The sequence below is a fragment of the Bradyrhizobium sp. 186 genome (assembly GCF_023101685.1).
Taxonomy (GTDB): Bacteria; Pseudomonadota; Alphaproteobacteria; order Rhizobiales; family Xanthobacteraceae; genus Bradyrhizobium.
In genome coordinates this window covers 7,212,487-7,670,358 of record NZ_CP082164.1, presented here as the reverse complement: position 1 = coordinate 7,670,358, position 457,872 = coordinate 7,212,487, and the positions used below count along the sequence as shown (strand labels likewise).

Below are 457,872 nucleotides of genomic sequence, written 5' to 3'. Positions count from 1 at the left end.
ATTGGCTCGATGGCGAAATCCCGCCGATCGCGGTCCGCGGCCGCCAAAAGCAGGATGCCTGACCCCTCTCGTTTTCGTGAATCCGCGTGTGAGACCGCTCACGGAATGATGGCGACCAATCCAGGATCATTCGGGACAGTGGATCGCGTCGATTTTCGATTCAGAAGGAGGGTTTTACAATGGCTCCACGTCTGGCTCTTCTCTCGCTCATCCTTGCCTTCGGCGTCTCGGTTGCGTTCGCGACGGTGACGACGGTCCGGCAGGTGCATCAGGAAAATGCGTCGGCTGCGGTGCACGCGGCGCATAGCTAACGCTGCGGTCGCTCTCGCCGGAACCTTCGGCGCTTCGGCGCGTAAGCGCCTTGATGCAATCAACATGAGCGAGAGCACATCATGGCCCATTCCGACCACGGCATCGTCAGGGACAAGCGGGCCGAGCTGCAGCCGCGCGACAAGCAGCGTGCGCAGACCGTGCACAAGTCAGATCCCAAGGGCTCGCCCTCTCGTGAGGCGACGCGCGATCCCAAGCTGAACGACAACAGCAAGACGCCGGGCTCCGGCATGACGCCGGATGATTCCGGCGACGCGCCGAGCGGCTAGTTCTTACGAGGAACGAATCCGCGGACGAAGAGTCGAAAGATTGCTTCCGGCTGTCATGCCCCCGGTGCGCCGGAAGCATCTCCAAGACGGCCTCGGCACTCCCGTGCCGGGGCCGTTTGCTTGGGACAAATTCGGATCAGTCTTCAGCCTCGCCTTCAGGCTTTATCGGCGCGTGCCCGTCGGAGCCACGGCCAAACACCCCGAAATCGCTCGACTTGAGGCCGGCCAATGCGTCGCTGCCCGCAGCGGCGAGACCGAGCTGGAGAAGCTCCCGGACCGCGGCCGCGCGCGTCGGCATGCGGTGCTTGAACCGGAAATCGTCCACTGCGGCCAGTTCTTCCGGCGAGAGCATGACCTGAAGCCGCTCGATGCGAGGATCCTTCATCATCAATCACCCATTTTGAGCGAATTGAGTGGCCTACTCAACGAACCAATCCAACTGGAGTTCCACAGTTTGCGCAAAAGGTGCCAAATTAGTAAAAAAATGAAGTAAAATCAGTATCTTAGGTTATTGTAAGCATATCAAAGGAGGTGCATTTTCGAGTTCATGTGGAGAGATGTCATGACGGAAAAAAGAGAAGTCAGGTTACCTCGCAAGCTTTCCGAAGAACCCAAGGCACCCAAGCCGGTGCGTCCGAGCCATCAGAAGGTCATCGACCAACTGGATCGCTGGGCCAACAGCCCCGGCCTCCAACCCCCAAAGCGCCAATCGTCGGGGACGCGAAATGCGTAAGCGATCTGAGCCACACACATTCATGGAGCGCATCGAGGCAGAGAAGCGTCGCCTTGAGCGCGAACTGGCGAACCTGCCCCTCGGCAAGCAGCGTGAGGTCGTTGCTGCGCGGCTCGAACAGCTTCGCGCCGCGGCCGAGATGCACGAATTCCTGTCGTTACCGGAAGAGGCGGGGGTTCTTCGCTGATGGTGGCCAGTGCCCGGATCGTCGCGCGTGATGGGACACGATGCGGAGCTTCCGTCGGAGCCACCACGCCGACACCGCGACGACAACCCATGCCGTCAGGGCGGCAGCGAAAGCGCCAGCGACACTTGCCGCGACGGTGAGATGGAAGACGGTGGCGAATGCCACAAGACCGATACTTCCCCAGGCCGCGCCGGCCGCGTCGAGTGCGGCGGCCTCTCGCCCGCGTCGTCGACCGCTGAGGCCGGCCTTCTCCTTGGTGCGGCGCTGATGGCTTTCGACCAGCGTGGCGCTGGCGCAGAAGATTGCGGGGAGCGCGAGGAACAGCCCTCCGACAGACACACCGAAGCGCGCACCCAGGATCCCCGCGAGCACGGTCGCCAGGCCGCCCAGCATGAAGCGCACGCCATACTCGTACCAGTGAGTCTGCTTCAGCGCGGAGAGTGACAGCTCGATCGGCATCAGGCCGCGCCTCCAAAGCCAGCAAGGAGTCCGAAGGCGACGGCAAGCCACACGGCCAAAGCGAGGATGGTGGCCGGCAACGCGGTCAGACGGTATCTGATCAACAGATGACAAACGACGACGCTGTAGCAGCCGAGGGCGATGGCGCCATAGATCATGGTCCAGCTTTCGGCTGCGGCATAATGAGGTCCGTGCTGGACGACGGCGATGCCAAGCGTTGCCAGCGCGACCGAAGGGGCTGCGCCCAGGAGGCCTGCAAAGCTCTTGGGCCTGAGCATGTCGCCGAGGATCGCGAATGCGGAGACGATCACGCCGCCGGCGATGAAGCGCACGACATATTCAGTCATGGCCGTATCCGCCAATTGTCTTGCTTGCGGCGTGATTTTGCCAGCGTCAATGGCCGCAAGAGCCTCTCGACGGCTGCGCCGAGCGCGAAGCCTGCGGCCACGTCGCTCGCCCAATGCGCGAGTAGCGTAATTCGCGTTAGCGAAAGCGCGACAGCAACCGAGCGTACCAGGCGACGCGGCGTTGGCGGCAACAGGCCCGCCGCCGAGGCAAGTGCGCCCATATGAACGGCGTGACCGGAGGGGAAGGCGTCGCGCGCTTGTCCGGAGACAGGCACGCCATTTCGATGTCCCCGCACCGTCAATCGGTCCGGCCTGGTTTGATCGAACACGGATTTCAGGGCATGTGGCAGCAAGGCAGTCGCCAGCGAAACAATTAGAGCGTGGTTGGCGATGGCGCGCTGCCGCGGCTGCACAAGGTGGGCATAGAGCCACCCGGCCGCAGCCAGCGCCAGCAGCACGTGCTCGTCGGCGGCCCAGGTCAGGGTCTGCGCGGTGTGCTCGATACCTGAGTTGGTGCGGGCAGCGATCTCGTTCGCGATCGCCGTGTCGATCCGGGTGGGTTTGACTGCTACGAGGGCCATCGGTCTGCGGGTGAGATGTCGTTCATGATGCTTTGTAAAGCTTCAGTGACAGTGAACGTTCCTCGCGGCGCGCTGCCCCTCTCCTCCAGCCTTACCCCGACTACGGCTGCCCCGATCCACCGGCGGCGCCGTACACCTGGCCCGTCGCATAGCTCGCGTCGGACGCAGCAAGTTGGACGTAGATCGATGCGAGTTCTACGGGCTGGCCGGGACGGCCGAGCGGGGTCATACCGCCGAACTTCTCGAGCTTCTCCATCGTCGCCCCGCCAGACACCTGGAGCGGAGTCCAGATCGGTCCCGGCGCGACGCCGTTGACGCGGATACCCTTCGAGGCGAGTTGCTTCGCCAGCGACTTCACATAATTCATCGTTGCGGCCTTGGTCTGCGCATAATCGTAGAGATCCGGCGAGGGATCGTAAGCCTGTTCGGAGGTCGTGCCGATGATGCAGGAGCCCGGCTTCAGATGCGGCAGCGCCGCCCTGATGGTCCAGAACGGTGCATAGATGTTCGTCTTCATGGTCGCGTCGAAATCTTCGGACGATACGTCGAGAATGGAGGCCCGCGCTTGCTGTCGCGCCGCGTTGTTGACGAGGATGTCGAGGCCGCCGAGGCCCTGCACGGCCTGCTCGACCAGCTTCTTGCAGAACGCCTCGTCGCGGAGATCGCCTGGGATCGCGAGACCCGTGCGGCCCTCCTTCTTGATCAGCGCGATCACCTCTTGTGCGTCAGGCTCTTCGGCCGGCAGGTAATTGATGGCGACGTCGGCGCCTTCGCGCGCGTATGCAATGGCGGCCGCACGCCCCATGCCGGAATCGCCGCCGGTGATCAGCGCCTTGCGGCCGGCCAGACGGCCGGAGCCCTTGTAGCTGGTTTCGCCGTGGTCCGGCCGTGGCCCCATCCTGCCGGCAAGGCCCGGCCAGGGCTGCGACTGCTTCTTGAACGGGGGCTTCGGATAGCGGCTAATCGGATCGACCAGGCTCTGCTCTGCCATGGATGCGTTTCCTTTCGCTGTTGAAGAGGCCAGCGAAGCCACGGCAAGCGTTGCGCTCGCCGCGTGGCGACGTGCCGGCGGGATATCGAAGTTTTGGTTTGATGCGCCATGATGGTTTCCGCGACTTTGCGTTTCAAAACGCGGAGCAAGGTCATCGTTGCCTAGACGACAAAGGACGCCGGCAGGGCCGGCGTCCTCAGAAGATACTTACTTGGATTGCCCGACACTCGGCGCCTTGCCGAGTTCCTTGGCCATGCCGAGGTGGTGCTTCAGCGCCGGCAGCGTCTTGCCGGCCCAGTTCTTCAGCTCGGCATTGTCGCCGCCCTTGGCATAGCGCTCGAACAACGAGACTGCATCTTCATGAGCGCTGACCTGGTAGGAGTTGTAGTCCGAGCTGAAGTCCTTGCCGGTCGCGCTCTTGAGCTTCTCGAGTTTGCTCTGGTGCGAACTGTCGAGCGTCGTCGGCACGGTCGCTTGAATCTTGCCGTTGCCGACCAGGCCTTTCAGTTCGCTGCTGGTCTTGGTGTGATCGGTCACCATCTGCTGCGCAAGGATTTTTCCTGCGCGTTGCCCTTCTGCTCGGCGAGCTTGCTCGATTCGATCTCGAACATGTCGCTGATGGCGACTTCCTTAACGAAATCGGCGGTGGCCGGCGCGACGCCGAGCGCCGAATTGACGCCGGTCTTCTCGCCGAGCGATTGGGCGAGCGCGGGGCCTGCGAGAAGCACGCAAGCAAAGGCGATGATGGTTCGTTTCATGATCCGGACCCTCCGAGGTGACGGTGCAGCCGACAATGCCGCGCGGCGTTTGCGCGACCAACCCGCAGCAGGGGCCGATGTTCCAAACCGCTAGTCCGTGGGATTCCTGCCGGTGCGTGGATTGATGGGATCGGTCGGCTTGCGCCGGAGCCTCTCCGGCAGGAACGGCTCAGCAGGCGAGGCCGAGGCCTCCGCGCGCACGTCGGCATAGCGTTGCGCCCGCTCATGCTGAGTCCGGTTGTCGTTGAACTGCCGCTTGACGTCGACGCCGTCGACGGGATCGTTGACGCCGTGCTGGATATCGCGGAAATCGCTCATGACTCACCTCATTCGTTTCCTGGCAGGATAGACTCGAGCACCTGCCGCGCCGCGCCCTTGATCACGCTGCTTTCGTTTGGATCGCCCTTCATCAGCGCCAACGAAAAGTTCTTCGCCTGTTGCAACGTGATATGCGGCGGCAGCGGCGGCACTTCGGGGTCGGTCTTTACCTCCAGCACCACGGGCATCTCGCTCGCCAGCGCCTGCTCCCAGGCCGAGCCCAGCAGTTGCGGGCTATCGACATAGATGCCGCGCAGGCCGATCAACTCGGCAAAGCGCGAATAGGACACGTTTGGAATGCGCTGCGAGGCCTCGAACTTGGGATCGCCGTTGATGATGCGTTGCTCCCAGGTCACTTGGTTGAGATCCTCATTGTTGAAGACGCAGACGATGAAGCGCCGGTCCCGCCAGTCGCGCCAATATCTTGCGACGGTGATCAGCTCGGCCATGTTGTTCATCTGCATGGCGCCGTCGCCGACCAGCGCGATCACCGGCCGGTCCGGACGGGCGTATTTGGCGGCGAGCGCATAAGGGACTGCCGCGCCCATCGAGGCGAGGCCGCCGGAGAGCGAGGCCGTCATGCCGCGGCGCATCTTCAAGTCGCGCGCGAACCAGTTGGCGCAGGAGCCGGAATCGCTGGTGATGATGGCGCGGTCGGGTAGGCGCGGGGACAATTCCCAAGCCACGAGCTGCGGATTGACGGGGGAGGCCGACTGATGTGCGCGGCTGTCGAGCGTCTTCCACCACGTCGCGACGCTGTCCTCGATGTCCTTGCGCCATGATCCGTCGGTCTTGGGCGCAAGCCGCGGCAGCAGCGCCCGGAGCGTCTCGGCCGCATCGCCGACGAGACCCACCTCCATGGGAAAGCGGATCGACATCATGCCGGCGTCGATGTCGATCTGGACGCCGCGCGCGCTGCCTTCCTTGGGCAGGAACTCGGAGTATGGAAACCCGGAGCCGACCATCAGCAGCGTATCGCACTCCATCATCATTTTGTAGCTGGGCTCGGTGCCGAGCAAGCCGATCGAGCCGGTCACCCAAGGCAGATCGTCGGGCAGCGCGGCCTTGCCGAGTAGCGCCTTGGCGCAGCCGGCGGACAGCCGGTCGGCAACGGCGATCACCTCCTCGGGGGCATGAAGCGCGCCGGCGCCGATGAGCATCGCGACCTTCTTGCCGGCGTTGAGCACCTCGGCGGCGCGATCGAGGTCGGCCTCCCGCGGCACGATTGTTGGTGCGCTGTAACCGATACCGGAACGCAACGTGCCGTGCGCGCGCGGCGGATCCTCGTAAGGCTCCTCCTGGAGGTCGTTGGGCAGAATGATTACGGTTGGGGTCCGCCGGGCCAGCGCGATCCGCACCGATCGATCAATCAAATGCCGTACTTGCGCAGGCGAGGAGGCTTGTACGACGTAGGTACCTGCCACGTCCTTGAACATCGAGACGAGGTCGAGTTCCTGCTGATAGTGCCCGCCCAGCGCGCTCCGCGCCTGCTGGCCGACGATCGCGAGCACCGGCTGATGATCCAGCAGCGCGTCGTAGAGGCCGGTGATGAGATGGGAGGCACCGGGGCCGGAAGTTGCGATGCAGACGCCGAGTTCTCCCGAGAACTTCGCATAGGCGGTGGCCATGAACGCCGCCATCTCCTCGTGCCGGGCCTGGACGAACCCGATTTTGCCATCGGCACGGTTCAGTGCGCCGAACACGCCGTTGATGCCGTCTCCGGGATAGCCGAACAGGTGGCGCACGCCCCATTGATGCAGGCGCTGAACGATGAAGTCGGAGACGGTCTGCGGCATCGCGGGCGGCTCCCGGTTTCCTGGGGACTTAAAACTCAGAGAACCACTCGTTTGCGGCGATGTTCCTGACGGTGCTGCGGAACACGCGCCGGAACGATCGCTTGCCTATCCGGTTGGTTTGCACACAGGCTGAGCGGAGAATTGAGATGTTGAATCAAGGCGAGCTGGACCAAAACGAGATGGGCCGGTTGATCGGCAGCGACAAGGTCGAGGGAACATCGGTCTATGGCGCCGATCGCAACAGGATCGGTTCGATCGAGCGCGTGATGATCGATAAGGTCAGCGGCAAGGTATCCTATGCGGTGCTCGGCTTCGGCGGGTTTCTGGGTCTCGGCAACGACCACTATCCCTTGCCCTGGCAGTCGCTGAAATACGACACCGAGCTCGGCGGCTACGTCACGGGGATCACGACCAAGGAGCTGAGCGGCGCGCCGAAATATGCCGAGCAGAACGAGTGGAACTGGGGTGACGACGCCACAGTACGCGGCATCAACGCCTACTACGGCGTTCCGTTTGTATAGGCGTTCGCGCTCGCCGAAGGAGGTCCCATGAGCAAGGAACGGCCAACCGATGATCCCCGCGATCGGAACGACTGGGGATCGCATTCCCAGACCGACAAGCCTTGGAAGGCCAAGCCGGAGAAGGAACAGAGGTCGGGCGAGGTGAAGAAGCCCGATCTCGAGAAGTGGCACGAGACGAAGACGCATTGATGGTTCGTGCCGACAGCCGGGCCTGTTGAGAAGAGCGCGGCATGCTGGTGCGCGCCGTTTTTTGAGCAGGACAATCACGAATGCCAGTCGTGCTTGCAAAGACCGGAACTATGCTCCGGCGCTGCGGTTAAGGCCACCGGTCCGCGAGCGTGGCCCAGCCCGTTTGCCGCCAGGTTGATCCTGACTGAGGTGTTCACCGTGGATGCTCGAACCCGGGAGCGCGGGGCGTCCGCGGAGCAGCCGCTGCCGCAGAGGACGAACGAAGCTCCAAAAAGCGCGCCCGACAAAGCCCGCGAGATTGTCGACCAACCGCGAGAGCCGAGGAATGCGCCATCGCTGCGCGACCGGCTTCGCGAGCACTGGCTGCTTGCTGCAGTCGGTGCCATTGTTCTACTGGCCGCATGCGTCGGTGGTCTCATCTATTGGCTTCTCTATTGGCTTCAGGTTCGCCACTACGAGTCGACTGACGACGCCTTCGTTGCCGCGCGCAGCTTTTCCGTGGCCTCGAAAGTCGGCGGCTACGTCATCGATATCCCGGTCACGGACAACCAGCATGTCAATGCGGGCGATCTGCTCGCGAAGATCGACGAGCGCGACTATCGGATCGCCGTCGATCAGGCCACCGCGCAGGTCGCGGTCTCCAAGGCCAACATCGCAAACGTCGAGGCGCAGATCGATTCGCAGCAGGAGCAGATCAAGCAGGCCCAGGCACAGCTCGAACAGGCGCAGGCGCAGCTTCAGTTCTCGCAGGAGGAGTTTGCGCGCGCCCAGGACCTCGTGGAGAAGGGTGCCGGCACCGTGCAGCGTCAGCAGCAGACCCGGTCCGATCTCCAGGCGCAGCAGGCCAACACTGAGCGCGCCAAGACAGCGGTGACGGCGGCCCAAGTCGGCATCAAGACGCTGCAAGCCCAGCTCGAAAGTGCCAAGGCGCAGCTCGAGCAGTCGCAGGCGCAGCTCGATCAGGCGAAGTTGAATTTGCAATACACCAGCGTGGTCGCGGCGCAGTCCGGCCGCGTCTTCAAGCTGAGCGGCGCCAAGGGGACCTTCGTCACGGCGGGGCAGAGCTTGATGATGTTCGTGCCCGATGAGGTCTGGATCGTCGCCAACTACAAGGAAACCCAGCTCAACGAGATGCGGCCGGGCCAACCGGTCGAGATCCGCATCGATGCCTATCCCGGACACAAGCTGACCGGGCATGTCGATTCCGTGCAGCCGGGCTCCGGCACTGCCTTTAGCCTGCTGCGTCGGCTTCCTGCTTGTCGCGATCGGGCTCGGCTCGCTCGAATTCGTTCTCGATGAGGGCCAGCGCAACGACTGGTTCGGATCCAGCATGATCGTGACCTTTGCGGTGCTCGCGGCCGCGTCACTGCTTGCACTGATTCCGTGGGAGCTGACCCGCGACGATCCGATCGTCGACATCCGGCTGCTCGGCCGGCGGCAGTTCGGCGCCTGCTTCCTGGTCATGCTCGGCACCGGCGCGGTTTTGATCTCGACCACTCAGCTCCTGCCGCAATTGCTTCAGACCGAGCTGAACTACACGGCCATGCTGGCGGGCCTCGCTCTGTCTCCCGGCGGCATTGCGACACTGGTGCTGATGCCGGTGGTTGGCTGCCTCATCGGCACGGTGCAGCCGAAATATCTCATCATGTTCGGCGCTACGGTCGTCGCGTTCTCGATGTGGCATCTCACGGGGCTAAATGGCGACATCACCTACGGCTATGCGGCGCTGTCGCGCATCTTCCTTGCGATTGGCCTCCCCTTCCTGTTCCTGCCGGTGACGACGGCGTCCTATGACGGCTTGCCGCCGGACAAGACCAACCAGGCCTTTGCGCTGATCAATATCGCCCGCAACATCGGCGGCTCGATGGGCGTGGCGCTGGCGCAGACGATTTTGGCGCGCAGCGCCAGCAATTCCATCAGAGCCGGCTGATCGAGCATGCCGCGCCGTCCGACCTCGGCTACCAGCAGACCATCGACACCATGACGCGATTTTTCCAGGCCCAGGGCTCGAACGCGAGCGATGCAGCATCGCAGGCGGTCGCCTGGGTCGGCCGCACCTTGCAGCAGCAGGTCGACTTCCTCGCCTATATCGACGTGTTCTGGACGCTCGCAATTGTCGCCGTGCTGATGATTCCCACCGCCGCGGTGCTGCGCAAGATCGACCTGGGCGCGCCGGCGCGGGGGCATTGAGGCCGCCAACGTCGTCCTGGCTTCCGCCAGGAGATGGAGATCCGCCCGTTCGGAGAGAAGTGGTGACCGCGGCGCAAAAGTCCGGCTAGACTGGTCCCAACACCAAGCAAACTCCGGGAGGTAACTTTAGTGAAGACCGCGATCACCGAACTGTTCGGCATCGATTACCCCATCATCCAGGGCGGCATGCATTTCGTCGGCTTTGCCGAGCTCGCCGCCGCCGTCTCCAATGCCGGCGGACTCGGCATCATCACCGGCCTCACTCAGAAGACGCCGGAGCTGCTTGCGAAAGAGATCGCGCGCTGCCGCGATATGACCGACAAGCCATTCGGCGTGAACCTCACGTTTCTGCCGACTTTCGCGGCGCCGCCTTATCCGGAATACATCGCCTCGATCGTCGAGGGTGGCGTCAAATCCGTGGAGACCGCGGGCCGCAGCCCGGAAGCCTATCTGCCGGCGCTGAAGGCGGCCGGCATCAAGGTGATCCACAAATGCACCTCGGTGCGCCACTCGCTGAAGGCCGAGCGGATCGGCTGCGACGCCGTCAGCGTCGACGGTTTTGAGTGCAGCGGTCATCCCGGCGAGGACGATATTCCCAATATGATCCTGTTGCCGCGCGCGGCGGAGGAACTGAAGATCCCGTTCGTCGCCTCCGGCGGCATGGCCGACGGGCGCAGTCTCGTCGCGGCGCTGTCGCTTGGCGCGGCCGGCATGAACATGGGCACGCGCTTCATTGCGACGAAGGAAGCGCCGGTGCATCAGAACGTGAAGAACGCGCTGGTCGCGGCAACCGAGCTCGACACCCGCCTGATCATGCGGAGCTTGCGCAACACCGAGCGCGTGCTGAAGAACGCCAATGTCGATCAACTGCTCGAGATCGAGCGCGACAAGGGCGCCAAGCTCACGATCGACGACATCCACGACCAGGTCGCGGGCATCTATCCAAAGGTCATGTTGGAAGGGCAGATGGATGCCGGCGCCTGGAGCTGCGGCATGGTCGCCGGCCTGATCCACGACATCCCCTCCTGCAAGGAACTCGTCGATCGCATCATGAGCGAGGCGGAACAGATCATCCGCAGCCGCCTGATGGGGTTCCTGGACGGGACGGGTGCGGCGCGAAAGGTCGCCTGACACCGCCAAACTTCTTAACCACGGCGGCAATTGACGGCTGGAAATGCGCGCGACGCCTCCTAAATAAGGGCAAATTACCTCTTTAATAAACAATTTCAGGAGGCGTCCGTGGTCCTGAAGAGCGTTCCTTTTGTTGTTGCCGTTGCCCTCGTGCTCGCATGGGGCGGCTTCGCGCGTGCTGACGACTACAAGCCCAACGAATATTTTGGTCTTGATCTGTCCAAGGCGGTGCTGTCACCGAAGCGGCTCGGGCCCGAGACGCGATTTGCGCCGATCGCGTTCGAAGCCCGCGGCGGCAACGACGCGCAGGCGCGTATCGAACCGATGGACGTGCCGAAGAAGGTTGCCGCCGAACGCGTGCATGTGTCGGAGCCCAAGGTCGCGCATGCCAAGAGTACGCAGCCGCGCGGCGCGGCCCGCGCGAAGCTCGCCCATCGCCGCGGCAATCCGCTGGACGCGCAGGCGATGGACACCCGCATCCAGACCTGGCCGTGCCGCACAGGCGGCATCTGTAGCTGGAAGCGGTAGCCCGACCTGAGCGCGTCATCCCCGCGTCGTAAAACCGTAGGCGCGGAGTCAAGAAACCGTAAGGGTAGGAGTCAAGGAGCGCAGGCACCTTTCGTCGCGATTCGACGAAAGTTTCCTGAATGGCTACGCTCCGCGCTTCGCGCGCATGGACCCGGCGGCAGTTCCTGGTCCGCTCCATGTCCTCTCTCGCCATCGCCGGACTAGGCACGCTCGCAAAGCCCTCTATCAGCCGCGCCGCAGACCGCCCGCGGATCGCTGGTGGTATCCAGTCCGGCGATGTCTCGGACGGCTCCGCCGTGATCTGGGTGCGCGCCGACCGGCCGGCGCGGATGCAGGTGGAATGCTCGACCGTCGAAAGCTTCAAGACCATCATTGCATCAGCGTCGGGTGATGCGACGCCAAATGCCGACTTCACCTCGAAGCTGTTGCTGAACGATCTGCCGTCCGGGCAGGACATCTTCTATCGCGTGCGTTTCGACGACATCGCGACCGGCATCGCCGGTGAGAGTCGCGTCGGCCATTTCCGCACTGCGCCGGCCACGGCGGAATCGATCTCCTTTGTCTGGTCCGGCGACACCGCGGGGCAGGGCTGGGGCATCGACATTTCGCGCGGCGGCTATCGCAGTTATCGCACCATGCTCGACAACCGCCCGGACTTCTTCATCCACTCCGGCGATCACATCTACGCCGACTGCACCATCCCGTCCGAGCAGAAGCTGCCGAACGGCGAGACCTGGCGCAACGTCGTGACCGAGGAAAAATCGGAGGTCGCGCACACGTTGGCGCAGTTCCGCGGCAACTACAAATACAACCATCTCGACGAGAATTTTCGCGCCTTCCACGCCGAGGTGCCGATGTTCGCGCAATGGGACGATCACGAGGTCACCAACGACTGGTCGCCGACGGGCAGCTATGACGAGGCCGGCTTTGATGCCGACGGCACCCCGCGGCTGGTCGCGCGCGCCCGCCGCGCCTTCTTCGACTTCATGCCGATCCGCGACTTCGGTGCGCGACAGGGCCGGGTCTATCGCAAGATCGCATACGGCCCGCTGCTCGACGTCTTCATGATCGACATGCGCAGTTTTCGCGATGACAGCTGGAACAAGGGCGACGACCATGGCGGCTGGCTTCTGGGCGCCGAGCAGCTCGCTTGGTTGAAACGGGAGCTCACCGCCTCGCGCGCGACCTGGAAGGTGATCGCGGCCGACCTGCCGATCGGCCTGATCAGTCTCGACGCCGTCGCGCTCGGCGACGGCCCGCCTGACAGACGCGAGCACGAGATCGCCGATCTCCTTGCCACCATCAAACGCGCCGGGATTCGCAACATCGTCTGGCTCACCGCCGACATGCATTATACCGCCGCGCACTATTACGATCCGAACAAGGCGCAATTCCGGGACTTCGAGCCGTTCTGGGAGTTCGTCTCCGGCCCGCTGCATGCCGGCACCTGGGGGCCGGGCGAGCTCGACAACACCTTTGGTCCGGTCGCGATGTACCAGAACGGGTGCAGCGAGGCGCAGGGCGAAAACCTCGCGCCGTGTTTCGGATTGCAGTACTTCGGCAAGGTCGACATCGACGGCGCGAGCCATGTCATGACCGTGACCCTGAAGGACGTCGACAACCGCGACCTCTGGTCCGTCGACATCGTGCCGCAGCTGCAGGTCCGGCCGTCCGTGGTGGCGCAGCATTCGTAAGGGACGGGTAACTCTTCCCGCGTCGTCATGCCCGGGCTTGTCCCGGGCATCCACGTTCTTCGTGCCGTGCGGCAAGGCGTGGATGGCCGGGACAAGCCCGGCCATGACGTTGGGGAGGCGTCGCGGATCCCGACGCTAACCCGATCTTGATTGGCCACTGCGCGGCTCCCGCGCTATAGTGCCTCTTCCCGCCACCTCTTTTCCATCACCGAAGAGTCTGCCCACGCGGCCTCGCCGCGCGCATCCGGCGGGGCTGAAATACGTCAGGAGCATGTTCATGGACAATCTGAAGACACAGGGCATCAGCATGCCCAAGCTCGGCCTCGGCACCTTCCGCATGCAGGGAGATGCCTGCCGCGCCGCGGTCGAGAGCGCGCTGTCGATCGGCTATCGCCACATCGACACGGCTGAGATGTACGCCAATGAGGAGCCGATCGGAGCCGCGCTTGCCGCCGCCCGCGTGCCGCGTGGCGAGTTGCATGTCACGACAAAAGTCTGGCATGAGAATTTGGCGCCGGACGCGATCCGCCGTGCCTTCGATGCGAGTCTGGACAAGCTCAGACTCGACCATGTCGACCTCTATCTCGTGCACTGGCCGTCGAAGGCCGCGAACTGGGGCCCGGTGTTCGAGACCCTGATGAAGCTGAAGGAGGAGGGCCGCACACGGGCGATTGGCGTCGCCAACTTCACCACCGCGCTGCTCAAGACCGTGGTCGAGGACATCAGGGCGCCGATTGCCTGCAACCAGATCGAGTATCACGCGATGCTCGATCAATCGAAGGTGTTGGCCTATCTCGCCGCCAAGTCGATTCCGCTGGTCGCCTATTGCCCGCTCGCGCAAGGGCGCATTGCCGAGGATCCGGTGCTGGGCGAGATCGGCGTCAAGCATAATGCGACTGCGGCGCAGGTGGCGCTGAAATGGCTGCTCGACCAGGATGGTGTCGCCGCGATCCCGAAGGCGTCGCGGCGCGAGAGCCAGCAGGCCAATCTGGATGCGCTGAAGATCACGCTCGATGATGCCGACCGCAACAAGATCGCCGCGCTGTCGAAGGACAGGCGCTGCGTCAATCCGGGCTTCGCGCCGGCGTGGGACTAACCAAAAAAAGTTTGCGAGCGCAGAGAAATGGCCCCGTGAGGGGCCATTTCCATGGTGCGTTGTGCATTAGTCCGAACTTCCCCTCGGGATTTTTGTTAGAGCGTTGAGAGGATTTGAGAAGTTTGGATCGGGCTGATTTTGTAGGCATGTAAATGATGATTTTTGGCTTGCGAATGGCAGGTTTCCGTGATTCGATTCCGGCATGTTCGTCGCCCGCATTCCCAACCGCAACTCACCGCCCGCGATCCTGTTGCGCGAGAGCTATCGCGAGGGCGACAAGATCAAGTCGCGCACGCTGGCCAACCTGTCGCATTGGCCGGATGAGAAGATCGATGCGCTGCGCCGCGTCCTGAAAGGCGAGGAGCTGGTCTCGCCGGCCGAGCAACTGCGGATCGAGCGCTCGCTGCCGCACGGCCACGTGGCCGCGGTGCTCGGCATGGCGCGCCAGCTCGGACTGCATCGCCTTGTCCCGGACAAGCCCAGACGGTTGGCCAGGCTGGCTTTGGCCTTGATCGTGGCACGGGTGATCGAACCGGCCGCCAAGCTGGCCACGGCGCGCCAGCTCAGCGAGGCGACGGCGGCGCATTCGCTGGGCGAACTGCTCGATCTCAGCGCCGTCGACGAGGACGAGCTTTACGAAGCGCTCGACCTGCTCGGCACGGCCCAACCGGGGATCGAGGCGACGCTCGCCAAGCGCCATCTGCATGACGGCTCGCTGGTGCTCTACGATCTCACCTCCAGCTATCTGGAGGGGCGACATTGCGAATTGGCGCGGCATGGTTACAGCCGCGACGGTCGTTCCGACAAGCTGCAGATCGTGTTCGGCTTGCTGTGCGCCGCCGACGGCTGCCCGGTGGCGGTGGAGGTGTTCGAAGGTAACACCGCCGACCCGAGCACGCTGGCCGCGCAAGTCGACAAACTGAAGGCCCGCTTCAAGCTGTCGCGTGTGGTACTGGTCGGCGATCGCGGCATGATCACCAGCGCCCGTATCGAAGCCGATCTGATGCCGGCCGGGCTCGATTGGATCACCGCTCTGCGGGCGCCGGCGATCCGCAAGCTCGCCGAGGACGGCGGCCCGCTGCAATTGTCGCTGTTCGACGATCGCGATATGGCCGAGATCACGTCCCCCGACTTCCCCGGCGAGCGCCTGATCGTGTGCCGCAACCCGGATCTGGCCGACGAGCGTCGGCGCAAGCGCGGCGAGTTGCTGGCGGCGACCGAGAAGGATCTCGCCCGCGTCAAGGCCGCCGTGCAGCGTCAGCGCAACCCCTTGCGCGGCGAGGATGAGATCGGTCTGAAGGTCGGCGCCGTGCTGGGCAAGCGTAAGATGGCCAAGCACTTCCACCTCGCCATCACCGACACTTCGTTCGACTTCAGTCGGATCGAGGATGCCATCGCCAACGAAGCGTCGCTCGACGGCTTCTATGTGCTACGGACCAACGTGCCGGCCGAGAACCTCGACACCGCCGCCACGGTGCGTGCCTACAAGAGCCTGGCCCAGGTCGAACGCGCCTTCCGCACCATCAAGACCGTCGAACTGGAGGTGCGCCCGATCCACCATCGCCTCGCTGGCCGCGTGCGCGCCCACGTCTTCCTCTGCATGCTCGCTTATTACATCGTCTGGCACATGCGCCGCGCGCTGGCCCCGATCCTGTTCGACGATCACGACCGCGAGGCCGCCGACGCCGCGCGCGTCTCGCCCGTCGCCAAGGCCAGAGTCTCGGCCGCGGCCAGAACCAAGGCTAATCGCAAGCACACCCACGATGGCCGGCCCGTGCACAGCTTTCGAACGCTGTTGCAGGATCTCGCCACGCTCACACGCAACATCGTTCGCATCGGTCAGGACGCCCCGGCCGCTATGCTCACAAGTCCAACCCCACTACAACAAGACGTCTTCAATCGGCTCGGCATTCCTATCGCCCCATAATGTAGGCAGACGCGCCGTCACGCCCGCTGGAATTACACGCCAGCTCAAATGCTTACGTCGCTACTCAAGGGGAAGTTCGGATTAGTCCCAGTGGTGACGGTGGCCGCGCTTGATCACGACCACGTTCCGGAGGAACTGCGAGAGAATTCTGAATGGATGTTCAGGTGATTAATTGCAGCGTTGTTGCGAAGGCGTCGGTGCGCCGTTTGCGACGTATTTGCCGTCTCGGATTTGTACTCACCGCGCTCGCTGCGATTGTAGATTGCGCGCAGGCTGTCGTCCTTCTGCAACAGCAATCCGAATTCGCGCGTCTGATGCAACGACGGGAAGTACACCATCACATTGAGCAGGCCTTCGGTGTTGTCCGTGGCGGAGACGACCTCGTTCTCGTCCTTGGCCTCGCCGAAATTGCGCCGGTACATCACGCGGCCGTCCTTCCTGATCTCGTAAGCCAGCAGCGCGCCCTTGTCGCGGTCGGGCGGCAGCGAGCAATCGACGGCCCATGAGCCGAGCAGGCCCCATCGTTCGACTGTCGCGGCGAGGGTCTCAGCAGGAGACACGGAGGTGAACGCAACCCATAGCAGCGCGGCCGTGATCCAGCGGCTCAAACAACGCGTCATGTTTTGGCAAGCCCCACCCTCGAAGAATTCCAAACTCTAGCATCCCAATCCCGGTCGTCCACCAACGCGCGCCAATTTGATCCGCGTCAATGAGGCCGGCCGTTTCCCCGGTAGGATGGGGCTTCCGGAAGGCGAACGTGTGGATAGACCGATGCTGAATCAAGTGATGGACTTCGCGGGCGAGGTGCTGCCGGGGAGCTGCGCCGTGCCGCCTTACTCCGAGACCGTGTTCCTGGCCGAGCTCGGCGAGCGGCTGCGGTCCTCGCGCATGCGCTGCGACCTGTCGCGCCGGGAGCTTGCCCGCCGCTCCGGGATTTCGGAGCGCTATATCGCGCAGATCGAGGCCGGCAAGGGTAACGTCTCGATCGTCCTGCTGCTGCGGCTGGCCTCCGCGATCCACGGCAGCCAGCCGCAAGTGGCCTGATATCAGGCCCGCGCCTTCTCGACATTGGCGCTACGCGCTGGCACGCCGAACTCCCTGCGGCAGACCTCGGCCAACACAGCGACACCCTCGCGGATCTGCTGATGCGTGGGACTGGCGAAGCACAGCCTGAGCCGCGCGCTTGAATGGCCCTTGTTGGTCGACCATTCCGGCCCCGGATTGATCGAGACGCCGGCGGCGAGTGCGGCCTGATACAGTTTTAACGTATCGACCTGGTCGGGCAGCTTTACCCAGAGGAAGATGCCGCCCTTCGGTTCTTCGAACTCGGCCGCGGTCCCGAACTGTTCGTTCAGCGTCTCCATCAGCGTATCGAGCTTGGTGCGCAGCGCCTTCGTCAGCGCCGGCACGTGGGTTGCGAAATGCGCCTTGCAATATTCGGCGAGCACCATCTGCTCCAGCGCACCGGAGCCGGCGTCCGTCTTCAGGGACAGCATCCGCGACATCACATCCCACGGCGCGACGATGAAGCCGACGCGCAGCGCCGGCGCGATAGATTTGGAGAACGAGCCGATATGGATCACCCCGCCGTTCGGGCTCATCGCGTGGATCGCGGGCGGACGTTGCCCCGACCATACGAGGTCGGCATAGCAATCGTCCTCGAAGATCGGCACGCCATATTCAGCTGACAGCCGCAGCAATTCGGCGCGCCGGCTCTCCGGCATGATGCTGCCGGTCGGGTTCTGCACCGTCGGAATGGTGTAGATGTATTTTGGCTGGATGCCGCGGCTCTTCAGGTTAGCCAGCGTCGCGGCCAGCACGTCCATGCGCATGCCGTCCTCGTCGAGGGGAATGCCGACCACGTTGACTCCGAGCCGCGTCAGGCGGTTCAGCGAGCCCTGATAGCTTTCCTGCTCGAAAATCACGGTATCGCCGCGCGCCAGCAGCGTATTGTTGACGAGGTCGAGTGCCTGCAACGAGCCGGAGACGATCAGGAGATCGTCGACCGTGCAGTTGATGCCGGCGTCGCGCTTGAGTTTGGTGACGAGAAATTCGCGCAGCGGCAGGTAGCCCTGCGGACCATGCGCCAGCCCGTAAGTCGCGAGTGTCCGACCCTCCCGCCGCAGCACGGTATTGGCAGCCTTGACCAGGTCGTCGAGCGGAACCTGCTCGGAGTCGTTATTGCCACCGACGAAGCTGTATTTGGCAAGGCCAGTCCAGCGCGCAGTCGGGGCCGGCAGCCCTGCGGGAAACACGGGCGCGAAATCGAAGCTGGACGTCATAGGGCGTTCCTTGTGTCTCTTCTTGTTGAGCGGCCGGTGTTGCGCCGGCCTGCCTGATTTTCTTGCCGACCGTGCGGGTCGGGCGGTCTTACTTCTTACCGGCCGTCCGGGTCGGACGTCCCTGGCTGATGAAAGCGTAATGCGCGTTGGCGACGCCGCCAACCATCAAGGCCTCGACCGCCGGTTCGGCGATCTCGCCCGTGGCGGCCCAGTCGACGATGAAATTTGCCCCGGTCCCGCCGCGCACGTCGTCGGTCGGAATGAAGATCGAGACGGTGGCGAGTGGTTTTAGCGCAACCGGCGCCTTCAGATAGCTCTCGACCTGCTTGCCCGCGGTGTCGAAATAGGCGATGCGTTTGACGACCAGTGGCCGGGTCTCGGAGGCGTTGTGAACGCTCAGCGTCACCGAGAAGTCGACGCGCAGCTTCCCTTGGCTCATCGCGACGCTCGAATAGGCGGGCACATAGAACCCCCCGGAGACGCCGAGTTCCTCCTTCGGCAGCGCAGTGAGTGAATCGGCAAAGCTTTGTTCGATATTGACCTTGGATTGAGCGACTGCGGATTGAGCGACTGCGGGCAAAGTAAAGGCGACCGGGCATAACAGCATTGCAGCGGCAAGCCCCATTCGCATGTGACGAATTGCTCGCTTGCCGCGCCGCAACCTGTCTCTAGGGTGCGGCAAAACGGACCAATTTGGTATGCACGAGCTCATTCGCGACATCACTCTCTGTATTCTGTTTGCCTGGATGCTGGGCCTGCTCGCCCATTTCTCCCGGCAGCCGCTGATTTTGGCCTACCTTATCGCCGGCCTCTGCATAGGTCCATTCGGCGCCGGCTGGGTCAAGTCGCAGGAATCGATCAGCGTTATCTCCGAGCTTGGCCTGATCTTCATGCTGTTCATGATCGGTCTGGAGATCGACCTGAAGAAGATCGTGCGGGCGGGAAAGGTGATCCTGTTCGCGGCCGGCGGCCAGCTCCTGGGCGGCTGTCTGCTCGGCATCCTGTTCTTCGCCGGCATAGGCCTGTCGCTCGGTGGCGGGCATTTCGATGCGCTCTATCTCTGCGTCGCCTGCGCGCTCTCAAGCACCGTCATCATCGTCAAGGTGCTCTACGAGAAGCGCGAGCTCGACACGCTGCCCGGCCGCGTTACGCTTGGCGTCCTTGTGCTCCAGGATATCTTCGCCATCCTGTTTCTGGCGGTGCAGCCGAGCCTTGCCAATCTGCAAGTCAGCGTCATCCTGCTTTCAATCGGCCGTGTCGCGGTGCTGGTCGCGGCCGCGCTGCTGGTCAGCCGCTACGTCCTGCCGCGCCTGTTCCACCAGATCGCCCGCCGCCCCGAGCTGATCCTGCTCGGCGCGCTCGCGTGGTGCTTCCTGGTCGCCGAGACCGCCGAGCAGCTCTCGCTGTCGCGCGAGATGGGCGCTCTGATCGCCGGCGTTTCGCTTTCGACCTTCCCTTATGCCCTCGACGTCACGGCCAAGGTCACCACGCTCCGCGACTTCTTCATCACGCTGTTTTTCGTGGCACTCGGCATGACCATTCCGGTGCCGGGCCTCTCCGTCATCAGCCTCGCTTTGATGATCGCGGCCTTCACGGTGGTGAGTCGTCTTCTCACCACCTTCACCCCGCTCTATCTGTTGAAGCAGGGCCTGCGCGCCAGCCTGTTGCCGGCGATCAACCTGGCGCAGATCTCCGAGTTCTCGCTGGTGGTGATCCAGACCGGCGTCGCCGACCACCATATCGCACCGGAGACGGCGAATGCGGCCTCCTTCGCCTTCGTGGTGCTGGCCGTGCTCTCGACCTTCGTGATGACCCGCAGCGACGAGATCACCCGCTGGGCGATCGGTCCCCTGAAGAGGATCGGCCTGCGCGATCTCGACGACGGCCATGCCGAGGAGGGGCATGAGGGCGGCCATGGCGAGGCCCGGCGCATCGTCATCCTCGGCTTTTTCCGTGCGGCGAGCGCGCTGCTCGCCGAACTCGAGCGGCAGAACCCACTGCTGCTGGAGCAGATCACGGTGGTCGATTTCAACCCCAATGTGTACCAGACCCTGCTTTCACGCGGCCTGCACGTCATCTACGGCGACATCAGCAACGTCGATACGCTCCTCCATGCCGGAATCGGCAAGTCCGAGATGATCATCCTCAGCGTGCCGGATGCGCTGTTGAAAGGCGCCAGCAACGAGAAGCTGGTCCGCCATGTCCGCACCCTCAATCCGAACGCGCTGATCGTGACAACCGCCGATCTTCTTTCCGATGTCGGCGAGCTCTATGAGGCCGGAGCCAGCTACGTCACCGTGACCCGGCTCAGCGACGCCCATGAGCTGTTCACGGTGATCGAAGCCGCCCAGGCCGGCCTCCTGGAGGACAAGCGCACGGAGCTCGATCAGCGGCTGAGCGAGCGGCGCGAAGTGCTACCTTAGGGGCTTCGGCTGCCTTCCATCCGCGCCATCCGCGCCTATATCGCTGGTATCTTCGGTGCAAGCCCGAATGCCTGCCCGGAGGCTGCCTCCGGGCATATGTGATTGCGTCCAGGACACTAGCGCGGCGCCCCAAGTCCGGCTAAGCCTCCGGCCATAACCGATAGAGATTGCGAAATGCCCGATACCGTTCAGGAAGTCTTGCAGGCGTTCGCCAGGGGCGAGCTCGTGGTCGTGACAGACGACGAGGACCGCGAGGGCGAGGGCGATCTGATCGTCGCAGCCTCGCTCTGCACCGCCGAGAAGATGGCATTCATCATCCGCCATACCTCCGGCATCGTCTGCGCGCCGATCACCACCGAGGACGCGCGCCGCCTGCGGCTCGACCCGATGGTGGCCCATAACGACTCCGCCCATACCACCGCGTTCACGGTCTCGATCGACTACAAGCCCGACGGCGGCACCGGCATCTCGGCCGAGGAGCGCGCCTCGTGCTGCCGTGCGCTGTCCAATCCCAACGCCGGCGCCAACGACTTCGCCCGGCCCGGCCACATCTTCCCGCTGATCGCCAAGGACGGCGGCGTACTGCTGCGCTCCGGCCACACCGAGGCCGCGGTCGATCTCTGCAAGCTTTCAGGGCTCCCGCCGGTCGGCGTCATCAGCGAATTGATGAACGACGACGGCAGCGTGATGAAGGGCGAGCAGGTTGCGCGCTTCGCCGCCCAGCACAAGCTCAAGCACGTCACGATTGCCGACATGATCGCCTATCGCCAGGCGCGCGAGAAGCTGATCGAGCGGGTCTCGACCTTCGTCACCGAAAGCCCGATCGGGCCCTTGCAGGGTTATGCCTACCGCTCGCCGTTCGATTCGATCGCCCACGTCGCCTTCGTCTACAACGGCGTCGGCGACGGCAAGAATGTGCTGACGCGCTTCCACAAGCCGAACATCGTCAAGGACACCTTCACCGGCCACAAGCGCATAGCGGCCGTGCTCGAGCACTTCAAGAAGTCCGGCCGTGGCGTGCTGGTTTACTTGCGTGACGGCGCGGCCGGTGTGCCCGTGGCGCCGCTGCCTGACGAGTCCTCGACGGAGGCCGACCGCAACCGCCAGTGGCGCGAGGTCGGCGTCGGCGCGCAGATCCTGCGCGATCTCGGCGTCACCTCGATTCGCCATCTCACCTCCTCGGTGCACGACTACAAGGGATTGTCGGGCTTCGGCATCGAGATTGTCGCCAACGAACAGCTCGAAATCTGATGGGTACTGTCGTTCCGGTTTCGCGCTGACGCGCCCCCGGAATGACCGAAACCAGGATGCAATTGCACTTGTTGCCGCGGCGCTCTAATTTGTCGGGCAAAGTTTAGCGGAACCAGACGCGAAAGGACGTTTCATGAGCGTGCGCCCCCAGGCCAAGGACAAGCCGGCTGCGGCTTCTTTCCAGTGGGATGATCCGTTCCTGCTCGACGAGCAGCTCACCGAAGACGAGCGCATGGTACGCGACACCGCGCGCGCCTACGCTCAGGACAAGCTGCTGCCGCGCGTCGCCAAGGCCTATCTCGAAGAGAAGACCGACCGCGAGATCTTCAACGAGATGGGTGAGCTCGGCCTGATCGGCATTACGCTGCCCGAGGAATATGGCTGCGCCAACGCGGGCTATGTCGCCTACGGGCTCGTCGCGCGCGAGATCGAGCGGGTCGATTCCGGTTATCGCTCGATGAACTCGGTGCAGTCCTCGCTGGTGATGTACCCGATCTACGCCTATGGCGACGAGAACCAGCGCAAGAAGTACCTGCCGAAGCTCGCCAGCGGCGAGTGGGTCGGCTGTTTCGGCCTGACCGAGCCCGACGCCGGCTCCGATCCGGCCGGCATGAAGACCCGCGCCGAGAAGGTCTCGGACGGCTATCGCCTGACCGGCACCAAGATGTGGATCTCGAACGCGCCGATCGCCGACGTGTTCGTGGTCTGGGCCAAGTCGGCCGAGCACGACAACCAGATCCGCGGCTTCGTGCTGGAGAAGGGCATGAAGGGCCTCTCCGCGCCGAAGATCGGCGGCAAGCTGTCGCTTCGCGCGTCGATCACCGGCGAGGTCGTGATGGATGGCGTCGTGGTGCCCGAAAGCGCGCTGCTGCCCAACGTCTCCGGCCTCAAGGGCCCGTTCGGCTGTCTCAACCGCGCCCGCTACGGCATCTCCTGGGGCGCGCTTGGCGCTGCCGAGGACTGCATGCACCGCGCCCGCCAATACACCCTCGACCGCAAGCAGTTCGGCAAGCCGCTGGCCGCGACCCAACTCGTGCAGAAGAAGCTTGCGGACATGGAGACCGAGATCGCGCTAGGCCTTCAGGCCTCTCTGCGTGTCGGTCGCCTGATGGACGAGGGCAAGTTCGCCCCGGAGATGATCTCGATCGTCAAGCGCAACAATTGCGGCAAGGCCCTCGACATCGCCCGTGTCGCGCGCGACATGCACGGCGGCAACGGCATCTCGATCGAGTATCACGTGATGCGCCACGTCCATAACCTCGAGACCGTCAACACCTACGAGGGCACTCACGACGTCCACGCCCTGATCCTGGGGCGCGCTATCACCGGCATCCAGGCGTTTTTCTAGAGGCCACGGCTTTCTAGAGGCCACGGCGTTCGGTGGTGGCTGATTTGCTCCGCTGTCATCGTCCGCGAATGCGGACGATCCAGTATCCCAGAGACCTCGCCTTCGCCTCGGGCGCCGCGGCGTACTGGATACCCCGCCTTCGCGGGGTATGACGAAGAGTGTGGCGGTATGTACAGGAAGTGCCATGTCCGATAACGACGACGTCCCGTTCAACCGCAACTTTCCACTCAAACCGGGCGTCGTCGAGGAAGTCCGCCCCGGCGTACGGCGCGTGCTCTGTAGCAATCCGAGCCCGTTCACCTTCACCGGCACGGTCAGCTACATCGTTGGGCAGGGCAAGGTCGCCCTCATCGATCCCGGTCCGGACGATGCGGCGCATGCGGCCGCGCTGCTCGATGCTGTCAGCGGCGAGACCGTGACCCACATCCTGGTCACCCACACCCACCGCGACCACTCGCCCAACACGGCGCGGATCAAGCAGGCGACCGGCGCCACTGTTTACGCCGAGGGCCCGCATCGCGCCTCGCGCCCGCGCTTTGAGAGCGAGAAGCACAATCCGGAGTCCGGCGCCGACCGCGACTTTGCGCCCGATGTCAGGATCGCCCATGGCGACGTCATTGAAGGCGCGGGTTGGCGGCTGGAAGCCGTCGCGACGCCCGGCCACACCGCCAACCACCTTGCGTTCGCATGGCCCGAGCGAAAGTTCAACTTCGTCGGCGATCACGTGATGGGCTGGTCGACCTCGATCGTGGCGCCGCCCGACGGCTCGATGATCGACTACATGGAGTCGCTCGACCGGTTGGCGGCGCGCGAGGAGGATCTCTATTTCTCCGGCCATGGCCCCGAGATCCCGGACGGCCCGCGCTTCGTGCGCTTCCTGATCCGTCACCGCAAGGCGCGCGAGGCCTCCATCCTGCACCGCCTCGCCAAGGGCGAAGCCGACATTCCGACCATGGTGCGCGCGATCTATATCGGCATCGATCCGAGGCTGACGACCGCCGCCGGCTATTCCGTGCTGGCGCATCTGGAAGACCTCGTCGCCCGCGGCGTGGTGTCGACGGATGGCGATCCCGTGATTGGCGGGACGTACCGGATGGTTTGAGGCGAATGGCGAATGGGGAGTAGCGAATAGGGAAGGAAGCGGCGTCTCATTCGCTATTCGCCATTCGCTACTTTTTTACTGTCTTCGGCGGCGCCACCGGCGTCTTCTTCACCGGCTTCAGCGCGTCGGCATCGGCGGCGGTGTTGAGGTCGTCAATGAACTTGGTGACGCGCGCGGCGTTGCTGCCGAGATCGCTCTCGAAATAGCGCGAGGCGGAGCGGATATCGACGCGGGAATCCTCGTCGTCGGGCACGACCCGGATCGAGATGTCCTCGCGGAAACCCATGATCGGCGAGCGCGCCACCGCTTCGATGCGGCCGATGCGGCGCGGCGGCTGCGGCGCGCGCTCGTCGATGACGAGCCATTTGCGCTTGTTGACGAGCTGGAGCGCGATCGCGTAGGCGCGGTCGACGGAGATCTCGAGCTCGATCGGCTCGATGTCGGGATAGAACTGACGTTGCTGCTCGGCCGAATAGAGGCCGGCATAGACGGCCGGATTGGCGCCGTCGCCGGTGCGCAAGCGCGCCAGCGCGTCGAAGCGCGGCGGGTCGATCGGATCGGTGGTGATGTCGTGGATCGCCGGCAGCTTGCGGTATTGCAGGCCGAGATAGGCGGGATAGGCGAGAATCGCACCGTCGATCAGGAAGGCGAGCAGAATGCGCGCCATGCCGCGCGAGCCGTTCTGCCAGATCGCGGCAAAGCCGGCGAGCCCGAACAGGATCGAGAGCGCGGCGATCGCAAGGCCGCCGAGGAAGGTCGCGAGCGCCGGCTTCATCTCCAGGAAGCCGAAGCGGACGATGATGATCGACACCACCACCGCAACCACCGCGAACACGGCCAGATTGCGCGCCCAGCTTGCGAGGCTGGACACGGGCTCCGACTGATAGGGAGCGGAAAACCTGCGGGCCATCGGGTGAGCTCTGCCGGGGTTTTGGTGCGGTGCCGGCCGATCTGGCGCGACGATGAAGGCGTTGAGACCACGGCCCGGGGGCAAATTCAAGGGTTCCGCCACCCGTCTCGCCGTCATGGCCGGGCTTGACCTGGCTTGACCCGGCCATCCACGCCTATCTTTCTTGAGGTCAGAACGAGGATGCCCGGGACATCTAGCGCGAAGACGCGCTTCGCGCTTCTGCCCGGGCATGACGTCCGTGGTGGCCCTACGCCGCCGCGTTCGGGAAGCGATAGTCTTTGAACTGGTCGCGCAACGCCGTCTTCAGGATCTTGCCGGTCGCCGTATGCGGGATGCCCTCGACGAAAGCGACGTCGTCGGGCATCCACCATTTGGCGATCTTGCCGTCCATGAACTTGAGGATGTCCTCGCGCGTGGCTTGCTGGCCCTGCTTGAGCTGCACGATCAGCAGCGGCCGCTCGTCCCATTTGGGGTGGAAGACGCCGATCACAGCGGCCTCGGCCACAGCGGGGTGGGCGACCGCGAGGTTCTCCAGGTCGATCGAGGATATCCACTCGCCGCCGGACTTGATCACGTCCTTGGAACGGTCGGTGATCCGCATATAGCCGGCCTCGTCGATGGTCGAGACGTCGCCGGTGTCGAAGAAGCCGTCCTCGTCGAGGATGTCAGCGTCGATACGGTAATAGGCCTTGGCGACGGCGGGACCGGCGACCTTGAGGCGGCCGAAGGTCTTGCCGTCCCAAGGCAGTTCCTTGCCGGCATCGTCGGTGATTTTCATCTCGACGGCGAACGGCGCGTAGCCCTGCATCTGGAGCACGTCGAGCCGCGCCTCGCCGGTCGCATCGCTGAACGGCGGCTTCAGCGCCGCGACGCTGCCGATCGGGCTCATCTCGGTCATGCCCCAGGCGTGGCGGACGTTCGAGCCCATGTCGAGGAAGGCCTTGATCATCGAGCGCGGCATCGCCGAGCCGCCGCAGATCACCATCTTCAGATCCGGCAACTTCAGATTGTTGGCGGTCATGTGCTGGAGCAGCATCAGCCACACCGTCGGCACGCCCGCGGTGTGCGTCACCTTCTCGGTCGAGAGCAGCTCGTAGACCGAGGCGCCGTCGAGCTTGGCGCCGGGCATCACCAGCTTGGTGCCCTGCGAGGGTGCGGAGAAGGCGATTCCCCAGCTATTGGCGTGGAACAGCGGCACCACCGGCAGCATCGTCTCGGAGGCGCTGGTGCCGAGCGCATCGACATTGTTGGCCATCAGCGCGTGCAACACGTTGGAGCGGTGCGAATACAGCACGCCCTTGGGGTCGCCCGTGGTGCCGGACGTGTAGCACATCGCGGCCGCCGTGTTCTCGTCAAAATCCTTCCATTTGAATTGGCCGTCGGCCTCCGCGATCCAGTCCTCGTAGGCGACCACGTTCTTCAGCGTGGTCTGTGGCATATGCGCCTTGTCGGTGAGCACGACATAGCGCTCCACGCTCGGAAGCTTGTCGGCGAGCTTCTCCAGCACCGGCACGAAGGTGATGTCGGTCATCACGATGCGGTCCTGCGCATGGTTGATGATCCAGGCGATCTGCTCGGGGAAAAGGCGGGGATTGACGGTATGGCAGATGGCGCCGATGCCCATGATGCCGTACCAGACCTCGAGATGGCGCCAGGTGTTCCAGGCGATCGTCGCGACGCGGTCGCCAAGCTTGATGCCGTCGCGCTCCAGCATCTGCGAGACCTTGAGCGCACGCTTGTGGATTTCGGCATAGTTGGTGCGATGGATCGGTCCCTCGATCGACCGCGTGACGACCTCCTGCTTGCCATGAATCCTGGCGGCGTGTTCGATGATCCGGTGGCAGAGCAGGGGCCAGTCTTGCATCAAACCAAGCATTCCGTCGTTCCTCCGAATAGGGCTGGACTTGTTATAGTTCTCAGCGCTGGGCCAAAGAATTGTCATGAGTTTTAGCCTGCCGGACTTTCGCCGCAAATGGTCTTGTCGCGGCTATATGTCCGCCGGCGCGGCACTGGTTACCGCCGCGCTTGGGTTATCGCTCGTGCTGCCCGAGCCCGCGGCTGCGCGAAAATATGCTGCGCCGCTCGATATCTTTGGCATTGGTGCACCACGGCCGCGTGGGCCGGTTCATTCAGCCAAAATCCCCTTGCCGAAGCCGCGCCCGGAGGAGGCGCCCAAAGCATCGGACAAGCCTGCATCGGACGCTCCGGCCGCGGAGGGCAAGCCTTCCCCCGAAAAGCCAGGCTCCGACAAGCCTGCCGAGGCGCCGCCGCCCGAGAAACAGGCCTCGGCCTGCCGCCTCGCGTTGACCGAGGAGATCGCGATCGCGCCATCGATCCCGGATATCCGCGGGCCCGGCGGCTGCGGCGGCGAGGATCTGGTGCGGCTGGAAGCCATCGTGCTGCCGGACAGGCGCAAGGTGGCGGTCAAGCCGGCGGCGATCCTCCGCTGCGCCATGGCGTCCGCGATCGCCGATTGGGTGCGGACGGACATGGTGCCGCTGGCCACAAGCCTCGGCTCGAGCATCGCCGATCTCGACAATTTCGACTCCTTCGAGTGCCGCGGCCGTAACCGTATCGTGGGCGCGATGCTGTCCGAGCACGGCAAGGCCAACGCGCTCGACGTCCGCGCGATCAAGCTCGCCAATGGCCAGTCGATCGGCCTGACCGACCGCACCATGTCGCGCGACGTGCGCGAGCGCGTGCTGCATTCGGTCTGCTCCCGCTTCACCACCGTGCTTGGCCCCGGCTCGGACTGGTACCACGAGGACCACATCCATCTCGATCTGGCGCCGCGCCGCAACGATTACCGGATCTGCCAGTGGAACATCTGGGATCCGCTGCCGCAGGTCGCCCCGCTGCTGCCGGCGGAACGGCCCGAAGAGGCTCCGCCGCGCGAGGTCGCGGCCAAGCCGGAGACGAAGGAGGGGGCTGACGACGAGGGGGCGGCGAAGCCTGCCGCACCTGCCGACAAGCCGGCGGCGGATGCCGGCCAGAGCCAGTCGGCGCGTAAGCCGGCAACAAAAAAGCGCCGGTGAAACCGGCGCTTTTGAAAAGCCTCAGGCAAGGCTTGTTGAGTAAGTACTGGCCCGTTTAGTAAGAACCGGAACTGCCGCCCTGAAGCGCGAGACGCGAGTTATAGGGCGAATCGCCGTGCTTCGGCTCGAGCACCACGACGATGGTGCCGACCTTGACGCGGTTGTAGAGGTCGATCGCATCTTCATTGGTCATACGAATGCAGCCCGAGGAGATCGAGGCGCCGATATATTCCGGCTGGTTGGTGCCGTGAATGCGGAACAGCGTGTCCTTGCCGCCCGAGTAGAGGTACATCGCGCGCGAGCCCATCGGATTGTCCGGGCCGGGAGCGACAAAGGTCGGCACGCCCAGACGCGAAATCTCGCCCGGGGTCGGGTGCCAAGCGGGCCACTCGGTCATGCTGCCAACCTTGGCGATGCCGGACCAGGCCATTGCCTCTTCGCCGACGGTGATGCCGTAGCGGATCGCCTTGCCGCCATCCATCACCCAGTAGAGGTAGTGGTTGTCGGAATCGACCACGATCGAGCCGGGCGACTCCTTGCGATGGTAGTCGACGATTGCGCGGCGGAACGGCTCCGCGACCGGGGTGTTTTCGTACCGGACCTTGGCGAGCAGTTCCTTGTCCTTCGGCTTGAAGGCCTTGGTGTCGGTCGCTTCAAAATGCGTGGCCTGCATGCAGCCCGACAGCATCAGGCCGGCAGCCAAAATAACCAACTTAACTTTCAGCGACGACATGGTTTGGTTCCAATCAAAACAATACCGCGCGGGAACCTTGAGCTTACCGCCCAAGTTCCTCGACTCCGTTAATCCCATTATCGTTGAAATCTGCCACAATTCCAGCGCTTAACGGCTTTTCCCGCGCTGCGAGACCCAAGCTGTGGCTTTTTTGCCGCAAGTTTTGCGGTCTTGGGGCGGTTTTCGGGCAAAGCGTGGCCGGATGTGCCTCCTTGCCGCGATTGAGCCGCGGGGCAGCCACAAATGCAAACGCTCCGTTAATGTGGTTGTCATCATGAACTTGTCAGAATCGCGCTAAGGGGCCGCTGGTCGGCCGCAGGTCTCGCTGGAGTTGTCATGTTTTCGGTATTTGTTCCCTCCGAGGCCTCCCTGAAGAAGGCTGTTGTCGACGATCTCACCGTGTTGCCGGACAGCGCCGTCTGGATCGATCTGTTCACTCCGACCGCGGCCGAGGACAAAGCGGTGGAGCGGTTGGCGGGCATCGCGATCCCGACCCGGGAAGACATGCAGGAGATCGAGATCTCCAGCCGCCTCTACATCGAGAATGGCGCGCGCTACATGACTGCGACGCTGATGTGCCACTCTGATACGGACATGCCCCGGACCACGGCGGTGACCTTCATCCTGGGCGACCACCGCCTGGTGACGGTGCGTTACGACCTGCCGAAGCCCTTTGCGCTGGTCGAGGCCAAGCTGGCCCGCTCCTGTACGCCAGGGCTCACGGGCGAGATGGTGCTGATGGAACTGCTCGACGCGGTGATCGACCGCTGCGCCGACATTCTGGAGCGATGTGGCGCCGAGATCGACCAGGTCTCGCATGACATCTTCGAGCCCGAGAGCGAACGCCACGGTCACGCCAAGCAATACTCCCAGATCCTGATCTCGATCGGCCGCAAGGGCGATTTGACCTCCAAGGTTCGCGAGAGCCTGGTCTCGATCGGCCGCGTCGTCGCCTTCCTCTCGGCGGTGGTGGAAGGCGTGAAATGGTCGAAGGACATGCGCGAGCAGCTCAAGACCATGCAGCGCGACGTCGTCTCGCTGACCGACCACGCCTCCTACCTCTCCAGCAAGATCACCTTCGTGCTCGACGCCATGCTCGGCGTTGTTAATCTCGAGCAGAACAACATCATCAAGCTGTTTTCGGTCATGGCCGTTGTCCTGATGCCGCCGACGCTGATCGCCTCGATCTACGGCATGAACTTCAAGGCGATGCCGGAACTCGAATGGGCGCACGGTTATCCGCTGGCGCTGGTGCTGATGCTGATCGCAGCCATCGTTCCGTACTGGATCTTCAAGTGGAAGAAGTGGCTCTAATAGCTACCGAGACCTTACGGCGGTCGTAGAGAGACGGCGGATGGTGTCGCAGAATAGATCGGGATTGAGGCCGCGCGGTGATGCGTGCGCTCCGCCCCAATTCCTCCGGTAAAATTTGAGCGGTGGGCTGAACGTTTACGCGAAACTTGTCTGCGATAAACAGCGTGTAGCCGCGAGGAACAGCCATGGTTGAAAAACACATAACGTCGCCCCGCAACGTCATCGATCTGGCGAACTATCGTCAGATCCTGGCGAGCGGCAAGGCGTCGTCGATGTCGGCACGCATGTGCCGGCACTGTGGTGCTCCGCTGCTCGACGGTGAGAACGACGACGATTGCTCGACTGCATCCAACGCCGCTCCGCGGCTGCGCGAACAGTCGCGTCGGTTTCGCGCCGATTGAGAACGGAAGGGTCAAGGCGATCCAGGTCTTGCGGCGGCTTTGTCTGGATCGCCTTGCTCTCGTGCCCTTAGTGCTTCCCTGATATTCAGACGCAGTGTCTGATTTGGGTGGTGGCGCGCGTTCCAGCCCCTCTTATCTCTATTGGCGTTCACGGCGGAGCCGATTAGGCTGTCGCCCTGCGACGTCGGAGACGCCGATGGGTGTTGGAATCAAGGAACCCACCAGGGCCGGGCGTATGTCCGGTGAGCGCTTCCGTGCGTTCCAGGAAGGTCGCCCGGACCATGAACGCTGGGAGCTCGTTGCAGGTGTCCCGATGATGATGACCCCGCCGACGATCGCGCACAACCGTATCGCAGGAAATCTCGAGCGTCTGCTCAATGATGCACTCGCGGATCACGACCAGAGTCGGATCGCAATGCAGCGTCCGGGCATCGAACTCGGATCGGGCGAATTTCGGCCGGAGCCGGATGTCGCGGTCATCGATGCCGACTATGAGCCGGACCAGAGGTTCGTCGAGCGAGCTTACCTGCTGGCGGAAATCGTCTCTGCCACCGACGGGGCACGGGTGCCGGACACGGAGACGAGGTGGATCGATGTAAAGCGAACCATCTATCTCGCTCATGCGGCCTGCGAAGCGGTGCTCATCATAGAGCAGGACCGCATGGAAGTTCGTCTCGACACCAGGACGCCGAGTGGTTGGAGTTCGCAAACGCTCGGCGCGGCCGATGATCTGAAGCTGCCCGCATTCGGGCTGCAATGCGCGGTTGCCGATCTCTATGAGGGGACGCCGTTGCAGCCTCGCCGCACCCGAAGGCGCCCCGCCTGAGGCGCTGTCAGACTCTCTGCTCGCAATGGCGCTTACACGTGCTGGCCGCCATTGATATGGATCTCGGCGCCGTTCACGTAGGACGATGTTTCCGTGCACAGCACGTAGATGATCTTGGCGACCTCGTCGGGCGTGCCGAGCCGGTGCATCGGGATCTGCTGCTCCACGATCTTCTCGGTGCCCGGCGACAGGATCGAGGTGTCGATCTCGCCCGGCGCGATCGCGTTGACGCGCACGCCGACGCGGCCGAAGTCCGAGGCCATCTCGCGCGTCAGGGATGCGAGTGCGGCCTTGGAGGTGGCGTAGGCGGCGCCCGCGAAGGGATGCACCCGCGAGCCCGCGATCGACGTGACGTTTACCACCGAGCCCTTGGCCGTCTTCAACTCCTCGATCAGTCCGCGCGCGATCATGATCGGCGCGAAGAAGTTGACGTGGAACACATGCGTCCAGGTGTCGAGATCGGTGTCGACCGAGCCGAGCCGGCTACCGCCCGGTCCCTTCGGCGAGATCGCGGCGTTGTTGACCAGCGCATGCAGCATGCCGCCTTCGAGGCGGTTGCGGATGTCGGAGATCGCGCGTGCGGTGTCCGTGGGATTGCCGAGATCGACCTGGATGTGATCCTCGGGGCCCGCGTCCCACGGGCAGTCCTCGGGGAACGGGTGCCGCGAGCAGGTGATGACGCGCCAGCCCGCCGAGGAGAATCGGATCACGGTGGCGTGGCCGATGCCGCGGCTGGCTCCGGTCAGGAGCAGCGTGCGGCGCGGCGCATTGGAGGGCTGCGGCATGAAGGTCTTTCAGGTCAGGGGTACATTCGCGTCTTGGACCACGGCTGGCCGGCCGCGTCACGGCGAAATTCGATGCGGTCGTGCAGGCGGAATGGGCGGTCGTGCCAGAACTCGATGCGCGACGGCGTGATACGCCAGCCGCTCCAGCCCGGCGGCCGCGGCACCTCGCCGATGACGTGCTTGGCCGCGACCTTGGCGATCGCCTGCTCGAAGGCGAAGCGGCTTTCCAGCGGCTGCGACTGCTTGCTCGCCCAGGCGCCGATCTGCGCCTGCTTGGGGCGGGTGGCGAAATAGGCGTCGGCCTCGGCGTCGGTCACCGGCGTCACGTTGCCGCGGATGCGGACCTGACGGCGCAGCGACTTCCAGTGAAAAAGTAACGCCGCCTTAGGATTTGCGGCGAGTTCGCGGCCCTTCTGGCTCGCGATGTGGCTGTAGAAGACGAAACCCTCGGTATCGAAGCCTTTCATCAGCACCATGCGCACGTCCGGCAGCCCGTCCGCGTCGACGGTTGCGAGCGCCATGGCGTTCGGATCGTTCGGCTCGCTCTTGATCGCCTCGTTCAGCCAGGCCTCGAACAGCGCAAAAGGTTCGTCGGCGGCGGTGAAATCACCGGATGTTAAGGGTGTCTGGTGTTTCATCGAGGTCGTGTCGCTCATGTCTGGAGTCCGAGTTGCGTCCCGCGGCCCAAAACGCGTTGTTGTCCGCTACCGCCCTATATAGGGCATGGGGGCGCGTTGGCCTATCGGCGATCGGGCCGTCCGGCTTTGTCATGACGCTGATTCTGATCGGGCTCGGCGCCGGCGGCTGCAGCTTTTCCCGCAGTGACAGCAGTGCCTACGCCAAGGCCGACGACAGCGACCTCACCGGCTCGATCGCGCGGCCGGCAAAGGAGGCAGCACCGACCGAGACCGATCTCGCCTTCGCCCGTAATGCGGCTTCCGACGTCCTGAGCAAGGGCGACAAGGATTCCAGCCAGCACTGGGAGAATCCGGAGACCGGGGCGCGCGGCTCGGTGACGCCGATTGCGCAGTCATATGCCGCGGAGGACGGCCGCAAGTGCCGGGATTTCTTGGCGAGCTTCGTCAACCGCAATACCGAAAGCTGGCTTCAGGGCGCCGGCTGCCAAAGCAGCCGTGGCCGTTGGGAGATTCATACGCTAAAGCCGTGGCGGAGTTAGGAATCGGCTCCGCGGGCTAGTTGCAAAAATGCCACTCGTCCCCCACATGAAACGCAGGTGGGGCGGGGAGCCCTTTGAACACATCGATTTCCCAAGAGGAGACGTGACGGATGCGCGACCCCTATGAGGTCTTGGGGGTGCCGCGGAGCGCCAACGCTGCCGCGATCAAGAGCGCCTATCGCAAGCTTGCCAAGAAGCATCATCCAGACAGCAACAAGAACGACCCGAAGGCCGCCGAGCGCTTCGCTGAGCTCAATTCGGCCAACGAGATCCTCGGCGACGAGGACAAGCGCAAGCAGTTCGACCGCGGCGAGATCGACGCCGACGGCAAGCCGCGCTTCCAGGGCTTTCCGGGCGGTGGCGCGCGCGGGCGGGCGGGTCCCGGCGGGTTCGAGAGCTACACGTTCCGCGGCGGTGGCGCAGGCCCTGGCCAGGGCGGTGGTGCGTTCGAGGACATCCTCAACAGCATGTTCGGCGGCGGGCAGCGTGCGCGGCCCGGGGCCGGCGGCGCCGGGCAGTTCGAATTCGACACCGGCGGGATTGGAGTCGATCTCGACCTGAACGTCGCCATGACCGTCTCGCTGGAAGAGTCGGTGCAGGGCGGGGAGAAGCGCGTCCGGCTGCCGACAGGCAAGGAGCTCAACGTCAAGATTCCGGTCGGCGTCGTCAGCGGCCAGCAGATCCGGCTGAAGGGACAGGGCGAGACCGCGCACGGCCATCCGCCCGGCGATCTCCTGATCACCATCACCGTCGCACCGCACGCCTTCTTCAAGGTCGAGGGCGCCGATTTGCGGATCGACCTGCCGGTCACGCTCTACGAAGCGGTGCTCGGCGGCAAGGTTCGCGTGCCCACGCTCGGCAATGCCGTGGAGCTCTCGGTTCCCAAGAATACCTCCAGCGGCCGGACCTTCCGTCTCAAGGGCAAGGGCCTGCCGAAAGCTGGCGGAACCGGGGATCTCTTCGTCACCATCAGGATTATGCTACCGGACGGGAACGACGCCGAGCTTGAGGCATTGATGGAGAAGTGGCGGGACCAACACCCCTACAATCCACGTAGCGGGCTTGGTTAGGGCGAGATCGCAAGCTGAAGGGGTTCTCCTAAAGGCTGAGAGCATTCTGCCAACGGATGATGCTCATCATATGCCCGAGGCGTGGTAGCGCTCGACGCTCACGTGCTCGACGTGTCGGCTGTCCGGCGGGGCAGCCGATAAAAAGGTGCGGCCTCGAGAGGGGGACCAGCGCGGTACCAAAAACCCCAATCGAGGCCGCCCGCGTCGATCGGCGGATCGAACGCTGCTCAGTTTCGCGTGAGCATGCGGTGCGATAATGAGACGCGCCGATGTCTTGATTCCAAATTTTCAATGTCGGAATCGAGGCACCGCGCTCTGGCGGTTGTCTAGGTGCCGTTTTTCTCGGCTTGGTCGTAAATGGCCTGCGCCACCTTGGTCAGCCGGTCGCGGTCATTGCCGCCGCTGACGACGTAGCCGACGCCGCGGTCGGCCCAGAACAGCGCGCCGTCCTTGTCCGTCCTGGCGTAGCGCATCTGCGTCGCGCCGCTTTCGGTCTTGGCGGTGTAGATCGTGTACCGCTCGCCCGAGGCGCCCTCATACATCAGGAACGACGCCGGCCCGCTCGGCCCCGGCAGCAGCCGGCCGCCGACGAGTTTCAACCCGCTCGCCTCCAGATTCGGTGCGAACACGGTCCAGCCGCAGCGCCTGGTCAGCCAGGCCTGAAGATGGTCGCGCTCGTTACCGCCGACCTCGACGGGGTGGCGGACCTCGACGACATAGAGCCGGTGGGCGTCGAGTGCATCGGTCGTGAAACTCTGGAAGGTCGAGGGCGCGTTGGCGGCGCCGTGCGCCACCCACCCGGCCGTGCCGCCGGCAATGAAGGCAACCAGCACGGCCGCGGCGGCGCCATAGAGCCATTGCCGGGGACGGCGTTCCAGCCGCTCCAGCTCCAGCCGCGCCGGCACCGGCTCCTGCGCGACGGCGTCGTAGCGGGCGTGCAGCATCTCGGCCATGGCGCGCCAGGATTGCACCCGCTCCGCGTCCTCGGGGTGGGCGGCGAGCCAGGCCTCGACGTCGACGCAGCGCTCGGCCGGCAGCTCGCCGTCGACATAGGCGTGCAGCTCGTCCTCGGTCACTGAAATCCTGTGGTCGTTCATATCGGTCGTCTCTGGCTCTGCGGCCCAAAATATCGTTCGCGGCTTACCTGCGTTTTGTCCCTCTGCGCGCAGAGGACGCGACATGCGCGATGCATTAACCCTGCCATCATTTCACCCGCCTGAGCGACGGGCGCTCACCCTCCAGCGACGCTTTAACGTGGGCGCGCGCCCGCGCCAGGCGCGACATCACGGTTCCGATCGGCACGCCCTGGATGTCGGCGACCTCGCGGTAGCTCATGCCCTCCAGCATCACCAGCAGCAGCACCGAGCGCTGCTCCTCGACGAGGGTGGCCAGCGCTCTCTCGATGTCGCGCCCTTCGGCTTCGGTCCCGCTGGCATCCGGGTTGTTATCCGTCAGTTGCATGAATTGCGGTCGCCTTGCCAGCGAGCGCCGTCGGTTCTTGTTGAGGTTGGTCAGGATCGTGTAGAGCCAGCTCCTGATGTCGCCTCCGAGAAACAATCGCTCCGAACGCAACGCACGCACCAAGGTGTCCTGCACCAGATCGTCGGCCGCATCCGCGTCGCGCGTCAGCGCGCGGGCGTAGCGGCGTAACGCCGGGATCATGGCTTCCACGCTCTGACGAAATGCAATCATTGCCGTCTTGACGTCCTGACATTCGGCGCGAGCGCCTCAACGATCATAACACCCGAACGGAACGGCTATTCCGGCGCTCGGAACAGCGTTAACGCCGCGTATTAGGACTGTACCGCGCAGGAGGGCTGGTGTACCTCCAGACCTCAACCCCGCTCGATGGGACATCAAGAAAATGGCGCAGAATTCAGGTCTGATGCAGGGCAAGCGGGGGGTGATCCTCGGCGTTGCCAACAACCGCTCGATCGCCTGGGGCATCGCCAAGGCATGCCACGCCGCCGGCGCCGAGCTCGCGTTCACCTACCAGGGCGATGCGCTGAAGAAGCGCGTCGAGCCGCTCGCCGCTGAGATCGGCGGGCTCGTACTCGGCCATTGCGACGTCACCGACGCCGCGACCATCGACGCCGCGTTCGCGGTGCTGCAGGAGAAGTGGGGCAAGATCGACTTCCTGGTGCACGCGATCGCCTATGGCGAGCAGCTCGACGGGCGCTACGTCGACACCACGCAGGAGAATTTCACCAAGTCGATGCTGATCTCCTGCTACTCGCTGACCGCGGTCACGCAGCGCGCCGAGAAGCTGATGACCGACGGCGGTTCGATCATCACGCTCAGCTATTACGGCGCCGAGAAGTGGATGCCGCATTACAACGTGATGGGCGTGGCAAAAGCTGCGCTGGAAGCCAGCGTGCGTTATCTCGCGGCCGACCTCGGCGAGAAGAATATCCGCGTCAACGCGATCTCGGCAGGGCCCATCAAGACGCTCGCCGCCTCCGGCATCGGCGATTTCCGCTATATCCTGAAGTGGAACGAGCACAACGCGCCGATGCGGCGCAACGTGTCGACCGAGGATGTCGGTGGCAGCGCGCTGTATTTCCTCTCCGACCTGTCGCGCGGCGTCACCGGCGAGGTGCATCACGTCGATTCCGGCTACCACGTGCTCGGCATGAAGCGGCCTGACGCCCCGGACATCTCGTTCGGCAAGGACTAATCTTCACCAGCAATGCCCGCGCCCACGATCTACTTCCTTCGCCACGGCGAGACCGAGTGGAATGCGCTCGGGCGGCTCCAGGGCACCAGGGACATTCCGCTGAACGCACGCGGCCGCGGCCAGGCCGTCCACGCCGCGGGTATCCTGGCCGATCTCTTCAAACGCGATGGACAGGACAGGGCGGCGCTGCCTTACGTGTCGAGCCCGCTCGGCCGCGCGCGCATGACCATAGAGCTCGCGCGGGCCAAGCTCGAATTGCCGCCTGCCGACTATTCGCTCGACGATCGCCTGCGCGAGATCGGCTACGGCGTCTGGGAGGGACTGACGCTGGCCGAGAGCGAGGCATCCGATCCCGAGGTCTATGCAAGGCGCCTTGCCGACAAATGGACGGTGGGCCCAAGCGGCGGCGAGACCTATGCCGACGTGCAGGCCCGCATGCTCGACTGGCACGAGTCGCTGCTGGTCGACACGGTCGCGGTCGCCCATGGCGGCACCTGCCGGGCCCTGATGGTCGCCCTCGGCATCGAAACCCCGGCCAGCGCCGCCGAGCTCTATATCGAGCAGGGCGCCGTCTACGTGTTCCGCGACGGCCGGCTGGAGAAGCATAGTTAACCGCGGAGCTGCTTCCTCCGCCGTCATGCCCGGGCTTGTCCAGGCTTGTCCCGGGCATCCACGCACTTTCTCGCGGGGCTAAGATCGTAGATGGCCGGGACAAGCCCGGCCACGACGTGGCGGCATTTGACCCTCATATCAGGGCGCGTTACGACAAGTCAGAACTGACTTACGAGCGAGCCGCGATGTCCTTCAACACCTTCGGCCACATGTTCCGCGTCACCACCTTTGGCGAGAGCCACGGGGTGGCGATCGGCTGCGTGGTCGACGGCTGTCCTCCCCTGATCCCGCTCACCGAGGCCGACATCCAGCGTGACCTCGATCGGCGCCGGCCCGGCCAGTCGCGCTTCACCACACAGCGTCAGGAGCCGGACCAGGTCAAGATCCTCTCCGGCGTGATGGCGCATCCGGAAACCGGCGTGCAGGTGACGACGGGCACGCCGATCGGGCTTCTGATCGAGAACACCGACCAGCGCTCGAAGGACTATTCCGAGATCAAGGACAAGTTTCGCCCCGGCCACGCCGATTTCACCTACGAGGCCAAATACGGCCTGCGCGATTATCGCGGCGGCGGCCGTTCCTCGGCGCGCGAGACCGCGATGCGGGTCGCCGCCGGTGCCATCGCGCGAAAGGTGCTGCCCGACGTCAAGGTGCGCGGCGCGCTGGTGCAGATGGGCGCGCATAAGATCGACCGCGACAAGTGGGACTGGGACGAGATCGCCAACAATCCGTTCTTCTGTCCCGACAAGGACAAGGCGGCATTCTTCGAGACCTATCTCGACGGCATCCGCAAGAGCGGCTCCTCGATCGGCGCAGTGCTCGAGATCGTCGCCGAAGGCGTGCCGGCAGGATTGGGCGCGCCGATCTACGCCAAGCTCGATGCCGAACTCGCCTCCGCGATGATGAGCATCAACGCGGTGAAGGGCGTCGAGATCGGCGCCGGCTTTGGCGCCGCCGAATTGACCGGCGAAGAGAACGCCGACGAGATGCGCACCGGCAATGACGCCACGCGCTTTCTGTCCAACCATGCCGGTGGCGTTCTGGGTGGCATCTCCACGGGACAGCCGGTGGTGGTGCGCTTCGCGGTGAAGCCGACCTCGTCGATCCTGCAACCGCGCTTGACGGTCGATCGCAACGGCGCCGACACCGAGATCATGACCAAGGGCCGCCACGACCCCTGCGTCGGCATCCGCGCCGTCCCTGTCGGCGAAGCCATGATGGCATGCGTGCTGGCGGATCATTTCCTGCGCGACCGCGGTCAAGTCGGGCGCTGACAAAGGTCGTTTCGGAAACGTTCGCGCCGCGGCTTATTTGCGGCGCGCCTCCGCAGCATCGATCCGCGCTTGGTTCACCAGCGCCTGCGCCGCCCACGCGGCGGCGGCGAGCGCCTCGTCGACGCTGGCGCCACCGATGTCGCGGATCGCCAGTGCGGCCTCGCTGCCCATCACCATCGACAGCGCGTGCGCGAGGCGCTTGCGCGCCGAGGGCGCGAGCTCCCCTTTCAGCGACTCGACGATCGGCTCGATGTATTTCATTCGCCGGCCGGGCCGCGGCGGCCGCCCGCTCGGATCGTTGTCGAGCCATACGGCCATGAACGAGCGCTCCATCACGTGCAGGCCGACTTCGTCATCAAGTAACAGTTTCATCATTTCGCGCGCGGCACGCGAGATGCCGTCCGCCGCGTCGTCGCCAGAGTGCCAGAAGTGCTCCAACGGCAGCAATCCACGTTCGGTCGCTGTCTCGCTGATCAGAGCCTCGACCGACGAGAAGTAGCGATAGGCCGTGGCGCGTGACACCAGCGCACGCTCGGCCACTTCGGCAAACGTGGGGTTGCGCCCCTCGTCGCGAAACGCCATCGCGGCGTCGATCAGGGCTTGGCGCGTGCGGCGCTTCTGGTTTGCGCGGCCATCAGTCTCGACCGCATCGGCGCGGCGGCTTGACTTCTTGTCGGACATATGAGACATGCGTCTTATTAAGAGAAAAGTGTCTCCTTATAGACCATTATCCAGCCAAAGGAAACCCATGAACGCCGAATTGCAGCAGACCTTCGATCGCATGATCGATCGCCACTTCCGTTTCGAGGCCGAAGACAACGTCGATGGCGTTTTGAGCACGATAGTGGATGACGTCGAGCACGACGTCGTCGGCAATCCAACCGGCCCGGTGCGCGGCAAAACCGCCGCTCGCGGCTTCTACGACGCCTTATTCGCCGACCTATCCCGTCTTCGCGGATTGGCGGGTTTTGAAGATACCCGGTCGTTGTAAATCAAAGGCTTATGTCAAAAGGTCTTCACTACGGCGGTTGGCTTGGGTGACGGCGGCTGTGGTGATCCTGGGCGGCGGCTGCGGTGGCAGGCGGAGTTTCAGCCGGTCGATCAGGAGCTGCAGTTCGGGTTCTGGGTGGGTATAGCGAGTGAGCAGGATCTCGCGCCCGTCGGTGGTCGGCAGATGGACGTCGATCATCTGGACGGCGGCGAACTTTTCGAGCGCGCTGCGCGCGGTCAGCCCGGGCGCCAGCGCATGAAGGCGACGGGTCAGCGTGATCTGCATGCAGTAGGCCAGGAAGGCGATGAAGATGTGGGCTTCGATCCGCTTCTCGTCCTGATGGAAGACCGGACGGATCGCCAGGTCGCCTTTGAGATTGCGGAAGGCCTCTTCGACGGCGACGAGCTGGGTGTAGTATTGCCATAGTTGGGCGGGATCGTTGTCGCTGAGATTGGTGCGCAGCAGGTAGCGGCCTTCGCGCCGCCGTGTCGTTCGCAGCTTCTTGCGATTGAGCGCGAAGGTGAAGCTCGGGCGCTCCTTGTCGATCTCGATATCAACCAGACGCCAGGCGGCCGGCGCCTTCGAACGCGCGCCGCCGAGTTTCATCAGCAGCTCTTCGCGCGTGACCTCCATCGCGTCGATTTGCCGGAGCCGCCTCCACAGCCACTTCAACTGCCGCCGCCGCATCGCGCGTTCCTTGGTGACCCGATCGGCGCTTTGCGCGAAGACATAAAGCTCGCCGTCCTCGGCCAACAGCTTCACCTTCACGCCCTCCCGCGCCTCCTGCCATGGCTTTTGCAGCAGGTGCTTCTCCAGCCGGTTCAGGCGTCCCTTCGGCGTTCCCACCAGATACTGCACCGGCGGATCGCTGTTGCGCATCTCGGCCAGCACCGCCTCGGTCGGCACGCCGCGATCCATCACCCAGACCCGCCGCGCCTTGCCATATTGCAGTTCGATCTTGCCCAGGAACATCCGCAGCGTCTTGCTGTCGGCGGTGTTGCCGGGCAGCACCTCGTAAGCCAGCGGCAAGCCGTCCGGCGTCACCACCAGCGCGATCACGACTTGCGGGCAGTCCGGCCGCTTGTCGCGGCTGTAGCCGTGGCGGCGCTTGCTGCCTTGCGGCAAGTCCGAGGCGTTGACCTCGAAGTAGGTGCTGGTCAGATCGTACAGCAGCACGTCGAAGTCGGCGTTGAACAGATCGCGCCAACGCCCGACCAGATGCGAGAACAGCGCCTCCTTATGCTCGAGCAACAGGTCATGGCAGGCATAGAGCTTGTGCTCTTCAGCCAGGCCGAAGTCAGTCCCCAAGAGATCGGCCATCGCGCTGTTGCCGAACCATTGCCGATGTAGCCGCCATTCGCTGCCCGGCGCGATCAGCCGATAGGTCGCGAGCACTTGCAGGATTTGATCCCACCTCGTCTTCTTGCGGCTCGGGGGCAACCGATCGGCCCAGAACCGATCAAGCTGAAGTTCCTGCCACAACTGCCCGGCCAGCCAGCACGCGCCCCATTGGCGTGGGCGACGAAGCTGCATCTCGGACAGGCGAAGCTGAACGACAGACGCATCGCCTGCGACCGCATCGCATCGATCCTCCGGGAATAGCGCCAGTGTCCGCGGGCGGCCGGCATCCTCGTCGAACACCTCGATCGCCTTGCGCCAGGCCGCCGCCTGCGAAGAGTTGATCTCGCCGAGATACAGCACATGCCGCTGTACCACGCGTCCGTCGTCGAGCCGCTTGCTCTCGACGACGTTCCAGTAATGGTGCGCCTTGCCGTTCTTCTTTCGCTCGGTGCGTCGCAGGAACATGACGCGCAGAATCTATCCGCATCATCCCGCCCTTGGGAATCGGGTAGGTCTTCACTACAGCCATTTTCGGCCGAATCCGACGACCTCGCTCCTTGCAAATCAATCACTTAGCCGAGCAAAAAATCTCAAAATCCGCGATTTCGAGCGCGAATCCGCGAAGTCGGGCTATCGGGCGAGAAGGTGACCACGCTGCGGCGCTACTACGGGCCGGACTTCGTAGTCGATGAGAGTCTGTGGGAAGGCACCGCACCCGGTGCGCCGTTCGGTATTCGCGGCCACGGGCGCAAACTGAGTTTCCGCCTGCTGCACGTATTCGACATGGCGCCCGACGGGCAGATCAAGCGCGAGAATGTATGGCTCGATTTCGCGTCGATCCTGCAGCAGCTCAACGCGCCACAAGCCGCTTGAGACCGGCACAGGTCGTCGAGGACCAACCGCATGAACGACAACCCGCGGCGTCCCGGTTGAAATGGCCGGGGCGCCGACGATGACGGCCGAGAGATCCATGTCACTGTTTCCTCACGGGGCATCATTAGTCCTCCGTGCAGCTTGACGGCTCCACAACTTCGTCCGCAAATGCGGGCATGGAAAGCTCCGAGCTTCAACGGATCATCAACTGGCTGATCGACGGCGCCAGGTCGTCAGGAGGGCCGGCCAAGATGATCGCGGATGTCTGCGAACATCTGGTCGAAGCCGGCCTGCCGCTGTGGCGGTTCGGAATCTTCATCCGCACGCTGCACCCCGAGATCTTCGGCCGCAACTTCATCTGGCGCGAGGGCCAGGAGGTCGAGATCGGTACGGTCGATTTCGAGATCCTGGACACGCCGGAATTTGCCAAGAGCCCGCTCCGGATCGTGTTCGAGGAGGGGCTGGAGGTCAGGGGACGCATGGACGATCCCGACAGCAAACGCTTTCCGTTCCTCGACGACATGCGTGCCGAATGCGTGACCGACTACGTCGCGACGCCGATGCGGTTTCTCGACGGCTCGGTTCACGCCTGTAGCTGGACCACGCGGCGTCCCGGCGGCTTCAGCGACAACCACATCGCGGCGATCCACTCCATCATGACGCCGCTCGCGCGCGTCAGCGAGATCATCAGCCTGCGCCGCACCGCCGCGATGCTGCTCGACACCTATGTCGGCAACCGCGCCGGCGCGCGCATCCTCGGCGGCCAGATCCGCCGCGGCCATAACGACACCATGCAGGCTGCGATCTGGCTCTCGGATTTGCGCGGCTTCACCGCGCTGTCGGACCGGCTGCCGGCCGAGACGGTGGTCGAGATCCTCAACCACTACTTCGACTGCCAGGTGACCGCGATCCGCGGCCATGGCGGCGAGGTATTGAAATTCATGGGCGACGGCCTGCTCGCGGTTTTTCCGATCGACGAATATGTCGGCGACGCCGCGCATGTCTGTTCGCGCGTGCTGGAAGCGGCGCGCGAATCCCGCGCCAGCGTCGGGGCGCTCGCTTATCCCGTCGGCGACGTCATCGAGCGCTTCCGCTTCGGCGTCGCGCTGCATGTCGGCAACATCCTCTACGGCAATATCGGCGGTGGCAACCGGCTCGACTTCACCTGCATCGGCCCCGCGGTCAATCTCGCGGCAAGGTTGGAGAAGATCGCGGGCCGGACAGGGCGGACCGTCGTGGCGTCCGAAGGTTTTGCCAGTGTCTGCAACGACGGCTGGCGCGAGCTCGGCGAATTTCCGATCGCGGGATTCTCCAAGGCGCAGCGCGTGTACGGGCTCGCCGAAGAGACGTCGGTGGTGATGGCCTGAAGCGTGATCAATCAGGCTGATTCATCGTCGCGTCCCGACCCATGCCCTATTCCTCCGGCTCCGTCGTGAACAGCAGCGGATAGCCCTTGGTGCGGGCGGCATCCGTTGCGCGTGTGGCCTTGGTCTCGGCGACGTCCTTGGTAAAGACCGCGACGACGCAGGCGCCGAGCTTGTGCGCGGTGATCATGACCTTGTAGGCCTGATCCTCGGTCATGCGGAATTCGGCCTTCAGGATCATGGTGACGAACTCGCGCGGCGTGAAGTCGTCGTTGATCAGGATGACCTTGTGCAGCTTCGGACGCTCGACCTTGGTCTTCGTCCTGGTTTTCGGCTTGGTAACGGTGTCGTTCATTCCGCCTCCCGGAAACGGCGGGCTCGGTTCAGCCGCGGTGCTCAGCGTGCGGTCCTCTCACCATATTGCAGAACCTGGACCTTCTCCAAGGTGATCAGCCCGCTCGACATCATGCCATCCAGGATGGGCAGGAATGCGTTGATGTTGTGCTCGCTGTCGACGATCTCGATCAGCAGCGGCAGATCCTCCGACAGCCGCAGGATCTTCGAGGTGTGCAGCCGACTCGACTTGCCAAAACCCATCGGGCCGCGCAGCACCGTGGCGCCGGCGAGGTGCAGCTCGCGCGCCCTGATCACGATCGCTTCATAAAGCGGCTTACCGTCGAAATGGTCGCTCTCGCCGATGAAGATCCGGAGCGAGACTGCCTGACTGGGAATTTGCATGATCAGCTCCTTTTCAAGCGGTTGTAGCGGCTCGCCATCATATGCCCGAGCGATACCGACACCAGCCAGCAGACGACGGATGCCGCGACATAGGCGAGCGCCGTCGATTTCATGCCGCCATGGAACAGGCGGAAGGTCTCCAGGCTGAAGGCCGAGAAGGTGGTGTAGCCGCCGCAGAACCCGGTCATGACGAACTGCCGGTGCTCCGGCCGCGCCAGCATACGCCCGTCGGGGCCGGTCAGCGTCGCGTAGAAGCCGATGATCAGCGATCCCGTGGCATTGATGAAGAGTGTCGCAAACGGAAAGCCGGGACCTGTGTCGAGTGCGAGCCCGACCAGATAGCGCGTCAGCCCGCCGACGATGCTGCCGGCGGAAACCCAGGCATAGAGCATCGCGCTGCGCCAACGGTCGGTCGAGGAGGAGACGGTCATGTGTGACTAGCCTCCGAGAGTGTCTGCGAGGAGGAAACCGCAACTGACGGCGAAGAGGCACAGCCCGACCGAGAACGCAACATTCCCGAGCGCGGCGAGCGGCTCGCCGTTGCGCGCGAGCGTCAGCGTTTGCAGGCTGAACGACGAGACGGTGGTGTAGCAGCCGAGGAACCCAGTGACCGCGAACAGCCATGGGTTGGGCGAGGCGAAGACCGAGCCGGGATGGGTGGCCAGCGCCCCGAAGATGCCGATCAGGAAGGCGCCGGTGACGTTGATGGTCATGGTGCCCCAGGGGAAGGTTTCGCCCAGCCGTCGCGCGATCGCGCCGGAGACGAAATAGCGCGTGCAGCCGCCGAACACGCTGCCGATCACGATCGCGATCACTCCGCTCAGCACGACGAATAGTCTCCCCTCATCATTCGCGCTCCGTTGCCAGTCCATCGCCGATCACGAACAACCCCGCAAGCGCGACCAGTGCGAAGCCGAGCCCGGCGAGGAACGTGCCGACCGGGCCGTAGGCGTCCCACAGCGCGCCGGCGATCACGCTCGCGGCCAGCAGTGCGAGCCCCGTGAACAGGTTGAAATAGCCGAATGCGGTGCCGCGCAGGTTTGGTGGCGCGGTGTCGGCGACGAGGGCCGAGAGCAGGCCCTGCGTCAGCCCCATATGCAGGCCCCAGAGCATGACGCCGAGCGCCAGGCCCGCAAGGCTCGGCAGCAGGGCGAGCGCAAGATCGGCCCCGGCGAGGAAGACGAGGCCGATCGCGAGCAGGCCGGTCCGGTTGATGCGGTCCGACAATACGCCGGCCGGATAGGCCGACAGCGCGTAAGTGATGTTCATCAGCACCAGCACCGCAGGCACCCACATCGGATTGAGCCCGATGTTCTGCGCCCGCAGGATCAGAAAGGCCTCGCTGAAGCGCGCCAGCGTGAAGACGACGCCGACCGCCACGACACGCCAGTACATCGCCCCGAGCTGCCGCATCGCTGCCGTGTTGAGCGGATTCTTCGCAGGCTCCTGCCCCGCGTCCGGCTCCGGCTCGCTCACCGCAAACGTGATCAGTCCGAAGGACAGGAACGCCGGCAGCACCGCAACCCAGAACACGGCGGTAAAATTGTCCGCGGTCCACCACATCAGGCCGATCGCCGCGAGCGGCCCGATGAAGGCGCCGATGGTGTCGAGCGATTGCCGCAGGCCGAAGCTTGCGCCACGCAGGCCTACTGGCGCGATGTCGGCGATCAGCGCATCGCGCGGCGCGCCGCGGATGCCTTTACCGACGCGGTCGACGAAGCGGGCGGCGACCAGCCACCCGACGCTGGGAGCGAGCGGGAACAGCGGCTTGGTAAGGGCGGCGAGACCGTAGCCGAGCGCGGCGAGCAGCTTGCGCCGGCCGAGCCAGTCCGACAGCGCGCCGGAAAAGATCTTCGTGATCGAGGCGGTCGCTTCCGCGATGCCCTCGATGAAGCCGACGGTGAGCGTGGAGGCGCCGAGCACGGTGACGAGATAGACCGGCAGCAGCGCGTGGATCATCTCCGAGGAGATGTCCATCAGCATCGAGACGAAGCCGAGCACCCAGATTCCTCTGGGAAGCCCGGCACGCGCAGCATTCGGTCTGATCGTCGTCACGTTCCGGCCTTCGTCATCAGGCAACAAAAAACCCGCCATTGGCGGGTTCGTCCATGCTCCCGCCAAAGGCAGAGGCTGAAAAGATTGCCTCACCTCGAGCAGGAATCATCAGCCCACTACGATCATCGACCGCCGAGCGGTTGCCGGGGGACTCCATCCCCATCTGTGCGGCCAGCCTAGCATGGAAACCGCGCGGGACAATAGGGTGGGAGGATGCTGTCCCAGGATGCTGTTCAGGACTCGTCATTCCGGTTCGGCTCATTTGAGCCGTCCCCGGAATGACGCGCGTAGAGATCGATGCGCAGCGGCGCGAGCGTGGCGACATGGCGGCAGCTTTGCGCAACGACGAAATTCCTAACTCGAATGTGAAGCGCAAGCGATCTTCGTACTTTGCGGCAAGGCGATTGCATGTCACCATCGCGTCATACGACGGGAGACTGCGATGCGATTGCTGTTCTCGATCGGGGCTGTGCTGGTGGCCGGCGTGCTTGCCGGAGGGGATGTCGCGGGCATCGCTGCACCAGGATCTAAATTTGAACCGCCGAAGTTTGAGCCGCCTAAAAATCAGCCGCAGCGGCAGGCCGCCGACAAGGACGCGCAGACGGTCGACGTCGAGCTGGTCCTCGCGGTCGACGTCTCCTACTCCATGGACATGGACGAGCTCGCGATCCAGCGCGAAGGCTATGCGCAGGCGATCCAGTCGAAGGAATTCTTGCAGGCGTTGAAGCTGGGGCCGAACGGCAGGATCGCGGTGACCTATTTCGAGTGGGCCGCCTCGACCGACCAGAAGATCATCATCCCCTGGCGGCTGATCGACGGACCGGAGACCGCGGATGCTGTCGCGGCCGAAATCATGAAGACGCCAATCCGCCGCGCCTCGCGCACCTCGATTTCCGGCGCGATCAGCTTTGCGATGCCGCTGCTCGACGAGGATCCCTATCACGGGATTCGCCGCGTGATCGACATCTCCGGCGACGGCCCCAACAACAATGGCGGTCCGGTCACGGTGGCCCGCGACGCCGCGGTCGAGAAAGGCATCGTCATCAACGGCCTGCCGATCATGGTCAAGGAGCCGTCCTATTCGACCATGGATATCGACAATCTCGATTACTACTACGAGGACTGCGTCATCGGCGGCCCCGGCTCCTTCGTGATCACGATCAAGGACCGCGACAAGTTCAAGGAAGCGATCCGCACGAAACTCTTGATGGAGGTTGCGGGCCGCACGCCGGAGCGCCCGGTGGTGCCGGTGGCGGACAAGGAGCCGCGCGTCAGCTGCATGATCGGCGAGAAGATCTGGTCGGACCGCTGGGGACGCTGAGATGCTACCCCGATGAGGCCATTTGCCTCATTTCGACCGCCGGTTGAATTTAACCGTTCGTTAATCGGTGGGTGGCCCTAATCCGGTTGTTTCCAGTTGTTTCCGTCAATGTCCTGACATTGCTGACCGGCGCGCGCACAAACGCGGGTTTGTCAAACTGGTCCGCCGAGCAATCCAATGGCCATCGTCACGCAGAGCACCAGCCAGATTTCTCCAGCCAACGAGCGCGTCTATCACCAGAGCGCTCTGCTCGGTGAATGGAAGGGCAATTGGGCGGGCAACAACCAGGCCGTCGGCTTCAAGGTGGTGAACATCCGCGGTGCCCGGGCGCAGGTCGAGTACACCCATAACGGGCACACCGAGCGCGGTTTTGGCCAGGTCAGTGGCGCGCTTATCACCTTCGGCACGGTCACGGTCGGCACCAAGGACGGCAAGAACTTGGTGCTCTTGTCCTCAGCGGGCGCTGGCAAGCAGACCGCGTCCCTCGAGAAGCAGGCGCCGCCGGCCTCTGACAGCCGCCTGATCGGAAGCTGGGGCGGCTATTCGAGCGACAATGGCAAGAGCGCGAGCTTTCGCATTCTGTCCGTCAACGGCAACGAAGCCCAGGTCAGCGTCACCACCGATGGCATCACCCGCCAGGGCACCGGCATCGTCTACAAGAACGTCATCATGTTCGGACAGGCGCAGATCGCCACGGACGATGGCCAGAACGGCAAGATCATCTACCAGGTCGGCACCAAATCCTTCATGGTGCCCGTGACGAAGTATCCGCCGTCCGATACATCGTCCTCGGTGGACAAGACGGCCTGAACTCGAGCGGCGCTATTTGGCGGCAAGCGGTGGCAGCGGCGGCACGCTGTCGTTCGGCGCCTCCGCCTGCATCGTGATCAGCGTCATCGAGACCAGGTCGTAATAGCCGATCAGACCGATGATATCCATGATGCCGTGCTCGCCGAACTTTTGCTGCGCCGCCCGGTAGACCTCGTCAGACACCTTCTTGTCGTGATAGAGCGCCATCGCGAGGTCGTAGAGGGCGGCTTCGTTGTCCTTCATCGCCTGTGGCCGCACGCCGTTCGCGATGTCCTTGGCGACCTGCGGATCGAGCCCGGCCTTCATGGCGAGCGGATAATGCGCAAACCATTCATAGTGTGCCGTCCACAGCCGCGCGGTGATGAGGATGGCGAATTCGCTGAGCCGCGCCGGGAGCGACGAGAGTTCCAGCGCAGATAGTCCGACATCGCCGAGAGTTTTGGCGCCAGCTCCGGATTGCGGATGTAGGCGCGGTAGGGCGGGTTGGTGATTTTGGCATTGCGCGGAGGCGTCGCGATCGCGTCGGCCCATTCTTTCTGCGGCGGGGAGAGGTCGTCAGGTTTCAAAGGCGCGAAGCGGATTGGCTCGCTGGCACGGCCGGCTCCCGAGGTCGTCACCGTGAGCAGTACAACCAGCGCCAGGCCCAGATATTTCATCGTCATCCTCCCATCCCGGCGGACTCGCGTCGCCTTGATCAACGCCAGCTTACGTTGCGGCGCGAACGAGGCAAGGAGATCGGCGCCGGGCGAGGCTGCGGCATCGGCATGGCCGTGCAGCAAGTGTGCGCAGGTCATCGCCGACCGCGATGGGAATCAGGTTACATTCGTCGACACGACACCGCCGCCAGATTGTGAGCGACCGGTCAAATGCAGGATCGCAATATGCGAAACGCCAGACGGGCTCGAGAGTCCGATCTTCTCGCGCTGCTCGATCTGTTTCGCGTCTCGGAGGTCAGTGCGGCCGCCGAGCCGCTGGAGCGAGCGGCGGATATCTGGCGACAGATACTGTCCCGCGGCGATCTCGCCGTCTTGGTCTCGGAAGAGGCGGACAGAATCGTCGCTACCTGTATGCTCATCACCGCGCCGAACCTGTTGCGTGCCGGCCGGGGCCACGGTTTCCTCGAAAATGTCGTGACCCATCCCGAATATCAGGGGCGCGGCCATGGACGGGCTGTGGTCGCGGCGGCGCTGGCTGAAGCCTGGCGCAAGGACTGCCACCACGTCCTGATGCAAAGCGGCCGCAAGGATCCGCGCGTGCATCGCTTCTATGAGGGATGCGGATTCGTGCCGGGGCTCAGGACGGGCTACGTCGCCCGCGCGCCCGGCTGAGGGCGGCGCCACTCACTGGCATTCCTGCTGTCCGGAGGGTATAATCCAAGGACTTTTTGACGGTAGCCGGAATGTTCAGACTCGCAGGTTCATGTGGTTTTGCAACTCTGTTCGCGGTGCTTTGCCTGGGCGGAGCGCCGGTTCATGCGCAAGTTTCGCCCCTGAGGTATTGGATACCGGGCGGGCCTTTCGCCCTCAGTGGCAGTGCCGGCCAGAGCTCCGAAACTTACGGTAACTTTCCAAGCTTCACTGCCGACGGCCGCCAAAATTTTCAGAGCGGTTTCTTTGTCGGAAGCGAACGCGGCAACGCGGGTTCGAACGGCATCAGCCAAGGCGGAGCGTCGGGCAATTTCAGTGCGCTCTCGTATGAGAGCACGCAGCTCGGTTACAACTACAAGACTGCGGGCGGCCTGCCGGTCACGTTCTTCGCCGGCTTCGACACGCTGAAATACGTCAACGGTATTGGCAGTTCGCTTGCGCCGCTCACTTCCGGCACCTCGCCGGGCTATGGCGCGTTTGCGGGGGTCGAATTCAAGCCGACCTCCAACCTCAGCCTGTCGTTCGGGGTCGGTTACACCCAACAGCAGTCGGGGCGCATGGACAGCGATATCAACTCGTCCATGTTGCCGGGCGAGTCGCCGGTTTTTGGCGGTCTTCGCCGCTAAGGCATGACCCGGGAAAGTGTGTAGCGGTTTCCCCTCGCGACAAACGCGGAACGCGTTTGCGCGGAGGTCATGCTCAAACAATAAAACTACCGCGTAAACCGCGCGACCAGCTCGACATGCGGCGTGTACTGGAACTGGTCAACTGGCACCACGGTCTCGATCCAAGCCGCGCGTCGCGGGCGAATGTCCCGGCATTGCAGGACACCGCGACGCTTCGACAGTGCGGCGGAGATCGCCGCTCGCTGTTCATGCGCTTCCAGATGCAATCGCTGCACACGGACGGTCGCACCGGCGCGCCGATCGATTGGCGTTGCGCGGCGCCATCACAACCGGCCGCCCGCGGTAGCCTCGCGCGCAATCCAGTCGGCGAACTGCTTGACGCGCCTGTCGCCGCACAGCGATGCAGGCCATCGGATGACGTGAGTCTTGCTCGATGGCATGTCCCATTCCGGGGACAGGACCCGGCAGAGGCGGCGGTCGCCGATGGCGTCGGTTACGAGCAGTGATCGTGCGAGTACGACACCGCCGCCCTGGAGCGCGGCGGCAAGCGCCGTGCCGATCGTGTCGAATCTCAGTCCACCGGGAACCGCAGTTGCGATACCCAACCGCTCGAACCACACGGACCAGGACCACTCCGCTCCGTCGTTTCGCCCGGCCGGCCCCTTGTGAATGATGGGAAGAGCTGTAAGTCCGGCCGCGTTGCGCAGCGGCCGGCCGCCCGGAAGCAGGGATCGGGTCGCCACGGGAAAGACACTCTCGTTGAACAGCAGCCGCTGCGTCGAGCTTGCCCGCGCCTGCAAGCGCGGGAGCCAGAGAATTTGCACATCGACGTCTGCGGCGCGCGCCTGCGCGTCGCTTGCGACCGCGACAAGTTCCAGCGCCAGGCCGGAATGCGCGGACGCGAAGCGCGGAAGCCGCCGTACCAGCCAATAATCCGCGAGCGCGGATCCGACGCCTACCTTGAGCATCGTCGGGCGTGCCGAGGCGCGCGAACGAGCGCGCAATCCGGCCATGTCGTCGAGAAGCTTGCTCAGGCCGTCAGCCAATGTGCCACCCGCCTCGGTTGGGGACAGTCCGGCTCCGCTCCGACGGAGCAGCTCCGCGCCGATGAATACCTCGAGCTTCTTCAGCCGGTGACTGACGGCGCTCTGCGTCAGACCGAGCTCCTTGGCCGCGAGCGTCATGCTTCGATGCCGAAGGGCGGCATCGAAAGCGACCAGACCATCGAAGGGCGGCAGCGCACGCATCATGCCAGTATGAACGAGATTCATGATGACGTGAATAGGTGACATCGTCTTGATCGGGCCGCCGGCGTGAAATCGCGAAACAGGGATCGATCCGAAATCTCCATGACGAATGCATCCATGACCGCAGAGGGTAGCGCCGTGAGCGCTCCACCGTCGCTATTGCCCGTGCTGGCTCTGGGCCTTGCGGCCTTCCTCACCAATTTCGACATCACGGCGGTGGTCATGGCCTTGCCTGCCATCGCCCAGGAGATTGACCTCGGCATCTCCGGTTACGCTTGGACGATGGACGCCTACAGCCTCGCCTTCACCGGTTCGTTGCTGGTCGCAGGTGCGCTGGCGGATCGTTATGGCCGGCGCCGGTCGATGCTGGGCGGAAACGTCGTGTTCGCAATCGCATCGTTGGGCTGTGGCGTCGCGTCGAATGGCCCAAGCCTATGGGCCGCGCGCGCGGTGCAGGGCATCGGAGCAGCGTTCCTCGTGACTGCCGCCATCGCATTGATCGCAAGTGCGTACTCCGGTCCCGCAGCGCGTACGCGGGCATTCGCGTGGCTGGGCGTGATGTCGGGAAATCGCGATGGCCTTGGGCCCGACCATCGGCGGGCTGGTCTCTGCGTGGGTCGGCTGGCGTTGGATCTTCCTGATCAACCTGCCGGCCTGTGCCATGGTCGCCTGGGGTGTTCCCCGGTTGGTCGGCGAAGAACGGGCGGTTTCGCCGCGAAAGCTGGATTTTGCAGGCATGGTCCTTCTGACGGCGGCGCTCTGTGCCGTGATCGAGGCGCTACTCCTGGCGCGATCGTCAACGACCACACTTGCAGGCGGATTGGCGGCCGGCCTCCTGCTGATGGCGCTGTTTGTCGCGCAGCAAAGGCGGCGCGAACAGGCGATCTTCGACCCGGTCGTGTTCGCGCAGCCTGCCGTGGTCGGCGTCGGCGTGCTGCTTTTCGCGGTGTCGATCGGGTTTTGGGCGATCCTGGTTTACTTGCCGCTGTTTCTGACAGGGGTCTTTGGCTGGTCGTCCCGGACAATCGGCGTGGCGCTGCTGTGCGCGACATTGCCCATGCTGGTCGTGCCACCTCTGGGCGGGCGCCTCGTCAATCGCGTGGGATGGCGATGGTGCTTCGCGATGGCCCTTGTCCTCGTCGCGATGGGCAATGCGAGCCTCATGGTCGCCGCCGCCGGCTCCGCTCATCAATTCGCTCAAATCGTGTTCGGCATGGTCGCAATCGGCGTCGGCGCCGCGCTCGCCCATCCGCAGCTTTCCGGAGCGGTCGTTGCCCTGGTGCCGGCGGAGATGGCGAGCATGGCATCGGCCGTCACGATCGTGGCGAGACAGGCCGGATTTGCCCTCGGCATCGCCGTGCTCGGGGTGCTGCTCGACCCCGCAAATCCGACGGGCGGCTTCAGCTGGTTGTTTGCGGCGGCGACCGTTGCCTCGCTCGGAGGCGTAGCAGGAGGGCTCTTGCTCCTGCCTCGGCAGGCCACGGGCCAGTCGATTGGTCGGTGATCGGCGGGTCTCTGCCCTACACAAGCGCAGGCCCGGCAATTTCTGGGGCGAGCGAAGTTAACCCACTACCGCGTAAATCGCGCGACCAGTTCGACATGCGGCGTGTGCCGGAACTGGTCGACCGGCACCACGGTCTCGATCCTGTAGCCGCCGTCGATCAGCAGCCGTGCATCGCGGGCGAATGTCGCGGCATTGCAGGATACCGCGACGACGACCGGTACCTTGCTCGCGGCGAGTTTTAGCGCCTGCGCCTGCGCGCCCTGGCGCGGAGGGTCGAACACGACGGCGTCGAAGTCGCGCAGCTCCTGCGGCACCAGCGGGCGGCGGAACAGGTCGCGCGGCTCGGCCTTGATCGGCTTCAAGCCGGGTGTGTGCGCCGCTTTTGCCAGCGCAGCGATCGCGCCTGCATCGTTGTCACAGGCGGTGATGCGGGCCTTCTCCGCAAGCCGAAGCGCGAACGGGCCGACGCCGCAGAAGAGGTCGAGAACCTCCTTGGCCTTGCCGACACGCTCGACGACGAGCGCGGCCAGCGTCTGTTCGCCAGCGGCGGTTGCTTGCAGGAACGAGCCGGGCGGCAGCGTCACTTCGGCGCGGCCCATCTGCAGGGTCGGTGGCAAACGTTGCAGCACCAGTTCGCCGTGTCGCGTCAGCCGCGCCAGCCGATGCTGCTCGGCGACCCGGGAGAGCGCCGTGATGATCGCCGTCGGCAGCGGGCCGGAGCCGCGCACATCGACATCGAGGCCGTTGGCGGTGGCGGTGACCTGGATGTCGAGCGGTTTTGTCACCGGCATCTTCGAGGTCAGCGGCTCGGCCAGTGCCCAGGCGGCATCGAGCGCACCGTCGAGCGCGGGATCGAGGATGGGACAGCGATGGATTGGGATAACGTCGTGCGAGTTCGCCGCCGCAAAACCCACCTTGAGGATGTCATGCGTGCCGAACCGGCCGTGCAGCGTGACACGCCTGCGCCCCCTCCCATGGGCATCGACCAGCGGCGCGACCTCGCAATCGATGCCGGCCTGCGCCAGTGTCTCAACCACGATGCTGCGCTTCCAGGCATGGTACGGCTCGGCTGCCCAATGCTGGATGGCACAGCCGCCGCAGACGCCGAAATGCGGACAGAACGGTACGATGCGCGCGGGGCTTGCGACATCGACTGCGAGCAGCTTGCGGCGATCGGGATGGTGGCCCACGACATGATCGACCTCGACGGTCTCGCCGCCGAGCGTATAGGGCACATAGATCGCATCGCCCGCAGCGAGCGAGACGCCGTCGCCGCGATGGCCGACGTGATCGATCTTGAGGCGCTCAACCACGGCGCGCGCCCAGGAAGAATTCGATGTTGCCGTCCCCGCCCGTGATCGGCGAGGGAAACACCTCGATGTCGGTGCAGCCGAGCGAGGCCGCGAACGCCGCGACGTCGTCGCAGATCTCCTGGTGCACGGCAGCGTCCCGGATGATCCCCTTCTTGTTGTGCTTCCGCTCGGCCTCGAACTGCGGCTTGATCAGCGCGAGCAGGCTCATGGGCGCTGCGGCAAGCGACAGCGCCACAGGCAGCACTGTCTTCAGCGAGATGAAGCTGACGTCGATGACCACGACATCGGGCCGCGCCGGCAGCCGCTTACCTTCATAGGTGCGGATGTCGGTCTCCTCCATCGAGACGATTTTCGAATGCCCACGCAACGAGGGATGTAATTGGTCGCGGCCGACATCGACCGCGAACACGAGGCTCGCGCCGTTAGCGAGCAGCACTTCGGTGAAGCCTCCGGTGGAGGCGCCGACGTCGAGGCAGACATGGTCCTCGATCTCGATCGGATAGCGCTCCAGCGCGCCGGCGAGCTTGACGCCGCCGCGCGAGACATAGGGATGCGCGGGCTCGGCCTGGATCACGGCGTCCTCGGCGATGGTCTCCGATGGCTTTGCGACCGGCTTGGCATCCGCGGTGACGAGCCCGGCCTCGATCGCCGCGCGCGCCCGCGCCCGGCTTTCGAACAGGCCGCGTTCGACCAGCAGAACATCCGCGCGCTTGCGGGAAGGGGACATCACGCTCTCCGGAGACGATTGAAGCGTCTATGTAGTGATAAGTCGCGCGGCCGCGATCCGGACGCAAGTCTCGAACGCGGCAAGATCATGCCAGACGTCGATGGGCATCTCTGCCGGGCTCACCAGCGGGCAGCCATGCAGTTCCAGCGCATGGATCATCATGAGATTGTCGGCGAGGCCAAAGTCCTCGACTGTCAGCCCCTGCGCATCGACCAGCCGTCCGTCTTCACGCACGACATCGACGAGGCGCCCGACGCGGTCGGCATAGACGGCGCCATCGTTGGAATAGGCCAGGCAAAGCTTGCGGCGACCGGCCATGTAGCCGAGCTCATAGACGGTACCGGGATCGGCCCCGGCGCCGCGGAACGGGGTGAGATTGGCGATGATGGCATCGGCCCGATCCATCATCGCCTCGTTGCCGGTAAAGATCTGCCGCGAGGCGTCGGGGGCGGTGAGATCGATGGCGTTGTCGAGGGGATAGAGGCCGGCGAGCCCGTGAACCGCACGATCGCGACCTTCTGTCGGCCAATTTCGACTGCGTCCGGCAGGAACACGTCTGGGCCTGCCAGATAGACTTTCATGGGGTGACTGCTCTGAAGAAATCAGACGAGCTATAAGCCGCGACGAAAACTGCGCTCCCTCCCCCGCTTGCGGGGGAGGGTTGGGGAGAGGGTGTTTCCGCAAGCGAGAACCCCCAAGAGGAGAAAGCCCTCACCCGCGCCTTCGGCGCGACCTCTCCCGCAAGCGGGAGAGGTGAAGGAAGCAAGCTCAGGCGAGCATGACCGTCTCGGTCTTCACATCCTTGCCGAGCGCCTCGAACACCTTTGCGACGATGCCCTTGGCGTCGAGACCGGCGCGGCCGTACATCGCGGCCGGCGTGTCGTGGTCCTGGAACACGTCGGGCAGCACCATGGAGCGGAAGCGCACCATGCCGCTGTCGAGCGCACCCTGGTCGGTCAGGAACTGGGCGACATGCGAGCCGAAGCCGCCGACCGCGCCTTCCTCGACCGTGATCAGGATCTCGTGGTCGCGGGCGAGCTTGAGCACCAGCTCGGTATCCAGCGGCTTCATGAAGCGCGCATCGGCGATCGTGGTGGACAGGCCGTGGGCGGCGAGCTCGTCGGCCGCCTTCTCGCATTCGGCCAGACGCGTGCCGAAGGAGAGCAGGGCGATCTTGCTGCCCTGGCGGATCACGCGGCCTTTGCCGACTTCGAGGGGAACGCCGACCTCGGGCATCTCGATGCCCCGGCCTTCGCCGCGCGGATAGCGCAGCGCGCTGGGGCGGTCGTTGATCGCGACCTGGGTTGCAACCATGTGCACCATGTCGGCTTCGTCGGCCGCCGCCATGATCACCATGTTCGGCAGGCAGCCGAGATAGGCATTGTCGAACGAGCCGGCATGCGTCGCGCCGTCGGCGCCGACAAGGCCGGCCCGGTCGATGGCGAAGCGGACGGGCAAATTCTGGATCGCGACGTCATGCACGATCTGGTCGTAGCCACGCTGGAGGAAGGTCGAGTAGATCGCGCAGAACGGCTTGTAGCCTTCGCTCGCAAGACCCGCGGCAAACGTCACCGCGTGCTGCTCGGCAATGCCGACGTCGAAGGTGCGGTCCGGAAACGCCTTGTTGAAGATGTCGACGCCGGTGCCGGACGGCATCGCCGCGGTGATGGCGACGATCTTGTCGTCCTTCTCGGCTTCCTTCACGAGGCTCTGGCCGAACACGTTCTGATAGGCCGGCGCGTTCGGCTTGGCCTTGGCCTGGGTGCCGGTCGCGACGTCGAACTTGACGACAGCGTGGTACTTGTCGGCGGAGGCTTCCGCCGGACCGTAGCCCTTGCCCTTCTGCGTCACGACGTGGACCAGGATCGGGCCGGTCTCCATGTCGCGGACGTTCTTCAGCACGGGCAGCAGATGGTCGAGGTTATGGCCGTCGATCGGGCCGACGTAATAGAAGCCGAGCTCCTCGAACAGAGTGCCGCCATCCATCATGAAGCCGCGGGAATATTCTTCGACGCGGTTGGCGCGGTTGGCGAGGATCTTGGGCAGCCGCTTGTTGATCTGCTTGGCGGCCTCGCGCAGCGTGCGATAGGTCTTGCCGGAATAGAGCCGCGACAGATAGGCGCTCATGGCGCCGACCGGAGGCGCGATCGACATGTCGTTGTCGTTGAGGATGACGATCAGGCGGGAGTTCATCGCGCCGGCATTGTTCATGGCCTCATAGGCCATGCCGGCCGACATCGCGCCGTCACCGATCACGGCGATAACGTTGTTCTTGCCGCCCGAGAGGTCGCGCGCCACCGCCATGCCGAGGCCGGCGGAGATCGAGGTCGAGGAATGCGCGGCGCCGAACGGATCGTAGTCGCTCTCGCTGCGCTTGGTGAAGCCGGACAGGCCGCCGCCGGTGCGCAGCGTGCGGATGCGGTCGCGCCGGCCGGTGAGGATCTTGTGCGGATAGGCCTGGTGGCCGACGTCCCAGATCAGCCGGTCGCGCGGCGTGTCGAAGACGTAATGGATCGCGGTGGTGAGCTCAACCACGCCGAGGCCCGCGCCGAAGTGACCGCCGGTCACCGAGACGGCATCGATGGTCTCCTGGCGCAGCTCGTCGGCGACCTGCCGAACCTGCTCGATCTTGAGCTTGCGCAGGTCGTCCGGCGTCTGGATGGTGTCGAGAAGCGGCGTTTTACTGTATGCGTTCACGGCGATTTCCAATTTGTCAGCGCCGGAAGGTCATTCCGGTGCGCGATGGGTTTGCACAATATCGGCGCAGCGCGAGTCCTCAACCGTCGGAGCCACCTGCATGGGGCCGAGCCCCTTCTTCAAGCTTAGGTGAGCTTAGGTGCGCTCCGGTTCAGTCTCTGTGATCCCTGTCACTTAGATCGGCTTCGTCCGTCCCAACCAATTTCATCAGCAGTTTGAAGCGCTTGTCGTTGGTAATCGGTGCCCACGCAAGGCTTACAAAAAGCCACACTCCGCGCAGCTTTACACCAAACCTTGGGCCAAAGCCAACCCGCGGGGCCGATTACGGCTATGCAGGTGCAACCCACGGGCCAGTTTGGTTAATCGTGGCGCCGCAGGAGGGGTTCCGATCTTGCCCGGTTCCTCGGCAGGTTTTTGGGCGAGAGCGAGGCCATTTTGGGTGGATTCACGGAGCTGCAATGCTCTCCGGCGCGAATCGCGATCGCGTCAATCGCGCGCGGTCACGTAGCTCGCGAGCCGAACCTCACATGATCATGAAAAATTGCAAGCGGCCACCGCAGGAAATGGGCGGCTCCGACGCGCGGCCCTTACTGCACGTCGAGCGGTGCGGTGCCGGTGGCCTGGCCACTGGCATCGGTGGTGATCTTGTCGACGCGCGCCTCGGCTTGGCGCAGGAGTTCCTCGCAGCGGCGCTTCAGGGCTTCGCCGCGCTCGTAGATCGTCACGGATTCCTCGAGCGGCACCTTGCCGTCCTCGAGCCGTTTCACGATCGTCTCCAGCTCCTCAATGGCGCGTTCGAAGGTGAGCCTGGAGACGTCGATTTGGGTGTTTTCGGCCATATCCGTTTCCGATTGCCCGATTCGCTTCACATGCAGTGAAAGCAGAGTTTTGCGGGCGTAATGTGGCGGGTGACTTCAAGCGCCCATCAGGGCGCCGACATGCGCCGTAACAGATTCTTTCAATCCTTGCAGATCATAGCCGCCCTCGAGCACCGAAACAATTCGGCCTTCCGCGGTCTTGTCGGCGAGGTCCATCAGCTTGCGCGTGACCCAGGTGTAGTCCTCCGCGCGCAAATTCAGCGAAGCCAAGGGATCGCGGTAATGCGCATCGAAGCCCGCGGAGATGATGAGCAGCTCGGGGCTGAACTTTGCGAGTTGCGGCAGGATCAAATTCTCGAACGCGATGCGGAATTCCGGGCCGCCATCTTCGGAGGCGAGCGGCGCATTGACGATGGTATCGTGCTCGCCGCGCTCGCCCCGCGCGCCGGTGCCCGGAAACAGCGGCATCTGGTGCGTCGAGCAGTACATCACGGTCGGATCCGACCAGAAGATGTCCTGCGTGCCGTTGCCGTGATGCACGTCGAAATCGACGATGGCCGCACGCTTGATGCCGTATTTGCGCTGCGCGTGGCGCGCCGCGATCGCGACATTGTCGAAGAAGCAGAAGCCCATCGGCTTGCCGATCTCGGCGTGATGTCCGGGCGGGCGCACCGCGACGAAGGCGTTGCGGTGCTCGCCCGCCATCACCGCTTCGGTCGCGGCGACCGCGCCGCCGACGCCGCGCATCACCGCTTCCCAGGTGCCCGGCGACATCGAGGTGTCACCGTCGACGTAAACCTGGCCGCTGGTCGGCGCGATGTGGCGCAGCTCGGTGACATAATGCTCGTTGTGGCACAACGTGACGAGATCGAGATCGCCCTCCGGCGCCTGGTCGCGCACCAGGAACTGGAAACGCTCATGCGACAGCGCTTCCTCCACCGCGCGCAGGCGGTCCGGCCGCTCGGGATGTCCCGGCGGCGTGACGTGGTCGAGGCAGGCCTTGTGGGAGAGGAGAAGCGTGCTCATCAGGTCGGGCTCACTGGGAACGGGCTCTTGACGTCGCTTGGCGCATCCGGCGCCAAAACGCAATGCAAAACCCAATCTATGCGTTTGGCGCAAAATGGCAAAGGGTGGTCCCGTTCCGGCCCGTTTGCGTCAGATCAATTGACGCGAAGGATGCGGGTCGGCGGCAACGGACCGATGGGCCCGTATGCTTTGAAGAAGGCAAACAGCGCGTCCGCGTCGTAACCGCCATATTGTGGCGAGGTGCCCTGCTTGGCGACCGTAAAGCCGTCGCCGCCGACGGCGAGGTAATCGTTGAGAGTGATGCGATAACCGCTCGCCGGCTCGATCGGCTTGCCGTTGAGCGTCATCTTCTCAATCATGACGCGCTCGCCGAGCGGTTTCGACGCGTCCCAGGTATAGCTGAACCCGTTCGAGACCTGGAGGATCCGCGGCCGCTTCGGATCGAGCCATTGCTGCTCCAGCATGTCCCTGAGCTGGCTACCGGTGAGCGTCATGGCGACGAGGCGGTTGCGGAACGGCTGGCTTGCAAAGAGTTCGCCAAAGGACACCTTGCCGTTCTCCTTCGGGACGATATCGGTGCGGATGCCGCCGGGATTGGTGAGCGCGATGACTGCGCTGCCGTCCTTGGCGTCCTTCGTCGCGGCGAGCTGCGCGTCCGCGATGACGTCGCCGAGCGCGCTTTCGCCGGCCTCGTTCGGAATGCGCGACAGCGTCTGCGTCACCGATCCGGCCGGACGATTAGCGATCGGAGCGGCAAGCTTGTCATAAGCCTCGATCAACGCGGTCTGCTCGGGGTCCCTGGCGAGCGAGGCATTGGCGACGATGACGTTCTCGGCCTTGGCGCTGATGATGTCGCGCGTTGCCGGATCGAGCTTGAGATCGATCGCGGTGACCAGCGTGCCGTATTTGTCGCCGCTCGTCACCAGCCGGCCGTCGATGTCGCAGACATAGGCGCGGTGGGTGTGGCCGCTGACGACGACGTCGACGGCGTGGTCGAACTTCTTCACGATGTCGACGATCGGCCCCGAGATGCCGGGACATTCATTGTAGTCGCCGGCGGGCTCGCCGCCTTCGTGGATCAGCACGACGATCGCTTCCACGCCGCGCGCCTTCAGTTGTGGCACGAGCGCATTCACCGTCTCGGCCTCGTCGCGGAATTCGAGGCCGGCAATGCCGGCGGGCGAGACGATGCCGCCCGTGCCCTTCAAGGTCAGCCCGATGAAGGCGACGGGGATGCCGTCGAACTCCCGGATCTCGTAGGGCGGCAGCACGCTCTTGCCGGTCGCGGTCTCGATGGTGGAGGCCGCGAGATAGTGGAATTTCGCGCCCGTGAAGGGATGCGGGCCCTGGCACCCGTCGACCGGATGGCAGCCGCCGTTTTGCATCCTGAGCAGCTCCGCCTTGCCCTCGTCGAATTCGTGATTGCCGACCGAGGTGATCGCAAGCCCCATCATCGAGAGCGATTCGATCGAGGGCTCGTCGTGAAACATCGCCGACAGGAACGGGCTCGCCCCGATCAGGTCACCGGCAGCGACGAAAACCGTGTTGCTGTGCCCCTCGCGTAACTGCTTCACCAGCGTCGCCATGTATTCGGCTCCGCCGGCCGCCACCATCACCTTCTTGGCTTTGTCCTCGGGATCGCCGATGCGAATGCCGCCCGGTGGCGGCCGGAGATTGCCGTGGAAATCGTTGATCGCGAGGATCCGCAGCTCGACCGGTGCGGCGGTTTGGGCCGACGCGGGCAGGGTGGCGGCGAGCGCGAGGGCGAAGGTCGTCAGGCGGAGAATATGTCGCATGGAACGAGACTAGTCGTTCCACGCGAAGATTTCACGAAGGTTTCTTCCTTCTCCCCTTGTGGGAGAAAGCGGCGAAGCGCCGGATGAGGGGTTGTATCCGCGGATAACAATGCGAGAGTGAGTTCGCGGAGCGAACCCCTCACCCGTCTCGCCGCTACGCGGCGAGCCACCCTCTCCCACAAGGGGAGAGGGGAAGAGAGCGTGCCCGCTCTCACCGCCTCTTCCTGTTCGCGAACGCATTGAATGCGGCGATGGCCTCGTCCGACTTCAGGCGCTCGCCGAACAGGTGGCTTTCCTGGTCGATGCGGCGGGTGAGCTCTTCCGGCGCGGCGCGCAGCAATTTGCGCGAGGTTGCAACCGCCTCGGCCGGCAGCCGGCAGATCTCGCGCGCCACCTTGCGGGCCTCGACTTCGGTATGTCCCGGCGAGACCACCGCGTTGACGAATCCTGCGGCGTGCGCCTCCGCGGCGGTGAAGGTCCGCCCCATCACCAGCATCGCAAAGGCGCGCTGGTACCCCATGGTGTTCGGCATCAGCAGGCTGGAAGCCCCGACCGGCACGAGCCCGAGATGGATGTAGGGCGCGGAAAAGGTCGCGGCGTTGGAAGCGAGCACATAGTCGCAGTGGAACAGCATCACGGTGCCCATGCCGATCGATGCGCCATCCACGGCCGCGATGATCGGCTTGACGTTGAGGGCGAGCGAATAGAGAAACCTCGCGCCATCCGACAGCGTCTCAGGGCGCGACGTGTCGGCCTTCATGAAATCGTCGATGTCGTCGCCGGCGGTGAACACGCCGGAGCCGCCGGTGATGATCATGCAGCGGATGTCGGGATTGTTCTGCACGGTGTCGATCGCGTGGCTCATCTCCCGATACATGTCCTGCGTGATCGCGTTCTTCTTGCTCGGCCGGCGCAGGGTGATCACGCGCGTTGCGCGCTCTTCGGTGACGACGATGTTGCCATTCGGCATGGTGCCCCCCTGCGGTCGCCGCGGCGCTTGCCATTGGCGAGTCTCGCTGGCTTCAGCCTACATCATCCCGCAGGCGTGCCAATCCGGTCGCTCAAGCTTTTCGCCGGCGATCCCCGTACCGCATTGCAATGGATTGTGCGAACACATCACTTCACGTGGTGTTGCGCATTGCAACAATCGGCTACAATGTTTCAATTGAAAAACCGGTAGTTGTGCGCCACGATGGCCCGTCTCGTACCATTGGCCGCTTGATCGATGACTGCTGCAACGGGCGTTGACGAATCCTCGCTGCACTATCGCGGCTGGCGCGTGGTGCTGGCCTGTTTCCTGATGGCCTTCTTCATGTTCGGCTTCGGCCTCTACGGTCAGGGCGTCTATCTGGCGGAGCTCCAGCGCGCGCATGGCTGGCCGGGCACGCTGGTCTCCGCCGCCAGCACCTTCTCGTTTTTGCTGACCTCCGTCCTCGTCATCTTCACCGACGATCTGCTGGCCCGCATCGGGCTGCGATCGCTGATCCTGTGCGGCTTGTCGGCGCTCGGCGCATCGACGGCGCTGCTGGCGCTGATGCAGACGCCCTGGCAGCTTTATCTCGCCTACGCGCTGATGTCGGTCGGCTGGACCGGCATGGGCACCGTGGTGATCGCGACCGTGCTGAACTCCTGGTTCGAACGGCGCCGCGGGCTCGCGCTCAGCCTCGCATTCAACGGCGCGACCTGCGGCGGCATCGTCCTCGTACCGCTGCTGCTGACGCTGACCGGCAGCATCGGCTTTCGTTCCGCCATGCTGGCGGCCACCATGGCGATGGTGGTGCTGGTGTTGCCGGTGGTCGTGGTCTTCATCGGCTGGCCGGCCGAGACGTCGTTGGCATCGGGCGGACGTCCGTCCGGCGGCGGCGCGGCCAACCCGGCGCATTCCCGCAAGGCGCTGCTCGCCAATGCAGCGTTCTGGACCATGGTGCTGCCGATCGCGATCGCGCTGTTGGCCCAGATGGGCTTCATCATCCACCAGGTGACGTTCCTCGAGCCGCTCATCGGCCGCTCCGCCGCGGGCCTTGCAGTTACCATCATGGCCGCGATGGCCGTGGTCGGGAGGCTCTCGCTCGGCCTGTTCGTCGACCGGCTCGATCCGCGGCTCGCCTGCGCGGCGTCGATGACGAGCCAGGCGGCGGCGCTGTTCGTTCTCGTGCAGAGCACGAGCCCGACGGTGCTGCTGGTGTGCTGCGCCGTCTACGGCTTCTCGATCGGCAACATGATCACGTTCCCGCCCTTGATCATCCAGCGCGAGATCGGCGCTAGCGCCTTCGCCGCCGCGATGGGATTGGGGACATCGATCAGCGGCATCGTCAGCGCGTTCGGTCCCGGCATCGTCGGCCTCGTGCGCAGCCTGACCGGCGACTACACGGTGGCATTCGCGTTCTGCGTGGTGCTCGATCTCGTTGCGGCAGGAATCGTGCTGTGGCGGCCCGGGCAAGCTGCGCGAGCTGCGATCTGAATCGGTTGCGTCGATCGCAATGATGCGTGCAGCCTACCCCAACAACACCGCATCCGCCGCCGCGACCGACGCCGCGCTCTCCGTCACGGTGCGCTCCAGCGCTCCCGCCTGCACCGTGATGTTTTCGGCGAAGAAGCGCGCGAGCGAGACGTAGCGTGACGCGTCCGTATTTCCGTCGGCCTTCGCCGCGAGCGCCTCCGATGCCAGCATGCAGCCGCCGAGCGTCGCACCGAATTGCTGCAAATAGGGCGTCGCCCCTGCAAGCGCCTCGTTCGGCGCGGATGAAACCCGCTCCAAAAGCCACTTGCTGGTGCGGGTTAGCGCCTCCAGCGCCTCGCGCAGCTTTGCGGGCGTGGTGCCGAAGGCGGGATCGTTGGAGGCTTCGACCTGTGTGATGATGGCCGAGAGCTCCGACAGCAGCGCCCATACCGATGCGCCGCCATTGGCCGCGAGTTTTCGCGTCACGAGGTCGATCGCCTGGATGCCGTTGGTGCCCTCGTAGATCGCGGTGATGCGCGCATCGCGATAATGCTGGGCTGCGCCGGTTTCCTCGATAAAACCCATGCCGCCATGCACCTGCACGCCGAGATAGGCGACTTCATTGCCGACGTCGGTGGAATAGGCCTTTGCCATCGGCGTCAGCAGCGCCGCGCGCGCGGCGGCGTCGGCCCGCACCTTGGGATCCCTGGCGCGCGTGGAGACGTCGAGCGCAACCGCTGTGGCATAGCAGATGGTGCGCGCCGCCGCGGTCTGCGCCCGCATTCGCATCAGCATGCGCTTGACGTCGGGGTGCACGAAGATCGCATCGGAACCATCGCCCATCTTGCCGACGGCGCGCCCCTGCCTGCGTTCCTGCGCATAGCCGAGGGCCAGCTGATAGGCGCGATCGGCGACGCCGACGCCTTCGAGGCCGACGCCGAGGCGGGCCTGGTTCATCATCGTGAACATGCAGCGCATGCCCTGGTTCTCTTCGCCGACCAGGAAGCCGATCGCGCCGCCATGATCGCCCATGGTCATGGTGCAGGTGGGCGAAGCATGCATGCCGAGCTTGTGCTCGACGCCGCTCGCGAAGATGTCGTTGCGTGCGCCGAGCGAGCCGTCCGCGTTGACCATGAACTTGGGCACGAGGAACAGCGAAATTCCCTTGGTGCCGGCGGGCGCGTCGGGCAGGCGCGCCAGCACGAAATGCACGATATTGTCGGTCATGTCGTGCTCGCCATAGGTGATGAAGATCTTCGTCCCCTTGATGCGATAGGTGCCGTCGGCCTGCCGCTCGGCGCGGGTGCGCAGCGCGCCGACGTCGGAGCCGGCCTGCGGCTCGGTGAGCTGCATGGTGCCGGTCCATTCGCCCGAGACGAGCTTTTCGAGATAGATTTTCTTCAGCTCGTCGCTGCCATGCGCATCCAGCGCCTCCATCGCGGACGCCGTCAGCAGCGGGCAGAGGCCGAAGGCGACGTTGGAGGCGCTCCAGATCTCGGTGCAGGCCGCGTTGATTGCGATCGGCAGGCCCTGGCCACCGAAATCTTCGGGGCCGGACACCGCATTCCAGCCGCCCTCGGTCCAGCGCTTGTAGGCATCGGGCCAGCCCGGCGCAGTCGTGACCTTGCCATCGTCGAGCTTGATGCCGTGCTCGTCGCCGACCTGGTTGAGCGGCGCCAGCACGTCGGTCGCGAACTTGCCGGCTTCCTCCAGCACGGCCGCCGCAATGTCGGCATCGAAATCGCCGTAGTGACCGGCCTCCACGGCGGCCTTCAGGCCCGCGCCATGGTTGAGCGACAACAGCATGTCAGAGATCGGCGCGCGATAGGTCATGGCTCACTCCCGTGGACAAGGTTGGCGCCGTATTCCCACGAAACGCAGGAGGTCTCAACTGCCGACCCGGCCGGGACAGGTCCTGCCGGGGACGGGCCATGATCCGGCCCATGTAAAGTGTCGCACGGTGAGCCCCTGAGCTGTGGTATTTGCCTCTCCAGGCGGTTGAAATGCCGCGCCTCTCCCTATAGACCGGCAGCGACTGGAGGGAATCTGCGGTAGCCTGTTCTTCCGCCGTTCCTTCCTGTTGGGGCGTAGCCAAGTGGTAAGGCAGCGGATTTTGATTCCGCCATTCGGAGGTTCGATCCCTCCCGCCCCAGCCAGCCATTCCAGTATTCGCCCGACCTCCCCAAGAAGCGCGGGAATAGGCCGGAAATCCGGGCTTTCGCGTATCCGATTCCGTCTCCAGGGTGCCAGTTCGCCGATCCTGACGTGGAAATCGCCGATAATCTCCGGCCTTGTCCGCGAATATTCCCGTTTTGCGGAGACTATCGGTGGAGACTGGCTTGATCGCGACTGCCGCCCGACCGTACCAGCAGTTCGAATCTTCCTCGCTCCGCCAGCCCAACAAAACCATCTCGTACTTCAAGCTGGCGACAGGCCAGAAATGCGGCCATTTTCCTGCTTTTTTGCCGACGTAGAACTCCGATCATCGCTCCAATTAGGTGTTGAATAGATCTGGAGAACCGAATTTTCTCCAAATCTTTAGGACGCGCAAATTTGGTCTAGTGGCTTTGCACAGTGATTATGACTCTTTGGAAGTGGCGGGATAGGCGCGGCCCATTTTGGCGCGGGCCTTGTCGGTTGTGAACATCCATCTGATGCGTGAGCGGGCGGCGTTTCGCTTGCGTTCCCAGGCGGCGACTTCGCGGCGCAGTCGCTTGGGATCGTCGATCCTGCGATCCAGGCACTGGCCGCGCATGACGCCGATCTCGATCTCAACCATGTTGAGCCAGCTTGCGTGCTTGGGGGTGTAGTGGAACTCGAGCCGTCGCAAAATCCGTCTAGCTTCGGCGGGCGGGAACGCCTGATAGAGGGCGCCGGCAGAGTGGGTCGATAAATTATCCTGGACGAGCCGGATGATCTCGGCATCGGGATAATGGATGTCGACGAGATCACGCATGCAGTGGGCATAATCTTCTGCCGCGCGCCGCTCGGTGACTTTGACCTTGCGCCAGGGACGATGACCATCGCACCTGCCAGCAGCTCAAGCGTCCAGCGGGCACGGCCCTTTGGCGGGTTGGCGCAGGCCGTCGCCACCAGCAAGGCTTCTTCCTTGACCGTGAGTTTGCGTTCCGCCCCGGGGCGCGGCTCGTCGCTCAGCGCCCGTTCCAGATTGCCTTCCACGAAGCGGCGCTTGGTTCGGTACACGGTCGAGCCGCCCACGCCGACGCTCCTCGCGATCTCCTCGTCGCCGGCACCGGCATCGGCGGCCAGCAAGATCTGCGCTCGCTTGAGCTTGCGGGATGCCTGCTTGCCGCCGCGCAGCAGCGCCCTGAGCTCGGTGCGCTCGATTTGGCTGAGGTCGACCCGATAGCGTACATTCATGGCGTGCCTCCGTGTTCGAGGCACGCAAGAACAACTGAATCGGATGGCCGGCGTGAGTCCTTCGGCAAAACCCTTCACGCCCAAGCAGGGGCAGTATCTGGCCTTTATCCACCTCTACACGCGGCTGCACCGCAGAGCCCCGGCCGAAACCGACATGCAGGAATATTTCCGCGTCAGCCCGCCTTCGGTGCACCAGATGGTGCTGACGCTGGAACGAGCCGGCTTCATCAGACGGCAGCCAAGGACGCCTCGCAGCATCGAGGTTCTCGTTGATCCGAAACACCTGCCGGAGCTCATCTGACCGCCAGACGCAACCCGTCAAGATCACTGTGCAGAGCAACTAGTACGGGATTTTCCGGATCATCAAGGGCTCATCAGGGCGGCGGTTTGGATCTCTCTCGCTCAAGCGATGGGACCTGAGGACCTTTCGGCTCGCTGCGGTATGGCGTTTCCTGGACGCCGGTCGCCTGCCTCCGCGACTTCTCCGCGAAACTTCTGTTTGCGGCGACGAATGATGGAAGCCGCCCAAGATTAGCCATTGCCGCCGAGGGGACGATGGTCGCACTGATAAGCTTCCTAACAAAAGCTTATTTGTTTTCAGGCCTGAGTAGGGGCCTTGCCGAAAGCGCACCGACAGGCTCCCCCAAGATCGAAGACCAGTTCGAACCGGGCCCTTGGCGATGGGGTGGCTCTCTCGAACCTTGGTTTCCCCATTTTGGCGGAATCCAAGAGGCCTTGAAGCTTCGCAGCATAAGGCGTGTTCCCCATGCCCGGCGGCTGCACAATGCTGAACGTCGCTGCGGGTGTAGGCCTCATCCTAATGATTGCGGGTTTGGCCGTCCGCACTAAGTGTTCGACGCTTGATCTGAGATCGCTCTGATGAATGGCGCCGCTGCTCAAAGAGCAAGCGCGATGGTTACGTCGCCGATATCCCGGCGATCATGGGCGGCGTCATGCTCTATTGAGGCGAGCAAGCCTTGCTTCGTCTCGAATATGCTTTGGCCGGATAAGGGGCAGGTCTTAGCTTTCCGTCCCAACTGAATTCTGGGGGTCTCATTCGTTCCTTCGACTGACATTCTTAGTATCGTGCAAAGTTGACCCAGTGAAGGGGGCCGGCCAGGGCAGCCAGGAAGCCGTGGGCACGCAGTCCAGTCAGTGCTATGCGCTTAGTGTGTGCGATTCTCGACAGGTCAATGCTGGCGTAACCGAAGTGTTATTCTGGCTGGCCGCTCGTGCGAGTGCTTAGGCGGCGATTAATGTGATCGCTCAAGTTGGAATTGGTAAGGCCCAGCCTCCAGCTACCATTCCCATGCATGCGCAGTTACTCAAGTAGTAGTTGTTGCTCTCGCCAAGACAAGGGTAGCAGCTTCGGGACCTGCTTCACGAGAGGTGTGGTATGGCCGTGCAAGGCGGCGGTCATCACCTCAGGAGCGAGAAAGGCAAACCTGAGGCTTTGGCGAACGACTTTCGGATTATAACCGGCAGAAGTGGCGAGTTGCTCGATAGTGATCTGTCGATCGCGGGTAAGGGCGTTTAGCCAAGCATGAGCCCTGACAATTGCTTTCAGGAGCTTCGGATCGGAATTGATTTCTGGTGGTGCGTGCCGGATCTCTACCTTGTATTCGGGCTTGGCGGTCCAAGGGATCTCAATCGGAGCTCTATCAATCCAAATACCGCCGAGCGTCATGTGGAGTTTGTCCCACGATACCGTCAAACGGTCGATACGCGCGAAGAGCTCTTCATTCGCGATCTCGTGGGCGGCCAGTTTGAGTCGGAGCTCTGCCTCCACGAGACGCTCGATCTCTGGAGCAGAGACACGAGCTACTGAGCCGGCTTTGTGCTGCCGGCCGCGCAATGCGGTGCTGGCATAGAAGCGATATCGGACGCCATTCTTACTCGAGAATGTCGGCCCCATCCGATTGCCCTGGTCGTCAAACAACTTGCCCATGAGCACGGCGCCGCTCTCCGAGAACTTGGTGCCGCGACTGACGCTGTTCTCCTTGAGAAGCTGCTGTACTTTGTCAAAGGTCTCCCGATCTAGAATTGCGGCATTCTCTCCCTTGAACCATTTGCCCCCGTGATGGATCTCTCCCAGATAGATACGATTTTTCAGGAAGTAGGCGAGGGGACCATAAGTGAAGGGGATGCCGCCCTGATATTTCGTGAACTTGGTGGTGCGGCGTTTTGTGACGATGCCCCTGCGGTCGAGCTCCGCAACCAGCTTGCCGAAAGAGCGGAGCTGGAGGTACAGCAAGAAAATGGTCCTCACCGTCTGTGCCTCGCTTTTGTTGATGACAAGCTTCTTGTCCCTGGCATCGTAGCCCAACGGAACGGTGCCCCCGGTCCACATTCCCCTCTTGCGTGAGGCCGCAATTTTGTCCCTGACCCGCTCTGAGGCAAGCTCCCGCTCAAATTGAGCGAACGATAAGAGGATATTGAGGGTCAGCCGTCCCATCGACGTCGTGGTGTTAAACTGCTGGGTCACCGCGACGAAAGAGACGGACCGCGCATCGAAGGTTTCGACCAGCTTTGCGAAGTCGGCCAGCGAACGCGTCAGGCGATCGATTTTGTAGACCACGACGACGTCGACCTTGCCGAGCTGGATCTCGCCAAGGAGCCGCTTCAGCGCCGGCCGCTCAAGGTTGCCGCCCGAATAGGCCGGGTCGTCATAATGTGCCGGGACAAGCTTCCAGCCCTGCGAGGCCTGACTTTTGATGTAAGCCTCGCAGGCTTCGCGCTGGGCATGGAGAGAATTGAACTCCTGGTCCAGGCCATGCTCGGTCGATTTGCGGGTATAGATGGCGCAGCGCAGCGTTCGGGGTGAGTCAGCCGGCATTGGCGTCGCTTTTGCTGTCGGACTTGACCGATCTCAGGCCAAAGAACCGTGGTCCGTTCCACTTCGTGCCCGTGATCAGTGTGGCGATCTCGGATAGGCTGGCGAAAGTCTTGCCGCCATAAGCAAATCCGGTTTCCATCACGATGACCCGGTAGGTTCGCCGGTTCCAAGTCCGCACAAGCTCGGACCCCGGCTTGATCCGGCGGGGTAATTCCAAACGGGCGCCTGGTTTGGCAGCCGCCGCCTTCACTAACTGGTCGAGGAGTCGTCGAGCTTCGGCGGGGAGGCCGCCGTAAGCCCTTTCCTGGATACGGTGAGCGATACTTCGCCGGAGCAGATCAGGCCCGAACGCCTTTGGCGGTTCGGCCTTGAAGAGATCGCGGTAGCGCTTGCGAAGTTCGACGATGGGGGTGGCCGGCAGGCGTTCCAACTCAGCTTCGACGTCGCGGTTCGGTTCGGTGCCAGCCGGCCAGGGTTGTTTCACGCGGCGGCTCCGGCTTTGGCGATACGGTAGTATCGCTGATCACCGATCTTCTGGGAGATAAGCGCCAGCTTGAGCTTTTTCTTCACGACCCCGGCAAAGAAGCCCCGCACCGAGTGAGGTTGCCAACGCGTCGCCTTGACGACCGCGTCGATCGTCGTGCCCTTGGGCTGCCTGAGCAGAACAAGGACCTTTTCCTGCTTGGAGATTGATTTGCGGGCAGCAGGCGCGGTTGATTTCGCTGCTGCAGATTTGGCCTTGGCCATTCTGTCCTCCTGTCGTCAACGACAGCATCATGTGCTGCCACTGAGACAAGCCCCGCAAAGCGCGAGGCGAGAACCGGAACAGGCCCGATCAGTCCTTCGAAATCCTGTTCATCAGGCAGACGGCATCGTGGAGCCGATTGGCGTCGTACAGCAGTTGCTCGATTTCCATCGAAACTTCGACCGCCTCGGTAACGCTGCCGGCGGCGACGCAAGCTGCGGCTGCCCGCGCGATGCGCGAAGCCTCGGTCAGGTTTGTGTTGATCTGCGCGATGCAGACCCCGATGGCTTCATGCAGGGATGCGGTGTTGGCCATGGGCCCCTCCTTGTGGGCGACAGTACCGCTCCAGACGACAAGGAAGTCGACCAGATTGCGAGCAATCATGTGGCTCATTTGCGGCCCAGTCCGGCACAAGATGCTCGGCCAAGGCATCGCAACGATCGGGTCGAAAGTGCGCAGCCTTACACAAGATTAGGCGCGTGCCCGGCGCCTCGGCGGCTTGGTCGGCTCCTCGGCCAAGAACTCCCTAAACAGCCTGACCGGATCAGCATCCATCGCTCGGACGATAGCAACGAATTCCACGAGATCGATGCGGCGCTCGCCGCCCTCGTATTTGGCGACAAACGACTGCGGCTTGCCGAGTTTCTTCGCCAATCCGTGCTGGCGAATGCCAGCTTTTTGTCGCACCGCGACAAGAAGGGCAATCAGGCGGGTATATTCCGCGGATTTGAGGGATTTTTCCATGGCCGCCGGATGGAGGAATCGGCGGCAAGCAATCTGATCCCGGAAACGGATTATCCCAAAATCGGATTATATTAACTCTGACTTGCGACAATCATCTCCCGGCGCAGCCATTCCGTGGACTTCCCGCGCAAAGGAAGCGAACTCACCGGGCGGAGGTATCGCTGATGACCATGCATCTGACCGAGAGTCTCGACGAAGCAAAGACGGCCTGGCACTCGCAGGACTCAAGCCTGCGGGAGCAGGCACTCGGCCACCTTTTCCTCGGAGAGCTGCTCGCCGCAATGTGGCGCAGTGACCGGCGCGACATAGAGGTCTTGAAAGGGGAGGTCGATCGAGGTGGCTACGATCTCGTTCTGGAATCCAACGGGCTAGTTCGCCACGTGCAGTTGAAATCCAGCTTCATCGGCTCCAAGGTGCGGCATGTTAGCGTGGGCACCAAATTGATGGCGAAGCCGGGCGGCTGTGTGATCTGGCTCGAGTTCGACGCCGACAGCTTGAAACTCGAGCGGTACCTTTGGCTCGGCGGCGACCCGGGGCAGGCGCTGCCTGATATTGGATCCCGGGTCGCTCGGCATTCTAAGTCGAACAGTGCGGGACAAAAGACCGAACGTCCGATGCACCGCCAGGTCGCGAAGTCGAAGTTTCAAGCGGTTGCGAGTATCAATCAACTCAAGGATCGCTTGTTCGGTGGCTAGACGGGCGATGGACGACTTCGATGCCCTCGAAGGCGATCATCTCTTCCATGGACATCTTCTCGGGCATGAATATCGGCTTCCCAACCAGTTCCGGGTTGGTCCAGTCCAAAAACTCTCCAGTGGCTTCCATAAGCCTGAAGATGTTGCCCATAGCTATCTGATCTTGGTTGAGCGCGGCCTTCATATTCTGGAGGATAACAGCTTGCGCCATCGGCATCGTCTTTGTCACGCCGTTGATGCTGACTTTGACCAGCCGGCTCGCAAGACGCTTGAAGACCATGACCAGATTCTCTTCGGATCTTTTGCGCCCCCGCGGATTGCCTGACTGTCCCTTCCTAAACTGTGTTGTCTTGGGGGGCTTTCCGTAACCGACGTTATAAGTCGGGCTTTGGGTCGATCGCATTTGCTTCCTCATGTCTTCCCTGCTTTCTTAGCCATACTGCGTACGTCCTGGGCGAAGGCGAACTCTTTGGATCAGTTGGCAAGCGGATAACCCCACCCCCCGTCTGCGGGGGTGCTTCCTTTAGAAGCAACGCAGAGCGCTGCATCAGATCGATAAACCGGCTGAATGCCTTTTGCTTGCCACTCATCGCGTCGTTCAGAATCCGAATAACGAGCGCCTCGCGAGTCTGAATCGTGCTGCCATTCTTCCCGCGCTGGGTTGTGTCGAGTAGTTCCTGTATGCTCACGCCTTCAGGCCGCTTGGGACGTCCCTTGGGGTTACCTGATCGCCCTTTGGGGAACTGATGCACCTTGGGCGGCTTCTTGTAACCAACGTCATAATCTTCCGGGTCCGGTATGCTCATTTGACAGCGCCTAAAATGGGGGGAGAAGTTTGGGACGACGGACCTTGACTAATGTCCCAGAGTGCCAACTTCACCCATTTAAAGTCGGGCTCGATTTTTAGAGTGCCGCGATGAGGACTCCGATGCGGGTAGCTACCGATGGTTAGGCCATCCTGGCCTCAATCACAGCCTCGAAGGTCTCGCCAAGAGGAGCGAGGCGCGCGACCTTTCCGGTGTAAGTCTGCCAGCGGCGGATTGCGACATCGACATATCCCGGATCGATTTCGATGGCGCGTGCGCGACGACCCGTCTTCTCCGCGGCGATCAGAATCGTCCCGCTACCGCAAAAGGGGTCCAGAACGAGATTGCCGCGCTTTGAACAGTCTCGGATGGCGTCAGCGACAAGGGCGACAGGCTTGACCGTCGGATACATAGCGAGCTCATCAAGCCGACCGGGCCTCATAGAATTGACGCCGTCATAATCCCAGACATTGGTGCGATGCCTCCCATGCTGACCGAGTTCAAAAGTATTGGTGTGAGGTTCGCTGCCATTCTTCCAGATGAACACCAGTTCGTGCTTTGATCGATAGAACGTACCCATGCCTGCGTTAGTCTTGTTCCAAACACAGAGGTTCTTGAGTTCTGAATAATGGACGTCGCCAGCCGTGAGCATCTCGCGCATGTGCCGCCAGTCCATGCAAATCTGGTGAATCGATCCATCCACAGAGTAGCGGCAGAGCAATTCATAGACGCTTGCGAGGAACCTGACGAACTGATCCTCTGTCATTTCGCCCGAGGCCATCGCGAACTCGCGATGCCGAACACTGCCTAGGCCCGAGACATGACCATCGATCCGGACATTGTAGGGAGGATCGGTGAACACGAACTCGGCCTGTTCGTCTCCCATAAGGAGTTCATACGCTTCCGGACTCGTTGAATCTCCGCAAACTAGATAGTGCTTACCCAGCTGCCAGAGATCACCCGGCCGACTAACTGGAGGCCTCTCTGAGACTTCGGGGATATGGTTTTCGGGCTGATCGCTTTCCTCGCCAAACCCTTCAATGATCAAATCGGTCTCTGCCGCTTCAAATCCGGTCAGAGCGACGTCAAAGCCGACGTCAACGAGATGCTGCAGCTCAATGGCGAGGACCTCATTGTCCCATCCGGACTTTTCCGCCAGGCGATTGTCAGCAAGCACATAGGCCCGCTTGTCGGAATCGCTGAGATGCGACAACCGCACGCAGGGTACAGTCTTCAGCTTGAGCAGCTTGGCAGCCTCGACCCGTCCATGACCCGCGATGATCTGATTGTCGTCGTCGATCAGGATCGGGTTGTTGAAGCCAAAGCGCTCGATACTCCGCGCGATCTCCTTGATCTGCTTGGGCGAATGCGTTCGGGCGTTGTTCGAGTACGGCCTAAGAGCGAGTGTGGGGCGATGTTCGAAGTTCATAAAGAGTCTCCTTGAAAGCGCGGCTTTGCCGCGTTTCAGGGAGCCACATCGAGCTGCGGAAATAACTCATTAGAACTCTCCCTTCTTATTATGTGCAGGAAACTGCTGATCGATCTCTGCGTCGAAGTCCTCCGAATCGACCGTCTCCGCAGAAGCGTGCAATCCTCCTGTGCGCCAGGCGGAACGCTTGTTCTGCAGAGCCCGCCAGTCGATATTGCCGAAGTCCTTTTTCATTTCGCGCACCAGCTGCTCGTATGCGCGCTCGCTCGGAGGTCGTCCATCTGGAGAAGGCCCACCAGCCTCGAATTCCAAACGGAGAAGTTGATACCGGGGCTCGAGCTTCTTCATCGCAAACTCCTCCCGCGCACGGACCGAAGGCTCGCGCGCCGGTCGCCCGAGACTTTTGAATGGGTCGATGAGACGCTCGATTTGCTGCTGCAGGATTGAAGGCAGGGGAACGCCCAGCGCCCGCTCAAGTGCGGCACGGACGTCGTAACCGCTCAGGTGCCCTTGGACACGCAGCGCGGTGTTCAGAATTTCGAGCGGCTCTCGCTGTAGCTGCTGCTGTTCAATGGGGATTTTCATGGGCTGTTTCCCTGTGAAAAATTCACAGGGAAACAATATCTTACGGGCCATTTGGGTCAACGAGCGCGCAAATTGCGGTAAACGCTCATGGTGCGAGATATGGGATTCCGCCCGCCATCCCCCTAGCGGCGACCTCGCAAAAACGAATGTAGAGCCTTCCTATCGGGTCGACGATTTTAACCATCGATTCAAGTCAATTTGGTTGAGGGCACCGCGCGCGTAATGATCGATATGGAATGCCCGCTGTTGGGGGTACAGCGGACTCGGCCCGGGAGATCCGACATGTCCGCTTTTGACCCGACCCCTTGCGGACATTTGAGGCCGCCGCAGTTGGCGGCCTCTTTCATGACAGCCTTGCCCCACGCGGCGCGCCGCCTTCCTCGCCTGCCAAATGATCTTCGATGTTATCGGCGATCTCCTCGCAGACCGACGCCAACGCAAGCAGTTCGGCTTTAACGAGAGGATCGTCGGCCCGCTCGACAAGTTTCCGACACGTGGCCGCTTGATCCCATAGATAGATAAGCCAATCATGTATGCCGAACACGGTACCGTTAAGCTTGGAGTGGTGACAAGGTGGAGCTTTCACTAGAACTTCCCGCTTTAGGCCGTCTTGGCGAACATCGTGAGCACACCGTCGGCGATGTTGATGGCAACAACGTGCGACGAGCTCAAGCCCTTCGCTTTAAGCGCAGATACTGCCGCCGGTGCCGCGTCAATGGACTTCCGAAGTGATTGCAAATCTTCTTCGCTTGTCTGCGCGACGATTTCATCGACCTTTGAGCGGACCGCAGGTTGCAATTGCTTGATGTCGACTACCTGTATGCTTCGAATGACCGTGTCGGACTGAGCAGGCGGTTCCTGCGCTCTGGGTTGCGGGGACGCTCCTTGAGCCTGCACGAAAGCGGTCATCCCAAGCGAGAGTGCTGCAATAATGACGGATGCAGTAACGATGCGCATGGTCATTCCTTTCCTCAGTTTGGGAACCAAACGCACTATCCACGAACTTTGGTTAGCGTTGGATTCTCTCGTGGCCATTCGGTGAAACCAATGCGGCAGTAACAGTTCCCCGGCCCACAATGATGTGCGTGCGGGCGGAAAAGTTTGGGGCGAGCGACTTCCGCTGCGGCCTAAGTAGAAGAACGTAACAACCACTCATGTCGGCTATTGAGGGCGGAAGCTGGCGAACATCGCGCCAGGCTGCGTCGACCGCTTCTGGCCCTAAGCCAAAGAGCGCTTGAGCCGCCGTGATGTCCGCTGTCGCTGGTAAATCGGACGCCGAGCTGCACTTGCCTCGACCGCCCGCATTTGACCCAAAGGCTGGAAATCAACAGGATTGAATGCTCCACCAAGAGGGCGGCAATGCCGGGGCAGCCGGGACATCGTCAGAGTGCGATTGTTTCCTCGACTACATGTTTCAGCGGCGTCCCCTCAGCGGACAGTGTCATTCGCAGTTTGAGCTTGCCACCTTTCACCGCCCCGCTACGCACCAGGTTCTCAATTTCACGCTGCGATGTAACTCCGACATGCTTCAGAAATTTACGGATAGCCATATTGAAGCGGTCTTCATCGAACTCGGCGGTCATGGCTGTTCTCCCTGGTCGGGCAGGCGAAGTCTAACACGAGGCGAGCAAAGACCAAACATCGAGGCCCAACTCGCGTCGCCGCCGACTTCCTCCTCAACCTGATTGCCTACAACGTCGGCCCGGAGCTGAAGACTACACCTGAGGCTGCAAGGTCGGCCGTTTGAGGTGGACCGGACACGGCTGGCGCTGTCCCCGACCGCCGCTTGTGACCCATTAGCGGGCCTTGCCTTAGGCCGCCTCGGATGTCCGCCCCGCTCGCATCTCGCGCCGTCTGCGTTTGGAACTGAAACATTTTCTAGCCTGAATGATTTGCTCCCGGGGCTTCGCAAGATGCGAGGCATTCATGAACCCTCTTTCGGCGAGCGACGTGTTCCTTACGGTCGCGGTTATGAGCACGACGTTCCTGATTGAGATCGGGTTTTTCATCCTGATCGGAATGTTCTGAAATAGCGCGCTATGGGTGGTGCGCAGCGGGTGCGAGGGTCTAGTTCTCCTCGAACTTGATGGTTGAGACCGGCCATCTTCCGTCATGACCTTTGATTGAAATCCGAAGCCCGTGCAATTCATCCAGCCAAACGTTCTCGACCGTGCCTGCCTTTCCGTCGGTAAGGACGACGGTTTTGCCGATCAATTCGGATTGCGCCTTACCGTACTCATTCAAGATCGTCGATGCACGAAGCTTCACCGGCGGCATCGTTCATCCATGTTCCGCCGAGCCGACTGCGGCTCAACCGCGCGACTTGTTCCAGTGCTCGGCCGCTTCGAATTCGCGGAGCCGATCGATTTGCGCTCTCAGGCCCGCCGGTAGTTCCGGCTCTGGTTTCAGCGACGCACGTAGTCTCTCGCCGATCTCTCGAACGATGGCCCGACTGTGTATGTGGTCAATGTCAATTCGGTTGCGCATGACGGAGCCTTCGGTTCCGCCAGCACGCCGTGCACTCTCCCCGCAACCGATCGGGGCACTGCTGGCGATTTTGAATAGAACCGGAGACCGTCGCTTTTGGCTATCTGCGCGAGCGCTTGTATTGAGAACAGCGGGTCGTTCGCCACGACCTTTGGCTATCCGCGACATGCGCCGTGTTACTACCGGCGAGCGACGGCCTCAGTTTTTCTAAAGCCTGGCGGACGCTTTCGTTCCTTGATTTTCTGATCGCGACCGCGATGTTCCATTCCGAAGGAGGAACCTGCCCCAGCGGCTAGTCGCTGGCGCCATGGAAGCAACTTCCGCTGCGGCCGAAAACATTGGGCCGCAGCGTTCGGGAACCATTTCTGAGAGTGCCCGGTTAGTTCATGGGGCGATCCGGTTAGTTCATGGGGCGATCCGGTTAGTTCATGGGGCCATCCGGTTAGTTCATGGGGCGATAAAGGGGACCATCGTCATGAGGACCAAATATCTCGCTGCGATTGCGATAGCTGTTCTTGCTTGTAGTGGGCTGGTCGTGAATTCCGTCGGCTCGCTTCATCGCGAAAAGCAGTCCACGCCGGCCGCCATACAAGTGACGGACCGATTAGCTGGGTCCGTGGATCCGTATTTGATACGCTCTGGTGGCTAAAACGGCCGGTGTAACTCAGAAATGCATTGGCGACGCTGCCTTAAGTCATGGGGCATCGCGCCCGTTCGGCAAGCAAGGCTGTAACGCCTTTGCCTCACATCCCATCGCGCTCGCATCCATACGTCGCATTCCTCGTCTGTCGGATTGAACGCTGCCTCTGCCTACGCCGCAACTTCGTGTCCGTTACTTCCGATATTGGCACGAACCGGACCAACCGGACCGTCTGACGATGTCCGTCGATCGGGGTAGACCGGAAGTCACGTTTTAAGGCCGCGAGGACCATTTCTACCCAGTACGCAAGTCGGCATTTACGCAAACCTTGAAAATTGCCCCACGGCCGCCAGCGTCGCAACGTCCAAGTGTCAACGGGAAATAACTTTCGTGCTAGGTTTCTAGTCACGCTACGCGAACAGTGTGGCCCGCCGGCTCGAACCTACGTCGAAACTCAGTGCGAGCATTTCATGACCAATCAGGGTCGACGCATTGCTGGTTGCCACTTGGTGCTGCGAGGTAACCGCTGGATGCCCATAAGCGCGAATAAAGCGCTTGGAGCCAAAGATCGTTGTTCACCGGGCGGTAAGGTGATTTCCGCATACCTCTCTGCAGTTGTTGAAGGGGACACAATTGTTGGCTGGACAAAAAACTCGGCGTTCTCGGTTCAAGAGGTGCTGCCCGATGGCGAACTAGCCCCGCTCGATTTAACTCCCGCGAAACTGGCGTTGCAAGCTGATAGCGCCGACATGAAAGCGAGCAAGGCGGGAATAGTTGGCATCAGTTCGCTGATCGCGGGGCGTCGCATTCAGGAACAAAATACTGGAAACCTTCCTTCGACGTTGCGTGAATCTGCATTCGAACGCGCTACGGTACAGATACTGGACAAAATTCAGGGCCATTCCGTTGTCGGCGTGCGTCTGTACGATTGCTGAAACACGAAATTTCAGCTTTTCATCGTGTCAGGTAAGGAGCTCTCGGTTATCACTCCCGTGCTGGCACCCAGAGGAGAAAATTTCTGCGTGGTTGCCTGTCAATATTGCCGACCGGTCACCTCCAGATGGGACGTGGGACGTTACCCGCTGATACAGGGACGGGCAGAGCATGTCCGCTCTGCCCGGGTATTTCAGACATCAACTTGTTCCGCTATTGCGAGGGCATCGTCTACTTCGATGCCGAGATATCTGACCGTGCTTTCGATCTTTGTATGCCCCAGTAGTCACGATTCATAATGCACCTCGGCTAACTCATTGAAAGTCAAAGACCTGCTGCGTGGCATTTTGTGTTAGCGGAGGCTTCCGACGCTTTCCCTTGGCGAAACCTGCCAAGTCCTCGGCCCTGATCACCCAAGGCGCGCCCACGCAAGCTTGTCGGCCTTTGATGTCGCCGCGGCGGAGCATACGCAACGCCGTCATGTTGCAGACGCCGATGAGTTTTGCTGCCGTTTCGAGCGTAATCTCGCCGCGCTCCGCCCACTCGCCGTCGCGGAAGACGGCGATGTCGTGGTGATTGCGGAAGCCGCACACGCGCTCTTGCGTCCAGGCATTGCCGTGCCCGGTCTCCACGCCAGCGCGATTGAGCAGGCGCGCGATCTGCCGATCGGGCATCAGCCGCGCCAGCTCACGCACGAGTGCGATCGTGTCGTCGGGGATGCGTGGATTGTGCCGGCCGGCCGCATTCAGTCGCTGTTTGACTTGCAGTTGGGTATGATCGCCGCCTTGCCAGTGCAGGACCGCATGGATGATTGCGCCGTCCCTGCGCACGACGATCTCCGTGAGTGCCGCGCGAAGGATACGCTTGCGCGTTGCGGCGGTTGCAGCGGGATGCAACCAGGCGCGCTCCAGATCAGCACCGAGCGCCACCAATTGCTGGCGCTCCGGCTCACCGAACGGCGGCGGACGGCGCGCAATCAGGGCGGCGATCTCTCCTTCAAGCTTTGCGACAGCCTGCAATGCCTCGTTCCAGCGGCGCTCCAGCTCGCCGGCGACCAGCCGGTTTGCCGGGTCGACGGCGTCGTACTGTCGGCGCGCGTGCGCGGCTTCGTAGCGCGCCTGCTGCAGCGACAGCTCCAGCTGGCGCTCGGCCGCGGTCGTCGTGCTCGATTGCGCCTTGATCGCTTTGAGTGCTGCCTCGGCGCCGAGCGGCTTCAGCACGCGCAGGACCTCGTTACTGATCGCTGCGTCGATGCTCAAGCCGCTGATCGAAATGCAGCGCGCGGCACCGTGGTTCGTACGCGCACCGTAGCAATTGTAGCGGCCGATCTTGCCGCTGTAGTGCACATGGAGCTTGCGGCCGCAGTGGCCGCATCGCAGCAGTCCGGGCAGCAGCAACTCGCCTTTACGAGCTGCTCCGCGAGCGAGTGCGCTGCTCATGCCGGTCGCATTGTTGGCGATCACCTCGAGGTTGTGCTCGAACTCGTCCCAGGTGATGTAGGCCGCGTGGTGATCCTTGATCAAGACATCCCATTCCGCCATGGGCTTTTGCACACCACGCCGGACATGCTTGCGTCCACCTTTGACACTCACACGGCTCGTCGTGCGCCCGAACGCGTAGGCACCTGCATAGATCGGATTGGTCAGGATGTTGTGCACGATGTTGTAGGCCGGCAGTCGCCACACGACGCCGTGCGCCTCTCCTTGGCGCGACTTGACCGGCAGCTCGATGCCCTCCTCTCTCAGCCAGATGTGCACCTGTCTAGCACTTTGCAGCTCGGCGAACTTGGTGAAGACCAGCTGCAGGGCGTCCTGCACGCGTTTGTCCGGATTCTTCTCTATGCGATCGCGACCGATCTTCACATAGCCGGCGGCGACACCGAGGACCAGCGCGCCGCGGCGCGCCTTCTGCTTCAGCGCTTCCTGCGAGCGGTGGCGGAACATCGAGAGTTCAAGCTCGCTCATCGTGCCCTTCATGCCAAGCAGCAGCCGATCGTTGGGATGGCGAGGATCGTAGATTCCGTCCTCGTCGACGATGAGCGTGCCGACCAATCCACAGAACTCGATCAGCGTATGCCAGTCGCGGCCATTACGGGCAAGACGCGACGCCTCGATCGCGAGCACAGCGCCGACACGGCCGTCGCAGATCGTTGCAAGCAGCCGCTCGAAGCCGGGACGCGCGATGCCGCCGCCGGACCGGCCGAGGTCGTCGTCGATGACTTCGACGTTGCTCCAGCCAAGCTGCTTGGCGCGATCGACGAGGCCGTATTGGCGCCGTCGGCTCTCATGATTATGCGCGAGCTGGTCTGCTGTCGATTGCCGGATGTAGACGCAGGCGTTGCGGGCGAGATGCTCAGTCGTGATTTTGGTCATCGCCGCTCCCCCCGCTTGCCGCCTTTGCCAGCGCCGCCGCGATCTCGCGCAGCAGCACCTCGATGACCATCGCGAGCTCGCTCTTTTGAGCTGCACGCAGTTCGACGCACGGTCGCTCGGCCTCGAACAGGCTTGGCTGGAAATTCTCGGATCGCTGCGTCATTCTCTAGTCGCTCCGTTTTTGATTCGGACGCCAGAAAGCCTAGAAGCGCATCGACCTCGTTGCGTAGGGAGCGAAGAACATTCAGGGGAAAATGCGGCTCAACGCTGATCTCGAATCGGGACGCAGCCTCGTCAGTCATCCACGCCGGAAGGCAGGCAAAGGTGCCGTCAAGTTGGTGAACAACGAGAAACGCGGCGCCACCTCGCTCAAGCCGCCGCCTAACACCTACCGTCTCCCCGAAGCGAGGATGAAATCGGTAAGTGATGCGTGCTTCAGCCTGTTGTTCGCGGGCAGTATGTCGCCCTTCCGAGCAGCGCCTGGATGACGCGAATATCGGTGCCACGTTCAAGGAGATGGGTGGCAAAGGAGTGTCGAAGCGCATGGAGCGTTACGCCCTTGCGGATTCCGGCCGCATCGGCCGCCTCATGGAACAGGCGGTTGAGTTGGCGGGTTGTCACCGGCTTACCGGGCTTGCGGCCGGGAAACAGCCAGCGTTCCGCCACGGGCGTTGTGGAATCGTAACTCGGCGGGCGCGTCTTCCACCATTGGCGCAGCAGGTCGAGCGTGTCGGGCGACAGCATGACATTGCGGTCCTTGCGGCTCTTGGACTGCTCGACCCGAATGATCCTCTGCGCGCTATCGATGTGCTTGACCTTCAGCCTGACCACCTCGCCGGCGCGCAGGCCGCAGCCATAGCCGAGACTGAGCAGCACGCGCACCTTGAGGCTACTCGCGACCGCGAGCAGGCGCCGGGTCTCGTCCTGGCTCATCACCAGCGGAATCTTCTGCGGCTCACGGAGGTGATAAATCTCGGCCGCAAGATCCAGTCGCCGCAACGTCACGCGAAACAAGAACCGCAACCCGGTCATGATGCGGTTGCGATTGCAGATGCTCGCGCCCGTCTCGGAAAGATGCAGTTGAAACCGGCGGATATCCTCCGCCGTGGCCGTGTCCGGGGACTGCTTGAGAAACCTAGCAAACCGCTTGCAGCTGTGAATATGACCCCTCTGCGTCCCCGCGCAGAGCTTGCGTGCATTCATGTCCTCGATCATGCGCTGGCGCAACGGGCTGACCGTAACCGTACTCATGGGCAACTCCTGTCTTGGATGAGGTTGACGACACCCTCGATCTTCAAGACAGGCCGACCGGCCGGCTACCGATGATCTCTCATAGGTTACCGCACCCTCGGCTAAGCCCCCCGCTTCAGCGGGCTATCGCGCAGCGATTTCGTGCCATGGCCCATCGCTTCCGTTGACGCGGTGCAGCTACATGCCGGTTCATAGGGGCAGACCGGAAGTTTGCAGCCGAGCGCGAAACCAACGCGATTAACCCTTAGCGGACCTTGATCAGCCTGTCCGTGCGCTGCCGCAGCTCAGGAAGGCGGTCGGGATTGCTTAGCGCGCATCTCGGTCGCCCACTCCGTCAGGCACCGTTCGGTATAGCGCAGGCCTTTGTTGGTCTGCTCCAAGCGGTCTCGTCCAGCATCGCTTTCGGGGCCAAGCGCAACGGCTTCAACGATGTATTGCCCCGCCGTCAGCACGCCCTGACTTATTTCGTCAAGTGCAAGTATGCACTCACGCTGCCGAGCTTGAGCTTCTTCGGTTGCGGGCTTCGCCTTTTTTGCGATGGCCAGTTGAGCCGCTGTTCGAAGAGTTAGGCGGCCGGAGAGGCTGCTCAACTGTCGCACGTGCTCTGGCGCGGTGTGGAGGTCGAAGCTGTTGAATATCTCCAAGATCTGGGCATTCCAGGAGACGAGCTCAGCAAGCGCCTTCGTCACGGCGCGGGCACCGGTTTCGGTGAGCGTGTAGGCGCTTGTCACGCTCGGTATGGACAGAGCATCGGTTGTGATCTGCTGCGTCCAACCCGCGTACTCCATCTGCGACCACAATGCCTCGTTGGCACTGCCTACCCCGGTTACCATCGTGCTCCCGGGACGCGCTGCAGCGCCCTCATTGACGGACAGATCGCCGAGCGAAAGCGTCGCAAGCCAGAGACGAAGCTGACGTGCGTCGAAGGGCGCCGAGTTGGAACTGTCGCTCAAGTGTGTCTTGTTTGTTGCATGAGAGGGCGAGCACGATTTTAGCGAAGCAAGCTTGAAGCGATGGTAAAGGCCAAACGTAGATTTGTGCATTTCTCTGCTGACGTCGCCTTCTGGCACAAATGCGAAGAGCTGACCGGCTCTGCAATTGTCTGCTGATGGACGTAGACCGGAAGTGGCTGACGCACGGTCAGAATGACGCGTTTGACCCCCAAACCGGACGTCGCGCATGGCGGCGTGCAGAACGAAGTCGGACCGTTTCGGATCAATCCTTAAATGCCTTTCGAAGCCCCTCGATCAGTCGTTGCGGCTCCGCCCCTTTGGAAGAAAGGTTCGTCAACCGCTCGATCATGTTGCTGTTGGCCGATGGGCCGGGCGTCCCCTGCTCAAACATCGCTGGAGTTCGCCTCAGCTCGCGCTGGTTGACACCTCTGTGGCAAGGGAGGTCGCGCTGCGATTTACAAGGTTCCTGCAGCTCGTAAGGAATCATCTGAGGCTCAGTGCTGCGGCTTCTGCTTCCGGGACGACGTCATGGTCGTAAAGCCGCCGTCGAAAAGCGGCGTGAGCGGCGATCTGAGCGTCTCTGACGCCGAGATCAGAACTGGAGGAGTCGTATCTGAGGCCGTTTTCTCGCGCGCCACGCTGAATTGAATTAACCCGCTCACGGCGGAGACCTTCATAAGCCAGCAGAGCCGGCGCGACTGTCTTCCGGTTCGCGCGCGCCAAGATCGTCGCAAGAGCCATTCCGTCCTCAATTGACTGGTTCGCTCCCTGTCCGAGGTGAGGCAACATCGGATGTGCCGCATCGCCCAGCAGTGTCAGACGTCCCCGGCTCCAGGTCGGCAGTGGCTCGCGGTCATAAAGAGCCCATCGGAACGTCGCTTGAACCTGACTCAGCAATGACCCGATCCGCGGGTCCCAGCCAGCGAACTCGCGGCGAAGCACATCGGGATCACCGGGCGCTGACCAGGATTCCTTCATCTCTTCGTCAGCCGGCACGAAACCGACGTAGTTGATCAGTTGCGCGGCACGCAAGGGAAAGGTCAGAAAGTGCTTGCCCTTGCCGAGCCACATTAACCAGGAGCCAGTTGGCCAATCCGGAACACGATCGTGCGAGATAACGCCCCGGTAAGCTACGGACCCTGAGAAGACTGGATGAGAGGGAGGAGTTACCTTCCGCCGAAGCTCCGAGTGGATGCCATCGGCGGCGATGACAAGATCGCCCTCGGCGAAGGCACCGTTCGAGAACGATACCCGAGCCACGTCACCGCTCTGCTCACAGCCGGTGCAGCGGTGGTCAGTGTGCACCACGTCTCGCGGTAGGGCGGTGCCTAAGATTTCGACAAGGTCGGCGCGGTGCATTCCGAATGTCGCGTTCCAACCCACGGAGTCCGTTACCTGCACCGGCGCGATGGGTACTCCGTTGTGACGAAAGTATTGAGAGCCGGATCCGACCCTGGCTCCCAACTTTTCTACTGCCTGTCCTAGGCCTACCCTTTGAAGTTGACGCACGCTGTTCGGCGTCAGGAAAACTCCCGCACCGACCTCGCCTAGACTCGGGGCTTGCTCATATACTGAGACCTGAAACCCATGGGCAATCAGCGCGTTCGCAGCGAACAAGCCACCGATCCCGCCACCAATGACCACAACCCTCAGCCCCTTATCGGTCATGGAAGACTCCTCAACGCAACTGGGCTCATCGGACCGAATGCCGTGTTGTATCCTTACACAGAGTGAAGCAGTATCGCCATCGCAATGCGCAAGCGCGCCGGAGATATCAAGGGAGTTCGCATGTGCGAGGCGTTCAGGCGAATCCGAACCTTTAGCCGAACTGCGATCGGGCTCGCACTTTGCCTCGCAGCAATCGATTCATTTGAGAGCCCGGTGTGGGCCGATGGCTACCCCGACCGAACCGTAAGAATTATTGTGCCATTCCCGGCCGGAGGAACAGCCGACCTGCTGCCAAGGGTGGTTGCTGACTGGCTGTCACGCAAATGGGGCCAGCCAGTCATCATCGAGAACCGCACCGGGGCCGCCGGCAACATCGGCGCAGAACAGGCCTATCGTTCAGCCGCCGACGGCTACACATTGCTCTCATCACCGCCACCGCCGCTCGTGATCAACCAAAATCTTTATCCCAACTTGGCATTTGACCCCCTAAAGTTCGAACCAATTATTGTGATGGCCCAGGTGCCGAACGCACTGATGCGTCAATCCAAACAATGTAAAGTCATCGAACTTGAGCGAGTTGATTGAACACCTGAAGAGAAATCCCGACAAGATCACCGCCGCTACGCAAGGGAACGGAACTACCTCGCATCTTACGTCCGAGCTCTTCCAGCTAATGGCAAATGTAAAGCTACGCCACATTCCCTATCGCGGCTCGGCTCCGGCGCTGCAGGGGCTGATTGCTGGGGATGTCGATCTGATGTTCGATAATCTTGGTGTCTCGCTGCCGCTAGTTGCTTCCGGCAAGATCAAGTTGCTGGCGGTTGCCTCGGCCCAACGGCTTCCAGCCCTCCCTGACGTACCAACCATAGCTGAAATGCTGCCCGGCTTTGAAGCGGTCGCCTGGTATGCCATCGTGGCGCCTCCGAAGACCCCTCAGGACATTGTCGACAAATCAATGCCGATGTGAACGAAGCTCTGCACCAGCCCGAGTTGCAAGATCACCTCAAGAAGCTATCTGCCGAGATTTTCGGCGGCTCGATCGCGAAGACGTCCAAATACATGCACGACGAGGTCGATCGATGGCGCGCCGTGATCAAAGCGGCAAATGTTAAGATCCAGTGACGAGAGCTACCACCCGTGCAGATCACTGTTCGGAAAGTGAATTGCTCTGGGAGCAAACCAGCCCCCTGGTCAATGTGCACGAGAGCAAGATCGCCGCCGGAACGAGACCCATGTCCGCTATTGGCAGATTTTGTTCTCTAATTCCGGGTCTGGGTGTCAAGCTCTCCAACGATCATCCTTGCCGGGCCCACTGTTCTCTCCGCGGTAGGGGTGAACCCTCCGCATGATGGCGTAAGGTGACGCTGGCGGTTCAATGTTGCAATCGCGGTCGGCCTTTCGGACGCTCGCACAAAATCGGTCGAACTCACCATCGCCATCGTCCCGGCAGGGACGTCGTTTCCCGCCTGTTTGGCAGGGTCTCGGTATTCTCCTCGCTAGGCAGCAATCTCCTGCTTCGACCAGTTGAACTCGGTTCCATCGATCCACATGCGATGCAGAATGACCGCAAGCTTGCGTGCGACCGCTACCTTGGCCTTGCGGAGCCCGTTGCGCTTGGCGAGCCTAACCCCCCAAGCCTTCACGGCGGACCACCTCGGGACGCGCGTCAGCAGAACCCCGGCTGCTTCAAACAGGTAACTTCGTAGCATGGCGTCGCCGCACTTCGAGATGCGACCTGTCCAATCGACCTCTCCGGACGCATGGCGTCTACTGGTTAGCCCGACGTAGGCACCTACGCTTCTCGACCGCGCAAATCGTGCCGGATCGTCAATCGTTGCCTTGAAGGCGAGCGCGGTGATCGGACCGATCCCAGGCACGGTCATGAACCGGCGGACCTGCGCATCATGGCGAGCCAGTTTCATAACCTTGCGGTCAAGCTCGCTGACCTGCTGCCCGACGGGATTGCGCGCTTCGAGGAGCGGTCTGATCGCAGCTATCAGCTCAGGACGGCCCTCGATCAACTCCTCGGCTCGCACGGCAAAGACATTGAACTTGGCACGGCCGATGACGAGACCGAGGTTCTTCAGAAGGCCGCGAACATGGTTCTCGAGATCGCGCTAGATCGGGCACAACTGGCCAATATGGCCAAGCAGGCCAAGGCTGTTCTCCAGACCGAGACGCTCGAGACCGTTGCCGATCGCGGCTACTTCAGCAGCCTGGAGATCCTCGCGTGTCACGAGGCCGGCATCACGGTAACTCTGCCCAAGCCGCAGACGTCGGGTGCCAAGTCAGATGGCCGCTTCGGCAAGCAGGACTTTGTCTATTTGCCAGAGGAGGACGCCTATCGCTGTCCAGCCGGGGAGCAACTGCCATATCGCTTTACGAGCGAGGAGGACGGCAAGCGGCTACGGCGCTACTGGACCACAGCTTGTCAAGATTGTTCGCTCAAATCGCAGTGCACGACAGGGCCAGAGCGGCGGATTCCGCGATGGGAGCATGAGCATCTGCTCGAAGCTGTGCAGCAGCGCCTTGATGCAAACCCACAAGCCATGCGCCAGCGTCGCGAGACGGTCGAGCATCCGTTCGGCACGATGAAGGCCCGCATGGGAGCGACACACTTCCTCACCAAAACGCTTCCAAAAGTAGCCGCCGAGATGGCTCTTTCGGTCCTCGCCTATAACCTGACACGAGTGATGAACATCGTCGGGACCAAGCCGCTAATAGCTGCAATCATGGCCTGAGACCGAACCGGTCTTGGCTTCTCACCGACTCCCTGGAAAAGGTGTTTTTACACGCCCAAGACCCAGAAGCGACATCGGCTCGCCTATTCAATCGCCGCGCCGGTCACGTCAGCATTTACCCCATCTTACACAATTCCCCCTAGTGTTTTCCGCAATCGCGGTATCTCCGCCCTTGCGGTATTGTCGAATGTTGAAGGTCTACAATTGCATTGCCACGGCCCACGATTTGAAGCTTGTCGGTCTCGCGGCCCTTATTTGCGTCATGGCGTCATTTGCCGCGATTAATCTGCTTCACCACGCGCGCAAATCGAGCAGCCACATGCGAGGCGTGTGGCTGGCCGTATCCGCCATATCCACCGGCTTCGGCATCTGGGCAACGCACTTCGTCGCGATGCTTGCGTTCACGCCGGGAGTCCCGAGCGGCTATAATATTATATTAACCATCCTGTCGCTGGTCGCGGCCATCCTGCTGACTGCCGCAGGGCTTGCGGTATCGCTCACTCCGAACTGGCGCCACGGGCCAGGGGTGGGTGGCGCCATCGTTGCCGGCGGCATCGCGGCGATGCACTACACCGGGATGGCTGCATTTGAAATCGCGGGCATCATCCTGTGGGATCCCGTTCTTGTCGTCGCATCGATCGTACTCGGCGCGGTCATTGGTGCAGTTGCGCTTCCCGTTGGTCTCCATGGCAAGGAAGAAAAATGGAAGATCGGCGGTGCCGTGCTGTTGACGCTCGCGATCTGCAGCCATCACTTCACAGCGATGGGCGCAGTGTCGATCATGCCCGATCCCACCATCGAGGTTTCGCAATCCGCGCTGCGAGCCGGATGGCTTGCGGTGGGGGTGGCGATCGCGAGCTTCGCCATTATTGGGTTGGCGCTGGCGGGAGTCGTGCTCGATATCCGCGATCATCGCCGTTCGGAACTTGAAGTCGACCGGATGCGCGATCTCGCGGATGCCTCGGTTGAGGGGCTTCTGGTTTGCGACGGAGAGGTGATCGTCTCCGTCAACTCAAGTTTTGCCCTTCTGACCGGTTTCTCGACAGCCAATCTCGTCGGCGCAAGACTCAAGCGCTGCTTTCCGGATCAGGTTGCACGCACCAAACTGCTGTCCCGATCGAACCAAACGGTTGAGACGGATTTGCGCCATCTCGACGGCTCGATGACTCCTGTTGAGTTGATCCTGCGGCCGATCGTTTTTGCCGGGCGGCCGCACCACGTCGTCGCCGTTCGCGACCTGAAGGCGCGCAAAGACGCCGAGCAGCACATCTATTTTCTGGCGCATCACGATGCACTTACTTCGCTTCCCAATCGCAGCCATTTCAATGCGCGGATCGACCAGGAGATCGCAGCATTGCCCCCCGGCAACAGCCTCGCTGTGCTCTGTCTTGATCTCGACAGGTTCAAGGAAGTCAATGACCTCTTCGGGCACACAGCCGGCGACAAGGTGTTGCAGACAGTTGCTTCACGCGTCACCGCGGTACTTGGAGAACGGCAGATGATGGCGCGTCTGGGCGGCGACGAGTTTGCTGTTCTGATACCGGACGTTGCAAATCCCGACGCGGCAAGCCGGCTTGCCGAAACCATTCTGGAAGCGCTGAGCACGTCAGGCGATACGCCGGAGACCCACGTCTCGACCAGCATTGGCATCGCGCTCTGTCCTGACGACGCGACAGATCGTCAGTCACTTCTCACCCACGCCGATACGGCCCTCTACCGCGCCAAGAGCGAAGGCCGCAACACCTATCGTTTCTTCGAGGCAAGGATGGGCGCTGAGGTCCGCGAACGTCGAATTCTTGAGCATGATTTGCGCCTTGCGATTGCACGCGACGAGTTGCGACTGGTGTATCAGCCCCAGCAGCATATCCAGAGTAGGAAAACTATCGGCTTCGAGGCACTGCTACGCTGGAAGCATCCGACACGCGGCGAGATTTCACCGACCGCTTTCATCCCGATTGCCGAAGAGACCGGAGCTATCCTGGAGATCGGAGACTGGGTGTTAAAGACAGCCTGCCGCGAAGCCGCAACGTGGACGCAACCGTTGATGATCGCCGTCAACGTCTCGGCGGCGCAACTCTACAACGCCAGCTTCGTCCGGGAGCTGCACCAGATCCTGCTCGAAACCGGCCTGCCGCCACACCGTCTTGAGATTGAGATTACCGAGACGGCGCTGGTCCGCGACTTCACTCGGGCACTCACCATGCTGCGGCAGATCAAGACGCTCGGTGTCCGCATCGCCATGGACGATTTTGGGACCGGCTATTCCTCCCTGTCCAATTTGCGCGCGTTTCCGTTCGACAAGATCAAGGTCGATGGTTCTTTCGTCAAGTCGGTAAATTCCAACAGTCAGGCCGCTACCATCGTCCGTGCAGTGCTGGGTCTTGGACGTGGCCTTGGTTTGCCCGTGCTCGCGGAAGGCGTTGAGACCGACGCTGAACTGCAATTCCTGCAGGACGAACTGTGTGACGAGATGCAGGGCTATTTGCTCGGACGTCCGGCCGCAATCGGTAGCTTCCGCAACTTCACGCATGCGGATGTTGTATTGAACGCGATCGACGATCTTCCTCCTCTGCGGCCAGCTCAGAGCGCTTGAAACGGAAGCAGGGTGCAGTGGATGGGCAGATTTGGCCTCAACTCTAACCGGTACAGATGGTGATTGAGGTGGGATTTAGCGAGGGAAACGCAAATTGACTCCAACGTCCGCGGTCAAACGTTTGTGGTGTCGAAGACGTTCCCAGAATTTTCGTTACGGGTCATTTGCGTCGATTTTGGCATGTCCGCAGCATGTCCAGTTAGTGGGTAATCTCGGAAACGCCTTTTGGCCGGTTTTGGCGTCGATGTCGTCGCTCCGGACGTGATTCAAGCGCCATGCCGCTCGATCGCCACAATTTTGCCGACGCCGTGCTGCGGGTAGACGACGTATTCGTCCACCTTGAAACCCTGGCTCTCTAGGATGGCTCGTTGGGGTCGTCCGCCTCTTCATCGTCGAGATTTTCGAGTTCTTCGTCGGTGTAGACCCGCGGCTTCCGCGACACCAGGTCACCTAAGTCGGCCATGACATTTTCGAAAATCACATTGTAATTTCGACGACACAAGAGCTCTCCGCTTTGCCCCGAGTGTGGCCCAAAAACTTCACCACCCGGAAAAATTCTGACTGACGAGCAATATGTCTTCCCGGCTAGAGACGATCATGGGTAGCTGGCGTGCCAGCAAGCATCAAGCTCTGGGCATATCAGCAAGCCATTTGGGGAATAGCTTGTAATTTCGTTCTACTCTATTTTGGTGAGTTGGAAATTTTATTTTGCTCAGTTGGAATTTTTCCCTGGAGACTGCAAGCGAGAGGCTTTGAAATTGATCCAGCTCGAGGGCGACCTCGGAGCAACTGATACACTTCGCTTCTTTGAAGAGAAGCTTGGTGCCGGGATTTGGCGTCTAGATGTTTTAACCGGGCAAATGCAATGGTCCCGCGGCTTCCATGAATTACAGGGACTGAATCCCGGCACGGTTGCTCCGTCAATTGAGGAATTCAATCAAAGAGTTCATCCTGACGATCGCCCTTTGAAGCGTGACGTCGGCGACATGCTGCTCGATGGCCTGCCGCTCGAGCGTGAATTTCGCATCATCAGGCCAAATGGCCGGCTGCGCTGGGTCCACGACCAGGCCGAGATATTGTTCAACGAGGCCGGCGAGCCCGCCAAGCTATTAGGCGTTGCGCTCGACATTACCAAGAACTACGAATCGTTGCAGCCACTCAGGGCTGGCATCGAACGCCACGACGCGCTGATTAGGGCGGTAGAAGGTCTGGTGTGGACCGCCAGCTCCGACGGCCGCATCACCTCGCTGCCGAATTGGAAAGCTGCAGGGCAAGACGGTCCGCGGCTGGTTCATGGGCATGGCTGGGTGGACCTGTTGCATGAAGAAGAGCGCGATGCCGCGCTGAAAAGCTGGTCGGTCGCGGTCGAGACCGGACGGCCTTACAAGGTTGAGCATCGCTTGCTGCAACCCGACGGTGCTTACCGGTGGTTCAGGTGCAGTGCTGCGCCGATCCTGACCCTGGACGGCAGCATTCAAGAGTGGATGGGCACGTCCATCGATGTACACGACCAGAAACAGTTGGAATTCTCTGCCCCGCCGTCCAGACTCACCGGCGCTCAAATGCGCGCAGCCAGGGGAATTTTGAACTGGTCCGTCAGGCGGCTTGCCGAGCAGGCGGGCGTGTCGTCGGGCGTGGTGCGGCGGCTTGAAGAATATGACGGCGCTTTGCCGGTGTCCGACGAATCGCTGGAAGTATTCCGCAAAGTACTTTCGGATTCAGGGGTCGAACTGCTGTTTCCGCAAATCGGCAAGCCCGGCGTCCGGCCGCGATAATTGCAGCAGGTCTGCGCGAGCATATTCGCCTGCCTTCGTCGGCATGCAATTGCGGCCACAATTATTTCCATTCGTCGATGACGAGAGTGAACCCATTCCCTTGCGCGAAATTGCGCCGACCGTGTTTGGACGTGAGGTTTGTTCGGAACCGGTGTTCCGATTCTCGGGATCGTGCCGATATTTCACTTCGCTGCCACATAATTGAGAGTCGCTTCTCTTTCCGTATCGCCAGGCGTCGTGCAAAATTTGTAGTTGTGCGGCGCTCACCAACCGCTCGATTGCAATTTTTGTATTTGCTATCGCGATTGAGAGGCATTTTTTGCAGCGTGCCTGCAAGAATTGGTAAAATTTTGCTTAACGTCGTTCTAATTATCTTCGTTAATGATGCGTCCTGCACGCTGACGCGTCCGAGAACGGACGTGCAGAGGGCGACGGAATGTTCCCCGCGAATAAGGAACGCATGATTTCGAGCCTCAACATCGTCGGATTTAAGCATAAATTTGGAGATCCCTTATGCCATTCATTTCAGGACTACGTATCCGCGGCCGGCTCATCGCTGGCTTTGCTGCCGTGTGCGCGATCATCGCGATGGCGGTCGGATACACGGTATTTGCCGTCGGCGGAGTCTCCACGACCGTTGATCGCATGGTGAACCTGCGCACGCCGGTGGCGCTGGCGAGCACCGAGATGGTCGGCAATCTCTATTCGACGCTGGCGACGTTGCGCGGCTACTTGTTGACCGGCAACCCACAGGGCAAGCTTGATCGTGCGGCGATGTGGAAGGAATTGGACACCACCGTGGCCGCCTTCGACGACAGGGCCGTGCACTTCACCAACACTGAGAACAAGCGCAAATGGTCCGAGACCAAGGCAATACTCGCGGAGTTCCGCGCTGCGCAGGACGAGGCCGAGGCGACCGCCTTCACCGCCGACGCGCTGCCGGCAACCAAGGTCCTGCTGACCGAAGCTGGTCCTCGCGCCGAGCAAATATTTTCGGAGATCACCAACATGATCAACGAAGAGGCCTCCCTGGAGGCGACATCCGAGCGCAAGAAATTGCTCAAGGCGATGGCTGATACGCGTGGCAATTTCGCCGCCGCTACGGCTCAGCTTCGCATGTATCTGTTGTCGGGTGAGAAAAGCGACAAGGAGAAATTTTTCCGGCCCTGGGAATTCTTCGAAAAGGGCTTTGCCGCCGTGAGTGCCCAAAAAGGCCTTTTGACCGCCGGTCAGCAGGCATCGTTCGACAAAATCAGCAAGGCGCGAGGGGAGTTTGTGCCGCTTTACGAAAAGATCTTCGGTATCCGGGAGTCCGCGCATTGGAACGTACCCGTCGCAATTCTCGTCACGGAGGCGGCACCCCGCGCGCTCAAGATTCTCGATTTGCTTGATGGACCCAAGGGCGCCGACGGTACCCGTTCCGGGGGTATCAAGACCAACCAGAAGAAGATGCTCGCCGAAGAGGCGCTCGCGGTGCAGACGAGCATGTCGTTCCTGACGACGGTGCTGTGGGTGCTGCTTGCGGCGGGGCTCGGCGCTGGCGGGATCATTGCACTTTTCACCGCACGCTCGATCGCTACGCCGATCCAGGTCATTACAGCAACGATGGGCAAGCTCGCAACCGGCGACACTTCGGTGATCGTGGCGGGAGTTGAACGCACCGACGAGATCGGCCAAATGGCCGGCGCAGTGCAGGTCTTCAAGGACAATATGATCGAGGCCGACCGGCTGCGCTCCGAGCAGGCGGAAACGGAGAAGCGAGCTGTCGAGCAGCGCAAGGCCGACATGCACAAGCTCGCCGATCAGTTCGAGAACGCAGTCGGCGAAATCATCGAGACGGTGTCGTCGTCGTCGACCGAACTGGAAGCTGCGGCCAATACGCTGACCAGGACCGCGGAGCATACCCAGGAGCTTTCGACCATCGTCGCCGCCGCTTCGGAGGAAGCATCGGCGAATGTTCAGTCAGTGGCGTCCGCCAGCGAAGAGATGGCCTCCTCAGTCAACGAGATCAGCCGTCAGGTGCAGGAAGCCGCCAGGATTGCCGGCGACGCCGTGGAACAGGCGCAAAAGACCAACGATCGCGTCCATGCGTTGTCCGAGGCGGCAACCCGGATCGGCGATGTCGTCGAACTGATCAATACCATTGCCGGACAGACCAATTTGCTGGCCCTGAACGCAACCATCGAAGCGGCGCGGGCCGGAGAAGCGGGACGTGGCTTTGCGGTGGTCGCATCCGAGGTCAAGGCGCTCGCCGAGCAAACCGCGAAAGCGACCAACGAGATCAGTCACCAGGTTGCGGACATCCAGACGGCGACGCAGGACTCGGTGGCCGCGATCAAGGAGATCAGTGGAACCATCGGCCGGATTTCGGAAATCTCATCGACCATTGCATCCGCGGTCGAAGAGCAGGGAGCGGCGACCCAGGAGATCTCCCGCAACGTTCAGCAGGCGGCGCAGGGCACCACGCAGGTTGCCTCGAATATCACCGACGTGCAACGCGGCGCCAGCGAAACCGGGACGGCCTCATCGCAGGTGCTTGGGTCGGCGCAATCGCTTTCCCTCGAAAGCAACCGCCTCAAGCTGGAGGTCGGAAATTTCCTGACTACGGTGCGGGCGGCCTGATGGCGGCGACGGCTGGCCTCCAACCCGGGGGCCAGACGCCTGGCACATTTGCTGAATAGAAATAAAAGGGAAGACGATGGGGACCGTAGTTCAACTGTTGGAAAGACCGACCAAGCCCACCCATCCATCTGCCGACGCCATTCAAATCGATGTTGTTCAAATGCCTCCGCGAGCAACGGCGGATCAAATTGTCGCGGCCGCAAGCAGGTGCGAAACATTGAGTCACAGCATCGATGTACTGCAGAGAAGTCTCAAGACGCTTTATGGCATTGTTGGTTTGATCGACGATCCGGAAACACGTGAAAAAATCCAGCATCAAATGAAATCAATAGACGCGTCACTGTTGTTCGAATCGGCAAGGCTATCGCGCATAAAGCGCGCGATACAGAAGAAAGTGGATATTTGAAAGATTTACTTAACAATACGTCTTGCACACAGACGTATCAGAGACGGGCGCTTCCATAAGGCAACCACCAAGCGAATCTCCGAGTGAGATTTTTTCAATTTTGTATCGGGCGGTCATTCCCAATCTCATCATCATGATCGAGCATGCCCGCAGCATGATCAAGCTGTTTCAATTGAAAGAACATGCGCCGGAGGACGGATGCGGAAATATTGTCGTTATCGACGATGCCGCCCCGCAGCAGGCGCTGAGAAACGCATTGTTCAATGATTGTGATTTACGGCTGCGCGAGGCGCTTGCAATTGCTGCTGGAGGCGATGAAATACGAAAATATTGGTCGCGGACAACAGCTGTTCACGGAAGCCTCCTTAACTCTCCGTCGCAACATAGGAAATATCTAAGTGTCTGTCCGGGAACATCTTGAATCATCGGAATCATTTGTGATTCAAGGGTGGCGGTCCGATTCGAAGGGGCGCCCATGTGGACGAAGGAGAACCGCGGTCGTTACGACCGAAGCCGGCTACGCTATCCAAGCGATTTGACTGATGAGGAATGGGCGTTGGTGGAGCCGCTGATTGCGCCAGCCAAGCGAGGCGGCAACAAGCGCACGGTCGATGTGCGCGAGGTGATCAATGGCCTGATGTATGTGCTGAGCACCGGTTGCCAATGGCGAGCGATCCCGAAGGACCTGCCGCCACGCAGCACGGTGCACGACTATTTTGACTTGTGGGCTTGGAACGGCACGCTCGATCGCATCCATCACGCGCTCTATGTACAATGTCGAGAATTGGCTAACCGAGAACCCAGCCCGAGCGCCGCCATCATCGACAGTCAAAGCGTCAAGAGCGCGGAAAAAGGGGGGCGTGGATCGACCCGCATGGCTACGATGCGGGCAAGAAGATCAAGGGCAAGAAGCGCCACATCCTAGTCGATACTCAAGGCTTGCTGCTCCACGCCCTCGTGCATTCGGCGGACATCCAGGATCGTGACGGTGGGGTGCTGGTGATGGCCACGCTGTTTGGCCTGCATCCATTCCTGCTGAAGCTCTATGCTGACGGCGGCTATCAGGGGCCGATCTTTCAGTCCGCCGTTCGCAAAATCCTCCGGCAAATCGACGTCGAGATCGTCAAGCGCTCCGATACAGCAAAGAGTTTTGCGATCTTGCCCAAGCGATGGATCGTCGAACGCACCATCGCCTGGCTCAACCGCTGCCGCCGTTTGGCCAAGGATTGGGAGTGCCTCAACCGAAAGGCATTGGCGTTCTTGCGCCTCGCCTCAATCCGCCTCATGCTGCGAAAGCTCTGCCAAAAAACAGCATGATCCCGGACAGACTCTAACATTACAGTTGCTTTGTTTGCGGGTTTCTGAATCCATGGGCAACCATGATTCGAATGTCGTGGACGCGGGCCGCGTCGGTTGAGGAGACGCTTGCGTTGTGGGCGGCGTCGCTTCGAGAGATCAAGCAACGGATACGTCCGTTGTTCACGCAAGAGCGTGTGGCGACGAATGCAGGCTTGTTCCTGGAAGGTCTGCTCGGAGATGAGCAGCGCAAGACCGGCTGGATGCGCGCGGAGGCGGCTGGCGATCCTGGCCCATGGCGTCAGCAGGCAATTCTGGGTCGTGGAGATTGGGACGCTGATGCCCTGCGCGATATCGTCCGCGACTATGTCATCGAGCATTTGGCGGATGACGATGCGGTGCTGGTGATCGACGAGACCGGCTTTCTCAAGCAGGGTAAGGCCTCATGCGGAGTGGCACGGCAATACACTGGTTCGGCAGGGAAGATTACGAACTGCCAGATCGGCGTCTTCGCTACCTACGTTTCGCGTCATGGTCATGCGTTCATCGATCGCGCGTTGTATCTTCCGAAGGAATGGACTGACGATCCAGATCGTCTGGAAGCCGCATACGTGCCTGCCGATGTCGGCTTTGCGACCAAACCAAAGCTTGCGACGAGAATGATCGCACGTGCGATAGCCGCGTCTGTACCATTCAAGTGGGTTGCCGGTGACACGGTCTACGGTGTTGGCGATATCGAACAGCAGCTACGGCGGGCAGGCAAAGGCTATGTGCTCGGGGTCAGCAGCTCTCATGTCTTCCGATCCTGGGGCAAGCGACAGCCGGTCGCCGGCAAGGCCGAAGACATCGCCCGGACGCGGCGCCCGTCCGACTGGAAGCGCTTGTCGGCGGGAGCCGGAACCAAAGGACCGAGGCTGCATGACTGGTGTTATCTCGAACTGGCCGATCTCGAGGTCGAGCAGTTCAACAGCGCAAATGATGGTTTATGGACGCGCGGTCTGCTGATCCGTCGCCATATCGCCGATGGCGATCTCGCCTTCTTCACCACCTGGTGCCCAGCGGGAACATCAATTGAAACGCTGGTCGCGGTCGAAGGCCATCGATGGGCGATCGAGGACAGCTTTGAAACCGCGAAAAACGAGTTCGGGCTCGATCATAACGAGAGCAGGTCCTGGCATGGCTGGCATCGCCACGTGTCCCTGGTGATGCTCGCCTTCGCCATGATGGCGGCGATCCGCCATCGCGCCAATCCGCCACCGCCAAAAAAACCAAACGCCGCCCCCCGGCAAAAGCCAAAGCACACCCACGCCGCCGCTGATCCGTTGGTCAATCCAGGAAATCCGCCGCATCGCCATCAGGCTTGCTCGAAAGCGGATCCAACCCGCGCATGTCATCGCATGGTCATTCTGGCGCAGAGCTCATCAGGCTGCCGCTCAACGCGCTCACGTCAAATCAAAAAGACAACTGTAATGCTAAGGCCGGCCCTGACATGAGCTCACGCTTGATAGCGCCGAAGACGCTGCGCTTCCGGTCGGAGATGAAGACCTGGCGCGGATGCGGGGCATCGTGGCCCCGATATCCCTTATCGACATAGGCGCGCTCGATCTCACGGCCGGTGAGCTTCTGGGTATCTTCGATGATGGTGCGCAGGGTGTGTCCATCATAGGGATTGCCCGGCAGCGCCCTGGCGTGCAGCACGAACCGGCCGCCGGGAGCGCGGGCGTTGGTGGTGACGATCGAGACCTTGACGCCGAACTCGTACGGCGCCGAGGCCTTGCCCTTGCCGATGCACTCGGTCTCCGGGGCATGGAAAGAATAGAGCTTGTAGCCGCGCTGGCGCTGCTGCTGCGAGCGGATCTGGCTGGCGCGCGCCAGAGCGATCTCGAAGGCCGCCTCAAGCTCGGTGTTGCCCTCGATCTTGCGGCGGATGTCGCGGACGATCCAGCCAAGCCGGGCGCGCAGCAGGCGCAATTGCTTGCGATGGTGGTTGAACTGTTTGGCGTGGGCATAGCGTCCGGCCATCATCGCGGCACGCTTGGCGACGCCCAGATAGGATTGCCGCAGCCGAACCCCGTGCCTCGTGGCCAGCCAGTTCAGGCCCCGGATCGCCGCATGCAGCAGCTTGGCGTCGGTCAGGAAGTTGATGGCTTTGGGCTGCACCGTGTTATCGACCGTGACCCGGGCCAGGTCCTGCTGCGCAATGCGCCGCTGCCGTGCGCCACCCGAAGGCTCTCGGCCAGCAGCAGTTCCAGCTTGTCGCAGAACCGCTTGCGCCAATGGCTCAAGTCGGAGCGCTCGTGCGGGAACGTGTGCTGGAAGAACTCTAATGCCTCTCGTTGCCGCGTCGGCAAAGTCGACGGTCGGCGTATACCCGGAATGGGGACGCGCCGGCCTTCTGATGTCCTATTCAAGTGACCTCGCGGACGGCTTTCGCCATGCGGGCAGCTATGTCGCGAAAATACTTCGCGGTATCAAGCCCGGCGATCTCCCGATCGAGCAGGCGAGCAAGTTTACCTTCGTGATCAACCTCAAGATCGCCAAAGCGCTCGGCATTGCCGTGCCCCCGACATTGCTGTCGTTCGCCGACGAGGTGATCGAATGAGTGCGTTCACTTCCGAAATTGGCACTTTTGAGACATGCCGACCGGGCATGACGATGTCCGCTTCCGGAGGAAGATCGGAAGTAGTCTGTCGACGGCCAAAGTGACGCGATTGACCCAACCCGGACATACCGAATGACGCAACAGCTTCAGCCTATGCTCCTCTTGGCTAGCCTGGGATGACGATCGTTGGACGACGCAGTCCGCCGATCGGCCAGCGCAGCGCGTACCCGTGTCTGCCATCGGCTCCAAGCAAACCAACCCGAGAAAGCTCGAACGTCGGCGGGCGTCCCGTCCAGCCGGACCGGCTGCCTATGCAAGGCTTCGGAGAAGCTTACGCGCCCCAGCCAAACTCTATAAAACGCCACGATGTCCGTCGAGACGATCACATCGATATCGAAGCCGGGGTTCTTGAGACAGACCGAAACGTCCGCGCGCTCGATCAAGAGCCAATAGCGCTGCCTCGGCCCGCCACCGAAGTCGAACTGGATCACCACGCGGCGTTTCCCTATGGCCTCGATGCGCACGCGGCGCCGCATCCACCACAGCAGGACGACGGGATCGAGTTCGTTCGGCCGCGGATCACCGAAAGCCCAGCGCGCTCCCCATCCGCCGAGTTGGTCGATAATCGATTGCAGGTCGCGCCCGGCGGAGGTATTCAGTCTGCTTGCCCCGTGAGGCACCGCGCCGTTCCAGCACGCCGGCTTGCTGCAACCGCCGCAGCCGTCCCGCAAGCAGCGTGCGGGACATGTGAGGAAGACCGCGCTCAAGTTCGTTGAAGTGATTAACGTCGGCAAGCAGCTCGCGGACGATGAGCACGGTCCAACGGTCGGCAAGGATTTCCGCCGCTCGCGCCACGGGACAATATTGGCCGTAACGGTGCATGATTGAGCGTATCACGCCGCGCGGGGGTGCGGAAGTAGTCCGGTCTTCGCACTAGTTTAGGGCTCGGCGAGCGGTTTACGCTGCAGCTTCGATTGCCATTGGCTTCGACTAGCGGCAACAGGAGATTTATCATGCCAAACGATAAACCCATCAGACGCGATTTTCTTCTGGCTCTCGCAACGGCACCGTTCGTGGCATTGCTTGGACAGGCGGGCGAGGCGCGCGCGCAAGTAGGCGTAAGCCCAGTCAAAGTCGATACCAACGGCTTGGTCGCCAAAATCAAGTTCGAGGCGCCGCTTGAAGGGTTCCTTAAGGAGATCAATGGAAAGTACAAGCTCAGAGTCACCGAGTTGACGCTTGCCCCCGGCGGACATGTGGGCGAGCACAATCACGAGGGCCCCGGCATCCGCCAAGTCACCTCCGGCTACATGACTTACGTCTTGCCGGATAAGACTGTAGTTTACGGCCCGGGCGATTTCTTCTTTGAATCTGGCGATATAAACCACACCGTTTTTAACAAGACGGATGCACCCATGGTGCACGTGCTCTTCGAAATACTGCCGGTTAACCTGAACGGTCCTTCGCTGATTCCGGTCAGGCATCATTAAAAGGTCGTTCGCCTGTGACGTGGGTGAGCTTGGCCCAGCGAGCGGGACTGTCCATTGGACTGTTTATGGCACAACCTCACGACACAGTGTCTGCATTCACTGGCAGGGTAAACTGAAACGTGGCACCGTGGGGTAGGTTTGCCACGGACCACAGCCGGCCCTCGTGGGCTTCCATGATCGATCGGCAGATCGAGAGTCCCATACCCATGCCGCTGGATTTGGTTGTGAAGAAGGCGGTAAACAGCCGGTCCGCATTCTCTGCGGAGATCCCGGGGCCGCAATCCGTCACACTTACGAGCACTTTTTGTTTCTCGTCCTGGCGGGATCGGATCACCAATTCGCGCGGTCGATCCGTGACCGTTTGCATCGCTTCAATGCCATTCATCACCAGGTTGAGAATCACCTGCTGCAGTTGCACCCGATCACCCAGGATAGAGGGTAAAGCGGGTGCTAACCCCGTTCGCAATGATACCTGGTGGCCGACTAGCTGACGCTGCACCAGCGCGATGACCTCTCTGATGACGTCATTGATGTCGAGTGGCCCCTTCTCAATGTTAGTCTTTTTCGCGAGCGCCCGGATGCGCTTGATCACCTCACTCGCCCGATTGCCGTCGTCGATTATCCACTCCACCGAGCGGCGCGCTCCGTCTAGGTCGGGAGTTCCGCGGTCGAGCCAGCGCAGACAGGCCTCGGCGTTGGCGACCAAGGCTGCGAGCGGTTGGTTTATTTCGTGGGCGATCGAGGCTGTCATCTCCCCCAGTGTCGTCACGCGCGTTACATGTGCGAGCTCCATCTGGGCATCGAAGAGGCGCTGTTCGCTAGCGCGCAGCTTCTCTTCCGCCCGCTTGAGCTCGGTGATATCGCGGCACACGTTCCCGACGTTCACAGGCTGACCGGTCTCCGGATCGTCGATCCGAAAGGCCGAATAGAGGATCGGGATTGGATCTCCGGTCTTGAAATGGCGGAAGCTCATCTCTCCCGACCAGGAGCCCTTTTCCAGCACGGTCGGCCAAAGGACCTCATTCACAAACTGACGGTCCCCGGGGAAAATGTAGTGAATTCCGCGCCTCCTACTGGCTTCTTCCCAGCTGTCGAATCCGACCATTCTCAGCCCAGCTTTGTTCAGGTAGATCGGCGTCCCACCGCTGAGGTCGGTAATCGCCATAAGATCGGCGGCCTGCTCAACCAATGACGCCAAGCGTCGACGCTCGAGCTCAGCGCGTTTGCGTTCTGTCACATCTACAGCAGTACCAACAAACTCGATGAACTCGCCGTTCTCATCGAGAACCGGATGGCTTGAGGAATTGATGTGCCTAACTGTTTCGTCTGGCAGAAGAACCCTAAACTCATCGAAGATATCTACTCTTTCGCGAAGCGACTCCTCAAATCTCTTGGCTACCCAATCGCGATCCTCGGGGTGGATTCGCTGCCAAAAATTGTTGCGAGCCGGTAAACTCTCCCCCGGATCCAATCCGAAAATTCGGAACATTTCTTCGGAGCAGTAGAGCACCTTTTGGGTGCGGGGATCCCAAGCCCAACTGCCGGTGTGCGTCAGCTTCTCCGCTTCGGCCAGATACGCCTCGCTTCGCTCTAGCTTCTCCTCTGCCAATTTCTTTTGGATCGCGACACCAGTGAGGTGCGTGATCTGGTCAATGATCTCTTGATCCCGCTGGGTCGGTCGGCGCGGCTCGCGATAATACATTGCGAACGTCGCAATCACTTTGCCTTGCGACGAGAAAACCGGTGTGGACCAACAGGCGCGCAGAGAATGGGGCAAAGCCAAGTCACGATAGTCCGCCCACAACGGGTCGGTCGCGATGTCCTCTACAATTACCGGTTCGCCGCGGTATGCGGCTGTCCCGCAGGAGCCGGCTGATCGTCCAATCACAGCGCCATTGATCGCATCGGTGTAGGCCTTTGGAAGGCTAGGGGCGCCTCCATGTCGCAGACGGTCGCCATCCAACAACAAGATCGACGCGAGGACACCCTTGGCTGGTTCCTCCACCAGTCGGCACAGGCTATCAAGAATTTCGATGAGAGAATCCCCTTTAGCGACCATCTCGAGGATCCGTTTCTCCGCGGCGAGCAGGGCTTCTGCGCGCTTGCGGTCGTCGATATCAATCGCGGTTCCATACCACTTCGCGATGTTTCCCGTTTCATCGTGCAGCGGCACGTTGCGGAAGAACCACCAGCGAAATTCCCCGTCCGCCCGCCGCACCCGCATTTCACCTTCGGTCGATCGTCCGTTCTTCAGTGCTGCGCGTCGCTCGGCGACGACCCTCGACCTGTCATCGGGATGAACCGCGGCTTCCCAGTTCCAACCCAACGCATCCTGCGGCGACAAACCCGTGAACTCGAGCCAACGGTCATTGACGAAATCCACGGCGCCGTCGGGAAGCGTGCTCCAGACAAACGCCGGAACCGCGTTGACGACGTCGCGAAGCTCTTTTTCGCTCCTGCGGGCAACCTCTTCGGCGCGCTTGCGTTTGGTGATGTCGTTGTTGATGACCAGGATCGCAACCGGCGCGCTGCGCTCGTCACGTTGCAAAGACCACCGGCTGGCCACGACAACCTGGCTGCCGTCCTTCTTGGTCTGTACGAGCTCGCCTTCCCAGCGGCCTGCACCGATAACTTCTTCCTCGATCTGCTCGAGGGGGACCTGGAAGATGGTCTTGAGCAACTCCTGAATGACTCTGCCAACCGCTTTCTCCGCCGGCCATCCGTATAAATCCTCTGCGCCGCGGTTCCAGTACTTCACGGTTCCATTCATGTCGCGGACGAAGATGGCGTCATGCGTGAGGTTCAGCAGGTTCGCCTGCTCGCGCAGGGCAGCTTCGGCTTGCTGCTCGGCACGCAGCCGCACGGCGCGAATACTTTCAGCGTTCTGAAGGGCAACCGAACGCAGTAACTTATCCTCGTTATCCCGTGTCATGATGATCACCTCCGATCAAATTCTCGGCCAGTGCTGTACCCAATACTCGGGCGCGAATCTTTGCGAAGGCGGTATCGCGGCTCGTCGAGGTGTCGTCGCTGAAAGGCGCGAAACCGCAGTCGTCAGTAGTACCGAGTTGCTCGATCGGTATGTACTCTAACGCCTCCAGTACACGGTCGCGCACCTCTTCCGCGGACTCAATGCCTGCACGGTTGGGCGAAATGACGCCGACAAAGATCCGCTGCCTCGGTTTCAGGTATTTCCGGATGATCTTTAGCACTCGTCGACGGTCCTGCTCACAGGCAAGCGCAACATAGAAATTGTCTGCCTTTAGCTCAAAGAACCTGGGCAGCAAATCTGCGTAATCGACGTCCGCGCTGTGCGTCGCATGGAAATCGCCCCCGGGACACGTATGAACCCCGATGCGCCTGCGCTCTTCTGGTGAGAAACGCGACAGCGCGAGATTGTTGAGGTCAATGAAACTGTCAAGGAGCTGCCCGGAGGGGTCGATCTTCGTGGCGAGACGCGCTTCGGTAAAGTCTATCTGAACTTTATGCGCTCCTTTTTGTAGGCAACGTCGTATCTCGGTTTCATGCTCGCGCAGCAGATCTTCGATGAATTGTTCTCGCGGATAGTCCGGAATGCCTTCGGCTGGGTACATCAGGCTCAAGGCTGACGGCGATATCACGGCCTGCTTGACGGGCACGTGCGCATAGCGCATGGCCACATCCAGATACGAATCTGCGTAGCGCAAATAACGAAACGGGCCGCGCGTTAGCCGCAACATACGCCGCGTGTGACCGTCCGAGAATGGGATTTTGAACCCGTCCGCGGACGTGTTCGGAAGCCCATGTACGCAGTATGTCAAGAAATTGTGATACTTCCTCTGTTCGCCGTCCGTGACGACTAGAGATCCCGTGGCTTCAAACCGTTCGATGGTGTCTCGAACTGCCTCTTCGTAACGAGCGGCAAGGGCGGGGTCCTCGCTGTCGACTTGGGCGAGTTTCTGGATGAGATCAGGAGGCCTCGGAATGCTGCCAATGGGCTCCGTGGGTATGGCGATCGGGGCAGGCTTAGCGTAGGTCATGCATGCACCTCCCGCTTCGCTGGAGGAGAGTAAAACCGAAAGTTGCGCCGACGGTTGTTGCCTGGTGACCCTCTCCCGATATAGCCGCCCAGCTCATTGGGTGGTTGGATTATATATGCGGAGCCTCGCGTGGTCCTCCCGTTTTTGCGCCGTTTTTGCGAGCTGCCACACTTTGTGCAAGCCGGTATCGCTTCCGACCGCAAGATTGATAAGCCTCGGCTCCATGCATGGGGGCGGCAACCGTCGGATCGTCTTGCTGCTGCTACTCGTGATCGGCCCGCGTCTCGCCTACTTAGTGTGATCCTGCCGGCGACTGGGATCAAGTGTGCATCGCGATTTGATCGCCAGACTGGTGGGCCCAGCACATGCTGCCGACGGCCGCATGTCGGCGTAGTTGAGGAACTTGTTCCCTGATACTGGTATAAATTTCCCTGATCTCCTAAATATTTTTCGTTGCTAATCCTCGTAGGGAATTACGCGAGAAGTCGCTGCGGCACAGCAGATTCTTGCTCCCCAGCCGGCCTCTGACGCGTCGAAATCGCAAAATTCCCTGTAAAATTCTCTGTTAGCAGGGAAATCGCACGGAGACTGACGCGATCAGCACTGCGTCGCCAGCCAGAGGCGTCGTGATCCTCCTTCGGCATCCCGTCCCTGCTGCCTATCGAAACGCCGAGCGACGATCGGGTCATCGCATGCGCGCTGCCGCGATCAGCGCGGGTGCACAGCCGGTCGATCCAACAGGAACGGAACGGCGGCCGGCGGAATTCTATCGCAGCCCCGCAGCGCGGGACTGCGCAAGCATCCGACGGTGGAGGATCATGAGGGACAGCAAGTCGGAGGTCGGCGGCATCAGGAATGCCGTTCACCTCTGCATCGACATGCAGAATATCTTCGCTCGCGGCGGTCTCTGGGAGACGCCCTGGATGGAGAGGGTCCTGCCGACGATCGCCTCGATCGTCTCGCGCCATCAGGCCAGAACAATCTTCACGCGCTTCATCACGCCGCAGGATCCGGAAGATCGTCCCGGCCAGTGGCAGAGCTATTTTCGCCGCTGGAAGCAGGCAACGCGCAGCTACCTGCCGCCGTCCGGTCTCGAACTCGTGCCGGCGCTGGCCCGGTTCAATCCGCCGGCCCTCGTCGTCGACAAGCCGGCCTATTCGGCGTTCAGCAGCTCCAGCCTGGCAAGCCTGCTGATCGAGAAGGGGATCGGCACGGTGGTGATCACCGGTGCCGAGACGGACGTCTGCGTGCTGTCGACGGTCCTGAGCGCGGTCGATCTCGGCTTTCGGGTCGTGATCGTGGAGGACGCGCTATGCAGTTCGTCCGACGTCGGCCACGACGCGCTCATGACGATGTACCGCACCCGCTTCCACGGCCAGGTCGACCTGGTGACCGCCGAGGAGCTGGCGGCGTTGTGGCGAGAATAGACACGCGGGACCACCGGCTGCGATCGGCCAGCCGCCCCGAGGAACGGGCGCGCGCGGCGTTTCGCGCATATGCGCACCGAAGACGTGCAGGATCTGATGGCCCATCCGCGGACACTTCCGGGCTGCACGATTGGCACGGCAACGTGACTGACCGATTCACATGGCCTAATGCGGAAAGCCTCCCGAACCGTCAAAGTCACCTTGGCAAGGGGCTACGACGGCGATGGACCGCGTCGAACGGGTTTTCATTGCCACGGCGATGACGGGCTTTCTGGTCATGCTTGGGGCAATCATATGGATGACGCTGAGCTAACGGGCAGGGTGGCTTCGGCCTGGCGCCTCGGCCTGCCTTACCTGGCCATCACCTTGTGTCTCGTCGTCGCGGCGTGGCTGACCTGGAGCAGGCTGCTATAGGTGCTATAGGACGGCTGATTGCACGTGCGTCAAGCTGGCCGATCGCCCATCAATTCGATCAATCCGCGGACCATCGCCGTCAGGTCGATCGGTTTTTCCCAGAGCATCACGTCCCGGAATTCCGGGGCAATGCTGACCTTGTCGTAGCCGGTCGTGAACACGAACGGCACATGGCGTGTCCTGAGCGCGTGCGCAATGGGGAAAATCATTTCGCTGCGAATGTTCACGTCGAGTACCGCGCCATCGAGAACGCCGCCTCCGTTCAGGACGGGAAGCGCATCGTCGAGCTCACCGACCGGTCCCGCAACTTCGGCGCCGTGCAGCCGCAGCGCACGGCTGATGTCGTCGGCGAGAAAATACTCGTCCTCGACGACGAGGATACGGCGTCCCGACAATGGAGCCCCGCTACGCGACGAGTTTGCCGACACCGCCATTTTTCCTCCGGCATCCCGCGAATGGTAGGAACATACGCGCCAACGACGCCTTGGTGCAAACGAAGCATCGCGTGATGGGTTCCATGAGCAACCGCGATATCATTGTCATCGGCGGTTCGGCAGGCGCTACCGCGCCGCTGAAGCAGATCCTGGGGGGACTGCCGCCGGATGTGCCGGCAGCCATCTTCATCGTTCTGCACATTCCGGCGCAGGGGATCGGCATTCTTTCGACGGTCGCGGCTGCCGCCGGCAAGCTACCGGTGCATCAGGCCATGGACGGCATGACGTTCGAGCGCGGCCACGTGTATCTGGCAGCCCCCGATCACCATCTGCTGCTGTCGGCAGATCGCCTCCGGCTCGGGCGCGGTCCGCGGGAAAACATGGTGCGGCCAGCGATCGACGCGCTGTTCCGCTCCGCCGCACTGCATCACGGCCCCCGCGTGATCGGAGTCGTGCTCAGCGGATCGCTGTCGGACGGTGCCGCCGGTCTCCAAGCGATCAAGCGCTGCGGCGGGATGGCGCTGGTCCAGGATCCCGCGGATGCCATCTCGGCGGAAATGCCGCAGCGCGCGCTGGAGGCAACCGTTGCCGATCTCTGCATTCCCGCTGCGCGGCTCGGCGACGTTCTTTCCGGATTGACCCAGGAAGCGCCGGGCGCGGTGCTTCCTGTTGCTCCCGACATCCGCCTCGAGGTTGAAATCGCGGCCGGCGAAAGGATCGGCTCCATAAGCCTGGCCGGGATCGCGGATCCCTCGGCGCTGACATGTCCGCGCTGTGGCGGGGTCCTTTCGGGGGTGAAAGAGGCTCATCCCATGCGGTTTCGCTGTCAGGTCGGCCACGCCTACACCGCTGATGCCCTCGCCAAGGAGCAGGAGGGACAGGTCGACGAGGCCTTGCGCGTCGCGCTCCGGATCATCGAGGAGCGCGCCGAGCTAGTCCACCGCATGGCGGAGAATGGCCGGCGCACCGGCAGGCCCGCAGTGGCCGAAATGTACGCGCTGCGTGCCGTCGAATATCGCGAATATGCCGACATGATCCGGCGCGTCGTGCTACAGTCGCTCGATCCCGTGCTGCGTCAGCGTCAGCGAGAGGGAGAGCCGTCGTGATGGGCATGTCCCCGACCGAACGTACCGCGCAGCTTCGCCAGGAGCGGCGCCACCTGAGCAAGGCTGATACCGACATCGAGGAAGGCTTGCTGCGGATCCGATACCAGGAGATCCGGGTGCAGGAGCTCCAATCCGGGGGATATGACTCGCGGCAGGCGGAAAGACTGGTGGAACTGCTCAAGCAGACCCTGGTGGAGTGGGAGCGGCATCGCACACTGATCCTCCAGCGGTTGAATCACCTCGAGAACGTGGCTTAGCCGGCCCCGTTCCGGTCGGATCGACGTACGATCGTGTGAATTCGGCGCGGCCCGCCGCGATCGTCGCTCTGCGGTGCGCTTTCCCCCCGGGCCCCGGGGTCTGCCGAGCCCGCGGAAACCGTTCTCTCCTTTTGTATCTTGGGATAACGTCGATTTCTGCCAACTGCAGAAAGCTGGCTGTTGATCGCCGGATAGCGAGAGTAGCGTCAATCATGAGCGAAGTCGGCAAGGTGCCGGAGGACAGGGAGCGTCAGGCCATGGCCCCGTTGATCATCGGCGTGGGCGCATCGGCGGGGACGCTCGACAGTATCGACCACTTCTTCGCCAAGCTGACGCTTAGCGAAGACCAGGCGGTCGTCCTCGTGCTTCAAAATCGCGAGGCGCTCGCTGACGAGCGGCTGCGCGGGCTCATCGGCCGCGCCAAGGAGGCGAGGCTTTCCGAAATCAGCGATGGAGCGCCGGTCGAAGGTCGGACGATCTATATCAGTCCGGCTGCAATGATCACCACCATTCAGGGCGGCCGCTTCGCGGTGCGGAAGGCGGAGCAGAGGCCGGGCGAGCGGGCCACCATCGACAGCTTCCTGGTATCGCTCGCGGAAGAGCGCGCCGAGCAAGCCGTCGGCGTGCTCTTGAACGGGACCGGCGAAGACGGCACGCTCGGTGCCGCCACGCTGAAGGACCATGGCGGCCTGGCGATTGCGGAGCGGACTCCCAGCGATGAATCCGATCATCTGGCCGACAGCAGCAGGCCCACGGCCATTGCAGACTATGTGCTGCCCCCCGAGGACATTCCCGAACGCATCCAGGTCTATACGCGTCATCTGCGGCGCCTGGACGAGAAGCAGGGTTTCGATGAGGTTTTGACGGCGGCAGAGACCTCGCTGTCGCGCATCGCAGACATCCTGCGCAACAAGACCGGCAATGACTTCCATGGCTACAAGCAGAACACCTTCCTGCGCCGCGTGCAGCGGCGCATGCAGGTGGTGCAGATCGAGGAGATCGTCTTCTATGTCGACTTCCTGAGAAACGACAGGGACGAGGCTCAGAATCTCTTCAATGACCTGCTTATCGGTGTCACCGAATTCTTCCGCGACAAACGCGAGTTCGAAGTGCTCGAGACCCAGATCGTCCCGGCGATTTTCGAGGGCAAGAGTGCTGGGCAGCAGGTGCGCGTCTGGGTCCTGGGCTGCGCGACCGGCGAGGAGGCCTATTCCATCGGCATTCTCCTGCGCGAGCACATGGCCATGCTCGACTCCGTTCCCCAGGTCCAGATCTTCGCGACCGACATCGACGGCCGGGCACTCGCAACCGCCCGCGTCGGGCGCTATCGCACCAGCATCGAGCAGGACATGTCGCCCGAGCGGCTGGCGCGCTGGTTCGTGCGCGAGGGCGATACCTATTGCGTGGTGAAGGAATTGCGGGAGATGTGCATCTTCTCCCAGCACAATTTGATCAAGGATGCTCCTTTCTCCAAGCTCGACCTGGTCTCCTGCCGCAACCTGCTGATCTATCTCAACGCGGAGCTTCAGAACCGCGTGATTCCGCTGTTCCACTTCGCGCTGCTGCCCGAGCGCTTCCTGTTCCTCGGCAATTCCGAGAACGTGACCAGGCACCCGAAATTGTTCGCACCCGTCGACCGCCGCGCCCGCATCTTCAAGAAGCTCGCGACCGGTACACGACTGCCCCCCGAATTTCCGATCTCGACGGCGGCCCGGCGGGTGCCGGTCGAATCGCCGCCGATTCGCTCGTTCGGTCCCGACGTCGGGCTGGAGCGCCGCGCCCAGCGGATCGCCGAGCGCTATGCGCCGGCCTACGTCATCACGGACGACAATTTCCAGATCCTGCATTTTTCCGGGCGCACAGGTCGCTACATCGAGCCGACCGCCGGCGCGGCGTCGCTCGATCTGCTTCAGTTCGTGCATCGCGATCTCAGGCTGGAACTGCGCACCGCGCTCGGCCGCGCGTCGGAAACCAACGAATCTGTCCATGTCGAGCAGGTCCAGCTTGGCGTCGCCGGCCATCACGTCCCCGTCGACATCACGGTTGAGCCGATCCAGGACGGCGCCGGCGGCCATCGCAATTTCGTCGTGCTGTTCAAGGATGGCCCGGCGCGCTCCGTCGGCGTCGCCGAGAGCAATTCCGGCGCCCTGGTCCGTACCGAGCATGTCGAGCGTCTCGAGAGCGAGTTGCGAGCGAGCCGCGAACGGCTTCAGGCGACTATCGAGGAGCTCGAAAGCACCAACGAAGAGCTGAAATCCTCCAACGAGGAGTACCAGTCGCTCAACGAAGAAATGCAATCCGCCAACGAGGAGCTGGAAACCTCGCGCGAGGAATTGCAGTCGGTCAACGAGGAGCTCACGACCGTCAATGGCGAATTGGCGCACCGGGTCCAGGAGCTGACCCGCGCCACCAGCGACCTCAAGAACTTCCTTGAAAGCACGCAGATCGCGACCGTCATCCTGGACAACAATCTCAGGGTGATGACGTTCACGCCCGCGATCACGCAGATCCTGCATCTGGTCGAGACCGACGTCGGTCGTCCGATAGCGCACATCAAGGCGCGCATCCCGATCGAGGACCTCTATGACGACGTGCCCCGCGTGCTGCGCACGCTCGCCAGCGCGGAGCGCGAGCTGACCGCGCCGGATAGCGGCACGCGGTATATCGTCCGTATCCTGCCGTACCGAAGCATCGACAATTTCATCGCGGGCGTCGTCATCACCTTCGTCGACGTCACCGCGATCACCCGCGCGGAGGAGCGGCAGCGCCTGCTGCTCGCCGAGCTTCAGCACCGCGTGCGCAACACGCTCGGGGTCGTGCGGTCGATCGCGCGCCGCTCTGCGGAGACGAGCACGACGGTCGAGGAGTATGCAGCCCATCTCGACGGCCGGCTCAATGCCTTCGCGCGGACGCAGGCGCTGGCCACGCGCGATCCGGAAGGCGGCCTCGATCTGGAATATCTCGTGATCGAGGAGCTCTTGGCCTATAATGCCCGCGAAGGCGAGCAGGTGCGCGTGTCTGGGGCCGCGGCGCGTTTCCAGCCCAAGGCGGCCGAGACCTTTGCGCTCGCGATCCATGAGCTTGCGACCAACGCGCTGAAATACGGGGCGCTCAGCCAGCCCGCGGGCCGGCTCGAAATTTCCTGGCGTTTCGACGAAGCCGCTGAGCCGCCGCGATTGCTGTTCGAGTGGCGCGAGCGGGGCGGTCCTCCGGTGACGCCACGGCCGCGCAAGGGGTTTGGCACGGAGCTTCTGGAGCGCACGGTGGCATTCGAGCTGAAGGGGCAGACGACCATGTCGTTCAATCCGTCCGGATTCACCTGCGTGATCGCAATTCCGCTGACCAAGCGCACGTTTCACACGCCTTCGCCGGAGGGCTGATGCGCTCGCAAAGCACCGAGGGGGGTCTTGCGCAAGCGGTCATTCGCCGTTTCAACACCTTGAGGCCGTTATCCCAGGAAGCCGTTGCCGCGTTCGAGCAGGCCATTCTCGAAGGCTTGTTCCGGGCGGGCCCGGGCGAGGACCTGATCGCCGAGGGCGACCCCCTCGGCGGCGTGCGGGTCGTGCTTTCAGGCTGGTTGTTCCGGCACAAGACGCTCGAAGATGGCAGGCGGCAGATCGTCAATTTCATTCTGCCTGGAGAGACCTGCGACGCGCATGCCTATCTGCTGTCCACCATCGACCATTCGATCTCGACGGTGACGGCCGTCACCTACGCCGAGATCAAGCGGGCGCGTTTCGAAAAACTGCTGGCGGGCGACCGCACATTGTCTGAAGCGTTCATGTGCGAGACCCTCCTGAACAACGCGATCCAACGCGAATGGGCGATCAATCTTGGACGGCGCGTCGCTTTGGAGCGCGTAGCGCATTTGTTCTGCGAGATCTACGAGCGGCTCCGCCCCGTCGGCCTTGTCGATGGAAATTCCTGTGCTCTCCCGGTGACCCAGATGGACCTCGCCGACGCGACCGGCCTCTCCGTGGTTCACCTTAATCGCACGATCCAGGAGTTGCGCGGATCCGGCCTGATCATGCTGCGGGAGCGGATCCTGACCATTCCGGATCTCGACACGCTCAAGAACGCCGCGCTGTATTCGCCCGGCTATCTGGAACTCTATCGGCGCGCTTGACCCGGGATCGCCGCCTCCGTCGACGGGTTCGCCTTGCGGGGCCCCGTCTTGCCGATCGGCGAGCCCGGCCGTTTCCATGCTGCTTTGGCCATGATGATCCTCCGTTGAATCCGTCATGAACACAGGAATCAGCAATTCGGTTCCGGCAGAATCGCTTCCCTTTCGGCAGTACGGCGCGAGCGGCTCCGATGCCTGCGAAATCTTGCGGCCTTAACCTATTGAAATGCCGGAACTCGCCCCACCGCCCGAAGCTACAAACCATGCCGGGGCTGGGCCGCCCCCCAACCGGCATGCATTAGGCCGAACTTCCCCTCGGGATTTTTGTTAGAGCGTTGAGAGGATTTGAGAAGTTTGGATCGGGCTGATTTTGTAGGCATGTAAATGATGATTTTTGGCTTGCGAATGGCAGGTTTCCGTGATTCGATTCCGGCATGTTCGTCGCCCGCATTCCCAACCGCAACTCACCGCCCGCGATCCTGTTGCGCGAGAGCTATCGCGAGGGCGACAAGATCAAGTCGCGCACGCTGGCCAACCTGTCGCATTGACCGGATGAGAAGATCGATGCGCTGCGCCGCGTCCTGAAAGGCGAGGAGCTGGTCTCGCCGGCCGAGCAACTGCGGATCGAGCGCTCGCTGCCGCACGGCCACGTGGCCGCGGTGCTCGGCATGGCGCGCCAGCTCGGACTGCATCGCCTTGTCCCGGACAAGCCCAGACGGTTGGCCAGGCTGGCTTTGGCCTTGATCGTGGCACGGGTGATCGAACCGGCCGCCAAGCTGGCCACGGCGCGCCAGCTCAGCGAGGCGACGGCGGCGCATTCGCTGGGCGAACTGCTCGATCTCAGCGCCGTCGACGAGGACGAGCTTTACGAAGCGCTCGACCTGCTCGGCACGGCCCAACCGGGGATCGAGGCGACGCTCGCCAAGCGCCATCTGCATGACGGCTCGCTGGTGCTCTACGATCTCACCTCCAGCTATCTGGAGGGGCGACATTGCGAATTGGCGCGGCATGGTTACAGCCGCGACGGTCGTTCCGACAAGCTGCAGATCGTGTTCGGCTTGCTGTGCGCCGCCGACGGCTGCCCGGTGGCGGTGGAGGTGTTCGAAGGTAACACCGCCGACCCGAGCACGCTGGCCGCGCAAGTCGACAAACTGAAGGCCCGCTTCAAGCTGTCGCGTGTGGTACTGGTCGGCGATCGCGGCATGATCACCAGCGCCCGTATCGAAGCCGATCTGATGCCGGCCGGGCTCGATTGGATCACCGCTCTGCGGGCGCCGGCGATCCGCAAGCTCGCCGAGGACGGCGGCCCGCTGCAATTGTCGCTGTTCGACGATCGCGATATGGCCGAGATCACGTCCCCCGACTTCCCCGGCGAGCGCCTGATCGTGTGCCGCAACCCGGATCTGGCCGACGAGCGTCGGCGCAAGCGCGGCGAGTTGCTGGCGGCGACCGAGAAGGATCTCGCCCGCGTCAAGGCCGCCGTGCAGCGTCAGCGCAACCCCTTGCGCGGCGAGGATGAGATCGGTCTGAAGGTCGGCGCCGTGCTGGGCAAGCGTAAGATGGCCAAGCACTTCCACCTCGCCATCACCGACACTTCGTTCGACTTCAGTCGGATCGAGGATGCCATCGCCAACGAAGCGTCGCTCGACGGCTTCTATGTGCTACGGACCAACGTGCCGGCCGAGAACCTCGACACCGCCGCCACGGTGCGTGCCTACAAGAGCCTGGCCCAGGTCGAACGCGCCTTCCGCACCATCAAGACCGTCGAACTGGAGGTGCGCCCGATCCACCATCGCCTCGCTGGCCGCGTGCGCGCCCACGTCTTCCTCTGCATGCTCGCTTATTACATCGTCTGGCACATGCGCCGCGCGCTGGCCCCGATCCTGTTCGACGATCACGACCGCGAGGCCGCCGACGCCGCGCGCGTCTCGCCCGTCGCCAAGGCCAGAGTCTCGGCCGCGGCCAGAACCAAGGCTAATCGCAAGCACACCCACGATGGCCGGCCCGTGCACAGCTTTCGAACGCTGTTGCAGGATCTCGCCACGCTCACACGCAACATCGTTCGCATCGGTCAGGACGCCCCGGCCGCTATGCTCACAAGTCCAACCCCACTACAACAAGACGTCTTCAATCGGCTCGGCATTCCTATCGCCCCATAATGTAGGCAGACGCGCCGTCACGCCCGCTGGAATTACACGCCAGCTCAAATGCTTACGTCGCTACTCAAGGGGAAGTTCGGATTAGGCCCCGGCGCCACGCCTCCCCGCCGGGGCCAATTTCCTCTTTTCAAAGTCCGTGAAAGTGCCATGACCGCGAAACGCAATCGTACGAAACATACGCACTCGCTGCAGGAGCGCCTGCAACTGGCGGCTGACCAGGCGCGCGAGCTCGCGGGCCGGATGCCTCCGGGCAGGGATCGCGAAATGTTGTTGCGGCGCGCCAACCAGAACGAAGTGACCTCGAACTTGACGGATTGGCTGAGTGCTCCCGGCTTCCAGAAACGTGGAAGATGAGCATGCAGAATTTCAAGCACTACCGCGCCTTCCAGATCGACCCGGACGGCCATGTTTTCGGCTGCATCAATCTCGTCTGTAGCGACGATGAGCAAGCCAAGCGCGAGGCTGCGGCGCTCGCGCTGGTCAATCGCATCGAGCTGTGGCGACTGGACAAGCAGCTCGCGCAGTTCGATTTGCCTCCTGAGGTCGTCCGTCAATAGGATGCCCCCGACGACGCGCGGGAACCGCGCGTGCCGGTCGGGTTGGTCGGAAGACCGATCTCTTCGAGGACCCAGCATGCCGGAACCGGACGTTCGCAAGGGGATGCCACCCGTCAAGCTGTCGCGTGAGGCGTTCGAAAGCCGCTACAAGAGCCAGTTCGTCGATCCCGCCTTTGCTCCGCTCCAGCGCGAGCTCGATGCGATGACCGGCGCCGCTTGGGACGCCTACAGCCATTCGCGCAAGGCGCCGTTGACCCGGCAAGCCGGACCGGGCTTCGCCGATCCCAGCTATGAGATTGCTCTCGACTGGCTCGATGCGCGCGCCGCGATCCTTCAAGCGCAGCGGCGGCACGACGACGCCAGCGAGGCGCCGCGCATCCTCGTCATCAACGGCTCGGCGCGCAGCGAGCACACCTGTCCCGGCGAGATGTCCAAGACCTGGCGCATAGTGAAGCTGGCCGAGCCCGTCTTCGTCGAGATGGGATTTGCCGTCGATATTCTCGATCTCTCCCGCCTCACCTCGGAGTTCGGCAAGAATATCCATCCCTGCAAATCCTGCGTCTCCACCGCCATGCCGCTCTGCCACTGGCCGTGCAGTTGTTATCCCAACTACGCGCTGGGGCAAACCAGCGACTGGATGAACGAGATCTATCCGCTCTGGGTCGCGGCTCACGGCATCCTGATCGCGGCGCCCGTAAACTGGTATCACGTGCCCGCCGGGCTCAAGGCGATGATGGACCGCCTGGTCTGTGCGGACGGCGGCAATCCAGATCCGACGTCGACGCATGGCAAGAAAGCCGCTGAAGCGAAGGCGATGGAGCTGAAGGGCTGGCCCTATCCGCGTCATCTCGCCGGCCGCCATTTCGGCCTCGTCGTTCACGGTGACAGTGTCGGCGCCGAGGGTGTGCGCAGGGGTCTCTCCGACTGGCTGACCGACATGCACCTGATCTCGGCGGGGCGCTTCGGTGAGCTCGACGGCTACGTCGGCTACATGGAGCAGTATGCCACCTCGCATCGGGATCTGGATGAAGACCGCGAATTTGAGCAGGAGGTTCTGAACGTGGCGCGGGCCCTCGGCAACGCAGTCCGGCTCGCGCGCAGCGGACGGCTGCACCACCCCGGTGCAGGCTTGGAGGATCCGAACCCGAAATGATGGAGGGGACCGGCGTCAGGAACGAACTGCGCGGCCCTGCTTTGGTTGAGCGGAGCGGGAAGGGCACGCGAATTGGAGAGAATAATGGCCCAATCGGAAGACATGACCCGTTGCATCGGGCTTTGCATGAGCTGCTACCAGAGCTGTCTCGGCACGGCGATGAACCACTGCCTCGAGACCGGTGGCAAGCATGTCGAGCCGAAGCACTTTCGGCTGATGATGGCGTGCGCCGAAATGTGCCGGACCTCGGCGCATTTCATGCTGATCAACACGCCGCATCACAGGCATACCTGCGGCGAGTGTGCCGAGATTTGCACCGAATGCGCCGAGGATTGCGAGCGGATCGGCGGCATGGACGAATGCGTCGCGATGTGCAGGTCGTGCGCCGAATCCTGCCGCGCCATGGCGGCTTGAAGGGAAAACGGCAGCCTGAAAGGTAAGTTCATGCTGGAAGAGAAACTCAAGGAAGCCATCATCGGCGAACTCAAGCGGCAGGCGGCCAACCGGCCGCAATCGCTCAAGGTCGAAGGCTCTGACGAACTGATCGTCAACGGCAAGATCGACCTTGCCGATCTGGTCATGGTGATCGCCGGCTCGGTCGCCGGCGGGCCCTAGCCCGGTCGCGACAGCAGTTTTTTCAGCGCCCGCGCATCGGCCGGCGCCGCGCTCTTCTGGTCGTTGTCGAAGTAGACATAGACATCGCAGCCCTGCCGCTTCCATGATCTGATGCGGCGCGCCCACTCCGCCAATGCCGGCCGCGAATAGTGGCCGTGATAGCGGCCGCCGGGGCCATGGCCGCGGACATAGACGAAGTCCGCCGTACGTTTCCACGGCGCCGGAGCATCATGATGGTCCGACAGGCAGAGCGAGATGTTCTGATCAGCCAGCATCCGCAAAATGCGCGGCTGATACCAGCTCGGATGACGGAATTCGAAACTGTAGCGGCGCTTTTTCGACAGCAGCTTGAAGAAGGCGGCGAGGCGGTCGGCATCCATCTCGAATTGCGGCGGCAGTTGAAACAGGATCGGGCCCGCCTTGCCGCGCAGCAGCGAAATGCGATCCTCCAGAAGCTCGATACTGTTGATAGAGCGGTCGGACAGGCGCTTCCAATGGGTAATGAATTTGGACGCCTTCCAGGCGAAGACGAAGTCGCCGCCGGTCTGCTCCCGCCACGCTTTGACGGCCTCCTGCGTCGGCGTGCGATAGAACACGCCGTTCAGCTCGGTGGTATCGAATTGACCGGCGTAATAGCGAAGCTGCTGCTTCAGCGGTAAGCCCTCGGGAAAGAACGGGCCTCGCCAGGATGCATAGTGCCAGCCGGAGGTGCCGATCAGAACGCGCGCCATTTTTCACGTGTCATCCCGTTGCCGTCATCGGACGCGGCACTCGATAGGCCACGCTTTCCGGAGGGGAACGTCCGGGCGGCGGATACGTTGCTTGTCGGCAGGGTCCAAGCAGGACTGGTACCGATGTACGCGCTGTTCGAAGGCAACAAGCAGATCGGCGATCCATTTCCCACCGAGAAAGAGGTGTGGGAAGCCGCGCTGATCGAGGGTCTGGTGACCGACGTTCCCGTTGCGGACGAGGAGGGCGGCCGGCTCCTCCCGGCCGGATATCACGTCGAGCGTGTCGACGAAGTTTGCGAGCCGCGGCCGGACTGGAAGCTGCCTCGCGAGATATCGTGAGCGAGGCTGCGCAACCTTGCCGCTACCTATCCGTCGTAATGGTCCGGCCCCATCGCCCAGGACGATTGATCGTGGCCGAACGCGTAATTGCGGTTGGTGACCGCCGGATTGCGATTGACCATCGGCCGCATGAACATCGGGTGGGTTGCGCTGCGCACCTCGTGCTCGACCGTGAAGAGCGGCTTGCCGTTGTCGAGATCGACGATGTCGCAAAACCGGTACTGGTATTGATTGTCCTCGCGCGAGATCAGGTTGCGCGCCGCGAGCCTGCGGTAAGGACCGGAGAAGTCGGTGATGTACATCTGCACGTGGTGCCCGTCATAGTCGGGCTGGGGCCGATCGGTCTCGCGGAACAAGAGGTGCTGGTCGCGGCCTGTCTTCACCGCTGCAACCGTGCCGTCGCCGTTCCAGAGCTCGGCGGGCATGCCCATGATCTCCGGATAGAAGCCGCAAATCGCCTTCGCGGTCCCGGCCGGCACCTCGAATTCGACATAGGGAATGCCGAGCGCGATGCGCCCGAAGCGCGCCGCGTCCGGCTCATGGCAGCGCACGCGATTGCCCCACGGACAGGTCGCCTCGACATAGCCATTGTGCTCGGCGAATGCGAACGCCGTGTCCTCGAGCTTCCTGGCGACCGACGCCAGCCGTTGCAGCAGCGCCTCACGGCCCTCGATGACCAGCCCGACATGACCGCGCAGCACCTGCGGTCTGCCGCTCGGCAAGTGAAACTGGCTTCGTCCGGCATTGATCCACATGTTGGTGTCTGACACCATCAGATAGGGATCGCGGGTGAGCCCAAGTCCCGTGACGTAGAATAAGCTCGCCAGTCGCTGATCCGGGACCTGGATGTTGACGTGCTCGAAATGAATCGCGTTTCCGAGATCTTCAGTGGACCGATCAAATTGCTGAGGCATAGATGCGGCTCTGGCTAGGGATGAGGGACAGATCATATTAGAGCGTTTTCGAGCGAAGTGGATACCGGTTCGCGTGAAGAAAACGCGTCAAAACAAAAGTCTAGAACAGGTCATCGACTAATCGAAGCATTGGGCGATCACTTCTTCTCGCAGAGGCTGGCGGTTGCCGCCTTGCCGTGGCAACCATTCCCTGTCATCTGACAAAAGACACATAAGGAAAGAGATCCATGGGGGGAGTGTTGGAGGGCGTGCGCGTCCTCGATTTCGGGCGCTACATCGCGGGGCCTTATTGCGCGACATTGCTGGCCGAATTCGGCGCCGAGGTCATTCGCGTGGAAAAGCGCGACGGCAGCGAGGATCGCTTCGTGGCGCCGGTCGGCGAAGGCGGTGAAGGCGCACTGTTTCTCCAGATCAACCGCAACAAGAAGTGCATCACGCTCGATCCGATGAAGCCGGAGGGCCAGGAGGTGATGCGCCGGCTGGTTAAGACCGCCGACGTGGTCGTCGCCAATCTGCCGCCGCAGACCCTGCGCGCGATGAAGCTCGATTACGACTCGTTGAAGGCGATCAAGCCCGACATCATCCTGACGACGGCAACCGCATTCGGCGGGCCGGGGCCCTGGTCCGACCGCGTCGGCTTCGACGGCGTCGGCCAGGTCATGTCGGGTTCGGTGTACATGACCGGCGCCGGCGATCCGCCTTACCGGGCAGCGGTGAACTGGGTTGATTTCGGAACTGCGCTACACTGCGCGTTCGGGACACTCGCCGCGCTGATCGAGCGCGGCAAATCCGGGCGCGGGCAGATCGTCGAGGGCGCATTGCTTGCAACCGCGTTGTCCTTCACCAACGCCACGCTGATCGAGCAGGCGGTGATATCAGTCAATCGCGTTCCGACCGGCAATCTCGGCCAGACCGCCGCACCAGCCGACATCTATCGCACCAAAGACGGCTGGGTGCTGTGCCAGGTCACGGGGCATCCGCTGTTCATTCGCTGGGCCAGATTGATGGGTGAGGAGGAGCAGTGGCTGAACGATCCGCGCTTTGCGGACGATCTCAAGCGCGGCGACAACGGCCCCGTGATCAGCGAGCGGATGGCGCGCTGGTGCGCCGAGCGCACCACGCTGGAGGCTGTCGACACGCTGGGACGTGCGATGATTCCGGCCGGACCGGTCTTAAGCCCGCAGCAGGCGCTCGATCATCCCCACATTCGCGCCACAGGCTTCATGCAGGATGTCGATTATCCGGGCTTGCCGAAGCCCGCACCGGTCGCACGCGCCGCCGTCCGGCTGTCGGAAACGCCGGGTGAAATCGCGACGCGTCCGCCGCTGCTCGGCGAGCATACGGATATTATCCTGGCCGAGCTCGGCTATGACCCGGCCGCGATTGCGGCGCTTCGGCAAGGCGACATCATTTAGCACAGATGCACCACGACCCCGGCGGGCGGGCTTTGTTCCGGCATTCCACTTGTCCCCGCGCAATTTCGTGAATTTGCCGGCAACCTTCACGTCGCGCGAGACTTGATGGGAGGCGTGCGTTCGCACGGCAAATCCCATATGCATGACGATGGACCGCCGAATCGAAATGAGGTCGGTCCGCGTGCGACTGTTTACGACCAGAACCGGATTTAACGTGCGGCATTCCAAGAAAGCGCAACTCGTCAAGAATTCGCGAATCAGCTCGCGAACCAAGAGCTCGCCAAAGAAGGGCTCGCCAAAGAAGAGTTCACCGAAGAAGAGCAAAGGGTCGCAACGCGCGGCGATCTCGTCTTCGTCGCCCCTTGGTATGATGGCTCTTCATCTGCTTGCACAATGGAAGCAGTCTGGCCAAAGCGGCCTGGTTTTCCTCGCCGAGAGTGAGAACAGAGCGGAGCGGCTCGGCAGCGTCATTCATGCGCTCGACCCGTCCTGCGAAGTCCTGGTGTTTCCGCGATTGAACACCTTGCCGTTCGACCAATTGGAACCATCTCGCGAAATCGCAGGGCGTCGAGCCTCGGTCCTGAGGCGTCTCGCGAAATCCAGGAGGCCGATCTTCCTCGTCTCGACGGCGGAAGCCGTGATGGAGCGCCTGCCAGCGCCGGCGAGCCTGTCGCGCCTGAATATAAGTTTGAAGGTAGGAGGCACGTTCTCCGAGCAGGACCTTCGCGGGCGTCTCGAAGCCCTCGGATACGATCTGGACGACGAGCCGGATTATCCGGGCGGCGGCCTGTTTCATGGGCAGACATTCGAGCTATTTCCCGCGGGCGCGCTAGGTCCGTTCCGGATAGAGCATTCAGGTCGCGCGATACGCCGCATCGTGGCCTTCGACCCGAAACAGCATGACATCATTTTTGAGACGAGGGAGCTTCTCGTCGATCCCATGTCGGAGCGGCTCGCCTTTGCCGGCAAGCGCGGCAAGCGCGCGACGCTTTTCGAATATTGCGGACGAGCCAAGTGGGTCGCGGATGCAGGCGTTTCGTTGCACGCCGACGGCTGGCTGAGCACGATCGAGGAGGCGGCGGGGCGTGCGGACAGGGAGCGCGAATATCTGGGACGGCGCGAATGGAAGCAGGCGACCAAGAGCATGAAGCTGTTGCCGCTCGCTACTCCCTTCCAACCCACGCCGGAGTTTTCGAAGCTTACATCCTCCAGAAAAGCGCTTCGTGCCTTCGTCGAGGAGACGCGGCGAGCCGGTTCGCGTCTGATCTTCGTCGCAGCGCAGGAGGAGGATCTGCGTGCGATGGAGCGGATGAGCGGCGTCAGGGCGGAGCGTCTCGCGGATTGGAACGAGGTGACGAGCGGACGTGATCGCGAAGCGGCTCTGCTGGCCGATTTCGACGCGGGCTTCGTCGTCGCCGGAAAAAAGGCTCTTGTCGTCGTGACGGCTGCCGACGTGCTCGGCAGCAGGGCTCATCATCCGCAGCCGATGGCCAGGAGCTGGATCGCGGCCTTCGATCATGCCGATGTGCCGGAACAGGGCACTGTCGTCGTTCATCTCCAGCGTGGCCTCGCCGTGCTCGATGGCTTGCAGACCGTGAACACGGGCGGCGGCGCGTTGCGGGAGATGGTCAGGCTTGGGTTCGCGGGAGACAATGCGGCGCTCGTCCCGCCGCCCGATTTGGCCTTGATGTGGCCCTATGCGGCAGAGCGCGGCAAAGTGGCTCTCGACAAGGCGGATGGGAGCACGTGGTGGGCCCGCCGTACCGAGGCCGAGCGGGAAATCCAGATCGCCGGCAAGGTGCTCGCCAAGCACATCAGCCAGCGACGTCGGCGGCGGGCTGCGAAACTGGTTCCGCCCGGATCGGTCTACGAGAAATTCGTGGCGCGCTTCCCGTATTTCACGACGAGCGGCCAGGCGACAGCCATCCGGGATGTCTTGGATGATCTTGCGTCCGGTCACCCGATGGACCGGGTGATATGCGGCGACGTGGGATTCGGGAAGACCGAGGTGGCGCTGCGGGCGGCGGCGGCCGTGGTGCTATCGGGAAAGCAGGTGGCGATCGCGGTGCCGACGACCGTCCTGGCACGGCAGCACGTCGCCACGTTCCGCAAGCGCTTCGCCCCGTTCGACATCGAGGTGGGCAGCCTGTCGCGGGCCGCGTCAGGCGCGGAGATGCGGGAGACCAAGGAGGGCTTGCGAAGCGGCCGGACGAAAATCGTGGTCGGAACGCAAGCGCTCGCTTCAAAGGACGTCAAGTTTGCCGATCTCGGCCTCGTCATCATCGACGAGGAGCAGCATTTTGGTGCAGCGGAGAAAGCGAAGCTCTCCGGTTTAGCCAAGAGTGTCCATACGCTTTGGATGAGCGCCACGCCGATCCCGCGGACTCTCGCCGCAGGTCTTGCCGGCTTCAGGGATCTGAGCATCATCGCCTCGCCTCCGGTTCATCGGCTTCCGGTCGCAACGAAAATTGCTCCGTTGTCGGATGCCGCCATCGCCTCGGCATTGCTGCGGGAGCAGAGGCGCCACGGGCAGAGTTTCCTGATCTGTCCACGCATCCAGGATCTTGATCCTATGCTGGCACGCGTGCAGGCGGTGGCGCCTGATCTTCGCATCGTCTGTCTCCATGGCAAATTGCCTGCCGACGAGATTGACGACCGGATGATGAGCTTCGTCGAAGGCGGGGCCGACGTTCTGCTTGCGACCAACATCGTGGAGAGCGGCCTCGATATCCCGCGTGCGAATACCATCGTGGTCTGCTGGCCTGAAAAATTCGGTCTCGCTCAACTTCACCAGCTGCGCGGGCGGGTGGGCCGTAGCGGGATACGCGCCTTCGCATATTTGCTGACCGAGTCGGACTCCGGGCAGTCCGAGAAGCGGCTCGCCGTGCTCGAGGAGTTCAGCCGGCCCGGCGCGGGTTTTGCCATCAGCGAGCGCGATCTGGATCTAAGAGGTGCGGGGGATCTGTTTTCGGAGCAGCAATCCGGCCACGTCCAGGTCTTCGGGCCCGTGCTCTACAGTCACCTCTTGAAAATGGCTTCCGAGAAGGTCGATGACGGAAGGGCCGAGGTTTGGGTGCCCGACCTGAATCTGCCGGTCGCGGACATGCTTCCGGAAACCTATGTGCAGTCGGAGGCCGTGCGGCTCGAACTCTATGCCCGTGCCGCAAGGTGCCGCAGCGAGGACGATCTCGACGATCTGGAGGAGGAAACCTCCCGCCGTTTCGGACGACTGCCGCCGATGACCCGGGACTTCTTCGCCGCGGCGAGGCTGAGACTCGATTGCAAGCGGAGAGGCATCATCCGTCTTGACGTCGGGCCCGAGGCGGTGGCTGCGACATTCCTGCCGGGTCGATTGCGGAAATCCAGGGGACGATCGCTGCAACGCGATGGCGATCGTGTCGTCTACCACAGTCAACTGCGGGATGCCCCGTTCGACAGGGTCGACGAATTCTTCGATCTTCTGGACGATTCGTGATGGCGGCGGCCGGATAGGCGGATCGCATCCGCTAGTTCGACGCCAGCGCCGTCTTGGCGATTTCGGCCATCCAGCGCGACGCAACCGGCAGGATCGCATCGTTGAAATCGTAGCGCGGGCCGTGCAGCTCGGCGCCGTCGCGCAATTCCCCGTTGCCGATCCAGACGAAGGCGCCGGGCCGGTGCTGGAGATAGAACGCAAAATCCTCGCCGGCCATGCTGGGCGCGAGATCGCGCCGCACCCGGGCCTGCACTTTCTCCGCAGCCATCCGGGCGAGGCCCGCCTCGGCCGGCGTATTGATCACGACGCCGACGCCCATGACGATCTCGGGCGTGACCTTGACGCCAAAACTCGTCGCGATGCCGGCGCAGATCGCTTCGATCCGCGCCAGGATAATATCTTTCACCGCGTCGCGATGATACCGCAGCGTGCCGCCGATCATGACGCGCCCCGCGATCTGGTTGCGCGCCGTGCCGCCTTCGATCGTGCACAGCGAGAGCACGGCGGTGTCGAGCGGATCGACGCTGCGCGAAACGATCGATTGCAGCGCCACGATCAAATGGCCTGCGGCCATCACCGGGTCGCGCGTCAGGTGCGGCATGCCGGCATGTCCGGCATGGCCGTCGATGGTGATGCTGACGCGCCCGCCGGAGGCCATGACGACGCCGTCATGGATCGCGATCGTACCGGCTTCGAGCCCGGGCCAATTGTGAAAGCCGAACACCCGATCTATCGGGAAGCGTTCGAACAGCCCCGCCGCCACCATCGCGCGCGAGCCGCCAAAGCCTTCCTCGGCGGGCTGGAAGATGAAGTCGACCGTCCCGCTCCAGTCCGTATCCGCCACCAGCAGTGCCGCCGCGCCGAGCAGCGAAGCCGTATGCCCGTCATGTCCGCAGGCATGCATCACGCCGGGGGTGTTCGAGGCATAAGGCAGCCCGGTATCCTCGGTGATCGGCAGTGCATCCATGTCGGCGCGCAGGCCGACGCGGCCTTGCGCAGACCCGCGCGTCAGCGTCGCGACGACGCCGTGCCCGCCGATGCCGGCCTCGAAGGGAATGCCGAGTTCGGTGAGCTTTTCCTGCACGAAGGCGGCGGTGGCCTTTTCCTGGAGGGAGAGTTCGGGATGCGCATGCAAATGCCGGCGCCACGCGGTCAGTTTCTGGTGCAGCTCGGGTGTCAAGGCGGGCATCTTTCGCATGGTGTCGACGGCCGCCACCATAGCCGATTATCCGCCCGCCGCATCAAGCGCCTTGGAATGCCTCGCGTGCAGCAAAGTGGTTTGTTGATGCTTTGGGGCCAAATGTCCCCACATCGCCATGGCCGGGCTTGACCCGGCCATCCACGTCTTGCCTCGCAGCACGAAGAATGTGGATGCCCGGGACAAGCCCGGGCATGACGGATTGCCCTACGGCGAAAGCTTCGCCAGCCCCTTCCAGTCAAAGCCGATGCCATGGCCCGGCCGCGCCGGCGCGAGCGCCAGGCCGTCTTCGAGCACCAGCGGGTGCTCGATATAGGTGTCGAGCCCAAAACCATGGGCTTCGAGATAGGAGCGGTTCGGGCACGCCGCGAGCAGATGCACGGTGATGTCGTGCGCGCCGTGGCTGGTGACGGGCAGGTTGAACGCCTCCGCCAGCCGCGCGATCTTCATGAACGCACTCACGCCGCCGCAATTGGTGACGTCGGGCTCGGGATAGGACACCGCGCCGGCGACGATGTAATTCTTGGACTCCCACAGCGAGCGCAAATTCTCGCCGGCCGCGATCGGCACGCCGCCGGCTTGCATGATGCGGGTGTGGCCGGCGACGTCGTCCGGGATGATCGGCTCCTCGAGCCAGGTGAGGTCGTAGGGAACAAACGCGCGGGCGGCGCGGATCGCTTCCTCGACCGTCCACTTCATGTTGGCGTCCGCCATCAGCGGAAAGCCGTCGCCGAGATGCTTGCGCATGGCGGCGACGCGCGCGACGTCGGATTTGAGATCGGGCCGGCCGGCCTTCATCTTGATGGCGCGAAAGCCCTTTGCAAGATTGCCGTCGGTCTGCTTCAGCAGTGCCTCAATCGAAAGATCGAGGTCGATGCCGCCGGCATAACACGGCACGCGCGCGTCGTACCCGCCGAGCAGCCGGAACAGCGGCAGCTCGGCGCGCCGCGCCTTCAAATCCCACAGCGCGATATCGAGCGCCGACAGCGCCAGCACCGCTGGGCCGCCGCGGCCGCCATAATGCAGGCCCCACCAGACGTGATGCCAGATCGCTTCGGTGTCGTCGGCCTCGCGTCCCTCGACGAGCGGCGGGATCTCACGCTTGAGGATATCGGCGACAGCACCGCCATTGCGTCCCACCGTGTAGGTGTAGCCCACACCGTCCGCGCCATCGGCATCGCGAATGCGGCAAGTGATCAGCTCGAATGCGGCGATCTCGCCATGCGTGCTGTCGGAGAGCGTGACGGGGAGGGGGATCCGGTAGAATCCGGTCTCGATCGCTGCGATGCGTGCCATTGGGCGTTCATCCCTGCTTTTTCTTGCAGGCTAGGCCGATGAGCGCCCTCGGGCAAGCGTGCGTAGCGCAACGCAGCTCACCGCATCGTTGCAAGCTGGAGCGCCAGCGCACAGCCCCGGTCGTATTCGTCGAGATTGATCCATTCGTCGATGGTGTGCGCCTCGTTCTGGCCTGCGCCGAACGTCACGGTCGGAACGCCGTGGCGGACCATCCAGTTCGCGTCAAGGCCGCCATTGGCGGCGCGGACGTTCGGTGTTCCGCCGACCGCGGACACGGCCTCGATCGCGCGTTTGACCACCGGCAAATTGTCCTTCATGCGGAACGGATGATAGTCGGTCTCGGCCTTGAACTTGACGCGGCCGGACTTGCCTTGGGCGTTCGTGACCTTCTTGGCCGCCTTCTCGAACGCGGCCTTGTAGGCCTTGGTGATCTCCTTGAAGAACTTTCCGTCGTGGCTGCGGCTTTCGCCGCGCACATGCACGTAGTCGGTGACGACGTTGGTGGCATCGCCTGCGGGGCGGCCATCGCCGCCGGTGACGGGACCGACATTGCTGGTGCCCTGCCGCTTGCCCTTGGCCACCTTGCCGAACCAGCCGCCGGCCTTCACCTCCGCAAGCGCAAGCGCGAGGATCATCGTCGAAGAGATGCCGCGCTCCGGCGCGACGCCGGCATGCGAGGCGCGGCCGAAGATCTCGACGTTCCAGCGATCCGCGCCGACGGCGCCGATGATGACATTGGAGGCGGAGCCGCCGTCATAGTTGAAGGCCATCACCGGCGAGCCGAGCTCATCCAGCTTGACGTGGCGCGCGCCATAGAGCCCGCTCTCCTCGCGCACGCAGAACAAGAGCGTGATCGGCGGATGATCGAGCTTCTGCTTGGCAAGCTCGGCGGCAAGCGTCACCAGCACGCCACAGCCGCAGCGGTTGTCGCCGCCGAGCGCGGTTTTCGCCTGGTTGACGATCTTGCGCCCCGAAAGCTTCGGCTGTGCGCCGGCGCAGAGCGGCACCGTGTCCATGTGGGTCATGAACATGATCCGCGGCTGGTTGTGCAGCGTGCCGCGGCCGGGCAGGTCTACGATGAGGTTGCCGGTCTCGGTCGGCACGGGAATGCGGATGTTGGCGTCGTCGAGCCGGATCGCGCCCGCCGGCACGCCGCTCTCCTGCAGCGCGGCCGTGAGCTCACGCCCGATCGCCGCCTCCTGTCCGGTGACGCCCTCGATGGCGAGAAAGCGCATGAGGCGGTCGGTGGCGGCTTTGGTGTCGACAGGCATGAGTCATTCCTTGGATGCACGGTACGTGTCAACATCTCCTGCTGTGCGTTGTTTCGCAAGGCCGACTCAACGCATGAACGGCGGCGTTGCGTTGCTGTCCGCGCATGGTCGCGGAGCCGACGCAATCGCCGCTCGCGGCGTCTGTCTAAGGGCGGATGCTGAAGGCGGTGTTGATGGACGAAGGCGGCGAGTGGGTCCTGGGCAAGCATCTCCTGCAGGGGCTCGAGTCTCTTAACGCGAGCGGATCAAACGATCGTCCTGCCGCATCAGACCGGATAGCGACCTCAAACCGCTCTGTGATCTCCGTCACCGACCCAATTCGCGAGTTGATGCATGGTGTCTCCACGCTGCAATTGGGCAGCCGGAAAAGGGACATCACCATGTCGCTCTATCGCACCACTCTTCTCGCCTCCGTCCTCGTCGTTGGGCTCGGCTCCGTCGTCGGCACGAGGCCGGCTGCGGCGATCGACTTGAGCTTCCTCAATCACATGAACCCCGAGTATACAAAGTGCATCCGCAATGTGCACTCGCAGCTGCTGCCGCAGTATCGCAATGATCCCAAGATAAACGACGCGGCGGTCAATGCGTGCAACAACGCGCATCCGATGTTCGGGAAGGGCTAATCCTGCGCCATGCCGGCGCTCAGCATCGACCCCGAGAGCTCGCCAGTTGCAGCGGGCTCTCGCGGGTGATCTCGGTCAACTTGATGGCTTTGATTGGCACCTTCACCACGATCCTTTCTTACATATCGGGCCCTGACAATCCGACCGTCAGGATGCAGTGGTCCTGCTGGCCCTGACCCCGCTTGCGATTTATGGCGCGCTCGTGCTTTCGATCGGCGCGACGGCATGGCGGACGACAGGATCGCCGCTGGGTTGATCTGCATTGGCCCTCCGCCGCCGCAATGCTGGAGGCCGGGCTGATGGATGAGGAGGACGACTGGATTCCCGGCAAAGACCTCGTGCAGGGTTTCGAAGCCTATCGCGATCGGATCAAGAGCCAGCCGCGCGGGATGGGTGGCGCGTAGGGCAGATCACGCGTCGCTCATCCGCGTGCAAGCTTCGCCGGCCACATCTGCCGGGCCGCGCCGGACACCCGGATGCTCGCGCCGGGTTCGGGGCTGATCTCGGCGCGCAGCCGCGAGGGCATACCCATGTCCTCGCCCTGCACAATATCGATCATGCCGCCATGAGGCCAACCAAGGTCCCGCAGATACCCGGCGAAGGCTGCGGCCGCAGCCCCCGTCGCGGCGTCCTCGTAGACGCCGCCGGCTGCGAACGGATTACGAGCATTGAACAGCGTGGCGGTTTCCGCATGGACGAGGCTGATCGTGACGAGGCCGACCGCCGTCATCAACCGCCGCCCTTGCTCAAGGTCATAGTGCATAGCGGCCAGCTTCTGCCGGCTCGCCAAGGCGAGGACGAGATGCTGCGCGCCGGCCTCGGCAATCGCGGGAGGCAGGCGCGGGTCGAGATCGGCAATGACAGTCCGAGCGCGGCCGCGACCAGCGCCTCAGGTGCCTGCGCGCTGCGCGTGCGCGGTGATTGCAGCGCCGCCATCAGCCCGGACTCCTTCCGCCAGCCCGTGACCGTGATCCTGGTGTCGTTGAGCTGGAGCGTGAAGGTGCCGTCGCCATGGGCAAGGGCAAGCGCGGCGCCGAGCGCGATCGTTGCGTGGCCGCAGAACGGCACCTCGATCTCGGGCGCGAAGTAGCGCACCCGCCAGCCATCCGCATTCGGCGCGGCGAAAACCGTCTCCGAATACCCGACCTCCGCCGCGATCGCCAGCATCCGGTCGGCCGGAGGCAACGCGTCGCAGAGCACGACCCCGGCAGGGTTGCCGCCGCTTGCGCCTTGCGAAAATGCGGCGATCCGCTGTACGTGCATTCGTCCCTCCGGAGTGAAGATCAGGAACTCCGAGCTTATCGGTTTTGGACTGTCCGCGTATACGCCAGAAAGATCAGCACCCCGACGACAAGCGCCGCTGCCATGAACAGCAGCACCGCCGGCAGCCCCGCGAGCGCTGCCACCGCGCCGGTGATCGACTGCATCAGGGCCGCGCCGAGGAAGAAAGCCAGATTGACCGCGGCGAGCGCCTTGCCCGCGGTTTGCGCGTCGACCAGTTGCCGGGACATGGCGAACAGCAGCGGCTGCGCGGAGGCCGCAAGCCCAATCAGCACGAACAGCACCAGATCGTAGTGCGGCGGCATCACGGAAACGCCGAACAGCGCCGAGACCGCGTAGTGCGGCGCGCCGAGCGCCATCAGCCCGACCAGAAGCGCCGCGACGAGGTGCGTGCCGGCCACCAGCTCGCGGCGGCGACTGAGCCTGCGGTCGATCATGCCGATGCAGAGCGGACCGATGATCATCGCGAGCGTGAACGCGCCGAGCTGGTTGCCGGCCTCGACCCGTGACAATCCCTTGACCTGCATCAGCCACGGCCCGCCCCACAATCCGCGCAGCACCAGCGAAGTCGCAAGCGACACCAGCGCCAGTGCGATCAGGCCGCGCAGCGGGCGCGACAGGCCGAGCCGCAGCACCGCGATCATCTGCGACAGTGGCGAAGACTCGTCCTTGTGCTCGGCCGGCTGGTTCGGCACCAGCGCGAACACCGCGAGTGCCACCAGAACGCCGCCGAGCCCAGAGATCCAGAACCCGGCGCGCCAGCCGTAATGATCGACCACGAAGGCGAGCGGGCTCGACGACAGCAGCATACCGACATTGCCGATCGAGAGGATCGCGCCCGACCACAGCCCGAAGCGCGCCGTTGACAATTGCTTGGCGGCGAGCGTCATCGGACACATCAGCATGCCCGAGGTCGCGATACCCAGCAGCAGCTGCCCGAATGCAAAACTCTCGGGCCCCGTCGCAAAGCCCGAAGCGATTGCGCCAATGACGGTCCCGCCGAGCAGGCTGAGCGATACCGGGCGCACGCCAAAACGATCCATCGCCGCGCCGACCGGGATCTGCGCCGCGGCAAAGGCGAAATGATAGACCGAGGTGAGGCTCGCCAGCGCCTGCGGCTCGATATGAAAGTCCGTCGCCATCAGATCGAGGCTGACCGCCGGAATCGTGCGCAGCAATGTCGACAGCATGTGCCCGCAGGCCAGCGCGACCAGCGCAAAGATCAGCGCGCGGGTGGCATCGCCCGCGTCGTTCGTGGCAGCGGTCCCCATCAGCGTCCCGTCCCGAGAAGGTTTTGGGTGGCGTTACACGATCGGGGAGGCCGTGCCAATGGCGGAGGAGGCCGCGACAGGGCACGCAGGCCGGCCTTGCAGATTTGAGGCGATGGCGGCAAATTTATGCAGCGCAAATTTATGCAGCGATGGTGCGGGCTGTCTGCCCCATGGGGCCGGCGCGCAAGGCAAGTGACATCATGTATCTCGGCATCGATCTCGGCACGTCTGCCGTCAAAATCGTTCTCGTCGATGACGCGCAGCGGGTGGTGGCGAGCCGCAGCCGGTCGCTGACAGTCAAGGCGCCACGTCCCGGCCATTGCGAACAGGACCCGGCGCAGTGGATAGAGGCCACGTTCGCGGCGCTGGACGCGCTGAAGGCTGATCACGCGCGCGAATTGGCCGACGTCGAGGGCATCGGCCTGTCGGGCCAGATGCACGGCGCAACGCTGCTCGATGCCGGTCTCACGCCGTTGCGGCCCTGCATTCTCTGGAATGACGGACGGTCCGCTGCGGAATGCGCCGAGCTGGAGCAGCGCTGGCCCGCATTGCGGGCGACGACAGGCAACAAGGCCATGCCTGGATTCACGGCGCCAAAGTTGTTGTGGGTCGCCAGGCACGAACCGGAGATCTTCGCCGCCACCAGGCTCGTGCTGCAACCCAAGGCCTATCTGCGCCTGGTGCTGACCGGTGAGGCGATCGAGGATGTCTCGGACGCCTCGGGATCGCTGTGGCTCGATGTGGCGCGCCGCGATTGGTCGGATGAGGGGCTCGCCGCGACCGGCCTGTCGCGCCGGCAGATGCCCCGTTTGGTCGAGGGCTGCGCACCGGCGGCACGGCTGCGGAGCGAGATGGCGCAGCGCTGGGGCATGATCAGGCGACCGATGATCGCCGGCGGCGCCGGCGACAATCCGGCGGGAGCTATCGGCATCGGCGCCATCGGCCCGGGCGCAGCCTTCATTTCGCTCGGAACCTCCGGCGCACTGCTGGTGCCGACCGAGACAATCGCGGCCAATCCGGAGCGGGTCGTGCACACGTTCTGTCACGCCGTCCCCGGCAGATGGATCCAGGCCGGCGCGATCCTCTCGGCCGCATCCTGCCTTGCCTGGATCGCGCGACTGTTGGGGGCGTCCGAGGCTGACCTGCTGGCGCCGCTCGGGTTGCGCCCGAAGGCTCCGTCGCCTGTCAGCTTCCTGCCCTATCTCTCCGGCGAGCGCACCCCGCACGATGATCCGGACGTGCGCGGCATGCTCGATGGGCTCAGTCACGCCACCGATCGTGACGCGATCGTGCAAGGCGGGCTCGAAGGCGTTGCCTTCGCGCTTGCGGACTGCCGGGACGTGCTTGCCGATACCGGACTGGTGATCGCGGAGGCGGATGTCATCGGCGGTGGCTCGCGGTCGCGGTTCTGGCTTTCGGTGCTGGCCAATGTCCTGAACATCCCCGTGCATCGATTTGCCGATGGCGAAACCGGCGCTGCGTTTGGCGCAGCGCGTCTCGGGCGCCTCGCGGTCACCGGGGAGGCGATCGACGCCGTCTGCACCGCGCCGCAGCGCGTCGAGACGTTCCAGCCTGAGCCCGCACTTGCGCAAGCCTATGCCGAGCGGCTTCCGGAATGGCGGCGCCTGTATCGGCCGCGGCGCTGACATCCCTCGCGACACGGTCGCGACCGAGGCGAGGGATGGTGCGCGACGATGTGGCGAAGAAAAGGCATCACGTCCGAACATCGGTTCCGTCTGGAAAAGATAAATCCGCTCCCGACCGTTCGTGAGCTCGCGGGAGCTATTGCCCTGCGCCGCAGCCTTTTGTTTAATGCGCCCACGCGCGCCAGGGACCAAACGAGACGCGGGTGAGATGCGATGCCGCCGTCGGCACGTCGGGGAGGTGTGATGAGCGAGCCCATCCTCGAGATGCGCCGGGTCTCCAAGTCTTTCTTCAGCATCAAGGCGTTGCGCGACGTCGACCTCACCGTCTATCCGGGTGAGATCCACGCCTTGATGGGCGAGAACGGCGCCGGCAAATCCACCCTGATGAAGATCCTGTCGGGCGCCTACCGGCCAGATCCGGGCAGCGAAATCCGCATCGACGGCCAGCCGGTGCAGATCAACGGCCCGCTCGGCGGCCGCGCGGCCGGCATCGCGATCATCTATCAGGAACTTTCGCTCGCCCCCAATCTGAGCGTCGCCGAGAATATCTATCTCGGCCGCGAGGTCTCCCGCGGCGGCTTGCTGGCGCGCGAGGCGATGCAGGCCGGCGTCGGTCCGATCCTGGCGCGGCTCGGCGCCGATTTCACGCCGCAGACGCTGGTGGCCAATCTGTCGATGGGCCAGCGTCAACTGGTCGAGATCGCCCGCGCGCTGCACGCCCGCTCCAGGATCCTGATCATGGACGAACCGACCACGGCGCTGTCGGCCGGCGAGAGCGAAAGGCTGTTCGCCCTGATCCGCCAGCTGCGCGCCGAAGGTCTTGCCATCATCTACATCTCGCATCGCATGGACGAGGTCTATGCGCTCGGCGACCGCGTCACGGTGCTGCGCGACGGCACGCTGGTCGGTTCGCTCGACAAGCCCGAGATCCGCGCCGACGCCATCGTGCGGATGATGGTGGGGCGCGACGTCTCGTCCTTTTACAAGAAGGACCACGATCCGCAGGCGAGGCCGGGCGCGCCCGTGCTTGCGGCCGTCGACATCGCCGACGGACGGCGCGTCAAGGGGTGTTCGTTGACGGTGCATGCGGGCGAGGTCGTCGGCCTCGCCGGCCTGGTCGGCGCCGGCCGCACCGAGCTTGCGCATCTCATCATCGGCGCCGCGCCCATGATCTCGGGCCATGTCGAGATCGAGGGCCGCGCGGTCAGCATCCGCACGCCCGGCGAGGCGCTGGACGCCGGCATTGCCTACCTGACCGAGGACAGGAAGGCGCTCGGCCTGTTCCTCGACATGTCCTGCCTCGACAACATCAATCTCGCCGTGCTGGGCCGGGATGCGAAGTTCGGCGGCATCCTCAACCGCGACAAGGCCCGCGACCGCGCCAAACGAGCCTTCACGGCGCTCGGCATCCGCGCCGCGAATGTCGGTGTCCCCGCCGGCGGGCTCTCCGGCGGCAACCAGCAGAAGGTGCTGCTGTCGCGGCTGCTCGCGATCGGCCCAAAGATCCTGATCCTCGACGAGCCGACGCGCGGCGTCGACGTCGGCGCCAAGTCCGAGATCTATTCGATCATCGACAACCTTGCGAAGTCGGGCACCGCGGTTCTCGTCATCTCGTCCGACCTGCCCGAGATCATCGGCATCTGCGACCGCGTCATCGTGATGCGCGCAGGGCACATCGCCGGCCAGATGCGGCGGGGTGCGACCTCGCCGCTCAGCCAGGAGGAGATCATGGCGCTTGCCACCGGAACGGAGCAGCTCGATGCCTGACAATGGCGCTTTGGCCAAGACCGCCCCCACCGCGCCCGGCCTTGCCGCAGCGCAAGAGACGAAGCGGCAGCGCACGCGGATGATCATTCGCGCGGTCGGCATGCTGCCGGTGCTGCTGCTGCTGTGCATCGGCTTTCATGTCCTGTCGGACGGCCGCTTCTTCACCGGCCAGAACATCGGCATCGTGGTGCAGCAGTCCGCGGTCAATACCGTGCTGGCCGCGGGCATGACCTTCGTCATCCTCACCGGCGGCATCGACCTCTCGGTCGGCTCCATCCTCGCGGCGTCGGCGATGGCCGGCTTGATCATCTCCAAATTCCCCGATCTCGGGCTGCTGTGGTTGCCGGCCGCGGTGCTCACCGGCGCCGTCTTCGGCATCCTCAATGGCGCCTTGATCGCCCTGTTGCGGCTACCGCCTTTCATCGTCACGCTGGGCTCGTTGACCGCCGTGCGCGGCGCCGCGCGCCTGCTCGGCGCCGACACCACGGTGTTCAATCCGTCTATACCCTATGCCTTCATCGGCAACGGCGCCCTCACGCTTATTCCCGGCGTCGTGTCGATTCCCTGGCTCTGGGTGATCGCGTTGCTGGTCATCCTGGTGTCGTGGCTGGTGCTCAAGCGCACCGTGCTCGGGGTGCACATCTATGCGGTCGGCGGCAACGAGAGCGCGGCGCGGCTCGCCGGCATCAAGGTCTGGGCCGTGCTGATCTTCGTCTATGGCGTGTCCGGCCTGCTCGCCGGCCTCGGCGGCGCGATGCAGGCGGCTCGTCTCTACGCGGCCAATGGCCTCCAGCTCGGCCAGTCCTACGAGCTCGACGCCATCACCGCCGTGATCCTGGGCGGCACCTCCTTTGTCGGTGGCATCGGCTCGATCTGGGGGACGCTGGTCGGCGCGCTGATCATTGCGGTGTTGTCGAACGGCCTGATCCTGATCGGCGTGTCCGATGTCTGGCAATATGTGATCAAGGGCCTGGTGATCATCGGCGCGGTGGCGCTGGACCGCTATCGACTGCAGGGCTCGGCCCGGACTTGAGCACGAGAGAAATGCGGCGGGCGCCGCGCCGTCATGTTGATTCTGTCACGGCAACTGGTCGTCGTGACGGAGATTCAAACAGACCAGGGAGGAAGCCAATGTTGAAGACGATCTCGTTTGCCGGCGCCGCTATGGCGCTTGTCCTGAGCTCCGCGCCGATTTCGGCCAAGGAGCTCAAGTCGATCGGCGTTTCGCTGGGCTCGCTCGGCAATCCGTTCTTCGTCGCGTTGTCGAAGGGCGCCGAGTTCGAGGCCAAAAAGACCAACCCCAACGTGAAGATCACCGCTGTCGGCTTCGAATACGATCTCGGCAAGCAGGTCACCCAGATCGACAATTTCATCGCTGCGGGCGTCGACCTGATCCTGCTCAATCCCGGCGATCCCAAGGCGGTCGGACCGGCGATCAAGAAGGCGCAGGCGGCCGGCATCGTCGTCGTTGCCGTCGACACCGCCGCCGAAGGCGCCGACGCCACGGTGACCACCAACAACGTCCAGGCCGGCGAGATCTCCTGCCAGTACATCGTCGACAAGCTGGGGGGCAAAGGCGATGTGATCATCGAGAACGGCCCGCAGGTCTCCGCAGTGATCGACCGCGTCGTCGGGTGCAAGAACGTGCTCGGCAAGAACCCCGGCATCAAGGTCCTGTCCAACGACCAGGACGGCAAGGGCTCGCGCGAAGGCGGCCTGACGGTGGCGCAGGGCTATCTGACCCGCTTTGCCAAGATCGACGCCGTCTTTGCCATCAACGATCCGCAGGCGATCGGCACTGACCTCGCGGCGCGCCAGCAGCAGCGCACGGGCATCATCATCACCGCGGTCGACGGCGCGCCCGACATCGAAGCAGCCCTCAAGGACCCGCAGTCGCCGCAGATCCAGGCCTCCGCCTCGCAGGACCCGTTCTTCATGGCCCGCCGCGCCGTGCAGGTCGGCGTCGGCATCCTCAACGGCCAGAAGCCTGCGGCCACCGTCGAGCTGCTGCCGTCGAAACTCGTGACGCGCGACAACATCGGCGAGTACAAGGGCTGGACCTCGGACCGCTCGCAGTAGGTGGCAAGACACGGCCGGCGCCGTACGCGGCGCCGACCGGCTTGCGTGGTGCGAGCTGTTGGCACGGCATTGAGCGGTTGACCGGGGCTGGGTTGGCCCGCTCGCTCGTCAGGCTCATGATCTTGAGGTCATAGGTTCAAATCCCGTCTCCGCAACCAAAAGCCCTTGAAAACATGATGTTTTCAAGGGCTTTTTGCTGTCGACCGTCAATCCTGGAAAATTGTTCGGTGACGTTATCGATGTTTACGCTCGACGCGATAGCGAAATGTGGTCTTGCCGATTCCGCCCGGCCGACGACGGTGACGAAACGTTGGTTCGTTAACTTGTCAGATATTTCATCAATAGTTTGAAGAGCGGCTCTGTTTCGGAAGATGCTTCGAGTCAACGTTATGAAGATTACTCGGGTAACGCCCAGTTGATGAATTCATGACGGGAGTTGCCATTCGCGTCCTCCGATCGGGGGACGCAGGGCGCCCAAGGCGAGGTCACTGTTGTTGCCGGGGAAGAGATCGGCAACCCAGTCGCAGCCCATTTGGAATCTGCGACCGAACACAGCAGGTGAACCATGAAAGAATTCAAATGCCTCGTTAGATCGACCGGCTCCATCGCAACGCTTGCGGCTGGGATCCTTCTGCTTGCGGGCGCGCCAGGCAATGCCGGGCATCATGGCGGCAACAATTCTGGTCAAGGTAGAGGCGATAACGCCAGGCTCACCACTGCCAATCCCGGTCGGAACGACATTCGTCCCATCCTCGCGGAGCGTCATGGCGGCGACAAGCCCAACTCTGATCATGCGAAGTTCGATCGCTCCAACAAGCATGGCAACGAGCAGGACCACAAGCATGAAAAGTGGAGCCGTGACGGAGAGCGGCTTGGTGACGGCAGGCACAAGATGCCTTCTGGCGGCAAGCCGGTCGAGGCGGCCAGCGGAAAGCCACCGCAGACCGTTGCAAGCAATCCCGTCGCTTCCGGTTCCGGAAGCCCGACCGGCGTCACTTCGGCCGTAAACACGATCCACCCCATCGTCAGTCCGCCGGCCGGCAACGTGACCGTGTCCAACGGCGTGACCAAGTATGAAATCCCCAATGGTGCGGGAGGGGTTTCGGCGTATTCCAGCGGTCCAGGCAAGATCACGGTGACCAACGGTAAGGATTCGGTGACCTTGAACGGGAGCTCGGTGACCGTGTCCAACGCGCTCGGTGTCGGAGCCGCGCAGAACAACGTTCAAGTTGGCGCCAAAAACGGGGAAGGCAAGACGGTCGTCAGCGTTGCGCCGACGCCGGAGGCGCCGACCACTCGAGGCACTGTCACCGGTTTTGATTCACCAGGTATTAAGATTGGGATGACTGCCGACAAGGCCGCGTTAGGAGTTGGAGTCCTCACCTTTGTCCCTCCCGTTGCTGCTGGGTACGGCCTCGCCAAAGGTGGCATTAAGGGCGCCGCTCACGAAGTGGAAGAGTCGGCGAAGGATATCTATGACCTCTTTACTGCTTGGTGACCTCTGCAATCGATCGCGCGGGCGGCGGGTTCATACCCGTCGCCCACGTGTTGGCGGGACGCTCCCGCCCTCGAAGCCTTTCGCATTCGCCCTTCGCCCCACGAAGCCTGGCCGCGGAAACCGGACTTCGATCATGACCATAACTGTTCGACCGCGAATTGCTCGCGTCCTCCAGGCATCCCCCATCATCTATGAGAATAGCCATGAATGCTTGTTGGAAACTGCCGCTATTCGTCTTCGCACTGAGCGTCGGATCGTTTAACGCGGCTACTGCGTCCCATCCCTCGGTCGAGGTCTCCGCAGCAATTGCAACGCCCGGCCTGGCAGTTGCTGCTGTCCTTCATGCCGAAGGAGCCCAGGTCTACGAGTGCAGGGCCGCGTCCGACGGCAATCTCGCTTGGCGGGCCCGTGAGCCGACTGCCACGCTTATTTTCGACGGCAGCACGGTTGGGCGCCACTACGCGGGCCCGCGTTGGGAGTACGTCGATGGCAGCGTGATACAGGCAAAATCGGCCAGCAGCGCGCCTGGCGCGACCGAGGACGATATCCCATGGCTCCAGCTCGATGTTGTGGATCAACGCGGCAAGGGCAAATTTTCCGGTGTGACCCACGTGCAGCGTGTCAACACTCGAGGCGGCTTAGCACGCGGACCATGCGACGAAGCGGGTGCCTTCCGCAGCGTGCCCTATTCGGCAGACTATATATTCTTGCGAAATGACTGAAGGCGGCGAGCCTTCGGTGAAATCGTGCGCTCACGTAACGATGAACGGGAAACACCGGCGTCGAAAATGACGAGGATGTGGCGCCCGTGACGCCAAATACCGACAAATGCAGGCAACATTTTAAAGGGAGTCGTCCATGGCCTTGAAGGCACCGAGAGAAACGAAACCTGCCCAGGCTTCGGCGAGCCCCTTAAGCTGGTTACCGCCAAACTCGCCGTTCACATTGCCAAGTGAGTATCGGCTGCTCGACGCATCCCTTCTTGTGCGGAAATCCGGATCGTTCCTCGATAAAGACCCGGAAAAGTAAAGCCGCTCTCTCGATGATGCGTCCTCATCGAATCTACTACGCGAGTCTGCATGAGTTAGGCGACGTTAGCAGTCTTGTCGAATTCCACTTTACACCGTCGGAAAGTCGAATGCTCCGCAGGATGCTCGCAAGGAAGAGGAGCGCGGGATTAGGTCATGCAAGTGCGCGTGGCCCGTAACTCATCCCTTACGCAGATACATACGATATTGTACCTGCCAAATCGGTACCGTCGATTAGTTGGAAGCGGCTTTCACTACCGGCTTTGCGAGCCGCGATGTAAGAGTCGTACGCGGGGTCGGCAACGAAGGACTCTGCAAGTTTTGTCGATGGAAACGCCAAGGGCAGGTTCGCCGGACCGAGGCGATCTCGACCCTGGAAAGTGCAGTTGTGCAGGACGGTCGAACCATCCCCATTCTGGGGCATCCTTGGCTGGATAGTGCCTGCGACCGCAACAAATGGCCAGGCGACCGAAATTGCTCAGGTCAGTTCCGCCCACGCCCGATTCATTTCCTGAACTAGTCGTACATGCCGAGGACTGCTAGTTGGCAGTTCGCGAGCACGGGGCTACCTGGAGTCATGCACTGCCTTGTTGCCGAGCGGCGCCGGGCCGCATCTTCGTTTTTCGCGAGGCCGCCGTTGCAATTATTCAATCTGGGGCCACCACGGGTTGCCGTGCCGTGCTGCCATTCATATCGCAAGTTTTGTGTATTCATTTTGACGGGAGAGCGTTCTTGACAAGTGTGATTCGAGAAATCCAGAAAATTCGAGCGGCCGGTCGCGTCTCCAAGCCCGCGTTGCGGATGAGCGACACGTCCGAAGCTGAAAAAAACAGCAGTCTTGTTGGCGAAATCTACGATGCTGCGCTCGATCCTGCAATGTGGACCGGCGTGCTCGCGAAGATTGCCGACTTTGCCGGAGCTCGAGCTGGCGCGCTTGCCGTGATTGATTCAACGAGCGCAGTTGTCGAGGCCCGCCATCAGTACGGGGTCGATCCCAGCGAGATGCAGGCTTATTCGAAGACTTATGCGCAATTGGATCCGCTGGCAGGCGTGCCGCTCTTTGGTGTGGGAGAGATCGTGAGCCTTCCGGATCTCGTACCCTATGAGGAATATCGCCAGGGGCGCTTTTATCAGGAATGGGCGCGGCCGCAGGGGTGGACCGACGTTGCAAGCGCGGTGCTCGAGAAGTCGCTGACGAGTTGCGCGTTTCTCGGAATCGTCCGGGACAAGTTGGGCGGTATGGTCGACGGCGAAATGCGTCGGCGTATCGCCGGTATCGTGCCTCATGTCCGCCGCGCGATCCTCATCGGCAAGGCGATCGATTTCAGGCGCGCCGAAACAGCTGCGCTCGCCGAAACCCTCGATGGCCTTAGCGCCGGCATGTTTCTCGTGGATGGCCGCGGGCAGATCGCCCACGCCAATGTGGCTGGACGTGCAATTCTCGGGGCCGGTGATTTCCTGCGTTCGATCAGAGGTCAGCTTGTGGCAGGTGATGCGCAGGTCAACCAGACCTTGCGGGAAGTATTTGCATTTGCTGCGCAGGGTAATGCGGCGCTCGGCATCAAGGGCATTGCATTGCCGTTGACGGCGCATGATGGCGAGCGTTACGTCGCGCACGTGCTGCCGTTGACCTCGGGTGCGCGCCGTGACGCCGGAATTAACCACACCGCGATCGCGGCGGTATTCGTCCGCAAGGCGGCGTTGGAAACTCCATCACGTCCGGAAGTTATAGGCAGAGCTTTCAAATTGACCCCAATGGAGTTGCGCGTGCTGATTGCCGTCGTTGAGGTTGGCGGGGTCCCCGAGGTGGCGACCGCCCTCGGCGTCGCGGAAACCACCATCAAGACGCATGTCGGGCGGCTGTTTGAAAAGACCGGCGCCGGCCGTCAGGCCGATCTGGTCAAACTGGTCGCCGGTTTTTCGACGCCGCTGGCGGTCTGATCCGGATACCGCGCAGACCCAAAAAGATCGCCATGTCGCTTTCTCGGCCCGCGTCCTCCGATCGCAGGACGCGGGCCTTTCAGCACCGCCCTAGGGTCCGGCCGAATCTTGTTCTGAATGAGTTCAGGATTTTTTTAGCAGGCAGCACGTCGCGCCCGCCAAATCAGCGAGAGGATAGTTGATGAAGACACCTAAAAGTTTTGCCATGTCGATCCGGCTTCTTCCGGTGCTCATGGTCGGTATCGCCCTGGCCGTGGCGACGGGTGATGCGTCTGCAGGAAATGGTGCCCGACCCGGCACCGGCAACACCGGAGCCAAGATCCAGTCGGGAGGTGGCGGCACCGCTCTCCTCGTTGAAAAACCCGCTCCCGGCGGTCCGATCGGCAAGCCTCTTCCTCCCGTTCCCATTCCCGGAAAAGGTGACGGTCGTGTGGGCCATGACGGCAGCTCAAGTCACAAACATGGCGACCGGTATCGCTACGAGCGCCGGCACAGGCATAGCCGCTATGAAAGCCCGCCCATTATCGGAAAGCATCCGGGGCGGACGTCGCAACAATCAGATCTATTTCGACGCGGTGTAGTCGGGCCGCAGCCGGGCGGCTAGCCGGGCGAGTGGTTCGGCCAATTCCACGGGCAGGACAGCATGTGGAGCACCGGCCGCAAGCCCGCAACAAATCGAACAAGTTGAAACGGAAACGCAGCGCGAAAATTTCGCGCTGCGTTTCTGCTTGTGCTTATCGTCGAAAACGGCGGCGACTGCCGGCTACGGCTTGAAGCGGCGCCGACAGTCGCGAGCTGACGTCAGTTAATCACGCGGAGGGAAGGGGTGATGGAACCGCGGCGGCTTGGGGACAACTGCACCGCTGCTGCCGCCCATGGCAACGCCGCCATCTGCGCCGACGCCTTTGCCGACACCGGCATTGATGCCAAAAGCTTTGCCGGCGCTGGTGCTAATCGGGCGGGTGCCGGTGTTGACCCGGGCGAGCGCACCTTCCGTCGCTGCCATCAGAATGAATCCCGCCGCAAGCGTGGCAAGGATACGGGGTGTTGTTACGTGGTTCTTCAGCATAGTCGTTTCCTGTTTGCTCGATCACTTGCGGCGTTTCGACGAATGCCGTTGATCGATCGTTGAATGCAACTCCGGGAAAATCCCGCGAGTTTCACCGCGATCCTGATGGAAAACGGTCAGTGCCAAATCCTCCGATCGAGGGATGGACGGCCGCATAATTTGATCGAAAACATGAATGTAGGCGAAGCGGGCCTAGCGACGACGATCCATCGGTTCGCGCGAGTATCCCCCGATCGCAGGACGCGGCGCGATCGGCAAACGGCCATGATGCGGGCAGCGCTGATGGGGTGGGTAATTCTAACAATTCCACAGTCAGGACAGACTGTGAACCAACCGGAGACTCAGAATGCGCAAGTTTTCACACCAAGCCACACTCGCCATCGCGCTCACGCTGATCAGCTTCGGGGCCTTCACCCAGTTGGCCTTTGCCGAGCCCGAAAACTGCTCGGCAAGATTCAACCATTGCATTCGCGACGGCGAAAAATTGGCTTCGTTCGGGGCCTGCAACATAGCAGAGAAAGCGTGCGAAAACAGGAATAGAAAGAGGGGATATGAAGGCGAAGACGTGAGAGGCCGCGGGGCAGGAGGCAAGGAGACTAACAAGGGAGGAACGGGTGGAGGCAAGGGCAACGGCAAGGGTGTCATCGACGACGACCCGAACCGGGGCTGGAACGGCCAGTACACCACGGTCGTCGTTACAGATGGGGCGGGCACCAGCACCTATACAGTCAAGCAGGGCGTTCCGACCGAAAACGGACAGATGATTTTGGCGCCGAACGGGGCCCGTTATCACGTCTGGGATCCTGAATTAGCCCGACAACTTAAGGCCGCGGGCGTCAATGCCGCATACGCCAATCCGGCAACTGCGAAAAACGAGTACGCTCTGAGGCGCGACAAGGTCGTCCGCGACAGAGCGGTCGCAGCGGGCCAACCGGTGCCCCAACCGACCGGCCATCGCAACAGCGACGCGTTGGGTAACGCCGCTCCCGTCGTCAACGATCATCGCCAAGGTACCGCTACTGCCCCAACGCCCGGCGGTCCGCCGCCCGCAGCTCCCATTGGAACGGTCAGCACGAATGCTCCACCCAGCAACGGGGCAGAGCCGGCTATCCGCGATCATCGAAAGGCATCGGGTGGCGGAGGTGGCGTGACCATGACCCAGACACAAAAAACGGCGGGTGGGTCGGGTTCAGCACGGTCCACGAATGGCGGCAACGACCGCAAGCCGCACTAAATCGAAACAAGCGTGAACCGAAGCAGGATCGCAGCGCGAATTTTCGCGCTGCGATTTTTTGCTTATCTCGGAGGGCAGGTCCACCGATCGGAGGACGCGTGCTCACTCGTCCCATGCAATTCTTGATCGGGGATTAATGGAAGCCGGACGGAGAGCTACGACAACCATGACAAAGACCAGAAGATTTTCGATCGCATGCGCGGTCGCCACCGTTGCCAGCGCAACATTTGTCGCCATCGTACACCCAGTGTCCGCGATGGCGGCACCTCTCCTCCCGATTGCGTCGGAGTCGAGCATTGTGCTGGCCTCGAACGTCGTCCGGCGCCCCGTCTATGACAGCGCGGGCCATCCCGTTAACCGCCTTCCTGGGCGGTCCACGGGGCTCGGCAAACCGCGCAAAATGCAGTGCTTAAACTACAACGGCAGGAACAGGTGCAGGCCCGTCTGACAGCGCGCGTGGATCTTTGGAAGGGGCGCGTATCGCAGTGGTCGCGCCCCTTCTTGATGTTAGCGGCTTGGGCGAGCACCTCGATGCACGCTGGTATCCATAGAACTGACGCACCGATGCTCGGCGGGAACGGGGGACGCTCGCCTTATTTCAACTCCCGCAACAGCTTCCGCGCCTCATCAAGCATCAGCCGGACCTGTCTTCGCTCGGCGCTCGCATCCCTCGTGAACAGCCCATGCTTGCACGCATTCCGGTTTCCCCGAGGTGCGCCGGATCTCGGCGTGCCGCCGTGCATGCGGCATCGCGCCTTGTCGTGCGCGGCCGGCGAACGACACGTGCCGCCGCTGCGGGTCCGGGCGCCGCAGCGCGGGCTTGCCAGCATCGGGACGGTGTTGCGGGCGTGGCCGCCGGTCATGCGGTGGCGCCTTGCCTTGCGTCGCCCCGCTTCGGCTCCGACACGAGCACGCTCGCATGCTGGGTGACATTCCCCACGATCGCCTTCCCACCATCCTGCACCGACAGGTTCTGCACGGTGATGCCGCGTTCGCCATTGTTGCGGTAGCGGCTGAGCGCCTCGACCTGGGCCGGAAAAATGCGCATGAGCCGGCCGAGTGCGCGCGTGGCGCTCTCCTGCTGCTGGATGTCGATAGTGCAGGCGAGGCGACAGGCGCATCGCATCGCGGCGACGTGAACGCACACCATCTGGGCCGCCAGCATGGCCTCGATGGAATCCCGCGGGCCGATGCTCTTCATCATCGAGATCATGAAGGCGAGATTGGCTTCATCCGGTTTTTGGCCGATCACGCTGGCCTTCACCAATTGCTTGAGCAGGCGATCCAACGTCGCGGTCGACGGCACCCAGCGCATCGGCCAGCAGTCGTTCGCCGGCGCGCGGGTCCGGATGGTCGATCGAAATTCGCCTCCGGGAGAGTTTGACCCGCGGGCTTGAGGCGAACCCGGCGTGATTGTTTGTGGCGATCGATGCCGTCGTGTTGCGTTTCGGGGATGTCGTCATGTCCTGTGTCCTTCGTTGGCGCAGACGCGCGGGCGCGTTCCGTGCGGATCAAGCCGCTCGCTGTGGCGCGCTGTACGATTTTGAGATGTCGGGTTTTTCGCGCAGTGCTGTCGAAGCGCCCGGGGCCGGGTGGGGCAGGCGCTGACGGCTCTCGCGATGATGCCATCCTGCCGGTGTTTTGCCCGACGTGTCAAAGGCCTTTGCGGGACGCGCAAATCCTTCCCCCGTGCAAGTCTGCCCTGCAAGTCCTTGCCCCGCGCAAGTCCTTGTTCTGGCTAGCGTCGGCTACTGTGCATGGGGTTGTTTTAGCATTTTTTGTTTGGCGGCGGCCTTCGCTTGCCGTGCGGCGGAATTGTCGAGCATGTCGCGTGCGTGGAAACACGATTGCGAAAATCAGTACGGCCGCTCATCATGATCGCCGAACGCGTCGCACCAACAACATGCACAGGCGGCGTCGACGTCTGGGGAGAGAACGAATGCAACGAAGGCTTCGCCTGCTGGCGGTCATCGGCGGACTGTGCGTTTCGACGCTGGCGGCGCAGGCCGATGCGCAAAAATATCCGACGCGCCCGGTCAAGATCATGGTTGGCTTCAGCGCGGGCGGTCCGGTCGACGTGGTCGCGCGCATCATCGCCGACCGGCTCGGCAACAAGCTCGGGCAGCCCTTCGTAGTCGAGAACCGCGCCGGCGCCAACGGCATGATCGCGGCCGAGGGCGTGGCGCATGCGGAAGCGGACGGCTACACGATGCTGGCCTGCAACTCATCCACGATCACCCTCAACAAGACGCTGTTCAAGGACATTCGTTACAACCCGCAAGCGGACTTCGCCCCGCTGACCACTGTCGTCTCGGCGCCGCTCGTTCTCGTGGTCAATCCGGAGATTCCCAAGACCGCCGACATCAGGACCGTGGCCGATCTCGTCGCCGCCGCGAAGGCCAAGCCGGGCGAACTCGCTTACGGCTCTGGCGGCAACGGCAACCTCGCCCATCTCGCGATGGAGCTGCTCGGCCAGCGCGCCGGCATCAAGATGATCCACGTGCCCTATCGCGGCGGTGCGGCGTCCGAGGTCGGCATCCTCGCGCAGGAGGTTTTGGCGGTGTTCGATCCGCTCTCCGCCGTGCCGCTGGTCAGGGATGGAAAGCTGCGCGCGCTCGCGGTGTCGTCAGTCGAGCGGCTGTCGTCGTTGCCCGACGTGCCGACCGTTGCGGAAGCCGGCTATCCCGGCTTCGATCTCTCATTCTGGGTCGGCTTCTTCATGCCCAAGGCGACACCCGTGCCGATCCTCGAGATGCTGCATCGGGAGATCATCGCGGCCGCCAATGATCCGGTGTTGCGGGAACGGTTGGAGACGCAAGGCGTGGTCTCCGTGCTCAGCCCGGCCGAGTACGCTGCGAAGATCACGAAGGAGACGAAGGAGCTTGCCGAGGTGGTGGCGGCGGCGAACATCAAATCCGATTGAGGCGTCCGGCCTGATCAATCAGTGCTCGCGCGACGCGACGCGGATGGCGCGGGCCTTCGCACTCTTTCCGGCCGCGCGTGCCGCGATCATGCTGCGCGCCTTGCCATGGGCCGAGACATTCTTCCGGAGCATGGATGCGAACTGCTTGCGCGCACGGTTCGCCGTGAATCGCGCCGCCAGTTGCTCGGCTTTGCGAATGATGGTGGTGACCGTAGGTGCCAGGTTCACGGGAACCCAGGCGACATCCTTGGTCTTGGAAAGGCTGCCGATGCCTTCGCATGGGGCTTCGCGCGGCAGGTCGATCCGGATCGCAAGGGCCTCGGAGCGCTCGATCCAGTCCTCCGCTTTCGTGCCGGTGATGATCCGGACATAGTCGCGCGTCTCGCGCGGCAGCCCACTTTCCTTGGCAAGCCATTTCTGGATGCGACCCGGGCCTGCGTTGTAAGCGGCTGCGGCGAGGCCGAGATTGCCGAAATCGTCGCGGAGCTTACGCAAGAACTTTGCCGATGCGGGCAAGGCCTTCATGGGATCGAAGGGGTCATCGAGCCCGACCTCCGCGGCCGTTCCCGGCATGAACTGCGCGACACCTTGTGCGCCGGCGCCGCTGACCTCGTTGGAGCGAAAGCGGCTCTCCTGCCAGAGCAGGCGCGCAAAGAACGGCACCGGAATGCCGCTGGCCTCAGCCGCTTCCGTGAGCGCGTGGCAGAACCGTTCGGTCGGTGAAACCGGCGCCGGCGCGACGGATTCGACCGGGCGCGGCGGCTCGACCGTCTCCTCATAAGCCGCGCGTGCATTGGTGAGCTCGATGGCTTGCACGCTCGCGAGGAACAGTTCGACGACCGGAACGAGTGGGGAGGCTCGATTGTTCTGAAGAACGGAGTTGTTGAAAGTTGATGCTTGCCGGGACGCCGACGGATCGAGGTCGCACATCAGAACCATAAACGCGGCGCAAGCCGCGACGACAAATCGCATTGCTGGGGCAACCTCGAACTGTGGGTGAACGGCCGGCGATGCGCCGACGATAAGGACGTCTTAACCCTGCGATTGCGGCAAAGCTGCGATCTCGTCGGTTCCGCCGGTGTTACTACGGTGTTCCCGAAGAGAAACTCTCCGGGCGTTTGCGGATCATTTGCGATTGGGATGCGCAAGATGATGCGGTGGATGATCGGCGCGATGATTTTGCTGTGGCTTGCCATCCCGGCGCTCGCAGGCAACCTTGATGCAACAGCGGTGATGCCGACAAAGCCGGGGAGACGATCGCCGTTGCGAATGTTTCGGCACGGCGAGAGTTGCCGCGCATTGCCCGGCTTGAGATCGATAAGAAGAGCGGGACGTTGAAGGCGTTTGATGGGTCCGATCGCCAGGTCGCGTTCTATCCGGCGTCAATCGGCAGCCCGGATCGTCCGACGCCGAGCGGGACGGTCAAGGTCGCCTCGACCAACGACAAACCGACCTATCACTACAATCCCGACTACAAGTTCGACAGCGTCAAATCCAGGAAACCGTTCGACGTCAAGCCGGGGCCGAACAATCCGGTGGGAGCGTACTGGATCGGCCTGTCGGCTCAGAGCTACGGCATCCACGGAACGGCGGAGCCCGACAGGATCACCAAGTCGGCGTCCCATGGCTGCATCAGGTTGACGAATTGGGACGTCCGCACGTTAGGCGAAAACGTCAAGCGCGGCACGCCGGTTGTCTTCCTCGATGCGCCGACGGAGTCCTCGTCGAAGCGGCAGGGAAAGCCTGCCGCAAAGCGCGCCTCGAACTAATCTTTTGGAAAGTCCTTTGCGCATCGCGATCTCGGCGGCGTCGCCGGGCGACAGAACGGTCTGCTCGAACGCCGGCTGCGGCCTCGTCATGATGTCGTAGAGCGAGATGCCCTTGATCGGCTTTCCCATCAGCTCACGGACGCAATCCGCGAGCGTGCCGTTATAGACCATATAGGGCGGACCTCTGTCCTTCTGCCTCTCGCCTTTCAGCGACGGCCACTTCTTCAGTTCGGCCGGCGCGTCATAGGCGATCGGCGAGCTTTCTCGAAACATGCGGTTAGCCCCAGGCGGCTTGGACTGCCGGGAATTCTAGGGCCGCCGGGTAAACACACGTTAAAGAATTGGTTCAAATCAGCCTGCAATGAAGGCGAGCAGGGTGCCGTTGGCCTTGGCTGGTGGCACGCAGATGGCCGCTCCGCTACGCGCGCCGGCCGAACCCAGCGCCTTCTCGGTCGTTGCGAGATCGCCGCTCACCAGCACCAGCGCCGCGCCGCCGCGCTCGGAGAGGCCCGCCAGCGGCACGCCGGGATAGCGTTTGCCGAGCTGGTCCAGTGTCAGATAAACGAAATCGGCACGGTCGCCGCCAGAGGGCACGGTGACCGCGCCGTCGGCTTCGAGCTTCGGCTCGCGGTCGATCAAGTGTGCAAGATGTGCCGCCTCCTTCGCCGGCTCGGGCGTTGCGATCAGCGTTTGCTTGATCCGCTTCGCCGCATTGGCGTGCTTCATCAGTTCGGGAATCCAGACCGTCTCACGCGTCTTGTGCTGGCAGGCGAAGATGCGTACGCCGCCCGGCGCTTCCGAGGTCGGCCACATGAAGGTGCGGAATTTTGCCGCCGACACCGTGCCGTTTGGCAGCGTCACCGGCCGCTCGAAATCGGTCGGTCCGATCGGCACCAGGCCGCGCGCGCGGATCTCCTCCGCACCGGCGGCGGAATCGACCGCGGTGAAGGCGATGCGTTCGATGCCCTCACCCCGCTCGTCGAGGAAGGCGCGCGCCGGCGCATTGTGTTCGGTCGGCGCGAGCACACCGAGCAGCTCCATATAGTCCGGGTCGAACATGATGGTGTAGTTGCCGGAGCCCATATGCGCGCTGTGGGTGCCGCGCGGCGATATGGTGAAGCCGAGCTGCTTGTAATTCTCGGCAGCCTTGTTGAGGTCCTTCACCATGACTACGGCGTGGTCGATACCGATGACGTTCTTGAGGGCCACTGTGATTTCCCCGGCATGTCTTCAAGCTGAGCTGACGATCGCAAAAACGACCGTACCATGTCCTGTCTACGATGGATGGACGCTCAAGTCATTTTGAAATCGCCGGCAAAAGCGGAATTTCATTTCGCGAAACGCTGCGTCGACGCGCAACGGTCGATGGCGTCAGCGATCCTGCTCGCTGATATAGGCGGCGAGGATGGCGCGCTCCTCGCTCGTCATTTCCGTGATGTTGCCCGGCGGCATCGCGTTGGACCATGCGGCCACGCGGCCGATCAGGCGGATATTGCGGTGGATGTTCTCGGGACCGTCAAGCAGGATGCCTTTCGGCGCGGTCACGATGCCGGCCCAGACCGGCTCGGCCGCGTGGCACATGCTACAGCGGGACATCACGATCTCCTCGACATTGGCGAGCGTGGGCTGTGCCGACAGCGCGCCCGTCTTCACCTCGCGCGGGCCGGCCGCGGAGAGGAAGAAGATCGCGATCGCGCCCGCCGCCGCGACACCCCACACCCACCATGGCGATTTGCGGCCGGCATGCCGCTCGTTGAAGAAGTGACGGATCACCGGCCCCAGCGCCAGCACGATCGCGACGATGATCCAGTTGAAGCGGGTGGCATAGAGCAGGGGATAGTGGTTGCTAATCATCAGCACGACCACAGGGAGCGTCAGATAGTTGTTGTGGACCGAGCGCTCCTTGCTGGTCTTGCCGAGTTTCGAATCGGGCGCCCGGCCCGCGATCAGGGCGGCCACGATCTTCTTCTGGTTCGGGATAATCACCGCGAAGACATTGGCGACCATGATGGTGCCGATGATCGCCCCGATCTGGTTGAAGGCGCCGCGTCCGCTGAGGACATGCGTGAAGGCGAAGGTGAGTGCGACCAGGAACAGATAGCCGCCGATGGCAAAGCCGAGCTCGCGCTGGGCCAGCCCGGTGCGGCAGGCGGCCTCATAGAGCAGCCATGCCAGCGCGAGGCTCGAGAGGCTGAACAGCCCGGCCTGGAACGGCGTGAGGTCGAGGATCGATTTGTCGACCAGGAACAGGTCGGCATCGAGATAGTACACCACCACCATCAGCGCGAAGCCGGAGAGCCAGGTGGTGTAGGCCTCCCATTTGAACCAGGTCAGCTCCTCCGGCATCTGGCTTGGCGCCACCAGATATTTCATGATCCGGTAGAAGCCGCCGCCATGGACCTGCCAGGCTTCTCCCTGCACGCCGTCCGGCAGGTCAGCCCCGGGTTTCAGGCTGAGATCGAGATGGATGAAGTAAAAGGAACTGCCGATCCAGCCGATCGCCGCCACGACATGCAGCCAGCGCAGCAGCAGGCTGGCCCATTCCGATACGATCGATCCCCACATGATCACCCCATCAATCGCGACATCGATGCCGCGGCTTTGATGACCGCGACTGGCGGTCGCCCTTCCAATGTGTCGCACCGATCCGCGTTATTTTCCAGTACGATGCCCGCGCGCTCTTGCACATCGTGCGGGCATGAGCTGACGTGGGATTTGGCAGATAAGACCGGGAGGAGGACGCCGTGAAGATGCATGTGTCGCACATGACGCTCGCTGCATGGATGCTATCGGTCTGCGCCGGCGCGCAGGCCGAGTCCGTGCTGCAAGGCAAGGATGCGTTCGGCAGTTGGCAGGCCGACAAGCCCGGTGTCGTCAGGCTGATCCGGCCCGAGGATCTGCCGAAGCCCGGCGCCTCGCCGTCGGTCGCCAATCCGACGCGCTTGACGGCAAGGTCCGGCGCGATGCCGATGGTGCCGCCGGGATTCAAGGTCGAGTTGTTGGCCGAAGGCCTGTCTGACCCGCGTGTTCTTCGTATCGCGCCGAACGGCGATATCTTTGTCGCGGAAACGCGGGCCGGGCGCATCCGCGTGCTGCGCGCGGGCGAAGGCGGCGCGAAGGTCGCAACCAACGAAGTCTATGCGACCGGACTGAGCCGACCCTTCGGCATCGCGTTCTTTCCGAGCGGTGACAATCCGCAATGGCTCTATGTCGCCAACACCGGCAGCGTCGTTCGCTTTCCTTATCGTGTCGGCGACCTCAAGGCGTCCGCCAAGGCGGAGACGGTGGTTGCGAGCCTGCCGTCTGGATCGGGCCACTCCACCCGCGACATCGTGTTCACGCCGGATGGCAGGCGCATGCTGGTCTCGGTCGGCTCGGCCGGCAATGTCGGCGACGGCATGGGCAATCCGCCCGGCGGGCTCGAGGCGTGGTCGAAGGCGCAGCCGCTCGGCGCATCCTGGGGCTATGAGGCCGAGCGCGCCGCCGTGCTTGCCTTCACGCCCGATGGCAAGGACCGCAAGCTCTACGCCACCGGCATCCGCAACTGCGTCGGCCTTGCGATCCAGCCGCAAACCGGCGTGCCCTGGTGCTCGACCAACGAGCGCGATGGCCTCGGCGATAATCTCGTGCCTGATTACGTGACCAGCGTGCAGGAAGGCGCCTTCTACGGCTGGCCGTGGTTCTATATCGGCGGCAACGAAGACCCGCGCCATGCCGGTGCGCGGCCGGACCTCAAGGACAAGGTGACGGTGCCGGACGTGCTGGTGCAGCCGCATTCCGCTTCGCTCGGCATGACGTTCTACCAGGGCACGCAGTTTCCGTCCGAGTATCAGGGCGACGCCTTCGCCGCCGAGCACGGCTCCTGGAACCGTTCGAAGCGCACCGGCTACAAGGTGATCCGCATCAGGATGAAGGACGGCAAGCCGACGGGCGAGTATGAGGATTTTGTCACGGGGTTCGTCGTGAACGACACGGAGGTGTGGGGAAGACCGGTCGGGATCGCCGTTGCCAAGGACGGCGCGTTGCTGATCTCGGAAGACGGCAGCGGCACGATATGGCGGGTGACGCATTAGACTCGCGCCGCGGTGAAGGTGCACCCTCGCCCCTTGTGGGAGAGGGTGGCTTCGCGGAACGCGAAGCCGGGTGAGGGGTCTCTATCCGCGAATGACCTGTGAGTTCGTGGATGCGACCCCTCATCCGGCGCTTCGCGCCACCTTCTCCCACAAGGGGAGAAGGAAGGGGCAGTACTTGCATCGCTATCCTCTTCTCACACTCGCCCCTCCATCCACCGGCAGCGTCACACCCGTAATGAAATTCGCTTCATCCGACGCCAGAAACAGCGCGGCATTCGCCACGTCCCATCCCGTGCCCATCTTCTTGCGCAGCGGCACCTTGCTGTCGCGTTCGGCTTCGACCTCGGCGCGGGTCTTGTGCCATTCGCGGGCGCGGGTGTCGACGGCCATCGGCGTGTTCATCAGGCCCGGCAAGATGACGTTGGCGCGGATGCCGTACTCGGCGTTCTGGTAGGCGAGCTGTTCGGTGAAGGCGATCATCGCCGATTTCGTTGCCTTGTAGGCGACGTAAGGATAGGTCGTGATCGCTGCCATCGAGGAGATGTTGATGATCGCGCCGCTCGTCTGCGCGCGCATGATCGGGATCACCTCCTTGGCGGCGAGAATGCAGCTCTTCAAATTGATGGCGACGACGCGGTCGAACGCCTCTTCGGTCAATTGAAGCAGCTCGGCGTCGCCGCCGGACAGGCTGACGCCGACATTGTTGTGCAGCACGTCGATCCGGCCCCAGCGCGCCTGCGCGTCGGCCACCATCGCCTTGATATCGGCCGAACTGGTGACGTCGGCCTTGAAGGCCGCGGCGGTGCCTTGCTTCGCGGCGATCAAGGCGACGGTTTCCTGCGCCGATTCCAGGTGATGATCGACGCAGAGCACCTTGGCGCCTTCGCGCGCGAAGGTTAGCGCGGTGGCGCGGCCATTGCCCATGCCTTCGCCGGGGCTCTGGCCGGCGCCCACGACGATCGCAATCTTGTCCTTCAAGCGCATGTCAGTTCACTCCCGAAATCGGGTACTGCTGCAGTACCTCTTTGTAAGTCGGCTCGTTGTCGATCTTCATGGTGGCGAGCACGCGCACCACGGCGCAGTAGAAGGCGATGGTCAGCACGAGGTCGACCATGTGCTCGTCGGAGAGATGCTGCTTGATCTCGGCAAAGGCGCATCCGACATCGCGAGTTCGCGTACCATCTCGCGCGCGCCTTCCGACTTCTCTATCCAGCCGACCTGGAGGATCGCAAGCTCCCGCAAGCGCGGATCGGGCTTGCTCTTGAAGCGGATGTAGCCGCCGCCGCTGACCAGAGCCACCTTGCCGGCGAGACCGGCATCGTCCTCGGGGCCCTGCATGTCGTTTCATCCCATCTATTTTCGTGCAGATTAGCAATCGCCCCGACAGGAGAGAAGGGCGTGGCTCATGCGTTCATGTCATTGACATCACATGGAATTGCATGTTGCGCCTGGCTCATTGCGCGTGGCTGGTCCTTGCGGCTCAGGAACCGTTTTCATGCGACTGCGTTTGCTGCCGGGGCGTGTTTCGCGTTAGGCTCTCCCTCGGGGCTTCCCAATCGACAGTGGCTTGCCGATGAATCTGCTCGATCCACAGGGGCCGGTCGCTGCGGCCAACAGCACCATCCTGGTCGATTCCGTCTTCATCATGCTTGCGATCGTGGTGCCGACCATCATCGCGATCCTGGCGTTTGCGTTCTGGTTTCGCGCGTCCAATCCGAAGGCGCGCTATCAGCCGGACTTCGTCTATTCCGGCCGGATCGAAATGGTGGTGTGGGCGATCCCCGCGCTCACCGTCATCCTGCTCGGCGGCGTCGCCTGGATCGGCTCGCACCAGCTCGATCCAGCGGCACCCGTGCCGGGGACCGGCAGCCCGGTCCGCATCCAGGCCGTCTCGCTCGACTGGAAATGGCTCTTCATCTATCCGGACCAGCGTATCGCCACCGTCAACACATTGACCGTGCCGACCGGCGTCGAGCTGAATTTCCAGCTGACGTCGTCGAGCGTGATGAACGTGTTCTTCATCCCGCAGCTCGGCAGCATGATCTACACCATGAACGGCATGGTGACGAAGCTGAACCTGCGCGCCGACAATGAGGGCAAGCTTCAGGGCCTGTCGGCGCATTTCTCCGGCGATGGTTTTCCCGACATGATGTTCGACGTCAACGTGGTCTCGCCGCTCGCGTTTCCGGATTGGGTGGCGACCACGGCGAAGTCCGATGCCGTTCTCAATGAGGAGAGCTACACGAAGCTGATGCAGCAGGGCATCGAGACAGGCAGGCCGACGTATCGGCTCGACGATCCCCGGCTGTTCGACCTGATTTCGACCCAGCACATTCCGCCAGGGCCCGGACCCGAGCTGATCTCCGATGCCGGCCGGCCGCACAGTGGAGGCCATGATGCTCGGTAAGCTCGATTGGTCGGCCATCCCGTTCGACCAGCCGATCCCACTGCTTGCGGGTGCTGTGGTACTGGTCGCGATCCTCGCGGTGCTGATCTGGGTCGTGGTGAAGGGGCATCTGCCTTATCTCTGGCATGAATGGATCACCAGCGTCGATCACAAGCGCATCGGCGTCATGTATATCCTGCTGGCTTCGGTGATGCTGCTGCGCGGCGGCAGCGACGCCATCATGATGCGGATCCAGCAAGCGGTCGCCTACCAGTCGCAGGGCTATCTTCCGCCGGAGCACTACAACCAGATCTTTTCGGCCCACGGCACCATCATGATCTTCTTCGTGGCGATGCCGTTCGTGATCGGGCTGATGAACCTGATCGTGCCGCTTCAGTTGGGCGTGCGCGATGTCGCTTTTCCGACGCTCAATTCGGTGGGTTTCTGGCTGGCCGCGACCGGCGCGCTGCTGGTCAATCTCTCGCTCGTGATCGGCGAGTTCGCCCGCACCGGCTGGCTCGCCTTTCCGCCGCTGTCGGAACTGTCCTACTCGCCCGGCGTCGGTGTCGACTATTACGCCTGGTCGCTCCAGATCTCGGGCGTCGGCACGCTGGTCGCCGGCATCAACCTCGTCACCACCGTGCTGAAGCTGCGCACCAGGGGCATGAACTATCTGCGCATGCCGATGTTCTGCTGGACGACACTGGCCTCAAACCTTCTGATCGTCGCGGCCTTCCCGATCCTCACCGCCACGCTCGCGATGCTCCTGCTCGACCGCTATCTCGGCTTCCACTTCTTCACCAATGAAGCCGGTGGCAATGTCATGATGTTCATGAACCTGATCTGGGCCTGGGGGCATCCGGAGGTCTACATCCTCGTGCTGCCGGCCTTCGGCATCTTCTCCGAGGTGGTCTCGACCTTCTCCGGCAAGGCGCTGTTCGGCTATCGCTCGATGGTGCTCGCGACCATGGCGATCTGCGTCATCTCCTTCATGGTCTGGCTGCACCATTTCTTCACGATGGGCGCGGGCCCCGACGTCAACGCCATCTTCGGCATCGCCAGCATGATCATCGCGATACCGACCGGGGTAAAGATCTACAACTGGCTGTTCACGATGTATGGCGGACGCATCAGATTTGAGACGCCGATGCTGTGGGCGGTCGGCTTCATGGTCACCTTCATCATCGGCGGATTGACCGGCGTGCTGGTCGCCGTGCCGCCGGCCGACTTCATGCTCCACAACAGCATGTTTCTGGTGGCGCACTTTCATAATGTCATCATCGGCGGCGTTCTGTTCGGCGCGTTCGCCGGCTTCGAATACTGGTTTCCGAAGGCGTTCGGGTTTCGCCTCGACGAGCGCTGGGGCAAGGCCGCGTTCTGGTTCACCTTCCTCGGTTTCTATGTCACCTTCGTTCCGCTCTATATCGCCGGCATGCTCGGCATGACGCGGCGCATGCAACACTATGATGTCGCGGCGTGGCGGCCCTGGATGATCGTGGCGGCGATTGGCATGGTCGTGCTGACGGTCGGCGTGATCTGCCAGGTCATGCAGATCGTGGTCAGCATCCGCAATCGCGAGGCGTTACGCGACCGCACCGGCGATCCCTGGGATGGCCGTTCGCTGGAATGGGCGACGTCGTCGCCGCCACCGGTGTTCAATTTCGCCTTCTCTCCCGATGTGCGCGGCGAGGACGCCTATTGGGACATGAAGATCCATGCCCAGCAGCAATCGCTCGAGCATGAAGGACCGGAATACCAGGACATCGAGATGCCCCGGAATTCGCCGACCGGTTTCGTCTGCGCGTTCTTCGCCACCATCATGGGCTTTGCGCTGATCTGGCACATGTGGTGGATGGTGATCCTGGGCGGCATCGGCGCGTTCGCGACCTTCGTCGTGTTCGCCTGGCGCGACCATGACGAATACGTCATTCCGGCCGAGGAGGTCGCGCGCATTGACCGCGTCAATCTCGAGGAACGGCGCAGCCTCGTCAGCATGGCAGGGGCGATCTGATGTCGATGACCGCGACCGTCGGCCGCGCCCATGCCGATCCCCATCACATCGGAATCGTCATTGAGCATCCCGGCCCCGCGTCGAAGCGCATTGTGACCGCCTACGGCTTCTGGGTCTTCCTGCTCTCCGACATCGTGATGTTCTCCTGCTTCTTCGCGGCCTATGCGGTGCTGGTCGGCCAGACTGCGGGCGGCCCGAAGGGCTCCGAGATTTTCGAACAGCGAAATGTTGCGATCGAGACGGTCTGCCTGCTGCTGTCGAGCTTCACCTGCGGCATGGCAAGCATCGCGGCCGATGTGCGCAACCGGTTCTGGTTCTACTTTGGCATGGCCGTGACCTGCGTGCTGGGGCTCGTGTTCCTCGCCATGGAGTTTCGCGAGTTCGCCGATCTGGTCTCCCGCGGCTATGGTCCGTCGCGTAGCGCGTTCCTGACAGCGTTCTTCTCGCTGGTCGGATGTCACGGCCTGCACGTCTCGGCCGGCGTGCTCTGGCTCCTGACCATGATGGCGCAGGTGTTCGCAAAAGGCTTTCGCGCCGACATCCTGCGCCGCATGATGTGCTTTGCGCTGTTCTGGCACGCGCTCGACATCATTTGGGTCGCAGTGTTTTCCGTCGTTTACCTGCTTGGGAGTGGCGTATGAGCGATCAGATCCACGCGCGGACCGAACACGACCTCGCACCAGGCGAGGAAGAGGAACACAGTGTCGGTGCGCGGATCCTCGGCTACACGGTCGGCCTCGGTCTCGCGCTGCTGCTTACGGCAACGTCGTTCTTCATCGCCGGCACCAATCTGGTCTGGCAGCCCTCCATCCCGGTCGCGCTGATCGTGCTCGCGATCGCGCAGATGGGCGTGCATCTGGTGTTCTTCCTGCACATCACGACGGGACCTGACAACACCAACAACGTGCTGGCGCTCGCCTTCGGGTTGCTGGTCGTCTTCCTGGTGGTCGGTGGAACCGTCTGGATCATGGCGCATCTCAATCAGAACATGCCGCCGATGGACCAGATCATGCAGATGCGCAGATAGAGTGGGCGCTTGGTCCGTTGAAGCTTCCACGTCGTCATGGCCGGGCTTGTCCCGGCCATCCACGCCTTACCCACGGCGCGAAGAACGTGGATGCCCGGGACAAGCCCACGGCTGTCCGGTTCAGGCAAAACGGTTGCAACGAGACGCACCGACTCGTAATGAGCGCAAAATTCATTGATATGACTCACGATTTTTGCGCTCTCGTTTTAGCCGAGCGACCCGCAGCGGAGTATGCTGAGGTCCGCAATGAAGAAAATTTGCGGTGTTCTCGCGAACAACAAGTATTCGCAGCTATGCCCCGACGCCATTAATTGACTCTAGCGACTCGCTTTTTGACGCCGAAGCCTGAACCGGACAGCCGTGGGACAAGCCCGGGCATGACGACCTTCCGTAGATGATGCTCCAGGAGGGCGCACAAAAAGAAGAGCCGCTTGTTGTGACAAGCGGCCCAAGTCTAGGGAGGAAACGCCCGAGCAAGGACAATCGGGCCGAAGCCGGATTGCTGCCAAGGAGGCGCTAGCCCAAGGCGCTAACGCACGTTCTCAAAATGCAGCAACTGCGGATAGAGTTCAATTCCGGATCAATACTGTCTCGAATTGGCGCAGCTGAGCGCTTGGCGCGCCTTCCTCATTTCGGCCGGCGGCAATTATAGGCCTTGCGGAAGCCGGCGGCCTGTGCGTCGTCCTCCGAGCAGAACCAGCGGTCCGGCTTCGTGGTTGCGGGGTAGCTCGGGCAGCCCCGCAAATGATAGATGCCGATATTGCCGGTGACCCGCGCCCGCACCGCGAGCTTGCCCTTGATGCTGCAACTCGGCGGCATCGTCAGCTCTTCCGGAAATAGCGCCGCACGAATCTCCTTGTCGCGGTCGGCGCGGCAGGCGGCGCCCAGGAGCGCACCGTCCTTCTTGCCGGTGCGGAATTCTTGCGGTGCAACAAAGCAGCCCTTCCAGATGCCGGCTGACGCGGTCTTGGCTTCGCCCGCGGCCGGCTTGACGTTCGCTTTGACTGGCTCGCGCGCGATGGCAAAGCCGAGTTTGACCAGTTGCTCGTTCAACGAGACCTTGTCGCCCTCGGCTGTGCAGATCGCCCGGTGTCGCTTGCCAAAGCTCTTCTCCGGCCCGACATCGTCGCAGCGCACCGGGCGTCCGCCGATCAGCTTCGTCAGCCGATCGCGCGCGTCCAGGCCGCAGGTCCAGGGATCGGCGTGATCGTCGATGCAGACCTGGTCGAGCTCCGGCGCATCCACCCCGTCGAGCCGGTAGGTGACGTCCCCAAGCTGGATGGAATTGGCGTCCCGGACGGTCGCTGTCGCGGTCAGTGCGAAGCCGGGCCCTGAGGAGGCCAGGAATCCGGGCAGAGCGAGAAAGAAAACAAGCGCGAAAGCGCGGGCAGCGGCAAAGGAATTTGTGAAGGACATACGGTCTCGCTATCGATTGCTCTTTCCACTCGTTCCTAGCATCCGGATGTGGCGATACCAATGGTCTGCGCTCTGTGAAGTGCGACATTCCAGGGCCGCGGCTTTACTCGCCGGTCGCTCTGATCCTATCGTCTGCGTCAGCCTGCGCGCCGTGATGGCCGAATCGCCCAGGAAGCGGCGAGGGCGGGAGGAAAATGTCGCGATGAACGATCCTGTGGACGTCCTGATCATCGGCGCCGGCGCTTCGGGCGCCGCGGTCGCGTGGTCGCTGGCCGAGACCAAGATGCACATTCTCTGCCTGGAGCAGGGCGGCTGGATGAATCCGGCGGAATACCCGAGCACGGGCCGGGACTGGGAAGCCAAGTTTTACGGCGAGTGGTCGTCGAGCCCGAACATCCGCGGCCGCCCAGAGGACTACCCGATCAACGACGACAATTCGCCGATCAAGGTCGTCAATTACAATGCGGTCGGCGGCTCGACGGTGATGTACACCGCGCACTGGCCCCGGCTGCATCCCTCCGATTTCAAGGTCAAGACGCTCGACGGCGTCGCCGACGATTGGCCGATCGACTACGACGCGCTGACCCCGTTCTTCGAAGAGAACGACCGCATGATGGGCACCTCCGGCCTGTCGGGCGATCCGCTGTCGCCGCTGACGCATCCACCGATGCCGCCGCAGCCGCTCGGATTATCCGGGCCGCTGATCGGCAAGGCCATGAACAAGCTCGGCTGGCACTGGTGGCCGTCGGACACGACGGTCGCGACGATGGACTATGAGGGCCGGGCGCGCTGCATCAATCTCGGTCATTGCACGCCGGCTTGCGCGCAAGGTGCAAAATCCTCGACCGACATCACCTATTGGCCGCATGCGATCCGTGCCGGCGTCGAGCTGCGTACCCATTGCCGGGTGCGCGAGATCACGACCGACGAGAACGGCATGGCCTCGGGCGTGGTCTATTACGACAAGGACGGCGTCGAGCAGTTTCAGCCCGCGCATGTCGTCATCATCGCCTGCAACGGCGTCGGCACGCCGCGCCTGCTGCTGAACTCCGCGTCCGGCCGCTTTCAGAACGGCCTTGCCAATTCGTCGGGTCTCGTCGGCAAGAACCTGATGTTTCATCCCTACGCGCAGATCTACGGCTACGTGAAGGAGCCGACTGATTCCAACCGCGCGCCGCCGACCTGCCTGTGGAGCAAGGAGTTCTACGACACCGACCTGTCGCGCGGCTTCGTGCGGGGCTACGGCGTTCAGTTCGTGCGCGGCGCCGGGCCGGTGTTCGAAGCCATCGTCAGCGAGCAGAGGGGGATTCTGCCGTGGGGTGCGGATCATCACCGCGTGTTCCGCAAGCTCAACGGCCACCGGCTCGGATTTTCCGCGATCTGCGAGGACCTTCCCGAGCAGCACAATTGCGTCACGCTCGATCCGGTCCTGAAGGACAGCCACGGCATTCCGGCGCCGAGGATCGACTACACCATCAGCGAGAACAGCCGGAAGATGATGGAGCATGCGCTGGCGCGCGGCCGGGAGGTTCTCGAAACTGCGGGTGCGACCGACATCTGCATCAATTCGCCAATCCCGTGGGGCGGCTGGCATCTGCTCGGCACTGCGCGGATGGGCACCGACCCTGAAAGCTCCGTGGTCAACGAATGGGGCCGCTCGCACGACGTGAAGAATCTCTTCATCGTCGACGGCAGCGTCTTCGTCACCTCGGGCGGGGTCAACCCGACCTCGACCATCCAGGCCATCGCGCTCTACGTCGCCGACCAGATGAAGCAGCGCCTCGCCAATTTGTTCGATTGAGGCAGCCATGTCCGCAGACAATCAACTGACACGCAACCAGCGCGACGATCTCCGCACCATCGCTGCGATGATCGTTCCCGCCAGCGACGAGTACAAGGTGCCCGGCGCCGACGACCCGGCAATCCAGGCCGACATCCTCGCGACGCTCGGCCGCGACACCAAGCCGGTGACGGCGGCGCTGGATCACTTGGCGCGGCTTGCCGGACAGCCGCTTGGCGAACTCGATACCGCCAAGCGCGATGCGGTGGCGCAGGAGTTTCGCACCTCCGGCGGGGCGCCCGCCGTAACGCTCGTTCGCGTCGTGCTGCAATGCTACTACCGCGACGACCGTGTGCTGCGCTCCCTCGGGCTCGAGCTTCGCGCCCCGTTCCCCAAGGGCTATGTGCTCGAAGACGGCGATTGGTCCCTGCTCGATCCCGTCAGGGCAAGGCCTACGAGCCTGAGAAAGGCGCCCTAGCACCCCAGCCTTAGCAGCCCAGCTTTGCATCCCAAGCGGGCTACTTGCGCGAGAGGGAACAGGTCACCATCTGTGTGAGCCTCAAGGACTCCTGCCATGTTGGATTTTACCTCAGAAATCGCCGATGACGGATCGTCATCGCGAGCGACAGCGGCTGTCCCGGACAACGACCGGGCTTTGCTGGACGCTTATTCCAATGCCGTAATCGACGTGACCGACCGCGTCGGCGCTGCCGTCGTGCGCGTCGAGACCGGGCCGAAGGTGCCGAACGGCCGCGAGCGCGGTGGGCTCGGCTCGGGCATCGTGATCTCGCCGGACGGCCTCGTTCTCACCAACAGCCATGTGGTCGGCTCCTCCAAGGAGATCCGGCTGCGCGACGTCGAGGGCCATGTCGGCGACGCCCGGGTGCTCGGCGTCGACCCGGATACGGACCTGGCGCTGCTGCGCGCCAATGGCGTCCGCGACTTGCCCTATGCCGCGCTAGGCAATTCCAAGAACCTGCGGCGCGGCCAGCTCGTGATCGCGATCGGCAATCCGCTCGGCTTTGAATCGACCGTGACGGCCGGCGTGGTCTCGGCGCTCGGGCGCTCGATCCGCTCGGTCAGCGGACGCACGATCGAGGACGTCATCCAGACCGATGCCGCGCTCAATCCCGGCAATTCCGGCGGGCCGCTGGTGTCGTCGAATGCCGAGGTGATCGGCATCAACACCGCCATCATCAGCGGCGCGCAAGGCATCTGTTTTGCGGTCGCCAGCAACACCGCGCAATTCGTGCTGTCGGAGATCATCCGCCACGGCTATGTCCGCCGCGCCTATATCGGCGTCGCCGGGCAGACCGCGCCGATCCCGCGGCGGCACGCGGTGCTGGCCGGCGTCGAGAACAAGATGGGCGCGCTGCTCGCCCAGATCGAGCCGGACGGGCCGGCGGCGAAGGCGGGGCTGCTGCCGGGCGACGTGGTCATCAAGCTCGATGGCGTCGAGATCAACGGCGTCGACGATCTGATCCGCGTGCTCGACCGCGACCGGATCGGCCGGCGGCTGGGCATGGACGTGCTGCGGCTCGGCCGCCTGCGGGCGATCGACATCGACCCGATCGAGCGCAAGCCGGCGCGCTAGCGCACCGGCGGCGGGGCGGGGTATGACGGGTCATGCTTCGTCCCGGGAATCCTGCCGCATGATGCCGGCGCATGAGACTTACGACGTCATCGTCATCGGCGCCGGTGCCGGCGGCATGACGGCGGCGGCCGTCGCCGCCGCCGAAGGCCTGCGCGTGCTGGTGATCGAGAAGACCGCCTTCGTCGGCGGCACTACCGCGTGGTCGGACGGCATGATCTGGATCCCCGCCAATCCGAAGATGAGGGAGGCGGGGCTTTCGGATAGCGTCGCCGATGCCGTCCAGTATCTGTTGAGCACGGTGCCCGAGGCCGCCAATGCCGGCTTGCGCGCGGCCTTCCTGGCGCGCGGCCCGGAGGCGATCGCCTATCTCGAAGCCAACACCGAGGTTCGCCTTCAGGCCGTGAAGGCCTATCCGGACTACTATCCGGAACGATTGGGCGCAACCTCCGGCGGGCGCGTGCTCGAGCCCGTCGCTTTCGACGGCACGCGGCTGGGTAAAAGTTTTGCCCGGCTGCGGCCGCCGCTGCCGGAGTTCACGCTATTCGGCGGGATGATGGTCAACCGTCTCGACATCCCGCATCTGCGCCGGGTCGGAAAATCGCTGCGCTCGACCATGCGCGCGGCACGGCTCGTCTCTGAATATGCGTGGCAACGGCTTCGCAGCCCGCGCGGCACGACGCTGCATCTCGGCAACGCGCTCGCCGCACGGCTTTACGCCTCGCTGCTGGCGCGGCAGGTCGACATCCTCTTCAGCGCCGACGTCGAGGACTTGTCGATGCAGGGGGATCGCGTCGGTGGCGTGGTGATCCGCCACGGCTCCCGCGATCGCCTGGTCGCGGCGCGCCGCGGTGTAGTGCTGGCAACCGGCGGCTTTTCGCACGATGCAAGCTTGCGCAAGCGCTTCTTCCCGGCTGCGGCCGGGTTTGTCTCGGCGACCAGCACGTCCGGCACAGGCGACGGGCTTCGCCTCGCGACCGCGACCGGCGCCGCGCTGGATACGGAGGCCACCAGCCCGGCCTACTGGGGGCCGGCCTCGCTGTTCCGCCGGAGCGACGGCAGCCGTGGCGTCTTCCCGCACACAGTGACGGATCGCGCCAAGCCGGGCGTGATCGCCGTCAATGCCGCCGGCCGGCGCTTCGTCAACGAGGCGCTGTCCCACCATGAATTCGTGCTCGCCATGCTGCGCGACGGCAATGGCGAGCCGGATCGTCCCTTCTATCTGATCTGCGACCGGCAATTCCTCTGGAGCTACGGCCTCGGCCGCATCAAGCCGTTGACGCGCAACGTCCGGCGCTATGTGGCGAGCGGAGAGCTGATCGAGGCTCCGGACATCGAGCAGCTTGCCGCGAGGATCGGCCTCAAGCCGTCCGCGCTCGCCGCGACGGTTGCGAACTACAACGGCGACGCAAGGGACGGCCGCGATCCGGAATTCGGCCGCGGCAGCACCATCTACCAGCGCCATCTTGGCGATGCCACTCACAAACCAAATCCTTGCGTCGCGCCGATTGTCCGCGCGCCATTCTTCGCGATGCGCATCCATCCGGCCGATCTCGGCACGGCGATCGGCATGAAGGTCGACGCACAGGCGCGCGTGCTGCGCGAGGACGGCACGCCGATCGCGGGCCTCTATGCCTGCGGCAACGACATGGCCTCGATCATGAACGGCAATTGTCCGGCCCCCGGCATCACGCTCGGGCCGGCGCTGATGTTCGGGTACATCGCAGGGCGGCATCTGGCGGAGGGGGCGGCTGTCGAGCGGGTTGCTGCGACAGCTTCAGTCTAGCGATCCCTCCGCTGTCATGCTCCGCGAAAGCGGGGCATCCAGTATTCCAGAGGCCGCGCGATTTATAACAATCGCTGCGGCGTACTGGCTCGCCCGGTCAAGCCGGGCGATGACAGTGAGAGTGTGGCGGGCTCGTCCCACAATCTCGTCATTGCGAGCGCAGCGAAGCAATCTAGAATCTTTCCGCGGTGACAGTCTGGATTGCTTCGTCGCAAGGGCTCCTCGCAATGACGGGCGGAGGGAGTTCGCTCTCCTAACCGCTACTCCGCGGCAGCCGCAAAGCGGCTGTTTTCCAGCTCCGCCTCGAGCCGCGCCTTCTCGGCGGCTGCCTGCTTGATGTTAGTTTCCTTGACGTGCCCGAAGCCGCGGATCGTCTCGGGCACGCGCGCGAGCCTCACCAGCAGGGGAATCTGCGCTGCCTTCAGCCCGGCGATCCGCAGATCCATTGTCGCAAGATAATCCTCGACCAGCCTCCGCTCGGTCCTGCGCTCCTCGGTGCGGCCGAACAGGTCAAGCGCAGTGCCGCGCAAGAATTTCAGCTTCGCCAGCATGCGGAAGGCATGGATCATCCAGCCGCCGAATTCCTTCTTCTGAAGATGGCCCGTCACCTTGTCACGTTGCGCGAAGATCGGCGGTGCCAGGTATAACTTCAGTGAAAAATCGCCGTCGAACTTTTCCGATACCTTCTTGGCGAAGCTGCCGTCAGTGTAGAGCCGCGCGACCTCGTACTCGTCCTTGTAGGACATCAGCTTGAACAGGTTCTTTGCCACCGCTTCCGTGAGTTCCGTCGAGGTAGGCGAGGCCGCGTTCTCCGCCTTCCGCACCTTGGCAACGGCCGCGAGGTAGCGGTCCGCATAGGCCTTGTCCTGATAGCCGGTCAAAAACTCCGCGCGGATCGCGATGATGTCGTCGAGCGACTTGGTCGGTGCGGAAGCCCGGCTCTTGAACTGGAGCACGCTGCGCACCCGCGACATGTCGTGGGCGGCGACGCGCCCCCAGGTGAAGGCGAGCTTGTTCATCTCGATCGCGGCACCGTTGATCTCGATGGCGCGCAGGAGTGCTTCCAGCGACAGCGGGATCGCGCCCTTCTGGAAGGCAAAGCCGAGCATGAAGGGATTGGTCGCGATCGAGTCGCCCATCAGCGCCGCGGCCATGCCGGTGGCGTCAATGATGTCGAGATTGTTGTCGCCGATCGCGTCGCGCAACACCGTCTGCATCGTGCCCATCTCGAAATCGAGGTCAGGGTTTTGTACGAAGCTCGCGGTCGGCTGCAGGTCGGCGTTGATGTAGGCTTTCGTCACGCCGCGCTCGGCGCGGCTGAGCGCGGAGGGACCTGCCGAGACGATCATGTCGCAGCCGAGGATGACGTCAGCGCCGCCCGTGGTGATGCGGACCGCGGAAATATCCTCCGGCTTGGGCGCGATACGCACGTGGCTCATCACCGCGCCGTTTTTCTGCGACAGGCCGGTGAAATCCAGCGCCGAGCAGCCGCGGCCGTCGACATGGGCGGCCATGCCGAGCAGTGCGCCGATGGTGATGACGCCGGTGCCGCCGATGCCGGTGACGAGAATGTTGTAGGGGGCTTCCAGCTCGCGTGCAGGCGGCAGCGGCAGGTCGGCGAACAATTGTCCGGAATCGACCGCCGAGGTCTTGATCCGCTTCAGCGTGCCGCCATGCACCGTGACAAAGCTCGGGCAAAAGCCCTCGACGCAGGAAAAGTCCTTGTTGCAGTTCGACTGGTCGATCTGGCGCTTGCGCCCGAACTCGGTTTCCAGCGGTTGTACCGAAACGCAATTCGAGGCCTGCGAGCAGTCGCCGCAGCCTTCGCAGACGAGCTCGTTGATGAAGGCGCGCTTGGCTGGATCGGGATAGAGCCTGCGTTTGCGGCGGCGCCGTTTCTCGGCCGCGCAGGTCTGGTCGTAGATGATGACCGTGAGGCCGTTGATGTCGCGCAGCTCGCGCTGCACGGCATCGAGCTCGCGGCGGTGATGGATGGTCGCGCCCTGCGGGAAGTAGTTGCCGTCAGGATATTTGCCCGGATCATCCGAGACGATCGCCAGCCGCTTGACGCCTTCCGCCCAGACCTGGTGCGCGATCTGCGCGACATTGAAGCCGCCCTCGGCCGGCTGGCCGCCGGTCATGGCGACGGCATCGTTGTAGAGGATCTTGTAGGTGATGTTGATGCCGGCCGCGGAAGCAGCGCGGAGCGCGAGCAGGCCGGAATGCGTATAGGTGCCGTCGCCGAGGTTCTGGAAAATGTGCTGCTCGGTGGTGAACGGCGATTGCCCGATCCAGTTCACGCCCTCGGCGCCCATGTGCGACAGCAAATCGGTACGACGCGTCGGCATGCTCAACGCCATGCCATGGCAGCCGATGCCAGCCATGGCGCGGCTCCCGTCCGGCACCTTCGTCGAACTGTTATGCGGACAGCCCGAGCAGAAGAACGGCGTGCGCGCGAGCTTGATCGGCGTGCTGGTGGTGACGGGGTTGTCGAACGCTTCGAGCCGTGCGAGGCGCTGCTCCAGCACCGGGCTGTGATGGCCGAGCTTGCGCAGCCGTGCCACCAGCGCGGCCGCAACGATCGTCGGGGTCAACTCGCCCTCGCTCGGCAGCAGCGGTGCGCCGCGCTCGTCACGCTTGCCGGTGACCGTCGGGCGCCTTGAGGCATCGATATTGTAGAGGATGCGCATGAGCTGGTCTTCGATGAAGCCGCGCTTCTCCTCGACCACCAGCACGTCCTGAAGGCCCTCGGCGAAGCGGCGTGCGCCGCTCTCTTCCAGCGGCCAGGTCAGCGCGACCTTGTAAATGCGAAGGCCGAGATCCTGCGCGTCCTTGTCGCTGATGCCGAGATCGGCAAGCGCCTGGCGCAAATCGAGATAGGCCTTGCCGGTCGCGACAATGCCCAGCCGCGCGGGTTTTGAATCGAGCACGATGCGGTCGAGCTGGTTGGCGCGGGCAAAGGCCTGCACCGCAGCCATCTTCGGGCCGAACAGGCGCCTCTCCGCCTCCAGCGGCGGATCGGGCCAGCGGATGTTGAGGCCGCCGGGCGGCATCTCGAAATCATCGGGCAGCTTGATCTGGATGCGCTCGGGATCGCTGTAGATCGAGGCCGAGCTTTCCACGGTCTCGCTGATCGCCTTGAAGCCGACCCAGCAGCCGGAGAAGCGCGACAGGGCGAAGCCATAGAGACCGAGGTCGAGATAGTCCTGGAGCGTCGCTGGATTGATCACCGGGATCAGTGCTGCCGCGAACACCTGCTCGCTCTGATGCGCCAGCGTCGAGGACTGACAGCCGTGGTCGTCGCCGGCAAGCGCGAGCACACCGCCGTTCAGCGAGGTGCCGGCAGCGTTGGCGTGCTTCAGCGCATCGACCGAGCGGTCGACGCCGGGGCCCTTGCCGTACCAGATGCCGAACACGCCATCGACCTTGGCGCCGGGAAACAGGCCGACCTGCTGGCTGCCCCAGACGGCGGTCGCCGCCAAATCCTCGTTCAGGCCGGGCACGAAGGCGATGTCGTGCTGCGCGAGGTGCGACTTCGCGCGCCACAGCGCGTGGTCGTACATGCCGAGCGGGGAACCGCGATAGCCCGAGATGAAGCCGCCAGTATTAAGCCTCTGAAGCCGGTCCCGTTCGCGCTGCAACATGGGCAATCGAACCAGGGCCTGCGTGCCGGACAGGAAGATCCGCTTCGATTCGAGCCGGTATTTATCCTCCAGCTCGACCTGCATCAGCGTCATTTCGAGAGTCCTTGTGGCTAGGTCCGGCGAGGGGGTGTGCGGTCGCGGAGCAGCTGGTCGCAGTCAAGAGCATGGGCCGGCGAAGTCAATATCGCTGGCCGCATCCGTGGCGCTCCCGCTCGTCATGGCTTGTGGCAGCCGCCGTACCGAAGCCCCGGGTGAAGACGCGCGTTCGACAAGGCGAGTACGGTCTTCGCGACGATGTTGCTCAACATGGCAGCGCTGAAGCAGTCATACGCGCCCGCATGAGGAAGAGCATCGGCATGTGTATGGGTGGAACGATAGGCGCCATACTCTCCGTTCGTCATTCCGGGGCGACGCGACTTGTCCGCCGAACCTCGGAGAGCGAAGGCGGAAGCGGCGAGCCCGGAATCCATTTCACCTCCTGTATTGCGGCCTGATGGATTCCGGGCTCGCGACTACGTCGCGTCCCGGAATGACGGCTAGTGAGCGCGTCGCGTCCCGCCTAAGCCTTAAGCAAATGCACGCCGCAAAGCCGTCGCACAGCGAATGAGCAAACGCGCGCTCGCCGGATAACATTTTGACAGCGCAGCAGATTTCTAAGAACTGCGCGCTCCACCTCAATTGTACACAATGGCATGGCGCTTGCAGAACTCCTGGCAAAGAGAGTTCTCGCGGGGCCTGCGTCATGTTGAGCTCAACCAAGCCGACACAGGGTGTCATCAGCGCCGAGCCTGAGCCGATCAAGCTCGACTGGGCCAGCACCGCGCTTCTCATCATCGACATGCAGCGCGATTTCATGGAGCCGGGCGGCTTCGGCGAGACGCTCGGCAACGACGTCAGCCAGCTCGCGCGAGCGGTGAAGCCGATCGGCGCCTTACTGAAGGCGGCGCGCGACACCGGCATGCTGGTCATCCACACGCGCGAAGGCCACTTGCCCGATCTTTCCGACGCCCCGCCGGCGAAAGTCGAGCGCGGCGCGCCAAGCCTTCGCATCGGCGACCCCGGCCCGATGGGGCGCATTCTCATTCGCGGCGAAGCCGGACACGACATCATTCCAGAACTCTATCCACTCGACAGCGAGGTCGTGATCGACAAGCCCGGCAAGGGCGCGTTCTACGCCACCGAGCTCACCGACGTGCTGGAGAAATACGGCATCGAGAATCTGCTGGTGTGCGGCGTCACGACAGAGGTCTGCGTCAACACCACCGTGCGCGAGGCCAATGACCGCGGCTATCGCTGCGTCGTCATCTCGGACGGCTGTGCGTCCTACTTCCCGGAATTTCACGAGATGGGCCTGAAGATGATCAAGGCCCAGGGCGGCATCTTCGGCTGGGTCGCGAGCTCAGCCGCGGTACTGGAGGCGATGAAGATTTCCACATTAGCTTAGGGGCATCACCATGAGCACAAGTATGACGGGGACGGCCGGCAAATCTGATCTGAGCAAGTCCGAGTTCAAGCCGGCACTATGGACACCGGGCGACTGGAACGCGTTTTTCGGCTTCGGCACCAACATCCTCGTCAACATGCTGGTGCTCACGGGCCTGTTGCGCTTCGTGCTGAAGATGCCGGACAGTCTCGTGTTCGGCCGCATCCTGCCGGCGCTCGGGCTGATGATGTGCCTGTCGACCTTCTACTACGCATACCTCGCCTATCGTCTGGCGCAGAAGACCGGCCGCAACGACGTCTGCGCGCTGCCTTCGGGCGTCAGCGTGCCGCACATGTTCATCGTCACCTTCGTGATCATGCTGCCGATCACGATCAAGACCGGCGATCCGCTCAAGGGCTGGTCGGCCGGCCTGGTCTGGGTGTTCTTCCAGAGCTTCATCCTGATGATCGGCGGCTTCATCGCGCCTTTCATTCGAAAAATCACGCCGCGCGCGGCACTGCTCGGCACGCTCGCCGGCGTTTCCGTCACCTTCATCTCGATGCGGCCGGCGCTCGAAATGTACATGACGCCGCAGATCGGTCTGGTCTGCTTCGCCGTCATCCTGGTGAGCTGGTTCGGTGGCGTGAAATATTGGCGCGGCATTCCTGCCGGTCTCGTTGCGATCGCGGTCGGCATGATCATCGCCTGGGGCTCGAACCTGTTCGGCCTCGGTCTCGGTGGACTGAGCGTCAAGGGCGTCGGCGATGCCTTCGCCAATTTCGGCTTCTCGGTGCCGATCCCGGCAGTGGGCTACGTCTTCTCCGGCTTCGAATTCCTCGGAATCATCCTGGTCACCGCGATTCCGTTCGGCATCTACGACCTCGTCGAGGCCATGGACAATGTCGAGAGCGCGGAAGCCGCCGGCGACGAATATCCGACCACGCGGGTGCTCACGGCCGATGGCATCGTCAGCCTGATCGGCTGCCTGATGGGCAATCCCTTCATCAACGCCGTCTATATCGGCCATCCCGGCTGGAAGGCGATGGGCGGCCGCATCGGCTACTCGGCCGCGACCGGCATCATGGTGGTGGTGCTGGCGTGGTTCGGCATCATCTCGGTGCTGCTGGCGCTCGTGCCGGTCGTCGCGATCTCGCCGATCCTGCTCTATATCGGCATGCTGATCGGCGCGCAGGCGTTCCAGACCACGCCGGTCAAGCACGCCCCTGCCATCGTGCTGGCGCTGACGCCGCATCTCGCGGCCTGGGCCAAGCTCCAGATCGACACCATGCTGGGCTCGACCATGATGGCAGCGACCTCTGTCGGTGGGCTTGCCGCCGACAAGGCCGACGCGGTCAAGGCCGCCGCGATCGCAGCACTTCCGCAGCAGGGCGTTTTCTATCACGGGCTCGAAGTGATGGGCGGCGGCTCCATCCTCGGCGGCCTGATCCTTGGTGCGATCGGCGTCTTCATCATCGAGCGCGATTTCGAGAAGGCCTCGGCCTTTGCGCTGGTCGGGGCCGTGCTGACTTACTTCGGCTTCACGCACGGTGAGGCCGTGGGTATCGGCGGAGGGTTCGGCGTCACGCCACCCGTCGCTTTCGCCTACGCCGTGATGGCCGCCGGATTGTACGTTCTCAGCCGGCGCACCAGCGAACGCTACATGCCGCATGCGGAGATGCACGCCGCACCGGCGGAATAGCTACCCTCCCTTGACGGCACCAGCGGTTAGCCCGGCGACGATCTGTCGCTGGGCTAATACTGTCAGCAGCAGCACCGGGAGCGTGACGATCAGCGCTGCGGCCGCCAGCGGCCCCCAGCTCAACTGGTCGAACGAGATCATGTTGTAGACGGCAACGGGCAAGGTGCGTGTCTCGCGTCCCGCCAGAACGATGCCGAAGACGAAATTGTTCCAGGAGAAGATCACGGCGAGAATGAAGGCGACCGCAATTCCGGGCCGAGCGATCGGCAGCGCGACGTGGCGGAACACCTGCCAGCGCGTGGCACCGTCGATCAGCGCGGCTTCTTCCAGTTCCATTGGAGTCGTCTCGAAATAGCCGATCATGATCCAGATCACGATCGGCACCGTCACCACCAGATGGATGATGATCTGCGGCACCAGCGTGCCGAGCAGACCAAGCCACTGGAACATGAGAAACAACGGGATCAGATACGACAATCCCGGCGTGATACGGGCGATCAGGATCACGATTGCGGATTTGTGCGCGGCCATCCGCGCAATCCCATAGCCGGCGGGAACGCCGACGACGAGCGCAAGCAAGGTCGCGCTGCCGGTCACGATCAGGCTGTTGATGAAATAAGTCAGGAAGCGGTTGGAGGCGAGCACGTCGGTATAGTTCTTCCAGGCGAAATGCTCGGGGATGAACACCGGCGGGTAGGCGGCATTATCGACTTCGAATTTGAGCGACAGCGAAGCCATCCAGAGGAAGAACAGGATCGCCGGAGACACGATGACGAATACCGCGAGCCACAGGCCGATCTTGCCGATGATCTGCCTTGGGTTGATTTGACTTGGGTTCATGCGTCGCTCGTGATTTCGGTCCACAGCATGCGCTGGCGCATGTAAAGCATCACGGCTGCGAGTGCGACGATGAGGAGGAAGAACACTACCGCGATCGCCGAGCCGTAGCCGAGATCGTAATAGGTGAAGGCGACGCTGTAGAGATAGATGTTGATCGTCTCCGACGCCGAGCCCGGTCCGCCTTGCGTGATCGCGAAGATGATGTCGAAGCTCTTCACCGCGTCGATCATGCGGATCATGCCGGCGATGAACAGGAACGGCATGATCAGCGGCAGGGTGATGAAACGGAATACCTGCCAGAAACTGGCGCCGTCGATCTGGGCGCTCTCATACGGCTCGGTCGGTATTGCGGCGAGACCGCCAAGCACGATCAGCATGACGAGCGGCGTCCACTGCCAGGTCTCGACCAGCACCAGCGAGGGAATGACGGTTGCGGGATGAAATACCCAGAGCTGCGGTGGGATCCCGACCAGCGACAGCAGGTAATTGAGAATGCCGAGCTGCGGATGGAACATCATGGTCCAGACCAGCGCGATCGCTACTGGCGTCGCCATCATCGGCATGATGAAGACGCCGCGCAGGAAGCCGCGGCCGGCGAATTTCTGGTGAAACACCACGGCTGAGAGCGTGCCGAGCGCCAGCGGCAGCAGCACCGAGAGCGCGGTGTAGACCATCGTGTGGCCCACCGCCTCAAGGAATCGGGGATCGCTCGTCAGCCGCAGATAGTTGGAAAGTCCGACGAAGGTGGTCGGCGAGCCGACCTTCCACTCGTTCAGGCTCATCCAGATCGTGAACGCCCACGGGAAGATGATGATGGCGAGCACGACGACCAGCGCCGGCACCACGAACGGCCAGTAGGACCGCGGCCGCAACTCCTTCTCCGGCGCGGCATCTGACGGTGCCGCGGCCGGTTCAACTTGTGTGATTGCACTCACGCCTTTTCGCTGCGCTCCAGGATCGGCCGGAACTGCTCGTGGGCCTTTTTCAGCTCTGCGGCAGGGTCGGCGCCTGCAAGGGTCGAGGTGATCGCGGCGCCGACAAGATCGCGGAATTCGGCGACAGGGATGATCACCGGCAGGCCCAGCTTGCTGATCTTGGCGGAATCGATCACCGATTGCAGCCATTCCTTAGGCATCTTCACGCCCTTCTGGACCTCGGCATCGTTCAGAATCGAGTTGCGGAACGGCACGCCGCCGCCGGCTTGCAACAGCCGGGCGCCTTGCTGCTTCGAGACAACCCACTGGCAGAGCAGATAGGCGGCTTCCTTGTTCTTGCTGGCTGCGGCAATGCCGATGCCGTCGCCATAGGTCGCGGAGTACTGCCCCTTCGGTCCGGCAGGCACGACGGTGTAGCCGACCTTGCCGACCACGCGCGAGGCGGCTGGATCTTCCAGCGGTGGCGCCCAGCCGACGCCGTCGATCCACATCGCCGATCTCCCTTGCGTGAACGAGGCCATCGACTCCATCCAGTTGAAGCCGGCGACGCCGGGCGGAGCGACCTTCGTCAACAGCGTCTGGTAGAGCTTTGTCGCCGCGATCGCCTCCGGGCCGTCGGTCAGGATGTTGCCTTTGGCGTCGAGGAATTCGCCGCCGCAATTGAGGAAGAAATTCGTCCACAACGTCATGTTGGCGTTGCGCAGGCCGCGTCCGACGAAGCCGTAGGTCCCTTCCTTGGGATCAGTGAGCTTCTCGGCGGCCGCGACCATCTCGTCGAGGGTCTTGGGCACCGCGACGCCCTTCTTCTGGAACAGCTCTTTGTTGTAGTAGAGGATGAAATAGTCGACCGACCACGGCAGCGACAGCATCTGGCCCTTGTCGTTTCTGGCGTATTGCAGGCCGGCGGCCGAGAAATCGCTCTCCACGAGGTCGGGCGCGGTCAGCGCCGGATCCTTCATGAAGGGCGTCATGTCGGCAAGCCAGCCGCCTTTCTCGAATTGCCGTTTCTGCACGTGATAGCTGAGGTGGACGACGTCGAAGCTCGGCCGGCCCGAGGTGAGCTCGATCACGACCTTCTGGCGCTGCTGCTGCTCGGGAATCTGCTCGGATTCGACCTGGATGCCGGTGAGGTCGGTGAACTCCTTGATGTATTTTTGCAGGTTGTCGCCACGGGGACCCTTGGCGAGGATCACCTCCAGCTTGGTCCCGGAGTACTTCTTCCAGTTGACTTCGGCGCGCGCTGGTAATCCGGTCAGGCTGAGCGCGCCAGCCGCGGCGGTGCCCGTTAAAAGTGTACGGCGCGAGATTCCATGGTCGGCCACGTTAGTCCCTCCCTGTGACTCATTGTGTTTGGGAGGGATACTAGCGGCCGTGCCACGCCTGCCTAGTCCTAATCTACCGATCAGGGCCGTACCGCTGGCGTCTCCATCGGCAGACCGCGCGCCCGCGACATCAGATAGAGCTCGAGCGCGACCAGCTCGGGCGCGCCATAATCATAGGCCTGGGCGCGGACGCCGGTCATGCAACTGCGCAGCCGCCGCTCCAGCGATCCCAGCGTCTGCCATTCCAGCCGGTAGAGCGGGTAGCCGGTCGGCTGCGCTTGCGTGATCGGCGCGCCCGCGAGGCGCTTGTCAAAGTTGTCGTCGTGGCAATTGGTACATGCAAGGTTGAGCTGGCCCTCGCGCTGCATGAAGAGGTTGCGGCCCTGTTCGACGAAGGGTTTTAGTTGCGGATCGTCGCCCGCTGTGATCGCGACGCCGCGCGACTGGTGAGCGACGAAAGCGGACAGCGCCAGCAGGTCGCGGCTCTCGTAGGATAGCGGCGTCGCCTGCTGGTGATCGGCGCGACAGAGATTGATGCGCTGGTCGAGCGTCACGGGGCGGCTGAGCACCTTGTCGAAAGCAGGATAGCGCGCCGCGACGCCCTTCATGCTGCTGCGCGCATCGCCATGGCAGTCCGCACAGGCCTTGTCGGCGTTGCCGGTCTTCTTCGTCCAGAGCGCCTCGCCGTCGAGCACGAACAGCATGCCCGGATTGGACGTGTCATCATCCTGCATGGCGCGCGTCTCGGGGCCCATGAACGAATAGCCCGAGCGGCGCGCATCGGACGGAATTTCGCCGGCGAGCAGGGCAGGGGCCGCGCCGACCAGCGCCGCCACCGCTATCGCGCGCCAAAAACTCATTCGACCGTGATCGATGCCGACGCCGAGGACGAGAATCCGTTGTCGCCGATCCATTCGAACTCGAACTTGCCGCTCTCCTTCGCGACCGTGAAGAACGAGAGATAAGGGTTGGCGGCGATTGCCGGAAACAGGTCGGCGCGAAAAATCTCGGTGCCGTTGTAGCGGCAGGTGAAGCTCGTGATGATGTCGCGCGGCACGAGCTCGCCGGCCGCGGTGCGGCGAAAGCCGGTTTCCATGATGTGCGAGGTCAGCGTGCGGATCTCGATGATGTCGCCGCGTTTGGCCTTCGTGGGAACGTTGATGAGCGCGGCCATCAGTTCACCTCTTCGGTGCAGGCCGCCAGCGTCACGACGACATCGGCGGCGACCTGCCAGAACGTGTCGTCGGACAGGCGGGCGATCGCAACCACCTTCTGGGTGTCGGCAAGCCGGATCCGGGTCGAGATTTGGGCGCGGCCGGCCCAGGGACCGAGATGGAAATTGCCGATGTTCGGCTGCGGGTTCTTTTCGTTGAAGACATGGATGCTTTTGACGTAGTCGTTCGCCGTCATCGGGCTCGCGACACTGACGGTCATCGGCACCGTGTTGCCGTTCTCGACCAGCGGCAGGATGTCGAGCTTGACCTTGCCCGTTCGTATCGGAGCTTCGCCGACGACGTTGCGGATCGCCGTGTTGAGCATCACGGGCGTCGCGTTAAGCGGCCGCAGCGTGACGATCAGAATCGTCCCGGCGGCGGTGATGCCTCCGGCGAGGCTCAAAAATTGTCGTCGCGTGGTTGGCATGAACAGTACTAGTCTCGAAGCGTTGCAAGAAAGGCGACGATATCCTCGATCTCTGTGGCCGATAATATCGGCTTGCCGGCAAAATTGCGTCCGACGCGCACGAGCCCATCGTCGCGATAATAGGACGGCATGATGGTCTCCGGGTTGAAGCGCGACGCTTCGACCAGTCGAAGCCGCAACTGGCCCACCGACCAACGGTTCCCGGCGCCTGTAAGGTCAGGCGCGAGATCGCCCTGGAACCGTGTTTCCGGGAAGGGACCGGAATGGCAGAGAATGCAGGTCGTCGCGCGGGTCAGAACCAGCGCGCGTCCGCGCGCTGCATCGCCGGGCGTGGCGGTGAGTGACTGCGGAATTCCGTCGCCGACGATATTGTAAGGCGCGAGCTCTTCCGCTGTCGCGCCGGCGACGCATCCGAGACTGGCGGCGATCAACGCGGCGATATGGACGATCGATCTAGCCAAAGGTGTCCGCCGTGATGGTTTGAAACCAGCGCTCGGCCTCGGCCGCCTCGCGGGCGCGCAGCTCGCGTGGCGCATCGACCGGGCTGGTGGCGCCACCCTCGACCTCCGCGAAGATGTCGCCCTTGGGCTGATAGTTGCCGGCGAGCGAGAAGCCGTAAGCGGGCGCGGCGGTGTTGTAGCAGACGCCGGTCAGACGCGGTGTTTCCGGTGCACGGCCTGCGAGCAGGCTGACGATGGCGGCGGCGCACGCTTTGCCCTGCGCGCTCGCTGCGGATGCCGATTTGGGAATGCCGCCGCCAAGGCAGGCGTCGCCGATGACGTGGATGTTCGGGGCGAGCTTTGATTCGAACGTTACGGGATTGATCGGGCACCAGCCGGTCGCGTCCGTTGCGCCGGCGATTTCGGCAATGCGCCCCGCACGCTGCGGCGGGATGACGTTGGCGACATCAGGGGTGTAGTTGCCGAACTCGGTGATGATGGTCCTGGTTGATGGATCGACCGAGGTCACGCGTCCGCCCTGCGACAGCGCCACCCGCTCGATCATGTCGCCGTAAAGCTCCTTCCACGCCTTCTCGAACAGCCGCTGCTGGGAGAAATTGTCCTTGGCATCGAGGACCAGGACTTTCGAGCGCGGCTTCTTCGCCTTCAGGTAATGCGCGATCAGGCTGGCGCGCTCGTAAGGAGCCGGCGGACAGCGCGAAGGATTGGCCGGGATCGCGATCGCGACGAGGCCGCCATCCGCCATCGTCTCCAGCTGCCTGCGCAGCAGCATCGTCTGCGCCCCGGCCTTCCAGGCGTGCGGCATCTTTTCCGACGCGGCTTCGTCGTAACCGGGCAGAGCTTCGAAATGGAAGTCGATGCCGGGGGAGAGCACAAGACGGTCGTAGCCAAGGGTGGTGCCGTCATCGACCGTCACGTTTCGTGTCTGCGCATCGATCTTGGTCGCCGCCTGGTTGACGACGGTGACGCCCTCGGAGGCGAGCTTGTCATAGCCGAACTGTTGCGCCTCGATGTCGCGAAGGCCGGCGATTACCTCGTTGCTGAACGGGCACGAGGTAAAGACCGTGTTGGGCTCGATCAAGACGACCTGCAAGCTTGCCTGCGCACGCTTCAGCGCGCGGGCGCAGGCCGCACCGCCAAAGCCGCCGCCGACCACGTTGATACGGCCCGCAGATTGCGCGCGCGAGATCGAAGGCCGCGCCAACGTTGCGGCCGCCGCAGTGATGCCGAGCACGGCACTCCGCCGTGTCACCGGGCGCGTGGTCATCAGGATCATCCGGACAAAAGGCTGCGGCGGCCCTCTTGGGCCGCCGCAGCCGTTTTTTCAAGCGAAGGTGATGTTCTGGTCGCGCAGCGGCACCGATCGGATGCGCTTGCCCGTCGCCGCGAAATAGGCGTTGAGCACCGCCGGTGCCGCGACGCCGATAGTCGGCTCGCCAACACCGCCCCAGAATCCGCCGCTCGGCACCATCACCGCTTCCACCTTCGGCATCTCGTTGATGCGCATCGAATTGTAAGTGTCGAAGTTGGTTTGCTCGATGCGGCCGTCCTTGACGGTGCAGCCGCCGTAGAACAGCGCGCTCAGGCCATAGACAAAGGAGCCGGCGATCTGCCGCTCCACCTGCGCCGGATTGACGACGTAGCCGGGATCGGTGGAGGCGACGATGCGATGCACCTTGATCTTGCTGCCGTCGGTCACCGAGATTTCGGCGGCGCCGGCAACATAGCTGCCATAGCCCATGACCTGCGCGATGCCGCGATAGACGCCCTGCGGCGCCGGCTGGCTCCAGCCGATCTTCTCGGCCACGGCATTGAGCACCGCCAGATGCTTGGGGTGACTGCCCATCAACTGGCGGCGGAATTCGAGCGGGTCCTGCCCTGCGGCCTGGGCCAGCTCGTCCATGAAGCACTCCATGTAGATCGCGTTGTGATTGACGTTGACGCCGCGCCAGAAGCCGGGCGGAACGTGCGGGTTGCGCATCGAATGCTCGATCAAAAGGTTCGGCACCGAGTAGCCGAACGCGGCTTCGCCGGATTGGGCGACGCCCTGGAATGCGGCCGGATCCATGCCGTTCTGCAGCGCTTCGGGGCGAAGCGAGAACAGGATCGACTGCCCGGACAGGCGGTAGTGCAGCCCGACGAGATTGTTGTTGGCATCGAACGCGCCGGTCATCTTGCACTGGGTGATCGGGTGATACCGGCCGTGCGCCATGTCCTCTTCGCGTGACCACAACAGCTTGATCGGCGTGCCGGGCATCTGCTTGGCGATCGCGACCGCCTGGCGGACATAGTCCGTCATGCCGCGCCGGCCGAAGCCGCCGCCGGGCATCACCTTGTGCACGTCGCACTTCTCCGCCGGCAGGCCAGAGGCCTCCAGCACCGCCGCGAAGGCAGCCTCGCCATTCTGCGTACCGCACCAGACCTCGCATTTGTCCGCCGTGTAGAGCGCGGTGGCGTTCATCGGCTCCATCGTGGCGTGGTTCTGGTACGGATAGTTGTAGACGGCCTCGATCTTCTTTGCGGCGCCGGCAATTGCCGCCTTCGCGTCGCCGTTTCGGTTGCCGACATAGGCCGGTTGCTCGTTGTCGAGGCCCTCAGTCAGCCACTTTGCAATCGACTCGCTTGAGACTTTGGCGTTGTCGCCCTCGTCCCAGACGATCGGCAGCGCTTCCAGCGCGGTCTTGGCGTGCCACCAGGTGTCGGCAACGACCGCGACCGCGGTATCGCCGACTTTGACGACCTTCTTGACGCCTTTCATGCCGGCGATCTTGGCTTCGTCAAAGCTCTTCACCTTGCCACCGAAGACCGGGCAGTCCTTGATCGCGGCGTTGAGCATGCCGGGCAGCTTGACGTCGATGCCGTACACGGTTGTGCCGGTGACCTTGTCCGGTGTGTCCAGCCGCTTCACGCCCTTGCCGACCAGCTTCCAGTCCTTCGGGTCCTTCAGCTTGACGTCCGCCGGTGGCGTCAGCTTGGCCGCGGCTTCGGAGACCTTGCCGTAGGTCGTGGTCTTGCCCGACGGGGTATGGGTGATGACGCTGTTGGCGGCCGTGCATTCGGACGCCGGCACCTTCCATTCATTGGCCGCGGCCTCGATCAGCATTATGCGCGCGGTGGCACCGCCCTTGCGGACATAGTCGTGCGAGGAGCGGATGCCGCGGCTGCCGCCGGTCGAGAAATCGCCCCAAACGCGCTTGCGGGCGACGCTCTGGCCGGGTGTCGGATATTCGGTCGTGACCTTGGTCCAGTCGCATTCGAGCTCCTCGGCGACGAGCTGGGCGAGGCCGGTCAGCGAGCCCTGGCCCATCTCCGAGCGGGCGATGCGGATCACGACAGTGTCGTCGGGCCGGACCACGACCCAGGCAGTGATCTCAGGCGAACCGTCGGCTGCGCGCACCACGGCGGGGCCGCCGAAGGGGATATCGAGGCCGATTGCGAGACCGGCGCCTAGCGCGGCGGTGCCGATGACGAAGGCACGGCGATTCATTCGGGGCGAAACATGCTTGTTCATGTGGCGGCTCCTTACGCGCTTGCGATCGTGTGGATCGCCTCGCGCACCTGCTGGAAGGTGCCGCAGCGGCAGATATTGGTGATGGCCTCGTCGATATCGGCGTCGGTCGGCTTCGGGTTCTCGTTCAGGAGCGCCGCCACCGCCATGATCATGCCGCTCTGGCAATAGCCGCATTGCGGAACGTCCTGGGCGATCCAGGCCTCCTGCACCTTGTGCAGCGAGTCGCGGGATGCGAGCCCCTCGATCGTGGTGATCTTCTTGCCTTCGGCCTCGGCGACAGAGATCCCGCAGGAGCGGGTGGCGACACCGTCCATGTGAACGGTGCAGGCGCCGCATTGTGCGATGCCGCAGCCATATTTGGTGCCGGTCAGGCCGGCATTCTCGCGAATCGCCCACAGCAGCGGGGTATCCGGCTCGACCTCGAGCGTGAGGGTTTTTCCGTTGATTGTTAGATTTGCCATCGCAAGTCCCCTGATTGGCCCAATCCACCGATTGGACTCAGGGGCGCAATGTGTCCGGCAAATTGGAACTGTTCAAATCAACAGTCCGCGGGGTGGCTCTCAAAGATTCCCCTCCCTGGACGCCCGCGACACAGCTTGGGGCGACATCTATCGGCTTCCGCGCGCAGACAGCCCTGGAACATTGAGCGACAGTTTGTCCCTTTTGCTGGGGTGCAAGACGAGAACGCTCTGCTACACTGGACCAAGCCAAAAGGGGTTCCATGAACGTACCGCAGCCTTGCAACGTCCTGATGCTCTATCCGCTCTTCACCGCGGAGTCCTTCTGGAGTTTTGGCGAATCCTGCAAACTGATGGGCGTGAAGCGCCCTGCTGCCCCCCTCGGCCTGATCACCGTTGCCGCGATGCTGCCCGAGAGCTGGACGGTGCGCCTGATCGACTGCAATACGGCGCCGCTTGGGGACGAGGATCTCGCCTGGGCCGACGTCGTCTTCACCGGCGGAATGCTGCCGCAACAGGCCGACACGTTGCGTCTGATCGAATTGTGCCGCGCTGCGGGCAAGCCGGTGGTTGTCGGCGGCCCCGATCCCACGTCGAGCCCGCACATTTACGAAACGGCCGACTTCCGGGTGCTCGGCGAGGCCGAAAGCGTCATCGATGAATTCATCGCGGCCTGGGACGGCGGCGCCCGCTCCGGCGTCTTCACCGCGCCGAAATTCCAGGCCGACGTCACCAAAACGCCGGTGCCGCGTTTCGACCTTCTGAAATTCGAGGACTATCTCTATCTCGGTGTGCAGTATTCGCGCGGCTGCCCGTTCACCTGCGAGTTCTGCGACATCATCGAGCTCTACGGACGGGTGCCACGGACCAAGACCAACGCGCAAATGCTGGTCGAGCTCGATAGGCTCTACCAGATGGGTTACCGCGGTCATCTCGACTTCGTCGATGACAACTTTATCGGCAACAAGAAGTCGCTCAGGCTGTTCCTGCCCCAGCTCGCGGAGTGGCAGCGCACCCACGGCTTTCCCTTCGAATTCTCGACCGAGGCCTCGGTCAATCTGGCCGACGATCCCGAGCTGTTGGAGATGATGGGGGCGGCCAATTTCTTCGGCATTTTCGTCGGCATCGAAAGTCCGGATCCGGCGACGCTGGTCGCGATGCGGAAGAAGCAGAACACGCGGCGCAACATCGCCGAAAGCATCCACAAGATCTACGCCGCCGGCATGCTCGTGACCGCGGGCTTCATCGTCGGCTTCGACAATGAGAAGGTCTCGATGGCGGAGGCCATGATCGACTTCATCGAGGAAGCCGCGATTCCCGTAAGCATGGTCGGCCTGCTCTATGCCTTGCCGAACACGCAGCTCACGCGCCGCCTGGAGCGCGAAGGCCGACTGCATCCGGGCCACGATCTGGCGCCGACCATCGGCGCCGATCAGTGCACGAGCGGGATCAACTTCGATCCGGTCCGCCCGTTGCGCGACATCCTGACGGACTACAAAAAGGTGCTGGAGCACGTCTACAGCCCGGGGGCCTATGCGAGGCGCGTCGACCGCCTGATGACCCTGCTCGACCGTTCAAGGCAGCGCCCCGAGCTGGCCGAGGGCGACATCCGCGCCAGGGTCGGCGCGATGGAGACAGTGCACCGCGTCGTCACCGCCATTCCCGAGGCGCGCGGACCGCTCTGGCAGACCTTCATGAATTGCGCCAAGCGCGACACGTCATCGGCGCGGATCGCCGTGCAGATGATCGCTGCCTACGCGCATCTCGGGCCGTTCTCGCGCAAGGTCATCGAAGCCATCGATACGCGGCTGGCTGCGCTGGACGACGAGACGGTCATTCCGGCGGTGACTGCTGACGCGACGGCGGCTCGACACCTGGCTTGACCTGACGGGCCTACTTCACCGCCAGCCGCAGGAAGCTCATGACACTGCCGAGCGCGGCAAAGCCCGCGCCGAGCGCCAGCGCGAGTGTTGCACCGCTGTGGCCCGCAAGAGCAAAGCAGAGCGCCGCGAGTGCTGCGCCGGTTGTCTGTCCCGTCAGACGCGCGGTCGCAACGATGCCCGAGGCGCTGCCGCTGCGGTGCGGCGGCGCGCTTGACATCACCGCCTTCATGTTCGGCGCCTGGAAGAAGCCGAAGCCCATGCCGCAGATCGCCATCCGCCAGATGATGTCGGGAATGCTGGGGTTGCTCGGAAGCAAGGCCAACAGCGCCATGCCGAGGCCGAGCAGCACGAGCCCGATGCCGCCCAAAAGGCCGACCGCATGGCGGTCGGACAGGCGGCCGGCGATCGGCGCCATGATGCCGACCACCAGCGGCCACGGCGTCATGAAGAAGCCGGTCTCGACCTGAGAGCGTCCGAGCACGTCCTCGAAATAGAAGGGCAGCGATACGAAGGCGAGGCCTTGCACGGCGAAGGAGCACACCGCGGTCGCCGCGGACAGCGCGAACATCGGCCGGCTGAACAGGTCGATCGGCAGCATCGGCGCGGGATGGTCGGCGTGACGGCGCATCAGGACGAAGCCGAGCACGAGGGCCGTGACCAGTTCGATGGCCACGACAGTCGGCGACAGATTATGCGCCGCGCTGCCGATGCCTGTGATGAACAGGCCGAGGCAGGCGGAGGCGAGGAGGGCGCCGAGAAAGTCAAAACCGTGATCCGCCCGCGGCGTCTTCGGCAGCATGACAAAGCCGATGCCGATCGCGACCAGGCCGAACGGGATGTTGACGGCAAACAGCCACGGCCACGGTCCGAATGCGAGGATGGCGGAAGCGATCGACGGCCCGAAGGTGAAGGCGGTCGCGACCACGAGCGCGTTGTGGCCGAAGCCGCGCCCCTGCATCCGGCCGGGATAGACGAAGCGCACCAGCGCGGTGTTGACGCTCATGATGCCGCTTGCGCCGAGGCCCTGCAGCGTCCGCGCGACGAGCAGGCTCTCCAGCGACCACGCGACCGCGCAGAGCAGCGAGGCGACGGTGAACAGGATGAGCCCGCCGAGATAGATGCGCTGGTGGCCGACGATCTCGCCGAGCGCGCCAAGCGGCAGCAGCGTCGCGACCAGTGCGATCTGGTAGACATTGACCACCCAGACCGACTGCTCCGGGCTGACATGCAGATCGGCGGCAATCGCAGGCAGCGCGATGTTGGCGATCGCGGTGTCGAGCGAGGCCATCGCCAGCGCGGTGAAGATCGCGGCGATCGCCCAACGGCGGCGCTCGGCGGGCAGGCCATCGGCAACGGCGTGATCGGGCTCGCGCGCAGCGGCAGGTAACGTGATTGTCATTGCCTGCGCTTTTCTCCGGCGGCGTGTGTACAGGGCCTACAGGCATGTACTACGACCAGGCGGTTTGCCACAGGCGCAAGCTTGCATGCTGTGTATGCGCGAGGATCGGATGGAAGCAGGAGGCGAGCCGCTTCTTCGCCTTCGCCCGGTCACGACGACCAAAACAAAAAATCGAAAAACAACCCCATGCACAGTAGAACACCCCTTGATCGACAAGGAGTTTTCGAGACGCGCCGCGAGGGCATTCCCTGCCGCGATCACGTTGACGCGTCGGGCAAAACACCAGCAAGATGCGATCGTGGCACCGGTCGGCAAAAGACCAGGGGGTGTGCTCTCCTGAATGCGCGATGTCCGCTTTTTGTGGTGAAGCAGTTATATGCGGGCAGCTCCGGTATTTCGCCTTCTGACCCATTTCGGACATTCCGGTCGAGAGTTTACCCGGTGAGTGCCGATCAGGGCTGCCTTTGATGCGCCTTCATCCCGGTTTGAGGTTCGCTCGCAAAGCGCCTGTGGAGAGAATAAGCTCCTCAATCAAAAAAGCGAAGCGAACGAAACCTCGCAGCCTCAAAGTTTTTCGGCTAGTGGCTCATCACAGTGATTTTGACTCTTTGGCGGTGGCTGGATAGGCGCGGCCGAGTTTGGCGCGGGCCTTGTCGGTTGTGAACATCCATTTGATGCGGGCTCGGGTTTTATTCCGCCGCTTTTGCCATGCTGCGATCTCGTTTCGGAGCCTTTTGGGGTCGTCGATGCGGCGGCCGAGGCACTGGCGCTGGAGCACGCTGATCTCGCACTCGACCATATTGAGCCAACTGGCGTGTTTCGGGGTGAAGTGGAATTCGAGGCGGCGCAGGATGCGACGGGCCTCAGCAGGCGCAAATGCTTGATACAACGCGCCGGCGGTATGGATCGACAGATTGTCCTGCACGAGGCGGATGCAGTCGGCGTCGGGATAATGGACGTCGACGAGTTCGCGCATGCAGTAGGCGTAGTCCACGGCGGCGCGGTGCTCGGTGACCTTGACGTTGCGCCAGCCACGATGCGGGTCGAAGGTAACGAAGAGATTGACGGTGCCGTTGCGGCGGTACTCGTAATCGTAACGCTCGCGCTGTCCCGGCTCGGCTGGAATCGGCTGACGGACCTCGCCGATGAGCTGGACGGGGGTCTCGTCGAAGCAGACCAGCGGCCGGACGGGATCCGGCGCCTCGGCGTAGAGGTCGAGCACGTCCTCCATGCGGGCGACGTATTCGCCGTCGACATAGGGGATGCACCACATGTCCCTGCGCCATGGCTTGAGGTCGTTCTCGGCCAGCCGGCGACGCACGGTCTCGCCCGACAGGCTGTCATGATCGGTGAGCTTGACCATCGTGTCCGCCAGCAGCGTCAGCGTCCAACGTTTGCGGCCGGCGGGCGGCTTGGCGCACGCCGTCGCCACCAGCAGGGCCTCCTCCTTGCCGGTCAATTTGCGCTCTGCGCCCGGACGCGGTTCCTCGCTCAAGGCCCGCTCCAGATTGCCTTCCACGAAGCGGCGCTTGGTCCGGCCGATGCTGGACAGGCTGACCCGGACAGACCGGGCAATCTCCGCGTCGCAACTGCCGGCATCGGCCGCCAGCAAAATCTGCGCCCGCTTGAGCTTGCGGGCAGCATGCTTCCCGCCGCCCAGCATCGCCGTCAGTTCGTCCCGCTCGATTTGGCTCAATTCGACCCGATAACGTACATTCATGCTTCGCCTCCTTGTCGGAGGCCGGGACGAATCCAGCGATGAGTCAAAAATCAGGCACGCACTTCACGGAGAAGCAGGGACACTACCTGGCCTTTATCTACACCTACGCGCACATGTTCGGACGCCCACCCGCCGAAACCGACATGCAGCGCCATTTCCGCGTCAGCCCGCCTTCGGTCCACCAGATGATCGTCACCCTCGAACGAAACGGTTTCATTCGCCGTCAACCTGGCGTCCCCAGAAGCATCGAAATCCTCGTGCCGCCGGAAAGCTTGCCGATCCTCGAATGGCTCGGTATCAAAACGTCAAAATCACTGTGATGAACCACTAGTCCGAACTTCCCCTCGGGATTTTTGTTAGAGCGTTGAGAGGATTTGAGAAGTTTGGATCGGGCTGATTTTGTAGGCATGTAAATGATGATTTTTGGCTTGCGAATGGCAGGTTTCCGTGATTCGATTCCGGCATGTTCGTCGCCCGCATTCCCAACCGCAACTCACCGCCCGCGATCCTGTTGCGCGAGAGCTATCGCGAGGGCGACAAGATCAAGTCGCGCACGCTGGCCAACCTGTCGCATTGGCCGGATGAGAAGATCGATGCGCTGCGCCGCGTCCTGAAAGGCGAGGAGCTGGTCTCGCCGGCCGAGCAACTGCGGATCGAGCGCTCGCTGCCGCACGGCCACGTGGCCGCGGTGCTCGGCATGGCGCGCCAGCTCGGACTGCATCGCCTTGTCCCGGACAAGCCCAGACGGTTGGCCAGGCTGGCTTTGGCCTTGATCGTGGCACGGGTGATCGAACCGGCCGCCAAGCTGGCCACGGCGCGCCAGCTCAGCGAGGCGACGGCGGCGCATTCGCTGGGCGAACTGCTCGATCTCAGCGCCGTCGACGAGGACGAGCTTTACGAAGCGCTCGACCTGCTCGGCACGGCCCAACCGGGGATCGAGGCGACGCTCGCCAAGCGCCATCTGCATGACGGCTCGCTGGTGCTCTACGATCTCACCTCCAGCTATCTGGAGGGGCGACATTGCGAATTGGCGCGGCATGGTTACAGCCGCGACGGTCGTTCCGACAAGCTGCAGATCGTGTTCGGCTTGCTGTGCGCCGCCGACGGCTGCCCGGTGGCGGTGGAGGTGTTCGAAGGTAACACCGCCGACCCGAGCACGCTGGCCGCGCAAGTCGACAAACTGAAGGCCCGCTTCAAGCTGTCGCGTGTGGTACTGGTCGGCGATCGCGGCATGATCACCAGCGCCCGTATCGAAGCCGATCTGATGCCGGCCGGGCTCGATTGGATCACCGCTCTGCGGGCGCCGGCGATCCGCAAGCTCGCCGAGGACGGCGGCCCGCTGCAATTGTCGCTGTTCGACGATCGCGATATGGCCGAGATCACGTCCCCCGACTTCCCCGGCGAGCGCCTGATCGTGTGCCGCAACCCGGATCTGGCCGACGAGCGTCGGCGCAAGCGCGGCGAGTTGCTGGCGGCGACCGAGAAGGATCTCGCCCGCGTCAAGGCCGCCGTGCAGCGTCAGCGCAACCCCTTGCGCGGCGAGGATGAGATCGGTCTGAAGGTCGGCGCCGTGCTGGGCAAGCGTAAGATGGCCAAGCACTTCCACCTCGCCATCACCGACACTTCGTTCGACTTCAGTCGGATCGAGGATGCCATCGCCAACGAAGCGTCGCTCGACGGCTTCTATGTGCTACGGACCAACGTGCCGGCCGAGAACCTCGACACCGCCGCCACGGTGCGTGCCTACAAGAGCCTGGCCCAGGTCGAACGCGCCTTCCGCACCATCAAGACCGTCGAACTGGAGGTGCGCCCGATCCACCATCGCCTCGCTGGCCGCGTGCGCGCCCACGTCTTCCTCTGCATGCTCGCTTATTACATCGTCTGGCACATGCGCCGCGCGCTGGCCCCGATCCTGTTCGACGATCACGACCGCGAGGCCGCCGACGCCGCGCGCGTCTCGCCCGTCGCCAAGGCCAGAGTCTCGGCCGCGGCCAGAACCAAGGCTAATCGCAAGCACACCCACGATGGCCGGCCCGTGCACAGCTTTCGAACGCTGTTGCAGGATCTCGCCACGCTCACACGCAACATCGTTCGCATCGGTCAGGACGCCCCGGCCGCTATGCTCACAAGTCCAACCCCACTACAACAAGACGTCTTCAATCGGCTCGGCATTCCTATCGCCCCATAATGTAGGCAGACGCGCCGTCACGCCCGCTGGAATTACACGCCAGCTCAAATGCTTACGTCGCTACTCAAGGGGAAGTTCGGACTAGTCGGCAGAGATCTGTAACCAAATCCGCCAGACTAGCGAACTAACGAGATAGCAGGCATGACGACACTCGAAGTCGAGCTCAAGGCCCTCATGATTGCGAGCCTGAACGGCGATGCGGCATCGCACCGCTCGCTGCTCGATCGGTTGAGCCGTCGCCTGCGTGCCTATTACAAAGCCAAGTTCTTCACACTCGGCAGAGGGACGGTGGAGGCCGAAGATTTGGTCCAGGAAGTCATATTGGCGATCCACCTCAAGCGGCATACCTATGATCCGCGGGAGCCACTCACGCCTTGGGTGTACGCCATCGCACGTTACAAATTGATCGATTTTCTGCGTCGGAATCGCGCATCGCTCGCCGAGGTGCCTATCGGCGGAGCGGATGAGATCATGGCACATGACGACAACGCCGATGCCGAAAGCTCGTATGATATCCGGCGGCTCATGCAGCGGCTGCCCGAAGGCATGCAATGCGCGATTGAAGCGGTGAAACTCGACGGGCTGAGTGTCGCCGAAGCTGCGAGACGATGCGGCCAATCCGAGTCCGGAGTGAAAACAAGTATTCACCGCGGGCTCAAGGCACTGGCCGCGTTTATTGCCGGGGAAACGCGAACATGAAGACCAATGATCTCGTTGCGCTCCTGAGTGCGAATCTTGAACCCGTCGATCGCAAAGCGGTCGTTCGCACACTTTACGTGGCAATTGCTGCAGGATCGATCGTGGCCCTCGGCATCGCCGTCATCGGCTTGGGCGTCCGCGCCGACCTTGTGACAGCCCGCGCACTGATGTTTCTCGCAATAAAGCTCGGTTTCGCAATTGGGATAGTCGGCCTCGCGCTGCTCTACCTAACGAGGCTGGCACGGCCGGGCGGGGAGCGGAAAGTCTCCTACCCCTTGCTTGTCGCTGTGCCTTTTCTCGTCGTTGGGGTTCTAGCCGCTGTCAGCCTTGGATCCGTACCGCAGTCGCATTGGGAGAGCATGATCGTCGGCGATGAATGGTTGGAATGCCTTCTCTCTATTCCGATCATTGCAATCGTTCCCTTTGCCATTTCAATTTGGGCCGTACGCAGGGCGGCGCCAACGAACCTCGCACGTGCGGGTGCCTGCGCTGGCCTTGTCGCGGGAGGCGTGAGCGCGCTGGCCTATGCCCTACATTGCACAGATGATTCGCTCCCGTTTATCGCAGTCTGGTACGGCGGAACGATTGTGCTTTGCACCCTCGCGGGCGCAGCATTGGGGCCGCGGCTATTGCACTGGTGAATGACGCAATGTCACGTCGGCGTGAGCCTGTAACCGGCTGAGACTTCGCTCCGAACTCATGGTTAGAGACGCACATTGTGGCGCGTCCATAATCATGGAGCCGGAACATGTCGACCAAACACCTTCTCACGATCTCCCTCTTGCTGCCGCTCGTGGCGATCTCTGCGGCGGCACAGGCGGGCTCGACCATTACCGACAAAAGCTATTGGCCGAACGACGCCAGGCAGAGCGCGCCGATCAGGGCTGTCTCGCAAACCGATCCGTATTCCGCGTTTGCCTACGATCGAACAGCACCACGTGTGGCGCCTGCGACCGCCGGCCGCGGATCGGAGTTTCGCTACCAAGGAGGTCCGAAGGGTCGTTGATACCCACGGCCGCTATATCCGTACGAAGGTCGCCGGCCGAAGTTTGGCGCGATCTGAAGCAAAGGGGTTGCGGTTGATCTTCTACTTCCCGCACCCCATTTCCTTTCATCGCAGCAAGAGGCGTTCCAATGACCTTAAGTCAGGACAACGACACACCTATGGGCGGGACCTCACTGATCACCACTTGGGGCAGTTATCTCGCTCGCTATCGGATGGCGCTGTATCTTGTCTTTACAACGGCGGTTTCCCTGAGTGTCGCCTGGAACTGGAATTGGCTGACAGGCGCCGAGATATTTCGCATCATGGCGTCTCTCCCGTGTACCTTCCTGATGCTCATGTGCATGAAACGAGTGAGCTGCAGGCAGCCTCAAGAGGCGGTTGCTCCGCGAGATGACGGGGTGAGCCGATGATGGACAATATGATGCCTGGAATGATGTGGGGCATGGGATTCATCTGGTTGCTTGTCGTGATCGTCTTGATTCTCGCGGCAGCGGCGTTGATAAAATACCTCCGCACTGGCAGTAGGGTTGATCGGCAATGAACAAGCTCGTTGTCATTTGGCTTTCGACGATCGCTGTGTCATCGCCGTCGTTTGCTCAGCACGGCGACGCATCACGAGGCCAGCGGGATTTTCGCATGTGCGCGCCGTGCCATTCGCTCGAAGCTGACCGAAACATGACGGGGCCGAGCCTTGCTGGTCTCTGGGGGCGCAGGGCCGGATCGCTACCGAGCTTCGAGCGCTATTCCGATGCGCTCAAATCATCTGGCATCATCTGGGACGATCGTTCGCTCGACGGCTGGCTGAGCGATCCCGACGGCATGGTGCCGGCCAATGAGATGCCGTTCAACGGCATCAAGAAACCGCAGGACCGGGCCGACCTTCTTGCTTTCCTGAAAGAAGCAACCAAACCGGGAGCCGCGTCGGAGTTATACACCCAAGGGCAAATGGGAGGCATGGGCGGAATGATGGGCGGTGGTCGCGATCAGAACCTGAAGAGCCTGGAGCCAGCGCAACAGGTCAAGACCATCACCTACTGTCATGATACCTATCGCGTGACGACAGCGGACGGAAAGACGCGCGCGTTCTGGGAACGTAATCTTCGCTTCAGGACCGATTCCAGTAAGGACGGTCCCGAGAGAGAAGCGCCTGCACTCGTGCCGGCCGGAATGATGGGCGACCGGGCCGGCGTCATTTTCTCAGGGCCAGAGGAAATCACCAAGATCATCGAACAGCGATGCTGAGCGACGGCACTTCCCTTCTGACCCATTTCGGACTTCGCGGCCAACGCAGCAAGTGGGTCGGTGCCATTTCTCGCTGGCCACTCCACCGCAAAGTGCTAGGCTGCAGGCGTCTGATGACGTGTCCTTAAACACATGCGACGATGCCAATTCATTGCCAGCCTTGTCACAGCCAAGGCGTTTAGGTTTGAGCCGCGCCGGGACGACATTCGCTGTCGCGGCGACGTTGACACGTCGGGCAAAACACCGGCACGATGCTATCGTGGCACCAATCCGGGAAAAGCCCAGGGTGCGTGCTCATGAATGCGCGATGCCCGCTTCTGGCCGTGGGATCACGAGCAACAGGAGGCAGCACCCGGTTCGCCGGAGCGCACTGCCTGAATTGGCGGGCACGGCGCCGAGCCGTAGGAGCAGAACACACAGCAATCGCCCGCCTTGGGCTTTAGCTTTACGCCACAGCCTGAGCACACATAGAAAAACTGACAGGCGTCGGTCGGCATTGTCTCCGCTTTCGCAACGGCGCAGTGCGGACAGGTGATGTTCGATTGAAGAAGCATCGGATCAGCTCTTGGGCGCAGACGGATAGCCTGCCTTGATGGTCGCCGATGTCAGTTGGTTCACATCGGCTTTGGCGTCGTCATAGGTGACTGTTGCCGACTTGTCCTTGAAGGACACTGCAACCTTGGCGACACCGGGGACGGCTTCCAGGCTGCCCTTGACGATGGAGGGGCAGGCTGCGCAATCCATGTTTTTTACGGCCAGCGTGAGGGTTTTCTCTGCTGCCATCACCGATGACGAAGCGATGATGCCGACGGCAAGAGCCGCGACGGACAGAAGCTGCTTGTTCATGAGGAATTCTCCGGTCACGAGTTGAGAAAGAACGGCGCGATGAAGTCGAGGCCGAGTGCGGCGACGACGAGGATCGTTGCGAGGATGAGGCTTGTATTGACAATGCGGCTCGACAGCGGGCGCGCGCACGCCTCACCGTCGGTGCAGGCTCGCATTGAGGAACGGTAAACCAGCCAATAGCCGTAACCGAGGAACCCAAGCGTCGCGGTGATGAAGTACGGCTGGAAGGCCGCAAGCTGCGTGAAGTTCCCAATCCATGCCCCACTGACCCCGAGGATGAACAGGACGAGGGGCAAGATGCAACAAGACGAGGCCGCAAGCGCCCCAAGCAGGCCACCCGCCGCCATCAGACCTTGTCGCTGCCGGCTGTCGTCAATGTGATCAAGTTGATTGATTGCCATGGGCTAAACCATGCATCCTGTAGCGACTACAGGATCAAGGACTATTTCATTCATGCGCACCATCACGTCTTCGGGAGCGGAAAATATCTCAATCGGTGAGCTATCCAAGCATAGCGGCGTGAACATCGAGACCATCCGCTACTACGAGCGCATCAAAATGCTGCCGCCGCCACCGCGCACGGCAAGCGGGCGGCGGGTCTATGGGCCAGCCGAAAAACGGACACTGGCTTTCATCCGGCGTTCCCGTGACCTCGGGTTCACGCTTGAGGAAATTCGAGCCTTGCTGGCCTTGGGAGGGCCGGAACGTGCCTCGTGCGCCGATGTGCATAAGATAGCGAGCGCCCATCTGGCGAGCGTTCGTAGCAAGCTCGCCGACCTCGTTAAGCTCGAAACTATCTTGGCGGAAACGGTCGCTCAATGCTCGGAGGGCGCGACCCCCGACTGCCCGGTGCTCGATATTCTGGATGCCGGTCGGCAAGGCTAGACCACATCTCCAATGCATGTCTGTTGTTGTCCCGAAGCCGACTCGTAGAGCGACCTGGCGACAACATCACCTCGAAGCCAGAGAGGCGCTGTACCCGTTACGATCAGCAGCAAAACTGCGAGCCCAATCTTTGCCCAGGATGTCGAGCGTGGATCTCGAATTGCAAAATGAAAGGCTCCCCATACCCCGATGAGGGCAAGCAGTCCCCAAAGGACAGTAACCGCGATCATGGATCGATATCCCTTGGCGCTACCTAGCGAGCACGGTCTCATAGGCAGCTCAACTTGCTTGTACGGCCTTCCTGATAATTAGAACGTGTGACGTCCCAACAATGACGGAGAAGAGCACCAGGCCGATCTCGGCGCCATGTACTTTAGAAGGAGCATACGTTGACAGCACCCAGATCAGAGATCGAACTGCGAGCGCGAACGCAACCATGCCCCAAAGCCCAACGGCCTTCGATGCATACCATGTCGGCCTGCCATCCAATCCCCATTGCATAGCGATCTGATCGCTGCTGATGCGCGGGCCAAAGTAGAGGTTGCAGGCGGCTAAGAGGCCAACTATGGGCCAAAAGATAAGGTCAGCACTCAACATGAGCGTACTTTCCAGCGGGGCTCCTCAGCCGTTTTGTCTAGCTCAAGCTCCCTATGGATGTCTCAACGAACTCTATCAACGTTGAGTATTTTGGGGCGACTTCAGCTTCTGTGCCCAAGGCGGACATTCGGCCTGTCCACGCGGCAATAGGAGAGCCCGAAGTTCAACACCGATTTCTGTGGCTGAAGTCAGATATTGACTTTCTCTGTCAGGCGTTCGACTGCTCATCCTCTTGCCAAACGTTATTTGCCTTCGCACGTCGACATTGGAGCCGGAGCGTTGCCAACGACCGACGCCGACGTGCAGGCTGCCGCGCGGCCGGCGCCTCGTCAAGGACGCCATCCGCGGCCTGCAATCGGTCTCTTACGAAGAAACGAGCCTTACGCCTTCAGGTCCGTAATCCTCATGATCGCGACCACATTTCCGTCATTGTACGACTGCTCTTTTGTGTCCTTGTCGCAGGTCCAGACATAGTTCTTCTTCGCCGTAAAGGTTTTTCCCTCCTGATCGACCCGAAGCTCCCCTTCGGTGATATGGCAAACCATCGCATTCATCATCGGGGGTCCCATCGTCTTCGATCCCGGCTGCATGATGATATCGCGCATTGAAACGGTCTTGAACCCGGGGATGATCGATGGTGTCCCGCCATCATATTCACGTATCACGACACCTGGCCAGGGCGTCGTATCCTTGTAGCCCGCCGTCTGAGCGGCGGTGGGCTTCACCATGGCCGCCGATGCCGCTGCCAACCCGATTCCCAATGCTGCCCTTCGATCGATCTTGTTCATCGCTTTTCTCCTGAAGCTACAGCAACGAGCCGCCGCAGAAGCGGCGCTCGCATTTCATGGAATGTGAATGGTAGTTCGGACCGAAAAAAAGCGTCGGTCTCTTAAGAGAGCGTGCCTGCCGATGGCGTACTGCTCGTTTGCCCGGACGGCGATTTCGGCTGTCCCGTTTCAAGGGCAACCAGATTATACGCGACCTGGCGCACCTGAGAAACAGAATCAATGCACAATGCAATTTGCAACTGAAGGCTGAAGGCCCGGCGGGTTCACTTCGGAGAGCAAGTCATCATGGCTGACCGGCCCCGCGGCCATGAAGCATGTTGAAATGCCAGCCGCGCTGACCGGCTTCCGCGCCTGAGGAAATGCGAAGAGTTCGAAGACGCGCCGCCAAGTCACCTAATATCGATGTCAGCCGCATGACCACATTTCACCGACAAAATAGCTACCCGGTGATAGACTGTGGGAGCCTGACATCTCGCTCATCCGCAGGGAAAAGCACGGAGGAGTTCGTCATGAAACGCCTGATGTTCATTCCGCTTTTGATCCTGTGGATGCAAGCCGCCGTGGCTGCGTCTCCCACTATTGTCGATGGCGACTATGTCGCCGCGGCCATTGCGCGAAATGCGGTTGTTTGGGACGTGCGACCTGCGACTGCCTACGCCAAAGGACACATTGCAGGCGCCATCAGCATTGGCGATGCGGCGAAAGTCCTGCGCGACGAAAATACCGAGAATTTCATCGCGACGGACCGCATCGAGAAGATCCTCGGCGCGGCGGGTCTGGATCTGCATCGCGAAATCATCGTCTACGGCAGCCGCGGCACGTGGAATCCCTATTTCGGTCTTTATACGTTACAGTATTTCGGCGGCAGCAATGTCCGCGTCTATCATGACGGCATCGAGGATTGGGCCGCCGCGGGCCGGGCGATCAGTCTTGATACCGCGCAGCTTCCGCCCGTTGCGCTCAAGCTGGAAGTCAATCCGGCTGTAGCGGTCACGACCAAAGAAGTGGTGGCGCGGTTGAACGATCCGAATGTGCAGATCCTTGATGCGCGCACTCCGCAGGAATTCATCGGCGAAGATATCCGCGCAATACGCGGTGGGCACATTCCGGGCGCAATCAACATCCCGTACGAACTGAACTGGATAGATCCCGAGACCCCTGCCAAGCTCGCGCGCAAACAGACCACCAATAGCGGCGGCATGTCGCTCAAGGCGGCGGCGGATCTGAAACAATTGTATTCAGGGCTCGAGCCTAGCAGGGAAACCATTGTGTACTGCCAGAGTGGCGCCCGTGCGTCGGAGACGGCGGGCGTACTACAGCAGCTGGGCTTCACAAACGTGAAGGTCTACGACTCGTCATGGCTGGGTTACGGCAATACTCTTGATGCTCCCGCAAACAACGTGACGTTTTTCAATGTGGGGTTATTCAACTCGCGTTTGTCGGCATTGCAGGACAGGGTCAGCCAGCTTGAAAAGGAACTCGCCGAAGCGAGAGCGCAGAAATGATATGCCGAGCACGCAAAAGAGGACGCATCAGCGTCCTCTTTTCTGTGTTGTCAAAAGCTCGATGGGCCAAGGCTTTCGTGTGGGCCAAGGCTTTCGTGTGGGCCAAGGCTTTCGTGTGGGCCAAGGCTTTCGTGTGGGCCAAGGCTTTCGTGTGGGCCAAGGCTTTCGTGTGGGCCAAGGCTTTCGTGTGGGCCAAGGCTTTCGTGTGGGCCAAGGCTTTCATGTGGGCCAAGGCTTTCATGATACGAGCAGCCCCGCCACAGCATCGACCGCCTCACACTGACCCGGGACTGGTCGACCAGTTCTTTAATGATTCAACTGGCAACTGAGATTGAGAATTTTCAGATGCGCTGCCTGGCCTTACAGGCCGCGCGCCTCCCAGTACATGGGCGTCCCGTAATACCGGTGGGTGCGCGTTTCCCAGTCTCTATCCTGCCACGAGTCATCACTGAACTCAGGCGCATCCTTCAGCTGTTGCTCGGTGATACTCGTTCGAAAACCACCAAGCGACGTATCGAATGTCAGAGCGCCCCACGGGACGGGATAATGGCTGTGGCCCAACCCTACAAATCCGCCAAAGCTCATGACGGCATAAGCCACGCGACCTGACACCTTGTCGATGATGAGGTGGTCAACCTCACCGATGTTCTTTCCATCTGCCCCATAAACCTCGGTTCCCTGAATGTCTTCGCTTGAGATGCATTGATGATTCGGATGGGCTGTCGCGCGGGCCATGGCTTCCTCCCTCACAAGTGGGTTTTGGCGACTTAACTCTGACCGCTACAGAGTCGTTCCTGGCGCTCCGGACAACATTTCACAACGAAAGCGCCGCCACAGCGCTAATCACCATCTATCGTCGCCGACATTGGCTCTAACAACCTCCAGTCCCGATGACCTTGCAGAAGACCTGAGACTCCCCGTGACGCAGCCCTGACCTCGAAACCGTAGTCCAAAAGGTGTTGAACGACGCGCCGGTCCAAAAAGCCGGTACCGCCGGAGGCAGTCACTTTTCGGCTGGTCATCCTGCTTCAACCTGACCGCAAACTCGACGCGATGGCTCCCCACCGCCTCGGTCTATACCCGCCGTGAAGGTTTCTACGTGCTTCACAAACGATCGCGAAGATTGGTGTCACACCTTCTTTTTGAACGCAGCGGTCGCAGCAATAATAGATGCCATCCGGCGGCAATTGTTGAGCAGGGTTGATTGCTGCAACGATTGAGGTGCGCTCCCTCTCCCGCCTGCGGGGGAGGGCTGGGGGTGTCTCCGCAATCGAGAACTCCTGTGTGGAGAGAACCCTCGCCCGGCGCTTTGCCATAGCCGAAGCTTTGCCTCGGCGTCCTTACGAGGACGGCCGCCGAAGGCGACCTATGCCTCTCTCGCAAGCGGGAGAGGTCGAACGAGCCCGCGGCCAATCGATTCAACCTAAAAAGCCATTCCGCTTCAGAACTGATACCGCCGCAACCCGCCATCCACCGGAATCACCGTGCCCGTGATGTACCGCGCCACCGGCGAGGCCAAAAACACCGCGAGCGCCGCGAGGTCCTCCGGCTCACCCCAATAGCCGACCGGAATCTCTTCCTCCGCGAACCGCTCGCGATACTCCGGCGCATAGTTGCGGCGGATCTGCTCGCTCATGATGCGGCCGGGCGGAATGCAGTTGATGGTGATGCCGTGCTCGCCGATCTCGCGCGACAGGCCCTTGGCCCAGGCGTGCACGGCGGCCTTGGCCGCGAACGCGGCGTTGAGCCCTTCCGGCTCGGACTTGCCGGTGATGTTGATGATGCGGCCCCATTTGCGCGCGACCATCTGCGGCAGCAGCGCATGCGCGATACGGCGGTAGCTGGTGAAGTTCAGCGCGATCGCTTCGTCCCATTTGCTGTCGGGCGCATCGACCGGCAGCGGTCGGCTGCCGCCGGCATTGTTGACGAGGATGTCGGCATGACCGAGCTCCTTCAACGCAAAGGCCGCGATCTTCTCGGCTGCGTCCTTTGCCATTACGTCCTGTTCGAACGGGATGATCGCGCCGCTGCCGACCTCCTGCACCAGCTGGGCGAGCAGGTCGGTCCGCCGCGCCACCGCCACGATGCGCACGCCTTCGGCTGCAAGTCCCTTGGCGATGGCGCGGCCGATGCCGATGCTCGCTCCGGTGACAACAGCGGTTTTCGATTTGAGCCCGAGATCCATGGTCAACGCTCTCTTGGTTGCTTCTTGCTTGTTGCGATTCGTTTCCAGCCCTGTCCCGCAGGGCATGAATTGCCTGAGCGGGACGAGCAGTGGTAACCAAGAGGGACAGTGAAGGAAACACGAAAAAGAAAAGGCGTGAGCAATGGTCTGGGATCCGCAGCAATATCTGAAGTTCTCCGGCCACCGGCTGCGGCCCGCGGTCGACCTGTTGATGCGGATTCCCGATTTGGCCCCGCGCGAGATCGCCGATCTCGGTGCCGGTGCCGGCAACGTCACCAAGCTGATCAAGCAGCGCTGGCCGGGCGCGACCGTGACCGGCGTCGAAGGCTCGGCCGAAATGGTCGCCGCGGGTCGGAAAGCCGCGCCGGACGTGGAGTGGTCACATCAGGATCTCGGACACTGGCATCCTGCCAAGCAATACGACTTGATCTATTCCAATGCCGCACTGCACTGGCTGCCCAATCATGCGGCACTCTTCCCCTCGGTGATGGAGAAGGTGACGCCGGGCGGCATGCTCGCGGTGCAGATGCCGCGCAACTTTACCGCGCCCTCGCATGTGCTGATCGGGGAGACCGCCCTCAACGGGCCGTGGCGCGCCAAGGTCGAATATCTCGTCACCCCGCCTCCGGTCGAAGGGCCGGCCTTCTATCACGATCTTCTTGCGCCCTTGTCCGAGAACATCGACATCTGGGAGACCGAATATCTCCAGGTGCTCGAAGGCGAGAACCCCGTGAAGGAGTGGACCAAGGGCACCTGGCTGACACGTTATCTCGACGTGTTGCAGGGCGACGAGAAAGCGGGCTTCGAGGCCGCCTATGGCGAGCGGGTGGCGAAAGCCTATCCGAAGAATGCGATGGGACAGACGCTGTTTCCGTTCCGGCGCCTGTTCATGGTCGCCCAGCGCAAGGGCTGATTGCGCTTCGCAATGCGACATAAGCGCTCGCTCCCCTGGATTGGAGCGGGTGCCGGGTTGCGTATGCAACGGCCGTCAAGTTAGCTTGGCTGCGGCAAATTGGGCTTAGGTCTAGTTGTTCGGGTGGTGGATTGCTGCCACTACTGAAACCGGAAAACAAAAAAGAACCCGGTTTTAGAGGTTGTTGGGAGGTTACTTCATGCGCAAGCTGCTTCTTGCGGTCGCCGCTGCCGCTATTCTTGTGGTCCCTGCTGTCGCCGAGGCCCAGAGCCCGATCGTCATCAAGTTCAGTCACGTCGTCGCCAACGATACTCCGAAGGGCAAGGGCGCGCTCAAGTTCAAGGAGCTCGCCGAGAAATACACCGACGGCAAGGTCAAGATCGAGGTCTACCCGAACTCCACGCTCTACAAGGACAAGGAGGAGATCGAAGCCCTTCAGCTCGGCTCCGTGCACATCCTCGCGCCCTCGACCGCGAAATTCGCTCCGCTCGGCATTAAGGAGTTCGAGGCGCTCGATTTGCCCTGGTTGTTCAAGGACGGCGACACCTACGCCAACGCGATGAAGGGCACGATCGGCAAGTGGCTGTTCCAAAAGCTCGAAGCCAAGGGCATCACAGGGCTCGCTTACTGGGACAACGGCTTCCACATGGTCTCGGCCAACCGTCCGCTGGTGAAGCCGACTGATTTCCAGGGACTGAAGTTCCGCATCTCCGGATCGAAGGTCGCCGACCAGTATTTCCGTCTGGTCGGCACGATCCCGCAGATCATGGCATTCTCGGAAGTCTACCAGGCGCTCCAGACCGGCGTGGTCGACGGCTGCGAGAACACGGCGTCGAACTACCTCACGCAGAAATTCTTCGAGGTGCAGAAGGACATCACCGTGTCCTATCACGCGCATCTGCAATATGCCGTGATCGTCAACTCGAAATTCTGGTCCGGCCTGCCGCCTGATATCCGTACCCAGCTCGAGAAGGCGATGACCGACGCGACCGACTACACCAACTCGATCGCCCGCCAGGAGAACGAGGACGCGCTCGCCGAGATCAAGAAGTTGGGCAAGACCACGCTGCATTATCTCACCGACGCCGATCGCAAGGCGTGGCAGGAGGCGATGCAGCCGACGTATAAATGGGCAAAGGGCCGGGTCGGGCAGGAGGTGCTCGATCTCCTCGCCAAGGAACTCGACGTCAAGATGAACTGACGGCCGCGCCCTTATAACAACAACATGAACGGTCGGGGGTCATGCTCCCGGCCGTTTCGCTCTTGAACGACGAGCCGATCCTGGGGGGACCAAGTTGCTGCGTGTGCTGAATCGTGTGCTCGATCATCTCGAGGAATGGCTGATCGCGACGCTCATTGCGGCCGCGACATCGCTCATCTTCGTTGCCGTGCTGCATCGCTACGGGGCGGGGCTGTCGATCGATATTGCCAAATGGGCCGAAGCCCGCAGTTTGACCTTCCTCGCCGTGCCCGCGCGAGCGGCATTCGTCTGGCTTGCCGCGCTGGACCTGTCCTGGGCGCAAGAGCTCTGCATCTACATGTTCATCTGGATGGCGAAGTTCGGCGCGGCCTACGGCGTGCGCACCGGCATCCATGTCGGCGTCGACGTGCTGGTCAATGTCCTGCCCGGTGGATCGCGCCGCCGCGTCATCACGTTCGGCCTGATGTGCGGCGCCCTTTTCACTGCCATCGTGTGCTATTTCGGAGCCGCGTTCGTCGGCCAGATGTGGCAGACCGGCCAGCAATCGAACGATCTCGAAGCGCCGATGTGGTTGGTGTATCTCACCATCCCGCTCGGCTCCGGGCTGATGTGCTTCCGCTTCCTGCAAGTCGCCTGGTCGTTCTATCACACCGGCGAGCTGCCGCATCACGACATGGCCGGAGTCGAGGGCGTCGAGGCAGACCCGGTTCACCCGGCGCCGGTCACGCGCAGTCAGGTCGCCCGCGACGAACGCAGTCCGCTCGGCTGGGTTCTGATGTTGTTGCCGGTCCTGATCGTCGCCCTGTGCTTCGCCCATTCGGCTCACGTCATCACGCTGCCGCATGGCCTGCGCGTCGCCGTGGTTTTCGCCCTTCTGCTGTCGTTGATGCTCACGGGCATGCCGATCTCGATCGCGCTTGGTCTGACCGTGCTCAGCTTCATGTTCACGCTGACCGACGTGCGAACCGAATCGGTGGCGCTGAAGCTGTTCACGGGCATCGAGAGCTTCGAGATCATGGCGATTCCGTTCTTCATCCTCGCCGGTAACTTCCTGACCCATGGCGGTGTGGCGCGCCGGATGATCGCCTTCGCAACCGCGCTGGTCGGCCATTGGTACGGCGGTCTCGCGCTCTCGGGCGTGGTCGCCTGCGCGCTGTTTGCCGCGATTTCCGGCTCGTCGCCGGCGACCGTAGTGGCGATTGGCTCGGTGATCCTGCCCGCGATGATCGCCCAGGGATTCCCGAAGCGGTTCGGCGCAGGCGTGATTACGACCTCCGGCTCGCTCGGGATTCTCATCCCACCCTCGATTCCGATGGTGCTTTTTGCCGTCTCCACCAACAGCTCCGTCGGCAAGCTGTTCATCGCCGGGATCGTGCCGGGGCTTGTGCTGGCCACGCTGCTCGGCGCGACGACCTTCTATCGCGCCTGGCGCAACGATTATCCGCGGATGCCGAAGGCGACCTTCATGCAGCGCTTCGACGCGTTCCGCAAGTCGATCTGGGGAATCCTGCTGATCGTGATCGTGATCGGCGGCATCTACAGCGGTCTGTTCACGCCGACCGAAGCTGCCGCCGTCAGTGCGGTCTACGCCTTCGTCGTCGCGGTGTTCATCTACAAGGACCTCAAGCTGAGGGACGTGCCGCGGGTGCTGCTGTCATCGGCGAATCTTTCGGCGATGTTGCTCTACATCATCACCAACGCCGTCCTGTTCTCGTTCCTGATGACCTACGAGAACATTCCGCATGCACTTGCGCAGTGGATGATCGATCAGGGCCTCGGCTGGATAGGCTTCCTCCTCGTCGTCAATCTCCTGCTGCTGCTGGCGGGCAACGTGATGGAGCCGTCCTCGATCATCTTGATCATGGCGCCGATCCTGTTTCCGGTCGCGATCAAGCTCGGCATCGATCCGATCCATTTCGGCATCCTGATGACGGTCAACATGGAGGTCGGGTTGTGCCATCCGCCTGTCGGGCTCAACCTCTATGTCGCCTCCGGCATCGCCAAGATGGGTATCACCGAGCTCACGGTCGCGGTGTGGCCATGGCTTTTGACGATGCTTGGGTTCCTTGTGGTCGTGACCTACTGGCCGGGTCTGTCGCTGTGGCTGCCCAATCTGCTGGGAATGTAGCTGCGCGAGGGGCGATGGACGAACTGGAGAGCGCGCGCTGAGACCTCGCGCTCCGATGGCGCTGTGCGGATGGCAATCCGCAGCCGGATGCGGTTAGATCATCGTCAGCCAATCAGCCGGGAGGACGAGCAATGACCGAGACCAGCAGCCGCGGGACGGCGGAGACGCCGAAGGAAGCGTCGCCGTCCGTCATCGCGCAGCATGACGCAATGCTGAACGCGCTGCCGTTTTCCGACACGCGCGACTTCGACGACGCCGCGCGCGGCTTCCTCGGCACCATCGAGAACGCGAAGATCACAGGTCCGCAAGGGCGGACGGTCTGGAGCCTCGAACCCTACGGCTTCCTGTCCACTGTTGAGGCGCCGCCGACGGTCAATCCGAGCCTGTGGCGCCAGTCGCGCCTCAACATGCATCACGGCCTGTTCGAGGTCGTGCCCGGCGTCTACCAGGTGCGCGGGCTCGACATCGCCAACATGACGCTGATCGAGGGCGACAGCGGCGTCATCGTCGTCGACACCCTGACCTCGATCGAAGGCGCGCGCGCCGCACTCGATCTCTACTACAGGCATCGCGGCACGCGGCCGGTCGCGGCCGTGATCTTTACCCATACGCACACCGACCATTGGGGCGGCGCGCGCGGCGTGCTGGAGGAGGATGCGCTCGCCGCCGGCCGCGTGCCGATCATCGCGCCGAACCTGTTCATGGAGCATGCCGTCTCCGAGAACATCATCGCGGGTCCCGCGATGCTGCGTCGGGCGCAATATCAGTTCGGCCCGTTCCTCGCCAAGGGAGTGCGCGGTCAGGTCGATTGCGGCCTCGGCAAGTCGATGGCGGTAGGCTCGGTCGCACTGCTGCGTCCGACTGATTTGATCATGGCGACCGGCGACAAGCGCGTGATCGACGGCGTCGCGTTCGAATTCCAGATGGCGCCGAACAGCGAAGCGCCGGCGGAGATGCACTTCTTCATCCCGCGCTACAAGCTGTTGAACCTCGCCGAGAACTGCACCCACAATTTCCACAATCTGCTGCCGTTCCGCGGCGCCGACGTGCGCGATGCGCTGGCCTGGTCAAAGTACCTCAATGAGGCACTGCAGCTGTGGGACGGCAAGGCAGAGGTGATGTGCGGACAGCATCACTGGCCGGTGTGGGGGCGCGAGCGCATCGGCACGATGATCCGGCAGCAGCGCGACCTCTACAAATTCGCGCATGACCAGACCATCCGCCTGATGAACCACGGTCTTAACGCGGCCGAGATCGCCGAGACCATTCAATTGCCGAAGAGTCTCGAAGGAGCCTGGCACGGCCGCGGCTATTACGGTCACATCCGGCACAATGTGAAGGCGATCTACCAGAAATATCTCGGCTGGTACGACGCCAATCCGGTCAATCTCGATCCGCTGCCGCCTGCGGAGTCCGGCAAGAAGTATGTCGAGTACATGGGCGGTGCGGATGCAATCCTCGCACGCGCGCGCAAGGATTTTGACAAGAGCGAGTTCCGCTTCGTGGCGCAGGCGCTCGGCCATCTCGTGTTCGCCGAGCCGGACAACGCGGCGGCGCGCACGCTGTTTGCGGACACGCTGGAGCAGCTCGGTTACGCCGCCGAAAGCGCGACCTGGCGCAACGCCTATCTGTTCGGTGCGCAGGAGTTGCGACAGGGCATGCCGAAAGCGCCGCCCCGTCCGCCGATGCCCCGCGAGACGCTGGCGGCGCTGCGTACGGAGCAGCTGTGGGACGTGCTCGGCATCCGCCTCAACGGGCCCAAGGCCGAGGGCAGGCATATCGTGCTGAACTGGAGTTTTTCGGACACCGGCGAGACCTTTGTGCTCAACCTGGAAAACTGCGCGCTCACCTATACCGAGGGCGTGCGGGCGGAAAGTGCGGATGCCAGCTTCACGCTCGCCCGCTCAACGCTTGATGAGGTGATCGCGAAACTGACAAGCTTCCCGGAAGCCGTGGCCGCCGGCAAGGTCAAGCTTGCCGGCAACCCGATGCGGCTTGCCGAACTGATGGGCCTGATGGACGAATTCCCGCGCATGTTCGAGATTGTCGAGCCGAAGCGGGCGGTGGTGACGTAGCGTCACAGTCGCAACAGACTCAGTGTCGTCCCCGCGAAAGCGGGGACCCATAACCCCAGGGAGAAGTTGTAGCGCGAAAGTGGCAACCACGAATCTTCGCCAAACAACGCCCTGTGGTTATGGGTCCCGGATCGGCGCTCGCTCCGCTCGCTTGTCCGGGACGACAGCTGAGATTTTAGTCGGCTACTCCGCGCTGCTCACCAGCTTGATCCGCGGCGCCTCTGCCTCGGTCAGGTTGCGGTAGGCCGCGAGATAGTCCAGCGCCATTCGTCGCGCCGTGAATCGCGTTTCGAACTGTTTGCGGATCGCGGCGCGGTTCAACTGCGGGAGGCGTTTGACGACACCGGCCGCGCTGATGACGTCCTCGACCACGAAACCGGTCAGGCCCTCGTCGATGATCTCCGGCACCGAGCCGCGGTTGAACGCGACGACCGGCGTTCCGCAGGCCATGGCTTCGATCATCACCAGGCCGAATGGCTCCGGCCAGTCGATCGGCAGCAGCAGCCCGAGCGCGCCGCTCAAAAATTCCGACTTCTCGTGATCGCTGATCTCGCCGATGTATTCGACCAGCGGATTATTCTCGATCATGGGGCGGATCAGCTCGTCATAATAATCCTGATCGGCGCGATCGACTTTGGCGGCGATCTTCAGCGGGATACCGCAATGGGTGGCGATCTTGATGGCGCGGTCGACGCCCTTTTCCGGCGCTATGCGTCCAAGCACGGCGAGATATTCCTGCTTCGCCGGCTTCGGCGTCAACAGGTTTTCCGGCAGGCCGTGGTGAATGGTCCTTACCCAGTTGGCCTGCGGCACCGGCCGGCGCTGCGCGTTCGAGATCGAGATGACCGGGACCTTCGAAAACGTATTGAACACCGGCTGGTGCTCGGGAAGATCGAGCCGGCCATGCAGCGTGGTCACGAACGGCGTCGGCTGCCGGTAGAACAGCGACCACGGATAGTAGTCGAGATGGAAGTGGAGGAAGTCGAACTCCTCGTCGTCACATTTCTGCCGCACACGCTCCAGCATCACCATGTGCAGTGCATTGGGATCGCGCACGGAACCATCGAGCCGGAGCGCCCGGGGCCAGAGTGCATCCAGCTTCGCCGACGTCTGCGAATCGCCGCTGGCGAACAGCGTCACGTCGTGTCCCAAGGCAACCAACTCCTCCGTCAACCAATGCACCACCCGCTCGGTGCCGCCATAAAGCTTGGGTGGAACAGCCTCCGTCAACGGAGCTACCTGCGCGATGCGCATCTCACCATCTCCTCTGCAGCCATGATCTTGAAACCCCCAGCATTACGGCACCGGCAAATGCCAGCCAAGGGAACGTTCCCGCAGTTGCGAAGTTCCTTCCCCGAACGTTACATATTCGACACGTCCGCACGTGGTCTCGATGCTGCCATCACCTCATCTCAGATCGTCCGCATCCGCATGTCGTGATGGCTTCGCCCGGGAACCGAGGCGAAGCGGTCGATGTTCAATCGACCAGTAACAAAATTGGCATCAATACGACGGGGTCGCAATCAAATGGATCATGTTTCTGGATACGCGCGCAGGCCATTTGCCTTTGTCTTGCGCTATCTGCGGCGTCGTATCGTGTCGCATCTGGTGATCCTGACTGCCGTCGTCGCAGCGGTTGCCTGCTCCGTAGGCACGCAGTACGGCGTCAAGTCGCTGGTCGACAGTTTGTCAGCCGGACCCTCGCATGGTGGCAGCGTATGGCTGGCATTCATTTTCCTCATGTCGCTGATCACCGCCGACAATTTCTTGTGGCGGATCGCGAGCTGGACCGCGAGTTTCACCTTTGTCCGCGTCACCGGCGATTTGCGCCGTGACATTTTTCGTCATCTGACCGGGCACGCGCCCAGCTATTTCTCGGACCGGATGCCGGGCATGTTGACGAGCCGCATCACCGCCACGTCGAACGCGGTGTTTACAGTCGAAAACATGTTCGTGTGGAATGTGTTGCCGCCGTGCATCGCCACAGTTGCCGCAATCGCGCTGATTGGAACCGTCAGTCCCTATATGGCGCTCGGCTTGATGGTAATCGCCGGCGGCATGGTGCTGGCAATGTTCCGTCTCGCCGCTGCCGGCAAGCCGCTGCACGACGACTTCGCTGACAAGGCGGCCGTCGTCGACGGCGAGATGATCGACGTCATCAGCAACATGCCGCTGGTCCGCGCCTTCTGCGGCATCAGCCACGAGCACGAGCGGTTCGACGCCACCGTCAATCGGGAACTCACCGCGCGCGGCCGCAGCCTGCGCTATCTCGAAAAGCTGCGGCTCACTCACGCCGGCGTGACCGTCGTGCTCACCATTGCGCTGATGGCCTGGGCGATCACTCTCTGGCAGCAGGGCGAGGCGACCACTGGCGACGTGGTGCTGGTCTGCACCCTCGGCCTCTCCATCCTCAATGCGACGCGCGATCTCGCCGTGGCACTGGTCGACGTCACGCAGCACGTCGCGCGGCTGACCGAGGCGATTGCCACACTGCTGGTGCCGCACGAATTGCGCGATCACCCCGAGGCGGAGCCGCTGGTCAAGAGCGGCGCCGCGATTGCGTTCAACAATGTCACCTTCGGCTATCCCGGTGGCGCAAAGATCTTCGAGCGCTTCAGCCTGCGACTCCAGCCCGGTCAGCGGGTCGGCCTGGTCGGCCAGTCCGGCGGCGGCAAGTCGACACTGTTCACGCTGCTTCAGCGGTTCTATGATGCCGACGAGGGCAGCGTGACCGTCGACGGCCAGGATATTTCCATGGTGACACAGCAAAGCCTGCGCGAGTCGATCTCCGTCGTGCCGCAGGACATCTCGCTGTTCCATCGCTCCATCCGCGAGAACATCCGTTACGGCCGTCCCAATGCGACCGACGACGAAGTTCTGCGCGCGGCGATCGCGGCGCGTTGCGATTTCGTCGAGAACCTGCCGGAAGGCCTCGACACCATGGTCGGCGACCGCGGCGTGAAAATGTCCGGCGGCCAGCGCCAGCGCATCGCGATCGCGCGCGCCTTCCTGAAGGACGCGCCGATCCTGCTGCTCGACGAGGCGACCGCGGCGCTCGACAGCGAATCCGAGGAGGCGATCCGCGAAGCGTTGTCGCGCCTGATGCGCGGCCGCACCGTGATTGCAATTGCGCATCGACTCGCGACGCTGCGCAATTTCGACCGCGTGGTGGTGCTGAAGGCCGGCAAGATCATCGAGGACGGCGCGCCCGACCGCCTGATGCAGAGCCACGGTCCCTACCGCGAGCTCGTGACGCAGGAGATGAGCCGGCTTGCGAAGTTCGCCGCGTAAGCCCAACAGTCGCATTGGCGTTGGTTGGTTGCGTTTCGAAACAAGGCGCAGGGGAAGAGCTCATGTCAGCCGAAGTCGTAACCCAGTTCATATCCGTCGCGCGGACCGTGGAACAGGTGGCCGAGCAGCCCTTCTACATTCCGATGACCGGACCCTCGGCCCGGCCGCGGCGTTCGCTCAAGCACGACGACACCTTCATCGTGCTCGACAGCCATGGCGATATTGGTGCCTCGGCTGGCGGGCCGGACGGCCTGTTCCATTGCGATACGCGCTATCTTGCCCGGCTCGAACTGGTGCTCGACGATCTGCAGCCGCTGCTGCTCGGCTCGAATTTGCGCGACGACAATTCGGCGCTGACCGTCGATCTCACCAATCCGGACATCTACCGGCAGGGCAGCCTCGTTCTGCAAAAAGACCTGCTGCACATTGTGCGCACGATCTTCCTGTGGCGCGGCACGGCCTATCAGCGCATCGGCGTGCAGAACCATGGCGACCGGCGCGCCAGCTTCGCGTTAACGCTGCTGTTCGACAACGACTTCGCCGATTTGTTCGAGGTCCGCGGCGAGCGGCGGCCGCGCCGCGGGCTCGGAACGAGCCGGCTGCTCGGACCGACCGACGTGCTGTTCGACTATCGCGGCCTCGACGACGTCGAGCGCAGGACCGGCCTGCATTTCGACCCGCGTCCGACGCGGCTCTCGGTCAATGCCGCGATCTGGGAGCTCGATTTGGAGCCGCATCAGACGAAATCGCTGTTCGTGGCCGTGTCCTGCAACCGGCCGCTGGCGCAAAAGCCGGCGCGGTTTTTCCAAGGCCTGCTTGCCCATCGGCGCGAGATGCGCCATTCGACCATGGGCGCGGCCAGCATCGAAACCTCCAACAACATTTTCAACGAGGTGCTGTGCCAGGCCATGGCCGACCTCAACATGCTGATGACGGAGACGCCGCAGGGGCGTTATCCCTATGCCGGCATTCCCTGGTACTCGACGACATTCGGCCGCGACGGACTGATCACCGCGCTCCAGATGCTGTGGGTCGACCCCCGTGTCGCCAAGGGCGTGCTGCGGCGGCTCGCACATTTCCAGGCGAAGGCGGTCGATCCGCTCGCGGACGCCGCGCCAGGAAAGATCCTGCACGAGATGCGCGGCGGCGAAATGGCGGCGCTGCGGGAGGTGCCGTTCGCGCAATATTACGGCAGCGTGGATTCAACTGCATTGTTCGTGATGCTGGCCGGGCGCTATTTCGAACGTACCGGCGACGAGAAGACGTTGGTCGAATTGTGGCCTGCGATCGAGGCGGGGCTCGCCTGGATCGACGGACCCGGCGATCCCGATCAGGACGGCTTTGTCGAGTACCAGCGGGCCACCGAAAAGGGCCTCGCCAACCAGGGCTGGAAGGACTCTTACGACGCGATCTTCCATGCCGACGGCCAGCTTGCGGAAGGCAATATCGCGCTGGCCGAAGTCCAGGGCTACGTCTACGCGGCAAAGCAGCTCGCCGCGCGTTGCGCCTTGCGGCTCGGCAAGCCGGACCGTGTGAGGAAGCTCGAGGCCGAAGCGCAGGCGCTGGCCGAGCGCTTCGAGAAGGCGTTCTGGTGCGAGGAGCTTGGCACCTACGCGCTCGCGCTCGACGGCAGGAAGCGGCCTTGCAAGGTCCGCACATCGAATGCCGGGCAAGTCCTGTTTAGCGGCATGATCCGGGAAGATCGCGCCCGCTTGGTCGCCGCCGACCTGATGGGGCCGCACTTCTTCTCGGGCTGGGGTATCCGCACCGTCGCGCGAGGCGAGGTCCGCTACAACCCGATGTCCTATCATGACGGTTCTGTCTGGCCGCACGACAACGCATTGATTGCGCTGGGGCTCGCACGCTATGGGCTCAAGCATTCGGTCGCGCACGTGTTCAAGGGCCTGTTCGACGCCGCGACCTATATGGACCTGCGGCGGTTGCCGGAACTGTTCTGCGGCTTCCGGCGGGAGAAGCGTCGCGGCCCGACGCTCTATCCGGTGGCTTGCGCGCCGCAGGCCTGGGCCAGCGCGACGCCATTCACGCTGCTGGAGGCGGCGCTGGGCATCGAGTTCGACGTGGCGCGTGGCGAGATCCGGCTGCGCAATCCGCGTCTGCCGGCGTTCTTGAACGAGGTGTTCGTGCACGATCTGCGACTGGGCGAGTCCAGCGTCGATCTGCGCGTCAGCCGTCACGGCGACGACGTGGCGCTGGAGGTGCTGCGCACGCGCGGCCAGATCCAGGTGTCGATTGTGCTGGCGCGCTAGCAGGGCGCGCCGCAAGGAGGATGTATGCGCGCCGTTGGATCGTTGGTTTTCAGCGTTGCGATCGTCGCGGGCTTGGCGGTCGCGGTGTCACGCGCCGCGGAGGAGCAGCCTGCGGCCCAGAGCGAGCCGAATGCGCCACCGGCAGCACAGCCGCCGGCCTCGACCGTGCCGGTCACGCCGAAGGACGCCGCGCCGCCGCCGTCGGTCACCATCATCGGCGCGAGCGACGCCCATGGAGTGCTCGGCCGCGACGTGCGCAGCGCAGCCGACGAGGACATGGGCCGCATCGTCGACATCATCGTCGATCGCAGCGGTCATGTGCGCGCCGCTGCCATCGATTTCGGCGGCTTCCTCGGCGTCGGCAGCCGCAAGATCGTGGTCGACTGGAATGCGCTGCGCTTCGGCAAGATCGTCAACAAGAAGGACAGCATCACGCTCGAACTGACTAAGGCGCAGGTCGCGGCCGCGCCGGAATACAAGGAAGATGCACCGATCGTCGTGCTCGGCGCGTCCGGCAGCCTGCAGCCGCTGCAAGCGATTCAGTGAGGCGCGGGGAGGGATGGCCGCCTGTGTTGTCGTCGAGGAAGCCGAACCATGCAGTCGACGATCGCGGTGAACCGGATCTCTTGGCCACCGCGCCGGCAGCCGCGGGCATTCCGGCACCGTCGCGCCAGAGCCTGCGCGGTCTCGACTGGTTCATCTTCTTCCTTGCCGACGTGCAGACCGGATTTGGCCCCTTCATCGCGGTCTATCTGACGACGCAGAAATGGACCCAGGTCGAGATCGGCCTCGTGCTGTCGATCGGCGGCATCGTCGCCCTGATCGGGCAGATGCCGGGCGGTGCGATTATCGACGCCGCGAAATCCGAGCGGCTCGTCGCAGCCCTTGCGATCGCGACCATCGGCTGCTGCGCGCTCGCCTATGCCGCCATGCCGATCTTCCCTGTGGTGGTAGCTGCGGCCACGCTGCACGCGGCGGCGAGCTGCGTGCTCGGGCCGGCGATCGCGGCGATCAGCCTTGGTCTGGTTGGCCCGCTCGCGATCGGCGAGCGGCTCGGCCGCAATGCGCGCTTTGCGTCCCTCGGCAACGGCGTTGCGGCAGCGGTGATGGGTACCGCCGGCTACCTGCTGTCGAGCCGGTCGGTGTTCCTGGTCACCTTCCTGCTCGCGATCCCGACCCTGATTGCGCTCTCGCGCATCCGCGAGCATGAGGTCGACATTGCGCGCTGCCACGGCGAAATGCCGCGCGAGGCCGAGGATCGTGGCGACACCAATCTTTGGCATCTGGTGCGGCAGCGTCCGCTCATTGTCTTCGCCCTCAGCGTGCTGCTGTTGCAGCTCGCGAACGCCGCGATGATGCCGCTGATGGCGAGCGCGGTGACGGCGCGATCGAGCCAGTGGGCGACGGTCCTTGTCGCCGGCTGCATCATCGTGCCGCAGGCGATCGTGGCGCTGCTGTCGCCCTCGGTCGGGCGCAAGGCGCAGCTCTGGGGCCGTCGGCCACTGCTGTTGATCGGATTCGGCGCGCTGATGGTTCGCGGCCTGCTGTTCGCAACTGTGCGCGATCCCTATCTGCTGGTGCTGGTGCAGGTGTTCGACGGCTTCACCGCGGCGGTGTTCGCGGTGATGATCCCGCTGATCGTGGCCGATGTCGCGTTCGGCAGCGGCCATTTCAATCTGGCGCAGGGCATTGTCGGCACCGCGACCGGCATCGGCGCGTCGCTCAGCACCGCGCTCGGCGGCTACGTCAGCGACAAGTTCGGCAGTGCCACCGCCTTCATCGGGCTCTCCGGCGTTGCCGCGACAGGATTTCTACTGATCCTCCTGGTGATGCCGGAAACCCGGCGCAGGGCATGATCGCGGCAAATAAAAAGGCCGGCCGAAAAGAATTCGGCCGGCCAAGTGGGTCGGGAGGAAAAGATCAGGCGTCGAGATTGTGCAGGCGCGCCCGGTTGCGCAGTACGATCTGACGGGCGCCGGAGAAGCCCAAAATGCCCTGGGCTTGAAGCTGCGACAGCGCGCGCGACACGGTCTCGAGCGTGAGACCGAGATAGTCGCCGATGTCGCGCCGGCACATCGGCAGTGCCATCATGCCGGCGACGGCCAGGCGGCGGTCCATTTCGAGCAGGAAGGTCGCAACGCGCTCCATCGCGGTTTTGCGTCCCAGCAGCAACATGTGATCCTCGGCGTGGCGCAGCTCGGACGCCGTCATGGCCCAGAGCTTGCGGGCGACCAGCACGTCGGTGCCGGCGGCCTTCTCGAGGCTCGCACGCTTCACCAGGCGCACGGTGGTGTCGATGATGGCTTCGGCCGCAAGGCGGTGAGCAGGGCCGGATTCGAGGCCGAACACATCGCCGCGAAGATGGAAGGCGCCGATCTGGCGGCGGCCGTCGGAGAGCAGCTTGTAGCTGCGCACGGCGCCGGAGACGACTTGGTAGACGTACTCCGCCGGCTCGTCCTCGCCGTAGATCTCCTCTTCCTTGCGGTACGAGAACTCGGTGGCGACGAGGCCGATATGGCCGGCGATCGCGCCGAACTGGTCGGAGACGGGATGGGCAGGGGCAATCTTGCCACCGATCTGGGTGTTGATCGCCTGGGTGGTGAGTGTCTGGGTCAGCATCTGCGCCATCTCCGTTGTGATGGAGCATTGCTACGCAGGATCATGCAATCCGGAAATTGAGAGCGATATCTTAAGGGAGATTACCTACGTAAAACCCCTTAGGGTCAGTCGCTGGGCCGGTCCTGGATGGCATGGCGGATGCGCTTGACCAGGGTTTCATCGAGAAGCGGCTTCAAAATCACGTCTTTGACGCCTGCCGCTGCCGCCCGGGTCGGTGCGATTGAGAAAGCCGGGCAGGGCGTGCGGGCCGTGGTCGCCGGCGTCACGCCGGCCGACAAGATCGCGCGGATCGAGGGGTTGAAGCGGCGCGGCGCCAAGGTGCTGATGGTTGGCGACGGCATGAACGACGCGCCCTCGCTTGCGGCGGCTCACGTCTCGATGTCGCCGATCTCGGCCGCGCATCTCAGCCAGGCGACCGCCGATCTCGTCTTCCTCGGCCGGCCGCTGGCGCCGGTCGTCGCGGCCATCGATTCTGCGCGCAAGGCGCTGCACCTGATGCGGCAAAACCTCTGGCTTGCGATCGCTTATAATGTCCTGGCGGTGCCGATCGCGATCAGCGGCGTCGTGACGCCCCTGATCGCAGCAGCGGCGATGAGTGGCTCGTCGATCCTGGTCATGCTGAATTCGCTGCGGGCGCGTAGCGCGTCGCGGGAGATTGCGTGATGGAAATCCTGGTCATCCTGGTGCCGCTGGCGCTCATGCTCGGTCTTGCAGGTCTCGTCGCCTTCCTCTGGTCGCTCCGAAGCGGCCAGTATGACGATCTCGACGGCGCCGCCTGGCGTGCGATCGCCGATGACGATCCGCCGCAGGAGGCGCAAGGAGATGCGGCGCGGGCCAAGCGCTAAGCCGAACTTCCCCTCGGGATTTTTGTTAGAGCGTTGAGAGGATTTGAGAAGTTTGGATCGGGCTGATTTTGTAGGCATGTAAATGATGATTTTTGGCTTGCGAATGGCAGGTTTCCGTGATTCGATTCCGGCATGTTCGTCGCCCGCATTCCCAACCGCAACTCACCGCCCGCGATCCTGTTGCGCGAGAGCTATCGCGAGGGCGACAAGATCAAGTCGCGCACGCTGGCCAACCTGTCGCATTGGCCGGATGAGAAGATCGATGCGCTGCGCCGCGTCCTGAAAGGCGAGGAGCTGGTCTCGCCGGCCGAGCAACTGCGGATCGAGCGCTCGCTGCCGCACGGCCACGTGGCCGCGGTGCTCGGCATGGCGCGCCAGCTCGGACTGCATCGCCTTGTCCCGGACAAGCCCAGACGGTTGGCCAGGCTGGCTTTGGCCTTGATCGTGGCACGGGTGATCGAACCGGCCGCCAAGCTGGCCACGGCGCGCCAGCTCAGCGAGGCGACGGCGGCGCATTCGCTGGGCGAACTGCTCGATCTCAGCGCCGTCGACGAGGACGAGCTTTACGAAGCGCTCGACCTGCTCGGCACGGCCCAACCGGGGATCGAGGCGACGCTCGCCAAGCGCCATCTGCATGACGGCTCGCTGGTGCTCTACGATCTCACCTCCAGCTATCTGGAGGGGCGACATTGCGAATTGGCGCGGCATGGTTACAGCCGCGACGGTCGTTCCGACAAGCTGCAGATCGTGTTCGGCTTGCTGTGCGCCGCCGACGGCTGCCCGGTGGCGGTGGAGGTGTTCGAAGGTAACACCGCCGACCCGAGCACGCTGGCCGCGCAAGTCGACAAACTGAAGGCCCGCTTCAAGCTGTCGCGTGTGGTACTGGTCGGCGATCGCGGCATGATCACCAGCGCCCGTATCGAAGCCGATCTGATGCCGGCCGGGCTCGATTGGATCACCGCTCTGCGGGCGCCGGCGATCCGCAAGCTCGCCGAGGACGGCGGCCCGCTGCAATTGTCGCTGTTCGACGATCGCGATATGGCCGAGATCACGTCCCCCGACTTCCCCGGCGAGCGCCTGATCGTGTGCCGCAACCCGGATCTGGCCGACGAGCGTCGGCGCAAGCGCGGCGAGTTGCTGGCGGCGACCGAGAAGGATCTCGCCCGCGTCAAGGCCGCCGTGCAGCGTCAGCGCAACCCCTTGCGCGGCGAGGATGAGATCGGTCTGAAGGTCGGCGCCGTGCTGGGCAAGCGTAAGATGGCCAAGCACTTCCACCTCGCCATCACCGACACTTCGTTCGACTTCAGTCGGATCGAGGATGCCATCGCCAACGAAGCGTCGCTCGACGGCTTCTATGTGCTACGGACCAACGTGCCGGCCGAGAACCTCGACACCGCCGCCACGGTGCGTGCCTACAAGAGCCTGGCCCAGGTCGAACGCGCCTTCCGCACCATCAAGACCGTCGAACTGGAGGTGCGCCCGATCCACCATCGCCTCGCTGGCCGCGTGCGCGCCCACGTCTTCCTCTGCATGCTCGCTTATTACATCGTCTGGCACATGCGCCGCGCGCTGGCCCCGATCCTGTTCGACGATCACGACCGCGAGGCCGCCGACGCCGCGCGCGTCTCGCCCGTCGCCAAGGCCAGAGTCTCGGCCGCGGCCAGAACCAAGGCTAATCGCAAGCACACCCACGATGGCCGGCCCGTGCACAGCTTTCGAACGCTGTTGCAGGATCTCGCCACGCTCACACGCAACATCGTTCGCATCGGTCAGGACGCCCCGGCCGCTATGCTCACAAGTCCAACCCCACTACAACAAGACGTCTTCAATCGGCTCGGCATTCCTATCGCCCCATAATGTAGGCAGACGCGCCGTCACGCCCGCTGGAATTACACGCCAGCTCAAATGCTTACGTCGCTACTCAAGGGGAAGTTCGGGCTAAGGCAGGCGCCTGAGGCCGATCGTGAGCAGCGCCGCGACCGCGAGCGCCGCGCCGACGCCAGTCACGCAGGCGGTCCATCCGAGCGAATCGAAGAGCCGGCCGAGCACGGCCGTGCCGACGAGTCCTCCGCAAAAGTAACAGGCGAGATAGCTACCGCTGGCGACGCCCCTGTTCTCTCCCGCCGCCTGACCGACAAAGCCGGTCACCGCAGCCTGAGCGAAGAAAGTGCCGACGCCGACCAGCACCATTCCGATCAGAACCTCCGCAAGATGCCTGCTCAGCATCAAGGGTAGGCCGATCGCGGCAACGCCGAGCGCCGCCCAGATCGTCGGCCGTGTTCCGATGCGCGTCGCCATCTTGCCGGCAAACAGCGTCGTGACGACCGATGGCAGGAAGACGAAATAGACGAGGCCCAGGTCCATCATACCGAGCGACAGCGGCGGCCGTACCAGCACGAAATTGACGAATGTGAACGTGCCGATGAAGGCGAACAGAATGCAAAAGCCGATGCCGAAGGCCGAGCGCAGCCGCGGATTGCGCCAATGGGCGATGATGGCGGCGAGTGGAGATTCGGTCAGCGTCACGACATGCATCGGCCGGACGCGCTGAATGGTGACATAGACCAGGAGAGCGCCGGCAAGATTGAGCGCGGCGAACAGGTAGAAGTTCCAGGATAATCCAAAAGTGTCGGCGACCGCCGCCGAGATCATCCGGCCGATCAGATTGCTCGCGACATTGCCGGTGATGTAGGCGGCGAACGCGCCGCCGGCGTCCATCGCGCTGCACTGCTCGCCGAGATAGGCGAGCGTCAGCGCGAAGGCGGACGCCATGAAGAGGCCCTGGCCGACGCGCAGGATCGCGAACACCGCGAGATTGGGCGCAGCGGCCAGCAGGCTGGTCGGGATCGCGAGCAGCGTCAGGCTCAAAAGGATGCCCAGCCGTCGATCAATGCGCGGACTGAAGAAGCCGACGACGAGACCGGCGACCGCCATCCCGAATGTGGAGGCATTGACTGCGAAACCCATCGCCGCCGGCGTCACGCCGTAGTGCCGTGTCAGCGAGGGCAGGATCGCCTGCGTGGCGAACAGATCGACCACGGTCAGGAATGCGGTCAGCCCGATCACGAATGAGCGGAGCACGACGCTCGGCGAATGCGCGGGCATTTCCATTGCGGCCGGCTCCACGCGGGCGGACAGATCAGTCATGGCACGATGTCTCCAGTGCAGGACGGTGTCATTCCGGGATGGTCCCAAGGACCAGACCCGGAATCTCGAGATTCCGGGTTCGCTTCGCGCCCCGGAATGACGGAGCGATGATCGCGATTGCGCCCGTTACATGTTGTGGTCGTGCGGATCCTTGCGGACGTCGCCGACATAGAGAATGACCGTCTCCTTGCCGAGGTTTTTCCACCAGTGCGAGGTGCCGAAAACCTCCGGCCTCAGGTCGCCGGCCTTGTGCAGAATCGGATCGATGCAGTTGGAGGCGTATTCGACGATCTCGCCTTGCTGCACGAAGATCAGGGCGGGGCGGTCGTCGTGGCTGTGCCAGGGCACGATGCCGCCGGGTTCGATGGTCAGCTTGCGGAAGCGTAGCTCGCGGCCCTCGATATGGGCCGGTTGCTTGCCGAGGTCGATCGCGCCGAGCGTGACGTCGGTGACGCCGACCGGCTTGGTGTCGACCATCTGATGCGCATTCGGCTTGATCTTGTCGGCCGGGCATTCGCCGGCGAGCGCAGACTGGGCCGAGAACACGAGCGCGCCGGCAAGCACGAGGCCGGGGCAGACCATGCGTGACACGATGGGACGTTTGAACACGGGGAAGTCTCCTCTGTTGGCCGCGACCTCGCTGGCCGCCGGCTATGGCACCAGCTTCGTCGATGCCGCGCTCGGGCTGAAATGCCCTTTCGCTCTCGATGCGATAGCCCGGCGCTATCGCGCCGCGATAGGCGCCAGCTATCGAACCGATTGGGGATCGGCATTTCCGCCTGTGCGGGATCCGGCGTTCGATGGCAGGGCGCCCGATTGGCGGGCGTTCACGTCAATCAGAAGGAGCATCCCATGACGAAACTGTCCAAGACCCTGATCGCCGCCGGCCGCCCCTTGCGCGCGGCCTCAACACGAACCTAGAATTCGACCTGCAACGCCGGAGCGGAAGATGACGTCCCTTTCACCAGCCGATGCCGAACGGCTCAAGTTCGCCTTCCAACGCTGCCGCGACATGGAGGGCACGCTGAACGAGCAGCTCCGCGCCTATGCCGAGGCCGGACGCGAGATCTTTCCGGCCTATGGCCAGGCGGTCGACCGGCTGGTGGCAAGGCTCAACGAGAACGGCGGCGGCGAGAGCGCGCCACGTCCGGGCGCGGCGATGCCGCCCTTCATGCTGCCCGATGAGAACGGCCGGCTGGTTTCACTGCCAGCGCTGCTTGAACGGGGCCCCGTCGCGGTGATGTTCTTTCGCGGCCATTGGTGTCCCTATTGCCGGCTCAACATGCGCGCGGTGATCCAGGCCGAAGCGCGGATCGAAGCGATGGGGGCTCAGGTCGTCGCGATCATGCCGGAGACGCAGGAGTTCACCGAAACATTCAAGGCCGATTCGGGCGCCCCGTTCCCGGTGCTGACCGATCTCGATAACGGCTATGCGCTCTCACTCAACCTGGCGATCTGGCTTGGCGCCGAGATCCAGGGCCTGCTGTCCTACCAGGACATGGCGAAGTTTCACGGCAATGACGGCTGGATGCTGCCGATCCCGGCGGTGTTCGTCGTCGGCCGCGACGGCATCGTGAAGGCACGCTTCGTCGATCCCGATTTCCGCAAGCGCATGGAGATCGACGACCTGCTCGATGCGCTGGCCAGCGCGAGCCGGGAGCACTGACGTCGAGCAAAGTCAGCGCGCGGCTCGCTGCCCGTCCATGGCATCTCGCGCCGCATCCCGTTTCATCCTGAAATCTCCCGCCAGTCGGCACCGCGCAGCATGCGCATCACGGCCGAAGCGACCGCCGTGCGTTGGCGGCCGGCGACGCCGTAGAGATTGACGGTGCGGCGGGCGTCCAGTCCCGCCACCGTCGCGCGCTCGAGGCTCGCCGGTACGGGCGAGGTATGCGGCACCATGGCGACGCCGATATCGGCCTCGACCAGCTCGATCAGATCGCGCTCCGAGGAAATTTCGTGGCTCTGGTCGACATCAATGCCGTGCTCGCGCAGGCTCGCCGAGATGCGTTTGGAATGCTCGCAATAATTCCGGCTCAGCAATTGTTCCGACCGAAGATCGTCGAACTCGATATTGGCGCGCCCGGCCAGCCGGTGGCCTTTGCCGACGACGAGCTCGAAATCTTCGGTGAAGAGCGGCCAGACATCGAGCCGTTCCCAGGCCTCGTCGATCTCGGCGGCGATGCCGAGCTCGGCTTCACCCTTCTTGAGGTATTCGCCAACCTCGCGGCTCGAGCCGCGCAGGAAGCGGAATTCGAGCCGGTTGAATTGTCGCTTGATCTCGTTGAGATGGGGAATCAGCAGTGCGAGATCGATCGAATGCGTCAGCGCCACGCGTAACGCGCCGATCTCGCCGCTCTTGAACGAGGAGGCGAGCGAGCGCGCACCGGTCGCGGCGTCGTAGCACTGCTTCAGGAGCGGGTGCATGCGCTGGCCGAGCTCGGTGAGTTGCGCGGCCGGGCGCTCGCGGCGAAACAGGTCGCCGCCGAGCTCGGCTTCGAGCTGCTTGATCGCGCGCGTCAAGGAGGGCTGCGTCACGTTGCACTCCTCGGCGGCGCGGGTGAAATTGAGCAACTGCGCCACCGCGAGGAAATAGCGGACCTGGTGCATCTCCATGGATCGGCTCCCGGCAAGATCGGCCGGGAATGTAGCCGATCAGCGCGCCGAATGACATCTCGACGGCGATAGCGTGCGGGCATGGTTTCGGAAGCCAACGGGCATTTCCGTCAAACCGGGTGATGCTTCAGAGTCCGCTCAACACCAGTTATCGTGATCGGAGGGTTTAGGTCGTGAATATTCCCGTCAAACCGCAGACGTCCGCCGCCCCAAGGGCGCTCGTCGGCAAGGTCGCGCTGGTCACGGGCTCGACCAGCGGTATTGGGCTCGGCATTGCGCGGGCGCTCGCGGCCTCCGGCGCCGATGTGGTGCTGAACGGCCTCGGCGTCGCCAGCGAGATCAGCCGGACGCGCGAGCAGATCGTCACGGAGTTCGGCGTCAAGGCAAGCTTTTCGCCGGCCGACATGACCAGGCCGAATTCGATCGCCGAGATGATCGCGGTGACGGTTGCGCAGGCCGGCCGGCTCGACATCCTGGTCAACAATGCCGGCATCCAGCACGTCGCGCCGCTCGACCAGTTTCCGGTCGAGAAGTGGGACCAGATCCTCGCGATCAATCTGTCGTCGGCCTTCCACACCACGCGGCTCGCGCTGCCCGCGATGCGTCAGAACGGGTTCGGCCGGATCATCAACATCGCCTCCGCCCACGGCCTGGTCGCCTCGCCCTTCAAGGCGGCCTACGTCGCCGCCAAGCACGGCATCGTCGGGCTCACCAAGGTGACTGCGCTGGAGACGGCGGAAGAGGGCATCACCTGCAACGCGATCTGCCCCGGCTATGTCTATACGCCGCTAGGAGCCTGTCCCGGTAATGGACTTGGGATCAAGCGAATCGAGTTCTGAGCGTTTTTTTGGAGACAAGTTTCTCCTTAGCGTGCTGCTGCGAGTTTTGTGAGGTTGTGGGCGGTGCAGATCATGGCCCATTCGGCTTTGACCTTGTCGATGCCGCGCAGGAGGAACTGGCGGAAGCCTCTTGCCTGCTTGATCTGGCCGAAGACGGGCTCGACGATCTGTTTTCGCAATCGATACCGGCTTCGATAGCCTGCGCGCTTGAGCTTTGTGCTCATTCTGGCGATCAGCGTGCCGGATTTGAGCTTCCTTTTTGCCGTGGCCGCCTTGGTGCCGTGCTTTTGCCGTCCAGTGGCGACGTAGCCCTCGATCCGGCGTCGAACGAGCGTGCGAAGATTGGCTTGCGAGCAATAGCCCGCATCGGCCGATGCTTCATCCGGGTTCGTCCCGAGATTGGCTTTGATGGCATCGAGCAAGGGTGCGAGCTGCGCCTGATCGCTCGGCGAGTTGGTCAGCGTGTGCGCCACGATGATCTGATGGGCGCCATCGACGGCGGCCTGTGCGTTGTAGCCCTGGATGAAGCCGTTTTTGGTCGGCATCACGCGGCTGTCGGGATCGGTGAAGTTGCGTTGCGCCTTGTCGCTCGGCTCTGCCGTGACAGGCTTGGACTTGCGTCCCGGCCGGCCCCTGCCGCCGTCGCCGGAGCCGTCGTCGTCCGGCTTCGAGGCGGCTTTGGTTTCGGCAGCAGCCTTGGCTTCGGCTTCCAGCGCGGCCTTGGCGGCCCGGATCTTCTCGAGCCGCTTCTCTTTATTGGCCATCCAGTCCGGCATCTCGTCGCCGCGCTTCAAGGCTCCGAACTGGCGGTCCTCGGCCTTGTCGGTCTGAGCGGCTTCGGCGAACCAGCGTTGGACTTCGGCAGCAAGCCTCGGTTCGGCCTCTTTCATCCGGCCATAGCTCATCGCCTTGTTGATCCCGGCATTGGCCTTGATCTTGGTGCCATCGAGCGCCACATGGCCAAGCTTCACAAGGCCGGCCTCGCGGCACAGCTTCAAGACCTGCCGGAACAGGCCCGATAGCGCGGCCAGATGGCGCTTGCGGAACTCGCTGATCGTGCGGAAGTCCGGACGCTGCATCCCCGTTACTGCCGCAAAATCCAGCCGCTCCTCGCAGCCCCGAGCGATCCTGCGCGACGAGTAGATCCCCTGGCTGTAAGCATAAAGCAGCAGCGCCACCATCATGCCAGGATGATAGGGCGGAAAGCCGCGCTCCTCGTCGTAGGCATCCATGATCGCCGACAGGTCCAAACCCGTGCGAACCGTGTCGCGAACAAAGTGGGCCACGTGCCCGGGAGGCACCAAATCCTGGACCGACGGCGGCAGCAGCCAAACCTGATCAACGTCCCAAGGACGAAATGTCTTGCTCATCCGCCGTTTGAATCACGACGCTTGTGCTTCGTCGAGAAAAATCCGATTACTCGGACAGGCTCCTAGTCGAGGCGCAGATCGACGGGCAGGCCAAGGCGCACGGAATCTCGCGCGACCAGGTGATCCGCGACGTCCTGCTCGCGCAGCAGCCCAACAAGCGCTTCTCGACCGTCGAGGAGCTCGGTGCGCTCACCGTGTTTCTGTCCACCGACGCGGCGGCCACGATCACCGGTATTGCGTTGCCTGTCGACGGCGGCTGGACCGCGCATTGAAGGTGAACAGGTAACAAACGGTTGCGAGTGACGAATATGGCAAGGATACGGGCTCTCAGGGAGCGGGATATGAACGGTATGCAGCGCGATATCGGCGTGTCGTCAAAGAACTTGCCAGGCCAGGTCGTGCTGGTGCTTCAGGGTGGGGGTGCGCTCGGCTCCTACCAGGCCGGCGTCTACCAGGCCCTGCACGAGGCCGGCATTGAGCCGGACTGGATCATCGGCACCTCGATCGGCGCCATCAATGCCAGCCTGATCGCCGGCAACGCGCCGGCGGACAGGCTTGCACGCTTGAGGGAATTCTGGAAGCGGATGGAGCAGAATCCGGTCTGGAATCTGCGCACGGCATTTCCCGACTTCAACGAGAAGCTTGCCTATTGGTCGACCGTCACCAACGGCATTCCCGGCTTCTTCCGGCCCAACCCGTTGGCGCATGCAGGCGATTCCTATCCGCTCGGTGCCGATCATGCCGGGTTCTATTCCACCGCACCGCTGGAAAAGACGCTGCGCGAACTGGTCGACTTCAACCTGGTCAACCGCTGCACGCCGCGGCTCACAGTCGGCGCCGCCCATGTCCGCACCAGCCAGATGCGCTATTTCGACAGCCGCGATGGCGAACTGACGGTGAAGCACGTGATGGCCTCGGGCGCGTTGCCGCCGGCCTTTCCTGCGGTGCGGATCGACGGCGAGCTCTATTGGGACGGCGGCATCCTGTCGAATACGCCGACCGAAGCCGTGTTCGACGACAATCCGCGCAAGGACTCGCTGATCTTCGCCGTGCACCTCTGGAATCCCCTGGGCGCCGAGCCGACCACGATGGCGGAGGTGCTGAACCGGCACAAGGATGTGCAGTATTCCAGCCGGATCGCGAGCCAGATCGCGCGCCAGCAGCAGGCTCACCGGTTGCGCCACGTCATCAACCAGCTTGCCGCGCGTTTGCCCGAGAGCGAGCGCAACGAGCCCGCCGTCAGGGAGCTGACGAGCTATGGTTGCCCGACGCGCATGCACGTGGTCCGTCTGCTTGCGCCGCAGCTCGACCGCGAGACCCACACCAAGGACATCGACTTCAGCCCGCCCGGCATCATGAGGCGCTGGGATGCCGGCTATGCCCACACCAGATCCGTGCTTGCGCGCGCGCCCTGGGTTGGCGAGTTCGATCCGCTGTCCGGCGTGGTGCTGCACGAGCACATGGAGGAGATGCCGATGGCGGCGGAGTAGGGCGCGTCCGCCATTGTTTTGCGCGCAGACGATTTAACGAATGAACGGTGTGGGTTATTGTCGCGGCATCTTGGTCGCGAGGGCTTGCAATTGGTGACCGAAAAGGATCTGGAATCTGCTCTCGATCTTGTCCGCGCTGACGCGGCGGAACCCGTTGCCGGCGTATTCGGTCCGTCCTCTGTCACCTGGCAGATCGACCGCGAGGCCGTCATCTTTCTCGGCGCCGGCCGCGCGCTGTTGCTGCAACTGGCGCATCCCTGGGTCGCTGCCGCCATCGCCGAGCACTCGCAAACGTTCGCCGATCCGATCGGCCGCTTCCATCGCACCTTCGGCATCGTCTTTGCCATGGTGTACGGCTCGCTCGACCGGGCGCTTCTGTCGTCCCAGCAATTGCATCGGCGCCATAGCATGATCGTCGGACACATGCCCGAGGCGGTCGGTCCGTTCGCATCGGGCTCACGCTACCGTGCCAACGACATACCGTCGCTGCGCTGGGTTCACGCGACGCTGGTCGAGACCGCGTTGATGGCCCATGACCTGGTCCTGCCGCCGCTCTCGGCCGAGGAGCGCGAACGCTACTGGACCGAGAGCCGGCTGTTCGGCGCCTTGTTCGGACTGACGGCCGATGATCTGCCGGCGGACTGGTCCGGCTTCGCAGCCTACACCGCAGCGATGGCGCAGTCGGAGACATTGACCGTCAGCGCGGCCGCGCGCGAGGTCGCCACGCAAATCTTCACCGGCGCACGTCCGTGGTTGCGGCCACCGCGATGGTACCGCGCGCTCACGGCAAGCCTGCTGCCGGAGCGATTGCGCGCGGGCTTCGGACTTGAACTCGATGAGCGCGATACCAGGGCCGCCGACAATGCGCTGAGATGGATACGACGCGTCTATCCGAAACTGCCCGACCGGCTGCGCTATGTCGGTCCCTACCAGGAAGCGCAAGCGCGGCTGCGAGGCGAGCCGCAGCCCGACTGGATGATCCGGTGCCTCAACAGGGCGTGGATTGGGCGGCCACAGATGGACCAGCGCGGCAGGGGTTGAAGTTCTCCGCCGGCACTACAAACACCGTCATTGCGAGGAGCCCTTGCGACGAAGATTCCATGGGGAGTGGATAGCGACCAGGTCTGAGGCCAGACTGAGGTTGCTGACCCCCTCAACCTGGAGACGACGATGTTGCTCGATCATCCTTCCGACGGACCGACCGCTATCCGGACGCAGTTTGGCGCAATTTTTGTGTCTTTGGAACTGAGCCGTTCGACGTGGGTGATTACGTCACTTTCGCCTGGTACGGGCGAGAAGATGTCCAGGCACAGCGTCACGGCCGGCGATACGGCTGAGCTGATGAAGCTGTTTGCGGAACTCAGGCGCAAGGCGGAGGCCAGGACCCGCGAGAGCTATCCGATCATCACGATCCAGGAAGCTGGGCTGGACGGGTTCTGGCTGCACCGTGTTCTGCAACAGAACGGCATTGAGAGCCACGTGGTCGATCCCGCCTCGATTGCGACGTCGCGACGGCGGCGGCGGGCCAAGACTGACAGGCTCGATGGCGAGGCGCTGTTGCGGGCGCTTCTGGCCTACAAGCGCGGCGAGCCGCGGGTCTGTGCGATGGTGGTTGCGCCCTCGCCTGAAGAGGAGGACCGGCGCAGGCTGTGTCGCGAACGAGCGACGCTGATCGCCGAGCGCATCACGCATGTGAACCGGATCAAGGGTCTTCTGTTCGCGCAGGGGATATCCGACTACGTGCCGCTGCGGCGCAATCGGCGGGCGCGGCTTGAGGCCTTGCGCACGGGCGACGGGCGGGAGCTGCCTTCGCATTTGAAGGCGCAGATCGGCCGCGAGCTCGATCGGGTCGAACTGCTTCTGGAACAGATCAAGGCGGTCGAGGCCGCGCGAGATGCTCTGCTGGCCGCAGCCCGGAAGCCTGCAGACAAGAACGCTGCAGACAAGGTCGCGCCGGATCCGGTGGCGATGCTGCTGGCCTTGAAAGGGCTCGGCGCCAACTTTGCGGCCGTGCTCTGGTCGGAGGCGTTCTACCGGCAGTTCTCCAACCGCCGCCAGGTCGCCGCCTATGCGGGGCTTGCGGCGACGCCGTGGCAAAGCGGAGGCATCCGGCACGAGCAGGGCGTGTCGAAGGCCGGCAATCCCAGGCTGCGGACCACAATGATCCAGCTCGCCTGGCTGTGGATACGTCACCAGCCGCAGTCGGCCCTGACGCGCTGGTTCAAGGAGCGAAGCCCGCAAGGCCGCAAGCGCGCGATCGTGGCGCTGGCGCGCAAGCTTCTCGTGACCTTGTGGAAGTATGTCACCGCGGGCGAGACCATCGAGGGGGCCGTGATGAAGCCCGCCGCCTGATCCGGACCGCACCAAGCGGCGTGCTTCGCCGCCCGCGCGCAACGAAAGAACCATAACCCATCTGCCGAGGCCCGATCAGTCTCGGAAGATCCGGGTGGACGAACCGATGGATTGCATGGCTTCAAACGCCGCAACGAAGAATGGCCTCGTCCTCTCGAGCCTGCCCGCCGCAAGCGGAATCGTGGTGCAGTCGCCTTGTGCGACGACCGAATGTGAGTTTGATCTGGCAAGCAACCCAGATCGTCGAACCGGCTCGACCCTTGGATCGCAAATGCGAGGATGGCAGATGCCCTGACAGAACCGCCAACGCGAGGAGCTCCTATCGGCCCAACGCACCAAGCATGATGGCGTGCTCGCTCAACTCAAGGCCAAGCCGCTTCGCGGCGGCCCTAACAGGCCGGCCTTGACTTGATCTGCGCGCGCCATCCTGCAGAACCCGCGGTCGGGACGAAGAGGTGGCTGCAGTCGAACAAAAAGGTGACTGCTCATCCTTGACACACACATTCCCCATGTGAGCAATCCAGACTGTCACTGCGGAGGGATTCTGGATTGCTTCGCTGCGCTCGCAATGACGGAGAAGCGCCGTCGCGTCCTACACCGGCGCCAGCTTCCGGTACAGCGCGCTGTAGGTGCCGGCCGCGATGTTCCAGGAGAACGACCGCCCCATGGCGCTGCGGCGCATGGAGTCGAGTTGGTCCTGCGCCATGAAGGTCGAGAACGCCCGGCGGACCCCGCCGAGAAAGGACTCGTGCGAGGGTTTTGAGAACAGGAAGCCGGTCTCACCGTCGGTGATGGTCTCGGCCAGCCCGCCGGTCTGGTGCCCGATCGGCAGCGAGCCGAAGCGCTGGGCGTACATCTGGCTGAGCCCGCACGGCTCGAAGCGCGACGGCATCAAGGTGAAATCGCTGCCGGCAAAGATGCGGCGGGCCTGGGCGTCGTTGAAGCCGATCACGACCCCGATGGCATCGGGGCGGCGGCGGTGCGCGTCGATCAGGGCCTGCTCAAGCGCCGGCTCGCCGGAGCCGGTGACCACGATCTGCCCGCCGGCATCGACGATCTCGTCGGCCGCCGACAGCACGAGGTCGATGCCCTTCTGGTGCACGAGGCGCGCGACGATGCCGAACATCGGGCCGCGCGACACCGCAAGCCCGAACTGCTTGCGCACATAGTCCGCATTGGCTTTCTTGCCGACCCAGTCGCCGGCGCCGAATTGCTGGGCGAGCTGGGCGCAGGAGCGCGGGTCCCAGCTCTCGTCGATGCCGTTGAGGATGCCTGTAAGCTCGGCCGCGTCGGAGCGCAGCCGCAACAGGCCTTCCAGGCCGCAGCCGCATTCGGAGGTGGTGATCTCCCGCGCATAGGTGCCGCTGACTGTCGTGAGGTGCGAGGCATAGACCAGCCCCGCCTTGAGGAAGGAGACCTGATCGTAGAACTCGACGCCGTCGATGTGGAAGGAGCTCTCCGGTGCGCCGATCCGTCGCAACGAATCCCTTGGAAAAAGTCCCTGATAGGCGAGGTTGTGGATGGTCAGGATCGACGGCAGCTTGCTGCCGCGCCAGGCGAGGTAAGCCGGCACGAGCGAGGCCTGCCAGTCGTTGGCATGGATCAGGTCTGCTGCCCAATTCTTGTCCAGGTTGCCCGCGGCCAGCTCAGCGGCTGCCGAGGCGAAGCGCGCGAAGCGGATGTCGTTGTCCGGCCAGTCGCGCCCGGACTCATCGCCATAGGGATTGCCGGGACGGTCGTAGAGTTGGGAGCATAACAGCACATAGACCGGCAGGCCGTCCTTGGTTGCGGCCCGGCCGAGCGAGCAGGCCGGCATCTCCGCGAATGCCGGGCAGCGGCCAACGACCTGAATATGCGTGAGTTGCTCGATGATGTCGCGATAGCCGGGCAGCATGATCCGGATATCGGCGAAGGGGCGAAGGGCTCTCGGGAGGGCAGCAGAAACGGCACCAAGTCCGCCGACGCGGACGAAGTCGTCCATCTCTGTCGTAACAAACAAGACCCTCAAGAACAGTTGCCCCTCTGCCCGAGCCCATTTGCTGCTATGCAAGAACGGGTCCAAATTCCAAGGCCCGCCTGCGAGACGCGTCCGTTCGGTAAAGACTTTCCTACTCAGCCGCCGCCCTCTAGGGTCGGCGCATCAACAATAGAGAACATCGATTGTTCCCAAGGGACCCGAGGACGTAAGCAGGCATGCAGCTAGCAGATAAGCATGAGGAGACGACGACCAAGGCCTTCGCCGGCCTGCGGGTGCTGGATTTTTCGACCACCATCGCCGGTCCCCACTGCGCGCGGATGCTCGCCGACATGGGCGCCGAGGTCATCAAGATCGAGACCGACGGCGGCGAGACAATGCGGACCCGGCCGCCGCTGCGCAAGGGGTGCAGCACCGTGTTCGGCCAGCTCAATGTCGGCAAGAAGAGCGTCGTGCTCGACCTCAAATCCGAGGACGGCAAGGAGGCGGTCCGCCGGCTGGTCGCGACCGCCGATATCCTGGTCGAGAATTTTCGCCCAGGCGTGATGCGCCGCCTGCGGCTCGACTACGACAGCCTGCGCCCGGTCAATCCCAAGCTGATCTACTGCTCGATCTCGGGCTACGGCCAGAGCGGCCCGTCAGCGGAGCTGCCGGCCTATGCGCCGGTGATCCATGCCGCCTCCGGCTACGACATGGCGCATCTCGCCTACCAGCCCGGGCGCAACCGTCCCGACTATTGCGGCATCTACCATGCCGACGTCGTCACCGGCACTTACGGTTTCGGTGCGATCGCCGCGGCGCTCTATCAGCGCACCGTGACCGGGCGCGGCCAGCATGTCGACGTCTCCATGCTGGAGTCGATGCTGACGCTGACGGTGATCGAGTTGCAGAGCTCGCAATTCGCGGTGAAGCCGCCGCCGCGCCCGATGTTCGGTCCGACCGAGACGGCGAATGGCTACGTCATGATCACGGTTGCGAGCGAGAAGACGTTTCAGGGGTTGATGGGCGTGATCGGTCGGCCCGAATGGATTTCCGACCCGCGCTTCTCCACCTATGCCGCGCGCCGCGAGAGCTGGGCCGACTTGATGGACGGCGTCGAAGCATGGTCGCGGCGGCTTTCGACCGATGAATGTCTTGTCGGCTTGAGCGCGGCCGGCGTGCCGGCGTCGGCCTACCGCACAGTGGCGGAAGCGCTGGCCGATCCGCAGCTCGCGCACCGGCAGGCGCTCTCCGAGGTGAAGGACGAGGGCGGCTCTTTCCAGGTGCTCAACCTGCCGTTCCGGATGACCGGTGCCGACACGACGCCCGGCAAGACCATGGCCGTGCTGGGCGAGCACACGCGCGAATTGTGCGAGGAGATCCGCCTCACCAGTGACACGTCAATTCCGTCAGGCAAAACTGTCGTGCAAGCTTGAAGGAAGGCTTCGTGCGGCAAGCAATGCGGCTCTGCGCGCGGCCGGCTTGCCACCTTCCGCTGGCCTCAACTAAGACAGGTCCGAGTTTGTCCCATCCTGCCGCCCATGGCATGGTGGCGGCGACAAACAAGAAGCATGCGGGAGGACGCCGATGAAGAGTTTCAAGGTCGCCGATTTCAAGGCGCCGCTGAAGGAGTTCGACGAGGCAACGCCGCAGCCGTCCGGCACGCAGGTGCTGATCAAGGTGAAGGCGGCCGGCGTCTGCCATAGCGATCTCCACATCTGGGAAGGTGGCTACGATCTCGGTCACGGCCGCAAGCCGCTGTCGCTGAAGGACCGCGGCATCAACCTGCCGCTGACCATGGGCCACGAGACGGTCGGCGAGATCGCCGCCTTCGGCCCGGACGTGAAGCCGACCGACCAGGGCGATCTCAAGCTCGGCGATGTCGGCCTGGTCTATCCCTGGATCGGCTGCGGCAAATGCGCTGTCTGTCTTGCCGGCGACGAGAATATGTGTGCGACGCCGCGCTCGCTCGGCGTCTATTGCGACGGCGGCTATGCCGATCACATGCTGGTGCCGCATCCGCGCTATCTGCTCAACCTCAAAGGGCTCGATCCCGCCACGACCGCGCCCTATGCCTGCTCGGGTGTCACCACCTACAGCGCGCTGAAGAAGGTCGAGCAGCATTTCGATACCCCGATCGTGATGTTCGGCGCCGGCGGCCTCGGCCTGATGGCGCTGTCACTGCTGAAAGCGATGGGCGGCAAGGGCGCGATCATGCTGGATATCGACGCGAAAAAGCGCGAGGCGGCGGAGAAGGCCGGCGCGCTCGCCACCGTCGATCCCAAGGCGCCGGATGCGCTCGAGCAACTCGCCAAGAAAGCGGGCGGGCCGATCCGCGCCGTGATCGACCTCGTCGGCAATGCCGCCACCACACAGCTCGGCTTCGACTGCCTCGCCAAGGGCGGCAAGCTCGTCCTCGTCGGCCTGTTCGGCGGCGGTGCGACCTGGGCGCTGCCGCTGATTCCGATCAAGGCGGTGACGATCCAGGGCAGCTACGTCGGAAACCTGCGCGAGACGCAGGAGCTGCTCGATCTCGTCCGCATCAAGAAGGTGCCGCCGATCCCGGTGACGCGGCAGCCGCTCAGCAAGGCCAACGACGCGCTGGTGCAATTGCAGCAGGGCGCGGTGGTCGGGCGCACGGTGCTGACGCCGTAAGCCTCGGTCTCTCCGCCGTCGTTCCGGGATGGTCCGAAAGGACCAGACCCGGAATCTCGAGATTCCGGGTTCGGTCCTTTCGGACCGCCCCGGAATGACACCTCTTCCAGGGAACCCCAATGTCCGCAAACAACGCCTTCCACATTGCCGTGCTCGCCGGTGACGGCATCGGTCCCGAAGTCATGGCGCCGGCGATCGAGGTGCTGCGCAAGATCGAGGCGAAGTCGGGCCTGAGCTTCCGCTTCACCGAGGCTCCGGCCGGCGCCAACAATTATCTCGCGACCGGCAAGTCGATGCCGGATACCACCATCAAGCTGTGCGAAGAGGCGGACGCCATCCTGCTCGGCGCCTGCGGGCTGCCGGCGGTGCGCTACCCCGACAACACCGAGATCGCGCCGCAGATCGAGCTGCGCGTCATCTTCGATCTCTATGCCGGCGTGCGGCCAGCGCGGCTGATTCCGGGCGTGCCGAGCCCGATCGTCGGCGCGGATCAGCGCGGCATCGATCTGGTCGTGATCCGGGAATCGACCGAAGGCCTGTTCGCCTCGATGGGCAAGGGTGTCGTGACGCACGAGGAGGCGCGCGAGACGATGGTGATCACGCGCAGGACTTCCGAGCGCCTGTTCGAGTTCTCGTTCCGGCTGGCCGAGCGGCGCAAGGCGCGCGGCCAGCCGGGCGCGCTGACCTGCGTCGACAAGGCGAATGTGTTCAAGGCCTTTGCCTTCTTCCGCGGCATCTTCGACGAGATCGAGAAGCGTCATCCCGAGGTGAAGACCGATCGCCTCTACGTCGATGCCTGCTCGGCGATGCTGGTCAAGCGGCCCTGGGATTTCGACGTGATGGTGATGGAGAACATGTTCGGCGACATCGTCTCCGACATCACCGCGAGCCTGATCGGCGGCCTCGGCATGGCGCCGTCGGCGGATATCGGCGATCGCTACGCCGTATTCCAGCCCTGCCACGGCACCGCGCCCGACATCATGGGGCAGGGCAAGGCCAATCCCACCGGCATGATCCTGTCGGCGGCGATGATGCTGGACTGGCTCGCCGACAAGCACGGCGTCGAGAGCGCGGCCGAGGCCGGCGAGAAGATCGAGCGTGCGGTGGACCAGATCTATGCCGGCGGCATCAAGCCGATGGAGTTCGGCGGCAGCAACGGCACCGCGGATATTACGAGAGCGGTGCTCGCCGCGCTGTAGCGGTCAGGCACAGCAAAAGGGGGGCCTCGCGGCCCCCTTCGCAATTTACCAGCGGTGCCAGTGGCGGTGGCCACCCCAGCCCCACGGACGCGGACCGTAGAACCGTCGAGGGCCGCCATAATAGCCATAGGCGCCATAATAGTTCGGACGCCAGAAGCAGCGGCCCCAGGGGTTACAGACCCAGCGGACCTGATCGACATTCGCGGCCGGTCCGCTCGCAATTCGATCGGCCTGCGGAATGCCGTTCGGCATCGCTGCGAGCGCCGGCCCCGAGGCGAGCGCCACACCGCCCATGGCAGCCAAACCAACAACAGCAAACTTTGATTTCATCGCCATCTCCCTCATTGATGGCGGAAGAACCTCCGGAAGATCAATTGGTTGCTCCCGCAGCGCAGGGCGCGCCTGGAATTTAATCTTCCTGAATACCGGTTCAGACTCACTTCCCCTGGAATCGCGGCTTGCGCTTCTCCATGAAGGCCTGCCGTCCCTCGCGAAAATCCGCACTGTCCATGCAGGCCGTGCCGATCGCCTTGATCGCGTCCATGTCGCGCCGGCTTTCGTCCTTCAAGACTTGCGCGATGGTGATCTTGGCGGCCTTGATCGCGAGGGGTGCGTTCTCGGAAATGCCTTGCGCGATCGCCATGGTCTCGCCCCAGAGCTGATCGTCCGGGATCACGCGCTCCACCAGCCCGATGCGCAGCGCCTCCGCCGCATCGATGCGCATGCCCGTGTACATCAGAAGTCGCGCCCAGGATGGACCGACCAGCGACACCAGATGCCGCAATCCGTCATAGCCATAGGCGATGCCGAGCCTTGCCGCGGGAATGCCGAACTGGCTGCCGTGCGAGGCGATGCGGATGTCGGCGAGCATCGCGACCTGCATGCCGCCGCCGAGGCAAAAGCCCTGGATGCAGGCGATCGTCGGCTTGGGATAGTCGGCGAGCAGTGCGCGCTGGGCGGCGCTGCGCCTGGCGTACTCTTCGGAAGCCGCCGCGTTGTGGCGGGTCTTCTCGAACTGGCTGATGTCGGCGCCTGACACGAACGCCTTGCCGCCGGCGCCGCGCAGGATCACGACGCGCACCGCCCCGTCGTCGCGCAAGCTCGTCAGCGCCTCGCCAAATCCCTCCCACATCTCCAGCGACATCGCGTTGCGCTTGTCGGGATTGTTGAAGGTGATCGCGCCGACGCCGTCGGCGGCGTGCTTGAGGATCTTGCCGTCGGCGTAGGAGGTTTCGGTCGTGTCGGAGGTCTCAGGCATCGCGCGCTCGCTTGTCATTGGCGAGGCGTAATGTGCGGCCGCGGCGAGACCGGGGTCAACCGCGGCAGGGCGGGGGCCTTTGCATCCGCCTGTGCCACGATTGCATGGCCGACCGCGTGGGCTACTGCACCATATGCGCGGTGAGCGGGTGATTGGCGGCATTGCTGAAGAACGCCGCTTCTTCGGCGGTGGCCTCCAGCAATTGCTCGTCCTGGTTATAGACGTCGTTGCGGAACTGGACGGTCTGGTCCTTGGTCATCCACGCCGTGAGGTAGATCCAGGCCACCGGCACCTTCCTGGCCATGGCAACCTCCAGATGCTGCCCGGTGGCGATTTCGGCGTCGATCGCGGCGCGGCTCCACTTCGGCTGGTCCTTTAGCAGCCAGGCGGCGAGATCGCGCACGTTATCGACGCGCGAGCAGCCATGGGAATCGAAGCGGTAGTCGTCGCTGAACAGATTGCGCTGATTGGTATCGTGCATGTAGACCGAATAGGGGTTCGGCATGTCGATCTTGACCGCGCCAAGCGCGTTGAAGGCGCCGTTCTGCTGCCGCACGGTGAAATTCGGCGCGTGCGTGCCTGACCAGTCGACCGAATGCGGATCGATCGGATTGTCGTGGCCGTCGAGCACATCCATGTGCATCCGCGACAGGTAGGTCGGATCCTTGCGCATATGTGCCGAGATTTCGGTCTTGGCGATCGAGGACGGCACTGTCCAGGTCGGGTTGAGGACGACGCTGCTGATCTGCGTCGTCAGGGTCGGCGAAGGTTTTTCCGTTTTGCCGACGATCACGCGATAGCGCCGCACCACCAAATCGTTCTCGATCGCCTCGGCAAAGGCCGCGGGGATGTTGACCACGACATAGCGCTGGCCGAAGCCGAAATTCATGTTGGCGAGCCGCTCGAGCGAAGCTTCGAGCTGTCGGATACGTTTCTGCACCGACACGTTCATCGCCGTGATCGTGCGCGGCGTCATCGTTCCCGTCGGTGCCAGTCCATGACGGGCCTGGAAGCGCTTCACCGCGTCCGCCAGGTCCTGGTCGAAGGCGCCGCTCGTCTTGTCGGCGGCAAGATCGCCGGAGACGATCAGCCGCTTGCGCAGCAATTCGTCGCTCGCGCCCTGAACGCCGAGCGCGAATTTGGCGTCGGCCGGGATCGTCGGCCAGCCGCCGCGCACTGCCAGGTCGGAATAGCTGAACGCCGCGTCCTTGATCCGCTGTGCGCTGCCTTCGTCATAGGTCGGCTCGTGCGTTAGCGCGAGCGCCGCGGCCGAGCGGCCCTCCGCCGTCGAAGCGGGCGCTGAGGTGGCCGCTTTCGGCGCGGCCGCATGGGCCGGGTTGGCGTTTGCCGGCACCGTGCCGGCCGCCGTCGCCGGCTTGGGACCGGCCTGTCCCGTGGTCTCGGTCTGCGCAAGCGCGGAGGCGCTCGCGAACAGACCGACGGCAACGATCATGGCATGGCGCTTCATCTGTCTTATCTTCCCCCTGAAGACGAGGCCCGGACGGGCGCTCGTATTGGCAATTCCCCGGCCGCAGCGCCGATTCGCGAAAATTGGCGGGAGGTTAGCGCCTCAGGATTGCGGCCCCCTTAAGCACGACGCATCGAGAGCCCGGCGCGTCCGATGCGGGCGTCTCTCGATTGGGTCGCGACAGGGCCGGGATGGGTTCGCGAAAACCGCGACCAATGGCGGGCAAAATGCCAACAAAAAGGGGCGGTCAGACCGCCCCGAGACACAAAGGCCGCGCGCGGATAGCGCGCACGCCCAGATCTGATCCAGTAGGTCTCGTTCAATCCGGCCGCGCCCCCGTGACGCGGCGGATTGAACATCGGCCGTAGGCCAGACCGTCGATCGATCTCAGGCTTCGTTCGCCGCGATCGATTCCATCAGCGAGACGAGCTGACGCTGCACCGTCTGGTCCTTGATCTTGCTGTAGGCGCGCAGCAGGCGGAGACTGAAGGCGCTGTCGAGGAAGAGCAGGCTCTCGACTTCGCGCGCCTTGTTGTCGCCGTCGTAGAAGAAGGTCACGGGCACATCGAGGGCGGTGGCGATCTGCTGAAGCCGAGCCGCGCCGACGCGATTGACGCCCTTCTCGTATTTCTGGACCTGCTGGAAGCTGACGCCGAGCTTGTCGCCCAGCTCGGCCTGCGAGATCTTCATCTCGACGCGCCGCAGACGGATCCGTTTGCCCAGCTCAATGTCGGGCTTGCCGGCACTGCGCTGCTTCATTCTTTTCGCCGCTGTTTTCATGCTTTTTCTCATCGTTCTTCGGTTGAAAATCCCCCGAAGAGCTGGGTCAGGGGTTCGCCCATATACTCGTCCTTGAATTCATGCGGATGCACGAACTCTTCCTTAAACCACGGGAATCGCGCCGGATTGAAAGCCTCGATCAGCCAGTCAATCATGTGCCGCACTCTCGGTATCCGGCCACTACCAGGGTGGTAGGACAGCCAGATATCCAGCGGTCTGTTCAGCTCGACCTCCAGTGGAATCAACTTCCCGCCAAGCGCAATGGCGTAGCTAGGGAATACGCCGATTCCGGCGCCATTCGCGACAGCCCAGTAGTTGGCGCTTGAGACGTTGGTCTTCATGACCAGAAGGTCACGTTCCGAAACGCCCGGGAAGAAGCTTTCGAACGATTCCTTGGCGGCGAGCTGGTCGGCGAATTGCAGCACCAGGCGGTGCTTGATCAATTCCGCCGCGGTCCGCGGCGCGCCGTGTTTCGCGATGTATTTCTCGGCGGCCCAGAACATCAGATGCATGCGGCCGAGCCGCACCAGCTTGATGTCGAGCGCCGAAGGCCGCGACAGGTGGATGGCGACATCGGCCTCGTGGCGGGAGACATCGGCCGAGCGCATCGCGCAATGCAAATCGACCAGGATCTTCGGGTAGGCCTGCTGGAATTCGACCAGCCGCGGGGCGAGCCAGAACGTCCCGAGGCCCTCGGTGATGGCGACGCGGACTTCGCCGGACAGGGCGTTGGCCATCGAATCGCTGGCACGCAGGACGTCGAAGGTGGCCGCTTCCATCCGCTCGACGGCGGAGACGACCAGCGCGCCGTCGTCGGTGAGGTGGGTGCCGTGGACGTCCCGGGTGAACAGGGTGGTGCCGGTCTGGCGTTCGAAATCATCGATCCGCCGGCGGACAGCGTTGATCGACAGCGACAGGCGTTCGGCCGCCGAGCGGAAACTGCCGCATCGGACGACTTCCAGGAATATCCGAGCCGCATCCCAATCAGAGAGGCCGCTGAGATTTGCCTTTGTCTTTGGGCGTTCTTCCAGTGGAACGCCCCTTTCCGCCAAGGAGTGCATACAAGTCCCTTTGGGTTGCTAAACTGGCAGAATCTTGCGCAAACCACAACCACGGCGGGTTGGGGAGCGGCGAGTTTTGAACGTCATCCTTACTGCGATCGCAGTGGTATTTGAGTGCTGCCAAGGGCTGGGAATCGGGCAGAAGATCGCCCGCATGAGGGGTATCGCGTGAGTTCCGTTGCGAGCCTTGAAATGGCTACGGGATTGTCGGTGCTGTCGGCAATGGATGGCCTCACGCGAGTGCCAGCGCCGCCTTGCGGGATGGATCAATCACAGCGCGCAGAGCGTTCTATTGCTGAACGCTTCGTGCTTCGCCGGCCGCGCAGCGGGGCGATGTTCGCTGGAACTGCGGTTTCATGGCGGAAACATACTGAAATCATGTTCGGAGGCGCAGAGGCCTCGTGTTATCCTCGTCGCCTGATGGGGGCCCAGGGGATCGTCACAAGCACATCTCGCAGGCCGAATTAACGGAAAGAACGCCGTGTCGCATTCAGACGAACAGTTGCAGTCGGTGCTGGAAACGCTCGAGGGGTGCCGCAAGGTCCTCAACGAGATCAACAATCGTGAGTCGGCCGAGCTGCTGTCCATCGTCATCCTCGACGTGCGGATGAAACTCAAAGGAATTGCCAGTGCCGACCTTCAGGCACTGTGCGACGAAATGCTGCGGAGCGCTGCCAGCGAACCGCCGCCGCCTTCCAAGCAGACGCAGGACCAGCCCCGGCGTCCGCTGCTCCGCGTGGTGAAGTAGCCGCGCCGCCGAATCTCGCTTTTTGGCGAGATTTGTGCGCGTCCCGATGCCGCATCTGTGATCGCAGACGGCATCGGGAGGAGCCCTGGTTTGACAGCGCCTCGGTTGCGCATTCTCCGGCATCGGTTACACCAGAGCCGGTTCTGCTCTGATCCGGTGCGCATTCTCGCGCGCGGCCCCGGAGCATGAGATGGCTCCGACTTCATCATGCAAAATGTTTCGATCCCGGCGGCGCTGATTGCCGGCCTCGTCAGCTTCCTCTCTCCCTGCGTCCTGCCCCTGGTTCCGCCCTATTTGATCTATCTCACGGGCGCCACGATCGAGCATGTCGAGAGCAACGAGCCGGCGTCGGCCTCGAAGCGCGCCATCATGATGTCGGCGCTCCTGTTCGTGCTCGGCTTCTCCACGGTCTTCGTGGCGCTCGGCGCCAGCGCCTCGCTGATCGGCGGGCTGATCCGGGCCTGGTCGGCCGAGCTGTCGATCCTCGCCGGGATCGTCATCATCGTGATGGGTTTGCATTTCCTGGGACTGACGCGGATCGGCCTGTTGATGCGCGAGGGACGGATGCCGATCCCCAGACCCGTCGGGCTCTGGGGTGCCTACATCATGGGGCTCGCCTTCGCCTTCGGCTGGACCCCCTGCATCGGCCCGATCCTGGCTGCGATCCTCTCGATCGCGGCAGCCGAAGCGACGGTGACCAAGGGCGCGGGCCTGCTCGCGGTCTATTCGGCGGGCCTCGGCATTCCCTTCCTGATCGCCGCCCTGATGATCGAACAGTTTTCCACGCTGTTCGCGCGCATAAAGGGCCAGCTCGTCAATGTCGAGCGCGCCATGGGCGTGTTGATGGTGATCACCGGCATCGGCTTTCTCACCGGCGCGGTTTCGAATGTGAGCATCTGGCTGCTCGAGACGTTCCCAGGGTTGCAGACGATCGGCTAGAGCCCTTTTCGTTCCTTGAATCGGATCGAGGCTCTAGATTCTTGTTTTGAGCGTTTTCTCTTCACGCCAACCGATGCGATTCCGTGTGGTCAACTCCAGGAGGCGGCCGCTTCACGGCGGCCGCTCGGCTCCATCACATCTCGATCAATCGATTTCCTGAACGACCGTCCGCGTGCCCGGATCCACGAGCATGACGCGATCGTTCGAGTAGACGTAGCGATATTTCGTGAGCGAGGGACCCCAATCCGTCGGAACCACCTCGAGCTCAATGTCGCTCGGCACCGCGGCGCCGACGATGATCTTTTCCTTTGTCGTCACCGGACGGACGCGATGCTCGGTGATGTAGGATTTGATCGTGGTTCGGTATTGCGGCTCGATCTGAACTGTCGCCGCGTGACCGGTTCCGGTCGTGGTCACCGTGGTGGACTGCGCGAAGGCGCCGGTCGAAATCAGGACCGCCGCGGCGGAAAGCAGGAATAGCTTCTTCATCTTGTTCTCCTCACAGGAACTAATCATCCCAACAACATCCCATCGCAGACGACGTTCCGCGGAATACGGCGTTCCGTGGAATAGGAACAAATTGCCGTTTTTTCCCCGTTCATAATTCGGCCGGGTTGCAACGCCCGGCAACTGGAGGAGGAGAAGATGAAGCTGAAGATAGCGACCGCAGCCTTGATGGTTGCGGCGTTTTCCCTGCCGGCGTTCGCGGCCGACGAGTTCTACGTCGTCCAGGACGTCAAGACCAAGAAGTGCACCATCGTCGACAAGAAGCCGACCGATACGTCCATGACCATCGTCAGCCCTTCGGGCATGATCTACAAATCGCGCACCGAAGCTGAAAGCGGCATGAAGACCGTCAAGGTCTGCACATCCAACTGAGGAGGCGAGCGGGTCTCTGCGTGCAGCGCACAGGTCCGCAAGTCTTCCGTCTCCTACGAGAGCGGGAGGCCGCCCATGCGGCCTGCCGCGCGCCAGCAGGAGCGCGAGTTGCAGTGCAACAGGTCGTGCAGGAGTAGCCCTGCGACGAAGAGTGCCTCCAGCCCACGCGAAATGACTTCCGTCCCGCCGACGTTTTTCATACGCTTCCCTCTCGCAAGCCGCATACCGGCTGCGCTCACGGCCCGGCTACAGGGCCGGAGCATCAAAGGGAGGGAAGACGATGAAGCGAAGGTCATTTCTCGCTGGTATCGGTGCGACCACTGCGGCGGCCACGATTGGCATGCCGTCGATCCTCAGAGCGCAAGCGCCGATCACGCTGAACGGCGCGGTCCAGTTTAACGACGACCATGCCTTCAACCGGGCACTGATCCGGTTCGAAGAGCTGGTAAATAAGTATTACGGCAAGCCCGTCAACTTCACGTTGCACAAGAACTCATCGCTCGGCCTCGAAAAGCAGTATTTCGAGTACATGTCCCAAGGCAAGGCGGTCGATTACGGCATTGTCTCGCCGGCCCACATGTCGACCTTCGCCAAGGCGGCGCCGTTCATCGATGCACCCTTTGTGTTCAAGGGCATCGAGCATATGAACAAAGTCGTCGAAGCGAACATCCTGGCTCCGATCGCCGACGAAGTCGCGGCCAAGGCCGAGGTCGTTCTGATCGGCTATTCGGGCGGCGGCATCCGCAATATCTTCGCCAACAAGCCGCTCAAGAACCTCGCCGATCTCAAGGGTCTCAAGGTTCGCGTGCAGGGTGCGCCGATCTGGTCGAAGACGTTTGCAGCCGTTGGCATGAGCCCGACCGTGATCGCCTACAATGAAGTTTACAACGCCATCCAGAACGGCGTGATCTCGGCAGGCGAGAACGAGGCGGCCGGCGTCGAGGCGATGAAGTTCTACGAAGTCGCACCCCACCTCAGCCTGACGCAGCACGCGGTGTCGATCCGGCCGATCTGCTTCTCGGTGAAAACGCTGAAGACCTTGCCGAAGGATTTGCAGGACGCGATCATGAAGGCCGGCAAGGAGGCCGGCGACTACGGCCGTCAGCTGGAGTCGAGCGAGGAAGTCGTCAAGCTCGACACGCTGGAGAAGGCCGGCAAGCTCAAGCGCGTTCCGTTCGAGGAGCGCGACGCCATGAAGAAGCTCGCCGATCCCGTGATGGCCACCTACGCCAAGGAAATCGGCGCCGAAGGCATCTTCGAGAAGATCAACGTCGCCTGATAATTGTCGCTGTCCACGCGACAGGAAGTCGGGGCAAGCCAGACGGCTTGCCCCATTCCGTGATCGTGATCCCCCGGAGCCATGATGACTGAAATATCGATGCCGCCGAACCCGTCGCTATGGCGCCGAGCGACGGCAGCCTATGCAAAATTGCTGGAAATTCTGCTCGCCGCCTGCGTCGGCATTCTGGTCATTCCGGTCACGTTGCAGATCATCTCGCGCTACACGCCGTTCATTCCGTCCTACATCTGGACCGAGGAGATGGCGCGCTTCCTCTTCGTCTGGACGATCATGATCGGCGCCATGGTCGGCATCAGAGAGTCGCAGCATTTCGAGGTCGACGTCTGGCCCGACCTGTCGCGCCGTAGCGAAGCCGCGGTGCGGATTCTCGCGCGGCTGGGCACATTGGCGATGGCTGTGGTGTTCGTGTGGGCCGGGCTCGAATTCACGCGGTTCGCTTGGAACCGAACGTCTGAATTGGCGGATCTGCCGCTCTGGATGATCCATGTCGCCTGGCCGGTGGCCGGCGTGACGTGGATCGTATTTGCGGGTGAACAGATTGTCGACGAGATGCGGATTCTGGTTGGGGCAAATCGATGAGCGGCAATATTCTTTCTGCCGGACAGGCCGCGATGGTCCTGTTCGGGACTTTTGTTGGCCTGCTCATCATACGCGTGCCGGTCGCCTTTGCGCTCGGCCTTGCCTGTGTGCCGATCCTTTTGACCGAACCGCGCCTGTCGATCATGACGCTCGCGCAGGAGACCTTCAACGCCTACAATTCGTTCATCCTGCTGGCGGTGCCGTTCTTCCTGCTGACCGCCAACCTGATGAGCATCGGCGGCATCACCGACCGCCTGGTCGCGTTGTCGCGCTCGATGGTCGGGCATTGGCCGGGATCGCTGGCGCAGATCAACGTGGTGCTGTCGGTGTTCTTTGCCGGCATCTCCGGCTCCTCCACCGCGGACGCGGCGAGCCAGTCCAAGATCTTCATCGATGCCCAGACCAAGGAGGGTTACGACCTGTCGTTCTCCATCGCCATCACCGCGGTCTCGGCCGTGCTCGCGGTCATCATCCCGCCCTCGATCCTGATGATCGTGTGGGGCGGACTGATCTCGACCTCGATCGCCGCGATGTATCTCGCGGGCATCGTACCCGGCCTGCTGATCGCGGGAGCACAGATGGCGACCGTGCATGTCTACGCGACGCGTCGCGGTTATCCGACCTATCCGAAAGCAAGCTGGGTGGAGATGCGCTGCGCCATCTGGCGGTCGATACCGGCGCTGATGACGCCGTTCATCATCGTTGGCGGCATTCTGCTCGGATGGTTCACCGCGACCGAATCCGCCTGCGTCGCAGTGCTTTATTCCGTGGCGCTGTCGACGTTCTTCTACCGTGAAACCGGCGCGCGCGAACTCTACAAGGCTTTGCTCGACACCGGGCGTCTAGCCGGGGTCGCGCTGTTCTGCGTGGGCACCGCAAGCGCGTTCGGCTGGCTACTAGCCTACTACAAGATTCCGCAGGAACTGCTGGCCAACGTCTCGACCTGGGGCATGGGCGCGATCGGGGCCGGCTTCTTCATCGCGTTCTGCTTTCTGGTGGTGGGCTGCTTCCTCGACGCCATTCCGGCGATCATCATCGTCGGTACCGTTCTCGAACCGCTGGCGAAATCGGTCGACCTTCATCCGGTGCAGTTTGCGATCATCTCGATCGTCTCGCTGGCCTTCGGGTTGGTGACGCCGCCCTATGGCCTGTGCCTGATGATCGCCTGCTCGATCGCAGGGGTGCGGTTGCGCTTCGCGCTCAAGGACACGGCCATCATGCTGATCCCGATGCTGCTGGTGCTGGCGGCGCTGATCATCTGGCCCGAGGTCTCGCTGTTCCTGCCGCGCCTGATCGTGCCGGAGATGTTGAAATGAGCGGGGCGTGATCCCGCGGCTCTGATGCCGCGGGATCGGTCCATTTTGCCTAGAGATTGCTTTCGGTGATGGCGGCGTAGACCATGCTGCGCAGCTCGCGCCGGAGCGGATAGGCGCTCGACGGCAGCAGCTGCGTCATGAAGATCGCGATCAGCTCCTCGGCGGGGTCGATCCAGAACGAGGTCGTGGCCGCGCCGCCCCAATTGTATTCGCCGGTGCTGCCGGCGATCAGCGTCTCGGCCGGACGCATGGTCACCGCAAAGCCGAGGCCGAAGCCGATGCCGTTATAGGTGGCCTCCGAGAACAGCGAGCGCGACACCTCCGGCAGCGTGCGTCCGTCCGGAATGTGGTTGGTCGTCATCAAGGCCAGCGTCTTCGGCCCGATCAGCCTGACGCCGCCGAGCTCGCCGCCATTGAGCAGCGCGCGGCAGAAGGTGAGATAGTCGGCAACGGTCGAGCACAGTCCGCCGCCGCCGGAGATGAAGGAGGGCGGCGACAGGAACGAGCTCGTCGTCGGGTCGTCCTGCAATGTGAGGCCCTCGCGGCGCTGCCCGGCATGGAAGGTCATGCCGCCACCCGGATCGGCCGAATAGCAGGCCGCGAAGCGATGCGCTTTCGAGGCCGGCACGTGGAAGTCGGTGTCGGTCATGCCGAGCGGATCGAAGATCCGTGCCTTGAGGAACTTCTCGAAGGGCATGCCGGAGATCTTGCCCACGAGGTAGCCGAGAACGTCGGTCGCGACCGAGTAGTTCCAGGCCTCGCCCGGCGAGAACTCCAGCGGGATTTTTGAGAGGCTCTCGATCATGGTCTGGAGCGTGCCGGATTTCTCGACCTCGCCGATCTTCTCGGCGCGATACGCGGCATCGACATTGGAGCGCTGCTGGAAGCCGTAAGTCAGACCGGCGGTGTGGCGCAGGAGGTCGACGATCAGCATCGGCCGGGACGGCGGCCGGGTCAGGAAGGCCGGCGCGGTGCCGGCGACGAACACGCCGAGATCCTTCCATTCAGGGATGTATTTGGCGACGGGCTCGTCGATCGCGACGAGGCCTTCCTCGACCAGCATCATGAAGGCGACGCTGGTGATCGGCTTGGTCATGGAATAGATGCGGTAGATGGTGTCGTCCTTGACCGGCGCCTTGCGCTCGACGTCGGCAAAGCCCTGGACCGAGCTGTGCGCGACCTTGCCGCGGCGATAGACGAGGAGATGCGTGCCCGGGAAGCGTCCGGCATCAATGTACCGGTTCTTCAGGTGTGTATCGACGCGGTCGAGCGCGGCCTTGGACATGCCGACGGATTCGGGCGAGGCGGGGGTAGGAGCGAGCATTGGTTCCTCCGGGCAGTTTTGTAGGCCAGTTGATAGCCGATATGGGGGCTCCATTCCAAGCCGGTCGCGCTTAACGCGGCCCCGCCGACTGGTGTAGGCTCCGCCTTGGAACGACTCCAGGGTGCCCGCCCGGGCCAACGAGAAAAACGCAGGCAAACGCATCATGACCCAGTTCAACGAGACCGAACTCACCGAAGCCGTCGTCGAGAGCTTCGACAATACGCCTAACCCGCGCGCGAAATTCCTGCTCCAGGAGCTCGTGAAGTCGCTGCACGACTACGTGAGCAAGACCGGTCTCACCTTCGAGGAATGGGACTACGCCATCGATTTCCTGACCCGGACCGGCCAGAAATGCACCGACACCCGCCAGGAGTTCATCCTGCTGTCCGACGTGCTCGGCGTCTCCATGCTGGTCGATGCCGTCAACCACCGCGACCGCGAGGGCGCCACCGAGACCACGGTGCTCGGCCCGTTCTATGTCGGCGAGCACAAGGTGACCGCGCACGGCACCGATATCTCCCCGAACAATCTGACCGGCGAGCGGATGTTCGTGCAGAGCCGTGTCACCGACCTCGAGGGCAAGCCCCTTGCAAACGTCCCCGTTGACGTCTGGCACGCCGATGATGACGGCTTCTACGATTCACAGAAGCCCAACTACGACGAGGTCGGCGCCTCGGCGCGGGCGCGCTTCATCACGGATAGCGACGGCCGCTTCTTCTTCCGCACCATCTTGCCGTGCAGCTATCCGATCCCGACCGACGGTCCCGTCGGCGAGATGATCACGCAGACCAAGCGTCATCCGATGCGCCCCGCGCATGTGCACTTCCTGGTCAACGCGAAGGGCTACGAGCCGCTGATCACGCATGTCTTCATGGGCGGCGATAAATATCTCGATTCCGACGTGGTGTTCGGGGTCAAGGACGATCTCGTCGCCAAGGTCGAGCCGCGCAACGATCCGGCGATGCCCGACGGCTCCAAGGCAAGCGGGCAGTGGCATTTGATGAGTTACGAATTCCGCCTCAAGCCCGGCGGCGGCATGGCGCCGAAGCCGCTGGGGGTGAAGACGGAGGAGCCGGCCTGACGGCTCTCCGTCGGAGTGTACATTCAGCGTCCGATAAAGGCTGCCAGCTCGTCAGGCGTCCCCATAGGAAAGGCTTCCTTCATAAACTCGAGGAAGGCGGATACGCGCGCGCTCAAGAGCCGACGGGATGGATAGAGCGTCCACAGTGCGATCTCTGGTCCGTCGATGTCGCCCCAATGCACCAGCGTGCCGGCAGCCCATTACCGGAGTGATCCCCATGACCATCCTCGTTACCGGCGCAACCGGCACAGTCGGCCGCCAGATCGTCGAACAACTCGTCAGGCGCGGCGCCGATGTGCGCGCGCTCGTCCGCGATCCCGCCAAGGCCAAGTTTCCTGCGGGCGTCAATGTCGTGCAGGGCGACCTGCTCGACGTCGACTCGCTGCGCGGCGCGTTCTCAGGTGTCTCCACCCTGTTCCTGCTCAACGCAGTGGTATCCGATGAATTCACACAGGCGCTGATTGCGCTGAATCTCGCCCGCGAGGCAGGCGTCGAGCGGATCGTCTACCTGTCGGTGATCCACAGCGATCTCTACGTGAACGTGCCGCACTTCGCGGGCAAGTTCGGCGTCGAGCGGATGATCGAGCGGATGGGCTTCAACGCCACCATCCTGCGCCCCGCCTACTTCATGAACAACGATCTCACGATCAAGGATGTCGTGCTCGGACACGGCGTCTACCCGATGCCGATCGGCAGCAAGGGTCTCGCCATGATCGACGCACGCGACATCGGCGAGATCGCGGCGATCGAGCTCATCCGGCGCGAGCAGGCCACCGGGCCGCTCCCGCTCGAGCGGATCAATCTCGTCGGCCCGGCTACGCTGACCGGTTCGGACGTCGCCGCGATCTGGACGGCGGTGCTGGGTCGCACGATTGCCTATGGCGGTGACGACACCGGCAGGTTCGAGCAGAACCTCAGGCAGTTCATGCCGAGCTGGATGGCTTACGACATGCGCCTGATGAGCGAGCGCTTCCTCACCGAGGGCATGATCCCCGAGGCTGGCGACGTCGCGCGCCTGGCTGCGCTGCTCGGCCGTCCGTTGCGCTCCTATCGCGATTTCGCCGCAGAGATCGCCGCCTCGGCTTGACGGCACAGGAGGAGCAGACCGAGCAGGAACGGATGAACCGCGACAACCATGGCGTTGCTCATGGTGTGTCTCTCTTGTTGTTATTTTGCTCCGTCGTTCCGGGGCGCGACAACGTCGCGAGCCCGGAAATTTCTCAATAGTCACTGCGGCCCAATGGATCCCACAATGCGCAATTGCGCATTGGGTTCGCTTCGCGCCCCCGGATGACGCCCTGATACGCCCTAACGTGCGTGCAGCAGTGCGAGCAGGACGACGACTGCGCAGGCGAGCGCCGCCGTGGTCAGCTTCCAGAACATCAGCGGACTGCGCTCCAGCAGCGGCGTGATCCGCGTGTCGAGATAGGCCGGATTGGGCGTGCGAAGCTCGAAGACGAATTCGGACAGATCCTCATGCCGCTTGTAGGGATCCGGATGGAGCGCGCGCCTGAGCGCGCCATCGACCCACGCAGGCACGTTGCGGTCGTCGCCGGCCGGGCGATACCGAAGCTTCCGCACGTCCGACTTTCGCCGGATCCTGGCGACCTGCGTGCCGTAGGGAAGCTTTCCCGTGAGCATCTGGTAGCAAATCACGGCCAGCGAAAACATGTCGGAGCGCGGCGAGCCGCCCTCGCCGAGAAAATATTCCGGCGCGGTATATTGGACTGTTCCCAGGATTTCGTCGGCCTCGTCCTGCGGCGCGGCCTCGGTGACGCCTGCCACCCTGACCGATCCGAAGTCGATGATTTTCGCGGTACCCGTCTTGTCGATCAGGATGTTGTCGGGCCTGAGATCCTGATGCAGCATCTCCATGCGGTGGAAGGCGCGCAAGCCTATTGCGATCTGCTCGACCAGTCCGCGGACGGTTTCGAGATCGGGGCGCGGATTGTCGGTCATCCACTGCCTCAGGGTCTGCCCGTCGATGAATTCGGTCGCGACGTAGAGATAGCTGCGCCGTCTCGACTGTGACAGCGGCTTCAGCACGTGCGGGCTGTCGATCCGGCGCGCGATCCATTCCTCCATCAGGAAGCGCTTGAGATAGGCGGCATTGTCGCGCAGGTCGATCGACGGCAGCTTGAGTGCGACCGGCTCGTCGGTCTCCGCATCGACGGCAAGATAGATATGACTGCGGCTGCTGCCGTGAATTTCCCGGACGATCCTGTAGCCGTCGAAGATCGCCCGCGGCTCCGGCAGCGGAGGAAGCGGAAGTTGGGAGGTCTGATTGAAGATGCCGGTCGGCTCGCGCTGCGGCACCGCATCGATGCGGAGGATCTGGACGGTGATGTTGTCGTCGCTGCCGCGCCAATATGCTTCGTCGACGATCGCCTTCGCCGCCGCGTCGAGCTCGCCTGCATGTTCGCTGAGCGCGCTCGTGATGAAACGATGATCGACGAATTCGTAGGCGCCGTCGGTTGCCAGCAGGAAGGTGTCGCCGGCCTCGATCTCGAACGCCTGGTAGTCGATCTCGAGCTGCGGATTGATGCCGAGCGCGCGGCCGAGATAGGTCTGCTCCGACGACACGATGATCCGATGGTCGTCGGTCAACTGCTCGAGCGCCTTGCCGGCCACGCGATAGACGCGACAGTCGCCGACGTGGAAGATGTGCGCGGTGGTTGCCTTGATGACCATGGCGCTGAGGGTGCAGACGTAGCCCTTGTCGCGGTCATAGGCATATTGGCTCTTCCGCGTCTGCGCGTGGAGCCAGGAATTGGTCGCATCCAGCACGCGGCGGGCGGACGTCTTCACCGTCCAGGATTCCGACGTGCAGTAATAGTCCATCAGGAAGCTTTTGACCGCCGACTCGCTGGCGATCTGGCTCACCGTGCTGCTCGAGATGCCGTCGGCCAGAACGGCCGCAATGCCCTTCAGGCTGAGCTGCGGCTCCTCCGGAATCAGGACGCCGTGAAAATCCTGGTTGATGGGCTTGCGACCCTTGTCGGAATGTTGGCCGACCGAGATCAGGAGTCCGCGGGTCATCGTCATCACCAAGGAAGGGGGGCCTCACCCTGGCCGGGCGAGGCTCCCCTGTCGAGACATGTTCGATCAGGCCGCAACGCGGGGCGGCGCAGCCTTGCCCGCCTGGCGCTTCGGCAGGGTCATGACATGCGTGGCGTAGAGGGTCATGCCGGTGAAAGCGAGACCGCCCACGAGGTTGCCGAGCACGGTCGGGATCTCGTTCCAGATCAAATAATCCATGATCGAGAACTTCGCGTGGAGCATCAGGCCCGACGGGAACAGGAACATGTTCACGACGGAATGCTCGAACACCATGTAGAAGAACACCAGGATCGGCATCCACATCGCGATGACCTTGCCGGAGACCGAGGACGAGATCATGGCGCCGACGACGCCGGTCGAGACCATCCAGTTGCAGAGCATCCCGCGCAGGAACAGTGTCGCCATGCCGGCGGCGCCATGCGCGGCATAGCCGAGCGTCCGGCCTTCGCCGATGTTTCCGATAGCTGCGCCGACCTTGTCGGGATCTTGCGTGAAGCCGAACGTCGTGACGAAGGCCATCATGAAGGCCACGGTGAAGGCGCCAGCGAAGTTGCCGACGAAGACGAGGCCCCAGTTGCGCAGCACGCCGCGAAGCGTGACGCCGGGACGCTTGTCGATCAGGGCGAGCGGCGAGAGAACGAACACGCCCGTCAAGAGATCAAAGCCCAGCAGGTACAGCATGACGAACCCAACCGGAAACAACAGCGCCCCGACCAGCGGCTGGCCCGTGTTTACGTTGATCGTGACGGCGAACCATGCCGCCAGCGCGAGGATGGCGCCGGCCATGTAGGCCCGGATGATGGTATCCCGGGTGGACATGAAGATCTTGGATTCGCCTGCATCCACCATCTTGGTGACGAATTCCGAAGGCGCGAGATACGACATCAATGGTTCCTTTTGCTTCGTAAGCGCGGTCGACACTCCCTTCTGAGAGAGCGCGGCCGCATGTGATTGGCCATGCGGGCAGCCTGCCGCGCACGGGGGCCTGGAGAGGTTTGGAAGCCTTGGGAATCGCGTCACGACGACCGAGCCGGGGAGGGCCGCGAAGCAGTTGAGCTTCCGGGTCGCAGCCGCCAGAGGCTGCAACAATGCGGCAAGCCGCAGTCTTCGTTGACGTCGACCGAAATGCAAGTTGCGTGCCGCGCGAGCAAGTTAAGAAACTATAGCAACATCAAACAGATGATGCGTTCGTCGGTCCGGCTTTTGCGCGCGCTGCGGCCCTTTGCTTAAGCGATTGCATAAGATTTGTGCGACGCACACGGAATGAGCAGATCGCAAGCTTCGCGTGCGGAACGGGCCCTGCGACAGTCTGGCACGGCGTCTGTAACCCACTAATAATTCAAGGTTTTCCGCCGGGGCGGGCTTGGCATGAAGCTTGAATAGTTCCAGGCCGACGCCATTGAAGCCGTCCCGCGAGACTTCTCATCCGATTGCTGACGCCACCAAGGCGGGGGTTCCCCGTCGTGCGTTCGCATGGGCCGCTTCAGGCATCACCGGACGACGGGCTGCTCGTGTGCACTGACGCAATCATTCTGCAACGACGCAAAGGACGACATCAACCATGACCAAGCGCATCCGCCGGCCCTCGGATAATGGCCTTAGCCGCCGTCAATTGTTGAAGGCCGCCGGCAGCACCGCCGCCCTTCTCGCCGCCGCCAAGCTGAATTTCCCCGCCGGCGCGTTCGCGCAGGACGCAGGCCCCGAGGTCAAGGGCGCCAAGCTCGGCTTCATCGCGCTGAGCGACGCCGGCCCGCTGTTCGTGGCCAAGGACAAGGGGCTGTTCGCCAAATACGGCATGCCCGACGTCGACGTGCAGAAGCAGGCCTCCTGGGGCACCACCCGCGACAATCTGGTGCTCGGCTCCGAAGGCAACGGCATCGACGGTGCGCACATCCTCACCCCCATGCCTTACCTGATCTCCTCCGGCAAGGTGACGCAGAACAACCAGCCGACGCCGATGTACATTTTGGCGCGGCTTAATCTCGACAGCCAGTGCATCTCGGTCGCCAACGAGTATGCCGATCTCAAGCTCGGCGTCGACGCGTCTCCGTTTAAAGCGGCGCTGGAGAAGAAGAAGGCGTCCGGCAAGTCCGTGAAGGCCGCCATGACCTTCCCCGGCGGTACGCATGACCTCTGGATCCGCTACTGGCTCGCGGCCGGCGGTATCGATCCCGACAAGGACATTGAAACCATTGTGGTGCCGCCGCCGCAGATGGTGGCCAACATGAAGGTCGGCACCATGGACTGCTTCTGCGTCGGTGAGCCCTGGAATTTGCAATTGATCCACCAGGGCATTGGCTACACCGCGATCAACACCGGGGAGCTCTGGAATAAGCATCCCGAAAAATCCTTCGGCATGCGCGCAGCCTTCGTCGACAAATATCCGAAGGCTGCCAAGGCGATGCTGATGGCCGTGATGGAAGCCCAGCAATGGTCCGACAAGGCCGAGAACAAGCCCGAGCTCGCCGCCATCATGGGCAAGCGGCAATGGATGAACTGTCCGGTCGAAGACGTGCTCGACCGTACCGCCGGCAAGTTCGACTACGGCCTCCCCGGCAAGGTGGTCGAGAACTCGCCGCACATCATGAAGTATTGGCGCGACTTCGCCTCCTATCCGTTCCAGAGCCACGATCTCTGGTTCATGACGGAGGACATCCGCTGGGGCAAATACGAAGCCGGCTTCGACAGTAAGGCGCTGATCGCAAAGGTCAATCGCGAGGACATGTGGCGCGATGCGGCCAAGACGCTCGGCGTAGCGGCTTCCGACATCCCGACCTCTACCTCACGCGGCAAGGAGACCTTCTTCGACGGCAAGGTGTTCGATCCCGAAAATCCGGCAGCCTATCTGAAGTCGCTCGCGATCAAGCGCGTCGAAGTCTGATGGAGCCAGCGGCCGCCCATGGGCGGCCGCATCTTCCTTGAGCCGGAGAGAGATTGCGATGAACATGCCTGCCACGAAGATGGACCTGGAGACTGCGACGCCTGCGGGCACTGCCGCGCCGGTCGTCGCGATGACGCCGAAGCGTCCGCCACGGTCCGAGACTTACGCGCGGATGGCGAGGGAGACCGCCGTGCGCGTCATCCCGCCGCTGGTCGTGATCGCGCTTTTGACACTGGTGTGGGAGCTCGTCTGCCGCCGCGCCGGCTCGGCGCTGCCGCCGCCATCGCGGGTGTTCAAGGACACCAAGGAGCTGATCCTCGATCCGTTCTTCGATCATGGCGGCATCGACAAGGGCCTGTTCTGGCATCTCTCCGCCAGTCTGCAGCGCGTCGCGCTCGGCTATTCGCTCTCCGCAATCGCCGGCATCGCGCTCGGCGTGCTGGTCGGGCAATCGGTCTGGGCGATGCGCGGGCTCGATCCGCTGTTTCAGGTCCTGCGCACCATCCCGCCGCTGGCCTGGCTGCCGCTCTCGCTCGCCGCCTTCCGCGACGGCCAGCCGTCGGCGATCTTCGTCATCTTCATCACCTCGATCTGGCCGATCATCATCAACACCGCGGTCGGCATCCGCAACATCCCGCAGGATTACCGCAACGTCGCGGCGGTGGTGCAACTCAATCCGCTCGAGTTCTTCTCCAAGATCATGATCCCTGCGGCGGCGCCCTACATCTTCACCGGCCTGCGCATCGGCATCGGCCTGTCCTGGCTTGCGATCGTCGCGGCCGAAATGCTGATCGGCGGCGTCGGCATCGGCTTCTTCATCTGGGACGCCTGGAATTCCTCGCACATCAGCGAGATCATCCTGGCGCTGTTCTATGTCGGCATCATCGGCTTCGTGCTCGATCGCCTGATCGCAGGCCTCGGCAAGATCGTCACCCGCGGCACCGCGCTGAACTGAGGGGGAAAGCACATGGGCGCCTATCTGAAGCTCGATCACATCGACAAGATTTTTACCCGCGGCGCCGCCTCCACGGAGGTGCTGAAGGATATCAATCTCACCATTGAGAAAGGCGAATACGTCTCGATCATTGGCCATTCCGGCTGCGGCAAGTCGACCCTGCTCAACATCATTGCAGGCCTGACCGGCGCCACCATGGGCGGCGTGCTGCTGGAGAACCGCGAGGTCAACTCGCCGGGGCCCGACCGCGCGGTGGTGTTCCAGAACCACAGCCTGCTGCCCTGGCTGACGGTCTACGAGAACGTCAGGCTCGGCGTCGACAAGGTCTTCGCCAGGACCAAGTCCCGCGCCGAACGCGACGCCTGGGTCATGCACAATCTCAACCTCGTGCAGATGGCCCACGCCAAGGACAAGCGGCCCTCGGAGGTCTCCGGCGGCATGAAGCAGCGCGTCGGCATTGCCCGCGCGCTTGCGATGGAACCGAAGGTGCTGCTGCTCGACGAGCCCTTTGGCGCGCTCGACGCGCTGACCCGCGCGCATTTGCAGGATTCGGTGATGGCGCTGCATCAGAAGCTCGGCAACACCATTCTGATGATCACCCACGACGTCGACGAGGCCGTGCTGCTGTCCGACCGCATCGTGATGATGACCAACGGTCCTTCCGCGCGCATCGGCGAGGTGCTGGAGGTGCCGCTCGCGCGCCCGCGCAAGCGGCTCGAGCTCGCGACCAACACCACCTATCTGAAGTGCCGGCAGCGCGTGCTCGAATTCCTCTACGAGCGTCATCGCTTCGTCGAAGCCGCGTAAACGTGTCGTTAACGTCGTGATACGACGCAAGCTCAATTCTTGTGCGGCGCACAAGGATTGAGCGAATCGCAAAATATGCATGCGAAAATGGCCTGCAAAAACTTCGGGCAATTCGAATAAGCCTCTGAATTCCCTGTATTTCCCGATGGCGGGCAACTGGCACGGAAATTGAAGTACCGATTTCCGACGCCAACGACGACGTCCCTCAACATCATCAATCAGCATCGTGAACTCGCCACCGGGGCTTGGCCTCGGCGCGCGCCTCCTTGCCTGGAGGCTGAGCCTGCAACGACGCAGCGGTGAGCCTAGAAGGGATACTCAATGACGAAGAATCCAACTTGGATTTCAGACTGGCGCCCCGAAGATGAGGCGTTCTGGAATGCGACTGGCAAGACCATCGCGCGACGCAACCTGATCTGGTCGATCGTGGCCGAACATATCGGCTTCTCGGTGTGGCTGATCTGGAGCATCGTCACCACCAAGCTGCCGCAGGCGGGATTTCACTACACGACCGACGAGCTGTTCCAGCTCGTGGCCGTTCCCGGCCTGATCGGCGCCTTGATGCGCTTCCCATATACGTTCGCGGTCACGACCTTTGGCGGCCGCAACTGGACCATCTTTAGCGCGGCGATCCTATTCATCCCGACGCTGTCGCTCGCCTATTTCGTCAGCCAGCCGGACACGCCGTTCTGGCTGATGCTGCTGATCGCCTCGACCGCGGGGCTTGGCGGCGGCAACTTTGCCTCCAGCATGACCAACATTTCGTTCTTCTTCCCGGATCGGATGAAGGGATGGGCGTTGGGCCTGAACGCCGCCGGCGGCAATATCGGTGTCTCCAGCGTGCAGCTCCTGACGCCGATCCTGATGACACTCGGCATCATCAACCTTTTCCAGGCAAGCCCCGTCGGCGGCGTGTTCCTGCAAAACGCCGGGCTGATGTGGGTGCTGCCGATCGCGATCGCGGTGCTTGGCGCCGTGTTCTTCATGAACAACCTGACCTCGGCCAAGTCGTCGATCAAGAACCAGCTTGCGGTCGTCAAGCGCAAGCACACCTGGATCATGGCGTACCTCTATATCGGCACGTTCGGCTCCTTCATCGGCTACTCCGCGGCATTTCCGCTGCTGATCAAGACGCAATTTCCCTCGATCTCGATCTCGATCGCATTCCTCGGCCCGCTGGTCGGTTCGCTGGCGCGCCCATTCGGCGGCTGGCTCGCCGACAAGGTCGGCGGCTCCATCATCACCTTCTGGAACTTCATCGCGATGGCGGCGGCCACGGTCGGCGTGCTTTATTTTGTCGGGCAAAAGGATTTCATCGGCTTCCTGTCGATGTTCCTGGTCCTGTTCGTCACGACGGGCATCGGCAACGGCTCGACCTACCGCATGATCCCCTCGATCTTCCGCGAGCAGAACCTGTTCAGGGTGCGCGGCCAGGGCGATGCGGCGCGCGCGCTCGCCATGAAGACGGCGAGCATCGAGAGCGGTGCCGCTGTCGGCTTCATCGGGGCGGTCGGCGCCGTCGGCGGCTATCTGATCCCGAGCGGTTTCGGCAAGTCGATCGCCCTGACCGGCGGTCCGCAGCTGGCGCTCGCGATCTATCTCGCCTTCTACGCCTCCTGCCTCGCCCTGACTTGGTGGTTCTACCTGCGTCGCAGCCCGCAGGGTGAAGGCGCGCCAAGCCTCGCCGAAGCACGCGTGTGACACTTGGCACGAATGTCGCTTCTCCCCGTACGCGGGGAGAAGTCTCGCTGATGACGTTTGAACCATGAACTTTCTCCGCAACGGCGCGGACAAAGGCAAACCGAAACAGGCAGGAGAACATCATGACGCCAGAGCAGATCACCCTCGTCCAGCAGAGCTTTTCCAAGGTCGCGCCGATTTCCGCGCAGGCCGCGGTGCTGTTCTACGATCGCCTGTTCGAGGTGGCGCCGTCCGTGCGTGCGATGTTTCCCGAAGACATGACCGAGCAGCGCAAGAAGCTGATGGGCATGCTCGCCGCCGTCGTCGGCGGCCTGTCGAACCTCGAATCTATCCTTCCCGCGGCCTCGGCGCTGGCCAAGCGTCACGTCGCCTATGGCGCCAAGGCCGAGCACTACCCGGTGGTCGGCGCGACCTTGCTGTGGACCCTGGAGAAGGGGCTCGGCGAGGCCTGGACGCCCGAACTGGCAAAAGCCTGGACCGACGCCTACGGCGTGCTGTCCGGCTTCATGATTTCCGAGGCCTACGGCGCGCAGTCGCAGGCTGCTGAATAGGAGATGTCTTGTGAGTGAACCGCTCGTCATCGTCGGTAACGGTATGGCGGCCGCGCGCCTGGTCGACGAGCTCGCCAAGACCGCGCTCGGCCGCTACGCGGTCGCAGTGATCGGCGACGAGCCGCGACTCGCTTACAACCGCGTGCTGCTCTCATCCGTGCTTGCCGGCGAAACCGGCTCGCACGAGATCGAGCTCCGGCCAGCCGACTGGTGGCGCCATCGCGGCGTCACGGTGCGCTACGGCTATCGCGTCACCGAGATCGACACCGGCCGCCGCGAGCTCAAGATCGAGGGCGAAGAGAGCGTGGAATATTCCAAGCTCGTGCTCGCCACCGGCTCGACGCCGTTGCGGCTGAACGTGCCCGGCGCCGATCTCGCCGGTGTGCACACCTTTCGCGACACCCGCGACGTCGACCTGTTGCTGACGCTTGCGGCCGGCAAGAAGCGCGTCGTCGTGGTCGGCGGCGGCCTGCTCGGGCTCGAAGCGGCTTACGGTCTTGCCAAGGCCGGCGCGCCGGTGACGTTGCTGCATCTGATGGACCGGCTGATGGAGCGCCAGCTCGACGCGTCCGCGGCCGACCTGCTGAAGACGCTGGTCGAGCGCAAGGGCATCCGCATCCTGCTCAACGCCTCGACCGCCCGCATCCATGGCGAGGGCCACGTCGAAGCCGTCGAACTCGCCGACGGCCCCCGCATCGAGGCCGATGCCGTGATCTTCGCCGCCGGGATCAGGCCCAACATCGCGCTGGCCAAGGACGCAGGCATCGCAGTCAATCGCGGCATCGTCGTCAACGACGTGATGCAGACCGCGTCTCCCGACACCTACGCGCTCGGCGAATGCGCCGAGCACCGCGGCACCTGCTATGGCCTCGTCGAGCCGGCTTACGAGCAGGCCCGCGTTCTTGCGCGGCATCTCGCGGGCCGGCCTGCTTCCTACCAGGGCAGCGTGGTCTCGACCAATCTGAAGGTCTCGGGCGTGAGCGTATTCTCCGCCGGCGACTTCATGGGCGGGGAGGGCAGCGAGAGCCTCGTGCTCACCGACCGCAGGCGCGGCACCTACAAGAAGCTCGTCATCGCCGACGGCCGGCTCACCGGCGCGGTGCTGATCGGCGATACCGTCGATGCGCTCTGGTATCTTGAGCTGATCCGCAATCGCGAAAAGGTTGTCGCGATCCGCACCGACATGATGTTTGGCCGCGCGCTCGCGCGTCCTTCCAAGGCAGCTTGATAGGGCGGCTTGATATGACGGCGATCGATCCAACGCTCCGCACCACCAAGACGACCTGCCCCTATTGCGGCGTCGGCTGCGGCGTGCTGGCGACGCCCGACGTCAAGGGCGGTGCGGCGATCGCGGGTGATCCCGATCATCCCGCCAATTTCGGCCGGCTGTGCTCGAAGGGTTCGGCACTCGGCGAGACCGTCGGGCTGGAAAGCCGTCTGCTCTATCCGATGATCCGCTGCAAGGGCGTGCTGGAGCGCGTCGCTTGGAGCGACGCGCTCGACCACGTTGCCCACCGCATGCAGCACATCGTCGCGCGCGACGGCGCCGACGCGGTCGCGTTCTATCTCTCGGGTCAACTGCTGACCGAGGACTATTACGTCGCCAACAAGCTGATGAAAGGCTTTGTCGGCACCGCCAATGTCGACACCAATTCGCGGCTCTGCATGTCGTCTTCGGTCGCCGGCCATCGCCGCGCCTTCGGTGCCGACACCGTGCCCGGCTGCTACGAGGATCTCGATCAGGCCGATCTCCTGGTGTTCGTCGGCTCGAACGCCGCCTGGTGCCACCCCGTGCTGTTCCAGCGCATGCTCAGGAACCGGCAGGAGCGCGGTGCCCGCATGATCGTGATCGATCCGCGCCGCACCGATACCGCCGGCGACGTCGATCTGTTCCTGGGCCTCAAGCCCGGCACCGACACGGCGCTGTTCTCGGGGCTCTTCGCCCATCTCGCCGACAATGGCGCACTGGACCAGGACTACATCGCGCAGAACACCTCGGGCTTTGACGACGCGCTCGCGCGCGCGCGCAGCATCGCCGGCAGCGTGACTGCGACGGCGCTTGCCACCGGCCTCACCGAGCAGGACGTCGCGACCTTCTTCAAGATGTTCCGCGACACGCCGCGCGTCGTCACGCTGTACTCGCAGGGCGTCAACCAGTCGGCGCAGGGCACCGACAAGGTCAACGCGATCCTGAACTGCCATCTTGCCACCGGCCGTATCGGCAAGCCGGGCGCTTCGCCGTTCTCGCTCACCGGCCAGCCCAACGCGATGGGCGGCCGCGAGGTCGGCGGCCTTGCCAACCAGCTCGCCGCGCATATGAACTTCACGCCGCCGGACATCGATCGCGTGCGGCGGTTCTGGAAGGCGCCGCGCATCGCTACCCATGAGGGGCTGAAGGCGGTGCAGTTGTTCGAGGCGATCAACCGCGGCGAGGTCAAGGCGCTGTGGGTGATGGGCACCAACCCCGCGGTGTCGCTGCCCGATGCCGACTTCGTGCGCGAGGCGCTGAAGAAGCTCGAGCTGTTCGTGGTCTCCGAGAACGTGCTCTCCAACGACACAGTCGACGCCGGCCCGCACGTGCTCCTGCCCGCGCTCGCGTGGGGCGAGAAGTCGGGCACCGTGACCAATTCCGAGCGCCGCATCTCGCGCCAGCGCTCGTTCCTGCCGGCGCCGGGCGAGGCGCGGCCGGACTGGTGGATTCTCAGCGAGACCGCCAAGCGCCTCGGCTTTGGCGACAGCTTCAACTACAAATCGGCCGCCGACATTTTCCGTGAGCATGCCGCGCTCTCGGCGTTCGAGAACGATGGCAGCCGCGACTTCGACATCGGCGCGCTTACCTCGCTGTCCGACGAAGCTTTCGATGCGCTGAAGCCGGTGCAGTGGCCCGCCCGCGAAGGCGAGATGCCCGGCGAGCGCTTCTTTGCGCAAGGCGGCTTCTTCACCAATGACGGCAAGGGCCGTTTTGTTGCGCCGGAGATGCCGGCGCTGCGTAGCGAGACCAGCGCCTCGCGCCCGCTGCGGCTCAACACCGGGCGAATCCGCGACCAGTGGCACACCATGACGCGCACAGGTCTCAGCCAGCGGCTGGGCGCGCATCTGCCCGAGCCGTTTGTCGAGATCCATCCCGACGACGCCAACAAATACGGCATCGCCCATGACGGCTTTGCCCGCATCACCACCGACTACGGCCAGTGCATCCTGAAGGCCGTCGTCAGCGAGCGCCAGCAGCGCGGCACGCTGTTTGCGCCGATCCACTGGAGCGCGATGAACGCCTCGCACGGCCGCGTCGGCGCGCTGGTCGCACCGTTCACCGATCCGTTCTCGGGCCAGCCGGAGTCGAAGGCGACGCCCGCTGCGATCGCGCCGTATGAATATGTCTTCCGCGGCTTCGCGCTCTCGCGAAAGCAGCTCGATCTGCCGTCGAACCTGTTGTGGACCCGCGTCACGGTCGCGGGCGGCTTTGGCTATCTCTTCGCCGACAATGCCGATCTCGCGCGCTGGCCGGCCTGGCTCGATGGCGTTGCCGGCGAGGACGTCGCCGACTATCGCGATTTCGGCGGCGGCGTGTACCGTGCGGCGTCGTTCGCGGGTGACCGCATCGAGACCTGCCTGTTCGTCGGCCCCGCGCATGATGCCGGTGACTGGGAGGTGGTGAAGAGCCTGTTCGTGGCCGATCACGTCACCGACGAGCAGCGCCGCATGCTGCTGTCCGGCAAGTCCAGCGAAGGCGCCGCCTCGACCGGCCCGATCGTCTGCGCCTGCTTCGGCGTCGGCCGCGGCACCATCTGCGACACCATCGCCACCGGCGCGCGCACCGCGGCCGAGATCGGCGCAAAACTCAAGGCCGGCACCAATTGCGGCTCCTGCATTCCTGAATTGAAGCGTCTCATCGCGACGACTGAGGCAGCTCCCGCAAAGCAAGGCAAGCTCGCGGGCGCGGCGAGTTAGGCTACGGCTCTCTCCACCGTCATTTTGATGAGGCGGAGTGCACGGCATCTCCCCAACGTCGTCCTGGCTTTCGCCAGGACGACGCGGAGGGTGTTGCACCGTCGCACCCCAATGAGGCCATGTCATCCGCGCCGATCGACGGGCTCGCCATTGTGCCCTATGCTGCCGCGCATTCCGCCAGCCCGAGAAACATAACAACCATGATGTACCTGGAAACGCCGCCGCGCCTGATCGAAACCAAAGTCTTCTCAGCGATGCCCGACAAATTCCGCCGCAAGGGTGTGCGAACCGATTGGGCCGACGCCAACCGGCCGGGTGTGCCGACGGATAGCTTCATCGAGGGGCCGTCGTTCGACAAGGACGGCAATCTCTACATCGTCGACATCCCCTTCGGCCGCATCTTCCGCATCGCGCCTGATGGCGAATGGTCGCTGGTGATCGAATATGAGGGCTGGCCGAACGGATTGAAGATCGCGGCCGACGGCCGCGTCCTGGTCGCCGACTACATGCACGGTATCATGGAGCTCGACGCCAGGGCTGGGCGCATGAAGCCGGTGCTGACCGCGCGCAATTCAGAATCGTTCCGCGGCTGCAACGATCTACATCTCGCCTCCAACGGCGACATCTATTTCACCGATCAGGGCCAGACCGGCCTGCACGATCCGAGCGGCCGTGTTTATCGGCTGACATCGACTGGTCGCCTCGATTGCCTGATCCACACCGGCATCAGCCCGAACGGCCTGGTGCTCGATCCCAGCGAAACCGTGCTGTTCGTCGCAATGACGCGCGACAATGCGGTGTGGCGGCTGCCGTTCATGCAGGACGGCTGCGTGTCGAAGGTCGGGCGCTTCTGCTCGCTGTTCGGCACCAGCGGCCCCGACGGCATGACCATGGACGCGGCCGGCCGCCTGTTCGTCGGCCACGCCTCGCTCGGCCACGTCTTCGTGTTCGCGCCCAACGGCGAATTGATCGCGCGGATCAAGTCGTGCGCGGGGCCGAACTGTACGAATGTCGCGATCGGTGGTGCGAACAAGAATCGTCTCTACATTACTGAATCCGGGACCGGCAGCGTTCTCGTCGCGGATATCGGTGAACTGAACTCTTGAGCCCGCCGCTCCTTCGCCTCTCCCCGCTTGCGGGGCCCCGTAAGGACGGCGAGAGGGAGAACAGACATCGGAGATCGTAACGAACATGAACACAAATCCCTTCGGCCAGACCGGCGCAAACGTGTCCGTCATCGGGCAGGGCACCTGGTATCTCGACCATGGCGACCGCAAGCGCGCGATCGCGGCGCTTCAGCGCGGGCTCGATCTCGGCATGACCCATATCGACACCGCCGAGATGTACGGTGACGCCGAGCTCGTCATTGCAGATGCGATCGCCGGTCGCCGCGACGAAGTGTTCCTGGTTTCAAAAGTGCTGCCGAGCAACGCTTCACGCGGTGGCACCATCGCGGCCTGCGAGCGGTCGTTGAAACGGCTGAAGACGGACCGGCTCGATTGCTATCTGCTGCACTGGCGCGGTTCCTATCCGCTGGAGGACACCGTCGCCGCCTTTGAGGAGCTAGTGAAGGCGGGCAAGATCAGATCCTGGGGCGTCTCCAATTTCGACGCTGACGATCTCGACGAAATTCTCGACGTTGCAGGCGAGGGCAGGATCGCCTGCAATCAGGTGCTCTATCATCTCAAGGAGCGTGCGATCGAGCATGCGGTGATCCCGTGGTGCGAACGGCATGGCGTCGCTGTCGTGGCCTATTCGCCGTTCGGGCATGACGATTTTCCTGCAAGCAGCAGCAAGGGCGGCGCGGTGCTCGCGCGCATCGCAGAAGCGCGGCGTGCAACGCCGCGTCAGGTCGCGTTGAGCTTTCTCACCCGTGCGATTACGGTGTTCGCGATCCCGAAGGCGTCGTCCGCGGAACATGCCGGCGAAAATGCTGCGGCCGGCGATCTCGTGCTGACGAAAGACGAGATTGCGGCGCTGGATGCGGCGTTTCCGCGCGGTCCGAAGCCGCGCGGCCTGCCGATGCTGTAGTGCACAATCGCGCACTGTTAACGGAGCGTTGACGCGCGCTGACCTCAGCGCATATCGGCATCCTGTTTTCGGAAGTTGTGAACCCGGCGCAATTGTCGTTTTTTGCAGCCGCTCCCGATTCGCCATTTTCCAGAGTTCCAGCCGTGACTCCGCCGCCCGCCGCAGCCGCAAGGCTCGACAGTATTTCCATGCCCGTGCCCGCGAAGAAGAACGTCGGCCGCCGCGCACCCGCGCGCGTCGACCATCCCTTCAAAGGCATTGCGCTGGTGCTGTTGTCGACAGTGTTCCTCGGCTGCTCCGACGTCACTGCGAAATATCTGTCGACGAGCCTACCCTCGATCGAGATCACCTGGATCCGCTTTCTGACCTTCGCGCTGATGTTCACGCCGGTGATGCTGCCGCGCTCGCCGCTCTATGCGATGCATACCGAGCGGCTCGGTCTGCAACTGATGCGCGGTGTGGCGCTGCTCGGCTCCTCGCTGTTCTTCATCACCGGCCTCGGCTTCCTGCCGATTGCGGAAGCATCCGCCACCGGCTTCGTTGCGCCGCTGTTCGTCACCGCGTTGTCGATCGTCTTCCTCAGCGAGAAGGTCGGCATGCGCCGCTGGATCGCGACGGCGATCGGGTTGACGGGCGTGATGATCATCCTGCGACCGGGCTCGAGCGCGTTCCACGTCGCCGCGGTCTTCCCAATCATCTCGGCGTTCTGCTGGGCCGCCGCACTGATCCTGACGCGCATGATCAGCGGACGGGAAGCCGTCGTCACCACGATGGCCTATTCTGCGCTCACGGGCGTTGCGATCCTGACTGCAATGGTGCCGTTCGTCTGGGTGACGCCGAGCTGGACCGCGATCGGGCTTGGCATCGTGATTGGCGTCGCGTCCACTGTCGGCCAGTGGATCATCGTGCTGGCCTATCGCTATGGCGATGCCTCGGTGCTGGCGCCGTTCTCCTACACGCAGCTGCTCTGGGTCAGCATTTTAGGCTTCTTCATCTTCGGCGAGCTGCCCGATATCTGGACCATCATTGGTGCGGCCTTCATCGTCGCCAGCGGCCTCTACATCGCCCATCGCGAGCGCATCCGCCGCGCCCAGCTGCTGGTGCTGGAAGAGCGTTCCCCGAACCCCTGACGCAATATCGCGCGTCCCGCTTCGTGCTATCAACGGCTCCGACAACAAGGGAGGAGCCGGATGCGCGCTGCGATTTTCAGGAACGGTGAGATTGTCGTCGACCGGATGGCGGAGCCGAAGCCAAGCCCCGGCCAGGTCTTGGTCAAGACGCTCGCCTGCGGCATCTGCGGCTCCGATCTGCACGCGCGCCAGCACGCCCAACGCATGGTGGAGATGGCGAGGAAGGTCGGGCGCAAGCCGATGGACCTCGCCCGCGATGTCGTGTTCGGCCATGAGTTCTGCTGTGAGATCGTCGACTACGGCCCGGGCACGGCGCGGAAGCTCAAGCCCGGCACCCGCGTCTGCTCGCTGCCGGCGCTCGTGACGCCGCAGGGCATCGAGGGTATCGGTTATTCCAACGACAATATCGGCGGCTACGCCGAGGCGATGCTGTTGAGCGAGCCGCTGCTGCTCGAAGTGCCCAACGGCCTTGCGCCGGAACACGCCGCGCTGACCGAGCCGCTGGCCGTCGGCGTTCATGCGGTGGCCAAGGCCAATATTCGCGGCGGCGAGGTGCCGCTTGTGATCGGCTGCGGGCCGGTCGGGCTCGCGGTCATCGCCGCGCTCAGGATCAAGGGCTTGCATCCGATCGTTGCCGCCGACTATTCGCCGTCGCGGCGCGCGCTCGCCGCAAGGCTCGGCGCCGACATCGTCGTCGATCCCAGGGTGTCACAGCCCTACGCGACCTGGGCCGAGCACGCGCAGATGTCGGACGCGGAGAAGGCGGCTCGGCCGCCGTTGCAAGCCATGCTGCCGGCGCTCAAGCCCGCGATCATCTTCGAATGCGTCGGCGTGCCCGGCCTGTTGCAGCAGGTGTTCGAAGGCGCCCCGCGCGATGCGAGGATTGTCGTAGTCGGCGTCTGCATGGAGACCGACAGAAGCGAGCCCATGCTCGGCATCATGAAGGAGCTCAATGTCCAATACGTGCTCGGCTACACGCCGGACGAGTTCGCAGCTTCACTGCGCCTGATCGCGGAAGGGCAGGTGGATGCCGCGGCGATGGTGACCGCCGAAGTCGGCATCGACGGCGTCGCAAAAGCCTTTGCCGACCTCGCCAATCCCGAGGCGCACACCAAGATCATCGTGCAGCCGTGGCGCTGACGCCCTAGACCGGCAGCGCGATCGAATATTTGACCTGGCTCAGCGCGAAGCTCGACTCGATCGAGGCGATGCCGTCGAGCCGGGTCAGCTTGTTCTTCAGGAACGCCTCATAGGAGGAAAGGTCGGCCGCGACGACGCGGAGCAGATAGTCGCGGTTGCCGGTCATCAGATAGCATTCCAAGACCTCATCCCATTTCGAGATCGCGCGCGCAAAGCGGTTGAGGTCCTCCTCCTTCTGCCGCGCCAGCTTGATCGAGATGAAGACGCTGACATGCAAGCCCAGCGCCTTCTGATCGACGGTCGCGATATAGCGGCTGATGACGCCGCGCTCCTCCAGCAGCTTGACGCGGCGATGGCAGGGCGAGGCTGAGAGCCCGACCTTTTCGGCAAGTTCCTGCATGGTCAGCCTGCTGTCGTTCTGGAGCAGCGCGAGGATTTTTCGGTCGATGGCGTCGAGCTCGGGCATTGGGATGAAACCTGTATTCCATGGGTGTCCGCTGGTAAAATATCCCAATATCGGCGGGGTATGGCGCGAAAAATTGAGAAGTTTGGCGCGACCCTCAGGCGTATTATCGGGCCTTATTTCCGGAGCACCGCCATGCCCGTTGATCCCGCTCGTCTCGAAACCCTGACCGCGCTCTCCCGCAAGGCGCTGTGGCTGTCGTCATGGACCATCCATCACGCCAACCACATCCGCACCAGCTCGGACGGCCTGAAGGTCGGCGGCCACCAGGCCTCGTCGGCCTCGCTCGCGACCATCATGTCGGCGCTGTATTTCCACGTGCTGCGGCCGGAGGATCGCGTCGCGGTGAAGCCGCATGCGAGCCCGGTGTTCCACGCCATCCAGTATCTGTTCGGCCGGCAGACGCGCGAGAAGCTCGAGAATTTCCGCGGCTTCAAGGGTGCACAATCCTATCCCTCGCGCACCAAGGATGCCGACGACGTCGATTTCTCGACCGGCTCGGTGGGCCTCGGCGTCGCGCAGACGCTGTTCGCCTCGCTGGTGCAGGACTACGTCAAGGCGCATGGCTGGATGAAGGATCGCCGCGAAGGACGGATGATCGCGCTCGTCGGCGACGCCGAAATGGACGAAGGCAACATCTTCGAGGCGCTCGCCGAGGGCTGGAAGCACGGCCTGCGCAACACCTGGTGGGTGGTCGACTATAATCGCCAGTCGCTCGATGCCGTCGTGCGCGAAGGTCTCTGGGAAAAATTCGAGACCATGTTCCGCAATTTCGGCTGGGACGTGGTGATCGTGAAATACGGCCGCCTGATGCGTGAGGCCTTCGCCGAGCCTGGTGGCGAAGCGCTGAAGCGCTGGATCGACAATTGCCCCAACGCACTCTATGCGGCGCTATGCTTCCAGGGCGGCGCGGCCTTCCGCAAGCACCTGCACGACGAGATCGGCGACCAGGGACCGATCACGAAACTGATCGACCGTCGCAGCGACGACGAGCTGCTGGCGCTGATGTCGAATCTCGGCGGCCACGATATGGCGAGCATGCTGGACGCCTTCGAATCCGTCGATCACGATCGCCCGGTGTGCTTCATCGCCTACACCATCAAGGGCGTCGGCCTGCCGTTCCAGGGCCACAAGGACAATCATGCCGGCCTGATGACGGTTGCGCAGATGGAGAAATATCGCACGAGCCAGAACATTCGCCCGGGCAACGAATGGGACAAGTACGAGGGCCTCGCGCAGGACGCTGCCGAGCTCGACGCCTTCCTCGCGCGCGTGCCGTTCAACCAGGACGGCCGCCGGCTGACTGCGCCCGTCGTCGAGGTGCCGTCGCAACTCGCGTTCAAGCCGTCGCCGCAGATGTCGACCCAGCAGGGTTTTGGCCTCGTGCTGAACGAGATCGCGCGCGGCGACAGCGAGCTTGCCAAGCGCATCGTGACGACGTCGCCGGACGTGACGGTCTCCACCAACCTCGGACCGTGGGTGAACCGGCGCGGCCTGTTCGCGCGTGCCGAGAAGGCGGATTTATTCCGCAGCGAGAAAATTCCTTCGACCTTCAACTGGGACGCCTCGCCGAAAGGCCAGCATCTCGAGCTCGGCATCGCCGAGATGAACCTGTTCATCATGCTCTCGGCGCTCGGCCTGTCGCACCAGATCAACGGCGAACGGCTGCTGCCGGTCGGCACGCTCTACGATCCCTTCATCGAGCGCGGCCTCGATGCGCTGAACTACGCTTGCTACCAGGATGCGCGCTTCATGGTGGCGGCGACGCCCTCCGGCATCACGCTCGCGCCGGAAGGCGGGGCGCATCAATCGATCGCGACGCCGCTGATCGGCATGGCGCAGGACGGGCTCGCCTCGTTCGAGCCGGCCTTCGTCGACGAGCTCGCCGTGATCATGGGCTGGGGTTTCAACCACATGCAGCGCGATCCGGGCGAGGGCGGATCGGTCTATCTGCGGCTCTCGACGCGCAGCATCGAGCAGGCGCAGCGCATCATGACGCCGGAGCTGGAGCAGGGCATCACCGACGGCGCCTATTGGCTGCGCAAGCCGGGCCCCAATGCCGAACTCGTGATCGCCTATACCGGCGCGGTCGCGCCGGAAGCGATCGAGGCGACCGGCTTCATCGGCGAGAGCCGGCGCGACATCGGCCTGCTTGCGATCACCTCGGCGGATCGTCTCCACGCCGGCTGGACTGCGGCGCGAAAGTTGCGGCGCGATCGCCGCGGCGTGCAGCACCTCAGCCACATCGAGAAGCTCTTGGCGCCGCTGCCGCGCGACTGCGGCATCGTGACCGTGATCGACGGCTATCCGGCGGCGCTCGGCTGGCTCGGCAGTGTTCGCGGCCACCGCGTCGAGGCGCTCGGCGTCGAGCAGTTCGGCCAGACCGGCACGATCGCCGACCTCTACCGCCACTACGGCATCGACGCCAATGCCATCATCGATGCGGCCGAAAGCCTCACCACCGGCGCGCCGGTGCTCCATCGCAAGATGGCGGTGTAATTCGTCGCCCCGGCGAAAGCCGGGGCCCATACTCCGCAGCGATTGTTGTAGGTCGCCGGCGGTAGACACCTGAGCAAACCAACTGGATCCTGTGGCTATGGGTCCCGGCCTTCGCCGGGACGACACCGTCAATGGGGTGAGAGCCTTGCCTCGCTCCCTCTCTCCGCTCATATACTCCCCGTCCGCCGCAACGCTGGCCCCGCACATGGCGGGTTCAATTGCCGGCGCTTTCGTGCAAGGATGCCTGCCGAAACGCCCCCTCCATACCCAAGAAGAGGTTAACGATGGTCAATCGCATGCAATTCTACATCGACGGCGCCTGGGTCGATCCCGCCGTCAAGAAGTCCACCGCCGTGGTCAATCCGGCGACCGAAGAGGCGATGTACGAGATTGCGCTGGGCTCCAAGGCCGACGTGGACAAGGCCGTCGCCGCCGCCAAGCGCGCCTTTGCAACCTTCTCCCAGACCAGCCGCGAGGAGCGCGTCGCGCTGCTCTCGAAAGTCATCGAGGTCTACAAGGGCCGCCTCAAGGAGATCGGCGCCGCCGTCTCCGACGAGATGGGCGCGCCGCTGCCGATGGCGGAGAAGCTCCAGGCCGGCGCCGGCCTCGGCCATCTCATGACCACGCTCGACGTGCTCAAGAACTATCACTTCGAGGAACCGGTCGGCACTGCTATGGTACTGCGCGAGCCGGTCGGCGTGGTCGGCATGATCACGCCCTGGAACTGGCCGCTCAATCAGATCGCCTGCAAGGTCGCGCCTGCGCTCGCCGCCGGCTGCACCATGATCCTGAAGCCGTCGGAGTTCACGCCGACCTCGGCGCTGATCTTCGCGGAAATCCTCCACGAAGCCGGCGTGCCGAAGGGCGTGTTCAATCTCGTCAACGGCCTCGGCCCCGAGGTCGGCGCCGCCATGAGCGAGCATCCCGACATCGACATGATCTCCTTCACCGGCTCGACCCGCGCCGGCATCGACGTTGCCAAGCGCGCGGCCCCGACCGTGAAGCGCGTCAGCCAGGAGCTCGGCGGCAAGTCGCCGAACGTGATCCTCGAAGGCGCTGACCTGCAGAAGGCGGTGACCGGCGGCGTGATGCACATGTTCAACAACTCCGGCCAGTCCTGCAACGCGCCCTCGCGCATGATCGTGCCGCTGTCGAAGATGAAGGAAGTCGCTGCGATCGCGAAGGCTGTCGCCGACAAGACCAAGGCGGGCGATCCGCGTGCGGAAGGCACCACCATCGGTCCGGTCGTCAACCGCGGCCAGTGGGACAAGATCCAGGCGCTGATCAAGAAGGGCATCGACGAGGGCGCAACGCTCGTCGCCGGCGGCACGGGCCTGCCTGAGGGCGTCAACAAGGGCTTCTATGTCCGCCCGACCATCTTCGCCGACGTCACCCCTGACATGACGATCGCCCGCGAGGAAATCTTCGGGCCGGTGCTGACCATCATCGGCGCCAAGGACGAAGCCGAGGCCGTGCACATCGCCAACGACACGCCCTATGGGCTTGCCGGTTACGTCACGGCCGACACGGTCGAGAACGCCAAGCGGGTCGGCCGCCAGATCCGCGCCGGCAACGTCAACCTCCAGGGCGTGCCCAACGACCGCAGCGCGCCGTTCGGCGGCTACAAGCAGTCGGGCAACGGCCGCGAGTGGGGCAAGTACGGCCTCGAGGACTTCCTCGAAGTGAAGGCCGTCGCCGGCTTCAACGCGGCGTAAGCCTCATCGTCTGAACCAAAACGACGCCGGAGCGGGAAACCGCTCCGGCGTTGTTTTATCCATCGTCATTGCGAGGAGCTCTTGCGACGAAGCAATCCAGGCTGCTCCCGCGGAAAGATTCTGGATTGCTTCGCTTCGCTCGCAATGACGGAAGGTAATGACGGAGGAAAGACTATCCCCCGACCGCGCCCTGCGTGTTCACATACAGCGCGTAGATCGACTGGCTCGCCGCCATGAACAGGCGGTTGCGCTTGACGCCGCCGAAGCAGAGATTGGCGCAGCGCTCGGGCAGCGCGATGCGGCCGATCATGACGCCGTCGGGCGCGAACACCACAACGCCGTCGAGCTCGGGATCGCCCATGCCCCAGCCGCACCAGAGATTGCCGTCGATGTCGCAGCGCATGCCGTCCGGCGTGCCCGGACCGGCATCGATGATGACGCGCTTGTTGGCAATCGTGGTGCCGTCCGCCGAGACGTCATAGGCCAGGATCTTGCGGTTCGGCACACCGCGCGATTCCACGACGTAGAGGATTGCCTCGTCGGGCGAGAAGCACAGCCCGTTGGGTCCAAGCACGCCTTCAGCGACGATGGTCGCCTTGCCGGTTGCGGGATCGAGGCGATAGACGTTCGGGTCGATCTCGGGCTCCGCCTTGTAGCCCTCGTAATTGCCGAGCAGGCCGAAGGTCGGATCGGTGAACCAGATCGAACCGTCGGACTTCACGACTACGTCGTTCGGCGAGTTCAGCCGCTTGCCGCCAAAGGAGTCCATCAGCACCGTGATCGAGCCGTCATATTCGGTGCGGGTCACGCGGCGGCCGCCATGCTCGCAGGTGATCAGCCGGCCCTGGCGATCGCGGGTGTTGCCGTTGGCGAAATTGGAGGGCTTGCGGAAGACGCTGACGGCGCCGGTTTCCTCTTCCCATTTGATGATGCGCTGGTTCGGGATATCGCTGCACAGCAGATACCGCCCGTCGCCGAACCACACCGGACCTTCGGCCCAGCGCAGGCCGGTCGCCAGCCGCTCCACGGCCGAAAGCTTCAACCAGTATTTTTCGAAGCGCGGGTCCAGTGTACTTATCGCCGGATCGGGGTAATAAGTCGCCGACCGCCAGCCTTGCGGCCTTTCTTGGAATTGGGACGATGCATCGTTCATGTGCAATTCTCGTCGTTGCGTTCCCTCTGTCCAAGTCTGCTACCATCAGTGACCTATGACCGCAAATCGGTCGTCAAATACGAGGGAAGACATGCCGCGCATCTTGATGACGGGAGCTTCGGGCGGGATCGGAACGCGCCTGCGAAAACTGCTGCCGCCGATCTATCCGGACCTCCTGCTCAGCGACATCCGCGCACCGGCCGATCTCGGCCCGAACGAGAAGTTCAAGGCGGCGGACCTGTCCGACATGGCGCAGGTCGAGGCGATCTGCGAGGGCGTCGACGGCATCATCCATTTCGGCGGCTATTCGGTCGAAGGCCCCTGGGACGATATCCTCCAGGCCAACATCATCGGCGGCTACAATCTGTTCGAGGCCGCGTACCGAAAGGGTGTCAAGCGCGTGGTGTTCGCCTCGTCCAACCATACGGTCGGCTTTTATCCGCGCCACCGCAGGATCGACACCGACGTCACCGTGCGTCCGGACGGCCGTTACGGCGTGAGCAAGGTGTTCGGTGAAGCAGTGGGGTCGCTCTATGCCGACAAGCACGGGCTGAAGGTCACCTGCATCCGGATCGGCAATTGCGACGAGAGGCCGCTCGATCATCGCCGCATCTCGATGTGGCTCAAGCCGGAAGACCTGGTGCAGCTCTGCCAGATCGGGCTCGAGCATCCCGATATTCATTTCGAGATCTTCTACGGAGTGTCTCTGAACGAGCGCGCCTGGTGGGACAACCACCGCGCCTACGAGTTCGGCTACCGCCCGACCGGCCGCTCTGAGGATCATGTGCAGCACGCGATGGCCGAGCAGGCCAAGCTGAAGCCGGATCCGATTGCCGATCACTACCAAGGCGGCTCATTCGCCAGCGTGGAGTTCGACGGCGATGCGAGCCGGATCATCGACTGGACCAAGCGCTAGCGTTTGACGCGAACGCCGGTGTGCTCCCTCGCCCCGCTTGCGGGGAGAGGGTTGGGGTGAGGGGGAGTTTCCGCGAGGGAGGTGAGAGTTGGACTCGCGGAGAGTCCCCTCACCCGGAATCCGCGCTTCGCGCGAATTCCGGCCTCTCCCCGCAAGCGGGGAGAGGCGAAAGAAACGCCGCTCTTCCAGGCGTCGCAACCGACGTCTTAAACGACGCGTTTGCCAGCCTGGGCCGCGATTGGCCTCTGCACAAAATACATCAGGATCAGGGAAACCACCGCCGTCGTCACGACGACGTATCCCAGCCGGTCGAAATGGCGGAGCGCACCGTCGGCATCTTGTGCAATCAGCGCGGCGGCGAGCACGGAGCCGAGCCCGCCGGAGAGTTGTTGCAGGGAAGCGCCGACCGCGCTGAAGGAGCCGCGTTGTGCCGGCTCGGGGATTGCGGAAATCAACGCTTGCGACGGGATCATGCGTGAAAAGATGCCGACGAACATCAGGACGTTGACCAGGATCGCGACCGTCAGGCTGACCTGACCGAGATGGGTGTAGATGAGCACCATGACGATGGACATGGCGGTGCCGAAGACAAAGGTGGGGTATTTGCCGAAAGCATCGCTCGCGCGTCCCACCAACGGTCCAATGAGAATGCTGAACAGGCCGGAGACGAGATAGATCGTCGGCAGATGAACGATGTCGATGCCGAGATTGTGCACGGTGTAGGCAATGCCGAACGGCATCAGCATGTAGCCGCCGGTCGCCAGCAGCGTCGTCACCGAAAATGCCATCCAATGGCGTGGCTGTGCGACCGTTGCAATCAGATGTCGGAACGCGTTTTTATCCTGCTTCAGCAGGAGATGGCCGTTCACCGGTTTCATCAAGAGCAGCACGGCGGCCATCCCGATGACCGACAGACCGACCAATGCGCCGAACGCGACGTGCCAGTTCCAACGGTTGGAGAGGAAAAGACCGGCCGGGATGCCAAGCACCTGGCTTGCAGCGAAGGCGGTTTGCACGAAGCCCATGACGCGGCCGCGCAATTGCAGCGCAAAGAGATCGGTCACGATGGCGAGCACGACGGAGCCGATCACACCGCCGAACAAGCCGGTCACGATCCGCCCAAGCAGCAGCACATGATAGTTGGGCGCAATCGCGCAAAGCGCCGTTCCAAGGGTAAAGCCGGCATAAAAAAACAAGAGCAGCCACTTGCGATCGAACCGATCGGCAAAGCCGGCCGCCAGGATGCCGGAAATTCCCGCGCTGAATGCATAGGCCGAGACGGCCACCCCGAACTGCGCGGCCGAAATATCGAGCGCCGGCATCATGATGGCGCCGAGCGGCGACATGATCATGAAATCGATGATGATCGTGAACTGGACAACCGCCAGCAACGCAACGAGGATTGACTGGTAGCGCGAAAAGCTGCGGGACAACTCTTGCCGCTGATTGATCGGCTCCGTGACGGCCCTTGCGCGCGGCGCGTCTGCGCGCGCAGGCCGGGACGAAGGAACGACCGCCAGGCACGAACAAAGGAACAGTGCGAAGTGAGGAGCTATCGATGACGTAACCAACATCCCTTACCCGCCGAGGTCTGCGAGAGGATGAGACGACGATGGAGAATCGGTCTTCCCGGCGCATGCGAACACTGGTGACCCGAATGGCCCCTTCGAGGCCTGTCCGCTAATTAGCTCGAATGCGCGCTGATATCCATGATGGCCCGGAGCACAACACGCTCCAATCAGAGGCCGGATACATTGATGCAAGACCGCATCTGCCAGGTTGACGAAACCTCTTGCAACGCGCGGCCGGACCATACATTCGGGTCAAAAGGCAATGCCGGAGTGCCTGCACAAGTCTGCCTCACCACCCGAAGCCGCCGTCTCACATTTATGAGTCCGCGCCTTGGCGCTCAGCTTCCTCGCCCGCAATCCGCGCCAGATAATCCTTCTTGCTGAACTGCATGTGATCGACGCAGAGCTGAGCCAGCGCCCAGCTGTCGCGGCCCTTCAGAAGCTCGATCATCAGCTCGTGCTGGCGCCGCGACTGCGCCAGTCCCTCGCGGTCGGCGAGATTCTTCGCGCGCATCGGCAAGGTCAGGTTCATGTAGTGCTGGAGTGAGCGCACCAGATAGGGATTGCCGCAGGCCGCGAACAGCGCGACGTGGAGGGCATCGTTGGCCTCGTGAATGCCGCGCAGATCCTGCAAATCGGCCTTCGCGCAGTATTGCCGTTGCAGCCCGGTCAACTCGTCGATCAGGCTTGGCGGTGCGGGCAGGGGGATCATCAGCGCCGCCTGCCGCGTCAGCATCTCCCGGACCTCGTAGATCTGCCGGACTTCCTCCGCCGAATAGGACCGCACGGTGGCGCCGACGTTCTTCTCGCGGCGGACGATGCCGCGCCGCTCCGCCTCCACAAGCGCCTGCCGCACGAAGTGCCGCGAGGTGCCGTAGGCCGACATCAGCGCGTCTTCGGTGAGGCGCGCGCCCGGTGCGAGGCGGCCGAAGATGATGTCCTCCTCCAGCCGCGCGACGACGTCGTCCGGATCGTCGCGCCGGATGGTCATTGCGTCAGCGGTGCGAATGTCGGACATCCTCGGCCTCCCGGCTCCGGCCGGTCCTGCCTGTGGAGCAGGGAGAGCTCGGATTGTCAATAATATCGTCTATTTTGCGCTGCAGGTGCCCTAAAATCGCCGATGAGCACCTATCTTATTGACAATCAAGGGACAGCCTGTACGACAATGGCAAGGCGATTGGAGTGGCATGATGAGCAGTGGCTTGCGCAAGGGTCTGACGAGCTATGGCGATGCCGGCTTCTCGCTGTTCCTGCGCAAGGCGTTCATCAAGGCGATGGGCTATTCTGACGACGCGCTGGAGCGCCCGATCGTCGGCATCACCAACACCTACAGCGACTACAACCCCTGTCACGGCAACGTGCCGCAGATTATCGAGGCGGCGAAGCGCGGCGTGATGCTGTCGGGCGCAATGCCGTTCGTGTTCCCGACCATCTCGATCGCCGAGAGCTTTGCGCATCCGACCTCGATGTATCTGCGCAATCTGATGGCGATGGACACCGAAGAGATGATCCGCGCCCAGCCGATGGATTCGGTGATCGTGATCGGCGGCTGCGACAAGACGCTTCCGGCGCAGGTGATGGCCGCGATCAGCGCCGATCTGCCGACCGTGGTCATTCCCGTGGGCCCCATGGTGGTCGGCCATCACAAGGGCGAGGTGCTTGGCGCCTGCACCGACTGCCGCAGGCTGTGGGCCAAGTACCGCGCCGGCGATATCGACGACGCCGAGATCGAGGCGGTGAACGGCCGCCTGGCGCCGTCTGTCGGCACCTGCATGGTGATGGGCACGGCCTCCACCATGGCCTGCATGATTGAAGCCATGGGCCTCTCGCTGCCGATGAGCGCGACCATCCCGGCGCCGCATGCGGAGCGCTTCCGGCTAGCCGAGGCGAGCGGCAGGGTTGCCACAGAGATGGCCAAGTCCAAGGGGCCGAAGCCGAGCGAGCTGCTGACGCCGGCCTCGTTCAGGAATGCGCAAGTCGTGCTGCAATCGATCGGCGGCTCGACCAATGGCCTGATCCATCTGACCGCGATGGCGCATCGCTCGCCGCACCGGCTCGATCTCGGCGCCTTCGACCAACTGGGCCGCGAGGTGCCGGTGCTGGTCGATCTGAAACCGTCCGGCGAGCATTACATGGAGCATTTTCATCACGCCGGCGGTATGCCGAAATTGCTGGCGCAGCTCGGTGATCTCATCGATCTCGATGCGAAGACGATCACGGGCCAGACGCTGCGCGACGTCGTCGCGAATGCGGAAGACGTGCCCGGCCAGGACGCCATTCGTCCGCGTGACAATCCGATCAAGAAGGAAGGTGGCCTCGCCGTGCTGCACGGCAACCTCGCGCCCCGCGGCGCAGTCATCAAGCAATCGGCCGCGAGCCAAAAACTGTTGCAGCACACCGGGCGTGCGGTGGTGTTTGAATCCGTCGAGGACATGACCTTGCGGGTCGATGATCCCGATCTCGACGTGACCGCCGATGACGTGCTGGTGCTGCGCAATGCCGGCCCCAAAGGCGCGCCTGGCATGCCCGAGGCGGGTTATCTGCCGATCCCGAAGAAGCTCGCACGCGGTGGCACCAAGGACATGGTGCGGATTTCGGACGCGCGCATGAGCGGCACGGCGTTCGGCACCATCGTGCTGCACATCACGCCGGAATCTGCCGTCGGCGGGCCGCTGGCGCTGGTGAAGAACGGCGATATGATCCGGCTTGATGTTGCCAAACGCAGCATCGAGCTGCTGGTCAATGCCGCCGAGCTGGAGCGCCGACGCGCCGCATTGAAGCCAGCCGTTGCGCCGGATGAGACGCGGCGAGGCTACGCCTGGCTGTTCAACGAGACCATCATGCAGGCCGACGAAGGCTGCGACTTCGATTTCATGCAGAGGACTGGGAAGCAGACTGAGAAGGGGTGATTGACCACCCGAACGAACGCCCAGACCGCTGAAGCGGCGGGCGATAAAACAGGGGGAAACGATGATTGCACGATCCATGCGTGGGTTGGTGACCATGGCCGCCATGCTGTTGGTCACCGGGGCCGGAGCGCAGGAGGCGAAGCACTATCGCTTCGCCTATGACCAGCCGCGCAACACCGGCTATTCCATCGCGGGCGACCTCTTTGCCGACAAGCTCAAGGAATTGAGCAAGGGCACCATGATCATCGACCAATACCCCGGCGCGCAGCTCGGCCAGGAGCCGCAGGTGCTCCAGCTCGTGAAAGCCGGCGATGTCGAATTCGCGATCATCTCCTCGGCCAATACCGCGACGATCTCGCCGCAGGCCGGCGTGATGTCGCTGCACTTCCTGTTCCGCGACGAGAACCACGTGGTCAAGGGGTTGGCCGATCCCCGCGTGTTCGAAGCGCTCAAGACCATGATCGACGAGACCACGCAGGGCCTGCACGTGATCGCAACGGGCTCGCAGGGCGTGCGCCACATGTACAGCAAGCGAGAAATCCACAACGTCGGCGACGTCAAGGGCCTGAAGATCCGCGTGCAGGCGACCGCGACCGAGGACACCATGTTCCCGGCCTATGGCGCCCAGACCGTGCACATGCCGTTCGGCAGCGTCTACACCTCGCTGCAGACCGGCGTGGTCGACGTCGCCGAGAACAGCATCAACGTCTACCTCGTCAACAAGCACTACGAGGTGGCGCCCGTGCTGAACATCACCGAGCACGAGGCCAACAACGCGCTGATATTCGTCTCCGACAAGCTCTGGCAGAGCCTCTCGGCGGAGCAGAAGCAGTGGGTGCAGACCGCGGCCAACGAGATCAGCACGAAGGAGCCGCAGAAGGCGTTCGATCTCGAGCGCACCGCGGCCGACAAGCTGAAGAAGATGGGCGTCAAGATTGTCGACAACGTCGACAAGAAGAGTTTTACGGCGATCGCCGATCCCTATCTCGACAAGCTCGCCAAGGAGCTCGGCCCGCATGCCGAGAAGATCAAGAACCTGATCCGGTCGATCAACTAACGTGATCGGGAAGACGGTGCCCACCCTCTCCCGCTTGCGGGAGAGGGTGGGGAGAGGGTGCCTCCACGGAGGGATTCCCAATGAGGAGAGAGCCCTCACCCGGCGCTCCGCGCCGACCTCTCCCGCAAGCGGGAGAGGTTTGGCCAACCCGCAGTCGCCGATTCAACCTGACATCATTCGTACTAGGCCGGGACGACGGGGACATTGAATGGTCATCGCGGACAAACTGCTCGTTCAGCGCCAGCGTCACCTCAAATGGCGATCGCTCGACTGGCTTGAGCTCGCGCTGATGATCCTCTGCGGCGTGCTCTGCTTCGGCTTCTCGCTGTCGGTGACCGCCGACATCGTCACCCGCACCATCGGTCATCCCTGGCTGTGGCTCCAGGAGGTGACCTCGACACTGTTCATCTATGCGATCTTCGTCGGAACTGCGGCCGCAACCCGGCGCAACGATCATCTCTATCTCACGGCCATCTCTGAGGCGATGCACGACACACCGCGCCTCATCGTCGAAGTGATCATTCGCCTCGTCGTGCTCGGCGTCGCCTTCTGCCTGATCTGGTACGGCTATCAGAATTATCTGCGCGGATTTGGCAGTTTTCGCCTGCCGTCGGGCACACCGATCGCCTCGCTCTATGCGATCATTCCGTTGTCGGGTGTGCTGATCGGCCTGTTCACGATCGAGCAGCTCGTCAACGGCTTGCGCAACGGCTTTGACCATCCCGAGCCGCCGGATGAGGATGCTCCGCCCGGCCTCACAGAGACGCAGATGAGGGCGCAGCCATGAGCGCACCAATCGTCCTGACGCCGATGACGATCTGCTTCCTGTCGTTCGGCTATCTCGGCGTGCCCGTGCCGTTCTCGCTGATGGCCGGCGTGTTCATCGGCGCTATCCTGTCGGACGTGTCGCTCGCGGCGATCATCCAGAAGATCTTTGACGGCGTCGATTCCGAAGCGCTGCTGGCGATCCCGTTCTTCCTGCTGGTCGGCGAGCTCATGAGCTCGGCCAACGTCGTGGTGCGGATCGCGAACCTGTCGGTGTCGCTGGTCGGCCATATCAGGGGCGGGCTGTCGCAGGTCGTGGTCGTCTTCAGCATGTTCTTCTCGGAGATGTCGGGCTCGACCACGGCCGACGTCGCCGTGATGAGCCGCGCGCTCGGCGGCCCGATGAAGCGCGAGGGTTATGAGCCCGCCTTCATCGCCGCCATCATCGCCTCCGCCTCGACGATCGCGGCGCTGGTGCCGCCGAGCATCACAGCGGTGGTCTATGGCGCCGTCGGCAACGTCTCGATCGCCGGACTGTTCATGGCGGGCGTCGTGCCCGGCCTAATGATCGGCTTCGGCCTGATGATCTATTGCTATTTCTTCGGCCCCTCAGGCCTGCGCAAGCCGCGCGCGCCGCTGCGGCAGGTCGTGTTTGCCGCAGGCGACGCGGCGTTACCGCTGATGATTCCGGTCATCCTGCTCGGCGGCATTTTGACCGGCTGGTTCACACCGACGGAGGCCGGCGTCGTCGCCGTGGTCTGGATTATCGCCGTCGTGATCCCCGCGCTCAACCGCGGGCACTTCAGCAAGATCCCGTATGATTTCTGCCTCGCGGGCCTGATCTTCTCGCTGCCGCTGATCACAATCGGCGCCGCCAACGCCTTCGGCTGGATGCTCGCTTACCTGCGCGGCGCGAGCTACATCGCCGAAATGATCACCTCGATCGCAGGCAACGATCCGCACCTGATCATGCTGCTGATGGTGCTGCTGTTCACCGTCGTCGGCGACTTCATCGAGCCGGTGCCGACCATCATCATCTTCATGCCGCTGGTCAACACGCTGACGGAGGCCGGCGACATCAACGGCGTCCATATGGGCGTGGTGCTGATCGCCACGCTCGCCTTCGGCCTGATCACGCCGCCTTACGGGTTGGTGCTGCTGATGGCGTCCAAGTTTGTCGGAGTCAGCTTTGCGAAAGCGCTGCGCGCCGCACTGCCGATCTATGTTGTGTTCTTCGCCACCATCGCGTTTGCGATCTACTTCCCGAGTGTCGTGCTGTGGCTGCCGCAGCAGGTGCTGCCGGAGTCGGTCGGCTGCTTCAAGTCGCCGGCGGGGACGGGTTACATCTGTCCGAAATGAGGCTTGCGGCTACTTTCCCTTGCTCGTGAATTTCTTCACGGCGACACGAAACTCCTTCGTGTTCATCGCCATGATGATCTTGTGCTCCTCGGCGTCGAGCTGCTGCTTCACCGGCGTGGTGGCGGCCTGGTAGACCAGCGATTTGGTGCCGGCGATCGCGGCCGGCGAATTTTGCGCCAGCCGCTCGGCGAGCTGCCGCGTTGCCGCTTTCAGCTCGGCCGCAGGCACGATCTTGGCGACCAGGCCCCATTCATGGGCTTGCTGAGCGGTAAAATTGTCCTCCGACAGGAAGATCTGGAGCGCGCGGCGGGTTCCGACCGTGCCGACGATGCCGACGGTGCTGCCACCATCCGGCGAGACGCCGATCTTGGCATAGGCCGGCGTGAATTTGGCATCTTCCGCGGCGATGCAGAGATCGGTGACGAAGGCGAGACCCATGCCGGCACCGGCGGCCGAGCCGTGGACGCTGGACAGGGAAAGTTTCGGCATCCGCCGGATGGTCTCGATGAAGGCGTGGTAGTGCTTCAGCAGTTCGCCGACGACCGGCGTCACCGTGTTGGCTTCGGCGGCAGCGCCGATCGTCTGCAAATCGCCGCCGGCGGAGAAGGCGCGGCCTTCGCCCTCGAGGACGACGACCCTGATGTCGTCGGCGCCTTCGATGTAGGCCGCGAGCTGTTCGAGCTTCTGCGCGATTGCGAGGTTGATCGAGTTGAACGCGGTGGGACGGTTCAGCGTGATGGTCGCGATCGGGCCCTCGATCCGCAGCAAAGCGGGATCATCGGGTTGGGAGATGGGAGCAGACATCGGAAATCCCCGGCATGAGGTCGTTCGTGCAACTAGATCGCAGAAGACGAGGGGTGACAATCCCTGACCGCAGCGTCCGCACGGCCGCGCCGGTGCCCTTGCGCAAACCGGAACGATAGGCTCAAATGGAGCCGCCTTCGTTTAGGGACGGACACGAGCGCCGGCTCCTTCGGGCGAGGTAAGCCAAGCAAAATCAGTGAGAGAGGAGACGACATGGGTAACGCTCGTGTCTCCGGAACAGGGCTGTTCCAATGACGGACGGACCGGTGATCATTGTCGGTGCCGGCCATGCTGGCTACCAGGTCGCGGCATCGCTGCGCCAGGCCGGCTTCTCCGAGCGCGTCCGCCTGATCAATGACGAGGCGCATCTGCCCTATCAGCGGCCGCCTCTGTCAAAAGCCTACATCAAGGGTTCGGCCGGGCCGGAGAGCCTGATGTTCCGGCCGGAGAAATTCTACCACGACCAGAAGATCGAGCTGATCGCGGGCCGCGTGGCGTCGATCGACCGCGCCGGGCGCAAGGTCCTTCTCGCGTCGGGCGAGACGCTTCCCTACGGTCACCTCGTGCTGGCGACCGGCGCGCGCAATCGCTTGCTCGATCTGCCCAACGCCAATCTGCCCGACGTGAAATATCTGCGCGTCGTCGACGAGAGCGAGGCGCTGCGAACGATCATTCCGTCGAAGACGCGGGTGGTGGTGATCGGCGCGGGCTTCATCGGTCTGGAGTTTGCGTCGACCGCGCGGATCAAGGGGCTGGAGGTCGACGTGCTCGAGCTCGCTCCACGCGTGATGGCGCGAGCGGTGACGGCGGAGGTCTCGGAGTATTTTCAGGCGCGGCATCGCGAAGCCGGCATCCGCGTTCACCTCGGTGTGCAGGCAACCTCCATCGAAGCCGAGGGTGGCAAGGTCACCGGCGTCAGCCTCAGCGACGGCCGCCATCTGCCGGCCGATCTGGTCGTGGTCGGCGTCGGCGTGCTGCCGAATATCGAGCTCGCGGCCGAGGCGGGGCTGCCGGTGGCGGCCGGCATCATCGTCGACGAGTATCTTTCGACGGCCGATCCCGACATCTCCGCGATCGGCGACTGCGCACTGTTCGCAAGCCCACGCTTCGGCGGATCGTTGCGGCTGGAGTCGGTGCAGAACGCCACCGACCATGCCCGCTGCGTCGCAGCGCGGCTGACCGGTGACAGGAAAGTCTATGACGGTCATCCCTGGTTCTGGAGCGACCAGGGCGACGACAAGCTCCAGATGGCGGGGCTCACCACCGGCTACGACCGCGTCGTGCTGCGCGGCGATCCCGCCAAGAAGGCGTTCTCGGCGTTCTGCTACAAGGGCGACAGGCTGCTCGGCATCGAGTCGGTCAACCGCGCCGGCGATCACATGTTCGGCCGCCGCCTGCTCGGCATGGACCGATCGCTCGCGCCGGAGCACGCCGCGGATGAGGGCTTTGACCTGAAGAGCGCGCTGGCGTGATCATCCTGCCTTGATGACGGCGGCGACTTCCGCTGCCGTAGGCATCGACGGCCCGGCGCCCATCCGCTGCACGGAGATCGAGGCGGCGGCGTTGGCGAAGACGAGCGCCGTGCGCAGCGGCACTTCGTCGGCCAGTTGCGCCGCGAGCGCGCCGACGAAGCAGTCGCCGGCGCCGGTGGTGTCGACCGCCGTCACCATGCGGCCGGGCACGAAAATCTCCTGCTGGCCGGCGAGCGCAAGCACGCCGCGCTTGCCGAGCGTGACGCAGATGGTCTGATCCTTGCTGGCCTGAAGCCGCCGCGCCGCATCGATGATCTGCGCCGGATCATCGTCTTCGGACAGCTCGACACCGGCGAGGAAGCCGAGCTCGGTCTCGTTCAGCACGAGCACGTCGACGAGCGCGAGCAGCTCGCTGGACATTTTCTGCGCCGGCGCAGGGTTGAGCAGCGTTATCGCTTGAGCAGATCGCGCCCGCCGAAAGAACGCGGCAATCGTCGGCAGCGGGATCTCGAACTGGCTGACGGCAACATCGCCTTTCACCAGCGGCACAACGCTGACATCATCGGCGTCGACCAGCGCATTGGTGCCGGGAATGACGACGATGGTGTTGTCCGCCTCGGCGACTGTGATGATAGCGGTGCCGGTATGGGCTTCGACGTTCTCCTGGAGATAGCCGAGATCGATGCCCTGATCGCCGAGAAATGCCTTCAGCTCAGCCCCGAAGGAATCCTTGCCGAGCCGTCCGATCAGCGTGGTCCTGGCGCCGAGCCGCGATGCGGCCACGGCTTGGTTTGCGCCCTTGCCGCCGGGGAAATACAGCACCTCGCGGCCGGCGACGGTCTCACCGACTTTTGGATGGCGATCGGCAGTTGCCACCACATCCATATTGATGCTGCCGGCGACGAAGACGCGCCCCATGCGACACTCCAGGAAGAGCTAGGCTCTGACTTCGAACTCGTGCCGGACCTTGGCGATGTCGACAAGGGTCGGCAAGCCGGCCTCGTTGCCGAGGCGCTGGATCTTGAAGGTCGAGGCGGCGCGGGCGAAGTCGAAATGCTCGCGCCAGCTTTTGCCGGGATGAGCCAAATAGGAATAGATGTAGGCGCCGTGGAAGACGTCGCCGGCGCCGTTGGTGTCGATCACGCGCTCGCGCGGGATCGGCATTGCCGGCATGATCTCGACCGCGCCGGTCTCGTTGTACCAGAGCAGGCCCTTCTCACCCATGGTGATGCCGCCGATCTTGCAGCCGCGGCCCTTGAGGTAATCGAGCATTTTTTCCGGCGTCAGATCCATCTGCTCGCACAGCCGCTCGGCAACGATCGCCACATCGATGAATTCCAGCAGCTCATGCGTGTTGGTGCGCAGGCCGCCGCCATCGAGCGAGGTCAAAATGCCGGCCTCGCGGCAGATTTTTGCATAGTGGATCGCGGCATCGGGCTGATGGCCGTCGATGTGTAGCGCCCGGCAGCCGCCGAGATTGAGCATCGGAAAGGGATGGATGTGCTCGTCGTCGCGGCAGCGGACGATGGCGCGCTTGCCGTCCTTGGGCATGATGAAGGACAGCGAGGACTGGTTCACCTTCCGCCCGTGCAGCGAGATCGCGTATTTCGCGCACATGTCCTGGAACATGCGTCCGAGCCAGTCATTGGCCGCCGTGGCGATCAGATCGGGCACGATGCCGAGCTTGGCGCAGCAGAAAGCCGCCGTGACCGCGTTGCCGCCGAAAGAGACCGCGTAGTCCGAGGCCACGTGCTTCTCGTCGCCGGTCGGCATGTGGTCGGTGATGAAGACGACGTCGATATAGGTCTGTCCGATAAAGAGAGCCTGCATTGCTTGTCCGTGATGCGCTTTGTGGTCCCGGCCGGCGGGCTTACTCTAGCATCGGTTCCGTTGATGGGACGCTGAAATTATTCGCAAAACCGCCGCCTGAAGCGCTTGAGGTCAGCATGGAGCCGGAATACGACCATCATCGGACAATGCCAAGCCCGGAAAAATGCCGATTTTCGCCCGGTTGTTCCAGGTCGATAGGGGGAGAATATGATCACCGGCCTCGATCACGTCGTCGCTCTGGTCAAGGATATCGGTGCGGCCAAGGCGGCCTATCAGACGCTGCTGGGGCGTGCGCCGGCCTGGCAGAATTCCGGCGAGGGCGCCGACCGGGTACTGTTCACGCTTGCGAACATGACGATCGAGCTGATGGCGCCGAGCGGCTTCAGCGTGCCGGCGGACCGGATGCGCGCGCTGCTGGAGGACCGCGAGGGCGTGCTTGCCAGCCTGTGCTTTCGTGTCGCAGACATGGGCAAGATGCACCGGCGGCTGGACCGGGTGGCCCTGAGGCCGGAGCCCGTCGCCGAGGTCGAAAGCAGCGACGCGCAAACCGACACCGTCCTGCATTGGAAGCGCACGCGTGCCGCCACCGAGCTGACGCGCGGCGTGCGCATGTTCTTCCTTGAGCTTGCCGAGGAACGCCCGCTCTCGGTAACGACCGACATCGCGCCGATCGATGCACTCGACCACGTCGTGATCACGACCGAGGACTCAGAGCGTGCCGCCGCGCTCTACGGCGCGCGGCTCGGGCTCGACCTGGCACTCGACCGCTCGCATCAGGATTGGGGCCAGCTGATGTTCTTCCGCTGTGGCGACCTCGTCGTCGAGGTGGTGCGCCGCCCCGTCGCGGGCGGCGATTCCATGCATGACCGGCTGTGGGGCCTGAGCTGGCGGGTGGCCGATATCGACGCCACGCGCGCCCGGCTGATCGCCGCCGGCCTCGACGTCACCGAAGTGCGCAACGGTCGCAAGCCCGGCACGCGGATCATGACGGTACGGAACGGCACTTGCGGCATCCAAACGGTCCTGCTGGAGCGTTCGCCGAAGCCGGCCGATTGAAGGACGGTTAGGGCCACACCCGTCATTGCGAGCGAAGCGAAGCAATCCAGAATCCCTCCGCAGTGACAGTCTGGATTGCTCACATGGGGAATGTGTGTGTCAAGGATGAGCAGTCACCTTTTTGTTCGACTGCAGCCACCTCTTCGTCCCGACCGCGGGTTCTGCAGGATGGCGCGCGCAGATCAAGTCAAGGCCGGCCTGTTAGGGCCGCCGCGAAGCGGCTTGGCCTTGAGTTGAGCGAGCACGCCATCATGCTTGGTGCGTTGGGCCGATAGGAGCTCCTCGCGTTGGCGGTTCTGTCAGGGCATCTGCCATCCTCGCATTTGCGATCCAAGGGTCGAGCCGGTTCGACGATCTGGGTTGCTTGCCAGATCAAACTCACATTCGGTCGTCGCACAAGGCGACTGCACCACGATTCCGCTTGCGGCGGGCAGGCTCGAGAGGACGAGGCCATTCTTCGTTGCGGCGTTTGAAGCCATGCAATCCATCGGTTCGTCCACCCGGATCTTCCGAGACTGATCGGGCCTCGGCAGATGGGTTATGGTTCTTTCGTTGCGCGCGGGCGGCGAAGCACGCCGCTTGGTGCGGTCCGGATCAGGCGGCGGGCTTCATCACGGCCCCCTCGATGGTCTCGCCCGCGGTGACATACTTCCACAAGGTCACGAGAAGCTTGCGCGCCAGCGCCACGATCGCGCGCTTGCGGCCTTGCGGGCTTCGCTCCTTGAACCAGCGCGTCAGGGCCGACTGCGGCTGGTGACGTATCCACAGCCAGGCGAGCTGGATCATTGTGGTCCGCAGCCTGGGATTGCCGGCCTTCGACACGCCCTGCTCGTGCCGGATGCCTCCGCTTTGCCACGGCGTCGCCGCAAGCCCCGCATAGGCGGCGACCTGGCGGCGGTTGGAGAACTGCCGGTAGAACGCCTCCGACCAGAGCACGGCCGCAAAGTTGGCGCCGAGCCCTTTCAAGGCCAGCAGCATCGCCACCGGATCCGGCGCGACCTTGTCTGCAGCGTTCTTGTCTGCAGGCTTCCGGGCTGCGGCCAGCAGAGCATCTCGCGCGGCCTCGACCGCCTTGATCTGTTCCAGAAGCAGTTCGACCCGATCGAGCTCGCGGCCGATCTGCGCCTTCAAATGCGAAGGCAGCTCCCGCCCGTCGCCCGTGCGCAAGGCCTCAAGCCGCGCCCGCCGATTGCGCCGCAGCGGCACGTAGTCGGATATCCCCTGCGCGAACAGAAGACCCTTGATCCGGTTCACATGCGTGATGCGCTCGGCGATCAGCGTCGCTCGTTCGCGACACAGCCTGCGCCGGTCCTCCTCTTCAGGCGAGGGCGCAACCACCATCGCACAGACCCGCGGCTCGCCGCGCTTGTAGGCCAGAAGCGCCCGCAACAGCGCCTCGCCATCGAGCCTGTCAGTCTTGGCCCGCCGCCGCCGTCGCGACGTCGCAATCGAGGCGGGATCGACCACGTGGCTCTCAATGCCGTTCTGTTGCAGAACACGGTGCAGCCAGAACCCGTCCAGCCCAGCTTCCTGGATCGTGATGATCGGATAGCTCTCGCGGGTCCTGGCCTCCGCCTTGCGCCTGAGTTCCGCAAACAGCTTCATCAGCTCAGCCGTATCGCCGGCCGTGACGCTGTGCCTGGACATCTTCTCGCCCGTACCAGGCGAAAGTGACGTAATCACCCACGTCGAACGGCTCAGTTCCAAAGACACAAAAATTGCGCCAAACTGCGTCCGGATAGCGGTCGGTCCGTCGGAAGGATGATCGAGCAACATCGTCGTCTCCAGGTTGAGGGGGTCAGCAACCTCAGTCTGGCCTCAGACCTGGTCGCTATCCACTCCCCATGGAATCTTCGTCGCTTCGCTCCTCGCAATGACGGCGCGCGCGTGTTACATGCGTGTTAAGAGCACAGCGAGCAACGAGTTTGGCGAAGGCAAAGCGAAATCTGAGATGGCAGCGCGATCCCGAGGGGATGCGGCTGCGCATCCTCGAAGCCGCCAAGCAGGAGTTCTCGGCCCACGGCCTTGCCGGTGCGCGCGTCGACCGCATCGCCGCCCAGGCCGGCGCCAACAAGCGCATGCTCTACTATCACGTCGGCAACAAGGACGATCTCTACCTCGCGGTGCTCGAAGGCGCCTATGACAAGATCCGCAGCGAGGAGCGGGGGCTCGATCTCGAACACCTCGACCCGCCAGAGGCGATCAGGCGGCTGATCGAATTCACCTGGAGCTATTTCCTGCGTAACCCAGAATTCCTGTCGCTGCTCCAGACCGAAAACCTCGTGCGCGCAAAACACCTGAAGCGCTCAGCGAAGGTCAAATCGATGCACTCGCCCTTCGTCGAGATGATCCGCACCGTGGTGCGGCGCGGCGTCGACAGTGGCGACTTCAAGGTCGCGGTCGATCCGGTGCAGCTCTACATCTCGATCGCGGCGCTCAGTTTCTTCTATCTCTCAAACTCGGCCACGCTGAGCGTGATCTTCGGCCGCGACCTGCTCGCCAAGGACGCCAAGGACGAGCGGCTGGCGCATATGGCCGGCCTCGTGCTAGCGGCGCTGACGGGCCGGTCGGAGGAGCTGCTGAAGATCGTCAAAGCGCCGAAGTCGCGCGCTGCTGTGGCGCAGACGGTGTAGCGGCGTAACTCGCTACAGGTCGATGGATCATCGGCGTTTCCCCGACTTCCGCCGTCGTCGCCCGGCTTGACCGGGCGATACAGTACTCCGAGACGGTTGTGGTTGAACCGAGGGGCCGCGGCGTACTGGATTCCCCGCCTTCGCGGGGAATGACACCGAGGATGTGGCGCCGCCAATGCATCCCTCCAAACAGCCCGGAACCGCCGCGCAAAAACGTCACAGGGGAAACCGCTGGACAGTATTTATCCAACGGGTTAATTTCTCCCCCGAACGAACAAGAATACCGGGAGTGAGACGTGGCTGAGTTGAAGCCGCAAAGTGCGGTGTCCAAGATGCTGAATGCGGCCTGGATTCGGCCGTTTTTGTTCCTGGTCTTCATTGTCGTCGCCTGGGATCTCGCGATCCGGCTGTTCAGGATTCCCGCCTATCAGATCCCGTCGCCGGGCGATGTCATTGCAGTGCTGCGCACCGACTGGCCGGAACTGCTGCGCCAGTCCTGGCCGACGACCTATGCGACGGTCTGCGGCTTCCTGCTGTCGGCGCTGTTCGGCATTCCCGTGGCGATGCTGATCGCGGGGTCGAAGACGGTGGAGAGCTATGTCTATCCGCTGCTGGTGTTCTCGCAATCCGTGCCGAAGATCGCGATCGCGCCGCTATTCGTAGTCTGGTTCGGCTTCGGCATTATTCCAAAGGTGATATCGGCTTTCCTGCTCGGCTTCTTCCCCGTGGTGGTCTCGGCCGTGCAGGGCTTCAAATCGGTCGACCCCGACATGGTCGATCTCGCCCGCGCGATGCAGGGCAGCCGGTTCCAGGTGTTTTGCGCGGTGAATTTGCCGCACGCGCTGCCTGCGATCTTCTCGGGTCTGAAGGTGTCGGTGACGCTCGCCGTGGTCGGCGCCGTCGTCGGCGAGTTCGTCGGCTCCAATTCCGGCATCGGCTACGTGATGCAGCGCTCGATCGGAACCTTCGACCTGCCGACGATGTTCGCGGCCCTCGTGATCCTGGCGCTGCTTGGCGTGGTGCTGTTCTGGATCGTGGACCGGATCGAGAAGTTGATCATTCCCTGGCATGTGAGCCAGCGTGAGGACGTGATTTTCGCCTCTTAAAGCGAAGCAACAACGGCCACGAACGGCCGAAGCAACAACGACAAGGGAGAGTAGCGATGAAGCGGTGGATAGGAGCCGTCTCGGCGGCGCTGATGGTGTTCGCGATCGCGCCGGCGCAGGCGGCCGACAAGGTCGTGCTGATGCTCAACTGGTACGTCTACGGCGAGCATGCGCCGTTCTATTATGGCAAGGCCAAGGGCATCTACGCGGCCGAGGGCATCGACCTCGAGATCCAGGAAGGCCGCGGCTCCGCTGCGACCACGCAGGCCGTTGCCGCCAAGACCGCCGCCTTCGGCTATGTCGACGTTCCCACCATGATGCGCGCTGCGATCAAGGGCGCGCCTGTGATTGCGACCGGCGTGCTGCTCCAGACCAGCCCGATGTCAGCCATGGGTTTTGCCGACAAGAACATCAGGAAGCCCGAGGACATCAAGGGCAAGACGGTGGCGATCACGCCTGCGGACTCCATGACCCAGATCTGGCCGCTGTTCCTGAAGAAGACCGGCCTGAAGGAGAGCGAGTTCCAGACCGTGGCCGGCGATGGCCAGACCAAGCTCAACGCCGTCATCAACGGCCAGGCTGATCTGTTGCTCGGCTACGTCATGGACCAGTCGATGAAGATCAAGGACGCCACCGGCAAGGACGTCTATCCGATCAAGTTCGCCGACTACGGCATTAACATGGTCTCCTCGGGCATTATCGCCAACTCCGATTATGTGAAGGCCAACGCCGACCTCGTCCGCCGCTTCATGTCGGCGACGACGAAGGCCGTCGAGGCGGCCGAGAAGGAGCCGAAGGCGGCGGCGCAGTCGATCCTCGATGCCAACCCGAAGGGCGGCAAGATCGATACCCTGACGCAGGGCTTTGAGCTGACCATTCCGCTCTACCGGACCGCGGATACCAAAAGCAAGCGGCCGTTCCAGGTCACCGACCAGAACATGACCGACAGCGTCAATCTGATGGTCGAATATGGCGGGCTCGACGCCAAGGCCAAGGACAAACCGAAAGCCTTCTACACCAACGACTACCTGCCGAAGAGCGGCTCGTGAAACCAGCCGCGATATCGAGTGACGCCATGCAGCCGGCCGCGCATCTGAGACTGGTGAGCGACCGGGCCGCTGGCGATGCGTCGGGCATCACACTGTCCGGCGTGTCGAAGACCTATCGGACGCGCGACGGCGACGTGCCGTCGCTGCGGCCGCTCGACTTCCACATCAACGACGGCGAGTTCTTCGTCGTGGTCGGCCCGTCCGGCTGCGGCAAGTCCACGCTGCTCAAGCTGATCTCCGGACTGTTGCCGCCGACGGCCGGCGAGATCCTGGTCGAGGGCGAGAAGGTGACGAAGCCGCACGGCAATGTCGGCATCGTCTTCCAGAGCGCGCTGCTGCTGCCATGGCGCAACATTCTCGCCAACGTGATGCTGCCGATCGACATGAAGCGGCTGCCGCGGCAAGAATATCTCGACCGAGCCAAGGCGCTTTTGAAGCTGGTGGGGCTGGAAGGCTTTGAGAAGAAGCTGCCCTGGCAGCTTTCCGGCGGCATGCAGCAGCGCGCCTCGATCTGCCGCGCGCTGGTTCATGATCCCAGGATCATGCTGATGGACGAGCCGTTCGGCGCACTCGACGCGCTGACGCGCGAGCGCATGAATGTCGAGCTGATGCGGATCCAGCGTGAGACGAAGAAGACCGTGCTGTTGATCACGCACTCGATCCCCGAGGCGGTGTTCCTTGCCGACCGCGTGCTGGTCATGACCGAACGGCCCGGTGCGATTGCCGCGATCTACGACGTGCCGCTGCCGCGCCCGCGCTCGCTCGACGTGATGGCCGACCCGGTCTTCACCGAGCTCGTGCAGCGCATCCGCAAGCACTTCTTCTCGCAGGGTTCATTGGACTAGATGGAGATGGTGTTCTCTGAACGGACCACACGCACGGTGCGCTCCCTCCCCCGCTTGCGGGGGAGGGGTGGGGAGAGGGTGTTTCCGCGTCGGGATTGTCCCGTTGAGGAGAGAACCCTCACCCGGCGCTCCGCGCCGACCTCTCCCGCAAGCGGGAGAGGTGCACCGCCGCCGCGGCCAAATCAATTTCACAAAGCTCCTCATTCCGTAGACCCATGCCTGTGCGCCTGAAGCTGCGAGACATCGCATTCTTTGAACGACCCGTGCATTTCGCGCGGCCGTTCCGCTTCGGCGCGATCACGATCAACGCGACGCCGCAGCTGTTCGTGCGCGTGGAGATCGAGGTCGAGGGCAGGGGGAGCTCGGTCGGCGCCAGCGCCGAGCTGCTGGTGCCAAAATGGTTCGACAAGCGGCCGGAGCTTTCGCCGGCGCAGACGGTAGACGGTTTGCGCCGCTCGCTGCAGATCGCGCGCGGGCTTTATCTGGCACAGACCGGATTCCAGACGGCGTTCGAGCTGCATGCCTCGTGCATCGGGGCCCAGGTCGTGGCTTGCACGAAAGAAAATATTCCGCCGTTGGCCGCCGCTTATGGCCCGGCGGAAATGGATAAAGCGATCCTAGATGCGGTGTTGCGCGCCGCCGAGACGAATTTCTTCGACGGGATGGCCGGCAATATCGCCGGCATCGATGCGCGGCTCTCGTCCGATCTGAAGGCGGCGGACATCGCGCGGTTTCTCGCGGATCGAAAGCCGCTGCAGAGCGTCGCTATCAGGCATACCGTCGGCCTTGATGACACAGTTGAAGGTGGGGGCGGCGTCGCCGACGCGCGCGAAAACGCCGGTGCACGCTATTTCAAGCTCAAGCTGGCTGGATATCCCGCGGCCGATGCGGAGCGGCTGGCGCGTATTGGCAAGGAACTCGACACGCTCGGTCATGACTACAAGGTGACTCTCGACGCGAATGAGCAATATGCCGATCTCGCCGCGTTGCATGCGCTGATCGACCGGCTCGACCATGAGCCCGCACTGCGATCGATCTCATCAAGCCTGCTCTATGTCGAGCAGCCGATGCCGCGCGACATCACCCGGCAGTCGCCGCTCGGCTCGCTCGCGGCGCGCGGCTTCATCATCGACGAGGCCGATGATTCTTATGAAGCCTTCCCGGCGGCACGGGCGCTCGGCTATCGCGGCATCTCCTCGAAATCCTGCAAGGGGCTTTACAAGTCGATCGTCAACGCCACGCGCGCTGCGAAATGGAGCGGTGGCGGCGAGAAGTTCTTCGTGACAGGCGAGGACCTGACCTGCCAGGCGGGCCTTGCCGTGCAGCAGGACCTTGCACTCGGTGCCTTCATCGGAATCGCGCACGCCGAGCGCAACGGTCATCATTACGTCGACGGCTTTGGCGATGCGCCCGCCGCGGAAGCCCAGGCCTTCGCCGCCGCGCACCCCGATCTCTATGCCGACGCCGGCCAAGGCGTCCGGCTCAACATTCACAACGGCGATCTCCTGACGGGGTCGCTCACCGCAACGGGCTTTGCGACGTCGGTCCATCCGGACTGGTCGGCGCTGGCCCCGCTTGAACAGCCAAAATCACTTCAGGAGCAATTGGCATGACCACCCAACGCCTCGGCCTCATCATGAACGGAATCACCGGCCGCATGGGGCTCAACCAGCATCTGATCCGCTCGATCGTCGCGATCCGCGACCAGGGCGGGGTCCGGCTGAAGAACGGCGACCGCGTAATGCCCGATCCGATCCTGGTCGGCCGCAGCGCCGACAAGGTCGAAGGGCTCGCGAAGCAGTTCAACATCGCGCGCTGGACCACCAATCTCGATGCGGCGCTCGCCGACAAGAACGACACTATGTTCTTCGACGCCGCGACCACCCAGGCGCGGCCCGGCTTGCTGACCCAGGCCATCAATGCCGGCAAGCATGTCTATTGCGAGAAGCCGATCGCGACGAATTTTGAAGAAGCGCTCGAGGTGGTCAAGCTTGCCAACGCCAAGGGCGTCAAGCACGGCACGGTGCAGGACAAGCTGTTCCTGCCCGGCCTGAAGAAGATCGCCTTCCTGCGCGATTCCGGCTTCTTCGGCCGGATCCTCTCGGTACGTGGCGAGTTCGGCTATTGGGTGTTCGAAGGCGGCTGGCAGGAGGCGCAGCGACCGTCCTGGAACTACCGCGATGAAGACGGAGGCGGCATCATTCTCGACATGGTCTGCCACTGGCGCTACGTGCTCGACAACCTCTTTGGCGAAGTCGAGAGCGTTATGTGCATCGGCAACACCGACATCCCCGAGCGCTATGACGAGCAGGGCCAGAAGTACAAGGCGACCGCCGACGATTCCGCCTACGCGACATTCCAGCTCAAGGGCGGCGTCATCGCCCACATCAACATGTCCTGGGTGACACGCGTCTATCGCGACGACCTCGTCACCTTCCAGGTCGACGGCACGCTCGGCTCGGCGGTCGCGGGCCTCTCCGACTGCGTGATCCAGGCGCGGCAGGCCACGCCCCGGCCGGTGTGGAATCCCGACGAGAAGCGGCTGCACGATTTCTACGGCGACTGGCAGAAGCTGCCTGACAACGTCAGCTACGACAACGGCTTCAAGGAGCAGTGGGAGATGTTCATCCGCCACGTCTACGAGGACGCGCCCTACAAGTTCACGCTGCTCGAAGGCGTTAAGGGCGTGCAGCTCGCCGAATGTGCGCTGAAGAGCTGGAAGGAGCGGCGCTGGATCGACGTCGCCCCGATCAAGGTCTGAGGAGGGAACGATGAACAAGCCCGTCCTGCCGATGTCGTCATTGTCGCTGAAGCTGCCGAAGGCCGACCGGTCGATCGAGACCTACCGGCTCGCGGCCTCGCGAACATTTCCCGCCAAGCTCGAGGGTGCGCTGAATCGCATCGCCTTCTCGGCCGTGCACACCGTTGTCGATCCCTTCGCCGACAACGATCCCTGGCTCTCGGTCGCCGTCGACTGGGACAAGACCATCGCCTTCCGCGAACACGTCTGGGACCTCGGTCTCGGCGTCGCCGAAGCCATGGACACCGCGCAGCGCGGCATGGGGCTGGACTGGCCGACCTCGCTGGAATTGATCACGCGCTCGGTCGCCGCCGCGAAGCGGCGCAATGCGCTGGTGTTCTCGGGTGCCGGCACGGACCATCTTGCGGTCGAGGATGCCAGGACCATCGACGACGTGATCCGTGCCTATGAGGAACAGATCTCCGCGGTCGAGAAGGTCGGCGGCCGCATCATCCTGATGGCGTCGCGCGCCCTGGCAAAGCTGGGCCGCAATGCCGACGACTATGCCAAGGTCTACGACCGCGTGCTGTCGCAGGTCCGCGAGCCCGTGATCATCCACTGGCTCGGCGACATGTTCGATCCGGCGCTGACGGGCTATTGGGGCACGAACGATCTCGACAAGGCGATGGATACCGCCGTTGCCATCATCAACGGCAACGCCGCCAAGATCGACGGCGTCAAAGTCTCGCTGCTCGACAAGCAGCGCGAGATCGACATGCGCCGTCGCCTCGACAAGCGCATCAAGATGTATACCGGCGACGATTTCAACTATGCGGAGCTGATCGCCGGCGACGAGCAGGGATTCTCCCATGCGCTGCTCGGCATCTTCGATGCCATCGCGCCGGCGGCCTCCTACGCCCTGTCGCGGCTCGCGGCCGGGGACGAGGCCGGCTTCCACGATGTGCTGGGCCCGACCGTGCCGCTGTCGCGCCACATCTTCAAGGCGCCGACGCGCTTCTACAAGACCGGCGTGGTGTTCATGGCCTATTTGAACGGCCACCAGGATCATTTCACGATGGTTGGCGGCCAGGAGAGCACGCGCTCGACGCTGCATCTGGCCGAGCTATTCCGTCTGGCCGATAAGGCCGGCCTGCTCGCTAATCCGGAGCTGGCGACGCTGCGGATGAAAACGGTGCTGGCTTCGCACGGGATCGAATCCTAATGCGCGATTTTTCGTCCGACCATCGCTGGCTATCGCTGAACACGGCGACAGTCCGCAAGCAGGGTGACCTCGTCGAGATCATCGATGCGTGCGCGCGTCAGGGCATCCGCGCCATCGACCCCTGGCGCGATCAGGTCGCCGCCGTCGGTCTAGACCGCGCCACGCGTGCGGTGCGCGAGGCCGGGCTCGAATTGTCCGGCTATTGCCGCGGCGGCATGTTCACCTCTGATGCCTCGCGCCGAAGCGAGGTGCGCGACGACAACCGGCGTTGTGTCGATGAAGCCAAGGCGCTGGGTGCGCCCTGCATCGTGCTGGTCGTCGGCGGCCTGCCGCAATATTCGCGGCCTGGCAGCGAGGCGTCGAAGGACATCGCCGGCGCGCGGACGCAGGTCGAAGAGGCGCTGGCCGAGATGCTCGATTATGCCAAGCAGGCAAAGCTGCCGCTCGCGATCGAACCCTTGCATCCCGCCTACGCGGCGGACCGCGCCTGCGTCAATACAACGAAGCAGGCGCTCGACATCTGCGACCGGCTCGATCCCGGCCGCAGCGGCATGCTCGGCGTCGCGCTCGACGTCTATCACATCTGGTGGGATCCGGAGCTGAAGGAACAGATCGCACGCGCCGGCAAGGATCGTTTGCTGGCATTCCACGTCTGCGATTGGCTGGTGCCGACCAAGGACATCCTCAACGACCGCGGCATGATGGGCGACGGTGTGATCGACATCAAATCCGTGCGCGCCGCGGTCGAAGCGCAGGGCTATGCCGGCTATTCCGAGATCGAGATTTTCTCCAACGACTGGTGGGGTAGATCAATGGACGAAGTGCTCCGCACCTGCATCGAGCGGCACCGAACGGTGGTGTAGCTCCCGTGAGCGCCGCCCTCACGGGCTTGCGACCTGTTGCAGCGTGTTGAAGCGCGCCTTCTGCTCGCTGCTCAGCGTGGCATAGAACTCGTCCAGGGCGGGTTCGACCAGCTTGGCGGCTCATCGCGCTTTAGTCGGGCAGCGGCCCGACATGCTTTGATGAGTTGAGAGTCATCTCAGAATCTATTTAAAAGCGAACGCCAAAGGCTCATATTTTCAGTCGATGCCCATGTTCGGCATTGCGATGGAGCGGGGAAGCATGCGTTGGGTTCTCAGATTATTCAAATTTCTCCTAGCGATTCTGCTTCTAGGGATTTTGGGGCTGAGCGGCTTGCTCGCCTTCGTCCGTCCGGAATTGTTGCCGCTCGCCTCCGCTTATGCGGCAAAAACCGTCTGCTCGAACGTGTTCGTCGCCAAACGGGACGCGGATGCGGCGATTCGAACCGACGTGCAGTTTGCGGAACATCTCGTCGTCAAACTCATGAAAATCGACATCGATACCGCCAACCGGCGTGTCGAGGCCGCGCTTTTCGGCCTGTTCGGCAAGCGTTACGCCGCATATGCCGAGGGGCGTGGTTGCACACTGGTTTCAAAAGACGAAATCCCGGCCCGCGCTGCCGCGCCGTCATTGCTGCCGCTGCCGATGCCTGAAGCGCTTTGGCCGATCGGCGAGACAGCGCAATTGTCCGATGATCGTCGTTTGTGGGCGGCGCTGAACGATCCGGTTCTCCAAGGACCGGGCATGCGCGCGATCGTCGTCGTCCATGACGGGCGCATTGTCGGGGAGACCTATGGCGAAGGCTTCAATGCTTCGACACCCTTGCTGGGCTGGTCGATGACGAAAACCGTCAATGCCGCCCTGGTCGGAATGGCGATCAAGGACGGCAAGCTTTCGCTGGACCAGAAGGGTCTGTTTCCGCAGTGGTCCGGGGACGCGCGCGCGGATATCTCGGTGGCCGACTTGATGGCTATGTCCAGCGGTTTGGAATTCAACGAGGACGAGGGCCTCATCAATGACGCCGCGCGTTTGGAATTCCTGGTGAGAGATGCGGCGGCCTTTGCGAGGGATAAAGCGCTCGTCGCCGCGCCCGGGACGACATTCCATTACGGGTCAGGCTCGTCCGTCCTGTTGGCGCGGATCTGGCAGAACGCGATTGGACCGGCGGCGCAGGCTTTCCCGCAGGAGCGATTGTTCAAGCCCTTGGGTATGACCAGCGCCGTTCTCGAATCCGACCCGTCGGGCACATTCCTCGGCGAAGCCTTTCTCTACGCCAATGCACATGATTGGGCGCGTTTCGGCGAATTTTTGCGCCTGGGCGGAGAATGGAAGGGCCAACAGCTTTTGCCGGCGGGTTTCGTCGATTACATGCGCTCGCCCGCGCCTGCGTCCGATGACGGCCACGGTCCTGTCTATGGTCGTGGACAGCTTTGGTTGGCCCCAGGCCTGGGGTTTGCCCTTCCCGCCGACACGTTCATGTTGAACGGGCACCTGCGCCAGACGATCACGGTCATCCCCTCGCGCAAATTGGTGATCTTGCGCATGGGGTTAACGCGTGAGGATATTGGCTATAGCAACGCGAAACTGCTGCACGCCATCGTCGCCGCAGTTTTCTGAACCTTTTTGAACGATGACAATGCTGGACAGTCGAGTGGCCTCCGAGACTTCCGCTCGGCTGAGCGCGCCGAGGAGGCGAATGGAATAAATGATGCACCTACTTCCGGGTTTGGCCCTTGTGCGAAGCTCGGCTGCGGTACGAAATGGTCTGGTGATCGGGACAGACCGGAAGTGGCAGAGCGCCGGTCAAACCGTCCCTATTGATCCTTACCGGAAGTGGCGCGCCGATGATTTGCTGAACAAACTTCTTCCTAGGCCAGTCCAAATGACCGGTTTGCAGACGTCTCCCCCAAATCAATCGTTTGTCGGACGCGTTTATGCGCTGGCCTCTATCGACGCACGCCCACCAGCGATAAATGCACTCTGGTCGAAAGGACGTGCGTTCGCGCACAAAGTACGATGCTACGTTTCGGCGCGTGCGTTTTGATCGCGCGGCAACGTGACCTATGCCGGACGCCGGAATATCGAACGCAGTTGCAGTCACCGCGCAGTAAGATCGCCCGCGGCTATGTCGAAGATGTTGACTGACTGTGAAGTAGTTTACATCCCTGTGTTCTTGGCCCGGGCTAATGTGGCGAAGGCTTCTTACTTTGAAGGAGGCATTCAATGCACACCGCAATCAAATGGAACTCCCGATATAATGCTCGCGAATGGGTGACGATGGCTGGGACGCTCGTCGTCCAACTCCGCACACTGAATGCAAACCGACAGAAGGGCGAAAGCAAGTCAAGGCGGCCACTCTGGAAACACTTCGACGACACCCATCATTGGGACTCAACCGCGGAGGAATGGGTTCCCGACCATGATCGGTGATCGTGCAGCCTTAGCGGCCTAGCGGGCCAGCTTAAGATGCTAACCGAGACCTCGGGCAGATAGAATAAGAGAACCTGACAAGGGTCCGTTCGTGGCCCCTTCGCCGACTTGCCAGGGCGAGCTCGCCATGCCGCCCCCAAGGGCAGAGCGGACATGGCATGCCTTCGCTTGGCAATGGAACTGCTGTTGCGGAACGCACTACGGTGTTACCCATACGCATTTTGCAATTGTCTGGGGCCTCGCAAATACTGCTAACTCTTTCAGCGGCCAACGCAGAATAATCGCATCGGCGTTGTGAGCGTTTGGAGTTTGATTGTTGAGATTAATAACGTCTGCAAGCGAATTCGGCTGCGTTGCGCCTGGTGAACACAGATTCAAACAACCCCTGAAGTCGCCCTTCCTCTCGGAATGGACAAGCCAGAAGATGCCTCGCCCGAGAGGCTTCCTGACGTGATTTTCCCCGGGCGAATTCGCAACCGCCTCCTGGCGGCAGTGCCACCAGCGGACTTCGCTTCGCTTGCATCCGACCTGGAGACAGTCGCGCTCGATCAGGACGCGGTTCTCTCGCGCACCGGCGACCGTCTTGAGCACATTGTCTTCCCCGATAGCGGGGCCGTTTCGCTGATGGTCAACATGGCAAGCGGGCAGACGGTTGCCACTGCCGCTGTCGGCCGCGAGGGCGCTGTCGGCATGCTTTCGGTGCTTGGACCGTCGCCTTCAGCGATCACGGCCGTCGTTCGTGTGGCGGGCACTGCCTCGCGGATTCCGGCCTCGCGGTTTAAGGCGGCGTTCGATCGAAGCCCAGCAATACGGCAGGTCGTCCAGCTTCACATCAGGGCGATGCTTGCGCAGTTTCAACTCGGCGTGGCATGCAATGCGTTACATCCGGTCCAGGCAAGGATGGCCCGCTGGCTGCTCCAGTTTCGCAATCGGACCGACCACGACGTCCTTCCGCTCACCCAGGAAGCGCTGTCGCAGATACTCGGCGTGCGGCGAACCACAGTGACTCTCCTGATGCGCAGTCTGCGCGCGTCCGGAGCGATCCGATCGGAGCGACGAGGTCAGATCGAAGTCGATCTAATGCGGCTTGCTGCGGCCGCTTGCGAATGCCACGGCACCATGACTCGCGAACTCGATGAGATTTTGTCGATCGGTGTGCCCAGATCTAGCATTCCGGTCACGCCACCTGATGTGATATCGAGGTGATGCCTTGCGAGCAGCTGATGTTTCGAGTTGATCAGCTTGTCTTCGCTCGACCAGAGCCTGACGCGGATTCAGCCTCAAGCTCCGCAATTTCGCGCAGCACTCGCGCCACCTCACGCAACTCGTTGCGCGCAGGGCCCGGCTTCAGCCGTCGTGCCTCGATAAGAAAATCCTTCGCCTGCAAAAGCCAAGCGGACGTTCCCCGCGAAATTTGCATGTGCGCCATGGTGTCCCTCCATCGCGATCATCGATGCATGTTTGGTCGATCACGCCAGTAAGCGGGCGGTGCGAGGCGCAAAGCCGCCGGCCTCGTCGACCCAGGCTTCCCGGGCGAACCAGTCGTGATTGGACCGGCAAATCGGGCAGCGAGTGTGTGCAAAGAAAACGGGGCTGCGCCGAAAGCTCTCGCGATCGGTCTTGATCCCGGTCGGGATCGCGCGTCCGGTCTGCGGACACCTGATCATGATCATGCCCATGTGAGCCTCCCCTGGATTTAATTTTTTGGATTTTCTCTATTGGTCTTTAAAAACAAACCGGCCGATTGGATTGCGCTTCTTGTTGGTGCGGTGGGCTTGGGGGGCATCGCGCACCTGCCTGTTCTTCGACCGAGCATGGGTGGGCATGCTCGTGGCGGAGCTTGGTCCAACCGGCCGGATCTCCCTCTTGAACGAACCTGGATGTAGTTGACTGCGGCTTAGCTACCCTGGTGAAGTACCTTGGCGACGTGCTTCCTGAGCGGCTCGCCAGTTTCTGTCGCAAACTTCTGCGTCAGAACCCACAGGTCCTTGCTCTGGGCGGATGCGGTATCGAAAGCCCTGCGCGCCTGCCCTGTCGACACGGCAACGAGATCGGTCGCCGACCTGCTACCCAGGAGGTGGATGAAGAAATCGATCGCGGAGGCGGTATTGGCGTTTGAGATCTCGATGATCTTGAGGCCGTAGTCGGTCGCGCTCCTTGCGTTGGTAGAATAAGTCTCGCGCAATGCTTCGGCCATCTCCTCGGTCGCCGCTTTGATCTTCTCGCAGCCTTCCCGCGCGCGGGTCACGCCCTGCTCGGAAACTTCCCTGAGTACGCCGTGCAGCGCAAGCTTCGGGAATTCGAGCGACGGCATCGCAGAGCCGTTCGTTCCGTTCGGTTCAGCTTTCATTTCACTTTCACTCACGACTATCCCCATACTCAAGCGACACCGTTTCCCCGGCGCCGATTTGCGCCGCAGGAGTTCGTGGAGGCGGGATGCCCGCTTCCGTGTGTCCGATTTGGTTTTTGATGAGCTCCTGTCCAGCCCAGTTACCACTATGTCCCAGGTGATATGGGCTGTCGGTTCGCTTTGCGACTCTCGACAAAAAATTTTGGGACGATGTCAAGTGACTCAATCGTCATATCAACAGAATGGTGCTGTGCAACTATCCGGGACACGAAATCGATTGGCAGCAATGCCGGAGGCGCCAGCCACTCGCGAACTTTGAGTTTGGGATGTTTGATATATGGACCACCTCTTCGTCGCTGCGGGAGCACAATGCTCTCATTCACCGATAACAGCCGAGAGGCGCGTGGTGATATCCCGGGTAGTATGGTGACCATTCGCGGAGCAACGAGGGAGGAGGTCGGTCGACCATGCCTTAAGTGGACGCGGACAGAGCTCGCTTGGTGACCTCGCGGTCTTTCTGGAGATCAGCTTCGAGCTCAAGGATGATGTCGTGGAGCAGACATGCGGCGAGCGGGTCGGTAACCTCTCGTTCCAACAGGCGATAGCGCGCGATCCGGGCTTCTTGCTCGGTGAATCGGCCCTCTGTGGACATGCGGCATCCCTCCGACTAACCGACGCGGAGGTGACCGTATTGTTTCCCTAAAATTTTCAGATCATTTTCTATGGTTGATGATCGGTAAGCGGCAAGTGCGAGGTCCGGCGCGACGGCAACGACTACGTCATCAACGGGCGCAAATGGTTCACCTCCGGCACGACGAACGAGAATTGCGAGAGTTTGATTGTGATGGGCAAGACTGCGCCCGATCATCCCGACCGCCATCGCAAGCCGACGGTCGTGGTGGGCTCTTAGCCAGTGTTCCTGACCGCTTCAGCTAGAATGGCGTAAAGCTGCTGCTTGCTGAATTCCTTGGGTGGCTGCCTCTCGGCTGTGTTCCGCGACACCTTTTTTGCCACTGGACGGGCGCAGGCGGCCGACGACGCCGGCCTTGGCTTCGCGGTCGGCCTTATCTTGGGTCTTGCTGTTGGCGGCTTGTGGCCACGCTTCAAGCCTAAACGGGTTAGCATGCCGCAGGCTGCGTTACGGCTACACCCGAGACGGCGCGCAATCTGCGCCGCGCTCTGTCCTGCGGCCCAGAGCCTTTTGAGCAGCGCTACGTCTTTCGCATCCCAGCCCATGGAAGATACATTATAGCGCCGACTGCCAGAGATGGGCTAGTCTAGTTTTCGTCCGGCTCGCGTACGACCGCCGGTTCGTCGGCGTCATCCTCCTCTCTGTCCTCTTCGTCCTCGTCCTCGTCATCTTCATCAGGATCTCGGGGCGGCATCGCGGTGCCCATAAGCACAAGCGACGTCCAGTCGATCGCTGTGGTGAAAAATGTTTCGGAGGTGTGTTGCTTCATGTTGTTGGTGCTCCTCGAAAAGCACGAGCAGTCGAATATTCCTGACGGACGACGTGCGGATGTCCAGGGCGCGATCGCTCCAATGCGACAGCGAACAGGTCGACTGCACCAGCAAGCGACCGCACCCACACAACTGGCGGCTTACGAATACTTTATGTCCGAGGACTCATCACGTTCTATGTTCACCAAAACTTCGCCGGTAGTGATTTCGGGATCTCCAAGATCGAGGTCATGCAGACTTGCTTGAACAAACTCCAGTATCTTGGCGTTCGCTGCATTGGCGCTTTCGCGGTCCTCGAATATCATCACTGCGACACCAACGCCGTTGCCCCCATCCAGCACATAGTAAGATCTGAATCCGCGCGATTGACTTAGGATCTGACCGATGCCGCTCTTGGCGCGGCGGGCAGCGTCCGCAACCGAACGAACCTTGGTGTACTTGCGAATGACCATGTACATGAGGCCACCACGCGTCACAGTTCCCGCCCCCACGCATCAAAGCATATCGGGTCCCAGTTGGACTAGGGCCTACTTCCGAGATGGGTCAAAAACGCCGGTTGGCGGGCCGCGCGACACGCCTTGCTCCAATGAGCCATCCTCGCCCGCAAGCGGGGCGAGGTGCTGAGGCTCAGGAGCCCTCGAACTTGAACGATACGTTGAGCTTGGCGCGATAGGCCTCTACTTTTCCCTTGGCATCCAGTTGCATATCGAGTTTGACGACCTCCGCAATGCGAAGATCCCGGAGAGATTTTGCGGCTTGCTCGACCGCATTGGCGGCCGCCTTTTCCCATGAGTCGTTGCTGGTACCGATCAGTTCAATGACCTTGTAGACGCTATCAGGCATGTCGTCCTCCGTTCGGTATGAAGCAGGAAGCAGGTGCTCCCTGCCGTCGTGAAATCTAGCATCAGGATATCGGCGCTGACACGACGCGATTGTCTCGGGGGCATCGTTCGTGCGGTTCAGCGAGCTGGTTGGAGTACCACCAATGATGACGTGGACAGCCATCAGCTTTCATGCAGAATGTCATTATCCCGATGCCGCAGCCTCGCCACAGTCTGCGCCAGATCGGATGCGGTAATCGGTGGCATCAACGATCAGAAGGCACGGCGGATGTACCCATGCCTGATGATCTTGAATGGCCCCGACGGGTAATCGTCGGGGCCATTGTTGTAATCGGCGTGGCAAGGCTAGCGACTTTCGCCGAAGGCGCCGGCGTGGTCCAGCCCCGGACCCGTTTCATTGCGGCGAAAAAGAAAGACCGCCCGAAGGCGGTCTTGCAGTCCAATGCGCCGGGCCAAAAAATAGTTTCGGGATCAAACTTTGTCCGGCCCGGTCTGATCGCAAGCTAACCACCATCCAGGGAAGGGCCGCTCACAATTAAAATTTCAGTCCTGAAATGGAATGCGACTTAGGAACCCGTCGTCCGATGCGAGCTTTGTTGCATGCCTGCGTACAACGTAGGCCGAAGGGGCTGCGGCGCTGAGAACGCGACATTGCCCCTCAGGGCTGGAGCTGCTCACTTCGGATAAAGAAAACGGCTCCAGTCGGTCGGACTGGAGCCGTTACCTTCTAAAAGAACGCTTCCGACGCGGGTGGCCTCTGAGGGGCTGCCAGACGCTCTGTCATTCTGCGCAGCGCCTTTTGCTGCCGTCGATGCCCACGCCGTTCGGCCCGATTGTTCGGTGAAAAGTCAGACGATTGCGCTATCATCGATTGCCCGTCAAACACCGGACTATCACTCGTCAATTCAATCTGCGAAGTTGTGACAACACAAATGCGCTTGTAAGCAAACAAGCGCGAAGGGAGGGTTCGCAGTGGAGAAGGTGCGACGCTTGCGTGCGATGGGTTCGCTGTGCCGTCAACAGGCCGCGTACAACAACATGAACAAATGGAAGCTGCTCGCAGAAGCAGAATACTGGGATCACCTAGCCGATCTTGAGCTGTCTTCTTACTTCCAACAATGCAACGCCATTGGCTCGAATGAGGTAGAGCGGCCTCAAGCGATCACAAACACGAATAGCGCTCGACGGACGACGATTTCCGCCGCGTGAGGACGGAACGAGGCTGTCTTCTCACAGGGAGCCGCGGCCCGGACACGCCGCATGTTCTCGTCGAGCTTTGAGGCAGGGCGACTACGTCACCCATGTCGTTCGGCCGCTGCGCAATTGCAGCGAGAGAATGCGACGCTGCGCTCACGGGCTTGCGACCTGTTGCAGCGTGTTGAAGCGCGCCTTCTGCTCGCTGCTCGGCGTGGCATAGAACTCGTCCAGGGCGGGTTCGACCAGCTTGGCGGCCGTCAGCATGGCCCTATGCTCTGAATTTGCGTCCGCTTCCGGCGGCAGAAGGGACATCGGTCGGACTTGCTGCCGGGCTCGACACGATCGCGAATGACCGTGACCGGAAGTATGGAATGCCCTCGTTAGATCCCTGGTCTAGCCCGGTTCCCGCACGTTCCCGATTTCGCGCACTGCCCAGCAGTGATAAGATGCGGTAGTCACCAAGGCTAACCTGAGGGAGGGAATCATGACGAACTTGGCCTCCTCGACGAGCTTCGACGTTGGAGCCGAAGTTACTGGAGCTTATGCCGCCTGGGATTCGGCGTTCAACAAAGCTGACGCTAAAGCGGTCGCCGCAACCTATATTTCAAACTGCCACCGACGCATCAGGTCATATCGGGTCCGGAAGAAATCGAGAATTTCTTCGCTGGGCTGTTTTCGGGCGGATTCACTGATCACAAACTAACGGTCATAGACGTGGGTGGAGATGAGAAGGTCGTCTACAGTACCGCAAAATGGACGGCCAATGGCAAGGGACCCGATGGGAGCCGCCAAAGTGCTGGCGGCATTGCCACCCATGTGTTCGAGCGTCAAGTGGACGGCTCACTGAAGCTGAGGTTGCATACCTTCAACTGAGCTCGCCGTCGTATCGCTTGGCGCCGCGCGAGGAGACTTCGCGTGGACATAGCCGAATGGCTTCGCAATCTTGGGCTGGAGCGCTACACTCAGGCCTTCCAGGAAGCCGAAGTCACGCCTGATGTCCTGCAAGATCTGGCTGAAGCCGATCTGCGAGAACTTGGCTTGCCGCTCGGCCCGCGCAAGACCGTACTGAAGGCGATTCAAGCACGCTCATCATCGATCGCTACCGCCCCCATTGATGCTGGTGAGCCAACTGAACAGATAAGGCCGGCACTACCCTCAGAGGCGGACCGTCGGCAGCTTACGGTCATGTTCGTCGACTTGGTCGGTTCAACCGCGCTCGCCTCAGGGCGCGACCCCGAGGAACTGCGTGACCTCATGCAGGCCTACCACAACAGCGTGGCGGGCGAGATCGCCAGGTTCGAAGGCCACATAGCCAAGCTCTTGGGCGACGGCGTTCTCGCGTATTTCGGTTGGCCGCGGGCGCATGAAGATGAGGCGGAGCGTGCCGTCCGCGCCGGGCTTCGAGTGACCAAGGCGGTCGCCTCCCTAACCGAGCCGGGCGGTGTAGCGCTTGCCGCTCGCGTCGGCATTGCAACCGGTCTCGTCGTGGTCGGCGAACTGATAGGCGAGGGAGAAGCTCGCGAGCGCGCAGTGATCGGCGAAACCCCGAACCTGGCTGCCCGACTGCAGAGTCTGGCCGAGCCTGGTGATGTGGTGATCGCTGAGTCAACGCGCCGCCTACTCGCCGAAGCCTTCATGTACCAGGACCTCGGCACGGTGCCTCTCAAGGGTTTCCCGGAACCAGTGCAGGCCTGGCTTGTCATTGGCGAGGGCGCGGCCGAGAGTCGGTTCGATGCCCAGCACGGTATGGCAACGACCGCGCTCGTCGGACGGAATCAAGAACTTGCATTGCTCTTGGACCGCTGGGAGCAGGCGAAAGAGCGAGAGGGACAGATCGTCCTGCTCGGCGGCCAAGCAGGCATTGGCAAGTCCCGGCTCGTGCGGGCGCTGCGCGAGCACCTCGCAGGTACGCCGCACACGCCACTGAGCCATTTCTGTTCTCCGTTCCATACCAGCACCGCGTTGTACCCTATCATTGGCCTCCTTGAGCGGGCAGCAGGAATACGACGGGAGGACGCTCCCGAAGAACAGCTCGATAAACTCGAGGCCATGCTCGCTCTTGCTACAAACGACGTGCATAAGTGCGCGCCGGTTCTGGCGGACCTCTTGGCAATCCCGACGGGTGAGAGATACCCGCCACTTGCACTTAGTCCACACCAGAAGAAGGAGCGAACGTTCCAGGCTCTCCTGGAGCAGATACAGGGCCTGGCGGCAAAGCAGCCGCTGCTCGCCGTTTACGAGGATGTTCACTGGGCAGACCCCACCATGCTCGAACTCCTCGACCGGGCCGTTGACGAGGTGCAGCAACTTCCGATTCTGATGATTGTCACCTTCCGGCCAGAGTTCGTTCCGCGCTGGACAGGTCATGGGCACGTGACAGCGCTCTCTTTAAGCCGACTAGGTCGCAGGCAAGGGACGGCTATCGTTGACCGGATCACTGGCGGCAAAATACTTCCACAAGAGGTGCTTGAGCAGATTTTGGCTAAAACTGATGGCGTGCCGTTATTTGTCGAGGAGCTTACCAAGGCCGTCGTTGAATCCGGACTGCTCAAAGACCATGGCAATCGCTACGAGTTGATAGGCCCGTTGCCGCCGCTGGCGATCCCGACGACGCTGCAGGACTCCTTGATGGCCCGCCTCGATCGGTTGGCGCCGGTCAAGGAAGTCGCGCAGATCGCTGCTTGCATCGGGCGCGAATTCGGACACGACCTTTTGCGATCAGTTACAGCGCTCGACGAACACGCGCTCCAGCGTGCTCTCAACGAGCTATTGAGAGCCGAGCTCATATTCCGGCGTGGAGCACCTCCGGATATTGGCTACAGCTTCAAACACGCGCTGGTCCAAGACATCGCGCATGAGAGCCTCTTAAAGAGCAAGCGGCAGCAGATCCATGCCCGCATCGCTGCAGCTCTCGAAGAACAGTATCCTGCCCGCGCGGAGGCCGAGCCGGAAACGATTGCTTCACACCTTACGCAGGGTGGGCTGGCGGGAAAGGCAGTCGGCTATTGGCTGCGGGCCGGCTGGATTGCAGCGGGACGTTCCGCCAATCTCGAAGCGATCACTCACCTCACAAGGGGACTGGAGGCACTCAAGTCCAATCCACAAGGACCGGAGCGCGATCGCCAGGAACTCGCGCTGCAAACGGCGATCGGAGGCCCGCTGATCGCCATTTACGGATACACGGCTCCGCAACTGGGCACTGCCTTCAGCAGGGCTCACGCGCTCTGTTATGAACTCGATGACACGGGTGCCTTGTTCGCTACTCTTAGCGGGAAGTTCATTTTCCACTTCGTGCGCGGCGACTTTGGTGCCATGCAGAGCCTTGTTGCCGAGGCGCAACGCGCCGCCGAGCGGACCGGCGACACGGCACTTGAACTAGCTACACATCGTTTGGCGGCGCTCACCGCCATGCATGCCGGCGACTTTCTTACGGCTCGCTCGGAGCTCGAAACGATCTTGAGTCGTTATCAGCCGGACACGCATCGGCCGCCGCCAGTTCACTATGTACATGACCCTAAGGCCTCCGCGTTACCCTACTTGGCAATTGTGCTTTGGATACTTGGCTACCCCGAACAGGCCCAGAGGACCAGCCGCGCGGCGTTTGAATACGCTGCGGAGCTAAATCAGACGAACCTTACCGCGCACGTGCAGGTCTATGGCGGAGCGGGGCCTGCGGAGCTGATGGGTGACATGGCGGCTGTGCATGCGCACGCCGAAGCCATCATCGATCTCGCCGATCAGCACAGCTTGAACTATTGGCGCTTGAGCGGCCTCATCCTGCGGGGTTGGGCAATGGCACAAGAAGGTAACGTGGAGGGCGGCCTGGCGCTCATGCGCCTCAGTCTGAACGAGCGGGCCAGGCTCGGAGCCAGTTGGTACCAGGTCCGGTACTTGTGGATGCTCGCGGCGACGTACCACCGGTTGGGTGACGACGAAAACGGTTTGGCCACCCTGGCGGAAGCGAAGGCCATTGCTGCGCGCAACGAAGAGCACATGTGGGAGGCGGAACTTGCATGCATTGATGGCGAACTGCATCACATTCGTGGTGCTCCAGCTGAGGAGGTCGAGAATTACTTGCAAGCTGCGCTCAAGATTGCCCAGAGCCAAAGCGCGAAATCCTTTGAATTACGTGCAGCCATGAGTCTGGCTCGGCTTTGGCGCGACCAGGGCCGGATGGCCGACGCGCGAGGCCTCCTTGGCTCCGTTTACGGCTGGTTTACGGAAGGCTTCGAAACAACAGACCTTCGTTCCGCGAAGGTACTCGTGCAGGAACTTGCTGAGGTTTAATGCCTTCGTTTAGTGACGCATAAAGGCACTCGCATCTAGGCGCAGGTCTGGTGCTTCCGGCGAACCGAAGCTTGCCTGCTGATGCTCGCGCAATCTTGAAAACCAAGGTGGGTGTTGGTGGGCACTCGGCCCCCACGACGAACGGCCGAATGGTGGAAAGATGATCTGCCATCGACGGCGGCGTTGGCTTCCCAAGCAGCCCTTGCAGCCGCCCTCTGACGGTGCTCGCCGCCCGGGCGGGCCGGCGAAAAACTTTGTCCGGCCCGTTCTGATCGCAAGCTAACCACCATCCAGGAAGGGCCGCTGCCGGCAACAGGCCGCGTACAACAGCATGAACAAATGGAAGCTGCTCGCAGAAGCAGAATACTGGGATCACCTAGTGGCTCATCACAGTGATTTTGACTCTTTGGCGGTGGCTGGATAGGCGCGGCCGAGTTTGGCGCGGGCCTTGTCGGTTGTGAACATCCATTTGATGCGGGCTCGGGTTTTATTCCGCCGCTTTTGCCATGCTGCGATCTCGTTTCGGAGCCTTTTGGGGTCGTCGATGCGGCGGCCGAGGCACTGGCGCTGGAGCACGCTGATCTCGCACTCGACCATATTGAGCCAACTGGCGTGTTTCGGGGTGAAGTGGAATTCGAGGCGGCGCAGGATGCGACGGGCCTCAGCAGGCGCAAATGCTTGATACAACGCGCCGGCGGTATGGATCGACAGATTGTCCTGCACGAGGCGGATGCAGTCGGCGTCGGGATAATGGACGTCGACGAGTTCGCGCATGCAGTAGGCGTAGTCCACGGCGGCGCGGTGCTCGGTGACCTTGACGTTGCGCCAGCCACGATGCGGGTCGAAGGTAACGAAGAGATTGACGGTGCCGTTGCGGCGGTACTCGTAATCGTAACGCTCGCGCTGTCCCGGCTCGGCTGGAATCGGCTGACGGACCTCGCCGATGAGCTGGACGGGGGTCTCGTCGAAGCAGACCAGCGGCCGGACGGGATCCGGCGCCTCGGCGTAGAGGTCGAGCACGTCCTCCATGCGGGCGACGTATTCGCCGTCGACATAGGGGATGCACCACATGTCCCTGCGCCATGGCTTGAGGTCGTTCTCGGCCAGCCGGCGACGCACGGTCTCGCCCGACAGGCTGTCATGATCGGTGAGCTTGACCATCGTGTCCGCCAGCAGCGTCAGCGTCCAACGTTTGCGGCCGGCGGGCGGCTTGGCGCACGCCGTCGCCACCAGCAGGGCCTCCTCCTTGCCGGTCAATTTGCGCTCTGCGCCCGGACGCGGTTCCTCGCTCAAGGCCCGCTCCAGATTGCCTTCCACGAAGCGGCGCTTGGTCCGGCCGATGCTGGACAGGCTGACCCGGACAGACCGGGCAATCTCCGCGTCGCAACTGCCGGCATCGGCCGCCAGCAAAATCTGCGCCCGCTTGAGCTTGCGGGCAGCATGCTTCCCGCCGCCCAGCATCGCCGTCAGTTCGTCCCGCTCGATTTGGCTCAATTCGACCCGATAACGTACATTCATGCTTCGCCTCCTTGTCGGAGGCCGGGACGAATCCAGCGATGAGTCAAAAATCAGGCACGCACTTCACGGAGAAGCAGGGACACTACCTGGCCTTTATCTACACCTACGCGCACATGTTCGGACGCCCACCCGCCGAAACCGACATGCAGCGCCATTTCCGCGTCAGCCCGCCTTCGGTCCACCAGATGATCGTCACCCTCGAACGAAACGGTTTCATTCGCCGTCAACCTGGCGTCCCCAGAAGCATCGAAATCCTCGTGCCGCCGGAAAGCTTGCCGATCCTCGAATGGCTCGGTATCAAAACGTCAAAATCACTGTGATGAACCACTAGTTGATCTTGAGCTGTCTTCTTACTTCCAACAATGCAACGCCAATTAGCTCGAATGAGGTAGAGCGGCCTCAAGCGATCACAAACACGAATAACGCTCGACGGACGACGATTTCCGCCGTGTGAGGACGGAACGAGGCTGTCTTCTCACAGGGAGCCGCGGCCCGGACACGCCGCATGTTCTCGTCGAGCTTTGAGGCAGGGCGACTACGTCACCCACGTCGTTCGGCCGTTGCGCGATTGCAACGAGAGAATGCGACGCTACCCTCACGGGCTTGCGACCTGTTGCAGCGTGTTGAAGCGCGCCTTCTGCTCGCTGCTCAGCGTGGCATAGAACTCGTCCAGGGCGGGTTCGACCAGCTTGGCGGCTGTCAGCATGGCCTCGAGCCGGTGCTGCATCGCCTCCAGCCGTCCGACCGGCGTCAGCGGTACATCGTTCGGACAGGCCGCCTGTAGCCCCTCAACGCCCTTGGCCGTCGCTTCGCTCAGGCGGTCGAGCGCTTCCTTCTGCTTGCCCGCGGGGTGGAGCACGGCCTCGAGTCGTTGAATCGGCAACTGGGTCAGGCCGGACTTCGGATCGCCGCAGCCCTCGGCACTGGCTTGCTGCTGCTGCGGCGAGCGCTCGCCGACATTGGGGCCGAGCGCGTTGAAGCGGGCCTGCTGCTCGTCACTGAGCGAGTTATAGAGATTCTCCAGTGCCGGTCGCACGATCTTGACCGCTTCCAACGTCGCACTGACGCGGTTCATCATCGCCCGCAAGCGGCCGAGCGGCGTCAACGCATAGGTCTCCGCGCAGGAGTCCTTGAAGACATCTGCGGCCCTTGCCGCCGCAGCCTTCAACTCGTCGAGCAACGCGCGCTGCTCCGGTGTCGGCCGCACCGCCCGCGCGATATCGGCGAGCGGCCACGCCGTGACGCCTTTGTCCGGAGCGCCGCACAATTGCTGTAGCGTTTGCGGGCTCACGCTGGCGCGCTGGCGCGCGCGGTAGCCGCCGCCGGATTGCGGATAGTCATACGGGTTGGTGCTGGCATAGGCGGAATAGGGGCCGTCACCGCCCCAGAACACGGTGTCGACGAAGTCGTCATAGGCGTAGGCCCAATAGCCAGGCTCGTAAGCGTAGGACCAGAACGTGTAGTCAAAAATGTCGGAATAGGCGTAAGGCCAGAACACCGGCCCAAGCCACGCCACGAACACCGCGGGATGGCGGTGCCGCCAGGCCTGCCGGGGAGCCCAGCCGCTTTGGCGGGCCACGAGGGCCGCTTGGGTTTGCGGAGTGGCCTGCTCGCGGAAGCGCGCGGCAAACCGTCCGCGCTCGGCGGCCTGCACGGCGGCCGCAGTAGCTGGGGCGCGCCCGGCCGGAGCCTGTAGTCCAAGCCGCTGCTGGCGCGCCAGGTCACTTTGCTGCGCGCGCTGCTCACGGTCAAGCAAGCGGTTCTGCGTCTGGAGCATCCGTTGCTGCGCGCGTTGCGCGCGTGTGCCTTCCGGTTTTTGCGACTGCACTTGCTGCACGCGCTGCTGCAGGCGGTCGATGCGGGTCTGGCGGTCCGCGGTCTGGCGCGACAGCACCTCGCGCTGCCGCTGCTGCACCATCTGCTGGCGCTGCTGGATCTGCTGCTGATCCTGTTGCGCGCGGTGTTCGATCTGATCCCGTCGCGACAGCCGATCGCTCACGGTCGGCGCTGCGCTTGGACGCGAGGGGGCGGCGATATGCGGCGTCGGCCGGGGTGCCATGGCCGGACGTTGCGGCGCTGCCGGCGCCCGATGGAATTCAGGCCGCGGCGCCGCCACGTGCGGGGCAGCCCGCGGCGGCGGTGCAGCGAAGTGAGGGGCCGGACGCGGCGGCGGTGAGGCGATGTGCGGCGCCGGACGTGGCGCCATGGCCGGGCGCTGCGGCATGGCCGGGGGATGGAATGCCGGCGCGGCCGGACGCGCCATGGCCGGCGGCGCCGCCGGACGGGCCATGGCAGGTGGTGCTGGCCGAGCTGCCGGCGCTGCGGCCGGCCCTGGTGGTCCACCCCTTCCGTGTCCCTGGGGTCCCTGGGCGAACGCGCCGACGTTCGCCGTCAGCATCGAGACACTAACCAAAAAAGCCGTCAGGCAAACGCCACGCGGAAGCATGATCGTCGCTCCCAGCTCGAAATCGCCCACAACTTTCAACGCACAGGTGGCGGAATCGTTCGTTGTTGGCCGCGGCCGGCATTGCGATCTTCCGACGCAGGCAGCCTCAAGAGAGATCCTGCGTCAGGGTCGTGGCGAACCGCTCGAGCGCCCAGTCGACCTGGTCGCTGGTGATCACCAGCGGAGGAGCGATGCGGATCGTGTGCTCGTGGGTGTCCTTGGCGAGGATGCCCTTGCCCTGGAGCGCCTCGCAGTAGCGGCGTGCGCGGCCGGCCTCAGGATGCAGCTCGACCGCCAGCATCAAGCCGCGTCCGCGCACTTCGCGGATCGTGTTGGCACGGATGTCCTTCAAGCCTTCGAGGAAGCGCGCGCCCTGCTTGGCCGCGTTCTCGATCATGCCTTCTTCGATCAGCACGCGCATCGCCGCGCGCGCCACCGCGCAGGCAAGCGGGTTGCCGCCGAAGGTTGAGCCATGCTGCCCGGGTCTCAATGTACCGAGCACTTCGTTGTTCGAGAGCACGGCCGACACGGGATAGAAGCCGCCGGACAAGGCCTTGCCGAGCAGCGTCACGTCCGCCTCGATTCCCTCGTGCTGTTCGGCGAGCAACTTGCCGGTGCGGCCGAGCCCGGTCTGGATCTCGTCGAGCACCAGCATGACGTTGTTGGCCGTGCAGAGCTCCCGCACCTTGGTGAAATAGCCGACTGGAGGAATGATGACGCCGGCTTCGCCCTGGATAGGCTCGACCAGAAAGGCGACGGTATTCGGCGTGATCGCTTCCTCCAGCGCCGCGGCGTCGCCGAACGGGATGATCTTGAAGCCCGGCGCGAACGGCCCGAAGTGTGTGCGGGTCTCAGGGTCGGTTGAAAAGCCGACGACGCCCAGCGTGCGTCCGTGGAAATTGTTGGCGCAGACGATGATTTCGGCCTGGCCGTCCGGCACGCCTTTCACCTCATAGCCCCATTTGCGCACCGACTTGATCGCGCTCTCGACCGCCTCGGCGCCGCTGTTCATCGGCAGCACCTTGTGGGAGCCTGTCAGCGCCGCGATCTCTTCATAGAAGGGGGCGAGCTGGTCGTTGTGGAAGGCGCGCGAGGTGAGCGTCAACCTGTGCGCCTGTTCCACCATCGCCGCCAGGATCTTGGGGTGGCAGTGGCCCTGGCTGACGGCCGAATAGGCGGAGAGGCAATCGAGATAACGGTTGCCTTCGGTATCCCAGACCCAGACACCTTCACCGCGCGACAGGACGACCCCGACCGGCTCGTAATTTCGGGCGCCAAAGCGTGCTTCCGTTGCGAGGAAATCAATGACCGAGGAGCTCATCTTTCGTCACCCCATTGCTACGCCGGCGTCAACCGACTGCACCCGCCGCGCTCAAATCGGTCTCGGCACCGGCGAGGCGCGCGATGCCGCCGATTTGCCTCCCCTTGTCAAATGGTTATGCGGATCCACAAGGCAATCTTCCGCCGGCCACTCCCTACTTTGCATGGGGTTGTTTTCGACTTTTTTGTCCCCAGGCCTCAGCCGATCGAGCAGGGCACGCTCAAAAAGCCGCGGAACCGCACCCGTCCGCCGCGCACCGGCTGGCCGCTCACGGCATAATTCGGGAAGCGCGCCAGGAAGCGCGAGATCGCGATAGCGCCTTCGAGTCGCGCCAGCGCCATGCCGGCGCATTGATGCGCGCCGGTGGCGAAGGCGAGATGCCGGTTCGGCGTCCGTGCGATGTCAAAATTTTCGGGGTCCGGAAACTGCGCGGGGTCGCGGTTGGCGGCGCCGATGCACAGCGTGATCGAGGTGCCGGCATCGAGCATGACGCCGCCAAGCTCGACCCGCTCCGTGGTCATGCGGTTGCCGAGCTGGTTCGAGCTCTCGTAACGCAGCATCTCTTCCACGGCGGTCTTGATCAGGTCCGGGTTGCCGATCAGCCGCTGTTTCTGATCCGGATTCCGGTGCAGCGCCACGAGGCCGTTGCCGATCAGATTGGTGGTGGTCTCGTGCCCGGCATTGAGCAGGAAGATGCAGTTGTGCAGCAGCTCCTTCTCGGTCAGCCGTTCGCCGTTCTCCTCGCCCTGGATCAGGCGTGTCAGCACATCGCGCTCGGGATTGCCCGGCGTATCGCGCCGGCGCGCGACCAGCGTCGAGAGATAGGCGAGGAAGTCTTCCACCGCCTTGTTGCCACGCGCGGCGGCTTCAGTCGACACGACAGGCTCGAGTGCGCCCAAAATCGCCAGCGACCAGTCGCGCAGCGGCTCGCGCTCGTCGTGGGGCACGTCGAGCAGATTGCCGATGACCTCGATGGGGATCGAGGCGGCAAAGTCGTCGATCAGCTCGCAGCTGCCCTTGGCGGCGATGGCGTCGAGCAGGCTGTCGATCAGCTTGATGAGATCGCCCTCCATCCCTGCGATCGCGCGCGGCGACAGCGCGCCCATGATCAGGCGCCGGACGCGGGTATGCGCGGGGGGATCGTTGAAGACGAGGCTTGTGGTGTGATGCTCGTAGAGCGGGGTGTCGCCATATTTCGGCGCGAACTCGCGCTTCTTGTCCGAGCTGAACGACTTCGTGTTCTTGTAGGTGGTGACGAGGTCGTCGTAGCGGGTCAGGAAAACGGTGCCGTTCGGCAGGCGCTTGACCGGCTCGTTCTCCCGCAGTGCACGATAAGTCGGATACGGATTGTCGTAGAATTCCGGTGTCAGCTTCTCCAGATCGAAATTGGCCGCCAGTTCTTTCGCATCTGCGTTCATGCCGCCATACTCGCCGGTTGAGACCGATATGCTGATTTCGCTCTATCGAGCTGTGCTGATCACCGTCTACAGTCCTGCTGTGATTTGCTAGCTGACCGGACAGGAAAATGCACGCCCGCGCTGATGCTGTCGACACGGCCCCCAATTGGCCCGACGATATTTTTGCGACATTGCAACGCTTCGACGTCCGGCAGGTGCCTTACGTGCCCGATGCCGGCCATTCGACGCTGATCCAGCACGTGCTGGGCTCCTCCACGATGCGCGGCATTCCGCTGACGACGGAGGAGGAGGGTGTGGCACTTTTGGCCGGCGCCTGGACCGGCGGACAGCGCGGCGTGCTGCTGATGCAGTCGAGCGGGGTCGGCAACTGCATCAACATGCTGTCGCTGATCCCGATCCTGCGCTTTCCGTTCCTCACGCTCGTGACCATGCGCGGCGAGTGGGGCGAGTTCAATCCGTGGCAGGTGCCGATGGGATCGACCACACAGGGCGTATTCGAGCTCTCCGGCGTCAAGGTGCTGCGCGCCTCCAATGCGGCTGAGGTGCCGGCCGTGCTCGAAGCGGCAGCCGCGCAGGCCTATAACGCGCTCACGCCGACCGCCGTCCTGTTGTCGCAGCGCCTGATCGGCGCCAAGGTTTTCACCAAATGAGCAAGGCCAATCTCCTCGACCGCCGTCAGGTGGTCTCGACGCTGCTCGTGGACCGCAAGGATGTGGTTGCGATCGGCGGCCTCGGCGCATCCACCAACGACATCACCGCCGCCGGCGACCACGCGCGCAACTTCTATCTCTGGGGCGGCATGGGCGGCGCCGCGATGATCGGGCTCGGGCTCGCGCTGGCGCAACCAAAACTGCCCGTGCTGGTCATCACCGGCGACGGCGAGATGCTGATGGGCATGGGCAGCCTCGCCACCATCGGGCTCCAGAAGCCGTCCAACCTCTCGATCGTGGTGCTCGACAATGAGGCCTATGGCGAGACCGGCGGCCAGACCAGCCACACCTCGGCGGCCGCCGACCTCGTCGGCGTCGCCAGGGCCTGCGGCATCGGGGACAGCCGCGCGATCTCGACCCTGGCCGAGGTCGAGGCCTTCGCCAAAGCCGTCCACGACATCTCGGCGGGACCGAGATTTGCCAATGTGAAGATCGGCAGCGCCAATTTCGAGCGGATTTTGCCAAGCCGGGACGGCACCTACATCGTCAACCGGATCCGCGGAGACCTCGGCTTCCAGCCGATCTGACGTCAGCCGGGACGCAGTCCCTTCGCGCGCGGCTCGGCCCCGGGACGTGTGGCCAATTTCCACTGAATCTGCGCGCATTTAGGTTGCATCGCACCATTCTGCTTGACTTTTGCGTGGGTGAGTGCTTACTCACTAGCATGAGCTCACTGCGAATGACGAGCGACCTGAGGCGTCAATTGATCCTCGGTGCCGCGAAGCGCTGCTTTGCCCGGCATGGCTATACCGGCACCACGACCAAGAGCGTGGCGGCCGCCGCTGCCATTTCCGAAGCCCTGCTGTTCAAGCATTTCCCCTCCAAGGCGGCGCTCTACGCTGAAATTCTCAGCGATGAATGCGAAGCCGATCCGGCGCTGATGGATCTTCTGGAGCGTGAGCCCTCGACCGTCACCTTGGTTGAGCTGATCCGCGGCATGGTCCAGCACTTCCTTCACATTGCCGACGGCCCCGATCAGGAGGAGGCCCAGCGCCTGCGACTGATGGCCACGAGCCATTTGGATGATGGCGAATTCGCGCGTTTGCTATATGCCAAGATCGAGAAGCTGATCGGGGCGGTCTTCGTCGCTTCGCTCGAGCGTGCGGTCGCGGCCGGCGATGCGCGGCCGTGCACCGGCGAGCCGCTCAACCTGTTCTGGTTTGCGCACCATTCGGTGATGACCGCTGCGCTGACCAGGCTGCCGGCCACGCCTTGCCTCGTCTACGGCAAGGCGAACGATCTGGAGCGCCAGCTCTGTGAGTTTCTCCTGAGGGGTATCGGACTTAACGACGCCGCAATTGCTTCGCATCTGGGCCGCGATTTGGCGCCGGGTGCAGGCAAGACGGCGATTGCAGAAAGCGCATGACATGAACATCGTAACCGAACACAAGATTTCGGGCGAACCGATCGACAACAAGGCTCCCAAGCGTCCGGTTCGGCCGGTGCTTTGGTTCATCATCGTCGGCGTGCTGCTGGGCGCGCTCGTCGGCGGGCTGGTCTGGTTCAATTATTTCCGCGGCCAGATGATCAAGCAGTTCTTCGCCAACAACAAGCCGCCGCCGGTCTCGGTCAGCGCGGCCGAGGCGAAGTCGGAAGTGGTGCCGAATCTGTTGACCGCGGTCGGTGGCCTCGCCGCCGTGCATCAGGTCGACGTTACCGCCGACGTCAACGGCCGTGTCACCGAGATCAAGTTTGAGCCGGGCTCGCATGTCGACGGCGGCACACCGCTGGTGCAGCTGTTCGACGCCCCGGAGCAGGGCGACCTCGCCAGCTACAAGGCGCAGGCGACCGTGGCCCAGCTCTCGCTCGACCGCGCCAAGCAATTGGCGTCGCGCCAGTTCGGTCCGCAGGCGACCGTCGATTCCGCGCAGGCGGCCTACGACCAGGCGCTGGCCGGCATTGCCAAGACCGAGGCGCTGATCTCGCAAAAGTTTGTGCGCGCGCCATTCTCCGGCGATCTCGGCGTCCGCAAGGTCGAGGTCGGCCAGTATCTGACCGCCGGCACGGCCATCGTCTCGCTGACCGATCTGTCGGAGCTGTGGGCCAACTTCACGGTGACGGAAAAGGACTCGGGCAATCTCAAGGTCGGTCAGAAGGTCCGGCTGAAGGTCGACGCCTATCCGGGCCGCACCTTCGACGCCAAGATCACCACGATCGAGCCGCAGATTTCGACCGACACCCGCAACATCCGCGTGCAGGCGACCGTCTCCAATCCGGAGAAGATCCTGAAGCCCGGCATGTTCGTGACCACCACGGTGGTGCTGCCGGACAAGCCGGCGGTGATCACCGTGCCGGAGACGGCGGTCGACTACACGCTGTACGGCGACTCCGTGTTCGTGATCACGGAGAAGAAGGGAGAGGACGGCAAGACCAGCCTGAGCGCGGTGCGCACCTTCGTGCAGACCGGCAGCCGGGTCGAGGGTCGCGTTGAAATCCTCAAAGGTGTGAAGCCGGGCGATAAGGTCGTCGCCGTCGGCCAGCTCAAGCTGCAATCGGGCGCGGCGGTGGCGATTTCGGCCGACCCGGCCCCGCAGATCCCGGCGCAACCCCCACGCTACTGACAATACACTCGCGTGATCCGGCCAGGCCGGATCACGCTTCTTAAGACAAAGAAATCGAGATCGCCGCGATGGCCCTTACCGATATTTTCATCAAGCGCCCGGTCCTGTCGGTCGTCGTCAGCCTGCTGATCCTTCTGATCGGCCTGCGTGCGGCGATGGTGCTGCCGATCCGGCAATATCCGAAGCTTTCGAACACGGTCATCAACATCACGACCGTCTATCCCGGCGCGTCCGCGGACCTGATCCAGGGCTTCATCACCACGCCGATCGAGCAGGCGGTCGCCTCCGCCGAGGGTGTCGACTACATCACCTCGTCCTCCGTGCTCGGCACCTCGACGATCCAGGTCTACATTAAGCTGAACTTCGATCCGAACCAGGCGCTCACCGAGGTGCTGGCCAAGACGAACTCGGTCAAATACCTGATCCCGAAGGAATCCAACGACCCGATCGTCACCAAGACCACGGGCCAGACCACGGCCGTGATGTATCTCGGCTTCTCGTCCGAGGAGCTGTCGGGCTCAGCGATCTCCGACTATCTGACGCGCGTGGTGCAGCCGGTGCTGTCGACCGTTGACGGCGTGGCCTCGGCCGACATCCTGGGCGGACAGACCTTTGCGATGCGGCTGTGGCTTGATCCTGTGAAGATGGCGGGCCGCAATATCTCGCCGGCCGACGTTTCGTCGGCGATTGCCGCCAACAACTTCCAGTCCGCGGCAGGCCAAACCAAAGGCTACCTCATCGTCTCGAACGTCTCGACGAACACGGGCCTCACCGACGTCAACCAGTTCAAGAAGATGATCGTCAAGGCGAAGGACGGCGGCTTCGTGCGAATGGAGGACATCGCCACCGTCGAGCTTGCAGCCCAAAGCACGGATGCGAGCGTCGCCTTCAACGGCGAGCACGCGATCTTCATCGGCGTGCAGGCCACCCCGCAGGGCAATCCGCTGACGCTGGTCAAGGGTGTGCGTGCGCTGTTCCCCGAGCTCGAACGCAATTTGCCGCCGTCGATGAAGATGAAGGTCGCCTACGACTCGACCAAGTTCATCCAGTCGTCGATCGATGAGGTGGAGAAGACGCTGGGCGAGGCCGTGATCATCGTGATCGTGGTGATCTTCCTGTTCCTGGCGTCGTTCCGTTCGGTCATCATTCCCGTCGTTACCATCCCACTGTCGATGATCGGCGTCTGCACGCTGATGCTGGCGCTGGGCTTCAGCTTCAACCTGCTGACGCTACTCGCGATGGTGCTTGCGATCGGCCTCGTGGTCGACGACGCCATCGTCGTGGTGGAGAACATCCACCGCCATCTGGAAGAGGGCAAGACACCGGTGCAGGCGTCGCTGCAAGGCGCGCGCGAAATCGTCGGTCCCGTCATCTCGATGACCATCACGCTCGCGGCCGTGTATGCGCCGATCGGCTTCCTCGGCGGCCTGACCGGCTCGCTGTTCCGCGAATTCGCCTTCACGCTGGCGGGTTCGGTGATCGTGTCGGGCGTGATCGCGCTGACGCTGTCGCCGATGATGTGCTCGGTGCTCCTGAAGAACACCGAAGAGGGCCGCTTCGCCAAGCTGGTCAACAAAGTGTTTGGCGCGCTGACGCGCTGGTATGGCCGGAGGCTCGACCGCTCGCTCGACTACAAGGCCATCACCGGCTTGTTTGCGGTCACGATCCTCGGGCTGGTCGGCTTCCTCTACATGCACACGTCGAAGGAGCTGGCGCCGGAGGAAGACCAGGGCATCGTGTTCGCGGTGACCAAGGCGCCCAAATACGCCAACATCGACTACGTCGATTTCTACGGCGAGAAGCTCGACAAGGAATTCCAGAAATTCCCGGAGACCGATCTGCGCTTCGTGCTGAACGGCATCAACGGCCCGCAGGGCGGTATCGCCGGCATGCTGTTGAAGCCGTGGGAGGAGCGCAAGCGTTCGTCGATCCAGCTGAAGTCGCTGGTGCAGGCCGAACTCTCCAAGATCGAGGGCGTGCAGGCCTTCGCATTCAACCTGCCGCCGCTGCCGGGGGGACCGGGCGGCCTGCCGGTGCAGATGGTGATCAACTCCACCGCAGGATTCCAGACGGTGTATGAGCAGATGGAGAAGCTGAAGGACGCCGCCCGCAAGAGCGGCATGTTCATCGTCTCCGACAGCGATCTCGCTTACAACCAGCCGAACGTGAAGGTGACGATCAACCGCACCAAGGCCCAGGATCTCGGCGTCAGCATGCAGAACCTCGGCAGCTCGCTTGCGGTGCTGCTCGGGGGCAATTACATCAATCGCTTCAACCTCGAGGGCCGTTCCTACCAGGTCATCCCGCAGGTTCCGCGCGGCCAGCGGCTCTCGCCGGAATCGCTCGGCGGCTACTACGTGACGACCAACACCGGCCAGCAGCTTCCGCTGTCGACGGTGGTCTCGGTCGAGACCAAGACCGATCCGAATTCGCTGACACACTTTAATCAGCTCAATTCGGCGACCTTCTCGGCCGTGCCGATGCCTGGCGTGACCGTAGGTGCGGCGGTCGACTTCCTCGAAGGTGAGGCCAAGAAGCTGCCGCAAGGCTTCAGTCACGACTATCTCGCCGATAGCAGGCAGTATGTGCAGGAAGGCAACCAACTCGCGATCACCTTCGGTTTCGCACTGATCATCATCTTCCTAGTGCTGGCGGCGCAGTTCGAAAGCTTGCGCGACCCGCTGGTCATCATGATCTCGGTGCCGATGGCGATCGTGGGCGCGCTGATCCCGCTGTTCTTCGGCATGGCGACGATGAACATCTACACCCAGGTCGGCCTGCTGACGCTGGTGGGGCTGATCACCAAGCACGGCATCCTGATGGTGGAGTTCGCCAACGAGCTCCAGGTCAACGAACGGCTCGACCGCCGCTCGGCCATCGAAATGTCCGCGCGTATCCGCCTGCGGCCGATCCTGATGACCACGGCGGCGATGGTGACGGGCTTGATCCCGCTCCTGACCGCGACCGGCGCGGGCGCGGCCAGCCGCTTCTCGATCGGCCTCGTGGTCGTCGCCGGCATGTCGATCGGCACGCTGTTCACGCTGTTCGTGCTGCCTGCGGTCTATGTGGTGCTGGCGACCGACCATCGCGCGGCGGCTGATTCCGAGCGGAACAAGCAGGTCAACGATCTCGACCTCAGCTCCAAGGCCCTGCGGCCGACCTGAGGCCGAAGGGTAAACAGACTAGGAGGGCGGCAACCTGCTGCCGCCCTTTTTGTTTGCGTTGTGCCTCGGAGACGATTCCGCGCCGCCGCGCCTGTTGGCTCCGCGCGGGGCTCTTCGCTCGCGAGAGACAAGGCCCGGCCTTCTTGCTAGGTTCGGCCGGATGAGCCTTTCCCTCCATCCAGACACCCCGCAAGCCAGGACGCTGCCGAGCACGGCCGCGGACGAAGTCGTGTCCGGTGTGGCGGGGCGAGGGCTCAGGACCCGGCTGTTCACCAAATATGTCGGGCTGTTCGTGGCCGTCGTCGCGGTCGCGCTGCTGGCCAATGGCTTGTTCGAGGTCCTCTTTTACTATCGTGAGCACAAGGCGGCGCTGATTCGGGTTCAGCACGAGCAGGCCGAGGCGGCGGCCGCCAAGATCAGCCAGTTCGTCAGGGAGATCGAGAGCCAGCTCGGCTGGACGACACAGCTACCCTGGTCAGCGGGCTCGATCGAGCAGCGCCGGTTCGATGCGCTGCGGCTGCTGCGCCAGGTGCCTGCCATCACAGAGCTCGCCGAGGTGGACGCGACCGGCAAGGAGCGCCTGCGGGTCTCGCGGCTGGCGATGGATGCGATCGACAGCAGCATCGACCTGTCGGGCGATCCGAAATTCACCGAGGCCGTCGCGCACAAGGTCTATTATGGGCCGGTCTACTTCCGCCGGGAGTCCGAGCCCTACATGACGCTGGCGCTGGCCGGCGCGCGCAAGGATGCCGGCGTCAGCATCGCGGAGGTGAACCTCAAGCTGATCTGGGACGTGGTCTCCCAGATCAAGGTCGGGGAGCACGGGCATGCCTATGTGGTCGGCCCGGACGGGCGCCTGATCGCGCACCCCGATATCAGCCTCGTGCTGCGCAATACCGACATGTCGGGGCTCGCGCAGGTGCGCGGTGCTCAGGCCGGTGGCGGCACGATACCGGACGCATTGCAGGAGGCGACCAACATCCAGGGGCAGAAGGTTCTGACGGCCTCAGCGCCGATCGCGCCGCTTGGCTGGACCATGTTCGTGGAATTGCCGGTCGAGGAGGCCTATGCCTCGCTCTATGCGTCGCTGCAGCGGCTCGCGATCGTGCTGCTCGCGGCATCGATCTTCGCAGTGCTTGCGGGAATTTTCCTGGCGCGGCGCATGGTCGGTCCGATCCAGGCGCTGCGCACGGGCGCCGAGCGGATCGGCGGCGGCGACTTCTCTCAGCGCATCTCGATCAGGACCGGTGACGAGCTCGAAGGGCTCGCCAACCAGTTTAACGATATGGGAACGCGGCTGCAGGAATCTTACGCGAACCTTGAAAATAAGGTCGAGCGACGTACCGCAGAACTGAGCGAATCCCTTCAACAGCAGACCGCAACGGCAGAGGTATTGAAAGTCATCAGTCGTTCGGCGTTCGACCTGCAAACCGTCCTGGACACTCTCGTCGAATCAGCGGCCCGATTGTGCGACGCCGATGAGGGGACGATTTTCCGTCCGATGGACGATGGTTATCGCCTGGCGGCAAGCCATGGACTGGGAGACGTGCAGAAACATCACCTCGCGACATTCACGAGTGTGCCTGAGAGAGGAAGCGTGGTCGGACGCACCCTGCTGGAGGCCAAGACGATCCATGTCCCCGACGTGCAGGCAGATCCCGAATATGTCCCCTCCGCGGCCCGAAGGACTTCCAACGTGCGGACCATGCTCGGCGTACCGCTATTGCGCGATGGTGTGCCGATCGGTGTATTCGTGTTGACCCGCCACATGGTGCGACCGTTCAGCACAAAGCAGATCGAGCTTGCAACTACATTTGCCGACCAGGCCCTGATCGCGATCGAGAATGTCCGGCTGTTTGACGAGGTTCAGGAGCGCACCAAGGAGCTGTCGCAATCTCTCGACGAACTGCGCACCGCGCAGGATCGCCTGATCCAGACTGAGAAGCTCGCTTCCCTCGGCCAGCTTACCGCCGGTATTGCCCATGAGATCAAGAACCCGCTCAACTTCGTCAATAATTTTTCCTCGGTGTCGACCGAGTTGATCGACGAGCTCAACGACGTCCTGCGATCGGCCTCGCTCGACGCCAAGGCGAAAGAAGACGTCGACGAGCTGACAGGCATGCTCAGGGGCAACCTCGAGAAGGTGGTGCAACACGGCAAGCGCGCAGATTCCATCGTCAGGAACATGCTACTGCATTCGCGCGAAGGCACCGGCGAGCGTCGCACCGCCGACATCAATGCCATCGTTGAGGAAAGCCTCAATCTGGCCTTTCACGGGGCGCGCGCCGAACGGCCCGGCTTCAACGTCACGCTGAAGCGAGATTTCGATCCGGCCGCCGGCATGCTCGATGTCTATCTGCAGGAGATCACGCGGGTGTTGCTCAACCTGATCTCGAACGGCTTCTACGCCACGTCCAAGCGCAAGGAGGCCGAGGGCGACCGCTTCGAGCCGGCGCTGAGCGCGTCGACGAGGAATCTCGGCAACAAGGTCGAGATCAGAATACGCGACAACGGCACCGGCATCCCGCCGGAGGTGAAGGAGAAGATGTTCAATCCCTTCTTCACCACCAAGCCGGCGGGCGAGGGAACGGGACTCGGTCTTTCCATGAGCCACGACATCGTCGTGAAACAACACGGCGGAACAATCGACGTGAAGACCGAGCCGGGTGTATTCACCGAGTTCATTGTCACGCTGCCACGCATGCTGGCGGCGAAAGGCACTACCGGAGGCAGGACTTGAACGTTTACATTCTTGTCGTCGACGACGAGCCGGACGTTGAGGCGCTGTTTCGCCAGCAGTTCCGGCGCGATCTGCGATCGGGACGCTTCCAGATGGAGTTTGCGCTATCGGCGCCGGTCGCGCTCGAGCGCGCCGCCAATGTTCGCGACCCCTCGCTGATTCTGATCCTGTCGGACGTCAACATGCCCGGCATGAGTGGGCTCGACATGTTGCCGAAGGTGCGCGCCGAGCGGCCCGACGTTCCCGTCATCATGATCACGGCCTATGGCGACGCCGAGACGCGCCGGAAGGCGATCGAGCGCGGCGCCGTCGGGCTCCTGACCAAGCCGATCGACTTTGCGCAGTTGCGCCAGGAAATCGATACCAGACTCGAGCAGGCGGCATGACTCCGACCATCCTCTTCGTCGATGACGAGCCGGACCTCGAGGCGCTGATCCTGCAAAAATTCCGCAGGCAGCTTCGCGAGGGGTTGGTCAACTTCATGTTCGCGCGCGACGGGCTCGAGGCGCTGGAGTCGATCGACCGACATCCGCATGTCGACATGGTGGTCGCCGACATCAACATGCCGCGGATGGACGGGCTGTCGCTGTTGCAGAAGCTCCAGGAGGCCGAGGACAAGAAGTCGACCATCATCGTCTCGGCCTATGGCGACATGAGCAATATCCGCACCGCCATGAACCGCGGCGCGTTCGACTTTCTCACCAAGCCGATCGACTTCGCCGATCTGGAGACCACGATCCAGAAGACCATCCGCCACGTCGAGATGCTGCGCGAGGCGCGGCGCCGCCAGATGGAAGCCGAGCGCGCGCACGCCTCGCTGTCGCGCTACTTCTCGCCGGAGATCGCCAAGCGCCTGGCGGCGGATGTCGAGGGCGACCGCATGGAGGTGCAGTGGCGCGACGTCGCCACCATCTTCACCGACATCACCGGTTTCACGTCCCTGGTGGAGAGCGCGGCGCCCGAGACGCTCGGCGAGATTCTCAATGAATATGTCGGCGGCATGACCGAGATCGTCTTCGCGCATGAAGGGACCGTTGCAAAAATCATCGGCGATGCGATCCAGGTGCTCTTCAATGCGCCCGGCAACCAACCGGACTATGCGACGCGAGCGGTGGCCTGTGCCCACGATCTCGACGCCTGGGCGGAGGACTTTTGCGCGCGCTGGAAGGTCAGGGGTGTGAACTTCGGGACCACCCGTATTGGCGCACATGCCGGGCCCGCGCTGGTCGGTAATTTCGGCGGCAACCGCTTCTTCGACTACACCGCCTATGGCGACACCATCAACATCGCGGCGCGGTTGGAAGCCGCAAACAAGCAGCTGGGCACCCGTATCTGCGTCAGCTCCAGCGTCGCCGAGGGAGCTGAGAACTTTCAGGGCCGCCCTGTGGGCGAGCTGATGCTGCGCGGACGCAGCGAACCTCTGCGCGCGTTCGAGCCGCTTCCGCCGGCGGAATTCGAAGCACTGGCGACAGCGCGATACTCCGAAGCCTTCGCCAAGATGGAGGCCGGCGATGTCGCCGCCATGCCCGCCTTCGCGGCGCTGATCGGGATGCACGCCGACGATGCACTGGCCGGCTTTCATCTGAAGCGCCTGCTCAACGGCGCCAAGGGCATCCGCATGCAACTGGAATAGGAGTTCGACATGACGCGTGAATTCTCCGCCGGCAATTATCGTTTCATTCCGTCCGTGTTCCAGTATTCGGCCGGCGCCGCGGCGGATGACGGCTACGAGATCGAGCGCGTTCGGTTTGATCGCCTCGTGCCGCTTGCCGAGGGTTTTGCGGTTGCGGCAAAGTTCATTCAGGAGGCGGGGCGTCCGCTCACGGCGTTCTGCGCCTGCGAGCTGCGCTCACCGGCTGCCTTCAGCGAAGAGGGCTTTCGCGCGTTCAACCTGCATTATGTGAAGACGCTGTCCGAATGGAGCATCTTCGACGGCACCACGAATCCGGTGGCGCGCAGCAATGTCTGTCCCGAGATCGATCCGCCGTCCGAGCCGTCGTTCTATGCGTTTTCCTTCACCCGCCCGACGGGGTCGAAGGCGCCAAGCTTCGTGATCGCGGGCGGGGCGGAGGCGCGCGAAGGCAGCGGCAGCTATGTCGAGCGCACCGTGCGCTACCGCGACCTCAGCCCGGAAGGCCTTCGCGAGAAGGTACGGTTCACGACGACCTCGCAGATGGAAAATCGGATGGCCGCCTTCGGATTCGGCTGGAAGGACACGACCGGCGTGCAGGCCTATTCCGTGCACGACTTCCACCATGCGCTTGTCGATGAGCTGGTCCGTCGCGGCGCATTGCGCTCCGGCCTGACCTGGCACTTTGCGCGGCCGCCGGTGGTCGATCTTGAATATGAGATGGATTGCCGCCGCGTGATGCGCGAGACGGTGACCTAAAGCGCGATGAGATGAGAATGAATCATCATCGCGCTTTAGGTTGTTGTTTGAGCACGATCTTTTCGGAAAGCCGCTTCGCACTTTTCCAGATCATGCTCTAGCGCTGGCGCGGGTCGAGCGCGTCACGCAGGCCGTCGCCGAGCAGGTTCAGGGACAGCACCACGAGGAAGATCGCAAACCCCGGCCAGATCGCCATCCACGGCGCCTGGGTCAGGAAGCGCTGTGCCGCATTGAGCATGCTGCCCCAGGATGGCGCTGGCGGCTGCTGGCCGAGGCCGAGGAAAGATAGCGCGGCTTCGGCGATGATGGCAGCGGCTATCGATAGCGTGGCCTGCACCAGAAGTGCAGGCAGGATGTTCGGCAGGATATGCGAGAAGGCGATCCGCCACGGCGGATTGCCGAGCGCCCGCGCGGCTTCGACATAGTCTTCGGCCTTGACGCTGAGCACCTGCCCACGGGTCAGGCGAATGAAGATCGGGGTTGCCGAGATGCCGATTGCTATCATGGCGTTGGTCAGGCTCGGGCCGAGGAAAGCCGCCAGCGCGATCGCCAGGATCAGGAATGGGCAGGCCAGCATCGCATCGGTAATGCGGCTGATTAGCGCATCGACAAACCCGCCGCGATAGCCGGCAAGCAGGCCGAGCGGCACGCCGATGCAGAGCGCGATCGCGACCGAGATGAGGCCTGCGAGGAGAGACGCGCGCGCGCCGTAGACGACGCGGCTCAGAATGTCGCGGCCAAGCTCGTCGGTGCCGAACCAGTGCGCGGTTGTGGGCGGCTTTCGCACCAGGCTCCAGCTCGTCGCTATGGGGTCGTAAGGCACGACGAGCGGCGCGAGCAGCGCAAGGCCAACGAACATCGTGATCATGACAAGTCCGAACACCGCGGCCTTGCGCTTGAACAAGCGGCGGCGCGCGCGGCGCGCCGGGCTGTCCAGCTCGTAAGCTTGCGTGATGGGAGCGGCGGGCAAGGCGGCATCGGTCATGAGTCTAGCCCCGCAGCCGCGGATTAACCAGGATGTAGGCGACGTCGGCAAGCAGGTTCAACGTGATGTAGACCGTCGCCGTCACCAGAACGACGCCCTGCACGACTGCGTAGTCGCGGTTGAACACGGCGTCCACGATCAGTTTGCCGAATCCGGGAATGGAGAAGATCTGCTCGGTCAGGACCGCCCCCGACAACAGCGTGCCAAGCTCGAGCGCGCCGAGCGTGATCACCGGCGTCAGCGCATTGCGCATAGCATGCTTGAGAATCACGGAACGCTCCGACAGTCCCTTGGCGCGTGCGGTGCGGACATAATCGCTCTCCAGCACCTGGAGCATGGCGCTTCGGGTGTGCCGCATCAGGACCGCGGAAATAGCGTTGCCGAGCACGAAGGCCGGCATGATGGTGGCGGCGAGGCTCGCGCGCCAGTTTTCGGTGAGCGGCACGTAGCCGGAGGCCGGCAGCCAGCCGAGCTCGATTGAGAACAGGAAGATCATCATGATCCCGAGCCAGAAATTCGGCGTCGAGATGCCCCACAGCGCGAACAGGTTGGCGCCATAGTCCCAAGCGGTGCCCTTCTTCACGGCGGAGACGATGCCGGCGGGAATGCCGATCAAGAGCGCGATCAACATTGCCATCGAGCCGAGCTGGAGCGTCACCGGCAGCTTCTGAGCGATCAGCTCGCGCACCGGCATCTTGTTGCGTAGCGATTCGCCGAAATTGCCGGTCAGGACGCCCTTGAGCCAATACACGTACTGCACGGGGATCGGCTGATCGAGCTTATACTGCTGGCGGATCTGCTCGATCACGGCCGGATCGCGCTCCTCGCCGGCCATCACCAGCGCGGGATCGCCCGGCAGCAATTGCTGGAGCGAGAAGATTAGCACCGACACGAAGAACAGTGTCGGCACGATCTGCACAATGCGGCGGGCGAGGAAGTTCAGCATGGCGCCGGTCGCGTCTCAGGCAATGCCGTGCTCACTTGAATTTCAGCCCGACCACACGCACCAGCCCGTCGGGCATCTGCCGGTAGCCTTCGAGCTTCTTGGTATGCGCAATCAGGAGTGTGCGATGGTAAATATAAATGATCGGCAGGTCTGCAAGCAGGACCTTGGTCAGCTTCTCGTAGATCGCCTTGCGCTCGTCGACGTTGGCGGTCAGCCGACCGTCTTCCATCAGCTTGTCGGCTTCCGGGTTCGCGTACCCGCCGTCGTTCTGCGGTGCCTTGCTGCGCATGAAGATGTAGGAGTTGCCGTCGGGATCGATGCGGCCGCTCCAGTTGATCTGGAAGACCTGAAACTCGCCGGCCTGGGCCTGCTTGAAGGTCGTCGCGAATTCGACGGCTCGGATTTTGATGTCGAAGCCGGCTTCCGCGGCCATGGACTGAACGACCTGGGCCACGGCCTCGTTCTCCGCGCCCTTTGGGATCATGTAGTCGACGGTCACCGGCGAGGTGATGCCGGCTTCCTTCAAGAGCGCCTTGGCTTTGGCGATGTCGCGGCCACGGACCGGAAATGCCTTCTGGTAGTAGGGATGGGTCGGACTGACCCATTGATTGCCGGGCGTGAACTCGCCGTTGAACACGACCTGGTTGATGGCCTCACGATCGATGGAGAGATCCAGTGCCTGGCGGACTTTCGCCGATTGGCTCAGCGGCCCCTTGGCCTTGTCGTTGCCGATATTGACGGTCAGGCCGAGATAGCCGAGCTCCGGCGCCGTCGACAGCACGAGCCGGGAATCGGCCCGCACGTCCTTGATATCGGTGGCGAGCACGCGCTCGATCAAATCGAGTCCGCCGGACTTCAGGTTGGCGAGGCGCACCGTGGCATCGACGATCGGCAGAAACACGACGCGATCGATGTGGATGTTGTCCTTGTTCCAGTAGTCGGTGAATCTCTCGAACACCATGCGGTCCTGCTGGATGCGCTCGACGAACTTGTAGGGACCGGCGCAGACCGGATGCAGGCCGAACTTGTCGCCGGCCTCCTTCGCCGCCTTCGGCGACACCATCATGCCGGAGCGGTCGGTGAGCTGGGCGATCAGCGGCGAGTAGGGCGTCTTGAGCACCAGCTTGATGGTCAGGGGATCGACGACCTCGACGTGATCGACGCTGGCGAGCTCGGACTTCCGGAACGAGGTCGGCAGCGTCATGTGACGCTCGATCGAGAATTTGGCGGCTTCGGCATCCAGCGGTTCGCCGTCATGGAATTTGACATTCGGCCTGAGCTTGATCGTCATCTCCTTGCCATCGGCCGAGGTCTCGTGCGACAGCGCGAGCTGCGGCACGATGTTGAGCTTCTCGTCGATGTCGAACAGCTTGTCGCAGAAGGCGGAGAACACGATGCGCCCGACATAGGTGCGGCCAATGCTGGGGTCGAGGATGTCGGGGTCTTCGGCGATGCCGATGCGAAGCGTAGTCTGAGCCTGGGCCGTGCCCACGAGCGACGTCAGCAATGCCGACGCCAGGATTGCCAAACGCATAGGACTCATCGCTCTCAACCTCTGTTTTACGGCTATGCCGGGTCTGTTCCCAATGAACTAACCCCGCTGCCGCGTACTGCTTCCGAGCCGCCGCTGAAGGCGGCGACCAATTTTTCAAGAACCGGCGAGAAGCCGCCGTCCGTTGGGACGATCGCCTCGGACGACGGCAGTTCCGACGTTCGGTGGCAGGCCGTTGCACGTCCGATGCCATCCGGCAGGAGCTCTGGCATTTCGCTGCGGCAGCGTTCGACCACATAGGGGCAGCGGGTGTGGAAGCGGCATCCGGGCGGCGGGTTGAGCGCGCTGGGGATTTCTCCCTGGAGCACAATCCGGCTGCTCTTTGCCCGCGGTTTAGGCACGGGGATCGCGGACAGCAGCGCCCGACTATAGGGGTGGCGTGGCGCGGCGAACAGCGCGTCCGCCTCCGCTGTCTCGACGATCTGGCCGAGATTCATCACCGCGACGTGGTCGGCGATGTGCTTGACCACGGCCAGATCGTGCGAGACGAAAATGTAGGCAAGACCGAGCCGGTCCTGAAGCTCGCGCAGCAGGTTCAGGATCTGCGAGCGGATCGAGACGTCGAGCGCCGAGACCGGCTCGTCGCAGATGATCAGCTTCGGCTCAACCGCGAGCGCGCGGGCAATGGCGATGCGCTGGCGTTGGCCGCCGGAGAATTCATGCGGATAGCGGCGCGCCAGCGGCGGCTCCAGCCCAACCAGCCGCAGCAGCTCCTCGACGCGTTCGCGCCGCCGCGCTGCTGGCACGAGATCGTGCAGCGCCAGCGGCTCGGTCAGGATCTGGCCAACGGTCATGCGCGGGTTAAGTGAGGCGTAGGGGTCCTGGAAGATGATCTGCGCCTCGCGGCGGAAGGCGCGCAGCGCGTCGGCATCGAGGGAGAGGAGATCGCGGCCGTCGAAGCGAACCGTGCCCGCATCCGGCTCGATCAGCCGCAGCACCAGGCGGCTGACGGTGGATTTGCCGCAGCCGGATTCGCCGACCAGCGCTAGCGTCTTGCCGGGCTCGAGCGAGAAGGAGACGCCATCGACTGCCTTGACATGCGCCAGCGCCCTTCCGAACAGCGAGCGCCCTGCGACGAAATGCTTGACCAGGCCTTCCACCTCGAGAAGCGCCATTACGACACCAAAAGTTCGAGCGGCGCGCGGATGCAGCGCGAGAGGTGGCCGGAGCTGACTTCGACGAGCGGCGGCGGCGCCTTGGTACAGATGTCCAGCACGAACGGGCAGCGTGCGGCAAAGCGACAACCCGCGGGCGGCTGCGCCATGTTCGGGACCATGCCCTCGATCGTCGCGAGCTGTTCTGCGCGGTGATCGAGCCGCGGGATCGAGCCAAGCAGCCCGACGGTGTAGGGATGCTGCGGCGTGGCGAACAATTCGTCCACCGGCGCACGCTCGACGATCTCGCCGGCATACATTACCGCGACCTCGTCGCAAACTTCGGCGACGACGCCGAGATCGTGGGTGATCAGGATGATCGCGGCGCCGCTTGCCGCCTTCAACTCCCGCATCAGCTCCAGGATCTGCGCCTGCAAGGTGACATCGAGCGCGGTGGTCGGTTCATCGGCGATCAGGAGCCGTGGATCGCAGGCGAGGGCCATCGCGATCATCACGCGCTGGCGCATGCCGCCGGAGAGCTTGTGCGGATATTCGTCGACCCGCCGCTCGGGGGAGGGCATGTGGACGCGGCGCAGCAGCTCGATCGCTCGATCGCGCGCGCTGCGACGCGAGCCGCCGCGATGGCGCAGAATCGTCTCCATGATCTGGTCGCCGATGGTAAGGCTCGGATTGAGCGACGTCATCGGCTCCTGAAAGATCATCGCGAGCCGGTTGCCGCGGAGGTCGCGCAGGGTCTGGTCCGAGGTCTGCAGCAGGTCAAAACCGTCGAAACGGATCGCGCCGGTGATCTCTGCACTTTGCTTCGGCAGCAAGCCCATGATCGCCAGTGACGTCACGCTCTTGCCACAGCCGGATTCTCCGACCAGGCCGAGCGTGGCGCCATTGGCGACGCTGAGATCGACGCTGTCGACGGCGTGAGTGATGCGGCCGTCATCGCCATGGAATCGGATGCGGAGATCCTTGATCTCGATGAGGGGACTCGCGCTCATGATTGCCTTGCACGCGCCGCAGCGATGCTGGCGTCGATGACGTTGCGATCGGTGTTGCCGGCGGGGTTCCGCCGCGTCGGCAGCGAATCGCGAAAATGCACCCAGAGCTCGTGGCTGACTTGCTCGAGCCGTTCGAGCTCGCCCAGCGGATCGGGATGATCGTCGGCGCGCAGATCCAGCGCCGGCCATTCCTCCTCGCCGTGGATCAGAAGTGCTGCGGATTGCTTGCCGCGCTTGTCGCCCCCGGCGGCTTCGCCTGCACGCATGGCCGCGAGCAGGCGACGCGGAAAGGGCAGGCTGTCATTGGCGAGATAGGTCTTTGCCGTCTCGTCGAGCACGTCCGCGCCCGCGAGCATGTTCCCGGCGATGGAGAAGCCGCTGCCCGCAATGTGCCCGCACCATTCGGTGCAGTCGCGCCCCGTGTGCGCGGCGATCTCGCCACTAGCGTCCATGATATGGACTTGCCGGCTTTCGCTGCCGTCATCGGTCGCGAGCAGGGCGGCGAGCACGTCGTGCGCGTTCAGGCCCTCACGCAGCAGTTTGATGCCGTCGATGCCGTAATAGGGATTGACGAACGCCTGCGTCGCGATGGCGCCGAGGCCAGCCGCAATGAAGGGAACGCGCGCGCCGACCGCAAAGAAGCGCGTCGCAACGGCGATGCCGAACTGGCCGGTGGCAGGATCGCGCGCGATGATCGACCAAGTCATATGCTTCCTGTCAGCGCCCTGCGGCGTAGCCTTGCATGCCGCGCGGGTTGGCGGCAGCGCGGCGGCGCGGGCCGACGCGCGAGGCTGCGGTGAGGCGGCCTTCCGACCAGTCGGGGCCGATCTCGACGATATGCCCGCGCTCGCGCAAATTCTCGATGGTCGCCTTCGGCACGCGGTTCTCGACCACGAGCACGCCCGGGCGCGCGGTGCGCGGCCAGAACGAGATCGGGAAATGTTCGGAGTGCCAGGCCGGCGCGTCGATCGCCTCCTGGAGATTGAGGTTGCAATGGACGTGCCGCAGGAAGAACTGGGTGATCCACTGGTCCTGCTGGTCGCCGCCCGGCGAGCCCCAGGCCAGATACGGCTCGCCGTCGCGCAGCGCCATGGTGGGCGACAGCGTCGTGCGCGGCCGCTTGCCCGGCGCCAGCGCCGCGGGATGGTCTTCCTCCAGCCAGAACATCTGCGCGCGGCTGCCGAGGCAGAGGCCGAGTTCCGGAATCACCGGCGAGGATTGCAGCCAGCCGCCCGACGGCGTCGAGGACACCATATTGCCGGCCTTGTCGATGATGTCGAAATGCACGGTGTCGCCGCGCACTTCGCCGAAGCGTCCTACGGTCGGCTCGCCGGCGCCGAGCGCGCCGACCGCTTCACGGCTACCTTCGGCGCGGCGGAGCTTCACCATGCCGCCGAAGCCCTCGATCGAGCCGGGCCGGAAGTCGAGCGAGGCCTTGTCGGTGACGAGCTTGCGGCGCTCGTCATTATAGGCATCCGACAACAGCGTCGCGATCGGGATCTCGTTGAACTTGGGGTCGCCGTAGAACTTTTCGCGGTCGGCAAAGGCGAGCTTGGCGCATTCGATCTGGAGATGGATGAATTCAGGTCCGGTCGGGTCGAGCCCGTCGAGCGCAAAACCCTTCAACAGCGCGAGCTGTTGCAGCGTTACCGGGCCCTGGCTCCAGACGCCGGCCTTGCAGACGGTGTAGCGGCCGTAATCATACATGAGCGGCGCCTGATCGTCGGCTGCCAGCGCGCCATGTCATCGGCCGACAGTACGCCGCGATGCGGCGAGCCGCTGACGTCCATCACCTCCTGGGTGCGGCAGAACTTGTCGATAGCTTCCGCCACGAAACCTTGCGACCAGGCCTTTCGCGCGCGCTCGATCTCGGCGTCACGGCCTCCGCCGCCACTTTCGGCTTCGCTCAGGATACGAGCGTAGGTCGCGGCAAGCGTCTTGTTGGTGAAGAGCGTACCGGGCGTCGGGACTTCGCCGTTCGGCAGGTAAACTGCGGCTGAGGTCGGCCAGTGTTTGCGGAACAATTGCTCCACGATCTGGATGGTAGCGCAGGCGCGCTCGACCAGCGGGTAGCCGTCGCGCGCGTAGGAGATGGCGGGCTCCAGCACGTTGCGCAGCCGCAGCGTGCCGTAGTCGCGCAACAGCATCATCCAGGACTCGAACGTGCCGGGAACGCAAGCCGCGAGCAGGCCGGTGCCGGGCACCATGTCGAGACCTTCGCTCTTGTAATGCGCGATGGTCGCGCGCGCGGGTGCCGGGCCCTGGCCGCAGATCACCTCGGTACGGCCGCGCTTGACGTCATGCACGATGATTGGCACGTCGCCGCCCGGTCCGTTCAGATGCGGCTCGACCACCTGGAGCGTGAAGGCGGTGGCGACGCCGGCATCGAAGGCATTGCCGCCTTTTTCCAGAATGGCCATGCCGACGGCGGTTGCGATCCAGTGAGTCGTTGCGACGACTCCGAACGTGCCCTCGATCTCGGGCCTCGTCGTGAAGGGATCGGGATTGACATTGCTGGCCATGGGACTTCGCTACCTCATTTACGGCGCGCGCAATTGATCACAGGCAATGCCGTGTCGCCAATGCGTGGGCCGCATGGCACGCGCGCGTCACGCCGGTACCGGCGCGGTGTTAACCGCGTGGCAGGCGACGCCGTCGATCAGTTCCGGGGCTTCCCTGCGGCAGAGATCGAACGCCAGCGGGCAGCGCGGGTTGAAGGCGCAGCCGGGGGGCGGATTGATCGGATTCGGGATCTCGCCCTTGACCGGAATGCGCTGGCGGCCGCTCATCGCGAGATCAGGCACGGCCCCTAGCAGCATCTTGGTGTAGGGCATGCGGGGGCGGGCGAACAGCTCGCGTCCTTCCGCGATCTCGACGATGCGGCCGAGATACATCACGCCGACGCGGCTCGCCATGTGGCGGACCACGGCGAGGTTGTGGCTGATGAACATGTAGGTCAGGCCGAACTTGTCTTGGAGGTCGCGCATCAGGTTCAGGATCTGCGCCTGGACGGAGACGTCGAGCGCCGAGGTCGGCTCGTCGCAGACGATGAACTCGGCGTCGGAGGCGAGCGCCCGCGCGATCGCGATGCGCTGGCGCTGGCCGCCGGAGAATTCGTGCGGATATTTCAGCCGGTCGTCCGGATGAAGGCCCACGAGGCTGAGAAGCTCCCCGACGCGCGCCTGGATGTCGCGTTCGCCTTGGATCAGGTCGAAGGCGCGGATCGGCTCGGAGATGATGGCGTCGACCCGGAAGCGCGGATTCAGGCTCGCATAGGGATCCTGAAAGATCATCTGGATGCGGCGGCGCAGTTTTCGGCGTGCCGCTGCCTGCCGCGGATCGGTCATCGAGACGCCGTCGATCAAGACGCTGCCGGAGCTCGGCGGCAGCAGGCCGACGACCATCCGTGCCGCTGTGGTCTTGCCCGAGCCGGACTCGCCGACCAGCGCGAAGGTCTCGCCCTTCCTGATGTCGAAGGTGACGCCGTCGACGGCCTTCAGATATTCGAGGTGCCCGCCTTCGAGCACGCGGTTGAGCCAGGGTTTCGAGACGTCGAACACGCGGCGCAGATTTTTGGCTTCGACGAAGGGCGCGCTCATGCCGCGCTCTCCGTCGGCACGCTGTCGTAGAGATGGCAGGCGACGGATTGCGCGCCGCGCGGCAGCGGCTCCGGCCGTTCGACACGGCAGCGATCGAACGCGAATGCGCAGCGCGGATTGAACGAGCAGCCGCGCGGGATCGCCGACAAGCGTGGCATCGAGCCGGGGATCTGCACCAGCCGCTTGTCCTCGCCCGCAAGCGTCGGAATCGCGCCCATCAGACCCTTGGCATAGGGGTGTAGCGGATTCCTGACCACGTCCTGCACCGGGCCGATCTCGGCGACGCGGCCGGCATACATCACTGCGACGCGGTCGGAGGTCTCCGCGATGACGCCCATGTCGTGGGTCACCAGCATCACGGCGGTGCCGTGGTCGCGTCCGAGCCGCTTGATCAGCGAGATGATCTGCGCCTGCACCGAGACGTCGAGCGCGGTGGTCGGTTCGTCCGCGATGATCAGCTCGGGCTCGGCGCAGATCGCCAGCGCAATGACCACGCGCTGGCGCATGCCGCCGGAGAATTCGTGCGGATAGCCATCGATGCGCTTTTCCGGCGCGGGGATTCCGACCTCGGCGAGCAGGTCGATGGCGCGGCGGCGCGCGGCGGTTTCGGACAGGTTCAGATGGGTTCTGATCGTCTCGGTGATCTGGTCGCCGACCCGATACAGCGGATTGAGCGAGGTGAGGGGATCCTGGAAGATCATCCCGATGCGCTTGCCGCGGACGCGGCGCATCTCTTCCGGCGGCAGATTGTCGATGCGCAGGCCGGACAGGCGGATCTCGCCGCCCGCAATGCGCCCGGGGGGATCGATCAGGCCGATCACCGAGAGCCCGGTGATGGATTTGCCGGCGCCGGATTCGCCGACCACGCCCAGCACCTCGCCCTTGGCGATGTCGAAGGAAACGTCGTCGATCGCGCGCAGCGTGCCGCGGCGGGAGGCGAACTCGACCTGAAGATTGCGCACGGAGAGGACGGGAACGGTCATCGGAGCTTTGGGTTGAGCGCGTCGCGCAGCCAGTCGCCGAGCAGGTTGATGGACAGGATCAGGCCGGCCAGCGCGATGCCGGGGAAGGCGACAATCCACCACTCGCCGGCGAACAAATAGTTGTTGCCGATCCGGATCAGCGTGCCGAGCGAGGGCATGGTGTCGGGCAGGCCGACGCCGAGGAAGGACAGCGTCGCCTCGGTGATGATGGCAAGCGCGAGGTTGATGGTGGCGATGACCAGGATCGGGCCCATCGTGTTCGGCAGCACATGCCGCAGCATGATCTTTGGCGCGGGCAGGCCGATCAACTGCGCGGCGGCGACGTAGTCCTTGTTCTTCTCGACCATCACGGACCCGCGCACCGTCCGGGCATACCCGACCCAGAAACTCAGGCCGATCGAGATCACCAGCACCACCAGCATGCTGGTGGCATCGAGCCGGTTGCCGAGGATCGATTTTGCGATGCCATTGACCAGCAGCGCGATCAGGATGGCGGGGAAGGTGAGTTGGACGTCGGCGATCCGCATGATGACGCCGTCGACCGCGCCGCCGAAATAGCCCGCGATCAGGCCGAGCGCGATGCCGAGCGCGCCGGCGAAGATCACGCCGGCCACGCCGACGGCGAGCGAGATACGCATGCCGTAAAGGATGGCGGAGAACACGTCGCGGCCCTGCTCATCGGTGCCGAGCAGGAACGGGCTCTGGCCGTCGGCGGTCCACAGCGGCGAAATCCGCGAATTCATCAATTGGAGTTGCGCCGGATCGAACGGGTTCTGCACCGCAAGCCAGGAGGCAAAGATCGCGAGCAGGAAGAACAAAATCGTGATGGCGGCCGCGACCATGGTGAGCTTGGAGCGGCGGAACGAATAGAAGATGTCGCTGTCGAGCGCGCGGCTGAGCCAGCTGCGGGCGGCATGCGTCGGCTGCGTGCTCTGCTCGGGGGAATTGGAGGCGACTGCGTCGGACATGCAGGTTGCCTTATGTGGCGCGGCCGACGGTCGCGCGCAGGCGCGGATCGACCACGGTGTAGAGGATGTCGACCACCAGATTGATGGTTACGAAGATCAGCGAGACCATCAGCAGGTAGGCGGCCATAATCGGGATATCGACGTTTTGCACGGCCTGGACAAACAGAAGTCCCATGCCCGGCCACTGGAACACGGTTTCGGTGATGATCGAAAAGGCAATAACCGAGCCAAACTGCAATCCGGCCACCGTGATCACGGGAATGAGCGTGTTCTTCAGCGCGTGGCCGAAATGGATGGCGCGGGTGGTCAGCCCGCGGGCGCGGGCGAAGCGGATATAGTCGGTTCGCAGCACTTCCAGCATCTCCGCGCGCACCAGCCGCATGATCAGGGTCATCTGGAACAGGCCGAGCGTGATCGAGGGCATGATCAATGCCTTCAGTCCCGACAGCGTGAGCAGCCCCGTCGTCCACCAGCCGAGCCTGACCACCTCGCCACGGCCGAACGAGGGCAACCAGCCCAATGTCACCGCGAACAGATAGATCAGGAGGATGCCGATCAGGAACGTCGGCAGCGAAATGCCGATCAGCGAAATCGCCTGGAATAATTTGGCCAGCACGGTGTCGCGCTTGAGTGCCGAATAGACGCCCATCAGGATGCCGAGCACCATTGCAAATACGGTCGCGCAGATCGCAAGTTCCAGCGTCGCGGGCATACGCTCCGTCAACAGCGCCGATACTGGCTGGCGAAACTGGTAGGAGACACCGAACTTGAACTGCGCGGCATTGCCGAAATAGCGCACGAATTGCACCGGCACGGGATCGTCGAGGCCGAGCGACTTGCGCACGGCCTCGCGTTCGGCCGCCGACGTGTCGATCGAGACGATTTGGTTGACGGGGTCGCCGGCGAATCGGAACATCGAGAACGCGATGATGCCGACGGCGAACATGACGCCGATGGCCTGAACGGCGCGGCGAAGAGTGAAAGCGAGCATGCCTTCCACTTTCCTTGAGTGTGCGTCTGGCCGACGTCTTTGTCAGCCGGAAAAGGAAAGGTCCCGGAAGCGTGACGCTGCCGGGACCTTGTGTTCAACTGACGCTATTCCTTCTTGGTCGCCCAGTGGAACATGACCAGATTGTCGGCGCGCTGCGGCAGGTTGACCTTTTTCGATACGCCCCAGGCCAGCGCCTGCTGGTGCAGCGGAATGTAGGCCCAGTCCTTGATGCTGATTTCGTAGGCCTGTTTGATCAGCTGATTGCGTTTGGTGGTGTCGGTTTCGACCAGCACCTTGTCGGTGATGGCGTCGAATTCCTTGTTGCAATAGCCGCCGAGATTGGCCTCGCCTCGCGAGGATTTCGCATCGTCGCGGCACCCCATGATGTCATTGAGTACGTTGTGGGAATCCATCGTGCTCGGCGTCCAGCCCAGCATGAAGAACGAGGTCTGGTAGCCGCCTTGCTTCAGCACCTTGGCGAAGTACTGCGCCTTGGGCTGCGCCAGCAGATTGATCTTGACGCCGATGCGGGCAAGCATGCCGACGACGGCCTGGCAGATCGCAGCATCGTTGACGTAGCGATCGTTCGGACAATCCATTGTGACCTCGAAGCCATCGGGATAACCAGCCTCGGTCAGGAGCTTCTTGGCGCCATCAGGATCGAATTTTGGCCGCGTAAAGTCCTTGGACAGTGCGAACAGCTCCGGCGCGATCATCAACGCCGACGGCGTCGACAACCCGCGCATCACGCGCGACTTGATCAGTTCGATGTCGATCGCCTTGTAGAAGGCCTCGCGGACCTTGACGTCCTTGAACGGATTCTTGCCCTTGATGTTGGAGTAGAGCAGCTCGTCGCGAACCGTGTCGAAGCCGATGAAGATGGTGCGCAGCTCTGGCGCCTTCAGCACCTGGGCATTCGAGCTCGAATCGACGCGAGCGATATCCTGGATCGGCACCGGCTCGATGACGTCGACCTCGCCCGAGAGCAGCGCGGCGACGCGGGTCGCGTCGGAGGCGATCGGGGTGAAGATGATCTCCTTCAGGTTACCTTCCATCTTGCCCCAGTAATTGGGGTTGACCTTGAACACGGTCTTCACGCCGGGCTGATGGCTCTCGATGATGAAGGGACCGGTACCATTCTCGTGCAGCGAGGCGTAGCTCGGCGACGTCGCGGACACCGGCGTCGGCTCGACTGCCTTGTTCTCCTCCGCCCATTTCTTGTCCATGATGTACCAGACGTCCCATGCCGAATGGAGGATGGGATTGGGCGAGGGCAGGATGAAATCGACGGTGTAGTCGTCGACCTTGACGACCTTGACGTTGGCCGCGAGGCGGGTCTGCATATTGGAGTTCTTGTTGCGGACACGGTCGGCGGAGAATACGACGTCGTCCGCAGTGAAGGGGTCGCCGTTGTGGAACTTCACGCCCTTGCGCAAATGAAAGCGCCAGCGGGTCGGCTCCGGAGTTTCCCAGCTCTCCGCCAGCGCCGGAATGATCTTGAGATCCTTGTCGCGCGCGGTGAGGCCTTGATAGACATGGCCGAGATGGGCGTGGGTAGTGGACTCGTTCAGCGAGTAGGGGTCGAGCGACTTCAGGTCACCCTGGTTGGCATAGCGCAGCGTCTGGCTCGACGCCGGCGAAACCGTCAACGCAAGCATACCGGCAAACGTTGCCGCCAACAGACTACGACCGACTGACATTCTTGACCCTCTCCACTCTGCCGCGCCGTGATTTTTTGATTGTTCGGCGTGGCTGATCGATCCATGTTGCCCAGAGTTCTCGACCCGTGCAAGCGCCATTCCAGCAAGGAACGCGCCAACTTGCACCGCTGTGCAGCATTGCTCACCCGATAGTGTAGGGAGCGCCGCGCACACCGGACATTCGACTTTTGGCGTGCGAAATGCCTGGCGGGCGGACGGGGCTTGCCGGCGGCGCCTGGGCCGCTCTCCGGGGGGACGATCGCCTAACCGAGCGGTGCGCGTGGGAGGAGCAATTTGATTGACCATATCCGCCGATTGCGAAATGGGCACTCCGCGCCCGGCATCAGGTCGCTTGCGTCGCATGCCATGTCGCGGCGATACTGTGCCAGGCCGCTCGAATCTCAGCCGGAGGGGACATGAAAGTTAACGTCGAAATCGATTGCACCCCCCTTGAAGCCCGCCAGTTCTTCGGATTGCCGGATGTCGCGCCGATGCAGACTGCCGTCATGGACAAGCTCCAGCAGCAGGTCTTGAGCAATATCGACAAGGTCTCGCCGGAATCCCTGATCCAGAGCTGGTTCACCTTCGATCCGAAGATCGCGGAGCGGTTTCAGGACATGTTCGTGACCATGGCCGGCCTCGGCGGCACGCGCAGCGGCGACAAGAAGAAATAAATAATGTCGGACGCAAAGGACGGGGTGCAGGCGTCAGGCCGGCTTCGTCCGCCGGGCCTCGGGCTTCTGCTTGCGGAGGCGCGCGGGCTGTTCGAGTTCAACGCCAGCCTGCTGCTGTCGCCGCTCCTGATGCGTGCGCCGAAGGGCGATCGGCATCCGGTGCTGGCGCTGCCGGGCTTTCTCGCCAGCGATCTCTCGATGGCGCCGATGCGGCGCTATCTCGGCGAGCTCGGCTATGATGCGCATGCCTGGCGGATGGGCCGCAACCTCGGAGGGCTGGGGCGGATGCGCGAGGCACTGCGCACGAGGCTCACCGAAATCCATGCCGCGACCGGACGGAAGGTCAGCCTGGTCGGATGGAGCCTCGGCGGCGTCTATGCCCGCGATCTGGCGCTTCAGGCGCCCGAGATGGTTCGCTACGTCGTCACGCTCGGCAGCCCCTTTGCCAACGACGTGCGGGCGACCAATGCGACGCGGCTCTACGAGGCGCTGTCCGGCGAGCGGGTCGACGATTTTGCCGAGTTGCGCGAGGCGATCGCCGGCGACCTGCCGGTGCCCACAAGCTCGATCTACTCGCGCGCCGACGGTGTCGTGAACTGGCGGACCTGTCTCTTGCGTCCGTCTGATCGTGCCGAGAACATCGAGGTGCACCTGGCGAGCCATATCGGGCTTGGGGTGAACCCCGCAGCCCTGTGGGCCGTCGCCGACCGCCTCGCGCAACCGGAGGGGGAGTTCTGGCCATTTGACCGGGCAGGGCCGTTTGCCATTGCATATGCCCCGCCGGAACGGGCAGTATCGGCCTGACGAGAAGCGCCGCTCAAGGCGCCCGTCAAGACTCTCGGGAGGGAACCATGGCCGACGGTAAGAAGCTGTCGTCGCTGGATGCGTCATTTCTCTATCTGGAAACGCCGGAAATGCCGATGCATGTCGGAAGCATGGCGATCTTCCGACTGCCCGACGACTACAAGGGCGTCTTCTTCGAAGACTTCAAGGCGATGATCGTCTCGCGCCTGCACATCGCGCCGATCCTGAAAGCGCGCCTGGAGAAGGCCCCGCTCGACATCGACCATCCCTCCTGGGTCGAGGACGACCAGTTCGACATCGACCGCCATATTTTCCGCGCCAGCCTGCCCGCGCCGCGCGACCGCGCCACGCTGGAGCGCATCGTCGGCTGGATGCATGCAAAGCTTCTCAACCGCGCCCGCCCGCTCTGGGAGTTCTACGTGTTCGAGGGCATGAAGGACAACGAGGTCGGGCTCTATTCCAAGATGCACCATGCCGCGATCGATGGCGGCGCCGGTGCGGCACTGACCAACATGATCTACGACATCTCGCCGATACCGCGAAAGGTCGATCCGCCGACGGCAGGCGCCAGGACGGGGCAGGAACCGCGCGACATCGCGGCGACCCTGCTCGATTCCTATCAGCAGCTCCTAAGCCAGCCGCTCAACGCCACGCAGGCGGCCAAGAACCTGCAACTGCCGCGGACCGGCAAGAGCGATATCGGTTCGATCCTGTTCGACAATGCGATGTACCAGATCGAGAGCGCGGTGCGCTTTGCCGGCAACATCCCGACCGTCATCAAGAGCGTCTCCGACGTGCTCGGCAAGGTCGCGGATCCCAAGTCGCGCGAGAGCCTTGTCAGCATGGTGTCGCCGCCGACCATGCTGAACAAGTCGATCTCGTCCGAGCGCAGCTTCGCTGGTGTCTCGATCCCGTTGTCGCGGGCGAAGGCGCTCGCCAAGCAGGCCGGCGGCAAGCTCAACGACGTGGTGCTGGCACTCGCCTCCGGCGTGGTCCGGCGTTACCTCAAGGAGTACAGCACGCTGCCGGCGAAATCGCTGACCGCGGCCGTGCCGATCTCGCTGCGCGAGGAGGGCAACACCGAGGCCAACAACCAGGTGTTCGGTATGATCTGCTCGATCGCGACCAACATCGACGATCCCAAGGCGCGGCTGGAGGCGATCATCGCGCAGTCGACCAAGTCCAAGGAGATGTCGCATCCCTTGCGCGCGCTGATGCCGCAGGTCTCCAACATCTCGATGTTGGGCGCGCCGATGATGATGCAGATCCTGGCGCTGCTCTACAGCCGCTCGAACCTGTCGGACGTGTTGCCGCCGGTCGCCAACATCACCGTCTCCAACGTGCCGGGGCCGCGGCAGACGCTCTACGCCGCGGGCGCCGAGCTCCTGCACATGTTCCCGGTGTCGATCTCGACACACGGGCAGGCGCTCAACATCACCGTGCAGAGCTATCGCGACCAGCTCGATTTCGGTTTCATCGTCGGTGCCAACATCATCCCGCACGTGCAGGTGATGTGCGAGATGCTGCCGGAGGAGTTTGCCGCGCTGGAGGCGGTCTACGCACCGCCCGCCGCGGACATCAAGGGCGCCGCTGAGTAGGAATGGTTCGATGATTGAAATGCCACCACTCAAGTTCGTGCAGACGAACGGAATCCGTATGGGCTACTACGAGGCGGGCCCGGTCACCGACAAACCACCGATGGTGCTCTGTCACGGTTGGCCGGAACTCGCCTTCTCGTGGCGCCACCAGATCAAGGCGCTGAGCGAGGCCGGCATCCGGGTGATCGCGCCGGACCAGCGCGGCTATGGCGCGACCGACCGGCCCGAGCCGGTCGAGGCCTACGACATCGAGCACCTGACCGGCGACCTTGTCGGGCTGCTCGATCATCTCAACATCGACAAGGCGATCTTCGTCGGTCACGACTGGGGCGGCTTCATCGTCTGGCAGATGCCGCTCCGGCACATCGACCGGGTTGCGGGGGTGATCGGCATCAACACCCCTCATACCAACCGTGCCTGGGCCGATCCGATCGAGCTGCTGCGCACGCGCTTCGGCGACAAGATGTACATCGTGCAGTTCCAGGATCCGGCGCGTGAGCCCGACAGGATCTTCGGTAGCCGCGTCGAGCAAACCTTCGATGCGTTCATGCGCAAGCCAGCGCCGCGCCCGCCCGACGCGCCGGCAGAGGAAGTGGTTGCCGGCGTCGGCGCTTCGCCGCGGGTCAATCTGGCGTTTCCGCAGATGATTGCCGCCTATGACGCGAAGCATGATCCGCGTACGCCGATCCTGTCGCCGGAAGAGAAGAAGGTGTTCGTCGACAATTTCACCAGGACCGGCTTTACCGGCGGCATCAACTGGTACCGCAACATGTCGCGCAACTGGGTGCGCGCCGAAGGGCTCGATCATACGGTGCGCGTGCCGTCGCTGATGATCATGGCCGAGAACGACGCGGTGTTGCCGCCGTCTTCCGCTGATGGCATGGACAAGCTGATTCCAGATCTCGAAAAATATCTGGTCCGCGACAGCGGCCATTGGACGCAGCAGGAGAAGCCGGAAGAGGTCAGCGCCAAGCTGATCGAATGGCGTAGAAGGCGGTTTGGGTGACGACGCAGTCGTCGGTGTGAGTTGCAACGTCGTTCCGGGGTGGTCGGCAGGACCTAACCCGGAACCTCGAGATTCCGGCTTCGATGCTGCGCATCGCCCCGGAATGACGACCAGGGGGATACGCACGTCAATGTCATCCAAGAACCGACTGGACCCGATTCCGCAGCCGCCGACCAAGCCGGTGGTCGGCAACATGCTGTCGCTGGATTCGGCCGCGCCGGTGCAGCATTTGACCCGGCTAGCCAAGGAGCTCGGGCCGATCTTCTGGCTCGACATGATGGGCTCGCCGATCGTCGTCGTCTCCGGTCATGATCTCGTCGACGAGCTCTCCGACGAGAAGCGTTTCGATAAGACGGTGCGCGGTGCGCTGCGCCGCGTGCGCGCGGTCGGCGGCGACGGTTTGTTCACCGCCGACACCAACGAGCCGAACTGGACCAAGGCGCACAACATCCTGCTCCAGCCCTTCGGCAACCGCGCCATGCAGTCCTACCACCCGAGCATGGTCGATATCGCCGAGCAGCTCGTGAAGAAATGGGATCGGCTCAATGCCGATGACGAGATCGACGTCGTCCACGACATGACTGCGCTGACGCTCGACACCATTGGCCTCTGCGGCTTCGACTACCGTTTCAATTCGTTCTACCGGCGCGACTACCACCCCTTCGTCGAGTCGCTGGTGCGCTCGCTCGAAACCATCATGATGACCCGCGGCCTTCCGTTCGAGCAGCTTTGGATGCAGAAGCGGCGCAAAACGCTGGTCGAAGACGTCGACTTCATGAACAAGATGGTCGACGAGATCATTGCCGAACGGCGCAAGGGTGCGGAGGCGATCGACGACAAGAAGGACATGCTGGCTGCGATGATGACCGGCGTCGACCGCTCGACCGGCGAGCAGCTCGACGACGTCAACATCCGCTACCAGATCAACACGTTCCTCATCGCGGGGCACGAGACCACCAGCGGCCTGTTGTCCTGCACGCTCTATGCGCTGTTGAAGCATCCGGACATTCTGAAGAAGGCCTATGACGAGGTCGACCGCGTCTTGGGCCCCGACGTCGACGCCAGGCCGACCTATCAGCAGGTGACGCAGCTCGCCTACATCACGCAGATACTGAAAGAGGCGCTGCGGCTGTGGCCGCCGGCCCCGGCCTACGGCATCTCGCCACTCAAGGACGAGACCATCGGTGGCGGCAAATACAAGCTCAGGAAGGGCACCTTCACCACGATCCTGGTGACGGCGCTGCATCGCGATCCCTCTGTCTGGGGTCCGAACCCGGATGCCTTCGATCCCGAGAATTTCAGCCGCGAGGCAGAGGCCAGGCGGCCGGTCAACGCGTGGAAGCCGTTCGGCAACGGTCAGCGCGCCTGCATCGGCCGCGGCTTTGCGATGCATGAAGCGGCACTGGCGCTCGGCATGATCCTCCAGCGCTTCAGGCTGGTCGACCATCGGCGCTACCAGATGCACCTGAAGGAGACGCTGACGATGAAGCCGGACGGCTTCAAGATCAGGGTTCGCCCGCGTGCGGATCGCGAGCGCCGCGCCTATGGTGGGCCTGCCATGACAGCGACGAGCGCCGGCACCACGGCACCGCGTGCGACTGCACGGCCCGGACACAATACGCCGTTGCTCGTGCTCTACGGTTCCAATCTCGGCACGGCGGAAGAGCTGGCGACCCGCGTCGCCGATCTCGCCGAGGTCAACGGCTTTGCCAGCAAGCTCGCGCCGCTCGACGACTATGCCGGTGAGTTGCCGGAGGAGGGCGGCGTCCTGATTTTCTGCGCCTCCTACAACGGTGCGCCGCCGGACAACGCCACGCAATTCGTCAAATGGCTGCACGGCGACGCAGTGAAGGATGCGCTTTCGAAAGTGCGCTACGCCGTGTTCGGCTGCGGCAACAGCGATTGGGCCGCGACTTACCAGTCCGTGCCGCGATTTATCGACGAGCAGCTCGCGGCTCGTGGCGCGCGCGGCGTCCTTGCGCGCGGCGAGGGCGATGCAAGGAGTGATCTCGACGGCCAGTTCGAGGAATGGTTTGCCGCGCTCGCGCCCGCGGCCGTGAAGGAATTCGGGCTCTCCTCGAACTTCAGCCGCAGCGCCGATGACGAGCCGCTCTACAACGTCGAGCCGGTCGCGCTCGGTGCCGTCAACGCGATCGCGGCCCTTGGCGGCGCCGTCGCGATGAAGGTGCTCGTCAACGACGAGCTTCAGAGCAAGAGCGGGCCCAATCCATCCGAGCGCTCAACGCGGCACGTCGAAGTGCAGTTGGCGCAGGGCGTGAGTTACCGCGTCGGCGACCATCTCAGCGTGGTGCCGCGCAACGATCCCGCGCTGGTCGACGCCGTCGCGCGCCGCTTCGGCTTCCTTCCGGCCGACCAGATCAGGTTGCGAGTCGCCGAGGGACGCCGCGCCCAACTGCCGGTCGGCGACAGCGTCTCGGTCGGCCAGTTGCTGACCGATTTCGTCGAGCTTCAGCAGGTCGCGACGCGAAAACAGATCCAGATCATGTCGGAGCATACGCGCTGCCCGGTGACCAAGCCGAAGCTGCTGGCGTTCGTCGGCGACGAGGCGGAGGCCGGCGAACGCTACCGCACCGAAATCCTGGCCAGGCGCAGATCGGTATTCGATCTTCTCGTCGAATATCCGGCGTGCGAGCTGCCGTTCCATGCCTATCTCGAAATGCTCTCGCTGCTCGCGCCGCGCTATTATTCGATCTCGTCCTCGCCATCGGTCGATCCCGCGCGTTGCAGCGTCACCGTCGGCGTGGTCGGCGGTCCCGCCACGTCCGGCCGCGGTATCTACAAGGGCATCTGCTCGAACTATCTCAGCGATCGCCGCGTCGGCGACACGGTCTGCGCGACGGTGCGGGAGACCAAGGCCGGCTTCCGGCTGCCGGATGATTCCTCGGTGCCGATTATCATGATCGGCCCGGGCACGGGGCTTGCGCCGTTCCGGGGCTTTCTCCAGGAGCGTGCCGCGCGCAAGGCAAAGGGCGCCGCCCTCGGCCCGGCCATGCTGTTCTTCGGCTGCCGTCATCCCGACCAGGATTTTCTCTACGCCGACGAGCTGAAAGCGCTGGCGGCCAGCGGCATCACCGAGCTCTTCACTGCGTTCTCGCGCGCGGATGGGCCGAAGACCTACGTGCAGCATCTGCTGGCCGCGCAGAAGGACAAGGTCTGGCCCCTGATCGAGCAGGACGCGATCGTCTATGTCTGCGGCGATGGCGGCAAGATGGAGCCCGACGTCAAGGCTGCGCTCGTCGCGATCTATCGCGAGAAGTCTGGCAGCGCCGCCGGTGCGCGGTGGATCGAGGAACTGGGTGCGAAGAACCGTTACGTGCTGGATGTCTGGGCGGGAGGGTGACCGCCGGCCCGATCGTGCTAAAGCTCAGGCATGATTCCCTGGGAAAAGATCGACACCGCTCCGATACCCGGCTCCGATGGCGAGCTTCGCCTGATGCGCCGGGGCAACGAGTTCTCCATCAAGCTCGGCACCAACGAGCTGATGAACAGCCGCCTGTCAGGCTCGGAGGCTGCACTCGCGACGCTCGCGGCGAAGCAGATCGAGAAGGTCGCAAAGCCGGTCGTCCTCATCGGCGGATTGGGCATGGGCTTTACGCTGCGTGCCGCGCTCGCCGTGCTTGGAAGCAAGGCCAGGATCGTGGTGTCTGAACTCGTCCCGGCAGTGGTCGCCTGGGCTCGGGGGCCAATGACGCAGGTCTTTGGCGACAGCCTCGATGATCCCCGCGTGAGCATCCGGGAAACCGATGTCGCCAAAATCATCCAGGCGCGGCCATCGGCCTTCGACGCCATTCTCCTTGACGTCGACAACGGGCCGGAGGGGCTGACCCGAAAAGGCAACGATGGACTCTATAATTCAACGGGGTTGAAAGCGGCGCGGACGGCGCTGCGGCCGGGGGGTGTGCTGGCTGTCTGGTCTTCGGGACCCAACCCGGCATTCGCCAAGCGCCTCGGCAGCGCAGGTTTCGACGTCAACGAAGTCAACATCCGCGCGACCGGCAGAGGCGGTGGATCGCGCCATGTGATCTGGATCGCGAAGAAGAATTAAGCCGCCTGCGCCGCGGCGCCATGCGCGTGCTTGTCGATGGCCTCGATGATCTCAGGCCAGAACCGCATCGGCAGGGCGTGGCCCATGCCCTCGATCATCAACAGCTTGGCGCCGGGAATCGACGATGCGGTGTCCTTGCCGCCTTCGGGCCTTACCAGCGGATCGACGGTGCCGTGTATGACGAGCGCGGGCGTTTTCACGCTATGCAGCCGCTCCTTGCGGCTGCCGGAGGCGAGCACGGCGCGGAGCTGCCGGCCGACGCCGGCCGGATTGAGCCCGCGCGCAAAGACGCGCTCGGCGCGCTGCGGATCGAGTGCTTCTTCTTCTGGAAAGGAACCGGCGCGCAGCACTTTCCAGGTCTGGCCGAAGCGCACGATGAATTCTTCCTTGCTGCGCGGCGGCGGCGCCATCAGCATCGCGGCGGCTTCGCGGCTGGGCGGGGGTACGCGTGGATTGCCCGTTGTCGACATGATCGAGGTCAGCGAGCGCACGCGCTGCGGAAACGATAGCGTCACTTCCTGCGCGATCATGCCGCCCATGGAGGCGCCGACCAGATGCGCGGACTTGACGCCGAGCACGTCCATCAGGCCAACCGTATCCTTGGCCATGTCGATCAACTTGTAGGTTGCGGCAACGGGAATCCTGAGGAGGCGAAGCTTCAGCAGTTCAAGCGGCGTCAGGCGCTTTCCACCGGTCAGATGGCTCGACTTGCCGATGTCGCGATTGTCGAACCGGATCACGCGAAACCCGCGCGCGGCGAGTTGCTCGCAGAATCCGTCGTCCCAGTGGATCATCTGCGCCCCGAGCCCCATGATCAGCAGCAGCGGTTCGGCATTGTTGTTGCCGAAAATCTCGTAGCAGACGTCGATGCCGTTGGCGCGGACGATCTGGGGCGGCTGATGGACGGAGGCGTTCACGGACCGCTCCTCGGAGATGGGTTGCACGACGTCCGTTCTATTGCATGGTTTGCCGCGGCAAAGAAGCCTTCCGCGCGACGCCGGGGCCGCGTCTCGCAGGTTGACCGGCCCGCGACAACGGTGTGGTATGGCGGAAAAAGAAGGGCGCCAAAAGCCCTCGCGAGGTGGAGGACGCAATGACCAATGAGATCAACGACCCTGTTGCCATGTGGCAGAAGATGGTTGGCGAGATGGAGAAGGGGTTCAACTCCTTTGCCAATCAAGCCATGTCGTCACCCGAGTTTTCGCAAGCGATGAACCGGGCCGGCGGCGTTGCTGCAGGTGCTCAGAAGCAGCTCGGCGAGCTGATGGAGAAATATCTGGTCTCGATGAACCTGCCGAGCCGCGAGCAGGTCACCGGCCTTGCCGAGCGGCTGCAAGCCATCGAGGGGCAGATCGGTGAGATCAAGTCGATGCTGAGCCAGATGGCGGCAAGTTCCGGCGTGTCTCAGGGCTCCGATACCGCATTGCGGCCGCCGCGCACCAAGCGCCCGCCGTCTGAGGGCGGAGAGCAGACGTGAATGCACCTACCGGACTAGATTTCGCATCGATCCCGGAACGTATCCAGTCCGAGGTGCAGCGCGCAATCCAGCGCAGCATCAAGGGTGTCGAATATTTCTCGACCTCCGGTCCCTCGCTCGGATCGACGCCGAAGGATGTGCTGCATGCGCGCGGCACGATGAACCTCTACCACTATCGGCCGATGTCCGATGAGATCTACCGCGTGCCGGTGCTGATCGTGATGGCGACCACCAACCGCGGCTACATCCTCGATCTCGTGCCCGGCCAGAGCTTCATCGAGTTTCTGCTCAAGCGCGGCTACGACGTCTACATGCTGGATTGGGCGGCGCCGCGGCCGGAGGAGAAGAGCCTGCGGATGGAGGACTATGTCCTCGACTTCATCCCGGATTGCGTCCGTCGCGTGCAGCAGGATTCCGGCGAGCAGGACGTCTCCGTTATCGGCTATTGCTTCGGTGGGGTGCTGTCGCTGCTCTACGGCTCGATCTTCCAGGACGGGCCGATGAAGAATTTGATCTGCTTCACCACGCCGATCGATTTCCGCGAGATGAAGCTGTTCTCGAATTTCTCCGATCGCCGCTATTTCGACGTCGACCGGCTCGTCGACAGTGTCGGCAACGTACCGCCGGAGATGATTTTGTCCTCGTTCGAGATGCTGCGCCCGGCCTCGCGCACTGTGAGCCAGATCCAGCTCTGGGAAAACATCTGGAACGACGAGTTCGTAAAATCCTACCGGATGTTCGATCGCTGGGCGACCGACACGTTGCCGCTCGCGGGCGAATATTTCCGCACCATCACCAAGGACCTGATGTGGGACAACAAGCTGTTCAACGACACCATGTCGGTCGGCGGCCGTGCGGCGAAGCTCGAGAACATCAAGGTGCCGTTCCTGCACGCGGTGGCCGAGCACGATCACATCGTGCCTTATGACGCGGCAAAACACCTGATCGCGAAGATCGGGTCGGAGGACAAGGAAGAGGTGATGCTGAAGGGCGGTCACGTCTCGCTGGTCGCCGGCGCCAACGCGGTCAAGCGGCTGTGGCCGAAACTGGACTCCTGGCTGGGAAAGAGATCGACATGACTGAGCAGCGTTCCTACCCGCGTCACGTCAAGATCGACGCGGGCGATATCGAGATACGCCTGATGTCGCCGGCGGACGAGGCCGCGGTGCTCGCCTTCGGCAAGGGCCTGCCGTCTCATGATCTGTTGTTCCTGCCGCGCAACATCAGCGAGCCAAAAGTGCTCTCGGCCTGGGTCAAGGAGATCGAACGCGGCGCGATCACGAGCCTGCTCGCGGTGAGGGACGGCAAGGTCGTCGGCTGCGGCACGCTGGTGCGCGACCCGCATTCCTGGTCGCCCCATGTCGGTGAGATCCGCATGGTGGTCGCGTCCGAGGTCCGCGGGAAAGGGGTGGGGAAGGCACTGTCGCAGGAGACCTTTGCGCTCGCGCTCGGCGCCGGCCTCGAAAAGCTCTCGGTCCAGATGACGGTCGACCAGCAGGCAGCCATCGCCCTGTTCGAAAGCCTCGGCTTCAAGGCCGAAGCGCTGCTGCGGGACCATGTCCGGGACGTCGACGGCAAAACCCATGACATCGTCGTGCTCGGCCACAACGTCGCGCAGGTCCAGGCCCAGATGGAGGCCTACGGGCTGCCAGGCGCCGTCCAGCACTAAGGAGCGGCCGTCTGCGGCGTGGGAACCGGACTGACCACAAAGGCAGCATCATGCTTCCTGTTAAAGCTGTTCACGCTTTCGTGATATCGCATCGCAACATGGATATTGCACCGCACAATTAACTATGCCATATAAGCCGTGCCCCGGGCCAACGAGGACGGGGTGAGCCCATAGCTCAAAACAATGAGGATGGAGAGACCCCATGACCACTGAAACCAACACTGCTTTCGAGGGCTTCAAGGACGCGTTCAAGAACATCCAGAACCTGGAAGTTCCCGAGGCCGCCCGCGAGTTCGTCAAGAAGTCTGCCAACACCGCCAAGGACCGTGCTGCCGAGGTTTTCGCCGGCTCCGAGCGCGTGACCGCGGCCATCGAGAATGCTGTGACCGAGTCCGTCACCGAGGCCGGCAAGATCAGCCGCAACATCCAGCAGGCGATCTACCAGGACGCCGATGCGTTCTTCTCGGGCATCGACAAGCTCGCTTCCGCCAAGTCGTTCAGCGAAGCCCTCGAGATCCAGTCGAGCCTGCTCCGCTCGCGCGGCGAAGTGTTCGTCTCGCGCGCCAAGGCGACCACCGACTATCTCGGCAAGCTCGCCGCTGACGGTGCGAAGACCGCTCAGGACAACTTCGCCAAGGCCTACAACAAGACCGCCTGATCGGGCGCCTTCGAGAAACTGAATTTTGAGGCCCGCTTCGGCGGGCCTTGTTTTTTGCGCGGCCGTCATTGTGCGAGGAGCGAAGCGAAGATTCCATGGGGAGTGGATAGCGACCAGGTCTGAGGCCAGACTGAGGTTGCTGACCCCCTCAACCTGGAGACGACGATGTTGCTCGATCATCCTTCCGACGGACCGACCGCTATCCGGACGCAGTTTGGCGCAATTTTTGTGTCTTTGGAACTGAGCCGTTCGACGTGGGTGATTACGTCACTTTCGCCTGGTACGGGCGAGAAGATGTCCAGGCACAGCGTCACGGCCGGCGATACGGCTGAGCTGATGAAGCTGTTTGCGGAACTCAGGCGCAAGGCGGAGGCCAGGACCCGCGAGAGCTATCCGATCATCACGATCCAGGAAGCTGGGCTGGACGGGTTCTGGCTGCACCGTGTTCTGCAACAGAACGGCATTGAGAGCCACGTGGTCGATCCCGCCTCGATTGCGACGTCGCGACGGCGGCGGCGGGCCAAGACTGACAGGCTCGATGGCGAGGCGCTGTTGCGGGCGCTTCTGGCCTACAAGCGCGGCGAGCCGCGGGTCTGTGCGATGGTGGTTGCGCCCTCGCCTGAAGAGGAGGACCGGCGCAGGCTGTGTCGCGAACGAGCGACGCTGATCGCCGAGCGCATCACGCATGTGAACCGGATCAAGGGTCTTCTGTTCGCGCAGGGGATATCCGACTACGTGCCGCTGCGGCGCAATCGGCGGGCGCGGCTTGAGGCCTTGCGCACGGGCGACGGGCGGGAGCTGCCTTCGCATTTGAAGGCGCAGATCGGCCGCGAGCTCGATCGGGTCGAACTGCTTCTGGAACAGATCAAGGCGGTCGAGGCCGCGCGAGATGCTCTGCTGGCCGCAGCCCGGAAGCCTGCAGACAAGAACGCTGCAGACAAGGTCGCGCCGGATCCGGTGGCGATGCTGCTGGCCTTGAAAGGGCTCGGCGCCAACTTTGCGGCCGTGCTCTGGTCGGAGGCGTTCTACCGGCAGTTCTCCAACCGCCGCCAGGTCGCCGCCTATGCGGGGCTTGCGGCGACGCCGTGGCAAAGCGGAGGCATCCGGCACGAGCAGGGCGTGTCGAAGGCCGGCAATCCCAGGCTGCGGACCACAATGATCCAGCTCGCCTGGCTGTGGATACGTCACCAGCCGCAGTCGGCCCTGACGCGCTGGTTCAAGGAGCGAAGCCCGCAAGGCCGCAAGCGCGCGATCGTGGCGCTGGCGCGCAAGCTTCTCGTGACCTTGTGGAAGTATGTCACCGCGGGCGAGACCATCGAGGGGGCCGTGATGAAGCCCGCCGCCTGATCCGGACCGCACCAAGCGGCGTGCTTCGCCGCCCGCGCGCAACGAAAGAACCATAACCCATCTGCCGAGGCCCGATCAGTCTCGGAAGATCCGGGTGGACGAACCGATGGATTGCATGGCTTCAAACGCCGCAACGAAGAATGGCCTCGTCCTCTCGAGCCTGCCCGCCGCAAGCGGAATCGTGGTGCAGTCGCCTTGTGCGACGACCGAATGTGAGTTTGATCTGGCAAGCAACCCAGATCGTCGAACCGGCTCGACCCTTGGATCGCAAATGCGAGGATGGCAGATGCCCTGACAGAACCGCCAACGCGAGGAGCTCCTATCGGCCCAACGCACCAAGCATGATGGCGTGCTCGCTCAACTCAAGGCCAAGCCGCTTCGCGGCGGCCCTAACAGGCCGGCCTTGACTTGATCTGCGCGCGCCATCCTGCAGAACCCGCGGTCGGGACGAAGAGGTGGCTGCAGTCGAACAAAAAGGTGACTGCTCATCCTTGACACACACATTTCCGCGGAAAGATTCTGGATTGCTTCGCTTCGCTCGCAATGACGGGTACTGTGATGCAGTCATGACCCCACCCGGCACCTTCTCCTTCGACACCCCCGCCGACGCCGAACGTGCCGCCGAGCTGCGCCGCGTCAAGGCGCTGGCGGCGCTGGTGCTGGCCTCGACGCTCGCGCTGTTCGTGTTCGCGAAGTGGCTCTTGCCCGTGCATCCCGTGTTCGGCTTCATCGCGGCCTTCGCAGAAGCCGCGACCATTGGCGGGCTCGCCGACTGGTATGCGGTGGTCGCGCTGTTCAAGCGGCCGCTTGGCCTGCCGATCCCGCACACGGCGATCATCCAGAGCAACCAGGCCCGCATCGCCGATAAGCTCGGCGAATTCATCCAGGTGCATTTCCTTGAAGCCGGTCCGGTCGAAGCCAAGCTGATGGAGATCGATTTCGGCTCCTTCGTCGCCGACTGGCTGCGCGACCGCAAGCGCAGCGACGATCTCGCGCGCTTCGCGCTCCGCCTGCTGCCGGAGGCGTTCTCGGCGACGGAAAGCTCCGGCCTGATGACCTTCATCATTCGCCGCGTGTCCTCGCAGCTCCAGGCGATCGACCTCGCGCCGCTCGCCGCCGGTACGCTGCGCGGCTTCGTCGCGGAGGGACGGCACCAGATCCTGTTCGACGATCTCCTGCGTGTGATGCACGATACGTTGTATCAGAAGGAGACGATGGCGATGATCCGCGAGAAGGTGCGCGCGGAATTGCCGACCCTGCTCAGGCTCTATCGTGCCGACAAGTTTCTGGTGAACAAGCTCGTGGCGTCCGCCACCGCCTTCTTCGACGAAGTGCGCGCCGATCCCAAGCATCCGTTTCGCGGTGAGTTCGACCGCATGGTGCTGAGCTTCGTCGACCGGCTCGGCACCGACCAAGCCTATATCGGCCGCATCGACGGCTTGAAGCGCGATCTCCTGGCGCGGCCCGAGCTCGCCGATCTCGCCCGCACCGTGTGGACCAATACGCGTTCCTTCATCGAACGCAGCGCATCGGGCGAGACGCAAGTGTTGCAGCATCATCTCGCCGGTATGTTCGTCGCCGCCGGTGAAGCGCTCGCGGGCGATGCCGAGCTGCGCGGCGAGATCAACAAGGGCCTGGTGACGGTGTTGCGCAGCATCGTCGCCGACCAGAAGAGCGGCGTCTCGACCTTCATCTCCGACCAGGTCAAGTCGTGGAATATGACGCAGTTGATTTCGCTGATCGAAATCAACATCGGGCGCGACCTGCAATACATCCGCTTCAATGGTTCGCTGATCGGCGGGCTCGCCGGGCTCGCCCTTTACTCCGTAGAATTCCTGCTTCGATTGCTGTGACTTTTCCATCACGCCCGTTAGGATTAACGCGCAGGCCTGTTGTCGGGCCGCATCTCTCCCGCTTGAATGTCGGGAACCGGCCGCCTAGCTGATTCATGTTGCGTTGCGGAACGTTCGAGACGCCGGCGTATTGGAATTCATGCCCATTTGCCGGCATCGCGGCCGGAGCCTTTTCAGAGGACAATTGATGACCGCTTCTGCCCAGACGCTGCGTCCACCGTCCCGCACCCTGATGTTTCTGGAGGGGCGCGCGATCCACGAACTCGGCGCATTCCTCGGCGCGCTGCCGCTGCTCAGCCTTGCGCCGCGTGGCGACGGCCATCCGGTCCTGGTGCTGCCGGGACTGGTGGCGTCCGATGTGTCCACGCGTCCGCTGCGTTCGTTCCTGACGAGCAAGGGCTATGCGGTGGCCGGCTGGCGCCAGGGCCGCAACTACGGCCTGCGTCCGGGCGTGCAGGATGCGATGGTTGATCTGATTCACGAGCTCAACGACACCCATGGCCGCAAGATCAGCCTGGTCGGCTGGAGCCTCGGCGGCCTCTATGCGCGCCAGCTCGCCAAGATGATGCCGGAGCGCGTGCGGCAGGTAATCACACTCGGCAGCCCCTTTGCGGGCGATCCCAAGTCGACCAATGCCTGGCGCGTCTACGAATGGGCGAGCGGACTACGTTCCGACGAGGTCGATCCGCGCTTCGGTGGCGAACTCGCCCTGCCGCCGCCTGTCCCGACGACGGCCATCTTCAGCCGCACTGACGGCGTCTGTGCCTGGCAGGGCTGCATGGAGAAATCCGGCACGCAGACCGAGAGCATCGAGGTCGAGAGCAGCCATTGCGGCATGGGCCATCACCCCGCCGCGGTCTATGCGGTGGCCGACAGGCTCGCGCAGAAGGAAGGCCAGTGGCGGCCCTTCGACCGCAGCGGCTGGCGCAGCCTGGTGTATCCCGATCCGCATCGCTAGTTTTTCGCCTCTCCCCGCCTGCGGGAGAGGCCGGAATTTGCGATAGCAAATTCCGGGTGAGGGGGAGTCTCCGCGAGTCCAACTCACGCGGTTTTTGCGGAAGCAGCCCTCACCCCAACCCTCTCCCCGTAAGAACGGGGAGAGGGAGAATAGAGATCCTCGGCGCGTCTCTCGCCTCCATTGTCCCGCCGACACCAAACGCGCTATGCCTCGCACATGGCGCATCCGCTCTCCCGCATCATCGACCAGCTCAAGCGCGAGCCGTCGCGCACCGGCTCCATCGTCATCACCGTGTTCGGCGATGCGATCGTGCCGCGTGGCGGCTCGGTATGGCTCGGCACCCTGCTGAAATTCTTCGAAGGTCTCGACATCGACAGCGGCGTGGTGCGTACGGCGATGTCGCGCCTTGCGGCAGACCGCTGGCTGACGCGCGAAAAAGTCGGCCGCAATAGTTTTTATCGTCTCGCCGAAAAGGGTCGCCAGACGTTTGAAGCCGCCACGCGCCACATCTACGATCCTCCGCCGTCGGACTGGACCGGCCGCTTCGAGCTCCTGCTGATCGGCAATGGCGAGGACCGCGACGCCTCGCGCGAGGCGCTGCGCAACGCCGGCTTCGGCAGTCCGCTGCCGGGTGTGTGGGTCGCGCCCTCCGGCGTCCCCGCGCCGGACGAGGCTGCGGGCGCCATTCGCCTCGAAGTCTCCGCGGAGGATGACAGCGGGCGCCGGCTGCTCAGCGCGAGCTGGCCGCTGGACCGCACAGCGGATGCTTATCTGAAGTTCATGAAGACGTTCGAGCCGCTGCGCGCCGCGATCGGGCGGGGCGCGGATTTGTCCGAGGCCGACGCCTTCACTGCGCGTATTCTCCTGATCCACTACTACCGCCGCGTCGTGCTGCGCGATCCGCTGCTGCCGGACAGCCTGCTGCCGGCGGACTGGCCGGGCCGGGCTGCCCGCGAGCTCTGCGGCGAGATTTATCGCGCGCTGCTTGTGCCGTCAGAGCAATGGCTTGATGGCCATGGAACCAACGAGAAGGGACCGTTGCCGCCGGCGCGGAAGCTTCTGGAGCGCAGGTTCGAGGCTTGATCATTATGTTACAGAAATATCTTGCATGAACTAGTTTTTGTTATATATTGTCTCCCAATAAATCGGGAGGATGCGCATGTATACCCAGGCGCTCAACACGGCCGAGGCCGACGACCGCAACGTCGAGGATGCGGCGCGGGCTGCGCAGTTCCAGGCGCGCATCGATGCCGAGGAGCGCATCGAGCCGAACGACTGGATGCCGGCGGCCTATCGCAAGACGCTCACGCGCCAGATCTCCCAGCACGCTCACTCCGAAATCGTCGGCATGCTGCCCGAAGGCAACTGGATTACGCGCGCGCCGTCGTTGCGCCGCAAGGCCGCGCTGCTTGCGAAAGTGCAGGACGAGTGCGGCCACGGGCTTTATCTCTACGCCGCCGCCGAAACGCTCGGCACCTCGCGCGAGGAGCTGGTCGATGCCATGCTCGCCGGCAAGGCAAAGTACTCCTCGATCTTCAACTATCCGACGCTGACCTGGGCGGACATCGGCACCATCGGCTGGCTGGTCGACGGCGCCGCGATCATGAACCAGATCCCGCTGTGCCGTTGCTCCTACGGCCCCTATGCGCGCGCGATGATCCGCGTCTGCAAGGAGGAGTCGTTCCACCAGCGTCAGGGCTACGAGATCATGCTGACGCTTTGCCGCGGCTCCGACGAGCAGAAGGTAATGGCGCAAGATGCGCTGAACCGCTGGTGGTGGCCGGTCTTGATGATGTTCGGCCCGCCTGATGCCACGAGCCAGCACAGCGACACCTCGACGAAGTGGAAGATCAAGCGCTTCTCCAATGACGAGCTGCGCCAGAAATTCGTCGATGCGACCGTGCCGCAGGCGCAATATCTCGGCCTCGTTATTCCCGATCCCGGCATGATTCAGGATGCCGACGGGCACTGGCGCTACAGCGAGATCGATTGGACCGAGTTCAAGCAGGTGCTCGCCGGTAACGGCCCCTGCAACCGCGACCGCCTCGCCGCGCGGCGCAAGGCGCATGAGGACGGCGCCTGGGTGCGCGAGGCAGCAGCCGCTTATGCCGCGAAGCGTCAGCATCGTCAGACCGCGCAAGCTGCGGAGTAGGAAGATCACGATGGCCACGCCGAACACGCCACTCTGGGAAGTCTTCATTCGCAGCCGCAACGGGCTCGCGCACAAGCATGTCGGCTCGCTGCATGCGAGCGACGCGACAATGGCGCTCCAAGCCGCCCGCGACATCTACACCCGCCGCGGCGAGGGCCTCTCGATCTGGGTGGTGCCGTCGACCGCGATCACCGCAAGCGACCCCGCCGAGAAGGGCATGATGTTCGAACCGGCGGAGTCGAAAATCTACCGGCACCCGACGTTCTATGAAGTGCCCGAAGAAGTGGGGCATATGTGATGCCGATTGCCAACGTCCAGGTTGCTGAGACACCGCTGGCGCTCTACGCGCTGCGGCGCGCCGACGACGCGCTGATCCTCGGCCATCGGCTGTCGGAGTGGTGCGGACACGCTCCGATGCTGGAAGAGGACATGGCGCTCTCCAACATCGCGCTCGATCTCATCGGCCAGGCGCGCGAGCTCTACACTTACGCGGCCAAGGTCGAGGGTAAGGACAATGATGAGGACAGGTTGGCCTACCTCCGCGATGTCAGGCAGTACCGCAACCTGCTGCTGGTCGAGCAGCCGAACGGCGACTTTGCCCAGACTTTAGTGCGGCAGTTCTTCTATTCCGCCTTCGCCGATCTCTACTGGCGCGCGATGATGTCTTCGCGCGATACGACACTTTCCGCCATTGCCGCCAAGTCGGAGAAGGAGAGCGCCTATCACCTGCGCCACGCCTCGGAATGGATCATCCGGCTCGGCGACGGCACGGAAGAGAGCCACGTCCGCGCACAAGCCGCGATCGATCATCTCTGGGCCTTCACCGGTGAGATGTTCGTGGTCGATGCCGGCGAGTGCGGCCTGATCCACGCCGGGATCGCGATCGACCCTGATGTCCTGCGCGGTCGCTGGCTGAAGACCGTCTCGGGCGTCACCGGTGAGGCCACGCTCACGCTGCCGCAGAACAATTGGATGCAGCAGGGCGGCCGGACCGGCCGCCACAGCGAGCATCTCGGTCATCTCCTCAGCGAGCTGCAATCGATGCAGCGTACCTTCCCGGGGCTGACATGGTGACCGTGCTCGACGGCGACACCGAGCTGCGCCAGCGCGCCTGGGACGCTGCATCGAGCGTGGTCGATCCGGAAATTCCGGTGTTGACCATCGCCGACCTCGGCGTGCTGCGCGACGTCATTCTCGACGGCGATCAGATCGAGGTCGCGATCACGCCGACCTATTCGGGCTGCCCGGCTATGAATATGATTGCGCTCGAAATCGAGCTGGCGCTGGAGCGCGCCGGCTTCCGCCAGCCGAAAGTGCACACCGTGCTGTCGCCGGCCTGGACCACCGACTGGATGAGCGAGGAGGGACGCCGCAAGCTGCACGCCTACGGCATCGCGCCGCCGCATGCCTCAAGCTCGCGGCGTGCGCTGTTCGGCGAACAGGCGGTTGCCTGCCCGCAATGCGGCTCGAACAATACCGAGCTGCTGTCCGAATTCGGCTCGACCTCCTGCAAGGCGCTCTGGCGCTGCAAGGCCTGCCGCGAACCTTTTGACTATTTCAAGTGTCATTGACCATGTCCGCAGCCGCACCGCGCTTCCATCGCCTGGCCGTCAACGGTCTCCGCCGCGAGGCCTCCGACGCGGTGTCGATGACGTTCGCCATCCCATGCGATCTCGCCAACGACTATCGCTTTACGCCAGGCCAATACCTCACGCTTCGCACCACGCTCGACGGCGAGGAGGTGCGACGCTCCTATTCCATCTGCTCCGGGCCGGACGATGACGAACTCCGCATCGCCGTGAAGAAGGTCGACGGCGGCGCGTTTTCGAGTTGGGCAGCCGACGAACTGAAATGCGGTGACGAGCTCGACGTGATGACGCCGACGGGTCGCTTTGGCGTGGTCCCGGCAGCCCATACCGCGCGTATCCATGTCGGCTTCGCCGCGGGCTCCGGCATCACGCCGATCCTGTCGATCGTGAAGGGCGTGCTGGCGCGCGAGCCGGAGAGCCGGTTCTTCCTGTTCTATGGCAACCGCGCGACGGACAATATCATGTTCATCGAGGCGCTCGAGGAGCTGAAGGATCGCTTCATCGATCGCCTCGCGATCTTCCACGTCATCTCGGGCGAGGAGCAGGACATCCCGATCCTGCATGGCCGGCTCGACGGCGACAAGGTGAGGGTGCTGCTGCGGTCACTGGTGCCGGCCGCAAGCGTCGATCATGTCTTCATCTGTGGTCCCCTTGGCATGAGCGAGGAGATCGAGGCGACCTGCCGCGAGATCGGCATCGGCGAAGATCGCATTCACGTGGAACGTTTCGTTTCCGAGTTCGGCGGCAAGCCGCGGCCGAAGAAGATCGTTGCTCCAGATGAGCCCCCGAAAGCGATCGCGTCCCTGATCATCGACGGCAAGCGCCGCGACGTTCCCGTCGCCGAGGACGAGGCGATCCTCGATGCTGCGCTGCGCGCCGGGGTCGATCTGCCCTTCGCCTGCAAGGGCGGCATGTGCTCGACCTGCCGCGCAAAGCTGGTCGAGGGCGAAGCGCCGATGGATATCAACTACTCGCTGGAGCCCTGGGAGCTGAAGGCCGGATTTGTGCTGACCTGCCAGGCCAAGCCGTCGTCAGAGCGGGTGGTGGTGGACTACGACCACGTTTGACAGCTTGAAACAACCAGCAGAACATCATGTGCAAACATTCGGCCGGGAGAAGCGCGTGAACGTCAAAGCCGCCTTGTCGCCTCAGGATGTTGCCCGCGCCTGCGCCGATGCGATGTGGGCCGAGGATGGCGCCTCGAAAGGCCTCGGCATGGAGATCGTCGAGATCGGCCCGGGCTTTGCGACGCTGGCGATGAATGTGCGGTCCGACATGGTCAACGGCCAGCGCATCGCCCACGGCGGCTTCATCTTCACGCTGGCCGATTCCGCCTTCGCTTTCGCCTGCAATTCGCACAATGAGCGCGTGGTCGCAGCGCAGGGGCAGATCACCTTTATCAAGCCGGGCAAGCTCGGCGATCGCCTCATAGCAAAAGCGCGCGAGGTAACGCGCAGCGGCCGCTCCGGCATCTACGACGTGCGCGTCACCGCCGACGACACGGTCATAGCCGAATTCCGTGGGCATTCGCGTGTCATTCCCGGCACGTGGCTGCCGACGCAGGATCAATAAAAAAGAACAAACCGATGATGCGGGGAAACGAGGATGGTTCTAACAAAGCGCAAGGAAGGTGGCACCGCCTATCGTGCCGAGATGGATGCGCATGAGCGCGCGTCGCGCGATGAGATCATGGCGCTCCAGACCCAGCGCCTTGCCTGGTCGCTGAAGCATGCCTACGACAACGTCGCGCATTATCGCAAAGCTTTCGACCAGGCCGGCGTGCACCCGTCCGGCTTTCGCGAGCTGTCCGATCTCGCAAGATTTCCCTTCACGGTGAAGACGGATCTGCGCGACAACTATCCTTTCAACATGTTCGCCGTGCCCCGTGAAAAGCTGGTGCGCGTGCATGCCTCCTCCGGCACGACGGGCAAGCCGATCGTCGTCGGCTACACGCAGGCCGACATTGACACCTGGTCGGAGGTGATGGCGCGCTCGATCCGTGCCGCCGGCGGCCGCACCGGCATGATCATCCACAATGCCTATGGTTATGGCCTGTTCACCGGCGGGCTGGGCGTGCACTACGGCGCGGAAAGGCTCGGCTGCACGGTGGTGCCGATCTCGGGCGGCATGACCGAGCGGCAGGTTCAGCTCATCAACGATTTTCGTCCCGACATCATCACGGTGACGCCGAGCTACATGCTGGCGATCCTCGACGAGTTCAAGCGCCAGAAGCTCGATCCGCGCCAATGCTCGCTCAAGGTCGGCATATTTGGCGCCGAGCCCTGGACCAACGCCATGCGCGCCGAGATCGAGGACGCCTTCGACATGGACGCGACTGACATCTATGGCCTCTCCGAAGTGATCGGCCCGGGCGTCGCGCAGGAGTGTATTGAGACCAAGGACGGTCTGCACATCTGGGAGGATCATTTTTACCCGGAAGTGATCGACCCCGAGACCGGCGCGGTGCTGCCCGACGGCGAGAAGGGCGAGCTGGTCTTCACCTCGCTTACCAAGGAAGCCTTCCCGGTGATCCGCTATCGCACCCGCGACCTGACGCGGCTGTTGCCGGGCACGGCACGGCCGGGCATGCGGCGCATGGAGAAGGTGACGGGGCGCTCGGACGACATGATCATCCTGCGCGGCGTCAACCTGTTCCCGACCCAAATCGAGGAGGTGCTGCTCGCGACAGACTGGTGCGGCGGCCACTTCATCCTCGAACTGACGCGTGAAGGCCGCATGGATGAATTGACCATCATCGCGGAGGCGCGGCCCGAGAGCTGGGACGGCCGGGGGCTCATCGACCATGCGGACCGTGTCAGCACGCATATCAAGAACACCATCGGCATCACCGCCAGGGTGCAGGCGGTTGCGCCGGCCACGCTGGAGCGCTCGCTCGGCAAGGCCAGGCGGCTCTACGACAAGCGGCCGAAGGATTGACTTGACTTCCCGTAAGGGGGACAAGGCCGACGAGAAATCGTGGGCCATTCGATGTCTGTAGCCGATACCAAGACCGTCGAGGCGCGTTGCGTGCGCTTCAATGCCAAGGCCGAGAACGCGACCGCGCTCGCGCCGGTCGTCGAGCGTCATGCGCTCGCCCGCGGCGTCAACGACGTTCTGATCGAGGTGAAGGCCGCGGCCGTCAATCCGTCCGACGTCAAGGCGGCGACCGGCCTGATGCCTTATGCCGTATTCCCCCGCACGCCGGGCCGCGACTACGCCGGCGTGGTGATCGACGGGCCGGCCGGCATGGTCGGCCGCGAAGTGTTCGGCTCCTCGGGCGATCTCGGCATTCGCCGCGACGGCACGCACGCCACCCATCTCGTGGTCGAGGCCGATGCGGTGGTGGAGAAGCCGAAGAGCGTCTCCTGGGAGGAGGCCGCCGGCATCGGCGTTCCCTTCGTCACCGCCATGGAAGGTTTCCGGCGCGCGGGCCTGCCGAGGCGGGCTGAGACCGTGCTGGTGATGGGCGTCAACGGCAAGGTCGGCCAGGCGGCGGTGCAGATCGCGACCTGGCAGGGCGCGCGTGTCATCGGCGTGGTCCGCAAGGCGGAAACCTATGAAGGCCACAGCAATGCGCCCATCGAGGTGATCGACGCGTCCGCCACCGATGTCGCCACGCGCGTGTGCGAAGTGACCGGCGGCAAAGGGGCCGACATCGTCTTCAACACCGTTGGCGACCCCTATTTCCAGGCCGCGCACAAGTCGCTGGGCTTACGCGGCCGCCAAATCCTGATCGCCGCGATCGACCGCATCGTGCAGTTCAACATCCTCGAATTCTATCGGGGGCAGCACACTTACGTCGGCATCGACACGCTCGGCCTGCCGTCGGCGGCGACGGGCGCGGTGCTGCGCGAGCTCGGGCCCGGCTTTGCGAGCCGGTATCTGAAGCCTTTTCCGATCAAGACGAATGCGATCTATCCGCTGGAGCGCGCCAAGGAGGCATATGTTGCGGTCGCCGGTTCGTCGCGCGATCGCGTGATCCTGAAGCCGTAATCATGGAGTCGTCCGCTCAGCTCGTCATCCTCGCCGGCCTCGCGATCGGGCTCGTCTACGGCGCCGTCGGCCTGCTCAGCGGCTTCTGCCTGATGAGCAGCATGCGCGGCTTTCTCGCCGAGGGGGACGGCCGGCTGGTGCGGACCTATGCGCTGGCGATCGCCGTCGCGATTGCGGCGAGCCAGTTCCTCGCCGGCAGCGGCACGGTCGATCTCGGTAAGTCGATTTACCTGCAACCTACCTTCTCGGCGCCAGTGCTGTTCTTCGGCGGCCTGCTGTTCGGCTACGGCATGGTGCTGTCGAACGGCTGCGGCTCTCGCGCGCTGGTACTGCTCGGCCGCGGCAATCTCCGCTCCTTCGTCGTCGTGATCGTGCTCGCCATTGCCGCGCAGATGACGCTCAAAGGTCTGATCGCGCCCGCCCGCATTGCGCTGGTTCAAGTCTCGCAAACCACCGTCAGCGCGAATTCGCTGCCGTCGCTGCTGGCAGCACTCGGTCCCGGCGAAGCTTTCTCGCGCGCGCTGGCTGCCGCCGCGATCGTCGTTGCGCTGATCCAGTTTGCGTTCGCGCATCCTGCATTCCGCCGCTCGCCGGGCCAGATCGCAGCCGGCGTTCTCGTTGGTCTCCTCGTCGCCGGCGGCTGGTTCGTCACCGGCTATTTCGGCGCCGACGATTTCAACCCGGTCCCGGTGACCTCGCTCACCTTTATCGCGCCGATCGCCGATGCGCTGCAATACGCCATGCTCTCGACCGGTCTGACGCTCAACTTTGGCATCGCGACGGTTGCCGGCGTCTTCGTTGGAAGTCTAGTCGCAGCAATCGCAACGGGCCGTTTCCATCTGGAGGGCTATTCCTCGCCCCGCCACATGCTGCGCTCGGCGGGTGGGGCCGCGCTGATGGGCATCGGCGGCGTGATGGCGTTCGGTTGCTCGGTTGGGCAGGGGCTCACCGGTCTGTCGACGCTCGCGCTGGGCTCGATCATTGCGATCGCCGGCATCCTGCTCGGCACGACAGCAGGTCTGCGCGGCGTGCTGCGCGTTCAGCCTCTGGCCGCGGCCTGAGCGCGCAACGGACGGTCCACGAGTGTGGCGACGCCGATGCCGGCGACGATCAGTGCAGCCGCGATAGCCAAACTTATGTCGATGGGCTCACCCAGCAGGATCGCGGCGCTGGCGATGCCGACGATCGGGGTCCCGGTGGTGCCGAGCGATGTCGTCAGGGCCGAGATGCTCTTGTTGACCATCGACATGGCCCAGTAGGCGAGCGCCGTTCCGATCAGACCCGAATAGAGGAATAGCAGCGCGAGCCTCCACGACCATTCTACGTGCGGCAGACCGTCGACGATCATTGCCATCACGGACAGCACCACCGTTGCCACCAGAACCTGCCAGATCAGGAGCTGAAGCGGGGACGCGTTCCAGCGATGCTCGCGAATATAGATAATGTTCGCGGCCCAGCAGATCGCGGCCAGAATGACCATGCCGGCGCCGAGCAGGACGTTGACATTGGTCCAGTCGATCGATGTCGGGTTCAGGATCACGGCGAGGCCGATCAGCCCCAGCAACGCGCCGGCGAGTTTTGGTGCGGTCAATGTGTCCTTTCCGAGCAAGGGTGCGGCGAGCGCGACCCAGAGCGGCGTGGTGTAGCCCAGCACGATACCCTTGCTCGCGGGCAGGAAGCGCAGGCCCGCCGCGACCAGCGTCGAGAACAACGTCATGTGCAGCAGCGCAACGCTCAGGATCACCGGGACGTCGCGCCGCTCCGGGATCACCAGATTGTTGCTCACCCCGAGGATTGCGGCGAGGCCGACGAGCGCGATCCAGCTCCTGATCGCTGCGGTCCATAGCGGCGGGAGGAACTGCACCAGCTGTTTTGTCACCGACCAGTTCACGCCCCAAGCCAAAACGACGATGAGAAACAGGCCGACGGCCGCGCGGGGTGACAAAGGGGAATTCATCGAAAGGTCCTTGAAGCAGTCCGGCCCGGTGGATAGCATCTCGATTGGCACCTGAAAAAGTGCCAGATCGAGAAGGAATAAGGTGCCAGTTTCAAAAGCGATGCTCGCCGGATTGATCGAGCTGAGGCGATCGGGCGACGAAGGGCTGGTCGCTCAGCTGACGAGCCAGCTCAAGGGCCTGATCGCCAGCGGTCGCATCGACAAGGGACGCGCGCTGCCGTCGAGTCGACAGCTTGCGACCGATCTCGGCGTCTCGCGCAACACCATCACCTACGCGTTCGAGCAGCTCGCCGCTGAGGGATATCTCGCGACGTCGCACGGACGGCGCCCGGTGGTGACGGCCGACGGTGGCGAGCGCACGGACGGAGCAGGCGCCGCCACGTCGCGCCTGCGGCGTAGCAAGCCACGGCTCTCCCCTTGGGCCACGAAGCTCAAGCAGACGGATTGGCCGATGTCCTATCTGGCACTGATGCGTCCCTTGCGTCCGGGCCATGGTGATTTCAGGGAGTTTCCAAACGAGGCCTGGGCCCGCTGCCTGCGCCGCAGTGCCGTGCGTGCGGGCAAGCGCGAACTCGGGCCGGTCAACCGGCCACGCCTGCGCGAGGCGCTGGCGCAATATCTCGCGAGCAATAGGGGCGTCCGCGCCACGGCAGACCAGATCATGATCCTGCCGAGCGCGCAGGCCGCGCTGACCTTGATTGCGGCCACAGTCATCACGCCCGGCGACGATGTCTGGGTCGAGGATCCCGGCTATCCTGGGGCGGCGGCTGCCCTCCGCGCCTCCGGCGCGCGCGTGGTCGGCGTCGGCCTGGACGAGCAAGGCATGCAGCGCGTGCCGGGACTGGCGGCCCCAACGCTGATCTTCATGACGCCATCGCACCAGCACCCGACCGGACGGTTGATGTCACTGGCCCGCCGCACCGAATTTCTCAACCTGAGCCGGCCCGGCAAGACCTGGATCGTCGAGGACGATTACGACGGCGAGTTTCATTACGACAGCCGGCCGGTGCCGGCCTTGCAGGGGCTCGACGCCCATGGCCGCGTGTTCTATGTCGGCACCTTCTCGAAGGCGATGACGTCGGATATCCGGCTCGGCTATCTCGTCGCGCCACCGGCGCTGGTCAGCACCTTGGAGATCGCGCAGCGGCACATCGGACTCATCGCCGCCAGTCACGTCCAGGAGGCGCTGGCGGAGTTTATCACTGACGGCCATTTCCTCGCGCATCTTCGTCGGATGCGCCGGCTCTATCACGCGCGCCGCGATCACCTCGTCGACAGTCTGCAACGCTATCTGGGCGAGGTGCTCTCGGTCGAGGTGCCCTCGGGCGGTATCCAGCTCGTCGCGCGCCTCAAGCGCGGCACGGCTGATCAGGCAGCGGTGAAGCGGTTGGTCGCTGCGGGGGTTGAAACGCGGGCCTTGTCGAGCCTGTCCCTCGGAAAGCCGCGCGATCACGGCCTGCTGCTCGGCTTTGCGGCGTGGCGCGAGAACGAGATCAGCGCGGCCGTGCGGACGATGGCGTCCTGCTTCTAGAGCGGTCGGGCTAGCTCACGGCCTTCGTCACGATGCGGATATCCGAAGTCAGCGTCCGGTGCACCGGACATTTGTCGGCGATCTCCATCAGCTTCTTGCGCTGCTCGGAGTCGAGCGCACCTTCCATCGTAATGTCACGCTCGATCTGATCGAGCATGCCCTCGCGCGTCTCGCATTCTGCGCAGTCTTTTGCGTAGATCTTGGAGTGTTTCAACGTGACGGTGACGCGGTCGAGCGGCAGCGACTTGCGGTCGGCATAGAGACGCATGGTCATGGAGGTGCAGGCACCTAAGCCGGCGAGCAGGAAATCATAAGGTCCAGGTCCGGCATCCTCGCCGCCGGCGGCGACCGGCTCGTCCGCCACGAGGCGATGCGGGCCGACGCTGATGATCTGGTTGAACTTGCTCTTGCGTGTTTCCCGCACCACGACCTGACGCGGCGCCTCGGGGAGATCGATCGTCTTCGCAGGTTTCGCGGCGTCGACGTATCGGCTCGCCCAGGCAGCGATCACGTCTGCCGCATAGAGCGCGTCGGCTGGCTTGGTCAGGAGATGATCGGCGTGGTCGAGCGAGACGAAGCTCTTGGGGTGCTTCGCCGAGACGAAGATCTTGGTCGCGTTGTCGACGCCGACGGTGTTGTCGACCGGCGAATGCATTACCAGTAGTGCCTTGTGCAGGCCGGTGACGTCCTTCATCAGTTCATGCTCGACGATGTCGTCGAGGAATTCGCGCCCGATCCGGAACGGGCGCCCCGCAAGCGACACCTCGACTTCGCCTTGTGCGCGGATATTGTCGATGTGCTCACTGAACAAGCCGGTCACGTGGGCGGGATCGGACGGCGCCGCGATGGTCACGACCGCCTTGGCTTCTGGAATCTTTCCGGCTGCCGCCACGATCGCGGCGCCGCCGAGGCTGTGGCCGATCAGGATCGACGGCGCCCTGCGCGTCGCACGCAGATGGTCGGCCGCGCGCACGAGATCGGAGACATTGGAGGAGAACGTCGAATTGGCGAAATCGCCTTCGCTGGAGCCGAGCCCGGTGAAGTCGAAGCGCAGCACAGCGATGCCCTTGGCGGCGAGTGCGACCGAGATGCGCTTGGCCGCCAGCGTGTCCTTGCCGCAGGTGAAGCAATGCGCGAACAGCGCGTAGGCCGCGGGCTCGCCGTCCGGCAATTCCAGCGCGGCCGAAAGCTGGTGGCCGCCTTCGCCCGTAAATTGAAAGCGTTCCGTCGGCATGGGCTTCCCCCGTGTTTAGTCTGAACTCTAGTACTCGGAATCAGAGCTGAGTGATACGGCGGCCTTTGAAACGGCGTTGACGGACCTTTTTCTTGGTCCAGACGAAGGGCTCGGCTTTGTCGTTGTAGGCGTTGACGTAGGCATCGATGTGTTCCTGAAGCTGGCTGAGGCTTGTGAAGGAGGTGCCGCTAAGTGACTGCCCCTGCAAGATCGAGAACCAGACCTCGACCTGATTGAGCCAGGACGCGCTTGTCGGCGTGAAGTGAAATTGCACGTTGGGGTGGGCCTTGAGCCAGGGCTCGTTCTTCTTGTGGGTGTTGAGGTTGTCGAGGATGACGTGAAGCTTTCGGCCCGGAAAGGCCGCGGCGACACTGTTCATGAAGTCGAGAAACTCGACGCGGCGACGGCGTTTTGAATGCGTCGCAATGATCTTTCCGGTGGCGACTTCAAGCGCCGCAAACAGCGTTGTCGTGCCATGCCGCTTGTAATCGTGGCTTTGGCCGGTCAAGGCGCGGCCATTGGGCAACTTCAGGTAACCCTGCGCTCGCTCCAAGGCCTGGATCGAGGGCTTCTCGTCCACGCATAGCACAATGGCCTTCGCGGGCGGGGCGACGTAGAGGCCGACAACATCGGCGGCTTTGGCCGTAAAGTTCGGGTCGTTGCTCTCGCACCAAGACTTGCGAGCCGCGAGGTCAATCTTGTGGCTGCGCAGGAACCGCCAAACATATTGGACGTCAACATCGCCGAGCGCCTCGGCCAGCAGAGGGCCGGTCCAGCGCGCAAACCCTTGCGGGGCCGGCTTATCCAGCAGCTTCAGAATCCGCTTGTCGGTGACCTTCGTATAGATCGGCTGCTTGCCGGGCCGCGGCTTGTCTTGCAGCCCTTCAAGGCCATGATCGGCATAGCGGTGCCGCCAAAGGCTGACAATCCGCGGCTGGACTCCGACTTCTTTGGCGATCGAGCGGGTGCTGCGCCCATCCGCCGCCAACAGAACGATCCGCGCTCGCTTCACATCGCGCTGCAACGTCACCGGCGAGCGACAACACGCCTCAAGCACCTTGCGATCTTTCCGCGAAAGGTGGACTTCTCTTGCTTCGAAAGGTGGACTTCTCTTGCTTCGGGGATCATCCATATCTTGAATCACGACTCACGATCCAAGAAAAGTGGGTGCTAGTCCTCGGAGTAGCGTTGTTCGACCCAGGGATCGCCGCGGTTATGGTAGCCGCGGACTTCCCAGAAGCCCGGGGCGTCCTCGGTCAAAAATTCGATGGCCTGGAGCCATTTGGCGCTCTTCCAGAAATACAGATGCGGCACGACGAGCCGCACCGGACCGCCATGCTCGTCCGACAGCGGCTGACCCGACCAGCTATGGGCGAGCAGTGCGTCCTCGGCGGCAAAATCGTCCAGCGCGAGGTTGGTGGTGTAGCCGTCATGGGAATGTAGCACAACGAAGCGCGCATCGTCGCGCGGCCAGCAGGCGGCGAGCAGCTCGCGTGTTGCCAGCCCCTCCCACTGATTGTCGTAGCGCGACCAGGTCGTGACGCAGTGGATGTCGGAGGTGAACTGCGCCTGCTTTTGCGCGCTGAACTCCGCAAACGTCCAGAACACGGGGTTCTCGATTGCGCCGTAGACGTCGAGCCGCCAACGTTCACGCGAAACCGGAGGCATGACTCCGAGATCCAGTACCGGCCAATCCTTGGTAAGGTGCTGGCCGGGCGGCAGCCGCTGGTCTTCAGGACGCGTGATCCGGCCCGTGAGGAAACGGCCTTCGCGCGCCCACTTCTCCTTGGTGCGCGTCAGCTTGCTGTCGGACAGAGGCTCGTTGTCGTCGGCCATGGCTTACTCGTGGCGATGCATCGCGGAAGCATGCTTGGTGTCGCGCATGGTAGAATAGATGATCAGCGACAGGCAGATCACGCCGGCGAGATAGTAGTAGAACCACTCTTCATGCCCGATGCTCTTGAAATAGAGCGCGATCGCCGGCGCGGTGCCGCCGAAGATCGAGACCGTGATCGCATAGGGCAGGCCGACGCCCAGCGCGCGGACATTGGTCGGGAACAGCTCGGCCTTCACCACCGCATTGATCGAGGTGTAGCCGGCCACGAACAGCCAGGCGCAGCAGATCAGGATGAACGCCATGAACGGCGACTTGGTCTCCTTCAGCGTCATCAGCAGCGGCACGGTCGCGAGCGTGCCGGCGACGCCGAAGAAGATCAGCAGCGGCTTGCGCCCGATCCTGTCGGAGATCGCGCCATAGATCGGTTGCAGGATGGTCGCGAAGATCAGCGTGCCGAAGATCACGAAGGTGGTCTGGTCCTCGGTCAACCCGACCGAAAGCTTGACGAAGGTCTGCATGTAGGTGGTGAAGGTGTAGAACGCCGCAGTGCCGCCCGCGGTCAGGCCGACCACCAGCAGCAGCTCCTTCGGATATTTCAGCAGGTTGGTGATCGAGCCGGTCGGCTTCACCACCTTCCTGGCTTCCTCGAAGGCCTCTGTTTCATGCAAGCCGCGCCGCATCACCGCGGCAAAGATCGCGAGCATGGCACCGATCGCGAACGGAATCCGCCAGCCCCAGGCCCTCAGTTCCTCCGGCGTAAGGAAGACCTTTTGCAGGAGCAGCAGCACGATGATCGCGGTGAGCTGGCCGCCGATCAACGTGACGTACTGAAAGCTCGAATAGAACCCGCGGTGCTTGGGGTCGGCGACTTCGCTGAGATATGTGGCGCTGGCGCCGTACTCGCCGCCGAGGCTCAGGCCTTCGATGATGCGTGCCAGCGCCAGGATCACCGGCGCGGCGAAGCCGATCGTGGCATAGGTCGGCGTCAGCGCGATGATCAGCGAGCCGAAGCACATGAAGACGACCGATAGCGTCAGTGAGATCCGCCGCCCGTAATGATCGGCGAGAAAGCCGAAGAACCAGCCGCCGAGCGGGCGCATCAGGAAGGTCGCCGCGAACACGACGGCGACGTTCAATTGCTGGACGACGGGGTCGTTGCCGGGAAAGAAGGCCGGCGCGAAGTAGAGTGCGAACGCCGTATAGGCGTAGAAATCATACCATTCGACGAGATTGCCGATCGAGCCGATGAAGATCGCCTTGATCCGCCGCTCTGCGTCGGCGACGTCGAAATGCTCGGAGGCCGGTTTGATTGCTTGCTCTGTCACGTCCGGCCTCTCGCTCCGTTAGTTCGGGAGGCCTACATCGCCTTTTCGAGCAGAAATGGCAACTGACGCGGGCCTCTGACGGTTCCCTGGGACCAGGTCACGGTGCCTGCGGGATCGAGGCGGAAGTCCGGAATCCGCTTCAGCCATTCCTCCAGCGCAACTTGCATCTCCATCCGCGCCAGATTGGAACCGATGCAGCGGTGGATGCCGAGTCCGAAGGCAGCGTGGCGGTTCTCGCGGCGGTCGATCACGACCTTGTCAGCATCCGGAAACATTTTTGGATCGCGGTTGGCGGCCGGGAACGACAACAGCACCATGTTGCCCGGCTTGACCGGGCAGCCTGAAATCGTGGTCTCCCCGACCACTTCGCGGGCCATCGTCACCGGCGAATAGGCGCGCAGCAGCTCTTCCACCGCGGTCGGGATCAGATCGGGCTCGGCGATCAGCCGCTCGCGGTCGGCGGGTGTCCTGGCGAGGTGCCAGAGCGAGGAGCCGATGGCGCTCCAGGTGGTGTCGATGCCAGCGATCAACAGCAGCCGCAGCGAGCCCAGCACATGGGAATCCTCCAGCGGCTGGCCCTCCTTGTCCCGGGCGTTCATCAGATAAGAGATGAGATCGTCGGTCGGCTTCTTCTTGCGCTCCTCGATGTGGGCGCTGAAGTAAGCGCTCATCTCGTGCACGGCCTGGAGCAGCATGTTCTCGTCCTTGATGCCGAGCTCCAGGATCATGTGGATCCAGTTGATGAAGAGGTCGCTGTCGCTCTCGGGAATGCCGAGCATGTGGGCGATCGCCTGAACCGGAATGTACTTGCTGTAGCGCGCCGCGGCATCGACCCTGCCGTCGGCGATGAACCCGTCGATCAGCTCATTACAGATCGCGCGCATCCGCGGCTCGAGCTTCTTCATCGCATCCGGGGTGAAGGGCGGCAGCAGCAATTGCTTAGCCGGCTTATGCACGGGCGGATCGGAGGTGATCGGCGGGGCCGCGTTCCTGGAAATCTCGGGCCGGACGTCGCGGACGATGATGCGGCGCGAGGAGAAATGCTCGCTGTCGTTGGCGATCTCGCGCACGGCGTCATAGGTCGTCGGCATGTAGCAGCCGAGAAAGCGATCGGTGTGCACGACCGGGCTTGCGGCCCGCAGCTCATCCCAAATCGGGAACGGATCTTCCGTCCATTGCGGATCGGTGTGGTCGAAATCGTTGACCCAGTCGGTCACGGGCGGATGGGCGGCGGGCTGGCTGACGTCGGACATCTCGGGAATCCCTCGGGGCTCGTGTTCGCTGAAGGCACGCAAGCGGGCGAAAGCCGCGCTACTCCTCGATCACATCGATTGCGATTTCCGGACAGTTGGATTTGGCAAGCCGGGCTTTGTCTTCGAGGCCCGGCGGAACCATGCCGTCCCCGGCCTCATGGGCGTTGCCGTATTCGTCGAGCTCGAACAGCTCCGGCGCGAGCGCCTTGCAGCGCGCGTGGCCCTGGCACTTGTCGGGATCGACGCGAACCCTCAGTCGCTCTGTCATCGCGGCTTCCTCGGTCGTGTGCGCGCAGGCCCGAAGGGACGCGCGTTCCTCATCTCAAATTTTATCCGCGGCATCCACCGCAGTTTAAGTTATAGCCTATTACATTCGCGGCGGGCTTCCCCTGTCAAGCGCAAACTTATAGGCTTGGAACAACATGCGCTCACAACTTGCCCGCAAGCCGCAGAATACCTACCACCACGGCGATCTCCGCGACGCCCTGATCAAGGCCGCGTTGCGCGAGGCCGAGCAGGGCGGAGCGGAGGCGATCAGCATCAAGGCGCTTGCAAAGCAGCTCGGCGTCTCGCAGCCCGCGCCATACCGGCATTTTTCCGATCGGGAAGCGCTGCTTGCGGCGGTGACGGCAGAGGCGTTCCGGCAGCTCAGCGCAATCTTGCGGGCGGCGATGGCGAAGCCGTCGAAGCAGTCGAAACTATCGCGGCTGGCACAGGCAACCCTCGAATTCGGCCTGCGCCGCAATGGCATCTACCGCTTGATGTTCGCCTCGCGCACGGTGTCGTGCGCGGCCAAAGGCAGCGATTTGCACGAGGCGACGCGCGAGACTTTTGCGCTCGTGATCGAAGCGCTGGAAGCGCCGGCGGTTGGTTACTTGCGCGAGCGGCAAGCGCTCAAGATCTGGGCGGCGCTGCACGGCGTGGTGATGCTGGCTGAGCAGGGGCTGTTCACGGGCGAGGCGGCCCATGCGACACGCGAGGATCTGGTCGAGGATTTCGTGAACGAGACGAAGACGGCGCTCGCGGCTGCGATCAAGGACGCGCGCCGCAGGGCGAAGCCAGGCGCTTAGGCTTTCGCCGCGAGCAGCTTCATCAGCTTTTGCACCGCGCTGTCCGGTGTGGTCACGATGGGGCGGCCGGTAGCTTCCGCGACCAGCGGCGCCGTTGCCGCGATGCTGAACTGCGCCAGCGCGATCACATCGCAATCGCGTAAACTCCGCGAGGCTGCCACAATCAGCCGATCGTGCTCGGCGCGGTCGCCGCGGTCGAGCGCGGTCAGCGCACTCTCGGCCAGCTTCGGCACGACCTCGACGGAGGCGGGAAACTCTGGCGGCATCGAGACCAGGGTCGGCGGAAACGTCGAGAGCAGGCCGATGCGCTGGCCCATCGTCACCGCCTGCTCAATCATGGCCTCGTTCGGCTTGAGCACCGGCATCGGCGCATGCGCGCGCGCCACCGCCTCGATGCAGGGACCGAAGGCCGAACAGGTGAACAGGATCGCGTCCGCCCCCGTTGCCGCCGCATAGTCGCCGAGCGCGAGGAAGCGCTCGGTCATGGCGCCGTTGAGCTTGCCGTCGCGCGCTAGATCCGCCGACAGGCTGTCATCGAGCAGGTTCATCAGCGTTGCATCCGGCCAGAGCTGCGCGAATGCGGCTTCAATCGGTGCGATGGAATGCTTGAGGGCGTGGATCAGGGCGATGCGCATCGTATCTTTTTCTCCCTCTCCCCGTTCTTACGGGGAGAGGGTAGGCGTGAGGGGCTCTTTACTTGAACGGCACCGCGTACATCAAGCCGCCCTTGCTCCAGAGGCCATTGAGCCCACGCTCCAACTTCAGCGGGCTCGCCTTGCCGACATTGCGCTCATAGATCTCGCCATAATTGCCGCCGGCCTTGATCGCCGTGACCAGCCATTTGTTGTCCAGCCCAAGCCGCGACCCGAGATCGCCGGAGGCGCCGAGCAGGCGCTGGATCGCAGGCGTCTGCGACTTCGCCATCTCGTCGACATTGGCCTGCGAGACTCCCAGCTCCTCGGACTCGATCAGGCCGTAATGCAGCCAGGTGATGATGTCGCTCCAGACTTCGTCGCCGTTGCGGGTGAAGGGCCCGAGCGGTTCCTTGCTGATGGTCTGCGGCAGCACGACGTAGTCGACCGGATTGGGTGCTGCGGTCGTCACGGCGCCGGCGAGTGCGGAAGCGTCCTGGGTCATCGCATCGCAGCGGCCGCCGAAGAAGGTCTGGTACATCGTGTCGACGCGGTCGAACACCAAAGGCTTCCAATCGATGCCGTTGGCGCGGCCGTAGTCGCCGAGCGTGACCTCATGCGTGGTGCCCTGCGCAACGCAGACGGTGGCGCCCTTGAGGTCCTTGATCTCCTTCACGCCAAGGTCCTTCTTCACCACAAAACCCTGGCCGTCGTAGAAGTTGATCGGGCCCTGCCGCAAGCCGAGCGTCACACCGCGCAGATAGGTCTGCGTTGAGTTGCGGTAGAGCACGTCGATCTCGCCGGATTGCAGCGCAGTGAAGCGGTTCTGTGCGGTCAGCGAGACGTAGCGTACCTTGCTCGGATCGCCGAGCACGCCGGCTGCGAGCGCGCGGCAATAGTCGACGTCGAGGCCCTTGTAATTGCCTTGCGAATCCGGCGCGGAGAAGCCGGCAAAGCCGGCGCTGACGCCGCACACCAGCGTGCCACGGCTCTTCACCGTGTCGAGCGTCGCCGCCGACGCAATAACCGTCGATGCCGCGAGCACACCTGCCGCAATAACCACTTTCCTCATCATGCTAGTCTCCCCTCAGTGATTGACACTATGCAACACGTTGTCGACGGCCGTGCCGAGCTTGTTGACGATCAGGTCGATCTCGTCAGCCGACGCGATATAGGGCGGCGCCAGCAGCACATGGTCGCCGCGGACGCCATCCACGGTGCCGCCGCCGGGATAGCAGCCGAGTCCGTTGGCAAAGGCCTCCGCCTTGATCTTCTGGTTGAGCTTGAGCGCCGGATCGAACGACTTGCGCGTTGCGCGATCCGCAACGAGCTCGATCGCCCAGAACAATCCGCGTCCCCTGATATCGCCGACATGGCGGTGATTGCCGAAGCGCTCGGTGAGGCGCTGCTCGAGCTGCCGGCCGCGCTGCTTGACCTGATCGAGCAGGCCATCCTCGTGGATCACGTCTTGCACCGCGAGCGCGGCCGCGCAGGCGAGTGGATGCGCCAGATAAGTGTGGCCATGCTGAAATGCGCCTGAGCCGGCACGAATGGTATCGATGATCTTGCCGCTCGCAAGCATCGCGCCGATCGGCTGGTAGCCGCCGCCAAGGCCTTTTGCGATCGCCTGGATATCGGGCGCGACGCCCTCTTGCTCCCAGGCATGGGTGGTGCCGGTGCGGCCCATGCCGCACATGACCTCGTCGAGGATGAGCAGGGCACCGTGCCGGTCGCAGATTTCGCGGACCCTTTTGAAGTAGCCGTCCGGCGCCGTTACGGCACCGGCGGTGGCGCCGACGACGGGTTCGGCGAGGAACGCCGCGACGGTGTTGGGGCCGAGCCGCTGAAATTCGGCTTCCAACTCGGCGGCAAGCCGCGCCACGAACTGCGCATCCGACTCGCCGTCGCGCTTCTCGTGATAGGCAAAGGCGGGCGTCACATGGCTGAAGGCCGCGGAGAGCAGTGGCGCATAAGGCGCGCGCCGCCAGGCATTGCCGCCGGCCGCGAGCGCGCCGAGCGTATTGCCGTGATAGCTCTGCCGCCGCGCGATGAAATGCTGCCGCTGCGGCTCGCCGTGCTCGATGAAATATTGCCGCGCCAGCTTGATGCTGGCCTCGATCGCCTCCGATCCGCCGCTGACGAAATAGGCGTAGGCGAGACCGCCGGGCTCATGCCCGACCAGCGTGTCGGCGAGCGCTTCCGCCGGCTCGGACGAGAAGAAAGCCGTGTGCGCATAGGCCAGCGTCGAGGCTTGCTTCGCCATCGCCGCGATCACGCGCGGGTGCTGGTGGCCGAGGCAGGAGACCGCCGCGCCGCCGGACGCGTCGATCACGCGGCGTCCGTCCTCGGCGAAAAGATAGACGCCTTCGCCGCCGATCGCCTTGGGCGGCGTTTCGCGCAACGAGCGGTGCAGCACGCGGCTGGTGCGAGCGGCCATGGGTCAACCTTTCTCTGAAACGTAAGTGGAGGCTGCAGCGAGCCGCGCCTCGGTATCCTGAAGGCGCTTCTTCGCTGGCGTGCCGCCGAGCGAGAACGTCACCGCGGCCAGAGACTGCGCGATTGCGATGGCACCGGTGAGACTCGGGAAGAAGCCGGGGGAGGCGGCCGCTTCGAACAGCAGCACATGGTCGGCGCCCTCGGCCATCGGCGCCGTCACGCTGTCCGCGATCGCGATCAACGTTGCACCGGCGCGGTAGGCGGCCTGTGCGACGCGGACGCTCGCGCGCGTATAGGGCATGAAGCCGATGACGATAACGGCTTCCCCGGGACGGAACGCGCCGAGGTCGAGATCGTCAGGGCCGGACGTGCCAACGAGCTGCACCTGTTCAGGACGGAACAGCCGCAGCTCGTAGTTCAGCAGCTCCGCGACGCTGCGGCAGCTTCGGTAGCCCGTGATCCAGATCCGCTTTGCGTCGTGCAGCGCGCCGGCCGCCTCCGCAATCGGTTGCGCCGGGATGCGCGGAAGGCCGGCAGCCTCGGCCTCGAGCTTGTCGGTGACGAGCGTGACATCGGCGTTCGGACCATGGCGGCGGTTTTTGGCCCGGCCGGAGAAGGGCGATATCTGCGACGGCCGCCGCGCCTCCGTCAGCGCCGTGCGCAATTCGTCCCAGCCGGAATAGCCGATCGCTTTCGCAAGCCGCGTGAACGCGGCGGGATCGGCGCCGGCTTCTGCGGCGAGATCGCGCATCGAACGCGTGGTGGCGTCGTAATCATTAGCCGCGACGAAACGTCCGACCTCCTGCAACCGCAGGGGGAGCGATGGCAATGCAATGCGCAGTTCGCTCAGCGGCGAGGATTTCGCGGGCTCGGCCATGAAACATTTGTTGCACGAACGAAAGATCGGTGCAACAGTTGACGCGCGCCGCCGGAAATCGCTGCTCTCGACGAGGATTTTTGTGCTGTGACCATGGATAATCCCAGACCGCCGCCGCGCCGCCGTTTCTCGGTCGCACTCGGAAGCCGCGAGCTGAAAGGCCTGTTCTGGCAGGTTCTGGTGGTTGGGATCGCGGTCGCCGTCATCGGCTTCCTCTGGTCCAACACCGTCACCAATCTGTCGGCCCGCCGCATCACGACCGGCTTTGCCTTTCTCGGCCGCGAGGCCGGCATGCCCATCGCCGACAGCCTTCTTTCCTACAATCCGAGAGACAGCTACCTCTGGGCCTTCGTCGTCGGCATCGCCAACACCCTGCGCGTCGCCGTGATCGGTATCGTGCTCGCGACTGTTTTGGGCACGCTGATCGGCATCTCGCGGCTGTCGGCCAATTGGTTGCTTTCCCGGCTCGCCGCCGTTTATGTCGAAACGCTGCGCGACATCCCGCTGCTGCTCCAGCTCCTGTTTTGGTACGTGCTGATGCAGGCCTTGCCGGCCGCGCGCGCAGCGTGGCGGCCGATCGACGGCGTGTTCCTGTCAAATCGTGGCTTGATCGTGCCGTCGATCCCGATCGATACGCCACAGATCTGGGTGCTCGGCGCGGCGGTGCTGGGCATGATTGTGTTCTATGCCGTGCAGCGATATCTGGTTTCGCAGCAGATGCGCGATGGGCAGCCGCGGCCGGCGTGGCCTTATGCGGCTGTTCTCATTTTTGTGCTTCCGGCATTACTGTCGTGGTGGCTGGGTGTTTCGTGGACCGTTGCGTGGCCTGAACTGCGCGGCTTCAACTTCGTCGACGGTCTGACGCTTGCGCCGGAATATTTTGCGCTGCTGATTGCGCTCGTGACCTACACGTCGGCCTTCATCGCCGAGATCGTGCGCAGCGGCATCCAGTCCGTGCCGAGCGGCCAGTGGGATGCAGCTAATGCGCTGGGCCTGCGGCGCAGCTTCATGCTGCGGCAGATCATTTTGCCACAGGCGCTGCGTGTGATCGTGCCGCCGATGACCAGCCAATATCTCAATCTCACCAAGAACTCCTCGCTCGCGGTGGCGATCGGCTACCAGGACGTCGTCTCGATCGCCAACACCACGCTGAATCAGACCGGACAGGCGATCGAGGCGATCGCGCTGATCATGGCGGTATTTTTGACGATCAGCCTCAGCATCAGCTTCTTCATGAACTGGTACAATGCGCGCATCGCGCTGGTGGAGCGCTGAGCATGACGGCGATCACTGATAGTCCGGAAGTGCCGCGCGCCGCGCGCCGTCCTCAAATGGGCAACCCGGTGCTGCGCTGGCTGCGTACGAACCTGTTCTCATCGATCCCGAATGGCATCCTCACGGTCGTGCTGCTGGCGGTGCTCGGCAAGGGCGTTTTCAGTTTCGTGCAATGGGGCCTCGCGAATGCGGTGTGGCTCACACCGGCAAACGACTCCAGCGCCTGCCGTGCGGTGCGTGGCTTCGGCGCCTGCTGGGCGATCATCCCCGAAAAATACCGCTTCATCCTGTTCGGCATCTATCCGTTCGACGAGCAGTGGCGGCCGGCGTTGTCGGTCCTGCTGTTCATCGCGCTGTTCTATCTGTCTTCCCGCCGCGCCCTATGGCGTCGCGAACTCGTCTATCTCTGGATCGCCGTGCTTGGCCTGATCAGCGTGCTGATGTGGGGCGGCGTGCTCGGCTTGTCGTTCGTTTCGCAGGATCGTTGGGGTGGATTGCCGGTGACGCTGATCCTCGCCACCTTTGGTCTCGCCTTCGGCTTTCCGCTGGGGATTCTCGTCGCGCTCGGCCGGCGCTCGAAGCTGCCGGCGATCCGTTCGCTCTCGGTGCTCTATGTAGAGCTGATCCGGGGCGTGCCTCTGGTCAGCCTGCTGTTCATGGCGAGCGTGATGTTTCCGCTGTTCATGCCCAGCGGCTTCAACATCGACAAGCTGCTGCGGGCGCAGATCGCGATCATCCTCTTCGCCGGGGCCTATCTTGCCGAGGTCATCCGCGGCGGCCTCCAGGCCGTGCCGCGCGGACAATATGAGGCCGCCGACGCCCTCGGCCTGTCCTATTGGCGCAAAAACCGGCTGATCGTTCTGCCGCAGGCGATCCGGCACGTCATACCGCCGCTGGTCAACACCTTCATCGCCTTCTTCAAGGACACCAGCCTTGTCCTGATCATCGGCATCTTCGACCTGCTCACCACCGCCAAGACCGCGATCATCGACCCCGCCTGGCAGCAGTTTTCGGTCGAGGTCTACATCTTCGTCGCCGCGATCTACTTTGTCTTCTGCTTCGCGATGTCGCGCTACAGCAGGAGCCTTGAGGCGACGAGCGGGCGGTGACGGCTGCTTCACCTCGCCCCGCTTGCGGGGAGAGGTCGGATCGCATCGTCAGATGCGATCCGAGTGAGGGGGCTCTCCGCGAGTGCAACTGTTACCGTTTTTGTGGAGGCAGCGCCTCACCCCAGCCCTCTCAGGGCGAGCGAAGCTCGTCCCGGCCCCGTAAGAACGGGGCGAGGGAGCGCGCCGAGCGTACGGCGCGCAACTCGCTTTACTTCTTCACCCGCGGATCGATCGGCGTGGTCTCGCGCAGGCCTAGAATATCCTCCAGCACTTTTGCACCCGCGATCACCTGCGCGTCAGCGCGCGGAGCGCCGACCACCTGCATGCCGACCGGCAGGCCCGAGGCGGTGAAGCCGCAGGGCAGCGATAGCGACGGGCAACAGGCGAGGGTGATGGCGTAGACGATGCCGAGCCATTCGACGTAATTGTCGAACCTCTTGCCGGCGCATTCGGCGACGTATCGGTTCTCGATCGGGAACGGCGGCACGATCGTCGTCGGCACCAGCAGGAGATCGTAGGTCTTGAAAAACTCGACCGCGCGCGCGGTCATCCCGACGCGCTGCGCCTCGGCGCGCTCGAGCTTCTCGATGGTGAGCTTGAGGCCTTCCTCGATGTTCCAGATCACCTCGGGCTTGAGCAGGTCGCGCTTGGTCCGCAGCAATTGCGCCTTGCTGATCGCAAAGTCAAAGGCGCGCAGCACGTGGAAGCATTCATGCGCCTCGCGCCAGTCCGGATGCGCCTCTTCGACGATCACGCCGGCTTCGGCAAAGCGTTCCGCCGCCTTGCGCGTGATCGCCTTGACCTCGGGATCGACGGGCGTGATGCCGAGATCGGGCGAATAGGCGATGCGTTTCGGCTTCTTCGCGGACTGCGCTGCCGACAGGAACGAGGTCGCCGGCGCCGGCAGCGACAGCGGATCGGCCGCGTAGTCGCCGCTCATGGCGTCGAGCAGCAGCGCGAGGTCCTCGACGTTGCGCGCCATTGGCCCTTGGACGCCGAGATTGCGGTCCACGGCTGATTTCGGCGTGTGTGCGACGCGGCCGATGCTCGGGCGCATGCCGACGATGCCGCAGAAGCTCGCCGGGCTGCGCAAGCTGCCGCCCATGTCGGAGCCTTGCGCCAGCCAGGCCATCCCGGTGGCGAGCGCGACCGCCGCGCCGCCGGAGGAGCCTGCTGCCGATTTCGATGTGTCCCAGGGATTGAGGGTCGCGCCGAACACCTCGTTGAAGGTGTTGGCCCCGGCGCCGAATTCCGGCGTGTTGGATTTGGCGTAGACGACTGCACCGTTGGCCTCGAGGTTCTCGACCATGAGGTCGGAACGCGCGGGCACGTTGTCCTTGAAGATTGGCGAGCCCTGCGTGTTCAACACGCCGGCCACGTCGGAGAGGTCCTTGATCGGCACCGGCAGGCCGGCGAGCAGGCCGCGCGCGCCGGCTGGCTTCTGCATCAGCGCCTTGGCGTTGGTGCGCGCGCGGTCGAAGCACAGCGTCGGCAGCGCATTCACGTTGCCGTCGACCTCGGCGATGCGCTTCTCCAGCACATCCAGCAGCTCGAGCGGCGTGACGTCGCCGGAGCGAAGCTTGTCGACGATGGTGCAGGCAGTTTCGCGGATCAGGTCTTGAGACAATTATTTTACTCCTATGCTTATTCCTGGTGTCGTCATTGCGAGCGCAGCGAAGCAATCTAGTATTCGGAATCAGAGCTGAGTGATACGGCGGCCTTTGAAACGGCGTTGACAGACCTTTTTCTTGGTCCAGATGAAGGGCTCGGCTTTGTCGTTGTAGGCGTTGACGTAGGCATCGATGTGTTCCTGAAGCTGGTTGAGGCTTGTGAAGGAGGTGCCGCTAAGTGACTGCCCCTGCAAGATCGAGAACCAGACCTCGACCTGATTGAGCCAGGACGCGCTTGTCGGCGTGAAGTGAAATTGCACGTTGGGGTGGGCCTTGAGCCAGGGCTCGTTCTTCTTGTGGGTGTTGAGGTTGTCGAGGATGACGTGAAGCTTTCGGCCCGGAAAGGCCGCGGCGACACTGTTCATGAAGTCGAGAAACTCGACGCGGCGACGGCGTTTTGAATGCGTCGCGATGATCTTTCCGGTGGCGACTTCAAGCGCCGCAAACAGCGTTGTCGTGCCATGCCGCTTGTAATCGTGGCTCTGGCCGGTCAAGGCGCGGCCATTGGGCAACTTCAGGTAACCCTGCGCTCGCTCCAAGGCCTGGATCGAGGGCTTCTCGTCCACGCATAGCACAATGGCCTTCGCGGGCGGGGCGACGTAGAGGCCGACAACATCGGCGGCTTTGGCCGTAAAGTTCGGGTCGTTGCTCTCGCACCAAGACTTGCGAGCCGCGAGGTCAATCTTGTGGCTGCGCAGGAACCGCCAAACATATTGGACGTCAACATCGCCGAGCGCCTCGGCCAGCAGAGGGCCGGTCCAGCGCGCAAACCCTTGCGGGGCCGGCTTATCCAGCAGCTTCAGAATCCGCTTGTCGGTGACCTTCGTATAGATCGGCTGCTTGCCGGGCCGCGGCTTGTCTTGCAGCCCTTCAAGGCCATGATCGGCATAGCGGTGCCGCCAAAGGCTGACAATCCGCGGCTGGACTCCGACTTCTTTGGCGATCGAGCGGGTGCTGCGCCCATCCGCCGCCAACAGAACGATCCGCGCTCGCTTCAAATCGCGCTGCAACGTCACCGGCGAGCGACAACACGCCTCAAGCACCTTGCGATCTTTCCGCGAAAGGTGGACTTCTTTTGCTTCGGGGATCATCCATATCTTGAATCACGACTCACAATCCAAGAAAAGTGGGTACTAGCCTGTTACCGCGGCGGCGGTCTGGATTGCTCACATGGGGAATGTGTATGTCAAGGATGAGCAGTCACCTTTTTGTTCGACTGCAGCCACCTCTTCGTCCCGACCGCGGGTTCTGCAGGATGGCGCGCGCAGATCAAGTCAAGGCCGGCCTGTTAGGGCCGCCGCGAAGCGGCTTGGCCTTGAGTTGAGCGAGCACGCCATCATGCTTGGTGCGTTGGGCCGATAGGAGCTCCTCGCGTTGGCGGTTCTGTCAGGGCATCTGCCATCCTCGCATTTGCGATCCAAGGGTCGAGCCGGTTCGACGATCTGGGTTGCTTGCCAGATCAAACTCACATTCGGTCGTCGCACAAGGCGACTGCACCACGATTCCGCTTGCGGCGGGCAGGCTCGAGAGGACGAGGCCATTCTTCGTTGCGGCGTTTGAAGCCATGCAATCCATCGGTTCGTCCACCCGGATCTTCCGAGACTGATCGGGCCTCGGCAGATGGGTTATGGTTCTTTCGTTGCGCGCGGGCGGCGAAGCACGCCGCTTGGTGCGGTCCGGATCAGGCGGCGGGCTTCATCACGGCCCCCTCGATGGTCTCGCCCGCGGTGACATACTTCCACAAGGTCACGAGAAGCTTGCGCGCCAGCGCCACGATCGCGCGCTTGCGGCCTTGCGGGCTTCGCTCCTTGAACCAGCGCGTCAGGGCCGACTGCGGCTGGTGACGTATCCACAGCCAGGCGAGCTGGATCATTGTGGTCCGCAGCCTGGGATTGCCGGCCTTCGACACGCCCTGCTCGTGCCGGATGCCTCCGCTTTGCCACGGCGTCGCCGCAAGCCCCGCATAGGCGGCGACCTGGCGGCGGTTGGAGAACTGCCGGTAGAACGCCTCCGACCAGAGCACGGCCGCAAAGTTGGCGCCGAGCCCTTTCAAGGCCAGCAGCATCGCCACCGGATCCGGCGCGACCTTGTCTGCAGCGTTCTTGTCTGCAGGCTTCCGGGCTGCGGCCAGCAGAGCATCTCGCGCGGCCTCGACCGCCTTGATCTGTTCCAGAAGCAGTTCGACCCGATCGAGCTCGCGGCCGATCTGCGCCTTCAAATGCGAAGGCAGCTCCCGCCCGTCGCCCGTGCGCAAGGCCTCAAGCCGCGCCCGCCGATTGCGCCGCAGCGGCACGTAGTCGGATATCCCCTGCGCGAACAGAAGACCCTTGATCCGGTTCACATGCGTGATGCGCTCGGCGATCAGCGTCGCTCGTTCGCGACACAGCCTGCGCCGGTCCTCCTCTTCAGGCGAGGGCGCAACCACCATCGCACAGACCCGCGGCTCGCCGCGCTTGTAGGCCAGAAGCGCCCGCAACAGCGCCTCGCCATCGAGCCTGTCAGTCTTGGCCCGCCGCCGCCGTCGCGACGTCGCAATCGAGGCGGGATCGACCACGTGGCTCTCAATGCCGTTCTGTTGCAGAACACGGTGCAGCCAGAACCCGTCCAGCCCAGCTTCCTGGATCGTGATGATCGGATAGCTCTCGCGGGTCCTGGCCTCCGCCTTGCGCCTGAGTTCCGCAAACAGCTTCATCAGCTCAGCCGTATCGCCGGCCGTGACGCTGTGCCTGGACATCTTCTCGCCCGTACCAGGCGAAAGTGACGTAATCACCCACGTCGAACGGCTCAGTTCCAAAGACACAAAAATTGCGCCAAACTGCGTCCGGATAGCGGTCGGTCCGTCGGAAGGATGATCGAGCAACATCGTCGTCTCCAGGTTGAGGGGTTCAGCAACCTCAGTCTGGCCTCAGACCTGGTCGCTATCCACTCCCCATGGAATCTTCGCGGAGCCTGTCATCGGGCCGCGCTTTTGCGCGGACCCGTTGGCTCGCAATGACGAGGATGGAGTTAACCCCACCCCGCGCTGATGCCGCCATCCACCGTATAAATCACGCCCGACGTATAGCCGGAGCGATCCGACGCCAGGAACGCCATGAGGTCACCGATCTCGCGCGCATGCGCAGGCCTGCCGAGCGGAAGGCTCCTCTGGAATTCCTTGTAGAGGTTCTCGTCATCGAACTGGTGCTTTGCCCGCGTCTTCAGCAGCGTCACGTGACGGTCGGTGCCGACTGGGCCGGGATTGATGCCGACCACGCGGATGTTGTCGGCAAGGCTCTTGCCTCCGAGCGCGCGCGTGAAAGCCATCAGCGCGGCATTGCCGGCGCTGCCGCAGATGTAGTTGGCGTCGAACTTCTCGCCGGCCGCGCCGATGTCGTTGACGATCACGCCGCCGCCCTTCGCCTTCATCTGCGCATAGATCATGCGCGTGAGGTTGATGTAGCCGAACACTTTCAGCTCCCAGGCGTGCCGCCAGGTCGCCTCGTCGATCTTGTCGATGGAGCCGCCGGGAATGTCGCCGGCATTGTTGACGACGATGTCGATGTCGGCGGCTTCCTTGGCGAGGCGCGCGACGTCCTCGGCCTTGCGCAAATCCACGACGCTCGCCGTTGCATCGATCTGGTGCGCGGAGCGCAAGCGCTCGGTCAGCACCTTGAGCTGATCGCCGCTGCGGGCAGCGAGGAGGAGATGGCAGCCTTCCTCGGCGAACGCCTCGGCAGCGGCTGCGCCGATGCCCTTGGACGCGCCCGTGATCAGGACGCGCTTGCCACGCAGATGCAGATCCATGGGAGTTACTCGCAGGATAGGAACAGGATGAAATCAGTAGGCGGTCGGCCGCGCCATGGTCAACATTGCAGTGCAGCGTTGCACTGCCGCTGACTTTGGTTCATTGCAGTGCGATCAAAAGGCGGCGGGTGCCGGACTAACCAGGGACGTTTTCGATGAGCAAGAAGCAATACCGGATCGCGGTCATTCCCGGCGACGGCATCGGCAAGGAAGTGATGCCCGAAGGCCTGCGTGTTTTGGAAACGGCAGCAAAGAAGCACGGGGTCTCCCTGCATTTCGACCATTTCGACTTTTCGTCCTGGGACTATTACGAGAAGCACGGCCAGATGATGCCGGACGACTGGAAGGAGAAGATCGGCAAGCACGACGCGATCTACTTCGGCGCGGTCGGCTGGCCCGCCAAGATCCCCGATCACGTCTCGCTGTGGGGTTCGCTGATCAAGTTCCGCCGCGAGTTCGACCAGTATGTGAACCTGCGCCCGGTGCGCCTGATGCCCGGCGTGCCGTCGCCGCTGGCAAATCGCAAGCCCGGTGACATCGATTTCTGGGTGGTGCGCGAGAACACGGAAGGCGAATATTCCTCTGTCGGCGGCCGCATGTTCCCGGACACCGATCGCGAATTCGTCACGCAGCAGACGGTGATGACCCGCGTGGGCGTCGACCGCATCCTCAAGTTCGCCTTCGAGCTCGCGCAGTCGCGGCCGAAGAAGCACCTGACTTCGGCGACCAAGTCCAACGGCATCTCCATCACCATGCCCTATTGGGACGAGCGCGTGGAGGCGATGGCGAAGAAGTTTCCGGGCGTGAAGTGGGACAAGTATCACATCGACATTTTGACGGCGAACTTTGTGCTGCACCCGGACTGGTTCGACGTCGTGGTCGGCTCGAATTTGTTCGGCGACATCCTCTCCGATCTCGGCCCTGCCTGCACCGGCACCATCGGCATTGCGCCGTCCGGCAATATCAATCCCGAGGGAAATTTCCCGTCGGTGTTCGAGCCGGTACACGGCTCGGCGCCCGACATCGCGGGGCAGGGCATCGCCAACCCGATCGGCGCAATCTGGTCGGGCGCGATGATGTTGGAGCATCTCGGCGAGAAGGAAGCCGGCAAGTCGATTGTGGACGCGATCGAACGCACGCTGGCCGAACGCACGCTGCGCACGAAAGATCTCGGCGGCAATGCGGATACGACGGCCTGCGGCAAGGCGGTCGCGGAGATGGTGGATTAGGGCAGTGCTTTCCCTCTCCCCTTGTGGGCCCCTTGTGGGAGAGGGTGGCTCGCCGCGTAGCGGCGAGACGGGTGAGGGGTCTCTCTCCATGGAGACAGACCTCTCAGTTGCAAAATGTTTCCTCGCGGTGAGAACACCTCATCCGGCGCTTCGCGCCAACTTCTCCCACAAGGGGAGAATTTTGCATTACCACGCATTTCCATGCACCAACTAATCCCCCACTAACTGCATGGAAATGCAAGGAAATATTGCATCTGGCTGAAACTTGGCGCACACTTCTGTATCCCGCTCTTCCTGACACTTTCTGGATACTGGAAGCCGCCCGACCATGCCAAAGCCTCGCAACTCATCGCTCGAAACGCCCACCGCGCGCCTTAGACTGCCGATCAAGAAGCGCCCGCACTGGCAGAGATTAGGCCCTGGCCTGTCGCTTGGCTATCGGCGCAACGAGGGCACGGGAACATGGTCTATCCGCGCGAGCGACGGACGTGGCGGCGAGTGGTTGAAGAAATTCGGCATCGCCGACGACTACGAGACGGCAGATGGCAAGGGTGTACTCGATTACTCGCAGGCGATCACCGCAGCCCGCAAGCTGGTGCGCGGCGGCGATGACGATGACGTTCCCGAGGAACAGGGTAACAAGCCGGTCACCCTCGATATTGCAATGACCCGCTATGAATATGATCTGACCGCACGGGGCGCGAATGTCTACAATGCGCGGACGCCGCGAGGACACCTGACCGCCGCGTTGCTATCAAAGCCGGTGCCTCTGCTCGGCGCCCAGGAATTGCGCAAGTGGCGCGATGGCCTGCTGGCGAAGATGGCCCCGGCTAGCGTCAACCGTCATTGCAAAAACATCATCGCCGCACTCAACCTTGCAGCCTCGCAGGATCAGCGCATCCGGAACAGACACGCATGGCAGACCGGTTTGCAGATGCTGCCGGATGCCACTGAGGCCAACAACGTCATCCTCCCCGATGATCACGTCAGCAAACTGGTCACGGCTTCGTATGTCCGCGACGAAATGCTCGGACTACTGATGGACGTGCTCGCGGTGACGGGAACCCGCCCGTCGCAGGCCGCGCGGCTTAATGTGCGAGACCTCGTTATGCACAAGTCCGAGCCGAAGCTGATGATGCCGAAGTCTGGCAAGGGTGGCGGACGCAACCGCTCGCGCAAGAGAGTCGAGCGGTACAGCGTGCCGATCACGCAAGCACTGGCGATCAAACTGGCGAAGACTGCTGTTGGCCGGCCGGCCCATGCACCGCTGCTGGTGCAGAGCAACGGCAAGAGTTGGGGACTGGACGGTAAAGGGGTCAGCGACGACTATCGCGAGGATATCACTGAGGTCATCAAGTCCATTGGCCTCGATCCCAATGAGGTGACGCCCTACGCGCTGCGGCACAGCAGCATCGTGCGGCAGTTGCTCAGAAACGTCCCGGTCCGGGTCGTCGCCGCAACCCACAACACGTCGGTTGCCGAGATCGAGCGGACTTACAGCAAGTACATCACCGAACATAGCGATGCGGTCTCGCGTCGGGCGCTGCTGCATCATGACGCCGCGCCGCTTGCCGACAATGTCGTCGCGCTGGCGGGCTGATCGCCATGAGCAGCAAGCGACCGCCTCCGACGGTGCCTGCAGGATTGGCGAAATGGCGCGAGCAGATCAAGCAAGCGCCTAAGCTGTCCGAGCGCTTTGGTATGCGCGGCACCCAACTATCGAAAAAACTGCGCATCAGCGACAAGACCAACGAGGAGTTGTTCGGCCCGATCCGTCGCGCACTGCGCGGCGGTGCTCAAGAACAGCGGCCCAAGGCCAAGCGCAAGCGTGGCGGTGGCCGCCCGCCCGATCTCACGCCAGAACAGATCGAATTGGGTCTCCGCGAGTTGCGCAAGCGTCCGAAGCTGCCGTTGAAGCAAGCGTACCCACTGCTGCGAGAGCTGCTGCAGACCGATACAAGCGACACGACGCTATGGAGGAGCATCGTCCACGAGGCTCGTCGAAACCCTCGCGCCTGAGTTTTGAATTTCGTCAAAACTAGGCGGCATCGAGTTTTGAAAAACTCTCCTCTTTTTTGAAAACGAGTTCGGCGCTGTCATTCCCATGCATCGACGTGCATGAGAGGACAGAGCAATGGCTCGCCCAGAAGTCACAGGCCGGAAACCGGGTGTTTCCGCTGATCCCGCCGCAGCGACGCCACCGATCCGCGGTCCACCGATCGCGCGCGCGGCCTACACTATCCCCGAATTTTGTGAGGCATTCCGCATCTCTGAGCGCACGTATTTCAACATGCGCGACGAAGGCTGCGGTCCGCGCGAGTTGCGCATCGGCAGGACGGTTCGGATTTCTATGGCCGCCGCCGCCGAATGGGCCGCCGCGCGCGAGCAGCACGCTGGTCGCAAGACTGCAATCAGTTGAATCCCGGAATTCCGCTCGACGCCCCCGGCTGCCGGCACGAGCGGTCTGATCACAAAGGCAGCTAACAACGAGACCCGGGGCTGGCTCTGGAAAGGCAATAGCCCCGGGACCTCGCTAACGAGTAGTAGGATAATGACAAATATCACTCCTGTTGCCGCGCAGTCAACGTCGCAGCCGGCAGAGCCGATCACTCATCCTCCAACGTCATCTGATCCTGATCTCGCCACGCGATGTAGTGGCGTCGATTGCAGGTGCCCGCAGATGATTTAGCGCAACTTACAAGGATGGAAAAACGATGAGTGTATTCGACGAGTTGGACACCAAGGCGATCGATCGCCTCAAGAGGCATGCGCAGGAGGCGCAGGTAATCCCGCTTCCATTCCTGAACTACGAGAGCGGCGTTTGGAAGATCGGCGGCGACCAGGTCAACGACTCCGAATGGGTCGCTGGCACCGACATGTGCGCCGTTGGGTGGACGCTGTTTCAGGACAATCGGATGGCGGGCGAACTTTTCGTATCGGCCCTCGCAAGCGATCGACCGCCGCGTCCCAACACCCATACGGATAAGTCCGCTTGGAAGATTAGCTCGGGCGGTTGGCGCAGCGATCCGTGGCGCCCACAGTACTCGCTCCCGCTGCGGAATGAGGCTACCTGCCAGATGGTGCTGTTCAAAGCAAGCGCGTCCATCGCGAAGGCGGCCATCGGAAAGCTGCTGGAGGATTTCGCCGAGAAGCGCCGCCGGCCCGTCGTCGTGCTGACTTCGACCATCGTCCGCCGCAACGGCCACGACGAGCACGATCCGGTTTTCGAGATCACCGACTACATCGATGACGATGCGCCCTGGTCGGGTGTCGTTGTCGAAAAGAACGACGTCCCGGTCGCGGAGCCGAAAGCCCGGCAGAACGATATGGACGAAGATATTCCGTTCTAAGTGTCCGCACCGGCGCAGTCAGCCGCGAGTGCCGGCTGCGCCGAAGGGATCGTGCCAATGCCCGAAAACCTAGGCGTCAGTCTAGAGCAAATCGCCGCCAGACTCGGTGGCACAGTCCGCAGGGACGGAAATGGCCCATATGTCGCCGCGCCCGGTCCCGGACATTCCACCAAGGATGCCAGCTTGACGGTCAGGATTGATCCGTCCGCGCCGGACGGTTTCCTCGTGAACAGCTTCTCGGACAAGGACAGGGATGCCATCGCCCTCAAGGATTACGTCCGGGACAAAGCGGACCTGCCGGCCTTCAAGGCGAAGAAAGCCACAGACAATTCGAACGGGACACGGTCAGCAACTTCCGCGGAGATCGCCGCAAGGCGCGCCGCCGCCACCGCACGGGCTGTGGCCGCACTGGCGAAAGGGACCGCGTCCGCGGGCACGGCGGTGGCGACATACGACTACGCCGCCACCGATGGCAGCCTGCTCTACCAGGTGGTGCGCTACGAACCGAAGGACTTTCGGCAACGCCGACCCGACGGCTCTGGCGGCTGGATCACCCACAACGTGTTCGAGGGTATCTCGCGCGTTCCGTACAGGCTTGCTGATCTCGCGAAATATCCAGATGGCACCGTTTTTGTCACCGAAGGCGAGAAGGACGCCGATAATGTCGCCGCGCTCGGACTCTGCGCGACTACGGTTGCAGGTGGCGTATGGACCGCAGATTGTACCGCGCCGTTCGCCGGCCGCGACATCTTCATTCTTGAGGACAACGACAGGGCAGGACGCGACAAAGCACTTGCAGCCGCGAGGGCGCTGCATGGCCTCGCCAGGAGCATCCGCATTGTCTCGTTCGCCGATCTGCCTCCCAAGGGCGACGTGAGCGATTGGCTCGCGCTTGATCCTGAGAAACATGATGCCGATGCCCTGACCGCTCACTGTCTCGCCGCACCGAAGTGGCAGCCCAGTGCGGTGTTGCCGCCCGTGACCGACACGCCGTGTCCGCCGGAACCGCTAGGCGAGTGGGACGCCGGCGAGGATGATCGGCCGATTCCGCCACGCGGGTGGTTGCTCGGCAACGTCTTCTGCCGACGTTATGTCAGCTCGCTGATCGCCGATGGTGGTACCGGGAAAACGGCGCTGCGCATGGCGCAACTGCTTTCTCTTGCCACCGGCCGGAAGCTAACGGGCGCTCATGTTTTCGTACGTTCGCGTGTGCTGATCGTTTCACTTGAAGATGATGCCGACGAGTTGCGCCGCCGGCTCAGAGCAGCCTGCTTGCACCACCGCGTTGAGCGCCGTGAACTCAAAGGCTGGCTGTTTCTGGCGTCACCGGGCAAAGCCGGTGGCAAGATCATGACAATGGATCAGCATGGGCGGCCGGTCATTGGTGACCTTGCCGGCAAACTCGCGCATGCGATAACGGCACGCCAAATCGACATCGTCAGCCTCGATCCGTTTGTGAAAGTGCATACGGTCGAGGAAAACAGCAACAGCCAAATCGACGAGGTGGTGCAAGTCCTGAGTGATCTCGCTGGGCAATTCGATATCGCCGTCGATGTGCCGCACCATGCCTCGAAGGGACCCGCCGATCCCGGCAATCCCAATCGAGGTCGCGGCGCCAGCAGCATGAGGGACGCTGCCAGGTTGGTTTATACATTGACGGCCATGAGCCCCGAGGAGGCGCAGACCCTCGGCCTAAACGAAGCCGATCGCCGCAATCTGATCCGCATGGACAGCGCCAAGGTCAACATCGCGCCACCGACCGTCGAGGCCAAATGGTTCCGGATTATAGGCATCGATCTCGGCAACGCGACCGAAATGTATCCGAACGGCGATCAGGTGCAGACGATCGAACCGTGGTCGCCGCCTGACACCTTCGAAGGACTAAGCAGCGCCCTGCTCAACGAAATCCTAACCGACATCGAGACCGGCACCCCTGACGGCAACCGATATACCGATGCACCGAACGCTTTCGATCGTGCGGCATGGCGCGTCATTGTGAAACATTGCCCGAACAAGAGCGAAGCGGCGGCGCGAAAGGTCATCAAGACCTGGACGATGTCGGGCCTTCTGATCCGTAAGCCTTACGAAAACCCGGTGACCCGGAAGACCGTTACCGGTTTCTGGATCGACCCCGCGAAGAGGCCGTCATGACCTGCGCCATTGACCGAGATCCAATGGCGCACCAATGGCGCAACCGTTCTGCGCCGTTATTGAATTGGCGCCTAAGGGAAAAAGCTAATGGCGCAGGAGCTTCCATTAGCTTTTTCCCAACGGCGCGCCAACGGCGCAACGTCGCTCGCGGCAGAGAGCCCGAAGGATCATCCCAATCAGTTCTTGCAAACAGGGAGTTCTACAAATGACGTATCGCTGGATGGCTGAGATCCACTACAACAATGGCGAGCCGCTGAAGGCTGTCGCCTTTGAAGAATTAGTCGAGTTGCACGACATCGTGGAGTTTGGGCCCGACTGGCACACGATTGATCAGATCGTCGTCACGCTCAAACGACGTGTCACGCCCGCACCAATGGAAAAATTGGACTGAGAGAGATCCCAACATGTCACTCCGAAAGACGACAACGATTTCGAATCTCGAAACCACCCTCACGAAATTGCGTTCGCGGCATTCGACGCTCAACGAGCGAAAGGCGGAAGCCCAATCTGCGTTCGATCGAGCCAAAGCGGATCAGCAGAGATTCTTCCTCGATGCCGACATCAACGACATCGGCACGATCACAAGACTTGAAAACGCGCTTGGCGCGGCGACGCTGCGGCTTTCAAGCCTCAGTGACGCATGCGCAGCGCTTGCAGCCCAGATCGTTGACGCGGAACAGAAGATTGCCACCGAGGCCGAGCGCGAGGAGCGAGAGGCCGCGGCAAAGGAGATCACGGCTATGGCCAGCGCACTTCAGGAAGGGCTTGAGTCGCTGCTCCGCGAAATGCGCAGTCTCGGGGAAAGCTTTGTCGCGTTCGAGCACTTGACGGCCGAGACCTTTCGATTCGGTCATTTCCTTCGGAAAACAGCCGGGGAGATCGAGGTCGCGGCGGGCATCACGCCGCCTCTCCTGCGTGGCCTGGCGGGAGCCGTCGAGCGCGGCGAAGCCCAGATCCCACGTCGACCGCGCCCGGCCGAAAAGACTGGCTAATGTGGTAGTAGGCGCTCGCACGCCGACGGGATAGGAGGCGGTCAAGTTGTGGCCCTGGAGCGAACCATGCCATGTCGGCTATACGCGGCTGATCGGACGTCGGCCGCCGTCCAGTTGCACCGCCGGTTTTGCCCCGTTGCAGACTCCGGGACGATTCGACTCTCTTCACACGCGCCACTTCGGAATACGCCATCGCCGCCAAGTGCCTCTCTTATCCCTCGGCAAGGGAACTGCTCCAGCTAACATCCCAACGGACGGCGAGGCGCGCCTTGCCCGCACACATCGGCGACAACGTCGGCTAGGAACCTGGCGCGGTGCATCGCATTGGTTTTGTGATAGAAGCTCTAGTTTACAAGGCTTGCGATGCTGCACGCGACAGATATCGCAGGGGCAGGATCGCCGTACGTCGTCGTCATCGGTAATGAGAAAGGCGGCTCCGGGAAGACGACGCTTGCCATGCATCTGGCTATCGCACTCCTAAAGGAGGGCCATCGGGTCGGGACCATTGATCTCGACAGCAATCAGAGAGGCCTGACGCGATACATCGAAAATCGGCGCATTTGGGCGCACCATCGGCGGATCGAACTCGAACTGCCGCTGCATGGCTTCGTTCCGCGCGCCGGCCGCGCGAAGCTGGAGGACAACGAAGCCGAGGAATTGTCTGCCTTCGAGGACACCGTTTGCGACCTCCGGAAGTTCGTCGACTTCCTGGTGATCGATACGCCCTCGACCGACACATATCTGATGCGCCTTGCGCATCTGGTGGCCGACACGGTGCTGACACCGGTCGCCGACAGTTTTCTTGACCTCGGCACGCTGGCCTCGATCGATCCCATCACGCATGAGGTGACGGGAACCGGTCACTACGCGGAAATGGTGTGCGAGGCCCGCAGGCATCGGCGCGAGTTTGACCAAGGCGGTACCGATTGGGTCGTCATCCGCAATCGCTCGGCGCGGGGCCGACTGGTACGTCGCAGCGTTGCCGAGCTGGGCACCAGGCTGGGCCTCAGGGACGTCGAAGGCTGTGCTGAGCGGATCGTGTATCGCCAGTACTTCCCCGCGGGTCTGACCGCCCTCGATGCGCTGGACGAAGCGGCCCTCGGCGCCACTCCCGATCGGTCACACCAATTGGCTCAACGGGAGATTCGCATGCTCGTCGGCTTGTTGAACCTGCCGACCAGCGAGCGCGCGCGCCGCAGGGCGGCCGCGCGCAAAGAGTGGTTTGCTTCGTCAAGCGCACCACTCGGCGTCGATGAATTGTTGATCGAATAGTGGCTCGTCTGACGGGAAATACCTCAAGATGCGGTCGCTCGCCCCGCGGGCGTCGGCCGTGGCGGAGTCTCGCCAAACCGTATTGCTCGGGCGCCGGAGCCAGTCGACCGAATGACCGCTCTTGGCCCAACCCGGACTCTTTCCGCCCTTCTCGTTGCGGCGGCTCCGTAGGGCGAAGCGGAAGTTGCCACACCGCGAGTTGAGACGCCCGGACCGAAAACAAAATCGGCGGCGCTTGTTGAGCCGCAGCCGTCTTGCGATTTCCAGCCCCCGGTAAGCCGGTTTACCGCGATTTACGCAAGCGGGCTCGGCCGGCGTAGCCCTCACCGATAGAACGCATGGGCGGCGATTTATGGCCCGCTCCGTTGCAGGTCCGCCTCGCTTAATCTCAGGTCCGTCAGGCTCGATATCCTGGCGCCATGACCAGCATGGCCGTTCTTCCGCGCCATCGTCGCGCGCTGACGCTCCCGCGCATACTGCTCACGGAACAACCCGAGAAACTGCGCCTTCTCGATCCGCGAAAGCGACTGCCATGCCCGCCATGCCGTTTCCAGCCTCGATTGCATCGCCTATCTCGCTGATCGCGCAATACTAGCAGTGGAACAAAACTCGGAAAAGCCCACCGCCAAATATGCGGAAGAGGCGCGGTCCCGCGATCCCGGGCCGGTTCCAGACCCCAAAGTACCTTGAGCCAAAGGGTCCGCTCGAAACGCCGTGCTACCCTGTCCTCTCTTGATTGCCCGGAGGAACCCTCAGCGCTCGTGCCCGTTGCACCGCTAAATCAAGCCCCAAGGAGGACTTCCTCATGTTGAAGATCGCTCTTGCCGTGGCGGCAGCCGCAGCGCTGCTGACGACTGCCCCGCTTGCCATTCCGGCCAACGCCCAAGGCGTCAAGATGGCTCAAGGCGTTGATGTCCAGATCGGACGGGATCGCGAGGACCGCTACTATAGGGACCGTGACCGCTACGACCGCGACCGATACGACCGTGACACCACAGTTGGCGTCGGCCCCGGAGGTGTCACCGTCGGCCCAAGACAGCGCTGCCGCACCGAGACTGTCACGGTCGAACGTGATGGCCGTATGGTTACGCGCAGGGAGCGCCGCTGCGACTAAACGGCGAGGAGGAATTTTTTCGCTTTGGGGCTCGTCCGGAACGAGGCGAGGCCATGCGACCCCCATCGCCAGGTGACCCGTTCTTGTGCTCGGCCATCGCGGGCATCGTTCTCCTGATCGAGATCGGCATTTTCATCCTATTGGTGGTGCTCTGAACTCGGCCCAGCGCAAGCGTGTCCGCCGCCGACGCCGCGAGCCGCCCTTTAAGGAATTTATTACTGGGTTGTTGTCATCCTAGCGTCATTACAGGTAGGTCGCGATTAGCGGCAGCGAATTCCGAAGCTTTTAAACCCGGGACACGCTCGGTTGGCGGTCTCTTTCCACCGGAGAGGCCCGTGATGTTAAGGGTTTCGTGATTACAGTCTTGCTGCTGCTTGGTGCATCGCAGTTAGATCAGTATCTCACCAACGGTCGATATACGATGGCGCCATGGCGATGCTGAGACAGATCAGGCACTCGTTTCGCATTCGATGACCGTCTCCGCCTCGCAGGTCGATTGAACCGCAAAAAAGCTACTCAATGTCGTCGCGCGATCGGAACGCGAAGGCAATCTGGCAGCACGTCTTTGAGGTGCCTCTGCGGTTCAGTAAGTGACAGTTACAACAACCGTATCAGACGGCGTGGCCTGCGGCGGCACACGGCCGCTGTCGGACCTATTTTGCTGAACCTCAGAACTTGCATTCGACCATTCCGAGTTCCGATCCGCCTTGAATGATCCCTCTCGTGCCGATTTCACGCGGTTCAACCCCGTTCGGCCGCAAATGCCATTTGGAACCACCTCGCTTGACCTGCACCGGATTCGCACGGGTGGTGGGATTTAGTCCTTATTAACAACTATCGCGAGAGACTATCGCCAAGTACTCGTCCGTTATTTTGAGTCGCAATTTTGGTCGTGCAGGGGACGCGATTGCCGCGGTGAGCAGCGCTTTTTGCTCACGGTCGCTCCTAGTTAGTTGAAAGCCATTTAGAGGCCCGCGTGAAAGGCACTCAAGCCGATGGGCTGGGATAAGCGCAATGCGAAGCGCGTTCACCTTGATCATGAACGCCGAGCGACTCTGTTGGGCGCCGACGGCACATGGCGGCGCGACTGCATACTCGTCGATGTTTCGGAAACAGGTGCAAGACTCCGGATAGATGGATCGCCAGACGTGCTCAGAGCCCGAGAGTTCTTCTTGTTGCTGTCATCGACTGGCTTGGCTTTCCGTCGATGCGAGTTGGTCCGGCTAGAGGGATCAGAGGCTGGTGTCCATTTTCTAGGTCCAGGTGGTTCTCGTCCATCCTCGATGACTGGTGAAAAGAAATAGCCGCAACCGAAATCATTGGCGCGCCCGCAATGGAATTGATCTGTTTACGAACCATTCCGGCCATCGATACAGAGTCGCTGCTGCCTTGTGAAGCGAAAGAGGCGCTCTTTCGCGACCCGCGTGGTTTCCTGCTCTACCTCTCCAAAGAGGTCTCATCGGCACCGACGGAGGAAAGACTCGTCCGGCTGGCGACACGTGAGGCGCTCGTCTGGCTGAACGAGGCTCCGCACGATCAAGGATCGTTTTGGGGTTAGCTGATGTCGCCTTGGCCCGGCTTTTTGACCGAGTGGTACTTTCTTATGTTGGTCCATATAGTCGCCGACGACCCGAAGAAACTATCGAGCGTTCGCTCCATTCTCGAGCGTGATCACGCGGTGAGCTCAAACCTGCTCTGTGACGCCGCGTTGAAGGCGGAAAATCCGGAAGCTTTAGTCGTACGGGTAGATTTGCGTACCACCGAAAATATCCCTGCCCTGAAAAACATGCTGGAGGGAGCTCAGCAAACCCGAAAGCGCATTTTCTTGATCGAGAATCCTGCTCACGTGTGTGTGTCACAGGCATATGCCTTGGGGGCTACGCTGGTGCTGTCAGGCAATCTGAACGCCGCTAAGCTGTTGCAGGCCCTTTCTCAGGGCCGCAGGGCAGCGAGCGGCCAAACAGAGGTTGGTCGCGACTCGGAGGCTGTCACTACTGCCGCAGGTGCCATCGCTTCGTTGTTTACGGCGATGACGAGCGGGATGCCAGTCGATCTGGTAGGTGCCAAACAATCCGGCACTAGTCTCGCCGATCACATCGCCGAACATGGTCTAACTGACTGGCTCGCAACGGTGCGCCGCCATCATGAAGGTACGTATCAACACTGCCTGCTTGTCACGGGCATCGCCATCGATTTCGGACTTAGCCTCGGAGTAGGAAGGGCCGATCTCGAACGCCTGCACGAAGCCGCGCTGTTCCATGACGTTGGAAAAGCCAAGATACCGCTCGCGATTCTCGACAAGCCTGGGCGACTCGATGCGGGAGAACGAGCGCTCATCGAGACCCATCCTACAGCCGGATATGAAGCTCTGAAGGCGCAAAAAGGAATCTCAGCCGAAATACTTGATGCTGTCCGACACCACCATGAGTAAAAAACCCGGCAGTCGATCAAAACTGCTGGAAGAACGCAAACATTATTCGGGAATGAAATGTCCATCTCTTTGCCCGGTTGTTCGCGGTAGGACTATCCCGGAAGAACAACGTAGTACGTGGAACTCGGCGCACGTTCACCCGGAAAGAAACGTCGGCCGGATATCCGTATCGCGCATGACCGCACGCCGGAGGACTTCGGGTTCACAGCTATTAACCGCACCGGAACAGATCGAATTACCTCGTTGAAAGTCGCGAATGCCTGGGGTGACTTGTGGTTCACGCGCCAAGGGTAGGAAAAATGATTTTGCTTGAGCGCTTCATTACAGATGAAAACGTGCGACCGCGATTGAGTACGGACTGATTGCAGCCGACATTGCGCTGGCGAACATTACCGTGGTTAACGGCCTCGGCACCAGCTTCAATGACAAGTTTGGTTCGATCAGCAGCTCGCTGAAATAAGGCCAGGTCCTTGACCGAAGAGGCCGCCGGTTAAGGCGGCCTCTCGGGTGAACTTCTATCAAAGGGAAACCCACAGCCCCCCTTGTTGCGCTCCAAATTTTCGCAACTGAGCGAGACTTAACCGGCAACCGGGGCGCCGGCTTGAGCAAGGTCAAGGTTCCCAGACCGTAAGACTACGGCCACCGTCAGCGCGCGCTGGCTCACAATCCAATCAGCGGAAGCGCTTTGGCAGTTTCGGGAGTTTAGCGGGATCGAATTTTGGCATCGGCTCGTTCGCCCTAGGCACGGGGGATCGCCTCCCGGGAACTGCTCAGCCGTGCCGACGTAAGACGTAAGTGGCGATCCTGCCGGATACATGTGCCAGTGAGCTTTAGCTCCAGTTCGGCGTCGTTGCCGAATACGGTGGACTGCCCTTCAGTATGGTCTCTTGGTCGTTACGGTCGCGGTGAGTCGGTCGCCATCGGCTTGGCAGGAGCCGATGTAGCTCATGACGCCTGTCACGACCCCTGATTGACCGTCGGCGACGTGAACGATGCCGGGTGCCTTGGCCATGCGATTAATTTGAAGGTTCCGGTTTCCTTCGTGCTCGGCTTTGCGTGGCCTCACGTTGCTCGACGAGGCGCAAACGACGCGCTGACTTCAAGTCGGAACGAGTTTGCATCTTGATCCCTCTTCCGGGACCGTACTCTTCCGGTTTTGACAGTGCGCAATTCAATGTGGTGAAAGCTCGACCGAACGTCTCTCGGTTGCGAGCCCGGATTTGCCGTTGCGGCGAGCCCTGATTTGGAGTGGCAACTCCATGCCTTCGAGGGCGCAGATTCGCACCAACGCGGGACCTGCGGCGAACGCCTGTGAGCGTTCACTGGGTCAGACTCAGCGATTCAAAGCCCATTGGAGATCTAGTCGTGGTTCGCTTGCATATCGAACGTTTCATTCGTAGCCGGATTGTCCGTCGCTCCCTGGCGCTCGGGATCATCGCTCTGAGCGGATGGGCTCTGCTGCCGTATGTGACCTATCGGATCGCTCCCTCCGCATTCGTCAATGCCGAGCTCATGCGGGTGACGGCACCGTTTGCGGGTCAGCTCTCGTCAGACCTTCCACGCAAGGGTGAATATTTCCAGCGCACCCGGGTGGTGCCGCTGGTCGAGGCGCGTTCGCCGGATCGCCGGCACCTCATGGACCTTGATCAGCAGCTTGCCATGTCCACCAAACGCGCCGAGCTCGCACGCCGGCAACTCGAGGAAATCGCCGAGCTCGATCGCAAGCTCCGCGACCGCAGCGAGGACTATCGTTTGGGGATGGTCGCGCGCCTGAGCCACGAGATCGGCGAAACGGAAGTTGAAAAAGGCGGCTGTCTCGCCGAGGCGCGGCAGCGGAACGATGTCGCGGGCCGGATGGAGAGGCTCGTGAAGCTCGGCATCAGTTCGCAGATTCGCTCCGCTGAGGCTCAAGCTTCCCAGGAGGCAACCGCAACGCGGTGCCAGATGGCCGATCAACGCCTGCAGCGCCTCAAGACCGAGTTGGGGGCGGCCGAGAAGGGTCTTTATCTTCGTGGCGATGCCAATGACGTGCCCTATTCTCAGCAGCAGCGCGAGCGGCTTGTCCTCCGCCGCCAGGAGCTCGAGACAGACCTGTTGCAGAACAGCTCGCGTGCCGCGCAGCTGGCCGCGGAAATCGCCGAGGAACGCACTCGACTTGATCGTCTCGATCACTACGATCTGGCTTTGCCCGCAGCCCATGTGGTCTGGTCGGTCGCGGCCAGCCCTGGCTCGATGGTCACGGAAGGGCAATCGGTCTTCGATTTTGCAGATTGCGAGCGTCGGTTTATCGTTGTTGAACTACCCGAGCGCGATTTCGAGAAGATCAAGGCCGGAGATGCGGCTACCGTCCGCCTGATTGGGAGTCGCGAATGGAAGATCGGCCAGATCCGGCAAGTCCGCGGATCGGCAGCGTACGGCGATGATCGGCTGCTTGCGGCTCGGGTGCCACGGCCTGATCCGGGCAACATTACCGTTGAGATATCGCTTTCGCCCAATGAGACGTCGGCCGACCGCAACGGCTCCTGCGATATCGGACGGTTGGCTGAGGTGCGCTTCGAGCGCAGAGCCGACGGCCTGCTACGATTGGTCAGCTCGAAGTTGAAATGGCTGACCGCTCGCCTGGAGTTCGACCAGTCGTCCCTGTGAGCGAGATGTTCCATGCAGGCCATGACTCTGCCTCTCTCTCAACTGTTCGCGCCGATGCTGGGCATCTTTGCGGCGATGTACCTGTTGGCGCCGACCTTTCCAGTCGCGCGCCTTTGGGCGCGCGTCGCGGTCTTTATCGCGGTTTGGCTTGTGGTCGCCCGCTATCTCGAATGGCGTATTTTCACCACCGTGCTGCCGGCAAGCGGGACCTGGTATCAGGTCGGCTGGATCTGGTTCTGTCTCTTCGTCGAGCTTCTGACCTTCACAGATCAGTTCATTCTCTATCTGACGTTCCTTCGCAGAACCGATCGCCGCAACGAAGCCGATCAGCACGAACGTCGGCTTCGTGGTCAGCCGGACGATGCGCTGCCCTCGGTCGATGTCTTTATTCCCACCTACGACGAGCCACTCGAGGTGCTGGAAAAGACCGTCACGGGTGCACTGTGCCTGGACTATCCTAACTTCCAGGTCTGGGTTTTGGATGATGGTCGCAGGCCTTGGCTCAAGGAACTCTGCGAGCACAAGGGTGCAGGCTACCTCACGCGCGCTGACCACGCGAATGCCAAGGCCGGCAATATCAATCACGCCCTCACGAAGACAAATGGCGAGTTCTTCGCGATCTTCGATGCGGATTTCGTGCCGCAGCACAATTTCCTGATGCGCACAATCGGCTTCTTTGCCGATCCAAAGATCGGGATCGTTCAGACCCCTCATACCTTCTACAATGAGGACCCGATGCAGGCGAATCTCGGCCTGCACAGGGGACTGCCGGACGAGCAGCGCTTCTTCTTCGATTCCATCATGCCCGCGCGCGATGGCTGGGATGGTGCCTTTTGTTGTGGTTCCAACTCGGTCACTCGTCGTGCAGCACTTCGCGTGGTTGGGGATGCCTTGCCAACCCAGTCCATTACCGAAGACATCCTGCTGACGCTGGTCCTGCTACGCAAAGGGTACATCACCCGTTATCTTCACGAGCCCCTGGCAATTGGATTGGCGCCAGAAAGCCTTGGCGCGTTTTTCGTGCAACGCCAACGCTGGGCGCGTGGCGCGATCCAGACTCTGTATCTCGCCGCCGGCCCGCTCGGCCCCGGACTGGGCTTGATGCATCGGCTCCTGTTCTTTCCGACCCATTGGCTCTCATTGGGCTTGCGGGCGCTCATGGTCGTAGTGGTTCCGATCGTGTTCATGTGGACTGGGCTAGCGCCTGTCGTCGACGTCACCCCTGAGTCGGTCTTCTATTACTTGTTCCCCGCGATCCTGGCGCTCAACGGCGGCATCTCCTGGTTTGCGCCGCACATGCACTTTCCGCTCGCCGCTCAGGTGTCGGCGACGATCCAGAGCTTCAAAATTCTGCCGACGGTGCTCGGGACTCTCGTTAAGCCGAAGGGACATGCGTTTAGGGTGACGCCCAAGGGGGCTGCCGCGCGGTGCGCAAGCTACGCCGCGGAGATATTCTGGCCGTCGGCGACGCTGATGGCGTTGACGGTTGTCGGTCTGGTCGTGAACACGATCCCGGAATGGCGGGTGATCGATCATCCGGCCGCATTGCCAATGGTCGCCTTCTGGTCTGTGGTGAACATTGTGGTGCTCTTTTTCGTTTGCATGACCTCGCTCCAGGCGCGCATGCCTCGTACCGAGGAACGCGTCGTGATCGACGAGCCGATCTTGATCAGGACCGAGACCGGGGAGCGGCTGTCCGGTCGGGTCAAGGACGTATCTCTCTCCGGCGCTGGCATACTTCTCGATTGCGGTGTCAACTCTCTTTGCCGTGGAGCATTGCTGCACGTCCATGTCGCGCAAGTAGGCTGGATCGACGCGACCGTCATGCAACAAAGGGGGCAACTCGTCGGGGTGCAGTTCAACTTGCCGCCGTCGATCGAGCGAGACCTACTGATCCGGAAGCTGTTTACCGGTGCCTTTCTGAGGAAGAACAATGCTGTCGCCTATTCGGTGAACAGGGCGATGCTTAAGAACATCTGGCTCATGCACACCCCGTTGCCGATCTTGATCACAGGCGGCGCGAAACCCGTGTCGCCGGCCGAGCGTTTACCGGCGGAGAGCCTGGTCATTCGACCCCGACCGCCGACCGACGATTTGGTACACCTTGCCGGAGTTCGAAGCGTGCATCCGACAACTTTCACCGAACCTGGGTTCACCGGACCTAGGTTTGGCCGAGTGGCCGGCACGGTGCTCTCTAGGCCATCAAGCTGACTTGATGCTGTGACTGTTCTCCTACTGTCCGAGCATCCATCAGGTATCGAGGGGCATTCTAGCGTCAATCGACGTGGTCACTCTCCTTCTGGTGCTCTGCCACAAACGTCAACCGAAAGGAGCAACCGTGCCTTAACCCGAGGCGTGTAAAGGTTCCAAGGGTGGAGGAAGCATTTCTTGATCGACCACCGCAGTGATCTTCGCCATGGGCGTTTGACGTTCTGGGCCTCGGCTTTCGTGGCAACCGCTTGCATGGCGATTGTCGTACTCAGCGGTTGGCGGGAGTGGTCCTCGCGACTAACGGAGCTGAAGAGCGCCGAAACGGACATGGCCAATCTGGCCCGATCGCTGACGCAACAAGCGGACGATACGTTCGAACTCACGGACACCGTTCTCAACGTGCTGGTCGGCCAACTCGAACTGGAGGGAACCGGCCCCGCGGCGATCGCCAAGATTCAGACTTTTCTTACTCGCCGCAAAGCCGCGAACCGGATCCGCGGCGTATTCGTCTATGACGAAACCGGCCGCTGGCTCGCGACCAGCGAGCCTGTGAATTTCGCCGGTCTCAGCAACAGCGACCGCGAATATTTCCAGCATCATCGTGCCTCGACTGATCGGGGAACTTTTATTGGCCATCCGGTGAAGAGTAGACCGGGCGGGCAATGGATCATCACCGCGTCAAGGCGTTTCAATCATCCTGACGGCAGCTTTGCCGGGGTCGCCCTTACGACGATCGATGTTGACTATTTTTTACAATTTTATGGCCGGTTCGACGTGGGCCAGAACGGTTCAATCGCTCTAGCGAGTGCAGACGGCATTGTCCTCGCACGTAGTCCGGATAACGGCTATACAGGCCGTGACCTGTCTAATGCGCCGCTTTTCAAGCATCTCCGTGAGTGGCCAGCTACAGGCTCCTATTATTTCAAATCGCCTCTCGACGGCGTTCAGCGTCTGAGCTTTTATCAACTGAGCAGTCGCTACCCCGTCATCGTGGTTGCCACAGAATCGCAAGACGACGTCTTGGCGCCCTGGCGTAAAGCCGCGGTGACACGCATAGCTGTGGTGCTGGGTCTGGCAGGGGGGCTTGCTGTTGCGGGTCTCTTGCTGGTGCGTCAGTTGCACCAACGGCAAAGGATGTCGGCTGCCCTGCTCGCCAAGGAAGCGGATTTTCGCCTCCTCGCGGAGCACTCGGGAGACATGGTCATGCGCATAGGGGTTGATGGACGAATCCTTTATGCGTCGCCATCCAGTACACGAATTCTTGGCTGGGCTCCGAACCAATTGGTGGATACGTCGGCTCTCGCCGGCATAGATGCCGTGGACCTGCCACGGGTTCAGCAAACGATCTCCGCGTTGAGGAACGGCGAAGCCGAAGAGGCGAGGATCATCTATCGCACTCGTCATCGCGAGAAGGGAGAGATCTGGATCGAAACCGCGCTGCGCGTTACCAGGAGTCCGGAAAGTGGTGACATAAACGGCGTGGTGGCAATCTCGCGCGACATGACCGAACATAAGGATCTGCAGGATAAGCTGGCGGCTCTCGCCATTTCGGATGGCCTGACGGCGTTGGCGAACCGCAGACATTTCGACGAGCGGCTAGAGGAGGAATGGGACCGGGCGAGGCGCGAGGGAGCGCCGTTGTCGCTGTTGCTGATGGACGCCGATCATTTCAAGAGATTCAATGACCAATATGGGCATCAGGCAGGCGATGCGTGCCTTCGTTCAATCGCCAGAGTTTTAGTGGAGCAGGCCAGACGACCCGCTGATGTGGCGGCTCGGTATGGTGGAGAGGAATTCGCCTTGCTGTTACCGAACACCGATGCAAGGGGTTGCGAGCAGGTCGGCGAACGAGTCCAGCAAGCGATTCAGGAACTCGGCATCCTGCACACGCTCAACCCGCCATCCAGGCAGGTCACCCTGAGTATCGGCGGCGCGACACAAATGGCGGCCGCCGATAAGGCGGATTGCGCGTCGTTGATAGGGGCTGCGGATAGGGCGCTCTACGCCGCCAAAGAGGGTGGACGCAACCGGCTTGTTATGTCAGGGCAAGTGGTCGCTTGGCCCGGCTCGATACGGGCGTGAAAGGCAATCAGGAGCGGTGCCGTGGGGTGCGCGATATATCGCGCAATGAATACTTGCCCACGATGGCCGCTCTTGGCGGCCCAACGATGTTCGCCTGCATCGGCGAGGCGCGCGCTCGACCGGCTAAAGCCGATCGCAGGCCCTCGACGGAGGCGTGCCAAGAGGCGTACCGGATCGTCGGTTAAAGCGCTGTGCCGATCGGTCGGCGTCCGGTGCGAGTGTTCTCGCTCAGCGGCTTGGGAAACGCTTCGGCAGTCTTGGCAGTTTGCTCGGGTCGAATTTCACCGCCGGTCGCGCCGTATCCCGCGCGGCTGATGAGCCTTGGTTGAAAATGAGCGTCACCTCTAAGACCATTCCCGGTGCTGCATCGGTCGTCCCTTGGCACGTCACGATAGTGCCCTTGGCTATTTCCACGAGTTGTAGTCGATCTCGTCAATGCCGAACACAGTCGGATGGCCTGCGGCATGTCTCTTGGTTGTCACCGTTGCGGCAAATCGATCGCCGTCCACTTGATAGGAGCCGCCATAGCTGATGATGCTGTCGCGACCCCAGAGCATGCCGTCTGCGAAGTGAACGATGCCTGTACCTTCGCCAAGTGAGGTCTTGAACCATGCGGAGTATGTTCCGTCCTTGAACATCGGGTTTCCCTCGTCCGCTGTGGTTACCTACGGTAGAGAGCCGGTTTGCCTAAAGCTAGGTAAAGGACCGCTGCCGTGCGAATATGGGAGTTTCCGGAACTGAGCCTCTGTTCCGCACTGAGCAACTTAGCGTATCGATCGGCGGCGATGAAATATGTCATTCTTTGCGCCTCACGTCGAAGCGGCGCTTGTTCGCTCAGGATGAGCGTGCCCTCAAGGAGCACGCCGGGGACCTGTTCGGCTGTGCCGACATATCGAGCTATCTTGCCGGGGCACGTTCCCTCAAGCCGAAGCGTAAGGTCATCGGCACCAAAGACCGTCGCGTGTCCTTCGGTGTGCCTCTTGAGCGTTACGGTCGCGGTGAACCGATCTCCATCGACTTCACAAGAACCGCTATAGCTCATGATGCTATCACCGCCCCAGATTTTGCCGTCTGCGACATGGACAATGCCGGTGCCTTGGCCCAGCGGCGTCTTGAACCACGCCGCATAAGTTCCGCCTTTGAGCATGGGGGGGAACCTCTCCCTCGATGTTCATAAGACGCAGATCATCTGCACAACTCTAAGATTAGGTTAATCTTGGCTGCCCGTGCAAATGCGGTGCTGCCCTCAAGTGAGGTGGCCGTCAGGTGAGCACGGTTTCAAATGCAGGAACCGGCAGCGCCGGCGTTCATGCGACCTTCGACGTACCGTAGACGCACGGATCACATTGCAACGCCATTCGCGCTACAACGCAGTTCGCGCCGGGGCAGACCATTTCAGTACGGAAAGATACTTCATTTCGGTGGGCCGCAGAGCAATCTGCGGCCATTTTGCTTTCTGACCACATTCGCGGGATTCCGCCGTAAGACCAGCCCGTCGCTCGGCCCTTTGTCTTACTCGGCCGGGGCCGCCCGTCCATGCGTTTACGCGAGGGACTGGCCGTGCCCCGGTAACACACCAGCAGCCAAATGGCGCGTTTCAGCGTGTTTCAAAATACAAAACCCGGCCAGCGATGTGCTGACCGGGTTTCATGTTTGCTAGAAGACAGTCTACTGATAGCTGATCGCGCCACCTGTGATCACTACTCGCGCCGCCTCGCCGTGATGGTCAACCACCGTGATGTGGACGGGCGTTTTGAAGGCGTAATCCTCAAAGTGCTGTGCCAGAGTGTCCGGTCCGCGCCCATCGTTGATCCGCATCACCAGCGCGCTTCCATTCGGGCTGATGGCGCAAACAATGAAGGGCAACTTCATCCCGTTATCGACGCACTGTCTCAATACTGTGACGAAATGCTCCTGTAGTTCTTCTTCCATTGTGGTCTCCATCGGTTTTGAGGGAGACCTTGCGGCTCTAGGCCCTGACCATGCTCGCCATGAAGAGCCTAGCAAGGTCGACATCATTGCGTTGCGTTGTCGCCTTGCCTTGCCATGCCTGCGGCGCCAAAGCGCCTTGAAGCCGTCCGGGTCAGGTCGGCGGCCTCCGTGCTCCAATCGAGCGCCAACAATTGGCGAAGTTGGGGCAGACGGCTCGGTGGCGCAAAATTTAAGACCCGGCCAGCTTCGCGCTGACCGGGCTGTTCCAAATCACCTCTGGCGTAGTATCAACGCGAAAAGCAGATCGTCCAGTCGATGTTCGAAGTCGGATAGGGTTTCCACTGGCGGTTTCGCCATATGAGCCGCCCGCCCGCTCGGCCCTGGCCTTGCGTCCGGATGGATTTGGTCATCCACTCGTCGCATTCGGTGACTTGCCGATCCGTGATAGGCTTCTGACCAGGAGACCATGCGGGAGAGCGGCTATGCCGAAGGCTTACTTGATCGCCGAGCACATCATCACCGAGCCCGCCGTATTTTAGGAGTACCGGGTCAAGGTCGGGCCGACTTGTAGATGCTCTTTCGATACGCCCGAGCGTCGAAGTCACGATGGACGGGTCGATCGATTGCGCATTAGCGGAGGCGCTAAATGCGATGATTTCTGTTGGCGCCGGACCTTTCGGCTGACAGATGGGCATTAGAAGCCCGCAAGATGCCGACCCGGGCGAACATGTCGGACCACCGGCTGCGTGGTGGGCCAAATCAAGGCGGCTGCCCCACATCTTGCCCTCTCAGGGGCAACTTCCGTATCACACGGCACGAGCCGGCCCCTGTCGGGACAGGTCGTCCCCTGCGTTACTCACAACTCAGTTGTCCGAGCGAGAATTTGGCCGTTGCCCTCGCCCGGAGGTTGCGATTGACTAGTTAGTTCTTTTCTCTGGGGGGTTATGAAAAGGGTTTTTCTCAGTTTTAGGCACGAGGACAAAGCTCAGGTGAACGGGCTTCGCCTGCTGGCAGCAAACGACAGGTTCGATATTGAGTTCTACGACGAGTCTGTGCGAACGGCTATCGACAGCGAGGATTCAAGATATATCAAGTCAAAGATTAGAGAGAGGATTGCGCGCACGTCGGTGACCGTGTGCATGGTCAGCGATCTCACTCATACCAGTAGATGGGTTGATTGGGAACTTGAGGAGAGTTTCGGAAAGGGCAACAAGCTCATCTTCATGGGATTAGCCGGCGGACCGAGTACGTTGACGCTGCCCGCGCTCGCACGGCAATTGAGCTTGCCGTGGTATCTCTGGGACCACAATCGTCTCGCCAATTTGATCAACGCAAAATGACAGCAACTCCCGATGACCAACCGAACTCTGGCTACCAGCGTCTGGAACAGCAAATTCGGTGGTACGATGGAAAGTCGGTAAACGCGCAGCGCTGGTTTAAGAACATCAAACTGTGCGAGTTTGTGCTTAGCGGGCTTGTCCCGATTACCGCCCTTCTAGCAGATGCCAGGATCACCGCGTTGATAGGTGCTGGTGCAGTTGTTCTAGAGGGCCTGCAGCAACTCAACCAATGGCAACACAACTGGATCACGTATCGCTCGACATGCGAAGCGTTACGCCATGAAAAATACTCTTATCTAGCAAGATCGGGATCGTATGACGGGATGGACGACGCACGAGCGATGAAGGCGCTGGTCGAAAGGGTCGAGGCACTCGTCTCTACCGAACACGCAAAATGGATTACCCGGCAGGAGTATGACCCTGCAAAAGTGAAACCGAACGAGAGCGCGGCTTAAAGCGCCGCCTGATGACCATGCCGAATTGTATTGTCTGCAACACACCGAACGCATCCCGCCAAGCTGGTGAGGGAGACTTTGCGCGCTTTGACTGTCCAAGGTGTGGTGTGTTTATACTGTCTGGCAGCGCGGAGACCACTCTGGAGACACGGCTAGGCGAAGTCTCGCTGCGCCGATCACTGATGAGCTACACGCTCCGCAGGATGCAACTTCCGGAGAACAAGCATCTTCGCGTTATCCGTAGCGAAGAACTACCGAGTTTCTGGAGCGAGGCGCGACTCCCGACGCCTATCGAACAAGCAGATAATTTCATCGTTTGGGTTGGGGACAATCAAGAAACTCCATCGGCTTGGGCCGAAGCCACTGCTTCCATCGTGGCCGCGACGATCGGAATCGCTTTGTCGTCCGGCGGCGACTCACAAGGTTGGGGCTGGCTACACTCGCAACTGGAGCCGAAAGGGCTCTACCGCCTCATCGATGGAGCAGGCGGAAAGGTGCGCTTGCAGCTTACGATGGAAGGTTGGGAGAGATATGAGCACTTAAAGGAGCAGCGGGTCGAGAGCCGCACAGCCTTTATGGCTTTGAAGTTCAACGACGCATCGCTCGATCAAGCCGTTCAGGAATGCTTCAAACCGGCGGTCGCTCGAACAGGGTTTGAGCTTCGAACTCTTACAGATCAGCAGGCGGCAGGATTGATAGACGACAAAATTCGAGCGGCTCTCTTATCCGCCAGATTTGTCGTTGCGGACCTAACCCATGGCAGCCACGGAGCATATTGGGAGGCGGGCTTTGCCGAGGGACGCGGAATCCCGGTCATTTACACCTGCGAAATCGGTGCGTGGGAACAATCGAGGACGCATTTCGATACGAACCATATGCTGACAATCCTTTGGGACCCAAGTGATCTCAAGAAAGCTGAAGATGCTATGGCTGCGACAATTCGAGCTACTCTACGCGGAGAGGCTAATCAAATCGACCAGTGAAAATGGTACGACCGGGCCAAGCGATAGGGCGCGGGGAGGCCATTCCTGACACTCGGCGGATACCGACCCGCCGAGCCTTTGATCTCTCAACACTTTTTACGTCGGAAGGTCTCCCACAAGGGGAGAAGGGAAGCGCAACGTCGCAGCGGCCCTATCTCCGATCACCCCACGATCTTCTCGATCGCCGCCTGATCCAACCCAAACCTCTTCCCGGCCTCCAAAATCTCCTGCCAGGTGGTCGGATCGACCGGAATACCCTCAGCCAAGCGCTTCTTCTTCGTCTCGCGCTCCGGCTCGCCGGCGATCTTCACCTTGTCGACGCCGGGCGCCGGAGGCGAGCCGGTGTGCCAGGCGACGAAGCTCTCGACTTCGCGCGCCAGGTTTTCGCCCGTGCCCAGTTTAGCGGGGTCGATGATGATCGAGAGCATGCCGTTGAGAACCCGGCGCTTGCCGTCGGCCGGGCCTTTGGCGACCTCCCCGCCGGAGAGCGCGCCGCCCAGCAGTTCGCACACCAGCGCCAGTCCAGAACCCTTGTGCTCGCCGAACGGCAGGATAGCGCCGTGCGGGGCGATCACGGTGTAGCGTGGATTGTTGGTGGGCCGTCCCTCGTTGTCGATGATGGTGCCGGGTTCCAGCTCGACGCCCTTGTTGTACGCCACGCGCGTCTTGCCCTGCGCGATCTTGCTGGTGGCGAAGTCAAGCACGATCGGCTCCTTGCCGGCGCGCGGGATGCCGACGCAGAACGGGTTGGTGCCGTGGCGCGCATCGCTGCCGCCCCAGGGCGCGACGATCGGCCGCGAGATCACGTTGACGAAGTGGATCGACACCAGCCCGTGGTCGATGCACTGCTCCGCCCAGTGGCCGATGCGGCCGATGTGGTGCGAGTTGGAGAGGCCGACGACGCAGACGCCGTTGCGCTTGGCACGCTCGGCACCCAGCTCCATCGCCTCGTGGCCCATCACTTGGCCGTAGCCGGTGAGGCCGTCGAGCGTGAGCAGGGGGCCCGTGTCCATCACGATCTTGACGTGCTGGTTCACGGCGAGGCCGCCCTCGACAACCGCTTCGGCATAGCGCGGGATCATGCCGACGCCGTGCGAGTCGTGGCCCTTCAGGTTCGCCTCGACGAGATTGGTGGAAACGAGATCGGCTTCACGGTCCGTGGATCCGCCCGCCTTGGCGATCGCGCGAATGACGTTGGTGAGCGGCTGTGCCTTGATGTTGCGATACTCGGCCATTGTTGCTGTTCTTATCCTTTTACAATCCGCCGGCAGTGCTCCCACGCCGCTTCAATCAGATTTTCGCTCGCCTCCGGCGTGCGGAAAGCAGAATGCGCCGACAGCGTCACGTTCGGCAGCTTCGTCAGCGGGTGATCGCCGGGCAGCGGCTCGATGTTGAAGACGTCGAGGCCGGCATGGCGGATGTGGCCTGATTTCAGCGCGTCGATCATCGCCTGCTCATCGACGACCGCGGCGCGCGCGGTGTTGATGAGGATGACGCCGGGCTTCATCTTCGCAATCTGTTCGCGCGTGATCATGCCGCGGGTTTCGTCGTTGAGCAGCAGATGCAGCGACACCACGTCGCTTGTCGCCAGTACCGTGTTGAGGTCGGTGAATTCCACGCCGGGATAGCTCTTCGGCGAGCGATTCCAGGCAATCACCTTCATGCCGCTGCCGGACGCAATGCGCGCGACCTCCGCGGCGATGCCGCCGAAGCCTATGAGGCCGAGCGTCTTGCCGGTGAGCTGCATGCCGTCCTCGCGCAGCCAATTGCCGGCGCGCATCTCGCGGTCCATCATCGCAACGACGCGCGCGGAGGCCCACATCAGCGCGATTGCGGATTCCGCCACGGCCGTGTCGCCATAGCCCTTGATCAGATGCACGGAGATGCCGAGCTCGGCCAGCTCCTCCGGATTCATGTAGCTGCGTGCGCCGGTGCCGAGGAACACGACGTGCTTCAGGCCCTGGCACTTTTTCGCAATTTCGGTCGGCAGCGCGGTGTGATCGACGATCGCGATCTCGGCGCCGTCGAGGATTTCAGGGTATTGTTCTGGCTTGATATCGGGATCGCGGTGGATCCGCACCTTGGGATCGCCCGGCTTCCCCAGCCGCTCCATGATCACGGCGAGAGCTTCATTGGCGTCGGCGAAAACTCCCCGCATGGCTCTCTCCGGTCAGGACGCGACGCCGGCGATCGCCAGCACCGTATGCATCAGCACGTTGGCGCCCGCGGCGCAGTCGGGCTGTGTGGCGTCTTCCAGCTCGTTGTGGCTGATGCCGTCCTTGCAGGGCACGAACACCATCGCCGCCGGCATGATGGTGTTGAGGTTGCAGGCGTCGTGGCCGGCGCCGGAGGTGATGCGGCGAGAGGAATAGCCGAGCGTCTTCGCCGCGTTCTCGACGGCTGCAATGAGTTTGGCATCAAAGTGCGTCGGCGGCTTGCGCCAGACCAGGTCGATCTTCACCTCGACCTTGCGGCGCGCGGCGATCTCGGCAATCGCGGCGCGCAAATCGCGATCGAGCGCATCCATGATCGCGCCATCGGCGCTGCGGCAATCCATGGTGAAGGCGATCTCGCCGGGAATGACGTTGCGCGAGGGGTTTGCGATGACGGCTTCGCCGATGGTGCCGACCGCCTTCGGCCCGTGCTTCTTCGCGATGGTCTCCATCGCCAGCACGATCTCCGACAGTGTCGCCAGCGCATCGCGCCGCAGCGGCATCGGCGTCGAGCCCGCATGGCTCTCGAAGCCGGAAATCTTGCCGTCGTACCACAACACGCCCTGGCCGGAATCGACCACGCCGATGGTCTTACCCTCGGCTTCGAGGATCGGACCTTGCTCGATGTGCAGCTCGACGAAGCAGCCGAGCTTCTGGAAGCCGACCGGCTTGTCGCCGCGATACCCGATGCCGTCGAGCGCCTGGCCGACGGTCGTGCCCTCGGCGTCCTTGCGCGACAGGATATCGTCGGTGGTGAAATCGCCGACATAGGCGGCGGAGGCCATCATCGCCGGCGCGAAGCGCGAGCCTTCCTCGTTGGTCCAGTTGACGACGCAGATCGGCGCCTCGGTCTCGATGCCGGCATCGTTCAGCGTGCGGATCACTTCGAGCGCGCCAAGTGTTCCCAGGATGCCGTCATACTTGCCCCCGGTCGGCTGCGTATCGAGATGCGAGCCGATGCCGACAGGCGGCTTCGACATGTCCCGTCCCTTGCGCAGGCCGAACTGAGAGCCGAGCGCATCGACATGCACATCGAGGCCGGCGTCCTCGCATGCCCTACGGAACCAGTCGCGCACCTGCTTGTCTTCGGAACTCAGCGTCAGCCGTCGCACGCCGCCTTTTTGTGTCGCGCCGAATTGCGCGGTGTCATGGATGGAGCCCCAGAGGCGGGCGGAATCGATTTGCAGGTTGGTGGCGGCTCGGCTCATGCGGTCAGTCTCTCAGTTGTCATTCCGGGGTGCCCGAAGGGCGAACCCGGAATCTCGAGATTCCGGGTCTGATGCATTACGCACCATCCCGGAATGACGGTGAAAATTGTCCGGCGTCTTTTTCAATGACGCGCCAGCGCGGGCTCGTCAACCGCGAGGCTGCTCTGCGCAATCTGCCGTGCAAGCTCGGCGACGCGCTCCACCGCCACGACATCCGGCGAGGCGAGCCAGCTCGCCGTGAATGTCAGCGGCGCGATTTCGAGATCGGTGTCGAGCAGTTGCAGCCGCCCGTCCGCGAGCTCGTTCTCGACGATGGCATCGGGGATTACGGCAACGCCGAGCCCTTCGACCGCCATGTGGATGACGGTGGCGAGCGATGCGGAGGCGTGCAGCCGGATCGGCGGCAGCTCCGGCCGGTCGAACACCTCGCGCACGACTTCGTAGGGCCTGGTCTTGCGCGGGAAGGTGATGATCGGAAACCGCGCGAGCTCCGCCCGCGTCACCGGGCCGTTGCCGAGCCCGAGCGACGGGCTTGCGAGAAAGCCGATCGGATAATCGGCGAGCACGCGGTTGTGCACGCCGGAGGCGGACAGTGGGCCCACCACGAAGGCAAGCTCGATCTCCTGCGCGAGCAGGCGCGCGGTGAGGTTCGGTGTGATGTCGACCTCGATCTCCAGCGACAGGTTCGGATAGATTTCGTTCATGCTCTTGACCAGCCGCGGCAGCCAGGTGTGCACGATGGTCTCGGCGACGCCGAGGCGCATCACGCCGCGCATCGCGGAGCGATCGCCGATCTCGGCTATCATTGCGGCGCGCAGGCCGATCAGCTTTTCCGCATAGACCATCATCTGCCGCCCGCTCGGCGTCGGCGAGGCCGCCCGATGGTCGCGGTTGAGGAGCTTCACCCCCATCTCGCGCTCCAGCTGGGCGATGCGCTGGGAGATCGCGGGCTGGGTCGTGTTGAGCCGTGCCGCGGCGCCGCGGAAGCTGCCGAGCTTCACAACCCAGAGGAACGTCTCGATCGACCTGAAGTCCAGCATTGGAAGAAATATCCCCTTCGATAAAAGATATTTATCGATATTGATTAGAAAGGAAGATTAGACTTTATAGCACGCTTGGTGTTGGCTTGTCTTTGTCGAGTTTATAGGCAGGTCGATCACATGACTGTTTTGGTGGCAGCGCAGCAAACTGAAACGCCCGACGTCCTCCCGAGCCGCCGGGCGCGGCTCGCCTATCGCGGCGGCCAGGTCGGCTCTACCGCGGGTGTCGCCCCCGGCTTCGTGCAGGGCAACCTGGCGATCCTGCCGGCGGAATATGCCAGCGCCTTTCATCGCTTCTGCCAGCTCAATCCGAAACCGTGCCCGATCATCGGCATGTCCGATGTCGGCAGTCCGCACATTCCCTCGCTCGGCGCCGATCTCGACATCCGCACCGACGTGCCGCGCTACCGTGTTTGGCGCGACGGCGAAGTGGTCGACGAGCCGACCGACGTGACCGGCTATTGGCGCGACGATCTCGTGACCTTCGTGCTCGGGTGCTCGTTCTCGTTCGAAGAGGCTCTGCTCGACGAGGGCATGCCGATCCGCCACATCGAGCAGAACGTGCGTGTGCCGATGTACCGCACCAACATCGCGTGCGGCGAGTCCGGTCCATTCGCCGGCCCGATGGTGGTGTCGATGCGCCCTTTCAAGGCGGCGGATGCGATCCGCGCTGTGCAGATCACCTCGCGCTATCCCGCCGTGCATGGCGCGCCCGTGCATCTCGGCCATCCGCATCTGATCGGTATCAAGGACATCGCCAAGCCCGACTACGGTGATCCCGTGCCTGTCGCCGACGACGAGATCCCGGTGTTCTGGGCCTGCGGCGTCACGCCGCAATCGGTGATCAATGCCGCCAAGCTGCCGTTCGCGATCACGCATTCGCCGGGCTTGATGCTGGTGACGGATCTCAAGAACAGGAACATGGCCGTGATTTAGTGGGCAGCATTTGCTGCTTCTTCGGGCTTTACCGCACCCATCAATCACTTCATTCGATCAATCGAAATTCAGTAACAGGGGACTTTGCCATGACGATCACTCGCCGCGATGTGTTGTTGGGTGCCACCGCCACCGCCGCGCTGGTGCCGCTGGCGGCACGCGCGCAGACTTCGGAAGTCGTGATCGGCGTCATCTATCCGTTCTCGGGCGGCAGCGCCCAGCAGGGCATCGACGCGCAGAAGGCCTATGAGACCGCGCTCGAGGTGATCAACAAGGACACCGATTTCGACCTGCCGCTGGCAAAGGGCGAGGGCCTGCCGGGCCTCGGCGGCGCAAAAGTTCGCCTGGTGTTCGCCGACCACCAAGCCGATCCGCAGAAGGGCCGCGCCGAAGCCGAGCGCCTGATCACGCAGGAGAAGGTCTCCGCCATCATCGGCACCTATCAGAGCGCGGTTGCCGTCACCGTCAGCCAGATCTGCGAACGCTACCAGATCCCGTTCGTGTCCGCCGACAACTCCTCGCCGAGCCTGCATCGCCGCGGCCTCAAATATTACTTCCGTGCCTCCCCGCATGACGAAATGTACTCGGCCGCGATGTTCGACTTCTTCGACGCCTTGAAGAAGAAGGGCACCAAGATCGACACACTGTCGCTGTTCCACGAGGACACCATCTTCGGCACCGACTCCGGCAATGCCCAGGCCAAGATCGCCGGCGAGCGCGGTTACAAGATCGTCTCCGACATCAAGTACCGCGCCAACTCGCCGTCGCTGTCGGCCGAGGTGCAGCAGCTCAAGTCCGCGAACGCCGACGTGCTGATGCCCTCAAGCTACACCACCGACGGCATCCTCCTGGTCAAGACCATGGCCGAGCTCGGCTACAAGCCGAACGCGATCGTGGCGCAGGACGCCGGTTTCTCCGAGAAGGCGCTCTATGATGCCGTCGGCGACAAGCTCGAAGGCGTGATCTCGCGCGGGACCTTCTCGCTCGATCTCGCGCAGAAGCGCCCGATGGTCGGCAAGATCAACGAGATGTTCAAGGCGAGATCGGGCAAGGACTTCAATGACCTCACCTCGCGCCAGTTCATGGGCCTGATCATCCTGGCCGACGCGATCAACCGCGCCAAGTCGGCCGACGGCGAGAAGATCCGTGACGCGCTGGCCGCAACCGACATCCCGGGCGAGCAGACCATCATGCCGTGGAAGCGCGTCAAGTTCGACGAGACGGGTCAGAACAACGACGCCGACCCGGTGCTGCTGCAATATGTCGGCGGCAAGTTCGTTACCATCTTCCCGCCGCAGGCCGCGATCGCCGAAGCGATCTGGCCGATGAAGTAAGCCGCGCGCAGGGCAGATGAGGGACCAAGCACTGTGACAGCCGAGAGGACCGAACTGCTTCACCGCGTCGTCATTGCGAGCGCAGCGAAGCAATCCAGGAATGTATCCGCGGAGACAGTCTGGATTGCTTCGTCGCAAGGGCTCCTCGCAATGACGGAGCTCTACTGCGGCACTCCTGGAGTGGAGGCTGACCAATGACAGCCCAAGCCATTATCCAAAGTCTCGCAAGCGGCCTCCTGATGGGGCTGCTCTACGGACTGATCGCCGTCGGCCTCGCGCTGATCTTCGGCCTGATGGACGTCGTGAACTTCGCCCATGGCGAGTTCCTGATGATCGCGATGTACGTGAGCTTCTTCCTGTTTGCCTTCTTCGCCATCGACCCCCTGCTGTCGGCGCCGCTGGTGGCCGCGGCGCTGTTCGTGTTCGGCGCCGTCGTCTACCTGTTGATTGTACGCTTCGCCATGCGGGCAAAGACCAACGCGGGCATGGTGCAGATCTTCTCGACCTTCGGCCTTGCCATCGTGATGCGCGGTCTCGCGCAGTTCTTCTTCACGCCGGACTACCGCAGCGTTCCTCATTCGTGGCTGGGCGGTAAGACGATTTCTGTTGCCGGCATCTTCTTGCCCGAGCCGCAACTTGCCGGCGCACTGGTCTCGATCCTGGCTTTTGCCGGCCTCTACTTCTTCATTCACCGTACTGATTTCGGTCGCGCGCTGGAAGCGACCCGTGAAGATCCGGGCGCCGTGGCGCTGGTCGGCATCGACAAGAACCGTGTGTTTGCGCTGGGCTGGGGCCTTGGGGCCGCGCTGGTCGGTCTCGCCGGCGCGATCATGGCGAGCTTCTTCTACATCTATCCCGACGTCGGCGCGTCCTTTGCGCTGATCGCCTATGTCACGGTGGCGCTCGGCGGCTTCGGCAGCGTGTTCGGCGCCTTCGCCGGCGGCATCATCGTCGGCCTCGTCGAAGCCACCACCGCGCTGGTGCTGCCGCCCTCGCTTAAGTCGGTCGGCATCTACGCCGTCTATCTGCTCGTCGTTTTCATCCGGCCGCGCGGCCTGTTCGGGTCGATGTGATGGACAAGAATTTTGCCGCGCGGCGCCGCCGCGACCTCATCATCGCCGCGGTGCTGGCCGCGCTCGCTGCGCTTGCGCCGCTGGTGATCAAAGACGTCTACGTCCAGAACATCCTGATCCTGACCTTGATGTACGCGGCGCTGTCGCAGAGCTGGAACATCCTGTCCGGCTATTGCGGGCAGATATCGCTCGGCCACGCGCTCTATTTCGGCATCGGCGCCTACACCACCGAGCTCCTGTTCACGAAATTCGGCGTGCTGCCCTGGTTCGGCATGCTCGGCGGCGGCGTGATCGCAGCGCTCATCGCGATGGTGCTCGGCTATCCCTTCTTCCGCCTGCGCGGCCACTACTTCGTGATCGCGACCATCGTCATCGCCGAGATCGGGTTGCTCCTGTTCCAGAATTGGGAATGGGCGGGGGCTGCGATGGGAATCACCATTCCGGTGCGCGGCGACAGCTGGCTGAAATTCCAGTTCCTGCGCAGCAAGCTGCCATACTTCTATTTCGCGCTAGTGCTGTGTTGTGTGGCCTGGTTCGTCACCTGGTGGCTCGAAGACTCCAAATGGGGTTTCTGGTGGCGCGCGGTGAAGGACAATCCGGAAGCTGCCGAGAGCCTTGGCGTCGTCGTGTTCAACTCCAAGATGGGCGCGGCTGCGGTCTCTGCTTTCCTCGTTGCCATCGGCGGCGCCTTCTATGCGCAGTTTCTCGCCTATATCGATCCTGAAAGCGTCATGGGCTTCCAGTTCTCGCTGCTGATGGCGCTGCCGGCCGTGCTCGGTGGCATCGGCACGCTCTGGGGCCCGGTGTTAGGGGCGGCCATCCTGATCCCGATGACGGAGCTGACGCGCTCCTATATCGGCGGCTCCGGACGTGGCGTCGACCTCATCGTCTACGGCACGCTGATCGTGCTGATCTCGCTGGCCTTGCCGCAAGGATTGGTGAGCCTGTTCTCGCGGGCGAAGTCGAAAGGAGCCACGCGATGACCGCGCTCCTCGAAACCCGCGGCGTCTGGCAGCGCTTTGGCGGCCTCGTTGCCAACAGCGATGTCTCGATCTCGGTCGGCCGGGGTGAGATTGTCGGCCTGATCGGTCCGAACGGCGCCGGCAAGTCGACGCTGTTCAATCTCATCGCCGGCGTGCTGCCGCCGACCCAGGGCTCGATCTGGTTCGACGGCGAGGATGTCACGAAGATGCCGGCGGCCGAGCGCTGCCAGCGCGGCGTCGGGCGCACCTTCCAGGTGGTCAAGAGTTTCGAGACCATGACGGTCATCGACAACGTCATCGTCGGCGCGCTGGTGCGCAACACCGTGATGCGCGAAGCCCGCCGCAAGGCGCGTGAGGTGCTGGAGTTCACCGGCCTGGCCGCCCGCGCCGACGTGCTCGCGAGTGATCTCGTGCCGGCCGAGAAGCGCCGTCTCGAAGTTGCGCGTGCGCTTGCGACCGAACCAAAGCTGCTGCTGCTCGACGAAGTCCTCACCGGGCTGACGCCGACCGAGGCGCAGACCGGCGTCGCGCTGGTGCGCAAGGTCCGCGATGCCGGCATCACGGTGCTGATGGTCGAGCATGTCATGGAGATCGTGATGCCGCTGGTCGATCGCGCCATCGTGCTCGACCTCGGCAAGGTGCTGGTCGAGGGCAAGCCCGCCGATATCGTCCGCGATCCCAAGGTGATCAGCGCATATCTGGGAGATCGTCATGCTGTCAGTGCATGAAGTCACGACCGCCTATCAGGGCCTGGTCGCGGTCTCCGCGGTCAGCATTGAAGTCGCCAAGGGCGAGATCGTCTGCGTCGCCGGCGCCAACGGCGCAGGCAAGTCGACTCTTCTCAAATCCATTGCCGGCGCCGAGCGCCCGCGCTCGGGCACGGTGACGTTCGACGGCAAGCGCCTTGACGGCATGGCGCAGCACCACATCACGGCCACCGGCATCGCCTATGTGCCAGAGAACCGCCGCCTGTTCCCACGCCTGTCCGTGCGCGACAATCTGCGTCTCGGCAGCTATCTGTATCGCAGCGAAGCGAATCGCGAAGAGCCGCTCGATCTCGTCTTCACGCTGTTCCCGCGCCTGTCCGAGCGCCTCGACCAGCGCGCGGAGACGCTCTCAGGCGGCGAGCAGCAGATGCTCGCGATCAGCCGCGCCCTGATGACGCGCCCACGGCTGTTGATGCTCGACGAGCCCTCGCAAGGCATCATGCCAAAACTGGTCGACGAGATCTTTCAGGCGGTGAAGCGCATCCGCGATGCCGGCATGACCGTGCTGATCGTCGAGCAGCGCATGGCCGAGTGCCTCGAAATCGCTGACCGCGCCTACATCCTGCAAACCGGCCGCGTGCTGATGCAGGGCGCCGCGAGCGAGATCATGGGTAATCCGGACGTGCGCAAGGCGTATCTGGGGCTGTAGGCGCTGCCATTTTTCGCTGCGCTCGCGATGACGAGACTGAGGACTCGCTCGCCACACTTCCGATGTCATCGCCCGCGAAGGCGGGCGATCCAGTACGCCGCGGCGGTTGTGAGGAACGTCTGAAGCCTCTGGAATACTGGATTCCCCGCTTTCGCGGGGAATGACAGCGGTGGATGAGGCCACGCTGTTGCGCGCCCACGACTCCGGTGAAGCTAGTGCCCATGCTCCGGCAGCGCTACCCCAAACACCTTCACCAGATCCTTCACCTGCTCCGGCGACAGATAGCGCGGGTTCATTCCGCGCAGCAGCAGGTACAGCTTCGCCGTCTCCTCCAGCTCCTCCGTCGCGAACACCGCAGCCTCCAGCGTGTCGCCGGCGACCACCGGGCCGTGATTGGCGAGCAGCACGGATGAATATTTCCCCGCCAGCCCCTTGATCGCGTCGGCCACCGCGGGATCGCCGGGGCGGTAATAGGGCACGAGCGCGGTGGCGCCGCATTTCATCAGATAATAGGCCGTTATCGGCGGCAGCGCCGCGCGCGGGTCGATCTCGGGCAGCATCGAGAGCGCGACCGAATGGGTGGAATGCAGATGTACGATCGCGCGTGCGCTCCCGCGTGTGTCGTAGAGCGCGGTGTGCAGCGGAACCTCCTTGGTCGGCGCATCGCCCGAGACCAAGCGGCCCTGCTCATCCAGCCGCGACAGCCGCGCCGGATCGAGGAAGCCGAGCGAGGCGTTGGTCGGCGTCACCAGCCAGCCGCCGTCGGCAAGCTTGACGCTGATATTGCCGGAGGAGCCCGGCGTCAGCCCGCGCTCGAACAGGGACCGTCCGAAGCGGCAGATCTCCTCGCGAAGCCGTGTCTCGCTGCTCATGGCCGTCATGCCCGCTTGTCTCACGCTTTGGCAGCGCGGCCAAGCCGTGTTATTCGATGCCATTGAGCCGCCGCAAAAGGGCGGCCGTCCGGGAAACGTTCGCAAGGGTCAGTTGCATGTCCGCCTCCACGTCACAAAATCAGCGCGTCGCCGTCATTGGGCTCGGGTCGATGGGTTTTGGCATGGCGACCTCGCTGAAACGCGCCGGCTTTGCCGTCACCGGCTGCGACGTCTCGGCCGATGCGGTGGCGCGTTTCGTGAAAGACGGCGGTGCCGGCGCCAAGACGCCGGCCGAGGCCGCCAAGGATGCCGATGTCGTGGTCAGCGTCGTCGTCAATGCCGCGCAGACCGAAGCGGTCCTGTTCGGCAAGGATGGTGCCGCCGAGACCATGCCGAAGGATAGCGTCTTCATATCCTCTGCCACCATGGATCCCGACGTGGCGCGCCGCCTCGCCAAGCAGTTGGAGACGACCGGCCGGCACTACCTCGATGCGCCGATCTCCGGCGGCGCACAGCGCGCCGCGCAGGGAGAGCTGACGATCCTCGCCTCTGGCAGCCCCGCCGCGTTCGCAAAGGCGCGTCCGGCGCTCGATGCGATGGCGGCAAAACTCTACGAGCTCGGCGATGCCGCAGGGCAGGGCGCTGCGTTCAAGATGATCAACCAGTTGCTTGCCGGCGTGCATATCGCCGCCGCCTCGGAGGCGATTGCGTTCGCGGCCAAGCAGGGCCTCGACATCCGCAAGGTCTATGAGGTGATCACGGCCTCCGCCGGCAATTCCTGGATGTTCGAGAACCGCATGCCGCACGTGCTCGACGGCGACTACACGCCGCGCAGTGCGGTCGAGATCTTCGTCAAAGACCTCGGCATCATCCAGGACATGGCGCGGAGTGCCAGATTCCCGGTGCCGGTCTCGGCTGCGGCCCTCCAGATGTTCTTGATGACATCAGCCGCGGGCATGGGCAGCGACGACGATGCGTCGGTGGCGCGGATGTATGCGCAGGTCACCGGCGTCAAGCTCCCCGGCGACAAGTAGATAAGAGGATTCCAATGCCCCGTTTCGCCGCAAACCTCTCGATGATGTTTACCGAGGTGCCGTTCCTCGACCGCTTCGATGCCGCCGCGCAAGCCGGCTTCACCGCCGTCGAATTTCTCTTTCCCTACGAGCATCCCGCCGAAGCGGTCGAGGAACGGCTCAAGCGCAACGGGCTGACGCAAGCCTTGTTTAACCTGCCGCCCGGCGACTGGAATGCCGGCGAGAAGGGCTTTGCGGCGCTTCCCCAGCGCTTTGCCGATCTCAAGCAGAGCCTGGAGACGGCGCTGCCTTACGCCAAGGCGACCGGCGTCAAGCGCCTGCACCTGATGGCCGGCATCGCCAACCGCGGCGAACGCGTTGCGATCGAGGCCTTCTACAAATCGGTGACGTGGGCTGCGGAATTCTTCGCGCCGCACGGCATCGACATCGTGCTCGAGCCGATCAATTCACGCAACGTGCCCGGCTACTTCCTCAACGATTTCGGCTTCGCACGCGACCTGATTCACGAGTTGAGGCTTCCGAACCTGAAGCTCCAGTTCGACATCTATCACTGCCAGATCATCCATGGCGACGTGACCATGCGGCTGCGCGAGATGATGCCCATCATCGGCCACATCCAGATCGCCAGCATCCCCTCGCGCAACGAGCCCGATGGCGAGGAGCTGAACTATCCGTTCCTGTTCGCCGAGCTCGACCGGCTCGGCTATGCCGGCTTCGTCGGCTGCGAATACAATCCACGGGGCAAGACCACCGACGGGCTAGCCTGGTTCAAGCCTTATGCGGGAGTGAAACCGTGACCCTCGCAGCGAAATTGTCTCTTGGCTGCATCGCCGACGACTATACCGGCGCCTCCGATCTCGCCAACACGCTGACGCGCGCGGGCCTGCGGACGGTGCAGACCATCGGCGTGCCGGCGGACGATCTGGCGCTGCCCGAGGTCGACGCCGTCGTGGTGTCGCTGAAGAGCCGCTCGATCGAGGCCGGTCTTGCCGTATCGCGCTCGCGCGCGGCGGAGAAATGGCTGCGCGGCCGCGGTGCGGGCCACGTGCTATTCAAGATCTGCTCCACCTTCGATTCCACCGATGCCGGCAATATCGGTCCGGTGATGGATGCACTGCGCGCCGATTGCGGCGAGGCCGTCGTGCTGGTGACGCCGGCCTTCCCGGAGACCGGCCGTACCGTCTACCAGGGCAATTTGTTCGTCGGCGCCGTGCCGCTGAACGAGAGCCCGCTGAAGGATCATCCGCTCAACCCGATGCGTGATTCCAACCTGGTGCGCGTGCTGGCCCGGCAGAGCAAGACGCAAATCGGCCTCGTCGACCTCGCGACCGTCACGCGCGGGGCGGATGCCGTGCGGGCGCGCCTTGCGGAATTGTCGGGCAAGGGCACCGGCGGCGCCATCATCGACGCCGTGTTCGATCGCGACCTCGAGACCATCGGGCTCGTCGCCGCAGAACATCGGCTGTCTGTCGGAGCCTCCGGCATAGGTCTTGGGCTGGCGCGGGCGCTGGTGTCGACAGGCAAGGTCAGGTCGACCGTGGCAAGCGGGTCGGGCGCCGCAGTCGGCGGACGGGCGGCCTGCCTTGCCGGAAGCTGCTCGCAGGCGACGCTTCAACAGATCGCCAGGGCGGAAGCCGTGATGCCGGTGCTTCATCTCGATCCGGACCGTATTATTGCGGGGGCGGGCGAGGCGCAGCGCGCGCTGGACTGGGCCAAGCCGCGACTGGCCGACGGTCCGGTCCTGATCGCGTCGAGTTCGACGCCGGATCAGGTCGCAGCGTTGCAGGCGCGCCACGGCCGCGACGCGGCCGGCCACGCCATCGAACAGGCGATGGCCGATATCGCCGAGGACTTGGTGAAGGTGGGCGTAAAGCGCCTGATCGTTGCGGGTGGCGAGACATCGGGTGCCGTGGTCGACCGGTTGAGGATTCCCGGATTTCTCGTGGGAGTGGAAATTGCCGCGGGCGTCCCGGTGCTGCGCGCGGTGGGCCCGGAGGCAGGCGATATGTTGCTCGCCTTGAAGTCCGGAAATTTCGGCGGCGTGGAGTTTTTTTCGGACGCGCTTGGGCTCATGCGCTGAGCGCAGGGCATTCTTAGCGCCATGTTCATTTGTTTCGGGCTTCCGTACTCGTACGGAGTCGTAGTTAACATCTGCTCAGGTGCTCTGTTGTCTGATGTCGGCGCTGCTCCTTTTGTTTGATTCGTAGAACTTCCGGACGCGCGCCCGCGCCAGCACAAAGAGACACCTATTATGTTCGCCACCATCTCCATTCGCACCAAGATCATTAGTGTCGTGGCGTTCCTGCTGGTCGCGATGACCGGCATGGGTCTGATCGCCGTTTGGAAGATGCGGGCGATGAATGCCAATACCGCGGACATCACCACGAGCTGGATGCCGAGTGTGCGGGTGCTGGGCGATCTGCGCGCCGGCGTCATCACTTATCGCAACGTGATCCGCGAGCACATGCTGGCCGAGACCCTCGAGGAGAAGCTTGCGGCCGAAAAAACCCTGGCCGGGGTCGTCGAATCCAATACCAAATTTCGCCAGTCCTACGAGGCCATGATCACCTCGCCCGAAGAACGGGCGCTCTACAATGAGTGGTCCAAGTCCTGGGACGACTACAAGAAGGGCACCCAGGACGTGATGGCTCTATCGCGCAAGGAGGCCGGCAAGATCCCGCACGAGGCGCATGAGCTGAACTCGAAGACGGTCAACAAGATCGGGCTTCAGGCAGACGAGATCCTGCGCAAGGACATCGAACTCAACACCAAGGGCGGTGACCAGGCCGCGCAGGACGCCGCCGACAGCTATTTCTATGCGTTCATGCTGGTTTCGGTCATTCTCGGAGCGGCCGTCGTGGTCGGCATCGGCGTCGGCTTCTACCTCGTCCACGACGTCTCCAGCGGCATCAACTCGATCGTCGAGCCGATGCAGGCGCTGGGCAAGGGTGATCTCAGCGCGGAAGTCCCGCATCGCGGCGAGAAGACCGAGATCGGCGCCATGGCCGACGTGCTCCAGGTGTTCAAGGAGGCGCTGATCGCCAAGAAGGCGGCCGATGAAGCCGCTGCTGCTGACGCCGATGCCAAGATCGAGCGCGGCCGCCGCGTCGACAACGTCACCCGCGAATTCGAAACGATGATCGGCGAGATCGTGCAGACCGTGTCGTCGGCCTCGTCCCAGCTCGAAGCCTCCGCTTCGACGCTGACCTCGACCGCCGACCGCTCGCAGCGGATGGCGACCACGGTTGCCGCGGCCTCGGAAGAAGCCTCCACCAACGTGCAGTCGGTGGCCTCGGCCACCGAGGAGATGGCTTCCTCGGTCGGCGAGATCAGCCGCCAGGTGCAGGAATCGGCGCGGATGGCGGGCGACGCCGTCGGCCAGGCACGCGCCACCACCGAGCGCGTCAGCGAGCTCTCCAAGGCGGCTTCCCGCATCGGCGACGTCGTCGAGCTGATCAACACCATCGCCGGCCAGACCAACCTGCTGGCGCTGAACGCGACCATCGAGGCGGCGCGCGCCGGTGAAGCCGGCCGCGGCTTCGCGGTGGTGGCTTCCGAGGTGAAGGCGCTCGCCGAGCAGACCGCAAAGGCGACCGGCGAGATCGGCCAGCAGATTTCCGGCATCCAGGCGGCGACCAACGACTCGGTCGGCGCCATCAAGGAGATCTCCTCGACCATCGAGCGCCTGTCGGAAATCTCCTCGGCCATTGCGGCTGCCGTGGAAGAGCAGGGCGCTGCGACCCAGGAGATCGCCCGCAACGTGCAACAGGCGGCGCAGGGCACCCAGCAGGTGTCCTCCAACATCACCGACGTGCAGCGCGGCGCGACCGAGACCGGAACGGCCTCCTCGCAGGTGCTGTCGGCGGCGCAGATGCTGTCGAATGACTCGACCCGGCTGAAGACCGAAGTCAGCAAGTTCCTGACCAACGTCCGAGCGGCCTGAGCCGGCAAAACAGGCATCGCATAACGTAGGGGCGCCGTCGCATAGCTGCGATGTCGATTTCGCAGTGCGGTAGCAGGGATGTGAATGCGGAAGCGCCGCCGGATGTTAGCGTTTCCGGCGGTGCTCGGGTAAAGGGAAAGGGGATCGCCGTAGGGCGGATTCCGTTTCCTCGCTTGACCTGGAATTACCTGGCGCATGATTGCTCTGGTCCGTATTGCCCTGAGCCGACCCTATACTTTCGTAGTGCTCGCGCTTCTGCTTCTGATCATCGGACCGCTCGCCGCGCTACGGACCCCGACCGACATCTTCCCGGACATCCGCATTCCCGTGATTGGGGTGGTCTGGCAATACACCGGCCTGCCGCCGGATCAGATGTCCGGCCGCGTCACGACGCCGTTCCAGCGCGCGCTGACGACCACCGTCAACGATATCGAGCACATCACCGCCAATTCCTACAACGGCTTTGGCATCATCAAGATATTCTTCCAGCCCAACGTCGATATCCGCACCGCCAACGCGCAGGTCACCGCGATCTCGCAGACCCTGCTGAAGCAGATGCCGCCGGGTGCGACGCCGCCCCTGATCCTGAATTACTCTGCCTCGACCGTGCCGATCATTCAGGTGGCGCTGTCGGGCGATGGCCTGACCGAGCAGAACCTTGCCGACATCGGCATCAACCAGCTCCGCACGCCGCTGGTCACCGTGCCCGGCGCGGCGATCCCGTATCCGTTCGGCGGCAAGCAGCGCCAGGTCCAGATCGACCTCGACCCGACCGCGCTCCAGGCCCGCGGCCTGTCCGGCCAGGACGTCGCCAATGCGCTCGCCGCCCAGAACCTGATCACGCCGGTCGGCACCCAGAAGATCGGCACCTTCGAGTACAACATCCAGCTCAACAACTCGCCGCTGAAGATCGACGAGCTCGGTAATCTGCCGATCAAGACCGTCAACGGCGCGATGGTCTATGTGCGCGACGTCGCGACTGTGCGCGACGGCAATCCGCCGCAGACCAACATCGTCCATGTCGACGGCAACCGCTCTGTGCTGATGATGGTGCTGAAGGCGGGCGCAACCTCGACGCTCGACATCATCGCGGGCATCAAGCAAAAGGTGGTCGACGTCAAGGATCAGCTGCCGGATGCACTGAAGATCGGATTCATCGGCGACCAGTCGGTGTTCGTCCGCGGCGCCATCGAAGGCGTCGCTTTCGAGGGCGTGATCGCAGCGCTGCTCACCAGCGTCATGATCCTGCTGTTTCTCGGCAGCTGGCGCTCGACCGTCATCATCGCGGTCTCGATCCCGCTGTCGGTGCTCGGCGCCATCATCATGCTCTCGGCTGTCGGCGAGACGCTCAACATCATGACGCTCGGCGGGCTCGCGCTCGCGGTCGGCATCCTCGTCGACGACGCCACCGTGACCATCGAGAACATCAACTATCATCTCGAGCAAGGCAAGCCGGTCGAGCAGTCGATCCTGGACGGCGCCAATCAGATCGTGACGCCGGCCTTCGTCTCGCTGCTCTGCATCTGCATCGTGTTCGTGCCGATGTTCTTCCTTACCGGCGTCGCGCGCTTCCTGTTCGTGCCGATGGCCGAGGCGGTGATGTTCGCGATGATGTGGTCGTTCCTGCTGTCGCGCACGCTGGTGCCGACCATGGCCAATTATCTGTTGCAGCCACATGTGCATCACGAAGGCGCGCCGCCAAAGTCGCGCAATCCTCTGGTGTGGTTCCAGCGCGGCTTCGAGGCTCGCTTCGAGCGCATTCGCGGCGGCTACCACAACTTGCTCGGGCTCGCGCTGGCGCACCGCGCGGTGTTCGTGATCGGCTTCCTCTGCATGGTCGGCGCGTCCTTCGCGCTGGTGCCGTTCCTTGGGCGTAACTTCTTCCCGGCGGTCGATGCCGGCAACATTCTGATGCACGTCCGCACCCAGGTCGGCACGCGCGTGGAAGAGACCGCCAACCAGCTTGCCGACGTGCAGAAGGCGATCCGCAAGCTGATCCCGGGCGAGATCGAGACACTCACCGACAACATCGGCATGCCGATCTCCGGCATCAACATGACCTACAACAACACCGGCGTGATCGGCCCGCAGGACGGCGATATCCAGATCAAGCTCAGGGAAGGCCACAAGCCGACCGAGGAGCATGTGCGCGTGCTGCGTGAGCAGCTGCCGCGGCTGTTCCCGGGCGTCAGCTTCGCCTTCCTGCCGGCCGACATCGTCAGCCAGATCCTGAACTTCGGCGCGCCGGCGCCGATCGACCTCCAGATCCGGGGCGCCGATCTCAGCGCCAACTTTGCCTACGCCAACACGCTTCTCGCCAAGGTCCGGCGGATTCCCGGCGTCGCCGACGCGCGCATCCAGCAGTCGCCGAACAACCCGACCTTCAACATCGATGTCGACCGCACCCGCGCGCAATATGTCGGCCTGACCGAGCGCGACGTCACCAACAGCCTCGTGGTCAATCTCGCCGGCTCCTCGCAGGTCGCGCCGACCTATTATCTCAACCCGGACAATGGCGTGTCCTACTCCATCGTGATGCAGACGCCGCAATACCAGATCGACTCGCTCAGCGCGCTCCAGACGCTGCCGATCACGGCCGCCGGCAATTCGCAGTCGCCGATCCTCGGTGGTATCGCCGATATCAAGCGGTCGACGTCGAGCGCGGTGGTGTCGCAATACGACATCCAATCGATGGTGCAGATCTTCGCGACGACGTCGGGCCGCGATCTCGGTGCGGTCGCGACCGACATCCGTCAGGTGATCGCCGACACCGCCAAGGAGGTGCCGAAGGGCTCCTCCGTGGTGCTGCTCGGCCAGGTGCAGACCATGAACAGCGCCTTCACCGGCCTGCTGTTCGGCTTGCTCGGCGCCGTCGTGCTGATCTACTTCCTGATCGTCGTCAATTTCCAGTCCTGGTCCGATCCGTTCGTGATCATCACCGCGCTGCCGGCCGCGCTTGCCGGTATCGTCTGGATGCTGTTCGCGACCGAGACGACGTTGTCGGTGCCGGCGCTGACCGGTGCCATCATGTGCATGGGCGTTGCCACCGCCAACAGCGTGCTCGTCATCAGCTTCGCCCGCGAGCGTTACGAGGAGCTCGGTGATCCCATCGCCGCGGCGCTCGAGGCCGGCTTCGTCCGGTTCCGCCCGGTGCTGATGACGGCGCTCGCCATGATCATCGGCATGGCGCCGATGGCCTTGGGCCTCGGCGAAGGCGGCGAGCAGAATGCCCCGCTCGGCCGCGCCGTGATCGGCGGCCTGATCTTTGCAACGTTCGCCACGCTGATGTTTGTTCCCGTGGTGTTCAGCATGGTCCACAAGAAACAAGGCGCCAAAGCCGCCGCCCCGTTGGAGACTCCGCATGTCGCCCACTGAACCACGCTCACCGGTGTCGCGCCGGAAACTGGGCATTTTCGGCGTGGTGACGCTGATTGCGGCAGGCCTCGTGGTCGGCACCGGCATCCGGGCCCGCGAGGAGCAGGGCTCCAAGCTGAAGGAATGGACCGACGACCAGGCCGTTCCCAGTGTTGCCGTGACGCTGCCGAACGCAAAATCCCTCAACACGTCCCTCGACCTGCCGGGCCGGCTCGAAGCCTATTATCGTGCGCCCATCTTCGCGCGCGTCTCGGGCTACCTGAAGAGTTGGAGGGCCGACATCGGCGCCCGGGTCAAGGCCGGTCAGGTGATCGCCGAGATCGAGGCCCCCGACCTCGACCAGCAACTTTTGCAGGCCCGCGCCGACCTCGCCAGCCAGCAGGCCAGCGCAAGGCTGTCGGAAGCGACCTTGAACCGGCGCAAGACGCTGGTCGCCTCCAACTTCGTCTCCGCGCAGGAGATCGACGAGCGCACCGCCGATCTCTCCAACAAGAACGCCGCCGTCCATTCGGGCCAGGCCAATGTCGAGCGGTTGGAAGCGCTGGCTGGCTACAAGAAGATCACCGTTCCCTTTGATGGCGTGGTCACGGCGCGCGATACCGATGTCGGCGCACTGATCAACGCAGGCGGCGGCTCGGGCCCGGCGATGTTCGTGGTTTCCGACATCACCAAGCTGCGCGTCTACGTCAACGTGCCCCAGAACTACGTGCCGGCGATCAAGATCGGCGCCAAAGCCTCTATCGTGATGCCGGAATATCCGAACCGGACCTTCCAGGCGACAGTGGAAGCCTCCTCGCAGGCCGTCGACGTCGCCTCGGGCACCACGCGCATGCAGCTTGGGCTGGACAATTCCAGCGGCGAACTGATGCCCGGCGGCTATGCCAGCGTGAAGCTGAGCCTCCAGCGCGATTCTGCGCCGCTCAGTATCCCCGCCAGCGCCCTGATCTTCAACGGCAGCGGCCTGCGCGTCGCCACCGTCGGCGCGGACGGCAAGGTCCTGTTCAAGCCCGTGACGATCGCCCGCGACCTCGGCCGCGAGATCGAACTCGCCTCGGGCATCGCCGCCGACGACCGCATCATCACCGCTCCGCCGGACGGCCTCTCCGACGGCGACCAGGTGCGCGTGGCCGGCGGCGCCAAGGGCAAGCCAGCGACGGCGTCGGAGAAGCAAGCGCCGAAGAGCTGAGAGGCCTCCTCGCGCGCGAGATCACGACACCCGCCACTCGGGCACGCCATCGGCGGCCATCGCGATCTCGCCGAGCGAGCCGACCGGCGTCCGGTTCATGTCGAGCAGATGCGCCAGCGTCGCCGTATCGCCCGCCGAAATCCGCGCCAGCGTGCGCCGGTCATCTGCTGTGCGCAGCATCACCACGCCGTGCTCGGCCTCGCCACCACGGCCATAGAGCACTGTAAAACTCTCGACCTTGCCCTTGCCTGAGGCCTCGGCGACGAACTCCGGCACCGCGCGCTTGTTGCGGTCGGCCTCCGGCTGCACGCTCGTCTCCTGCGCCAGCGCTTCGCGCGGTGGCGTCTTCGACACCACCAGTGCGTGGTGCTTGGTGACGAAGCCGCCCTGGCCATAGAGCAGGCCGAGCTTCGCGCCGTCGCGCACACGCCGCACCATCGCGCAGGCCGCATGCGTCATGTAGGTGTTGAGTGGCGCGCCGAAGAAGGTGAGCCCGCCGGTGACGGTCGGCTGCACGTCGGCACCAAGGCCCAGCGTCCGCCGCGCCATCTTGGGCACACAAGGGAAGCAGCTATAGAGCTCGATCGCGTCGAACCTCTTGCCGTCGCCGCCGGCGAGATCCATCACTGCGTTCAGAACGGCGTTCTGCGGATGGCTCTCGTAGAACTGGTCGCGCAGCAGGTAGTCGCGCGGCTCTTCCGCGGATGCGCCACCGAGCGGATATACCAGCTTGTCCTCCGCGATGCCGGCCGTACGTGCCTTGGCGAGACTGGTGAGCAGCAGCGCACCGCCCATGTTGACCATGGGATTGGCCACCATCAGCTTTGTGTAAGGCCAGGCGATCAAGCGGTTGTCTGCGGTCGGTGTCGTGATCTCGTCTGGCGCAAAGCGCCGCTTCAGCCAGGCGTTGGGATTTTGCGCGGCGGCTTCCGAATAGCGCGACCACAACGTGCCGGACTCCGCCAACGCTTCGCGCGTCGTCTGGCCCCAATGCGCCGATGACGCGGCTTCATAGAAGGGATACACGGTGACCGGGCGGAATACGCCGAGCTTGACGGCGAGCGGCTTCTGGAATGCCGCGCCGCGCTTCGGCTCCTCGACGTCGTGGGCAAACGGCGTCCATGGCATCTTTGCGCCGGCGCGCTCCGCCTTGGTCGCGGTCGACTGCGCCTCCGCGCCGCAAACTGCGGCAGCACTGCATTCACCGCGCGCGATGCGCTGCGCGGCCTCGTGGATGTAACGGATCGGGCTCTCGCCCCCGACCGGGCCGTAATTGCAATGCGAAGGCGCGATGCCGAGGCGTTGCGCCAGCAGCTTTTCCGGTTCGCGATAGCGCCAGCTCAGGAAATTGACGACGTCGAGCGACTGCACCTCGCCGAGCAGCTTTGCGCCGGCGTCAGCCTCGGCACGCCGCAGCGCCTGTTCCAGCAGATCGAGCGGTTCGAGGCCGTCGGTGATTTCCTTGGGCCGGTCGATGATCTCGCCGATGCCGACGATGACGGGGATGCGGTCTGGGGAGAGACTTGTTTTTTCTATCATGGCTTCAATTCACGATATCAGTTGTTTCGTCTTTGCGAGCGCAGCGAAGATTCCATGGGGAGTGGATAGCGACCAGGTCTGAGGCCAGACTGAGGTTGCTGAACCCCTCAACCTGGAGACGACGATGTTGCTCGATCATCCTTCCGACGGACCGACCGCTATCCGGACGCAGTTTGGCGCAATTTTTGTGTCTTTGGAACTGAGCCGTTCGACGTGGGTGATTACGTCACTTTCGCCTGGTACGGGCGAGAAGATGTCCAGGCACAGCGTCACGGCCGGCGATACGGCTGAGCTGATGAAGCTGTTTGCGGAACTCAGGCGCAAGGCGGAGGCCAGGACCCGCGAGAGCTATCCGATCATCACGATCCAGGAAGCTGGGCTGGACGGGTTCTGGCTGCACCGTGTTCTGCAACAGAACGGCATTGAGAGCCACGTGGTCGATCCCGCCTCGATTGCGACGTCGCGACGGCGGCGGCGGGCCAAGACTGACAGGCTCGATGGCGAGGCGCTGTTGCGGGCGCTTCTGGCCTACAAGCGCGGCGAGCCGCGGGTCTGTGCGATGGTGGTTGCGCCCTCGCCTGAAGAGGAGGACCGGCGCAGGCTGTGTCGCGAACGAGCGACGCTGATCGCCGAGCGCATCACGCATGTGAACCGGATCAAGGGTCTTCTGTTCGCGCAGGGGATATCCGACTACGTGCCGCTGCGGCGCAATCGGCGGGCGCGGCTTGAGGCCTTGCGCACGGGCGACGGGCGGGAGCTGCCTTCGCATTTGAAGGCGCAGATCGGCCGCGAGCTCGATCGGGTCGAACTGCTTCTGGAACAGATCAAGGCGGTCGAGGCCGCGCGAGATGCTCTGCTGGCCGCAGCCCGGAAGCCTGCAGACAAGAACGCTGCAGACAAGGTCGCGCCGGATCCGGTGGCGATGCTGCTGGCCTTGAAAGGGCTCGGCGCCAACTTTGCGGCCGTGCTCTGGTCGGAGGCGTTCTACCGGCAGTTCTCCAACCGCCGCCAGGTCGCCGCCTATGCGGGGCTTGCGGCGACGCCGTGGCAAAGCGGAGGCATCCGGCACGAGCAGGGCGTGTCGAAGGCCGGCAATCCCAGGCTGCGGACCACAATGATCCAGCTCGCCTGGCTGTGGATACGTCACCAGCCGCAGTCGGCCCTGACGCGCTGGTTCAAGGAGCGAAGCCCGCAAGGCCGCAAGCGCGCGATCGTGGCGCTGGCGCGCAAGCTTCTCGTGACCTTGTGGAAGTATGTCACCGCGGGCGAGACCATCGAGGGGGCCGTGATGAAGCCCGCCGCCTGATCCGGACCGCACCAAGCGGCGTGCTTCGCCGCCCGCGCGCAACGAAAGAACCATAACCCATCTGCCGAGGCCCGATCAGTCTCGGAAGATCCGGGTGGACGAACCGATGGATTGCATGGCTTCAAACGCCGCAACGAAGAATGGCCTCGTCCTCTCGAGCCTGCCCGCCGCAAGCGGAATCGTGGTGCAGTCGCCTTGTGCGACGACCGAATGTGAGTTTGATCTGGCAAGCAACCCAGATCGTCGAACCGGCTCGACCCTTGGATCGCAAATGCGAGGATGGCAGATGCCCTGACAGAACCGCCAACGCGAGGAGCTCCTATCGGCCCAACGCACCAAGCATGATGGCGTGCTCGCTCAACTCAAGGCCAAGCCGCTTCGCGGCGGCCCTAACAGGCCGGCCTTGACTTGATCTGCGCGCGCCATCCTGCAGAACCCGCGGTCGGGACGAAGAGGTGGCTGCAGTCGAACAAAAAGGTGACTGCTCATCCTTGACATACACATTCCCCATGTGAGCAATCCAGAATCTTTCCGCGGAGGCAGTCTGGATTGCTTCGCTGCGCTCGCAATGACGCCGTGGAGGTCACTCCGCCACCAGCGCATTCATGTGCTCGACGGCTTCGGCAAACTCTTCCTTGAACTCCTGCACCACGGCGCCCGCCGACTTCACGCTGTCGATCAGTCCGACGCCCTGGCCAACGAAATAGCTGACGAGATCGCGCGCCCGCGCATTGCCCGCGGCCGCCGCACGGTCGATCGAGTTGAAGGCGTCGCGGCTGATGATGCTTTGCAGCGGCATCGGCAGCGCGCCCGGGCTCTCCGGTGCGCGGTCCCAGGCATCGGTCCAGACCGAGCGGAGCTGCCGCGCGGGCTTTCCCGTGCGGCCCTTCGAGCGGATCGCGTCGCGCGACGAAGCGGCGATCATCTTTTCGCGGAAGATTTCCGTGGTCTCGGCCTCGACGGTCGCGAGCCACACCGAGCCGGTCCAGGCGCCGGCCGCGCCCATCGCCATGCAGGCGGCCATCTGCCGCCCGGTCATGATGCCGCCGGCCGCCAGCACCGGCACGTCGCGGATCGGCTTGATCGCCTTGATCACCTCCGGCACCAGCACCATGGTCGAGACCTCGCCGCAATGGCCGCCGGCCTCGGTGCCCTGCACCACGAGGATGTCGACGCCGGCCGCGACCTGGCGCAGCGCGTGCTCCTTGGCGCCGACGAGGGCTGCGACCGGCACGCCGTGCTTCTTGCCCATCTCGATCATCGCCTTCGGCGGCACGCCCAACGCATTCGCGATCAGCCGGATCGGGTGGTGGAAGGAGACCTCGAGCAGCTCCAGCGCGTTCTTCGCGTCGAACGGCTGCGGCTGGTTGTCGGCGACGCTCGTGGTCGTTAGCTCGATGTCGTACTTCTTCAGGAGATCGCGGGTGTAGTCGCGGTGCTGTTGCGGCACGCGCGCCTCCAGGCTCTTCCAGGTGACGTCCTTCTCGCCCGCGGTCGAGATGTTTTCGGGGATCAGCACGTCGACGCCGTAAGGCTTGCCGTCGACGTGGTCGTCGATCCATTTCAGCTCGCGCTCGAGAGTCTCCGGCGTGTGCACGGTCGCGCCGAGCACGCCAAAGCCGCCGGCGCGACTGACGGCGGCAACGACGTCGCGGCAATGGCTGAAGGCAAGCAGCGGGAACTCGATGCCCAGCATGTCGCAGATCGGCGATTTCATGGTTCTCTCCCGGCGGCCGTCGCGTTGCTGTTGTTGCTTGCGTTATTGCTTTTCTTGGCGAAGGCGGCTCGACGCTAGCCCATCGTCGCCTGCGATGCCAAGCCGGATTTGGCCGCGCATCTTGCGTGCACGCGTCGTGTTGCGCGTGAAGCCGTTTTGTCGCGCAAAATGAGCGGAGCAGGAGCCGCCGATATGCCTCTCGGGATTTCGCGAGCCGGGAAGATTGCTGACCGACAGCATGAGAAAAACAGGCGGTGTCACGCGAGGCTCGGCAGATGCGGCCTCTGGTCCAGGACTTCCTTGGCAAGGTCAAGCTGCATGACACCGGCTTGAGGTCCGCGCCTCGTGCAGATCGGGCGGCCTTGCCATCGGCCATTTGCGGGCTAATTAATGCATACGCATCTTCCAGCCGGAGCCCATTGCATGACCGATGCCCCCACCTACGTGCCGCCCAATGTTTGGACCTGGAACAAGGAGAACGGCGGGCAGTTCGCCAACATCAACCGCCCGATCGCGGGCCCTACGCACGAGAAGGAGCTCCCGGTCGGCCGCCACCCGTTTCAGCTTTATTCGCTGGCGACGCCGAATGGCGTCAAGGTCACCGTGATGTTCGAGGAATTGCTGGCCGCCGGCCACAGCGGCGCGGAATACGACGCCTGGCTGATCAAGATCGACGGCAACCAGTTCGGCAGCGGCTTTGTCGGGGTCAATCCGAACTCGAAGATTCCGGCGCTGATGGATCGCAGCGGGCCGACGCCGATCCGGGTGTTCGAGTCCGGCGCGATCTTGATGCACCTTGCGGAAAAGTTCGGCGCTTTCCTGCCGACCAGCGGCCAGGCGCGGGCCGAATGTCTGTCCTGGTTGTTCTGGCAGATGGGCAGCGCGCCGTTTCTCGGCGGCGGCTTCGGCCACTTCTATGCCTATGCGCCGAGCAAGATCGAATACGCCATCAATCGCTATGCCATGGAAGTGAAGCGGCAGCTCGACGTGCTCGACCGTCGTCTTGCCGACCACGAGTATCTCGGAGGCTCCGATTATACGATCGCCGACATGGCGACCTGGCCCTGGTACGGCGCGCTCGCCAAGGGGCTGGTCTATGGCGCCGGCGAATTTTTGTCGGTGCAAGACTACAAGAACGTGCAGCGCTGGACCGACCAGATCGCCAAGCGTCCCGCCGTCAAACGCGGCCGCATGGTCAACCGCATCTCCGGCGATCCCGCAAGCCAATTGCACGAGCGCCACGACGCCAGCGATTTCGAGACCAGGACGCAGGACAAGATCGGCGAGGCAGCCGTGTCGTAGCGGCTTCTTTTCTTACCTCGCCCCGCTTGCGGGGAGAGGTCGGAATTCAAGCGCAGCTTGAATTTCCGGGTGAGGGGGGACTCTCCGCGAATCCAACTGCCTCCGTCCTTCGGAGACTCCCTCTCACCCCGACCCTCTCCCCGTAAGAACGGGGCGGGGGAGAGGAGAGAGCTTACGCCATGCTCAACTCGTGCCGTCCCACCACCATCCAGTGCACCTCGTCCGGACCATCCGCGAAGCGCAGGTGGCGCACGTCCTGATACATTTCGGCGAGCGGGGTCCAGTGCGAGATGCCGGTGGCGCCGTGCATCTGGATTGCCTGGTCGATGATCTTGCAGGCGCGCTCCGGCACCATGGCCTTGACCATGGAAACCCAGATGCGGGCTTCCTTGTTGCCGAGCACATCCATGGCCTTCGCCGCCTTCAGCACCATCAGCCGCATCGCCTCGATCTCGCAGCGGGCCTGCGCGATGATCTGCATGTTGCCGCCGAGATGGGCGATCTTCTTGCCGAAGGCTTCGCGGGTGAGGCCACGCTGCACCATAAGGTCGAGCGCCTTCTCGGCCTTGCCGATGGTGCGCATGCAGTGATGGATGCGCCCGGGCCCGAGACGAAGCTGCGAAATCTCGAAGCCGCGGCCTTCGCCGAGCAGAATGTTCTCCTTCGGCACACGGACGTTGTTGAAGCGCATGTGCATGTGGCCGCGCGGGGCGTGGTCCTGGCCGAACACATACATGGGACCGAGCACCTCGACGCCGGGGGTGTCGCGCGGCACCAAGATCTGCGACTGCTGCTTGCTCGGCGCCGCATCCGGATTGGTCTTCACCATCACGATGAGGATCTTGCAGCGGGGATCGCCTAAGCCGGAGATGTAGTACTTCTCGCCGTTGATGACCCATTCGTCGCCGACGAGTTTTGCGGAGGTCGAGATGTTCTTGGCGTCGGAGGAAGCGACGTTCGGCTCGGTCATGACATAGGCCGAGCGGATCTCGCCATCCATCAGCGGCTTCAGCCACTTCTCCTTCTGCTCCTTGGTGCCGACCCGCTCCAGCACCTCCATGTTGCCGGTGTCGGGCGCCGAGCAGTTCATGCTCTCCGACGCCAGCGGGCTCTTGCCGAGCTCGGAGGCGATGTAGGCGTAGTCCAGATTCTTCAGGCCCTGGCCTGTCTCGTCATCGGGCAGGAAGAAATTCCACAGGCCTTCCTGCTTGGCCTTGTTCTTGGCTTTCTCCAGCACCTCGAGCTGTTTCGGCGTAAAGCTCCAGCGGTCCTCCTTGGTCTCGCCAGCCTTGCCGAACTCGATCGACATCGGCTCGACGGTGTCGCGGATGAATTTCTTCACATGGTCATAGAGCGGACGGACCTGGTCCGACATGCGGAGGTCGTTGAGCTCGTCCCCGGGATTGAGGGTGTAGTTGGTGGTGCGGGGTATGTAGGCGTGTTTCATTGTTCCTCCCGTGTCGCATCAAGCGTTGCCGCCAACAATAAACGTGACAGGGCCAAAGCGCGAGCGCGCATTTTTCACGCGACCCATGCCACATCGCGGAATTCTTCGCCGCGGCGTTTGAAATGTTGTTTGAATGCCGGCGAGCTCACCCCAACCGATGCATCGCGCAGATCTTGTTGCCATCGAGATCGCGCAAATAAGCGAGGTAGAGCTTGCCGGCTGATCCTTCGCGGATGCCGGGCGGGTTCTCGCAAGTCTTGCCACCGCTGGCGAGGCCGGCCGCATGCCACGCATCGACCTGCTCAGGCGAATTGCAGGCAAAGCCGATGGTGCCGCCATTGGCAGGCGATGCAGCCTCGCCGTTGATCGGTTTCGAAACGGAGAACACGCCGGTTTTGGTGATGTAGAAGATGCGATGGCCATCGACCCTGGCGGGCCGCACTTCGAGCGTGCCGAGCAGCTTGTCGTAGAACGTCTTGGCCTTGTCGAGGTCGTTGGTGCCGATCATCACGTGCGAAAACATTTGCCCCTCCCAAATTTATGTATTCAGAGTTCGTAGCCCGGATGGAGCGAAGCGAAATCCGGGTTCGTTTTATTCCGATAGTCCCGGATTGCGCTTCGCTCCATCCGGGCTACGCGATTGAAGATCAAAACGCGGTATAGCCGCCGTCGATCACGAACGTGTCCGCCGTGTGATACGACGACGCCTTGCTCATCAGGTACACCGCGATGCCGCCGAAATCGCTGGCCTCGCCGAAGCGCCGCATCGGAATCCGGGGCATCACGTTGGCGACGAACTTGTCGTTGGCCATGAGGCCGGCGGTCATGTCGCTCCTGATCCAGCCGGGCAGGATCGCATTCGCGGTGACGCCATGGCGCGCGAGCTCGACGCCGAGCGCGCGCACCAGCGCGTTGATGGCGGCCTTGGTCGCGGCATAATGCTCGTTGCGGGCGGTGCCGAAGATCGAGGCGAGGCTCGAGGTTGCGACCAGCCGGCCGAAGGGATCGCCGGCATTGGCGCGGTCCGTCATGTGCCTGGCCGCGGCCTGGAACGCGTGGAACACGCCGTCGAGATTGGTCGCAAACATCGTGCGCCATTCCTCTTCGGTGCGCTCGACGAAGGAGCGCCGGCCGCCGCCGCCGATGCCGGCATTGGCGAAGCAGCCGTCGACCCGGCCGAAATTGTCGAGCGTGGCCTTCATCGCCGCATCGACCGAGGCCGGATCGGTGACGTCGCAGACGCGGGTGTCGACCTTGCCGGGCAGTCCGGCCATGCTCGCGGCAGCGCTTCTGTTCTTGTCAGGGTTACGTCCCCAGATCGAGACATTGCAGCCCTGGCCGGCGAGCGCCTGCGCGATGCCGAGCCCGATACCGCCATTGCCGCCGGTGATCACGGCGACACGGCCGGTGAGGTCGAAAAGGTTCATGGCGCGTTTCCTGTTTTTGGCATGACGCGCGTCAGCCGGTGCGCGCAAGATCATGCGATATGACGATGGGGTATGCTTTCGTCACCATGGACAAGGCCGCGCCAAAAATCAAATATGCGCCCCGGCAAAGCAATTCCGGTCTGCGAAACCAACGCGGGCCGCAACTGACGAGGAAACGATGCAGTTCAAACACGTCACGCTCGAATTCGACGGGCCGGTGGCCATCCTCAAGCTCGACCATCAGGAGGTCATGAACGCGGTCTCGATGGACATGCTGGGCGGCCTGTCCGATGCGCTCGACGCGATCGAGGAGAAGAAGGAGGAGGTGCGCTGCGTCGTGCTGACCGGCGCGGGGCGCGCGTTCTGCACGGGCGCGAATCTTCAGGGCCGCAACAATCAGTCGAAGAAGACCAAGGCCGGCCTGACGCTCGAGACCGGCTTTCATCCGTTCCTGCGGCGCGTCCGCAATCTGCATTGTCCGATCGTCACCGCGGTCAACGGACCGGCCGCGGGCGCGGGCATGAGCTTCGCGCTGCTCGGCGACATGATCCTGTGCGCGCGCTCGTCCTATTTCCTGCAAGCGTTCCGCCGCATCGGCCTGGTGCCGGATTGCGGCTCGACTTGGCTGTTGCCTCGACTGATCGGCAAGGCGCGCTCGATCGAATTGTCGCTGATGGGCGAGCGGCTGCCGGCCGAAAAGGCGCTGGAGTGGGGCCTCATCAATCGCGTCTATGACGACGGAGTGTTGATGGAGGAGGCGATGAAGCTCGCGCGCGATCTCGCCAACGGCCCGACGGTCGCGCTGTCCCTGATCCGGAAGCTCTACTGGGACAGCCCAGAAAATTCATTCGAAGATCAACTCAATCTGGAGTTCCAGTGTCAGCTGCGCGCCGGCGACACGCAGGACTTTCGTGAAGGCGTCGGCGCATTCCTGGAGAAGCGCCCGGCGCAGTTCAAAGGCAAATGATCGAGGCGGAGCTTTCCCGCAGCGTTGCACGCTGGTGCCCGGGTGCGACCGGCGTCACCGGCGCCGCAAAGCTGTCGGGCGGCGCCAGCCAGGAGACCTGGCGCTTCGACATTGTGCATCCCGACGGGCCGATCGGCGCAATCCTGCGCCGGTCGCCGAAGGGTTATGGCGCGGCACCGACGCGTGCCGCGGGCCTCGACGCTGAAGCGCAGCTGATGCAGCTTGCCTTCGAGGCTGGTGTGCCGTCGCCCCGCGTGATGCATGTGCTGACGCCGGAAGACGATCTCGGCACCGGCTTCATCATGCAGCGGGTCGAGGGCGAGACCATCGCTCGCAAGATTCTTCGCGATGATGAATTCGCCGCGGCGCGGCCTATCCTGGCGCGGCAGATCGGTGGCGTGCTGGCCGGTCTGCATCAGCTGCCGCTGTCGAAACTGCCCGAGCTTCGCCGCATGACGGCAACGACGGAGATCGGCGAGTTCGAGCGCGACTATCGCAGCTTGAACTGGCCCAAGCCGGTGTTCGAGCTGGCGCTGCGCTGGCTGCGCGATCACGATCCCGGCCCCTCCGCCGAGGAGACGCTGGTGCACGGCGATTTCCGCAACGGCAATATGATCATTAGTTCCGACGGCATCCGCGCCGTACTGGACTGGGAGCTCGCCCATCTCGGCGATCCCATGGAAGATCTCGGCTGGGTCTGCGTCAACTCCTGGCGTTTCGGCGAGATCGACAAGCCGGTCGGCGGGTTTGGTTCGCGTGAAGAACTGTTCGCCGGCTATGAAGCAGCCGGCCGGAGCGTCGATCCGGCGCGCGTCAAATTCTGGGAAGTGATGGGCACGCTGCGCTGGGGCATCATGTGCGGCGGCATGATGCAGCGGTTTCGCGAAGGCCCGGACCATTCCATGGAGCGCGCCATGATCGGCCGCCGTGCGTCCGAGACCGAGATCGATCTCTTGCGGCTGCTTGCGCCGCGCGGGAGGTAAGACATGCAGGACGAACCGACACCGATCGAGCTGACCAAAACGGTCGCCGATTTCCTCCGCAACGACATCACGCCGCTGGTCTCCGGCCACCAGGCCTTCAAGCTGCGTGTCGCGATCAACATCCTCGACCTGGTGACGCGGCAATTGGCGCTGGAGGAGGGGAGCGATGCGAGGGAGGTGGAGCGGTTGCGAGCGCTGCTCGGAGCGGACGGCGCGGTGACCGAGCTCAACCGCGCGCTCGCCGACCGCATCGCGAAGGGCGAGGTGGATCTCGCGACGCCAGGTCTTGCCGAGCACCTCTGGCAGACCACGATGGACAAGCTCGCCATCGATCAGCCGAACTACGCCTCGTACAAGCGGGAACTGAACAACAAGCCAGGCTCTTAGTTTGTCGTCATGCCCGGGCTTGTCCCGGGCATCCACGTTCTTCGTGCCCGCGCGGCGAGACGTGGATGGCCGGGACAAGCCCGGCCATGACGGAGACGGCGCTACTTCCCCACCCATTTCGGCGGTCGCTTCTCCGAAAATGCCTTCGGGCCCTCGACGTAATCCTGCGACGCCACCATCGCCTTCACCGCCGGATATTCCCGTTGCTCCTCGATCGCCTGCTCCAGCGAGACGCCGAGCCCCTTCTGGATGGTCTGCTTCGACGCGCGGATCGACATCGGCGAGTTCTTGGTGATCATCTCCGCCCAGCGCAGCGCGCCGGCAAGCGCCTCGCCCTGCGGTACCACCTCGTTGACGAAGCCGAGCTCAAGACCTTCCTTGGCGCTGACATGGCGCGCGGTGAGGATCATGCCCATGGCGCGCTTTAATCCGATCTGGCGCGGCAAGCGATGCAGGCCGCCGGCGAGTGCGGCAAGGCCGACGCGCGGCTCCGGCAGCGCGAAGGTCGCATTCTCCGAGGCGATGATCAGGTCGCAGGCGAGCGCGATCTCGAAGCCGCCGCCCATCGCAACGCCGTTGACCGCCGCGATGACCGGCTTGTCGCAGTCAAAGCGCGAGGTGAGGCCGGCAAAGCCGCCCTTGTCCCAGCCGCGCTTTCCGCCTGCCGCCTGCCACTTCAGGTCGTTGCCGGCGCAGAACGCCTTGTCGCCGGCGCCGGTGACGATCGCGACCCACTGCTCGGCATCGGCGGAGAAATCGTCAAACACCTTGTTGAGCTCGAAATGCGCATCGGTGTGCAGCGCGTTGTAGACCTCGGGCCGCGACAGCGTGACGATCGTGATCGGCCCCTTGCGTTCCACCTTTGAAAATTTCAGCTCCATGGTCGCTCCCGCATTTTCTCCTCAGGGAATATTGAGGCGCATACTAGCGCGCGGGCGCGGCGCAACACCATCGAATTGCGCAACGCGCCTTGCGCGCTTCACACGTCTCGGCTTGCTTGACTTGCGCGCGCTCTTCTCACCTTAATCGAGCGAAGCAGAAATGCGCGTAGCGCCTTAACGCAAAACAAAAAATCATCCGGGAGAGACTCGTGGATTTCTCATTGCCTGCCGATCTCGTCGCCTATCTCGGAGAGCTCGACGGTTTCATCGACCGCGAGATCAAGCCGCTGGAGGCGGCCGATGACAACATTCGCTTTTTCGACCATCGTCGCGAATGGGCGCGCACCGATTTCGAGAATGGCGGCCTGCCGCGGCATGAGTGGGAAGCGCTGCTGCGCAAGGCGAAGGATCTTGCTGACGCAGCCGGTCACCTGCGCTTTCCGGTGCCGAAGCAATATGGCGGCAAGGACGGTTCCAATCTCTGGATGGCCGTGATCCGCGAGCATTTTGCGGCGAGCGGCCTCGGCCTGCACAACGATCTCCAGAACGAGCACTCCGTCGTTGGAAATTTCCCCGTCGTCACCATGCTCGACCGCTACGGCCGTGACGACCAGAAGGCGATGATCGACGGCTCGATCAAGGGCAAGTACCGCATCACGTTTGGCTTGACCGAGCCGCATCACGGCTCGGACGCGACGCACATGGAGACGCGCGCGGTGCCCGCGACCCGTGACAACGTCAAGGGCTGGATCATCAACGGCGAGAAGATGTGGACGACCGGCATGCATGTCGCCACGCACTGCGCGCTGTTCGCGCGCACCAGCGGCAATGACGGCGACGCCCGCGGCATCACCTGCTTCCTGGTGCCGGCCAAGAGCCCCGGCGTGAAGGTCGAGGAGTACATGTGGACCTTCAACATGCCGACCGATCATCCCCGCGTCAGCTTCACCGACGTGTTCGTGCCTGAGGATGCGCAGTTCGGCGAGGTCGGCCGCGGCCTGTCGCTGGCGCAATGTTTTGTGCATCAGAACCGGATCCGCCAGGCGGCGAGCTCGCTGGGTGCTGCCGTCTATTGCATCAACGAGAGCGTCAAATACGCGCGTGAGCGAAAGCCGTTCGGCAAGGCGCTCGCCGAAAACCAGGCGATCCAGTTCCCGCTGGTCGAGCTCGCGACCCAAGCCGAGATGCTGCGGCTTCTGATCCGCAAGACCGCCTGGGAGATGGACAAGCTCACGGAGGAACAGATCGAGCGCACGCTCTCCGACCGCGTCTCGATGTGCAACTACTGGGCAAACCGCCTCTGCTGCGAATCCGCCGACCGCGCCATGCAGGTCCACGGCGGCATGGGCTACTCACGCCACAAGCCGTTCGAGCACATCTACCGTCACCACCGCCGCTATCGGATCACGGAGGGGAGTGAGGAGATCCAGATGCGGAAGGTGGCGGGATTCTTGTTCGGGTATATGGGGCCGGGGAAGCATTAAGGAGCGGCTACGCATTGTCTCTCCCCAACGTCGTCCCGGCGAAGGCCGGGACCCATAGCCACAGGAAGAAGTCGTAGCGCGAGTTGGTAATTGCCTGTCTTCGCCAAACCACGCCCTGTGGGTATGGGTCCCGGCCTTCGCCGGGACGACGATGTGGACATTGCGCGGCTAATTCACCCGCCGGTCCTTCCCCGCCCAATAAGGCTCGCGCAACTGCCGCCGCAAAATCTTGCCTGACGGATTGCGCGGCAGGGCCGGCAGGAACTCCACGCTCTTCGGCGTCTTGAACCCGGCGATGCGCTCGCGGGTGAAGTTGATGATGTCGGTGGCGGTCGCTTGCTTGCCGGGCTTCATCACCACGACCGCCTTCACCGCTTCGCCCCATTTGTCGTTGGGCACACCGATCACGGCGGCTTCCGCGACGTCCGGATGATCGCACAGTGCGCTCTCGACCTCGGCTGGATAGATATTCTCCCCGCCGGAGATGATCATGTCCTTGATGCGGTCGTGGATGTAGAGGTAGCCGTCCTCGTCCATGTAGCCGGCATCGCCAGTGCGCAGCCAGCCGTCGGTGCGCAGCGTCGCGGCGGTCGCCTCCGGCAGGTTCCAGTAGCCGGCCATATTCGAGCCCGAGCGGGTCGCGATCTCGCCGACCTGGCGCGGCGGCAGCGGCTTGCCGTCTACATCGAGGATCGCGATCTCGACGCCCGGCAGTGCCTTGCCGGCCGAGCGCATCCGCTCGAGGCCCTCGACGTGATCCTCCGGCGGCAGCGCGACGATGGTGCCGGTGGTCTCGGTCATGCCGTACATCTGCACGAAGCCGCATTTGAAGATTTCGATGCATTCCTTCAGCAGCGCCGCGGGAATCGGGGAGGCGCCGTAGAGCATGTACTTCAACCGCGAAAAATCCACCGTCTTGGCGCGCGGCTGCCGTACCACGAACTGCATCGCCGCCGGCACCATGAACAGCTTTGTGATGCCGCACTGCTCGAAGAAATCCAGCACCTTGGTCGGATCGAACTCGCGCGCGATCACCCCGCGGGCGCCGTGATAGAGGCCCATCACACCCCAGCCCGAACCGCCGATATGGAAGATCGGCATCGCCACCAGCGACACATCGTTGGTCGACCACCGGTTCCACTCCGGCTTGTCCTCGGCGTTTCCGGTCTGCACCAGGTTGAGGAAGTTCGCATGCGACAGCATCGCGCCCTTGGGCTTGCCGGTGGTGCCGGAGGTGTAGAGCTGGATCGCGATGTCCTTCGTGTCGATCGGCACCTTGGGATCGTCGCCGCTCTGCGCGTCTCGCCAAGCGGTGAAGTCGGGCCACTCCGGCGCTCCGCCTTCGGTGGTGATGACGGTGCGCACGCTAGGCAGTTTGTCCTTGATCTGGCCGACCTGCGCGATGAACTCGGGTCCGACGAACAGCACCGGCGCCCTGCAATCCGTAACGATGAAGGCGACCTCGGGTCCCGCGAGCCGCCAGTTCACCGGCGCCATCACCACGCCGGCCTTCATCGCCCCCATCAGCAGCTCGAAATAGATGTCGCTGTTCTTGCCGAGATAGGCGACGCGGTCGCCTTTCTTCAGGCCCATCGCAATGAGCGCGTTTGCGACCTTGTTGGTCTTGAGGTCGAATTCGGTAAAACTGGTGACGCGCCCCTCGAACTCATAGGCGACGGCGTTGCCGCGGCTCTTCGCGCGCTCGCGCACCATATCGGCAAGATTCGCCAATGGCTGTGTGGTGGACATGTCTCTCCCGTGGCGCTTTGTTTTTTATGCCGCGGAGTGTGGCGTCATCTGTGCGCAAAGACAATACGGGGGAGGCGCATGTCACTCTCTCAACGATGTCGTCCCGGCGAAGGCCGGGACCCATACCGCGTGATCTATCGGTTGCGTTCAGTGCTAGTCCCAAACGACCAGCCTCCGCCAAATTTCCGCCTGGTGGTATGGGTCCCGGCCCCCCGTGCGCAATTGCGCACTAGGCCGGGATGACAATAACTACCCCCTCGCAGCGCGGTCCTTCTCGTTCTGCGCCTTGATGCTGTCCCGCGCCTTGGTCCAGTCGTCGTCGCTCCAGTCGCGGAGCTGGTAGAAATTGCCGCCCATGGCGAGCGCCTGCGCGCCGTCCATGGCGATGGTCTCGCCGGTGATCCAGTCGCAGCCGCCGGAGATCAGGAACACCGCGAGGTTCTGCAATTCCTCCATGGTGCCGATGCGGCCCATCGGGTTCATCGCCTTGGTATGCGCGCCGGCTTCGTCGCCGGGCTTGATGCGCTTGCTCATGCCCTCGGTCGGGATTTCGCCCGGCGCGATGGTGTTGAGGCGGATGCCGTATCTGCCCCATTCGGTTGCAAGCGACATCGTCATGGCGTGGATCGCCGACTTGCTCATCGCGGATGGCACCACGTAGGGCGAGCCGTTGCGCACCCAGGTGGTGGTGATCGACACCACGTTGCCTGGCTGCTTCGCAGCGATCCAGCGTTTGCCGACCGCATGCGTCACGTAGAACGTGCCGTGCATGACAATGTTGGCGACCGCGTCGAAGCCGCGCGGCGACAGATCTTCGCTGCGCGAGATGAAATTGCCCGCGGCGTTGTTGATGAGGTCGGTGAGGGGGCCGTCGCGGAAAATGTTCTCGACCATCTCCTCGACTGCGAGCGCGTTGCGGATGTCGACGCCGTGGCTGGTGACGCGGCCGCCATACTGATCCATCAGCTCGGTCGCGGTCTCGTCGCAGACGATCTTGCGCCGGCCGCAGATGTGTACCTCGGCACCGAGCTGCAGAAAGCGCGCCGCCATCGCCTTGCCGAGCCCGGTACCGCCGCCGGTGACCAGGATGCTCCGGCCGGCCAGAAGATTTTCCTTGAACATGGCTGTTTCCCCCGTAGGGATTGTCAGTTAATTGGTCGATTGACTAAATCCGGCCGCCGTCTTCCTGTAAAGCGGCACCGAACAAGAACAAGGGAGAATTCGTCCATGGAAGAGCGCGTCTCGATCTCCATCTCGGAAGGCGTCGCCGACGTGCGCCTGGTGCGCGCGGACAAGATGAACGCGCTGGATCAGGCCATGTTCGAGGCGCTGGTTGCCGCAACCGACCGGCTTTCGAAGGAACAAGGCGTGCGCGTCGTCGTGCTGTCCGGCGAGGGCCGCGCCTTCTGCGCCGGTCTCGACATGGGACGCTTTGCCGCCATGAAGGAGAAGGGCGGCAACGGAATTCCGGGTGGCGAAAATCGCGATCTGACGGCGCGCACCCACGGCCAGGCGAACTTTGCACAGCAGGCGGTCTGGGGCTGGCGCCAGCTTCCGGTGCCCGTGATCGCCGCGATCCAGGGCGTCGCCTTCGGCGGCGGCTTCCAACTCGCGCTCGGCGCCGACATGCGCTTCCTCGCGCCCGATGCGCGGATGTCGGTCATGGAGATCAAATGGGGGCTCGTGCCCGACATGGCGGGCACGCCGATCCTGGCCTCGCTCGTGCGCGACGACATTTTGCGCGATCTCACCTACACCGGCCGCATCTTCTCCGCGCAGGAGGCGATGGCTTTCGGCCTTGCCACGCGCATCTGCGACGATCCGCGCGCGGCTGCGCTTGAAGTCGCGCGCGAGATCGCCGGCAAGAGCCCCGATGCGATCCGCGCCGCGAAGCGTCTGCTCAACAATCTCTCGGTCGATCCGGGCCCTGCGCTGCTTGCCGAATCCGTCGAGCAGCAGAAGCTGATAGGCAGTGCGAACCAGACCGAGGCGGTGCGCGCCAATCTGGAGAAGCGCGCGCCGCGATTCGCGGATTAGTCTCAGTCTCCGTCATGGCCGGGCTTGTCCCGGCCATCCACGTTCTTGGCCCAAGGCGACGAAGCAAGAACGTGGATCACCGGGACAAGCCCGGTGATGACGACTAACTGGCACCGTCGCTAAGCAACAAAGAATAACAACAATGAGCGAAACGTCCCAATTCCGCGGCATCGTCTCTGGCGGGCGCCGCCGTGCCCACGCCGAGGTCGCCAACCGCGCCGACCGCATCGCAAACGGCCTTGCCAGGATCGGCGTCAAACAGGGCGATTGCGTCTGCATGCTCATGCGGAACGACATAGCGTTTCTGGAGGCTGCCTACGCCGCGATGCGGCTCGGGGCCTATGGCGTGCCGATCAACTGGCACTTCAAGCCGGAGGAGATCAACTACATCCTGAAGGACACCGGCACCTCCGTGCTGATCGGGCACGCGGACATGCTGCATGGCTTGCGCGACGCGATCCCCAAGAGCGTCACCGTGCTCAGCGTGCCGACGCCGCCGGAGATTCTCGGTAACTACAAAATTGATCCGGATCATCTGGCGACGCCGGATTTCGCGATCGATTTCGAGTCATGGCTTGCGCAGTACCAGCCTTATGACGGCCCGGTCGTGCCGCAGCCCATGAACATGATTTACACGTCCGGTACGACCGGTCATCCCAAAGGCGTGCGGCGCAATGCGCCGACGCCGGACCAAGCCGCAGCCGGCGAGCGCATGCGCGCGATGATCTATGGCCTCAAGCCCGGTGCCCGCGCTATTCTGCCGGGGCCGCTCTATCATTCCGCGCCGAATTCGTTCGGCATCCGCGCGGGCAAGCTCGGCGGCGCGCTGGTGTTGATGCCGCGCTTCGAGGCCGAAGAGTTTCTCGAACTGATCGAGCGGTACAGAATCGACACCATCTTCATGGTCCCGACCATGTTCATCCGCCTGATGAAGCTGCCGGAGCAGGTGCGCAAGAAGTACGACGTCTCCTCGCTGCGCCATATCATCCATGCCGCGGCCCCCTGTCCGGCGGACGTCAAGCGCGCCATGATCGAATGGTGGGGGCCGGTGATCTACGAGTTCTACGGCTCGACCGAATCCAGCGCCGTGACCTTCGCGACCTCCGAGGATGCGCTGAGAAAGCCCGGCACGGTCGGCAGGATATCGCCCGGCGCAGAACTGCGCTTCCTCGGTGAGGACGGCCGCGTGCTGCCGGTTGGCGAGATCGGCGAGATCTATTCCCGCATGCCCGGAATGGCTGATTTCACCTACCACAACAAGCCGGAGAAGCGCGCCGAGATCGACCGCGACGGCTTCATCACCTCGGGCGATGTCGGCTACATCGACGCGGACGGCTACGTCTTCATCTGCGACCGCAAGCGCGACATGGTGATCTCGGGCGGCGTCAACATCTATCCGGCCGAAATCGAGTCGGTGCTCTATGCCGTTCCCGGCGTGCATGATTGCGCGGTGTTCGGTATCCCCGACGCCGAGTTCGGCGAAGCGCTGATGGCGGTGGTCGAGCCGCAGGCCGGCATCACGCTCGACGCCGTCGACATTCGCGTGCGGCTGAAGACCTCGCTCGCCGACTACAAGGTACCCAAGCACATCGAGATCCGTACGGGTCTGCCGCGCGAAGACTCCGGAAAGATTTTCAAGCGCCGCCTGCGCGATCCCTATTGGGAGCAGGCCGGACGGAAAATCTGACGGAGCTTCGCTCGTTCGGGCGGATGTCCGAGCTGTCTTCGCAGAGACAATTTTCGAGCCTATACAAGCAGGGTCATTGACCGCGGAAAATCCCATGGCTCCGGTTTCCATTCTGCTCAACCTGCTCTGGATTCTCATTGGCGGTGCCTGGATGGCGTTCGGCTGGCTGGTGGCCTCCGTGATCATGGCCATCACCATCGTCGGCCTGCCCTGGGCGCGCGCGGCGTTCAACATCGCCGTCTACACGCTCCTGCCGTTCGGCTCGAAGGCGGTGCGGCGCGACGAGGTCACCGGTGAGAGCGATATCGGCACTGGCCCGCTCGGGTTGCTCGGTAATATCGTCTGGTTGCTGCTCGCTGGTTGGTGGCTGGCGCTCGGTCATGTCGTTACCGCAGTGATCCTCGCGATCACCATCATCGGTATCCCCTTCGCCTGGGCCCATCTGAAGCTCGCGGCCATCGCGCTCTGGCCGATCGGCAAGGTGATCGTGCCGGCCTAGTTCTGACAAGGAGCGGAGCCGGAATTCGCTCCCCGGTGTGCGCCGCCCCTAACTTCATCTTGCGCTGCGGCAAAAAACTTGCACACTCGGTTGGAACCGGGCAGCCAAGCGAGCTCGAACAACGGAGCGAGCCATGTCCCTCCTGACCGTACCATCCGACGCCGCCGACCATCGCTCCAACCGCGCCGAGGACGTCCAGGCGCTGGAGGCTGATGTGCGGCTGCGCGACGACATCCGTCTGCTCGGGCGCATCCTCGGTGATACGGTGCGCGACCAGGAGGGCGCCGAATTGTTCGACCTGGTCGAGCGTATCCGGCAGACCTCGATCCGGTTCCACCGCGACGAGGACCGGCTTGCCCGCCGCGAGCTCGAGCAGATCCTCGACAGCATGTCGACCTCCGAGACGGTGCGCATCGTCCGCGCCTTCAGCTATTTCTCCCACCTCGCCAACATCGCCGAGGATCAGAACAACATCCGCCAGATGCGCGCCCGTACCGCCGCCAAGAATGGCGGCTCCGGGGTGCTTGCGGAAACGTTGGCCCATGCCAAGGCGGCAGGTATCAGCGCCGACGAGCTGCGGCGTTTTTTCAAGGACGCCCAAGTCAGTCCGGTCCTGACCGCGCACCCGACCGAGGTCCGCCGCAAGAGCACCATGGACCGCGAGATGGAGGTCGCAGCTCTGCTCGATCGCCGCGAGCGGGTCGCGCTGACCGAAGACGAGGCCGCCGCCAGCGACGAGCAGTTGCGCCGCGAGGTGCTGACGCTGTGGCAGACCAATCTGTTGCGCCGGACCAAGCTCACCGTGCTCGATGAGGTCGCCAACGGCCTGTCGTTCTACGACTACACCTTCCTCCGCGAGGTGCCGCGGCTGGTCAACGCGCTGGAAGACCGGCTGGAGGAGGGCGGCGAGCAGGCCGCAGGCGAGCTCGCCTCGTTCCTGCGGATGGGAAGCTGGATCGGCGGCGACCGCGACGGCAATCCCTTCGTCACCGCCGATGTGATGCGCGGTACGCTGCGGCTTCAGTCGAGCCGGGTGATGCAGTTTTATCTGAACGAGCTGCACGTGCTCGGCGCCGAGCTGTCGATCGCGGCCCATCTCGCCGACGTCTCCGAGGAGCTGCGCACGCTCGCGGAGCGCTCGCCGGACACCTCGCCGCACCGGAGCGGCGAGCCCTACCGCCTCGCGGTCTCCGGTATCTATGCGCGCCTGACAGCAACGGCTGAAAAGCTCCAGGTCGAGATCACCCGGAGGCCGGTCGGCAAGGGCGAGCCGTACCAGACCGTGAAGGAGCTGCAAGCCGATCTCGACGTGCTGCACCGCTCGCTGATCTCCAACAATGCCCGCGTCATCGCCCGTGGCCGCCTGCGGCTGCTGCGGCGCGCGGTGGATTGCTTCGGTTTCCATCTGGCGCGGCTCGACATCCGCCAGAACTCGGCGGTGCACGAGCGCACCATTGCCGAACTGATGGACGCCGCTAACCCCGGCACGTCCTATCTCGCGCTCGGCGAGGAGGCACGCATTTCACTGCTCACCAACGAATTGCGTAGCGCGCGGTCGCTGGTCTCGCAGTTCGTCAAGTACAGCGACGAGACCATGGGTGAGCTCAACGTCTTCCATGCTGCCGCGGAGGCACACGCAAAGTTCGGCTCGGACGCCATCCACCAATGCATCATCTCGATGTGCAAGGGCATGTCTGACATGCTCGAGGTCGCGGTGCTGCTGAAGGAGGTTGGTCTGGTCCATCCCTCCGGGCGCAGCGCCATCAACATTGTGCCGCTGTTCGAGACCATCGAGGACTTGCAGGCGTCATCCGGCATCATGGACCGCATGCTGTCGCTGCACGATTACCGCCGCCTCGTCGACAGCCGCGGCAGCGTGCAGGAGGTCATGCTCGGCTATTCCGACAGCAACAAGGACGGCGGTTTCGTCACCTCGGGCTGGGAGCTCTACAAGGCCGAGATCGGCCTCGTCGAAGTGTTCGAACGCCATCACGTCCGCCTGCGCCTGTTTCACGGCCGCGGCGGCTCGGTTGGCCGCGGCGGCGGCCCGAGCTACGACGCCATCATCGCGCAGCCCGGCGGCGCCGTGAACGGCCAGATCCGCATCACCGAGCAGGGCGAGATCATCTCGTCGAAATATTCCAACGCCGAGGTCGGCCGCAGCAATCTGGAGATACTGGCTGCGGCGACGCTGGAGGCGAGCCTGCTGCATTCGCGCCAGAGCGCGCCGCGCCGCGAATATCTGACCGCGATGGACGAATTGTCGAACCTCGCCTTCAAGGCCTATCGCGGCCTCGTCTACGAGACCGACGGCTTTGTCGATTATTTCTGGGAATCCACCGTCATCAACGAGATCGCGACGCTCAACATCGGCAGCCGTCCGGCCTCGCGCAAGAAGACCCGCGCGATCGAGGACCTCCGCGCGATCCCCTGGGTGTTCTCCTGGGCGCAATGCCGCCTGATGCTGCCGGGCTGGTACGGCTTTGGCAGCGCGGTCGAACAATGGATCGCGGAGCATCCCGACCAGGGCATGCCGTTCCTCAAAGAGCTCTACAAGGAATGGCCGTTCTTCCGCATGCTGTTGTCGAACATGGACATGGTGCTGGCCAAAAGCTCGATCGCGATCGCCTCGCGCTATGCCGAGCTCGTGCCCGATGAGGCCCTGCGTGAAAAGATCTTCGGCCGCATCCGCCGCGAATGGCATTCCTGCATCGAGACGCTGCTCGATATCATGGGCCAGGATCGCTTGCTCCAGGGCAATCCGCTGCTGGAGCGCTCGGTGCGCCACCGCTTCCCCTATCTCGACCCGCTCAATCACGTGCAGGTCGAGCTGTTGAAGGAGCACCGCGCGCAGAACCCCGACGAGCAGGTGCTGCGCGGGATTCAGCTGACGATCAACGGCATCTCGGCGGGGTTGAGGAATACGGGTTGAGGAGCGAATAGCGAATGGCGAATGGATTCCACTCGCCATTCGCCACTCACCATTCGCTTCTTCAACAGAAATGCGCGCCCTGCGTCTCCACATAGACCGAATAGAGCGACTGGCTCGCGGTCATGAACAGGCGATTGCGCTTCCTGCCGCCGAAGCAGACATTGGCGCAGGTCTCGGGCAGCAGGATCTGTCCGATGCGCGCGCCGTCGTTCGGTGCGAACACCTGCACGCCGTCATAGCCCGGTCCCACCCAGCCGGCGCCGACCCAGATGTTGCCTTCGGTGTCGACGCGCAGGCCGTCGGGAAAGCCTGACTTGCCGTCGAGCTTCATGTCGATCAGCCGTTTCGGATTGGACAGCTTCGGGCCGTCGATGTCATAGGACCACACCACGTTCTCGGCTTGCGGATAATGCGTGATGCCGGTGTCGCAGACATAGAGCTTCTTGTAGTCGTGGCTGAAGGCGATGCCGTTCGGCTTGAACGGCTCGTCGGCGACCTTCGCGACTTGTCCGGTCTGTGTGTCCAGACGATAGACCGCTTCCTTCTGGAAGGGCTGGAGCGAGCCGGTATTGGCAAGCTTGCCCTCGTAGATGCTGATCGCGCCATAGCCGGGATCGGTGAACCAGATCGCCTTGTCGTTGGGATGCACCACCATGTCGTTCGGGCCGTTGAGCGGCTTGCCATTAACCTGCTCGGCGAGCACCGTGAGCGAGTTGTCGTGCTCGTAGCGGACGAGGCGGGTGCGCTCGGCGGTGATCTGGCGTCCCTCGGTGTCGAACGAGTTGCCGTTGGCCTCGTTCGACGGCTTGTGGAATTGCTCGGAGATGTGGCCGTCGTCGTCGAGGTAACGAAGTTGCCGGTTGGCGGGGATGTCGCTCCAGACGAGATATTGGCCCTGCGCATTCCACGCCGGTCCCTCCGCCCACAGGCAGCCGGTGTAGAGCCGCTTGATCGTGGTGTTGCCGACCTTGGCCTTGAAGCGCTTGGGGTCGATGACGACGATGTCGGGGTCGGGATAGCGCTGCGGCTCGGCGTTGGTGCCGAAGTCGCGGGCGCTGGCCTCTGAGGCGAGCAGAGCGGATGCGGCGAGAGCCGCCGTGCCCTTGAGGAGATCGCGGCGGCCGAGGCCGCCGGTCGTTGCAGACGGGTCGTTGGGGTTGGTCAGTATTCTTGTCATGGTTTCCTCCCAAAGTTGTGTTGGGAGAACACCATCCGCCCGCAATCGGGCCTAAACCGGGGCGATCTCTGGCCCAGACAAACCAGAGATCGCAGGGCAGGGATGCCGGAAATGCGGCTAGACGGGATCCCAAGGGAAGATGTCGGCCGAGCGGTCGAGCTTGTAGAACGAACCCTTCAGCGCCGGCATGCCGTGCTCGGCGATGGTTTGGGGCGTCCAGCCTTCGCTTCGATGCACCGAGCGCAGTGGCCTGTTCTGGCTGAACAGGAAGAGTTCGTTCATGCGCGCGCCGAAGATTTGCCCGGTGACATCCTTGGCGGCATCAGAGAGCAGATAAGCGCAGACCGGCGCGATCTTCTCCGGCCCCATCTGCTTGATCTTCTCGACGCGCGCTTTCTCGGCTTCGGTCTCGGTTGGGATGGTGCCGATCATGCGGGTCCAGGCGAACGGTGAGACGCAGTTGGAGCGGACGTTGAAGCGGCCCATGTCGAGCGCAATCGACTTCGACAGGCCGACGATGCCGAGCTTGGCGGCAGCGTAGTTGGCCTGGCCGAAATTGCCGATCAGGCCGGAGGTCGAGGTGAAGTGCACGAAGGAGCCGGACTCCTGCTCGCGGAAAATCCGCGCCGCGGCGTGCGAGACATAGAACGAGCCCATCAGGTGGACCTTGATGACGGCCTCGAACGCTTCCACGCTCATCTTGTGGAAGATCATGTCGCGCAAAATGCCGGCATTGTTGACGACGCCGTCGAGCCGGCCGAAATGATCGGTCGCGGTCTTCACGATCTTGCTCGCGGGGATGGCTTCGGCCACCGACTCGAAATTGGCGACCGCGGTGCCGCCGCGCTTATTGATCTCCTCGACCACTTCCTCAGCGGGTGCGGCGTTCGAGCCCGCGCCGTCGGCGGCAACACCGGGATCGTTGACCACGACCTTGGCGCCTTCCGCCGCGCAGAGCAGCGCGATCTCCCGCCCGATGCCGCGGCCCGCGCCGGTGACGATGATGACCTTGTCTTGCAGTGATTTTGTCATGTGGATTCTCCGCTATGCGTTCCGATCTCTGCCGTCATTCCGGGATGGTGCGAAGCACCAGACCCGGAATCTCGAGATTCCGGGTTCGCGCTATGCGCGCCCCGGAATGACGGGCCTTATCTCTCGTTCGTAAACACGATCGTGCCTGACGCTGCGAACATGCCGCCGACGCCATGGCACACCGAAATCTTCGCGTTCGGCACTTGCGCCGGCGCAATGCCGCGCATCTGCCGCACGCTCTCCTGAAGCGCGTACATGCCGTACATGCCCGAATGCATGTAGGACAACCCGCCGCCGTTGGTGTTGAGCGGCAGCTTAGCCCCGGGCCGCGTGTTGCCGTCCGCGATGAATTTTCCAGTCTCCTCATGCGGCATGAAGCCGAGGTCGCCGAGGCCGAACAGCGGCAGATGCGCAAAGGCGTCGTAGATCATGAGATGGTCGACATCCCCGTGCGCGATGCCGGCCTCCTTGAACGCCAGCGGCCCCGCAGTCTTGAAGGCGCGCGAGGAGTTGAATGTCTCCATCTGGCTCACCATCGGCGTCTCCACGCTCTCGCCGGTGCCCATGATGTAGACCGGCTTGCGCGGAAAATCCCTGGCGCGGTCGGCCGAGGTCAGGATCAGCGCGCCGCCACCGTCGGTGACGAGGCAGCACTGCAGCAGCCGGAACGGATAGGCGATCATGCGCGAATTGAGGACGTCCGCAACCGTGATCGGATCCTTCATCATCGCGCGCGGATTCTTCGCCGCCCATTCCCGCTGCACCACCGCGACCGAGGCAAGCTGCTCATGGGTGATGCCGTAGGTCTTCATGAAGCGCAGCACGGGGATCGGGAACATGCTGGGCGGGCCGTAGACGCCGAACGGCACCTCGAACTGGCCTTGCAGGCTGTCGGCGGGGATCGAGCGCGGCGCCTTGCCGATCATCGACTTGCCGCTCTCGGCATGTGTGATCAGCACGGTCTTGCACAGACCGGCCTCGATCGCCGCCGCCGCATGGCGGACATGCAGCATGAACGAGCAGCCGCCGACCGAAGTGCCGTCCACCCAGGTCGGCTTGATGCCGAGATAGTGGCAGACCTGCTGCGGCGTCTCGACCGCGGTGGCAAAACCGTCGATGTCGGACAGCTTCAGCCCGGCATCGGCGATGGCATTGAGTGCCGCATCCGCGTGAAGCTGGAGCTGCGACATGTTGGGGATGACACCGAGCTCGGTGGTTTCGGCCGCGCCGACGACGGCAACCTGATTGCTGCGCATGGCCTATCCCTTCGCCGGACGGAATACGGGGAGGGTGATCTTGTCGTCGAGCTTCTCGAAGGCGACCTCGAGCTTCATGTCGAGTTCGAGTGCTTCCGGCGTCTGCGGGCAGTCGATGATGTTGCTCATCATCCGCGGCCCCTCGGCAAGCTCCACCACGGCGATCGCATAAGGCGGCGTGAAGCCCGGTGCGGCGGGACGGTGATTGATCACGTAGCTGTAGAGAAAGCCCTTGCCGCTCGCGTTGAAGGCAGAGACCTTGCGCGAGGCGCAGGACGGGCAAAACGGGCGCGGCGGAAAGTAGACATGCGCGCAGGCGTCGCAGCGTTGCAGGCGCAACTCGCCCGCGTTGGTGCCGTCCCAGAAATGCTGGGTTTCCGGCGTTGGTTTCGGTCGCGCGCGCTGCGGTTCGGCCATGTCGGCAAGTCCTCCCGAGGTCCAGGCTCTGGGGCCCGCCTGTTGCGATCTTGATGCGACAATTGACTATGGCGCGTCAACGGTCCAGCAACGCGCATGCATGCCATCATGCGCACAATGCTTGTGTCGAACTGAGGCCGCGCTATAGATTGCGCGCGCAATATTCCGTGAGACAGACATGCCCGATTTTCCGACACTGGCGAAGCTTGCCGAAGACCTCGAGAGCGGCCGCACGACCTCCCGCAAGCTGGTCGAGGCGTGCCTCGCCAAAATCGCCGATCCGGCCGGCGAGGGCCAGCGCGCCTTCATCCATGTCGACCAGGACGCCGCACTCGCGACTGCGGACGCGATGGACGGCTTGCGCAAGGTCAAGGCCGCGCCGTCGCGCTATGCCGGTATCCCGATCTCGATCAAGGATCTCTTCGACATCAAGGGGCAGGTGACGCGCGCCGGCTCCCGGGCGCTCGACGATTCTCTGCCGGCCGAGCGCGATGCGGTGACCGTCGCGCGGCTACGCCAGGCCGGCTTCGTCGTGATCGGGCGGACCAACATGACCGAGTTCGCTTATTCCGGCATCGGCATCAATCCGCATTTCGGCACGCCCAAGGGAGCCTGGAACCGGGCCAAGGGCCATGTGCCCGGCGGCTCGTCCTCGGGTGCCGCGGTGTCCGTGCTTGACGGCATGGCGCATGGCGCGCTTGGCACCGACACCGGCGGCTCCTGCCGGATTCCTGCGGCCTTCAACGGCATCGTCGGCTACAAGCCGACGCAGCGGCGCGTGCCGCTGGACGGTTCGGTGCCGCTGTCATTCTCGCTCGACAGCATCGGGCCGCTGGCGCGATCGGTCAGTTGCTGTGCCGTACTCGATGCGGTGCTTGCGAACGAGCCAATTGTCCCGCTGAGGCCGCGGCCGGTCCAGGGCATGCGGCTGGCGGTGCCGACCACGATCGCGCTCGACGACCTCGACGCGGCCGTGGCCGAGACGTTCGAGCGCGCGCTGAAATCGCTTTCCGATCACGGCGCCATCATAGAGCGCATTCAGATGGCCGAATTCCACGACATCGGGCCGATGAATGCCAAGGGTGGTTTTGCCGCGTCCGAGAGCTACGCCTGGCACCGCTACCTCATCAGCGCCAAGGGCGACGTCTACGACCCCAGAGTCTTCGTGCGGATCATGCGCGGCGAGGCGCAGAGCGCGGCCGACTACATCGATCTGCTCAATGAGCGCCGCTCGCTGATCGCGCGCGTCAATGCGCGCATCGCGCCCTATGATGCGCTGGTGCTGCCGACCACCGCCAACACCCCGCCGAAGATTTCCGATCTTGCCGACGACAAGGCGTTCACCACCGAGAACCTGCGCGCCTTGCGCAATTGCACCCTGATCAACATGATCGACGGCTGCGCCATTTCGCTGCCGGCACATCGCGAGGGCGATGTTCCCGTCGGCCTGATGCTTGCAGGTGCGGGTGGATCGGACCGTCGTGTTTTCGAACTTGCTGCCGGCATGGAGGCCGTGATCCGTGTTTGACCTGACTTTCACCGTAGACGCCCAGGACGCCACAACGCCGTTGACGCTGGCGATCGACCAGGCCGTCATCGCCGGCTGGACCGGCCGCGATCCCGTCGCGCGCGACAAGCATATCGCGGAACTGGAAGCCGTCGGCATCGCCCGGCCGGCCTCGACGCCGATCTACTACCGCGTCTCGGCGCGGCGGCTGACCATGGAAGACAGCATCGAATGCTGCGGCGGCGACTCCTCTGGCGAAGTCGAGTTCGTGCTGATCGGCTGGCAGGGCCGTATCTTCGTCGGCTGCGGCTCCGACCACACCGACCGCAAGGTCGAGGCCTATAACGTCACCGTCTCCAAGCAGATGTGCGACAAGGTGGTCGCCTCGACGCTGTGGGAGCTCGAGGACGTCATCGGCCATTGGGACCGGATGATCCTGCGCTCCTACGCCTGGATCAAGGGCGAGCGCGTGCTCTACCAGGAAGGCACGCTGGACGCGATGCTGCCGGTCGACGATCTCATCGCGCGCGGATTCGACGGCAAGAAGCTTCCCGACGGCTGCGCCATGTTCGGCGGCACCTTTGCCGCCAAGGGCGGCATCCGCCCCGCCGACCGTTTCGAGTTCGAGCTGGAGGATCCCGTGCTGAAGCGGACGATCAAGCATGGGTATGACGTGGTGATGCTGCCGGTGCTGGGCTAGGTTCCCACCGGAAATCGGGTGGTTGTTGCCGCCGGGATTTGCGACACCACTTCCGTCATTCCGGGGCGCGCCCTCTTGGGCGCGGGCCCGGAATCCACCGTACGGCACAGTCGGTGGATGAATGGATTCCGGGCTCGCGACTTTGTCGCGCCCCGGAATGACGGAAGTGGATAGGATGGTCGCCATGGCAATCGCGAAACGTGCTCCCGCCGCCGTCAATCAGACGACCAACCCTGTCGCCCGCGTCGACGCCCTCGACTGGCCGCAAATCACAAGCGAACTCGACGCGCAGGGCTGCGCCGTCCTGAAGAATCTACTCACGCCGGAAGACTGCCGCACGATGGCCGCGCTCTATCCCGACGACGTCCACTTCCGCAGTCGTATCGTCATGGGCCGGCACGGCTTCGGCCGCGGCGAGTACAAGTACTTTTCCTATCCGCTCCCCGACCTGATCGCGCAATTGCGGCCGGCACTCTATGCGCATCTGCAAGGCGTCGCCAATCGTTGGAACGAAGCGATGGGGATCGACATCCGCTATCCCGCAGGCCATGCAGCTTTCCTGAAGCGCTGCCACGACGCGGGGCAGGCGCGGCCGACGCCGCTGCTGCTGCAATACGAGGCCGGCGACTTCAACTGCCTGCATCAGGATCTCTACGGCGAGCACGTGTTTCCGCTCCAGGTCGCGATCCTGCTGTCGGAGCCGGGACGCGATTTCAGCGGCGGCGAGTTCGTGCTGACCGAGCAGCGCCCGCGCATGCAGTCCCGCGCCGAAGTGGTGCCGTTGGTGCAAGGCGACGCGGTGGCTTTCGCTGTGCATCATCGCCCCGTGCAGGGGACACGCGGCACCTACCGCGTTAATCTGCGTCATGGCGTCAGCCGTATCAGGTCCGGCCAGCGCCACACGCTGGGTGTGATCTTCCATGATGCCAAGTAAACCATGCTGAGTGAGCGCGACGATTGACGGCGGATTTGTTTGACAATGTTGCCGAGGCGCAGCCGTCGCGCGAGGAGATCGCCGAGGGCGCCGTGTTGCTGCGCGGCTTCGTCAAGCCGATCGAGGAGGAATTGATTGCCGCCGTGCGCACGATCGTGGGGCAATCGCCGTTCCGGCGGATGACCACGCCCGGCGGCTACCAGATGTCGGTGGCGATGACGAATTGCGGCGAGCGCGGCTGGATCACCGATCACACCGGCTATCGCTATGATCCGATCGATCCGCGAACCGACGCGCCATGGCCCGGGATGCCGCCCGTGTTCCGCGATCTGGCCTGCCGCGCGGCGGAGCAGGGCGGGTTCACAGGCTTCGCGCCCGAAGCGTGCCTCGTCAATCGCTACGAGCCCGGCACGCGGCTGTCGCTGCATCAGGACAAGGACGAGCTCGATTTCGCGGCGCCGATCGTCTCGGTCTCGCTCGGGTTGCCTGCAACCTTCCTGTTCGGCGGCATGGCCCGCAGCGACAAGCCGCGCCGCTTCCGGCTGATCCATGGCGACGTCGTGGTCTGGGGCGGGCCGAGCCGGCTCGCCTATCACGGCGTCGCGCCGCTCGCCGACGGCGAGCACGCGCTGCTCGGGCGGCAGCGGATCAACTTGACGTTCCGAAAAGTACGCTGATCTATCTCCTACATGAGGAGCTACGGCTTCGGCGGGTGAATGAACGCCCAGGGACTGACCTCGGAGTCGCGCGTCACCTCGACCGAGATCAGATACGGCCCGCCATGGGCCAGCGCCCTCTCCATCGCCGCCTTGAATTGATCCGGCGCGGTCACGCGCGCCGCGGCCACGCCGAAGGACTCCGCGAGCTTGACGAAATCAGGGTTGACCAGATCGGACGCCACCACGCGGCCGTCGAAGCGTTCGCGCTGGTCGCGGCGGACGTTGCCGTAGGCATTGTTGTTGAACACCAGCGTCACCACGCCGATGTTGAACTGCACGGCGGTGGCGAGCTCCTGCACGCCGAACATGAAGCCGCCATCGCCGGTGATCGCCACCACCGGCTTGTCCGGATTGGCGACCTTGGCGCCGAGCGCGGTCGGGAAACCCGAGCCGAGCGTGCCCTGATAGCCCGAGGTGACGAAGGTGCGCGGCTCGTAGATCGGAAAGCCGTACCAGGAAGCGAAGCCGACCTGCGACAATTCATCGGTGACGATCGCATTTTCCGGCAGCACCTCCCGCAGGATGTTGAGATACGCCATCTGCGGCTGGATGCGCTGGATCTCGGCTTGCGCAGTCGCAGTGGCCTCGCGGATCGCGGCGCGGCGTCCGGCGGTCTTGGTGTAGCCCGCCTTGCGCACGGCAGCGGCGAGGTCGGCGGTTGCGGCCTTGGCATCGGCGACAATGGCTGTATCCGAGGCGAAGCGCCGCATCTCGACGGGATCGATGTCGATGCGGATGCTCTTCAGGCCGTCAGGACGAAAAGGCCAGCGCGACATGGTCGGCAGCTCCAGTCGTGAGCCGATGCCGATCATGAGATCGGTCTTCGGCCACAGCTTGTAGGCCGCCGCCATGGTCAGCCCGAGCTCGTGCGCGTTGGAGACGATGCCGCGGCCGCTGCGGAAGGCGACCACGGGCGCATCGATCATCTCGGCAAGCTCGAGGATCTCCTCGCGAGCGTCGATCGCGCCGCTGCCGACGAATATCATCGGCGCTTTGCTGGCCTTGATCAGGCTAGCCGCTTGCTTCACGAGATCGGGATCCGGCAGCGGTGCGGGCAAAGGCTCCAGCACCTTTGCGGGCGCCGTGTCCGCGTGCTGGGTGAAGATATCCCAGGGCATCTCGACTGAGGCAGGACCGCGGCGTCCGGACGTCATCTCCTGGAAGGCGCGCGCCACGACAGTCGGCGCATTGCCGGGGTATTCGATCCGCTCCGCCCATT

At 63.2% G+C, this 457,872-nt stretch carries 416 protein-coding genes, 1 tRNA gene, 23 pseudogenes and 1 riboswitch (2 of these 441 cut by a window edge); of the genes and pseudogenes, 248 read left to right on the top strand and 192 right to left on the bottom strand.

The window, feature by feature from the left end; genetic code table 11:
• The 3 genes from IVB18_RS37025 to IVB18_RS37020 form a co-directional block, all read left to right on the top strand.
• Nucleotides 1-62, top strand: partial view of a hypothetical protein gene (locus IVB18_RS37025; RefSeq protein WP_247985197.1) — the 3' portion only. Its footprint begins 133 nt before the window's first position; 62 of the gene's 195 nt are visible here — the last part of the coding sequence; its start codon lies off the left edge, out of view; its stop codon occupies nt 60-62.
• 117 nt (nt 63-179) lie between these two features.
• Entirely contained in the window at nt 180-311 is a 132-nt protein-coding gene (locus IVB18_RS51735) for a hypothetical protein (RefSeq protein WP_256476544.1), read from the top strand.
• An 81-nt stretch (nt 312-392) separates the two neighbouring features.
• Entirely contained in the window at nt 393-599 is a 207-nt protein-coding gene (locus IVB18_RS37020) for a hypothetical protein (protein ID WP_247985196.1), read from the top strand.
• 136 nt (nt 600-735) lie between these two features.
• On the opposite strand, the gene IVB18_RS37015 is transcribed toward IVB18_RS37020, so the two are convergent.
• Nucleotides 736-984, bottom strand: a complete 249-nt coding sequence (locus tag IVB18_RS37015) for a hypothetical protein (RefSeq protein ID WP_247985195.1) — start codon at nt 982-984, stop codon at nt 736-738.
• A 370-nt stretch (nt 985-1,354) separates the two neighbouring features.
• On the opposite strand from IVB18_RS37015, the gene IVB18_RS37010 reads away from it, so the two are divergent.
• Entirely contained in the window at nt 1,355-1,519 is a 165-nt protein-coding gene (locus IVB18_RS37010; RefSeq protein WP_247985194.1) for a hypothetical protein, read from the top strand.
• On the opposite strand, the gene IVB18_RS37005 is transcribed toward IVB18_RS37010, so the two are convergent.
• The 7 genes and pseudogenes from IVB18_RS37005 to IVB18_RS36975 all read right to left on the bottom strand — a co-directional run bounded on the left by IVB18_RS37005 (nt 1,490) and on the right by IVB18_RS36975 (nt 6,769).
• Complete coding sequence (locus IVB18_RS37005) at nt 1,490-1,978, bottom strand: DUF3147 family protein (RefSeq protein WP_247985193.1); 489 nt, start codon at nt 1,976-1,978, stop codon at nt 1,490-1,492. The two genes, IVB18_RS37010 and IVB18_RS37005, sit on opposite strands and share 30 nt — an antisense overlap.
• Nucleotides 1,978-2,325 (bottom strand): DUF3147 family protein, encoded by a 348-nt coding sequence (locus IVB18_RS37000; RefSeq protein WP_247985192.1) that lies wholly within the window; start codon nt 2,323-2,325, stop codon nt 1,978-1,980. Before IVB18_RS37000 ends, IVB18_RS37005 begins: the two co-directional genes overlap by 1 nt.
• Complete coding sequence (locus IVB18_RS36995) at nt 2,322-2,906, bottom strand: phosphatase PAP2 family protein (RefSeq protein ID WP_247985191.1); 585 nt, start codon at nt 2,904-2,906, stop codon at nt 2,322-2,324. The genes IVB18_RS37000 and IVB18_RS36995 overlap by 4 nt, the downstream gene beginning before the upstream one ends.
• A gap of 100 nt (nt 2,907-3,006) precedes the next feature.
• Complete coding sequence (locus IVB18_RS36990) at nt 3,007-3,897, bottom strand: SDR family oxidoreductase (RefSeq protein ID WP_247985190.1); 891 nt, start codon at nt 3,895-3,897, stop codon at nt 3,007-3,009.
• A 207-nt stretch (nt 3,898-4,104) separates the two neighbouring features.
• Nucleotides 4,105-4,655 (bottom strand): annotated as a pseudogene (locus IVB18_RS36985) (DUF4142 domain-containing protein).
• 90 nt (nt 4,656-4,745) lie between these two features.
• Nucleotides 4,746-4,973 (bottom strand): hypothetical protein, encoded by a 228-nt coding sequence (locus IVB18_RS36980; RefSeq protein ID WP_247985189.1) that lies wholly within the window; start codon nt 4,971-4,973, stop codon nt 4,746-4,748.
• A gap of 8 nt (nt 4,974-4,981) precedes the next feature.
• Complete coding sequence (locus IVB18_RS36975; RefSeq protein ID WP_247985188.1) at nt 4,982-6,769, bottom strand: thiamine pyrophosphate-requiring protein; 1,788 nt, start codon at nt 6,767-6,769, stop codon at nt 4,982-4,984.
• Between the two features lie 146 nt (nt 6,770-6,915).
• On the opposite strand from IVB18_RS36975, the gene IVB18_RS36970 reads away from it, so the two are divergent.
• The 9 genes and pseudogenes from IVB18_RS36970 to IVB18_RS36930 all read left to right on the top strand — a co-directional run bounded on the left by IVB18_RS36970 (nt 6,916) and on the right by IVB18_RS36930 (nt 16,045).
• Nucleotides 6,916-7,290 (top strand): PRC-barrel domain-containing protein, encoded by a 375-nt coding sequence (locus IVB18_RS36970; protein ID WP_247985187.1) that lies wholly within the window; start codon nt 6,916-6,918, stop codon nt 7,288-7,290.
• 27 nt (nt 7,291-7,317) lie between these two features.
• Nucleotides 7,318-7,479 (top strand): hypothetical protein, encoded by a 162-nt coding sequence (locus tag IVB18_RS36965; RefSeq protein ID WP_247985186.1) that lies wholly within the window; start codon nt 7,318-7,320, stop codon nt 7,477-7,479.
• Between the two features lie 198 nt (nt 7,480-7,677).
• Nucleotides 7,678-8,778, top strand: a complete 1,101-nt coding sequence (locus tag IVB18_RS36960) for an HlyD family secretion protein (RefSeq protein ID WP_247985185.1) — start codon at nt 7,678-7,680, stop codon at nt 8,776-8,778.
• Nucleotides 8,723-9,669 (top strand): annotated as a pseudogene (locus IVB18_RS36955) (MFS transporter); the annotation flags it as partial. The gene IVB18_RS36960 and the pseudogene IVB18_RS36955, both read left to right, overlap by 56 nt.
• A gap of 129 nt (nt 9,670-9,798) precedes the next feature.
• Entirely contained in the window at nt 9,799-10,800 is a 1,002-nt protein-coding gene (locus IVB18_RS36950) for a nitronate monooxygenase family protein (protein WP_247985184.1), read from the top strand.
• Between the two features lie 108 nt (nt 10,801-10,908).
• Nucleotides 10,909-11,328 (top strand): hypothetical protein, encoded by a 420-nt coding sequence (locus IVB18_RS36945; RefSeq protein ID WP_247985183.1) that lies wholly within the window; start codon nt 10,909-10,911, stop codon nt 11,326-11,328.
• A gap of 119 nt (nt 11,329-11,447) precedes the next feature.
• The gene (locus tag IVB18_RS36940) at nt 11,448-13,022 is read left to right on the top strand and encodes an alkaline phosphatase D family protein (protein WP_247985182.1); all 1,575 of its coding nucleotides are present in this window, start codon (nt 11,448-11,450) and stop codon (nt 13,020-13,022) included.
• A 277-nt stretch (nt 13,023-13,299) separates the two neighbouring features.
• Entirely contained in the window at nt 13,300-14,118 is an 819-nt protein-coding gene (locus IVB18_RS36935) for an aldo/keto reductase (RefSeq protein WP_247985181.1), read from the top strand.
• 202 nt (nt 14,119-14,320) lie between these two features.
• On the top strand, nt 14,321-16,045 hold the full coding sequence (locus IVB18_RS36930) for an IS1634 family transposase (protein ID WP_247983724.1): 1,725 nt from the start codon (nt 14,321-14,323) through the stop codon (nt 16,043-16,045).
• A 113-nt stretch (nt 16,046-16,158) separates the two neighbouring features.
• On the opposite strand, the gene IVB18_RS36925 is transcribed toward IVB18_RS36930, so the two are convergent.
• Entirely contained in the window at nt 16,159-16,665 is a 507-nt protein-coding gene (locus IVB18_RS36925) for a hypothetical protein (RefSeq protein WP_247985180.1), read from the bottom strand.
• A gap of 151 nt (nt 16,666-16,816) precedes the next feature.
• Between IVB18_RS36925 and IVB18_RS36920 the strand changes: the two genes are divergently transcribed.
• A complete protein-coding gene (locus IVB18_RS36920) occupies nt 16,817-17,089 on the top strand; it encodes a helix-turn-helix domain-containing protein (protein ID WP_247985179.1) in 273 nt (90 codons plus the stop codon).
• A gap of 2 nt (nt 17,090-17,091) precedes the next feature.
• Here the strand turns inward: IVB18_RS36920 and IVB18_RS36915 are convergent, their stop codons facing one another.
• Together IVB18_RS36915 and IVB18_RS36910 are read right to left on the bottom strand one after the other, a co-directional pair.
• Nucleotides 17,092-18,327 (bottom strand): PLP-dependent aminotransferase family protein, encoded by a 1,236-nt coding sequence (locus IVB18_RS36915; RefSeq protein ID WP_247985178.1) that lies wholly within the window; start codon nt 18,325-18,327, stop codon nt 17,092-17,094.
• An 88-nt stretch (nt 18,328-18,415) separates the two neighbouring features.
• Nucleotides 18,416-18,958: a DUF3124 domain-containing protein gene (locus IVB18_RS36910; protein ID WP_247985177.1), complete on the bottom strand. Its 543-nt coding sequence runs from the start codon at nt 18,956-18,958 to the stop codon at nt 18,416-18,418.
• Nucleotides 18,959-19,025: 67 nt separating this feature from the next.
• Here IVB18_RS36910 and IVB18_RS36905 point away from each other — a divergent pair, with 67 nt between their 5' ends.
• The 4 genes from IVB18_RS36905 (at nt 19,026) to IVB18_RS36890 (ending at nt 24,451) form a co-directional block, all read left to right on the top strand.
• Nucleotides 19,026-20,750, top strand: coding sequence for a cation:proton antiporter (locus tag IVB18_RS36905; protein WP_247985176.1), 1,725 nt, complete (start codon nt 19,026-19,028; stop codon nt 20,748-20,750).
• Between the two features lie 174 nt (nt 20,751-20,924).
• On the top strand, nt 20,925-22,001 hold the full coding sequence (gene ribB, locus IVB18_RS36900; RefSeq protein ID WP_247985175.1) for a 3,4-dihydroxy-2-butanone-4-phosphate synthase: 1,077 nt from the start codon (nt 20,925-20,927) through the stop codon (nt 21,999-22,001).
• 133 nt (nt 22,002-22,134) lie between these two features.
• A complete protein-coding gene (locus IVB18_RS36895) occupies nt 22,135-23,349 on the top strand; it encodes an acyl-CoA dehydrogenase (RefSeq protein WP_148741623.1) in 1,215 nt (404 codons plus the stop codon).
• 184 nt (nt 23,350-23,533) lie between these two features.
• On the top strand, nt 23,534-24,451 hold the full coding sequence (locus tag IVB18_RS36890; protein ID WP_247985174.1) for an MBL fold metallo-hydrolase: 918 nt from the start codon (nt 23,534-23,536) through the stop codon (nt 24,449-24,451).
• Between the two features lie 67 nt (nt 24,452-24,518).
• On the opposite strand, the gene IVB18_RS36885 is transcribed toward IVB18_RS36890, so the two are convergent.
• Both IVB18_RS36885 and IVB18_RS36880 read right to left on the bottom strand, forming a co-directional pair.
• Complete coding sequence (locus tag IVB18_RS36885; RefSeq protein WP_247985173.1) at nt 24,519-25,361, bottom strand: DUF1499 domain-containing protein; 843 nt, start codon at nt 25,359-25,361, stop codon at nt 24,519-24,521.
• A 247-nt stretch (nt 25,362-25,608) separates the two neighbouring features.
• Nucleotides 25,609-27,237 carry a fatty-acid--CoA ligase gene (locus IVB18_RS36880; protein ID WP_247985172.1) on the bottom strand — a complete coding sequence of 543 codons (1,629 nt, stop codon included), beginning with the start codon at nt 27,235-27,237 and terminating at the stop codon, nt 25,609-25,611.
• 64 nt (nt 27,238-27,301) lie between these two features.
• On the opposite strand from IVB18_RS36880, the gene IVB18_RS36875 reads away from it, so the two are divergent.
• Nucleotides 27,302-28,396 carry an extensin family protein gene (locus tag IVB18_RS36875; protein WP_247985171.1) on the top strand — a complete coding sequence of 365 codons (1,095 nt, stop codon included), beginning with the start codon at nt 27,302-27,304 and terminating at the stop codon, nt 28,394-28,396.
• A gap of 55 nt (nt 28,397-28,451) precedes the next feature.
• Here the strand turns inward: IVB18_RS36875 and IVB18_RS36870 are convergent, their stop codons facing one another.
• On the bottom strand, nt 28,452-29,129 hold the full coding sequence (locus IVB18_RS36870; protein ID WP_247985170.1) for a L,D-transpeptidase: 678 nt from the start codon (nt 29,127-29,129) through the stop codon (nt 28,452-28,454).
• A gap of 336 nt (nt 29,130-29,465) precedes the next feature.
• Here IVB18_RS36870 and IVB18_RS36865 point away from each other — a divergent pair, with 336 nt between their 5' ends.
• The 3 genes from IVB18_RS36865 to IVB18_RS36855 all read left to right on the top strand — a co-directional run bounded on the left by IVB18_RS36865 (nt 29,466) and on the right by IVB18_RS36855 (nt 31,670).
• On the top strand, nt 29,466-30,443 hold the full coding sequence (locus IVB18_RS36865) for a magnesium transporter CorA family protein (protein WP_247985169.1): 978 nt from the start codon (nt 29,466-29,468) through the stop codon (nt 30,441-30,443).
• 185 nt (nt 30,444-30,628) lie between these two features.
• On the top strand, nt 30,629-30,844 hold the full coding sequence (locus IVB18_RS36860) for a hypothetical protein (RefSeq protein WP_247985168.1): 216 nt from the start codon (nt 30,629-30,631) through the stop codon (nt 30,842-30,844).
• A 196-nt stretch (nt 30,845-31,040) separates the two neighbouring features.
• Nucleotides 31,041-31,670 carry a Uma2 family endonuclease gene (locus IVB18_RS36855; protein WP_247985167.1) on the top strand — a complete coding sequence of 210 codons (630 nt, stop codon included), beginning with the start codon at nt 31,041-31,043 and terminating at the stop codon, nt 31,668-31,670.
• Nucleotides 31,671-31,702: 32 nt separating this feature from the next.
• Here IVB18_RS36855 and IVB18_RS36850 read toward each other — a convergent pair whose 3' ends face one another.
• A complete protein-coding gene (locus IVB18_RS36850) occupies nt 31,703-32,455 on the bottom strand; it encodes an SDR family oxidoreductase (RefSeq protein WP_247985166.1) in 753 nt (250 codons plus the stop codon).
• Nucleotides 32,456-32,469: 14 nt separating this feature from the next.
• Nucleotides 32,470-33,111 carry a pyridoxamine 5'-phosphate oxidase gene (gene pdxH / locus IVB18_RS36845; RefSeq protein ID WP_247985165.1) on the bottom strand — a complete coding sequence of 214 codons (642 nt, stop codon included), beginning with the start codon at nt 33,109-33,111 and terminating at the stop codon, nt 32,470-32,472.
• A 113-nt stretch (nt 33,112-33,224) separates the two neighbouring features.
• On the opposite strand from pdxH, the gene IVB18_RS36840 reads away from it, so the two are divergent.
• Together IVB18_RS36840 and IVB18_RS36835 are read left to right on the top strand one after the other, a co-directional pair.
• Complete coding sequence (locus tag IVB18_RS36840) at nt 33,225-33,632, top strand: RT0821/Lpp0805 family surface protein (RefSeq protein WP_247985164.1); 408 nt, start codon at nt 33,225-33,227, stop codon at nt 33,630-33,632.
• Nucleotides 33,633-33,742: 110 nt separating this feature from the next.
• Entirely contained in the window at nt 33,743-34,702 is a 960-nt protein-coding gene (locus IVB18_RS36835; protein ID WP_247985163.1) for a J domain-containing protein, read from the top strand.
• A gap of 326 nt (nt 34,703-35,028) precedes the next feature.
• Here the strand turns inward: IVB18_RS36835 and IVB18_RS36830 are convergent, their stop codons facing one another.
• Together IVB18_RS36830 and IVB18_RS36825 are read right to left on the bottom strand one after the other, a co-directional pair.
• Entirely contained in the window at nt 35,029-35,799 is a 771-nt protein-coding gene (locus tag IVB18_RS36830; protein ID WP_247985162.1) for an anti-sigma factor, read from the bottom strand.
• Between the two features lie 106 nt (nt 35,800-35,905).
• Nucleotides 35,906-36,394: a sigma-70 family RNA polymerase sigma factor gene (locus IVB18_RS36825; RefSeq protein WP_247985161.1), complete on the bottom strand. Its 489-nt coding sequence runs from the start codon at nt 36,392-36,394 to the stop codon at nt 35,906-35,908.
• A gap of 172 nt (nt 36,395-36,566) precedes the next feature.
• Between IVB18_RS36825 and fabI the strand changes: the two genes are divergently transcribed.
• From fabI to aroC, 3 genes are all read left to right on the top strand, one after another.
• Nucleotides 36,567-37,379, top strand: coding sequence for an enoyl-ACP reductase FabI (gene fabI, locus IVB18_RS36820; RefSeq protein ID WP_247985160.1), 813 nt, complete (start codon nt 36,567-36,569; stop codon nt 37,377-37,379).
• 12 nt (nt 37,380-37,391) lie between these two features.
• Nucleotides 37,392-37,991, top strand: a complete 600-nt coding sequence (locus IVB18_RS36815) for a histidine phosphatase family protein (RefSeq protein WP_247985159.1) — start codon at nt 37,392-37,394, stop codon at nt 37,989-37,991.
• A gap of 185 nt (nt 37,992-38,176) precedes the next feature.
• Complete coding sequence (gene aroC / locus IVB18_RS36810) at nt 38,177-39,265, top strand: chorismate synthase (protein WP_247985158.1); 1,089 nt, start codon at nt 38,177-38,179, stop codon at nt 39,263-39,265.
• Between the two features lie 33 nt (nt 39,266-39,298).
• On the opposite strand, the gene IVB18_RS36805 is transcribed toward aroC, so the two are convergent.
• Entirely contained in the window at nt 39,299-39,946 is a 648-nt protein-coding gene (locus tag IVB18_RS36805) for a TetR/AcrR family transcriptional regulator (protein ID WP_247985157.1), read from the bottom strand.
• A 67-nt stretch (nt 39,947-40,013) separates the two neighbouring features.
• Between IVB18_RS36805 and IVB18_RS36800 the strand changes: the two genes are divergently transcribed.
• Nucleotides 40,014-40,256 (top strand): hypothetical protein, encoded by a 243-nt coding sequence (locus IVB18_RS36800; protein WP_247985156.1) that lies wholly within the window; start codon nt 40,014-40,016, stop codon nt 40,254-40,256.
• A 9-nt stretch (nt 40,257-40,265) separates the two neighbouring features.
• Here IVB18_RS36800 and IVB18_RS36795 read toward each other — a convergent pair whose 3' ends face one another.
• Nucleotides 40,266-42,062: an IS1634 family transposase gene (locus tag IVB18_RS36795; RefSeq protein ID WP_247983193.1), complete on the bottom strand. Its 1,797-nt coding sequence runs from the start codon at nt 42,060-42,062 to the stop codon at nt 40,266-40,268.
• A gap of 180 nt (nt 42,063-42,242) precedes the next feature.
• On the opposite strand from IVB18_RS36795, the gene IVB18_RS36790 reads away from it, so the two are divergent.
• Nucleotides 42,243-42,470 carry an ester cyclase gene (locus IVB18_RS36790; RefSeq protein WP_247985155.1) on the top strand — a complete coding sequence of 76 codons (228 nt, stop codon included), beginning with the start codon at nt 42,243-42,245 and terminating at the stop codon, nt 42,468-42,470.
• A gap of 176 nt (nt 42,471-42,646) precedes the next feature.
• Nucleotides 42,647-43,837 carry an adenylate/guanylate cyclase domain-containing protein gene (locus IVB18_RS36785; protein ID WP_247985154.1) on the top strand — a complete coding sequence of 397 codons (1,191 nt, stop codon included), beginning with the start codon at nt 42,647-42,649 and terminating at the stop codon, nt 43,835-43,837.
• 46 nt (nt 43,838-43,883) lie between these two features.
• On the opposite strand, the gene clpS is transcribed toward IVB18_RS36785, so the two are convergent.
• Genes clpS through IVB18_RS36760 form a run of 5 tightly spaced genes read right to left on the bottom strand, consistent with a single transcriptional unit; the run spans nt 43,884 to nt 46,627 of the window.
• Complete coding sequence (gene clpS, locus IVB18_RS36780; protein WP_247985153.1) at nt 43,884-44,189, bottom strand: ATP-dependent Clp protease adapter ClpS; 306 nt, start codon at nt 44,187-44,189, stop codon at nt 43,884-43,886.
• A gap of 41 nt (nt 44,190-44,230) precedes the next feature.
• A complete protein-coding gene (locus tag IVB18_RS36775) occupies nt 44,231-44,572 on the bottom strand; it encodes a DUF190 domain-containing protein (RefSeq protein ID WP_247985152.1) in 342 nt (113 codons plus the stop codon).
• Nucleotides 44,573-44,574: 2 nt separating this feature from the next.
• Entirely contained in the window at nt 44,575-45,003 is a 429-nt protein-coding gene (locus IVB18_RS36770; protein ID WP_247985151.1) for a CrcB family protein, read from the bottom strand.
• 6 nt (nt 45,004-45,009) lie between these two features.
• Nucleotides 45,010-45,444 carry a fluoride efflux transporter CrcB gene (gene crcB, locus IVB18_RS36765; RefSeq protein WP_247985150.1) on the bottom strand — a complete coding sequence of 145 codons (435 nt, stop codon included), beginning with the start codon at nt 45,442-45,444 and terminating at the stop codon, nt 45,010-45,012.
• Entirely contained in the window at nt 45,419-46,627 is a 1,209-nt protein-coding gene (locus IVB18_RS36760) for an MFS transporter (protein WP_247985149.1), read from the bottom strand. The genes crcB and IVB18_RS36760 overlap by 26 nt, the downstream gene beginning before the upstream one ends.
• 92 nt (nt 46,628-46,719) lie before the next feature.
• A riboswitch (Fluoride riboswitch) is annotated at nt 46,720-46,797 on the bottom strand.
• A gap of 272 nt (nt 46,798-47,069) precedes the next feature.
• Between IVB18_RS36760 and IVB18_RS36755 the strand changes: the two genes are divergently transcribed.
• Together IVB18_RS36755 and IVB18_RS36750 are read left to right on the top strand one after the other, a co-directional pair.
• Complete coding sequence (locus IVB18_RS36755) at nt 47,070-47,948, top strand: DUF1194 domain-containing protein (protein WP_247985148.1); 879 nt, start codon at nt 47,070-47,072, stop codon at nt 47,946-47,948.
• Between the two features lie 177 nt (nt 47,949-48,125).
• Nucleotides 48,126-48,758 carry a hypothetical protein gene (locus tag IVB18_RS36750; protein ID WP_247985147.1) on the top strand — a complete coding sequence of 211 codons (633 nt, stop codon included), beginning with the start codon at nt 48,126-48,128 and terminating at the stop codon, nt 48,756-48,758.
• A 12-nt stretch (nt 48,759-48,770) separates the two neighbouring features.
• Here the strand turns inward: IVB18_RS36750 and IVB18_RS36745 are convergent, their stop codons facing one another.
• Entirely contained in the window at nt 48,771-49,064 is a 294-nt protein-coding gene (locus IVB18_RS36745) for a hypothetical protein (RefSeq protein WP_247985146.1), read from the bottom strand.
• Nucleotides 49,061-49,537, bottom strand: coding sequence for a hypothetical protein (locus IVB18_RS36740; protein ID WP_247985145.1), 477 nt, complete (start codon nt 49,535-49,537; stop codon nt 49,061-49,063). Before IVB18_RS36740 ends, IVB18_RS36745 begins: the two co-directional genes overlap by 4 nt.
• Nucleotides 49,538-49,639: 102 nt before the next feature.
• On the opposite strand from IVB18_RS36740, the gene IVB18_RS36735 reads away from it, so the two are divergent.
• Both IVB18_RS36735 and IVB18_RS36730 read left to right on the top strand, forming a co-directional pair.
• Nucleotides 49,640-50,086, top strand: a complete 447-nt coding sequence (locus IVB18_RS36735) for a GNAT family N-acetyltransferase (RefSeq protein WP_247985144.1) — start codon at nt 49,640-49,642, stop codon at nt 50,084-50,086.
• 71 nt (nt 50,087-50,157) lie between these two features.
• Entirely contained in the window at nt 50,158-50,751 is a 594-nt protein-coding gene (locus tag IVB18_RS36730; protein ID WP_247985143.1) for a porin family protein, read from the top strand.
• Nucleotides 50,752-51,074: 323 nt separating this feature from the next.
• Here the strand turns inward: IVB18_RS36730 and IVB18_RS36725 are convergent, their stop codons facing one another.
• The gene (locus IVB18_RS36725; RefSeq protein WP_247985142.1) at nt 51,075-52,043 is read right to left on the bottom strand and encodes a LysR substrate-binding domain-containing protein; all 969 of its coding nucleotides are present in this window, start codon (nt 52,041-52,043) and stop codon (nt 51,075-51,077) included.
• A 57-nt stretch (nt 52,044-52,100) separates the two neighbouring features.
• Between IVB18_RS36725 and IVB18_RS36720 the strand changes: the two are divergent.
• A pseudogene (locus IVB18_RS36720) lies at nt 52,101-52,502 on the top strand (MFS transporter); the annotation flags it as partial.
• Nucleotides 52,503-52,572: 70 nt separating this feature from the next.
• Nucleotides 52,573-53,502: an MFS transporter gene (locus IVB18_RS36715; RefSeq protein ID WP_247985141.1), complete on the top strand. Its 930-nt coding sequence runs from the start codon at nt 52,573-52,575 to the stop codon at nt 53,500-53,502.
• A gap of 65 nt (nt 53,503-53,567) precedes the next feature.
• Here IVB18_RS36715 and IVB18_RS36710 read toward each other — a convergent pair whose 3' ends face one another.
• The 8 genes and pseudogenes from IVB18_RS36710 to IVB18_RS36675 form a co-directional block, all read right to left on the bottom strand.
• Complete coding sequence (locus tag IVB18_RS36710; protein WP_247985140.1) at nt 53,568-54,815, bottom strand: methyltransferase; 1,248 nt, start codon at nt 54,813-54,815, stop codon at nt 53,568-53,570.
• Nucleotides 54,808-55,542 carry a TlyA family RNA methyltransferase gene (locus IVB18_RS36705; RefSeq protein ID WP_247985139.1) on the bottom strand — a complete coding sequence of 245 codons (735 nt, stop codon included), beginning with the start codon at nt 55,540-55,542 and terminating at the stop codon, nt 54,808-54,810. The genes IVB18_RS36710 and IVB18_RS36705 overlap by 8 nt, the downstream gene beginning before the upstream one ends.
• 27 nt (nt 55,543-55,569) lie before the next feature.
• A pseudogene (locus IVB18_RS36700) lies at nt 55,570-56,123 on the bottom strand (nucleoside 2-deoxyribosyltransferase).
• A 187-nt stretch (nt 56,124-56,310) separates the two neighbouring features.
• Nucleotides 56,311-58,239, bottom strand: a complete 1,929-nt coding sequence (gene dxs / locus IVB18_RS36695) for a 1-deoxy-D-xylulose-5-phosphate synthase (RefSeq protein WP_247985138.1) — start codon at nt 58,237-58,239, stop codon at nt 56,311-56,313.
• 587 nt (nt 58,240-58,826) lie between these two features.
• On the bottom strand, nt 58,827-59,078 hold the full coding sequence (locus IVB18_RS36690; protein ID WP_027516568.1) for an exodeoxyribonuclease VII small subunit: 252 nt from the start codon (nt 59,076-59,078) through the stop codon (nt 58,827-58,829).
• A gap of 75 nt (nt 59,079-59,153) precedes the next feature.
• A complete protein-coding gene (locus tag IVB18_RS36685) occupies nt 59,154-60,083 on the bottom strand; it encodes a histone deacetylase family protein (protein WP_247985137.1) in 930 nt (309 codons plus the stop codon).
• 134 nt (nt 60,084-60,217) lie between these two features.
• Nucleotides 60,218-61,879 carry a bifunctional metallophosphatase/5'-nucleotidase gene (locus tag IVB18_RS36680; protein ID WP_247985136.1) on the bottom strand — a complete coding sequence of 554 codons (1,662 nt, stop codon included), beginning with the start codon at nt 61,877-61,879 and terminating at the stop codon, nt 60,218-60,220.
• A 211-nt stretch (nt 61,880-62,090) separates the two neighbouring features.
• Nucleotides 62,091-62,849: an enoyl-CoA hydratase-related protein gene (locus IVB18_RS36675; protein WP_247985135.1), complete on the bottom strand. Its 759-nt coding sequence runs from the start codon at nt 62,847-62,849 to the stop codon at nt 62,091-62,093.
• Between the two features lie 255 nt (nt 62,850-63,104).
• Here IVB18_RS36675 and IVB18_RS36670 point away from each other — a divergent pair, with 255 nt between their 5' ends.
• Nucleotides 63,105-64,340, top strand: a complete 1,236-nt coding sequence (locus tag IVB18_RS36670) for an MFS transporter (protein WP_247985134.1) — start codon at nt 63,105-63,107, stop codon at nt 64,338-64,340.
• A 33-nt stretch (nt 64,341-64,373) separates the two neighbouring features.
• Here the strand turns inward: IVB18_RS36670 and IVB18_RS36665 are convergent, their stop codons facing one another.
• Nucleotides 64,374-66,152, bottom strand: a complete 1,779-nt coding sequence (locus tag IVB18_RS36665; RefSeq protein WP_247985133.1) for an acyl-CoA dehydrogenase — start codon at nt 66,150-66,152, stop codon at nt 64,374-64,376.
• A gap of 248 nt (nt 66,153-66,400) precedes the next feature.
• Here IVB18_RS36665 and IVB18_RS36660 point away from each other — a divergent pair.
• A tRNA-Gln gene (locus IVB18_RS36660) sits at nt 66,401-66,475 on the top strand.
• A 183-nt stretch (nt 66,476-66,658) separates the two neighbouring features.
• Nucleotides 66,659-66,793: a hypothetical protein gene (locus tag IVB18_RS51730; protein ID WP_256476533.1), complete on the top strand. Its 135-nt coding sequence runs from the start codon at nt 66,659-66,661 to the stop codon at nt 66,791-66,793.
• Nucleotides 66,794-66,897: 104 nt separating this feature from the next.
• Here IVB18_RS51730 and IVB18_RS36655 read toward each other — a convergent pair.
• A pseudogene (locus tag IVB18_RS36655) lies at nt 66,898-67,700 on the bottom strand (transposase).
• Between the two features lie 43 nt (nt 67,701-67,743).
• On the opposite strand from IVB18_RS36655, the gene IVB18_RS36650 reads away from it, so the two are divergent.
• The gene (locus tag IVB18_RS36650) at nt 67,744-68,001 is read left to right on the top strand and encodes a MarR family winged helix-turn-helix transcriptional regulator (protein WP_247985132.1); all 258 of its coding nucleotides are present in this window, start codon (nt 67,744-67,746) and stop codon (nt 67,999-68,001) included.
• A 1,020-nt stretch (nt 68,002-69,021) separates the two neighbouring features.
• Here the strand turns inward: IVB18_RS36650 and IVB18_RS36645 are convergent.
• The 5 genes from IVB18_RS36645 to IVB18_RS36625 all read right to left on the bottom strand — a co-directional run bounded on the left by IVB18_RS36645 (nt 69,022) and on the right by IVB18_RS36625 (nt 72,025).
• Nucleotides 69,022-70,536 carry a recombinase family protein gene (locus tag IVB18_RS36645; protein ID WP_247985131.1) on the bottom strand — a complete coding sequence of 505 codons (1,515 nt, stop codon included), beginning with the start codon at nt 70,534-70,536 and terminating at the stop codon, nt 69,022-69,024.
• Nucleotides 70,526-71,020, bottom strand: a complete 495-nt coding sequence (locus IVB18_RS36640; protein ID WP_247985130.1) for a DUF2924 domain-containing protein — start codon at nt 71,018-71,020, stop codon at nt 70,526-70,528. Before IVB18_RS36640 ends, IVB18_RS36645 begins: the two co-directional genes overlap by 11 nt.
• Entirely contained in the window at nt 71,017-71,283 is a 267-nt protein-coding gene (locus IVB18_RS36635; protein ID WP_346732574.1) for a DUF3489 domain-containing protein, read from the bottom strand. The genes IVB18_RS36640 and IVB18_RS36635 overlap by 4 nt, the downstream gene beginning before the upstream one ends.
• Before the next feature lie 88 nt (nt 71,284-71,371).
• Nucleotides 71,372-71,596, bottom strand: coding sequence for a hypothetical protein (locus IVB18_RS36630; protein WP_247985129.1), 225 nt, complete (start codon nt 71,594-71,596; stop codon nt 71,372-71,374).
• A 156-nt stretch (nt 71,597-71,752) separates the two neighbouring features.
• Complete coding sequence (locus tag IVB18_RS36625; RefSeq protein ID WP_247985128.1) at nt 71,753-72,025, bottom strand: helix-turn-helix transcriptional regulator; 273 nt, start codon at nt 72,023-72,025, stop codon at nt 71,753-71,755.
• Nucleotides 72,026-72,189: 164 nt separating this feature from the next.
• On the opposite strand from IVB18_RS36625, the gene IVB18_RS36620 reads away from it, so the two are divergent.
• On the top strand, nt 72,190-72,720 hold the full coding sequence (locus IVB18_RS36620; protein WP_247985127.1) for a hypothetical protein: 531 nt from the start codon (nt 72,190-72,192) through the stop codon (nt 72,718-72,720).
• Here IVB18_RS36620 and IVB18_RS36615 read toward each other — a convergent pair.
• The 7 genes from IVB18_RS36615 to IVB18_RS36585 form a co-directional block, all read right to left on the bottom strand.
• Complete coding sequence (locus IVB18_RS36615) at nt 72,695-73,123, bottom strand: DUF5681 domain-containing protein (RefSeq protein ID WP_247985126.1); 429 nt, start codon at nt 73,121-73,123, stop codon at nt 72,695-72,697. The genes IVB18_RS36620 and IVB18_RS36615 overlap by 26 nt on opposite strands.
• Nucleotides 73,095-73,526, bottom strand: coding sequence for a DUF5681 domain-containing protein (locus tag IVB18_RS36610; RefSeq protein ID WP_247985125.1), 432 nt, complete (start codon nt 73,524-73,526; stop codon nt 73,095-73,097). The genes IVB18_RS36615 and IVB18_RS36610 overlap by 29 nt, the downstream gene beginning before the upstream one ends.
• 142 nt (nt 73,527-73,668) lie before the next feature.
• Complete coding sequence (locus tag IVB18_RS36605; RefSeq protein ID WP_247985124.1) at nt 73,669-74,955, bottom strand: DNA methyltransferase; 1,287 nt, start codon at nt 74,953-74,955, stop codon at nt 73,669-73,671.
• A gap of 69 nt (nt 74,956-75,024) precedes the next feature.
• Nucleotides 75,025-75,540, bottom strand: coding sequence for a hypothetical protein (locus IVB18_RS36600; RefSeq protein WP_247985123.1), 516 nt, complete (start codon nt 75,538-75,540; stop codon nt 75,025-75,027).
• Between the two features lie 600 nt (nt 75,541-76,140).
• Entirely contained in the window at nt 76,141-76,503 is a 363-nt protein-coding gene (locus IVB18_RS36595) for a hypothetical protein (RefSeq protein ID WP_247985122.1), read from the bottom strand.
• Nucleotides 76,504-76,922: 419 nt separating this feature from the next.
• Nucleotides 76,923-77,123, bottom strand: a complete 201-nt coding sequence (locus IVB18_RS36590; RefSeq protein ID WP_130220955.1) for a DUF6494 family protein — start codon at nt 77,121-77,123, stop codon at nt 76,923-76,925.
• Between the two features lie 484 nt (nt 77,124-77,607).
• Complete coding sequence (locus IVB18_RS36585; protein ID WP_135217292.1) at nt 77,608-77,817, bottom strand: PRC-barrel domain-containing protein; 210 nt, start codon at nt 77,815-77,817, stop codon at nt 77,608-77,610.
• A gap of 1,320 nt (nt 77,818-79,137) precedes the next feature.
• Between IVB18_RS36585 and IVB18_RS36580 the strand changes: the two genes are divergently transcribed.
• On the top strand, nt 79,138-79,602 hold the full coding sequence (locus tag IVB18_RS36580) for a hypothetical protein (RefSeq protein ID WP_247985121.1): 465 nt from the start codon (nt 79,138-79,140) through the stop codon (nt 79,600-79,602).
• A 191-nt stretch (nt 79,603-79,793) separates the two neighbouring features.
• Here the strand turns inward: IVB18_RS36580 and IVB18_RS36575 are convergent.
• From IVB18_RS36575 to IVB18_RS36550, 6 genes and pseudogenes are all read right to left on the bottom strand, one after another.
• A pseudogene (locus IVB18_RS36575) lies at nt 79,794-79,886 on the bottom strand (integrase); the annotation flags it as partial.
• A gap of 28 nt (nt 79,887-79,914) precedes the next feature.
• Complete coding sequence (locus IVB18_RS36570; RefSeq protein WP_247985120.1) at nt 79,915-81,972, bottom strand: recombinase family protein; 2,058 nt, start codon at nt 81,970-81,972, stop codon at nt 79,915-79,917.
• Nucleotides 81,953-82,135, bottom strand: coding sequence for a hypothetical protein (locus IVB18_RS36565; protein WP_247531465.1), 183 nt, complete (start codon nt 82,133-82,135; stop codon nt 81,953-81,955). Before IVB18_RS36565 ends, IVB18_RS36570 begins: the two co-directional genes overlap by 20 nt.
• A 272-nt stretch (nt 82,136-82,407) precedes the next feature.
• Entirely contained in the window at nt 82,408-83,223 is an 816-nt protein-coding gene (locus tag IVB18_RS36560) for a tyrosine-type recombinase/integrase (RefSeq protein WP_247985119.1), read from the bottom strand.
• Between the two features lie 284 nt (nt 83,224-83,507).
• A complete protein-coding gene (locus IVB18_RS36555; RefSeq protein WP_247985118.1) occupies nt 83,508-84,176 on the bottom strand; it encodes a hypothetical protein in 669 nt (222 codons plus the stop codon).
• 483 nt (nt 84,177-84,659) lie between these two features.
• The gene (locus IVB18_RS36550) at nt 84,660-85,844 is read right to left on the bottom strand and encodes an FAD-dependent monooxygenase (protein WP_247985117.1); all 1,185 of its coding nucleotides are present in this window, start codon (nt 85,842-85,844) and stop codon (nt 84,660-84,662) included.
• Nucleotides 85,845-85,964: 120 nt separating this feature from the next.
• Between IVB18_RS36550 and IVB18_RS51495 the strand changes: the two genes are divergently transcribed.
• Genes IVB18_RS51495 through IVB18_RS36540 form a run of 3 tightly spaced genes read left to right on the top strand, consistent with a single transcriptional unit; the run spans nt 85,965 to nt 86,966 of the window.
• Complete coding sequence (locus tag IVB18_RS51495; protein WP_253076226.1) at nt 85,965-86,429, top strand: tripartite tricarboxylate transporter substrate-binding protein; 465 nt, start codon at nt 85,965-85,967, stop codon at nt 86,427-86,429.
• A complete protein-coding gene (locus IVB18_RS51490; RefSeq protein WP_253076225.1) occupies nt 86,413-86,811 on the top strand; it encodes a tripartite tricarboxylate transporter substrate binding protein in 399 nt (132 codons plus the stop codon). The genes IVB18_RS51495 and IVB18_RS51490 overlap by 17 nt, the downstream gene beginning before the upstream one ends.
• On the top strand, nt 86,808-86,966 hold the full coding sequence (locus IVB18_RS36540; protein WP_247985116.1) for a tripartite tricarboxylate transporter substrate-binding protein: 159 nt from the start codon (nt 86,808-86,810) through the stop codon (nt 86,964-86,966). Before IVB18_RS51490 ends, IVB18_RS36540 begins: the two co-directional genes overlap by 4 nt.
• 374 nt (nt 86,967-87,340) lie before the next feature.
• Here IVB18_RS36540 and IVB18_RS36535 read toward each other — a convergent pair whose 3' ends face one another.
• The gene (locus IVB18_RS36535; protein WP_247991818.1) at nt 87,341-87,910 is read right to left on the bottom strand and encodes a transposase; all 570 of its coding nucleotides are present in this window, start codon (nt 87,908-87,910) and stop codon (nt 87,341-87,343) included.
• Between the two features lie 54 nt (nt 87,911-87,964).
• On the opposite strand from IVB18_RS36535, the pseudogene IVB18_RS36530 reads away from it, so the two are divergent.
• Nucleotides 87,965-88,585, top strand: a pseudogene (locus IVB18_RS36530) (transposase); the annotation flags it as partial.
• Between the two features lie 187 nt (nt 88,586-88,772).
• Entirely contained in the window at nt 88,773-91,178 is a 2,406-nt protein-coding gene (locus IVB18_RS36525; RefSeq protein ID WP_247991817.1) for an EAL domain-containing protein, read from the top strand.
• A gap of 266 nt (nt 91,179-91,444) precedes the next feature.
• Here the strand turns inward: IVB18_RS36525 and IVB18_RS36520 are convergent, their stop codons facing one another.
• Nucleotides 91,445-91,516, bottom strand: coding sequence for a CarD family transcriptional regulator (locus IVB18_RS36520; protein ID WP_247991816.1), 72 nt, complete (start codon nt 91,514-91,516; stop codon nt 91,445-91,447).
• A gap of 420 nt (nt 91,517-91,936) precedes the next feature.
• Between IVB18_RS36520 and IVB18_RS36515 the strand changes: the two genes are divergently transcribed.
• The 6 genes and pseudogenes from IVB18_RS36515 (at nt 91,937) to IVB18_RS36490 (ending at nt 98,595) form a co-directional block, all read left to right on the top strand.
• A complete protein-coding gene (locus IVB18_RS36515) occupies nt 91,937-92,953 on the top strand; it encodes a PAS domain-containing protein (RefSeq protein WP_247985115.1) in 1,017 nt (338 codons plus the stop codon).
• A gap of 513 nt (nt 92,954-93,466) precedes the next feature.
• Nucleotides 93,467-95,575, top strand: a complete 2,109-nt coding sequence (locus tag IVB18_RS36510; protein WP_247985114.1) for a methyl-accepting chemotaxis protein — start codon at nt 93,467-93,469, stop codon at nt 95,573-95,575.
• Nucleotides 95,576-95,651: 76 nt separating this feature from the next.
• Nucleotides 95,652-95,981 (top strand): DUF2766 family protein, encoded by a 330-nt coding sequence (locus IVB18_RS36505; RefSeq protein ID WP_247985113.1) that lies wholly within the window; start codon nt 95,652-95,654, stop codon nt 95,979-95,981.
• Between the two features lie 154 nt (nt 95,982-96,135).
• Complete coding sequence (locus IVB18_RS36500; RefSeq protein ID WP_247985112.1) at nt 96,136-96,402, top strand: hypothetical protein; 267 nt, start codon at nt 96,136-96,138, stop codon at nt 96,400-96,402.
• 54 nt (nt 96,403-96,456) lie between these two features.
• Nucleotides 96,457-97,298, top strand: a protein-coding gene (locus tag IVB18_RS36495; RefSeq protein ID WP_247801096.1) for an IS5 family transposase whose coding sequence is annotated in 2 segments (ribosomal slippage) — nt 96,457-96,829 and nt 96,829-97,298 — 843 coding nt in all. Because the reading frame shifts where the segments join, the coding sequence is not laid out codon by codon here.
• 62 nt (nt 97,299-97,360) lie between these two features.
• Nucleotides 97,361-98,595, top strand: a pseudogene (locus tag IVB18_RS36490) (IS701 family transposase).
• Nucleotides 98,596-98,768: 173 nt separating this feature from the next.
• Here IVB18_RS36490 and IVB18_RS36485 read toward each other — a convergent pair.
• Nucleotides 98,769-99,601: pseudogene (locus IVB18_RS36485) on the bottom strand (IS5/IS1182 family transposase); the annotation flags it as partial.
• Nucleotides 99,602-99,603: 2 nt separating this feature from the next.
• On the opposite strand from IVB18_RS36485, the gene IVB18_RS36480 reads away from it, so the two are divergent.
• On the top strand, nt 99,604-99,879 hold the full coding sequence (locus IVB18_RS36480) for an ABC transporter substrate binding protein (protein ID WP_247985111.1): 276 nt from the start codon (nt 99,604-99,606) through the stop codon (nt 99,877-99,879).
• A gap of 146 nt (nt 99,880-100,025) precedes the next feature.
• Here the strand turns inward: IVB18_RS36480 and IVB18_RS36475 are convergent, their stop codons facing one another.
• Together IVB18_RS36475 and IVB18_RS36470 are read right to left on the bottom strand one after the other, a co-directional pair.
• Nucleotides 100,026-100,559 (bottom strand): hypothetical protein, encoded by a 534-nt coding sequence (locus IVB18_RS36475; RefSeq protein ID WP_247991963.1) that lies wholly within the window; start codon nt 100,557-100,559, stop codon nt 100,026-100,028.
• Nucleotides 100,459-100,761, bottom strand: coding sequence for a helix-turn-helix domain-containing protein (locus IVB18_RS36470; RefSeq protein ID WP_247985110.1), 303 nt, complete (start codon nt 100,759-100,761; stop codon nt 100,459-100,461). Before IVB18_RS36470 ends, IVB18_RS36475 begins: the two co-directional genes overlap by 101 nt.
• A gap of 131 nt (nt 100,762-100,892) precedes the next feature.
• Between IVB18_RS36470 and IVB18_RS36465 the strand changes: the two genes are divergently transcribed.
• Nucleotides 100,893-101,369: a cupin domain-containing protein gene (locus IVB18_RS36465; protein WP_247985109.1), complete on the top strand. Its 477-nt coding sequence runs from the start codon at nt 100,893-100,895 to the stop codon at nt 101,367-101,369.
• Nucleotides 101,370-101,445: 76 nt separating this feature from the next.
• Here the strand turns inward: IVB18_RS36465 and IVB18_RS36460 are convergent, their stop codons facing one another.
• Nucleotides 101,446-104,301, bottom strand: a complete 2,856-nt coding sequence (locus tag IVB18_RS36460) for a PAS domain S-box protein (RefSeq protein ID WP_247985108.1) — start codon at nt 104,299-104,301, stop codon at nt 101,446-101,448.
• On the bottom strand, nt 104,288-105,388 hold the full coding sequence (locus IVB18_RS36455) for a hypothetical protein (protein ID WP_247985107.1): 1,101 nt from the start codon (nt 105,386-105,388) through the stop codon (nt 104,288-104,290). Before IVB18_RS36455 ends, IVB18_RS36460 begins: the two co-directional genes overlap by 14 nt.
• Before the next feature lie 818 nt (nt 105,389-106,206).
• Between IVB18_RS36455 and IVB18_RS36450 the strand changes: the two genes are divergently transcribed.
• Nucleotides 106,207-106,815: a cysteine hydrolase gene (locus IVB18_RS36450; protein ID WP_247985106.1), complete on the top strand. Its 609-nt coding sequence runs from the start codon at nt 106,207-106,209 to the stop codon at nt 106,813-106,815.
• Between the two features lie 443 nt (nt 106,816-107,258).
• Here IVB18_RS36450 and IVB18_RS36445 read toward each other — a convergent pair whose 3' ends face one another.
• Nucleotides 107,259-107,663, bottom strand: a complete 405-nt coding sequence (locus IVB18_RS36445; protein ID WP_247985105.1) for a response regulator — start codon at nt 107,661-107,663, stop codon at nt 107,259-107,261.
• Nucleotides 107,664-107,746: 83 nt separating this feature from the next.
• Between IVB18_RS36445 and IVB18_RS36440 the strand changes: the two genes are divergently transcribed.
• The 10 genes and pseudogenes from IVB18_RS36440 to IVB18_RS36395 all read left to right on the top strand — a co-directional run bounded on the left by IVB18_RS36440 (nt 107,747) and on the right by IVB18_RS36395 (nt 117,633).
• Nucleotides 107,747-108,769, top strand: a complete 1,023-nt coding sequence (locus IVB18_RS36440) for a chemotaxis protein CheB (protein ID WP_247985104.1) — start codon at nt 107,747-107,749, stop codon at nt 108,767-108,769.
• A complete protein-coding gene (locus tag IVB18_RS36435; protein ID WP_247991815.1) occupies nt 108,769-109,026 on the top strand; it encodes a hypothetical protein in 258 nt (85 codons plus the stop codon). Before IVB18_RS36440 ends, IVB18_RS36435 begins: the two co-directional genes overlap by 1 nt.
• Before the next feature lie 212 nt (nt 109,027-109,238).
• Nucleotides 109,239-112,406: a CheR family methyltransferase gene (locus IVB18_RS36430; protein WP_247985103.1), complete on the top strand. Its 3,168-nt coding sequence runs from the start codon at nt 109,239-109,241 to the stop codon at nt 112,404-112,406.
• Complete coding sequence (locus tag IVB18_RS36425) at nt 112,406-113,152, top strand: Crp/Fnr family transcriptional regulator (RefSeq protein WP_247985102.1); 747 nt, start codon at nt 112,406-112,408, stop codon at nt 113,150-113,152. Before IVB18_RS36430 ends, IVB18_RS36425 begins: the two co-directional genes overlap by 1 nt.
• A gap of 431 nt (nt 113,153-113,583) precedes the next feature.
• Nucleotides 113,584-115,308: pseudogene (locus tag IVB18_RS36420) on the top strand (IS1634 family transposase).
• A 147-nt stretch (nt 115,309-115,455) separates the two neighbouring features.
• Nucleotides 115,456-115,662 carry a hypothetical protein gene (locus IVB18_RS36415; RefSeq protein WP_247985101.1) on the top strand — a complete coding sequence of 69 codons (207 nt, stop codon included), beginning with the start codon at nt 115,456-115,458 and terminating at the stop codon, nt 115,660-115,662.
• A gap of 2 nt (nt 115,663-115,664) precedes the next feature.
• Entirely contained in the window at nt 115,665-115,865 is a 201-nt protein-coding gene (locus tag IVB18_RS36410) for a hypothetical protein (RefSeq protein ID WP_247985100.1), read from the top strand.
• 76 nt (nt 115,866-115,941) lie between these two features.
• On the top strand, nt 115,942-117,018 hold the full coding sequence (locus tag IVB18_RS36405; RefSeq protein ID WP_247985099.1) for a flavodoxin family protein: 1,077 nt from the start codon (nt 115,942-115,944) through the stop codon (nt 117,016-117,018).
• Between the two features lie 84 nt (nt 117,019-117,102).
• On the top strand, nt 117,103-117,432 hold the full coding sequence (locus IVB18_RS36400) for a four-helix bundle copper-binding protein (protein WP_247985098.1): 330 nt from the start codon (nt 117,103-117,105) through the stop codon (nt 117,430-117,432).
• A 30-nt stretch (nt 117,433-117,462) separates the two neighbouring features.
• Entirely contained in the window at nt 117,463-117,633 is a 171-nt protein-coding gene (locus IVB18_RS36395) for a hypothetical protein (protein ID WP_247985097.1), read from the top strand.
• Here IVB18_RS36395 and IVB18_RS36390 read toward each other — a convergent pair.
• Nucleotides 117,630-118,364 carry a DUF72 domain-containing protein gene (locus IVB18_RS36390; protein WP_247985096.1) on the bottom strand — a complete coding sequence of 245 codons (735 nt, stop codon included), beginning with the start codon at nt 118,362-118,364 and terminating at the stop codon, nt 117,630-117,632. The genes IVB18_RS36395 and IVB18_RS36390 overlap by 4 nt on opposite strands.
• A gap of 123 nt (nt 118,365-118,487) precedes the next feature.
• On the opposite strand from IVB18_RS36390, the gene IVB18_RS36385 reads away from it, so the two are divergent.
• The gene (locus IVB18_RS36385) at nt 118,488-118,703 is read left to right on the top strand and encodes a hypothetical protein (RefSeq protein ID WP_247985095.1); all 216 of its coding nucleotides are present in this window, start codon (nt 118,488-118,490) and stop codon (nt 118,701-118,703) included.
• Between the two features lie 26 nt (nt 118,704-118,729).
• On the opposite strand, the gene IVB18_RS36380 is transcribed toward IVB18_RS36385, so the two are convergent.
• Nucleotides 118,730-119,617, bottom strand: a complete 888-nt coding sequence (locus IVB18_RS36380; RefSeq protein WP_247985094.1) for a hypothetical protein — start codon at nt 119,615-119,617, stop codon at nt 118,730-118,732.
• Between the two features lie 227 nt (nt 119,618-119,844).
• Here IVB18_RS36380 and IVB18_RS36375 point away from each other — a divergent pair, with 227 nt between their 5' ends.
• Nucleotides 119,845-121,032: a CoA transferase gene (locus tag IVB18_RS36375; RefSeq protein ID WP_247985093.1), complete on the top strand. Its 1,188-nt coding sequence runs from the start codon at nt 119,845-119,847 to the stop codon at nt 121,030-121,032.
• A 367-nt stretch (nt 121,033-121,399) separates the two neighbouring features.
• Nucleotides 121,400-124,507, top strand: a complete 3,108-nt coding sequence (locus IVB18_RS36370; protein WP_247985092.1) for a DEAD/DEAH box helicase — start codon at nt 121,400-121,402, stop codon at nt 124,505-124,507.
• A gap of 31 nt (nt 124,508-124,538) precedes the next feature.
• Here IVB18_RS36370 and IVB18_RS36365 read toward each other — a convergent pair whose 3' ends face one another.
• The 3 genes from IVB18_RS36365 to IVB18_RS36355 form a co-directional block, all read right to left on the bottom strand.
• Nucleotides 124,539-125,687: an amidohydrolase gene (locus IVB18_RS36365; RefSeq protein ID WP_247991814.1), complete on the bottom strand. Its 1,149-nt coding sequence runs from the start codon at nt 125,685-125,687 to the stop codon at nt 124,539-124,541.
• A 225-nt stretch (nt 125,688-125,912) separates the two neighbouring features.
• Entirely contained in the window at nt 125,913-127,001 is a 1,089-nt protein-coding gene (locus IVB18_RS36360) for a mandelate racemase/muconate lactonizing enzyme family protein (protein ID WP_247985091.1), read from the bottom strand.
• A 77-nt stretch (nt 127,002-127,078) separates the two neighbouring features.
• Complete coding sequence (locus tag IVB18_RS36355; protein ID WP_247985090.1) at nt 127,079-128,272, bottom strand: M20/M25/M40 family metallo-hydrolase; 1,194 nt, start codon at nt 128,270-128,272, stop codon at nt 127,079-127,081.
• Nucleotides 128,273-128,427: 155 nt separating this feature from the next.
• On the opposite strand from IVB18_RS36355, the gene IVB18_RS36350 reads away from it, so the two are divergent.
• A complete protein-coding gene (locus tag IVB18_RS36350) occupies nt 128,428-128,895 on the top strand; it encodes a hypothetical protein (RefSeq protein WP_247985089.1) in 468 nt (155 codons plus the stop codon).
• A 421-nt stretch (nt 128,896-129,316) separates the two neighbouring features.
• Here the strand turns inward: IVB18_RS36350 and IVB18_RS36345 are convergent.
• Nucleotides 129,317-130,158, bottom strand: a pseudogene (locus IVB18_RS36345) (PhzF family phenazine biosynthesis protein).
• 35 nt (nt 130,159-130,193) lie between these two features.
• Nucleotides 130,194-131,447, bottom strand: coding sequence for an MFS transporter (locus IVB18_RS36340; RefSeq protein WP_247985088.1), 1,254 nt, complete (start codon nt 131,445-131,447; stop codon nt 130,194-130,196).
• A 200-nt stretch (nt 131,448-131,647) separates the two neighbouring features.
• Here IVB18_RS36340 and xylB point away from each other — a divergent pair, with 200 nt between their 5' ends.
• The 8 genes from xylB (at nt 131,648) to IVB18_RS36300 (ending at nt 142,010) form a co-directional block, all read left to right on the top strand.
• Nucleotides 131,648-133,093, top strand: coding sequence for a xylulokinase (gene xylB / locus IVB18_RS36335; protein ID WP_247991813.1), 1,446 nt, complete (start codon nt 131,648-131,650; stop codon nt 133,091-133,093).
• A gap of 243 nt (nt 133,094-133,336) precedes the next feature.
• Nucleotides 133,337-134,860, top strand: a complete 1,524-nt coding sequence (locus IVB18_RS36330; RefSeq protein WP_247985087.1) for a sugar ABC transporter ATP-binding protein — start codon at nt 133,337-133,339, stop codon at nt 134,858-134,860.
• Nucleotides 134,853-135,893: a ribose ABC transporter permease gene (locus IVB18_RS36325; RefSeq protein ID WP_247985086.1), complete on the top strand. Its 1,041-nt coding sequence runs from the start codon at nt 134,853-134,855 to the stop codon at nt 135,891-135,893. Before IVB18_RS36330 ends, IVB18_RS36325 begins: the two co-directional genes overlap by 8 nt.
• Nucleotides 135,894-135,991: 98 nt before the next feature.
• A complete protein-coding gene (locus IVB18_RS36320; RefSeq protein WP_247985085.1) occupies nt 135,992-136,939 on the top strand; it encodes an ABC transporter substrate-binding protein in 948 nt (315 codons plus the stop codon).
• Between the two features lie 565 nt (nt 136,940-137,504).
• The gene (locus IVB18_RS36315; RefSeq protein WP_247985084.1) at nt 137,505-138,437 is read left to right on the top strand and encodes a hypothetical protein; all 933 of its coding nucleotides are present in this window, start codon (nt 137,505-137,507) and stop codon (nt 138,435-138,437) included.
• Nucleotides 138,438-138,640: 203 nt separating this feature from the next.
• A complete protein-coding gene (locus IVB18_RS36310; RefSeq protein WP_247985083.1) occupies nt 138,641-139,159 on the top strand; it encodes a DUF3455 domain-containing protein in 519 nt (172 codons plus the stop codon).
• Nucleotides 139,160-140,206: 1,047 nt separating this feature from the next.
• Nucleotides 140,207-141,406 (top strand): LuxR C-terminal-related transcriptional regulator, encoded by a 1,200-nt coding sequence (locus IVB18_RS36305; RefSeq protein ID WP_247991812.1) that lies wholly within the window; start codon nt 140,207-140,209, stop codon nt 141,404-141,406.
• A 181-nt stretch (nt 141,407-141,587) separates the two neighbouring features.
• Nucleotides 141,588-142,010, top strand: a complete 423-nt coding sequence (locus tag IVB18_RS36300; protein ID WP_247985082.1) for a hypothetical protein — start codon at nt 141,588-141,590, stop codon at nt 142,008-142,010.
• 201 nt (nt 142,011-142,211) lie between these two features.
• On the opposite strand, the gene IVB18_RS36295 is transcribed toward IVB18_RS36300, so the two are convergent.
• A complete protein-coding gene (locus tag IVB18_RS36295; RefSeq protein ID WP_247985081.1) occupies nt 142,212-142,475 on the bottom strand; it encodes a hypothetical protein in 264 nt (87 codons plus the stop codon).
• Nucleotides 142,476-142,821: 346 nt separating this feature from the next.
• On the opposite strand from IVB18_RS36295, the gene IVB18_RS36290 reads away from it, so the two are divergent.
• Nucleotides 142,822-143,709 carry a hypothetical protein gene (locus IVB18_RS36290; RefSeq protein WP_247985080.1) on the top strand — a complete coding sequence of 296 codons (888 nt, stop codon included), beginning with the start codon at nt 142,822-142,824 and terminating at the stop codon, nt 143,707-143,709.
• Nucleotides 143,710-144,302: 593 nt separating this feature from the next.
• Here the strand turns inward: IVB18_RS36290 and IVB18_RS51845 are convergent.
• Entirely contained in the window at nt 144,303-144,539 is a 237-nt protein-coding gene (locus tag IVB18_RS51845; protein WP_276581225.1) for an HGGxSTG domain-containing protein, read from the bottom strand.
• A gap of 29 nt (nt 144,540-144,568) precedes the next feature.
• Nucleotides 144,569-145,172 (bottom strand): annotated as a pseudogene (locus IVB18_RS36285) (hypothetical protein).
• Between the two features lie 476 nt (nt 145,173-145,648).
• Between IVB18_RS36285 and IVB18_RS36280 the strand changes: the two are divergent.
• The gene (locus tag IVB18_RS36280; RefSeq protein WP_247985079.1) at nt 145,649-146,632 is read left to right on the top strand and encodes a tripartite tricarboxylate transporter substrate binding protein; all 984 of its coding nucleotides are present in this window, start codon (nt 145,649-145,651) and stop codon (nt 146,630-146,632) included.
• Between the two features lie 18 nt (nt 146,633-146,650).
• Here the strand turns inward: IVB18_RS36280 and IVB18_RS36275 are convergent, their stop codons facing one another.
• Complete coding sequence (locus IVB18_RS36275) at nt 146,651-147,604, bottom strand: lytic transglycosylase domain-containing protein (RefSeq protein ID WP_247985078.1); 954 nt, start codon at nt 147,602-147,604, stop codon at nt 146,651-146,653.
• Nucleotides 147,605-147,921: 317 nt separating this feature from the next.
• Here IVB18_RS36275 and IVB18_RS36270 point away from each other — a divergent pair, with 317 nt between their 5' ends.
• Complete coding sequence (locus tag IVB18_RS36270; RefSeq protein WP_256476527.1) at nt 147,922-148,401, top strand: L,D-transpeptidase; 480 nt, start codon at nt 147,922-147,924, stop codon at nt 148,399-148,401.
• 351 nt (nt 148,402-148,752) lie between these two features.
• Here IVB18_RS36270 and IVB18_RS36265 read toward each other — a convergent pair whose 3' ends face one another.
• Both IVB18_RS36265 and IVB18_RS36260 read right to left on the bottom strand, forming a co-directional pair.
• Entirely contained in the window at nt 148,753-149,610 is an 858-nt protein-coding gene (locus IVB18_RS36265) for a VOC family protein (RefSeq protein WP_247985076.1), read from the bottom strand.
• Nucleotides 149,611-149,772: 162 nt separating this feature from the next.
• A complete protein-coding gene (locus IVB18_RS36260; RefSeq protein WP_247985075.1) occupies nt 149,773-150,966 on the bottom strand; it encodes a urate hydroxylase PuuD in 1,194 nt (397 codons plus the stop codon).
• A gap of 185 nt (nt 150,967-151,151) precedes the next feature.
• On the opposite strand from IVB18_RS36260, the gene IVB18_RS36255 reads away from it, so the two are divergent.
• The gene (locus tag IVB18_RS36255) at nt 151,152-152,474 is read left to right on the top strand and encodes a sorbosone dehydrogenase family protein (protein WP_247991811.1); all 1,323 of its coding nucleotides are present in this window, start codon (nt 151,152-151,154) and stop codon (nt 152,472-152,474) included.
• A 183-nt stretch (nt 152,475-152,657) separates the two neighbouring features.
• Here the strand turns inward: IVB18_RS36255 and IVB18_RS36250 are convergent, their stop codons facing one another.
• From IVB18_RS36250 to IVB18_RS36245, 3 genes are read right to left on the bottom strand one after another with little or no spacing between them, the layout of a single operon-like run.
• The gene (locus tag IVB18_RS36250; RefSeq protein WP_247985074.1) at nt 152,658-153,458 is read right to left on the bottom strand and encodes an SDR family NAD(P)-dependent oxidoreductase; all 801 of its coding nucleotides are present in this window, start codon (nt 153,456-153,458) and stop codon (nt 152,658-152,660) included.
• 1 nt (nt 153,459) lies between these two features.
• Complete coding sequence (locus tag IVB18_RS51725; protein WP_256476526.1) at nt 153,460-153,588, bottom strand: hypothetical protein; 129 nt, start codon at nt 153,586-153,588, stop codon at nt 153,460-153,462.
• Nucleotides 153,570-153,812, bottom strand: coding sequence for a hypothetical protein (locus IVB18_RS36245; RefSeq protein WP_247985073.1), 243 nt, complete (start codon nt 153,810-153,812; stop codon nt 153,570-153,572). The genes IVB18_RS51725 and IVB18_RS36245 overlap by 19 nt, the downstream gene beginning before the upstream one ends.
• Nucleotides 153,813-154,047: 235 nt before the next feature.
• Here IVB18_RS36245 and IVB18_RS36240 point away from each other — a divergent pair, with 235 nt between their 5' ends.
• The 4 genes from IVB18_RS36240 to cyoD are packed head-to-tail and all read left to right on the top strand — an operon-like array spanning nt 154,048 to nt 157,898.
• Nucleotides 154,048-154,881, top strand: a complete 834-nt coding sequence (locus IVB18_RS36240) for a cytochrome ubiquinol oxidase subunit II (RefSeq protein ID WP_247991810.1) — start codon at nt 154,048-154,050, stop codon at nt 154,879-154,881.
• Nucleotides 154,871-156,871, top strand: a complete 2,001-nt coding sequence (cyoB, locus tag IVB18_RS36235; RefSeq protein ID WP_247985072.1) for a cytochrome o ubiquinol oxidase subunit I — start codon at nt 154,871-154,873, stop codon at nt 156,869-156,871. Before IVB18_RS36240 ends, cyoB begins: the two co-directional genes overlap by 11 nt.
• Nucleotides 156,871-157,512, top strand: a complete 642-nt coding sequence (locus IVB18_RS36230) for a cytochrome (ubi)quinol oxidase subunit III (RefSeq protein WP_247985071.1) — start codon at nt 156,871-156,873, stop codon at nt 157,510-157,512. Before cyoB ends, IVB18_RS36230 begins: the two co-directional genes overlap by 1 nt.
• Nucleotides 157,509-157,898, top strand: coding sequence for a cytochrome o ubiquinol oxidase subunit IV (gene cyoD, locus IVB18_RS36225; RefSeq protein ID WP_247985070.1), 390 nt, complete (start codon nt 157,509-157,511; stop codon nt 157,896-157,898). Before IVB18_RS36230 ends, cyoD begins: the two co-directional genes overlap by 4 nt.
• A gap of 627 nt (nt 157,899-158,525) precedes the next feature.
• Here the strand turns inward: cyoD and IVB18_RS36220 are convergent.
• Nucleotides 158,526-159,314: a thermonuclease family protein gene (locus IVB18_RS36220; RefSeq protein ID WP_247985069.1), complete on the bottom strand. Its 789-nt coding sequence runs from the start codon at nt 159,312-159,314 to the stop codon at nt 158,526-158,528.
• Between the two features lie 202 nt (nt 159,315-159,516).
• Between IVB18_RS36220 and IVB18_RS36215 the strand changes: the two genes are divergently transcribed.
• From IVB18_RS36215 to IVB18_RS36200, 4 genes are all read left to right on the top strand, one after another.
• On the top strand, nt 159,517-161,115 hold the full coding sequence (locus tag IVB18_RS36215) for a GMC family oxidoreductase (RefSeq protein WP_247985068.1): 1,599 nt from the start codon (nt 159,517-159,519) through the stop codon (nt 161,113-161,115).
• Between the two features lie 7 nt (nt 161,116-161,122).
• Nucleotides 161,123-161,572 (top strand): hypothetical protein, encoded by a 450-nt coding sequence (locus IVB18_RS36210; RefSeq protein ID WP_247985067.1) that lies wholly within the window; start codon nt 161,123-161,125, stop codon nt 161,570-161,572.
• A gap of 96 nt (nt 161,573-161,668) precedes the next feature.
• Complete coding sequence (locus IVB18_RS36205; RefSeq protein ID WP_247985066.1) at nt 161,669-162,688, top strand: trypsin-like peptidase domain-containing protein; 1,020 nt, start codon at nt 161,669-161,671, stop codon at nt 162,686-162,688.
• Nucleotides 162,689-162,746: 58 nt separating this feature from the next.
• Nucleotides 162,747-164,471: an FAD-dependent oxidoreductase gene (locus IVB18_RS36200; protein ID WP_247985065.1), complete on the top strand. Its 1,725-nt coding sequence runs from the start codon at nt 162,747-162,749 to the stop codon at nt 164,469-164,471.
• A gap of 260 nt (nt 164,472-164,731) precedes the next feature.
• Here IVB18_RS36200 and IVB18_RS36195 read toward each other — a convergent pair whose 3' ends face one another.
• A complete protein-coding gene (locus tag IVB18_RS36195; protein ID WP_247985064.1) occupies nt 164,732-168,208 on the bottom strand; it encodes an indolepyruvate ferredoxin oxidoreductase family protein in 3,477 nt (1,158 codons plus the stop codon).
• A gap of 649 nt (nt 168,209-168,857) precedes the next feature.
• On the opposite strand from IVB18_RS36195, the gene IVB18_RS36190 reads away from it, so the two are divergent.
• Both IVB18_RS36190 and IVB18_RS36185 read left to right on the top strand, forming a co-directional pair.
• Nucleotides 168,858-169,559, top strand: coding sequence for an isochorismatase family cysteine hydrolase (locus IVB18_RS36190; RefSeq protein ID WP_247985063.1), 702 nt, complete (start codon nt 168,858-168,860; stop codon nt 169,557-169,559).
• A 10-nt stretch (nt 169,560-169,569) separates the two neighbouring features.
• Nucleotides 169,570-171,237: a regulator gene (locus IVB18_RS36185; RefSeq protein WP_247985062.1), complete on the top strand. Its 1,668-nt coding sequence runs from the start codon at nt 169,570-169,572 to the stop codon at nt 171,235-171,237.
• Here the strand turns inward: IVB18_RS36185 and IVB18_RS36180 are convergent, their stop codons facing one another.
• From IVB18_RS36180 to IVB18_RS36135, 10 genes are all read right to left on the bottom strand, one after another.
• Nucleotides 171,238-172,062 (bottom strand): carbohydrate ABC transporter permease, encoded by an 825-nt coding sequence (locus IVB18_RS36180; RefSeq protein ID WP_247991809.1) that lies wholly within the window; start codon nt 172,060-172,062, stop codon nt 171,238-171,240.
• Between the two features lie 11 nt (nt 172,063-172,073).
• Nucleotides 172,074-173,012, bottom strand: a complete 939-nt coding sequence (locus IVB18_RS36175) for a sugar ABC transporter permease (RefSeq protein ID WP_247985061.1) — start codon at nt 173,010-173,012, stop codon at nt 172,074-172,076.
• Nucleotides 173,009-174,334 (bottom strand): sugar ABC transporter substrate-binding protein, encoded by a 1,326-nt coding sequence (locus IVB18_RS36170; protein ID WP_247985060.1) that lies wholly within the window; start codon nt 174,332-174,334, stop codon nt 173,009-173,011. Before IVB18_RS36170 ends, IVB18_RS36175 begins: the two co-directional genes overlap by 4 nt.
• A gap of 80 nt (nt 174,335-174,414) precedes the next feature.
• On the bottom strand, nt 174,415-175,194 hold the full coding sequence (gene soxA, locus IVB18_RS36165) for a sulfur oxidation c-type cytochrome SoxA (RefSeq protein ID WP_247985059.1): 780 nt from the start codon (nt 175,192-175,194) through the stop codon (nt 174,415-174,417).
• The gene (gene soxZ, locus IVB18_RS36160; RefSeq protein ID WP_247985058.1) at nt 175,191-175,508 is read right to left on the bottom strand and encodes a thiosulfate oxidation carrier complex protein SoxZ; all 318 of its coding nucleotides are present in this window, start codon (nt 175,506-175,508) and stop codon (nt 175,191-175,193) included. Before soxZ ends, soxA begins: the two co-directional genes overlap by 4 nt.
• Nucleotides 175,508-175,975 carry a SoxY-related AACIE arm protein gene (locus tag IVB18_RS36155; protein WP_247985057.1) on the bottom strand — a complete coding sequence of 156 codons (468 nt, stop codon included), beginning with the start codon at nt 175,973-175,975 and terminating at the stop codon, nt 175,508-175,510. Before IVB18_RS36155 ends, soxZ begins: the two co-directional genes overlap by 1 nt.
• 8 nt (nt 175,976-175,983) lie before the next feature.
• Nucleotides 175,984-176,436 (bottom strand): sulfur oxidation c-type cytochrome SoxX, encoded by a 453-nt coding sequence (gene soxX / locus IVB18_RS36150; RefSeq protein WP_247985056.1) that lies wholly within the window; start codon nt 176,434-176,436, stop codon nt 175,984-175,986.
• Nucleotides 176,429-177,712: an NAD(P)/FAD-dependent oxidoreductase gene (locus tag IVB18_RS36145; protein WP_247985055.1), complete on the bottom strand. Its 1,284-nt coding sequence runs from the start codon at nt 177,710-177,712 to the stop codon at nt 176,429-176,431. The genes soxX and IVB18_RS36145 overlap by 8 nt, the downstream gene beginning before the upstream one ends.
• A gap of 48 nt (nt 177,713-177,760) precedes the next feature.
• The gene (locus tag IVB18_RS36140) at nt 177,761-179,947 is read right to left on the bottom strand and encodes a molybdopterin cofactor-binding domain-containing protein (protein ID WP_247985054.1); all 2,187 of its coding nucleotides are present in this window, start codon (nt 179,945-179,947) and stop codon (nt 177,761-177,763) included.
• A gap of 11 nt (nt 179,948-179,958) precedes the next feature.
• Nucleotides 179,959-180,408: a (2Fe-2S)-binding protein gene (locus IVB18_RS36135; RefSeq protein ID WP_247985053.1), complete on the bottom strand. Its 450-nt coding sequence runs from the start codon at nt 180,406-180,408 to the stop codon at nt 179,959-179,961.
• 260 nt (nt 180,409-180,668) lie between these two features.
• On the opposite strand from IVB18_RS36135, the gene IVB18_RS36130 reads away from it, so the two are divergent.
• Nucleotides 180,669-182,288 carry a B12-binding domain-containing radical SAM protein gene (locus IVB18_RS36130; RefSeq protein ID WP_247985052.1) on the top strand — a complete coding sequence of 540 codons (1,620 nt, stop codon included), beginning with the start codon at nt 180,669-180,671 and terminating at the stop codon, nt 182,286-182,288.
• A gap of 10 nt (nt 182,289-182,298) precedes the next feature.
• On the opposite strand, the gene IVB18_RS36125 is transcribed toward IVB18_RS36130, so the two are convergent.
• The 3 genes from IVB18_RS36125 to IVB18_RS36115 form a co-directional block, all read right to left on the bottom strand.
• Nucleotides 182,299-183,687 carry an MFS transporter gene (locus IVB18_RS36125; protein WP_247985051.1) on the bottom strand — a complete coding sequence of 463 codons (1,389 nt, stop codon included), beginning with the start codon at nt 183,685-183,687 and terminating at the stop codon, nt 182,299-182,301.
• Nucleotides 183,688-183,736: 49 nt separating this feature from the next.
• Nucleotides 183,737-184,099: a hypothetical protein gene (locus tag IVB18_RS36120; protein ID WP_247985050.1), complete on the bottom strand. Its 363-nt coding sequence runs from the start codon at nt 184,097-184,099 to the stop codon at nt 183,737-183,739.
• 177 nt (nt 184,100-184,276) lie between these two features.
• The gene (locus IVB18_RS36115) at nt 184,277-185,407 is read right to left on the bottom strand and encodes an IS630 family transposase (RefSeq protein WP_247984173.1); all 1,131 of its coding nucleotides are present in this window, start codon (nt 185,405-185,407) and stop codon (nt 184,277-184,279) included.
• 38 nt (nt 185,408-185,445) lie between these two features.
• Here IVB18_RS36115 and IVB18_RS36110 point away from each other — a divergent pair, with 38 nt between their 5' ends.
• From IVB18_RS36110 to IVB18_RS36085, 6 genes are all read left to right on the top strand, one after another.
• Entirely contained in the window at nt 185,446-185,727 is a 282-nt protein-coding gene (locus IVB18_RS36110; RefSeq protein WP_247983521.1) for a helix-turn-helix domain-containing protein, read from the top strand.
• A 143-nt stretch (nt 185,728-185,870) separates the two neighbouring features.
• A complete protein-coding gene (locus IVB18_RS36105) occupies nt 185,871-187,595 on the top strand; it encodes an IS1634 family transposase (protein ID WP_247983724.1) in 1,725 nt (574 codons plus the stop codon).
• A 141-nt stretch (nt 187,596-187,736) separates the two neighbouring features.
• Nucleotides 187,737-188,294, top strand: coding sequence for a sigma-70 family RNA polymerase sigma factor (locus IVB18_RS36100; RefSeq protein WP_247985049.1), 558 nt, complete (start codon nt 187,737-187,739; stop codon nt 188,292-188,294).
• Nucleotides 188,291-188,935 carry a DUF1109 domain-containing protein gene (locus tag IVB18_RS36095; RefSeq protein WP_247985048.1) on the top strand — a complete coding sequence of 215 codons (645 nt, stop codon included), beginning with the start codon at nt 188,291-188,293 and terminating at the stop codon, nt 188,933-188,935. Before IVB18_RS36100 ends, IVB18_RS36095 begins: the two co-directional genes overlap by 4 nt.
• A gap of 107 nt (nt 188,936-189,042) precedes the next feature.
• Nucleotides 189,043-189,300, top strand: coding sequence for a hypothetical protein (locus tag IVB18_RS36090; RefSeq protein ID WP_247985047.1), 258 nt, complete (start codon nt 189,043-189,045; stop codon nt 189,298-189,300).
• 537 nt (nt 189,301-189,837) lie between these two features.
• The gene (locus IVB18_RS36085) at nt 189,838-190,542 is read left to right on the top strand and encodes a cytochrome c family protein (RefSeq protein WP_247985046.1); all 705 of its coding nucleotides are present in this window, start codon (nt 189,838-189,840) and stop codon (nt 190,540-190,542) included.
• A gap of 329 nt (nt 190,543-190,871) precedes the next feature.
• Here the strand turns inward: IVB18_RS36085 and IVB18_RS36080 are convergent, their stop codons facing one another.
• Genes IVB18_RS36080 through IVB18_RS36070 form a run of 3 tightly spaced genes read right to left on the bottom strand, consistent with a single transcriptional unit; the run spans nt 190,872 to nt 191,789 of the window.
• Nucleotides 190,872-191,096, bottom strand: coding sequence for a GDCCVxC domain-containing (seleno)protein (locus tag IVB18_RS36080; protein WP_247985045.1), 225 nt, complete (start codon nt 191,094-191,096; stop codon nt 190,872-190,874).
• Between the two features lie 4 nt (nt 191,097-191,100).
• Nucleotides 191,101-191,388, bottom strand: a complete 288-nt coding sequence (gene merP / locus IVB18_RS36075; protein WP_247985044.1) for a mercury resistance system periplasmic binding protein MerP — start codon at nt 191,386-191,388, stop codon at nt 191,101-191,103.
• Nucleotides 191,389-191,402: 14 nt separating this feature from the next.
• Nucleotides 191,403-191,789, bottom strand: a complete 387-nt coding sequence (locus tag IVB18_RS36070; protein ID WP_247985043.1) for a mercuric transporter MerT family protein — start codon at nt 191,787-191,789, stop codon at nt 191,403-191,405.
• Between the two features lie 52 nt (nt 191,790-191,841).
• Between IVB18_RS36070 and IVB18_RS36065 the strand changes: the two genes are divergently transcribed.
• Nucleotides 191,842-192,273, top strand: a complete 432-nt coding sequence (locus IVB18_RS36065; RefSeq protein ID WP_247985042.1) for a helix-turn-helix domain-containing protein — start codon at nt 191,842-191,844, stop codon at nt 192,271-192,273.
• 279 nt (nt 192,274-192,552) lie between these two features.
• Here the strand turns inward: IVB18_RS36065 and IVB18_RS36060 are convergent, their stop codons facing one another.
• A complete protein-coding gene (locus IVB18_RS36060) occupies nt 192,553-192,870 on the bottom strand; it encodes a DUF1648 domain-containing protein (protein ID WP_247985041.1) in 318 nt (105 codons plus the stop codon).
• A 380-nt stretch (nt 192,871-193,250) separates the two neighbouring features.
• Nucleotides 193,251-193,658, bottom strand: coding sequence for a hypothetical protein (locus IVB18_RS36055; RefSeq protein ID WP_247985040.1), 408 nt, complete (start codon nt 193,656-193,658; stop codon nt 193,251-193,253).
• 509 nt (nt 193,659-194,167) lie between these two features.
• Between IVB18_RS36055 and IVB18_RS36050 the strand changes: the two genes are divergently transcribed.
• On the top strand, nt 194,168-195,163 hold the full coding sequence (locus IVB18_RS36050; protein WP_247985039.1) for a rhodanese-like domain-containing protein: 996 nt from the start codon (nt 194,168-194,170) through the stop codon (nt 195,161-195,163).
• 77 nt (nt 195,164-195,240) lie between these two features.
• Nucleotides 195,241-195,492, top strand: coding sequence for a hypothetical protein (locus tag IVB18_RS36045; protein WP_247985038.1), 252 nt, complete (start codon nt 195,241-195,243; stop codon nt 195,490-195,492).
• Between the two features lie 31 nt (nt 195,493-195,523).
• Here the strand turns inward: IVB18_RS36045 and IVB18_RS36040 are convergent, their stop codons facing one another.
• Nucleotides 195,524-195,898, bottom strand: coding sequence for a PRC-barrel domain-containing protein (locus tag IVB18_RS36040; protein WP_247985037.1), 375 nt, complete (start codon nt 195,896-195,898; stop codon nt 195,524-195,526).
• Between the two features lie 706 nt (nt 195,899-196,604).
• The gene (locus IVB18_RS36035) at nt 196,605-197,348 is read right to left on the bottom strand and encodes an SDR family oxidoreductase (protein WP_247985036.1); all 744 of its coding nucleotides are present in this window, start codon (nt 197,346-197,348) and stop codon (nt 196,605-196,607) included.
• 142 nt (nt 197,349-197,490) lie between these two features.
• Between IVB18_RS36035 and IVB18_RS36030 the strand changes: the two genes are divergently transcribed.
• The 5 genes and pseudogenes from IVB18_RS36030 (at nt 197,491) to IVB18_RS36010 (ending at nt 203,665) form a co-directional block, all read left to right on the top strand.
• Nucleotides 197,491-198,261, top strand: a complete 771-nt coding sequence (locus IVB18_RS36030) for a methyltransferase domain-containing protein (RefSeq protein WP_247985035.1) — start codon at nt 197,491-197,493, stop codon at nt 198,259-198,261.
• Nucleotides 198,262-198,460: 199 nt separating this feature from the next.
• Entirely contained in the window at nt 198,461-199,462 is a 1,002-nt protein-coding gene (locus IVB18_RS36025; RefSeq protein ID WP_247985034.1) for a DctP family TRAP transporter solute-binding subunit, read from the top strand.
• A gap of 103 nt (nt 199,463-199,565) precedes the next feature.
• A pseudogene (locus IVB18_RS52030) lies at nt 199,566-200,087 on the top strand (TRAP transporter small permease); the annotation flags it as partial.
• 222 nt (nt 200,088-200,309) lie between these two features.
• Nucleotides 200,310-201,590, top strand: coding sequence for a TRAP transporter large permease subunit (locus IVB18_RS52025; protein WP_247991808.1), 1,281 nt, complete (start codon nt 200,310-200,312; stop codon nt 201,588-201,590).
• A gap of 131 nt (nt 201,591-201,721) precedes the next feature.
• Nucleotides 201,722-203,665: an alkyl sulfatase dimerization domain-containing protein gene (locus tag IVB18_RS36010; protein WP_247985033.1), complete on the top strand. Its 1,944-nt coding sequence runs from the start codon at nt 201,722-201,724 to the stop codon at nt 203,663-203,665.
• Between the two features lie 183 nt (nt 203,666-203,848).
• Here the strand turns inward: IVB18_RS36010 and IVB18_RS36005 are convergent, their stop codons facing one another.
• The gene (locus IVB18_RS36005; RefSeq protein ID WP_247985032.1) at nt 203,849-204,919 is read right to left on the bottom strand and encodes a glycosyltransferase family 4 protein; all 1,071 of its coding nucleotides are present in this window, start codon (nt 204,917-204,919) and stop codon (nt 203,849-203,851) included.
• A gap of 273 nt (nt 204,920-205,192) precedes the next feature.
• Here IVB18_RS36005 and IVB18_RS36000 point away from each other — a divergent pair, with 273 nt between their 5' ends.
• The 4 genes from IVB18_RS36000 (at nt 205,193) to IVB18_RS35985 (ending at nt 211,079) form a co-directional block, all read left to right on the top strand.
• Entirely contained in the window at nt 205,193-206,956 is a 1,764-nt protein-coding gene (locus IVB18_RS36000) for an ABC transporter ATP-binding protein (RefSeq protein ID WP_247985031.1), read from the top strand.
• A gap of 62 nt (nt 206,957-207,018) precedes the next feature.
• On the top strand, nt 207,019-209,223 hold the full coding sequence (locus IVB18_RS35995; RefSeq protein WP_247985030.1) for an amylo-alpha-1,6-glucosidase: 2,205 nt from the start codon (nt 207,019-207,021) through the stop codon (nt 209,221-209,223).
• Between the two features lie 24 nt (nt 209,224-209,247).
• Nucleotides 209,248-209,769: a PRC-barrel domain-containing protein gene (locus tag IVB18_RS35990; protein WP_247985029.1), complete on the top strand. Its 522-nt coding sequence runs from the start codon at nt 209,248-209,250 to the stop codon at nt 209,767-209,769.
• A 23-nt stretch (nt 209,770-209,792) separates the two neighbouring features.
• On the top strand, nt 209,793-211,079 hold the full coding sequence (locus IVB18_RS35985; protein WP_247985028.1) for an MFS transporter: 1,287 nt from the start codon (nt 209,793-209,795) through the stop codon (nt 211,077-211,079).
• 64 nt (nt 211,080-211,143) lie between these two features.
• Here IVB18_RS35985 and IVB18_RS35980 read toward each other — a convergent pair whose 3' ends face one another.
• Nucleotides 211,144-211,842, bottom strand: a complete 699-nt coding sequence (locus tag IVB18_RS35980) for a helix-turn-helix domain-containing protein (protein ID WP_247985027.1) — start codon at nt 211,840-211,842, stop codon at nt 211,144-211,146.
• 104 nt (nt 211,843-211,946) lie between these two features.
• A pseudogene (locus tag IVB18_RS35975) lies at nt 211,947-212,054 on the bottom strand (response regulator); the annotation flags it as partial.
• Here IVB18_RS35975 and IVB18_RS35970 point away from each other — a divergent pair.
• From IVB18_RS35970 to IVB18_RS35960, 3 genes and pseudogenes are all read left to right on the top strand, one after another.
• Nucleotides 212,029-212,505, top strand: a pseudogene (locus tag IVB18_RS35970) (HAD-IC family P-type ATPase); the annotation flags it as partial. The pseudogenes IVB18_RS35975 and IVB18_RS35970 overlap by 26 nt on opposite strands.
• Entirely contained in the window at nt 212,505-212,687 is a 183-nt protein-coding gene (gene ccoS, locus IVB18_RS35965; RefSeq protein WP_247985026.1) for a cbb3-type cytochrome oxidase assembly protein CcoS, read from the top strand. The pseudogene IVB18_RS35970 and the gene ccoS, both read left to right, overlap by 1 nt.
• 132 nt (nt 212,688-212,819) lie before the next feature.
• Nucleotides 212,820-214,544 (top strand): IS1634 family transposase, encoded by a 1,725-nt coding sequence (locus IVB18_RS35960; RefSeq protein WP_247983724.1) that lies wholly within the window; start codon nt 212,820-212,822, stop codon nt 214,542-214,544.
• An 81-nt stretch (nt 214,545-214,625) separates the two neighbouring features.
• On the opposite strand, the gene IVB18_RS35955 is transcribed toward IVB18_RS35960, so the two are convergent.
• Nucleotides 214,626-215,834: an MFS transporter gene (locus tag IVB18_RS35955; RefSeq protein ID WP_247985025.1), complete on the bottom strand. Its 1,209-nt coding sequence runs from the start codon at nt 215,832-215,834 to the stop codon at nt 214,626-214,628.
• Between the two features lie 126 nt (nt 215,835-215,960).
• Nucleotides 215,961-216,443: a cupin gene (locus tag IVB18_RS35950; RefSeq protein ID WP_247985024.1), complete on the bottom strand. Its 483-nt coding sequence runs from the start codon at nt 216,441-216,443 to the stop codon at nt 215,961-215,963.
• A 16-nt stretch (nt 216,444-216,459) separates the two neighbouring features.
• On the opposite strand from IVB18_RS35950, the gene IVB18_RS35945 reads away from it, so the two are divergent.
• Together IVB18_RS35945 and IVB18_RS35940 are read left to right on the top strand one after the other, a co-directional pair.
• Nucleotides 216,460-216,690: a hypothetical protein gene (locus IVB18_RS35945; RefSeq protein WP_247985023.1), complete on the top strand. Its 231-nt coding sequence runs from the start codon at nt 216,460-216,462 to the stop codon at nt 216,688-216,690.
• 93 nt (nt 216,691-216,783) lie between these two features.
• Nucleotides 216,784-217,500, top strand: coding sequence for a peroxiredoxin-like family protein (locus IVB18_RS35940; RefSeq protein ID WP_247985022.1), 717 nt, complete (start codon nt 216,784-216,786; stop codon nt 217,498-217,500).
• Nucleotides 217,501-217,562: 62 nt separating this feature from the next.
• Here the strand turns inward: IVB18_RS35940 and IVB18_RS35935 are convergent, their stop codons facing one another.
• Entirely contained in the window at nt 217,563-218,450 is an 888-nt protein-coding gene (locus IVB18_RS35935) for a LysR family transcriptional regulator (protein WP_247985021.1), read from the bottom strand.
• A 173-nt stretch (nt 218,451-218,623) separates the two neighbouring features.
• On the opposite strand from IVB18_RS35935, the pseudogene IVB18_RS35930 reads away from it, so the two are divergent.
• A pseudogene (locus IVB18_RS35930) lies at nt 218,624-219,241 on the top strand (3-hydroxybutyrate dehydrogenase); the annotation flags it as partial.
• Between the two features lie 74 nt (nt 219,242-219,315).
• Here the strand turns inward: IVB18_RS35930 and IVB18_RS35925 are convergent.
• Nucleotides 219,316-220,659 (bottom strand): IS1182 family transposase, encoded by a 1,344-nt coding sequence (locus IVB18_RS35925; RefSeq protein WP_247985020.1) that lies wholly within the window; start codon nt 220,657-220,659, stop codon nt 219,316-219,318.
• 62 nt (nt 220,660-220,721) lie between these two features.
• Between IVB18_RS35925 and IVB18_RS35920 the strand changes: the two are divergent.
• From IVB18_RS35920 to IVB18_RS35905, 4 genes and pseudogenes are all read left to right on the top strand, one after another.
• Nucleotides 220,722-220,931 (top strand): annotated as a pseudogene (locus IVB18_RS35920) (SDR family oxidoreductase); the annotation flags it as partial.
• Between the two features lie 69 nt (nt 220,932-221,000).
• Nucleotides 221,001-222,149: a patatin-like phospholipase family protein gene (locus tag IVB18_RS35915; RefSeq protein ID WP_247985019.1), complete on the top strand. Its 1,149-nt coding sequence runs from the start codon at nt 221,001-221,003 to the stop codon at nt 222,147-222,149.
• A gap of 90 nt (nt 222,150-222,239) precedes the next feature.
• Nucleotides 222,240-223,190 (top strand): oxygenase MpaB family protein, encoded by a 951-nt coding sequence (locus IVB18_RS35910; RefSeq protein ID WP_247985018.1) that lies wholly within the window; start codon nt 222,240-222,242, stop codon nt 223,188-223,190.
• Between the two features lie 129 nt (nt 223,191-223,319).
• On the top strand, nt 223,320-224,501 hold the full coding sequence (locus IVB18_RS35905) for an IS110 family transposase (protein ID WP_247983422.1): 1,182 nt from the start codon (nt 223,320-223,322) through the stop codon (nt 224,499-224,501).
• Nucleotides 224,502-225,093: 592 nt separating this feature from the next.
• On the opposite strand, the gene glgA is transcribed toward IVB18_RS35905, so the two are convergent.
• Nucleotides 225,094-226,509, bottom strand: a complete 1,416-nt coding sequence (glgA, locus tag IVB18_RS35900; RefSeq protein WP_247985017.1) for a glycogen synthase GlgA — start codon at nt 226,507-226,509, stop codon at nt 225,094-225,096.
• 185 nt (nt 226,510-226,694) lie between these two features.
• Between glgA and IVB18_RS35895 the strand changes: the two genes are divergently transcribed.
• The 3 genes from IVB18_RS35895 (at nt 226,695) to IVB18_RS35885 (ending at nt 230,309) form a co-directional block, all read left to right on the top strand.
• Entirely contained in the window at nt 226,695-227,891 is a 1,197-nt protein-coding gene (locus tag IVB18_RS35895; protein WP_247985016.1) for a CoA transferase, read from the top strand.
• 151 nt (nt 227,892-228,042) lie between these two features.
• Nucleotides 228,043-229,110, top strand: a complete 1,068-nt coding sequence (locus IVB18_RS35890) for an alcohol dehydrogenase (RefSeq protein ID WP_247985015.1) — start codon at nt 228,043-228,045, stop codon at nt 229,108-229,110.
• Between the two features lie 119 nt (nt 229,111-229,229).
• A complete protein-coding gene (locus IVB18_RS35885; protein WP_247985014.1) occupies nt 229,230-230,309 on the top strand; it encodes an isocitrate/isopropylmalate dehydrogenase family protein in 1,080 nt (359 codons plus the stop codon).
• Nucleotides 230,310-230,354: 45 nt separating this feature from the next.
• On the opposite strand, the gene IVB18_RS35880 is transcribed toward IVB18_RS35885, so the two are convergent.
• From IVB18_RS35880 to IVB18_RS35860, 5 genes are all read right to left on the bottom strand, one after another.
• The gene (locus IVB18_RS35880) at nt 230,355-230,639 is read right to left on the bottom strand and encodes a hypothetical protein (RefSeq protein ID WP_247985013.1); all 285 of its coding nucleotides are present in this window, start codon (nt 230,637-230,639) and stop codon (nt 230,355-230,357) included.
• 106 nt (nt 230,640-230,745) lie between these two features.
• Nucleotides 230,746-231,567 (bottom strand): enoyl-CoA hydratase, encoded by an 822-nt coding sequence (locus tag IVB18_RS35875; protein ID WP_247985012.1) that lies wholly within the window; start codon nt 231,565-231,567, stop codon nt 230,746-230,748.
• A gap of 121 nt (nt 231,568-231,688) precedes the next feature.
• Complete coding sequence (locus IVB18_RS35870; RefSeq protein WP_247985011.1) at nt 231,689-233,035, bottom strand: L,D-transpeptidase family protein; 1,347 nt, start codon at nt 233,033-233,035, stop codon at nt 231,689-231,691.
• 387 nt (nt 233,036-233,422) lie between these two features.
• The gene (locus IVB18_RS35865) at nt 233,423-233,794 is read right to left on the bottom strand and encodes a helix-turn-helix transcriptional regulator (RefSeq protein ID WP_045008888.1); all 372 of its coding nucleotides are present in this window, start codon (nt 233,792-233,794) and stop codon (nt 233,423-233,425) included.
• Between the two features lie 29 nt (nt 233,795-233,823).
• Nucleotides 233,824-234,876: a LysR family transcriptional regulator gene (locus IVB18_RS35860; RefSeq protein WP_247985010.1), complete on the bottom strand. Its 1,053-nt coding sequence runs from the start codon at nt 234,874-234,876 to the stop codon at nt 233,824-233,826.
• A gap of 481 nt (nt 234,877-235,357) precedes the next feature.
• Here IVB18_RS35860 and IVB18_RS35855 point away from each other — a divergent pair, with 481 nt between their 5' ends.
• Together IVB18_RS35855 and IVB18_RS35850 are read left to right on the top strand one after the other, a co-directional pair.
• Complete coding sequence (locus IVB18_RS35855) at nt 235,358-235,624, top strand: hypothetical protein (RefSeq protein WP_247985009.1); 267 nt, start codon at nt 235,358-235,360, stop codon at nt 235,622-235,624.
• Nucleotides 235,625-235,831: 207 nt separating this feature from the next.
• Nucleotides 235,832-236,563, top strand: a complete 732-nt coding sequence (locus tag IVB18_RS35850; protein ID WP_247985008.1) for a cytochrome c biogenesis protein CcdA — start codon at nt 235,832-235,834, stop codon at nt 236,561-236,563.
• Between the two features lie 144 nt (nt 236,564-236,707).
• On the opposite strand, the gene IVB18_RS35845 is transcribed toward IVB18_RS35850, so the two are convergent.
• Nucleotides 236,708-237,052, bottom strand: coding sequence for a DUF1236 domain-containing protein (locus IVB18_RS35845; protein ID WP_247985007.1), 345 nt, complete (start codon nt 237,050-237,052; stop codon nt 236,708-236,710).
• 156 nt (nt 237,053-237,208) lie between these two features.
• On the opposite strand from IVB18_RS35845, the gene IVB18_RS35840 reads away from it, so the two are divergent.
• A complete protein-coding gene (locus IVB18_RS35840) occupies nt 237,209-237,442 on the top strand; it encodes a hypothetical protein (protein WP_247985006.1) in 234 nt (77 codons plus the stop codon).
• A gap of 53 nt (nt 237,443-237,495) precedes the next feature.
• Here the strand turns inward: IVB18_RS35840 and IVB18_RS35835 are convergent, their stop codons facing one another.
• Entirely contained in the window at nt 237,496-237,642 is a 147-nt protein-coding gene (locus IVB18_RS35835; protein ID WP_247985005.1) for a hypothetical protein, read from the bottom strand.
• A gap of 80 nt (nt 237,643-237,722) precedes the next feature.
• On the opposite strand from IVB18_RS35835, the gene IVB18_RS35830 reads away from it, so the two are divergent.
• The 3 genes from IVB18_RS35830 to IVB18_RS35820 all read left to right on the top strand — a co-directional run bounded on the left by IVB18_RS35830 (nt 237,723) and on the right by IVB18_RS35820 (nt 240,637).
• A complete protein-coding gene (locus tag IVB18_RS35830) occupies nt 237,723-238,721 on the top strand; it encodes a TRAP transporter substrate-binding protein (RefSeq protein WP_247985004.1) in 999 nt (332 codons plus the stop codon).
• Between the two features lie 84 nt (nt 238,722-238,805).
• Nucleotides 238,806-239,321, top strand: coding sequence for a TRAP transporter small permease (locus IVB18_RS35825; RefSeq protein ID WP_247985003.1), 516 nt, complete (start codon nt 238,806-238,808; stop codon nt 239,319-239,321).
• Nucleotides 239,318-240,637 (top strand): TRAP transporter large permease, encoded by a 1,320-nt coding sequence (locus IVB18_RS35820; RefSeq protein ID WP_247985002.1) that lies wholly within the window; start codon nt 239,318-239,320, stop codon nt 240,635-240,637. Before IVB18_RS35825 ends, IVB18_RS35820 begins: the two co-directional genes overlap by 4 nt.
• A 49-nt stretch (nt 240,638-240,686) precedes the next feature.
• Here IVB18_RS35820 and IVB18_RS35815 read toward each other — a convergent pair whose 3' ends face one another.
• On the bottom strand, nt 240,687-241,961 hold the full coding sequence (locus tag IVB18_RS35815; RefSeq protein WP_247985001.1) for a serine hydrolase domain-containing protein: 1,275 nt from the start codon (nt 241,959-241,961) through the stop codon (nt 240,687-240,689).
• Nucleotides 241,962-242,124: 163 nt separating this feature from the next.
• Here IVB18_RS35815 and IVB18_RS35810 point away from each other — a divergent pair, with 163 nt between their 5' ends.
• A complete protein-coding gene (locus IVB18_RS35810) occupies nt 242,125-243,042 on the top strand; it encodes an intradiol ring-cleavage dioxygenase (protein ID WP_247985000.1) in 918 nt (305 codons plus the stop codon).
• A 23-nt stretch (nt 243,043-243,065) separates the two neighbouring features.
• Here IVB18_RS35810 and IVB18_RS35805 read toward each other — a convergent pair.
• A pseudogene (locus tag IVB18_RS35805) lies at nt 243,066-243,233 on the bottom strand (LysR family transcriptional regulator); the annotation flags it as partial.
• Between the two features lie 26 nt (nt 243,234-243,259).
• Between IVB18_RS35805 and IVB18_RS35800 the strand changes: the two are divergent.
• Nucleotides 243,260-244,129, top strand: a complete 870-nt coding sequence (locus IVB18_RS35800) for an NmrA/HSCARG family protein (RefSeq protein ID WP_247984999.1) — start codon at nt 243,260-243,262, stop codon at nt 244,127-244,129.
• Between the two features lie 221 nt (nt 244,130-244,350).
• Here the strand turns inward: IVB18_RS35800 and IVB18_RS35795 are convergent, their stop codons facing one another.
• Together IVB18_RS35795 and IVB18_RS35790 are read right to left on the bottom strand one after the other, a co-directional pair.
• Nucleotides 244,351-246,087, bottom strand: a complete 1,737-nt coding sequence (locus tag IVB18_RS35795; protein WP_247991807.1) for a bifunctional protein-serine/threonine kinase/phosphatase — start codon at nt 246,085-246,087, stop codon at nt 244,351-244,353.
• Between the two features lie 60 nt (nt 246,088-246,147).
• Nucleotides 246,148-246,987, bottom strand: coding sequence for a formate/nitrite transporter family protein (locus IVB18_RS35790; RefSeq protein ID WP_247984998.1), 840 nt, complete (start codon nt 246,985-246,987; stop codon nt 246,148-246,150).
• 676 nt (nt 246,988-247,663) lie between these two features.
• Here IVB18_RS35790 and IVB18_RS35785 point away from each other — a divergent pair.
• The 11 genes from IVB18_RS35785 to IVB18_RS35735 all read left to right on the top strand — a co-directional run bounded on the left by IVB18_RS35785 (nt 247,664) and on the right by IVB18_RS35735 (nt 261,246).
• On the top strand, nt 247,664-248,983 hold the full coding sequence (locus IVB18_RS35785; RefSeq protein WP_247984997.1) for a CmpA/NrtA family ABC transporter substrate-binding protein: 1,320 nt from the start codon (nt 247,664-247,666) through the stop codon (nt 248,981-248,983).
• Nucleotides 248,984-249,041: 58 nt separating this feature from the next.
• Nucleotides 249,042-249,938, top strand: coding sequence for a nitrate ABC transporter permease (gene ntrB / locus IVB18_RS35780; RefSeq protein WP_247984996.1), 897 nt, complete (start codon nt 249,042-249,044; stop codon nt 249,936-249,938).
• Nucleotides 249,939-249,950: 12 nt separating this feature from the next.
• Entirely contained in the window at nt 249,951-250,745 is a 795-nt protein-coding gene (locus IVB18_RS35775) for an ABC transporter ATP-binding protein (RefSeq protein WP_247984995.1), read from the top strand.
• A 321-nt stretch (nt 250,746-251,066) separates the two neighbouring features.
• Nucleotides 251,067-252,446 carry an MFS transporter gene (locus IVB18_RS35770; RefSeq protein ID WP_247984994.1) on the top strand — a complete coding sequence of 460 codons (1,380 nt, stop codon included), beginning with the start codon at nt 251,067-251,069 and terminating at the stop codon, nt 252,444-252,446.
• Between the two features lie 122 nt (nt 252,447-252,568).
• Nucleotides 252,569-252,997 (top strand): globin family protein, encoded by a 429-nt coding sequence (locus IVB18_RS35765; protein WP_247984993.1) that lies wholly within the window; start codon nt 252,569-252,571, stop codon nt 252,995-252,997.
• A 10-nt stretch (nt 252,998-253,007) separates the two neighbouring features.
• On the top strand, nt 253,008-254,225 hold the full coding sequence (locus IVB18_RS35760) for an FAD-dependent oxidoreductase (protein ID WP_256476515.1): 1,218 nt from the start codon (nt 253,008-253,010) through the stop codon (nt 254,223-254,225).
• Nucleotides 254,226-254,239: 14 nt separating this feature from the next.
• Nucleotides 254,240-256,945, top strand: coding sequence for a nitrate reductase (locus IVB18_RS35755; protein WP_247984992.1), 2,706 nt, complete (start codon nt 254,240-254,242; stop codon nt 256,943-256,945).
• Nucleotides 256,946-257,148: 203 nt separating this feature from the next.
• Complete coding sequence (locus tag IVB18_RS35750) at nt 257,149-258,051, top strand: SMP-30/gluconolactonase/LRE family protein (protein ID WP_247991805.1); 903 nt, start codon at nt 257,149-257,151, stop codon at nt 258,049-258,051.
• An 85-nt stretch (nt 258,052-258,136) separates the two neighbouring features.
• Complete coding sequence (locus tag IVB18_RS35745) at nt 258,137-258,976, top strand: aldo/keto reductase (protein WP_247984991.1); 840 nt, start codon at nt 258,137-258,139, stop codon at nt 258,974-258,976.
• 188 nt (nt 258,977-259,164) lie between these two features.
• A complete protein-coding gene (locus tag IVB18_RS35740) occupies nt 259,165-260,106 on the top strand; it encodes a DMT family transporter (protein ID WP_247991804.1) in 942 nt (313 codons plus the stop codon).
• A 60-nt stretch (nt 260,107-260,166) separates the two neighbouring features.
• On the top strand, nt 260,167-261,246 hold the full coding sequence (locus IVB18_RS35735; protein ID WP_247984990.1) for a zinc-binding dehydrogenase: 1,080 nt from the start codon (nt 260,167-260,169) through the stop codon (nt 261,244-261,246).
• 4 nt (nt 261,247-261,250) lie between these two features.
• Here the strand turns inward: IVB18_RS35735 and IVB18_RS35730 are convergent, their stop codons facing one another.
• Nucleotides 261,251-261,712: an Lrp/AsnC family transcriptional regulator gene (locus IVB18_RS35730; RefSeq protein ID WP_247984989.1), complete on the bottom strand. Its 462-nt coding sequence runs from the start codon at nt 261,710-261,712 to the stop codon at nt 261,251-261,253.
• Between the two features lie 132 nt (nt 261,713-261,844).
• Between IVB18_RS35730 and IVB18_RS35725 the strand changes: the two genes are divergently transcribed.
• Both IVB18_RS35725 and IVB18_RS35720 read left to right on the top strand, forming a co-directional pair.
• Nucleotides 261,845-264,208 carry a transketolase gene (locus IVB18_RS35725; RefSeq protein ID WP_247984988.1) on the top strand — a complete coding sequence of 788 codons (2,364 nt, stop codon included), beginning with the start codon at nt 261,845-261,847 and terminating at the stop codon, nt 264,206-264,208.
• Between the two features lie 284 nt (nt 264,209-264,492).
• Nucleotides 264,493-265,923, top strand: a complete 1,431-nt coding sequence (locus tag IVB18_RS35720; RefSeq protein WP_247984987.1) for an aldehyde dehydrogenase family protein — start codon at nt 264,493-264,495, stop codon at nt 265,921-265,923.
• 172 nt (nt 265,924-266,095) lie between these two features.
• Here IVB18_RS35720 and IVB18_RS35715 read toward each other — a convergent pair whose 3' ends face one another.
• On the bottom strand, nt 266,096-267,076 hold the full coding sequence (locus tag IVB18_RS35715) for an SMP-30/gluconolactonase/LRE family protein (protein ID WP_247984986.1): 981 nt from the start codon (nt 267,074-267,076) through the stop codon (nt 266,096-266,098).
• Between the two features lie 91 nt (nt 267,077-267,167).
• Here IVB18_RS35715 and IVB18_RS35710 point away from each other — a divergent pair, with 91 nt between their 5' ends.
• On the top strand, nt 267,168-267,992 hold the full coding sequence (locus tag IVB18_RS35710; RefSeq protein WP_247984985.1) for an NAD(P)-dependent oxidoreductase: 825 nt from the start codon (nt 267,168-267,170) through the stop codon (nt 267,990-267,992).
• Nucleotides 267,993-268,198: 206 nt separating this feature from the next.
• Here IVB18_RS35710 and IVB18_RS35705 read toward each other — a convergent pair whose 3' ends face one another.
• Complete coding sequence (locus tag IVB18_RS35705; RefSeq protein WP_247984984.1) at nt 268,199-269,425, bottom strand: MFS transporter; 1,227 nt, start codon at nt 269,423-269,425, stop codon at nt 268,199-268,201.
• Nucleotides 269,426-269,879: 454 nt separating this feature from the next.
• Nucleotides 269,880-270,581 (bottom strand): GntR family transcriptional regulator, encoded by a 702-nt coding sequence (locus IVB18_RS35700; RefSeq protein WP_247984983.1) that lies wholly within the window; start codon nt 270,579-270,581, stop codon nt 269,880-269,882.
• A gap of 172 nt (nt 270,582-270,753) precedes the next feature.
• Between IVB18_RS35700 and IVB18_RS35695 the strand changes: the two genes are divergently transcribed.
• The 4 genes from IVB18_RS35695 (at nt 270,754) to IVB18_RS35680 (ending at nt 275,653) form a co-directional block, all read left to right on the top strand.
• On the top strand, nt 270,754-272,472 hold the full coding sequence (locus IVB18_RS35695; protein ID WP_247984982.1) for an IlvD/Edd family dehydratase: 1,719 nt from the start codon (nt 270,754-270,756) through the stop codon (nt 272,470-272,472).
• 61 nt (nt 272,473-272,533) lie between these two features.
• Nucleotides 272,534-273,529: a TRAP transporter substrate-binding protein gene (locus IVB18_RS35690; protein ID WP_247984981.1), complete on the top strand. Its 996-nt coding sequence runs from the start codon at nt 272,534-272,536 to the stop codon at nt 273,527-273,529.
• Nucleotides 273,530-273,737: 208 nt separating this feature from the next.
• Complete coding sequence (locus IVB18_RS35685) at nt 273,738-274,316, top strand: TRAP transporter small permease (protein ID WP_247984980.1); 579 nt, start codon at nt 273,738-273,740, stop codon at nt 274,314-274,316.
• Nucleotides 274,313-275,653, top strand: coding sequence for a TRAP transporter large permease (locus IVB18_RS35680; RefSeq protein WP_247984979.1), 1,341 nt, complete (start codon nt 274,313-274,315; stop codon nt 275,651-275,653). The genes IVB18_RS35685 and IVB18_RS35680 overlap by 4 nt, the downstream gene beginning before the upstream one ends.
• Nucleotides 275,654-275,662: 9 nt before the next feature.
• Here the strand turns inward: IVB18_RS35680 and IVB18_RS35675 are convergent, their stop codons facing one another.
• Nucleotides 275,663-276,457, bottom strand: coding sequence for an enoyl-CoA hydratase/isomerase family protein (locus tag IVB18_RS35675; RefSeq protein WP_247984978.1), 795 nt, complete (start codon nt 276,455-276,457; stop codon nt 275,663-275,665).
• 251 nt (nt 276,458-276,708) lie between these two features.
• Here IVB18_RS35675 and IVB18_RS35670 point away from each other — a divergent pair, with 251 nt between their 5' ends.
• Nucleotides 276,709-277,929, top strand: coding sequence for an FAD-dependent oxidoreductase (locus IVB18_RS35670; protein WP_247984977.1), 1,221 nt, complete (start codon nt 276,709-276,711; stop codon nt 277,927-277,929).
• Here IVB18_RS35670 and IVB18_RS35665 read toward each other — a convergent pair whose 3' ends face one another.
• Both IVB18_RS35665 and IVB18_RS35660 read right to left on the bottom strand, forming a co-directional pair.
• Nucleotides 277,930-278,847, bottom strand: a complete 918-nt coding sequence (locus IVB18_RS35665) for a ribokinase (RefSeq protein WP_247984976.1) — start codon at nt 278,845-278,847, stop codon at nt 277,930-277,932.
• Between the two features lie 18 nt (nt 278,848-278,865).
• Nucleotides 278,866-279,759, bottom strand: a complete 894-nt coding sequence (locus IVB18_RS35660; RefSeq protein WP_247984975.1) for a sugar kinase — start codon at nt 279,757-279,759, stop codon at nt 278,866-278,868.
• A gap of 207 nt (nt 279,760-279,966) precedes the next feature.
• On the opposite strand from IVB18_RS35660, the gene IVB18_RS35655 reads away from it, so the two are divergent.
• Nucleotides 279,967-280,815, top strand: coding sequence for a VOC family protein (locus IVB18_RS35655; RefSeq protein WP_247984974.1), 849 nt, complete (start codon nt 279,967-279,969; stop codon nt 280,813-280,815).
• 594 nt (nt 280,816-281,409) lie between these two features.
• Here IVB18_RS35655 and IVB18_RS35650 read toward each other — a convergent pair.
• A complete protein-coding gene (locus tag IVB18_RS35650; RefSeq protein ID WP_247983422.1) occupies nt 281,410-282,591 on the bottom strand; it encodes an IS110 family transposase in 1,182 nt (393 codons plus the stop codon).
• Nucleotides 282,592-282,740: 149 nt separating this feature from the next.
• Here IVB18_RS35650 and IVB18_RS35645 point away from each other — a divergent pair, with 149 nt between their 5' ends.
• From IVB18_RS35645 to IVB18_RS35600, 10 genes are all read left to right on the top strand, one after another.
• Nucleotides 282,741-283,448, top strand: a complete 708-nt coding sequence (locus IVB18_RS35645) for a TetR/AcrR family transcriptional regulator (protein WP_247984973.1) — start codon at nt 282,741-282,743, stop codon at nt 283,446-283,448.
• A gap of 296 nt (nt 283,449-283,744) precedes the next feature.
• On the top strand, nt 283,745-284,554 hold the full coding sequence (locus IVB18_RS35640) for an ABC transporter permease (RefSeq protein ID WP_247984972.1): 810 nt from the start codon (nt 283,745-283,747) through the stop codon (nt 284,552-284,554).
• 56 nt (nt 284,555-284,610) lie between these two features.
• Nucleotides 284,611-285,603, top strand: a complete 993-nt coding sequence (locus IVB18_RS35635) for an ABC transporter substrate-binding protein (RefSeq protein ID WP_247984971.1) — start codon at nt 284,611-284,613, stop codon at nt 285,601-285,603.
• Nucleotides 285,604-285,629: 26 nt separating this feature from the next.
• Nucleotides 285,630-286,448, top strand: coding sequence for an ABC transporter ATP-binding protein (locus IVB18_RS35630; RefSeq protein ID WP_247991803.1), 819 nt, complete (start codon nt 285,630-285,632; stop codon nt 286,446-286,448).
• Between the two features lie 215 nt (nt 286,449-286,663).
• Nucleotides 286,664-288,061, top strand: a complete 1,398-nt coding sequence (locus IVB18_RS35625; protein WP_247984970.1) for a hypothetical protein — start codon at nt 286,664-286,666, stop codon at nt 288,059-288,061.
• Entirely contained in the window at nt 288,058-289,209 is a 1,152-nt protein-coding gene (locus IVB18_RS35620; RefSeq protein ID WP_247984969.1) for a Gfo/Idh/MocA family oxidoreductase, read from the top strand. Before IVB18_RS35625 ends, IVB18_RS35620 begins: the two co-directional genes overlap by 4 nt.
• 10 nt (nt 289,210-289,219) lie before the next feature.
• Nucleotides 289,220-290,410: a dihydrodipicolinate synthase family protein gene (locus tag IVB18_RS35615; RefSeq protein ID WP_247984968.1), complete on the top strand. Its 1,191-nt coding sequence runs from the start codon at nt 289,220-289,222 to the stop codon at nt 290,408-290,410.
• The gene (locus IVB18_RS35610; protein WP_247984967.1) at nt 290,410-291,273 is read left to right on the top strand and encodes a sugar phosphate isomerase/epimerase family protein; all 864 of its coding nucleotides are present in this window, start codon (nt 290,410-290,412) and stop codon (nt 291,271-291,273) included. Before IVB18_RS35615 ends, IVB18_RS35610 begins: the two co-directional genes overlap by 1 nt.
• 229 nt (nt 291,274-291,502) lie before the next feature.
• Nucleotides 291,503-292,888, top strand: coding sequence for a serine hydrolase (locus IVB18_RS35605; protein WP_247984966.1), 1,386 nt, complete (start codon nt 291,503-291,505; stop codon nt 292,886-292,888).
• Between the two features lie 1,263 nt (nt 292,889-294,151).
• Nucleotides 294,152-294,907: a Crp/Fnr family transcriptional regulator gene (locus IVB18_RS35600; protein ID WP_247984965.1), complete on the top strand. Its 756-nt coding sequence runs from the start codon at nt 294,152-294,154 to the stop codon at nt 294,905-294,907.
• A 31-nt stretch (nt 294,908-294,938) separates the two neighbouring features.
• Here the strand turns inward: IVB18_RS35600 and IVB18_RS35595 are convergent, their stop codons facing one another.
• The 4 genes from IVB18_RS35595 to IVB18_RS35580 form a co-directional block, all read right to left on the bottom strand.
• A complete protein-coding gene (locus tag IVB18_RS35595) occupies nt 294,939-295,130 on the bottom strand; it encodes a hypothetical protein (RefSeq protein ID WP_247984964.1) in 192 nt (63 codons plus the stop codon).
• A gap of 40 nt (nt 295,131-295,170) precedes the next feature.
• Nucleotides 295,171-295,380, bottom strand: a complete 210-nt coding sequence (locus IVB18_RS35590; RefSeq protein WP_247984963.1) for a hypothetical protein — start codon at nt 295,378-295,380, stop codon at nt 295,171-295,173.
• Between the two features lie 218 nt (nt 295,381-295,598).
• Nucleotides 295,599-296,051 carry a phasin family protein gene (locus tag IVB18_RS35585; protein WP_247984962.1) on the bottom strand — a complete coding sequence of 151 codons (453 nt, stop codon included), beginning with the start codon at nt 296,049-296,051 and terminating at the stop codon, nt 295,599-295,601.
• A 472-nt stretch (nt 296,052-296,523) separates the two neighbouring features.
• Nucleotides 296,524-296,703, bottom strand: a complete 180-nt coding sequence (locus IVB18_RS35580) for a hypothetical protein (RefSeq protein WP_247984961.1) — start codon at nt 296,701-296,703, stop codon at nt 296,524-296,526.
• 96 nt (nt 296,704-296,799) lie between these two features.
• On the opposite strand from IVB18_RS35580, the pseudogene IVB18_RS52020 reads away from it, so the two are divergent.
• Nucleotides 296,800-296,952 (top strand): annotated as a pseudogene (locus IVB18_RS52020) (acyl-CoA dehydrogenase); the annotation flags it as partial.
• 5 nt (nt 296,953-296,957) lie between these two features.
• Here IVB18_RS52020 and IVB18_RS35575 read toward each other — a convergent pair.
• The 4 genes from IVB18_RS35575 to IVB18_RS51835 form a co-directional block, all read right to left on the bottom strand.
• Nucleotides 296,958-297,287, bottom strand: a complete 330-nt coding sequence (locus IVB18_RS35575; RefSeq protein ID WP_247984960.1) for a GcrA family cell cycle regulator — start codon at nt 297,285-297,287, stop codon at nt 296,958-296,960.
• Between the two features lie 41 nt (nt 297,288-297,328).
• Nucleotides 297,329-297,511 carry a hypothetical protein gene (locus tag IVB18_RS35570; protein WP_247984959.1) on the bottom strand — a complete coding sequence of 61 codons (183 nt, stop codon included), beginning with the start codon at nt 297,509-297,511 and terminating at the stop codon, nt 297,329-297,331.
• A gap of 141 nt (nt 297,512-297,652) precedes the next feature.
• Nucleotides 297,653-297,970: a hypothetical protein gene (locus IVB18_RS35565; protein ID WP_247984958.1), complete on the bottom strand. Its 318-nt coding sequence runs from the start codon at nt 297,968-297,970 to the stop codon at nt 297,653-297,655.
• Between the two features lie 169 nt (nt 297,971-298,139).
• A complete protein-coding gene (locus IVB18_RS51835) occupies nt 298,140-298,517 on the bottom strand; it encodes a dodecin family protein (RefSeq protein WP_276581201.1) in 378 nt (125 codons plus the stop codon).
• 113 nt (nt 298,518-298,630) lie between these two features.
• Here IVB18_RS51835 and IVB18_RS35555 point away from each other — a divergent pair, with 113 nt between their 5' ends.
• Complete coding sequence (locus tag IVB18_RS35555) at nt 298,631-298,861, top strand: hypothetical protein (protein ID WP_247984957.1); 231 nt, start codon at nt 298,631-298,633, stop codon at nt 298,859-298,861.
• 465 nt (nt 298,862-299,326) lie between these two features.
• Nucleotides 299,327-299,563, top strand: a complete 237-nt coding sequence (locus IVB18_RS35550) for a hypothetical protein (RefSeq protein ID WP_247984956.1) — start codon at nt 299,327-299,329, stop codon at nt 299,561-299,563.
• 141 nt (nt 299,564-299,704) lie between these two features.
• Here IVB18_RS35550 and IVB18_RS35545 read toward each other — a convergent pair.
• Nucleotides 299,705-299,923, bottom strand: a pseudogene (locus tag IVB18_RS35545) (Spy/CpxP family protein refolding chaperone); the annotation flags it as partial.
• Between the two features lie 543 nt (nt 299,924-300,466).
• Here IVB18_RS35545 and IVB18_RS35540 point away from each other — a divergent pair.
• On the top strand, nt 300,467-303,838 hold the full coding sequence (locus tag IVB18_RS35540) for an adenylate/guanylate cyclase domain-containing protein (protein ID WP_247984955.1): 3,372 nt from the start codon (nt 300,467-300,469) through the stop codon (nt 303,836-303,838).
• 387 nt (nt 303,839-304,225) lie between these two features.
• Here the strand turns inward: IVB18_RS35540 and IVB18_RS35535 are convergent, their stop codons facing one another.
• The gene (locus tag IVB18_RS35535) at nt 304,226-305,356 is read right to left on the bottom strand and encodes an IS630 family transposase (RefSeq protein WP_247984173.1); all 1,131 of its coding nucleotides are present in this window, start codon (nt 305,354-305,356) and stop codon (nt 304,226-304,228) included.
• Between the two features lie 38 nt (nt 305,357-305,394).
• Here IVB18_RS35535 and IVB18_RS35530 point away from each other — a divergent pair, with 38 nt between their 5' ends.
• Nucleotides 305,395-305,676, top strand: a complete 282-nt coding sequence (locus IVB18_RS35530; RefSeq protein WP_247983521.1) for a helix-turn-helix domain-containing protein — start codon at nt 305,395-305,397, stop codon at nt 305,674-305,676.
• A 275-nt stretch (nt 305,677-305,951) separates the two neighbouring features.
• Here IVB18_RS35530 and IVB18_RS35525 read toward each other — a convergent pair whose 3' ends face one another.
• The 3 genes from IVB18_RS35525 to IVB18_RS35515 all read right to left on the bottom strand — a co-directional run bounded on the left by IVB18_RS35525 (nt 305,952) and on the right by IVB18_RS35515 (nt 310,541).
• Nucleotides 305,952-307,646: a Spy/CpxP family protein refolding chaperone gene (locus IVB18_RS35525; RefSeq protein ID WP_247984954.1), complete on the bottom strand. Its 1,695-nt coding sequence runs from the start codon at nt 307,644-307,646 to the stop codon at nt 305,952-305,954.
• A gap of 262 nt (nt 307,647-307,908) precedes the next feature.
• A complete protein-coding gene (rocD, locus tag IVB18_RS35520; protein ID WP_247984953.1) occupies nt 307,909-309,123 on the bottom strand; it encodes an ornithine--oxo-acid transaminase in 1,215 nt (404 codons plus the stop codon).
• Between the two features lie 197 nt (nt 309,124-309,320).
• On the bottom strand, nt 309,321-310,541 hold the full coding sequence (locus tag IVB18_RS35515) for a cytochrome P450 (protein WP_247984952.1): 1,221 nt from the start codon (nt 310,539-310,541) through the stop codon (nt 309,321-309,323).
• A 107-nt stretch (nt 310,542-310,648) separates the two neighbouring features.
• Between IVB18_RS35515 and IVB18_RS35510 the strand changes: the two genes are divergently transcribed.
• The 9 genes from IVB18_RS35510 to IVB18_RS35470 all read left to right on the top strand — a co-directional run bounded on the left by IVB18_RS35510 (nt 310,649) and on the right by IVB18_RS35470 (nt 322,105).
• Nucleotides 310,649-311,191 carry a phosphonopyruvate decarboxylase gene (locus tag IVB18_RS35510; protein ID WP_247984951.1) on the top strand — a complete coding sequence of 181 codons (543 nt, stop codon included), beginning with the start codon at nt 310,649-310,651 and terminating at the stop codon, nt 311,189-311,191.
• Nucleotides 311,188-311,778: a thiamine pyrophosphate-dependent enzyme gene (locus IVB18_RS35505; protein ID WP_247984950.1), complete on the top strand. Its 591-nt coding sequence runs from the start codon at nt 311,188-311,190 to the stop codon at nt 311,776-311,778. The genes IVB18_RS35510 and IVB18_RS35505 overlap by 4 nt, the downstream gene beginning before the upstream one ends.
• A 137-nt stretch (nt 311,779-311,915) precedes the next feature.
• Nucleotides 311,916-312,617 carry a TetR/AcrR family transcriptional regulator gene (locus tag IVB18_RS35500; RefSeq protein WP_247984949.1) on the top strand — a complete coding sequence of 234 codons (702 nt, stop codon included), beginning with the start codon at nt 311,916-311,918 and terminating at the stop codon, nt 312,615-312,617.
• A 1-nt stretch (nt 312,618) separates the two neighbouring features.
• A complete protein-coding gene (locus IVB18_RS35495) occupies nt 312,619-313,812 on the top strand; it encodes an efflux RND transporter periplasmic adaptor subunit (protein WP_247984948.1) in 1,194 nt (397 codons plus the stop codon).
• Between the two features lie 68 nt (nt 313,813-313,880).
• On the top strand, nt 313,881-316,976 hold the full coding sequence (locus IVB18_RS35490; protein ID WP_247984947.1) for a MexW/MexI family multidrug efflux RND transporter permease subunit: 3,096 nt from the start codon (nt 313,881-313,883) through the stop codon (nt 316,974-316,976).
• A gap of 160 nt (nt 316,977-317,136) precedes the next feature.
• Nucleotides 317,137-319,716 carry a cache domain-containing protein gene (locus tag IVB18_RS35485; protein WP_247984946.1) on the top strand — a complete coding sequence of 860 codons (2,580 nt, stop codon included), beginning with the start codon at nt 317,137-317,139 and terminating at the stop codon, nt 319,714-319,716.
• On the top strand, nt 319,713-320,102 hold the full coding sequence (locus IVB18_RS35480) for a response regulator (protein WP_247984945.1): 390 nt from the start codon (nt 319,713-319,715) through the stop codon (nt 320,100-320,102). The genes IVB18_RS35485 and IVB18_RS35480 overlap by 4 nt, the downstream gene beginning before the upstream one ends.
• A complete protein-coding gene (locus IVB18_RS35475; protein ID WP_247984944.1) occupies nt 320,099-321,349 on the top strand; it encodes an adenylate/guanylate cyclase domain-containing protein in 1,251 nt (416 codons plus the stop codon). Before IVB18_RS35480 ends, IVB18_RS35475 begins: the two co-directional genes overlap by 4 nt.
• Nucleotides 321,350-321,358: 9 nt before the next feature.
• Nucleotides 321,359-322,105 carry a hypothetical protein gene (locus IVB18_RS35470; protein WP_247984943.1) on the top strand — a complete coding sequence of 249 codons (747 nt, stop codon included), beginning with the start codon at nt 321,359-321,361 and terminating at the stop codon, nt 322,103-322,105.
• A 97-nt stretch (nt 322,106-322,202) separates the two neighbouring features.
• Here the strand turns inward: IVB18_RS35470 and IVB18_RS35465 are convergent, their stop codons facing one another.
• The 12 genes and pseudogenes from IVB18_RS35465 to IVB18_RS35410 all read right to left on the bottom strand — a co-directional run bounded on the left by IVB18_RS35465 (nt 322,203) and on the right by IVB18_RS35410 (nt 335,933).
• Nucleotides 322,203-323,090, bottom strand: coding sequence for an ABC transporter permease (locus IVB18_RS35465; protein ID WP_247984942.1), 888 nt, complete (start codon nt 323,088-323,090; stop codon nt 322,203-322,205).
• Nucleotides 323,091-323,094: 4 nt separating this feature from the next.
• Nucleotides 323,095-324,036 carry an ABC transporter permease gene (locus tag IVB18_RS35460; RefSeq protein ID WP_247984941.1) on the bottom strand — a complete coding sequence of 314 codons (942 nt, stop codon included), beginning with the start codon at nt 324,034-324,036 and terminating at the stop codon, nt 323,095-323,097.
• Between the two features lie 31 nt (nt 324,037-324,067).
• Nucleotides 324,068-325,579, bottom strand: coding sequence for an ABC transporter substrate-binding protein (locus IVB18_RS35455; RefSeq protein ID WP_247984940.1), 1,512 nt, complete (start codon nt 325,577-325,579; stop codon nt 324,068-324,070).
• 23 nt (nt 325,580-325,602) lie between these two features.
• A complete protein-coding gene (locus IVB18_RS35450) occupies nt 325,603-326,703 on the bottom strand; it encodes a dipeptide ABC transporter ATP-binding protein (protein WP_247984939.1) in 1,101 nt (366 codons plus the stop codon).
• The gene (locus IVB18_RS35445) at nt 326,703-327,692 is read right to left on the bottom strand and encodes an ABC transporter ATP-binding protein (RefSeq protein ID WP_247984938.1); all 990 of its coding nucleotides are present in this window, start codon (nt 327,690-327,692) and stop codon (nt 326,703-326,705) included. The genes IVB18_RS35450 and IVB18_RS35445 overlap by 1 nt, the downstream gene beginning before the upstream one ends.
• The gene (locus tag IVB18_RS35440) at nt 327,689-328,399 is read right to left on the bottom strand and encodes a DUF1028 domain-containing protein (RefSeq protein ID WP_247984937.1); all 711 of its coding nucleotides are present in this window, start codon (nt 328,397-328,399) and stop codon (nt 327,689-327,691) included. Before IVB18_RS35440 ends, IVB18_RS35445 begins: the two co-directional genes overlap by 4 nt.
• Nucleotides 328,400-328,409: 10 nt before the next feature.
• Nucleotides 328,410-330,214: pseudogene (locus IVB18_RS35435) on the bottom strand (gamma-glutamyltransferase family protein).
• An 87-nt stretch (nt 330,215-330,301) separates the two neighbouring features.
• On the bottom strand, nt 330,302-331,291 hold the full coding sequence (locus IVB18_RS35430) for an ABC transporter ATP-binding protein (RefSeq protein ID WP_247984936.1): 990 nt from the start codon (nt 331,289-331,291) through the stop codon (nt 330,302-330,304).
• Nucleotides 331,288-332,274 (bottom strand): ABC transporter ATP-binding protein, encoded by a 987-nt coding sequence (locus tag IVB18_RS35425; protein WP_247984935.1) that lies wholly within the window; start codon nt 332,272-332,274, stop codon nt 331,288-331,290. The genes IVB18_RS35430 and IVB18_RS35425 overlap by 4 nt, the downstream gene beginning before the upstream one ends.
• On the bottom strand, nt 332,271-333,242 hold the full coding sequence (locus tag IVB18_RS35420) for an ABC transporter permease (protein ID WP_247984934.1): 972 nt from the start codon (nt 333,240-333,242) through the stop codon (nt 332,271-332,273). Before IVB18_RS35420 ends, IVB18_RS35425 begins: the two co-directional genes overlap by 4 nt.
• Nucleotides 333,243-333,252: 10 nt before the next feature.
• Nucleotides 333,253-334,233: an ABC transporter permease gene (locus IVB18_RS35415; protein WP_247984933.1), complete on the bottom strand. Its 981-nt coding sequence runs from the start codon at nt 334,231-334,233 to the stop codon at nt 333,253-333,255.
• Nucleotides 334,234-334,337: 104 nt separating this feature from the next.
• Complete coding sequence (locus IVB18_RS35410; RefSeq protein WP_247984932.1) at nt 334,338-335,933, bottom strand: ABC transporter substrate-binding protein; 1,596 nt, start codon at nt 335,931-335,933, stop codon at nt 334,338-334,340.
• Between the two features lie 416 nt (nt 335,934-336,349).
• On the opposite strand from IVB18_RS35410, the gene IVB18_RS35405 reads away from it, so the two are divergent.
• The 6 genes from IVB18_RS35405 (at nt 336,350) to IVB18_RS35380 (ending at nt 344,081) form a co-directional block, all read left to right on the top strand.
• Nucleotides 336,350-336,607 carry a DUF6489 family protein gene (locus tag IVB18_RS35405; RefSeq protein ID WP_247984931.1) on the top strand — a complete coding sequence of 86 codons (258 nt, stop codon included), beginning with the start codon at nt 336,350-336,352 and terminating at the stop codon, nt 336,605-336,607.
• Between the two features lie 3 nt (nt 336,608-336,610).
• The gene (locus IVB18_RS35400) at nt 336,611-337,411 is read left to right on the top strand and encodes an alpha/beta hydrolase (protein WP_247984930.1); all 801 of its coding nucleotides are present in this window, start codon (nt 336,611-336,613) and stop codon (nt 337,409-337,411) included.
• Between the two features lie 47 nt (nt 337,412-337,458).
• Nucleotides 337,459-339,009: a wax ester/triacylglycerol synthase family O-acyltransferase gene (locus tag IVB18_RS35395; RefSeq protein WP_247984929.1), complete on the top strand. Its 1,551-nt coding sequence runs from the start codon at nt 337,459-337,461 to the stop codon at nt 339,007-339,009.
• 10 nt (nt 339,010-339,019) lie between these two features.
• A complete protein-coding gene (locus IVB18_RS35390; protein ID WP_247984928.1) occupies nt 339,020-340,015 on the top strand; it encodes an alpha/beta hydrolase in 996 nt (331 codons plus the stop codon).
• Nucleotides 340,016-340,145: 130 nt separating this feature from the next.
• Complete coding sequence (locus IVB18_RS35385) at nt 340,146-343,376, top strand: cytochrome P450 (RefSeq protein ID WP_247984927.1); 3,231 nt, start codon at nt 340,146-340,148, stop codon at nt 343,374-343,376.
• 30 nt (nt 343,377-343,406) lie between these two features.
• Nucleotides 343,407-344,081 (top strand): spermidine synthase, encoded by a 675-nt coding sequence (locus IVB18_RS35380; RefSeq protein WP_247984926.1) that lies wholly within the window; start codon nt 343,407-343,409, stop codon nt 344,079-344,081.
• Here the strand turns inward: IVB18_RS35380 and IVB18_RS35375 are convergent.
• The gene (locus IVB18_RS35375; RefSeq protein WP_247984925.1) at nt 344,078-344,998 is read right to left on the bottom strand and encodes an alpha/beta hydrolase; all 921 of its coding nucleotides are present in this window, start codon (nt 344,996-344,998) and stop codon (nt 344,078-344,080) included. The genes IVB18_RS35380 and IVB18_RS35375 overlap by 4 nt on opposite strands.
• Nucleotides 344,999-345,174: 176 nt before the next feature.
• Between IVB18_RS35375 and IVB18_RS35370 the strand changes: the two genes are divergently transcribed.
• The 17 genes from IVB18_RS35370 to IVB18_RS35290 all read left to right on the top strand — a co-directional run bounded on the left by IVB18_RS35370 (nt 345,175) and on the right by IVB18_RS35290 (nt 360,838).
• Nucleotides 345,175-345,558, top strand: coding sequence for a hypothetical protein (locus tag IVB18_RS35370; protein ID WP_247984924.1), 384 nt, complete (start codon nt 345,175-345,177; stop codon nt 345,556-345,558).
• A complete protein-coding gene (locus tag IVB18_RS35365) occupies nt 345,555-346,637 on the top strand; it encodes an alpha/beta fold hydrolase (RefSeq protein WP_247984923.1) in 1,083 nt (360 codons plus the stop codon). Before IVB18_RS35370 ends, IVB18_RS35365 begins: the two co-directional genes overlap by 4 nt.
• On the top strand, nt 346,634-347,227 hold the full coding sequence (locus tag IVB18_RS35360) for a GNAT family N-acetyltransferase (protein WP_247984922.1): 594 nt from the start codon (nt 346,634-346,636) through the stop codon (nt 347,225-347,227). Before IVB18_RS35365 ends, IVB18_RS35360 begins: the two co-directional genes overlap by 4 nt.
• A 202-nt stretch (nt 347,228-347,429) precedes the next feature.
• Entirely contained in the window at nt 347,430-347,885 is a 456-nt protein-coding gene (locus tag IVB18_RS35355) for a phasin (RefSeq protein WP_247984921.1), read from the top strand.
• Nucleotides 347,886-348,050: 165 nt separating this feature from the next.
• On the top strand, nt 348,051-349,232 hold the full coding sequence (locus tag IVB18_RS35350; protein ID WP_247983422.1) for an IS110 family transposase: 1,182 nt from the start codon (nt 348,051-348,053) through the stop codon (nt 349,230-349,232).
• Between the two features lie 566 nt (nt 349,233-349,798).
• A complete protein-coding gene (locus IVB18_RS35345) occupies nt 349,799-351,085 on the top strand; it encodes a DUF445 domain-containing protein (protein ID WP_247984920.1) in 1,287 nt (428 codons plus the stop codon).
• A 187-nt stretch (nt 351,086-351,272) separates the two neighbouring features.
• Nucleotides 351,273-352,043, top strand: coding sequence for an alpha/beta hydrolase (locus IVB18_RS35340; RefSeq protein ID WP_247984919.1), 771 nt, complete (start codon nt 351,273-351,275; stop codon nt 352,041-352,043).
• 216 nt (nt 352,044-352,259) lie between these two features.
• Complete coding sequence (gene paaX / locus IVB18_RS35335) at nt 352,260-353,126, top strand: phenylacetic acid degradation operon negative regulatory protein PaaX (RefSeq protein WP_247984918.1); 867 nt, start codon at nt 352,260-352,262, stop codon at nt 353,124-353,126.
• 76 nt (nt 353,127-353,202) lie between these two features.
• Complete coding sequence (gene paaA, locus IVB18_RS35330; RefSeq protein ID WP_247984917.1) at nt 353,203-354,195, top strand: 1,2-phenylacetyl-CoA epoxidase subunit PaaA; 993 nt, start codon at nt 353,203-353,205, stop codon at nt 354,193-354,195.
• Between the two features lie 10 nt (nt 354,196-354,205).
• A complete protein-coding gene (gene paaB, locus IVB18_RS35325) occupies nt 354,206-354,493 on the top strand; it encodes a 1,2-phenylacetyl-CoA epoxidase subunit PaaB (RefSeq protein WP_008136594.1) in 288 nt (95 codons plus the stop codon).
• Complete coding sequence (gene paaC / locus IVB18_RS35320; RefSeq protein ID WP_247984916.1) at nt 354,493-355,269, top strand: 1,2-phenylacetyl-CoA epoxidase subunit PaaC; 777 nt, start codon at nt 354,493-354,495, stop codon at nt 355,267-355,269. Before paaB ends, paaC begins: the two co-directional genes overlap by 1 nt.
• A complete protein-coding gene (gene paaD, locus IVB18_RS35315; RefSeq protein ID WP_247984915.1) occupies nt 355,263-355,766 on the top strand; it encodes a 1,2-phenylacetyl-CoA epoxidase subunit PaaD in 504 nt (167 codons plus the stop codon). Before paaC ends, paaD begins: the two co-directional genes overlap by 7 nt.
• A gap of 2 nt (nt 355,767-355,768) precedes the next feature.
• Nucleotides 355,769-356,851 carry a 1,2-phenylacetyl-CoA epoxidase subunit PaaE gene (gene paaE, locus IVB18_RS35310; RefSeq protein WP_247984914.1) on the top strand — a complete coding sequence of 361 codons (1,083 nt, stop codon included), beginning with the start codon at nt 355,769-355,771 and terminating at the stop codon, nt 356,849-356,851.
• 55 nt (nt 356,852-356,906) lie between these two features.
• Nucleotides 356,907-357,356 carry a hydroxyphenylacetyl-CoA thioesterase PaaI gene (gene paaI / locus IVB18_RS35305; protein WP_247984913.1) on the top strand — a complete coding sequence of 150 codons (450 nt, stop codon included), beginning with the start codon at nt 356,907-356,909 and terminating at the stop codon, nt 357,354-357,356.
• Nucleotides 357,357-357,389: 33 nt separating this feature from the next.
• A complete protein-coding gene (gene paaK / locus IVB18_RS35300; protein ID WP_247984912.1) occupies nt 357,390-358,721 on the top strand; it encodes a phenylacetate--CoA ligase PaaK in 1,332 nt (443 codons plus the stop codon).
• A gap of 51 nt (nt 358,722-358,772) precedes the next feature.
• Nucleotides 358,773-359,777, top strand: coding sequence for a zinc-binding alcohol dehydrogenase family protein (locus tag IVB18_RS35295; RefSeq protein ID WP_247984911.1), 1,005 nt, complete (start codon nt 358,773-358,775; stop codon nt 359,775-359,777).
• A 2-nt stretch (nt 359,778-359,779) separates the two neighbouring features.
• Nucleotides 359,780-360,838 (top strand): YeeE/YedE family protein, encoded by a 1,059-nt coding sequence (locus IVB18_RS35290; RefSeq protein WP_247984910.1) that lies wholly within the window; start codon nt 359,780-359,782, stop codon nt 360,836-360,838.
• Here IVB18_RS35290 and IVB18_RS35285 read toward each other — a convergent pair.
• The gene (locus IVB18_RS35285; protein WP_247984909.1) at nt 360,817-361,734 is read right to left on the bottom strand and encodes a DMT family transporter; all 918 of its coding nucleotides are present in this window, start codon (nt 361,732-361,734) and stop codon (nt 360,817-360,819) included. The two genes, IVB18_RS35290 and IVB18_RS35285, sit on opposite strands and share 22 nt — an antisense overlap.
• 100 nt (nt 361,735-361,834) lie before the next feature.
• Between IVB18_RS35285 and IVB18_RS35280 the strand changes: the two genes are divergently transcribed.
• Nucleotides 361,835-363,265, top strand: coding sequence for a PLP-dependent aminotransferase family protein (locus IVB18_RS35280; protein ID WP_247991802.1), 1,431 nt, complete (start codon nt 361,835-361,837; stop codon nt 363,263-363,265).
• 10 nt (nt 363,266-363,275) lie between these two features.
• Here IVB18_RS35280 and IVB18_RS35275 read toward each other — a convergent pair whose 3' ends face one another.
• From IVB18_RS35275 to IVB18_RS35250, 6 genes are read right to left on the bottom strand one after another with little or no spacing between them, the layout of a single operon-like run.
• Complete coding sequence (locus IVB18_RS35275; RefSeq protein ID WP_247984908.1) at nt 363,276-364,499, bottom strand: bifunctional alpha/beta hydrolase/OsmC family protein; 1,224 nt, start codon at nt 364,497-364,499, stop codon at nt 363,276-363,278.
• A 40-nt stretch (nt 364,500-364,539) separates the two neighbouring features.
• Nucleotides 364,540-365,631, bottom strand: a complete 1,092-nt coding sequence (locus IVB18_RS35270) for an IS630 family transposase (RefSeq protein ID WP_247984907.1) — start codon at nt 365,629-365,631, stop codon at nt 364,540-364,542.
• Nucleotides 365,632-365,669: 38 nt separating this feature from the next.
• Nucleotides 365,670-366,335, bottom strand: a complete 666-nt coding sequence (locus IVB18_RS35265) for a sulfite oxidase-like oxidoreductase (protein ID WP_247984906.1) — start codon at nt 366,333-366,335, stop codon at nt 365,670-365,672.
• A gap of 3 nt (nt 366,336-366,338) precedes the next feature.
• Complete coding sequence (locus IVB18_RS35260; RefSeq protein WP_247984905.1) at nt 366,339-367,661, bottom strand: MFS transporter; 1,323 nt, start codon at nt 367,659-367,661, stop codon at nt 366,339-366,341.
• Nucleotides 367,662-367,693: 32 nt separating this feature from the next.
• Nucleotides 367,694-368,914, bottom strand: a complete 1,221-nt coding sequence (locus IVB18_RS35255) for a cytochrome P450 (protein ID WP_247984904.1) — start codon at nt 368,912-368,914, stop codon at nt 367,694-367,696.
• A 58-nt stretch (nt 368,915-368,972) separates the two neighbouring features.
• Complete coding sequence (locus IVB18_RS35250; RefSeq protein ID WP_247984903.1) at nt 368,973-369,182, bottom strand: ferredoxin; 210 nt, start codon at nt 369,180-369,182, stop codon at nt 368,973-368,975.
• 154 nt (nt 369,183-369,336) lie between these two features.
• Between IVB18_RS35250 and IVB18_RS35245 the strand changes: the two genes are divergently transcribed.
• Nucleotides 369,337-369,984 carry a TetR/AcrR family transcriptional regulator gene (locus tag IVB18_RS35245; RefSeq protein ID WP_247984902.1) on the top strand — a complete coding sequence of 216 codons (648 nt, stop codon included), beginning with the start codon at nt 369,337-369,339 and terminating at the stop codon, nt 369,982-369,984.
• On the opposite strand, the gene IVB18_RS35240 is transcribed toward IVB18_RS35245, so the two are convergent.
• Genes IVB18_RS35240 through IVB18_RS35225 form a run of 4 tightly spaced genes read right to left on the bottom strand, consistent with a single transcriptional unit; the run spans nt 369,981 to nt 373,929 of the window.
• Nucleotides 369,981-370,619: an aspartate/glutamate racemase family protein gene (locus IVB18_RS35240; RefSeq protein ID WP_247984901.1), complete on the bottom strand. Its 639-nt coding sequence runs from the start codon at nt 370,617-370,619 to the stop codon at nt 369,981-369,983. The two genes, IVB18_RS35245 and IVB18_RS35240, sit on opposite strands and share 4 nt — an antisense overlap.
• A gap of 58 nt (nt 370,620-370,677) precedes the next feature.
• Nucleotides 370,678-371,691, bottom strand: a complete 1,014-nt coding sequence (locus IVB18_RS35235) for an amino acid ABC transporter substrate-binding protein (RefSeq protein ID WP_247984900.1) — start codon at nt 371,689-371,691, stop codon at nt 370,678-370,680.
• A 12-nt stretch (nt 371,692-371,703) separates the two neighbouring features.
• Nucleotides 371,704-373,053, bottom strand: coding sequence for an aspartate aminotransferase family protein (locus IVB18_RS35230; protein ID WP_247984899.1), 1,350 nt, complete (start codon nt 373,051-373,053; stop codon nt 371,704-371,706).
• A gap of 3 nt (nt 373,054-373,056) precedes the next feature.
• Complete coding sequence (locus IVB18_RS35225) at nt 373,057-373,929, bottom strand: MurR/RpiR family transcriptional regulator (RefSeq protein WP_247984898.1); 873 nt, start codon at nt 373,927-373,929, stop codon at nt 373,057-373,059.
• Nucleotides 373,930-374,016: 87 nt separating this feature from the next.
• Here IVB18_RS35225 and IVB18_RS35220 point away from each other — a divergent pair, with 87 nt between their 5' ends.
• Entirely contained in the window at nt 374,017-375,204 is a 1,188-nt protein-coding gene (locus tag IVB18_RS35220) for an ABC transporter permease subunit (RefSeq protein ID WP_346732573.1), read from the top strand.
• Between the two features lie 2 nt (nt 375,205-375,206).
• Entirely contained in the window at nt 375,207-376,313 is a 1,107-nt protein-coding gene (locus tag IVB18_RS35215; RefSeq protein ID WP_247984896.1) for an amino acid ABC transporter permease, read from the top strand.
• A 208-nt stretch (nt 376,314-376,521) separates the two neighbouring features.
• Here IVB18_RS35215 and IVB18_RS35210 read toward each other — a convergent pair whose 3' ends face one another.
• From IVB18_RS35210 to IVB18_RS35195, 4 genes are all read right to left on the bottom strand, one after another.
• Nucleotides 376,522-377,940 (bottom strand): amidase family protein, encoded by a 1,419-nt coding sequence (locus IVB18_RS35210; protein WP_247984895.1) that lies wholly within the window; start codon nt 377,938-377,940, stop codon nt 376,522-376,524.
• 69 nt (nt 377,941-378,009) lie between these two features.
• On the bottom strand, nt 378,010-379,074 hold the full coding sequence (locus IVB18_RS35205; RefSeq protein WP_247984894.1) for an IS630 family transposase: 1,065 nt from the start codon (nt 379,072-379,074) through the stop codon (nt 378,010-378,012).
• 590 nt (nt 379,075-379,664) lie between these two features.
• Nucleotides 379,665-380,846: an IS110 family transposase gene (locus tag IVB18_RS35200; RefSeq protein WP_247983422.1), complete on the bottom strand. Its 1,182-nt coding sequence runs from the start codon at nt 380,844-380,846 to the stop codon at nt 379,665-379,667.
• Between the two features lie 143 nt (nt 380,847-380,989).
• Nucleotides 380,990-381,766: an SDR family oxidoreductase gene (locus IVB18_RS35195; protein WP_247984893.1), complete on the bottom strand. Its 777-nt coding sequence runs from the start codon at nt 381,764-381,766 to the stop codon at nt 380,990-380,992.
• 155 nt (nt 381,767-381,921) lie between these two features.
• On the opposite strand from IVB18_RS35195, the gene IVB18_RS35190 reads away from it, so the two are divergent.
• The 7 genes from IVB18_RS35190 to IVB18_RS35160 all read left to right on the top strand — a co-directional run bounded on the left by IVB18_RS35190 (nt 381,922) and on the right by IVB18_RS35160 (nt 388,887).
• Nucleotides 381,922-382,995 carry a tartrate dehydrogenase gene (locus IVB18_RS35190; protein WP_247984892.1) on the top strand — a complete coding sequence of 358 codons (1,074 nt, stop codon included), beginning with the start codon at nt 381,922-381,924 and terminating at the stop codon, nt 382,993-382,995.
• A 328-nt stretch (nt 382,996-383,323) separates the two neighbouring features.
• Nucleotides 383,324-384,595 carry a tyrosine-type recombinase/integrase gene (locus tag IVB18_RS35185; protein ID WP_247984891.1) on the top strand — a complete coding sequence of 424 codons (1,272 nt, stop codon included), beginning with the start codon at nt 383,324-383,326 and terminating at the stop codon, nt 384,593-384,595.
• A gap of 44 nt (nt 384,596-384,639) precedes the next feature.
• Nucleotides 384,640-385,014, top strand: a complete 375-nt coding sequence (locus IVB18_RS35180) for a hypothetical protein (protein WP_247984890.1) — start codon at nt 384,640-384,642, stop codon at nt 385,012-385,014.
• Nucleotides 385,015-385,129: 115 nt separating this feature from the next.
• A complete protein-coding gene (locus IVB18_RS35175) occupies nt 385,130-385,414 on the top strand; it encodes a hypothetical protein (protein WP_247984889.1) in 285 nt (94 codons plus the stop codon).
• A gap of 295 nt (nt 385,415-385,709) precedes the next feature.
• Nucleotides 385,710-386,345, top strand: a complete 636-nt coding sequence (locus IVB18_RS35170; RefSeq protein WP_247984888.1) for a hypothetical protein — start codon at nt 385,710-385,712, stop codon at nt 386,343-386,345.
• Nucleotides 386,346-388,496, top strand: a complete 2,151-nt coding sequence (locus IVB18_RS35165) for an AAA family ATPase (RefSeq protein ID WP_247984887.1) — start codon at nt 386,346-386,348, stop codon at nt 388,494-388,496.
• A 205-nt stretch (nt 388,497-388,701) separates the two neighbouring features.
• Complete coding sequence (locus tag IVB18_RS35160) at nt 388,702-388,887, top strand: hypothetical protein (RefSeq protein WP_247984886.1); 186 nt, start codon at nt 388,702-388,704, stop codon at nt 388,885-388,887.
• 232 nt (nt 388,888-389,119) lie between these two features.
• Here the strand turns inward: IVB18_RS35160 and IVB18_RS35155 are convergent, their stop codons facing one another.
• Nucleotides 389,120-389,533 carry a hypothetical protein gene (locus IVB18_RS35155; protein WP_247984885.1) on the bottom strand — a complete coding sequence of 138 codons (414 nt, stop codon included), beginning with the start codon at nt 389,531-389,533 and terminating at the stop codon, nt 389,120-389,122.
• Nucleotides 389,534-389,851: 318 nt separating this feature from the next.
• Here IVB18_RS35155 and IVB18_RS35150 point away from each other — a divergent pair, with 318 nt between their 5' ends.
• The 9 genes and pseudogenes from IVB18_RS35150 (at nt 389,852) to IVB18_RS35110 (ending at nt 401,244) form a co-directional block, all read left to right on the top strand.
• Nucleotides 389,852-390,760: a division plane positioning ATPase MipZ gene (locus tag IVB18_RS35150; protein ID WP_247984884.1), complete on the top strand. Its 909-nt coding sequence runs from the start codon at nt 389,852-389,854 to the stop codon at nt 390,758-390,760.
• A gap of 805 nt (nt 390,761-391,565) precedes the next feature.
• Nucleotides 391,566-391,874: a hypothetical protein gene (locus IVB18_RS35145; protein ID WP_247387076.1), complete on the top strand. Its 309-nt coding sequence runs from the start codon at nt 391,566-391,568 to the stop codon at nt 391,872-391,874.
• 995 nt (nt 391,875-392,869) lie between these two features.
• The gene (locus IVB18_RS35140) at nt 392,870-393,178 is read left to right on the top strand and encodes a PilZ domain-containing protein (protein WP_247984883.1); all 309 of its coding nucleotides are present in this window, start codon (nt 392,870-392,872) and stop codon (nt 393,176-393,178) included.
• A 29-nt stretch (nt 393,179-393,207) separates the two neighbouring features.
• Entirely contained in the window at nt 393,208-393,432 is a 225-nt protein-coding gene (locus IVB18_RS35135) for a hypothetical protein (protein WP_247984882.1), read from the top strand.
• A gap of 3 nt (nt 393,433-393,435) precedes the next feature.
• Nucleotides 393,436-394,305 carry an HD domain-containing protein gene (locus IVB18_RS35130; protein WP_247984881.1) on the top strand — a complete coding sequence of 290 codons (870 nt, stop codon included), beginning with the start codon at nt 393,436-393,438 and terminating at the stop codon, nt 394,303-394,305.
• 299 nt (nt 394,306-394,604) lie between these two features.
• Nucleotides 394,605-394,765: pseudogene (locus tag IVB18_RS35125) on the top strand (Flp family type IVb pilin).
• 914 nt (nt 394,766-395,679) lie between these two features.
• A complete protein-coding gene (locus tag IVB18_RS35120) occupies nt 395,680-396,951 on the top strand; it encodes an HlyD family secretion protein (protein WP_247984880.1) in 1,272 nt (423 codons plus the stop codon).
• Between the two features lie 12 nt (nt 396,952-396,963).
• Entirely contained in the window at nt 396,964-399,162 is a 2,199-nt protein-coding gene (locus tag IVB18_RS35115; RefSeq protein WP_247984879.1) for a glycosyltransferase family 2 protein, read from the top strand.
• Nucleotides 399,163-399,414: 252 nt separating this feature from the next.
• Entirely contained in the window at nt 399,415-401,244 is a 1,830-nt protein-coding gene (locus tag IVB18_RS35110) for a diguanylate cyclase (protein ID WP_247991801.1), read from the top strand.
• Nucleotides 401,245-401,648: 404 nt separating this feature from the next.
• On the opposite strand, the gene IVB18_RS35105 is transcribed toward IVB18_RS35110, so the two are convergent.
• The 3 genes and pseudogenes from IVB18_RS35105 to IVB18_RS35095 all read right to left on the bottom strand — a co-directional run bounded on the left by IVB18_RS35105 (nt 401,649) and on the right by IVB18_RS35095 (nt 403,176).
• On the bottom strand, nt 401,649-401,882 hold the full coding sequence (locus IVB18_RS35105) for a hypothetical protein (protein WP_247984878.1): 234 nt from the start codon (nt 401,880-401,882) through the stop codon (nt 401,649-401,651).
• Nucleotides 401,883-402,070: 188 nt separating this feature from the next.
• A pseudogene (locus IVB18_RS35100) lies at nt 402,071-402,391 on the bottom strand (hypothetical protein); the annotation flags it as partial.
• A gap of 521 nt (nt 402,392-402,912) precedes the next feature.
• Nucleotides 402,913-403,176 carry a hypothetical protein gene (locus IVB18_RS35095; RefSeq protein ID WP_247984876.1) on the bottom strand — a complete coding sequence of 88 codons (264 nt, stop codon included), beginning with the start codon at nt 403,174-403,176 and terminating at the stop codon, nt 402,913-402,915.
• A gap of 944 nt (nt 403,177-404,120) precedes the next feature.
• Here IVB18_RS35095 and IVB18_RS35090 point away from each other — a divergent pair.
• The 3 genes from IVB18_RS35090 (at nt 404,121) to IVB18_RS35080 (ending at nt 405,954) form a co-directional block, all read left to right on the top strand.
• A complete protein-coding gene (locus tag IVB18_RS35090; RefSeq protein ID WP_256476512.1) occupies nt 404,121-404,516 on the top strand; it encodes a TIR domain-containing protein in 396 nt (131 codons plus the stop codon).
• Complete coding sequence (locus IVB18_RS35085) at nt 404,513-404,971, top strand: DUF4231 domain-containing protein (protein WP_247984874.1); 459 nt, start codon at nt 404,513-404,515, stop codon at nt 404,969-404,971. The genes IVB18_RS35090 and IVB18_RS35085 overlap by 4 nt, the downstream gene beginning before the upstream one ends.
• A gap of 182 nt (nt 404,972-405,153) precedes the next feature.
• On the top strand, nt 405,154-405,954 hold the full coding sequence (locus tag IVB18_RS35080) for a hypothetical protein (protein WP_247984873.1): 801 nt from the start codon (nt 405,154-405,156) through the stop codon (nt 405,952-405,954).
• Between the two features lie 161 nt (nt 405,955-406,115).
• Here IVB18_RS35080 and IVB18_RS35075 read toward each other — a convergent pair whose 3' ends face one another.
• From IVB18_RS35075 to IVB18_RS35060, 4 genes are all read right to left on the bottom strand, one after another.
• Nucleotides 406,116-407,189 (bottom strand): malate/lactate/ureidoglycolate dehydrogenase, encoded by a 1,074-nt coding sequence (locus tag IVB18_RS35075; RefSeq protein WP_247984872.1) that lies wholly within the window; start codon nt 407,187-407,189, stop codon nt 406,116-406,118.
• A gap of 11 nt (nt 407,190-407,200) precedes the next feature.
• Nucleotides 407,201-408,112, bottom strand: coding sequence for an NAD(P)-dependent oxidoreductase (locus IVB18_RS35070; RefSeq protein WP_247984871.1), 912 nt, complete (start codon nt 408,110-408,112; stop codon nt 407,201-407,203).
• Nucleotides 408,113-408,124: 12 nt separating this feature from the next.
• Nucleotides 408,125-409,375 (bottom strand): Zn-dependent hydrolase, encoded by a 1,251-nt coding sequence (locus IVB18_RS35065; protein WP_247984870.1) that lies wholly within the window; start codon nt 409,373-409,375, stop codon nt 408,125-408,127.
• Between the two features lie 122 nt (nt 409,376-409,497).
• On the bottom strand, nt 409,498-410,415 hold the full coding sequence (locus IVB18_RS35060; RefSeq protein WP_247984869.1) for a LysR family transcriptional regulator: 918 nt from the start codon (nt 410,413-410,415) through the stop codon (nt 409,498-409,500).
• 120 nt (nt 410,416-410,535) lie between these two features.
• Between IVB18_RS35060 and IVB18_RS35055 the strand changes: the two genes are divergently transcribed.
• The 6 genes from IVB18_RS35055 (at nt 410,536) to IVB18_RS35030 (ending at nt 416,157) form a co-directional block, all read left to right on the top strand.
• Nucleotides 410,536-411,351: a putative hydro-lyase gene (locus IVB18_RS35055; protein WP_247984868.1), complete on the top strand. Its 816-nt coding sequence runs from the start codon at nt 410,536-410,538 to the stop codon at nt 411,349-411,351.
• Nucleotides 411,352-411,440: 89 nt separating this feature from the next.
• Complete coding sequence (locus tag IVB18_RS35050; protein WP_247984867.1) at nt 411,441-412,685, top strand: ABC transporter substrate-binding protein; 1,245 nt, start codon at nt 411,441-411,443, stop codon at nt 412,683-412,685.
• 194 nt (nt 412,686-412,879) lie between these two features.
• Nucleotides 412,880-413,758, top strand: coding sequence for a branched-chain amino acid ABC transporter permease (locus IVB18_RS35045; RefSeq protein WP_247984866.1), 879 nt, complete (start codon nt 412,880-412,882; stop codon nt 413,756-413,758).
• On the top strand, nt 413,758-414,741 hold the full coding sequence (locus IVB18_RS35040; protein WP_247984865.1) for a branched-chain amino acid ABC transporter permease: 984 nt from the start codon (nt 413,758-413,760) through the stop codon (nt 414,739-414,741). Before IVB18_RS35045 ends, IVB18_RS35040 begins: the two co-directional genes overlap by 1 nt.
• The gene (locus IVB18_RS35035) at nt 414,738-415,469 is read left to right on the top strand and encodes an ABC transporter ATP-binding protein (protein WP_247984864.1); all 732 of its coding nucleotides are present in this window, start codon (nt 414,738-414,740) and stop codon (nt 415,467-415,469) included. The genes IVB18_RS35040 and IVB18_RS35035 overlap by 4 nt, the downstream gene beginning before the upstream one ends.
• Nucleotides 415,453-416,157 carry an ABC transporter ATP-binding protein gene (locus tag IVB18_RS35030; RefSeq protein ID WP_247984863.1) on the top strand — a complete coding sequence of 235 codons (705 nt, stop codon included), beginning with the start codon at nt 415,453-415,455 and terminating at the stop codon, nt 416,155-416,157. The genes IVB18_RS35035 and IVB18_RS35030 overlap by 17 nt, the downstream gene beginning before the upstream one ends.
• A gap of 212 nt (nt 416,158-416,369) precedes the next feature.
• Here IVB18_RS35030 and IVB18_RS35025 read toward each other — a convergent pair whose 3' ends face one another.
• Nucleotides 416,370-417,038: an aldolase gene (locus IVB18_RS35025; protein WP_247984862.1), complete on the bottom strand. Its 669-nt coding sequence runs from the start codon at nt 417,036-417,038 to the stop codon at nt 416,370-416,372.
• A 107-nt stretch (nt 417,039-417,145) separates the two neighbouring features.
• On the opposite strand from IVB18_RS35025, the gene ltnD reads away from it, so the two are divergent.
• The 6 genes from ltnD to IVB18_RS34995 all read left to right on the top strand — a co-directional run bounded on the left by ltnD (nt 417,146) and on the right by IVB18_RS34995 (nt 426,567).
• A complete protein-coding gene (gene ltnD, locus IVB18_RS35020) occupies nt 417,146-418,063 on the top strand; it encodes an L-threonate dehydrogenase (RefSeq protein WP_247984861.1) in 918 nt (305 codons plus the stop codon).
• Nucleotides 418,064-418,077: 14 nt separating this feature from the next.
• Complete coding sequence (otnI, locus tag IVB18_RS35015) at nt 418,078-418,860, top strand: 2-oxo-tetronate isomerase (RefSeq protein WP_247984860.1); 783 nt, start codon at nt 418,078-418,080, stop codon at nt 418,858-418,860.
• Nucleotides 418,857-420,143 (top strand): 3-oxo-tetronate kinase, encoded by a 1,287-nt coding sequence (otnK, locus tag IVB18_RS35010; RefSeq protein ID WP_247984859.1) that lies wholly within the window; start codon nt 418,857-418,859, stop codon nt 420,141-420,143. Before otnI ends, otnK begins: the two co-directional genes overlap by 4 nt.
• Nucleotides 420,144-420,314: 171 nt before the next feature.
• Nucleotides 420,315-422,006 carry a methyl-accepting chemotaxis protein gene (locus IVB18_RS35005; RefSeq protein WP_247984858.1) on the top strand — a complete coding sequence of 564 codons (1,692 nt, stop codon included), beginning with the start codon at nt 420,315-420,317 and terminating at the stop codon, nt 422,004-422,006.
• 195 nt (nt 422,007-422,201) lie between these two features.
• On the top strand, nt 422,202-425,381 hold the full coding sequence (locus tag IVB18_RS35000; protein ID WP_247984857.1) for an efflux RND transporter permease subunit: 3,180 nt from the start codon (nt 422,202-422,204) through the stop codon (nt 425,379-425,381).
• Nucleotides 425,368-426,567 (top strand): efflux RND transporter periplasmic adaptor subunit, encoded by a 1,200-nt coding sequence (locus IVB18_RS34995; protein ID WP_247984856.1) that lies wholly within the window; start codon nt 425,368-425,370, stop codon nt 426,565-426,567. The genes IVB18_RS35000 and IVB18_RS34995 overlap by 14 nt, the downstream gene beginning before the upstream one ends.
• Before the next feature lie 21 nt (nt 426,568-426,588).
• Here IVB18_RS34995 and IVB18_RS34990 read toward each other — a convergent pair whose 3' ends face one another.
• A complete protein-coding gene (locus tag IVB18_RS34990) occupies nt 426,589-428,106 on the bottom strand; it encodes an acetyl-CoA acetyltransferase (protein ID WP_247984855.1) in 1,518 nt (505 codons plus the stop codon).
• A gap of 124 nt (nt 428,107-428,230) precedes the next feature.
• Between IVB18_RS34990 and IVB18_RS34985 the strand changes: the two genes are divergently transcribed.
• Nucleotides 428,231-429,412, top strand: coding sequence for an IS110 family transposase (locus IVB18_RS34985; RefSeq protein ID WP_247983422.1), 1,182 nt, complete (start codon nt 428,231-428,233; stop codon nt 429,410-429,412).
• Nucleotides 429,413-429,995: 583 nt separating this feature from the next.
• Here the strand turns inward: IVB18_RS34985 and IVB18_RS34980 are convergent.
• A complete protein-coding gene (locus IVB18_RS34980) occupies nt 429,996-431,129 on the bottom strand; it encodes a nitronate monooxygenase (RefSeq protein WP_247984854.1) in 1,134 nt (377 codons plus the stop codon).
• 423 nt (nt 431,130-431,552) lie between these two features.
• Here IVB18_RS34980 and yghU point away from each other — a divergent pair, with 423 nt between their 5' ends.
• Complete coding sequence (gene yghU / locus IVB18_RS34975; RefSeq protein ID WP_247984853.1) at nt 431,553-432,431, top strand: glutathione-dependent disulfide-bond oxidoreductase; 879 nt, start codon at nt 431,553-431,555, stop codon at nt 432,429-432,431.
• 172 nt (nt 432,432-432,603) lie between these two features.
• Here the strand turns inward: yghU and IVB18_RS34970 are convergent, their stop codons facing one another.
• The 3 genes from IVB18_RS34970 to IVB18_RS34960 form a co-directional block, all read right to left on the bottom strand.
• Nucleotides 432,604-433,878, bottom strand: coding sequence for an acyl-CoA dehydrogenase family protein (locus IVB18_RS34970; RefSeq protein ID WP_247984852.1), 1,275 nt, complete (start codon nt 433,876-433,878; stop codon nt 432,604-432,606).
• Nucleotides 433,879-434,023: 145 nt separating this feature from the next.
• Nucleotides 434,024-434,401 (bottom strand): VOC family protein, encoded by a 378-nt coding sequence (locus IVB18_RS34965; protein ID WP_247984851.1) that lies wholly within the window; start codon nt 434,399-434,401, stop codon nt 434,024-434,026.
• A 124-nt stretch (nt 434,402-434,525) separates the two neighbouring features.
• On the bottom strand, nt 434,526-435,305 hold the full coding sequence (locus IVB18_RS34960) for an SDR family oxidoreductase (RefSeq protein WP_247984850.1): 780 nt from the start codon (nt 435,303-435,305) through the stop codon (nt 434,526-434,528).
• 178 nt (nt 435,306-435,483) lie between these two features.
• Between IVB18_RS34960 and IVB18_RS34955 the strand changes: the two genes are divergently transcribed.
• The 3 genes from IVB18_RS34955 to IVB18_RS34945 are packed head-to-tail and all read left to right on the top strand — an operon-like array spanning nt 435,484 to nt 437,642.
• Nucleotides 435,484-436,272: an enoyl-CoA hydratase/isomerase gene (locus IVB18_RS34955; RefSeq protein WP_247984849.1), complete on the top strand. Its 789-nt coding sequence runs from the start codon at nt 435,484-435,486 to the stop codon at nt 436,270-436,272.
• Nucleotides 436,269-437,255, top strand: coding sequence for a phosphotransferase family protein (locus IVB18_RS34950; protein WP_247984848.1), 987 nt, complete (start codon nt 436,269-436,271; stop codon nt 437,253-437,255). The genes IVB18_RS34955 and IVB18_RS34950 overlap by 4 nt, the downstream gene beginning before the upstream one ends.
• Nucleotides 437,256-437,258: 3 nt before the next feature.
• Entirely contained in the window at nt 437,259-437,642 is a 384-nt protein-coding gene (locus tag IVB18_RS34945) for a DUF6285 domain-containing protein (protein ID WP_247984847.1), read from the top strand.
• 101 nt (nt 437,643-437,743) lie between these two features.
• Here IVB18_RS34945 and IVB18_RS34940 read toward each other — a convergent pair whose 3' ends face one another.
• On the bottom strand, nt 437,744-438,523 hold the full coding sequence (locus IVB18_RS34940; protein WP_247984846.1) for an enoyl-CoA hydratase-related protein: 780 nt from the start codon (nt 438,521-438,523) through the stop codon (nt 437,744-437,746).
• A gap of 209 nt (nt 438,524-438,732) precedes the next feature.
• Between IVB18_RS34940 and IVB18_RS34935 the strand changes: the two genes are divergently transcribed.
• Entirely contained in the window at nt 438,733-440,007 is a 1,275-nt protein-coding gene (locus IVB18_RS34935; protein WP_247984845.1) for an acyl-CoA dehydrogenase family protein, read from the top strand.
• 168 nt (nt 440,008-440,175) lie between these two features.
• Here the strand turns inward: IVB18_RS34935 and IVB18_RS34930 are convergent, their stop codons facing one another.
• Nucleotides 440,176-441,756: a fatty acid--CoA ligase gene (locus IVB18_RS34930; RefSeq protein WP_247984844.1), complete on the bottom strand. Its 1,581-nt coding sequence runs from the start codon at nt 441,754-441,756 to the stop codon at nt 440,176-440,178.
• Between the two features lie 249 nt (nt 441,757-442,005).
• Nucleotides 442,006-442,878: an SDR family oxidoreductase gene (locus IVB18_RS34925; protein ID WP_247984843.1), complete on the bottom strand. Its 873-nt coding sequence runs from the start codon at nt 442,876-442,878 to the stop codon at nt 442,006-442,008.
• Between the two features lie 105 nt (nt 442,879-442,983).
• On the opposite strand from IVB18_RS34925, the gene IVB18_RS34920 reads away from it, so the two are divergent.
• The 4 genes from IVB18_RS34920 (at nt 442,984) to ppc (ending at nt 448,911) form a co-directional block, all read left to right on the top strand.
• Nucleotides 442,984-443,793, top strand: a complete 810-nt coding sequence (locus IVB18_RS34920; protein ID WP_247984842.1) for a crotonase/enoyl-CoA hydratase family protein — start codon at nt 442,984-442,986, stop codon at nt 443,791-443,793.
• A 142-nt stretch (nt 443,794-443,935) separates the two neighbouring features.
• Nucleotides 443,936-445,480 (top strand): acyl-CoA synthetase, encoded by a 1,545-nt coding sequence (locus IVB18_RS34915; RefSeq protein WP_247984841.1) that lies wholly within the window; start codon nt 443,936-443,938, stop codon nt 445,478-445,480.
• 94 nt (nt 445,481-445,574) lie between these two features.
• Entirely contained in the window at nt 445,575-445,979 is a 405-nt protein-coding gene (locus IVB18_RS34910) for a YccF domain-containing protein (RefSeq protein WP_247984840.1), read from the top strand.
• A 133-nt stretch (nt 445,980-446,112) separates the two neighbouring features.
• Entirely contained in the window at nt 446,113-448,911 is a 2,799-nt protein-coding gene (gene ppc, locus IVB18_RS34905) for a phosphoenolpyruvate carboxylase (RefSeq protein ID WP_247984839.1), read from the top strand.
• 61 nt (nt 448,912-448,972) lie between these two features.
• Here ppc and IVB18_RS34900 read toward each other — a convergent pair whose 3' ends face one another.
• The 4 genes from IVB18_RS34900 to IVB18_RS34885 all read right to left on the bottom strand — a co-directional run bounded on the left by IVB18_RS34900 (nt 448,973) and on the right by IVB18_RS34885 (nt 452,793).
• Nucleotides 448,973-450,088: an SMP-30/gluconolactonase/LRE family protein gene (locus tag IVB18_RS34900; RefSeq protein WP_247984838.1), complete on the bottom strand. Its 1,116-nt coding sequence runs from the start codon at nt 450,086-450,088 to the stop codon at nt 448,973-448,975.
• Nucleotides 450,089-450,205: 117 nt separating this feature from the next.
• Nucleotides 450,206-451,120, bottom strand: coding sequence for an SDR family oxidoreductase (locus IVB18_RS34895; RefSeq protein WP_247984837.1), 915 nt, complete (start codon nt 451,118-451,120; stop codon nt 450,206-450,208).
• Between the two features lie 116 nt (nt 451,121-451,236).
• Entirely contained in the window at nt 451,237-452,376 is a 1,140-nt protein-coding gene (locus tag IVB18_RS34890) for a thiolase (protein ID WP_247984836.1), read from the bottom strand.
• Between the two features lie 3 nt (nt 452,377-452,379).
• Nucleotides 452,380-452,793: an OB-fold domain-containing protein gene (locus IVB18_RS34885; RefSeq protein ID WP_247984835.1), complete on the bottom strand. Its 414-nt coding sequence runs from the start codon at nt 452,791-452,793 to the stop codon at nt 452,380-452,382.
• A 178-nt stretch (nt 452,794-452,971) separates the two neighbouring features.
• On the opposite strand from IVB18_RS34885, the gene IVB18_RS34880 reads away from it, so the two are divergent.
• The 4 genes from IVB18_RS34880 to alkB all read left to right on the top strand — a co-directional run bounded on the left by IVB18_RS34880 (nt 452,972) and on the right by alkB (nt 456,611).
• Entirely contained in the window at nt 452,972-454,321 is a 1,350-nt protein-coding gene (locus IVB18_RS34880; RefSeq protein WP_247984834.1) for an amidase, read from the top strand.
• Nucleotides 454,314-455,000 carry a DUF2848 domain-containing protein gene (locus IVB18_RS34875; RefSeq protein ID WP_247984833.1) on the top strand — a complete coding sequence of 229 codons (687 nt, stop codon included), beginning with the start codon at nt 454,314-454,316 and terminating at the stop codon, nt 454,998-455,000. The genes IVB18_RS34880 and IVB18_RS34875 overlap by 8 nt, the downstream gene beginning before the upstream one ends.
• 184 nt (nt 455,001-455,184) lie before the next feature.
• A complete protein-coding gene (locus IVB18_RS34870; protein ID WP_247984832.1) occupies nt 455,185-455,934 on the top strand; it encodes a 2OG-Fe(II) oxygenase in 750 nt (249 codons plus the stop codon).
• A gap of 23 nt (nt 455,935-455,957) precedes the next feature.
• On the top strand, nt 455,958-456,611 hold the full coding sequence (alkB, locus tag IVB18_RS34865; protein ID WP_247984831.1) for a DNA oxidative demethylase AlkB: 654 nt from the start codon (nt 455,958-455,960) through the stop codon (nt 456,609-456,611).
• Nucleotides 456,612-456,631: 20 nt separating this feature from the next.
• On the opposite strand, the gene IVB18_RS34860 is transcribed toward alkB, so the two are convergent.
• Nucleotides 456,632-457,872, bottom strand: the 3' portion of a protein-coding gene (locus tag IVB18_RS34860; RefSeq protein WP_247984830.1) for a thiamine pyrophosphate-dependent enzyme. It continues 385 nt past the right edge of the window; the window shows 1,241 of its 1,626 coding nt (coding positions 386-1,626); the start codon falls outside the window, past its right edge — the gene reads right to left on this strand; the stop codon is at nt 456,632-456,634.

Coding starts and splice junctions, on each gene's coding strand:
- IVB18_RS51735 (WP_256476544.1), top strand. CDS start 180: ATGGCTCCACGTCTGGCTCTTCTCTCGCTCATCCTTGCCTTCGGCGTC.
- IVB18_RS37020 (WP_247985196.1), top strand. CDS start 393: ATGGCCCATTCCGACCACGGCATCGTCAGGGACAAGCGGGCCGAGCTG.
- IVB18_RS37015 (WP_247985195.1), bottom strand. CDS start 984: ATGAAGGATCCTCGCATCGAGCGGCTTCAGGTCATGCTCTCGCCGGAA.
- IVB18_RS37010 (WP_247985194.1), top strand. CDS start 1,355: ATGGAGCGCATCGAGGCAGAGAAGCGTCGCCTTGAGCGCGAACTGGCG.
- IVB18_RS37005 (WP_247985193.1), bottom strand. CDS start 1,978: ATGCCGATCGAGCTGTCACTCTCCGCGCTGAAGCAGACTCACTGGTAC.
- IVB18_RS37000 (WP_247985192.1), bottom strand. CDS start 2,325: ATGACTGAATATGTCGTGCGCTTCATCGCCGGCGGCGTGATCGTCTCC.
- IVB18_RS36995 (WP_247985191.1), bottom strand. CDS start 2,906: ATGGCCCTCGTAGCAGTCAAACCCACCCGGATCGACACGGCGATCGCG.
- IVB18_RS36990 (WP_247985190.1), bottom strand. CDS start 3,897: ATGGCAGAGCAGAGCCTGGTCGATCCGATTAGCCGCTATCCGAAGCCC.
- IVB18_RS36980 (WP_247985189.1), bottom strand. CDS start 4,973: ATGAGCGATTTCCGCGATATCCAGCACGGCGTCAACGATCCCGTCGAC.
- IVB18_RS36975 (WP_247985188.1), bottom strand. CDS start 6,769: ATGCCGCAGACCGTCTCCGACTTCATCGTTCAGCGCCTGCATCAATGG.
- IVB18_RS36970 (WP_247985187.1), top strand. CDS start 6,916: ATGTTGAATCAAGGCGAGCTGGACCAAAACGAGATGGGCCGGTTGATC.
- IVB18_RS36965 (WP_247985186.1), top strand. CDS start 7,318: ATGAGCAAGGAACGGCCAACCGATGATCCCCGCGATCGGAACGACTGG.
- IVB18_RS36940 (WP_247985182.1), top strand. CDS start 11,448: ATGGCTACGCTCCGCGCTTCGCGCGCATGGACCCGGCGGCAGTTCCTG.
- IVB18_RS36935 (WP_247985181.1), top strand. CDS start 13,300: ATGGACAATCTGAAGACACAGGGCATCAGCATGCCCAAGCTCGGCCTC.
- IVB18_RS36930 (WP_247983724.1), top strand. CDS start 14,321: ATGTTCGTCGCCCGCATTCCCAACCGCAACTCACCGCCCGCGATCCTG.
- IVB18_RS36925 (WP_247985180.1), bottom strand. CDS start 16,665: ATGACGCGTTGTTTGAGCCGCTGGATCACGGCCGCGCTGCTATGGGTT.
- IVB18_RS36920 (WP_247985179.1), top strand. CDS start 16,817: ATGCTGAATCAAGTGATGGACTTCGCGGGCGAGGTGCTGCCGGGGAGC.
- IVB18_RS36915 (WP_247985178.1), bottom strand. CDS start 18,327: ATGACGTCCAGCTTCGATTTCGCGCCCGTGTTTCCCGCAGGGCTGCCG.
- IVB18_RS36910 (WP_247985177.1), bottom strand. CDS start 18,958: ATGCGAATGGGGCTTGCCGCTGCAATGCTGTTATGCCCGGTCGCCTTT.
- IVB18_RS36905 (WP_247985176.1), top strand. CDS start 19,026: ATGCACGAGCTCATTCGCGACATCACTCTCTGTATTCTGTTTGCCTGG.
- ribB (WP_247985175.1), top strand. CDS start 20,925: ATGCCCGATACCGTTCAGGAAGTCTTGCAGGCGTTCGCCAGGGGCGAG.
- IVB18_RS36895 (WP_148741623.1), top strand. CDS start 22,135: ATGAGCGTGCGCCCCCAGGCCAAGGACAAGCCGGCTGCGGCTTCTTTC.
- IVB18_RS36890 (WP_247985174.1), top strand. CDS start 23,534: ATGTCCGATAACGACGACGTCCCGTTCAACCGCAACTTTCCACTCAAA.
- IVB18_RS36885 (WP_247985173.1), bottom strand. CDS start 25,361: ATGGCCCGCAGGTTTTCCGCTCCCTATCAGTCGGAGCCCGTGTCCAGC.
- IVB18_RS36880 (WP_247985172.1), bottom strand. CDS start 27,237: ATGCTTGGTTTGATGCAAGACTGGCCCCTGCTCTGCCACCGGATCATC.
- IVB18_RS36875 (WP_247985171.1), top strand. CDS start 27,302: ATGAGTTTTAGCCTGCCGGACTTTCGCCGCAAATGGTCTTGTCGCGGC.
- IVB18_RS36870 (WP_247985170.1), bottom strand. CDS start 29,129: ATGTCGTCGCTGAAAGTTAAGTTGGTTATTTTGGCTGCCGGCCTGATG.
- IVB18_RS36865 (WP_247985169.1), top strand. CDS start 29,466: ATGTTTTCGGTATTTGTTCCCTCCGAGGCCTCCCTGAAGAAGGCTGTT.
- IVB18_RS36860 (WP_247985168.1), top strand. CDS start 30,629: ATGGTTGAAAAACACATAACGTCGCCCCGCAACGTCATCGATCTGGCG.
- IVB18_RS36855 (WP_247985167.1), top strand. CDS start 31,041: ATGGGTGTTGGAATCAAGGAACCCACCAGGGCCGGGCGTATGTCCGGT.
- IVB18_RS36850 (WP_247985166.1), bottom strand. CDS start 32,455: ATGCCGCAGCCCTCCAATGCGCCGCGCCGCACGCTGCTCCTGACCGGA.
- pdxH (WP_247985165.1), bottom strand. CDS start 33,111: ATGAGCGACACGACCTCGATGAAACACCAGACACCCTTAACATCCGGT.
- IVB18_RS36840 (WP_247985164.1), top strand. CDS start 33,225: ATGACGCTGATTCTGATCGGGCTCGGCGCCGGCGGCTGCAGCTTTTCC.
- IVB18_RS36835 (WP_247985163.1), top strand. CDS start 33,743: ATGCGCGACCCCTATGAGGTCTTGGGGGTGCCGCGGAGCGCCAACGCT.
- IVB18_RS36830 (WP_247985162.1), bottom strand. CDS start 35,799: ATGAACGACCACAGGATTTCAGTGACCGAGGACGAGCTGCACGCCTAT.
- IVB18_RS36825 (WP_247985161.1), bottom strand. CDS start 36,394: ATGATTGCATTTCGTCAGAGCGTGGAAGCCATGATCCCGGCGTTACGC.
- fabI (WP_247985160.1), top strand. CDS start 36,567: ATGGCGCAGAATTCAGGTCTGATGCAGGGCAAGCGGGGGGTGATCCTC.
- IVB18_RS36815 (WP_247985159.1), top strand. CDS start 37,392: ATGCCCGCGCCCACGATCTACTTCCTTCGCCACGGCGAGACCGAGTGG.
- aroC (WP_247985158.1), top strand. CDS start 38,177: ATGTCCTTCAACACCTTCGGCCACATGTTCCGCGTCACCACCTTTGGC.
- IVB18_RS36805 (WP_247985157.1), bottom strand. CDS start 39,946: ATGTCCGACAAGAAGTCAAGCCGCCGCGCCGATGCGGTCGAGACTGAT.
- IVB18_RS36800 (WP_247985156.1), top strand. CDS start 40,014: ATGAACGCCGAATTGCAGCAGACCTTCGATCGCATGATCGATCGCCAC.
- IVB18_RS36795 (WP_247983193.1), bottom strand. CDS start 42,062: ATGTTCCTGCGACGCACCGAGCGAAAGAAGAACGGCAAGGCGCACCAT.
- IVB18_RS36785 (WP_247985154.1), top strand. CDS start 42,647: ATGGAAAGCTCCGAGCTTCAACGGATCATCAACTGGCTGATCGACGGC.
- clpS (WP_247985153.1), bottom strand. CDS start 44,189: ATGAACGACACCGTTACCAAGCCGAAAACCAGGACGAAGACCAAGGTC.
- IVB18_RS36775 (WP_247985152.1), bottom strand. CDS start 44,572: ATGCAAATTCCCAGTCAGGCAGTCTCGCTCCGGATCTTCATCGGCGAG.
- IVB18_RS36770 (WP_247985151.1), bottom strand. CDS start 45,003: ATGACCGTCTCCTCCTCGACCGACCGTTGGCGCAGCGCGATGCTCTAT.
- crcB (WP_247985150.1), bottom strand. CDS start 45,444: ATGGACTGGCAACGGAGCGCGAATGATGAGGGGAGACTATTCGTCGTG.
- IVB18_RS36755 (WP_247985148.1), top strand. CDS start 47,070: ATGCGATTGCTGTTCTCGATCGGGGCTGTGCTGGTGGCCGGCGTGCTT.
- IVB18_RS36750 (WP_247985147.1), top strand. CDS start 48,126: ATGGCCATCGTCACGCAGAGCACCAGCCAGATTTCTCCAGCCAACGAG.
- IVB18_RS36745 (WP_247985146.1), bottom strand. CDS start 49,064: ATGAAGGCCGGGCTCGATCCGCAGGTCGCCAAGGACATCGCGAACGGC.
- IVB18_RS36735 (WP_247985144.1), top strand. CDS start 49,640: ATGCGAAACGCCAGACGGGCTCGAGAGTCCGATCTTCTCGCGCTGCTC.
- IVB18_RS36730 (WP_247985143.1), top strand. CDS start 50,158: ATGTTCAGACTCGCAGGTTCATGTGGTTTTGCAACTCTGTTCGCGGTG.
- IVB18_RS36725 (WP_247985142.1), bottom strand. CDS start 52,043: ATGTCACCTATTCACGTCATCATGAATCTCGTTCATACTGGCATGATG.
- IVB18_RS36715 (WP_247985141.1), top strand. CDS start 52,573: ATGGCCTTGGGCCCGACCATCGGCGGGCTGGTCTCTGCGTGGGTCGGC.
- IVB18_RS36705 (WP_247985139.1), bottom strand. CDS start 55,542: ATGTCCCCTTCCCGCAAGCGCGCGGATGTTCTGCTGGTCGAACGCGGC.
- IVB18_RS36690 (WP_027516568.1), bottom strand. CDS start 59,078: ATGGCCGAAAACACCCAAATCGACGTCTCCAGGCTCACCTTCGAACGC.
- IVB18_RS36685 (WP_247985137.1), bottom strand. CDS start 60,083: ATGAGCACGCTTCTCCTCTCCCACAAGGCCTGCCTCGACCACGTCACG.
- IVB18_RS36680 (WP_247985136.1), bottom strand. CDS start 61,879: ATGCGACATATTCTCCGCCTGACGACCTTCGCCCTCGCGCTCGCCGCC.
- IVB18_RS36675 (WP_247985135.1), bottom strand. CDS start 62,849: ATGCCGAATGGCAACATCGTCGTCACCGAAGAGCGCGCAACGCGCGTG.
- IVB18_RS36670 (WP_247985134.1), top strand. CDS start 63,105: ATGACTGCTGCAACGGGCGTTGACGAATCCTCGCTGCACTATCGCGGC.
- IVB18_RS36665 (WP_247985133.1), bottom strand. CDS start 66,152: ATGACCTATCGCGCGCCGATCTCTGACATGCTGTTGTCGCTCAACCAT.
- IVB18_RS36650 (WP_247985132.1), top strand. CDS start 67,744: ATGGCCGGCGTGAGTCCTTCGGCAAAACCCTTCACGCCCAAGCAGGGG.
- IVB18_RS36645 (WP_247985131.1), bottom strand. CDS start 70,536: ATGCCGGCTGACTCACCCCGAACGCTGCGCTGCGCCATCTATACCCGC.
- IVB18_RS36635 (WP_346732574.1), bottom strand. CDS start 71,283: ATGGCCAAGGCCAAATCTGCAGCAGCGAAATCAACCGCGCCTGCTGCC.
- IVB18_RS36630 (WP_247985129.1), bottom strand. CDS start 71,596: ATGGCCAACACCGCATCCCTGCATGAAGCCATCGGGGTCTGCATCGCG.
- IVB18_RS36625 (WP_247985128.1), bottom strand. CDS start 72,025: ATGGAAAAATCCCTCAAATCCGCGGAATATACCCGCCTGATTGCCCTT.
- IVB18_RS36620 (WP_247985127.1), top strand. CDS start 72,190: ATGACCATGCATCTGACCGAGAGTCTCGACGAAGCAAAGACGGCCTGG.
- IVB18_RS36615 (WP_247985126.1), bottom strand. CDS start 73,123: ATGCGATCGACCCAAAGCCCGACTTATAACGTCGGTTACGGAAAGCCC.
- IVB18_RS36610 (WP_247985125.1), bottom strand. CDS start 73,526: ATGAGCATACCGGACCCGGAAGATTATGACGTTGGTTACAAGAAGCCG.
- IVB18_RS36605 (WP_247985124.1), bottom strand. CDS start 74,955: ATGAACTTCGAACATCGCCCCACACTCGCTCTTAGGCCGTACTCGAAC.
- IVB18_RS36600 (WP_247985123.1), bottom strand. CDS start 75,540: ATGAAAATCCCCATTGAACAGCAGCAGCTACAGCGAGAGCCGCTCGAA.
- IVB18_RS36595 (WP_247985122.1), bottom strand. CDS start 76,503: ATGACCATGCGCATCGTTACTGCATCCGTCATTATTGCAGCACTCTCG.
- IVB18_RS36590 (WP_130220955.1), bottom strand. CDS start 77,123: ATGACCGCCGAGTTCGATGAAGACCGCTTCAATATGGCTATCCGTAAA.
- IVB18_RS36585 (WP_135217292.1), bottom strand. CDS start 77,817: ATGCCGCCGGTGAAGCTTCGTGCATCGACGATCTTGAATGAGTACGGT.
- IVB18_RS36580 (WP_247985121.1), top strand. CDS start 79,138: ATGACCAATCAGGGTCGACGCATTGCTGGTTGCCACTTGGTGCTGCGA.
- IVB18_RS36570 (WP_247985120.1), bottom strand. CDS start 81,972: ATGACCAAAATCACGACTGAGCATCTCGCCCGCAACGCCTGCGTCTAC.
- IVB18_RS36565 (WP_247531465.1), bottom strand. CDS start 82,135: ATGACGCAGCGATCCGAGAATTTCCAGCCAAGCCTGTTCGAGGCCGAG.
- IVB18_RS36560 (WP_247985119.1), bottom strand. CDS start 83,223: ATGAGTACGGTTACGGTCAGCCCGTTGCGCCAGCGCATGATCGAGGAC.
- IVB18_RS36550 (WP_247985117.1), bottom strand. CDS start 85,844: ATGACCGATAAGGGGCTGAGGGTTGTGGTCATTGGTGGCGGGATCGGT.
- IVB18_RS51495 (WP_253076226.1), top strand. CDS start 85,965: ATGTGCGAGGCGTTCAGGCGAATCCGAACCTTTAGCCGAACTGCGATC.
- IVB18_RS36525 (WP_247991817.1), top strand. CDS start 88,773: ATGTTGAAGGTCTACAATTGCATTGCCACGGCCCACGATTTGAAGCTT.
- IVB18_RS36510 (WP_247985114.1), top strand. CDS start 93,467: ATGCCATTCATTTCAGGACTACGTATCCGCGGCCGGCTCATCGCTGGC.
- IVB18_RS36505 (WP_247985113.1), top strand. CDS start 95,652: ATGGGGACCGTAGTTCAACTGTTGGAAAGACCGACCAAGCCCACCCAT.
- IVB18_RS36500 (WP_247985112.1), top strand. CDS start 96,136: ATGATCAAGCTGTTTCAATTGAAAGAACATGCGCCGGAGGACGGATGC.
- IVB18_RS36480 (WP_247985111.1), top strand. CDS start 99,604: ATGCCTCTCGTTGCCGCGTCGGCAAAGTCGACGGTCGGCGTATACCCG.
- IVB18_RS36470 (WP_247985110.1), bottom strand. CDS start 100,761: ATGCACCGTTACGGCCAATATTGTCCCGTGGCGCGAGCGGCGGAAATC.
- IVB18_RS36465 (WP_247985109.1), top strand. CDS start 100,893: ATGCCAAACGATAAACCCATCAGACGCGATTTTCTTCTGGCTCTCGCA.
- IVB18_RS36460 (WP_247985108.1), bottom strand. CDS start 104,301: ATGACACGGGATAACGAGGATAAGTTACTGCGTTCGGTTGCCCTTCAG.
- IVB18_RS36455 (WP_247985107.1), bottom strand. CDS start 105,388: ATGACCTACGCTAAGCCTGCCCCGATCGCCATACCCACGGAGCCCATT.
- IVB18_RS36450 (WP_247985106.1), top strand. CDS start 106,207: ATGAGGGACAGCAAGTCGGAGGTCGGCGGCATCAGGAATGCCGTTCAC.
- IVB18_RS36445 (WP_247985105.1), bottom strand. CDS start 107,663: ATGGCGGTGTCGGCAAACTCGTCGCGTAGCGGGGCTCCATTGTCGGGA.
- IVB18_RS36440 (WP_247985104.1), top strand. CDS start 107,747: ATGAGCAACCGCGATATCATTGTCATCGGCGGTTCGGCAGGCGCTACC.
- IVB18_RS36435 (WP_247991815.1), top strand. CDS start 108,769: ATGGGCATGTCCCCGACCGAACGTACCGCGCAGCTTCGCCAGGAGCGG.
- IVB18_RS36430 (WP_247985103.1), top strand. CDS start 109,239: ATGAGCGAAGTCGGCAAGGTGCCGGAGGACAGGGAGCGTCAGGCCATG.
- IVB18_RS36425 (WP_247985102.1), top strand. CDS start 112,406: ATGCGCTCGCAAAGCACCGAGGGGGGTCTTGCGCAAGCGGTCATTCGC.
- IVB18_RS36415 (WP_247985101.1), top strand. CDS start 115,456: ATGACCGCGAAACGCAATCGTACGAAACATACGCACTCGCTGCAGGAG.
- IVB18_RS36410 (WP_247985100.1), top strand. CDS start 115,665: ATGCAGAATTTCAAGCACTACCGCGCCTTCCAGATCGACCCGGACGGC.
- IVB18_RS36405 (WP_247985099.1), top strand. CDS start 115,942: ATGCCGGAACCGGACGTTCGCAAGGGGATGCCACCCGTCAAGCTGTCG.
- IVB18_RS36400 (WP_247985098.1), top strand. CDS start 117,103: ATGGCCCAATCGGAAGACATGACCCGTTGCATCGGGCTTTGCATGAGC.
- IVB18_RS36395 (WP_247985097.1), top strand. CDS start 117,463: ATGCTGGAAGAGAAACTCAAGGAAGCCATCATCGGCGAACTCAAGCGG.
- IVB18_RS36390 (WP_247985096.1), bottom strand. CDS start 118,364: ATGGCGCGCGTTCTGATCGGCACCTCCGGCTGGCACTATGCATCCTGG.
- IVB18_RS36385 (WP_247985095.1), top strand. CDS start 118,488: ATGTACGCGCTGTTCGAAGGCAACAAGCAGATCGGCGATCCATTTCCC.
- IVB18_RS36380 (WP_247985094.1), bottom strand. CDS start 119,617: ATGCCTCAGCAATTTGATCGGTCCACTGAAGATCTCGGAAACGCGATT.
- IVB18_RS36375 (WP_247985093.1), top strand. CDS start 119,845: ATGGGGGGAGTGTTGGAGGGCGTGCGCGTCCTCGATTTCGGGCGCTAC.
- IVB18_RS36370 (WP_247985092.1), top strand. CDS start 121,400: ATGATGGCTCTTCATCTGCTTGCACAATGGAAGCAGTCTGGCCAAAGC.
- IVB18_RS36360 (WP_247985091.1), bottom strand. CDS start 127,001: ATGGCACGCATCGCAGCGATCGAGACCGGATTCTACCGGATCCCCCTC.
- IVB18_RS36355 (WP_247985090.1), bottom strand. CDS start 128,272: ATGCCTGTCGACACCAAAGCCGCCACCGACCGCCTCATGCGCTTTCTC.
- IVB18_RS36350 (WP_247985089.1), top strand. CDS start 128,428: ATGCTGAAGGCGGTGTTGATGGACGAAGGCGGCGAGTGGGTCCTGGGC.
- IVB18_RS36340 (WP_247985088.1), bottom strand. CDS start 131,447: ATGGGGACCGCTGCCACGAACGACGCGGGCGATGCCACCCGCGCGCTG.
- xylB (WP_247991813.1), top strand. CDS start 131,648: ATGTATCTCGGCATCGATCTCGGCACGTCTGCCGTCAAAATCGTTCTC.
- IVB18_RS36330 (WP_247985087.1), top strand. CDS start 133,337: ATGAGCGAGCCCATCCTCGAGATGCGCCGGGTCTCCAAGTCTTTCTTC.
- IVB18_RS36325 (WP_247985086.1), top strand. CDS start 134,853: ATGCCTGACAATGGCGCTTTGGCCAAGACCGCCCCCACCGCGCCCGGC.
- IVB18_RS36320 (WP_247985085.1), top strand. CDS start 135,992: ATGTTGAAGACGATCTCGTTTGCCGGCGCCGCTATGGCGCTTGTCCTG.
- IVB18_RS36315 (WP_247985084.1), top strand. CDS start 137,505: ATGAAAGAATTCAAATGCCTCGTTAGATCGACCGGCTCCATCGCAACG.
- IVB18_RS36310 (WP_247985083.1), top strand. CDS start 138,641: ATGAATGCTTGTTGGAAACTGCCGCTATTCGTCTTCGCACTGAGCGTC.
- IVB18_RS36300 (WP_247985082.1), top strand. CDS start 141,588: ATGAAGACACCTAAAAGTTTTGCCATGTCGATCCGGCTTCTTCCGGTG.
- IVB18_RS36295 (WP_247985081.1), bottom strand. CDS start 142,475: ATGCTGAAGAACCACGTAACAACACCCCGTATCCTTGCCACGCTTGCG.
- IVB18_RS36290 (WP_247985080.1), top strand. CDS start 142,822: ATGCGCAAGTTTTCACACCAAGCCACACTCGCCATCGCGCTCACGCTG.
- IVB18_RS51845 (WP_276581225.1), bottom strand. CDS start 144,539: ATGCTGGCAAGCCCGCGCTGCGGCGCCCGGACCCGCAGCGGCGGCACG.
- IVB18_RS36280 (WP_247985079.1), top strand. CDS start 145,649: ATGCAACGAAGGCTTCGCCTGCTGGCGGTCATCGGCGGACTGTGCGTT.
- IVB18_RS36275 (WP_247985078.1), bottom strand. CDS start 147,604: ATGCGATTTGTCGTCGCGGCTTGCGCCGCGTTTATGGTTCTGATGTGC.
- IVB18_RS36260 (WP_247985075.1), bottom strand. CDS start 150,966: ATGTGGGGATCGATCGTATCGGAATGGGCCAGCCTGCTGCTGCGCTGG.
- IVB18_RS36255 (WP_247991811.1), top strand. CDS start 151,152: ATGCATGTGTCGCACATGACGCTCGCTGCATGGATGCTATCGGTCTGC.
- IVB18_RS36250 (WP_247985074.1), bottom strand. CDS start 153,458: ATGCGCTTGAAGGACAAGATTGCGATCGTCGTGGGCGCCGGCCAGAGC.
- IVB18_RS51725 (WP_256476526.1), bottom strand. CDS start 153,588: ATGGTCGACCTCGTGCTGACCATCGCCTTCTACTGCGCCGTGGTGCGC.
- IVB18_RS36245 (WP_247985073.1), bottom strand. CDS start 153,812: ATGCAGGGCCCCGAGGACGATGCCGGTCTCGCCGGCAAGGTGGCTCTG.
- IVB18_RS36240 (WP_247991810.1), top strand. CDS start 154,048: ATGAATCTGCTCGATCCACAGGGGCCGGTCGCTGCGGCCAACAGCACC.
- cyoB (WP_247985072.1), top strand. CDS start 154,871: ATGCTCGGTAAGCTCGATTGGTCGGCCATCCCGTTCGACCAGCCGATC.
- IVB18_RS36230 (WP_247985071.1), top strand. CDS start 156,871: ATGTCGATGACCGCGACCGTCGGCCGCGCCCATGCCGATCCCCATCAC.
- cyoD (WP_247985070.1), top strand. CDS start 157,509: ATGAGCGATCAGATCCACGCGCGGACCGAACACGACCTCGCACCAGGC.
- IVB18_RS36220 (WP_247985069.1), bottom strand. CDS start 159,314: ATGTCCTTCACAAATTCCTTTGCCGCTGCCCGCGCTTTCGCGCTTGTT.
- IVB18_RS36215 (WP_247985068.1), top strand. CDS start 159,517: ATGAACGATCCTGTGGACGTCCTGATCATCGGCGCCGGCGCTTCGGGC.
- IVB18_RS36210 (WP_247985067.1), top strand. CDS start 161,123: ATGTCCGCAGACAATCAACTGACACGCAACCAGCGCGACGATCTCCGC.
- IVB18_RS36205 (WP_247985066.1), top strand. CDS start 161,669: ATGTTGGATTTTACCTCAGAAATCGCCGATGACGGATCGTCATCGCGA.
- IVB18_RS36200 (WP_247985065.1), top strand. CDS start 162,747: ATGATGCCGGCGCATGAGACTTACGACGTCATCGTCATCGGCGCCGGT.
- IVB18_RS36195 (WP_247985064.1), bottom strand. CDS start 168,208: ATGACGCTGATGCAGGTCGAGCTGGAGGATAAATACCGGCTCGAATCG.
- IVB18_RS36190 (WP_247985063.1), top strand. CDS start 168,858: ATGTTGAGCTCAACCAAGCCGACACAGGGTGTCATCAGCGCCGAGCCT.
- IVB18_RS36185 (WP_247985062.1), top strand. CDS start 169,570: ATGAGCACAAGTATGACGGGGACGGCCGGCAAATCTGATCTGAGCAAG.
- soxA (WP_247985059.1), bottom strand. CDS start 175,194: ATGAGTTTTTGGCGCGCGATAGCGGTGGCGGCGCTGGTCGGCGCGGCC.
- soxZ (WP_247985058.1), bottom strand. CDS start 175,508: ATGGCCGCGCTCATCAACGTTCCCACGAAGGCCAAACGCGGCGACATC.
- IVB18_RS36155 (WP_247985057.1), bottom strand. CDS start 175,975: ATGCCAACCACGCGACGACAATTTTTGAGCCTCGCCGGAGGCATCACC.
- IVB18_RS36145 (WP_247985055.1), bottom strand. CDS start 177,712: ATGATCCTGATGACCACGCGCCCGGTGACACGGCGGAGTGCCGTGCTC.
- IVB18_RS36140 (WP_247985054.1), bottom strand. CDS start 179,947: ATGAACAAGCATGTTTCGCCCCGAATGAATCGCCGTGCCTTCGTCATC.
- IVB18_RS36135 (WP_247985053.1), bottom strand. CDS start 180,408: ATGGCAAATCTAACAATCAACGGAAAAACCCTCACGCTCGAGGTCGAG.
- IVB18_RS36130 (WP_247985052.1), top strand. CDS start 180,669: ATGAACGTACCGCAGCCTTGCAACGTCCTGATGCTCTATCCGCTCTTC.
- IVB18_RS36125 (WP_247985051.1), bottom strand. CDS start 183,687: ATGACAATCACGTTACCTGCCGCTGCGCGCGAGCCCGATCACGCCGTT.
- IVB18_RS36120 (WP_247985050.1), bottom strand. CDS start 184,099: ATGGGTCAGAAGGCGAAATACCGGAGCTGCCCGCATATAACTGCTTCA.
- IVB18_RS36115 (WP_247984173.1), bottom strand. CDS start 185,407: ATGAATGTACGTTATCGGGTCGAATTGAGCCAAATCGAGCGGGACGAA.
- IVB18_RS36110 (WP_247983521.1), top strand. CDS start 185,446: ATGAGTCAAAAATCAGGCACGCACTTCACGGAGAAGCAGGGACACTAC.
- IVB18_RS36105 (WP_247983724.1), top strand. CDS start 185,871: ATGTTCGTCGCCCGCATTCCCAACCGCAACTCACCGCCCGCGATCCTG.
- IVB18_RS36100 (WP_247985049.1), top strand. CDS start 187,737: ATGACGACACTCGAAGTCGAGCTCAAGGCCCTCATGATTGCGAGCCTG.
- IVB18_RS36095 (WP_247985048.1), top strand. CDS start 188,291: ATGAAGACCAATGATCTCGTTGCGCTCCTGAGTGCGAATCTTGAACCC.
- IVB18_RS36090 (WP_247985047.1), top strand. CDS start 189,043: ATGTCGACCAAACACCTTCTCACGATCTCCCTCTTGCTGCCGCTCGTG.
- IVB18_RS36085 (WP_247985046.1), top strand. CDS start 189,838: ATGAACAAGCTCGTTGTCATTTGGCTTTCGACGATCGCTGTGTCATCG.
- IVB18_RS36080 (WP_247985045.1), bottom strand. CDS start 191,096: ATGCTTCTTCAATCGAACATCACCTGTCCGCACTGCGCCGTTGCGAAA.
- merP (WP_247985044.1), bottom strand. CDS start 191,388: ATGAACAAGCAGCTTCTGTCCGTCGCGGCTCTTGCCGTCGGCATCATC.
- IVB18_RS36070 (WP_247985043.1), bottom strand. CDS start 191,789: ATGGCAATCAATCAACTTGATCACATTGACGACAGCCGGCAGCGACAA.
- IVB18_RS36065 (WP_247985042.1), top strand. CDS start 191,842: ATGCGCACCATCACGTCTTCGGGAGCGGAAAATATCTCAATCGGTGAG.
- IVB18_RS36060 (WP_247985041.1), bottom strand. CDS start 192,870: ATGTTGAGTGCTGACCTTATCTTTTGGCCCATAGTTGGCCTCTTAGCC.
- IVB18_RS36055 (WP_247985040.1), bottom strand. CDS start 193,658: ATGAACAAGATCGATCGAAGGGCAGCATTGGGAATCGGGTTGGCAGCG.
- IVB18_RS36050 (WP_247985039.1), top strand. CDS start 194,168: ATGAAACGCCTGATGTTCATTCCGCTTTTGATCCTGTGGATGCAAGCC.
- IVB18_RS36040 (WP_247985037.1), bottom strand. CDS start 195,898: ATGGCCCGCGCGACAGCCCATCCGAATCATCAATGCATCTCAAGCGAA.
- IVB18_RS36035 (WP_247985036.1), bottom strand. CDS start 197,348: ATGGATCTCGGGCTCAAATCGAAAACCGCTGTTGTCACCGGAGCGAGC.
- IVB18_RS36030 (WP_247985035.1), top strand. CDS start 197,491: ATGGTCTGGGATCCGCAGCAATATCTGAAGTTCTCCGGCCACCGGCTG.
- IVB18_RS36025 (WP_247985034.1), top strand. CDS start 198,461: ATGCGCAAGCTGCTTCTTGCGGTCGCCGCTGCCGCTATTCTTGTGGTC.
- IVB18_RS36010 (WP_247985033.1), top strand. CDS start 201,722: ATGACCGAGACCAGCAGCCGCGGGACGGCGGAGACGCCGAAGGAAGCG.
- IVB18_RS36005 (WP_247985032.1), bottom strand. CDS start 204,919: ATGCGCATCGCGCAGGTAGCTCCGTTGACGGAGGCTGTTCCACCCAAG.
- IVB18_RS36000 (WP_247985031.1), top strand. CDS start 205,193: ATGGATCATGTTTCTGGATACGCGCGCAGGCCATTTGCCTTTGTCTTG.
- IVB18_RS35995 (WP_247985030.1), top strand. CDS start 207,019: ATGTCAGCCGAAGTCGTAACCCAGTTCATATCCGTCGCGCGGACCGTG.
- IVB18_RS35990 (WP_247985029.1), top strand. CDS start 209,248: ATGCGCGCCGTTGGATCGTTGGTTTTCAGCGTTGCGATCGTCGCGGGC.
- IVB18_RS35980 (WP_247985027.1), bottom strand. CDS start 211,842: ATGCTGACCCAGACACTCACCACCCAGGCGATCAACACCCAGATCGGT.
- ccoS (WP_247985026.1), top strand. CDS start 212,505: ATGGAAATCCTGGTCATCCTGGTGCCGCTGGCGCTCATGCTCGGTCTT.
- IVB18_RS35960 (WP_247983724.1), top strand. CDS start 212,820: ATGTTCGTCGCCCGCATTCCCAACCGCAACTCACCGCCCGCGATCCTG.
- IVB18_RS35955 (WP_247985025.1), bottom strand. CDS start 215,834: ATGACTGATCTGTCCGCCCGCGTGGAGCCGGCCGCAATGGAAATGCCC.
- IVB18_RS35940 (WP_247985022.1), top strand. CDS start 216,784: ATGACGTCCCTTTCACCAGCCGATGCCGAACGGCTCAAGTTCGCCTTC.
- IVB18_RS35935 (WP_247985021.1), bottom strand. CDS start 218,450: ATGGAGATGCACCAGGTCCGCTATTTCCTCGCGGTGGCGCAGTTGCTC.
- IVB18_RS35925 (WP_247985020.1), bottom strand. CDS start 220,659: ATGAGCAAGACATTTCGTCCTTGGGACGTTGATCAGGTTTGGCTGCTG.
- IVB18_RS35915 (WP_247985019.1), top strand. CDS start 221,001: ATGAACGGTATGCAGCGCGATATCGGCGTGTCGTCAAAGAACTTGCCA.
- IVB18_RS35905 (WP_247983422.1), top strand. CDS start 223,320: ATGTTGCTCGATCATCCTTCCGACGGACCGACCGCTATCCGGACGCAG.
- IVB18_RS35895 (WP_247985016.1), top strand. CDS start 226,695: ATGCAGCTAGCAGATAAGCATGAGGAGACGACGACCAAGGCCTTCGCC.
- IVB18_RS35890 (WP_247985015.1), top strand. CDS start 228,043: ATGAAGAGTTTCAAGGTCGCCGATTTCAAGGCGCCGCTGAAGGAGTTC.
- IVB18_RS35885 (WP_247985014.1), top strand. CDS start 229,230: ATGTCCGCAAACAACGCCTTCCACATTGCCGTGCTCGCCGGTGACGGC.
- IVB18_RS35880 (WP_247985013.1), bottom strand. CDS start 230,639: ATGAAATCAAAGTTTGCTGTTGTTGGTTTGGCTGCCATGGGCGGTGTG.
- IVB18_RS35875 (WP_247985012.1), bottom strand. CDS start 231,567: ATGCCTGAGACCTCCGACACGACCGAAACCTCCTACGCCGACGGCAAG.
- IVB18_RS35870 (WP_247985011.1), bottom strand. CDS start 233,035: ATGAAGCGCCATGCCATGATCGTTGCCGTCGGTCTGTTCGCGAGCGCC.
- IVB18_RS35865 (WP_045008888.1), bottom strand. CDS start 233,794: ATGAAGCAGCGCAGTGCCGGCAAGCCCGACATTGAGCTGGGCAAACGG.
- IVB18_RS35860 (WP_247985010.1), bottom strand. CDS start 234,876: ATGCACTCCTTGGCGGAAAGGGGCGTTCCACTGGAAGAACGCCCAAAG.
- IVB18_RS35850 (WP_247985008.1), top strand. CDS start 235,832: ATGCAAAATGTTTCGATCCCGGCGGCGCTGATTGCCGGCCTCGTCAGC.
- IVB18_RS35845 (WP_247985007.1), bottom strand. CDS start 237,052: ATGAAGAAGCTATTCCTGCTTTCCGCCGCGGCGGTCCTGATTTCGACC.
- IVB18_RS35840 (WP_247985006.1), top strand. CDS start 237,209: ATGAAGCTGAAGATAGCGACCGCAGCCTTGATGGTTGCGGCGTTTTCC.
- IVB18_RS35835 (WP_247985005.1), bottom strand. CDS start 237,642: ATGAAAAACGTCGGCGGGACGGAAGTCATTTCGCGTGGGCTGGAGGCA.
- IVB18_RS35830 (WP_247985004.1), top strand. CDS start 237,723: ATGAAGCGAAGGTCATTTCTCGCTGGTATCGGTGCGACCACTGCGGCG.
- IVB18_RS35825 (WP_247985003.1), top strand. CDS start 238,806: ATGACTGAAATATCGATGCCGCCGAACCCGTCGCTATGGCGCCGAGCG.
- IVB18_RS35820 (WP_247985002.1), top strand. CDS start 239,318: ATGAGCGGCAATATTCTTTCTGCCGGACAGGCCGCGATGGTCCTGTTC.
- IVB18_RS35815 (WP_247985001.1), bottom strand. CDS start 241,961: ATGCTCGCTCCTACCCCCGCCTCGCCCGAATCCGTCGGCATGTCCAAG.
- IVB18_RS35810 (WP_247985000.1), top strand. CDS start 242,125: ATGACCCAGTTCAACGAGACCGAACTCACCGAAGCCGTCGTCGAGAGC.
- IVB18_RS35800 (WP_247984999.1), top strand. CDS start 243,260: ATGACCATCCTCGTTACCGGCGCAACCGGCACAGTCGGCCGCCAGATC.
- IVB18_RS35795 (WP_247991807.1), bottom strand. CDS start 246,087: ATGACGATGACCCGCGGACTCCTGATCTCGGTCGGCCAACATTCCGAC.
- IVB18_RS35790 (WP_247984998.1), bottom strand. CDS start 246,987: ATGTCGTATCTCGCGCCTTCGGAATTCGTCACCAAGATGGTGGATGCA.
- IVB18_RS35785 (WP_247984997.1), top strand. CDS start 247,664: ATGACCAAGCGCATCCGCCGGCCCTCGGATAATGGCCTTAGCCGCCGT.
- ntrB (WP_247984996.1), top strand. CDS start 249,042: ATGAACATGCCTGCCACGAAGATGGACCTGGAGACTGCGACGCCTGCG.
- IVB18_RS35775 (WP_247984995.1), top strand. CDS start 249,951: ATGGGCGCCTATCTGAAGCTCGATCACATCGACAAGATTTTTACCCGC.
- IVB18_RS35770 (WP_247984994.1), top strand. CDS start 251,067: ATGACGAAGAATCCAACTTGGATTTCAGACTGGCGCCCCGAAGATGAG.
- IVB18_RS35765 (WP_247984993.1), top strand. CDS start 252,569: ATGACGCCAGAGCAGATCACCCTCGTCCAGCAGAGCTTTTCCAAGGTC.
- IVB18_RS35755 (WP_247984992.1), top strand. CDS start 254,240: ATGACGGCGATCGATCCAACGCTCCGCACCACCAAGACGACCTGCCCC.
- IVB18_RS35750 (WP_247991805.1), top strand. CDS start 257,149: ATGTACCTGGAAACGCCGCCGCGCCTGATCGAAACCAAAGTCTTCTCA.
- IVB18_RS35745 (WP_247984991.1), top strand. CDS start 258,137: ATGAACACAAATCCCTTCGGCCAGACCGGCGCAAACGTGTCCGTCATC.
- IVB18_RS35740 (WP_247991804.1), top strand. CDS start 259,165: ATGCCCGTGCCCGCGAAGAAGAACGTCGGCCGCCGCGCACCCGCGCGC.
- IVB18_RS35735 (WP_247984990.1), top strand. CDS start 260,167: ATGCGCGCTGCGATTTTCAGGAACGGTGAGATTGTCGTCGACCGGATG.
- IVB18_RS35730 (WP_247984989.1), bottom strand. CDS start 261,712: ATGCCCGAGCTCGACGCCATCGACCGAAAAATCCTCGCGCTGCTCCAG.
- IVB18_RS35725 (WP_247984988.1), top strand. CDS start 261,845: ATGCCCGTTGATCCCGCTCGTCTCGAAACCCTGACCGCGCTCTCCCGC.
- IVB18_RS35720 (WP_247984987.1), top strand. CDS start 264,493: ATGGTCAATCGCATGCAATTCTACATCGACGGCGCCTGGGTCGATCCC.
- IVB18_RS35715 (WP_247984986.1), bottom strand. CDS start 267,076: ATGAACGATGCATCGTCCCAATTCCAAGAAAGGCCGCAAGGCTGGCGG.
- IVB18_RS35710 (WP_247984985.1), top strand. CDS start 267,168: ATGCCGCGCATCTTGATGACGGGAGCTTCGGGCGGGATCGGAACGCGC.
- IVB18_RS35700 (WP_247984983.1), bottom strand. CDS start 270,581: ATGTCCGACATTCGCACCGCTGACGCAATGACCATCCGGCGCGACGAT.
- IVB18_RS35695 (WP_247984982.1), top strand. CDS start 270,754: ATGAGCAGTGGCTTGCGCAAGGGTCTGACGAGCTATGGCGATGCCGGC.
- IVB18_RS35690 (WP_247984981.1), top strand. CDS start 272,534: ATGATTGCACGATCCATGCGTGGGTTGGTGACCATGGCCGCCATGCTG.
- IVB18_RS35685 (WP_247984980.1), top strand. CDS start 273,738: ATGGTCATCGCGGACAAACTGCTCGTTCAGCGCCAGCGTCACCTCAAA.
- IVB18_RS35680 (WP_247984979.1), top strand. CDS start 274,313: ATGAGCGCACCAATCGTCCTGACGCCGATGACGATCTGCTTCCTGTCG.
- IVB18_RS35675 (WP_247984978.1), bottom strand. CDS start 276,457: ATGTCTGCTCCCATCTCCCAACCCGATGATCCCGCTTTGCTGCGGATC.
- IVB18_RS35670 (WP_247984977.1), top strand. CDS start 276,709: ATGACGGACGGACCGGTGATCATTGTCGGTGCCGGCCATGCTGGCTAC.
- IVB18_RS35665 (WP_247984976.1), bottom strand. CDS start 278,847: ATGGGGCGCGTCTTCGTCGCCGGCAGCATCAATATGGATGTGGTGGCA.
- IVB18_RS35660 (WP_247984975.1), bottom strand. CDS start 279,759: ATGCAGGCTCTCTTTATCGGACAGACCTATATCGACGTCGTCTTCATC.
- IVB18_RS35655 (WP_247984974.1), top strand. CDS start 279,967: ATGATCACCGGCCTCGATCACGTCGTCGCTCTGGTCAAGGATATCGGT.
- IVB18_RS35650 (WP_247983422.1), bottom strand. CDS start 282,591: ATGTTGCTCGATCATCCTTCCGACGGACCGACCGCTATCCGGACGCAG.
- IVB18_RS35635 (WP_247984971.1), top strand. CDS start 284,611: ATGAAGCGGTGGATAGGAGCCGTCTCGGCGGCGCTGATGGTGTTCGCG.
- IVB18_RS35630 (WP_247991803.1), top strand. CDS start 285,630: ATGCAGCCGGCCGCGCATCTGAGACTGGTGAGCGACCGGGCCGCTGGC.
- IVB18_RS35625 (WP_247984970.1), top strand. CDS start 286,664: ATGCCTGTGCGCCTGAAGCTGCGAGACATCGCATTCTTTGAACGACCC.
- IVB18_RS35620 (WP_247984969.1), top strand. CDS start 288,058: ATGACCACCCAACGCCTCGGCCTCATCATGAACGGAATCACCGGCCGC.
- IVB18_RS35615 (WP_247984968.1), top strand. CDS start 289,220: ATGAACAAGCCCGTCCTGCCGATGTCGTCATTGTCGCTGAAGCTGCCG.
- IVB18_RS35610 (WP_247984967.1), top strand. CDS start 290,410: ATGCGCGATTTTTCGTCCGACCATCGCTGGCTATCGCTGAACACGGCG.
- IVB18_RS35605 (WP_247984966.1), top strand. CDS start 291,503: ATGTTCGGCATTGCGATGGAGCGGGGAAGCATGCGTTGGGTTCTCAGA.
- IVB18_RS35595 (WP_247984964.1), bottom strand. CDS start 295,130: ATGGCGCACATGCAAATTTCGCGGGGAACGTCCGCTTGGCTTTTGCAG.
- IVB18_RS35590 (WP_247984963.1), bottom strand. CDS start 295,380: ATGGGCATGATCATGATCAGGTGTCCGCAGACCGGACGCGCGATCCCG.
- IVB18_RS35585 (WP_247984962.1), bottom strand. CDS start 296,051: ATGAAAGCTGAACCGAACGGAACGAACGGCTCTGCGATGCCGTCGCTC.
- IVB18_RS35580 (WP_247984961.1), bottom strand. CDS start 296,703: ATGTCCACAGAGGGCCGATTCACCGAGCAAGAAGCCCGGATCGCGCGC.
- IVB18_RS35575 (WP_247984960.1), bottom strand. CDS start 297,287: ATGGGCTGGGATGCGAAAGACGTAGCGCTGCTCAAAAGGCTCTGGGCC.
- IVB18_RS35570 (WP_247984959.1), bottom strand. CDS start 297,511: ATGAAGCAACACACCTCCGAAACATTTTTCACCACAGCGATCGACTGG.
- IVB18_RS35565 (WP_247984958.1), bottom strand. CDS start 297,970: ATGTACATGGTCATTCGCAAGTACACCAAGGTTCGTTCGGTTGCGGAC.
- IVB18_RS51835 (WP_276581201.1), bottom strand. CDS start 298,517: ATGGCTGTCCACGTCATCATTGGTGGTACTCCAACCAGCTCGCTGAAC.
- IVB18_RS35555 (WP_247984957.1), top strand. CDS start 298,631: ATGCCTGATGATCTTGAATGGCCCCGACGGGTAATCGTCGGGGCCATT.
- IVB18_RS35535 (WP_247984173.1), bottom strand. CDS start 305,356: ATGAATGTACGTTATCGGGTCGAATTGAGCCAAATCGAGCGGGACGAA.
- IVB18_RS35530 (WP_247983521.1), top strand. CDS start 305,395: ATGAGTCAAAAATCAGGCACGCACTTCACGGAGAAGCAGGGACACTAC.
- IVB18_RS35525 (WP_247984954.1), bottom strand. CDS start 307,646: ATGGCCCGTCCGGCGGCGCCGCCGGCCATGGCGCGTCCGGCCGCGCCG.
- rocD (WP_247984953.1), bottom strand. CDS start 309,123: ATGAGCTCCTCGGTCATTGATTTCCTCGCAACGGAAGCACGCTTTGGC.
- IVB18_RS35515 (WP_247984952.1), bottom strand. CDS start 310,541: ATGAACGCAGATGCGAAAGAACTGGCGGCCAATTTCGATCTGGAGAAG.
- IVB18_RS35510 (WP_247984951.1), top strand. CDS start 310,649: ATGCACGCCCGCGCTGATGCTGTCGACACGGCCCCCAATTGGCCCGAC.
- IVB18_RS35505 (WP_247984950.1), top strand. CDS start 311,188: ATGAGCAAGGCCAATCTCCTCGACCGCCGTCAGGTGGTCTCGACGCTG.
- IVB18_RS35500 (WP_247984949.1), top strand. CDS start 311,916: ATGAGCTCACTGCGAATGACGAGCGACCTGAGGCGTCAATTGATCCTC.
- IVB18_RS35495 (WP_247984948.1), top strand. CDS start 312,619: ATGAACATCGTAACCGAACACAAGATTTCGGGCGAACCGATCGACAAC.
- IVB18_RS35490 (WP_247984947.1), top strand. CDS start 313,881: ATGGCCCTTACCGATATTTTCATCAAGCGCCCGGTCCTGTCGGTCGTC.
- IVB18_RS35485 (WP_247984946.1), top strand. CDS start 317,137: ATGAGCCTTTCCCTCCATCCAGACACCCCGCAAGCCAGGACGCTGCCG.
- IVB18_RS35475 (WP_247984944.1), top strand. CDS start 320,099: ATGACTCCGACCATCCTCTTCGTCGATGACGAGCCGGACCTCGAGGCG.
- IVB18_RS35470 (WP_247984943.1), top strand. CDS start 321,359: ATGACGCGTGAATTCTCCGCCGGCAATTATCGTTTCATTCCGTCCGTG.
- IVB18_RS35465 (WP_247984942.1), bottom strand. CDS start 323,090: ATGACCGATGCCGCCTTGCCCGCCGCTCCCATCACGCAAGCTTACGAG.
- IVB18_RS35460 (WP_247984941.1), bottom strand. CDS start 324,036: ATGCTGAACTTCCTCGCCCGCCGCATTGTGCAGATCGTGCCGACACTG.
- IVB18_RS35455 (WP_247984940.1), bottom strand. CDS start 325,579: ATGAGTCCTATGCGTTTGGCAATCCTGGCGTCGGCATTGCTGACGTCG.
- IVB18_RS35450 (WP_247984939.1), bottom strand. CDS start 326,703: ATGGCGCTTCTCGAGGTGGAAGGCCTGGTCAAGCATTTCGTCGCAGGG.
- IVB18_RS35445 (WP_247984938.1), bottom strand. CDS start 327,692: ATGAGCGCGAGTCCCCTCATCGAGATCAAGGATCTCCGCATCCGATTC.
- IVB18_RS35440 (WP_247984937.1), bottom strand. CDS start 328,399: ATGACTTGGTCGATCATCGCGCGCGATCCTGCCACCGGCCAGTTCGGC.
- IVB18_RS35430 (WP_247984936.1), bottom strand. CDS start 331,291: ATGAGCGCGCCCTTCGTCGAAGCCAAAAATCTGCGCCGCGTGTTCGAC.
- IVB18_RS35425 (WP_247984935.1), bottom strand. CDS start 332,274: ATGACCGTTCCCGTCCTCTCCGTGCGCAATCTTCAGGTCGAGTTCGCC.
- IVB18_RS35420 (WP_247984934.1), bottom strand. CDS start 333,242: ATGTCCGACGCAGTCGCCTCCAATTCCCCCGAGCAGAGCACGCAGCCG.
- IVB18_RS35415 (WP_247984933.1), bottom strand. CDS start 334,233: ATGCTCGCTTTCACTCTTCGCCGCGCCGTTCAGGCCATCGGCGTCATG.
- IVB18_RS35410 (WP_247984932.1), bottom strand. CDS start 335,933: ATGTCAGTCGGTCGTAGTCTGTTGGCGGCAACGTTTGCCGGTATGCTT.
- IVB18_RS35405 (WP_247984931.1), top strand. CDS start 336,350: ATGAAAGTTAACGTCGAAATCGATTGCACCCCCCTTGAAGCCCGCCAG.
- IVB18_RS35400 (WP_247984930.1), top strand. CDS start 336,611: ATGTCGGACGCAAAGGACGGGGTGCAGGCGTCAGGCCGGCTTCGTCCG.
- IVB18_RS35395 (WP_247984929.1), top strand. CDS start 337,459: ATGGCCGACGGTAAGAAGCTGTCGTCGCTGGATGCGTCATTTCTCTAT.
- IVB18_RS35390 (WP_247984928.1), top strand. CDS start 339,020: ATGATTGAAATGCCACCACTCAAGTTCGTGCAGACGAACGGAATCCGT.
- IVB18_RS35385 (WP_247984927.1), top strand. CDS start 340,146: ATGTCATCCAAGAACCGACTGGACCCGATTCCGCAGCCGCCGACCAAG.
- IVB18_RS35380 (WP_247984926.1), top strand. CDS start 343,407: ATGATTCCCTGGGAAAAGATCGACACCGCTCCGATACCCGGCTCCGAT.
- IVB18_RS35370 (WP_247984924.1), top strand. CDS start 345,175: ATGACCAATGAGATCAACGACCCTGTTGCCATGTGGCAGAAGATGGTT.
- IVB18_RS35360 (WP_247984922.1), top strand. CDS start 346,634: ATGACTGAGCAGCGTTCCTACCCGCGTCACGTCAAGATCGACGCGGGC.
- IVB18_RS35355 (WP_247984921.1), top strand. CDS start 347,430: ATGACCACTGAAACCAACACTGCTTTCGAGGGCTTCAAGGACGCGTTC.
- IVB18_RS35350 (WP_247983422.1), top strand. CDS start 348,051: ATGTTGCTCGATCATCCTTCCGACGGACCGACCGCTATCCGGACGCAG.
- IVB18_RS35345 (WP_247984920.1), top strand. CDS start 349,799: ATGACCCCACCCGGCACCTTCTCCTTCGACACCCCCGCCGACGCCGAA.
- IVB18_RS35340 (WP_247984919.1), top strand. CDS start 351,273: ATGACCGCTTCTGCCCAGACGCTGCGTCCACCGTCCCGCACCCTGATG.
- paaX (WP_247984918.1), top strand. CDS start 352,260: ATGGCGCATCCGCTCTCCCGCATCATCGACCAGCTCAAGCGCGAGCCG.
- paaA (WP_247984917.1), top strand. CDS start 353,203: ATGTATACCCAGGCGCTCAACACGGCCGAGGCCGACGACCGCAACGTC.
- paaB (WP_008136594.1), top strand. CDS start 354,206: ATGGCCACGCCGAACACGCCACTCTGGGAAGTCTTCATTCGCAGCCGC.
- paaC (WP_247984916.1), top strand. CDS start 354,493: ATGCCGATTGCCAACGTCCAGGTTGCTGAGACACCGCTGGCGCTCTAC.
- paaD (WP_247984915.1), top strand. CDS start 355,263: ATGGTGACCGTGCTCGACGGCGACACCGAGCTGCGCCAGCGCGCCTGG.
- paaE (WP_247984914.1), top strand. CDS start 355,769: ATGTCCGCAGCCGCACCGCGCTTCCATCGCCTGGCCGTCAACGGTCTC.
- paaK (WP_247984912.1), top strand. CDS start 357,390: ATGGTTCTAACAAAGCGCAAGGAAGGTGGCACCGCCTATCGTGCCGAG.
- IVB18_RS35295 (WP_247984911.1), top strand. CDS start 358,773: ATGTCTGTAGCCGATACCAAGACCGTCGAGGCGCGTTGCGTGCGCTTC.
- IVB18_RS35290 (WP_247984910.1), top strand. CDS start 359,780: ATGGAGTCGTCCGCTCAGCTCGTCATCCTCGCCGGCCTCGCGATCGGG.
- IVB18_RS35285 (WP_247984909.1), bottom strand. CDS start 361,734: ATGAATTCCCCTTTGTCACCCCGCGCGGCCGTCGGCCTGTTTCTCATC.
- IVB18_RS35280 (WP_247991802.1), top strand. CDS start 361,835: ATGCTCGCCGGATTGATCGAGCTGAGGCGATCGGGCGACGAAGGGCTG.
- IVB18_RS35275 (WP_247984908.1), bottom strand. CDS start 364,499: ATGCCGACGGAACGCTTTCAATTTACGGGCGAAGGCGGCCACCAGCTT.
- IVB18_RS35270 (WP_247984907.1), bottom strand. CDS start 365,631: ATGGATGATCCCCGAAGCAAGAGAAGTCCACCTTTCGAAGCAAGAGAA.
- IVB18_RS35265 (WP_247984906.1), bottom strand. CDS start 366,335: ATGGCCGACGACAACGAGCCTCTGTCCGACAGCAAGCTGACGCGCACC.
- IVB18_RS35255 (WP_247984904.1), bottom strand. CDS start 368,914: ATGTCCGACGTCAGCCAGCCCGCCGCCCATCCGCCCGTGACCGACTGG.
- IVB18_RS35250 (WP_247984903.1), bottom strand. CDS start 369,182: ATGACAGAGCGACTGAGGGTTCGCGTCGATCCCGACAAGTGCCAGGGC.
- IVB18_RS35245 (WP_247984902.1), top strand. CDS start 369,337: ATGCGCTCACAACTTGCCCGCAAGCCGCAGAATACCTACCACCACGGC.
- IVB18_RS35240 (WP_247984901.1), bottom strand. CDS start 370,619: ATGCGCATCGCCCTGATCCACGCCCTCAAGCATTCCATCGCACCGATT.
- IVB18_RS35235 (WP_247984900.1), bottom strand. CDS start 371,691: ATGATGAGGAAAGTGGTTATTGCGGCAGGTGTGCTCGCGGCATCGACG.
- IVB18_RS35230 (WP_247984899.1), bottom strand. CDS start 373,053: ATGGCCGCTCGCACCAGCCGCGTGCTGCACCGCTCGTTGCGCGAAACG.
- IVB18_RS35225 (WP_247984898.1), bottom strand. CDS start 373,929: ATGGCCGAGCCCGCGAAATCCTCGCCGCTGAGCGAACTGCGCATTGCA.
- IVB18_RS35215 (WP_247984896.1), top strand. CDS start 375,207: ATGACGGCGATCACTGATAGTCCGGAAGTGCCGCGCGCCGCGCGCCGT.
- IVB18_RS35205 (WP_247984894.1), bottom strand. CDS start 379,074: ATGATCCCCGAAGCAAAAGAAGTCCACCTTTCGCGGAAAGATCGCAAG.
- IVB18_RS35200 (WP_247983422.1), bottom strand. CDS start 380,846: ATGTTGCTCGATCATCCTTCCGACGGACCGACCGCTATCCGGACGCAG.
- IVB18_RS35195 (WP_247984893.1), bottom strand. CDS start 381,766: ATGGATCTGCATCTGCGTGGCAAGCGCGTCCTGATCACGGGCGCGTCC.
- IVB18_RS35190 (WP_247984892.1), top strand. CDS start 381,922: ATGAGCAAGAAGCAATACCGGATCGCGGTCATTCCCGGCGACGGCATC.
- IVB18_RS35185 (WP_247984891.1), top strand. CDS start 383,324: ATGCCAAAGCCTCGCAACTCATCGCTCGAAACGCCCACCGCGCGCCTT.
- IVB18_RS35175 (WP_247984889.1), top strand. CDS start 385,130: ATGGCTCGCCCAGAAGTCACAGGCCGGAAACCGGGTGTTTCCGCTGAT.
- IVB18_RS35170 (WP_247984888.1), top strand. CDS start 385,710: ATGAGTGTATTCGACGAGTTGGACACCAAGGCGATCGATCGCCTCAAG.
- IVB18_RS35160 (WP_247984886.1), top strand. CDS start 388,702: ATGACGTATCGCTGGATGGCTGAGATCCACTACAACAATGGCGAGCCG.
- IVB18_RS35150 (WP_247984884.1), top strand. CDS start 389,852: ATGCTGCACGCGACAGATATCGCAGGGGCAGGATCGCCGTACGTCGTC.
- IVB18_RS35145 (WP_247387076.1), top strand. CDS start 391,566: ATGTTGAAGATCGCTCTTGCCGTGGCGGCAGCCGCAGCGCTGCTGACG.
- IVB18_RS35140 (WP_247984883.1), top strand. CDS start 392,870: ATGGGCTGGGATAAGCGCAATGCGAAGCGCGTTCACCTTGATCATGAA.
- IVB18_RS35135 (WP_247984882.1), top strand. CDS start 393,208: ATGGAATTGATCTGTTTACGAACCATTCCGGCCATCGATACAGAGTCG.
- IVB18_RS35130 (WP_247984881.1), top strand. CDS start 393,436: ATGTCGCCTTGGCCCGGCTTTTTGACCGAGTGGTACTTTCTTATGTTG.
- IVB18_RS35115 (WP_247984879.1), top strand. CDS start 396,964: ATGCAGGCCATGACTCTGCCTCTCTCTCAACTGTTCGCGCCGATGCTG.
- IVB18_RS35110 (WP_247991801.1), top strand. CDS start 399,415: ATGGCGATTGTCGTACTCAGCGGTTGGCGGGAGTGGTCCTCGCGACTA.
- IVB18_RS35105 (WP_247984878.1), bottom strand. CDS start 401,882: ATGTTCAAGGACGGAACATACTCCGCATGGTTCAAGACCTCACTTGGC.
- IVB18_RS35095 (WP_247984876.1), bottom strand. CDS start 403,176: ATGGAAGAAGAACTACAGGAGCATTTCGTCACAGTATTGAGACAGTGC.
- IVB18_RS35090 (WP_256476512.1), top strand. CDS start 404,121: ATGAAAAGGGTTTTTCTCAGTTTTAGGCACGAGGACAAAGCTCAGGTG.
- IVB18_RS35085 (WP_247984874.1), top strand. CDS start 404,513: ATGACAGCAACTCCCGATGACCAACCGAACTCTGGCTACCAGCGTCTG.
- IVB18_RS35080 (WP_247984873.1), top strand. CDS start 405,154: ATGAGCTACACGCTCCGCAGGATGCAACTTCCGGAGAACAAGCATCTT.
- IVB18_RS35075 (WP_247984872.1), bottom strand. CDS start 407,189: ATGGCCGAGTATCGCAACATCAAGGCACAGCCGCTCACCAACGTCATT.
- IVB18_RS35070 (WP_247984871.1), bottom strand. CDS start 408,112: ATGCGGGGAGTTTTCGCCGACGCCAATGAAGCTCTCGCCGTGATCATG.
- IVB18_RS35065 (WP_247984870.1), bottom strand. CDS start 409,375: ATGAGCCGAGCCGCCACCAACCTGCAAATCGATTCCGCCCGCCTCTGG.
- IVB18_RS35060 (WP_247984869.1), bottom strand. CDS start 410,415: ATGCTGGACTTCAGGTCGATCGAGACGTTCCTCTGGGTTGTGAAGCTC.
- IVB18_RS35055 (WP_247984868.1), top strand. CDS start 410,536: ATGACTGTTTTGGTGGCAGCGCAGCAAACTGAAACGCCCGACGTCCTC.
- IVB18_RS35050 (WP_247984867.1), top strand. CDS start 411,441: ATGACGATCACTCGCCGCGATGTGTTGTTGGGTGCCACCGCCACCGCC.
- IVB18_RS35045 (WP_247984866.1), top strand. CDS start 412,880: ATGACAGCCCAAGCCATTATCCAAAGTCTCGCAAGCGGCCTCCTGATG.
- IVB18_RS35040 (WP_247984865.1), top strand. CDS start 413,758: ATGGACAAGAATTTTGCCGCGCGGCGCCGCCGCGACCTCATCATCGCC.
- IVB18_RS35035 (WP_247984864.1), top strand. CDS start 414,738: ATGACCGCGCTCCTCGAAACCCGCGGCGTCTGGCAGCGCTTTGGCGGC.
- IVB18_RS35030 (WP_247984863.1), top strand. CDS start 415,453: ATGCTGTCAGTGCATGAAGTCACGACCGCCTATCAGGGCCTGGTCGCG.
- IVB18_RS35025 (WP_247984862.1), bottom strand. CDS start 417,038: ATGACGGCCATGAGCAGCGAGACACGGCTTCGCGAGGAGATCTGCCGC.
- ltnD (WP_247984861.1), top strand. CDS start 417,146: ATGTCCGCCTCCACGTCACAAAATCAGCGCGTCGCCGTCATTGGGCTC.
- otnI (WP_247984860.1), top strand. CDS start 418,078: ATGCCCCGTTTCGCCGCAAACCTCTCGATGATGTTTACCGAGGTGCCG.
- IVB18_RS35005 (WP_247984858.1), top strand. CDS start 420,315: ATGTTCGCCACCATCTCCATTCGCACCAAGATCATTAGTGTCGTGGCG.
- IVB18_RS35000 (WP_247984857.1), top strand. CDS start 422,202: ATGATTGCTCTGGTCCGTATTGCCCTGAGCCGACCCTATACTTTCGTA.
- IVB18_RS34995 (WP_247984856.1), top strand. CDS start 425,368: ATGTCGCCCACTGAACCACGCTCACCGGTGTCGCGCCGGAAACTGGGC.
- IVB18_RS34990 (WP_247984855.1), bottom strand. CDS start 428,106: ATGATAGAAAAAACAAGTCTCTCCCCAGACCGCATCCCCGTCATCGTC.
- IVB18_RS34985 (WP_247983422.1), top strand. CDS start 428,231: ATGTTGCTCGATCATCCTTCCGACGGACCGACCGCTATCCGGACGCAG.
- IVB18_RS34980 (WP_247984854.1), bottom strand. CDS start 431,129: ATGAAATCGCCGATCTGCGACATGCTGGGCATCGAGTTCCCGCTGCTT.
- yghU (WP_247984853.1), top strand. CDS start 431,553: ATGACCGATGCCCCCACCTACGTGCCGCCCAATGTTTGGACCTGGAAC.
- IVB18_RS34970 (WP_247984852.1), bottom strand. CDS start 433,878: ATGAAACACGCCTACATACCCCGCACCACCAACTACACCCTCAATCCC.
- IVB18_RS34965 (WP_247984851.1), bottom strand. CDS start 434,401: ATGTTTTCGCACGTGATGATCGGCACCAACGACCTCGACAAGGCCAAG.
- IVB18_RS34960 (WP_247984850.1), bottom strand. CDS start 435,305: ATGAACCTTTTCGACCTCACCGGCCGTGTCGCCGTGATCACCGGCGGC.
- IVB18_RS34955 (WP_247984849.1), top strand. CDS start 435,484: ATGCAGTTCAAACACGTCACGCTCGAATTCGACGGGCCGGTGGCCATC.
- IVB18_RS34950 (WP_247984848.1), top strand. CDS start 436,269: ATGATCGAGGCGGAGCTTTCCCGCAGCGTTGCACGCTGGTGCCCGGGT.
- IVB18_RS34945 (WP_247984847.1), top strand. CDS start 437,259: ATGCAGGACGAACCGACACCGATCGAGCTGACCAAAACGGTCGCCGAT.
- IVB18_RS34940 (WP_247984846.1), bottom strand. CDS start 438,523: ATGGAGCTGAAATTTTCAAAGGTGGAACGCAAGGGGCCGATCACGATC.
- IVB18_RS34930 (WP_247984844.1), bottom strand. CDS start 441,756: ATGTCCACCACACAGCCATTGGCGAATCTTGCCGATATGGTGCGCGAG.
- IVB18_RS34925 (WP_247984843.1), bottom strand. CDS start 442,878: ATGTTCAAGGAAAATCTTCTGGCCGGCCGGAGCATCCTGGTCACCGGC.
- IVB18_RS34920 (WP_247984842.1), top strand. CDS start 442,984: ATGGAAGAGCGCGTCTCGATCTCCATCTCGGAAGGCGTCGCCGACGTG.
- IVB18_RS34915 (WP_247984841.1), top strand. CDS start 443,936: ATGAGCGAAACGTCCCAATTCCGCGGCATCGTCTCTGGCGGGCGCCGC.
- IVB18_RS34910 (WP_247984840.1), top strand. CDS start 445,575: ATGGCTCCGGTTTCCATTCTGCTCAACCTGCTCTGGATTCTCATTGGC.
- ppc (WP_247984839.1), top strand. CDS start 446,113: ATGTCCCTCCTGACCGTACCATCCGACGCCGCCGACCATCGCTCCAAC.
- IVB18_RS34900 (WP_247984838.1), bottom strand. CDS start 450,088: ATGACAAGAATACTGACCAACCCCAACGACCCGTCTGCAACGACCGGC.
- IVB18_RS34895 (WP_247984837.1), bottom strand. CDS start 451,120: ATGACAAAATCACTGCAAGACAAGGTCATCATCGTCACCGGCGCGGGC.
- IVB18_RS34890 (WP_247984836.1), bottom strand. CDS start 452,376: ATGCGCAGCAATCAGGTTGCCGTCGTCGGCGCGGCCGAAACCACCGAG.
- IVB18_RS34885 (WP_247984835.1), bottom strand. CDS start 452,793: ATGGCCGAACCGCAGCGCGCGCGACCGAAACCAACGCCGGAAACCCAG.
- IVB18_RS34880 (WP_247984834.1), top strand. CDS start 452,972: ATGCCCGATTTTCCGACACTGGCGAAGCTTGCCGAAGACCTCGAGAGC.
- IVB18_RS34870 (WP_247984832.1), top strand. CDS start 455,185: ATGGCAATCGCGAAACGTGCTCCCGCCGCCGTCAATCAGACGACCAAC.